A 361,281-nucleotide genomic window follows, 5' to 3' on the forward strand; every position below is an offset into this window, starting at 1 on the left:
GCCGCTGTCGGACGAACCATATTGCGCCACAGCCTGCTTCTCTTCAGCGATCTGAAGGGCCTTGACAGAGAAGGTCGGCTTCTTGGCGCGGTCGAAACCGGTGACCATGGCGTCGAACTTCTGGCCGATCTGGAAGCGTTCCGGACGCTGTTCGTCGCGGTCGCGGCCAAGGTCGCTGCGCTTGATGAAGCCGGTGGCGCCATCTTCGCCGGCCTGGACTTCCAGGCCGCCGTCGCGGACTTCCAGAACCGTGACGGTGACCGTCTGGTTCTTGTTGAGGCCAGCGGCAGCGGCGGTGGTGCCGCCAGCGGCCGGGCCGCCACGCTCAAGCTGCTTCATGCCAAGGCTGATGCGCTCCTTCTCGACGTCGATGTCGAGAACGACGGCCTGAACCGTCTCGCCCTTGCGGTGCAGGGCCAGCGCGTCCTCGCCCGAAATGCCCCATGCGATGTCCGACATGTGGACCATGCCGTCCACGTCGCCGTCCAGGCCGATGAACAGGCCGAACTCGGTGGCATTCTTGACTTCGCCCTCGACGGTCGAACCGATCGGGTGACGTTCGGCGAAGCTGTCCCAGGGGTTGTTCTGGGCCTGCTTGAGGCCGAGCGAGATGCGGCGCTTTTCCGGATCGACTTCCAGGACGATGACGTCGACTTCCTGGCTGGTCGAAACGATCTTGCCGGGGTGGACGTTCTTTTTCGTCCAGGACATTTCCGAAACGTGGACCAGACCTTCGATGCCCGGCTCCAGCTCGACGAACGCACCATATTCGGTGATGTTCGTGACGCGGCCCGACAGCTTCGCACCGACCGGATATTTGGCGGCGGCGCCTTCCCACGGATCGCTTTCCAGCTGCTTCATGCCAAGGCTGATGCGCTGGGTGTCGCGGTTGATGCGGATGATCTGGACGCGGACGGTGTCGCCGATGTTGATCATCTCGTTCGGGTGGTTGATGCGCTTGTAGCTGAGGTCGGTGACGTGCAGCAGGCCGTCGATGCCGCCCAGGTCAACGAACGCACCATAGTCGGTGATGTTCTTGACGACGCCCTCGATGATCTGGCCTTCGGCCAGCGTCTGGATGAGGCCCGAGCGCTGTTCGGCGCGGGTTTCTTCCAGGATGGCGCGGCGCGACACGACGATGTTGCCGCGGCGGCGATCCATCTTCAGGATCTGGAAGGGCTGCGGGATGTCCATCAGCGGGGTGACGTCGCGAACCGGACGAATATCGACCTGGCTGCCGGGCAGGAACGCAACGGCGCCGTCCAGGTCGACGGTGAAGCCGCCCTTGACGCGGCCGAAGATGACGCCTTCGACGCGGGCGTTCTCGGTGAACTCGGCTTCCAGCTTGTCCCAGGCGGCTTCGCGGCGGGCGCGGTCGCGCGACAGCATGGCTTCGCCATGGGCGTTTTCGACGCGGTCGACATAGACTTCGACTTCGTCACCGACCTTCAGGTCGGCCTTCTGGCCCGGCGCGGCGAATTCGCGCAGCGGCACGCGGCCTTCCGACTTCAGGCCGACGTCGATCAGCGCCATGTCGTTTTCGATGCCGGTAACGGTGCCCTTGACGACGCGGCCTTCGAAGCCGCCATCCTCGCCACCGAGAGAATCATTGAGAAGCGCGGCGAAATCGTCGCGCGAGGGGAATGCCGTAGAGGCCATAGGTAAGTCCTTCACTCGTCATTGCTGGCCTACCGGTTGTGTCCGGTGGTCTTTCAGGCCAAAGCGCCCGCAGGGCCGGATACCCATGCGAACATCCGTTCGGCCATGTCGAGTCGACGCCCTGTGGACAAGCGAAAAGGGCGCCTGGGAATCCCCGGCACCCGGCATCGCGTCAGGCCTGTTGCCGACGTTCCAACTGGGCGTCCACCAGTGCAATGGCCTGCTGGACGGCGGCGTCTATAGTCAAATTGCTGGTGTCGAGCAAGTCCGCTCCATCGGCCATGCGCAACGGCGCATGATCGCGGCTCATGTCGCGGGTGTCGCGGGCCTGGATGTCCGCGATCAGGCTGTCCATGTCGGGATGGCCGCCATGGTCGAGCGCGTCCTGATAGCGGCGCTGGGCGCGGACATGGACGCTGGCGGTGACGAAGATCTTGGCGTCGGCATCGGGGGCGATAACGGTGGCGATGTCGCGCCCGTCCAGGATCGCGCCGCCGGGTTGGGTGGCGAAGTCGCGCTGGCGCCTGACGAGGGCCTGCCGGACGCTTTGGTGGATCGATACGCGGGAGGCGAGCGAGCCGACGGCTTCGCTGCGCAGCGCGGGATCTTTCAGCATGGCGTCGTCGAAGTCGCAGGCGGCGAGCGCATCGGCTTCATGGTCCGGGTCGCCGCTGGCCTTGAGCACGGCAAGGCCCACGGCGCGATAGAGCAGGCCGGTATCGAGCACGGGCAGGCCGTAATGCCGGCCCAGCGCCCTGGCGATGGTGCCCTTGCCCGATGCGGCGGGGCCGTCGACGGCGATGATCATGATGCTTTGCCTTTCCGCAGCGCCTTGGCGAGGCCGATCAGGGCGATGAAGGCCCATATGACTTCCAGCGCCATCGACGCGACGTTGAAATGAACCGTCAGCGAGTAGATCAGCAGCACCGCGCCGACCAGGTTAAGCAGGTTGAAGAGGGTGAAGCTCAGCACCTTCGCCATGTTGCTATAGGCATAGGCAATGACCATCAGGCCGCTGCCGATCAGTCCCAGGATATTGGCAAGGTCGAACGTCATGCAAGTGCGCCGAGCGATTGCAGCAAAGCGGTGAAACCCGGGAAGCTGGTCGCGACGGGGCGCATGTCGTCGATGGTGACGCCATTGCTGGACACGAGGCCTGCGACCGCGAAGCTCATGGCGATGCGGTGGTCCAGCTTCGTCGCGACGGGGCCGCCGCCGGGGAGGGGCGCGCCACCGCTGCCCTCTATGACGATGCCGTCCTCCAGTTCCTCGACCTGCACGCCGATGGCGCGCAAGCCTGCCGCCATGGTGGCGATGCGGTCCGATTCCTTGACGCGCAATTCTTCCAGGCCGCGGAAGATGCTGCGCCCTTGCGCCAAGGCGGCGGCGATGAAGGCGACGGGATATTCGTCGATCATCGACGGGGCGCGGGCCGGATCGGGCTCGACGCCCCTCAGCGTCGAGGCCGTGATGACGAGATCGCCCACCGGCTCGCCGCCGACTTCGCGCGGGTTTTCGATGAGGATGTCGCCGCCCATCTCGCGCAGCAGATCGACCAGCCCGGCGCGCGTCGCGTTGAGGCCGACATTGGCGATGGTCACGTTCGATCCCGGAACCAGCAGGGCTGCAACCATCGGGAAAGCGGCGGAGGAGGGGTCGCCGGGAACGATGATCGATTGCGGGTGGAGTTCGGCTTCGCCCTTGAGCGTGATGATGCGGGTGCCGTCGGCTTCGACCTCCACGTTGAGGTCCGCGCCGAAGCCCTTGAGCATGCGTTCGCTGTGGTCGCGGGTGGGGATCGGTTCGACCACGCGGGTGATGCCGGGAGTGTTGAGGCCGGCGAGCAGGATGGCCGACTTGACCTGCGCCGATGCCACGGGAAGGCGATAGTCCAGCGGCACGGCCGGGCAGGCGCCGCGCATGGTAAGGGGCAGGCGGTCTCCGGGACTGGTGGTGAAGCTGGCGCCCATGCGCGACAGCGGATCGGTGACGCGGGCCATGGGGCGCTTGCTGAGGGAGGCGTCGCCCACGAAGGTGGCGGTGATGGCGTGGCTTGCGACCAGTCCCATCAGCAGGCGGGTGGAGGTGCCGCTATTGCCCATGTCGAGCGCGCTTTCCGGCTGGAGCAGGCCGCCGACGCCCACCCCATGGATGTGCCAGATGCCGTCCGCATCCCTGCGGATGTCCGCGCCCATCGCCCGCATGGCGGCGGCGGTGGCGAGGACGTCCTCACCCTCCAGCAGCCCTTCGACCCGACTCTCGCCCACGGCCAGCGCGGAGAGCATCAGCGAGCGGTGCGAAATGCTCTTGTCGCCCGGCACGGCGATCGAGCCGGAAAGGGCCGGGGCGGCGGTGAAGGTCATGGACATGGGCTGGTCGGAAGAAGCGGTCACGGGTCAATCCGTCTGCAAAACTTGAAAAAATGCGCCCGGCTTTTGACAGCGCGGTTTCGCTATGGCAAGGCGCCGTCTCTTCGCGGGCGACCCTGTCGTGCCGCGTAATTTCTGTTTTGAGCACTCGCAAGAGAAGGACAAGGCCGGACATGGTCAAGGCTGAATGGGGCACGAAGCGTACCTGCCCGAAATGCGCCACGCGCTTCTACGACCTGGGCAAGGATGACCCGGTCACCTGCATCAACTGCGGCACGGCCTGGGAACCGGAACCGGTGCTGAAGTCGAAGCAGCCGCTGCCCTATGAGGAAGCGCCCAAGAAGGTCATCGAAACCGCCGATGGCGAGATCGAGACGGCGGACGACGATCTGGACCTGGATCTGGACGTGGATGATGACGGCGATTCGCCGGACAATGACGTCGATCTGGGCGGCGACGACGATCTGGGCGTCGACGCCGGCGGGGACGATGGCGACGACGACAATTAATTGAATTTTGTGCTTGCCAAGGAGTTCGCCGCCACCTAATGGCAGCGGCCTCCGAGGCGCCGCCCCAACGGCGCCGACACTGGAAAACGGGGCCTTAGCTCAGCTGGGAGAGCGCCTGCATGGCATGCAGGAGGTCAGCGGTTCGATCCCGCTAGGCTCCACCAGTTTTTCGGGAAAAGAAAATGTCCGGGGGACATTTTCCCGAAAAACTCCCGAGCGCAAGCGAGGAGTGTGGCGAGGTTGCAAGTGACCTCGATTAACACTCCAAAGCCACGCAAGGAGTGTTCTATATTTGGCCGACGGCTTTATGCCGGACATGGCCTGATCCATTGGGATGCGGTATGATGCCGCGCAACGATGGGGCCTTAGCTCAGCTGGGAGAGCGCCTGCATGGCATGCAGGAGGTCAGCGGTTCGATCCCGCTAGGCTCCACCAACTTTCCCCTATCATCTGAAGTAGCTCGCCATGGGCCAGCTTCTCGATCCGATCAGGATTGTAGGCTGATGTTTTGCGGCTGATTTCTGCCGCTTTCCGCCGAAGTTCATAGTGTATGCGCGCGTGCGCCCGCGCACGCATATGCGTAGGAACCCAATATATCAGACGTTTCAAAGACGGAGCCTGGTAGGCTGGCCGGGGCGGGATAGGACAGGTGGAATGGCCGCCTGTGGGGAAAATAGGATGCTTTTTGCGTATGTTGTTGCCGTTGGGTTACTATGGCTGATCCTCAGTTGCTAGTTTAAGTGCAGAATCTGACCGGTGAAAGAAGCGTCTGGAATCGACCGTTTCTTGCTGCTCGCACCTCCGTGCAAGCGATCCGAAACCAGACATTGCTGCGGCGTAGGTCAGTGCTTTACATGGTGCGATGAAGCAAGCGGCGCACCTCGAGAACCTTACTCTCGCCAAAGACGGGGCACAGCACATTCCCGCTGCTGTATTGCCGCTGCTTCCAGACATATGTGCGGCGTTGCGTGAACTTCCTCATGAGCAGGCAGGCGTTCGTATCCACGGCATCCAAGGCCTCCGGCCTTTTCTGGCTGCAAATGGCGCAATAGGCTCCGTTGCAGCAGAATTTCTTGGATCGCGATGCCGCCCCGTTCGTGCAATCCTGTTTGACAAAACCGCTGCAACGGACTGGTCGTTGGGATGGCATCAGGACCGCACAATCTGCGTGAAGCGGCGGATCGATGTCGAGGGTTATGGGCCATGGACGATCAAAGGCGGAATGCAGCATGTCGCGCCGCCGTTTGAACTGCTGGCCCGGATGTTGACCCTTCGGGTTCATCTGGACGACGTGCCCGCTCAAAATTCGCCGCTGTTGATTGCTCCAGGCTCTCATGTCGGTGGGCGCGTACCGGTCGAACAATATGATGATGTTGTTGCTCAATCCGGCATTTACACCTGCCTCGCCAAGACTGGCGACGTGTGGGTGTATTCAACTCCCATCCTACACGCCTCGGAGGCGGCGAGCGTCATGGGCCACCGTCGAGTCTTGCAGATCGATTATTCGGCAGATGAGCTTGCGGGCGGGCTGGAGTGGCTGGGCGTGTAATAGCGGCAAGCGACCATTGCCGGTCGTTCGTATCGGATGAAACCGCGACCAAAACCTGCCCGACTTTGGCTACTCCCAAGAGAAGATGGTACGCAATTTGCAGTTGGATGGCGACTGACCTTCCTCAAATAGTTCTACCCGATCAATTGCATCCAATTGAGGACGGGTGAACGATTTTGGCGATGTGAAATAGGCAGCGCCGTGTTCGCCATTCCAGATTGCTATTTGGTAAAGGCCTTCCGCTCGCTTTTGTGCAAATCGTGCAGGACTGTTGGAAGAGTGGGCCTTAACAATCCGACCCTTCGGACGACTGGCCCATCCTACTCCATGCACTTCGAGGGTCCCGAAAGCACCTTCCCAGCGGAAGCTGCCTCCGTGTATCCCGCCTTCCAAAGTCGTGACCTTCTCACCATCTCGCAGGTCGATAATCGGTGAATAGCCGCAAAACCGTCCTGGCCCCACAATGCTGCTGGCGTTCGCTGAACCAGTGACTGATGCCAACAATCCCATCATTGCTGCGATTATTGTTCTCGCGCCGGCCTCTTTGGTAAATCCGGATGTCCGGTATAACGCTTTACCATCCGATAGCGGAAGGTCCCTGAATCCACCCATCTTTATCATTCCCATACAAAACGGTACCTGCCACCGCTATTTCATCCGGTATCTACGTATTGGACGGCGGTCTTGAGAAAAGGCTCGATTGACGGCTAGGCAGGCTGGACGAAGCTGTCCATCACCCGCTTCCGACCCGCCGTTTCGAAATCGATCTCCAGCTTGTTGCCTTCGATCTCCGCCACCGTGCCGTAGCCGAATTTCTGGTGGAAGACGCGCAGGCCGACGCTCATGTCATCCCGCCCCTTGTTGCCGAGCGAGACCGCTGATGCGCGCGCCTCCACGATCCTTGCGGGTTCGCGGGTGAACTGTCCGCTCTGTTGGGCGCGCTGCCACCCGGGGCCGCGACCGGTGCCGCGCTGGACATTGGCGAAGGGATCGGCCCGCTCCGACCAGTTGGCGCGCCAGAGCGAGGCGCCGCCGGACATGCTGCTTTCCTCCTCCACATGTTCGGGAGGCAATTCCCCGACGAAGCGCGAAGGGATGGAGCTGGTCCACTGGCCATAGATGCGGCGGTTGGCGGCGTGCAGGATGACGCAGGACTTCCTCGCCCGCGTGATCGCGACATAGGCGAGGCGGCGTTCCTCCTCCAGGCTGTTGAGGCCGCCTTCGTCGAGCGCGCGCTGGGAGGGGAAGATGCCTTCTTCCCACCCCGCGAGGAAGACCGTGTCGAACTCCAGCCCCTTGGCGGCGTGGATGGTCATGATCGTGACCTTGCGCTCGTCCTGTTGCGCCTCATTGTCCATGACGAGGCTTACATGCTCCAGGAATGCGCCCAGCGTCTCATATTCCTCCATGGCGCGGGTCAGTTCGTTGAGGTTCTCCAGCCTTCCCGCGCTTTCGGCGGTGCGTTCGGCCTGGAGCATGGCGGTGTAGCCGCTTTCGTCCAATATCTGTCGGGCCAGTTCGGCATGGGGAAGTTGCACCGCGCGGTCCCGCCAGCGGGCGAGATCGCCGATGAAGGCGCCAAGGCTGCGGCGGGCCTGCGGCGTCATCTCGTCCGTGTCGAGGATTCGCGCGGCGGCGAGGGCAAGCGGAACGCCCTCCGCCCGGGCAAGCCGATGCAGCTTTTCCACGGCCTTGTCGCCCAGGCCGCGCTTGGGGACGTTGACGATCCGTTCGAACGCCAGGTCATCGGCGGGCTGATTGACCAGGCGAAGATAGGCGAGCGCGTCCCGGATCTCGGCGCGTTCATAGAAGCGGAAGCCGCCCACGATGCGATAGGGCAGGCCGATCTGGATGAAGCGGTCTTCGAACTCGCGCGTCTGGTGCTGGGCCCGGACGAGGATGGCGACCCCCTCCAGCGATTGGCCGCTGCGTTCGATCGATTCGATCTCGTCGCCCACGCGCCGCGCTTCCTCCGGCCCGTCCCAGACGCCGATGATGCGGACCTTCTCGCCCACGTCGATGTCGGTCCAGAGCGTCTTGCCCAGGCGATTGCCATTTTCCGCGATCACTCCTGACGCAGCGCCCAATATATGGGGTGTCGAGCGATAATTCTGTTCCAGCCGGACGATCTTCGCGCCGGGAAAATCCTTTTCGAACCGCAGGATATTGGCGACTTCCGCCCCCCGCCATGAATAGATAGACTGGTCGTCGTCTCCCACACAGCAGATGTTCTTGCGCTGCTGGGCGAGCAGGCGCAGCCACAGATACTGGCTGCTGTTGGTGTCCTGATATTCGTCCACCATGATATAGCGGAAGCGCTGCTGATAGCTTTCCAGCACGTCCCGATGGCGTTTCAGAATCGTCAGAACATGCAGCAGCAAGTCCCCGAAATCGCAGGCATTCACGTCCCGAAGACGCGCCTGATAGGCGGCGTAGAGCTTCTGCCCCTTTCCGTTGGCATAGCCCTCGCTCTCGCCGGCGCCGATTTCCTCCGGCGTCAGCCCCTTGTTCTTCCACTGGTCGATGAGGCCGGCGAGCTGGCGTGCGGGCCAGCGCTTCTCGTCGATTCCCTCCGCCTGGATGAGCTGCTTCATCAGGCGAAGCTGATCGTCCGTGTCGAGGATGGTGAAATTGGATTGCAGCCCCACCAGTTCGGCATGGCGGCGCAGCATCTTCGCGGCGATGGCGTGGAAGGTGCCCAGCCAGGGCATGCCTTCGACGGCGGGGCCGATCATCCGACCGACGCGTTCCCGCATTTCGCGCGCCGCCTTGTTGGTGAAGGTGACTGCGAGGATTTCCGAAGGATAGGCCCGACGGGTGGCGATCAGATGGGCGAGGCGAGCGGTGAGCGCTGCCGTCTTGCCCGTGCCGGCGCCTGCAAGCACCAGCACCGGCCCCTCGGTCGTGAGCACGGCCTCCCGCTGGGGTTCGTTCAGCCCCTGGAGATAGGGGGGATCGTCGGGGGAGGGAGCGGGCAGAGTCATGCGCTATCAACTAGGATGCCGGGCGGGAAGCGGCAAGGGCGGGCGGCCCTTGCACCGTTGCTCCTTCTATGAGAACAAAAGGCGAATCATGCAAGGAGTAAAGGCCATGTTCTCGGGGCGGTGCCAATGCGGGGCGATCCATTACGAAGCGCAGGGCGAGCCGGCCTATAGCGCGCTGTGCCATTGTTCGGATTGCCGGAAAAGCGCGGGCGCGCCGATGGTGGGCTGGGCCCTGTTCCCTGAAGAACAGGTGACGGTGACGGGTCGGCCGGTGGCATACCGGTCCTCCGACAATGTGACGCGGGAATTTTGCGGAACCTGCGGTACGGGCCTTTTCTACCGCAATGCCGCCGTTTTCCCCGGCATGATCGACATCCAGACCGGAACGCTGGACGACCAGTCGAACCTGCCGCCAGCCATCCACGTCCAATTTGCCGAGGCTGCGCCATGGATGGAGGGCGCGCATCAACTGCCCAAGTTCCAGCGCTACCCCGAGGCCTGAGGCCGACGGGCAGGATCGTCTGGCGGCGCATCCGCAACGGCTCGTCGCCCGGGCCGGAACGCAGGCATCGCGCATCCGGTTCTTTGTTCAGCCCAAACGGTAGAACGGGGCGAGAACAAAGGAAAGGATGATCCCGATGAAATCGATCCTGTTGGCAGGTGCGGCCATATTGGCCTTCGGCACCGGCGTTACCGGCATTGCGATCGCGCAGGACATGCCGGCTTCGGCGCAGCCGCCCGCCGCCGATACGCCGCCTCCGCCCGACCAGGGCGCGACGCCTGCGACGCCGGCGACCCCCGCCGAACCGGGAGCGACGCCAGCCAGCCCGGCCACTCCGGCGACGCCCGCGACACCGCCCCCAGCCGCCGATCCCAATGCGGGGCAGCCGACCGGAGCCGTGCCGCCGGACACGGGCATGCAACCGGCTCCTGCCGGCGTTCCGCGTGATCCCTCCGCTCCTGTCGGAACCTCAGCCAATCCCGCGACCGTGGGTGGCAATATGACGCCGCCGCCGACCGAGCAGAAGGATTATCCGCTGTGCAGCAGGACCGTGCAGGATAGCTGCATCAACCGGAGCGAAGCGCCCAAGTCCATGCGCAAGCGGCGTTGATGCTTGCCAGGCCGGGCATGGCGGCGATCATGGTCGCCATGCCCGGTCCGGTCGCGCCGCCGGTCAGGCTGTGCCGGTCGAGCACCGTCAGCAAGGTCGCCGGGGCTGGTCCCGATATTCCGGTCGCAGCCTGGGTGCAATGCGCAGCCGCGGAGATGGCCCATGGTCATGTCCGTCGCGCCATCACTTTGCCCAATCCCCGCCGCACTATTCGGCGCGCTCCGTTGCGCGCAGCAGCGTCAGTCGGGCCTTTCCAACGTCACGGGTCGTCTCCACGGTAAAGCCCTTTACGGCCACATCCTCGCGCCGGTCGGTTTCGATGCTGATCCAGCTTGCGGGGCCGGTCCAGCCCAGGCGGCTCAGCTTGTCCAGCGCCACCATGCCAGCGCCGCTCTGATAGGGCGGATCCATGAAGATGAGGTCGAGCGGCTCGCTTGCCGGACCCAGCGACAGGACGCTGCTCTGGCGGATGTCGGGGCGGATGCCCAGCTTGTCGCCATTGGCCCGGATCGCGTCCAGCGCCGCGCGGTCCTGTTCCACGAAGATGCAGCTTGCCGCGCCGCGCGAGAGCGCTTCGAACCCCAGAGCGCCCGAGCCCGCGAAGAAATCGCCGACGCTCAGCCCCTCGAAGGAGCCGATCCGGCTCAGCAGCATGGAAAACAGGGTTTCCCGGGTGCGGTCCGCCGTAGGGCGTGTTGCGTCGCCCTTGGGGGCGGTAAGGGGGCGACCCCGCCATTGGCCTGCAATTATTCTCATGGGCTGGCTCGTTCCAGAAAAGAAGGGCCCCTCGACAGGCTCAGGGCGAACGGAGGGGGTCAGGGTTTCCCAAGGCTCTTGCGGAAGACGACCAGATCGTGCTGCCGCACTTCCTCGACCGCGCCGGATGCCAGCTCGCCCAGATGGAAGGGGCCGTAGCTGGTGCGGATCAACCGGTTCACCTGAAGCCCCAGATGTTCGAGCACGCGGCGGACTTCGCGGTTCTTGCCTTCGGTCAGCGTCATTTCGATCCACTGGTTGCGGCCGGTGCGGCGTTCCAGATTGGCCTCGATCCGGCCATAGCGTATGCCGTCTATCTCCAGCCCGTCGAACAGGTCCTCCAGCTGGTTCTGACTGACTTCACCGAAGGCGCGGGCGCGGTAGGTGCGCGGGACGCCGGTGGAGGGCAGCTCCATCTGCCGCTTGAACTCCCCATCGGTGGTGAGCAGCAGCAGGCCTTCGGTCGTCATGTCGAGCCGGCCGATCGGCATGACGCGCGGCAGGTCGGCGGGCAGCTTGTCATAAATGGTCGGACGGCCGCGGGGGTCGCGTTCGGTCGTCAGGAAACCCGCCGGTTTGTGGAAGAGGAACAGGCGCGCAGGTGCCGGTGCGGCGACCGGATTCCCGTCGACCGCGACGCCGTGCAGCGAAGTGAGGAGGGTGGCGGGGGTCGAAACCGCTTCGCCGTCGAGCGTGATCCGTCCCTCCTCGATCATCCGCTCGATCTCCCGCCGGGAGGCGACGCCTGCGCGGGCGAGCAATTTGGCGATGCGTTGCGGTTCGTTCTTGCCGCTGGCGGCGGCGGCAGCGCGGGCAGGATGGGGATTGGCGGGCTTTGCGGGCGCCGTCCTAGCCTTCTTGACGGGCGGGCGGGCCGGGCGTGATGCCGGCGCCGGTTTGGCGCCCGTCGGACGCCTGGGACCACCGGAGCCCGGCCGACGGGGCGGCCCAGATTTTTTCGGCGGTTCCACGGAAGAGTTCCTTTTCAAAACAGGGTGGCCTTCCCATATCCGGAAGGCCGGGAAATTGACGAATGGTGCTGTCCTTGCGCCCATGCGCCGGGACGACGGGAAACCCCTTCGGGGCCTTGCACGTTGGTCGGGTGAATGGCGCAAATGGGGCGGATCGGCAAATGTTTTTCGGGCTGGTAAAAGGGGAAGCCGAAGCGCGGGGGCGGCGCAAGGCCATACGCAGCGTGCTGGTGGTCGAGGATGAGCCGCTGGTCGCCTTCGACAATGAGCATGTGCTGGAAATGGCCGGCTATCGCGTGGCCGCTACCGTCGACGAATATGCCCATGCAGTCACCATCATGCAGGAGGAAAGCGTCGATCTGGTGATCGCGGACGTGACCCTGCATGGGGAGAAGACCGGCATCGATCTTGCGCGCTTTGCGGCGGGCAGAGGCGTGGCGGTATTGTTCGTGACGGGGGCCTGCCCTGTCGACGCGCGGGAAATGGCCCTGGGATGCCTGGCCAAGCCCTATGCGCCGCGCGATCTGCTGGCGGCGATCGATGTCGTGGATGCCCTGCTTCGGGGAAAGGCATTGCCCCGTTTTCCCGACGGTCTTCACCTGTTCGAGGACGCCGCCTGATCCGGGCCCGATATAAGATTGCCGGACGGCTTGCCTCCACCGCATTTGCCCATATGGTGGCCGGATAATCATTCCCGGGGGGCGCACCAATTTATGACCGACATCGCGAAGGGCTCGGCCAACTGGCTGGATGCGGTGAAGCCCTATGTGCAGAAGGCGCCTTTGGGGGCATTTTTTCTCGGCATATCGTCGGGCTTTCCCTATGCGATGATCGGTGCCACGCTGACCACCCGGCTGGCGCAGGACGGCATCGACAAGAAGGCCGTGACGGCCTTCACCCTTGCCTTCCTGGTCTATAATCTCAAATGGCTGTGGGCCTGGGTCGTCGACGGCGTTCGGTTGCCGGTCATCGGCCGGCTGGGGCAGCGGGTGAGCTGGCTGCTGGTCGCGGGGGTGTTCGTGATGGCGGCGGTCGCCAATCTGGCGCTGGTCGATCCCACCACCGGCCTTTTGCAGACGGCCTATGCGGCGATCCTGGTCGGCGTCGCGGGCGCCACTTTCGACATCGTGATCGACGCCTACCGGATCGAGACATTGCGGCCGGAGCAATTGGGCGTCGGGTCGGGCATGTCGCAATATGGCTGGCGCATCGGATCGGTCGCGGCGGGTGCGCTGGCGCTGGTGCTGGCGGCCCGGATCGGCTGGCATGGCGCCTATCTGGCCTGCGCCATATTCGCGCTTCCCGCGATGCTGACCGGGCTGGTGCTGGGCGAGCCGGAGCGGCACCGCGAACCCACGGCGCGGCGGGGTCTGGGCGAAGTCTGGGACTCGATCGCGGGGCCGCTGGTGGAATTCTTCCGCCGGCGCGGCGCCTGGCTGGTGCTGCTGTTCATCCTGCTGCACAAGATCGGGGATACGCTGGCCAACCTCACCTTCCGCCTGCTGTTCGACGACATGGGCTACACCAATGACGAAATCGCCATCTACGACGTCGGGATCGGCTTCTGGGCCTATCTGATCGGAATTTTCGTCGGCGGCGTGCTGTATGCGCGCATGGGAATGAAGCGGTCGGTGCTGGTCAGCCTGTTGCTGATGGGCGTCTCCAACTTCAGCTTCGCGCTGCTGGCGGCGCTGGGCAAGAGCAACTGGGGCATGGCCGGCGCGATCGGCTTCGAAAATTTCGCGAGCGGCATCGGCGGGGTGACGGTGGTCGCCTATTTCTCCGCGCTCTGCGACCTGCGCTTCACCGCCGCGCAATATGCGCTGATTTCGGCGGCTGCGAGCATCGTCGGACGGTTCCTGACGGGAACGACGGCGGGCGCGATGATCGAACGGTTCGGCTATGTCGATTTCTACCTGCTGACCACGGCGCTGGCGGTGCCGGGCATCGTCCTGTTCTGGCTGATGATGCGCGCAGGATTGATCGACGCCAGTGTCGGGAGCGCGGCAGCCCCTCAGCCCCCGGCGTAAAGGTCAAGTGGCCGACCGAGGTCGCGATGCGCCTGGGCGACCGCTTGCAGGCAGGTGAGCGCGCCCAAGGCATGGTCATTGCCCAGTAGCGCGGCGACATCGTCATAAGCCGAGCGGGGCCTGCGCAGCGCGCTGCCGATCGCCTGAATCATCAGCGCCTCGTCGCTCGTCATGCGCGAACAACAGCAGGGTGCGATCAATATCCTGCGGCTGGATGTCCGCGCCAGTTCCAGCATCATCGCCCGCATCAGCACGAGCGGGCGGCGATAGCTGCGGCCGAAGGCGCCCAGCATCGCATTGGCGGCATGGGCATCGTTGACCCCCGCCGTCGCCATGCGGCGCATCACATAGAGGAACAGGCGGGTGCCGTAGCCGCCGGGAAGCGGACGGGGCTGATCGAGGGAGGGGGACTCTCCATGGGCCATACGTTCGTACCTTCTGCCTTGTCGTCGGAAGGCAAGAGTACGCTATTGCGAGTCAATCGCAAGTAAATTCAGTCGGGATATTGACCGTTAAGTCGCAAAATTTCCCCGGCCAAATAGAGCGAGCCGGAAATCAGCAGCTTGGGTTCACGGCCCGGCTGAGCGGCGACGGCGGCAATGGCGTCTTCGGGGCCCGCATGCGCGGTGCAGGCAATGCCCCACCGATCGGCGACGGCGGCGAAGCGTTCGGGCGGATGATGATCGTGACCTGGCACCGGCAGGGCGTGGATATGCGCGATCCGGCCGGCAAAGGGATGGAGATAGGCGTCCAGTTCCTTGTTCGACAGCATGCCGATCATCAGTTCGAGCTTATGCCCCTCAAGCCGCTCGCTGCTGAAAAAGGCGCTGATCGCCTCGCCCGCGCCGGCATTGTGGCCGCCGTCCAGCCAGGCCTCGGTCCCTTTGGGAAGAGGCGCGAGCAAGGGACCATGGTCCAGCCTTTGCAGGCGGGCCGGCCAATGCGCCCAGAGCGGAGCGGCCTTCAACGCGGCTTCGCTGACGGGCACGACATTCTGGTGCCGCAGCATGGCGAAGGCGAGGGCGGCATTATGGATCTGGTGTGCGCCGGGCAGGCGCGGCAAGGGCGTGTCGAGCCGCCCCTGATCGTCGCGATAGTGGAGGCGGTCCCGGTAGGCCGCCGCATCCCAGCTCTCGCCCATGGCGAACCAATGGGTCCGGTTGCGGGCGGCGGCCTCCAGCATCACGGGGAAAAGCGCGTCGGCATAGCGCTGCGTCACCAGCGGCGCCCCGGGCTTGGCGATGCCGGCCTTTTCGGCGGCGATTTCCCTGAGCGTGGTGCCGAGGAAGCTTTGATGGTCGAGACCAAGCTGCGCGATACCGCAGATCACGGGTTTTTCGATGATGTTGGTGGCGTCAAGGCGGCCGCCAAGGCCCACTTCCACGATGCAGGCGTCGGCTGGATGTTCGGAAAAGGCAAGGAAAGCGGCGGCTGTGGTGACTTCGAAGAAGCTGGCGCCGATCCCTTCCGCAACGTCGAGCACGCGCGAGAGGTAATGAGCCAGCGCCTCGTCGGAGATCAGCTTGCCGCTGATGCGGATGCGCTCGTTGAAGCGGACCAGATGAGGAGAGGTGAAGACATGGACCGTCTTCCCGTCCGCCTCCAGCGCGGCGCGCAGGAAGGCGCAGGTCGAGCCCTTGCCATTGGTGCCCGCAACGTGGAAGACGGGGGGCAGGGCGCGATGGGGGTTGCCGATGCGGTCAAGCAGGCGGGCGATGCGGTCCAAACCCAATATGTCGGCGCCCGGCGACAGCGTTGCGAGGCGGTCGAGCTGGGCCTGGACGGCGGGATCGTCGGAGACGGCGTGGTCGGCCATCGGCGCTGGTCTCCCCGATAACCTCAGGCCGCGGCGCGAGGGGCGAGGTAGCCGATCACCCGGGCCAGCGTGTCGCGCAGTTCGCTGCGATGGACGACCATGTCCAGCATGCCGTGCTCCAGCAGATATTCCGCGCGTTGGAAGCCGTCGGGCAGCTTTTCGCGGATCGTGCTTTCGATGACGCGCTGGCCCGCAAATCCGATGAGCGCATTGGGCTCCGCGATCTGGATGTCGCCCAGCATGGCGTAGCTGGCCGTGACGCCGCCGGTCGTCGGATCGGTCAGCACCACGATATAGGGCAGGCCCGCCGCGTGAAGCTTCTGGATGGCCACGGTGGAGCGCGGCATCTGCATGAGGGAAAGTATGCCCTCCTGCATGCGCGCGCCGCCCGCTGCGGTGAAGATCACATAGGGGCATTTATGGGCAATGGCTTCGTTGACGCCCTGGATGAAGGCGGCGCCGACGCCCATGCCCATGGAACCGCCCATATAGGCGAAATTCTGCACGCCCATGACAAGCGGCACGTCATCGATGGCGCCCCGCGCGTTGATCAGCGCGTCCTGGTCGCCCGTCGCGGCGCGTGCGGCCCTGATGCGGTCCGGATAGCGCTTGGAATCACGGAATTTCAGCGGGTCTTCCTGCACCTGCGGGGTCGGCAGCAGGATGAAACCGGCATCGAGTATCTGTTCGAACCGCTCCGCAGGTCCGATGCGGCCATGATGGTCGCAGCGCGGGCAGACGGAAAGATTGTCCTCCCACTCCTTGATGAAGATCATCTCGGCGCAGGAGGGGCATTTGTGCCACAGCGTTTCGGCGGTGGTTTCCTTCTTCGCCATGAAGGGCAGGGCGTTGCGGACGCGGTTGATCCAGCTCATGCGGCGGTCTCCCGGAAATGAGGGCTGTTGGCGTTCAGCGCGCCGCGAAGGGCAGCGACGAACTCCTTGACGAAGGGGGCGGCGGCGTCGCCGTGCGAGCCGATGATGTCGACGATGGCGGACCCCACCACCACGCCGTCGGCCACGCGGCCAATGGCGGCAGCCTGTTCGGCGGAACGCACGCCGAATCCCACCGCGATGGGAAGGTCGGTGGCGGTCTTCAGCCGGGCCACCGCCTGTTCGACGGCAGCCTGGGCGGCCTGCTGCTTGCCGGTGATGCCTGCGACGGCGACATGATAGAGGAAGCCGCTGGCGCCGTTCAGCACGGCCGGCAGGCGGGCCGCGTCGGTCGTCGGCGTGGCGAGGCGGATCAGGTGGATGCCGGCGGCGCGCAGGGCGGGACCGATTTCGGCGTCTTCCTCCGGCGGCACGTCGACGCAGACCACGCCGTCGACGCCTGCGGCGCTGCACTGGTCGGCGAACCATTGCGGGCCGCGCACGAGCATCGGATTGGCATAGCCCATCAGGACCAGCGGGGTTTCAGGGTGCCTGGCGCGGAAGGCGCTGGCGAGGGCGAAAATATCCTTCGTCTTCGTTCCGGAGCCGAGGCTGCGCAGGTTCGCCAGTTCGATGGCGGGGCCGTCCGCCATCGGATCGGTGAAGGGCATGCCGAGTTCGATGATGTCGGCGCCGCCCTCGACCAGTGCATCGAGGATCGCGGGGGTGTCGGCCACGCTGGGGTCGCCCGCCGTCACGAAGGTGACGAGCGCGGCGCGGCCCTGCGATTTGCAGGCGGCAAAGCGGGCGGAGAGGCGGTCAACGGTCATATCGAATTCCCAAACCCGACACGCAACGCGCTCCCGCGAAGGCGGCAGCCCGGTCCACGGGTCGCGTGAACAGGTGACGGTTGAACGGGGTTGCTGCCTTCGCAGGAGCAAGACATATGGCGGGCGAGGTCATATCTCCACCCCCAGGGCGCTCGCCACGGTGAAGATGTCCTTGTCGCCGCGGCCGGACAGGTTGACGACGATGATCCGGTCGGCGTCGAGCGTAGGCGCGACCTTTTCCGCGATGGCGATCGCATGGGCGGATTCGAGCGCGGGGATGATGCCTTCCAGCGCGGAGAGCTTCTGGAAGCTGGCGAGCGCTTCGTCGTCTGTGATGGGCATATATTCGACACGGCCGATTTCATGCAGCCAGCTATGTTCAGGCCCAATGCCGGGATAGTCGAGACCGGCGGAGATGCTGTGCGCTTCGGTGATCTGCCCGTCTTCGTCCTGGAGCAGATAGGTGCGGTTGCCGTGCAATATGCCCGACTTGCCGCCGGCCAGGCTCGCCGCATGCTTGCCGGCCAGGCCTTCGCCCGCCGCTTCGACGCCGATCATCCTGACCTCCGCATCGTCGAGGAAGGGATGGAACAGGCCGATGGCGTTGGAACCGCCGCCGACCGGCGCGATCAGCATGTCGGGCAGTCGGCCTTCCAGTTCCAGTATCTGCTCGCGCGCTTCCCGGCCGATGACGGACTGGAAGTCGCGCACCAGCTCCGGATAGGGGTGCGGCCCGGCCGCCGTGCCGATGATGTAGAAAGTGTCGTGCACGTTCGACACCCAATGGCGCAGCGCATCGTTCATCGCGTCCTTCAGCGTCTGCGATCCCGAAACCACGGGGATAACCTCCGCGCCCAGCAGCTTCATGCGGAAGACGTTGGGCTTCTGCCGCTCCACATCCTTCGCGCCCATGAAGATCTTGCATTCCATGCCGAACAGGGCGGCGACGGTCGCCGTGGCGACACCGTGCTGGCCCGCGCCGGTTTCGGCAATGACCTTCTTCTTGCCCATGCGCCGGGCGAGCAGCGCCTGGCCGATGCAATTGTTGATCTTGTGCGCGCCGGTGTGGTTCAGTTCCTCGCGCTTCAGATAGATTTTCGCGCCCTTGCCCGGTGCGGCTTCGGCGCGCAGCGCTTCGGTCAGGCGCCCGGCATAGTAAAGCGGGTTCGGGCGGCCGACATAGCTGCGCAGCAATTCGGTGAATTCGGCGTCGAACGCCGGGTCCTGCCTGGCGTCCCTGTAGACCTTCTCCAGCTCCAGAATGAGCGGCATGAGGGTTTCGGCCACATAACGGCCGCCAAAGGAACCGAAATGGCCGGAGGCGTCGGGCTGTGAACGCAGGCTGTTGGGCAGGGTAATGCTGTCGGTCATCGCTTCTATCTCTTCAGTCATGGGGTTGGATCACCTGGGCAAGTGATCAACGCCATCGAAGGCCGATGCGTTCTAAAAGGATGCTCTGCGTCAACATGCCGACGCCGCATTGCAGAAGGCCATGATCTTGTCCACACTCTTGATGCCGGGCGCGCTTTCGACGCCGGACGAAACATCGACCAGCGGCGCGCCCGTGATGCGGACGGCTTCGGCCACATTGTCGATGCCAAGGCCGCCGGAAAGACCCCAGGGCAACGACAGGGAAGCGCCGCGCAGCAGCGTCCAGTCGAAGCGCAGGCCCATTCCGCCGGGGAGAGCCGCGCCTTCAGGCGTCTTGGCGTCGAACAGGATGAAATCGGCAGCGCCCGCATAGGCGCCCGCGGCGTCGATGTCGGCGCGGGTCTTCACCGGAATGGCTTTCCAGACGGGAATGCCGAAGCGCTGACGAATGGCCGCCACGCGTTCGGGAATTTCCTTCCCATGTAGCTGAAGGGCGGTGAGGGCGCCCGTGGCGCTGAGATCGGCCAGTGTCTCGTCGGTTGGATCGACCAGCACGGCGACGCGCCCGACATGGGACGGGACGGGCGCTGCCAGGGCGCGCAATCGGTCCGCTTCTACATGACGGGGGCTTTTGGGGAAATGTACGAATCCCAGATGGGTGGCGCCCGCGCGCATGGCGGCGCCGACCGTGTCAGGCGTCGAAAGACCGCAGATCTTGATGGCGAGTCGGGACATGGGGGCGCTTTAGCGGGTGCGGCAGGGCGTGAGAACCGCTTTCATCCCGCCACCTGTTCGCTCCGGGAAGCCACAAGGGCGGGGGAAGCAGCCGCGAGGTCCATATCGTGCAACGCCAGCCATTGGTCCGCATGGTCGATGCATGCCTTGCCCAGATAGGCGTCGATGGCGTCGAGCAGTTCCGCCTCCTCCATGGCCTTGGGGTCGAGCGGCGGGTGCCAGTCGAGATGGAAGTGCGCGCCCTTCGTCCGGGCGAGGGTGAAGGGCAGGAAGCGGGCATTGCTGCGCCGAGCGAGACGCAGGGCGATGGAAAGATTGCCCGACGGTTCGAGGTCGCGGCCGAAACGGGGAAACCAGACCTGCCGGTCGCGCCTTTCGTCCACGAGGATATAGAGCATCGGGCGCTCCTTTTCAGAAAGGTGCCGCAGGATGGCGCGGGCCGCGCCGCTGCTGCCTGTGATCGCTTCCCCCATATAGCTTTCCCGCGCCCGCTTCAGCATCGCGGCCTGCGCCGCATTGTCCGGCGGATCGTAGACGCCCAGGCCGGGGCGGTCGGTCGACGCCTTGAGATGAGCGGCGAGCAGGTCCCAATTGCCGATATGGGTCGTCAGGAAAATCATCGGCCGTGGCGAAGCCAGCGCTTCTCGATAGGCTGCCTCGTCAGCAATGGTCACGTGCCGGTCGTTCACCAGCCGGTCGACATTGGCGAGTTCGGCCATGGTGCGGCCCAGATTGAACCAGCGGCGGGTGAGCATCCTCTCCTGGGTTGCCTGGTCCAGTTCGGGGCGCAGGACGGCAAGGTTCCTGCGGGCTCGTTCATCCCGCAATTTCATGGACCTGCGCGCGACATTGGCCGACAGCCAGCCTCCCAGCCAGGAGGCGAGGGATGCCGGAAGGATACGGAGGAGGGTGAAGAGAAAGGGGTTGGAGAGCATCGCGCCTGCCGTCATACAGCAGCGGTCGGGGCGGTAAAGGGCTTGGATTTGCGATGAGTTGGGCCTTGGGGCTTTGGGTGATCCTGCAGGGGCTGAGCGTGATCGGCGTGCTCAACTATTGGCGGCATCTGCCGACGGACCGGCAGGAGGAGGCGCCGGAGGGCGTCGCCATGCTGCTGTCGGTGCGGGACGATTGGGATGGGAGCCCCGGTCTCATCGCGCGGCTTAAGGCGCAGACGGCCCGGTTCCGGCTGGTGGTCGCCACCTCCGGCGCATGCGCGGCGGCGGAGGCGATGGCTGCGCGCGAGGGGGATTGGGTGCAGCTCGTTCGTGCCGGCGTCGCCGGGGACGAGGGGCAGAAGGTTCACAAGCTGCGCGCGGCCCTGCGCTCCCTGCGGGAGGCTGATCGCTATCTGGTTTTCGTGGATGCGGACATCATGCCGCCGCCGCGGCTGGTGGGCCGGCTGCTCTTTCCCCTGGTGCGGGGAAAGGCCGACATCGTCACGGGATACCGGCTGTTGTTGCCGGAAGCGGGCGTGGCGGCTGCGCTGGTGGGCGCGGTTGAAATGCAACTGGCGACTCTGCCCAGAGCCGCGAGCGCGACCATGCCCTGGGGCGGGGCCATGGCGCTGACGCGGGAGACGGCGGAGCGGCTGGAACTGGATGCCGCGCTGGCGGGGCGGCTGTCCGACGACATGGCGATCGGGCTGGCCGGATGGCGGGCGAAGCTGCGGTTGCGGCCGGTGCGCGATCTGCTGGTCGCCAGTCCGCTGGCGCGGCAAGGGGCGCTGGCTTTTGCCGTGCGGCAGTATCGCCATGTCCTGACCAACAGTCCGGGCATGTGGCGGATCGCCTGCGCCGTGGCGGGCGTGCAGGCGCTGGGCTGGGTCTGGGCGGTGGGATGGGGCGGCTGGAGCGCCGTGGCGGTGGGTTATGCAGCGGCTCTCGGCCGGGCGCTGGCGCGGCGGCGGATCGTCGCGGGCGTGCTGGAACCCGGCGAGGCGCGGACGGCGCGGCGGTCGCTCCGTTGGGACGTGCTGGCGCCATTTGCCGTGTGCTGGGCGCATTGGGGAATTCAGTTGGCGGCGGCCTGCTCCAACCGGATCAGATGGGGCGGCTATGATTATTGGATGAGGAATGGAAAGGTCGCGCGGATGGAGAAGGTGGGATGAGGGCGATGCCGGTCCGCCTTCTGCTGCTCTGCGCCGCTGCGCTGGCGATCCCCGGCCTGAAAGCGCAAACGGCGCCTCAGGAAACGGCGTCTCAGGAAACAGCCGGGCGGGCCGAACCGGCCGTGGCGCTGGCTGGGCGGGTGACCGATGCAGCCGGTATTTTCAGTGTCGGGCAGGAGGAAGCGCTGTCCCGGAAGCTCGAAAAGCTGGAGCGATCGACCAGGCACCAGATGGTTGTCGCCACCGTGGCGTCCCTTGACGGGGCGGAGATCGGATCGTTCACCACCGATCTGGCGAATCAGTGGGGCATCGGGCGCAAGGGCCATGACGATGGCGTGGTCCTGCTGGTCGCCCCGAACGAGCAACTGGTCCGCATAGCCGTGGGCTTCGGGCTGGAAAGCGTGTTGACGGACGCCTATTGCCAGGGCGTCATCGACAAAAAGATGATCCCCCATTTCCGAAAGGGCGATCTTTACGGCGGCGTGAACGCCGGTGTCGACGCGTTGATCGAGCGGCTGGATTGAGCGCCCTCCATTCCGCCAGGGACAGCCGCTCTGTTCCCGTATTTCTCCTCTCTTTCCTGGCCAGTGGCTATTCCGTCGCTTGCGAATTGGCTCTAGGCGATCGCCCTTAATGGCTTTCGACGCCGGAAACGCCTATCCAGCAAAGAAAAATCGGGCGCACGATGAGCGAGCGAAAGGCGTCATCGATGCAATGCGCGACACAACGTTGGGAGTGGCTGGACTGTGCCAAGGGAATTGGCATCGTCACTGTCGTGGTGGGCCATGCGGTCACGGGGCGGCTGCATGACTGGATCTACCTGTTCCACATGCCGCTGTTCTTCATCCTGTCGGGCATAGCCTATCATTCCGAACCGTCCGCGCAGTTGATCTACAAGCGCGTCTTTTCCCTGTTGCTGCCTTATGGCTGCTTCCTCACATTGCTGACGGGCATGCAGGACGCCGGCATGATGCTGGATGGGAAAAGCTGGTCCGCGATCTTCCATTCCGACCTGCTGCTGGCCCGGCGCATGCTGTTCGGCGGGCGGCAGCTTACCGGCTGGTTCGGAACGGCCTGGTTCATCACCGTCCTTTTCGGGGCGCAGGTCGCCTTCAACGCCATGGCCCGGCGCATGGGGGAGGGGTGCGGGGTGCGGTTGATCCCGCTGCTCCTGCTGATGCTGGTCATCGCCTATCCGCTGGGCGGCTATTCGCTGGCGTGGAATATGGCGGTGCTGCCCATGGCGATATTCTTCCTCGGCATCGGCAGCCTTTGGGCATCGACCTTCCTGCTGGGAGGCGAGCCGGTGTTCGAAGGTCCGGTGCACCTGCTGATCGCCATCGTGACGCTGTTGCTGACGCCCTTCATCCTGCCGATGGACATGAAGTTCGGCCATTATGGCTCGGCCCTGACCAGCGTCGCAGGGGCGATCGGATGGTCGCACATGATCGTGTGGCTGAGCCGGTGGCTGGCATCGGGGCCGCTGACGCCGCTTGGCATCGGCCGCAAATTCGCCCTGCTGGGACGGGCGTCCCTCGTGATCCTCTTCATGCACAGGATGGTGCTGATCGAGACGCAGCCATGGTGGCCCGCCTCCGTGCGCATCGTGGTGGCGCTGGCGGTCCCGGTCCTGTTCTATCTGCTGCTCGAAAGAAGCTCGCCAATCATTCGGCTGGGCCTGCTGGGACTGCGCCGGCCGGTCCCGCCACCGGCATGGGTGCGCAGGATCGACGGACTATCGCATCATCCTGCCATGGCTGTCAGGGCGCAGGGGGTCATGACGGCGCCGCGGCCTGCCGCGCGGGCGCGCCGCGCCAGAGGCCGGTGATCAGAAACCCGCCGGAAAGAGATGCCTGCCCTGCTCGTCCAGGCGCAGGACCACCTTGCCTGCAACAGCGCTGAGCGGCAGGTCGCCATAGAGGTGCGGGAAGAGGGCGCCGCCGCGCGACTCTTCCCATTTCAGCGCGTCCCCGAAAGGCGCCAGGTCGACCATCAGCATCACCAGATGGTCCTGCCCCGCAAAATGCCTGGCGGCGGTTTCGGCGGCCTGTTCGCGGGTCGACATGTGGATATAGCCATCCGCAAGATCGACCGGCGCGCCCTTGAACACGCCGTCCGCCTTCAACTGGTCATACTGATCGCCGGTCAGGATCTTGTAGGCGAAGAGGTCTGTCACTCTTCGGCCAGGTCCGGATCGGCTTCGGGGCTGACGTCCGGGCTGACTTCCAGGCCGGCGGGGGTGCTCACCTCCGTCTCCTCGTCGCTTTCCTCGATCTTCGCCGCGCTGACGACATGCTCGTCGTCGGACACGTTGAAGAGGCGCACGCCCGCCGAGCTGCGACCGATGACGCGGAGGGATTCAAGGCCCATGCGGATCAGCTTGGCCTGGTCGGTGACGAGCATCAGATGGTCGCCGTGCCGCGCCGGGAAGCTGGCGACGACAGGGCCGTTGCGGCCGATATTGTCGATATTGGTGATGCCCTGCCCACCGCGTCCGGTGCGGCGATAGTCATAGGCCGAGGACAGCTTGCCATAGCCGTTCGCGCAGACGGTGAGGATGAACTGTTCCTTGGCCGCCAGTTCGGCAAAGCGTTCCGCGCTCATCTGCGGCGAGCCTTCCTTCTCCGCCTTCCAGGGGGCGAAGCGGAGATAGTCGTCGCGTTCTTCCTGATCCTTGATGCCGGCGCGATGAAGGATGGAGAGCGAGATGACCTCATCGTCCTTCTTCAGCGTCATGCCGCGCACGCCGGTGGAGGTGCGGCTCTGGAATTCGCGCACGTCCGTCGCCTGGAAACGGATCGCCTTGCCCTGGCGGGTGGCGAGCAGCACGTCATCCTCTTCGGTGAGCAGCGCCACGCCGATCAGGCGGTCGCTGCTTTCATCGTCGAAGCGCATCGCGATCTTGCCATTCGACGGGATGTTGGCGAAGGCGTCCATGCTGTTGCGGCGCACCGTACCGTTCGCGGTGGCGAACATGACGTGCAGATCCTTCCAGCTCTCCTCATCCTCGGGCAGCGGCAGCACGGTCTGGATCGTCTCGCCGGGGCCGAGCGGCAGCAGGTTCACCATCGGCCGCCCGCGCGTCGCCGGGCCGCCTTCGGGCAGGCGCCAGACCTTGAGGCGATAGACCTTGCCCGCCGTCGAGAAGAACAGGACCGGCGTATGGGTGGAGGTCACGAACAATTCGGTGATCGCGTCCTCATCCTTGGTCGCCATGCCGGAACGGCCCTTGCCGCCGCGCGCCTGGGCGCGGAAACTCTCCAGCGGGGTGCGCTTGATATAGCCCTGCACGGTGACGGTGACGACCATTTCCTCCCGCTCGATCAGGTCTTCGTCGTCTATGCCGTCGGCGGCGGCGGTGATCTCCGACAGGCGCGGGGTGGCGAAGTCGCGCTCGATCGCCTCGAACTCCTCGCGCATCACGGCGTAGAGCTTCACGCGGTCGCCGAGAATGGCGAGATATTCGGCAATGGCGGCGGCGAGTTCCGCCAGTTCATTGCCGATCTCATCCCGGCCGAGCGCGGTCAGGCGATGCAGGCGCAGGTCAAGGATCGCGCGGACCTGCGTGTCCGACAGGCGGTAGCTGTCGCCGCTGACTTCCGTTTCGATCGCTTCGACCAGCCGCAGATAGGGCGCGATCTCCGCCACCGGCCAGTCGCGAGCGAGCAGGGTTTCGCGGGCTTCGGCAGGGCTGGCCGAGCCCCGGATGATGCGGACGACTTCGTCGAGGTTCGTGACCGCGATGACGAGGCCCAGCAAGATATGCGCGCGGTCACGGGCCTTGTTGAGTTCATATTTGGTGCGGCGGGTGATGACCTCTTCGCGGAAGCGGACAAACGCCTCTATGATGTCGCGGATGTTGAGCAGTTCCGGGCGGCCGCCGCGAATGGCGAGCATGTTGGCCGGAAAGCTCGACTGGGCGGGGGTGTTGCGCCAGAGCTGGTTCAGCACGACTTCGGGCGTGGCGTCGCGCTTCAGGTCCATGACGATCCGCACGCCTTCGCGGCTCGATTCGTCGCGAATGTCGCTGATCCCCTCGATCCGCTTGTCCTTGGCGGCTTCGGCGATCTTTTCGACCAGGCCGTTCTTGCCGACCTGATAGGGAATGGCGGTAAGGACGATGGAACGGCGGTCGCCGCGCCCTTCCTCGATTTCGTGCCGGGCGCGCATCATGATCGAGCCGCGGCCGGTATGATAGGCGCTGCGGGCGCCGGACTGGCCGAGGATGAGCGGCGCGGTCGGGAAGTCGGGGCCGGGGACGATCTGGATCAGTTCGTCCACGGTGATGCCGGTGTTGTCGATATAGGCCAGGCAGGCGCGGATCACTTCGCCAAGGTTATGCGGCGGGATGTTGGTCGCCATGCCGACCGCGATGCCGCCCGCGCCGTTGACCAGCAGGTTGGGGAAGCGCGCGGGCAGGACCTGCGGCTCGCTTTCCGAAGCGTCGTAGTTCGGCTGGAAATCGACGGTGTCCTTGTCGAGATCGTCCAGCAGGGCGTTCGTCACCTTGGCGAGCCGCGCTTCGGTATAGCGCATGGCCGCCGGCGGGTCGGGGTCCATGGAGCCGAAGTTTCCCTGCCCGTCGATCAGCGGCACGCGCATCGACCAGTCCTGGGTCATGCGCGCCAATGCGTCGTAGATCGCCGTGTCGCCATGGGGGTGATATTTACCGATCACGTCGCCGACGATGCGGGCCGACTTGCGATAGGGCTTGTTGTAGGTGAAGCCCGATTCATGGGCGGAAAAGAGAATGCGGCGATGCACCGGCTTCAGGCCGTCGCGCACGTCCGGCAGGGCGCGGGCGACGATCACCGACATGGCATAGTCGAGATAGCTCGCCTTCATCTCCTCCACGATGGAGATGGGGCTGATGTCCGAAGGGTCGGCGAGGGCAGTCTCGTCGGTCAATGCGATTCTCTTTTTGGATGGATATGGTTCGTTGCTGCTGCACTAGCGGAGCGAAACAATATTGTCACCCCTCGCGCGCACGCGCGCACGCGACGGGAATGAGCGGTATGGACCATGAGCCGCGCGATCGGCGCGCCAGATTGTTTCGCGCGATCCGTTCCTTGGGGCTGACAGGCGGTTAACTGGTGCATATAGGTCGTTCAAACGTTATTCACGCGCCGACCCCTAATCGGCGTAAACAAAGGCCGCCTGTCCCCCGGGCGCAGAGGAGAAGATGAACATGCGTTTTGTTACCCCCGTGGCGCTCGCGCTGACTCTCGCGCTGGCTGGCGGCGCCGTTTCGGTTCCGGCATTCGCGGCCAAGAAGGAAGAAAAGAAGGGCGGCGCGCCCAAGCTGAACGTCTCGCCCGACGTGGTCAAGGCGCTGCAGACCGCGCAGCAAGCCGCCGAGAAGCAGGATTTCGCAGCGGCCAAGGCCGCGCTGGCCGACGCCGACAGCAAGGCCAAGTCGAACGACGACAAATATCAGATCGGCGCCATCAAGCTGAACACCTCCATCGCCGGCAAGGATGCGGCGATGCAGAGCGAGGCGCTGACCCAGATGCTGGACAGCGGCCTCACCCCGCCGGAACAGGCCGGCCAGTTCAACGCCGTCGCCGCCGACCAGGCGCTGCAGGCGAAGAATTACGATCTTGCCATCACCCGCGCCCAGGCCGCGGCGCAGGCCGGTTACAAGCCCGAAGCGGTGAATGTGACGCTGGCGCAGGCCTATTTCGGCAAGGCCGGCACCGCCAACGCTTCGGTCGAGCCGCAGCGTGGCCTGAACCAGCAGGGTCTGGCCGCGCTCAAGGCCGCGGCGGACGCCACCAGGGCCTCGGGCGGCCAGGTGCCGGCGCAATGGTACCAGATCGGCGTCAGCCGCGCGGCGACGGCGAAGCTGCCTGAAGTCACCGAATGGGCCAAGATGGCCTATCAGGCTGCGCCCAGCGGCGAAAATCTGCGCACGCTGATCCGTCTGTTCCAGCAGGCCAATCCCAATATCTCAAACCGCGAGAATCTGGACGTGCTGCGCCTGATGGCGACCTCCGGCGGCCTGGTCGTGGCGCAGGATTATCTGGAATATGCCGAAATGGCGTCGAAGACCGGCATCTATGGCGAAGTGAAGTCCGCGATCGACGCGGGCCGCGGCAAGGGCGTGCTGAACGCCAGCCAGGGCGGTGACCTGTACCAGCCTGCCGTGTCCAAGATCGCGGGCGACAAGGGCTCGCTGGGCACGGCCGAGGCCGATGCGCGCAAGGCGGCTAATGGCAAGATCGCGGCGGCCACGGCCGACGCCTATCTGGGCTATGGCGACTATGCCAAGGCGGCGGCGATGTTCGAACTCGCCAAGCAGAAGGGCGGCGTCGACGCGGACGAGATCAACACCCGCATGGGCATCGCCAAGGCGCTGGGCGGCGACAATGCTTCGGCCAAGGCGGCTTTCCAGTCGGTGCAGGCCGGTTCGCGCAAGCAGATCGCCGATCTGTGGCTGACCTATCTGGCCACCAAGGCCTGATCTTTGCCTGATGGAGGCGCGCTGCCCGGTCCGGGCGGTGCGCCTTTTTCATCTTCGAACATGATGACGGTCTGGCTGGAGCCAGGCGACAAGGGGGATGGCTGACATGGCCATGATGAGACATTCGAATCTGACCTGCGGGCTGCTGGCCGGCGCCGCCCTGATGGCGGCCGCGCCCGCCGTTGCGAAGAAGCCGGCCGTCGGCCCCGCGATCCAGATGTCGGACAGTTTCCGCGCCGCGACGCAGGCGGCGGACAGCGCGATCAAGGCCGGGGATGTCTCGACCGCGCAGGCCCAGATTTCGGGCCTGATGCCGGTCAGCGATTTCGAGGCCTATGTGGCGGCTGGCCTGCGGTTCCAGCTGGCGGTGCTGAAGGTCGACCGGCAGGCGCAGCGGGTGGCATTGAACGACATGTTCAAGACCTCCTCGGTGCCCAAGGGCGATATGCCGCGCCTGCGCTATATCGCGGGCTATCTGTCCTATATCGTCGGCAATTACGACGATGCGACGGCGCAGCTCGATTACGCCCGGACGCTCGGTTACGATCCGATCGACGCCACCATGCTGCGCGCGGACATCGCCATCCGGCGCAACAAGCCCAAGGATGCGCGAGGCTTCGTGCAGGAGGCGCTGGCGCGGCAGCGGACGGCCGGGCAGCCGATACCGGCCGCCTGGTACGACCGGGCGATCTCCATGGCCTATCAGGCAGGGGACTGGACGGAGTTGGGGGCGTTGTATCGGGAGCGCCTTGCCCATTATGATTCGGCAGGGGAATGGCGGTCCGCTCTCGCCAATTACCTGACGGCGCCCGGCATGGATGCGCAGGTGCAGCTCGACCTCTATCGCCTGCAGGCGGCCAATGGCGCCATGGCGAGCGAGCGCGACTACCAGGCCTATGCGCAACTGGCCGACAAGACGGGCTATAGCGCGGAGACCAAGGCGATCATCGAGGCCGGTCGCTCGGCTGGCAAGCTGACGCCGACACAGGCGGCGACGGCGCAATTGCTGAAGAGCGCAACGCCCAAGGCTGCGAAGGAAATCGCGGGCCTGCCCGCCGCGGCGAAGAAGGCTTCGGCGGCAAAGGACGGGTCGGCAGCCATGGCCGTGGGCGACACCTATTTCTCGCTCGGCCAGTTCCCGCAGGCGGTCGAGCAATATCGCCTTGCCCTGAGCAAGGGAGGCGTCGATGCCGGCAGGGCCAATGCACGGCTTGGCGTGGCGCTGGCGCGGTCGGGCGATCTGGCCGGGGCGAAGGCCGCACTGGGACAGGTGACGACGGGCAACTGGGCGAATGTCGCTGGCTTCTGGTCCGTCTGGGTGGATCAGCAGAGCAGGAAGACGGCCTCCATGCCGACGGTGGCGCCTGCGAGCTGAGGGAGAAGCCGGGCTGCTTATTGGCCGGAATTGGCCAATCCAAGACATTCCCCTCCCGTAAACGGGAGGGGTTAGGGGTGGGCGCGAGCGTAGCGAGCTTCTGACTTAGCCGTTGCAAAACAGCGCAGATGCCGCGCCAGCCCACCCCCTAGCCCCCTCCCGCCTGCGGGAGGGGGAATGTCCGTAATCCACCCCTGATCGTTACCCTTCAAACGGGCAGCGGCACGCCCGGCAGGTTCTTGGATGTCCTTATGGTGAGCGAGGTCTTCACGCTGACCACATTCGGGGCGGGCGTCAGTTTCGACGTCAGGAATTGCTGGAAGCTTTGCAGGTCCTTCGCCACCACCTTCAGGATGAAGTCGATTTCGCCGTTCAGCATATAGCATTCGCGCACCTCGGGCAGGGTGGCGATGTGGTCCTCAAATGCCTTCAGGTCGGCTTCGGCCTGACTCTTCAGGCTGACCATCGCGAAGACCGTGATGGTGTAGCCCAGCATCGATGGGTTGACCACGGCATGGTAGGAACTGATGGCCCCGCTTTCCTCAAGGGCGCGGACGCGGCGCAGGCACGGGGGAGCCGTCAGGCCCACCTTGCGGGCCAGCTCCACATTGGTCATCCTGCCGTCACCCTGCAATTCGCCAAGGATCTGGAGGTCGATGTCGTCAATATTGGGGCCGGCCATTATTCCGCTTATTTCCTTGCCAGTTAATAAGGCGTTACCATAATAATATTTCAGGACAATGCAATTGTCCCACTATGCGACGTTCGCATAAGAACCCGTCCGCGGCCCTTCCCCTTTGCGGCGCGAAGCATTATTCCTGTGTAACGATCTCTCCGGCGGAAAGTTTTTCAGCGCTGCGCCGGGGCTGGAATTTGGGGAATTCGGGTGCGCTTCAACGATCTCATGCAGACGGTTCTCGCCGCGGAAGGACGCAGCGGCATCGGGGCCGTCACGCTTTGGCGGCAATGCGTGGATCTGCTGGCGCAAAACGACCGGCACGACCGATCGATCATGTCCGATGCGGAGCGGGCGGCGCTGCTGGAACGGTTGACCGGACTGCTGCCGAAACTGTCGGAAACGCAGCGGATCGCGACGGTCGTGGAGTTGGGCGGTCGGTTGCGGTCGCCCACGCTGGTCGAATTCTTCGCCAATGACCGCCCGGCGATTGTCGCCGCCGCCATGTCCCGTGCGCGCCTTTCCGACGCGGCCTGGGTCGAGATGTTGCCGCGCCTGACGCCGACGGCGCGTGGCGTGCTGCGGTCGCGGCGCGACCTTGGCCCGGCGACGCTGCAGGGGCTGGAGGCGTTCGGTGCGACCGACCTGGTGCTGACCAGCGATGTCGCGGTCGAGCAGGAAGACATGCTGCTGACCGAGGCGATGATCGTTCCCGCCGATCCGAAAATCGACCGGCCGCAGGCCGAGCCGGTCGAGGAGGCGGAGGAGGATCGCAGCCAGATCCGCAATCTGGTTGACCGGATCGCACGCTTCACCAGCGCCCGGCGAGCAGGCGACGCGGACGAAGCGCCGCAGCGCCCCGCCATCACCGGACCCCGCGCCTTCGCCTTCGAAACGGATGCGTCCGGAACGATCGTCTGGATCGACCAGGGACCGCGGGCGGCGCTGATCGGCCTCGCGCTCAACGAGACGGCGCTGGAAGGCGGCAGCGGCCCGGATGGCCATGTCGCGGGCGCCTTCATGCGGCGCAGCGGTTTTCAGAACGGCCGCTATACGATCGTCGGCGGCACGATGGCGGGCGAGTGGCGGCTGTCGGCCACACCCTTTTTCGATCCGCGCTCCGGCCGCTTCCAGGGCTATCGCGGGCAGGCCCGGCGGCCCTATCTCCACGAAGTCGCCGCCGAACCCCGCGCCGAGCCTGTGTCCATCGCCGGCCTGTCCGCCGATTCGATCCGGCAACTGGTGCATGAACTCCGCACGCCGCTGAATGCGATATTGGGCTTTGCCGAGATCATCGAACAGGAACTGTTCGGTCCTGCAGGTCCCGAATATCGCGATATGGCGGGCAAGATCGCCGTGGATGCGCGGCATCTGCTGACGGCCTTCGACGATCTGGACCTTGCAGCGCGCGTGTCGCGGGGCGAGGGCGGGAACGAGGCGCCGCGCGCCATCGACCCCGCGCTGCTGGTGACGCAGGTTTCGGCGCGCTTCCGCGAGCAGGGGGACAGCGCGCAGATCGACATCGCCATGGCGCGGGGCCTGCCGATGGTGCAGATCGATCCGGTGCAGGGCGAGCGCATGATCCAGCATCTGCTGCGTACGCTCATATCCGTTGCACCGGCCGGGGAAGCGCTGACCGGCGCCTGCTGGTATCAGCCGGACGGGGCGGAAGGGCGCGTCATACTGGCCATCGACCGGCCATCGACGCTGGCGGGGATGGAAGAGGACCGGCTGCTCGATCCAGGCTATATGCCGGACGGCAATTGGGCGGACGGCCCGCTGCTGGGCCTTGGCTTTTCCCTGCGCCTGATCCGCAGCCTGGCGACGGGGTGCGGCGGGGCGCTGGACGTCGAACCCGGCCGTTTCCTGCTCGCCGTGCCGGCCATGGCGGAGACGGAGGATGCCGTCGGCAGCGCCTGACCTGCGCCGAGGGAAACCCTATCGCAACCAAATCCGGGTAGCGGTGGCGGGATGACGACGCTTTTCCATGACGGCAACCTGCTCCGCGCGCCGGCGGCGGAGGACAGGGTCACGCTCGATCCGGACTTCGGCACGCGCTTCATGCTGTTCGTGGATACGGAGGAGGAGTTCGACTGGAACGCCCCCTTCCGCCGGACGGGGCATGGCGTGACGGCGCTCGACGGAATGGCGCGTGGCCAGGCCTATTTCTCGGCGGCCGGGGTGAAACCCGTCTATGTGACCGACTATCCCGTGGTCGACAGCGACGCAGCGGCGGAACTGATGGGACGCTGGCTGGCCGATGGCGCGGCCGACATCGGCGCGCATCTGCATCCCTGGGTCAATCCGCCGCATGTCGAGGAGGTGACGGCCGCCAACAGCTATGTCGGCTTTCTGCCGGAGGCGGTGGAGCGGGCGAAGCTGGAAGCGCTATGCCAGCGGATTGCGGAACGTTTCGGCGCTCGCCCCATCGCCTACCGGGCCGGCCGCTACGGTGTCGGGCCCAATAGCGCCCGCCTGCTGGAGGAGGCGGGCTTCCGGCTGGACAGTTCGGTCCGCAGCCGCTTCGATTATGGCGGGCAATATGGTCCGGACTTCCGGGGCTTGCCGCAATATCCCTATTGGGCGGGACCCGGACGGCGCCTGGTGGAGCTGCCGCTGTCCACGGCCTTTGCCGGTCTGCTGCGCGGCGGTGGCGAGCGTCTGTACCGCGTGGCGCAACTCATGGGACCGATGGCTGGCGCATTGGCGCGCACCGGGATGTTGAGCCGCATACCGCTGACGCCCGAAGGGATCGACGCGCAGGAGGCGATCGCCGCAATCGACGCCCTGTTGGGGGAGGGCGTGCCGGTGCTGAATTTCAGCTTCCACTCCCCGACGCTGGAGCCCGGGCATACGCCCTATGTTCGCGACGAGGCGGACAGGACCGCCTTCTATGGCTGGTGGGACGCAGTGCTTGATCATCTGGACAGGCGAAATGTTCGCCCCGCGACGCTGGATGCGTTCCTTAACGCAGTCCAGCCGCGAGGACAGGCTTGCCAAGCGGCCTGATGCTGCCTATCCGGGCAACAAGGTGGGGCCTGTAGCTCAATGGTTAGAGCTGGCCGCTCATAACGGCTAGGTTGCGGGTTCGAGTCCTGCCGGGCCCACCAATTTCTTCACACCGTCGATCTGCTTGGCCAGACATATCTTGCGCAAGCGTGCAGGGTTCATGACGCCTGCCGCCCGATCTGGAAAAGCGCAGGGCGGTTATAATTTGTGCAACGCAAAAATTTCGCTTGCGACTCGGATGAATCGGTGACAGCTTCCCTCCCGTCGAAGCAGGGGCGCTTCGGCACATAGGTTGGGCCTGCCGATGACGGTCAGGGTTCAGCTTCGGTTGATGAAAAGACCGACATGGCAATGACGCCGCCTGGACACGGTCCGATGACCTTCGTTCCGGCGGCTTTTTTATTGGGTTTTCGCTGGCGGCATGGATGCTGCCGGGCGGCTTTCGGCATCGATTTTCGTGCGCTGGATCGCTTCCGGCGATGGCTGGTTGCGCGCTGCTTCCGGCGGTCACGGGCAACAAGGAAAGGACATCAGGGAATGGCAGAGGGGGATAATCAGCATGGCGTCAGCCGGCGCGGGCTGCTGAAGAGGAGCGGAACGGCGGCGCTGCTCGCTGCGGTGCAGCAGGCATTTCCATCGGGGGCGTTCGCAGCCGGGGCAGGACCGGAAGTCACGGGCGCCAAGCTGGGCTTCATCGCGCTGACCGATGCGGCGCCGCTGATCATCGCCAGGGAACTGGGCTTCTTCGCCAAATATGGCATGCCCGACGTGCAGGTGGCGAAGCAGGCGAGCTGGGGCGCGACCCGCGACAATCTGGTGCTGGGAAGCGCGGGCGGCGGCATCGACGGGGCGCATATCCTGACGCCCATGCCCTATCTGCTGACGCTGGGCGCGATCGGCAAGGCGACGCCGATGAGCATCCTCGCCCGCCTTAATGTCAACGGCCAGGCGATCTCCGTATCCAAGGAATATCTGGGGGCCAGGGCGGACCTCAACGCCGGAAAGATGAAAGGCGTGATCGCCCAGCGCAAGGCGGCCGGCAAGAAGATCTCCATGGCGATGACTTTCCCCGGCGGCACGCATGACATGTGGCTGCGCTATTGGCTGGCGGCCGGCGGGATCGATCCGGACAAGGATGTCGAACTGATCACCGTGCCGCCGCCGCAGATGGTGGCGAACATGAAGGCCGACACGATGGACGCCTTCTGCGTGGGCGAGCCGTGGAACGACCAGCTCGTCGCGCAGCAACTGGGCTACACCGCCGTTTCGACCGGCCAGATGTGGATGAACCACCCCGAAAAGAGCTTCGCCATGCGGTCCGACTGGGTGACGAAATATCCCAGGGCGGCGCTGGCGATCACGGCGGCGATCATCGAGGCGCAGCGATGGGCGGACAATCCCGGCAATATCGCGCGACTGGCCGGGACGATTGCGGGGCGCGACTATCTGAAGTGCCCGATCACCGACATTGCCGACCGCCTGCAGGGCAATTTCACCATGGGCGACGGACGGAAATTCCCGAACGCGGCGTTCAGGATGAAGTTTTTCGCGGGTTACGCCTCCTTCCCCTACAAGAGCCACGATCTCTGGTTCCTCACGGAGAACCAGCGCTGGGGCAAGCTGCCCATGACGTTGGATAGCAAGGGCGTGATCGCGAAGGTCAACCGGTCCGACATCTGGCGCAAGGCCGCCGCGATGCTGGGCGGCAAGGGCCCGGCCAGCGACAGCCGCGGCGTCGAGAAATTCTTCGACGGCAAGACCTTCGATCCCGCCAACCCCAAGGCCTATCTCGCCAGCCTGGCGATCAAGCGCGTATGATGAAGGAGATCAGCATGGCATCGCCATCGCCCGGCAGGATGAGTGGGCCGTCGGCTTCGACCGGCGGGTCCAGCACCGAATTGGGTGTCATCCTGCCCTATCCCGAGCAAGCCATCGCCCGCCGCAGTTTCGAGCCGGTGGCAGCGCCCGAGCATCCGCTGATCCGCGCAGCGCGATCCGGGGCGGCCAGCATGCTGCCGACCATGGTGATGATCGCGGGGCTGCTGGCCTTCTGGCAGTTGCTCTGCGGATCGCCGAGCGCGACGTTCCCCAGTCCGCTCGCCGTCTGGCAGGAAAGCCATGACGTCATCATGCATCCGTTCAAGGGCGTGGAGATCGGCCTTACCCATTTCAGCATCCAGGACGGCGGCGACGTCGGCATTGCCGGCCATGTGCTGACCAGCCTCAGCCGCGTGCTGATCGGCTACAGCATCGCGGCGGTCATCGGCGTGGCGCTGGGCATCCTGATCGGGCAGAGCGTCTTCGCCTTCCGCGCGCTCGACCCGCTGTTCCAGGTGCTGCGCACCGTGCCGCCGCTGGCATGGCTGCCGATCAGCCTCGCCATCTTCCAGCAGGCGCAGCCCTCCGCCATCTTCCTGATCTTCATCACCGCGATCTGGCCGATCATATTGAACACGGCGGCAGGGGTGCAGACCATTCCGGCCGCCTATCGCAACGTCGCCAAGGTGCTGGCGCTCAATCCGATCGAATATTTCGTGCGCATCATGCTGCCCGCCACCGTGCCGCACATGTTCACCGGTCTTCGCATCGGCGTCGGCATGAGCTGGCTGGCCATCGTCGCGGCCGAGATGGTGCAGGGCGGCACCGGCGTCGGCTTCTTCATCTGGGACAGCTACAACAGTTCGCTGCTGACCGACACCATCGTCGCGCTGATCTGGATCGGCATGGTGGGCTTCGCGCTGGACCGCATCGTCGCCTTTGCAGGCCGCATCATCGGCCGCGCAGGCTGACAGGGGAGGGCATTTTCATGAAACAGCGCAGCTATCTCGCGCTTGAGGGCGTCACCGTCGAATTTCCGACCAGGGCAGGGCGCTTCTGCGCGCTCGACGGGATCGATCTGGAGGTTGAAAAGGGCCAGTTCGTGGCGCTGATCGGCCATTCCGGCTGCGGCAAGTCGACGCTGCTCAATGCGGTCGCCGGGCTGGTCGAGCCGACGCGGGGAGCGATCTTCCTCGACGGCGAACTGGTCGACGCGCCGGGGCCGGATCGGGCGGTCGTCTTTCAGGACCATAGCCTGCTGCCCTGGCTGACGGTCGAGGAGAATGTGCGTCTGGCCGTCGACAAGACGGCGGGCGGCAGGAACAGGGTCGAACGCAGGGATTGGGTCATGCACAATCTGGAACTGGTCCAGATGGCCCATGCCGCGGGCAGGCGGCCCGGCGAACTGTCGGGCGGCATGAAGCAGCGCGTCGGCATCGCCCGCGCCATCGCCATGAACCCACGCGTCCTGCTGATGGACGAACCTTTCGGCGCGCTCGACGCGCTGACACGGGCGGCGCTTCAGGACGTGGTCATGGATTTGCAGGCGCGGCTGAACAACACCGTGCTGATGATCACCCATGATGTCGACGAAGCGGTGCTGCTGGCTGACCGGGTCGTCATGATGACCAACGGCCCGGCGGCGCGGATCGGGGAGGACCTTGCCGTGGCGCTGGCCCGTCCCCGGAACCGGCTGGAGGCTGTCGACACGGCCCAATATGCCGAAGCGCGTTCCGCCGTCATCCACTTCCTGCACGAGCGCTACCGCAATCCGGCGACGCTTGCCGCCTGAAATCCGGTTTGGAGAGGACGCCCTGAACAGGCCCGGAAAGGCCATCGGGAGCAAATGAAGGGGGATTTATGAAGAAGGTTTCTTTCCTGTTTTCGGCGTCGGCCCCAATAATGGGACTGTCCGCGATCGCGGGGCCGGCGCTGGCGCAGGATGTCGTTTTCAAGCCGATCGTGGAGGCCCGCCTGCGGTACGAAACGGTCGATCAGGCGGGCCCGGCGCCGCTCAGCACCAGCCGCGATGCCCATTCCGTGACGATGCGGCTGCGCGCGGGCGGGGAGGTTTCGAAGGGTCCCTGGGCCTTCCTGGCCGAAGCCGAAGGCACGCTGGCGATCGATGAGGACTATAATAGCGGCGTCAACGGAAAGACGCTCTATCCCATCGTAGCCGATCCGGAGACAGTCGAGGCCAACCGGGTGCAGATCCAGTACCGCACAAAGCCGCTGGTCGTGACCATGGGCCGTCAGCGGATCAACCTGGACGACCAGCGCTTCGTCGGCTCCGTCGCCTGGCGGCAGAATGAGCAGACCTTCGATGCCGTGCGCATCGAATATATGGGGATCAAGAACCTGAAGGTCGACCTCAGCTACGCGATAGCGGCGCGGACGATCTGGGGCATGGACGGCGGCAAGTTCGGTTCGGCCAACCGGCCGACGGACATCAAGGGCGACGATGTCTTCGCCAACATCTCCTACAAGACCAAGCTCGGGACTCTGACCGGCTTCGCCTATCTGGTGGACGAGGATGAGGCGGTGGCCGCGCTGAGGCGCAACAGCAGCCAGACCTATGGCCTGCGCTTCACCGGTGCGCAGCCGCTGGCGAAGAAGGTGAAGCTCAGCTACCTCGCCAGCTATGCGCGGCAGAGCGACCATGCGACCAATCCTGTCGATTATTCGGCGGATTTCGTCACGGCGGAACTGGGGCTGGACATTGCCGCCTTCAAGTTGACGGCGGGCTATGAATTGCTGGGGTCGGATGCGGGCGCGACCGGCATCGCGGGCGGTTTCGCCTTCCAGACGCCCTTTGCCACGCTGCACAAGTTCAACGGCTGGGCCGACAAGTTCCTGACCACGCCCGGCACCGGCATTCAGGATTATTATGCCGGCGTCGCCTATACCGTGCCTAAGGTGGGCAAGGCCGGACCGCTGGTCGCTTCCTTCATCTACCACCGGTTCAGCAGCGACCGGCTGTCGATCCATTATGGCGACGAATATGATGCGCAGGTGACGCTGAAGCTGAACAAGCATCTGAGCGCGCTCGTCAAATATGCGGATTATGATCGCAAGGGGATCGCCAGCTACACCGGCGATGCCGATACCAGGAAGTTCTGGGCGCAGATCGACTACGCGCTCTGACATTTGCCTGCGGCTCCAGGGCCGCCGTGGCGGGCCATCGCTGCCGGATCAAGGGACCGGCGGCGGTGGCCTTCACCTGTTGCCAACGCCTGTTGCCACCGCCCGCTGCCGGGCTGCTCCGGGCCGCATGGGCAAGGGCGCGGCATCGGCGGAACCTCCTGGCTTCCCTGCTCGTTGAGCCTGCGAAAGCAATAGCAGGCGATGGAGGATCGACAGGATGGGCAAGGGCATTTTGCTGTGGTTGCTGGGCGTGCCCATTCCCATCATCATTATCCTGTGGCTGCTGTTCCGCTGAACAGGCCGTCGCTCAGCCTGCCGGAAGAGCCCGGTATCCAGGGTAATGGTCGGGGAGACAGGATTCGAACCTGCGACATCCTGCTCCCAAAGCAGGCGCGCTACCAGACTGCGCTACTCCCCGGCGCTCGCGGGCCTTAGCGGCGAAGCAGGCCGCACGTCAATCGCGCTTTTGGCCCCAATCCCGCCCGCATAGAAAAAGGGCGGATCGTACCAAGACGATCCGCCCTTTCGAAAATCTCGCTGGAGCGAAGATTATTCGGCGTTCGCGGCGTTGCCGGCGACGTTCGCAGCGTTGGCGGCGTTGTCGGCAGCGTTCGCGGCGTTGTCGGCAGCGTTGGTGGCGTTTTCGACAACGTTCTCAACAACAGCGTTCGAAGCGTTCGCGGTCTCGTTGGCCGGCTTCTCACCGCAAGCGGCGAGGGCCATCAGGCCGGCCGAAGCGAAAACAACAGCGATCTTCTTCATTGTGTACGGCTCCCATAGCATTTTGCCGCGTCGTCACACCAAAATCGTGACTTACGCGAGCGACCCGCATTAACGTGTGCGCTGCACAAATCAATGCTTTTCTGCGTCGGTGAAGCGACAGAATCACGCGACAGGGTGTTGTCTACAATAAAAGTTCAGTTAACGCCTAGCGATTCCGGCGCATTTGCGATTTCGAAAAGTGCAACTGCCCAGGCGGCGACATTCTGGCGAAGCTGCGTGGGATCGATCTTGTCCAGCGTGTCGTCCGGCGTGTGATGAATGTCGAAATACCGGGTGCCGTCCTGCTGGAGATCGATCACCGGAACGCCGGCCTTCACCAGCGGTTCGATGTCGGAACCTCCGCCCGCGGGCAATCGGCTGGCCCCGATGCCGAGCGGCGCCAGCCCGGCCACGACCCGGCGGGCAAGCGCATCATGGCCTTGCGGCAGCTTGAAATCCGCCCGCCAGACGCGATCTGCCCCGAAGTCCGATTCCATCGCCATGGCATGTGCTTCCTTGCCATGGGCGTCGTAATAGGCGCGGCCGCCATTGCCGCCCACTTCCTCCGCACCGGCCATCAGCACGCGGATGGTGCGGCGGAGCGGCCCGGCCTTGGCCGCCTGAAGCGCCGCAGCGGCCACGATGCCGCAGCCTGCGCCATCGTCTATCGCCCCCGTGCCCTGATCCCAGCTATCGAGATGGCATGCGGCGACGACCACGCCCGCCTTGGGATCGCTGCCGGGGATTTCGGCCAGGACATTGCCCGAGGGCTGGTCCTTCAGCATCTTCGAACTGAGCGTGAGGTGAAGCCGCACCGGCTGCCCGCGGGAGACAATCCGGACAAGCTGTTCGGCATCGGGCACGCTGAGCGCGGCGGCGGGAATGGGTTTCACGCCATCCGCCCACATCTGAACGCCTGTATGGGGCTGGCGATGATTGTCGGTGCCGATCGAGCGGATCAGGATGGCTATGGCGCCCTTTTTAGAGGCGATGCTGGGACCCTGGCGGCGGGTCGCGCCGAAATAGCCATAGGAACTGCCGTCCTGCGTCGCGTGCATGGCATGGCTGACAAAGGCGATCCTGCCCTTCAGGCTGCCTTCGGGCGCGGCCTCCAGATCGGCCAGCGTGGGGAAATAGACGACCTCTCCCTCGATCCCTTTGTCTGGGGTGGAGGCGCTGTTGCCGAGGGCGGCGAGAACCAGGGTCTGCGGGAAGGGGGCGATCACGCGGGCCTCGTCATGGCCACGCAGCCATACGGGCATGGTGTAGGGTTCGGCCCGGACGTTGGAGAAGCCAAGGCCCTTGAGCTTCGCCACGGCCCAATCGCGGGCCCGTGCTTCCTGTGGGGTGCCGGCGGGGCGGGGTCCGACCTCGGTGGTCAGGCCTTCGGTGAAGTCCATCGCGACCTCGTCCGTCAGGGCCGACGCGCGAATCGCCTCCAGCCCGGCCGGCGCCGCGGCAAGAGGAAGGACAGGGGTGGATATGCTGCCGAGGAAAAGGGCGGCAAGCGTGCCCGATCGGATTTTCTGCATGGATCAAGGCTTAGCGGGACATCCCCCATTTGCCAACGCGTTCCGCCTCCGCTAACCCGGCGCCAATTTCCAACGATTGTCCTTTCGGAGCTGCTTCAAGCCATGTCCGCCTCCTCCCAATACGCCTTCGTCATGAAGAGCATGACCAAGAGCTTTCCCGGCGCCGCCAAGCCGGTGCTCAACCAGATCAACCTGCAATTCTATCGCGGCGCGAAGATCGGCATCGTCGGCCCCAACGGCGCGGGCAAGTCGACCCTGATGAAGATCATGGCCGGCATCGACACGGATTTCAGCGGCGAGGCATGGCCGGGCGAGAATATCTCGGTCGGCTACCTGCCGCAGGAGCCTCAGCTCGACCCGAACAAGACGGTCTTGGAAAACGTCAAGGACGGCGCGCGGGAGATCGCGGACAAGCTGGACCGCTTCAACGAGATCAGCATGATCATGGCCGATCCGCCGGAGGACGTCGATTTCGACGCGCTGATGGAGGAAATGGGCACGTTGCAGGAGCAGATTGACGCCGTGGACGGCTGGACGCTCGACAACCAGCTTGAGATCGCGATGGAAGCGCTGCGCTGCCCGCCTTCGGACTGGCCGGTCGACAGCCTGTCGGGCGGTGAGAAGCGCCGCATCGCGCTCACCCGCCTGCTGATCCAGAAGCCGGACATCCTGCTGCTAGACGAACCGACCAACCATCTGGATGCCGAGAGCGTCGAATGGCTGGAAAACCACCTGAAGGAATATGCGGGCGCGGTGCTGATGATCACCCACGACCGCTACTTCCTCGACAATGTGGTGGGCTGGATTCTCGAACTCGATCGCGGGAAATATTTCCCCTACGAGGGCAACTACTCCACCTATCTGGAGAAGAAGTCCAAGCGTCTGGAGCAGGAAGACCGCGAGGCGACCGGGCGTCAGAAGGCGATCAACGACGAGCTGGAATGGATCAGGGCCGGCACGAAGGGCCGCCAGACCAAGTCCAAGGCGCGCATCAAGAAGTTCGAGGAACTGGTCGCCAGCCAGGAGAACCGTACCCCCGGCAAGGCGCAGATCGTCATCCAGGTGCCCGAGCGTCTGGGCGGCAAGGTGATCGAGGCGAAGAATATCTCAAAGGCCTATGGCGACAAGCTGCTGTTCGAGAATCTCTCATTCATGCTGCCGCCGGGCGGCATCGTCGGCGTGATCGGGCCGAACGGCGCGGGCAAGTCGACCCTTTTCAAGATCATCACCGGGCAGGAGCAGCCTGATTCGGGTGAGATCGACATCGGTTCGACGGTCCGCCTCGGCTATGTCGACCAGAGCCGCGACCATCTCGACCCGTCGAAGAATGTGTGGGAAGAGGTTTCCGACGGCCTCGATTATGTGAAGGTCAACGGCCACGACATGTCGACGCGCGCCTATGTGGGCGCCTTCAACTTCAAGGGGCAGGACCAGCAGAAAAATGTCGGCAAGCTGTCCGGCGGTGAGCGCAACCGCGTGCACATCGCCAAGATGCTGAAGAAGGGCGGCAACGTGCTGCTGCTCGACGAACCGACCAACGACCTCGACGTCGAAACGTTGGCGGCGCTGGAAGAGGCGATCGAGAATTTCGCGGGATGCGCGGTGGTCATCAGCCACGACCGCTTCTTCCTCGACCGTCTGGCGACTCACATTCTGGCGTTCGAAGGCGACAGTCATGTCGAATGGTTCGAGGGCAATTTCGAAATGTATGAGGAGGACAAGCGGCGCCGTCTGGGCGATGCGGCGGATCGTCCGACGCGGCTTGCCTACAAGAAGCTGACGCGCTGAGCCCGGCGATGCAGCGCGAAAATGCCCAAGGGATTGCAATCATTGCAACGATGGGCATGTTTTTCGCACTTGCAAAATGACGTGCTGCACTGCACATAGGAGGGGCCTTTCAGGCATCCTCTCCTAAAACTTTCAGGCCGGTCCTTCGGGATCGGCCTTTTTTTTGGTGTAAAGCGCCTTGTTGGCGCCTGCTCACCCATGTGGGCGATCTTCCGACACCGCCGCGATCCCTTCCGCGATGTTCCCCGACAATGATTTCACCGCAAAGCATGATTCTTTCCATCTCGGTGCTTCACCCTGCATCTGACTTGGGTTAGTCCCCTCAGAACCAAGGACGGGGGCAGACATTCGGCGATGAGGGCGAAGCAGGTTTAATGGCGTTGACCCCTCTTGCTGCCGTGATACTGGGCGTCGTCCTGGCCCTCTGGCTCGGTGCGGCGGTCTGGGCGCTGTCGAGCGGCCAGCGCCGGCGCCGCGAAGGCATGCAGGCGCAGGGAAAGCTCGACCGGCTGTCGGTCCTGCTCGCCTCCGCGCCGGCCGCGCCCATCGTCATTCATCCCGACGGGCGGCTGGAGGCGGCAGACCGCCTCGCCAAATGGCTGGGCAAGGATCGGGTGCCGACTTTCGTGTCCGAACTGACCGCGCCCGACGGCGGCCTGGAACCCGATGATGCCGCCGCGCTGGCTCGGGAGATCGAGGCGGCCCAGCGCGCGGGGCGCAGCTTCGCGCTGCCGGTGCGGGGCGTCGATTCGTCTCGCCTGCTGCTGGTTCGCGGCGCGCCCGCAGGGCCGGTGCTGGCCGAAAGCGGCGGCGTTGTCCTCTGGATATTCGACGCGACCGACAGCCAGTCGGAAATCCAGACCCTGAAGGGCAGGGTGGAACAGCTTCGGGAAGCGCTGGAAGCGCTGGCATGCCTGGTGGAAGCGGCGCCCTTTCCCATGTGGCACCGCACGGCGGACATGCGGCTCAGCCTGGTCAACACGGCCTATGTCCGTGCTGTGGACGGAGAGAACGCTCGAGAGGTCATCGCCAACGGCACCGAACTGGTCGAGACGGTCGGCGGATTGACGCCGCAGGCGGCCGCCGCGCAGACCCTTGCCGACGGCGCGCCGGTGGAGCGCATGGTTCCCGCGACCATCGACGGCGAGAGGCGGACCATGCGCGTGGTCGATGTTCCCCTCGGCGGGGCAGGCGTCGCCGGTTTCGCCATGGACCAGAATGAGCTGGAACAGGCGCGCGTCGAACATCGGCGGCTGGAGGCGGCGCAGCGCGACCTGCTGGATCGCCTGTCCGCCGGCGTGGCGCGTTTCGGGTCGGACCGGGCGCTGCGCTTCTGGAACCAGCCCTTCATGAGCCTGTTCGGGCTGGATCAGGAGCGGCTGGCCGACAATCCGCCGTTCGAGCGGGTTCTGGACCAGATGCGTGAAGCACGCAGATTGCCCGAGAACAGGGATTTTCCGGCGTGGCGCGCGGAACGGCGCGACTGGTTCCTCTCGCCCGACCCGCGGGAGGAAAATTGGCTGCTGGCCGACGGCACCCATTTGCGCGTCTATGCGCAGCCGCTGCCCGACGGCGGGTTGCTGCTGATCTTCGAGGACCGGACGGAGCAGGTCCAGTTGTCCAGCGCCCGCGACACCCTGCTCCGCGTCCGTACCGCGACCTTCGACAATCTGTTCGAATCGATCGGCGTCTTTTCCTCGGACGGACGCCTGCACCTTTGGAACAGCCGTTTCCGGTCGATCTGGGACGTGCCGGAGGATTTGCTGGCCAGGCATCCCCGGATCGACGAACTGATGCGCGCCGTCCAGTCGCGCCTCGCCAAGCCGCAGCAGGCGAACCTCGTCCGCGAACTGGTGCGCGCCGCCACGGTGGAGCGCAAGCAGCGCGTCGGCCATGTCGGCTTTGCGGACGGACGCATCTTCGAATTCGCGGCGATCCCGCTGCCCGACGGCAATGCGCTGTTCACCATGCTCGACGTCACTGACAGCCGCCGCGTGGAACAGGTGCTGCGCGACCGCAACGACGCGCTGGAGCAGGCCGACAAGGTGAAGACCGCCTTCGTCACCAATATGAGCTACGAACTGCGCACGCCGCTCACCACCATCGCCGGTTTCGCGGAGATGATGAGCGCGGGCTATGCGGGCGAACTGAGCACTTCCGCCCGGGAATATGTCGACGGCATCCTGCAAAGCACCAACCGCCTTTCCATGCTGATCGACAATGTGCTGGACCTGACGCAGGGCGAGGCGGGGATGCTGCCCATCGAAAAGGCAGATGTCGATCTGGCGGCGGAAGCGCGGGACGCCGTGGCGCGGATCAAGGCGGACGCGACGGGCAAGGGGATCGACCTTGCCATGTCGCTCCAATCGAGCCTTGGCACGGTGCAGGGCGACAAGCGGCGGATCGGTCAGGCGCTGGATCATCTGCTGGAAAATGCCGTGCGCTATTGCAACCGGGGCGGCCGGGTGCTGCTGCACGGCGATGGGACGAGCGACTTCGCCCGCCTCGTCGTATCGGACAATGGCCCGGGCATCAGCGCCAGGCGACAGGCGACGATCTTCGACGCGTCTTCCCGGACCGAGCAGGCGCGCAACGGCAGCAAGGCAGGCATCGGCCTGCCACTCGCCAGACAATTGGCGCAGGCGCATGGCGGGACGCTGGAACTGGTGTCGGAGCCGGGGCAGGGGACCATGGTCGTGATCGAGCTGCCCCGTGGCTGAGGATGAGATCGTGCTGGCCGGGGAGGCAGACATGCTGGCATTCGGGCATCGGCTGGCCGCGCTGGCCCGCATCGGCGACGTCATTGCGCTGGAAGGCGGGCTGGGCGCGGGCAAGACGACGCTTGCCCGTGGGATATTGGAAGGACTGGGGCTTGAGGAGGAAGCGCCAAGCCCCAGCTTCGCCATCGTCCAGCCCTATGACATTCCCGATGTGAAGCTGCCCGTCGCCCATGTCGATCTCTACCGGCTCGACGGGCCTGAAGAGGCTGGGGAACTGGCGCTCGACGACTATCTGACGGACAGCCTGCTGATCGTCGAATGGCCCGACCGGATGGGCGAGGGCGCATGGCCCGATGCCCTGCGCTTCCACATCGCGATGGAACCCGACGGCGCTCGGCGCTTGACAGCGGACGTGCCGGACGCTTGGACGGAGCGATGGTCACAGATATGATCCCGCCCGCCGCCGCTCCCGCCTTTCTCGCGCAGGCGGGGTGGGGGCAGGCCGCCATCGTGCCGCTCGCCGGCGATGCATCCTTCCGGCGTTATTTCCGGGTGATCGACGGGCCTCGCCGCGCCGTGCTGATGGACGCGCCCCCGCCGCATGAGGACCCGAGGCCCTTTATCGCCATTGCTGAGCATCTGACGGAGAATGGCTTTGCCGCGCCCCGGATATTGGCGCGCGACCTGGAGGAAGGGCTGGTCCTGATCGAGGATTTCGGCGATCTGCGCGTCAAGGAGCATGTCGAGGAGCAGCCCGAAGCCGAACGGGATGTCTATCGCCGCGCCGTGGACCTGCTGGCGGCGCTGCATCGCCTGCCGGCGGCCGACGTGCCGCCCTATGACCGCGCCGTCTATCAGCGGGAAGCGGGATTGCTGACCGAATGGTATTGTCCCGCCATTGGCCTGCCGGTGGATGAGGCGGGCTATGTCGCGGCATGGGACGCCGTGCTGCCGATGGTCGAGCGGTCGTCCAGCCCGGTCGTCACGGTGCTGCGCGATTATCATGCGGAAAATATCATGCTGATCGACCGGGCGGCGTCGCATGGCCTGGGCCTGCTCGACTTCCAGGATGCGCTGGCGGGGCATCCGGCCTATGACCTCGTCTCGCTGCTGCAGGATGCGCGCCGGGACGTGCCGCCCGCGCTGGAGGCGGCGATGCTCGACCATTATCGCGCCATCGCCCATCCCCCGGCTGACTTCGACGCCGCCTATGCCGTGCTGGGCGCGCAGCGCAACGCGAAGATCATCGGCATCTTCACCCGCCTGTGGAAGCGCGACGGAAAGCCGCGTTACCTCTCCTATCTGCCCCGCATGTGGGACTTGCTGGAACGCGACCTCGCCCACCCGGCGCTGGGGCCCGTGGCGGCATGGTTCGCGGCCAATATCCCTGCCGGGAAGCGGCACCACGCGCTAGAGGATTACGCCCCGGCATGATCGACACCGCGATGCTGATGGCGGCTGGACTGGGCAAGCGCATGCGGCCGTTGACGGCCACCCGCCCCAAGCCGCTGGTCAAGGTGGCCGGCAAGCCGCTGATGGACCATGCGCTGGACCGGCTGGCGGCTGGCGGCATCCGGAAGGTGGTCGTCAATGTCCACTATCTGGCGGATACGGTCGAGGCGCATCTGGCCGCGCATAATGAAGGCATGCAGATCGCGATTTCGGACGAACGCAGGAAGCTGCTGGAAACGGGCGGCGGGCTGATCCACGCCAGGGAGCAGTTGGGCGACGCGCCCTTCTTCTGCGCCAATAGCGACAATCTGTGGATCGATGGCCCGCAGGAAACGCTGGGGATGATGCGCAGGATCTGGAACCCGGACCGGATGGACGCGCTGCTGCTGCTGGTGCCGCTCGCACGCGCCCATTGCCACCGGGGGCCGGGCGATTTTCACATGGACGCGAACGGACGGCTGACACGGCGCAAGACCGCCCATGTCGCGCCGTTCGTCTTCACCGGCGTCCAGATCATGTCGCCCGCGCTGCTGGTCGATCCGCCGTCGGATGTCTTTTCCACCAATGTCTTCTGGAACCGGGCGATAGAAACGGGTCGTCTCTACGGCGTCTCGCATCAGGGGCTTTGGTTCGATGTCGGCACGCCGCAGGCCATTCCGGTCGTGGAGTCGATGTTGGCCCATGGGTGAACGCACCCGCCCGGCGCTGTTCAACATACCCGCGCACCGCGCCTTTTCCGACGCGCTGGTAACGGGCATCCTCGCCCGGCATGGCGATGATCCGATGCGGCTGGCGCAGGGCATGATCCTGCTGCCCAACAACCGCGCCATCCGGTCGGTCAGCGATGCCTTCGTCCGCAAGTCGGGCGGTGGCCTGCTGTTGCCGCGCCTCGTCGCGCTGGGCGATCCCGATCTGGGCGAACAGGTGGGCGGCGCGCTCGATCCGTTGGGGGAGGATGACCCCATAGCGCCCGCCATCGCGCCGATGCGCCGCCAGATGATCCTGGCGCGCATGGTGCAACAGGCATCGGCGCACCCCGTCGATGCGGGCCAGGCGTTGAAGCTCGCCCAGGCGCTGGGCGCGGTCCTCGACCAGATGCAGGTGGAGCGCGTTCCCATGCGCGCGCTGGCGGAACTCAGCCTGTCGGACGATCTGTCGCAGCATTGGCAGACCTCGCTAAGGCTGTTCGGCCTGTTGCTGGCGCAATGGCCGCAGGAGCTGGCGCGGCTGGGGTGCATCGACCTCGCGGACCGCCGCAATCGCCTGCTGGACCGCATGACGGCGCGCTGGACCAAGGCGCCGCCGGAGGGTTTCGTCATCGCGGCGGGCATGTCCACCACGGCGCCGGCAGTGGCCATGCTGCTCCGGCGGATCGCGATGCTGCCGCAGGGGGCGGTGGTCTTTGCCGGTCTGGATCAGGAGATGGACGGCGATGCCTGGGATGCCATCGGCCCCTTCGATGCCGACCCTCTGACCGGCCGCGCACCTGCGGGGCATGAGACCCATCCCCAATATGCCCTGAAACGCCTGCTCGACCGGATGAGCGTCACGCGCGACGATGTGGCGCTCTGGCGCTGGGGCAGCGAGCATGACGCCCGCGCCGTCCGGGGGCGCAACATCTCCAACGCCATGCTGCCGCCGCGCCTGACGAGCCGCTGGCGCGACCTCAGGACCGCAGACCGTTCGCTCGCCGGGGTGGAGGCGCTGGAAGTCGCGACGCCGGGCGAAGAGGCGCAGGCGATCGCCATCGCCCTGCGCGAAGCGGTCGAGACGCCGGGCCGCACCGCCGCGCTGGTGACGCCTGACCGGCAATTGGCGACCCGCGTGTCCGCGCACCTGCGCCGCTGGGGCATGGAGGCGGACGATTCGGCGGGTCAGCCGCTGTCGCGCCTGCCGCCCGGAACGCTGCTGATCGCCATGGCCGAGGCGCTGGCGGAGCGCTTTGCCCCCGTCGCGCTGCTGACCCTGCTCAAGCATCCGCTCGTCATGCGGGGGGAAGGGCGGCTTGCCTGGCTGGAGGGCGTGCGCGGGCTCGACCTGTTGCTGCGCGGACCAAGGCCGCGGGCGGGCATCCATGGGATCGACCTGTTGCTGGCCGAACGGGAGGGCGAAGACCGGCAAAGCGCCTTGCGCGCCCGCACGCGGCAGTGGTGGGGCGAAGCCCGCGCGCTGCTGGAACCGCTGGAGCAGGCCTTCATGGCTGCGCCGGACCTTGCCGGGCAGTTGGCGGCCATCCGGGAACATGCCGGCCGTCTCTCCCATGATGCGGTCTGGGCCGGGCATCAGGGTCATGCCGCCGCAGACCTTTTCGCGGAGATGGAGGAGGCGGCGAGCGAAGGGCCGCGTCAGGCCGACATACGCGCGCTGCCTGCCCTGTTCGACCATCTTCTGGGCGGCCTTTCGGTTCGCCCGCCGCAGGGCGGCCACCCCCGGATCAGCATTCTCGGCCTGATCGAAGCCCGGCTGGTGCAGACCGACCTCATGATATTGGGCGGCCTCAACGAGGGCACATGGCCGGGCCTGCCCGCGCCCGATCCATGGCTCGCCCCGCGCATCCGGCGGGAGATCGGGCTGCCCGGCCTGGAAAGCCGCATCGGCCTTGCCGCCCATGATTTCGCCAGCGCCCTTGGCGCGCCGCAGGTGCTGATCACGCGCGCCCGGCGCGGGGCTGGCGGTCCGGCGGTCGCCTCCCGCTTCTGGCTGCGGCTGAAGGCTATGGCGGGGCCGCAATGGAAGAGCGCCGACCGCTATGCCGCTCTGGCGCAGGCGATCGACCATGCGGAGGAGCACAGGCCCGCCCGACGCCCCGCGCCGGCGCCGCCTTCGTCAGTGCGTCCGAAGGTCATTCCGGTCACTGACGTCGACCGGCTGAAGGCCGATCCCTACGCCTTCTATGCCAAGCGCATCCTGCGACTGGCGCGGCTCGAGCCGGTGGACGCCGATGCCGGACCCGCCTGGCGCGGCACGGCCGTGCATGAGATCCTCCAGCGATGGGCGGAGGAGGGCGACGGCGATCTGGCCGATCTGGAAGCGCGTGCGCGGGCGATGTTCGACCGGCCGGACGTCCATCCCTTGCTCAAGGCGCTCTGGCAACCGCGCCTTATCGAAGCGATACGATGGATCGCGGCGGAGGTGGCGAGCGATCTTGCCGCCGGGCGGAAGATCCTTTCGGTGGAAACGGAAGGCCGGGCGGAGATTGCCGGGGTGACGCTGACCGGGAAGGCCGACCGCATCGACCTGCTGCCGGACGGGAGGCTGGGCATAGTCGACTACAAGACCGGCAAGCCGCCCAGCGCGCGGCAGGTGAAGGCGGGCTATGCGCTGCAACTCGGCCTGCTGGGCCTGATCGCGGAGCATGGCGGCTTCCCCGGCACCGATTCCGCACCCGTGGCGGGCAGTTTCGAATATTGGTCGCTCGCGAAGAAGGGCGACGCATTCGGCTATCGCGAAAGCCCCGTCGACCCGCTGGGCAAGCGGGATAAGATCGTCACCGCCGACTTCACCTCCCAGGTTCATGCGCAGTTCGAGGAAATCGCCGCCGCCTGGCTCAACGGATCGGCGCCCTTCGATGCGCAGGTGAACCCGGAAGTCGCCAATTATGGCGATTATGACCAGCTCATGCGGCTGGAGGAATGGTATGGCCGGGACGATGGCTAGAAAGCACAACGCTCTGCAACCGCTGGCGGGCGCGCAGGCGCAGGCCGCCGCGCCCGATGCGCATGTGTGGCTGTCCGCATCGGCGGGCACGGGCAAGACCCATGTGCTGACCGCCCGCGTCTTCCGCCTGCTGCTTCAGGGGGTGCGGCCGGAAAATATCCTCTGCCTCACCTTCACCAAGGCGGGTGCGGCGGAAATGGCGGATCGCGTGCACGATCGACTCGCCGCCTGGGTGCTGATGGACGAGGCCGACCTTTTCCACGATCTGGATGCGCTGGGCGAGGAGTCCGGACCGGAAGCCCGCGACCGCGCCCGCCGCCTTTTTGCCGAGGTGCTGGAATCAACCGGCGGCGGGCTGCGCATCCAGACGATCCACGGCTTCTGCCAGCAGTTGCTGACGGCCTTCCCTTTGGAGGCCGGCCTGCCCCCCGGTTTCCGTCCGCTCGACCAGCGCGAGCAGGCGACGCTGGCGCGGCAGACGCTGGCCGACATGGTGGTGGTCGCGCAGGAGCAGGGGGACGAGGCCCTGATGGAGGCGTTGCAGGCGCTGAGCCTGCGCCTGGGGGAGGGCGGGGCCGAGAATTTCCTGCTGCGCTGCGCGGCCCGGCTGGACGCGCTGGACGCCTTGCCGGAGGACATCGCGCCCTGGCTGCTGCGGGAACTGGACCTGCCAGAAGGCGACATCGACGCGCATATTGCCGAACGATGCGCGGACGAGCTGTTCGATATGCGCACGCTCATCTGGATCGCGCAGGCCAATGCGGACTGGGGCACTGGACGGGCGCTGGAACGCTGCGACAGGATCGCGCGCTGGCGGGCTCTCGATCCAGCGGGGCGGGCCGCTGCGCTGGCCGATCTCCACGCGGTCTGGGCAAAGGCGGACGGCGAGCCGATCTCGACCGCCCGGGGCTGGGCGCCTTCGGTGGACGGCTATGGCGATGCGATTGCGCGGATGCACGAATGCTGTTCCGGGCTGCTGGGCCTTCGGACCCGCGCAGCCTATGCCGCCCTGCTCGCCAGGGCTTTGCATGCCGGCCGCGTCTATGCGCGGGCCTATGCGGAAGCCAAGCGCCTTGCAGGAGCCGTGGATTTCGACGACCTGATCGCCAATACGGCGCAACTTCTGTCCCAGCCGGGCATTGCCGACTGGATTCGCTACAAGCTCGACCAGCAAATCGACCATATATTGGTGGACGAGGCGCAGGATACCAATGTCAGCCAATGGCAGATCGTCGGCGCGCTGGCGGCGGAGTTCTTCGCGGGCGAGGGCGCCAAGGGCGACAGGGTGCGCACCATCTTCACGGTGGGCGACTTCAAGCAGGCGATCTTCGGATTTCAGGGGACGAGCCCCGAAGCCTTCCGCGCCGCGCAGATCGTCTTCCAACGCCATGCGGAGGACGCAAGCCATATATTCCACGACCTCTCGCTTCAGCACAGCTTCCGCTCGACGCCGGCCGTGCTGGATGTGGTCGACCGCACCATAGCGACCCTGCGTGCCGAACGCTTCGGCCTGGAGCCGGGCGAAGTCCGGCACATCAGCGCCAACCGCTTTCCGGGAGAAGTGCTGCTCTGGAAACCCGTCATCGCCGGCCTGTCCGACGATGCGGAGGGGGAGGAGGATTGGGCCGCCGATCAGGAGCGGGTGCTGGCCCAGAGCATCGCGCGCCAGATCAGGCAGTGGATCGATGACGGGCTGATGCTGGAGAGCCGGGGCCGCCCCGTGACGGCGGGCGACATCATGATCCTGGTCCGCCGCCGGTCCGAACTGGCGCGGCTGATCGTCGCGCGCCTCTATGAGGAGAAGGTGGCTGTGGCGGGCATCGACCGCCTGCGCCTGAACGCGCCGCTCGCCGTGCGCGACCTGCTCGCGGCACTGCGTTTCGCCGTGCAGCCGGAGGATGACCTGAACCTGGCAGCGCTGCTGGTGTCGCCGCTGATCGGCTGGACGCAGGATGAACTGATGACCCGCCTCATCGGCCGCCGCTTGGGGTTGTGGCAGCATCTGACAGCGACGTTGGACGACGCACTGCTGCACCCCTTGCGGCAGTTGCTGGCGCAGGCGGACTTCACCACCCCCTATCGTTATCTGGAGGCGATATTGTCCGGCCCGATGGATGGCCGCCGCCGCCTGATCGAGCGTCTGGGGTCGGAAGCGGCCGATCCGATAGAGGAATTGCTGAACGCCGCGCTCGCCTTCGAGAATGACGATCATCCCTCGCTCCAGCGCTTCATCGACTGGTTCGACAGGGGCGAGGTGGAGATCGTGCGCGATGCCGCCGCGCAGGGCGACTCGCTCCGCCTGCTGACGGTGCACGGGGCGAAGGGACTGCAGGCGCCCATCGTCATCCTGGCCGACGCATGCCTCGATCCGGACGCAGGCAATCGCGCCGATTCGCTGGAGTGGAACGGCTTGCCGATCATCGCGCCGCGCAAGGGGGAGAGGCAGGGGGCAATCGGCCAGGTGGCCGAGGAGGCCAGCGCCGTCGAGCGCGCCGAACATTGGCGCCTGCTCTATGTCGCCCTCACCCGGGCGGAGGAAAGGCTGGTCGTCGCCGGCTCGCTCGGTCCCCGCGCCAGGGGCGAGGTCAAGCCCGAAAGCTGGTATGCCGCCGTTGAAGCGGCGCTCATTTCGCTGGACGCGGAATGGGAGGCCGATCCGCTCTGGGGCGCGCGGCGGAGCTGGCGCGGAAGCGAAATCCTGCCCGCCAGACCCCTGGAGACGGCTGTTGCGGAAAACCGGACGGCGCATGACGAACCGGATTGGCTCCGCCGCCGCGCCCCTGCCGAGGCGCGCCCTCCGCGTCCTCTGGCGCCCTCCGCTGCGGTGGAGGACGATGTGCCCTATCCGCCGCCGACCCCCGCGATGCGGGACGCGGCCGAACGCGGGCGCTGGCTGCACCGGCTGTTCGAAAGGCTGGCCGATGTGCCGCCGGATGCCCGCCGCTCCCGCGCCGACAACTGGCTGGCGCAACAGGGCCTTGGCGATCCGGCGCGGCGGCATGACGTCATGGAACAGGCATTGCGAGTGATCGAAGACCCGCGATTTGCCCCGCTGTTCGGCCCCGATGCGCTGGCCGAAGCGCCCATCGCCGCCGTGGTGGGCGAGGCGGTGATCGCCGGCACGGTCGACCGGCTGCGCATCGGTGACGATGTGGTGCAACTGGTTGATTTCAAGACCGGCCGCATATCGCCGCTGGTGGTGGAGGAGGTGCCATTGGCCCATGTGCGGCAGATGGCCGCCTATGCAGCCGCGCTCCAGGTGATCTTTCCGGGCCGCAGGATAGAGGCCGGCCTGCTCTACACATCCGCGCCGAGGCTGATCACCCTGCCGCCGGAACTGTTGGAGCGGCACAAGCCCGGCTTTCCGCCCGCGCAGGAGAATTTGCCGCTTCCGACCGTTGAGGCGGATGCGTCGCCATCCTAAATATCCGGCAACCGAAGGAGATACCCAAAATGGCTACCAAGGCAGTCACCGACCTCAGCTTCCAGCAGGACGTCATCAACGCGGACAAGCCCGTGCTCGTCGATTTCTGGGCGGAATGGTGCGGTCCGTGCAAGATGATCGGCCCCGCGCTGGAAGAGATTTCGGACGAGCTGGCTGACAAGGTCACCATCGCGAAGATCAATATCGATGAGAATCCCGATGCGCCCGGCCGCTATGGCGTGCGCGGCATTCCGACGATGATCCTCTTCAAAAATGGTGAAGCCGCCGCCACCAAGGTCGGCGCCGCGCCCAAGAGCGCGCTCAAGGGCTGGATCGAAAGCGTTCTTTGATAGCCTTCCCGCAAGGTGCCCCTGCAAAGGCAGGGGCATTTTGCCTCAAGTCAGCGGGATCATGACCGTCCCGGCATAGGCGGGTCTTTCGCGCAGCCTGTCATACCAGTCCCGCACATGGGGCACGTCCGGCCGTTCCATGTCCAGCGTGAAGAAGCTGTGCGCATAGACGCCCATCGGCACGTCCGCGACGCCGAAGCTTTCGCCCGACAGCCAGCGCTGCCCAGCCAGGGCGCGGTCGAGGATCAGCATCGCCTCTCCCGATTGCCGCGCCGACTCAGCCACTGCCTCCATGTCGCGATCTTCCACTTTCCTGCGGACGAGGTTCAGGAAGGCGCCTCGCTGCGCATCGGCAAAGCTGAACTGCCAGTCCATCCATTTGTCGCCCTGGGCCCGTATCGCCGGATCGGTGGGCCACATGCCTTCCGGGGCATGGCGTGCCGCCAGATAGCGCAGGATCGCATTGGATTCCCACAGCACCATGTCGCCGTCCTGGATCGTCGGGACCAGCCGGTTGGGGTTCATCGCGACATAGGCGTCGCTCATCCCGAACTGGCCGCCGACATCGTGCCGGACATAGGGCAGGCCGATTTCACCGGCGAACCAGGCGACCTTCTTCACATTATGCGAGTTCAGGCGTCCCCAGATCGTCAGCATGCCCATCCTTCCCTTCTTCAGCGGAACAACCGGTCCGCCGCCAGATCCCAGAGGCGCGGGGATGAAGCCCCCAGCAGCCCGCGCCGCAAATCGCCCACGACATAAGGCGATCCGTCCAGCCGCTGGCACAGGCCGCCCGCTTCGTTCACGAACAGCGTTCCCGCCGCATGATCCCAGGGCAGGGTGCGGGCAAAGACCGACAGGTCATTCTGTCCCAGCACCAGGCGCGGATATTGCTCGGCGGCGCAGCGGGGAATATCCACCAGCCGGAAAATGGCCTCCGACCGGCGTCTGACGTCGGCGCGCTCCTCCTCCGTCATGAAATAGACGGCAAGCGCCGCGATCGGCAGCGGTTCGCCGCTCTCCCGCGCATAGACCTGCTCCCCGTCGATATGGCTGCCGGCGCCCAATATGGCGTGGCACAGGCGTCCGGTCAGTGGGTCCAATATCCACCCGGCCAGGATCGTTCCTGCGTCCGCCAGCGCGACCATGATGCCGAAGGGCGGCCTTCCGGCGGCGAAATTCCCGGTCCCGTCGATCGGGTCGATGATCCAGTTCAGCCCTTCGCCGGCACGGTCCAATATGGCGGGGTCGGCGGCGCAGGCTTCCTCCCCGATGATGCCGGCTTCCGGCAGGATCGCCGCCAATCCTTCCGCCAGCCGGATTTCGCTTTCCCTGTCCGCGATGGTGACGAAATCGTCGGCCGCCTTCTCGCTGATCTCATGACTGGCGAGGTTGCGGTAGCGCGGCATGACAACGTCCCGCCCCACCTGGCGCATCAGCGCTACGACCGGTTCATGCAATTCCGTCGGCATCAGGGCCGTCCTTTTCTCAACTGCGATAATCCGCGTTGATCGAAATATAGCCATGGGTCAGGTCGCAGGTCCAAACCGTCGCCCGGCCGTCGCCCAGCCCCAGATCGACGCCGATCGCTATGTCCTGCCCCTTGAGATGCGCGGCCACCGGCGCCTCGTCATAGCCCTCGACCGCCAGACCGCCCGACGCCACCTGGGTCGCGCCGAAACGGATGGAAAGCCTGTCGCGATCCGCAGGCTCTCCCGCCTTGCCGATCGCCATGACCACGCGGCCCCAATTGGCGTCCTCGCCCGCAATGGCGGTCTTCACCAGCGGCGAGTTGGCGATGGAAAGGGCGATGCGATGCGCGCTGGCGTCGCTTTCCGCGCCCTCGACGGCGATCTCGACGAATTTCGTCGCGCCTTCCCCGTCGCGCACCACCAGATGCGCAAGCTGGCGGCAGAGATCGTCCAAGGCCGCCGCGAAGGCGTCCGCCCCGGCATCCTCCATGGAGGCGAGCGGCGCATTGCCCGCCTTGCCGGTGGCGAAGGCCAGCACCGTATCGCTGGTGGAGGTGTCGCTGTCGACGGTGATGCAGGAAAAGCTCGTCCGGTTGGCGGCGGACAGCATCTGCTGCAACAGCTTGGGATCGATGGCCGCGTCGGTGAAGATATAGCCCAGCATCGTCGCCATGTCCGGCGCGATCATGCCGGACCCCTTGATGATCCCGACAAGCTCGACCCGCGTGCCGCCGATCATGGCGGAGGCGCGGGCGCCCTTGGCATAGGTGTCGGTCGTGCCGATGGTGGTCGCCGCATCCTCCCAGCCGCAGGGCGCGGCGGCAAAGGCGGCTTCCAGCCCCGCCTCTGCCTTGTCCACCGGCAGCGGAACGCCGATCACCCCTGTGGAGGAGATGAAGACGTCCGACGGCTGGCAGTCCAGATGGTTCGCGACCTTGGCGGCAATCGCCTCCACCGCCGCGCGGCCCCGGTGCCCGGTGAAGGCATTGGCATTGCCGGCATTCACCACCAGAGCCCGTGCGGAACCGAGCGGAATGGCGTCCCGGCACCATTCGACTTCCGGGGAAGGGCATTTGCTCTGCGTCGTGACGCCCGCGACCGCCGTGCCTTCGCTCAGTTCCACATAGGTGAGGTCGCAGCGATCCCAATTCTTGTATCGCGCGCGCGATACGCGAGCCGTGACGCCTGCAACGGGCGGAAGGTCGGGGAAAGCGGCGGGGGCGAGGGGGGAGCGTTCAGTCATGCCCGTCGCTTAGCGCAATATGCCCGCCCGTCAACGGCGAGATGGGCGGATATAGAGCTTTCCGACGCCGTCCGGCATGGCCAGCATCCGGTAGGCGCGCCGCTTCGCATAGGCGATCAGGCTGTCGTCGGGCCGCAGCGGCAGTTTGCGAGTCCCCATTTCATATCCGACCAGGATCGCCTCGGGCGGATCGCGGTCCAGATCGGCCAGGGTCGCCGGTATCATGGCATGGATGCGCCGGGCTTCCGCGCCCTCCATCGTCCATCCCGTCCGGTACACGAAGGGGCCCGGCGCGAACCGCCGGTCGATGTTGAGCCCGCTGTCGACCAGTTGCTGGGGCGAAAGGGTGACGATCTCGTCGTCGCCGGTCAGCCTGCGCACCTGCGCGCCGGCCCAGCGCGCATGGTCGCTCGCCGCCAATATCGGCGATCCATGACCCGCCATGGCGATGACATGGCGGGTCGCCGGCAGCAGCCCCGGCACGGCGGACAGGCAGAGCGATGCGATCAGGACCGGACGGGCGCGACGGGGCCAGGCCCGTGCGTCGTCCAGCATGAAGCCGAGCGCCAGGCCCAGCGGCGGCAGCAACGGCATCACATATTGAAGCTGGGACGGCGTCGGCAGCGCGGCCCCGATCAGTCCGCCGCCGATCATCCAACAGGCAAGGCGCCTTTCGGGCGGACCGGCCCGGCCGCGACTTGCCCATCCATGGGCGATGATGGCTGCCAGGCTGAGCAGCGCCGGCCCCCGCCAAAGATATTTGGCGAGATCCCCGAACTTCTCGCCCCATGACAGTTCGTCGCCCGCGCCATTGGCTGCATACCAGGCAAAGGGGCCGCTTGCCGCAAAGGTGACGACTCCATAGAAAAAGGCGGCCGGCGCAAGGGCGCAGGCGACGAGCATGGGCGCAAGCCCCGCCAGCGCGCCAAGGGCCAGCCAGGCGGCATGGCGCGGACGGGCCAGCAATGCAAAGCCGCCGATCGCCGCCCCCAATGGGATGAAATTGAGCTTGGCGGCGACGGCCAGCCCGAAGAACAGCCCCGCTCCGAACCAATGGCGTCGCCCACCGGCTTGCAGCGCAATCACCGAAAGAAGCATCGCCAATGTGGCCAGCATGGTGGGCAGCATGTCGTTGCGGGTCACGCTCGCGGTGAATTGAAAGGCGGCGGTCGCGGCGATGAAGGCAGTCGCAAGGGCCGCGCTGGCGCGCGATATGCCCGCGCGCCGTTGCGCGAAATGGAGCAGCAGCAGCGTGATCAGGGCGCAGGCTGCCGTGGCAAGCCGCATGGCGACCAGCATCCTGCCCGGGAAACCGAGGGCCAGGGGCGCGAACAGCCAGGCATGAAGCGGCGGTTGCAGGTACAGGAAGTCGCGATAGATCAGCAGGTGCGAGCTGAACCATGCGCCTGCTATATATTGGCTCTCGTCATGATCGAACGGCGTCGCAAGCGCCGTGATCCCGAACCACAGTAAAGCCGCGGCCGTCGCCGCCACAGGCAAGGTCGCGCCGCGCGGTTCCACGCGGGCAGGGCTAGGGATCATCGTCAAATCGCTCTCATTCCTCAGGCTTCGGCACCGGCGCCGTCACTGGACGCCGCGATCCGCCCATATCCTGCTTCCGCCCATGTCCGGCACGGAAAAATCCGCTTGATCGCTCATTATTACGCCCTCGCGACATACCCGCTCTGATTGACTAACGCCCGTGCGCGCCCTAAATCGCCGCGCATGTCCGCGTGCATCGCCCCAAAGGCGTGCGCGTCCCCTTTTGTCAGGAACTTGCATGTTCGGCGCACTCGCCAAGTCTATTTTCGGCTCCTCCAACGACCGCTACGTGAAGTCGCTGGGCAAGACCGTCGAACAGATCGCCTCTTTCGAACCCACCATCTCGGCCATGACGGACGAGGAACTGACGGCGCAGACCCTGCGGTTCCGGGAACGGCTGGCGCAGGGCGAGACGCTGGACGACCTGCTGCCCGAAGCTTTCGCCACGGTGCGCGAGGCCGCCAGGCGGACGCTGGGCCAGCGCCATTATGACGTGCAGATGGTGGGCGGCATCGTGCTTCATCGCGGCGAGATCGCGGAAATGCGCACGGGTGAGGGCAAGACGCTGGTCGCGACGCTCGCCACCTATCTGAACGCGCTGGAGGGCAAGGGCGTCCACGTCGTCACGGTGAACGACTATCTGGCCAGCCGCGACTGCGAATGGATGGGGCAGGTCTATCGCTTCCTGGGCCTTACCACGGGCGTCATCGTGCCGAACCTGTCGGAAGACCAGCGGCGCGAGGCCTATAACGCCGACATCACCTATGCGACGAACAACGAACTCGGCTTCGACTATCTGCGCGACAACATGAAATATGACCGCGCATCGATGGTGCAGCGGCCGTTCAACTTCGCCATCGTCGACGAGGTGGACTCGATCCTGATCGACGAAGCGCGCACGCCGCTGATCATCTCCGGCCCCACCGACGACAAGTCGGAACTCTATGTCGCCGTCGACGCCATCGTGAAGCGGCTGGACGACAGCGACTATGAGAAGGACGAGAAGCAGCGCACCGTCACCCTGACGGAGGACGGCACCGAGAAGATCGAGCGCATGCTGGAGGAGGCCGGGCTGCTGCAAGGCGCCAACCTCTATGATTTCGAGAACACCGCCGTCGTCCATCACGTCAACCAGGCGCTGCGCGCGAACGTCATGTTCCGCCGCGACATCGATTACATCGTCAAGGACGGCAAGGTCATCATCATCGATGAATTCACCGGCCGCATGATGGACGGCCGCCGCTGGTCGGACGGCCTGCACCAGGCGGTGGAAGCCAAGGAAGGCGTGAATATCGAGCCGGAGAACCAGACGCTCGCCTCCATCACCTTCCAGAATTATTTCCGCATGTACCCCAAGCTGGGCGGCATGACGGGCACGGCCGCGACCGAAGCGACCGAATTCTACGAAATCTACAAGATGAACGTCGTCACCATCCCGACCAACCGGCCGGTGCAGCGTGTCGATGAGGAAGACAGCTTCTACAAGAATCTGGAGGACAAGTTCCGCGGCATCGCCAAGACCATCAAGGTCCATGCGGAGCAGGGCCAGCCGGTCCTCGTCGGCACCGTGTCGATCGAAAAGTCGGAAATGCTGTCCGAATTCCTGACGCAGGAGGGGGTGAAGCACGCCGTCCTCAATGCCCGCTTCCATGAGAGCGAAGCGCATATCGTGGCGCAGGCGGGCCGCAAGGGCGCCGTCACCATCGCCACCAACATGGCGGGGCGCGGCACCGACATCAAGCTGGGCGGCAACCTGGAATTCCGCGTCGAGGACGAGCTACGGGACATGCCGGAAGGCCCGGAACGCGAAGCCGCCATCGCCCGCATCGACGCTGAGATCGAGGCGGAGAAGCAGGAAGTGCTCGCCGCCGGCGGCCTGTTCGTGCTGGGTACGGAACGCCATGAAAGCCGCCGCATCGACAATCAGCTTCGCGGCCGCTCAGGCCGTCAGGGCGACCCCGGCCTGTCGCGCTTTTATCTGAGCCTCGACGACGACCTGATGCGCATCTTCGGCCCAGACACGATGTTCGCGAAGATGATCCGCTCCAACCTGGAGGATGGGGAGGCGCTGCCGCCCTCGAAATGGCTCAGCAAGGCGATCGAGACCGCGCAGAAGAAGGTCGAGGCGCGCAACTACGACATCCGCAAGCAGGTCGTCGAATATGACGACGTCATGAACGACCAGCGCAAGGTCATTTACGAGCAGCGCAGCGACATCATGGACGCGGAGACGGTGGACGATGTCGTCACCGACATGCGGCATGAGACGGTCAACGATCTGGTCGGCGCGTCCTGCCCGCCGGGCACCTACCCCGAACAGTGGGACATGGAGCGGCTGAAGGCCCGCACGGCCGAAGTGCTGAACCTGGAACCCGATTTCGACGGCTGGCTGGCTGAGGACCATGTCGATCCGGAAATGATCGAGGAACGGCTGAGGGCCCTGGCCGACGAGGCAGTGGCCGACAAGGTCAAGGAACTCGATCCAGAAAACTGGCACATGATCGAGAAGTCGATCCTGCTCCAGAGCCTCGACCATCACTGGAAGGAGCATCTGTCGACCCTCGACGCGCTCCGCCAGGTCGTCCATCTGCGCGCTTATGCGCAAAAGACTCCGATCAACGAATATAAGCAGGAAGCCTTTGCCCTGTTCGAACGCATGCTGGGCAATATCCGCGAGGATGTGACCGGCTCCATCGCGCGCGTCCAGTTCCGCATGGAGGAGCCGCTGCCGGAATTCGACCTGCCGGTGCTGCCCGACTTCATCACCACCCATATCGACCCCTTTTCGGGCGAGGATAATAGCGGCGACATCGACGGCGGGCAGATCAGCGGAATCACGACCACCCTGCCGCGTCCGCCGGTAGGCGGACAGGGCGGGGAGTTCGCCAATCTGGACATCAGCCGCAATGCGCCATGCCCCTGCGGCTCGGGCCAGAAATACAAGCATTGCCACGGCGCGCTCAGCTAGGCTGTGTGGGCATTCAGCCCATGGCGGGCGGCAAATGGCGGCTTTCTGCTTGGAAGAATGCGACAACAGGAAGCCCGGAGCGGCGCGACCGGCGCCCGATTTGACGCAGCGCGCTCCGGAACAAGCCCGTCGTTTCAACAATGGGCATGCTGAACCGGCTTCAGCAGGACGAAGGGAATAACGCTGGGGCAATCGCGCGATATGGCTGAATGCCGATACAGCCTAATCGCCGGCCCCGTCCCCATGCAGTTTCGCCCATAATTGGGCTGTACCCGCTTCCTGCGCCTTGTTCACATATTGCGCGGCGATCAGCCAACCCTTGATCGGTCGCAACGGAAGCACTGTCGTCAGGATCAGCACCGGGACGCCGACGGCCAGATGCACCCAAAGGCCCGGCCGCGCCAAAATCTCCAGCATGATGATGAAGACCACGCCCGGAACGCAGGCGAATAGCTGCACGAATACGGCCGGCCCGTCCGCCGGATCGGCAAAATCATAATTCAGCCCGCAAATCTCGCAATGATCGCGCACCGTAAGGAAGCCGCGGAAGATATGTCCCTCGCCGCATCGGGGACAACGGCCGAAGGGGCCGGTCTCCATTGGAGAAAGCCGCTTCCAGCGACCTTCCATTTCCGCCGCCGGTTGCATCGTTGATATCCTGTCCGTGTCGCTCATCGTCATGCCATTCTGCCTGTCGCAGAAATGTCGTCATATCCTGCGGATTTTCAATTGGGCTTTTTGCCCCAGGGCAGCCTGCCCCCGCTCACCGAATTGACGCTACGGAAAGCGACACTCTACCTTTGGGTAGATTGCCAAGAACATCTGCACCTGCTAATCCGGGGAGGATTTGGATGCCCGACAGCAAACAAATCGCGCTCCCGGCTTTCCCTTGCCCGGGAGCGCTTTTTTATTTGCAATTCATTGCGACGACAAAAGTTCCCGCAGCCTGATGGCCGATAGACCACGGATAATGAGCATGAAGCCGATCAGGGCTCCCGCTCCATCGCATCATGAAGGACCTGATCGGGACAGGACATGGCAAGCGCCCTGACCTTGTAGCGCAGCGCAAGTTCGCGATGGACCGCAACCTCCTGCGACGAAGCGCGGCGCCTTTCGGCAGCATCGGCTTTCGCGGCTTCTTCTCTTGCGCGCCGGAACATGTAGCGCGCATCGCTATCGGCAGACATCGTCACCTCCGATGATTGTCGACCGCTTCTAGCATGAAGAAAACCGCCGCGCTTTAACGGGGATCAAATTGGATGGCGGACAGGGTGGGATTCGAACCCACGGTGAGCGTGAACCCACGGCGGTTTTCAAGACCGCTGCCTTAAACCACTCGGCCACCTGTCCGTCGCCACGCTTCCGGGAGCGATTTCCAGCCGATCGAACCGGTCGCTGGTCGGGAAATCGCGGAAAACAGCGCAACGATCCGATTCAGTCAGATCGAAACCCGCTCTAGCGAACCCGGCGGCCTTGCCAAGCGTAAAAATGGCGGGAAGGCGGTTTCATCGCCCGAATGGCGCCGTGCGCCATTAAGGGGATTCACGCCACGCCATCCCTGTGCAACAAAAGGGCTTAAGGAGATTCTTCAATGCGTTCGTCGATCATGTCGCTGTTGCTGGGGCTCGCCGCCGTCATGGCGGGCGGTCTGACGGCGGACAGCGTCAACGCGCAGGAGGATGTCGCCTTTCGCGCCTATCTGGAATCGCTCCGCCCGAAGGCGCGGACCATGGGCATCCGGGATACGACGCTGGACAGCGTTTTCCCGGGCCTGACCCCCAATCCCCGCGTGGTTCAGCTCGACCAGAACCAGCCTGGCGGCGGCGCCTACGCCCCCATTCCCAATTTCGAGCCATATCGCCGCCAGCATGTCGACGCGGCGCGCATCGGCCGGGGCCGCACCGCCTATCTCGCCAACCGCGCCCGGCTCGCCCGGATCGAGGCGGAGACCGGCGTGCCGGAGGAGGTCATGGTCGCCATTTACGGCCATGAGACAAATTACGGCGCCTATACCGGCGATTTCGACCTGATCCGCTCACTCGCGACCCTTTCCTATGAGGGGCGCCGCCGGACATTGTTCGAACCGGAACTGCTGGCGACGCTCAAGATGCTGGACAATGGCGTGCCGCGCAGCCGCCTGGTGGGCAGTTGGGCGGGCGCGACCGGTTATCCCCAGTTCCTGCCCAGCGTCTATTTGCGGTTGGGCAAGGACGGCGACGGCGACGGACGGGTCGACATCTGGAACAGCGAAGCCGATGCGCTCGCCTCCATCGCCAATTATTTCGTCCATGCCGGATGGCGGCGCGGCCAGCCGTGGGGCATTGCGGTGTCCGTGCCCGCCGGCCTCGACCGCTCCGGCCTTGCCGCCCGCACCAGCCCCGCCCGCTGCCCGCGCGTGTTCAACCGCCACAGCCGCTGGCTCAGCATGGCCGAATGGCGGCGCATGGGGATCGTGCCCAGCGGGGGCGGCTGGCCCGCCGACCGGGTGATGGCGACGCTGCTGGAACCCGATGGGCCGGGCAAGACGGCTTATCTGCTCACCAGCAACTACCGGGCGATCCTCGACTATAATTGTTCGAATTTCTACGCATTGTCGGTCGGCCTGCTCGCCGACGCGGTGAAGCAATAGAGCGCTTTGCTATTGGTCCTGCCATGGCTAATGAATGCGCTAGGCACTCGAAGAATCCACCAGTCCGAAGGCAATCCTGCATGAAGAAGTCCATCGCCGCCCTCCTGTTCGTCGGGTTGCTCTCCACGCCGCTGACCGCCGCCGCGCCCCCCTATAGCAGCGAAGCGCCGATCGCCTATATGAAGGACCTGTCGTCAGGCGCGGTGCTCTATAACAAGGGTGGCGACACGCGGATGCCGCCTGCCTCCATGGCGAAGATGATGACGGCCCATGTCGCCTTCCGCCTGATCCAGAAGGGCGACCTGAAGCTCGACCAGAAATTCACCGTCCGCCCGGAAACCTGGCAGCAATGGCATGGCCCGCAGGCCGGTTCGACCATGTTCCTGTCGCCGGGCGAGCAGGTGTCGGTGGAAAATCTGCTGCACGGCATCGTCACCCTTTCCGGCAATGATGCCTGCGTCGTGCTGGCGGAGGGCATCGCCGGGACCGAGCAGGCCTTCGTCGCGCTGATGAATCAGGAGGCGAAGCGTCTGGGCCTCAAGAACAGCAATTTCGGCACCAGCAATGGCTGGCCGGACGAAGGCGTCACCTATGTCACCGCCGCCGACCTGGCGACGCTGGCCGAAGCGACGATCGAGGAAACGCCCAACCTCTACAAGAAATTTTACGCCACGCGCAGCTTCACCTGGGGCAAGACGATGGGCGGCGCGGACATCGAGCAGGGCAACCGCAATCCCATATTGGGCAAGGTGGCCGGGGCCGACGGGCTCAAGACCGGGCATACCCAGGAAGCGGGTTTCGGCTTCACCGGATCGGCCGAGCAGGAGGGGCGTCGTCTGGTCATGGTCGTCGCGGGCCTGACCAGCTTCAATCAGCGGATTGCTGAATCCGTGCGCTTCATGGATTGGGGCTTCCGCGCATGGAAGGCGCAGCCGCTGTTCAGGAAGGGTCAGACCGTCGAGACCGCCGAAGTGCAGCTGGGCAGCGCGACCAGCGTGCCGCTGGTGGCGCCGCAGGACATGGCCGTGACCCTGCCTCGCGCCGCATCGTCCAACATCTCGGTCAAGGTCGCCTATACCGGCCCGATCAAGGCGCCCATCGCCAAGGGGCAGAGGATCGCGCAACTGATCGTTTCCACCCCCGATACCCCGCCGCAGATCCTGCCGCTGGTCGCCGGCGAGGATGTCTCCGAAGCCGGCATTTTCGGCCGCCTGTGGAACGGGCTGAAGTCGTTCTTCGGGTGACAGACGCCCGGACGACAGGGGGGCGCTTCATCTCTCTGGAAGGCGGGGAGGGCGCGGGCAAGTCGACCCAGTTGAGCGCGCTTGCCGCGGTCCTGCGCGCGCGCGGCCTGGAAGTGGTGGAAACCCGCGAACCCGGCGGCAGCGAAGGGGCGGAGGCCATTCGCGCCCTCCTGCTGACCGGCGGCGCTGACCGCTGGAGCCCTCGCGCCGAAGCGCTGCTGTTCGCCGCGGCCCGTGCCGATCATGTCGAAAAGACGATCCGCCCGGCGCTGGAGCGCGGCGCATGGGTGCTTTCCGACCGCTTCCTGGACAGCAGCCGGGCCTATCAGGGCATGGGTTCGCTGACCGACGCGGACATATTGGCGCTTCACCGGATCGGCAGCGACGGTTTCCTGCCCGACCGGACGCTCTTCCTCACCCTGGCGGAGGAGGAGGCGAGCGCTCGCGCCCAATCCCGCGATGGGGATGCTGCGGACAGGATCGGTGGGCGTGACAGGGACTTTCACCGGGCCGTCTCGACGGCCTTCCATCGGTTCGCGCAGCAGGAACCGGCGCGCTTCCTGACCGTCGATGCCTCTGGCGAAGCCGAAGCCGTGACGGCAAGGCTGCTGCATGCCTTGCAGGACCTGCTGCCATGACGCCGCTGCTCGGCCATGACGGGCAGGCCCGCACCCTGATCGGCGCGGCGCGAAGCGGCCGCCTGCACCATGGCTGGATATTGGCCGGCCCACGCGGCATCGGCAAGGCAAGCTTCGCCCGCGCCATGGCGCTGCGCCTGCTGGCGGAGGCAGCGGGCCCGGCCATCGCGGCCGACGGGCTGGACGTGCCGCACGACCACCCGATCCGCCGTCTGTTCGAGGCCGACGCCCACCCCGACTATGCGGAGCTTTTCTGCCTGGAAAGGGAAAGCGGCACAGCGCGCAACATCACGGTCGATCAGGTCCGGGGCCTGCAGCGCCTGATCCAGTCGGCTCCCTCCATGTCCTCGCGGCGGATCGTCGTCATCGATAGCGCCGACGATCTGGAGCGCGGCGCGGCCAATGCGCTGCTCAAGAATCTGGAAGAGCCGCCAGCCGACATGCTGTTCCTGCTGGTCAGCCATGCGCCCGGCCGCCTGCTGCCGACCATCCGCTCCCGCTGCCGCACCCTGCGCTTCGACAGCTTGGGCGAGGATGCCATGCGGAGCATCCTGCACAAGGCGGACGCAGGCCTGTCTTCGGACGAACTGACGGCGCTGGTCCGCGCAGGCGAGGGGTCTCCGGGCAAGGCATTGCGCTATGCCGGCCTCAACATAGCGGACATCGAGCATTCGCTGGCGGCGATCGCCGCCGACGGCGACCCCGGCAATCGCCATCGGCTGATCCTGGCCAAGATGCTTTCATCAAAGAGCGCACGGCCCCGTTATGAGGCCTTTCTGGAGCGTGCCCCGGCCTTCATCGCGGCGGCGGCGCGCCAGCGGCAGGGGGACGATCTCGGCAAGGCGCTGGACCATTGGGAAGCCGCCCGTCAGCTTGCAGGCGGAGCCATCATCCTGTCGCTCGAACCGGGGGCGGTGGTTTTCGAACTGGCGGGGCATGTTGCGGCCCTTGCCCGCTGAAAAGCGGCTTTGCGCAAGGGCTAACACCCGCTAGGGAGGGCCCATGTCCAAGCCCTATACCATCACGACCGCCATCAGCTACCCCAATGGCCGCCCGCATATCGGCCACGCCTATGAAGTGATCGCCACCGATGCGATCGCCCGTTTCCAGCGGATGATGGGCCGCGACGTCTTCTTCCAGACCGGCACGGACGAACATGGCCTTAAAATGGCCCAGACCGCCCGCGGCCGGAACATGGAGCCACGCGCGCTTGCTGATGAAATGTCCGGATATTTCAAGGCGATGAACGACGGTCTGAATATCAGCTATGATCGTTTCATCCGCACCAGCGAGCCGGATCACCATCGCGCCAGCCAGGCCATATGGCAGGCGATGGAGGCCAATGGCGACCTCTATCTCGGCCGGTATGAAGGCTGGTATTCGGTGCGCGACGAAGCCTTTTACGACGAAAAGGAACTGACCGAAGGGGAGGGCGGGCAGAAGCTCTCGCCCCAGGGCACGCCGGTGGAATGGACGGTGGAGGAAAGCTGGTTCTTCCGCCTGTCCGCCTATCAGCAGAAGCTGCTGGACCTCTACGCCAGCCAGCCTGACTTCATCCAGCCCGACAGCCGCCGCAATGAGATCATGCGCTTCGTCGAGGGGGGACTGTCCGACCTCAGCGTGTCACGCACCAGCTTCGACTGGGGCGTGAAGGTGCCGGGCAGCGACGGCCATGTCATGTATGTGTGGGTGGACGCGCTCACCAATTACATCACCGGCTGCGGCTATCCCGACGATGCCGAACGCATGGCCCGTTACTGGTCCGAAGGGGGCGACATCACGCATATCATCGGCAAGGATATCGTGCGTTTTCATACCGTTTACTGGCCGGCCTTCCTGATGAGCGCGAGGCTGCCTTTGCCCAAGCAGGTGTTCGGCCACGGCTTCCTCCTCAACCGGGGGGAGAAGATGTCGAAGTCGCTCGGCAATGTGGCCGATCCGATGGAACTGGCGGAGCGCTTCGGCGTGGACCAGCTTCGCTATTTCCTGCTGTCGGAAGTCACCTTCGGCAATGACGGCAGCTACAGCGCGGAGGCGATCGTCGCCCGTTCGAACAGCGACCTCGCCAATAGTTTCGGCAATCTCGCCCAGCGGACACTGAGCTTCATCGCGAAAAATCTCGAAGGCCGTCTGCCTTGGGGCGGTAGTTCTGAAACGCGCGAAGATATCGAACTGCTTTCAACCGTTCGCAGGGAGATCGTTTCGCTGGAGAGCGAATTTGCAAGTCTTGCTCCTTCGGACGGTATTCAATCTTGGATGCGCGCGGTCTTTGCTTGCAACGCCTACATAGATGCGCAAGCGCCTTGGTCGTTGCGCAAGACTGATCCTGCACGCATGGAAGCAGTTCTAGCTGTCCTCTATGTAGCTATAGGAGAACTTGCTGTAGCCATTTTGCCAGTTATCCCGACGAGTGCGAACGCGCTACTTGATCAGTTGGGTATCCCGCCGAATATCCGCAACTATCAGGGTCTCCGCTCTCAGTGGTATCAGGCGCTCGTGGAACAAAGCTTTACGCTCACGCCGCCGAAGCCGCTTTTCCCGCGGCTCGAACTGCCCGTCGAAGAGGCATAGGCCATGTTCATCGACAGCCATTGCCACTTGAATTACAAAGGGTTGATCGAGGATCAGCAGAATGTGCTCGAACGGGCGCGTGGCGCCGGCATCGGCCTGATGCTCAACATCGCCACGCGCGAAAGCGAGTGGGACGATGTGCTGGACACCGCGTTGCGCGAACCCGATGTCTGGGCGACCGTCGGCATTCATCCCCATGAGGCGGACGAGCATCCGCATGTCGATACGGCGAAGCTCGTCGGACGCGCTTCCCACCCGCGCATCGTCGGCATAGGCGAGACCGGCCTCGATTATTATTACGACCATAGCGACCGCGAGCGGCAGCAACGCAGCTTCCGCGCCCACATCGCCGCTTCCCGCGAAACCGGCCTGCCGCTGATCGTCCACACCCGCGATGCGGAGGAGGACACGCTCGCGATCATGCGCGATGAAATGGGGAAGGGCGCCTATGGCGGGGTCATCCACTGTTTCACCGCCAGCGGCGCCTTTGCCGATGCGGCGATGGAACTGGGTTTCCTTATCAGCATTTCAGGTATCGTGACCTTCAGGAACGCCAGGGATTTGCAGGAAACGGCCGCCCGCCTGCCGCTCGAAAGCCTGCTGATCGAGACCGACTCCCCGTTCCTCGCGCCGGTTCCCCATCGCGGCAAGCCCTGCGAACCGGCGTTCGTGGCGGACACTGCCCGTTTCCTGGCGAATTTGCGGGGCGAGAGTGTCGAGCAGCTGGCCGAGGCGACCTCAGCCAATTTCCGCAAGCTGTTCAGCAAGGCGGCATGAGCCTCAAGCTCACCATCCTGGGCAGCGGCACCTCTTCGGGCGTTCCCCGGATCGGCAATGACTGGGGCGCATGCGACCCGCAGGAGCCGAAGAACCGCCGCACCCGGGCATCGATCCTGATCGAAAGCCCCACGACCCGGCTGCTGATCGACACATCACCGGATATGCGCGCCCAGTTGCTGGCGGCCGATGTCGTGCAGATCGACGCCATATTGTGGACGCATGACCATGCCGACCACAGCCACGGCCTGGACGATGTCCGTCAGCTTTACCATCATCGCGGCACGCCCGTGCCCGGCTATGCGCGCCCCCAGACGCTCCGCCTGCTCCGGGAACGCTTCGGCTATGCCTTCGAAGGGCGTCACGGTTATCATCCGACGATCGAACCCCATGCGCTGCCGGATGGCCTGCGCATCGGGGACATCGGCATCGCCTGCACGGATCAGCCCCATGGCGAGATATTCTCCACCGGCTTCCGCTTCACACATGATGGTCATTCCATTGGCTATGCGACTGATTTCCACGACATAACGGTCGACATGCTGGCGCTGTACGATGGGCTGGACATCTGGGTTGTCGATGCCCTGCGGGAAAAGCCGCATCCGACCCACGCGCATCTGGCGCTTACCCTGGATGCCGTGCAGGCCGTAAGGCCCCGCCGTGCCATATTGATCCATATGGACCAGAGCATGGATTATGCGACGCTCCGCCGGACACTCCCCGAAGGCGTCGAACCGGGCTATGACGGACTGGTGGCCGAACTGGGCGCGACATAGGGGGCGGGGCAGGGATGGATGGCGATCAGGCAATGTCCAGTCTCTGGTATGTGCTGGCGCTTGTCCTGGTCGGATCGGCCTTGATTGCCCGGCGCGCCCCGATGGGCGGGCTCATGCGCATGGCCATGCTCTGGATCGTCATCTTCGCCGTCCTCCTCGGGCTGTTCAAGGCTGGCGATAAGTTTGGTCTGTTTTCCAGCCGCATATATGGGGCAGGGGACGAATCCCCTTCATTGTCGACCAATGCCGCGCCGGCTGCCTTGCCGTCCGCGCATGTGGAGGGGCAGGCCTTGCGAATCCCGGTCGCGCCCGACGGCCATTATTGGGTGGAGGGAATGGTCAACGGGAACCCGACGCGCTTTCTGATCGACAGCGGCGCCAGCGTCACCGCCCTGTCGGTGGAGGCGGCCCGCAGTTCCGGCCTGAACTTCGACCTGAACGCGCCCGGCGTCAGCATGATGACCGTCAACGGCAAGATCGACGCCAAGCGCTCGACCATCGCCACGCTGGTGGTCGGCCCGATCCGGGCCAGCGATCTCGACATCGTCGTTTCCCCGGCTTTCGGAGAGGTCAATGTGATCGGCATGAACATGCTGTCGCGCCTGAAAAGCTGGTCCGTGCAAAATGGAGAGATGGTGCTGACCCCATGACGTCATCGACCGCGGCACCCGATCAGCGTCAGCGCCTGAAGGCCATTATCGGCGGCTCCACCGGCAATCTGGTCGAATGGTATGACTGGTACGCCTATTCCGCCTTCACCCTCTATTTCGCCCAGCATTTCTTCCCGAGCGAGGACCGCACGGCGCAATTGCTGAGTGCCGCGGGCATTTTCGCCGTGGGCTTTCTGATGCGACCCATCGGCGCCTGGCTGATGGGCGTCTATGCCGATCGCCATGGCCGGAAAAGCGGCCTGACGCTGTCCGTGGCCCTGATGTGCGCCGGCTCCTTGCTGATCGCCGTCACGCCCTCCTATGATAGCGTCGGCGTCGCCGCGCCCTTGTTGTTGGTGCTTGCGCGCCTGATGCAGGGACTGTCGATCGGCGGCGAATATGGCGCCAGCGCGACCTATCTGTCCGAAATGGCGGGGCGCAACCGCCGCGGCTTTTTCTCCAGCTTCCAATATGTGACCCTGATCGCGGGGCAACTTGTCGCCATCTGCGTCCTGCTGGCGCTCCAGGCCATGCTGACCGAGGCCGAATTGGATGCCTGGGGCTGGCGCATTCCGTTCCTGATCGGCGGAGCGCTGGCGACCATCGTCTTCTGGCTGCGGCGCGGCCTGGCCGAAACCCAGAGCTTTGCCGTGGCCAAGGCGGAGGGCGCCCCCAAATCCGGATTCATGGAACTCGTGACCCGGCATCCGCGCGAGACGCTGACGGTGATGCTGCTGACGGCAGGCGGCACGATCGCCTTTTACGCCTATTCCATCTACATGCAGAAATTCCTGGTCAACACCAGCGGGCTCAGCCGGGAAACAGCATCGCAAATCAATGGCATAACGCTTTTTCTTTTCATGCTGCTTCAGCCTGTCGCGGGGGCGCTTTCCGACCGCATCGGGCGCAAGCCGCTGATGATCGGCTTCGGCCTGCTCGGCGTCCTGTGCACCTATCCCATCTTCGCGACGCTGGCCGTCACCAAGGACCCGTGGGCGGCGGGGCTGCTCGTAATGGCCGGCCTGGTGATCGTGACCGGCTACACTTCGATAAACGCGGTGGTGAAGGCGGAATTGTTTCCCGCCCATATCCGCGCATTGGGAGTGGCTTTGCCTTATGCGCTGGCCAACACCTTGTTCGGCGGCACCGCGGAATTCGTCGCGCTCTGGTTCAAGCAGATCGGCACAGAACAGGCATTCTACATCTATGTGACGGTGATGATCGGCATCTCCCTGATCGTCTATATCCGCATGCCCGATACGCGGCAGCATAGCCGGATAGTGGAAGATTGAGGATGCAAGGATCATCACATATTTAACATAATCTTTATTATCGAACTAAGATATTCATTGCCGAAAGCTGGCCTTGGCCCATCCGGCACCCTATCATCCTTTCAATCCCACCCACTTGATCCAGAGTCCTGCATGTCATCCAACAGCAAGGCGAGTCCCGCCGACATCATGCCGCTCGCCAAAGTCATGGCACGGCTGCGCGATCCTGACACCGGTTGCCCCTGGGATGTCGAACAGGACTTCGCCAGCATCGCGCCCTATACGATCGAGGAAGCCTATGAAGTCGCCGACGCCATAGAGCGCGACGATATGGCCGCCCTGCGGGACGAACTTGGCGATCTGCTGCTGCAGGTCGCCTTCCATAGCCGCATGGCGGAGCAGGCCGGCCATTTCACATTGCAGGAGGTCATCGACGGCATCACGGAAAAAATGATCCGCCGTCATCCCCACGTCTTTGGCGAAGGAACCGGGCGCACGGATGGCCATGCCCAATGGGAAGCCATCAAGGCCGCCGAGCGCGCCGAGAAGGAACCCGATCCAAGCGCGCTGGCAGGTGTCGCCATTGCGCTGCCTGCCCTGCTCCGCGCCGAAAAGCTTCAGAAACGCGCAGCCCGCACGGGGTTCGACTGGCCCGACATCGGCGGCGTCATCGACAAGATCGAAGAAGAATTGGACGAGGTGCAGGCGGCGACTACCCAGGCCGAACGGGAGGAGGAAGTGGGCGACCTTCTCTTTGCGGTGGTCAACCTCGCCCGTCATCTGAAAGTCGATCCGGAAGTCGCCCTGCGCGCCGCCAATGGCAAGTTCGACAAGCGTTTCCGCATCATGGAGGGACTGGCCGGCGAGGATTTCCCCACGCTCCCGCTCGATGAGAAGGAAGGCCTGTGGCAACAGGCGAAGCGGCAGTTGCGACAGGCCTGATAGGCGAGATGGTCCTGGACAGGCCGGAACCCGGTTCCAGCATTTCGTCCAGTAAGGTTAATTTCCCCGGCGCTTGAGGAACCGCGCCAGCGCGGAATCGGACAGCCGGACATCCACCAGCATATCCTCGCCCTCCGCCCTGCTGCCGATCACCTCGCCATGTTCGTGCAGCCATGCCATCGCCGCACCGTCCGCCAGCGGCACATGCAAGTGATGGACCTGCGCCCCGGCGGTCAACCGGGTGCTGATCGCGCGCTGGAGGTCATCGACTCCTTCGCCGGTCAGGGCGGACAGGATCACCACATCGTTCCGCCGCGCCGCCGTCTCCCGCGCCAGCGTCGCCGCATCCTCGTCCAGCAGGTCCAGCTTGTTCCACGCTTCGATGATCGGCGGCGGTTCATCGCCCTCGTCCGCTTCCAGAGCCCCTTCCCCCGCGACGCCAAGCTCGCCCAGCACGTCCATGACGTCGTCGCGCTGGGCGTCGCTGTCGGGATGCGCTATGTCGCGGACGTGGACGATCAGATCGGCCGACAGCACTTCCTCCAACGTCGCGCGGAACGCCGCGATCAACTGCGTCGGCAGGTCCGAAACGAACCCGACGGTGTCGGAAAGAATGGCCTTGTCCAGTCCCGGCAAGGCGATCTGCCGCATCGTGGGATCGAGCGTCGCGAACAGCAAATCCTCCGCCATGACGTCAGCCCCGGTCAGCCGGTTGAACAGCGTGGACTTGCCCGCATTGGTATAGCCCACCAGCGCGATCACCGGCCAGGGTGCCCGCTGCCGCCGCGCCCGGTGCAGGCCGCGCGTCTTCGTCACCTGATCCAGCTCCCGCCTGATCTTCGCCATCCGGTCGCGGATCATCCGCCGGTCAGCCTCGATCTGCGTTTCGCCGGGACCGCCCAGGAAACCGAAGCCGCCGCGCTGCCGCTCAAGGTGGGTCCAGCTTCGCACCAGCCGCCCAGCCTGGTAATCCAGATGCGCCAGTTCGACCTGCAGGCGCCCCTCATTGGTCGCGGCGCGCTCACCGAATATCTCCAGGATCAGGCCGGTCCGGTCGATGACCTTGGTTTCGGTCGCCTTTTCCAGATTGCTCTGCTGCACGGGGCTGAGCGCATTGTCGACGATGACCAGTTCCGCCTCTTCGGCCCGCGCCAGCGTCGCGATCTGGTCCACCTGACCGCTGCCGAACAGGGTTGCGGGCTTGCGGTCGCGCACGCGGAAGGCCTGCGCCGCGCGCACGTCGATGCCGATGGCAAGGGCAAGGCCCCTCGCCTCCTCCAGCCGCGCATCGCTGTCGCGACGTTCCGGACCATGGACATCGGCGCGCACGACAATGGCGCGCGCGCCGCGCGACACCTCGTCATCGGAATCTCGGTTGAAGACAGCCATGGTGGCTTAACGCTTCCGGCCCCCGCCGGCTTCATCGGAAACCGGGCGGGGACAAGAAAAAGCGTTCAATCCTCGCCCTCACCCTCGCCGGTGAGGTCCAGCGCGTGCAGCGGCTGCACGGTGGAAATCGCATGCTTGTAGACAAGCTGGACCATGCCGTCCCGCTCCAGCAGCATGCAGAAGAGGTCGAAGGCGGCGATTTCGCCCTGCAACATGACGCCGTTCACCAGGAACATCGTCACCGGGCTGCCGGACTTGCGCACCGCGCTCAGGAAGATTTCCTGGAGCAGCTTCGACTTGCCATTGCCGTCGCTGGCCTTCCGCAATTCGGTCAGATCCATGGATTGCGCGGGCATGACGGTCGAAATCGCATGCTTGTACACCAGCTGCGACTGTCCGTCCCGCCGCAGCAGCACGGAAAAATTGTCGAACCAGGTGATGATGCCCTGCAGCTTCACACCCTTGACCAGGAACATGGTCACGGGCGTCTTGCTCTTGCGCAGGCTGTTCAGGAAGATGTCTTGAAGGTTGTTCACTTTGTCGGCCATGGTCTTCACCAGTCCTTTATTGGCGGGACGTTACCCGCTCTCGCACCCTTAAGCAGAGTGTCTTGCCCGCCCCCGCCTGTCGGAAGCGAGGCAAGCCTACCGCAATTGCGAAGGGCCGTCCATGCCCTGTTTGGCTGAAGATCGTTCAGTTTACCTCAACCATCCTTGCCATCCGTAATTCCCAGCAGCTTCAACTTCCGGTGCAGGGCCGAACGCTCCATGCCGATGAAGGTGGCGGTACGGGAAATATTGCCCGAAAAGCGGCGGATCTGGATGCGCAGATATTCCCGCTCAAAGCTTTCCCGCGCCTCGCGGAGCGGCGCGCCCATGATCGCTGACTGCCCCATCCCCTCCGAACCGCCGTTGCTCGTCAGTTCGGCCGGCAGCATGTCCAACTCGATCCGCCCGATCCGCTCGCCCGGCGCCAGGATCATCGTCCGCTCGATGACGTTGCGAAGCTGACGGACGTTGCCCGGCCATTCATTGGCCTGCAAGGCGGCCATAGCGTCACTGGCGATCTCCGGCGGCGGCACCCGGCGCTCCGCCGCGAAACGGGCGAGATAATGTTCGACCAGCGGTGGAATGTCATCCCGGCGCTCGGCCAGCGGCGGGATGATGAGGGGCACGACGTTGAGCCGGTAGAATAGGTCCTCGCGGAAACGCCGCTCCTCGATCTCCGTCGCCAGGTTGAGCGCGGTCGAGGAAATGACGCGGACATCCACCTTTACCTGCCGCTGCCCGCCGACGCGGGTGAAGCTCTGATCCGTCAGCACGCGCAGGATCTTCGCCTGCGTCGTAAGCGGCATGTCCGCGATTTCGTCGAGATAGAGCGTGCCGCCATGCGCCTGCTCCAGATAGCCGGGACGCACCAGCCCGCTCGGGTCCTCGACGCCGAACAGCTCTTCCTCGACACGATCCGGGTCCATCCGCGCGGCGGCGACGATGATGAAGGGCGCGTCCGCCCGCCCGCTCCAGCTATGCAGCATGCGCGCGGCGACTTCCTTGCCGACGCCCGCCGGCCCGGAAATCAGCACCCGGCTGCCCGTCCCCGCCACCTTCTTGATCGTGGCGCGGACGGCATTGATCGCCGCCGAAGTGCCGGTCAGTTCGTCATCCTGCCCGAAACGGGCGCGCAGCACCTGATTTTCGCGCCGCAGCCGCTCCGTCTCGGTCGCCCTGGAAACCAGATGCAGCAGCCGGTCCGCCTCGAACGGCTTTTCGATGAAGTCCGCCGCTCCCTTCCGGATGGCGGCCACGGCGGTATCGATATTGCCATGGCCGGAGATCATGAGCACCGGAATGGTCGCATCCCGCCGCTTGATCTCGTCCAGCAGTTCCAGCCCGTCCAGCTTCGATCCCTGCAACCACACGTCCAGCAACACCAGCGAAGGCCGCCGGGCGTCCAGCGCCTCGATCGCGCTGTCGCTGTTGGCGGCGGTGCGGGTGGTGAAGCCCTCATCCTCCAGGACGCCCGCGACCAGATCGCGAATGTCCTCCTCATCGTCGACTATCAGAATATCAAGCGCCATTGGCTGTCACTTTTCCAGTCGTTTTTCCATGGGGCAAGGCGATGACCTGCCCCTCTTCCAATTTCTCGAGCGCCGCCACCGGGAAGCGCAACGTCACGCGCGCCCCCCCGCCATCGGCGTCGTCGAAGCGGATTTCGCCCATATGCTCCTCGACAATCTTCTTCACGATGGCGAGGCCCAGGCCCGTGCCCTTGGTCCGGGTGGTCATATAAGGCTCCAATATGCGTTCCCGTTCCGGCGGCAGGCCGATGCCATTGTCCTGCACCGCGATCAGCAGGTTGCCGCCGTCATGCTCCACCGTCATGGACACCTGCCCGCGCCAATGGTCGCCTTCCGCGGCGGGCTTGGGCTCGATCGCCTCGACGGCGTTCTTGACGATGTTGGTGAGTGCCTGACCCAATTGCCGGCGGTCGCAGACCATTTCCGCATCGCCATCCATCGAATGATATTCGAAGCGAATATCGGGATGGGCGACTTCGTGCAGGAACAGCGCGTGGCGGGCGATGTCGTCGATCCGCTCGCGCCGGAACACCGGCTTGGGCATGCGCGCGAAGGAGGAGAATTCGTCGACGATCCGCCGCAGGTCGCCCACCTGCCGCACGATGGTGCCCGTCAGGCGCGTAAAGGTGGCCTTGTCGCTCGTCACCTCCTCGGCATAGCGGCGTTGCAGCCGCTCGGCGGCAAGCTGGATCGGGGTCAGCGGGTTCTTGATCTCATGCGCGATCCGCCGCGCCACGTCGGACCATGCCGCCCGCCGCTGGTCGGAAAGCTGCTGCGTGATGTCGTCGAAGGTCAGGATGTGGCGCGACGCATCCTCCGAAACCTTGACCGCCAGCGTCCGCACGTCGCCATGGGCGCGGATCTGGACGATGCCCGCATCCTCCTCCGAAGCGATCAGCGCCGCCAGTTCGGGCGACACTTCAGTCAGCGGACAGCCCACCGGATCGTCCCCCTCCCGCACCAATATGGCGGCCGCCGAACTGTTGAGCAGCAGGATGATGCCGTCGCGGTCCACCGACAGCACGCCGGCCGACACGCCCGACAGGATCGCCTCGATGAAGGCGCGGCGTTCATCGAGCTGGCTGTTCGCCGCGACCAGCGCGCCGGTCTGCGCTTCCAGCCTCTGCGTCATCCGGTTGAACGCGGCGGCCAATGTGCCGATCTCATCCCGCGCCTGGGGGCTGGTCACGCGGGCCGACAGGTCGCCCGCCGTGATCCGCCGGGCAGCCATGACCAGTTCGTTCACGGGCCGCACCATCCAGTCGGCGACCTTCAGCGCGATATAGACCGCCACGCCCACCAGCAGCAGCGATCCCACGAACAGCAATATGTTGAAGCGCAACTGCAAGGCGCGGGACTGTGCGGCGAAAATGTCGTAATCCGACAACACCTTCTGCGCCCGCTCGACATTGCTGAACGCCGTCGAACCGGAATCGCGGGTGGCGTAGAGATAGATTTTCGCGTTGGGATAGAGCAGCGTCACCGCCTCGATCTGGTTGGGCTTGGCGGCGACCACCACATCCTCGCCGGCTTCCAGCCGCTTCACCACGTCGGGCGTCAGCATCTCCGACGCCGGCCGGCTTTCCGGATCGACCGTCGCCGCCGTGCGCGCCACGCCGTCCTTGCCGATCTCGATGATCGCGGAACGGTTCAGCTTCCGCGTGACGACCTGATAGATATAACCTTCGGCAAAGCGCGGGCTGGAGACTTTCGACTGGCTCAGATAATCGCGCAGGTCGCTCGCCATGGTGACGGTTTCGTCACGCACGTCGCGCAGGTTCTGCTCATAATAGCCCCGCGCCAGGTCGCTCGCATTTTGCAGCATGCCCCGCGCGCTGTCGGAAAACCAGAACTGCACGCCATATTGGAACAGCAGGGAGGCGAAGATCACCACCAGCAGCATGGGCACGCTGGCGACGATGGAGAATATCGCCACCAGACGGACGTGCAACTGCCCGTCGCTCCCTATGGCGGACTGGGCCGCGCGCCGCTTCGCCACCCGCCGTCCCAGCAGCACCAGCAGCGCAATCGCCGGCACCAGATTGGCGACCAGCAGCAACGCCACGATGGGCGGGGTCAGCAATGTGTAGGATTGCCCCTGTCCCGTCAGCAGGAAATAGGTGATGCCCGCCATGCCCAGGAACAGGACAAGCGTCACCGCCTCCACCACCGCGGCAAGGCGGCGGCGCAGGAAAAGGGGGAAATGCCTTTTCCATGCCCGGCCCCGCGCCGGCAGAGTCACTGCGCCTTCCATAGTGGCTTGGTTACAACATTAATGTGCCCGATCAAACACAGTAATTGATGGGCATGGCGCTTCCGGTCGAAAAGAGCGGTCGGTTCGTCGCCGCCGCCCGGAACGGTCGATCCGAACGCATCGGCTTGGCCGATCTTCCCCGCCGAATATTCTAATCGCCGATCCGAAGCTGCAAGGGATCGAGCCCATAGTCGGTCAGCTTCTTGCGCAGCGTGTTGCGGTTGATGCCCAACAGTCCCGCGGCGCGTATCTGGTTTCCGTCGACGCTGGCCAGCGTCTCCTGGAACAGGATCGGCTCCACCACCGCCAGCAGGTCGTCATGCAGGCTGCGGTTCGGCTGGGTCAGGCCGATGCCCAGTTGCCGCTTCGCCCATTCCCGCACCGCCTGGCCCAGCAGGTCGCCGGGGGCGGCATAATCGGCGGGCACGGCTTCCAGCGGCAGGCTGTTGCGCAGCATGTCGGCGGTGATCATGTTCTCACGGCTCAGAACCGCCAGCCGCTGCATCAGATTCTGCAGTTCGCGCACATTGCCGGGCCAGTGATAGGCCATCAGCAATTGCGCCGCATCGTCGGACAGCGACTTGCGCGGCAGCCCCTCCTGCGCCGCGCGGTCCAGGAAATGCCGGGCGAGCAGGATCACGTCCTCCCGCCGCTCACGCAGCGCCGGAAGCGCGATGGGGACCACGTTCAACCGGTAATAGAGGTCCTGCCGGAAGCGGTTCTCCTCGATCAGCCTGGGCAGATCCTTGTTGGTGGCCGCGATGATGCGGACATTCACCTTGACCGATTTGGAGCCGCCGACGGTCGTGACCTCTCCGGACTGAAGGACGCGCAGCAGCCGCGTCTGCGCTTCCATCGGCATGTCCCCGATCTCGTCCAGGAACAGCGTGCCGCCCTGCGCCTGCTCGAACTTGCCTGCGGTGCGGGCATGGGCGCCGGTGAAGGCCCCTTTTTCATAACCGAACAGTTCCGCCTCGATCAGTTCGCGGGGGATGGCGGCCATGTTGATCGGCACGAACGGCTTGGTCCGCCTCTGCCCCAGGCTATGGATCGCCTCTGCCACCAGTTCCTTGCCGGTCCCGGATTCGCCCAGCACCAATATGCTGAGGTCGTTCGACAGGACCCGGGCGATGGTCCGATACACCTCCTGCATCGCCGGGGAACGACCCACCAGCGGCAATCCGTCATGCGGCAGGCCGGCATCGGCCGCTTCCTCGTCCGCCCCCTTCCCCGATCCCAGCGCATCCGACACGGCCCGCGTCAGCTCATTGAGATCGAAGGGCTTGGGCAGATATTCGAACGCGCCTTTTTCGGTGGCGCGGATCGCCGTATTCAATGTGTTCTGCGCCGACAGGATGATGATGCTGAGCGCCGGGCGCCGTTCCAGAATCTCCGCGACCCCATCCAGCCCGTCGCCGTCCGGCAGCATGACGTCGGTGATCAGGACGTCCGGCGAAAAGCTTTCCAGCAGGGCGCTCCGCTCCCGGATCGATGCAGCCGTCTTGACCCTGTATCCCTGCCGCCGCAGCGCTTCCCCCACGACCACGCAGATCGCCGGATCGTCGTCCACCACCAAAATCGAGCCCGTCACCGCCATCATCTCGCCGCCATCAACCCGTTCCCATCGGCAGCAGGATGCGGAAGGTCGATTCCCCTGCCTCATGATCGCGCGAATATTGCACGAACCCGTTCATGTCGCGCACCAGCTTGTCCACCAGCGCCAGCCCCAGCCCCGTTCCGTCCCGCCTGCCGGTGATGAAGGGATTGAACAGGTGATCCAATATATGCTCCGGCACGCCCGGCCCATTGTCGACCACCAGGATTTCGATGGGCAGCACCGCGCTGCCCTTCCCCTTGCCGACCACTACGGAAACGCCATGGCGAAACGCCGTCTCCACCCTTATCCGGGGCTTCCTGCTGTGCTCCAGCGCCTCGGCGGCATTTTTGAGCAGGTTGATCATCACCTGCACCAGCGCATCCTCGTTGATATTGGCGAATGGCAGGGATGGATCATAACTCTTTACGATCCTTATATCCTTTGCGAATCCGGCGGCGGCGATATTCGCCGCCCGGTCGATCAGCGGATAGATGTTGCCGCTGCGGCACTCCAGGGTCCGGTCCGTCGTGAAGTCCTGCATCCGGTCGATCAGCGCGGCGATTCTGTCCACCTCATTGCAGATGAGTTGCGTCAGCGCGGCGTCCCGTCCGTCATTGCCCGATTCCAGCAACTGGGCCGCGCCCCTGATGCCCGACAGCGGATTCTTGATCTCATGCGCCAGGATCGCCGCCGCGCCGATGGCCGATCGCGCGCCGCCCGCCGTACCGCGATGGCCGATCTTGCGCGCCTGGCTCTGGGTGTGGATCGATACGACGCGCCAGCCTTCATGATCGACGATGGGCGCGATCATCAGGTCGACCTCCATTTCCGCCGTGCGCCCCGCATGCACGCGGATGTCATAGGCGGCGATCGGCTTGTTGCTGTGCCAGATGTCGAAGCGCGCGCCCATTTCCGCCATGCGGATGGTCCGCGCTATGTCGCTGCCGACAATGGCCGATCGCGCCATGTTGAGCAGCGTTTCGGCGCGGACATTGGCATCGGCGATGCTGTTGTCCGGCCGCACCACCAGGGTCGCGACCGGCAACGCCGTCATCAGTTCGGAAAGCGAAGGCCCATCCTGTTGCGGTCGAAGCGACGGGATGGTCGTCATGGCCGCCGTCATGCCGCCTTGCGCGTCTCGACCGGCCCCTCGTCGGCGATCAGCGGTTCGTAGAAGCGCGCCAGCATGTCCAGCACGACATCGCCGTCCGGCTCCTGGTTCACCGCATTGCGGAACTCGGCCGAACCCGGCAGCCCCTTGGTGTACCAGCCGATATGCTTGCGGGCCATGTTGACGCCGGTATGATTGTCATAATGCTCCAGCATCGCGCGATAATGTTCCGTAATCACGCGATATTGTTCCTCCAGCGCAGGATCGGCCAGCCGTTCCCCCGTGCGGAACCAGTGCATCACCTGCCCGATCAGCCAGGGCCGCCCATAGGCGCCCCGCCCGATCATCACGCCGTCGGCGCCGCTCTGCTTCAGCGCCGTCTCGGCATCGTCGATGGAGCAGATGTCGCCGTTGACGATGACGGGCAGCGACACCGCATCCTTCACGCTGCGCACGAAGGCCCAGTCGGCCGACCCCTTGTACATCTGGCAGCGCGTGCGGCCATGAACGGTGATCAGCTTCGCGCCCAGATCCTCCGCGATCCGGGCCAGTTCGGGCGCGTTCAGGCTGGCATGATCCCAACCCATGCGCATCTTGACCGTGACGGGCACATCGACGGCCTTCACCGTCGCTTCGATCAGCGAAGCGGCCAGCGGCAGGTCGCGCATCAACGCGCTGCCCGCATCGCCATTCACGACCTTTTTAACCGGGCAGCCCATGTTGATGTCGATGATCGCCGCGCCGCGATCCGCGTTCAGCTTGGCAGCCTCCGCCATTTCCGTGGGCGAACAGCCGGCCAACTGCATCGATACAGGCTCCTCCAGCGGATGCCAGGCCGCCTTCTGCAGCGACTGGCGCGTCTCGCGAATCATCGCCGCCGTGGCGATCATCTCGGTCACGTTGAGGCCGGAGCCATAGCGGCGGACCAGTGTCCGGAACGGCATGTCCGTCACGCCCGTCATCGGCGCCAGCACGACCGGCATGTCAATCGTCACCGGACCTATGGAAATCGGGGAAAGCCTCTGCATCATTCCAACACTGCCTAAAAAACAGGCAGCCCTTAGCGGAAATCCGCATCATCGGCAAGCGAGGCGGGGCTGGCGGTTGGCCCGGCACTGCGATACAGGCGCGGCCATGACAGACAGAACCGTCGCTTTGCTGGTCGCAGCAGGTCAGGGCAGCCGCGCGGGCGGCGACATTCCCAAGCAATTCCGGCGCATCGGCGGCAAGCCGGTCCTCGCCCACGCCGTCGACGCGCTGGCCGGACATCCCGCCATCGGTTCTGTTGTCCTGGTCGTCGGCGCGGGGCAGGAGGAGGATGCACGCGCCGCACTGGAAAGCTGCACCGTCTCCGCCATCGTTCAAGGCGCCGACAGCCGCCGCGGGTCCGTCCGCGCCGGTCTTGAGCATATAGCGTCCGCTGGCGGCGCGGCGCGCATATTGGTGCACGACGCTGCCCGTCCCTTTCTCCCCGCGACGGTGATTGACCGGCTGCTCGCCGCGCTGGAGGGTGCGCCCGGCGCCATTCCCGCCTTACCGGTCGCAGACACATTGGTCAGAAGCGAACATGACAAGAGCGACCATGACAAGGCCGGGGACGTCGTCGACCGCGATGGCCTGTTCCGGGTCCAGACGCCGCAGGCCTTCCGCTTCGATGCCCTGCTGGCCGCGCACAGAAGCTGGGACGGCAATCGGGAAGCAACCGACGATGCCCAGATATTGCGGCATTCGGGCCATGACGTCACACTGGTCGCTGGCGATGAAAGGCTGGAAAAATTGACCTATGCCGAGGATTTCCTCCGCGCCGAAGCTCGGCTGGGCGCTGCCCGCAGCGTCCGGACCGGCATGGGTTATGACGTCCACCGGCTAGCCCCCGATGAGGAGCTCTGGCTCTGCGGGGTCCGCGTTCCGCACGACCGGGGCCTCGCTGGGCACAGCGACGCGGACGTGGCGATCCACGCGCTGGTGGATGCGCTGCTGGGCGCACTGGCGGAGGGCGACATCGGCAGCCATTTCCCGCCCTCCGACCAGCAATGGCGGGGAGTCGCCTCCTCCCGTTTCCTGGAATATGCGGCGGAGCGCGTCGCAAAACGGGACGGCTTTATCGAGCATGTCGACCTGACGCTGATCTGCGAGGCGCCGAAAATCGGTCCGCACAGGGACGCCATGCGCGCCCGGATCGCGGAAATCCTGCACCTTCCTCCCGACCGGGTCAGCATAAAGGCGACCACCACCGAACGGCTGGGCTTCGCCGGTCGGCGGGAGGGTATTGCCGCACAGGCTGTTGCCACGCTCTCCCTCCCCGCGCTAATCTGATCGCCATGCCCGATAGCATCCTTCCCGCGTCGCTTGTCGAACTGGCCGAGCGCGTCGTCGCCGCCAACCGTCGCGCCGGCCGCACCATCGCCGTGGCGGAAAGCTGCACCGGCGGCCTTGTCTCCGCCGCACTGACCGAAATCGCCGGATCGTCCGAAGTGTTCGAAGCTGGTTTCGTCACCTATTCCAATGACATGAAGAGCGAGCTTCTCAAAGTATCGCAGGATGTCATCGAAACCTTCGGCGCGGTTTCCATCGCCACCGCCTGGGCCATGGCGCAGGGCGCGCTGAACAAGAGCCACGCCAATGTCGCCGTCGCCATCACCGGCATAGCCGGCCCCGGCGGCGGATCGGAGCAGAAACCTGTCGGCACCGTCGTCTTCGCCCGCGCCGAACGCGGCGCCAGCCCCGACAAGATCGTGGCCGACATGCATTATTTCGGGGATACGGGCCGGGGCGGCGTCCGCCTTCAGGCGGCGCTGTGCGCGCTCGAACTGCTGCTGCCCGACTCGCCCGCGCCATAAAGCTCCGCCGCGCGGGTTTCGAACGCGCCGATCATCTTGCGCAGCGCCTTGTCGAACACCTGGCCGGCCAGCATCTCGAACAGCTTGCTCTTGAATTCGAACTCGACCTCGAAATCCACCAGAACGCCGCCCTTGCCGTCGTCGCGAAAGCTCCATTCATTGTGGAGATGCTTCAAGGGCCCATCCAGATAATCGACCCGCACATGATCCGGCCTATGCTTGTGCACGCGGGACGTGAAGCTCTCCTTGATCCCCTTGAACCCGACGATCATGTCCGCGACCATTTCCGAATCGCTATCGGACCGCACCCGGATCGCGCTGACCCAGGGCAGGAATTCGGGATAGGCCTCCACATTCGCCACCAGGTCGAACATCTGTTCGGGCGTATAGGGAAGCGGCCTCGTTTCGTTATGCTTTGGCATCGGCTTATTGGCCGGCCTTCGCCAGTTGCGCCTCGCGGGCCGCGCGCATTTCCGCGAAATCCTTGCCCGCATGATAGCTCGAGCGGGTCAGCGGGCTCGACGCCACCTGCAGGAAGCCCTTGGCCCGCGCAATCGCCGCATAGGCGTTGAACGCCGCCGGAGTGACGAACTCCATCACCTTGGCGTGCTTGGGCGTCGGCTGGAGATATTGCCCCATGGTCAGGAAGTCGATGTCGGCGGAGCGCATGTCGTCCATCACCTGATGGACCTCCAGCCGCTCCTCCCCCAGACCCAGCATGATGCCCGACTTGGTGAAGATCGACGGATCGAGCTTCTTCACCGTCTCCAGCAGCCGCAGCGACGCATAATAGCGCGCGCCCGGGCGAATGGTCGGATAGAGGCGCGGCACCGTCTCCAGATTATGGTTATAGACGTCCGGTCGCGCCGCGACGATCATCTCGACGGCGCGTTCATGCTTGTTGCGGAAGTCCGGCGTCAGGATTTCGATGGTCGTGTCCGGGGTCGTGCGGCGCAGCGCCTCGATCACCTTCACGAACTGCGACGCGCCGCCATCGGGCAGGTCGTCGCGGTCGACGGAGGTGATGACGATATGCTCCAGCCCCATTTCCGCGCAGGCATCGGCCAGATTCTGCGGCTCGTTGGGATCGACCTTGCGCGGCATGCCGGTCTTGACGTTGCAGAAGGCGCAGGCCCGCGTACAGACATCGCCCAGGATCATCACGGTCGCATGCTTCTTGGTCCAGCACTCCCCGATGTTCGGGCAGGCCGCCTCCTCGCACACCGTCGCCAGCCCCTTGGTCCGCATCAGCTTGCGCGTCTCGTGATAGCCGGGGCTGGTCGGCGCCTTCACGCGAATCCAGTCGGGCTTGCGGGCGCGCTCGGGACGAGTGGCGGGCGCGGGGATCGGGACGATGTCGGTCATGCGCCCCAGATAGCGATGCGAGAGCGCTCTTGCCAGCCCCATCATTGTTCGGCACAGACCGGCGCATGACCGATTTCGCTGATATGCTCGCCGGCTATCGCCGCTTCCGCAACACCGGTTGGACCCAGCAGCGGGAGCGATGGGATGAACTGAGCGAGGGGCAGAGCCCCCGCGTCATGGTCATCGCCTGTTCCGACAGCCGAGTCGATCCCGCACAGATATTCGACACCAGCCCCGGCGAGATCTTCGTGGTCCGCAATGTCGCGGCGCTGGTGCCCCCCTTTGAAACCAATCCCGGCCGCCACGGCGTCTCCGCGGCGCTGGAATTCGCGGTCCAGGTGCTCAAGGTGGGCGAGATCGTCGTCATGGGCCATGGCAAATGCGGCGGCTGCAAGGCGGCGCTCAGCCATTCGCTGAAAGACGCGCCTCCCGGCGAGGGCGGCTTCATCCACAACTGGATCGAACTGCTGGACGAAGCGCGGGAAAAGGTGGTCCAACGCTTTGGCGCGGATGACGGCCGCGACGCCGAACGCGCCATGGAGCAGGAAGGCGTCAAGGTCAGCCTGGCCAATCTGCGCACCTTCCCCTGCGTCCGCACTAAGGAACGGAGCGGCGAGATCAGGCTGATCGGCGCCTTCTTCGCCATTGCCGACGGCCAGCTCCACCTGCTGGACGAGGCGAGCGGCCAGTTCAGCCCGGCGGCGCTGGAAGCCTGATGACCGCGCCGATCCCCAGCGGCAATATCGCCCTGCTGATCGATGCCGACAATGTCTCCGCCGACCATTTCGACCCGGTGCTGACGGTCCTGGCGGAACTGGGCACCGTCAATATCCGGCGCGCCTATGGCAATTGGAGCAAGCCCGCGCTCAAGGGATGGGCGCGGCAGGCCGTGACGCAGGCCATCGAAACGCAGCAGCAGTTCGACCTCACCCGGGGCAAGAACGCCACCGACATGAAGATGACGATCGACGCCATGGACCTGATGGCGTCGGGCCGGGTCACCGGCTTCGGCCTGATGTCGAGCGACAGCGATTTCACGCCGCTCGTCACCCGCATCCGGCAGGAAGGCCTGCCGGTCTATGGCTTCGGAACGGACAAGACGCCGCAGGCCTTCCGCAGCGCCTGCACCCGCTTCATCGACGTCGGGGCGCTCGCCAGCGCAAGAACGGCGCCCGCCGAACTGGAGGAGTCGGCGGCGGAACCCGCCTCCCCCGACGCGCCCGAAGTCGCGCCCGATCTCGTCAAGCTGTTGATCGACGCCTATAATGCCGTCAAACGCGACGATCAGGGCTTCGCCCGCCTCAGCGAAGTGGGCCAGCTCGCCGGGAACCGCTCCAGTTTCGACACGCGCAACTATGGGTTCAAGCGGCTGTCCGACCTTGTCCGCTCGATCAATAATTTCAAGGTGGAGAGCCGCGACGGCCAGACCTGGATCAAGCGGGTGCACTGATGACCATCCTCGCCCGCCACCTGACGATCCTCGGCCGGGTGCAGGGCGTGTTCTACCGCAACTGGGCCGTCGAAACGGCCCGGGGTCTCAACCTGACAGGCTGGGTACGCAACCGCATGGACGGCAGCGTGGAGGCGCTGGTGGAAGGACCGCGGGATGCGGTGGAGCGGTTCGTCCTGCTGGCGCGACAAGGCCCGCCCGCCGCGCAGGTCGCGCGGATAGAGGCCAAGGATGTCGCGGTCGGGGGACATGAATCATTTCAGAAGCGGCCGACCGCCTGACTTCGCCGGGCGGGCGGACGGGCGGAAAGGAAAATCGCGTCCTTGGGCCGAGGCGAGCGGCCCCGTCCGCTTTTCCGGCCCGCCTGTCTCAGCGGGCAACCCCATCGGCCGATATTCCCATGAACGACGAAAAGCCCCGCTTGTGCGTTGGAGCGCTTCCCACTAAATCGCCCGCATGACATCGACCAACGACATTCGCCGCTCCTTCCTCGACTATTTCGGGGCCAACGGCCACACCATCGTTCCGTCCGCGCCTCTCGTGCCGCACAACGACCCGACGCTGATGTTCGTCAATGCGGGCATGGTGCCGTTCAAGAATGTCTTCACCGGCCTTGAATCCCGCCCCTACACCAAGGCGACGAGCAGCCAGAAGTCGGTCCGCGCCGGCGGCAAGCATAACGACCTCGACAATGTCGGCTATACCGCGCGCCACCATACCTTCTTCGAAATGCTGGGCAATTTCAGCTTCGGTGATTATTTCAAGGAACAGGCGATTACCCATGCCTGGACCCTGCTGACGAAGGAATGGGGCCTTTCGCCCGAAAAGCTGACGGCGACGGTCTATCACACCGACGACGAAGCCTTCGACCTGTGGAAGAAGATCGCCGGCCTGCCGGAGGAGCGGATCATCCGCATCCCCACCAAGGATAATTTCTGGGCCATGGGCGACAGCGGCCCCTGCGGCCCCTGCTCGGAAATCTTCTACGACCATGGCGACCATATCTGGGGCGGTCCTCCCGGAAGCCCGGAGGAAGATGGCGACCGTTTCGTCGAGATCTGGAACCTCGTCTTCATGCAATATGAGCAGGAAGCGAACGAGATCGTCTCCGAACTTCCCAAGCCCAGCATCGACACCGGCATGGGTCTGGAACGCATCGCGGCGGTCCTGCAAGGCGTCCACGACAATTACGACACCGATACCTTCAAGGCGCTGATAGAGGAATCGGGCGCACTGACGAAAACCGCCACCGATGGCGAGTATAAGGCCAGCCACCGCGTCATCGCGGATCATCTCCGCTCCACCAGCTTCCTGATCGCGGACGGCGTGCTGCCCGCCAATGAAGGCCGCGGCTATGTGCTGCGCCGCATCATGCGCCGCGCCATGCGCCACGCCCATATCATCGGCGCCAAGGAGCCGTTGATGCACCGTCTGGTCGGCAGCCTCGTCTCCGAAATGGGCGGCGCCTATCAGGAACTGGTCCGCGCCCAGCCGCTGATCGAGGAAACCCTCCTGCGCGAGGAAACCCGGTTCCGCCAGACGCTGGAAAAGGGACTGAAGCTGCTCGACGAAGCGACCGGCGACTTGTCGGAAGGCGGCACGCTGCCTGGGGAGACCGCGTTCAAGCTCTACGACACCTATGGCTTCCCCTATGACCTGACCGAAGACGCGCTTCGCTCGCGCGGCCTCAGCGTCGACCGCGAAGGCTTCGACAAGGCGATGGCCGAACAGAAGGCCGCCGCCCGCGCCGCGTGGAAGGGCTCAGGCGAAAAGGCCTCGGACGAAATCTGGTTCGACATTGCCGAAAAGGCCGGCAATACCGAGTTCATCGGCTATAGCTCGACCGAGGGCGAGGGCGAGGTGCTGGCGATCGTCAAGGACGGTGTGAACTTCGACAGCGCGAGCGCTGGCGAGACGGTCACGATCATCACCAACCAGACGCCGTTCTACGGCGAAAGCGGCGGCCAGATGGGCGATGCGGGCACGATCAGCGCGCAGTCCGGCCTGGTCGCGGATGTCGAGGACACCGCGAAGCCGCTGGGCCGCCTCCATGCGCACCGGGCGAAGGTCGGCGCGGGCAGCGTCAAGCTGGGCGACACGGTTCACCTCAGCGTCGACGTCGGCCGCCGCGACCGCATCCGCGCCAATCACAGCGCCACCCATTTGCTTCATGCCGCGCTCCGTAACCAGCTCGGCGCCCACGTCACGCAGAAGGGCAGCCTCGTCGCACCCGATCGTCTGCGCTTCGACTTCTCCCATCCCGAGGCGCTGACCCACAGCCAGATCGCCGCCATCGAAGCCGATGTGAACGAACAGATCCGCCACAATGAAGCGGTGACGACGCGCCTGATGACGCCGGACGACGCCATCGCCGCCGGCGCCATGGCCCTGTTCGGTGAGAAATATGGGGACGAGGTCCGCGTCCTCTCCATGGGCAAGGGCGATGCGAACAGCTATTCGGTCGAATTGTGCGGCGGCACCCATGTCCGCGCAACCGGCGACATCGCGATCTTCAAGATCATCTCGGAAAGCGCCGTTTCGTCTGGCGTCCGCCGCATCGAAGCGCTGACCGGCGAAGCTGCGCGCCTCTGGCTCTCCGACCGCGAAGACCGGCTGCGCCAGTCCGCCGCCGCACTCAAGACGACGCCGGAGGAAGTCCCTGCCCGCATCGCCGCGCTGGTCGAACAGAGCCGCAAGCTGGAACGCGAGCTCGCCGAAGCGAAGAAGGCGCTGGCGCTGGGCGGCGGGGGTTCCGCACAGGCGGCGGGTCCGGAGAAGGTGGGCTCGGTCAACTTCATCGGTCAGGTGATCGAGGGGCTCGATCCCAAGGAACTGCGCGGATTGGTCGATCAGAACAAGGCAACGCTCGGCAGCGGCGTCTCCGCCGTCCTGGCGGTGGTCGATGGCCGCGCCAGCATTGCCGTCGGCGTCACCGACGACCTTGTGAACACGATCAGCGCCGTGGATCTGGTCCGCGCAGGCGTCGAAGCCTTGGGCGGCAAGGGCGGCGGAGGCCGTCCCGACATGGCCCAGGGCGGCGGTCCGGAAGGCGACAAAGCGCAGGCGGCGATCGAAGCGGTCAGGGCAGCCCTCGCCAGCGGGCCTGCATAACCGCGCGGCCGGCCCGATATTCGACCGCAGGCCATGCACCGCGGGGTGAGCGGCGCCCTCCTTCTACCCGGAAGGACGGAGTCGCTCTCCCACCCGTTCAGCTTGCGCCTGTCGAAGCCCCGCTTCTTTCTCGAAGAGAAGCGCTCCACGGCAAGCCCAAAGAGACGGATATTGGGTGATCCGGTCCAGACCCGACAGCAACAGGGCTGAGTGCCTGGCTCTCTGCAAGAAGGAATGGAACTGCACGACCGGCTCACGGCAACCTGACCCGGCACAAAAGCACGTACCGCCCAAGCCCAAAAAAAAGGGGAGGCTCGATGCCTCCCCTTCCCATCCCGCTCAGTAGCGGTAATGATCCGGCTTGAATGGCCCTTCCTGGGTCACACCGATATAGGCGGCCTGCTTGGGCGTCAGCTTCGACAGCTTCACGCCCAGCTTCTCCAGGTGGAGCGCCGCCACCTTCTCGTCCAGATGCTTGGGCAGCACATAGACGTCGTTCTTATACTCATCCGACTTGGTCCAAAGCTCGATCTGCGCCAGCACCTGGTTGGTGAAGGACGATGACATGACAAAGCTCGGATGGCCGGTGGCGCAGCCCAGGTTCACCAGCCGGCCCTTCGCCAGCACGATGATCTTCTTGCCGTCGGGGAACTCGACCTCGTCGACCTGCGGCTTGATCTCGGTCCACTTCATGTTGTTGAGGCCCGCGATCTGGATCTCGCTGTCGAAATGGCCGATATTGCACACGATCGCCATGTTCTTCATGGCGCGCATATGGTCGACGGTGATGACGTCCTCATTGCCGGTCGCGGTGACGAAGATGTCGGCGCGGGTGGCCGCCTCTTCCATGGTGACGACTTCATAGCCCTCCATTGCCGCCTGCAACGCGCAGATCGGATCGATCTCCGTCACCAGCACGCGCGCACCGCCATTGCGGAGCGAAGCGGCCGAACCCTTGCCCACGTCACCGAAGCCGGCGACCACGGCGACCTTGCCGGCCAGCATGACGTCGGTGGCGCGACGGATGGCGTCGACCAACGATTCCTTGCAGCCATAGAGATTGTCGAACTTCGACTTGGTGACGCTGTCGTTGACGTTGATCGCCGGGAAGGGCAGCTTGCCCTTCTTCGCCAGTTCATAAAGGCGGTGGACGCCGGTCGTGGTCTCTTCCGACACGCCCTTGATGGCCTTGACCGTCTCGGTCAGATAGCCCGGACGCTCGGCCAGGAAGCGCTTCAGCGTCGCGACGAAGATTTCCTCTTCCTCGTTGCCGGGGGTGAACAGTTCTTCCCCGGCCTCGACGCGGGCGCCCCACAGCGCGAACATGGTGGCGTCGCCGCCATCGTCCAGGATCATGTTGCAGACCGTATCGCCCCAGTCGAAGATGCGGATGACATAGTCCCAATATTCCTCCAGCGTCTCGCCCTTGACGGCGAACACCGGGATGCCCCGCGCGGCGATGGCGGCGGCGGCATGATCCTGGGTCGAGAAGATGTTGCACGACGCCCAGCGGATTTCGGCGCCCAGTTCCGCCAGCGTCTCGATCAGCACGGCGGTCTGGATCGTCATGTGCAGCGACCCGGTGATGCGCGCGCCCTTCAGCGGCTTGGCGGCGCCGAATTCGGCGCGCAGGGCCATCAGGCCCGGCATTTCGGTTTCCGCGATTTCGATTTCCTTGCGGCCGAAAGCGGCAAGGCCGATGTCGCGGATCACATAATCCTGCGCCTGGGTGGCGGGTGCGGTGGCCACGAGCCTGTCTCCATATCGTTAAGATTGAGGCCGCCGCCCGATTGAACGAACGGCGACGATGGGCTGGGCTTTACCAATCGCCGCCATCCAAGGCAACTCAATATAAAGTTTTCTTTATGTCTTATTCGGCAGGACCGCGCACCGCGACCTTCACCGGCGCGCCGGATGAGGTCGTCCGTTTTCCGCACCTTCTCCGCCACCGCCGTGACGATGTCGCACCGCGCGCCGGACAGATGCGGGCTGATCGCCGCCGCATCGGCCAGTTCCAACAAGGCCGACCGGCTGGGCGGCAGGGCGTTGGCGGCGTCCGTGATCGACTGGAGGTCGCGGCAGCCCAGCCCGTCCGCGCCCGCGCCATAGACATTGGCGAGGCCCGTGACGTAATTGTCATAAGCCCCCAGCGCGCCAACCGCCCCGGCGGCCGAGCGGAAATGCTCGCGCAGCTCGTCATTCACCTGCGTCAGCGTCTCGCGCTTTTCCCGGATGAAGCGGTTATAGCTGGCAAGGAAGTCATGTCCCGTCGCCCGGCACCGCAGCGCAGATACCATCAGCATCATCTCGAAATCCCGGATTTGCGCTGCTTCCACGGCGGTCTGCTTCCAGCAGGTCGCCGCCGTGGCCGGCGCAAGCGGCATCGTCGCGGCAAGCGCCGCTGCGATCAATATCCTCATGAGTTGAACCCCCGTCCAATTGCCCGAGGATCAGGGTGCGCTCATCCGGTTGCCGGACTCTCAACGGCGAAGGTTAGCCGGATTTTACCGTAAAGGGTTCAGTTACGCCAAGGCAACAAGCCCCCAATGCAGCCATGCTTACGGTGACGTTCCGAAAGGCCGGTCAGGCCGATCCCGCGCCGCTGACCAGATGGGAGGCATCGACTCCGGCCGCGGCATAGGCGGCCGACCATTTCCGCGCCGCCGGCACGTCGAACAGAAGCTCAGGGGTGCAGTCGGTCGGAAACCAGCTTTCCCCGTTCATTTCCTCATCCAGTTGCCCCGCGCCCCACCCGGCATAGCCAAGCGCGACCAGATAGCGACTCGGCCCCTTCCCTTCCGCAATCGCCTTCAGTATCTCCAGCGAGCCGGACAGGCCCCATCCTTCGCCCACGGCGACCATGTCATGACCGCTCCAGTCCAGGGAATGCAGGACGAAGCCGCGCCGGGGTTCGACCGGCCCGCCGCGCAGCACGGGAGAATCCGGAACGTCGCCGGGTTCGATGTCGAAGCTCTCCAGCAGGTCGTGCAGGCTGACCCCGTCGATCTCATCGCTGACCGCGATCCCCAACGATCCATTCTCGTCATGCACGCACATGGCGATGACGGAATGATCGAACCGCATGTCCTCCATTCCCGGCAGGGCAAGCAGGAACTGTCCGGCATAGGAGCGTGCTGTGGTCATGGCGCGACTATACGCCCCTTGTCGCCTTTGCCAATGGCGGGCCGTCGCTTGGGCGGGGCAGCGCGCCATATTCCATGGCTCCCCCTTGACAGACAGGGCGGCAGGGCCAACGTGCCGCGAACCCCAACAAGGCCAGGAGGCAGACGATGACCATTTCGAAGGGCGAACGCATCCCCAGCACCACTTTCGTCAAGATGACCGAAAACGGTCCCGAGCAGGTTGCTTCGGACGATTTCTTCGCGGGCCGCACCGTCGCGCTCTTCTCCGTGCCGGGGGCCTTCACCCCCACCTGCTCCGCGCGCCATCTGCCCGGCTTCGTCGATAAGGCGGAGGAACTGAAGGGCAAGGGCGTGGATGAAATCGCCTGCACCGCGGTCAACGACGCCTTCGTCATGGGCGCCTGGGGCAAGTCCGCCAGCGCCGACGGCAAGGTGACGATGCTGGCCGACGGCAATGGCGACTTCGCGCAGGCCGTCGGCCTTACCATGGACGGCAGCAAGTTCGGCATGGGCACGCGCGGGCAGCGCTTCTCCATGATCGTCAAGGACGGCGTCGTTACGGAGCTGAATGTCGAAGCGCCGGGTGATTTCAAGGTGTCGTCAGCCGAATATCTGCTCGACCAGATCTGATTTCCGGGGGATGTGCGCCCGCTATCCGGGCGCGCATCTTCCTTCGGTCATATAAGTGCGTTACCAAGGCTCGATGACAAGAAGCATCGGAAGTGCGATCGTCGCTGAACTCGACGACATCTATCGGAACTCCATCGAAAATCTTCGCGAGGCGATGCGCGCCTACGCTCGCGACGGCAGCGTACCGCCACCGGAAGCCAGGACGGACCGGCGTTTCTGCTATCCGGAATTGCGGATCACCCATCATGGCGAGTCGGACGCGCCGCCCCCCGGCCGCTCCTTCGCCCGGCTGTCCAAGCCCGGACGCTATGTGACCACCGTCACCCGCCCCGCCATGTTCGGTGACTATCTGGCCGAACAGGTCGACCTTCTCGTCCGCGACTATGGCGTGATGGTGGAAACCGGCATCAGCGACCAGCCCATTCCCTTCCCCTATGTTCTGGACGGGCTGGACATGAGCGCGCTCGATGGCACCCCGCCGACCGAACTGGCCCGCCACTTCCCGGCCACCGAACTGGCGGAAATCGGGGACGAGATCGCGGACGGCCTGTTCATGCAGGATGCGGAGGGCGAAAGGCCGCTCGCGCTGTTCGACGGGCTTCGCACCGATTTTTCACTGGCCCGCCTGAAGCATTATACCGGCACCCCGGCAGAGCATGTGCAGCGCTACATCCTGTTCACCAATTATCACCGCTATGTCGACGAGTTCGTGGCATGGGCCTGCGCCGAATTGCAGCGGGAGGGCAGTCGCTACACCGCGCTGTCAGGGGCCGGTGGGGTCTATGTAACGCCGGAAACCGCCGACCCGGCGCAGATGATCGCGGACAGCGCCTGGCGCAAGCATCAGATGCCCGCCTATCACCTGATCGCTCCGGACCGCAGTGGCATCACGCTGGTCAACATCGGGGTCGGGCCCTCCAACGCCAAGACGATCTGCGATCATCTGGCCGTCGTGCGGCCGGAAGCCTGGCTGATGATCGGCCATTGCGGCGGCCTGCGCCCGAGCCAGCGGATAGGCGACTATGTGCTGGCCCACGCCTATCTGCGCGACGATCATGTTCTGGATGAAATGCTGCCGCCCGAAATCCCGGTTCCCGCCATCGCGGAAGTACAGGTGGCGCTGGCGAAGGCGGCGGAGGCCGTGCTGGGCGGCGACGATCGGGAGGATTTCAAGCGCCGCCTGCGCACGGGCACGGTCGTGACGACCGACGACCGCAACTGGGAACTGCGCTATTCCAGTTCGGCGCTGCGGTTCAGCCTGTCGCGCGCCGTCGGCATCGACATGGAGTCGGCCACTATCGCGGCGCAGGGCTATCGCTTCCGCGTGCCCTATGGAACGCTGCTCTGCGTTTCGGACAAGCCGATCCATGGCGAACTGAAATTGCCGGGACAGGCCAATCGCTTCTATGAGGAAGCCATTGCGGGGCACCTGCGCGTGGGTCTTATGACCTGCGAACTGCTGCGGCAGGAGGGGCCGAAGCTCCACAGCCGCAAACTGCGCGCCTTCAACGAGCCGCCGTTCCGCTGAAGCTTGCCATGCTCCTGCATGGGCAGGAGCATGCGCATGGCTCAATCCGTCAGGAAATCCACCATCGCCTGCCCCAGCTCCTTCCGCGTCACCGCATTCATGTGGTTCCCCGGAACTTCGACATAGCGGCCGTGGGGCAGCAGTTCCGCCAGTTCCTGCGCGACGCCATTGTCCCGGTCATCGGCTCCGCAAATCACCTCTATGGGCTGCTGGAACCCGGCGATGACCTCCCTGGGCGTATCGACGAAGGTGTTGAGGATGTGCAGCATCGCGACCGGATCGCCCTTGGTGGTCTTCAGAAAGGCTTCCGTCATCCATTCCGACGTCCCCCGCTCGAACGTGCCGAGGTTGGTGAGGACATTGCGATAATAGCCGCCATTGTCGAGCGTCTGGACCAGACCGCGCAGCCCCATGCCGGCCAGGATCACCCTGCGCGGCGTCGCGCCCCGCGCCAGCATCCGCACCGTCGTCCGCGCTCCCAGCGAATAGCCGCCCAGATCATACTCGGTCAGCCCAAGCTGCTCGACCAGCGCAAGCCCGTCCTCGGTCAGCGCGTCGGGCGGATAAGCGGCGGCATCATGGGGCTTGCCGCTTTCGCCATGCCCCCGAAGGTCGGGCAGGATGAGGCGGAATCCCGCCTCCACCAGCTTCGCGGCATGGCCGTAACGTATCCAGTTGGTGTATGCATTGGAGAAATAGCCATGGATCAGAACCAGATCGCGGCCCTCCCCCACCACATGCACGGCAAGGGGAAGCCCGCCCAACCCCTTGATCTCCAGCTTCTCGATGGGCAGGTCGGACGTGGGGCCGGACATGAGCGAGCTACTCCTTGGATGAATGCGCGTGCGGCGATATGGCCTTGCCCTCTCCTTGTCGAGTAGAGAGAAGCCAGACAAGTGCGAGGACGCTTCCGATCTGCGCGGCCGCCATGTCCTTTTGCGGGTCCCACATGTCGCCCTGCTGGCCATTATACCAGTCCGCCGTCTGGCCGGCGGCCACCACGCTCAGCAGCCATTCGAAAATCTCGTAGACAGCGCCCACGAACCCAACGGAGACAAAGGCGAAAACAAGGCTCCAGCCCGTCCGCATGACGCCATGACGCCGCGCCGCTTCCGCGAAGGGCGCGGTCAGGAGGGCGCCGAAGGCGAAATGCACCAGCCGGTCATAGCCGTTGCGCGCCAAGCCGAAAGTGCCGGAAATATCATGGCCGCTGATCGCCCGCGCCCAGATGTCATAAGGTACATAGGAATAGATGTACCGCCCGCCCAGCGTATGCAGCAGCAGGAACAGCAGGACGCACGCCACCGATCCGTTAGACAGCGGCCATCGGCGCAACAGCCAGGGCGAGACAAGGATGAGCAGCGCCGTCGGCCCATGCTGGAGCGGCGCCAGTTCGGGATAGGGCTGATCGACATTCGCGGCGACAATGGCCGCGACCAGCAGAACGATCATCCGGCGCTGCGCGGCTGGAACGGCTTTCCAGACAGCAGCGCCGGAGATCATGGGAAGGGCCTCAGCCCTTCTTCAGGTGACGGCGGCCCAGCAGTTCCGCGATCTGCACCGCGTTCAGAGCCGCGCCCTTGCGCAGATTGTCGCTGACGCACCAGAGGTTCAGGCCATTGTCGATGGTCGAATCCTCACGCACGCGGCTGATGAAGGTGGCATAGTCGCCCACGCACTCGACGGGGGTGACGTAACCGCCGTCCTCGCGCTTGTCGACCAGCATCACGCCGGGCGCTTCACGCAGGATATTCTGGGCCTGCTCCGCCGAAATCTCATTCTCGAACTCGAGATTGATCGCCTCGGAATGCCCGACGAACACCGGCACGCGCACGCAGGTCGCCGTGACCTTCACCTTGGGATCGAGAATCTTCTTGGTTTCCGCGACCATCTTCCACTCTTCCTTGGTCGAGCCGTCGTCCAGGAAGACGTCGATATGCGGGATCACGTTGAAGGCGATCTGCTTGGTGAACTTCTTCGGTTCGGCCGGATCGCCGACGAAGATGTTGCGCGACTGCTCGAACAGCTCGTCCATGCCCGCCTTGCCCGCGCCGGAAACCGACTGGTAGGTGGCGACGACGACGCGCTTGATCGTCGCGGCATCGTGCAAGGGCTTGAGCGCCACGACCATCTGCGCGGTCGAGCAGTTGGGGTTCGCGATGATGTTCTTCTTCTTGTATCCGTCAATCGCATCCGGATTCACTTCCGGCACGATCAGCGGCACGTCCGGGTCCATGCGGTAGAGCGACGAATTGTCGATCACGACGCAGCCCGCCGCCGCCGCCTTGGGCGCATATTCCGCCGTCGGGCCGGAGCCTGCGGCAAACAGGGCGATGTCCCAGCCGGTGAAGTCGAAATGCTCGATATTCTTGCATTTGAGCGTCTTGCCGGTGTCACCGAAATCGATTTCGGTGCCCTGCGACCGGGGCGAGGCGACCGCCGCGATCTCGTCAATAGGGAACTCGCGCTCGGCGAGAATGGTCAGCATCTCGCGGCCCACATTACCGGTGGCACCAACGACGACGACCTTGTAGCCCATGACTTAACACTCCACTCCATGCAAAATTGCGGAGTGGGCGCCATAGCGGCATTGCGCCGTTTGTCCAGTGACAAGCCGTTTATTGCGTCAAAGCTTGGCTTGCATGGCGGACCTTGCCCTGCCCCCTTCCCTTAAGCCCTCCCTCCGTTCGGGCTGAGCCTGTCGAAGCCCTTCACTTTCTTCTCAGAGAAAGCCCTTCGACAGGCTTGGAGCGAACGAAGGACAGGGTTCAGAATTATCGAGATTGAGGCCCCGTCCCATGCCGCGCCAGGAAATCCTCGATGGTCCGCCACAGATGCACGCTGATCCCCGGCCCGCCGACGCGATGGGTCTGTCCCGGATAGACCATCATCTCGAACGGCACGGCGGCGCCCTGCATCTTCGCCACCAGCGCCGTCGAATTGTCGAACACCACATTGTCGTCCGACATGCCGTGGATCAGTAGCAGCGGGTCCCTGATCTTCACCGCCTCATCCACCGCGCCGGAACCGGGATAGGCGCTGGGCTTCTCCTGCGGCTGGCCCAGATAGCGCTCGGTATAATGGGTGTCGTATAGTTCCCATTTCGTGACCGGCGCGCCCGCCACCGCCGCAGAGAACACCCCCGGCGCCTTCTCCAGCAGCTTGAGCGACATATAGCCGCCATAGGACCAACCATAGGTCGCGATCCGCTTGGGATCGACATAGGGCTGGGTCTTGAGCCAGTTCACGCCCGCAAGCTGATCCTCCACCTCGACCGTACCCATGGCGTGGTAGATCTGGTCCTCGAACGCCTTGCCGCGATCGGGCGTGCCCCGATTGTCGACGGCAAAGACGATCCAGCCCCTGTCCACCAGATATTGGTAGATGGGCGATCCCCATGAATTGGTGACCTGCCGTCCGGCGCCGGGCCCGCCATAATGGAGCATGAAGACCGGATAGCGCTTCCCTGCCTCCAGCGGCGGCGTCATGATCCGGGTGTAGAGCGTCGAGCCGTCCGCCGCCTTGATCGTGCCGAACCGGGTCTTCACATGGCTGGCCCAATAGGGCGCATAGGGGTGGCTGCCCCGAACCGCATTCTCCGACAGCCAGTTCAACTGCTTGCCCCCGCTATCGGCCAGATAGACCTGCCTGGGCTGGTCGCTATTGCTGCGCGCGACCACGATGCGGCTCGCCGCGCCGTCCATCACGGCGTCGTTCCACCAGCCCGCCGAGGTCAGCTGCCGCAGCGGCCCCGCCTTGGCGATCGGCGCGGCATAAAGCTGCTGCTCCAGCGGCGTTTCCCTGTTGCCGGTGAAATAGACAAGGCCCTTGCCCTCATCCACGCTCACCACATCGCGCACTTCCCATTCACCGCTGGTGAGCGGCGTCCGCCGGCCGCCCCGCACATGGTAGAGATGTCCATGGCCGGTCTTTTCCGACCACCAGAGGAAGCTGCCATCCTTGAGCGGCGTGAAATTGTTGCTGAGGTTGATCCAGCTCTTCGCCCTTTCGGTCAGGATCACCCGCGCCTTGCCGGTCGCCGGATCGACGGCCAGCAGGTCGAGCGTCTTCTGGTCCCGGCTCTCGCGCTGGACGTAAAGTGTTCTGCCATCCTTGGACCAGTCGACGCGGGCGAGATAAACATCCTTCTCCGTGCCGAGATCGACCTTGACGGGCTCCCCGCCCTCCGGCTTCATCACATACAGCTCGATCAGCGCATTGGGCGTTCCGGCCGCCGGATAGCGCTGCTCATAGACCTTGGTGCCCTCGCCCCCGATGGCCGTGCGCGTGACGATGCCGACCGGGCTTTCGTCCACGCGCGCAACCGCGATCAGCCTGTCGTCGGGCGACCACCAATAGCCGGTGCGCCGGTCCATTTCCTCCTGCGCGACGAACTCCGCCACGCCCCAGCTCACCGTGTCGCTGGCGCCCTGGGTCAACTGCTTCTCCGCGCCGCCCATCGGCTGAACGAAGAAATTGCCGCCGCGCACGAAGGACACATAGCCGCCCCTGGGGCTGACCACGCCGTTCAACTCGCCATCGGGCGTGTCGGTGAGACGCGTGACCTTCCCGTCCAGCGCGGCCAGATAAAGATCGCCGTCGACCGGCACGAGGATGGACTTGCCGTCCGGCGCCCAGTCATAGCTGACGATGCCGGTGCTGCCCGCGACGGAACGATCCCGCTCCCGCTGCATCTTCTCCGCCTCGGAAAGCGCCGCGCCGCTGCCTGTCTTCTTCGAATCGACCAGCATCCGCTCCGCGCCCGTGGACGTATCCACCGCCCAAAGGTCGAGCCGTTCCTTCTCGTCCGTCCGTGGCTTCAGCAGCGTCACCAGCTTGCCGTCGGGCGACAGCTTCAATGCCCTTGGTTGCGGGCCGGAGAGGTCCGGACTGGCGAACACCCGCTCCAGGGTCAGCTTTTCCTGCGCCTGGGCGGACATCACGGAAAGCAACAGCGCGCCGACAGCCGCGCCGCTTTTCAGATATGGCGACATTTTCATCCCTTGCCTCGCGGCGAAACCTCCGCATCACATGGCGCAGAGAATTAGCGCCAAGCAGATGAAAAGATCAATGTTGGGAAATAATATTTCTCCGCCATGATCGCCCGGATCATGGTGGGCGCGACAGGGATTGAACCTGTGACCCCACCCGTGTGAAGGGTGTGCTCTACCGCTGAGCTACGCGCCCCCTGTAAGGAGGAGGCGGCCATTGGCATCCACCGCGCCGCCTGTCAAGCATATCGAACAAGCTATTTTCCGAAAATGGACTTATCCGCTTCATCCGCGTTATAGTCGATACGCTTTCAGAAGGAGTGCATATTCATGCGTCAAACCGTCGCCCTGGTCATTGCTGGGCTGCTTCTCACCTCTTTGGCCGCCTGCAACACCGTGAAGGGTGCGGGCCGGGACATCGAATCCGTCGGCCGCGCCGGGGAAAAAGCCATCAACTGATCCGGCGGGATCGCCGGTTACTGGAGGATGCGGCCCGCAACGGCCGCATCCTTCTCCAGGCGGACGCCGTCGCATTCCGGCTCGCCACAATCGCAGGCGGCGATCGTATAGCGCACGCCGCACATCACCAGTACGTCCTGATCGAAGGAATAGTTCGATATTCCCGCACGTTCGACCTTTTCCTGCGCTCTGGCCTTGAGGGTCATGATCCTGCCTCTCTGCAACATGCCCGAATGATTGTTGCTGCGTTGCACAATGTCAATTGCGCCAGATTGGTTCCTGAACGAATTGAAATAAATCTGTCCAGAAAATGACACGATCCGGCGCTTATGCAGCGGATGCTTGCGCGCCGTCACCATCGCTCCCATATGCCGGCCATGAACGACCAACGCTCCCATTCCATGCCGGTCTGGCATGGCACGACCATCATGTCGGTACGCAAGAACGGGAAGGTGATCGTGGCCGGCGACGGCCAGGTCTCCATGGGCCAGACGGTGATGAAGCCCAACGCCCGCAAGGTCCGCCGTCTCCACGACGGATCGGTCATCGGCGGCTTCGCCGGCGCCACGGCGGACGCCTTCACCCTGTTCGAACGGCTGGAGGCCAAGCTGGAGCGCCATAACGGCCAGTTGATGCGCGCCGCCGTGGAACTCGCCAAGGACTGGCGGACCGACAAATATCTTCGCAACCTGGAAGCGATGATGATCGTCGCGGACAGGGAAGTGACGCTGATCCTGACCGGCAATGGCGACGTGCTGGAACCGGTTGGCGGCGTCGCGGCCATCGGTTCGGGCGGCAATTTCGCCCTCGCCGCGGCGCGGGCGCTGGTGGAATATGAGGAAGATGCCGAAACCCTGGCCCGCAAGGCGATGAAGGTGGCGGCGGACATCTGCGTCTACACCAACGACCAGCTCGTGGTCGAAGAGCTGGAATCTGTAGCTTGAACCCCGTTCGGGCTGAGCCTGTCGAAGCCCCCTCCTTTCTTCAGAAGCAACGCCCTTTGACATTTGAATGGGCCAGGCGGCTCATGAAAACAGGGCGAACGGATTTTTAGAGATCCCATGAACGACAATCTGACACCCAAAGCCATCGTCTCCGCCCTCGACGCCCACATCATCGGCCAGGCCGACGCCAAGCGCGCCGTAGCCGTCGCCCTGCGCAACCGCTGGCGCCGTCAACGCCTCTCCGCCGACCTGCGCGACGAGGTGACGCCGAAGAACATCCTGATGATCGGCCCCACCGGCTGCGGCAAGACGGAGATCAGCCGCCGTCTCGCCAAGCTGGCCGACGCGCCCTTCGTCAAGGTGGAAGCGACCAAATTCACCGAAGTCGGCTATGTCGGCCGCGACGTGGAGCAGATCGTCCGCGATCTGGTCGAGGAAGCCGTCCGCCTGGAACGCGACCGCCGCCGCGAAGCCGTGCGCGAAGCCGCATCCGAAGCCGCCATGGCCCGCCTGCTCGACGCCCTCACCGGCAAGGAAGCGAGCGAGGCGACCCGCCTCTCCTTCCGCCAGCGGATCGAGAACAACCAGATGAACGATGTCGAGGTTGAGGTGGAAGTCACCGACAGCCCCTCCATGCCGATGGAAATCCCCGGCATGGGCGGCCAGATCGGCATGATCAACCTCAGCGACATGATGTCCAAGGCCTTCGGTCAACAGCAGAAGAAGCGCCGCAAGCTGCGCGTCGCGGAAGCCTGGGACAAGCTGGTCGAGGAGGAGCAGGACAAGAGGCTGGACCAGGACGACGTCGCCCGCGTCGCCATCTCCAGCGCGGAGCAGAACGGCATCGTCTTCCTCGACGAGATCGACAAGATCGCGGTGAGCGACGTGCGCGGCGGCTCCGTCAGCCGCGAAGGCGTGCAGCGCGACCTGCTGCCGCTGATCGAGGGCACGACGGTCTCGACCAAATATGGCCCGCTCAAGACGGACCATATATTGTTCATCGCATCGGGCGCTTTTCATGTGGCGAAGCCCAGCGACCTGCTGCCGGAATTGCAGGGCCGCCTGCCGATCCGCGTCGAACTGAAGGCGCTGACCGAGGATGATTTCGTGTCGATCCTCTCCGACACCAAGGCGAGCCTTGTTGCGCAATATCGCGCGCTGCTGGCGACCGAGGGCGTGACCATCGACCTGACGCCCGACGGCATCCGCGCCGTCGCGAAGATCGCGGCGGAGGTGAACAGCGAGGTCGAGAATATCGGCGCCCGCCGCCTCCAGACGGTTATGGAAAAGCTGCTGGAGGATGTGAGCTTCGACGCGGAAGACCGCCAGGGCGAAACGCTGGTGGTCGATGCGGCCTATGTGGAGAAGCAGTTGAGCGCAGTGGCGCGCAACACCGACCTCAGCAAATATGTGCTGTAATTGCCCTTATAGCTCCCCTTCCGCTTGCGGGAGGGGTCGGGGAAGAGATTGTGAGGAGAGTGCTGTGACATGCCCTCCCCTGCGCTGTATCGGCATTCAGCTATTTCGAACGATAGGCATTAGCCCTCATTCCAAATCGTCATGCTGAACTTGTTTCAGCATCCATTTCTCCCCACAGGAGAACGGCGCCTGGAGGCACGATGGATGCTGAAACAAGTTCAGCATGACGTCAATTATGTTGGAAACCTCCCATATCGAACTGAATGTCGATACAGCCCAACCCTTCAAACGAGTTACGTGCCTTGTTTGAACGTAAACGGGAGGGAATTTTAGAGGCTCAGTAAGAACGCCCCACCAACACCCGCTCCACCGCCTTCTCGCCGGTGAACACGCACAGCCCATCAGCCGCTTCCGCATCCGTCGGCACATTGCGCAACGTCAGCTTCTCACCCTTCAACCACTCGATCACCTTGTCGAGCGCAGCCCCAGTCGGCTTGGCCCACTGCACCAGCGCCCAGCCCGGCTTCTTGCTAGCCCCGAAATAAGCCTTCAGCCCATCCAGCGACGTCACCGACCTGTCGATATTCCCCAGCAGCCGCGCCTGCGCATCCGCAAACAAAGCCTGCTGAATATCCTCCAGCATCCCCGTAGCCGCGCCAAGGAAGTCCGCCTTCGCCACAATCCGGCTATCGAGCTTCCCGTCCTCACGATAAAGCCGATCACGCCGGATTATGGACACATTGCCCCCGGCCACGTCGCGCCCGCCGACTTCGATCACGACCGGCGCCCCCTTCTTGACCCAGCCCCAGCGCTTGTTCGCCGCCTTGGCCGGCCGCCGGTCCAGCAAGGCGCGCACCGGCTCCCGGAACACATCCTGCCTGTTCAGCTCCGCCACCAGCTCGCCGCAATAATCCAGGATTGCCGCATCCTCATCCGTATCGCGCAGCATCGGCACGACGACCACCTGATAAGGCGCGACCCGCGGCGGCACGCGCAGCCCGTCATCATCGCCATGCACCATGATCAGCCCGCCGATCATCCGCGTCGACACGCCCCAACTGGTCGTCTGCGCCAGTTCCTGCTGCCCCTCGGCATTCTGGAACTTGATATTCTGCGCCTGCGAGAAGGTGGTCCCCAGGAAATGCGACGTGCCTGCCTGCAACGCCTTCCCATCCTGCATCATCGCCTCGATGGAATAGGTCGCGACGGCCCCCGGAAAGCGCTCATTCTCGGGCTTCTCACCCGCGATCACCGGCAGCGCCACGCATTCCTCGGCAAAGCCGCGATAGACTTCCAGCATCTTGAGCGTCTCTTCCATCGCCTCATCGACGCTGGCGTGAGCGGTATGCCCCTCCTGCCAGAGAAATTCCGCCGTGCGCAGGAACATCCGCGTGCGCATTTCCCAACGCACGACATTCGCCCACTGGTTGATCAGCACCGGCAGGTCGCGCCAGCTCTGCACCCAGCGAGAGAAGGCCGCGCCGATCACCGTCTCCGACGTCGGACGAACCACCAACGGCTCCTCCAGCTTCGCTTCGGGATCGGGGATCATCTTCCCGTCCTTCTGGATCAGCCGGTGATGCGTGACGACCGCCATTTCCTTGGCAAAGCCGTCGACATGCTCCGCCTCCTTCTCGAAATAGGAAAGCGGAATGAACAGCGGGAAATAGCAATTCTCATGGCCGGTCGCCTTGATGCGCTCGTCCAGCAATTTCTGCATCCGTTCCCAGATGCCGTAACCCCATGGCCGGATGACCATGCACCCGCGCACACCGCTTTCCTCGGCCATGTCGGCTTCGGAAATGACGGCCTGATACCAGGCGGCGAAATCCTGTTCGCGGGTAACGGAAAGGGCGTGCTTCACGGGATCGACCTTAAAATTCGAGTGGATGGCGCGCCATAGGCCAAGCGCGCCGCCCCTGTCGACCCCAAAGGGCCGTCGCCCCAATGAGCAACCAGCCCAAGTAAAGGGCGAACATCGACAATATCGTCATCCCAGCGAAAGCTGGGATCTCGTAAGGCCAGGCTGTGTCGTACCGCCTGAGATCCCAGCTTACGCTGGGATGACGGAAATCAGGAAAGCTTGTCGATCTTCGCGTTGAGCGCGGCAAGCTGGGCCTTGAGTTCCGCGATCTCATCGTCCTTCGCCTCTTCGGCAGCGGACGGCGTGGGCGAAGATGTCGGCGCCGCCATTCCAGGCATGCCTGGCATCCCCGTGCCAAAGGCGCTCGCCGCCGCCTCGAACATCTGCATGTTGCGCTTGGCGATCTCGGCCAGCGGGCCGCCGCCGAAGGCGCCCTTCATGGCTTCCTGGAACTGCTGCTGGTTCTTGCGAAAGGCGTCCATCGACGCTTCCAGATATTGCGGCACCATGGACTGCATGGAATCGCCGTACATGGCGATCAACTGACGCAGGAAGTTGACGGGCAGCATGTTCTTGCCCCGCTGCTCCTCCTCCATGATGATTTGGGTCAGGACATTATGCGTGATGTCCTCTCCGGTCTTCGCATCGACGACGACGAACTCGCGCCCCTCACGAGTCATCTGCGACAAAAGATCCAGCGTGATGTAGCTCGACGTTTCTGTGTTATAGAGCCGCCTGTTAGCGTACTTCTTGATGACGACCGGTTCGGATTCGTTCGCGGTCTTAGATTTGGCCATGGATACCTCTCCCACACCTGCATTTTCCGCATTAGCACAAGGGAATGCCGCGCCGCAACATGGGCCGCGGCCCCTGCCCCTTTTTCTCAATATTTTATGGCGCGAGACGGAGGATGATCCCGAACTGCGCAAACGGGCGTTCCAGGGTTTGCGGAAATATCAGGAGGCTATTCGCCCCGCCCCGCCCCCCGCCGTTCCCGTCGTGGCTCGCGAAGGCAGCGCCAGGCTGCTTCGATATGGGACGGAAAACGGCCGTCATCCCGTGGTTTTCGTGCCTTCGCTGATCAACCCGCCGCAAGTGCTGGACCTGTCCGGCAGCCGGTCCATGCTGCGCCACATGCGTGCAGCAGGACATGACGCCTATCTGGTCGACTGGGGCACGCCCGCGGCGGACGACGGCGCGCTGGGGCTGGACCGGCATGTGATGGACCGTCTGTTGCCGATGCTGGCCGCCCTTCCCCGGCCACCCATATTGGTGGGATATTGCCTCGGCGGAAATCTGGCCATCGGCGCTGCGGCGCTGCAACCCGCAAGGGCGTTGGCGACGATTGCCGCGCCCTGGAACTTCGACGGGTTCCCTGCGGCAGACCGGGAACAGATCGGCGCGCTCTGGCGCAGTTCCAGGCCCATGTGCCAACGGTTGGACTATGTCCCGATGGAGGTGCTGCAATCGGGCTTCTGGGCGATGGACCCCGCCCGGACGATTCGCAAATATGCGGCCTTTGTCGGCATGGAGCCGGGTTCGGACGAAGAGCATGCCTTTCTGGCGGTGGAGGATTGGGCCAATGGCGGCCCACCGCTCAGCTATGCTGCGGGGCGTGACCTTTTCGAGCAATTCTATGCCGCAAATGCGAGCGGACGGGGGGAATGGCATATCGACGGACGGACGGTCGATCCCCGCCGGCTGACTTGTCCAACGCTTTCAATCCGTTCCGCAACTGACCGCATCGTTCCCGCCGCCGCCGCCCCGGAAATGGGCGAGAACACGACCTTGAGCCTTGGCCATGTCGGCATGATCGTGAGCGGCAACGGACGGGCGATGCTGTGGGAGCCTTTGTCCCAATGGCTTTCCAGTCATGGCGGATGATGATATGTGCGCCTGCGAAAACAATCACCCCGGAACTGAGGATCAAGGCTTTGTCAGACATCGTCATCACCGCTGCCAAGCGTACCGCCGTCGGCAGCTTCATGGGCGCCTTCGGGTCGACCCCCGCGCATGAGCTGGGCCGCACCGCCATCGTCGCCGCTCTCGCCCAGGCCGGCGTCGCGCCGGAGGAAGTGGACGAAGTCATATTGGGTCAGGTCCTGACCGCGGCGCAGGGCCAGAACCCCGCCCGTCAGGCCGCCGTCAACGCCGGCATTCCGGTGGAGCGCACCGCCATCGGCCTCAACCAGCTTTGCGGCTCTGGCCTGCGCGCGGTCGCTCTGGCGGCTCAGGCGATCCGCGCGGGCGACGCCCGCATCATGGTCGCGGGCGGTCAGGAAAGCATGTCGATGGCGCCCCATGCGCAATATCTGCGCGGCGGCGCGAAGATGGGGCCGATTTCCTTCATCGACACGATGACGCATGACGGCCTGACCGACGCCTTCAACAATTATCACATGGGCATCACGGCGGAAAATCTGGCCGAGAAGTACCAGATCAGCCGCGAGGCGCAGGATGAATTCGCCGTCGGCAGCCAGAACAAGGCCGAAGCCGCCCGCGCATCGGGCCGCTTCAAGGATGAGATCGTTCCCGTGACGATCAAGGGCCGCAAGGGCGACACCGTCGTCGACGCCGACGAATATATCCGCGCCGGCGCCACGCTGGAGGCGATGCAGGGCCTGCGTCCGGCCTTCAAGAAGGACGGCACCGTCACCGCCGCCAATGCTAGCGGCATCAACGACGGCGCCGCCGCCCTCGTGCTGATGAGCGCCGATGAGGCCGCCAGGCGCAACGCGACCGTGCTGGCGCGCATCGCCGGCTTCGCCACCTGCGGCGTCGATCCCTCGATCATGGGCATCGGCCCGGCTCCGGCGAGCCGTCAGGCGCTGGCCAAGGCGGGCTGGTCGCTGGCCGATCTGGACCTGATCGAAGCCAATGAAGCCTTCGCCGCGCAGGCGCTGGCGGTCGGTCAGGAACTGGGCTGGGACCCGGAGAAGGTCAATGTGAACGGCGGCGCGATCGCCATCGGCCATCCGATCGGCGCTTCGGGCGCCCGCGTCCTCACCACCCTGCTCTACGAGATGCAGAAGCGCGACGCCAGGAAGGGCCTCGCGACCCTCTGCATCGGCGGCGGCATGGGCGTCGCCATGTGCGTCGAGCGCTAAGCCGGCGGTAAAGCAACGAAAAGGCCGCCGACCCAATCCGGATCGGCGGCCTTCTGCAATCAGCGCCAGATGCGGTCGAAACGCGCGCCCAGCCCTGTCAGCAACTCATATTGCGACAGTCCGGAAACCGCCGCCGCCTCCGCCAGCGCATAGTCGACGCCCAGCCAATCCCCCTCCGCGACCTCGGGCAGACCCGACACGTCGACGGCGGTCAAATCCATTGAGACCCTTCCCACCACCGGCAGATGCCTGTCCCCGACAGTCATGGACCCCCGCCCGGAAAAGCCGCGCAAATAGCCGTCCGCATAGCCCAGATTCACCACGGCGATCTCCATGTCCGCCGCTGCGCGATGGGTCGCATTATAACCGATGGTGTCGCCCGCCCGGACGCGGCGGCGTTGCAGCACCTGCGCCTCCGGAAAGACGACCTGCCCGATCCGCCCCGCCGCTTCCGTGCGCGGCACGCCGCCGTAAAGCGCGATCCCCGGCCGCGTCATGTCGAAGGCATAGGCAGCGCCCAGGCAAATCCCAGCGCTGTTCGACAGGCTGTAACGCGCCGCCCTGACTGCGCCCCGCAGCGCCGAAAACCGTTCCAACTGCACCTGGCTCAGCGGCACATCCTCATCGGCGGAAGCCAGATGGCTGAGCAATGTCGCCACCTCCAGCCCCGCGACCTGCGCCGAAACATCGCCCCGCCAATCCAGCCCCAGGCGGTTCATGCCGGTATCGACCATGACGTCGCAAAGCCCGCCGCCCGCCTCCTTCCAGCGCGCAATCTGCCCTTCCGTGCACAGCACCGGCCTTGCGCGGGAGGCGAGCGCCACCGCCATGTCCTCCTCCCGCACGCCATGCAGCACGGAAAGCGACACGCCCTCGCCGATCAAAGGTTCCAGCGCCATCGCCTCGGCCCAGTTGGACACGAAGAAGTCCCGGCATCCCGCAGCCAGCAAGCGCCGCATCACTTCCCCGCTGCCCAGCCCATAGCCATTGGCCTTGATCGCCGCCCCGCATGCCGCCGCGCCGCCCTGCCGCTTCAACCAGCGCCAGTTGGCGAGCAAAGCGCCTCCATCCAGACGCAGGCGCAAAGGTGCGGAAAAATCAGCCATCGCCTGTCCGATAGCGCTCCGCGACGCAAGCGTCGAGGGATCAGGCATCCATCGCGGCCCCGCGCGTCTCCGGCAGGGCGACCATGCAGGTCAGCAGCGCAACCGCCACCACCGCGATGGTGTACCACAGCCCCGCATAGGGATCGCCCGTCCGCGCCACGATATATTGGCTGACCAGCGGCAGGAATCCGCCGAAATAACCGGTCCCGATATGATAGGGGATCGACAGCGAGCTATAGCGTATCCGCGCCGGAAAATATTCCGACAGCAGCGCCGCAACGGGACCATAGGTCGCCCCCGACAGCGTCCAGAGCAGCAGCAGCGCCATGAACAGCAACAAGGCGCGCGGCCAGTCCGGCGTGACGGGGGCCGATTCATATCCGGCCGCATGCAGCGCCGCATCCAGCCCTTCCGCGCTCAGATCCGCGACCGCCACGGAACCGACGCTGACCGAAGGCGTCGCCGCCTCCCGCTTTTCATAGGCGATGCCGCGCTTGGAAAAATGGTCGAGCAGCTTGCCGCAGACGGTCGGCTGCACCTTGGCGAAGGGATCGAAGCTGCAATCGGGGCCGCTGACGATCACCGGCGCGCGCTCCGCCGCCCGGTAGAGGGCCGGGTTCGCCACGCTCCCCATGAATTGATAGAGCGGCATGAGCAGCAACAACACCAGCGCATAGCCGATGACGATGGGCTTCTTCCGCCCCACCCGGTCGGACAGCCAGCCGAAGAAGATGAAGGCCGCCACGCCCGCAAAGGCGCTGCCGCCTACCAGCAACTGCGCCATGCCCGGCGCGACATGCAGGCCGTTCTGCAGGAAATAGAGCGCCTGGAACATCACCGTATAAGCGATGACGGTGAAGCCCGCCGCGATGCCGATCATCGCCACCAGCATCCGCCGCCTGTTGCCGGGATAGGTGAACGCCTCCTTCAGCGGGTTGCGCGATTGCTCGCCCGCCGCCTTCATCGCCGCGAAGATCGGGCTTTCGCGCAGCATCAGCCGCATCCAGAGCGAAATCGCCAGCAACGCCAGCGAGAAGATGAAGGGCAGGCGCCAGCCCCAATCGTCCCACACCGCCTTGCCGACGACCCATTGCGTGCCGACCACGACGATCAGCGACAGGATGAAGCCGCCGATCACCCCCGCCTGGATGAAGCTGGTGAAGAAACCCCTCCGCCCCGGCGGCGCATGTTCCGCGACATAGATCGCCGCCCCGCCATATTCCCCGCCCAGCGCCAGTCCCTGCGCGATCCGCAGCAGGATCAGGATGACCGGCGCGGCGATGCCGATGCTCGCGGCGGACGGGGTCAGCCCGACGCCCGCCGTCGCCGCTCCCATCAGCACGATGGTCGCCAGAAAGGTATATTTGCGCCCCAGCCTGTCGCCCAGATAGCCGAACAACGCCGCGCCGAGCGGCCTGAACCCGAAACCGATGGCGAAGCCTGCCAGCGAATAGAGGAGTTCCACGGTCGGATTGTCCGTCGGGAAGAATGTACGCCCGATGATCGGGGCGAGGACGCCGTAGATGTAGAAGTCATACCATTCGAACAATGTGCCGAGCGCCGAAGCGGTGATGACCAGCCGGTCACGCTTCGCATCCATCACATAGTCGGTGCCGACCGCACTTCCACCCATTCCGCCCCCGCTTGCCTGACTGATTGTTCGCCTACGTTCTAATGAAGTGCCGAACTCCGGCAAGCGCGACGTGCGAATGGACGCGATATGCGTGGGAAGCGGACACCCGCTTTATCCCTCTCCCTTAAGGGAGAGGGCTGCGCAGACTTGGCAGCTTGCTGCCTTAGTCGTAGCTGGGTGAGGGGGTTGCGATCCACAGGGGATCGCGCGGGCCGCAGGCCCGCTCCTCCTTCATCCAGATCAGCCCCTTCAAAACAGCCGCGCCCCATTCGGCACCGCCCGATCCGGCGCAAACAGCACCACGGCCCCGGCCTCATCGGCAAAGCCAAGCGTCAGCACCTCGGACAGGAACTTCCCGATCTGCCGCGGCGGAAAATTGACGACGGCCGCAACCTGTCGGCCCGGCAGGTCCTCCACCGCATAATGTTCCGTGATCTGCGCGCTCGATCTCTTCTTGCCGATGCCCTGACCGAAATCGATCACCAGCTTATAGGCTGGCTTGCGCGCCTCCGGATATGGCTCCGCCGAAAGGATCGTGCCGACGCGAATGTCGACCTTCAGAAAATCGTCGAAACCGATGATGTCGGCGGCGGCCGAAGCGGAATCATGATACAGATGCATGGCGGCATGCTAGAGAGTTTTCCAAGCAGATGGAATCATCTGCTGAATCGGAAAACGCGAGAGCGATTTCCAGGCGATCGGAACCGACCGCCGGTCAAGAATCACGGAAAAACAAGGAATCTGGAACGGCGATCCGATTCAATTCCAAAGCAGCCCGCTCAAGAACCGGTCCCATGGCAAGGTCGGGAAGGCCGTTCCCCGACCTCGCCCCAGGCAAGCGCTTATTCCAGTTCCAGAATGATCGCGTCGACCGGCAGGCTTTCCCCTTGCGCGGCGGACACGCTCTTCACCACGCCCGCCTTCTGCGCGCGCAGGATATTCTCCATCTTCATCGCCTCGATCACGGCCAGCGGCTGGCCGATCTCGACCTTGTCGCCTTCCTTCACATTCAGCGCCACCAGCAGGCCCGGCATCGGGCAGATCAGGAAGCGCGACAGGTCTGGCGGAATCTTCTCGATCATATGCCTGGCATGCACCGCCGCATGGGCGGGCAGGATGCGCAGCTTGTGGCTGGCGCCATGGGCGGTCAGCACGAAGCCCGAACGCACCGGCGCGATCTTCACCGCCAGTTGCTCCTCACCGAACTCCGCCTCGATCAGCCGGTCGCCGGGCGTATATTCCAGCGCCAGTTCGATGGCTTCGCCATCCACCGTGACGTCATCGCCATTGATCACGACATCATGGACCGCATCGCCGATCTTCACCTGCCAGTCGGTCGGCGGAGCGAGGCGCTTGCCAAGCTGCCCGTCGATGCGGCGCGCCCGGTCCGCCTGCGCCATGGCTGCAAAGGCGCCGATGGCCGACAGACGCTTCAGCAGCGTCTCCGAAGCCGGCGCGCCGGTAAAGCCCTCCGGATATTCCTCCGCGATGAAGCCGGTGGTGATGTTGCCCGAACGGAAGCGCTCATGCTGCATCAGCGCGGAGACGAAATCGATATTATGCCCCGGCCCCTCGATCTCGAACTGGTCGAGCGCCGCGATCTGCTTGTCTATGGCTTCCAGCCGGGTCGGCGCCCAGGTGATCAGCTTGGCGATCATCGGGTCGTAGAACATGCTGACCTCGCCGCCCTCGACCACGCCGTCATCGACACGCACCAGCGCCCCCGTTTCATCAGCGCCGGTTTCGGGCGGATTGTAGCGGATCAGGCGGCCCGTGGAGGGCAGGAAGCCACGATAGGGGTCCTCGGCATAGACGCGGTTCTCGATTGCCCAGCCGTTGATCTTCACATCTTCCTGGGCGAAGCCCAGTTCCTCGCCATTGGCAACGCGGATCATCTGCTCGACCAGATCGAGGCCAGTGATCTCTTCCGTAACCGGATGCTCCACCTGCAAACGGGTGTTCATCTCCAGGAAGTAGAAACCGTCGCCCGTCTTGTCCGCGCCCGACACGATCAACTCGACCGTGCCCGCGCTGAAATAGCCGACCGCCCGCGCCAGGGCGACGCACTGCTCGCCCATCTTCCTGCGCATTTCGGGAGATACGAAGGGCGACGGCGCTTCCTCCACCACCTTCTGGTGGCGGCGCTGGATCGAACATTCGCGCTCATTGAGATAGACGATGTTGCCGTGCTGATCGCCCAATATCTGGATTTCGATATGGCGCGGGCTTTCGATGAACTTCTCGATGAACACGCGGTCATCGCCGAAGCTGTTCAGCCCCTCGCGCTTGGTCGCCTCGAAGCCTTCGCGAACGTCCTGCTCGGAATAGGCAAGGCGCATCCCCTTGCCGCCGCCGCCGGCCGATGCCTTCATCATCACCGGATAGCCGATCTCGTTCGAGATGCGGACGGCATGTTCGGTATCCTCGATCACGCCGACATAGCCGGGGACCACATTGACGCCCGCCGCCTTGGCGAGCTTCTTCGATTCGATCTTGTCGCCCATGGCGGCGATTGCGTTGGCGGGAGGACCGACGAAGACGATGCCCGCTTCGTCCAGCGCCTTGCGGAAGCTCTCCCGCTCGGAGAGAAAGCCGTAGCCGGGGTGAACCGCGTCGGCGCCGGTCGCCCTGCACGCCTCGATGATCTTGTCGGCCAGCAGATAGGACTGGGCGGCAGGCGGCGGGCCCAGATGCACGGCCTCGTCCGCCATCAGCACATGGGGGCTGCGCGCATCCGCGTCGGAATAGACCGCAACGGTCTTGATGCCCATCTTCCGCGCGGTGCGGATGACGCGGCACGCAATTTCGCTACGGTTCGCGATCAGGATCTTGGTGATTGCCATTATCTATCCTTGCCCCAGTCCTTATTCAGTTCCTCTCACCCCGTTCGGGCTGAGCTTGTCGAAGCCCCCTCCTTCCCTTTCGAAGAGAAGTGCAGCCCTTCGACAAGCTCAGGGCGAACGGAGGTGGTGGTTGATGCTAATCGCCGTGCATGAAGGCGCCCGACGAGAACAAACCCCAGAAGATCACGGCCAGCACAACGACTATCACCGTCATCATTTTCGGCCGAATTTCACTCAGCCGCCTCCAGATGCCCATGCGGCTGAGCCATCATCGGCGTCAGCCCGAGCTTCCCGAGCAACGCGCTATCCTTGTCGTCCCCGGCATTGGCCGCGGTCAGCAGTTTGTCGCCGGTGAAGATGCTGTTCGCCCCCGCCATGAAGCAGAGCGCCTGACAAGCCTCGCTCATGCTCTCGCGCCCGGCGGAAAGCCGCACCATCGACCGCGGCATGACGATCCGCGCCACGGCGACCGTGCGGACGAACTCCACCTCATCGATCTTCGCGAGCGGCGTGTCCTTCAGCATATCGCCCAGCACCGTGCCCTCGACCGGCACCAGCGCATTGATCGGCACGCTTTCGGGATGCGGCATGGTGGCGAGCGCATGCAGGAAGCCGATGCGATCCGATCGCGTCTCCCCCATGCCGACGATTCCGCCGCAGCACACATTGATGCCCGCGTCCCGGACATTTTCCAGCGTCTCGATCCGGTCCGCGAAGGTCCGGGTGGTGATGACGTTGGCGTAATTTTCCGGCGAGGTGTCGATATTGTGGTTGTAATAATCCAGCCCCGCATCGGCCAACTGCTTGGCCTGACCAGCCGACAGCATGCCCAGCGTCATGCAGGTTTCCATGCCCATCTGGCGAACGCCCTTCACCATTTCGATGAGCTTGGGCATGTCCCGTTCCTTGGGATTGCGCCACGCCGCGCCCATGCAGAAACGGCCCGAACCATGGTCCTTCGCCTGCGCCGCCGCCTGAAGCACCGCCTGCACGTCCATCAGCTTGGTGGCCTTGAGGCCGCTTTCCGCGTCGGTCGACTGGCTGCAATAGCCGCAATCCTCCGGACAACCGCCCGTCTTGATCGACAGCAGGGTCGAAAGCTGCACCTCATTGCGCGGGAAGTTCGCACGATGGATCGACTGCGCCTCGAACATCAGGTCGTTGAAGGGCAGGTCGAACAGCGCGGCGATTTCGTCGCGGGTCCAGTCAGTGCGAGGCGTCTTAGTCATTATGCGGCTTCCTCCAGCCCCGCCGGGGGCATGTTGTGGCCGAGGAGGCGCAGCACATCGGCGGCGCATTCCACGACGTTGGAGCCCGGTCCATAAATCCCTTGGACGCCTGCGTCACGGAGGAAGTCGTAATCCTGCGGCGGAATGACCCCACCCGCCACCACCTTGACGTCGTTGCGCCCCTGTTCCCGAAGCTGCCTGATGAGTTCGGGAATAAGCGTCTTGTGCCCGGCGGCCAGCGACGAGGCGCCGACCACGTCCGCGCCGCTGTCGAGCGCCAGCACCACCGTTTCCTCCGGCGTCTGGAACAGCGGGCCCGACACGATGTCGAAACCCATGTCCCCGAACGCGGACGCGATCACGTTGGCGCCCCGGTCGTGGCCGTCCTGCCCCATCTTGGCGATAAGGATCTTCGGCTTGCGACCGAGGCGCCGCTCGACGGCCTGCACCCCGTCAAGAACCTGTTGCCAGCGGGCATCCCGCGAATAGGGCTTGGAATAGACGCCCTTCACCGGCGTCGGCACCGTGCCGTATCGGTTGAAGCTGTCCTCCATGGCGGAGGAGATTTCGCCCAGCGTGGCGCGGGCACGCGCCGCTTCGACCGCATGGGCGAGAAGGTTGTTCTCGATCGACTGCTCGCCCGCTGCCGCCCGGCGCAGCGCATCCAGCGCGGCCTGACAGGCGGCCTCGTCACGCTCCGCCTTCACCTTGTTGATGCGGGCGATCTGCGCTTCACGGACCTTGCTGTTGTCGACTTCCAGCGTCTCGAGCAGGTCCTCGTTCGCCAGACGATATTTGTTCACGCCGACGATCACGTCCTCGCCCCGGTCGACCCGCGCCTGACGGGCGGCGGCGGCGGTCTCGATCATCGCCTTGGGCCAGCCGGCGGCCACCGCCTTGGCCATGCCGCCTTCGGCCTCGACGCGGTCGATGATCTCCTGCGCGGCGTCGACCAGTTGCTGGGTCAGCGCCTCGATATAATAGCTGCCGCCCAGCGGATCGACGACATTGCACATGCCCGTCTCTTCCTGGATGACGATCTGCGTGTTGCGCGCGATACGGGCCGAAAAATCGGTTGGGAGCGCGATTGCCTCGTCCAGCGCGTTGGTGTGCAGCGACTGCGTGCCGCCCAGCATCGCCGCCATCGCCTCGATGGTGGTGCGCATGACATTGTTATAGGGGTCCTGCTCGGTCAGCGACACGCCCGACGTCTGGCAATGGGTGCGCAGCATCTTGGAGCGTTCGTCCTTCGCGCCGAGCTTCGTCATCACCCGATGCCAGAGCACGCGGGCAGCGCGCAGCTTGGCGATCTCCATGAAGAAGTTCATGCCGATGGCGAAGAAGAAGCTCAGCCGCCCCGCGAACTTGTCGATGTCCAGGCCCGACGCCACGCCATAGCGCACATATTCCGCGCCGTCCGCGATGGTGAAGGCCAGTTCCTGCACCTGCGTCGCCCCGGCTTCCTGCATATGATAGCCGGAGATGGAGATGCTGTTGAACCTGGGCATCTCCCGGCTGGTATAGCCGAAAATGTCGCTGATGATCCGCATCGAGGGTTCGGGCGGGTAGATATAGGTGTTGCGGACCATGAACTCCTTCAGAATGTCGTTCTGGATGGTCCCGTCGAGCAGCCTGCGCTCAACCCCCTGCTCCTCGCCCGCGACGATGAAGAAGGCGAGGATCGGGATCACCGCGCCGTTCATGGTCATGGAAACCGACATCTGGTCGAGCGGAATGCCGTCGAACAGGATCTTCATGTCCTCGATGGTGTCGATGGCGACGCCCGCCTTGCCGACGTCACCCACGACACGCGGATGGTCGCTGTCATAGCCGCGATGGGTGGCCAAGTCGAAAGCGACGCTCAGCCCCTTCTGTCCCGCCGCCAGATTGCGGCGATAGAAGGCGTTGGATTCCTCCGCGGTCGAAAAGCCCGCATATTGCCGGATGGTCCAGGGACGCCCCGCATACATGGACGCGCGCACGCCCCGCGTGAACGGCGCGAAGCCGGGCAGGCCCGGATCGCCAACTTTATCCGGGGTGACATCCTCCGCCGTGTAGAGCGGCTTGACCGTGATCCCTTCCGGGGTTTCCCAGTTCAGGTCCTTGCCCTTCACCTCCTTGGCGGCGGCGGCGGCCCACTGGTCCAGCGTCGGCTTCTCTGTCATATCAATGCGCGCCTTCCTTGGGCGTTTCCATGATTTCGGTCAGCACCCCATTCATGTCCCTGGGATGGACGAAGAAGATCAGCGTCCCATGCGCCCCGATGCGGGGCTCGCCCAGCACCTTCTTGCCCAGCCCCTCGAACCACGCCTTGGCTTCATGAATGTCGGGCACTTCATAGCACATATGATGCTGCCCGCCCGCCGGGTTCTTGGCGATGAAGCCGTGAATGGGCGAGTTTTCGCCCAAGGGTTCGATCAGCTCGATCTGCGTGCCGGCGGTGCCGTTCTCGCCCGGCGTATCCACGAAGCAGACCTTCACCCCCTGCGCCGGAAGGTCGAACGGCTCATGCGCGATGGTCGCGCCCATGACGTCGCGATAATAGGCAATCGATGCTTCCAGCGAGGGCGTCGCCACGCCGATATGATTGAGACGGCCGAGTTTCATAACGTCATTCCCAACTTCGTCATTCCCGCGACGGCGGGAATCCATCTCCCGCCCTCTCCCCGGATATGATGTCCGGAGAGGGTTCCCCGCCCGCGCGGGGATGACGGATTCACCTTAGAGCGGAATATTGTCGTGCTTCTTCCAGGGGTTCTCCAAAGCCTTGTTCCGCAGCTTGCGCAGCCCCAGGGCGATCCGCTTCCGGGTCGAATGCGGCTGGATCACCTCGTCGATGAAGCCCTTGCCCGCTGCCACGAAGGGGTTGGCGAAGCGGTCCTCATATTCCTTGGTCTTTTCCGCGATCTCTTCGGGCGTCTTGCCGCGGAAGATGATCTCCACCGCGCCCTTGGCCCCCATCACCGCGATTTCGGCGGTGGGCCAGGCATAGTTGAGGTCGCCCCGCAGATGCTTGGAGGACATGACGTCATAGGCCCCGCCATAGGCCTTGCGCGTGATCACGGTGATCTTCGGCACGGTCGCCTCCGCATAGGCGAACAGCAGCTTCGCGCCATGCTTGATGATGCCCGAATGCTCCTGCGCCGTCCCGGGAAGGAAGCCGGGCACGTCGACGAAGGTCACGATCGGAATCTCGAACGCATCGCAGAAGCGCACGAAGCGCCCGGCCTTCTTGGACGAGTTGATGTCCAGCACCCCGGCAAGCACCATCGGCTGGTTCGCGATGACGCCCACCGTCTTGCCCTCGACCCGGCCGAAGCCGCAGATGATGTTGCCCGCATGGGCGGGCTGCACCTCGAAGAAGTCGCCCTCGTCCACCACCTTGCGGATCAGCTCATGCATGTCATAGGGCTGGTTCGCATTGGCGGGGACCAAAGTGTCCAGGCTGTCCTCGATCCGGTCCCACGGATCGGCGCTCGGCCGCTCCGGCACCGGCTCCTTGTTGGACGCCGGCAGGAAGTCCACGAAATCGCGCACCGCCAGCAGCGCCTCGATGTCGTTCTCGAACGCAAGGTCGGCCACGCCCGATTTGGTGGTATGCGTCACCGCCCCGCCCAGTTCCTCCTGCGTCACGACCTCGTTGGTGACGGTCTTCACCACGTCCGGGCCGGTCACGAACATGAAGCTCGAATCCTTCACCATGAAGATGAAGTCGGTCATCGCCGGCGAATAGACCGCGCCGCCCGCGCACGGCCCCATGATCACGCTGATCTGCGGCACCACGCCCGACGCCAGCACATTGCGCTGGAAAATCTCGGCATAGCCCGCCAGCGAAGCCACGCCTTCCTGGATGCGCGCGCCGCCCGAGTCATTGAGGCCGATCACGGGAGCGCCCACCTTCAGCGCCATGTCCATGATCTTGCAGATCTTCATCGCGTGCCGTTCCGACACCGCGCCGCCATAGACGGTGAAGTCCTGGCTGAAGACATAGACCAGCCGGCCGTTGATGGTGCCCGATCCGGTGACGACGCCGTCGCCGGGGATATGCTGCCCGTCCATGCCGAAGTCGATGCAGTTGTGCTCGACATACATGTCCAGCTCCTCGAAGCTGTCCTCGTCCAGCAGCACGTCCAGCCGCTCCCGCGCGGTCAGCTTGCCCTTGGCATGCTGCGCGTCGATGCGGCGCTGTCCGCCGCCCAGACGCGCGGCCTCCCGCTTGGCTTCGAGCTGTTCGATGATGGCGAGCTTCGACATATCAGGCTTTTCTCCGGCTTGTCGCGGACGTCTATGTCCGCCCCTTCCCAATCTTTCCGCATTTTCGCAAATGCAATTTTGCCAATTTGCAAATCGCGATTTTGCAAATTATGGACGATCCATGGCTCGTGGCAATCGAATCTTCGCAGGACCGCGCCTGCGCCAACTCCGTCTCGACCATCGCATGGACCAGGCGACCATGGCCCAGGCCCTTGGCATATCGGTATCCTATCTCAGCCAGCTTGAGAATGACGACCGCCCCCTGACGGCCAAGGTCAAGGCGGCCGTCGCCAGCGCCTTTCCCACCGACTGGGCCAGCTTCGACAGCCGGGAGGAGGAACAGCTTCTGGGCGCCTTCACCTTCGCCCTCGCCCATCCCGAACTGCCCGGCGTGCCGATGGAGCCGGAACGGATCGAGAAGCTGCACCTGCATTTCCCCGAATTCGCGGCGCGCTATGTCGACCTCTACAATGCCCATATGCGCGCCAATGAACGCATCAACATGATCGAGGAGGCCATTGCCAACGATCATGCGGTGCAGGCCCGCCTGCCCTGGGAAGCGGCGCGCGACTGGTTCCACGAAGCGGGCAATTACGTCCATGTCCTTGACTGCCTGGCGGAGGACATGGCCGCCAGCTTCACCGCCGGCCAGACGCTGGACGAAGGCATGCTGGTGGAGGCGCTGGCCCGCCGCCACGGCATCGAAACGCTGATCGCGGAAACGCCGGATTCCGCGCTCCGCTCCTATACCAGCAGCGAAAAGCGCCTGTTCGTGAACGCGGCCCTGCCCACCGAAAGCCGCAAATTCATGCTCGCCCACCAGTTGATGATGCTGGAGGGGCAGGCCGTGATCGCGGACGTGGTCAACAGGGCGGCGCTGCCCGTGCCCGGCGCGGACCGGCTGCTCGCCATCGGCCTCGCCAATTATGCGGCGGGGGCGCTGCTGATGCCCTATGCCCCCTTCCGCGAAGCCGCCCGCGAAGTCCGCCATGACATAGACCGTCTCGCGCGCCGCTTCGGCGTCAGCTTCGAACAGGCCTGCCACCGCCTCTCGACGCTGCAAAGGCCCGGCCTGCGCGGCATCCCCTTCTTCTTCTGCCGCGTCGACATGGCGGGCAACATCACCAAGCGCCACAGCGCCACCCGCCTGCAATTCGCCCGCTTCGGCGGCGCCTGCCCCTTATGGAACGTCCATGAAGCGGTCGCGGTCCCCGACCGGATCAACGTGCAACTGGGCGAAACGCCCGACGGCGTCCGCTATGTGTCCATGGCGAAGGGTCTGGTTAAACCCTCCGGCAGCTACAGCCGCACGCCGCGCCGCTTCGCCGTCGTGCTGGGCTGCGAAATCGCGCATGCCGCCAATTTCGTCTATGCCGACGGCCTGCAACTGGAGGTGGAGGGCGCGGCAACCCCGATCGGCATCACCTGCCGCCTCTGCCCCCGCCAGAGCTGCGACCAACGCGCCTTCCCGCCCGCGGACCGCCCGATCCGCGTCGATCCCGACAATCGCCAGATCGTGCCCTATTGGATCGGCTAAGGCACACCGCTTTCCTCGCTGCGCCCAGACCGCTGGGCTAATCCGGCAATTCCAGCTCCTCCTCCAGAAAATCGAGAAAAGCCCGCACCCGCGCCGCCAGCCGGTCCTGCGCGGAATAGAGCGCGTGAATATCCTCGCCCTCCCCCGTGCTGAAATCGCCCAGCACCTCGACCAGCCGCCCTTCCCGCACGTCGGCGGCGACGTGAAAGCGCCCGTGCCGCGCTATGCCGCCGCCCGCGATCGCCATCTGCCGCACGACCTCGCCCGAATTGCCGAAGAAACGCCCCTGCACCGGACGCTGCACCGTCCGCCCGCCGATCCGGAAGGCCCAGCTGTCCACCGATCGACGAAAGCTGAACTGCAGGCAGTCATGCCCGTCCAGATCGTCCGGCCTGAGCGGCATGCCCCGCGCAGCCAGATAGGCGGGACTGGCGACCAGCACCATGCGGCTGCGCCCCAGCTTCTTGGCGCGCAGCCGCGTATCGCGCAGCGGCCCGATCCGGATGGCGATGTCGGCCCTCTCCTCCACCAGGTCCACCACCGCATCGGATAACGCCAGATCGACCGTCACGGCCGGATGCCGGGCCAGAAAGCGGGGCAGGATCGGCAACAGGCAGTGGATGCCGAAGGATACGGAGGCATTCACCCGCAACAGCCCTCGCGGTCCCTGCTCCTCCTGCCCCAGCCTGCTTTCGACATCGGTCATTTCCGCCATCAGCGCCGACATCCGGTCGCGATAGGCGGCCCCTTCCATCGTCAGCGCCAGCGACCGCGTGGTCCGCCGCAGCAGGGTTACGCCCAGCCGCTGCTCCAGCCGGGCGATGCTGCGGCTGACGGCGGACGGCGTCAGCCGCAAGGCCCTGGCGGCGGAGGCAAGGCTGCCCTCCTGCGCCACCGCCAGAAACGTCTCTATATCCCCAAAGCGGTTGTCCATGCATCGCTCATGATCTGAAATCACTTCTATAGTGACGACGATCATTCTAATCATCAATGATCCCTTCTCCTATTTCTGCGTTCACTCACGCAGAACAGGAGTTGCCCCATGGATCTGAAACTCAACGGCAGGACCGCGCTCGTCACCGGATCGACCGCCGGGATCGGCTTTGCCATCGCCAGGCGCCTTGCCGAAGAAGGTGTGGAGGTCGTGATCACCGGCCGCAATCAGGCCAAGCTCGACGATGCGGCCGCGCAGCTTGCCCAGTCAGGCAGGGTCCGCCCGATCCTGGCCGATCCCGCGACGGCGCAGGGCGCGGCCACGCTCATCGAAGCCGCTCCGGACGTCGACATCCTCGTCAACAATCTCGGCATCTACGAAGCGAAGCCCTTCACCGAAATCTCCGACGAGGACTGGCATCATTTCTTCGAGGTCAACGTCGTCAGCGGCGCCCGCCTCGCCCGTCATTATTTCCCGCGCATGATCGCGAAGAACTGGGGCCGCATCATCTTCATCGCCAGCGAAAGCGCGCTGGTGATCCCCGGCGAGATGATCCACTACGGCATGACCAAGACCGCCCAGCTCGCCATCGCCCGCGGACTGGCCGAACAGACGCGCGGCACCGGCGTGACGGTGAATTCGGTGTTGCCCGGCCCCACCCGTTCGGAGGGGATCGTCGACTTCATCCAGTCGGTGGTCGAAAACAAGGACGCGCCGGAGGCCGAACGCGAGGCGGAATTCTTCCGGACGCTGCGCCCGCTCTCCCTCGTCCGCCGGCTGATCGAGGCGGACGAGATCGGGTCGATGGTCGCCTATCTCGCCAGCCCGCTCGCCGCCGTCACCAATGGCGCGGCGATCCGGGCGGAGGGCGGGATCGTCCCCACCATAGCCTGATAGGGGCGCCCGATATGGGCGCCCGATCCATATCCTGCTTGCGGGAACTGGCCCTGTCGCTCGTCTGTCTCTCCGGATAGGAAGGACGGATGAGCGACACGGACATTCTCATGGACACGCCCCTCCGGCACGAACTGGCGGAAGCCGGCTATGCCCGCCTGTCCGGGGCAGACCTGTTCGAACGGCTCCCCTCCGCCGGCTGGAACGCGCTCGCGCGAAGCTGGGACGATCTCGGCCCCGACCTCTATATGGCGGACGGAGGGCGCTATCGCCGCCGCCGCCACGCGACCTTCGCCTGCGAACAGGGCGTCTTCACGCGCCAACCGCACCAGCCGCATTTCCAGAGCCGCGACTATAATCCCCTGAATGGCGATGTGCAGCGCTGGTTCGATCCCGTCGAGCAAGGCACCATCGACAATAGCGCGATGCAGGCGATCTTCGCCTTCTGCGCGCGCAGCTTCCCCCTGGCCGGACGGCAGCATGTCGAACTCCACCAGTTCCGCATAGAGGCCCGCACCGGGGAACTGGGCCGCCCCACGCCGGAAGGCATGCACCGCGACGGCGTGGACTGGGTCTTCGTCATGCTGGTCGAACGCCGCAACGTCCGCGAAGGCGTCACCCGCATCGGCACGCCGGAGGGCGGCGCATTGGGCGAATTCACCCTTGCCCGCCCCGGCGACGCGGTGCTGATCGACGACCACCGCATCATGCACGGCGTCACCGAAATCCATGCGGTCGACCCGGCGCAACCCGCCTGGCGCGACGCTCTCGTCCTCACCTTCGCGGCCGGCGCCTGATCCTTATTTCAACAGCACCAGCTCCTCGGCCATGCTGGGATGGAGGGCGACGGTGTCGTCGAACTCCTGCTTGGTGAGGCCGGCCTTCACCGCAATCGCGGCCGCCTGAAGGATTTCCGGCGCATCCGGCCCGATCATGTGCAGCCCGACCACGCGATTGGTCGTCGCGTCCACCACCATCTTGTAGAGCGCCCGCTCGTCCCGCCCGGCCAGCACATTCTTCATCGGCCGGAAGTCGGAGGTATAGACCTTCACCGTCCCATATTTGTTCTTCGCCTGCGCCTCGGTCAGCCCCACGCCCGCCAGCGGCGGATGGCTGAACACGGCGGAGGGCACGCAATCATAATCGACCGTGCGCGGATTGTCCCCGAACACCGTATCCGCAAAGGCGTGCCCCTCGCGGATCGCGACCGGGGTGAGCTGCATCCGGTCGGTGACGTCGCCCACCGCATAGATGCTCTCGCAGCTCGTGCGGCTATATTCATCGACCTTGATCGCGCCCTTGTCGCTCAGTTCGACCCCGGCATTCTCCAGCCCCAGCCCATCGACATGCGGCTTGCGCCCGGTCGCGAAGACCAGCAGGTCGCAGGCGATCGGATCGCCGCTCCTGAACCGGACGCACAGCGTGCCGTCCTCATTCTTCTCGATCTTCTCCATCTCGGCGTTGAAGCGGAAATTGATCCCCTTCATCGTCGAAATCTGGAGCAGCCGGTCGCGGATCTGCTCATCATAGCCGCGCAGCAGGGTGTTGGACCGGTTGACGATCGTCACATGGCTGCCGAACTGGTGGAAGATGCCCGCAAATTCATTGGCGATATAGCCGCCGCCGACAATCACGATCCGCTTCGGGCATTCCTCCAGGTGAAACAGTTCATTGGACGTCACGCCATGCTCCGCCCCCTCGATGTCGGGAACGATGGGCCAGGCGCCGGTCGAAACCAGGATATATCTGGCCGTGACCTCGCGCCCGCTGGCCAGCTTCACGCCATGCGGCCCGGTGATCGTCGCCCGCTCGGGGATCAGTTCGACCTCATGGCTGTCCAGCGTGTTCTTGTAGAGGCCCTCCAGCCGGTCGACATCGGCCAGCACATTGTCGCGCAGCGTCGTCCATTCGAAGCCGCAATCGGGCACATTCCAGCCGAAGCGCCGCGCATCCTTCAGATCCTCGGCAAAATGCGCGCCATAGATGAGCAGCTTCTTGGGCACGCAGCCGCGAATGACGCAGGTGCCGCCGACCCGATATTCCTCGGCCACCGCCACCTTCGCGCCATGCGCCGCCGCCACGCGCGAAGCCCGCACGCCACCGGATCCCGCCCCGATGACGAAAAGGTCGAAGTCGTAATTGCTCATCCATCCCTCCGCTAGATTGCGCCCGCATATGGAGCGTCCCCAGCGGAGTTACAAACCAGAATCTTCTTTCTCCCCTCCCGCAGGCGGGAGGGGCCGGGGGTGGGCGCGAGCAAAGCGCGCCTCCCAACGCCACCCCCCTCCCACAAACGGGAGGGATTCATTCGTCAAACCCCGCCCAAAGCCAGATCGATCAAAGCCATGGTCGAAGGATCGAACCCCTTCGGCCCCTCCGCCTCGATGGACCTGGCGATTTCCTTGCCCAGCTCGACACCGAACTGATCGAACGGATTGATCCCCATCAGCACCGCATTGGCAAAGGTCCGATGCTCGTAGAAAGCGATCAGCGCCCCCAGAACCTCCGGCGTCACATCGTCCAGCAATATGGTGGTCGAAGGCCGGTTCCCCGGATAGGCCCGCGCCGGATCGGCCTCATTATCCTTGCCCCGCAGCAAAGCCGCGCCCTGCGCGAAGCAGTTCACCAGCAAGGCCCGATGATGCGCCGGATCGAGCGCATGGCCCGGCTCGATGGAGGCGATGAACTCCACCGGCGTCAGGATCGTCCCCTGATGCAGCAGCTGGAACACGGCATGCTGCGCGTCCGTGCCGACGCCGCCCCAGGTGATCGCCGCCGTCGGTCCATCGACGGGCTTGCCGTCGCGCGTCACGCTCTTGCCGTTGCTCTCCATCTCCAGTTGCTGGAGATAGGAGGGCAGCAGCCGCAGCCTTTCGTCATAGGCGAACAGCGCCCGCGTCTGGCATCCCAGCACCCGCGCATAATATTGGTCGACAAAGGCGGCGATCAGCGGCGCGTTCTGCCTGGGGTCGCTCAGCCGGAAATGCCGGTCCATCGCCGCCGCGCCTTCCAGCAGGCTCTCGAACGCATCCCATCCCAGCGCCAGCGCCGCCGGAAACCCGATGGAGGACCAGAGCGAATAACGCCCGCCTACGCTCTCCGCGAAGGGCAGCACCCGCGTCTCATCCACGCCCCACTCGATCGCCTTGTCGGGCGATGCGGTCAGCGCGATCACCCGGCCATAGGGGTCTTCCACCCCCGCCTCGACCATCCAGTTGATCGCGCTCGCCGCGTTCAGCATGGTCTCCGTGGTGGTGAAGGTCTTCGAAGCCACGGCGATCAAAGTCGCCTCCGGATCGAAGCGGGAAATCGCCCGCTCCAGCGCCGTGCCGTCGACATTGGACACGATGGCGACGTCATAGCGCGCTCCGTCGCCGCCCAATGCATCGACGATCAGGTCGGGCCCCAGCGCCGACCCGCCAATGCCGATATGCAGGATATGCCGGATCGGCCCCAGCGCCTCGCCCTCTATGGCGTCGATCAACGCCCGCATCCGCGCATGGAACATCTTGGCCCGCGCCACGCTGTCGGCATTGCCCTCGCCCCGCTCGGCGGGATGCTCGGCGGCGCGGCCCTCGGTGTTGTTCACCGCCTCGCCCGCGAACAGGGCGTCCCGCTGCGCGGCAAAGCCCTTTTCCTCGGTCAGCGCCAGAAATCCCTCGAACAGCTCGTCGGTCAGATGCGTTTTCGACCAGTCGAAGCGCACGGGCCCCTGACGCAGGGTGAACTTGCTCAGCCGGTCGGGATCGGTGGTGAAGATGGACTTGAGATCGGCCTGGGGAAGAGCCGCGAGCGCTGCCAGTGCAGGGCTGGACATTGGGACATATCCTCTTGTTTTGCCGTTGATCGATACCGACGCTGCACCTGTCGATTCTTGCCCATCCTAGCCAAGTCGTTCCGCTATTGCACCGTTCGAGGGGAAAAATCGGGCTGCGGGGCAGCATGAAGTGACAACCCGTTGGTCTCTAGCCCGCTTGACGGCGGCTTTACTAACCCGCAAAAGCCGCGACGGCCTGTTTTCAGGGCGAATTGAAGGAAAAGACGACCAAGCATGAGCGCAAAATCCGAAACGCGGGATTTCCTCTGGTTTCTCGCAAAGCTGGCGGTGTTCGTCTTCGTCCTTCGCAGCTTCATCGTGTCGCCCTTCAACATCCCGTCGGAATCGATGCAGCCGCGCCTGCTGATCGGGGATTATCTGCTGGTGGCGAAATGGCCCTATGGCTATTCGCGCTATTCGCTGCCCTTCGGCATACCGCTGATCCCCGGCCGCATCTTCGCCTCGACGCCGCAGCGCGGCGACGTGGTGGTGTTCAAGGCGCCGCCGAACCAGAAGAACGACTATATCAAGCGCGTCATCGGCCTGCCCGGCGACATGATCTCCGTGCGCGGGGGCACCGTCTATCTGAACGGTCAGGCCATTCCGAAGCAGAAGGTGGCCGACCTCGTCATACCCGTGACGCCCAATATGGAGGATGCGGCGGCGAAGGAAGGCAGTCCATCCCCCTGCTACCGCCCGAAGTTCGAGGAGGCCGTGCCCGGCGGCCGCCAGTGCCGCTACCCCCAATATCGGGAGACGCTGCCGGGCGGCAAAAGCTACAATGTCCTCGACCTGGTGCCGGACGGCGCGGCCGACGACCGCGACACGGTGGTGGTGCCCGAAGGCCATCTCTTCATGATGGGCGACAATCGCGACCGCAGCGCCGACAGCCGCTTCCCGGCGGTCGACGGCGGCGGCATCGGCCTTGTTCCTGAGGAAAATCTGGTCGGCAAGGCGATGATCTCCGTCTTCTCGACCGACGGCAGCGCCAACTGGCTGCTGCCCTGGACATGGGTGTCCGCCGCGCGCTGGAGCCGCATCGGGGAAGGCTTTTGACGAAACCCGACACCGAAGGCTGGCTGAGCGCCCTGATCGGCCGCGCGCCGAAGGACCCGGCCGCCTTCAACCAGGCGCTAACCCATGGCAGCGCCCATGCGGTGAATTATGAACGGCTGGAATTCCTGGGCGACCGCATCCTCGGCCTGCTGATCGCGGAGTGGCTCTACGACCGCTTTTCGGGCGAACCCGAAGGCAAGCTTTCCCGCCGCTTCAACGCGCTGGTTTCCGGCGAGACCTGCGCCGAAGTCGCCCGCAGCGCCGGAGTTCCGGCTCATCTGGTGCTCGGCAAGCAGGCCCGCGACGACGGCGCCGCCGACAGCGACAATGTGCTGGGCGACGTCATGGAGGCGCTGATCGGCGCGCTCTATCTGGAGGGCGGCCTGGAGGAGGCCCGCACCCTCGTCCGCCGTCTCTGGGCCGACCGCGTCGACACCCAGTCCAGCGCGCCCAAACACCCCAAGTCCGCGCTCCAGGAATGGGCGGCGGCCAACAAGCGCAAACCGCCGGAATATGCGATGACCGACCGCTCCGGCCCCCACCACGCCCTGAAATTCACGGTAACGGTCAGCATCAAGGGCGCAGGCGAAGCGAGTGCCACCGGCGGCTCCAAACAGGAAGCCGAAACCGCGGCGGCAAAGGCATTGCTGGACCAACTCACCGCTTAACCGCCCCGCGCCCGCAACTGGCACACAACCCCACCCCGTTCGCCCTGAGCCTGTCGAAGGGCTTTTCTTTCTTCTGGAACGACATTGCCCTTCTGGACCTACATGCTCCACTGCGCCGACCGCAGCTTCTACACAGGCCACACTGACAATCTCGAAACTCGCATCGCCCAACATGAGGCAGGCGCAATCCCCGGCCACACCCAAAACCGCCGCCCTATAAAACTGGTCTGGTCGCAGGAGTTCGGAACCCGTATGGAGGCGCTTGAAGCAGAGCGCCAAATCAAAGGCTGGAGCCGGGCCAAGAAACTCGCTCTCATTCGCGAGGATTGGACACTCATCTCTACCTTGGCGCGCTCGAACCAAGAAAAGGAAAGCCCTTCGACAAGCTCAGGGCGAACGGAGTGATTTTTTGAGCCTAAATCCTGAATCCCAACGCTGCGGCGTCATCGCCATAGTCGGCGCCCCGAACGCAGGCAAATCCACGCTGGTCAACGCGCTGGTAGGCCAGAAGGTGGCGATCACCAGCCCCAAGGCGCAGACCACCCGCACCCGCGTCATGGGCGTGGCGATCGAGGGTGACGCGCAGATGGTGCTGGTCGACACCCCCGGCATCTTCGCCCCCAAGCGCCGCCTTGACCGCGCCATGGTGCAGGCCGCATGGGGCGGCGCGCAAGGGGCCGACCTGATCGCGCTGATCGTCGACGGCAAGGCGGGCCTCGGCGCCAAGATGGAACCGATCATCAGCGCCCTCGCCGCCCGGCCGGAGAGGAAATGGCTGATCCTCAACAAGGTCGACATCGCCATCAAGGAAAAGCTGCTGGTCCACACCCAGCGGCTCTACGAACAGCTCGACATAGCGGAGACCTTCTTCGTCAGCGCGGCGACCGGCGACGGCCTTCCCGAACTCAAGACCGCCTTCGCCAGGGCCATGCCCGAAGGCCCCTGGCACTTCCCGGAGGATCAGGTCTCCGACGCCACCGACCGCATGCTGGCGGCGGAGATCACGCGCGAACAGCTCTATCACCAGCTCCACGCCGAACTCCCCTATGCCGCCGCCGTCGACACGGAAAAATATAGCGAGCGCGAGGACGGATCGGTCGAAATCCACCAGCAGATCCTCGTCGGCCGCTCCAGCCAGCGCGCCATCGTGCTGGGCAAGGGCGGCCAGCGCCTCAAGGAAATCGGCTCAAAGGCCCGCGCCGAACTGGCCAGCCTGCTTGGGGTCAAGGTCCATCTCTACCTCCACGTCAAGGTGAAGGAAGATTGGGAAGACGACCGCTTCATCTACCGCGACATCGGCCTGGATTGGGTGGAGTAAGCCAACCCGCTTATCAATCATCGTCATTCCCGCGCAGGCGGGAATCCATCGCCTGACCTTGCGCCAGGCACAATTTATGGGAGATGGATTCCCGCCTGCGCGGGAATGACGAGCATAATTACTCCGCCGCCACCTTCTTCTTGGCAGACGCCTTCTTCGCGGCAGGCTTCTTCGCCGCACCCTTTTTCGCCGGCGCCTTCTTCCCCTTCTTCGCAGGCGCCGCCGCAGCCCGCGCATCGATCAGTTGCGCAGCCTCCTCCAGCGTCAGGGCATCCTGCTCGATGGTCTTGGGCAGCGTCGCATTGGTCGTGCCGTCGGTCACATAGGGACCATAGCGCCCCGCCATCAGCTTGATCTCGGCCTCAGTGCGCGGATGCTTGCCCAGCACCTTCAGCGGCTCCCGCGACGAAGCGCCACGCCCGCCCTTGTTCGCCGCATCGGCCAGCTTGGCCACGGCGCTGTTCATCCCCACCTCGAAAATCTCCGCGGTGGAGGACAGCCGCCCATATTTGCCGTCATGCAGCAGATAGGGCCCGAACCGCCCAATATTCGCCACGATGGGCTTCCCCGTTTCAGGATGCAGCCCGATCTCGCGCGGCAGGCTCAGCAGCTTCACCGCCCAGTCCAGCGTCAACTCGCCATCGGGCAGATCCTTGGGAATGGAGCCGCGCTTCGCCTCCTTGCCCTCGCCCATCTCGATATAGGGCCCGAACCGCCCGGATTTCCGGACGATGTCCTGCCCGGTCTCGGGATGCTGGCCCAGCACCTCCGGTCCCTTGTCCTCGCCATCCTTGTCACCGCCCGGCTGCCCGAACTTGCGCGTATATTTGCACTCCGGATAGTTGGAGCAGGCGATGAACGCGCCGAACCGCCCGCCGCGCAGCGACAATTGCCCATCGCCGCACATCGGGCAGGCACGCGGATTGGACCCGTCCGCCTTGGGCGGGAACAGCATCGGCTCCAGGAATTTGTCCATCTCGGCCGTGATGTCGGAAGGCTTCTGCTCCATCACCTCGGCGGTCTTGGGCTTGAAGTCGCGCCAGAACGCTTCCAGCACCGCCTGCCACTGGGCCCGCCCGCCGGAAATATCGTCCAGCTCCTCCTCCAGCCCCGCCGTGAAGTCGTAGGACACATACCGCTCGAAGAAACGCTCCAGAAAGGCCGTCACCAGCCGCCCGCTCTCCTCCGCGAAGAAGCGGTTCTTCTCGATCCGCACATAGTCGCGGTCCTTCAGCACCTGCAAAGTCGAGGCATAGGTGGAAGGCCGCCCGATCCCCAGTTCCTCCAGCTTCTTGACCAGCGACGCTTCCGAATAGCGCGGCGGCGGCTGGGTGAAATGCTGCTCCGCCGTCACTCTCTTCTTGGCGGGAGCGTCGCCCACGCCCAAGCGCGGCAACAGCCTCGAATCATCGTCTTCCGCATCGTCGCGCCCTTCCTCATAGAGCGCCAGGAACCCCGGAAAGATCACCACCTGTCCCGTGGCGCGCAGCCCATGCTGCCCGGTCGCATCGACCAGATCGACGGTCGTCCGCTCCAGCCGCGCCGAAGCCATCTGGCTCGCCAGCGCCCGCTTGAAGATCAGGTCGTACAGCCGCGCATGGTCGCCCGACCCCACCTTGTCGCGCGAAAACTCGGTCGGACGAATGGCCTCATGCGCTTCCTGCGCATTCTTGGCCTTGGTCTGGTACTGGCGCGGCTTTTCGGGCAGATAGCCGCCGTCATAGCGCTCCGCGATCGCCTTTCGCGCGGCGGAGATGGCGCTGCCGTCCATCTGCACGCCGTCGGTCCGCATATAGGTGATCGCGCCATCCTCATAAAGCTGCTGCGCGATCCGCATCGTATGGCTGGCGGAGAAGCCGAGCTTGCGCGCCGCCTCCTGCTGAAGCGTCGAGGTCGTGAATGGCGGCGGAGGATTGCGCGAAACCGGCTTGGTCTCGACCTTCTCGACGGTGAAGCGCCCGGCCTCCACGTCCGCCTTCGCGGCCATGGCGTCGCCTTCCCTGCCGATGGTCAGCCGCTCGATCTTCTCGCCGCGCCAGCGCACCAGCCGCGCGACGAACCCCTGTCCGCCCTGCTCCATCTCGGCCGCGACCGACCAATATTCCTGCGGCACGAAGCTTTCGATCTCGCGCTCCCGGTCCACGACCAGCCGCAACGCCACGGACTGCACCCGCCCCGCCGACTTGGCGCCGGGCAGCTTGCGCCACAGCACCGGCGACAGGGTGAAGCCCACCAGATAATCCAGCGCCCGCCGCGCCCGATAGGCGTCGATCAGATCCTCGTCCAGCGCGCGCGGCTGGGCCATCGCCTCGGTCACCGCCTGCTTGGTGATCGCGTTGAAGGTCACGCGGTCCACCTTCTGCGGCAGCGCCTTCTTCGCCCGCAGCACCTCCTGCACATGCCAGCTTATCGCCTCCCCCTCGCGATCGGGGTCGGTCGCCAGGATCAGCCGGGTCGCCTTCTTGGCTTCGTCGGCTATGGCCTTGAGCTGCTTGCCCTTGTCGCCATAATTTTCCCAACTCATGGCAAAGCCGTTGTCGGGGTCCACCGACCCGTCCTTGGGCGGCAGGTCGCGGATATGCCCATAGCTGGCCAGCACATGGAAATCGCCGCCCAGATATTTTTCGATGGTCTTCGCCTTGGCCGGCGATTCAACGATGACAAGCTGCATTCATGCCCCGGTTCAAATTGTCTCTCACGTACACGCGCGAGTCTGAAAGCTGTTTCCGCTCCCCGTCAAGCCGCAGCGATGCAGGCCGCATTCCGCACGGTCAGGACGCCCCGTCACGACAGGCTGACCTTCCCACCCGCATGCCGCTCCAGCCGGGCGGCGAGTTCCAGTTCCAGCAGCACGGTCTGCACCACGGCGGGGCCAAGGCCCGACAGCCTTATCAGTTCATCCACCGGCACGGGCGCCGGTCCCAGCAGCGCGACGACCGACGCCCGCTCCCGCTCGGCCACGTCGCCGGACGGCGGCTCGCCCGCGAAGTGGCCGCCGGGCTGCCGAACCATGCGCGGGTCGATGGCGCCGATCGCCTCGATCACGTCGGCGGCGCTCTGGACCAGCACCGCGCCCTCCCGGATCAACTGGTTGCACCCCTGGGCGCGGGGATCGAGCGGAGAGCCGGGCACCGCCATCACCTCCCGTCCCGCCTCCCCCGCCAGCCGCGCCGTGATCAGCGAACCGGACCGGGGCGCGGCTTCCACGACGACGGTCCCCCGCGCCAGCCCGGCGATGATCCTGTTGCGCGCCGGGAACTGCCGGGCCAGCGGCTGCGTGCCCGGCGGATGCTCCGTGACCAGCAGCCCTTCCTCGGCCAGCCGCTCCTGCAATTCCGCATTTTCGGGCGGGAAGGCGATGTCGATGCCGCAGGCGATGACGGCGATGGTGCCGCTCTCCAGCGCGCCCTGATGCGCGGCCGTATCGATCCCCCGCGCCAGCCCCGACACCACGACCGCCCCATGCTGTCCCAGATCCTGCGCCAGCATCCGGGCGAAGCGGCACGCCGCGGCGGAGGCGTTGCGCGCCCCCACCATCGCCACGCAATCCCGCGCCGCCAGCGATACGTCCCCGCGCACGATCAGGGCCGGCGGCGCGCCCTCCATCTGCTCCAGCAGAAAGGGGTAATCGGCATCGCCCATGATCAGGTAGCGGGCGCCAGCCGCCCGGCTGCGCGCGATCTCCTGCTCGACGATCTTCGCGTCCACGATGCTGGCCTTGCCGCCGCCGCGCGCCGCCAGATCGGGCACCGCGCGCAAGGCCTCGCCCGCCGTGCCGAAACGCGCCATCAACTGGCGGAAGGTGACAGGGCCGATGCGCGGCGAACGGATCAGGCGCAGGCGGTTGAACCGCTCCTGCTCGCTCATTCCCCGGCCGCCGCCTTTTTCGAAGCGCCCACCTTCGGTTCGGTTCCCCTGGCGAGCCGCGCGATATTCTCCCGGTGCCGCCACAGCACGATCAATGCGAGCGCCAGCGCGACGGGGACCAGCTCGATTCGGCCGAAGCACCACATGGCGACAGGCGCGCTGACCGCCGCGGACATGCCGCCGACCGACGACCATCTGGTCCCGAACAGCGCCCCCAGCCACACGGCCGCGAAGACGATCCCCGCCGGCCAGTACAGCGCCGTCACCACGCCCATCATGGTCGCCACGCCCTTGCCCCCGGCAAAGCGCAGCCAGACCGGATAGCAATGTCCGATAAAGGCCATGGCCCCGGCCATCGGCCCGCCACCATCGACCAGCGCCGCGCCGACCAGCACCGCCGCCGCGCCCTTCAGCAGATCGAGCAGCAGCGTCGCCGCCGCCAGCCCCTTTCGCCCCGTCCGCAGCACATTGGTCGCGCCGATATTCCCCGACCCGATCTTGCGCAGGTCGCCCGCCCCGGTGAGGCGCGTCAGCAGCAGCCCGAATGGGATGGAACCCAGCAGATAACCGATCAGCAGGACGAATGCGGGAAGTAGCCAGGGAGGAGTCATGATCTCGCCAAATTGGTTGCGGCGCGACCATAGCGTTCCCGGCGAACCGGGCAATGGCGAAGGTGACGAAATATGGGTCGGAATATCGGGGATGGGGGTTCCCGCCATCAAGCCCTTCCTCTCAAGGGGAGGGCTCTTGAGGGAAGTTGACAGGCCCGCCCCATGCCGCGACATGTCTGCCCGATGACAGTCGCACCCCATGCCCCCCTTCTTTTCTTCGATTCCGGCGTCGGCGGGCTTTCCATCCTTGGCCCGGCACGAAGCGCCCTGCCCAACGCGCCGGTCGTCTATGCCGCGGACAGCGCGGGCTTCCCCTATGGCACCAAGAGCGAGGCGGAGATCGCCGCCCGCGTGCCCGCCCTGCTCGGGCGGCTGGTGGAGCGCTACCGCCCGCGCCTCGCCGTCATCGCCTGCAACACCGCCTCCACCATCGCCCTGCCGGCGGTCCGCGCCGCGCTCGACATCCCCGTTGTCGGCACGGTACCGGCAATCAAGCCTGCCGCCCTGCTCTCGCAAAGCCGGGTATTCGGCGTGCTCGGCACCGACGCCACGGTGCGCCAGCCCTATGTCGACAGGCTCGCGGCCGAACATGGCGCCGACTGCACGGTCCTGCGCCATGGGTCGGCCGCGCTCGTCCAGCTTGCCGAGGCGAAACTGCGCGGCGAACCGCTCGATCCCGCCATTGCGCGGGACGCGCTGGCCGGCCTGTTCGACCAGCCGGGCGGCGATCGGATGGACATAGTGGTCCTCGCCTGCACGCATTTTCCGCTGGTGGAGGCCGAACTGGCCGCCGCTTCGCCCCGTCCGCTCAGATTCGTGCACGGCGGTGAAGGAATTGCGCGCCGCATCGCCTATCTCACCCAGGGGCAGCCATGGCCGTCCGAACCGCAGCCCGGAACCGCGGTCTTCACTCGCCTGGACGAGAGCGTGGAGCCACTCCGCCCAGCGCTGGAAGGCTATGGCTTGCAACGGATCGAAGGACTTTGAAGGGGTGGACCTTTGGTCCAATCGCAAGTCCTTCTATCAGTGTGATAGGTAATTCTCCCTAAGGCTGCGAGCGTTTATCACTGGTAATAGGCCAAAACAGCGGATAAATGCCCCTCAAAGAGGGGATGCGGGAATAGGGACAGGGCGTTCAAGTGAACTACAAGCACATCTTCACGCAGGCGATCGACCGGCTCCATAGCGAAGGCCGCTATCGCGTGTTCATCGACATCCTGCGCAACAAGGGCGCCTTCCCCAACGCCCGCTGCTTCCACGGTCATAACGGGCCCAAGCCCATCACCGTCTGGTGCTCCAACGACTATCTCGCCATGGGCCAGCATCCCAAGGTCGTCGCCGCGATGGAAGAGGCGCTGCACGATGTCGGCGCGGGCTCGGGCGGCACCCGCAATATCGGCGGCAACACCCATTATCATGTCGATCTGGAGGCCGAACTGGCCGACCTGCACGGCAAGGAAGGCGCGCTGCTCTTCACCTCGGGCTATGTCTCGAACGAAGCGACGCTCTCGACCCTCGCCAAGATCCTGCCCGGCTGCATCATCTTCTCCGACGAGCTGAACCATGCCTCGATGATCGCGGGCATCCGCAATTCGGGCTGCGAGAAGCGCGTCTTCCGCCACAATGACGTCGATCATCTGCGCGAACTGCTGGCCGCCGAAGACCCGGAAGCGCCCAAGCTGATCGCCTTCGAAAGCGTCTATTCGATGGACGGCGACATCGCCCCCATCGCCGCGATCTGCGACCTGGCCGACGAATATAATGCCCTCACCTATCTGGACGAGGTTCATGCAGTCGGCATGTACGGCGCGCGCGGCGGCGGCATTTCCGAACGGGACGAGGTGGCCGATCGCGTGACCATCATCGAAGGCACGCTGGGCAAGGCGTTCGGCGTGATGGGCGGCTATATCGCCGCCGACCAGATGATCGTCGACGTGATCCGCAGCTATGCGCCCGGCTTCATCTTCACCACCTCCCTGTCCCCCGTGCTGGTCGCCGGCGTGCTGGCCAGCGTCCGTCACCTCAAGCAGTCGAGCGAGGAACGGGAGGGCCAGCAGGCGTCCGCCGCGACCCTGAAGCGCCTGATGGCGGAAGCCGGCCTGCCGGTGATGCCGTCGGTGACGCACATCGTCCCCCTGATGGTGGGCGACCCGGTGAAGGCCAAGCGGATCAGCGACATATTGCTGGCGGAATATGGCGCCTATGTGCAGCCCATCAACTATCCCACCGTCCCGCGCGGCACGGAACGCCTGCGCTTCACGCCCGGACCGGCGCATACCGAAGAAATGATGCGCGAACTGGTCGATGCTCTGGTGGAAATCTGGGACCGGCTCGAACTGGAATTCAAGAAAGCGGCCTGACCGGCGCCTGCGCGAATTCCGCTGGAGGCGCTGTCCTCATTCCCCCTCCCACAGGCGGGGGGCTGGGATGGATCGGCGCAAATCAGCGGCAATTTCCAGCGGTCAGGCCGGAATTCGCAACCCCGATCCGGGAACCGGCCAAAAACTCACAGCCGGATCAACCCACCCCTGACTGCATAGCCCCGATACAGGCTCCGGCTATGCGCAAAGCCCCCCATGTCCGCCGCCACCCTGCCGATCGCCTGCCTGAATTCCGCCCGCGGCGACACATGAAAGCGCGCCAGCCACCCGAACAGCGCCCGCTTCCACAAGCCCGGCAGACCATCCTGCTGCCCGAAGTCGACAATCTCCAGCTTGCCGCCATGCGCGACGCAACCCGCCGCCTGCCCCAGAGCCGCTTCCCAGTCCGGGATCATGGACAGCGCATAGCTGATGAACACCCGCTCGAACCGTTCGCGCCCGAACAGCGCCCCTGCATCGAACGCACAGGCATCCCCCTGCGCCAGCACGACGCGATCCGCCAGGCCCGCCTTCGCCACGGCTTTGCGCGCCGTCCCCAGCATCGCCTCGGAAATATCGACGCCATAGAGCCGCGCCTCCGGCCAGGCCTTGCCCACGGCGATCAGATTGCGTCCCGTGCCGCAGCCGATCTCCAGCACCGCCCCACCGCGCGGCGGCGCCAGATCGGCAATAAGCCCATCCCGCCCCAGCAGGTAGAATTTCCGCGACAGGTCGTAAATGTGCCGCTGATGCCGATAGACGCTGTCCATCAGCCCGCCATGCCCGCCCGTCATCACGCGCTCCCCAGCACATAGAGGTGGACGCCGCCATAAATGGCCGAGCGGTCCCGCGCCGTATATTCCCGCGATTCCTCCGCCCGATAGTCCCAGCGCGACAGCAGCGTATCGTCGACCCGCCCCGGCAGGATGCTCGGTTCGCCCGCCGTCCGGAACAGCACCCGCGCACCCCGTTTCGCCGTTCGCGTGATCTGGGCCCAGAGCGCGTTCAACTGCGCATCGTCCATCCAGTCTTGCGCGTCGAGCAGGATGTAGCGATCGACGGACCCCGCCTCCTGCGACGCCAGGAAGTCGGTGAAGTTCACATGCCGGACATCCACCCGCCCGGCGCGTTCCACCACGGCCGCATGGTTCGCGGCCTGCAAATAGGGCGGCAATGGCCCCTCGCCGCCGGCATAACCGCGCCCGAAAGCCTGCACCGCGAAATAATTGTCCTTGAGGTCGAAGCCGCAGGCCAGCTTTTCCAGCCGCGCCTTCAGCACGCCGTCCATCCGCGCGTCCCCGGCCAGCGCCTCATATTGCGCGGGCGGGATGCCCAGGCCGAAGAGCGAAGCCGGCTGGCTCGTCAGCCACCGCATGAAGGCGCTGTCGAACACCGGCGCCAGCTCCGTTTCGAAGATCGCCCGCTGCTCCTCCCGCGATTTCGCATCCAGCATCCGCCGCGGATCGACGCCATGCAACCGCGCCAGCAGATGCGCCGCGCCGATGAAGCGCCCCAGCAGCCCATGCCTGTAAATCCCCCGCGCAAAGCCGCCGATCCGCCGCCGCCCGATGAAGTCCCGCCCCTCCCAATAGCGCCGCGTGGCGTCGTCCAGCACCGGCGCCACGAAGGTGCGATAGGCCGCCACATTCTCCCTGCAATCCGCCCTGGCGAAGAAGCGATGGAAGGCCCGATGGTCCGGCAATGCCTGTGCCGCCGCCAGCTTCAGCCGGTTGAGCGCGATATGCGCGGTGTTGAGGTCGACCGCCGTGATCTTCGCCGGATCGGCCGTCAGATAGCTCAGCACATTGCACCCGCCCGAAGCGATGGTGACGACATGGCTGTCCGGCCCGATCGCCAGCGCTTCCATGTCGACCTCCGGATCTTCCCAGATCTGCGCATAGACAAGGCCCCGGAACGCAAAGGTGAAGGCCCGTTCCAGCAGGCCCTGTTTCGACAGATGCCGATGCCGGTGCACCGCGCGGGTAACATTCTGGTGAGCCGTAGATGCCATGTGCCGCGCCTCCTCGCTGCCGGTCGTCCGGCGGCGCATAGGGCAACGGCATGTCGTACCCATGACGATCGGGTTACGGCAATATGAAGGCCCTTGCGGAACCAAGCGGCGCATTCCACCTTCTTCCACAGCAATGCCTCACTGGATCGAACCCCACCCCACCGGCATCTATGTCCGCCCGGCCGATGCCTGGATCGATCCCTCCGTCCCGCGGGAACGCGCGCTCGTCACCCATGGCCATGCCGATCATGCGCGCGGCGGCCACGGCCATGTCTGGGCGACGGAGGAAACGCTGGCGATCATGGCCCTGCGCTACGGCACCGCGTCGGGCACGGCGGTGCCCTATGGCGAAGAAATCCGCATGAACGGAGTCACGATCAGCTATGTGCCCGCCGGCCATGTCCTCGGTTCCGCCCAGATCCTGCTGTCCCACGCCGGCGAGCGCGTGGTCGTCACCGGCGACTACAAGCGCCGCCCCGATCCCACCTGCAAAGCCTTCGAACCCGTCCCCTGCGACATCTTCGTCACCGAAGCCACATTCGGCCTGCCGGTCTTCCGCCATCCCGACACGGGCAGCGAGGTCGACCGCCTGCTCGCCGCCCTGCACGCCCATCCCGACCGCTGCGTCCTGGTCGGCGCCTACGCCCTGGGCAAGGCGCAGCGCCTGATCTGCGAACTGCGCGCCCGGGGCCATCACGACCCCATCCACATCCATGGCGCGCTGGAGAGGATGTGCGCGCTCTACGAACAATTCGGCGTCGCCCTGGGAGAGCTGCGCCCGGCGACCGGCCTCCCCGCCGGGGACATGCGCGGCCGCATCGTCGTCTCGCCCCCATCCGCCCTCAACGACCGCTGGAGCCGCCGCCTGCCCGACCCGATCACCGCCATGGCGTCGGGCTGGATGCGCGTCCGCCAGCGCGCCCGCCAGCGCAATGTCGAACTTCCGCTCATCATTTCCGACCATGCCGACTGGGACGAGCTGACCGACACCATCCGCGAGGTGGCCCCGTCGGAAACCTGGATCACCCACGGGCGGGAGGAAGCCCTGCTCCACTGGTGCATGACCCACCAGATGCGCGCCCGCGCCCTTGCCCTGGTGGGCCGCGAAGACGAGGATGAAGGCTGATGCGCGCCTTCTCCCGGCTTCTCGACGGCCTCGTCTACACCCGCTCCCGCAACGGCAAGCTGGACCTTATCGCCAGCTACATGCGCAGCGCCCCCGACCCGGACCGGGGCTGGGCGCTCGCCGCCCTCACCGGCAATCTCGACCTGAAAGCGGTCAAGGCTTCCACCATAGCGGAAATGACCCGCGCCCGCGTCGATCCGGTCCTTTTCGAAATGAGCCGGGACTATGTGGGCGACCTCGCCGAAACCGTGGCCCTCCTCTGGCCCAAGGCGGAGGACCAGCCGCCGGAGGTGGACGACGGCTCCCTCACCCTATCCGCCATAGTCGACCGCCTCCACGCCACCAGCCGCGCCGCCGCCCCGACGACCCTGGCCAGGATGATGGACCATCTCGACGCCTCCGGCCGCTTCGCCCTGCTGAAGCTCGCGACCGGCGGCCTGCGCGTCGGCATCTCCGCCCGGCTCGCCAAGACCGGCTTCGCCCAGGCCTTCGGGCTCGACGTCGACGATGTCGAGGAATGCTGGCACGCACTGGCCCCACCCTATGCCGACCTGTTCGCCTGGGCGGAGGGCAGGTCGGACCGCCCGGATCCCGCCGGCACGCCCTTCTTCCGCCCCTTCATGCTCGCTCATCCGCTGGAGGCCGAAAGCGTCGACCTTTCCGACTATGCCGCCGAATGGAAATGGGACGGCATCCGCATCCAGATCGTCGGCACGGGCGCGCAGACCCGCCTCTACAGCCGCGCCGGAGACGACATCACCGGCAGCTTCCCCGACATAGCCGAAGCCTTCCGCCATCATGCGGTGCTGGACGGAGAACTGCTCGTGAAAGGGGAGTTTCAGGGCGGAGAGGCTGCCAGCTTCAACGCCCTCCAGCAACGCCTCGGCCGCAAGGCGGTGACGGCGAAGATGATGGACGATTATCCCGCCTTCGTCCGCCTCTACGACATATTGCTCGACGCGGAGGAGGACCTTCGGCCGCTCCCCTGGGAACAGCGCCGCCTCCGCCTCGAAGCCACCGTGCCCCAGCTGGACCCGCACCGCTTCGACATCTCGGCCCTCATCGAAGCACCCGATTTCGACAGCCTGGCGGAAATACGCGCCGGCGCCCGCGACGCCGCGATCGAGGGCGTGATGCTCAAGCGCCGCGACAGCCCCTATGTCGCGGGGCGCAAGGCCGCGCTCTGGTATAAATGGAAACGCGATCCGCTGACCGCCGACTGCGTGATGATGTACGCGCAGCGGGGCCATGGCAAACGCTCCTCCTTCTATTCCGACTATACCTTCGGCTGCTGGACGGCGGATGGCGAACTGCTGCCCGTCGGCAAAGCCTATAGCGGCTTCACCGACGAGGAGCTGAAATGGCTCGACCGCTTCGTGCGGACCAACACGGTCAACCGCTTCGGCCCGGTGCGGGAGGTGGAAAAGTCGCTGGTGCTGGAGGTCGCCTTCGACAGCATCCACGAAAGCAAGCGGCATAAATCGGGGCTGGCCATGCGCTTCCCCCGGATCGCGCGCATTCGGAAGGACAAGCCTGCGCATGAGGCGGATACGGTGGAGGGATTAAGACGGTTGGTGAACTGACGCGCGCCTCGCCTGAACCTGAAGAGGACGGGCCTATGGCGGAAAATCACCCGATTCCCCCAATTCCCTTCCAGTCCCAATGCCTCTAGGCTCTCCAAAAAAGGAGATTCCAATGCCCTACACCGGAAGCTGCCATTGCGGCGCCGTCACCTTCACCGTAGCCGCCGATGCGCCCGGCGAGGCGATGACCTGCAACTGCTCCCACTGCCGCCGCAAGGGCTTCATGCTGACCTTCGTCCCCGCGGACCAGTTCACCCTCGACAGCGGCGCGGACAAGCTGAGCGACTATCAATTCTACAGGCACAGGATCACGCACCAGTTCTGCACCGACTGCGGCACGCAGGCCTTCGCACAGGGCCAGGGCCCCGATGGCTCGGCCATGCAGGCCATCAATCTGCGCTGCGTTCCCTCCGTCGATCTCGACGCGCTCAGGATCAGCAAGGTGGATGGGGCGAGTTTCTAGGACCGGTCGATATTCAGCCCATGGCGTGCGGGAGGGGGGCTGCCCGGGCTCCCTCTCGACAGACTGACTTTGCGCTGTAACGCCAACTCCCTATATGGGCGCTTTCGCGCGGATCGCGCGGCACAGCTATGGAGCAGTTGAATTGAGCAAGGTTCTGGTCATTGGTGCGGGTGGCGTCGGGTCTGTCGCGGTTCACAAAATGGCGATGAACTCTGACATTTTCAGCCATATCACACTCGCCAGCCGCCGCATCGTCTCCTGCGAGAAGGTGGCCGAATCGGTGAAGGCCCGTACCGGCGTCACCATCGACGTGGCGCAGGTCGACGCCGACAATGTCGCCGAAACCGTCGCCCTCATCGAAAGGGTGCAGCCCAAACTGGTCGTGAACCTTGCCCTGCCCTATCAGGACCTGGCGATCATGGACGCCTGCCTCGCGACCAAAACCGACTATCTCGACACCGCCAATTACGAACCGCGCGACACGGCGAAGTTCGAATATAGCTGGCAGTGGGCCTATCAGGAGCGCTTCAAGGAAGCCGGCATCATGGCGCTGCTGGGCTCGGGCTTCGACCCCGGCGTCACCAGCGTCTTCGCCAGCTATATCAGGAAGCATCTGCTCGACCGGATCGACACGCTCGACATACTCGACTGCAATGGCGGCGACCATGGCCAGCATTTCGCCACCAACTTCAACCCGGAAATCAACATCCGCGAAGTCACCGCGCCCTCGCGCCACTGGGAAGGCGGCAAGTGGGTGGAGGGCCCGGCGCTGAAACACAAGCAGGTCTTCGACTTCGACCAGGTGGGGCAGAAGAACATGTACCTCATGTATCATGAGGAACTGGAATCGCTCGCCAAATTCTACCCCGAAATCAAGCGCATCCGTTTCTGGATGACCTTTGGCGACGCTTATCTCAAGCATCTGGAAGTGCTCCAGAATGTCGGCATGACCCGCATCGATCCCGTGATGTACAATGGGCAGGAAATCATCCCGCTCCAGTTCCTGAAGGCCGTGCTGCCCGAACCGTCCAGCCTGGGTTCGACCACCAGGGGCAAGACCAATATCGGCGACATCGCCACCGGCCTCAAGGATGGAAGCCAGAAGACGGTCTATGTCTATAATGTCTGCGACCATGAGGACGCCTATGCCGAAACCGGCAACCAGGCGGTCAGCTACACCACCGGCGTCCCCGCGATGATCGGCGCGGCGCTGATGCTGACCGGCGCATGGCGGGGTGAAGGCGTGTTCAACATCGAACAGTTCGATCCCGATCCCTTCATGGACATGCTGAACCGGCACGGCCTGCCCTGGCAGGTGAAGGAACTGCCCGCGCCGCTGGATTTCTAAACTGGATTTCTAAAAAAGCTTCGTTCCTGACGCCGTTCGGGCTGAGCCTGTCGAAGCCCCTTACTTTTCTTCAAAGTAAGCCGCACCTCAACAGGCTCAGGGCGGCGTGGATGAACCGATGGAAACCAAAGCCGGCGATCCCGCCGCCTTCGCCCATTTCGACCTGCGCCGCGTCCCTTCGCCCGCCTTCGTGGTGGACGAGGCCGCGGTGCGCCGCAACCTGTCGGTCCTGCGCGACATCCGCGACCGCGCGGGGATCAGGGTGCTGGGTGCGCTCAAGGCCTTCTCCATGTGGTCGCTTGGGGGCGTGATCGGCGAATATCTCGACGGCGTCTGCGCCTCGGGCATATATGAAGCGCGCCTCGGCCGGGAAGAATATCGCGGCGAAGTCGCCACCTATTGCGCCGCCTACAAGCCTGAAGATCTGGCCGAAATCCTCAGGATTTCGGACCATGTCATCTTCAACAGCCCCGGCCAGATCGCCCGCCTGCGCCCGGTCATCGACGATGCCCGGATGAACGGTGTGAACTTCGACATCGGCCTGCGCCTCAACCCCCTCCATGCGGAGGGGGAGGTGCCCAAATATGACCCGTCCCAACCGCACAGCCGCCTCGGCTTTCCCATCGACCAGCTGCGCCCCGAACATCTGGAGGGCGTCGACGGCCTCCACATCCACAATCTGTGCGAACAGGATTTCCTGCCGCTTCAGCGTACCTGGGCCGCCATCGAATCCCGCGTCATGCCCCATGTCGGCCGCCTCAAATGGCTGAACTTCGGCGGCGGACATCATGTCACGCGCGCGGATTACCAGATCGACGACCTGATCGCCTTCCTCCAGGCGATAAAGGCGCAAACCGGCCTCGAACTCTATATCGAGCCGGGCGAGGCGATGGCGCTGGACGCGGGCATATTGGTCGGCGAAATCCTCGACGTGATCGACAACGGCATGCCCGTGGCAATCACCGACATCTCCGCCACCTGCCACATGCCCGACGTGATCGAGGCGCCCTACCGCCCGGCCATGCTGCATGAGGAAGCGGACGGCCCCGTCACCCGACTCGGTGGTCCATCCTGCCTCGCCGGGGACATCATAGGGGACTATCGAGTCCCGGGCGGCGCGACTCCGGGGCGGCGGATCGCCTTCCTCGACCAGGCCCATTATTCGATGGTAAAGACCAACACATTCAACGGCGTGCCGCTGCCGGCCATCTGGCTGTGGAACTCGGAAACCGACGAACTCAAGCAAATCCGCGAGTTTTCCTACCAGGATTTCAAGTCCCGTCTCTCCTGACGCACATTTCATAGCCGGTCGCGCAACAAAATTTACGCATGCGCTTTACAGGGGGACCCCTGCCGCATATATCGCCCTTCCGCTGCCCCATGGGACTTCCACCGCAAGGCAGCTTCTTTGCCAACGACTACCCTGGAGGTCCCTTGAGTTGCACAAGCATCATAGCGCGCTGGGGGTAGCGACCGCCCTCAAACCGGCAGCACCGGTAACGCTGATCCGTCCCCAGGCTGCGGCCCGGGCCGCCCGATTCTTCTCTGAGAAGTTTCCGGGGCGCTCGCTCTATGCAGTCAAGGCGAATCCGTCTCCCGATCTGATCCGCACCCTCTTCGCTTCCGGCATCACGCATTTCGACGTGGCGTCCATTGCGGAGGTGCGCCTGGTGGCGGAGACGCTGCAGGGCGAAGGCAAGCTTTGCTTCATGCACCCGGTCAAGGCCGAGGAAGCGATTGCAGAGGCCTATCACATCCATGGCGTGCGCACCTTCTCGCTCGACACGCTGGACGAGCTGGCGAAGATCATGCGCGCCACGAATGATGCGACCGATCTTGAACTGTGCGTGCGCCTGCGCGTTTCCTCCGAACATTCGGAACTCAGCCTTGCGTCCAAATTCGGCGCGGAACTGGGCGAGACCCGCGAACTGCTGATGGCGACCCGCCAGGCGGCCGATGCGCTGGGCATCTGCTTCCATGTCGGCAGCCAGGCGATGAGCCCGCAGGCCTATAGCGACGCCATCGAACGCGTGCGCGCCGCCATTGTCGACGCGGCTGTCACGGTCGACATCATCGATGTCGGCGGCGGCTTCCCGTCCATCTATCCCGGCATGGAGCCGGTCGCGCTCGAAAATTATTTCGACGCGATCCACCGCGGTTTCGAGAGCCTGCCGATCAGCTATTCGGCCGAACTATGGTGCGAGCCCGGCCGCGCCCTTTCCGCCGAATACAGTTCGGTCGTCGTGCGCGTCGAACGCCGCCGCGGCACGGAACTCTATATCAACGACGGCGCCTATGGCGCGCTGTTCGACGCGGCGCATATCGGCTGGCGCTTCCCTGTGGCCCTGCTGCGCGAGGAAGAGAGCGAGGCGGAACTGACCGGCTTCTCCTTCTATGGCCCCACCTGCGACGACATGGACCATATGGTCGGCCCCTTCATGCTGCCGGACGACGTGCAGGCGGGCGACTATATCGAAATCGGGATGCTCGGCGCCTATGGCGCTGCGATGCGCACCGGCTTCAACGGCTTCACATCCGAAGCCGTGGTGGAGGTGGAGGATGAGCCGATGGCTAGCCTCTATGTCGATGCGATTCCGGTCCGCCGTCGCGCAACTGTCATCAAGCTGGGGTAGAGGCTTGGGCCTCCCCCTTGAGGAGAGGATGCAAGGCCCCTCGCCGCACTCCCCCGCGGCGAGGGGCTAATCTTTCAGCGCCGGAAGATGCCGACCAGTTCCACATGGGTGGACCAGCGGAACTGCCCCACCGGCCGAACCCGCTCCAGCCGATAGCCGCCGGCGATCAGATGCGCGGCATCCCGCGCGAAACTGGCAGGGTTGCACGAAATATAGGCGATCACCGGCACCCGCGATGCGGCGAGCTGCATCGCCTGCTCGCGCGCCCCTGCGCGCGGCGGATCGATGACAATCCCCGCGAACCGGTCAATCTCCGCAGGCGTCAGCGGTCGCCTGAACAGATCGCGATGATCCGCCACCATGCGCCGCCGCGCCCTATTCGCCGCCGATTGGAGGGAGAGGACAAGATCACGCGCCGCCTCCGCCGCATAGACGGGCCGCTCATCCCCCAAAGCCAGGGCGAATGTGCCAAGCCCGCAAAAGAGATCCGCAACGGCGCCCTCCGCCGGCATGGCGGCCTGCGCTTCCCGCGCCAGCGCGGCTTCGCCATCGGGGGTCGCCTGAAGAAATGCGAAGGGCGGAAAGGCAACCGGCACGCCGCCGAAGCGGACCGTGACCGGCTCCGGTTCCCACCGCGTCTGCGGACCCTCCCCTTCATCGATGGTCAGGCGAGCCAGCCCATGGTCCTGCGCAAAAGTTAGAAGCGCCTCGTCGGCGGCAAGCCCCTCGATCCGCACGCCCTCCAGCAAAAGGTCGACGCCCTGATCGGTCAGCGACATGCGGACATGCGCAGCGCGCTTCTCGGGCAGGATGACCGCGCACAGGCTCCTCAGCGGCGCCACCAGCGCGAACAGCCGGGGATCGAGGATCTCGCACATCGCGAGGTCGACCAGCATATGGCTGCCCGATTCGGCAAAGCCGATGACGACCTTCCGCCCCTGCCTGCTCGCGCGCAGCGATGCACGGCGACGGACCTTCGGCGGCGAGATATGCGGCGGCAGAAGCATGCCGGGTTCCACGCCCTGCCCTGCCAGGGCTCCTGCAACGCGCGCCGTCACGAACTCCGCGTAGCTCGCATCGTCGATATGCTGCAACTCGCATCCGCCGCAGGTCGGAAAGTGAACGCATGGCGCGTCGACATGATGCGGCCCCTGCAATATGCCGCCGTCCGCCGCAATCCTGTCTCCAGGCGCGGTCAACGGAACATGGCGGCCAAGGGCGGTCACGCCATCGCCCTTCGCGGCGATGCGGACGATGATGTCGGTATCAGGGTCGGTCACAGGCGGGAGGCGATAGCCGCTGGCAGCTCCGCAAGCAAATCGTCCGCGATGAACGCCGCGCCCGCCCGCCTCGCCGCCTCTCCATGCAGCCACAGCGCTTCACATGCCGCCTGGAATCCGTCCCCCGTGACAGCGAGCCGAGCAGCGACCAGCCCCGCCAGAACATCGCCCGTCCCCGCCGTCGACAGCCAGGATGAACCCGGCGGCGAAAGGACAGCGCGCCCATCCGGCGAGGCGACAATGCTGTCGCTTCCCTTGTAGATCAGCGTCGCGCGCGTCCGCTTCGCCGCCTCCAGCGCCCGTTCCACCTTGCTGCCCGGCAGATTTCCGAACAGGCGGACAAATTCGCCTTCATGGGGCGTCAGGACCGAGCCCTGCGGAATGGCGTCCACCCCCTCTTCTCCCAGCAAGACCAGCGCATCGGCGTCCAGAACGAGCGGATGCCCGGCGGCAAGTACGGCTTTCAACCGATCCGAAGCCTCGCTCCCACGTCCCAGTCCCGGCCCTACCAATATGGCCCTGAACCGATCGTCGTTCAGCGAACGCGCTACATCCCCCGCCTTATCGGCCTGCTGCGTAACGATGGCGCCCGGCCCCAAGTGCACCGAACCCTGCACCAGATGCCGAACCATGCCCGATCCCGCGCGTGCCGCGGCCTGGCTGGCGAGCAGTCCGGCGCCTGCCATTTCGCCGCCCACCACGGCAACCAACCCCCGGCTATATTTATGCGCCTCGGGGGCCGGCGGATGCAATTGCGGCGGCGCCAGCCGGTGAATCTTCGCGCCGGACGCATCAATGCCGATGTCGGCACAAACCAGCCGCCGCCAGCATCCTGCGGCCGGTTGCAACATATGCGCCGGCTTTAGCGCACCTAGGGCAATGCAGACGCCCATGTCAGGCACATCGGAAAGCAGTTCGCCCCTATCCGTCTGCACGCCGCTCGGCAGGTCCACGGCATAGCTGAAGCTCGCCTGTTCGGTAAGGGCGCGCAGCTTCGCCGCGATCGCCCCGTCCAGCCCACGAGAGAGGCCGGTCCCGAACAGCGCGTCCACGATCTGCGTCGCCGGCGCCGCGTCCAGGAAAGCTTCGACGGGGCCACCCCATGCCTCCCGCGCCTTCATGCTAGAATCCGTTCGGCTTTCGCCAAGGGCGGCGACGCGCACCGGCACGCCTCGCGCCCGAAGGAGCCGCGCGATCACGAAGCCGTCGCCGCCATTATTGCCGGGACCGCAGAGGACCAGCAAATCACGCTTTCCACCTGCCCGCCAGATGATCTCCGCAGCGGCGGCCCCCGCGCGCTCCATCAGCATATATTCGGGGATGCCGGCTGCGATCACGGCCTGCTCCGCCCGCCGCATCTCGGCCGCCGTCAGGATCGCATGCATCCGCATCATTTCTTCCCTTCGGAGAAGCGGGCCGGAAGGCGATAGCGGTCCTGCCCGACGCTCAACGCGATTGCCCCCTTGCCGGCGACCTGAATACCGGCCTGTTCCGCCCCGTCCGCCGGCGCGATTCCGCGTCCGTCATGGACTATCCGGAAGCGCCGGAAGCCGCCGTCCGCATGGCGCACCGTCAGCATCTTCCCATCCCGCTCGACCGCACAATCCTCGCTCCACTCCGCGCCCGGTCCGATTGCGCAGAAAATTATTTCCCGCCCTTTCCCCGCAAGTTCGCCGGACTCCGGGCGAGGGCTGCATCCGGCCAGCGCCAGACACAGAAGCGCATCTTGCATCAACGAGCGGGATTTCATCATTCCTGCCCGCTGCCCGTCATGCGAGCCGGCTGCGGCATTCGAGAACCACCGGAGCCAATATTGCGGCAAATCGCCTTTGCCCTTCCGCATCGCCGACCAGATCCTGCCGCATCTCTATGCCCAGATAGGGAATGCCGTTCCTCTCCGCATGACGGTTCATCGTGGCGTTCAGCACCTTGCCCGAATAGGGCAGTTGGTCACCCACCTTGAGCCCCGCCGCCTCCAACATGGGAATGGCGATCCGCGCGGCCCTGTCATCCTGGTTGTAGAGCACGCCGATGTCCCAGGGCCGCTTCTGATCGGGATCGCTGGCGAGGCGCGGCGTGAAGCTGTGGACGGACAGGATGAACGGCGAAGCCATGCCGTCCAGCAGCCGCGCGACATGATGATGATAGGGGTGGTGGAACCGCATCATCCGGTCGGCGAGGTCGGCATGGCGGTTTCCCGCAATGGCATGGCCATCGCTCATGACGGGCAGCAGGCCGGGTGCATCCTCTTCCCGGTTGAGGTCGATGACGAGGCGCGAAACGCCGCCGAGCACCGCCGTGCAGCCCAGTTGCCGCGCCAGCAGCGTGCTGACCTCCGCCACGCCGATGTCTATGGCGATATGATCGCTCAGCAAGGCGGCATCGATCCCAAGATCAATGTCCGCCGGAACATGCGCCGAGGCATGATCGGCAATGATCAGGATGTTGAGGTCGCCTCCATCGATCTGTGTGAAAGCCTCGCTCATGCCGCCCTGATCCTCGTTTCCGCGACCCACCATCCGTTCCAACCAGCGCGCAAGGCTGCCGCCGCCTCCGCCATCTGCCGATCCGTATCGAAGAGGGCGAAGCAGGTCGCGCCCGACCCGGACATGCGGACAAGGCGCGATCCGGCGCAGGCTCCCAGCGCCGCCAGTACATCCGCGACGACCGGCGCTGCCGCCATGGCGGCCTGCTCCAGGTCGTTGCGCCCCTCGCTGATCAACTGTTCCAGCCCCTCTGCCGCAAGCGGACCCCGGTCTAGTCGATCCCAAAGTCCGAAGACTTCCGCGGTCGACAGGGCGACGCCGGGATTGACGAGCAGGATCGGCATGGCGGTAAGGCCTTCGACAGCCTGGGGCTGCAATAGCTCGCCGCGTCCACGCACCATTTGCGGGATGCTGCCGATGCAGGCGGGAACGTCCGATCCCAATGACAGGGCGATGCGCTCCAGAGCCTGCGGAGCCATCGGCGCATTCCAGAGCCTGGTCAGCAAACGCAGCGCAGCCGCGGCATCGGCGGAACCGCCGCCAATGCCCGAGGCGACAGGCAATATCTTGGTCAGCCTCAGATCGGCGCCGGGACTTCCCCCCAGATGGGCCTGCAACGCGCGGGCGGCCTTCACCACCAGATTGTCCGGGCCGCCATCCAGCAAGGGGCCGAACGGGCCATCCATCTCCAGCCTGATTTCTCCGTCCGCGCGGATGCGGCCCGTCAGCCGGTCGCCCAACTCGGCGAAGACGAACAGGCTCTCCAGCGCATGATAGCCGTCTGCCCGCTTGCCCCGGACATGGAGCGCCAGATTGATCTTGGCAAAGGCGGTTTCGACCAGTTCGCCCGCGTCCACGGGGCGGGCGGCGACATCCTCCGCTTCAACGTGCGGCATATTCCGGCTTCATCCCCTCTTTCGTCTTGGCGGCCAGTCGCTGCGCCGTCTCTCCCTCAGCAAAGACGGCCGCGGCGCGCCAGGCATAGCGCGCCTCATATCGTCGTCCGGCTGCCCAGAGCGCATCGCCCAGATGTTCGTTGACGGTCGCGTCTGAGGGTGCGCCCGCCGCTGCCCGCTCCAATATCGGCACGGCGGCATCGATGTCGCCGGTCACGAACTGCGCCCAGCCCAGGGAGTCGGTGATCGATGCATCCTGCGGCTTCAGCGCGCTCGCCTTCTTCAGCAATTCCAGCGCCGCATCCATGTTCTGCCGCCGCTCGATCTGCGCATAGCCCAGATAATTGAGTATGGCGGGTTCGTTCGGCGCCAGCCTGGCCGCCCTCTCCAGCACCGCCCTCGCCTCGTCCCATTGCGCGCCCTGTTCCAACGCGCTGCCTTCGAACAGCAGCAGCGCCCAGGGAACAGCATCGTCCGAATAGCCTGCCTGCGCCGCGCGGAAGGCCGATGCGGCCGCCCGGTAATCCTTTTCCTGCATCAGCAACTGACCCAGCCGGACATGGCGTTCGGGCTCCGCATTGGGGACGGCTGCGAGCGCATGGGCAAGGGTGATCGCCTCCGGCCGCTGGCCCGCCGCCGCCAATGCCTCGACCAGTTCGGCCTGCCCCAGCGCGCCGTACCAGCCGGCGCCGGGGACCTTGCGGGCTTCCTCGACCGCATAGGCCGCATAGCCGCCCCGGCTCAGCAAATCGGCGGCGACGATGCGGGGCGCGGCCCCGGCAGGATCGGCAAAGGCGGCGATGCGCGCAAGCCTGATCCCCAGCGACCCCGTGCTGCCGTCCGAGGATATGTCGGCTGCCAGCCGGGTAAGCAGCCGGGCGAACCCCTGCCCCGCCGTCAGGGCCTTGCCATGGAACGAAAGCGCCTTGCCCCTGGCAATATCCTCGCGGGCCTGCGCGAAATTGGCGTGGGTTTCGGGCAGAAGCGCCAGCGCATCCGCCCTGGCGCCCCGCGCCGCCAATTGTCCGGCGAAGAGCAGCCGCAGTTCGTCCGCCTCCGCGGTCCGCAATGCAAGCGCCTGGTTGATCGATGGCCGGGCAGTCTGAAGGTCGCCGTTACGCAGCGCCTGCAGCGCCAGATGTTCGTCCAGATAACGTTTCGCGAGGGAGGCGAAACGATCCGTGGGATCGATGACGGGCGCCGCATAGCGCCCCTCCCCCACCGATATCCAGCTGCGCATGATCGGCGCCAGAAAGGCGAAATTGCCTTCCGCCACCATGCGGTCGACGATCAGCCTTGCACCTGCCCAATCCTTCCGGTTCAGCGCATCCGCGATCTGGAGCAGAGTGCCGTCGCGCGGCAGGATTCCGTCGCTTTCCAGTACGGCGGCGGAGCGCAGCGCCAGCCCCATATCGCCGCTGATCACCGCCTGGAAATAGGATCGGCGTGCAACCTCCAGACTGGCGGGATCGCCCGCCAGCGCTTGCCGGTAGCTGGTCAGCGCAAGGCCGGGAGCGCCGTCGTCATCGGCCAGGCGCCCCCGCATATAGGCATGCAATGCGCTGCCGGGGTCCACCGATGCGCCCGCCGCGGCGGGCAGCACCAGCATGATTGCAGCAAATGCCTGTTGAGGTAGGCGCCTACATGTTCGGATAGTTCGGTCCTCCACCGCCCTCGGGCACCACCCAGTTGATGTTCTGGGTCGGGTCCTTGATGTCGCACGTCTTGCAGTGGACGCAGTTCTGCGCATTGATCTGGAAGCGGGGTTCGCCTTCTTCCAGCCCGACCACTTCATAGACGCCCGCCGGACAATAGCGTTGCGCCGGCTCGTCATAAAGGGGCAGGTTGTAGGAAATCGGGATGGACGGGTCCTTGAGCTGGAGATGGACCGGCTGATCCTCCTCATGATTGGTGTTGCTGAGGAACACCGACGACAGCCGGTCGAAGCTGATCACGCCATCGGGCTTGGGATAGTCGATCTTCCTCGACACGTCCTTGCGCCACAGCTTCTCCGCATCGGGCTTGTGCTTCATCGTGAAGGGCAGGCCGATCTTCAGCGTGCGCATCCACATGTCGATGCCCGCCAGCACCGTGCCGATGGTGTTGCCGAACTTCGACAGCAGCGGCTCGGCATTCTTGACCAGTTGCAGTTCGGTCGCGATCCAGCTCGACCGCAGATTGGCCTCATAATCGTCCAGCACATCGCTCGACCGTTCGGCCCGGATCGCAGCGAAGGCCGCTTCCGCCGCCAGCATGCCCGACTTCATCGCGGTATGCGTACCCTTGATGCGGGGCACGTTGACGAAGCCCGCCGAGCAACCGATCAACGCGCCGCCCGGGAAGGCGAGCTTGGGGATCGACTGCCAGCCGCCCTCGTTGATCGCCCGCGCGCCATAGGAGACGCGACGGCCGCCCTCCAGATATTTGCGGATTTCCGGATGCTGCTTCCAGCGCTGGAATTCCTCGAACGGGTAGAGATAGGGGTTGCGATAGCCCAGCCCCACGACGAAGCCCAGCGCCACCTGCCCATTGGCCTGGTGGTAGAGGAAGCCGCCGCCATAGGCGTCGGTCAGCGGCCAGCCCTGGGTATGGATGACGAGGCCGGGCTTGTGCTTGGCGGGATCGATGTCCCACAATTCCTTCATGCCCAGGCCATAGACCTGCGGCTCGCTGTCGGCATCTAGCGCGAACTGGCGCTTCAATATCTTGGTGAGATGGCCCCGCGCGCCCTCCGCAAAGAAGGTGTAGCGCGCATGCAGTTCCAGCCCAGGTTGATAGTCAGGCTTGCGATTGCCCTCCCGGTCGATACCCATGTCGCCGGTCGCGACGCCCTTCACCGACCCGTCCTCATTGTAGAGGATTTCCGCCGCCGCGAAGCCGGGGAAGATTTCGACGCCCAGCCCCTCGGCTTGTTCGGCCAGCCAGCGGCAGAGATTGCCCAGCGATCCGGTATAGGTGCCCTTGTTGTGCATCCAGCCCGGCGTCATGATGTGCGGCATGCTCATCTTGCCGCCCTTGCTGAGGAACCAGTGCTGATTGTCCGTCACCGGCACTTCGGCCATCGGGCAGCCCATGTCGCGCCATTCGGGGAACAACTCATCCAGCGCCTTGGGATCGACCACCGCGCCCGACAGGATATGGGCGCCGATTTCCGAGCCCTTTTCCAGCACGCAAACCGACAATTCCTGCCCAGCCTCGTTCGCGAGTTGCTTCAGCCTGATGGCCGAAGACAGCCCCGCCGGTCCCCCGCCGACGATGACGATGTCATAGGGCATCGAATCCCGTTCGCTCATATTCCCTCCATTTCGTCGACGCCGCCGGTTTTCCTTCCTGATCCGGTCGCCGCGCTACCCAAACGTTTTGCCACTGAGCGCGATGAAGAAACTTGACCACGGCGTCAACCTCTGGCCCAAGACAATCGATGCGGGGATTATTGCAGGAAAATCTGGCGGAGACCGCCAATGCCTATATGGCGTGGTGGAGGCTGGCCGGCGTGGATTGCGCCATCGGGGAGGAACCGACCAACTGGTTGCGCCCCGTTCAGGAGCCGCCGCGAAAGCGGATCGCCGCGTCCGACGATGCTCCCGCCCAGGCGAAGCCCCAGTCTTTCGACTCCTTCCTGACTTGGCTTGCGGAGGACGCCGCCCAGCCGGAGCGGCGCTGGCCGGGCGCCGCGCTGATGCCCGCAGGGCCCGTCAACGCACCTCTCATGGTCATCACCGACATGCCCGATCCCGCAGACATCGGGGCAGGAGCCCTGCTCAGCGAGCGTGCGGGTCAATTGTTCGATGCCATGTTGCGGACGATCGGCCTCAAGCGGCAGGACATCCATCTGGGGTCGCTCTTCCTGTCGCGTCCGCCGGGCGCGATGGTGGAGGCGTCGGACCTGGCGGCCGCCGCAGCGCGCATGCGCACACATGTGATGCTTGCCTCCCCCCGAAGATTATTGTTGTTGGGCGACCGGACGATCCGCACCCTTCTGCCAACGCCGGAGACAGGTTTACGGAATTTTAACCATGATGGCGGCACCTTACCCGCCTTCGCCACATTTCACCCGCGTTTGCTGCTTGGCCAACCCGCAGCAAAGGCAGAATGTTGGCGTGTGCTGCAAGGTCTGATCGAGGAAATGACTGAGTGATTCGCGCAACCACCCTTTCATCATGCCTGGCAGCGCTGGCTTTCGCCGCGACGGCCATGCCGGCAAACGCCGACACGGCGGTTACTGTTCCCGCGATTGCCAGGGAATTGCCCTCATCGCCTCTCCAGCTGAGCGAGGCCGACAAGGGCCGGTACAGCGCCATTTACGCCGCCTTGCGGGACCAGAAATGGATGGATGCGAAGGCGATGATCGGCGCGCTGGACGCACAGGACGCTTTCCGCCCGGTCGCCCTGGCCGAACTCTACCTCGCAAGGAATTCCCCCAGGGTCGAGCTGTTCGAACTGCTCGACCTCATCAACAAGGCGCCATGGCTGGACAAGGCCGATCAGCTTTCCCGGCTGGCGCAGAAGCGTGGCGCCACGATCCTGCCCGCCCTGCCCCAGGTGCAGAAGATGGTCTGGCTGGGTGGCGCGCCCCGCCGCGAATATGTGTCGGCGGTGAAGACCGATGCGCTGGCTCAGGCACTGGTCGGTCAAATCCAGCCCTTCATCAAGAATGACGATCCGGCCGGCGCCGAAGCCCTGCTTTCCACCGGTGAGGCGGGGCTGACGCCGGAGGGCCTGACCGAAGTGCGGCAGCGCATCGCCTGGGCCTATTATATCGAAAGCGACGACGCCAACGCCCGGCGCATGGCGGCGAAGGCCCTTGAAGGCCGCAGCGGCGGCGATTGGGCTGTTCAGGCCTATTGGACCACCGGCCTTGCGGCCTGGCGCCAGAATGACTGCCGGGCCGCTGCGCCTGCTTTCGGCAATGTCGCGACGCTGGCCGGCAATAGCGACATGCGCGCAGCAGGCGCCTATTGGGCGGCGCGCGCCTATATGGTGTGCGGAGAACCGGAGCGGGTCGAAGCCCTGCTGAAGACCGCTGCGCGCTCGGAAGAGAGCTTCTACGGCCTGCTCGCCCGCGAAACGCTGGCCGTGCCCTTGGGCGGCGCGCCTGCCGCACCTCGCTTCGGCGCTACGGAATGGCAGCAGCTCAAGGACAGCCCTAATGTGCGGGCGGCCGTCACCCTGTCAGCCATTGGTGAAACGGCACGAGCGGACCAGATCCTGCGCTATCAGGCGAAGATCGGCGGGACCGGCCAATATGATGCGCTGATCCGGCTGGCGGGCGCGCTGAGCCTGCCGGAAACCCAGCTCTGGCTCGCTCATAACGGTCCTGCGGGCAAGCAGCCGGGCAGTTTCGCGCGCTTCCCCGCGCCCGATTGGCGGCCGGATGGTGGATGGCGGGTCGACCCGGCGCTGATCTATGCCCATGCGCTCCAGGAATCCGGTTTCCGCCGGGATGTCGTGAGCAGCGCAGGCGCGCGCGGACTGATGCAGGTGCTGCCCAGCACGGGCAGCCTGATGGGGCTTTCCGCGTCCGATCAACTGTTCGTGCCGTCGACCAATATGGAATATGGCCAGCGCTACCTCGAAAATCTGCGCGACATGGGCGCGACCGGCGGGCTGCTGCCCAAGGTGATGGCCGCCTATAATGCCGGGCCGATGCCCGTCGAGCGTTGGAACAGCGAAGTGAAGGACAATGGCGACCCGCTGCTGTTCATCGAATCCCTGCCCTATTACGAAACGCGCGCCTATGTGAACATCGTGATGCGCAACTATTGGATGTATCAGATCCAGGCGAAGGGCAGTGCGGAATCGCTGGCCGGCATGGCGCAGGGACTTTGGCCGACCTTTCCGGGAACGAAGGGCACGCGCCTGGTGCGCCTGGCTCCCAGGAAGCCGATGGCCAGCGCAAGCATCGCCGCCAGTATTGCCGGCGGTTCCGACTGATGCCGATCGACGAAGGCCGGCCCTTCCTGCCGGTTCGGATTGCATTGCTGACAGTGTCGGACAGCCGCACGGCCGCCGACGACAGGTCGGGCGACATTCTGGCGGATCGCATTGCCGCCGCCGGCCATGTCCTGGCCGACCGTCATATCGAGCGGGACGAACGCTCGGCCATCGTCGCGCGTCTGCATGGCTGGATCGACGATCCGCAGATCGACTGCATCATCACGACAGGCGGAACGGGAGTCACGGGCCGCGACGTCACCCCGGAGGCTTTGGCGCAGGTGCAGGACAAGGAAATTCCGGGCTTTGGAGAGTTGTTCCGCTGGCTCAGCTATCAAAGCATCGGCACGTCCACCATCCAGTCGCGGGCGACCGCCTGCGTCGCACGGGGCACCTATATCTTCGCGCTGCCTGGATCGACGGGCGCGGTGAAGGATGCCTGGGACGGCATCCTCGTCAGCCAACTCGACAATCGTTTCCGGCCCTGCAATTTCGTGGAACTCATGCCGCGCCTGACCGAACGCTGAGACATCGCCACAATTTGCGGCCTCATTTGGTCGGCGCAGGGTTTTCCTTGAAGAATTTGCTGGCCTCACCCAGCATGACCGTCCACCAGTCGATCACATCCGCGAAATTCTTCTGGTTAAGCCCGCCGACGGTCGTCACGTCATAGGCGACCGCCAGCGATCCGTCGTCCCAGACGGACATCTGCGCGAACCTCTTGTCCTTGTTCCATTTATTGGCAAGCTCCGGCGTATTGCCGCCGTCATCCTCAAAGCTCACCTGAAATTGCAGCGACCCGCAATGCCGCGTCTGCTCGCATTCATAGAAGAAGATCGAGTAATCATAGCCGCTCGCCGCGCTTTCGATCTTCGGATTGCCGGTCTGCTTGCTCTTGCCCAACAGCGCCTTGTATCCGGCGGCCTGAAGCGCCTGCACCACGGTTTGCGGATCGCTCGCGCATATCAGGCCCGCACCGCAGGCCCCAGCGTCGGCAGCCAGGCCGGGCGTTGCCAAAGCCGCCATCCACAAACCTGCCACGGCGATGATCTTCCGCATGATGTCCCCCTTTTCGAATGGGCTTCAGATGAACCGGCGGATACGGCCTTGTCAATATGTTCCCTTTATGTTCTAATTCCGAGATGGCGGTTGAGAAAGGCAGAGGTGCGACGGTAAACGGCGAAAGCCGGCGTTTCAACATGCCCGAACGAACGTCCGACGGCGATTGGCTGGATGCCCTGGCCGACATTGACGGCGTCCCGCCGCGGCGGCGTACGGAGGTGACGGTAGAAAGCCCTCGAACCATCATCAGCCGCAACAACTCTCCCGACATTGCCTTCAGCCAGTCGATCAACGCCTATCGGGGCTGCGAACATGGCTGCATCTATTGCTTCGCCCGTCCGACCCATGCCTATCACGACCTGTCGCCCGGCCTGGATTTCGAAACCCGGCTGTTTGCCAAGCCCGACGCGGCAACGTTGCTTCGCAAGGAGCTTTCCAAGAAATCCCATCAGGTCAACCCGATCGCGATGGGCACCAATACCGATCCCTATCAGCCGATCGAACGGGACTGGAGGATCACCAGACAATGCCTTGAAATATTGTGGGAATGCCGTCATCCGGTCTATATCACGACCAAATCCGACCGGATATTGCGCGACATCGACCTGCTGACCTGCATGGCGCGGGAAAGGCTGGTCGCGGTGATGATTTCGGTGACCTCGCTGAATCCCGCCACGGCCAGAACGCTGGAACCGCGCGCGCCGCATCCGCTTCGCCGGGTGGAGGCGATCCGGCGGTTGGCGGATGCGGGCATACCGGTCGTCGCCAGCATATCGCCCATAGTTCCCGCTATCACCGATCATGAGATAGAGGATATTGTCGCTCGCGTCGCATCGGCTGGCGCACGGGACGCCAGCTATATTCCCGTCCGCCTGCCCCATGAAGTCGCCCCGCTGTTCCGCGCCTGGCTGGAAGAACATTATCCCGACCGCGCGGCCAAGGTGATGGCAATCATCCATGACATAAGGGGCGGTCGCGACAATGACGCGAATTTCGGCAGCCGGATGCGCGGGCAGGGAGTATGGGCCGACCTGATCCGCACGCGCTTTCAAAAGGCACGTAAACGGGCGGGCTTCACTGGAGAACGGGTGACTCTGCGCACCGATCTGTTCCGAAGGCCGGAGGGTGACCAGATGAGCCTATTCTAGGGGTTCAGGCTCCAGATCGAGCTTCGGAACTGGGGTTCCTGCACATGGCGACGGTGAGGGCAAGCTGTCCTCGACCGGAGGAAGCTCAACCAGCCACCAAGCGCAAGCCCGAACGCCGATTGCGTGCGCGATAGCCGTCCGCTTTGGCTTCCATCCGTTCGAACGACCCAATGCGCAGGCCGGCAATCGTCGCGATGCTGTCGACCTGGTCCGCACCGATCAGATAATCGTCGCCCAGGAACAGCCGCGCCGCCTTGCCTCCCCCCACGGGCGCACGCAGGAAGACTTCGCTCCGTCCTCCCTTCGCGCGCGCCAGAAGCTGCGCCAACGTCCCGATTGCGGCTGCATCGCTCACATCGACCACCAGTTCCATGCGGGAACTATTGGCCAATTGGCGGAAAGGTTCCACCCCGCGGACCGTCACCCGCGGCGTTTCTTCGCCCGGCAAGCGGTCCAGTTCAACCATCAGCAACGCGCAATCGCCTTCGCGCGCCATATCCTCGATAGCCTTGCAGGCATCCTCATCGAAGCAGCTTGCCTGAAACTGACCGCTGCTGTCGGAGAATGTTGCGGCGGCATAGCGCGCACCGCGCTTGGTTTCACGCCAGCGCACATCCTCAACCATGGCCGCCATCACGCCGGTGGCACGTCCGCCCTCCGCCACCGGTTCGGCGCAAATCGCGCCATAGCTTTTCGCGCCGCGCGCCTCTGCCAGATGGCGGTAGCGGTCCACCGGATGCGCGGAGAAATAGAAGCCGAAGGCATCCTTTTCCTGCGCCATGCGGTCCGCCGTCGACCAGGTCTGGTGCGGCGGGATGCGGACATCCGCATGCGGCGTTTCGACATCTCCGAACAGACCGCCCTGACCGCTTTCCCTTGCCTCCGCAGCGCTGGAGGCGACGCTGAGGATCGTTTCCGCCGCTGCATGGACGCCGGCCCGGTCGGCATGCACGCCGTCGAAGGCGCCAGCCGCCGCCAGGCTTTCCAATTGCCGCCGGTTGAGCAGACGCGGCTCGATCCGGTCGGCAAAATCGTCCAGCGACTTGAACGGGCCGCCAACCTCCCGCTCGGCCACAAGCTGTTCCATCGCCTTCTCGCCCACGCCTTTCAGCCCGCCCAGCGCATAGCGCACGGCAAAGCCCAGGCGCGGGTCGTCGCCTTCATATTGGACCGGCTCGACCGAAAAATCCGCCAGGCTGCGGTTGATGTCCGGCGCCAGGCAGCTCAGCCCCATGCGCCGCATGTCGTCCACGAACACGGTCAGCTTGTCCGTCAGGTGGATGTCGAAGGCCATGGACGCGGCATAGAATTCCGCCGGATAATGCGCCTTCAGCCAGGCGGTCTGATAGGCAAGCAGAGCATAGGCGGCGGCGTGCGACTTGTTGAAGCCATAGCCCGCGAACTTGTCGATCAAGTCGAACAGATCGTTCGCCTTGCCCGCCGCGATGCCGCTGTTCGCGCACCCCTCGACGAAGCGGGCGCGTTGCGCATCCATCTCCGCCTTGATCTTCTTGCCCATGGCGCGGCGCAGAAGGTCGGCATCGCCCAGCGAATAGCCCGCCAATATCTGCGCGGCCTGCATCACCTGTTCCTGATAGACGAAGATGCCATAGGTCTCTTCCAGGATCGGTTTCAGCAATATATGTGGATATTCAATCTCTTCCTGACCGTTCTTGCGACGGCCGAACATCGGGATGTTATCCATCGGCCCAGGGCGGTAGAGCGACACCAGCGCGATGATGTCCCCGAAATTGGTTGGACGCACGGCGGCCAGCGTCTTGCGCATGCCCTCCGATTCCAACTGGAACACGCCGACCGTATCGCCCCGCTGGAGCAGTTCATAGACCGCCGGATCGTCCCAGCCGAGCGAATTGAGGTCGACCTCCACCCCCCGGCCCGCAAGCAGTTGCACCGCCTTCTGCAAGACGGACAGCGTCTTGAGGCCAAGGAAGTCGAACTTCACCAGCCCCGCGCCCTCGACATATTTCATGTCGAACTGCGTCACCGGCATGTCGGAGCGCGGATCGCGATAGAGCGGCACCAGTTGCGACAGCGGCCTGTCGCCGATCACCACGCCCGCCGCATGGGTGGAGCTGTGGCGCGGAAAGCCCTCCAGCTTCATCGCATAGTCGATCAGTCGCCTGACCTGCGCGTCATTGTCATATTCCGCCCTGAACTCCGCCACGCCGTTCAGCGAGCGTTCCAGCGTCCAGGGATCGGTCGGATGGTTGGGCACCAGCTTGGCCAGGCGGTCGACCTGCCCATAGCTCATCTGCAGGACGCGGCCCGTGTCCTTCAGAACGGCGCGCGCCTTCAGCTTTCCGAAGGTGATGATCTGCGCGACATGGTCCGTGCCATATTTCTGCTGGACGTAGCGGATCACCTCGCCTCGCCGGGTTTCACAGAAGTCGATGTCGAAGTCCGGCATGGAGACGCGTTCCGGGTTCAGGAAGCGCTCGAACAGCAATCCCAGTTGCAGCGGGTCCAGATCGGTGATCGTCAGCGCCCAGGCGACGACCGATCCAGCGCCCGAACCACGTCCCGGCCCCACCGGAATGTCATGATCCTTCGCCCATTTGATGAAGTCGGCCACGATCAGGAAGTAGCCCGGAAATCCCATCTGGATGATGATGTCGGCTTCGAACCGCAGCCGGTCGAAATAGGGCTTTCGCGCTTCCTCGTCGGTGATGCCGGCCTTGGCCAGCCGGGCTTCCAGCCCTGCCGTCGCCTGCTCGCGCAGCATCTTCGCCTCGCCCTCTATGTCGCCGGCCAGGCTGGGGAGGATGGGCTTGCGCTTGGGGGCGGCAATGGCGCAGCGCTGGGCGACCACCAGCGTATTGGCGAGCGCTTCGGGCAAATCCTCGAACAGCCGCCTCATCTCCGCCGCCGGTTTCATCCAGGCGTCCGGCGAACTGGTGCGACGGTCGGGCGTCTCGACATAGGCGCTGTCGGCAATGCAGAGCATCACGTCATGCGCTTCGTGGAAATGCGGCTCGGCAAAGCAGGTCGGGTTGGTCGCCACCAGAGGCAGGTCGCGGGCATAGGCAAGGTCGAGCAGTTCCGGTTCCGCCTTCCCTTCGATGGGGTCGAAACGGCGGCAGATTTCGATATAGAGCCTTCCGGGAAACAGCGCTTCCAGCCGACTGGCATAGGCCAGCGCAGCAGCAGGCTGATCCTCGGCGAAGAGCCGCGCCAGCGCGCCTTCCCCTCCGGCGGTCAAGGCGATCAGGCCATCGGTCCGCCCCTCCAGCATGTTTAGGCTGATATGCGGCACCTCTTCGACGGGCCGGTCGAGATGCGCCATGGATACCAGCGCACAGAGATTGTCATAGCCGACCGCATCCTGCGCATAGAGGGCGATCCAGTCGTGCACGGGCGCCGCATTGGCCGGGCGGTCGGGGCGCGAAATGCCGATCATCGCGCCGATGATCGGCTGCACCCCCTCCCCCTTGCAGGCGTCGGAAAAGGCCATGGAGCCATACAGGCCGTTACGGTCGGTGATGGCCGCGGCGGGAAAGCCCAGAGCCCTGGCCTGCTTCGCGATCTTCTTGGGGTCGATCGCCCCCTCCAGCATGGTGAAGGATGAAAAGACGCGAAGGGGGACGAAACCGGCATGAGGCATGACCTCATCTAGGCATTCCCACCGATTCGGCGCCAGCCCCCGGACGCAGAAAGTCGTGGGTAAAATTGCACCGTCACTGGCCGATGGTTAACACATCTCCAACTATTGAGTTCTAGCCTGAGCGGATCATGCGTCTATCCACCATCACCAACTATGCCTATGGCGCCACCGTGGCCCTTACCCTCGCTTCGGGGGCGGTCATGCTGATGGCCTCCAGCGCGGAAGAAAAGGAGCGGGCCGCCGTCGAGCAGCGGGCCGTGTTCGACCAGATGACCGCCACGCTGGAGGAAGACACCTATCGGCTGACCGAGCAGGCGCGCGCCTATGTGATTACGGGCGATCCGTCGCATATCATCGCCTATCGGCGGGAGAAGGCGGCGCTCCGCTCTGTCGAGCAGCGTATCCTGCATCTGCGCGACCGGGGGGCAAGCATCAGCGAACTGGCGGCGTTGCGGCAGGGGTTGCACTGGGCCGACGCGCTGACCGATGAGCAGGAAGCCGCCATCAACGCCGCCGAAAAGGGAGACCGGGAGACCGCGCGCACCATAGTCTTCGGGGACGAATATGGCCGGGAACTCGATCGCGTCGCCGCCCAGATCGGCAAGTTCCAGTATATGCTGGATCAGCGGGCGGAAAACACCGTCCAGCAGGCGACCGAAGCGGCCCGGCAGTGGCGCATCATGTCGGAAATCATGCTGGGTGCTACCGCCCTGCTGTTCCTGTGCGTGCTCTACTTCATCCTGAAGCAGCGCATATTGCGTCCGGTTGTGAGGCTGAGCGATGTTGTGACGCGCCTTGCCGCGCAGGACTACGCCGCTGTGCCGCCCGACTTTCCCCAGGTGGACGAGATTGGCGACATGGCGCAGGCCATCCGCATTTTCCGGGAAAACGGCCTGGAAAGGCAAAGGCTGGAGCAGGAACGCGATGCGGACCGGATCACGCGCGACCAGCTTTCCCGCATGACGCAACGCCTGCAGGGATGCGACAGCACCAGCGATCTGGTCGAGGTCGTCCGGCGTTTCGCGCCTGAGATCGCGCCGGGTTTTGCCGGGCGGCTCTACATTCACGACACGCGCCGCAACATGATGGTGCAGGCCTGCGACTGGCTGTCGCCCCGGCAGTCGGGCGGCGATTTTACGCCCGCCACCTGTTGGGCGCTGCGGCGGGGGCAGATTCACAAGCCGGCCGGCGATCTGGTCGACATTCCCTGCGAGCATCTGACGGGAAATGCGCAGGTCCGCACCATCTGCATACCGCTGACGGCGCAGGGGGAGAGCATCGGCCTGCTCTATGTCGAGCAGCCCGAGGATCGTACCGCCGACCAGATCGGCCGCACCGAGAAATATCTGGAGATGCTGGCGGAAAATATCGGCCTGGCTCTTGCCAATCTGCGGCTGCGCGATGCGTTGCGGCAGATGGCCATGGCCGATCCGCTGACCGGGCTGGCCAATCGTCGCCGCTTCGATGCGGTGTTCAACGAACAGGTGGCCCATGCCGAAAGCGCCCTGACGCCGCTGGCCTGCCTGATGGTCGACATCGATCATTTCAAGCGGTTCAACGACGCCCATGGCCATGATGCGGGCGATGCCGTGCTGCGCGCCGTGGGCGGCGTGCTGGACGAAGCGTTGCGGGAAAAGGATTGCGCTTTCCGTCTGGGCGGGGAGGAGTTCGTGCTGTTGATGCCCGGCTTCGCGCAGGATCAGGCCATCGACCGCGCCATTCAGGTGCAGCAGAAATTGCAGGAACTGCGAGTCGAGCATCGGGGCGAAGAACTGGGGCCGATCACAGCCTCCTTCGGCCTTGCCGTCTTCCCCGACCATGGCAGGGCGGAAACACTGGTCCGGACGGCGGACGCCGCGCTGCTTCGGGCGAAGAATCAGGGAAGGAACCAGATCGTCATCGCGACGGTCCGGGATGCGGCGTCACATTCCGCCTGAACTTTCCTCCAGCAGTCCTTCATGAAGGCGGACAACCCGGTCCATCTTCTCCGCCAGTCTTTCATTATGCGTCGCCACCAGCGCGGCGGAACCTTCCTCGCGCACCAGCCGCAGGAATTCGGCCAGCACGACGTCGGCGGTCCGCTCGTCCAGATTGCCGGTGGGCTCGTCCGCAAGGACCAGCGCAGGCCGGTTGGCGAGCGCCCGCGCCACGGCCACGCGCTGCTGCTCGCCGCCGGAAAGCTGGCTGGGCCGATGTTCCAGCCGATGGCCAAGCCCCAATGACCCGAGCAGGGATTCGGCGCGAGCGCGGGCCGTTGCCATCTCCTCATCGCGGATCACCTGCGGCAGGATGACATTCTCCACCGCATTGAAGTCGGGAAGCAGATGGTGGAATTGATAGACGAAGCCCAGCGCATCCCTGCGAAGCCGCGTCCGTCCGTCATTGTCGAGCTTCGCCGCTTCCTCGCCCGCGATGCGGATCGATCCGTCGAAGCCGCCCTCCAACAGTCCTACCGCCTGGAGCAGCGTCGATTTCCCCGATCCCGACGGACCGAGCAACGCCACGATTTCTCCCGGCGCCACCGACAACTCGACACCGCGCAACACCTCTATGGTGACGCCGCCCTGGGTGAAGCTGCGCTTGAGGCCTGCGACCTTCAATATCTCATTCATAACGCAGCACCTGCACAGGATCGGTATTGGCGGCCTTGAACGCGGGATAGAGCGTCGCCAGGAAGCTGAAGATCAACGCCATCAGGCAGATGATGGCGATCTCCACCGGATCGGGCTTGGCCGGTAATTCGGTGAGGAAGCGGATCGACGGGTCCCAGAGATTCTGCCCCGTCATGAACTGGATCGCGTTCACCACGCTCTGACGGAAGAACAGGAAGGTGAAGCCCAGCACCATGCCCGCCGCCATGCCCAGCGCGCCGATCGTCACGCCCACGGTCATGAATATCTTCACCAGCCCGGCCCGGCTCGCACCCATGGTCCGCAGGATGGCGATGTCGCGCGTCTTCGCGCGCACCAGCATGATGAGCGAGGAGAGGATGTTGAAAACCGCCACCAGCACGATGATCGACAGCACGACGAACATGGCGACGCGCTCGACCGCCAGCGCCTCGAACAGCGAGGCATTCATCTGCCGCCAGTCGGTGACGATCGCGCGGCCCGCGACCTTGCCGGCCAAGGGTTCCAATATGGCGGCCACCTGGTCGGCGTTGACGGTCTCCACCTCGATCATGCTGACGACATCGCCCAACAGCAGCAATGTCTGGGCGTCCTCCACCGGCATGACGACGAAGGCCTTGTCATAATCGTAGATGCCGACCTCGAAAATGGCGGCCACTTGATAGGATACCTGCCGCGGCACCGTGCCGAAGGGCGTCGAACGGCCCGCGGGATTGATGATGGTAAGGCTGTCGCCCAACTGGATTCCCAGATTTTCCGCCAGCCGCGACCCTATCGCCACCTTGCCGCCATTGGGGGTCAGCGCGCTCAGGCTGCCGGCCACGACCTTCGCCTTCAGCGTTGCATTGTTGCGGATGTCGTTCACCGTCATGCCGCGCACCAGCACCGCTTCCACCCGCCCCTGAAAGCTGCCCAGCAGGGGCTGCTCGATCAATGGCGTGGCGCTGGTCACGCCGGGCGTCGCCTTCGCCTCCCTCAACACCGCCTTCCAGTCCGGCAGGCGTCCGCCATAGCCCTGGACGACGGCATGACCGTTAAGGCCCACGATCTTGTCGAACAGTTCGGCGCGAAAGCCGTTCATCACGCTCATCACGATGATCAGCGCCGCCACCCCCAGCATCACGGCGGCCAGGCTGATGCCGGCAACCAGGAATATGAACCCCTCCCCCTTGCCGGGCAGCAGGTAACGCTTGGCAATCATGCGTTCGTATCGGGATAGAATCATGACGGCGCGAATGGCCTCTCGATTGGACAGGCAGCCCGTCTAGCATGCTATCGAACGACGGCAAGCATTGCCGGATTGTTGCACCGGAGCCACAGCCTCGCGGGGAAAATCACAAGGCTGGGAAATAGCCCGTGACAGCGGCCTGCTCTATACATAGCACAGGCGACGAAGCACAGGTAAATGGCCGTGGTTCAGGGATACTGCATCCCGCTTCGAGCTTAGGGGGCTGAGAAGCGGTCGAGGCAGGCCAAGGGGGAGACGAGCAATCGTCCATTAGTACCCGGGTCGTGGAAACACGGCCCGGGTACTTTTCTTTTCGGGCTTGAACGACCAGCCATTGGGCCGCCTCCGGGCATGTGAACAAGGCTGCGCATGGCGCCCGCCACGCATCCAAAATCCCGTCGCCAGACCACTTGAAACGCTTTTCCATCGAACCATATCAAAGCCGTCCAGCCGCCATATGGGGTTGGGCATGGTACCGCCGGATGCCTTGTTCTGGGTCCGGCATGTTCATTTTGCTCTTTGGGAGATTATGACAATGCGTGGTTTTGACCTTACCCCCTATCGCCGCTCGACCGTGGGCTTCGATCGTCTCTTCGACCTGATCGAGAACAACGCCCGGTTGCAGCAAGGCGACAATTATCCCCCGTTCAACATCGAACGGATTTCCGAAGATCGCTATCGCGTCACGCTGGCCGTCGCGGGCTTCCGGACGGACGAGATCGACATCACTGCCCAGCAGAACCTGCTCCAGGTCACCGGGCGCAAGGAAGAATCGCAGGGCGGCGACCGCTCTCGCTTCCTGCATGTCGGCATCGCCAACCGCAGCTTCGAACGCCGCTTCGAACTCGCCGATTTCGTGCGGGTCGAAAAGGCCGACCTGGCCGATGGTCTGCTGACGATCGAACTGGTGCGTGAGGTTCCGGAGGCGATGAAGCCGAAGAAGATCGCGATCAACGGCGGTCAGCTCGTCGAGATCAATGCCGATCGCGACGCGGCCTGATCCGCTTGGATGGAAGATGGGGCGCGGCGGTCCTGCCGCGCCCTTTTATATGGATCAGATCTCGACCTGGCTGCCCAGTTCGACCACGCGATTGGTCGGCAGCCGGAAGAATTCCATTGCACTTTCCGCATTGCGCAGCATCCAGGCGAAAATCTTCTCGCGCCACAGCGGCATCCCCGGCTTGGCCGACGGCAGCAGCGTCTGCCGGGCAAGGAAGAAGCTGGTGTCCATCATCCTGAACGCCTGACCGCAGCCAGTCACATTCTTGAGCGCGGCGGGGACGTCCGGTTCCTGCATGAAGCCATATTGCAGCACCAGCCGGAAGAATCCGCGGCCCAGATCCTCCAGCTTGAAGCGCCCGTCATCTTCTACAACCGGCACATCCTTGATCTTGACGGTCAAGAGGATGACGCGCTCATGCAACACCTTGTTGTGCTTGAGATTATGCAGCAGCGCATGGGGAACGCCATCGGGCGTGGAGGTCATGAAAACCGCCGTACCGGGCACCCGAACCGCGCTGTTCGCGGCGGACGCGACGAAGACGGGAATCGGCATGGCCGCTTCGCGCAGCCGGTCCTGAACCAGACGGCGCCCGCGCGACCAGGTGGTGAGCAGGGTGAAGATCACGAAGCCGATCAGCAGCGGGAACCAGCCGCCATCGGGCACCTTGGTGAAATTGGCGGCCAGATAGGCGCCGTCCACCAGGAACAGCACCGACAGCAGCGGCGCCGAATAATACCAGCGCCATTTCCATAGCCGGTAGAGCAGCACCGTCAGCAACACATTGTCGATGAACATCGCGCCCGTGACGGCGATGCCATAGGCGGCCGTGAGGTTCGACGAGGTCTGGAACACCAGCACCAACAGGATCACCATGACCATCAGCCCCCAGTTGATGAGGGGGATGTAGATCTGGCCGGCCGTCGACGCGCTGGTATGCGCAATCCGCAGGCGCGGCATGAAGCCGAGCTGGATTGCCTGCTGCGTGACGGAAAAAGCGCCGGAGATCACCGCCTGGCTGGCGATGATCGCGGCCAGCGTGGCCAGCCCGACCAGCGGCAATTGCGCCCATTGCGGCGCCAGATAATAAAAGGGGCTGTGAAGGGCGGCCGCGCCCTCCCGGAACAGCAGCGCGCCCTGCCCCATATAGTTCATCATCAAGGCGGGCAGGACGAAGGTCAGCCAGGACACGCGGATCGGACTGCGTCCGAAATGCCCCATATCGGCGTAGAGCGCTTCCGCGCCGGTCACGGCCAGCACGACCGCGCCCAGGGCGAGGAATGCCGGCAGCGGATCGGTGACGAAGAACATGACCGCCCAATAGGGATTGAAGGCGTGGAGGATGCCCGGCGTCTTGACGATGCTGATGATGCCCAGAACCGCGATGGTCAGGAAATAGAACAGCATGATCGGGCCGAACAGCGATGCGACCCGGTTGGTCCCCAGTCCCTGTATCCAGAACAGGCCGAGCAGGATGACGATCGCGGCCGGCAGGATCAGCGGCGCAAGGCTGCTGTTGTAGACCGCCAGTCCCTCGACCGCCGACAGCACCGACACGGCGGGCGTGATCATCGAGTCGCCGTAGAAAAGGGACGTCGCGAACACGCCGAGCAGGACGATGCCGCGCGACCATCGCTGCGTCCTGGTCTGGCCGTTGATCAGGGCGAGCAGGGCGAGACTGCCTCCCTCCCCCTTGTTGTCCGCACGCATGATGACGGTGACATATTTCAGCGTCACGACCAGCATCATCGACCAGAACATCAGGCTGATGACGCCCAATATATGATCCGGATCGAGGTCCAGATGATGATGTCCGGCGAATGTTTCGCGGAAGGCATAAAGCGGGCTGGTGCCGATGTCCCCGAAGACGATGCCGATCGCACCGACGACCAGCTTCAGCGTGGCCTTCTGTCCGGCATGACCGTGATCATGGGCGCTCTCGTCATCGACGCGCACGGCGCCGTTGGTGATCTCGTCAGCCATGAAGAAAATGCCGAATTGTCATGATCTTTGGACACCCGAACGGGGAAGCGGCCCGTCTTGTCATTCCATAAGCCCCCGCAAACCGCCGCGCCCTATCACGGCTCCCGGGTGGTGGCAATGATGCCGCTGCGGCTTCGACCGTCTATCGGCCTTCGGACCCGAGCATGGCATCGATACGCGCGATATTGCCTTCGAGTTCCTTCTTGACCTCGCTGCCTTCGGGGGCGCTGGCGGCCAGCGGGCCCCAAAGGGCGCGTGCTTCCTTGAGTTGCCCCGCCCGGGCGAGGGCCAGTCCGTAGAAATAGCGGGGCGCCGGACCTTCGGGATCGATCGCCATCGACCGGCGATAGGCGAAATCGGCGGCGGGAGACAGCACTCCGCCTGCATGCGCGACCAGCGCATTGCCGAAGCCCAGCCACAAATTGGGATCGTCCGGAGTCTCGCGAAGTCCGGACAAAAGGACGTTCGCCGCTTCCTTCGTCTTCCCCTGTCGGCCAAGGCCGTCCGAAAGCATCAGCCATTGGCCCGCCTTGCCATAGCGCTCGGCAAGGCCCCGGCGTTGCTCGGCCAGCTTCTCGTCGAACGCGGCGCCGCCCCTGTCGGCCGCCTGCCGGGGCGAGCCAGCCAGTCCGGGACGGCCCTGCCACGCATAGCCGGCCAAACCCAGCAACAGCGCAGCGGCCGTGATTTCCCAGGCCGACCTCGGCACCCGCCCGACAAGGACGAGCGCCACGCTCACCAGGACCAGCTGGGCGCCGGCAATGATCCAGCCGGTCATGCCCGCCTCCCCCGCTTGATCCGACCGCGCAGCAGCAGCAGCCCCAATCCCAGCAGGATCAGGGGCGCGGCCCAGAGCGGCCAGAGGATCGGATCGGCTGTCGGCTCATAGCTGACCCAGTCGCCATAGCGCTCGATCAGCCAGGCGCGGATATGCTCGGGCTCTTCCCCCGCCATGATGCGTTCGCGAATCTGGGAGCGCATGTCGCCGGCCATGCTGGCATTGCTGTCGGCAATCGACTGACTCTGGCAGGTGAGGCAGCGGATCGTCTCCATCAGCGTCCGCGCCTTCTTCTCCAGGGCCGGGTCTTCGATCTGGCGGTCGGCATAGGGCGCCGGCGGCAGCGCGGACTGCGCGAAGACCGGCACGCTCAGCATCAGCGCCAGCAGGGCGACCAGCATCCTCATTGCGCATTCCTCAGCCGGTCCAGGATCATCGGCACATCATCCTGACGGATGTCGCCGACATGCTGATAGGCGATGCGGCCCCTTCCATCGATGATGAAGCTTTCGGGCACGCCCGACGAACCCATGGCGATCTGCACCTCGCTCCGCGCATCCAGGCCGATGCGGGAATAGGGATTGCCATAGCGCTTGAGGAAGGCGTCGACATCGGGCCGGGCATCGCGGATGGCGATGGCGTCGATCTCCACGCCCGCCTGCCTGAGCGCCAGCAACTGCGGCGCCTCGGCCGCGCAGGGCACGCACCAGCTCGCGAAGATATTGAGCAGGCGCGGCTTGCCGGTCGCGAGTTCCGAACTTGCCAGCGGCGGCCGGTCGCTCGCGGCGGCAGGCAGGACAAAGGCAGGCAGCGCCTTGCCCACCAGTTTCGAATTGATGATCCGGTCGTCCGGACGCAGCAGCCCGCTGGCAAACAGCCCGAAAAAACCAAGGAACAGCGCCAGCGGCAGCCAGATCAGCAGCTTCCTCATGCGCCGGCCTCCACGGCCCTGCGCGCCCGCCATTTGAGCAGCCATCCGCGCCGTTCCCGCCCGACCAGCGCCAGTGCGCCGCCCACAGCGATCAGGAAACCGCCCAGCCAGATCAGCGTCACGAAAGGCTTCCACCAGATGCGGAGCTGCCAGCGGCCTTCATCCGCCTCCTGCCCCAGCACGACATAGAGCTGGCCATTCCAGCGGGTCAGCAGAGCGGCCTCCGTCGTCGTCGTGGGCGGCGAGGCGAAGAAGCGGGACTGCGGGTGGATCAGGACCGGCTCCCCACCGCCCCGGCTGGCTTCCATATCCGCCTGGAGCGCGGTCCAGTTATCGCCCGCTATCGGCAGAATCTGCTTGAACCGGATCGTCCAGCCCGCCGTCTCCACAGTATCGCCGGGGCGGGCGGCCACCAGCTTTTCCACCGTGAAGGCCGAATCGCAGGCCATGCCCGCCAGGCTGACCGCGCAGCCCAGATGCGCGATCACCATGCCCCAGGTGAAAAGCGGCGTGCGACGCAGATTGCGCTTCCAGAGCGGCGCGACACTCCCCACAGCGACGGCCAGGGCGATCACCAGGCCGAGGAAAGGCAATATGCCGATCCGTCCCCAGGCGAATGCCGATAAGGCGAGGAAAACCAATCCCGCCATTATCAGCGGGACGGCTATGCGCCGGCTCACCTCCCGCATCCGGTCGCGCCGCCAGCGGGTCAGCGGCCCAAGGACCATGACGATCATCAAGGCAAGTGCGACAGGCCCGGCGATGCGGTCGAAATAGGGCGCGCCGACCGACACCTTATGGCCGAAGGCCTCGGTCAGCAGCGGATAAAGCGTGCCGATCAGCACCAGCCCCAATATGACCGACAGCAGCAGATTGTTGACGACCAGCATGGTTTCCCGGCTGACCAGCTCGAACGGCGCGCCCTCGCGGACCGCGCCCACGCGCCAGCCGAACAGCGCCAGCGCCCCGCCGATATAGATGCCGAGCAACGCCAGGATGAAGGTTCCGCGCTCCGGATCGACGGCAAAGGCATGGACGCTGGTCAGGATGCCCGACCGGACGAGGAAAGTGCCGACCATCGACATGGAGAAGGCGACGACCGCCAGCATCACCGTCCAGGCGCGCAGGGCGTCGCGGGTGGCCAGCACGGTCACGCTATGCAGCAGCGCCGTCGCCGCCAGCCACGGCATGAGCGAGGCGTTCTCCACCGGGTCCCAGAACCACCAGCCGCCCCAGCCCAGCTCATAATAGGCCCAATAGCTGCCCGCCGTGATGCCGAGCGTCAGCAATATCCACGCCCCCAATACCCAGGGCCGCATGGCGCGCGCAAAGGCTGCGTCGACCTGCCGGGTCAAAAGCGCCCCCACGGCAAAGGAAAAGGCGACGGACAGGCCGACATAGCCGAGATAGAGGGTCGGCGGATGGAAGGCGAGCCCAGGGTCCTGCAGCAGCGGATTGAGACCCTGCCCGTCCGGGGCCGGCGGGTCGATCCGCGCGAAGGGATTGGAGGCGAAAAGCAGGAAAGCGTAAAAACCAAGGCTGATCGCCGCCTGTCCGCCCAGCGTCGCCATATGGGTTTCACGCCGCAAGGCCCGCTCGAATAAGGCGACGGCCGATCCGGCGACGCCCATCACCGTCACCCAAAGCAGCATCGACCCTTCATGATTGCCCCAGGTTCCAGCGAATTTGTAGAGCCACGGCTTCATCGAATGGCTGTTGGTGGCGACGAGCAGGACCGACATGTCGGATCGCAGGAACAGCATGATCAGCAAGGCGAAGGCCGTCGCGGTCAGCACCCCCTGCGCGACCGCCACCGGACGGACGGCGCCCAGCAGCTCGCTCTTGCCGCCCGCCAGGCCGACAGCGGCCAGCGCCAATTGGAGCAGCGCCAAGGACGCGGCGAGCCATAATGCGGCAAGGCCGGCCTCAGCGATCATGCTGCCGCTTTCCTCCCGAATGCTTCATGGCCATGAACCAGATGCCGGGCCTGCTCCGCCCCTTCGAGTTGCGGAGCGCGGGGCCTGATGGATACTGAACCAACCCCAGCATGACCTTGCCAATGAAGCTGGCTCTCGCTCACCTTTCGGCCTTCATCTTGTGGGTTTTTTCATCATAGCTCATGCCTTCCAGTTCACGCGGCATGTAGCGTTCGTCGTGCTTGGCCAACAGGTTGGTGGCCTGGAATGTGCCGCCCGCATCGAAAGCACCTTCTGCCACCACACCTGAACCTTCGCGGAAAAGGTCGGGCGTGATGCCCTTGAAGCTCGCCGGAACGGTCGCCTTGCCGTCGGTGACGTCGAAATGGATGGTGACGCCGTCGCTGGCGCGCTTCAGGCTGCCCTTGACCACCATGCCGCCCAGCCGGATCGCCTTGCCCGGCTCGACGCCCTTGGTCTTAACGTCATTGGGCGCGTAGAAATAAGCCGCCTCGTCCTTCAGCGCGGAAGCGGCCAGCAATCCCGCGCCGATCAGCGCGAGCAGGGCCACCACGGCCAGGATCAGCCTTTGATGCTTTGCCTTCATGCCCTGTCCGCCGATACCCTGTCCGCCGACGCCCTGCGTTCAGCGTTGCGCATCGCGCGCCAACTGAACAGGCTGATGAGGCCGGTGCCCGACAAGGTCAGCGCATAGGCGCCGATGACGAAAGCCCACTGGTTCATATCCTCACCCCCGCGCCAGCCTTTGCATGCGCGCTTCGATCTTGTTCTGCGCCAATATGGCGCGCATGCGCATCAGCACGATCGCGGCGAAAAGCAAGGTAAATCCGGCGAGGGTGAAGCCGAGCGGCCAAAGCAGCGCGGTATCGATGCTGGACCCGCGCAGCGTGATGCTGGGCCCCTGATGCAGGCTGTTCCACCAGACGACGGAGCGGTTGATGATCGGGATGTTGATCGCGCCCACCAGCCCGAAAATGGCTGTCACCGGGCTCACCCCGCCGCTGCCCTGCCGCGCGCTGGCATTGGCGAGCGCGATGTAGCCGAGATAGAGGAAGAACAGCACCAGCATGGAGGTCATGCGTCCGTCCCATTCCCACCATGTACCCCAGGTCGGCCGGCCCCAGATCGATCCGGTGACAAGGCAGATCGCCGTGAAGAAAGCGCCCGGCATGGCGATGGCCCGGCCCGCGACGGCCGCGAGCGGATGGCGCCAGACGAGCTGCATGAGGGCAGCGACGGCGATCCCGGTCCATCCGCCCATGCCCAGCCACGCGGCCGGCACATGGATGTATAGGATGCGCACCGTATCCCCCTGAAGATAGTCCGCCGGGGTCACGAACAGGCCGCAGCCGGCGCCGGCCAGCAGCAGGATCAGCCCCGGCCAGAACAGCCAGGCGGTCAACGGCCGGGCAATTTTGAGGAAGCGTGCAGGATTGGCGAAACGATGCATGAGAAGAGGCTATTAGCCTCCCCAATGGCTCAAGGCCAGTAGGCCTTTTTCCCAATTTCATCGCTGGAAAATAGCGGCCGGTAGGTATTGCATCCCTTTTTTGTGACAGGCAGGCGACAAATCGTCCTCAACGCACTATATGCGCGCGAAAGCCGTCCCGATGAGGGCGCACAGGATCGGCAGTGGACCATCAAAAACCCATGTTTACGACCAACCCGTTCGACGACGACAAATTGCGTGAGGAATGCGGCATTTTCGGCGTCTTCAACGCTGAAACCGCCTCCGCCATGGTGGCACTTGGCCTTCACGCGCTCCAGCATCGCGGCCAGGAAGCCGCGGGCATCACCAGTTGGGACGGCCATGATTTCCACACCCATCGGGCGATGGGGCATGTGGCCGGGAATTTCGACCGCGACGAAGTGATTCGGGGCCTTCCCGGCACCGCCGCCTGCGGCCATGTCCGCTATTCCACCACCGGCGAGACATCGCTCCGCAATGTCCAGCCGCTTTATGCGGAACTGAGTTCGGGCGGTTTCGCCGTCGCGCATAACGGCAACATCTCCAACGCCATGAAGCTGCGGCGGGAACTGATCCGCCGCGGTTCCATCTTCCAGTCGACGTCGGACACGGAAGTCATCATCCATCTGGTCGCCACGTCCACCTATCGCACGCTGCTCGACAAGTTCATCGATGCGCTGAAGCAGGTCGAGGGCGCGTATTCGCTGATCGTCATGACGCCCGAAGGCATGGTCGCCTGCCGCGACCCGCTGGGCATCCGGCCGCTGGTCATGGGCAAGCTGGGCGATTCGATCATCTTCGCTTCGGAAACCGTCGCCTTCGACGTGGTGGGCGCGGAGCATGTCCGCTCCATCGAACCGGGCGAACTGGTCATCGTCACCCATGACGGCGAGGTGCGCAGCCACCGTCCCTTCGGCGACACCCATGCCCGGCCCTGCATCTTCGAACATGTCTATTTCAGCCGTCCCGATTCGGTCGTGGACGGCTCCAGCGTCTATTCGGTCCGCAAGGCGATCGGCGCGCAACTGGCCATCGAAAATCCGGTCGAGGCGGACTTCGTCATCCCCGTGCCCGACAGCGGCGTTCCGGCAGCAATCGGCTATGCCCAGCAATCGGGCATTCCCTTCGAGCTGGGCATCATCCGCTCGCACTATATCGGGCGCACCTTCATCCAGCCGGGCGACAAGGTCCGCCATCTGGGCGTGAAGCTGAAGCATAACGCCAATCGCGCCCTGATCGAGGGCAAGCGGATCGTCCTGATCGACGATTCGATCGTGCGCGGCACCACTTCGCTCAAGATCGTGCAGATGATGCGCGAGGCAGGCGCCAAGGAAGTGCACATGCGCATCGCCAGTCCGCCGACCAAGCATAGCTGCTTCTATGGCGTCGACACGCCAGAACGGACCAAGCTGCTGGCGCACCGTCTGGACATTGGCGGGATGCAGGACTTCATTCATGCCGACAGCCTGTCCTTCATCTCGATCGACGGCCTGTACAAGGCCTTGGGCGAGGCGAAGCGCGCCGACATACGGCCGCAATATTGCGACGCCTGCTTCACCGGCGACTATCCCACCACTCTGACCGACCAGGACGAAGCCGTGGTTCAGAACCAGCTCGAACTGCTGGCCGAACGAGTGGTCTGAACGCCTTTCCTACCGCTGGACGGACAGCCCGACGCTATGCGGCCTCGGGCTTGTTCCTTCCTGACCCCATGAGGGATATTCATGTCGATCCAACCCCTTTCCAGCCAACCCCTTTCCGGTAAGCTCGCCCTCGTCACCGGAGCGAGCCGCGGCATCGGCGCCGCCACGGCGGAAGCGCTCGCCGCCGCCGGCGCCCATGTCATCCTGACCGCCCGCACCACGGGCGGGCTGGAAGAGGTGGAGGATCGCATTCACGAGGGCGGCGGCAATGCGACCATCGCGCCGCTGGACCTCATCGACGGCGAAAGCATCGGACGATTGGCGCATGCCATTTCGGGTCGCTGGCAGGCGCTGGACATATTGGTCCTGAACGCGGCGACGCTGGGCAGCCTGGCTTCGGTTCCAGCCATCGACGCCAAGGAATTCGCCCGGTTGCTGACGCTCAACGTCGCCGCGCCCCAGGCGCTGATCGCGGCGTTCGACGGCATGCTGCGGGCGAGCGGCGATGCGCGCGTGGTGGCGATCACCTCTTCGGTCAGCGCGACGCCGCGCGCTTATTGGGGCGCCTATGGCGCTTCGAAGGCGGCGCTCGAAACCCTGGTCGGCGCCTATGGCGAGGAAGTGAAGAACATCTCCGCCATCCGAACCCATATCGTCGATCCGGGCGCCACCCGTACAGCGATGCGGGCGCGGGCCTTTCCGGGTGAAGACCCGGCGACGCTCAAGGAACCGGCTGCCGTGGGCCAGGCGATTCTCGATCTGGTGATTGCGGACACGCCCGACGGATACCGGACGCGTATCGATTAGAGGCTGAGCCTTGGGGATGACTGGACTGGCCGGTTGCGGGCATGGCACTTCCCCTATCCACCCGCCAAGGCCGCTAGAGCAGATTCCGATCCGATTGCATCGGCTCGACTGCTCTAAATTTTTGTTTTGTCGCGTTTTCCGAGTCAGCAGATGATTCCATCTGCTTGGAAAACGCTCTAGCCGAACCGAATTCCTCCCGCCCTAAGCCGGCTTCACCAGCGTGACCTGCGCGACATCGATGGTGCCGCCGCGAAAGCCGCCTTCGCAATACATCAGATAATAGCGCCATAGATCGACGAAATGCTGGTCGAAACCGGCCGGCAACCATCCCCTGTCGACCGCCCGGTCGAAGCGTTCGCGCCACCGCCGCAGCGTTTCGGCATAGTGCAGACCGAAGCGGCGTACATCACGCCACTCCAAACCGTTTGCTTCGGCCAAGGCCCGGAAACGGCTTTCCGAAATCAGCATGCCACCGGGGAAGATATAGGTCTGGATGAAATCCGCGCCCCGGGCGTAGCCTTCGAAGATCGCATCATCGATCAATATATATTGTATGGCTGCCCGCCCACCGGGCCTGAGCAGACGCTCGATCGCCCCGACATAGGCCGGCCAGTAACGTTGCCCGACTGCCTCCACCATTTCCACGCTGGCAATGGCGTCATATTGCCCCTGCGCGTCGCGATAGTCGCGCAATATGATGTTCGCTCCCGACCCCAGGCGGTCACGTGCGAAATGCGCCTGTTCCACAGACAGGGTCAGCCCGTCATAACGGATCGGGCAACGCGCCATCGCCTGTTCGGCCAAGCCGCCCCAGCCGCAGCCGATTTCCAGCAGCGAATCGCCATCGCCGATGTCGAGCCGGTCGAGAATGGCGTCGACCTTCCGCTGCTGCGCCCGCTCCAGGCTTTCGATCCGGTCGTCCGGGTCGCGGAACAGGCCGCTGGAATAATGCATGCCCTTGTCGAGCCATGGCTGGTAGAAATCATTCCCCAGATCATAATGATAGGCGATGTTGCGCCGCGAACCCTTGCGGCTGTTGCGGCGCGCCCAATGGAACGCGCGCCCGATCCAGCGTGCCGGCCCATGCGGCCGGGCGACATTGCCCAGGTTGGCGGCATTGGCCATGAACAGGGCGAAGAGCGGAACCGGATCGGGACTGGTCCACTCTCCACGCGCCCAGGCCCTGTACCAGCCGGCCGATCCCCCGGCGATCAGGCGAATCAGCGCCCGCCAGCGCAGCAGATGAACCTCGCATTCCGGTCCCGCTGCGCGGCCGCCGAGCAGGCGCCGGCTGCCGTCCGGCAGAATGGCGAGCAAAGAACCCTGTTCGAGCCCAAGGTCGATGCGGTCGAGCAATTTGTGGAACTGCCGGGCGGCGAGACGATCCGGCCAGCCATGGCTCCGGCGCTCCAGCGGTCGCCTGACCGGCACTGCGGCCCGGCCACGACGGGGTTCAATGGCGTTCATGCTTCCACTCTGCCCGATGGTTTAACGCGTCGCAATCATGGCCTGATCCCGCGCCATGCGGCGAGAGCCCGTTCACGCCCCTCCCGATGACCGATGCACTTGGCCGGATAATCGGACGAACGCGCGTCATGCGCTTCGGGGTCGTGAATGATGTCATCGTTCAGATGCGCCAGTTCCGGCACCCAGGCCCTGATATAGTCTGCGGCGTCGAACTTTCCCGACTGGGTCAGGGGCGCCATGATCCGCGAGAAGATATTGGCATCGACGCCGCTGCCTGCAACCCATTGCCAGTTGACGCTATTATTGGCGTAGCTCGCATCGACCAGCGTATCCCAGAACCAGCGCGCCCCATGCCGCCAGTCGATCAGCAGATGCTTGATCAGGAAGCTGGCCGCGATCATGCGCACCCGATTATGCATCCAGCCCGTCGTCCAGAGCTGCCGCATGCCGGCATCGACAATGGGATAGCCCGTGCGCCCTGTCTTCCACGCCTTGAAATCGGCACCAGCCTCGCGAAGATCGCGCCAGGGCATCGCGTCGAAGGCTGGCCGCGCATTTTCCGATCCATAGGCGGGCATGGCCCATATCTGCGTATGGGCATAGTCGCGCCAGATCAGTTCCTTGAGGAAGGTCGTCGCATCGCCGGGCGCTCCGGCAACCCGGCGCCAGACATAGGCGGGGGAGACCTCCCCGAAATGGAGGTGCGGCGACAGGCGAGAGCTCCCCTCCTGCGAGGGCAGGTTCCTGGCCCTGTCATAATCCGCCACCTGGTCGAGAAAGGCGGCGACATTGGCCCGCGCCCCCGCTTCCCCAGGAGTCCAGTCGCGTGAAAAGGCCCTGGCCCAATCCGGCTTGGTCGGCAAAAGGCCCCATCGGTCCAGCGAATCGCTTTTCGGCCAACGTCCTGGCGCATCGATGCGCGAAGGCGCGCGAACCGGTTCGGCCGGCGGCATATGCTCCATCACGGCGCGGGCGAAGGGGGTATAGATCCGATAGCTGTTTCCTTCGCCCGTCCGCACCGCGCCGGGCGGCAGCAGCAATGCGCCGTCATGCAGGCACAGCTCCAGCCTTTTGACGAGCGACTTCTCCGCATTGCGCCACCAGGGTTCGTAATGATGCAGGGCATGCACGCGCCGGGCGCCCGTTTCCTCAGCGATCTGGACGATCTGATCGATGCAGTTTCCCTGCCTCAGGATCAGGCGCGATCCCTTCTCCCGAAGATTTTCGTCCAGGCTCTTCAGGCTATGGTGCAGCCACCAGCGCGACGCTCCGCCCATCTTCCATTGGCGCGGCGCCTGATCGTCCAGCACATAGACGGGAATCACCGGCCCTTCCTGCACGGCGGCTGCCAGTGCGGCCTGATCGGCAAGGCGCAGGTCCTGACGAAACCAGAGAATTACGGGGTCTGACATGCGATCGGGCATGCCATGGGCCGCCCGATGTTCCAAGCCCCCGCCCATTTGAAGCGATGCACAGCACAAATCGCCGCGTCAGGATTTTTCCGGCATGGACGCGCCGCCCCGCCCCGCTTATTCTGCACTGCACAAAGCGACGGGCGGGCTGGAGCCTCCGGATGGCTTGTCGGGATTAACGACCAGGGACTATGATGGCTTCGATGCCGAATGATTCAGAACTCGCCTACCGGCCATGCGTCGGTGTCATGCTCGTCAACATGGATGGCAAGGTTTTCGTCGGTCAGCGGATCGATAATGCGGTGGAAGCCTGGCAAATGCCACAGGGGGGCATCGACGACGGCGAAGATATGAAGGCGGCCGCCCTTCGGGAGCTGAACGAGGAGACCGGCATCGTTCGCGAGCATGTGGAGATCATCGCCAAGGCGCGCGAAGAGCATTTCTACGACCTGCCGCCGGAACTGATCGGCAAGCTGTGGGGCGGCAAATATCGCGGCCAGCGGCAATATTGGTTCCTTGCGCGTTTCCTGGGGTCGGATGAGGACATCGACATCCAGACGGCGCATCCTGAATTCCGCGAATGGAAATGGACGGAGCCGGAGAGCCTGCCTGACCTGATCGTGCCGTTCAAGCGCAAGCTGTATCGGGATATTCTCCAGGAATTCAGGGATTTGATCTGAAAACAAGGGTTAAAATCCGCCGCCATGCCGGTATGAGAAGGCGCATGCGTTACTGGCTGGCCGTTCTGCCCCTCTTCCTCTCCACCCCGGCGCTCGCCGATTACCCCGTGCTCCTGCCGCCATCGGTGCGGGAAATGCTGGAGGCGGCCATCGCCAACGGCAATGAGACCGAGATCGCGACCGTCGCGAAGATCGCCAAGCAGACCAATCCCGGTTCCGCCGACGAGATTCAGCGCATGGTCAACAGTTGGAAGGAACGGACCAGGGCGACGCAGGAAACCGTGATCCGCGAGGCGCGCTTCACGGAATTGTGGACGGGCAAGATCGAAGCGGGCGGCTTCCGCTCCACCGGTTCCACCAGCGAAATCGGCATCAGCGCCAGCGCAGCGGTCAAGCGCACCGGTATCCAATGGTCGCACAAGCTGGCCGCCAGCGTCGATTACCGGCGCGCCAACGGCGTGACCTCGCGCGAACGCTATACCGCCAGCTATGAGCCGCGCTATGAATTCGATCCACGGGGCTTCGCCTATGGATTGACGCAGTTCGAGCGGGATACGTCGATCGGCTATGACGCGCGCTACACCGCCTCGGCCGGCATCGGCTACAAGCTGATCGTCAGCGATCCGGTCGACCTCTCGCTGGATGCCGGTCCTTCGATCCGCCATGCCAAATATGTGACCGGAGAGCGGGAGACCAAATTGGGCGCCCGTGCCTCCATGGACTTCGCCTGGCGCCTGACCCCTGCGCTGACCTTCAGGCAGACAGCCTCCGGCTATGCCGAAAGCGACGTCTATACGCTGAATTCGCTGACCTCGCTGGTGACGAAAGTGGGAACACGCTGGTCGGCCGCCTTTTCCTACAATGTGCAATATGAATCGGAGACGCTGCTTTCGGCGCGGGATTCGGACACGATGAGTCGCCTGACCCTCACCTATGATTTCTAGGCGGTCGCCGACTTTCAGGACCAGGGGTGGAGGCGCGCCCTCCGCTCTGATAGGGTCGTCAGGATGAGAGGCATTTCGTCGTTCGAACGGAGCGTCATGGAAAGCGCCGCCGACGCGCCCATGCTCGCCCAGACTGAAAAATGGGCGGCGGTGAACAGCGGGTCGCGCAATCTTCCCGGCCTTGCGGCCATGGCGGCCATGCTTGCCGATGCCTTCGCCGGCCTGCCGGGCGCGATGTCCCTTGTCGATCCAGAGCCGGTTGAAACCGTGCGCCCCGACGGTCGTCTGGCGATGGTCGCGCATGGCAGCCACCTGCGCCTCTCGGTCAGGCCGGAGGCTCCGGTGCAAATCCTGCTCACCGGGCACATGGATACGGTCTTCCCCGCCGACCATGGCTTTCAGGCGCTGCGGTGGGTCGATCCGTCGACGCTGAACGGACCGGGCGTCGCGGACATGAAGGGCGGGATCGCTGTCATGCTCGCCGCCTTGCGCGCGGTGGAAACCGCACCGGATGCAAGGCGGCTGGGCTATGACGTCATCATCAACAGCGATGAGGAGGTCGGCAGCCCTTCCTCGGCGGCGCTGTTGCGGCAGGTCGCGACGGGCAAGATCGCGGCCTTCACCTATGAACCGGCCCTGCCCGACGGCACACTGGCCGGGGCGCGCGCCGGCAGCGGCAACTTCGCCATCGTCGTCACCGGACGAAGCGCGCATGCCGGGCGCAATCCGCAGGATGGCCGCAACGCATTGCTGGCGGCCGCCGACCTGGCGTTGCGGCTGAAGGCGGCGAGCGGCGGCGGCTTTTCCTGCAATCCCGCGCGGATCGAGGGCGGCAGTCCCAATAATGTCGTGCCGGACCATGCGGTTCTGCACGTCAATTTCCGGCCGAAGACGCCTGCCGACGAGCAGGCCGCGGACGAACTGCTGAAGGACGCCATGGCGCGGATCGCCCTGGAGCATGAGGTGACGCTTCACCGGCATGGCGGCTTCGGCCGGCCGCCCAAGCCGATGGATGGGCGGGCGGAAGCCTTGTTCGGGCTCGTCCGGCAATGCGGCGCGGACCTGGGCCTTTCCATCGCCTGGCGGGATACCGGCGGGGTGTGCGACGGCAATAATATCGCGGCCTGCGGCGTGCCCGTGGTCGACACCATGGGCGTGCGGGGCGGCAATATCCACAGCGATTCGGAATATCTGATCGTCGACAGCCTGGCCGAACGGGCGCAACTATCGGCCCTGGCGCTGCTCCGCATCGCCCAGGGGCATTTCACCGGGGGGATGAAGGCGTGAGTTTTTTCATGCGCACGGCGCGCGCCGACGATTTGCAGACCCTTTATGAAATGGCGAAGCTGACCGGGGGCGGGTTCACCAACCTGCCGCCGGACCGGAAGTCGCTTGCCGCCAAGCTGGAGCGGACGGGACAGGCGCTGGCCCGGCAAGGCGAAGGGGTCGAGGACGAACTGATCGTCATGGTGCTGGAAAACAGCCAGACGGGTCAGGTCCGCGGCACCTGCCAGATATTCAGCAAGGTCGGGCAAAGCTGGCCCTTCTATTCCTATCGGCTGGGCGTTCTCACCCAACATAGCCGGGAGCTTTCGCGCACCTTCAGGGCGGAGATGCTTTCGCTCGTCACCGATCTGGAAGGGTCGACGGAAGTGGGCGGCCTGTTCCTTCACCCCCGCGAGCGCGCGGAGGGGCTGGGTCTGCTGCTGGCGCGCAGCCGCTATCTCTATATCCGCAACCATCGCGCCCGCTTCGGAGAGCGGATCATCGCGGAACTGCGGGGCGTGATCGACGAGGCGGGCGGTTCCCCCTTCTGGGACGGCCTCGCGGGGCGCTTCTTCGGCATGAGCTTTCAGGAGGCGGACGAGTTCAACGCGGTGAACGGCAACCAGTTCATCGCCGACCTGATGCCAAAGACGCCGATCTACACCGCCATGCTGACCGACACCGCGCGCGGCGTCATCGGCATGCCCCACCCCAATGGCCGCGCGGCCATGCGCATGCTGGAGACGGAGGGCTTCACCAATCCCGGCTATGTCGACATATTCGACGGCGGACCGACGATGGTGGGGCAAATCAATTCGCTGCGCACCATCGCCCATGCCTCCGACGCGGTGCTGGGCGCGGTGCACGAAAAGGGCGGAGACAAGATGCTGGTGACCACCGGACGGCTCGCGGATTTCCGCTGCACCTATGCCTTGGTGACGGAACGGGAGGATGGCGGCATATCGCTCGACCGGGCTTCCGCGGAACTGCTGGGGGTGGAACCGGGACAGACATTCACCATGGCGGAACGGGCATGACGGCAAGGGAGATCAATTTCGACGGCCTGGTGGGTCCCAGCCACAATTATGCGGGCCTCAGCCTGGGCAACCTTGCCTCCGCGCGCAACGCGGGCGCCATCTCCTATCCCCGCGCGGCGGCGCTTCAGGGGATAGAGAAGATGCGGTCCAACCTTCGCCTCGGGCTGCCGCAGGGGCTGTTCCTGCCCCAGTGGCGGCCGGATGGCGCCTGGCTGTCAGCCCTCGGGACCGATGTCGGCAATGCGGAGGCGCATATCCGCGCCGCCGCCATGTCGGCCTCCTCCATGTGGGCCGCCAATGCCGCGACCGTTTCGCCGGCCGCCGATACGGCCGATGGGCGCACGCACCTGACCGTCGCCAATCTCGTCACCATGCCGCATCGCAGCCATGAATGGCCGCAGACGCTCGCCCAGTTGCGCCTTGCCTTTTCCGACCGGAACGCCTTCGCCGTGCATGGCCCTGTCCCCGCCCCCTTCGGCGACGAGGGCGCGGCCAATCACATGCGCCTGTGCGACAGCCATGGCGAGGCAGGCGTCGAGGTGTTCGTCTATGGCCAGTCCGGCGGCCCCTTTCCCGCCCGCCAGCATGTCGAGGCGAGCAAGGCCGTCGCCCGGCTGCACCGGCTCGATCCGGATCGGACGCTGTTCGTCATGCAGTCGGAGGAAGCGATCGCGGCGGGCGCCTTCCACAATGACGTGGTCGCCGTCGCCAACGAACGCGTGCTCTTCACGCATGAACATGCCTTTGCGGACAAGGAGCGCTTCTACGCCGCTCTCCGCGCCAGGCTGCCGTCGGTGGAGATCGTGGAGGTTCCCGCCAGCGCCATCAGCCTGTCAGACGCGATCCGCAGCTATATCTTCAATGCGCAGCTCGTCACCTTGCCCACGGGCGACCCTTCGAATTCGCCCGGGACAGGCATGGCGCTGATCCTGCCGACGGAGGCGCGGGATATGCCCGCCATCTGGAACTGGCTGGAGGAGATGGTCGCGGGCAACGGCCCCATTCGCAAGCTCGTGCCTGTCGACGTGCGCCAGTCCATGGCCAATGGCGGCGGTCCTGCCTGCCTGCGCCTGCGCGTGGTGGCCGATCCTGCCAATATCGATCCCCGCTTCCTGGTGGACGAGGCGAAGCTGGACGGCATTGCCGACATCGTCCGCAACTATTGGCCAGAAGCCATAGCGCCAGAGGATCTGGCCGATACCCGGCTGATCGCCCGCATCGAACAATCATGGTTAACGGTTGTTGACCATTTGCAACTTTCAGGCGATCTAATCCCCTGACGGCGGGCAAGCCGAGTGGGACCGGATGGAACGGATCAAGCGCCTCTTCACGATCAAGACCAAGTTCGAGGCGTTTCTGGTGATTTACGCCCTGGCCCTTGGCGCGACCGAGCGCGGCTTCGTCTACATGCAGCAATATCCCGGCACCGGGGGGCATTTGCTGGCGCTGGCCTGCACCGGCAGCGTCTTCATGGCCGGCGGCATGATCCTGGACGCCGTGGAGATGCGGCACAGCGCCATTTAACTTGTATCTGCCGCCCGCTCCATGCAGGAGCGGCGTCATGGCTGCGATCATGCTTCAGGGAACGGGTTCGGACGTCGGCAAATCCTTGCTGGTGGCGGGCCTTTGCCGCGCGCTGGTGCGGCGCGGATACAGCGTCCGGCCCTTCAAGCCGCAGAACATGTCCAACAATGCCGCCGTCACCGCCGATGGCGGAGAAATCGGGCGGGCGCAGGCTCTTCAGGCCATGGCGGCAGGAATCGAGCCGCATACGGACATGAACCCGGTGCTGCTGAAGCCGCAGGCCGACCGCACGTCCCAGCTTGTCGTCCATGGCCAGGTGCGCGGCAAGCTGGGCAGCGAAAATTTCCGGTCCGCGCGCGGCGAATTGCTGGAGGCCGTACTGACCAGCTACCGCCGCTTGCAGGCGCAATGCGACATTGTCGTGGTGGAGGGCGCCGGATCGCCCGCAGAGGTGAACCTGCGCGCCGGCGACATCGCCAATATGGGCTTTGCGCGGGCCGCGAATGTGCCGGTGATCCTGGTGGGCGACATCGATCGCGGCGGCGTGATTGCGGCCGTCGCCGGAACAAGGGCAGTCATCGATCCCGCCGATGCGGCGATGATCCGTGGATTCCTGATCAACAAGTTCCGGGGCGACCCCGCGCTGTTCGAGGATGGTTATCGCCATATCGAGCAGTTGACCGGCTGGAAGGGCTTTGGCGTCATCCCCTGGCTCGGCCAGGCCAGCCGCTTACCCAGCGAGGATGCCGTGGTGCTCGAACGCCGGCAGGGCGTCGGCCACGAAAAGCTGCTGATCGCCTGCCCCATCCTGCCCCGGATCGCCAATTTCGACGATCTGGACCCCCTGAAACTGGAGCCGGGCGTCGAAGTCATGATGGTGCCGCCGGGCCAGCCCATTCCGGCGGAGGCCGCGCTCATCATCCTGCCGGGTTCCAAGGCGACGATCGCCGACCTGCAGGCGGTCCGCGATCAGGGATGGGACATCGACATTCTCGCCCATCGCCGGCGCGGGCGGCCGATATTGGGGATATGCGGCGGTTACCAGATGCTGGGCCGCAGGATAGACGATCCGGACGGGATCGAGGGGCCGCCCGGCGGCATCGAGGGGCTTGGCCTGCTGGACGTGGAAACCCGGCTGACGCAGGTCAAGACATTGGAAAGAACCGGCGGAACCGCAATGGGCCAGGCCTTTTCCGGCTATGAGATGCATGTCGGACGGACGGACGGCGCCGATTGCGCGCGCCCGTTCGCCATGCTGGAGGGCGGTCGTCCCGATGGCGCATCGAGCGGAGACGGCACGGTGATGGGCACCTATGTCCACGGCCTGTTCGCCAGCACCGCGCTGCGCGCCGCCTTTCTGTCCCGCCTGGGGCATGAAGCCGCATCGGAGGATTATCAGGCTTCGGTGCATGAAGCGCTGGACCAGATCGCAATGCAGTTGGAAGAGCATGTCGATGTGCAGGCGCTGATCCGGATCGCCACCGCCTGACCCGGTTGGAGCCTTGCCGGCGGGCCGGGCCATTACGGCACGCATGCGCACCTATGCTATTGGTTATATTTACCGAAAATCAGCAGGATAGTATAAGCAAAGCATAGGACATAGCGCCGACAGCATGGCGCGACATGGGGGCGAGGCGGAACTTATGTTGCGTGACCTTCATAAACCATCCGCTCCGATGAAGGCTGCCCTGTCATCGTGCAGGCGCCACTTTCTTTCTTCCTTGATATTCAGCGCATTGATGAACGTCCTTTATATCGGACCCGTTCTCTACATGCTGCAAATCTATGACCGGGTCGTGACGGGACAGGGCAGACTTACCCTGTTCTTCCTGACAATCATCATCATCTTCGTGATCGGCACGCTCGCGCTGCTGGAGCAGGTGCGCTCCCGCCTGCTGGTGCGGGCCAGCATCCGCTTCGACCGGCAGCTTTCGGGGCTGCTGCTCGATACGACGCTCAGTGGACGCGGCTCGACGGGCGAGGCGATGAACCGACAGGCCCTTCGGGAGTTCGACACGCTCCGCCAGACGCTGACCGGGCCGACGATCCTGTCGATCTTCGATTTTCCCTGGAGCCCCATCTATGTCGTCGTCTGCTTCCTGATCCATCCGGCCATTGCGGCCATGGCGATGGCCGGCGGCGGCGCGCTCCTCTTCATCGCGCTTTGCAATGAAAGGCGGACAAATGCGCCGCTGAAGCAGGCCAATGACGCCGCCAACAAGGCCTATGTCAGCCAGGAACAGACGATCGCGGGCGCGGAGGTGATCCGCGCGCTCGGCATGCGGAACGCGCTGGTTCGGCGGCACCTGCTCGAACGCCGGGCGATGCTGAACCTCCAGGCCCATGCCAGCTTCGCGGGCGGGCATTATGTCGCCATCAGCAAGTTCATCCGCCTCGCCCTGCAATCGCTGGCGCTGGGCCTGGGCGCGTGGCTGGCGATCAACGACCAGATTTCGGCGGGCGCGATCTTCGCTTCCTCCTTTCTGGTCGGAAGGGCGCTGGCGCCGATCGACCAATTGCTGGGCGCGTGGCGCAGCGTCGTCCATGCGCGGGCGAGCTATGCGACGCTCAACGATCTGCTGGCCGCGAGGGATGCCGACATCGCCCTCACCCGGTTGCCTGCGCCGAACGGCCATATCGCGGTCGAACATCTGACCTGTTTCAACCCAGGCCAGGAAAGACCTGTGCTGGCCGACATCAGCTTCACGGTGGAGCCGGGGGAGGTCATCGCCATTGTCGGACCCAGCGGCGCGGGCAAATCGACCCTGCTGAGCATGCTGTCCGGCGCGGCGCGGCCGCTGCGCGGATCGATCCGCTATGACGGCGCGGACATCCAGGACTGGGAATCGGAACGACTGGCGAGCTTCGTCGGCTATCTGCCGCAGGACACGTCCCTGTTCGCCGGGACGATCAAGGAGAATATCGCCCGCTTCGGCAATTTCCTGTCGGACGATGAGGAAGCGATAGACAATGCCGCCATCGAAGCCGCCCGGCTGAGCGGCGCGCATGACATGATCCAGCATCTGCCGGGCGGCTATAATCTGACGCTCGGTTGGGGCGGACGCGGCCTTTCCGCCGGGCAGGCGCAGCGCGTCGGTCTTGCGCGGGCGCTCTACGGTGCGCCGCCGCTGGTCTTTCTGGACGAACCCAATGCGCATCTCGACGCTGAGGGAGAGGTGCGGCTGGTCGCGACGCTGGCCGACCTCAAGAAGAGGAATGCCTCCGTCATCATCGTCGCCCATCGCATGGGGATATTGGGCGTGGTCGACAAGATCATGGTGATGCGCGACGGAAGGGTCGAGGCCTTTGGCGCACGCGACGACGTGCTGGGCCGTTTGAAGGCGATCCGGTCGGAAGAACGTCCCGCTCCCCAGACGGCGGAGGGGTAAGGCGCCATGGGAACTATTCAGATCAGGGATGCGGCCGGCGCCGTCGAGCTTTACTATCCCGCCGGAAGCGGCGCGGAGATCATCGACGACCGGCCTGAGCGCGACATGCGCGCCGGCATGATCATCGCGGCGCTGTTCTTCGTCCTGTTTCTCGGCTGGGCGGCCTTTGCGCGGCTCGATGCGGCCGCCTATGCGCCAGGGCGGCTCACCGTGTCAGGCCAGCGGCAATCGGTGCAGCATCGCGACGGCGGCGTGGTGGGCGCGATCTTCGTGAAGGAAGGCCAGCATGTCAGCCAAGGCCAGCCGCTGATGGAACTGGCCTCCGCCGAGGTGCGGGCGCAGGCGCGCATCTTCGGCGCGCAATATATCGAGTTGAAGGCGCAGCGGGCAAGGCTGATTGCCGAGCAGCTTGGCGCAAGCCATGTCCTGTGGCCTGCCGAATTTGCGATGCTGAAGGGGCGGGAGAAGGCGGATGCGGAGGAGGCGATCCGCCTTCAGCTGACCCAGTTCAACGCGCGTAGCTCCGTACTGGCGGCGCAGACCGGCGTGCTGCGCCAGCAGGCCAGTCAGGTGCAGCAGACGGCGCGCGGCTATCGTTCGCAACTGGCGGCCTCTTCAGAGCAGGCCCGCCTGATCGGAGAGGAACTGGAGAGCCTGCGCGGCGTGGCGGAAAAGGGGTTTGTGTCCCAATCCCGGATCAGGGCCCTGGAACGCGCAAGGGCCGATCTTCAGGGACAGGAGGGGCAATTTTCCGCCAGCATCGCCCGGTCCGGGGCGGAAGCGGGGGAAAACCGGCTGAAGGCGCTCGAAGCGGAAAAGGCCTATAAGGAACGCGCCTCATCGGAATTGCGCGACGTCGAATTCTCGCTCAACGAAGTGCTGCCCAAATATCGCGCCGCCAGGGATCAGCTTGCCCGGCTGCAAATCCGCGCACCCGCCACCGGCACCATCGTCGGCCTCAACGTCTTCACTGTCGGCGGCGTCATTTCCGCCGGCCAGAAGCTGATGGACATCGTTCCCGACCGGGCGGGTCTCGTCATAGAGGCGCGGATTTCGCCCGAAGACATTGACGACCTGAAAGTGGGGCAGCAGGCGCAGATCAAGTTCAGCAGCCTGCATGAACGCGACCTGCCGATCATGGACGGCCGGATCACGCGGCTTTCGGCCGACAGCTTCCAGGATGAAAAGGCGGGGGTCTCCTTCTACACCGCAGAGGTGATGGTGCCGCCGAAGGAACTGGACAGGATCAGGAGCGTGCGGGGGAAGGATTTCAGCCTGAAGGCAGGGATGCCGGTGCAGGTCCTGGTGCCGCTGCGGCGGCGGACTGCGCTCCAATATGCGCTGGAACCGCTGACCCAGTCGCTCTGGCTGTCCTTCCGGGAGCATTGAGCCAGACGGTCATTGCAGTTCGGAAAAGCGGACCCGCGCGCCCAGCGCCTCGTAGATGTGCCGATATTCCGCGATGATGGCGCTGCGGTCATAATCCCGCACGACACGCTCGCACAGCGCTTCGCCCATCGCCCGGCGCAAGGAAGGCGAGCGCAGCAGGTGCAGGATCGCCGCCGCCGTGCCCTCCGGGTTGACCAGTTCGGTGACGATGCCGCCCGGCCGGTCGATCCCAGGCGCCCGCCCCTCGATCATTTCCCGGCAACTGCCGACATCTGGCGCGACCACCGGCACCCCGCACGCGCCCCCTTCCAATATGACGAGCGGCTGGGCTTCCGACAGGCTGGTGAGGACGATCAGGTCGATCCGGGGCAGCCATTCCGCGACATTGACCCGCCCGGCAAATTGCACCGCATTGCCGATGCCCAGTTCAGCGACCAGCGCCTCGCAATCCGCGGCATAGTCCGCATCCTCATCGAGCGGCCCCAATATGGCGAAGCGGACTTCGGGCATGTCCGTCAGGACCAGCGCCGCCGCCCTGATGAAGGTCTTGACGTCCTTGATCGGCACCACCCGGCCGATCAGCGTCACCAGCGGCCGGGCGGGATCGCAGGCGCGCTCCATCGACGCGAAGCGCTCCGCATCGATGCCGTTGGGAATGACGCGCAGCCGTTCCTGCCGGGCGCCCAGGCGGCGCTGCGTCTGGTTGTTGGCCCCGTACAGCGCGATGATCGGGTCGCAGGCGTCGTAGCAGGCGCGGGTATAGGTCTGGAAGACCGCCAGCCACAGGTCGCGCAGATCATGCCCTTCCCGGTCGAGCGTCAGCCCGGTTTCGATCTGGTCCCCGATCCAGTCGGCCATCATGATCTCTATCTGCCGTTCCAGCATGTAGATTCCATGTTCGGTGATGAAGGCGGGATGGCCGGTCTCATAAGCGGCCCGTGCAGCCAGCAGGCCCGCAAAGCCGGTGGATATGGTGTGATAGACACGCGCTTTCGGCAAGGGCGCGAGCAGCATCTTGAGCAGCCCGCCCAGCAGCACCCGCATCGCCCAGAAGAAATGATGGAAGGAGGCCGAGCGGAAAGCCGTGTCGTAATAATGGGTGAAGAGGTCGAATATCTCCGGATTGGAGAGGAGATCGCCTGCGCCGGGGCACGGCTTCAATCCTTCCAGCGCCTGCCGCAGACGGATCAGTTCATCCCTGCCGCCCGTCGACAGGAAGGCGAGCAGCAGGCGGCCGATCCGCTTCATCTGCGACGCCGGATAGCGGCGCGGCAGGCAGGGTTCGATCAGCAGCGGGATTTCCACCACCTCCACGACATTGGGCGGCGGCGCCATGCGCCAGGGCTGCGCGCCATTGCCCGCCTTGATGGCGACGAGCGAAAATCGCAGGTCGGGCATGCTGAGGATCAGGTCCTGCAACCAGCTGGAAACGCCCCCGACCACAAACGGATAAGCGCCTTCGACGATCAGGCATATGTCGCTGTCCTGCCCGTCGGACATCATGACGCCGGCTCCACGTCCCCCCTGCGCGTGGGCCGGGCCTTGCCTGCCGGATGCCGTTCCAGCGCGCGCCTTATCCGGGCGCGCGCCGCCTGCAATGACCGGCGCCTTATGTCACCGCTCTTCAGCAAGCCGGCAATCTCATCCAGCTTCCTGTTCGCGTCCTGACAGAGCCGAAGCCTCTGCCCCTGCGGCAGCAACTGGTTGAAGCAGCCATGATCGGCCAGCAGCATGGCAAGGGCATAGCGATCGTCCAGATGCTGGGCGGGGGCGATCCTCGCCTGCAATTCGCTGCGTTGCTGCGCCAGATTATAGCTGACCTGCGCGGCCGCAGCGGCGGCGAGCGCCCGGATGGTCTGGTCCTCGTCCGACAGGGCCATGACGATGAGGGGGGACAATCGCGGCTCGAAAGAGATCACGGCGGTTTCCAGGGCCCGGTAGCGGGCCTGCAGATTTCCGTAGCGGAGCATGGTGGCCAGTGAACCGATCTCGTCGCTTTCGGGATAACGCACACGATCGTCGAGTATCCGGCCAAGCCGCTCTACCGGCGACAGGTCGTTGACGTCCCGCCGCTTGCCCGTTCGGACGTCCCGATAGGCGATCTGCCTTTTCCGCCTCGACGGCCGGACCAGCGGCGCCAGAATCAGGCAGACCAGCATCCCGGCAGGCCCAATGGCGGCACCGATCGGCAGGGCGAAACGCTGGCGCACGCCCAGCCCATCCAGCCCTTTCATCATGACCAGCAGCGCGGCGCAGGAGAGCGCCAGATGGATGGGCGCGAACCAGAGGATGCTCCCCTCTCCCACCGCCAAACCGGTGAACAGCAGGAACAGATCGGCAGCCGAAAACAGGATGAGCAGGGCGATCAAGCCACTTTTCCTTCCGGGACCAGCCATTTCGGCGCAAAGGCCTGTTCGCGGCCGAACAGCGCCGGGCATTTGCCGAGCAGGTCCGCAACCTGTAGCAGTTGCGCCACATAGGCCTCCGTGATCCTGATCCCGGCGGCGCTGTGGACGAGAATGATGGCCGCCAATCCTTCCTCCGCCCCCGCGACCGGCACGGCCAGAAGACCCCATTCCGACAGCAGCGGCCGGTCGGCGGCACGATCGGCCCGCAACGGCCTGGGCGTCGCCAGCATCGCCTGCGCCATCGGCGAGCGCGAAAGGTCCGGGGCCTGCCCCTGGGCCGTCTTGCCGCCGAAGCGCGCCGTCACCTGGGCGCCGCGCACATCGTAGAAGGTGAAATCCTCCGTCTGCGCGGCGAGCGCGATCAGGCGGGCGACCGCGTCGGCCTGGCTTTCCGGATCGGGTTTGGAAAGGTCGAGGCCGGCAGCCATGGCCTGTACGATCGTGCGCTGCCCGGTGGCGATCCGGACCTGCAGCTTGCGGTTGGTGTCGGTGAGACGGGCGATGATTTCCGCCAGCTTCTTCCAGTTGCGATCCATCGCCTGATGCTGCCGTTCCTGATCGGCAATGCGGTTCCTGCGGCTGGCGGTCACCTCGCCCGTCACCAGGGCCGTCACCATCCACAGCATGGGCTGGATGGAGAGGCGCAGCTGCTGTTCGATATGATCCGTCGCGCCCGACCATGGGTTCGACCAGCGGAACCAGATGGCGGAGGCGATTGCGGCGGCGGCCAGCCCCGATCCGGTGCCATAGGTCGTCGCCATGACCAGCACCGGCAGCCAATAGGGATTGGGGTTGATGTCGCAAAAGGCATTGCCGCTCATCAATCCCTGGTCGATCGCCATCAGCGTAGCGAACAGGATCAGCATTTCCGCGCATTGCAGCAGGATGGGCCGCTTCTTCAGCATCAATGCCTCCCAAGAAAGCGAGTGAGCGCCACGCGCAGATAGAGTTGGCGTCCCGAAATGCCCGGCCGGCTGATCGAACTGATCCCGCCGCTCGCCTGAAGGCGCCAGCCCTCGCTCAGCCGCCCGGTCGCGCTGACGTTCGCGGTGGGGCCGTCGGTCTTGCCCTTGCGGTCGAAGGTCCAGCCTGCCGCGCCGCTGAGCTGCCAACCTGTCCAGGACATGCCGGACAGCAGTTGGAAGCTGTGATTTTCCCGGTCGCTGAGAGGGATATAGGCAAGGCCATTGGGCCGCAGCGCCCTGCGGCCGACATATTCCGCATCCAGCCGGTAGCTGACCGCCAGCGATGGCGATCCGCGGCGGAGCAGATAATCGAGGCCGCCCGCCACGGTGATGCTGCGCGTCCGAACACCGGTGCCGGTCAATCCATAGCCATTCCAGCCGCCATCCGCCTGCACCGCCAGTTCCGGCGTCAGGCGGATCGTCCCCCCGATCCCCGCGCGGCTGATATGACCGCCGAAGGTCGATTGCTCAGGCGTGGCGAGATCCGGCAGGCGGTAGGCGAGGACCAGCCTTCCCTGCTTTTCGGGAGGACCGGCGAACAGCCGAAGGCCGGCGCCCGCCACCTTTTGGTCCAACTGGGCACTGCCCTGAAACTCGATGCGGGAAACCGCGCCGAGATCGACGGTCGCGAACAGGTCCCCGATGGCGGAGCGGGACGTGCGGTTGGCAAGAATGCCGTTGGCGCCATGGACGGTGTCCGCTTCGGAGCGGAACCAGCGGACGCCAGCGCCGAGCGAGAGGCGGTTGTTGAACGGCACCAGCGCATTGAGGCCCGCCTCCGCCTGCCAGAAGACCTTGCCGCCGCGCGCCGTCACGGCCCCGGCGACATTGCCGCCCGATTCGGCCAATGTCTGCCGGGCAAAGGGATCGTCCGCGGCGAGATTGCGATAACGGGCCGCGCCAAGGGCCAGCGCGCCCTCCGCAACCTCCATGTCGCCCAGCAGGCGCTGGATTCGCTTGTCGCCGGGATATGCCGCCGCCAGCGGAGCAAGCCGCCGCCGCGCCAGATCGGGATAGCCGGCGGCGGCATCGGCTTGCGCCCGGGCGATGGCGAGTTCGACGCCCAGATCCGACGTTTGCGGTTCGCCTGCGATGGGGGGGGCAGGCGCCGGCTCTCCATCGGGCAGGAAACGGACGTGCAGCCCATGCTTGTCCGCCACCGCCTCCAGCTTCCGCCCCTCGGCGGCGCGCAGAACCAGACTCTCGTCATTCCAGCGCAAATCCGCCAGGTCCGCCCCGGCGGCGGCGGCAAAGTCCTTGAGGACGGCATCGGCAATCGGCCGGTCGAACCGGACGACCAGCTCATAGCCGCTGTCTTCCAGTTCGAGATGCACGTCCCCGCTCCATTGCAGGTCCACCGTCCTGACTTCCGATGCCGTCACATCCGTGTCGGGCGGCAATGCCGCGACCATGAGCGGCGGCGGCCCCATCAGCAGCAAGGCGGCGGCCAGTGGCGTCATGGCCGCAACACCTTGCGCGCACGTCCCGGATCACCCGAGGCGATAAGCAAGCGGGCCAGCATGATGTCGAGCTTGCGGTCTGCCGGAGTGGCCCGGCGCAGTGCCTCGACCATGGCCGTCGCCTCCGACATCCGGCCCAGCCGGGTCAGCAGTTCCGCCCGCTCCACCGAAAGCGGCGAGGTGAGCGCCAGCGATCTTTCGATCCAGGGACGGGCCCCGGCTTCGCCCTTCAGCTTCTTCTGCGCATCGGCCATCAGGCTCAGCGCTGCCCGGTCGTCGGGACGTTCGCGAAGATAGAAATTCAACTGGTCGGCGGTAGCCCGCGCATCCCCCCTGTTCCAGCCGTCCCAGGCAAGGCGAAGGTGATCCGACGGCTCGGCGGCGCTATTGGCGACGCGGGCGTTCGCAAGCGCCAGATCATAATAGGCCGCTCTATCGGGCGGAACCTGCGCGCCGGCTGCCGCCTTCAACTGCAGGGCGGAAAGGGTGCGGCCGTCCAGCAGCCGGTCGAGCGCCCGCGCCGCCGCCGCCCTGTCGCGCGCCGCATTGGCCAGTGCGATGCGCTGGACCAGCATGTCGCTGCTGTCGGCGGCGTCAGTCGCTTCCAGAAACGCCAGCGCGTCCGCAGGCCTTGCCCGCTCGACATAGGCCTGCGCCCATTTCGGATCGGCCAATGCCCGCGCCTTCAACCAGGCAAGGTCCTGCGCGACAGGGCGCGGCCCCATGAGGTACAGCATGCGCGCGTCGGACGGGTCATCGCTTTTAACCGTCGATTGCTGCCGAAGCAGCGCGATAGCGTCCGACCGGAAACCCCTTTCCAGCAGGCGTTGCGCGATGGCGGGGCGGTCGGCGCCTGTCTCGGCCGCCCGACCCAGCAGCCATTGCCGTATTGCATCCCTGTTTCCGGACCCCATGATGATGCTTTCCCGCACAGCATCGCGCCCCGTCGGCAGCATGGCGGCATAGCGAAGCGCCGAACGGATGTCGCCGGACCGCTGCGCCAGCGTCATGGCAAGCCAGGGGTTCCGGTCGCGCCAGCCCGGCGTCCCGGACCGGTCGATCCGAGCAATGAGGTCATAGCGCCCCGCCCCACTCGCCCAGGACGCCAGATCGAGCGACTGTGCCGGGTCGAGCGGCGCTATGGCGCCATGCTCCGCGGCCAGGATCAGCAGATCGGGCTGGCCGAGCGCATAGCTGGCCTCGACCAGATCCTTGGCCGGAGCCGTTCCGGGATTCATGGCCGCCGCCCGAACCATGTCGGCGGCACCCTGCGCGTCGCCGGCCTTGCGACGCAGGTCGAGGCGGAGGCGCCAATGGGCGGGGGCGGCGTGATCCGGACGGCCCTCCAGAAAGGCAAGCGCGACCTCCGGACGGCCGCCCGCCATGATGTCATAGGTCAGCCTTGCGCTCGGAACCGGCGCGCCCTTCCCCGCCAGCGCATCCGCAAGCTGCCCCAGAACCTTAGCGTCGGCCGTCGTCACGGAAGCGTTCAACAACCGTTGAAGGTCCGGAGGAGAAAGCCTTTTCCCTTGCGCGAAGCGCTGCATCAGCATGGCCGCATCGGGTGGAGGCAAGGGGATGGCGACCGGCGGCGGCGCGAATGTCGCTCGCCGGATCGCATCGGCAATCTGCCAGTGGCTGGGCATCAACAGCACCGCAGCGGCGAGCAGCAACCCACCCCCCGCGATCGGTCCGATGACCGCCATGTTCGGGTGGCGCAGCGCTTCGATCTTCATGACAGGGGCTCCGGTATGAGCCGGTCGAGAGCCAGGGTGGACACATAGGGCTGGAATCCGGCGGCGCGCTCCCGCGCATAGAGGCTGGCGATGGTGGCCTTGTCGCGCGGGTCCCAATAGTCGAGCGTGGCAAGCCCCAGACGGGGATTGATCCGCCGGGCCGCGAAAAGATGGTCCGCCTGCCATTGCCAGTCGTCGGCGGAGGTCATCTCATAGCGCCCCTCCGCGAAGTTCCAGCGCGAAGCCATGGCTTCCGCCAGCACGAGGTCGATCTGACCCGCGACCTGCGGCAGCAGGGCATAGCCCCGGTTTATCATGATCGCCATGTCCGGAAAGCGCGTGCGAATGGCCTGCACCAGCCGCGCGGCGCCGGCCACCATGCCCTTGTTGCGGTCGGCATCCTGCCGCTCCAATGCCTCCGCATTGTCGAGCGTGTCCATGAAGATGCCGTCATAGCCCTTGCGCAATATGGCGGGGATCAGGCGATCGACCACAAGGGCGGTCCAGGCCGGATCGCGCAGGTCGACAAGCCGCGCCTGCGGCCAGTTCGGATTGGCCTGCCGCAGCGCGCCCGCCTTTTCCAGTTCTGCGGCGAAGGGACGACCGTCATGGACCTCCCCCAGGCTGATATAGCCCAGCAGGCGGCTGCCGGGGCCACGCAGCGGGGCAAGCGGGCGGGCGAAGTCGGGTTCCAGCACCAGAAGGCCGAAGCGGCGGGCGATGGCGGGATCGGTCGCTTCGCCATAATCCACCCCCCAGGCGTTGGCCCCGCCGATTTCGGGCAGGGCGCGGGCCGAAAGGCCGAACACCATGAGGGACAGCGCCAGCAGATCGCGGCGGCGGAAGGGAAGAACGCTCATGGCCAGAACCTCGCCCACAGGCCGCTATTGCCCGCCACCGCCGGATTATTGCCGACGAAGAGCAGATAGGTGAGCTTGCCCGTCGCCTCCGCCACCAGCGCGACGGCGAGCGAGGCTGCCGTCACCGCGCCCGCCAGATAGCCGAAGCCGAAGCCCGCGAAGCCGCTGTCGCGAAACAGCAGCGTGCCCGCCGCGCTCGCCAGCAGGAAGCTGCCCCAGACCGCCACAATCCGGCCGGCAAGGTCATAATAGGACAGGATGATGCTCATCTGGATCGCGACGAGGTGGAAGACGACGCCCACCGCCGTCAGCCGAAAGCCGAATATGCCGCGCGCGTTCATGTCGAGCAGGCGGATGATCTCCGGCGCGAGAACCCAGCAGAAGCCGGCCAGGATCGCCTGCTCGACCATCAGCAGGCGCAAGTCCAGCCGGATCGTCATGCCGACCTTCTGCCGCGCCTTTTCGATCCGGCGCCGGTTGGCCGTGCCCATGCAATGGCTCATCAGCGCCGCAAAGGCCCGGTCGAACCGCGTCTCCGTCGTGACGAGGATCAGCGTCAGGCCGGGAATCATCGTGAGCAGGCCGAGGAAGCTGGCCTGATCGTTGACCGGATTGACCCGCAGGGCGCCAACGGCCTGAACGCTGCCCGGCGCCCACCAGAGCAGCCATTTGTCGATCCAGATCGCCAGCGCGTTGGTCAACCCCGCCGCGCCCAGCGCCAGGACGCCGGGCGTCCTGCCGATCCAGCCCGGCCGCCATTCGGGACTGTTGGGAAAATCATCCCGGATCGCGGCGATCAGCAGCGCCAGCGTCACGATCAGACCCGCCGCGATCGCCGCAAGAACAGCGGCGGGCGCGGTCGGCCGGACCAGCGCCAGGCACAGGGCCACCATCGCGATCCCGCAAAGATAGGCCAGGAATATCGGCCGGTGCCGCCATGTCGCGTGCAGGAAGGGACTGGCGATCCAGATTTGCGAGAACAGCGTCAGGATCGCGGTGGCCAGCAGGAACAGGTCCGGCCGCATCCCGCCGGCAAGGCCGAACAGCAGGCCCCCCGCGATCAGCGACGCCAGCGTCGCCCAGACCAGCGCCGCCAGCAGGATGGCGGGGATCGCGTCGCGTTCCCCCAGGTAGAAGCGATCGGACGCCATGCGGGTCGCGATCATCGCCAATGGCGCGGTGATCACCGTCGAAACGCCGAAGGCATAGACCAGGCTGGTCTGGATGATCGCATGGTCGGCCGCAACCATGGTGGACCGCGTCCAGCCCTGTAGCAGGAAGACCGCGAGCGCGGTCATCAGCCACGGGCCGGAACTGACCACGGCCCCGTGGAAGGCGGCATTGGCGATCCCGCCCAAGCCGTCCTCCCGGGCTATCCGGTCCAGTCTGAAGCCGATGCCAGCCATTCCCCCGGCCCCGTCGCTAAAGCAGGAAGTCACTCGCGGTCAGGTTGTGCACCCCGATCAGCCTGATCGCGAAATCCACCGTCGCCGGATTATTGTCGACATTCGCCTCGACAAAGCTGTCCGTACCGTTGGAATAGACATGAAGCTGGCCCGGCCCGGAAAAGGCCGCATTGCCGATGAAGCTGAAGGCCTGGTTTCCCGACAGCGCCGGCATGGCGTCGATTGCGGACAGGTCGATCCGGTCGATCCCCTGCTGGAAATCCATGATCCGGTCCATGATCGCGGGCGTGCTGTTGCCTGTGGCGTTATAGATGAACAGGTCGGCATCGGCGCCGCCGGTCAATATGTCCGCGCCCGCCCCTCCTGTGATGCGGTCGGCGCCTGCCCCTCCATCGATGATGTCGTTGCCGCCCGCGCCGTTCAGCGTGTCGGACCCGCCATTGCCGATCAGCGTGTCGTTGCCGCCGGCGCCCCTCAGCGTGTCTTCCTCTCCCTGACCGATGAGTGTCGATCCACCGCTTGCCGCCGTCAGCGACAGGCCGGACACATTGTTGACGACGACCGTCAGGTTCTGGAAATCCTGCGCGCCCAGGCTGTCCGTGGCCAGCACCTGCACCTGATAGCGATTGTCCAGGTTGGAATCTGCGGGCGCCTCGAAATCCGGAGCGCTCTTGAAGGTCAGGACGCCGGTCTGAGGATCGATGGAAAAGAGCGCGCCATCAACGGCTGACCCCAGCGAATAGGTGATTGTCTGGCCCAGATTGACGTCCGTCGCCACGACCTTCGTCACGGCCGTACCATTTTCGGCCATTCGGATGGTTGCGGAAGCCCCCCCGCCATTCGAGATGATGATCGGCGCGGCGTTGAGGATGGTGACGGTGACGGCGATGGCCTGGTCGTCATAGAATGTTCCGTCGGACGCGCGGACGATGACGTCATAGACATTGTCCTTGCCCGTGTCCGTCGGCAGCAGATAATTGGGCGTGTTGACGAAGTTGAGCTGCCCTGTCGAAGCGTTGATCGTGAATTTGCTCGCATCCACGCCGCCCGCAATGGAATAGGCCAGCGTCGTGTTGGCATCCGGATCGACCGCCGTCACCTTCATCACCGGCCGCGTGCCGGTGGAGACGGAAACGGCAGCCGTATCGCCGCCGCCGCCGGAAGTGATCACCGGCGCATGCTCGTTCGCATTGGTGACGGTGACGTTGATGGCCTGATCGTCGAACAGCGCTCCGTCGGACACCCTTACCGTCAGGCTATAGACATTGTTCGCGTTCGCATCGCCGGGCAGGTCGTAATTGGGCGGGCTGAGGAAGGCGAGCGCGCCGGTCGATGCATCGATAGAGAAAAGCGCGCGATCGGGTCCGCCGACGATAGAATAGGCGAGAACCGTAGCCGCATCGGGATCGGTCGCGGTCACGCTGGTCACGGCGGTTGTGTTTTCGGCGACGGAAATAGCCGCGGACGCGCCGCCGCCGTTGGAGGTTATGACCGGCGCCTCGTTCACATTGGTGATCGTGACTGCGATCGCCTGATCATCGTACAGCGTGCCGTCGGACGCACGCACCACGACGTCATAGACATTGTTCGTCCCGGCGTCGGTAGCCGCCTCGAAATTCGGCGCGGTGAGGAAAGCCAAGGCGCCCGTCGCGCTGTCGATCTTGAATTTCGCGGCGTCCGCTCCGCCGGAGATGGAATAGCCGATCACCGTTCCGACATCCGCGTCGGTCGCGACAACGGTCGTCACCGCGGTGCCGTTCTCTGCCATGGAAAGCGCCGCTGTCGGACCGCCGCCACCGGAGACGATCACCGGCGGATTCTTATATTCCAGCGTGACATTGTGCAGGCCATAGCCGCCCAGATCGACCGTCACGATCTCCCCGACCCGGCTATAGCCCAAGGCTCCGGTGACGACGATCCCGTCCGTGCCCGGATTGGCGATGTCGATGACGACCTTCCCCTCCCCCTGAACGGAAAAGGCAAGATTGTGACCGTCGCCGGCGACGCTCAGCAGCACGGCCCGCATCGGCAGGTCGGTGATGTGCGTCACATCGTCCGCCGCTGCTCCCAGATTGATCCTGAAGGTTCCGCCGCTCTGGGGAAGGAAGACGCTGTCGCTGTCATAGGCGTACCAGCCGGCCACATTCTGGATGACCAGAGCGCCTTGGCGGTCGACGTCCAGCGACAGATTGCCGACATTGGCGCCGCCGACGCTGGCGGTGATGCTGTTGCCCGCCACCGTGGTCGTGATCGTCGCATTCCTGACCGCCGTCATGCGCGCGGCCAGATCGTCCAGGGTGACGAACTCCATGTTCGCCGCCACCGCATGCTGCAACCAGCTCGTGAACATCGAAATATCATAGGGACTGTCCACCGTCGGGCTGCCCGACAGGAAATCCGCAGCGCCATAATCATGCCAGGGCCAGACGATCACCGGCGTCTGCGCATTGGCGACCAGCTTGTCGAACTCCCCGATCCAGGCGGCTGTCGCCTCCGCCACGGTCTTCTTCTGAAATTCGATGAGTGTGTAGTCGAAGGAGGTGTTGGGCGCGAAATAGATCTGGTTCTGATTGTCCGGCGTCAGATAGCCGAAGGCATTGGGATAGCCCGCCCCCTGCGCCGCATAGCCGCCGGTCAAATAGTCCGACACATATTTCATGATCTCCTGCGAGGTCGGCAGCAGTTCCGGCGCGCCCGGCACGGCCGCGCCCGTGATCTGGAACGGCTGGTTCAGATAGGCGCCGATCTGCTGGTTGAGGATCGTGATGCTGTTCTGGAATTCGGTCTGGATCTGCTGCGCGCTGAGCAGGTTGGTGTTTTCCGGATGCGTCAGGCTGTGCGTGCCGATCTCATTGCCAAGGTCCAGCAGCGCCTTGTAATAAGGCAGGGACACCGCCCAGTCGGTACCGGTGCCGTTCGTGCCGTCGCCGACGTTCAGATAAAAGCTGCCGACGAAATTATAATCCGCCTTCCACTGCGTCAGGATGGGCAACAGCTTGTCGTAGATGCCGGGCGTGCTGCCCGCGGGATTGACGTCTTCCAGTTCCTGGCTCTGGTCCATGTCGACGCGGGCCGCGACGATGCCGGAATCTCGCGACAGGTGCAGGCCGACCGACAGGCCGGTGCCGTTCGCCGCATAGGAGATCGCCTGCTGCAGCATATTGGCGTCGGCCATGATGCCTTCGCTGGAGAACAGAATGTTGCGCGCCGCCCCGGTCTGCGTCGCCAGCGCGGCCGAATAGACGGAGCCGCCATCGATGGTCTCGGTCGCGATCTGGTGGCCCGTGCCGCTGACGCTGGTAAAGGCGTTCCAGCCGACGCCGGTGTAGCTGTTCACCTGCTGGCCATTGGCATAATGGTCGAGGACGAGGCCCGTCGCGTCGGTCGCGTTCACCACCACATTGCCGGTGCCCCCGGTGACGCGGGTTGCGTCGAACAGCAGCTTCATCTGCGCATAGGGATCGCCGGGCAGCGGATCGCCGCCGATCGTACCGCCCTGCACATGGGGCTGGTTCGTCATGAACTCGCCCGCCGTGACCAGGCCGATGCCCAGTTGTTTGCTCGCCATTTCCAGCGTGTGGGAAATCGCCTCCACCTTGTCGACGGGCACGTTGCGGAAGGACGGGAACACCAGCGCATCGTAATGGGACAGCTTGGCAAGGTCGGTCAGGTCCGCTTCCGTCAATATGTCGAAGGGGATGCCGGCCTGGATCGCCTGCGCCTGAACCGACATGAAAAGCTGCGAATAGGCTGTGGGGCTGAAATAGGCGTCGGCTGTCGTCTCGGAAAAGACGATGCCGATCCGCATGTCAGGCGCCTGGGTTGCGATCGTCTGGTTGAAGACCGTGAACGGCGCCGACAGATAATTGGACGGCATGAAGCTGTTCGACAGGTTGTTGATGTCGTAATAGGTGTACATCGCCGCCGGATTGCCCACCGCCGAAGTGGGGAGGCGGAATTCGACCGTGGTCCGGTCAGCCGACCAGGCCGTCTGCAGCCCGGACAGCACCAGCGTCTCCCCCGCTGCGCCGGTGTAGAGGTTCACCGTGCCGTCCGCCGCGAAGTTCACATTATATTCGGCGCCGCCGGCAAAGCCGAAAATCTGATAGCCCGTGGCGGTCCTGCCGTCCGTGTTCAGCCAGACGGTGGTGTCCGCGCCTATGGCGACCGGGGCCGTCAGGGCGAAGACGAAGGCGTCATTGTCCAGGGTCGCATAAACCTGATAGCCGGGGGCGCTGTTGTCGTCGATCCGGTCGGTTGCGAGCCAGTCATTCAGAGAGCCGTCGATGGTGACGCTGTGGCCATAGGTCATGGCAAACCCCCAAACTTATGGATGCCGAAATCATTTCATAAGTTTGCGACCGAATATCTTTTGGTTTTTCCAAGTAAAAACCAGTCACGTCCTGCATATTGGGCCATGAAGCACAACGCTTTTGCCCGACACCGAAGACAAAGGATGCCGTTCCGGGACATGCCCAGCCATTATCCATGTCGATGAGGCTGTATCAGGGTATAGAAGTCATCTTCTCATGCCCGTAGCAGTTCCCATGACCGGGATTCCGCCCAAGGCTACAGTCACACCGCGCATCTATCTGGGGCGACTCGGTTTTTGAAGTTTTTACCCATGGTTAATTTGCGGTTAGGCATGTTCCAATGTCAACTTCAATGAACAGAATCTCCCGAAAAATCCAAAATAACGGCAAATATGCCGACAATTAACGATGTCATTTCGTTAAGTATAGCTGACGGTTTATATCCATAGCCATATCCCTACCTTCTTTATTTTACTTTATACCGCTTCCGCTTCGACCACCTGTCCCGCCGGAGGCCGTTCATCAGATCGGGATCGATGTTCCGCGAGAAGGGACTGGGATTGTGCTTGGGGCGTGCGAAAAACTATCGTCGATCGGCCTTCTTGCCGTCGCAACGCTGATGCTGGCTGCATGTGGAGGCGGAGATGAAGGTTCGCCAACCCCCGCACCCACGCCGACCCCGGTCCCGACACCATCACCCTCCCCCAGCCCTTCCCCCACCCCCACTCCGGCACCCGCGACGCTTTCCAGTTGGGACTGGATATTGCAGAGCCAGGGCCTACCCCCGGCGCCGCCTCCCGTTGCCTATCTCGACGTCGACGGGTTCGACACGGCCGCATCCTATGTGGCGCTGGCCAAATCCCGTGGAACCAGGACGATCTGCTATCTCGATGTCGGATCGGCGGAGAGCAACCGGCCCGACTATGCCAGCCTCTCGGCCATATCCGGACTATTGGGCAACAGCTATCCCGGCTTTGCGGGCGAACGTTATATCGACATTCGCCGCTACCCCGAATTCATCCAGATCATGGACGACCGGCTGCGCATGTGCCGGGACAAGGGTTTCGACTATGTCGAATTCGACGTGATGGATGCGTTCGAGGATGGAGCCGCGACGACGGGGTTCAACCTGACCGAACAGGACATGATCGCCTATGTGACCGCCCTGTCCGCCCGGGCGCGCGGCTATGGACTGAAACCGGTGCAGAAGAACGCCAGCGGTTCGTCCGCGGCGCTGGTGCCGCTGTTCGATGCCATATTGTTCGAAGGATGCGTGCTGGGCGATTTCTGTGCCGACAGCGCGCCCTATGTTACGGCGGGCAAGCCGGCGTTCAATGCCGAATATCCGGAGGAATGGCCCGCCGGAACCTTCGACCGCGCCAGAACATGCAGCGTGTCCGCCAGCGCCACCGTCTCCACGATCATCACCGTCGTGGACCTGGACAGGCCCGCACCGGACCGCTGCGTTCCTTGAAACGGGCTTCGCAGGAATGTGAAGGGAATGGCGCACCCGGAACGATTCGAACGTCCGACCCTCAGATTCGTAGTCTGATGCTCTATCCAGCTGAGCTACGGGTGCGTTGTGGAGGGGCAGATAGAAGGGGGCGGGCAGTCTGGCAACCCCTAAACTGGACAATCTTGAATTTAAAAGATGCCGTGCGACCGAGCCTGAGGACAAGCGGCTTCACGCCCGTGCAAGCAAGGGAAAACGGAATTTGGGGAAATGGCGCACCCGGAACGATTCGAACGTCCGACCCTCAGATTCGTAGTCTGATGCTCTATCCAGCTGAGCTACGGGTGCGTTGGAGTGGCGCAGATAGAAGCGGCCAGACATTTGGGCAAGCCCTTTTTGCACTTTTTTGGCGGACTGCCTGATCGAAGGCGCCGTACCGCAACCTTGTCCCGCTCCGGTCGTTCGAGAGGCAGGAAAGGATGCTGAGATGACCTTCACTCCCAACGAAATCGCGCTGCTGGTGATCGCGCTGCTGATCGGGCTGCTTCTGGGCCTCATCATGAGCGGACGCGGCAAATATAAGCGCTACTGGCGTGATGAGCAGCTTGCCCACGCCCAGGCGGTCAAGGACCGCGACGCCCGCCTGACGGCGGCGCAGGAGCGGATTGCCGAACTGGAACGTCAGTCGGTTCCTCCACGCTCCGCCACCCTTGGGACCGCCGAAAGCACGCATGAACGGGATGATTTCAGCCGCATCCGGGGCATCACCCCTCAGGACGAGATCGCGCTCAATCAGGCGGGCTATCATCGCTACGATCAGATCGCGGCGATCAGCAGCGAGCAGGAGGCAGCGCTTGAAACGCGCCTCGGCCTGCGAAGCGGCGTGATTTCCCGGGAGGAATGGCGGAAACAGGCCCGCCTGCTGGATGCGCGTCAGGATCATGAACATGCGCGGCTCTACGACCAGCGCGCCACGCCTGTCTGAAAAGGAAGGGGGCGGGATAATCTCCCGCCCCCTTCCTGTCATTTCCGGTTCGCCAGCGCCGCCTGAGCCGCCGCCAGTCGCGCGATCGGCACGCGATAGGGCGAGGCCGACACATAATCGAGGCCGGTCTTCTCGCAGAAGGCGATGGAGGCCGGGTCGCCGCCATGTTCCCCGCAAATGCCGAGCTTGATGCCCTCGCGGGTCGCTCGACCGCGTTCGGCGGCCAGTTCGATCAGTTCGCCAACGCCTTCCACGTCGATGCTGACGAACGGGTCGCGGGCGAAGATGCCCTTGTCCACATATTGCGTCAGGAAGCGCCCGGCATCGTCGCGGCTGATGCCGATGGTGGTCTGCGTCAGGTCGTTGGTGCCGAAGGAGAAGAATTCGCCCACTTCCGCGATCTCGCCCGCCTTCAGCGCGGCGCGCGGCAGTTCGATCATCGTGCCGACCAGATAGTCGACGCTGGCGCCCTGCTCCTCGAAAACCTGCTTGGCCACGCTGTCGACGATCGCCTTCATCAGTTCCAGCTCTTTCTTCGTCGCAACGAGCGGGATCATGATTTCGGGGATCGGCGCCTCGCCGCTGCGCTGCTTGATGATCAGCGCGGCTTCGAAGATGGCGCGGGCCTGCATCTCGTAGATTTCAGGATAGGTGACGCCCAGACGGCAACCGCGATGGCCGAGCATCGGGTTGAATTCGTGCAGTTCGGCAGCGCGGCGCTTCAATGCTTCCACGCCGACGCCCGCAGCCTTGGCCACTTCCTCGAACTCCGCTTCGCCATGCGGCAGGAATTCGTGCAGCGGCGGATCGAGCAGGCGAATGGTGACGGGCAGGCCCGCCATCACCATGAAGATCTGCGCGAAGTCGTCGCGCTGTTCCGGCAGCAGCTTGTCGAGCGCGATGCGGCGGCCCTTTTCCGTGTCCGCGAGGATCATCTCGCGCACGGCGGTGATGCGGGCCGCGTCGAAGAACATATGCTCGGTACGGCAGAGGCCCACGCCTTCAGCGCCGAAATCGCGGGCGGTCTGGCAATCCAGCGGCGTTTCGGCATTGGCCCGGACCTTGAGGCGGCGGACCTTGTCGGCCCAGCCCATCAGCGTGCCGAAGTCCCCCGCCAGTTCCGGCTGCACGGTCGGCACTTCGCCCGCCATCACCTCGCCGGTCGAACCGTCGATGGTGAGGATGTCGCCTTCCTTGAGCGTGCGGCCTTCGATGCGCAGCGTCTTGGCGGCGTTGTCGATCGACAGGCTGCCCGCGCCGGAAACGCAGGGACGGCCCATGCCGCGCGCCACCACGGCCGCGTGGCTGGTCATGCCGCCGCGCGCGGTCAGGATGCCCTTGGCCGCATGCATGCCGTGAATGTCCTCGGGAGAGGTTTCCACGCGAACGAGGATCACCGAATCGCCCAGTTCGTTGCGGCGCTCCGCAGTGTCGGCGTCGAACACGATGGCGCCCGAAGCCGCGCCCGGAGAGGCGGGCAGGCCCTTGGTCAGCACGTCGCGCGGCGCCTTGGGATCGAGCGTCGGATGCAGAAGCTGGTCGAGCGCGGCGGGATCGACGCGGGCGACGGCTTCTTCCTCGGTGATCAGGCCCTCATTCGCCATGTCGACCGCGATCTTGAGCGCGGCCTTGGCGGTGCGCTTGCCCGAACGGGTCTGGAGCATCCAGAGCTTGCCCTGCTGCACCGTGAACTCGATGTCCTGCATGTCGCGATAATGGGTTTCGAGGATCTGGAACACCCGCGCCAGTTCGGCATAGGTTTCCGGCATCGCCTCTTCCATCGACAGCGGCTTGGCCCCTGCCCGCTCGCGCGCCTGCCTGGTAAGGTATTGCGGCGTGCGAATGCCCGCAACCACATCCTCGCCCTGCGCATTGATCAGATATTCGCCATAATAGGCATTCTCGCCGGTCGCCGGGTCGCGGGTGAAAGCGACGCCGGTGGCGGAAGTATCGCCCATATTGCCGAACACCATTGCCTGCACGTTGACGGCCGTGCCCCAATCATGGGGAATCGAGTTCAGGCGGCGATAGACCTTGGCGCGGTCAGCCTGCCAGCTGCCGAAGACGGCGCTGATCGCGCCCCAGAGCTGGTCGTTCACATCCTGCGGGAAGGGCTTGTTCCAAAGTTTTGAAACAAGGCCCTTATATTCGGTGACGAGCGCCTTCCAGTCGTCGGCGGTCATTTCCGTGTCGAGCGTGTAGCCCTGGTCTTCCTTGGCGACTTCCAGCGCTTCCTCGAACGCGCCATGGTCGAGTTCCAGCACCACGTCCGAATACATCTGGATGAAACGGCGATAGCTGTCCCAGGCGAAACGTTCGTCGCCGGAAGCGGCAGCCAGACCCAGCACGGTTTCGTCGTTGAGGCCGAGGTTCAAGACCGTGTCCATCATGCCGGGCATCGAGATACGCGCGCCGGAACGAACGGAAACCAGCAGCGGGTCGGCCTTGTCACCGAACTTCTTGCCGGTGATGCCCTCGATATGGGCGATGCCGTTGGCGACTTCCGCTTTCAGGCTTTCAGGATAGACCCCGCCGTCCTGATAATAGCGGGTGCACATCTCCGTGGTGATGGTGAAGCCCGGGGGCACCGGCAGGCCGATCGCAGCCATGCCGTCCAGATTCGCACCCTTGCCGCCGAGAAGATTCTTGTCCCCTTTGCCGCCATCATCGACGCCGCCGCCGAAACGATAAACATAACGGGTTGCGGTCGTGCTCATGCTGGCCTCTTCCATTGTCAACATAATCGCGGCTCTCCTGCACTGATTGCCGTGTATTTGTGCGATGCAACAAAACTTAAACAACAGGCGGGCGACAAACGCACCCGCTTTTACGACGATTGCTCTCCGATTCCACTGATTTTCCCGCTTGTGCGGGTATGTTTTGGTATTAGCCCGTAATTTTCGAGAAGTCGGCCACCGCGTGGACGGCGTTCCGCACCCGCGCAAGCAGCGCGAGGCGAGCGGAACGTTTCGCCGGATCGGCATCGTTGACGGTGACGGTTTCGAAAAAGGCGTCGATCGGCGCCCGCAATGTTGCAAGTGCTGCCATGGCCCCTTCGAAATCTTCCGCCGCCAGAGAGGCGTCAGCGCGAGGCTCCGCGGCGTCCAGCGCGGCGATCAGGTCCGCCTCCGCCTGTTCGGGGGCATGGGAGAGTTCGACCTGCCCGGCTGTTTCGGCGCCTTCCTTCTTGAGGATGTTTGCCGCGCGCTTGTAGCCGGCGAGGAGGTTGGCGCCATCGTCGGTGGCGATGAAGGACTGGAGCGCCTTCACGCGGGCGAGCAGGCGGACCAGATCGTCTTCCCCGCCCAGCGCGAATATGGCGTCGATCAGGTCATGGCGGACGCCGGCTTCACGCTGCTGGACCTTCAGACGGTCCGCGAAGAAGTCGAGCAATTCACCCTCCGCCACGGACAGACGCAAATTATTGGCGGTGACGATCTGGATGACGCCCAGCGCTGCCCTGCGGAGGGCGAAAGGATCGCGCGAGCCGGTAGGCTTCTCATCGATGCCGAAGAAGGAGCGGAGCGTATCCAGTTTGTCGGCCAGCGATAGCGCCACGGTCAGCGGCGCGGTCGGGACCTCATCTCCCTGCCCGACCGGCTTGTAATGATCGCGGATGGCATCCGCCACGCCATCGGGCAGGCCTTCAGCCCGGGCATAGTAGCCGCCCATGATGCCTTGAAGCTCGGGGAACTCGCCTACCATTTCGGTGACGAGGTCGGCCTTGGCGAGACGGGCAGCCTGTTCGGCCAAGTCCGCCAGCGCCTTTTTCCCCTCGTCATTCCCATAGCGGGAATCCATCGCCGATGTTGCGTCCGGGTGAGAGATCTGGGGATGGGGTCCTGCCTTCGCAGGGGCGACGATGCCTTCTTCCACCAACCGGCGCGCCAGCTTTGCGACACGCTCCACCTTATCGGCCACGGTGCCGAGCTTTTCGTGGAAGGTGATGCGTTCCAGCTTCTTTGCGTGATCCTCCAGCTTCGTCCTGCGATCCTGCTCCCAGAAGAAGCGGGCATCCGACAGGCGGGCGGCGAGAACCTTGCGGTTGCCCGCCACGATCGCCGCGCCGCCATCCTTCGCCTCGATATTGGCGGTGCAGATGAAGGCGGGGGCCAGCTTGCCGTTCGCGTCGCGCAGGACGAAATATTTCTGGTTGATGCGCAGGGTTAGCTGAATGACTTCAGGCGGCACCTCAAGGAAGGCCGGGTCGAAATCGCCCAAGAGCGGGACCGGCCACTCTGTCAGCCCCGCATTCTCCGCGATGAGGCCCTTGTCCTCGATCACCGCGTAGCCGCGGGCTGCCGCGGCTTCGGCAGCCTTTGCCTCGATGATCGACTGGCGTTCCTGGTGGCTGGCGATCACATGGCATGCGCGCAGCTTTTCGGCATAGTCATGCGCGCCGCCGATGGTGATCTCGCCGGGATGGTGGAAGCGGTGCCCCAGCGTTGCGTAACCGCTGCGGATGCCTTCGATTTCGATGTCGACCAGGTCTTCGCCCAGGATCGCGACGATGCCTTGCAGCGGGCGAACCCAGCGCAGGCTTTCCGTGGTCTGCGATGCGGCGCCCCAGCGCATCGACTTGGGCCAGGGGAAGCTGCGGATAATGGCAGGGACGGCTTCGGCCAGAACCTCGGCAGTGGCGCGGCCGGGCTTGTTCACCGTGGCGAACCAGACGCCGTCACGTTCCTCAAGCTGATCCTGGGTCAGGCCGGTCTTGCGAAGGAAGCCCTCCAGCGCCTGCGCGGGCGCCGAAGTGCGGGGCCCCTTGAATTCTTCGCTGACAGCGGCGGTTTCCAGCGGCAGGTTGCGGGCTATCAGGGCCAGGCGGCGGGGGGTGACGAAGCTGTCGATGCTTTCGGGCTGCAGGCCGGACCTTGCCAGTTCCTCGGTGAAGAGGCGGGCAAGGTCTTCCGATGCCTTGATCTGCATGCGCGCGGGGATTTCCTCGCAGCGCAGTTCGAGGAGGAAATCAGTCATTATGCGACCCACCGGTTCTTCGCCATCCATGCTTCGCAGCTTCCCTTAGCAAGATCGCGAACGCGGCCGATGTAACTGGCGCGCTCCTGCACTGAGATCACGCCCCGCGCTTGCAACAGGTTGAAGATGTGTGAAGCTTTGATGGCCTGTTCATAAGCGGGGATCGGTAATTCCGCTACAAGGCAGTTTTCGCATTCCGCGACAGCCTTTCGGAAAGCATCGAAAAGGCTGTCGGTATTGGCCACTTCAAAGTTCCAAACCGACATCTGTCGTTCGTTTTCCAAAAAGACGTCGCCATAGGTGACACCGGCATCGTTGAACGCCAGATCGTAAATGCTGTCTTTACCCTGAATATAAAGGGCGAGGCGTTCCAACCCATAAGTCAGTTCGCCTGAGACCGGCTTGCAGTCGAAACCACCCATTTGCTGGAAATAGGTAAACTGGCTGATCTCCATGCCGTCGCACCAAACTTCCCAACCCAATCCCCATGCGCCCAGCGTCGGACTTTCCCAATCATCCTCGACGAAGCGTATGTCGTGAACCAGCGGATCGATGCCGATCGCCGCCAAGCTGCCCAAGTACAGTTCCTGTAAATTGGCAGGACTGGGCTTCATGATAACCTGATATTGATAATAATGCTGAAGCCTGTTGGGGTTTTGGCCATAGCGACCATCGGTCGGCCGCCTGCTCGGTTGTACGAAGGCGGCGTTCCAATTGTCCGGACCAAGCGCGCGCAAGGTCGTCGCAGTATGAAATGTCCCGGCGCCCATTTCCATGTCATAGGGCTGCAGGATCACGCAGCCCTGCCGTCCCCAATAGGCATGCAGGGTCAGGATCAGGTCCTGAAAGGAAAGCGCTTTACTTGTCGCCACCGGTGGTCCCCAGAAATCATGGCTTTAAGAAAATGACGGATCGATTGCGGCGCGCCTTGGCGCAGCGAGGGCGCAGGGTCAAGGGAAAGAGGGCGGGCTTAACCGTAAATCCGCTTGCTCTGGCGGCCGGTGGCCCGCATGGAAGGGAAAACCCTTAAGGAAACGGACCCGCAATTCAGATGAGATGGCCCTCTTTCCGCTGGCTGGCCCCCGCCATAATGCTGCTTGGCGGATGCGCGCTGGAACAGCCCGCCGCCGCCCGCGGTGCGGCGACGCGCTCCGCCTATGTGACGCCGGCCCTGTGGGAGGTGAAGGACGCCGACACCACCATCTATCTGTTCGGCACCGTCCATGTGATGAAGCCGGGGGTCGACTGGTTCAAGGGCTGGGTCAGATCGGCCTTCGATCAGTCGGACGAGCTGGTGCTGGAGATCGTCGAGCCGGAAGATCCCAATGGGCTGGCGTCCACCATGGCGGGCGCGGCGCTTGCGCGGGACGGCGTGAAGCTGTCGGACCGCCTGGGCGCGGACGACCGCGCCAAATATCAGGCGGCGATGAGCACGAACGGGCTTCCCTGGCAGGCCTTCGAGATGTTCAATCCCTGGATGGCGGGCATGGCGCTGTCGGTGAAGCCCCTGGAAGCGCTGGGCTACAAGTCGGACCTGGGCGCGGAGAAGGTGCTGACGGCGGCGGCCAGGGCTTCGGGCAAGAAGGTCGGCGCGCTGGAGACGGTGGAGCAGCAGCTCGGCTATTTCGCCGGCCTGCCGATGGAGCAGCAGGTGAACTTCCTGACCGCGACCATAGAGGGCCTGCCGGACATGGACCGGGAGTTCGCCAGCTTGGTCGCGCACTGGCAGGGCGGGGAGCCGGACAAGCTGGCGGCGGAGATGAACGAATCGCTGGAGGCGACGCCGGAACTGGCCCAGGTGCTGCTGATCCAGCGCAACGCCAACTGGGCGAAATGGATCAAGCGGCGGCTCAACCAGCCGGGCACGCTGTTCATTGCCGTCGGCGCCGGGCATCTGGCGGGCAAGGGCAGCGTGCAGGACCAGTTGGCGGCGCTGGGCATCGCGTCGGCACGGGTGAAACAATAGGATGATCGGCCTTCTGGCGCGCTGGCTGGGGCTGGCCGTCCTATGCCTGATTGCCGCTTGCGGGGAGAATCCCCCTGCCCCACCGCCCGGTGGAGGGCCCGCGCTTTGGCGGGTGGAGGGCAAGGGCGTCGACGGCTGGCTGTTCGGCACCATCCATATATTGCCGGACGGCGTGGAATGGCGGACCGGGCCGATCAAGGAGGCGATCGGACGAGCGGACAGGCTGGTGCTGGAATCGGCCGGGATACAGGATCAGGCGGGCACTTTGGCGCAGTTCGAGAGGATGGGGCGCAGTCCGGGGCTGCCCCTGCTGGAGACGCGCGTTCCGGCGGGAGACAAGGCGGCGCTGGAGGAGATCGTCGAGAATGGCGGCACCAATACGCAAACTCTCTCCGCTTATAAGGATTGGGCGGCGGCGATGCTGCTTTCGGCGGCGGCGCAACAGGCCCTGCATGTCAGCCAGGATCATGGCGTCGAACCCGCGCTGATCGCGACATTCGGAAAGGCGGGCAAGCCCATAAGCGGGCTGGAGACTGTGGAGCGGCAGTTTCGGGCCTTCGATACGCTCCCCCCGGATGCGCAGCGGCGGCTGCTGGTCGATACGGTGCGCGAGGCGAAGGAGATGCGGCGGCTTTACGACCATATCCTCAACGCCTGGATCAGGGGCGATCTCGCCACCCTTGCGCGGGACGGCAGGTTGGGCGAGACGCCCGATCCGGTGGTGGAACAGGCGGTGCTGGTGGACCGGAACCGTGACTGGGTGAAGTCGGTGGAGACGCTCGAGGGGCGGCCCTTCATCGCGGTGGGCGCGGGACATCTGGCGGGCAAGGACAATCTGGTCGACCTGCTTCGGGCCGGTGGATACAGGGTGACGCGGATGCAGTAGCACCCATCCCGCTTCCCGGCCCTTGCTTTCCAGCGCCTTTCTGCTATTGGGCCGCGGTCCCGACATGGTCATCCCTGGAGGCGTGGCGGGCACCTACATCAATTTGCTTTTGGAGACACGCAATGAGCGAGCAGCTTACGCTGTCGGCAGAGGCACGCGATCGGGCAGGCAAGGGAGCCTCCCGCGCTCTCCGCCGTGAGGGCCGCGTACCCGCCGTCATCTATGGTAACAATGAAGAACCGCAGTCGATCCACGTCGAGGAAAAGCTTCTCAACAAGCTGCTCGGCACCGGCCATTTCTTCAATTCGGTCGTCTTCGTCGAAGTGGGCGGCAAGAAGGTCCGCACCCTCGCCAAGGATGTGGCTTTCCACCCCGTGACCGACCGTCCGCTGCACGCCGATTTCCTGCGCGTTTCGGAACATGCCACCGTCCACGTCAACGTGCCGGTTGTCTTCAGCAATGAAGACGCTTCGCCCGGCCTGAAGAAGGGCGGCGTGCTCAACATCGTCGCGCACGAGATCGAACTGATCGTCGATGCGGCCGAGATTCCGGACGATGTCGTCGTCGACCTGACCGGCCTGGATGTCGGTGAGTCGATCCACATTGGCGCCGTGAAGCTGCCCAAGGGCGCCAAGGCCGCCCATGACGAAACCGACTTCACCGTCGCGACCATCGTTGCCCCCTCGGCTCTGAAGAGCGCCGAAGGCGACAATGAGACGCCGGCTCAGGGCGAATAAGCCCCTAGTCTGGCTGGCCGTTTATCGGTTCGCTCAACCCCCGTTCGGGCTGAGCTTGTCGAAGCCCCGTTCTTTTCGAAGAAGTGAGGCCGTTCGACAGGTTCAGGACGAACGGGGGTTTGTCTTATCGGGAGTATCGACGCGATGCAGATCTGGGTGGGCCTGGGCAATCCCGGAACCCAATATGCGATGAACCGGCATAATGTCGGTTTCATGGCGGTCGACCTGATCGCGGACATGCATCGCTTCTCTCCGCCGAAGAAGCAGTTCCAGGGCTGGGTGCAGGAAGGACGCATCGGTCCTGAGAAGATCGTCCTGCTGAAACCGGCAACCTTCATGAACGAGAGCGGACGCTCGGTTGGGGAAGCCATGCGCTTCTACAAACTGACGCCGCAGGATGTGACGGTCTTTCACGACGAACTGGACCTTGCGCCCATGAAGGTCAAGGTGAAGCGCGGCGGCGGCAATGCGGGACATAACGGCCTGCGTTCGACCGATGCGCATATAGGGGCGGAGTTTCGCCGGGTGAGGATCGGCATCGGCCATCCGGGGCACAAGGACCGGGTGCACGGCTATGTGCTGGGCAATTATCACAAGAGCGAGATGGACGCGCTGGCCGACATGCTGGGCGCGATCGGAGCGGAAGCGGAGTGGCTCGCCAAGGGAGAGGATGCGCGGTTCATGAATGAGGTGGCGCTGCGGCTGGCGGACTGAGACGGGCGAATTGCGCGTCCGTCCGCCCTGCCCTCACGGTGAAATGGCCAGGGTGGATTGCGGACTGTCGCAGTCCCACGCCATAGAGTAGGCCTGACTTTCCACTGACCAAGGGGATCCGGGTGATACAGACCTTCGCGACGCAGCCTTTCGACGACCAGAAGCCGGGCACGTCCGGCCTGCGCAAGAAGGTGCGGGTCTTCCAGCAGCCCCATTATGCCGAAAATTTCGTCCAGTCGGTCTTCGACAGCCTTGAAGGGTTCGAGGACCAGACGCTGGTGGTCGGCGGCGATGGCCGCTACCTCAATCGGGAGGTTATCCAGACCGTTTTGAAGATGGCGGCGGCCAATGGTTTCGGCCGTGTTCTGGTGGGGCGGGGCGGAATTCTCTCCACTCCGGCGGCCTCGCATCTGATCCGGTCGTCGGGGGCCTTTGGCGGACTGGTTCTGTCCGCCAGCCACAATCCGGGCGGGCCGGACGAGGATTTCGGGATCAAATATAATGTCTCGAACGGCGGCCCGGCGCCGGAGAAGGTGACCGACGCCATTCATGCGCGGACCCTGGCCATCGACAGCTATCGCTTTTTCGAGGCGAACGATGTCGACATCGACACGCTGGGCAGCACGACCCTGGGCGACATGACCGTCGAGGTGGTCGATCCGGTCGCGGGCTATGCCGAACTGATGGAGAAGCTGTTCGACTTTACCGCGATCCGGGCGATGATCGCGGACGGCTTCAGCCTTTCCTTCGATTCGATGAGCGCGGTGACGGGCCCCTATGCCGTCGAGATTTTCGAAAAGCGGCTGGGCGCGCCTGCGGGAACCGTGCGCAACGCCACCCCGCTGACCGACTTCGGCCATCATCATCCCGATCCCAATCTGGTTCACGCCAGGGAGCTGTACGACCGGATGATGGCGCCGGACGCGCCGGATTTCGGCGCCGCTTCGGATGGCGATGGCGACCGCAACCTGATCATCGGGCGACATTGTTACGTCACCCCTTCGGATTCGCTCGCCGTGCTGGCGGCCAATGCGCATCTGGCGCCGGGCTATGCGGCGGGCCTCAAGGGCATTGCGCGCTCGATGCCGACCAGCGGCGCGGCCGATCGCGTCGCGGAAAAGCTGGGCATTCCACTCTATGAAACGCCGACGGGATGGAAATTCTTCGGCAATCTGCTGGATGCCGGCATGGCAACCATCTGCGGGGAGGAAAGCGCCGGCACCGGGTCCGACCATGTGCGGGAAAAGGACGGCATCTGGGCGGTGCTGCTGTGGCTCAACATCCTGGCCGTCCGGCGGCAAAGCGTGGCGCAGATCATGGCCGAACATTGGGCGACCTATGGCCGCAACTATTATGCGCGGCATGATTATGAAGCGATTGCCAAGGACAGGGCCGATGCGCTGATGGCGGCGTTGCGGGACCGACTGGAGGCGCTGCCGAGCACGACAAACAGCGGCGGCACGGTGCAGAGCGCCGACGATTTCGCCTATAGCGATCCGACCGACCAATCCGTCAGCCGCAACCAGGGCGTGCGCGTGCTGTTCGAGGATGGTTCACGGGTGGTGTTCCGGCTTTCGGGGACGGGTACGGAGGGCGCGACCCTGCGCGTCTATATCGAGCGCTATGTGGGCGCGGATGGCGATCTGGCGCTGGAGACGAGCGAGGCGCTCGCACCGCTGGTGAAGGCGGCGCAGGAAATTGCGGACATTTCGGGCTTTACCGGGATGGAACGGCCGAGCGTGATTACCTGAGGACAGTCGCCAAAGCTTACCATGGGGAAATGGACCGGAAATGAGGGCACGCTAAAGGGCGGGCAATCGACCGACGCTCTTCGTGCTTCTGCGAAGGCAGTAGCCCAGTCCGGCCATTTGGAAGACGAATAAACGTCTGAACTGGGCTCCTGCCTCCACAGGAGCAGCATCATCAAGAGCGGCGCTTTTGTTTGCGAGGACGTGATGCGTCGCCTGTTGCCTGCCCTCTCCTGCGCGCTGATCGCCATGGCCGCCCCTGCCCAGGCCCGGACGGCGGAAGATGAGCAATTCTGGCTGAACCTCACCGCCATGGGCCCGATCTCCGGCGATCTCGTCTATTTCGCGGAGATTCAGCCACGCTTCGGGGATGGCGTTTCAGGGGTCGACCAGACCATCCTGCGCGGTGGCCTGGGCTGGAAACTGTCCCCCAGCGTGACCGTCTATCAGGGCTATGCCCATGTCGTGCTGCCGGTCGACAATGGGCGCGACGTGAATGAGGAGCGAAGCTTCCAGCAGGTCAACTGGACCATCGGCAAGCCCTGGGGCGGCGAGCTTTCGTCGCGGACCCGGCTGGAGCAGCGCTGGCGTTCCGACGGCGACGACATGGGCTGGCGACTGCGGGAGATGCTGCGCTACGAAAAGCCGCTGGGCAGCAAGGCGGTGAGCGCTCTCGTCTATGGCGAGGGCTTCGTGGCGCTCAACAGCACCGACTGGGGCGCGAAGGGCGGGTTCGATCAGTTGCGCAGCTTCATCGGGGCCGAGATCGCGCTGGGCGGCGCATCGACGGCCGAGATCGGCTATCTCAACCAGTGGATCGACCGGCGCGGCGGCAATGCGCGCGTGAACCATGTCGCTTCCGTCACGCTCTTCTTCCGTCATTGAGGCCGCACGGACTCTGGCCAAGCCGCCGGGAAAGCGCTATCGGCGCGGCCATCGGATTTGACGTGAAGGCAGTATCATGGGTTTTCGTTGCGGTATCGTCGGGCTTCCCAATGTGGGCAAGTCCACCCTGTTCAATGCGCTGACGGAGACGCAGGCGGCGCAGGCGGCGAACTATCCCTTCTGCACGATCGAGCCCAATGTCGGGCAGGTCGCCGTGCCCGACCAGCGCCTGCAGACGATCGCGAAGATCGGCGGTTCGGCCAAGATCATCGAGACGCAGCTTGCCTTCGTCGACATTGCAGGGCTGGTGCGCGGCGCGTCCAAGGGCGAAGGCCTGGGCAACCAGTTCCTGGCGAACATCCGCGAGGTGGACGCCATCGTCCATGTGCTGCGCTGCTTCGAGGATGACGACATCACCCATGTCGAGGGCAAGGTGGACCCCATTGCCGACGCCGAGACGGTCGAGACCGAGTTGATGCTGGCGGACCTCGAATCCCTTGAAAAGCGCGTGCCGAACTTCGCCAAGAAGGCGGCGCAGGGCGACAAGGAGGCGAAGGCCGCGGCGTCCGTGCTGGGCAAGGCGCTGGACCTGCTGCGCGAGGGCAAGCCGGCGCGGCTGACCCGGCCGGGCGACGATGAGGAGGAACGCATCTTCCGCCAGGCGCAACTGCTGACGGCCAAGCCTGTGCTCTACGTCTGCAATGTCGAGGAAGAAAGCGCGGCACAAGGCAACGCCCATTCGGCCCGCGTGTTCGAAAAGGCGGCGGCGGAAGGTGCGAAGGCAGTGATCGTCTCAGCCGCGATCGAAGCCGAACTCATCACCATGCCGGTCGAGGAGCGGGCTGAATATCTGGAGGCTCTGGGGCTGGAGGAAGCCGGCCTCGCCCGCATCATCCGCGCCGGTTATGAACTGCTTGGCCTCATCACCTTCTTCACCGTTGGACCGAAGGAGGCGCGCGCCTGGACAGTGGCCAAGGGATCGAAGGCGCCCCAGGCGGCAGGGGCGATCCATACCGATTTCGAAAAGGGCTTCATCCGGGCGGAAACCATGGCCTATGCGGATTACGTCCAGTATAATGGCGAGGCCGGGGCCAAGGAAGCGGGCAAGTGGCGTTCCGAAGGCAAGGAATATGTGACGCAGGATGGCGACATCATGCTGTTCCGGTTCAACGTCTGAGGGCCGATGCTGCGTCCGGGACAGATGGCTGCGCGACGCAAGGCGGCCTTTCCCCCCAGCGTAGACGAAGCGACGCGGCTGCTGATCCTGGGCAGCCTGCCGGGTGACGTATCGATCAGGCAGGGCGAATATTATGCGCATCGGGGCAACGCCTTCTGGGCGCTGATGGGCGATGTGCTGGGCGAGGATCTGCGCGGCCAGCCCTATGCGATGCGGTTGAAGCGGCTGAAGGCAAGGGCAGTGGGCCTTTGGGACGTGATCGAAAGCGCCGATCGGGAGGGCAGCCTGGACAGCGCGATCCGGGGCGCGGAGTTGCGCGACCTGTCGGCCTTCGTGGATCGGCTTCCCGCGCTGGAGGCTGTGGCCTTCAACGGCAAGACCGCCGCGCTGCATGGGCGGCGCCAGATCGGGGCGCGGCCGGGACTGGCTCTGATCGACCTCCCCTCCTCCAGCGGCGCTTTCGCCAGCATGTCGCGGGAGGCGAAGCGGAACGCCTGGATGGCGATGATGCCCTATGTGAGCGGGGCATAGGGCGCTCGTCACTTTACCGTCATGGTCCTTCTGCTAAGGCAGGGGCATGTTTTTCCGCCGCTTTTCCTTCGCCGGCCTTCTCCTTCTTCAGGTGCTCGGCGGCTGCGCGCGACCGGACGAGCGGCCGGTGTCCAGTTCCGCACCGGCCGAGCGGCGCGAACCGGTCACGATATTGATATCCATCGACGGCTTCCGCCCGGATTATCTGAAACGAGGCGTGACGCCGCATTTATCCGCGCTGGCCGCGAGCGGGGTCGAGGCAGCGATGCGCCCCTCCTTCCCCACCAAGACCTTCCCCAATCATTGGGCCATAGTGACCGGCCAGCGTCCCGACCGCAGCGGCATCGTCGCCAACAGGATGGAGGATACGGCGCGCCCCGGTGAGACCTTCACCATGGCGACCGACGATCCCTTCTGGTGGAACGGGGCCGAGCCGATCTGGGTGACGGCGGAGAAGGCCGGCGTACGGACGGGGACATTGTTCTGGCCCGGGTCCAACGTGGCCTGGGGCGGGACGGAAGCGGCGGAGTGGCCGCACAGGATCAGCGGCGGCACCCGGCCGGGCGACTGGGCACAGTTCAACCAGGAGATTTCGGGGACGCAGCGGGTGAACGGCGTGCTGGACCTGTTGCGGCGGCCGGCGGCGATCCGCCCGCGCTTCCTGACGCTCTATTTCGATGCGGTGGACACGGCGGGCCATGCAGCCGGACCGGAAGCGGCCGAGACGACGCAGGCGGCGGCGGAGATCGATGGCGAGATCGGCATGCTGGTCGACGGGTTGGAGGCCATGGGCCAGCCGGCCAATCTCGTGATCCTGTCCGACCATGGCATGGCGCAGAAATCGAGCGAGCGGGTGGTCGCGCTGGACAAGGTGGCGGACCCGGCTGACTACCGCATCGTCGAAAGCGGACCTTATGCCAGCCTGGCTGCGCAACCGGGGCATGAAGCGGCGCTGGAGACGGACCTGCTGAAGCCCCATGCGCATATGCAATGCTGGCGGAAAAGCGCGATCCCAGCGCGTTTCCATTATGGCGCGCATCCGCGCATCCCGCCTTATTTCTGCCTTGCCGAAACCGGCTGGATGATACAGCCGAGCGGTCCCGTCAAACCGTTCGTCGGCGGCGATCATGGCTGGGACAATCAGGCGCCGGAAATGCAGGCCCTGTTCATCGCCAATGGCCCGGCTTTCGACAGAGGGTTCACGCCACCTTCGGGTTTCGACAATGTCGACATCTATCCGCTGCTCGCAACGCTGCTGGGAATCGCGCCCCGCCCGGGCGACGGCAATTCCGCCACATTGGCAGGTCTTGTCAGGCATTGACGTTCGCGTAAACGGAAACTACTCCTTCACCCGTTGCGGAAGGAAACGGGTATGAGCGAGATCGTCTATTTCGAAGATGTGCAGGTAGGTGACAGGAACGAATTCGGTCCGCTCACCATCAGCCGGGAGGAGATCGTCGCCTTTGCCAGCGAATTCGACCCTCAGCCCTTCCATCTGTCCGACGAGGCCGCGGCGGGCACGCATTTCGGCAGCCTGGCCTCCAGCGGGTGGCATACCACGGCTCTGTCGATGAAGATGATGGTGGCGGAATGGCAGCGCAATCCGGGCATTCAGGCCGCCAGCCTGGGTGCGATGGGCGTGGATGAACTGCGCTGGTTGCAGCCGGTTCGTCCGGGCGACACGCTGCGCGGCGTTTCCGAGGTGATAGAGGTCAAGGCGTCGCGCAGCCGCCCCGAAATGGGGATCGTGAAGACCCACATCACGCTCTTCAACCAACGCGACGAACCGGTGCTGTCGATGAAGCCCATCGCCATGTTCCGGACGCGCCCGGCTTGAGTCAACGGGGCTGGTTGGCGCGGGCGTCGGCGGCCATGATGCGGATCGAAGGCTTTAAGGCGCTGGCGATCTGGATGGTGTGAAGGCCCGGCGACAGGTCGAACCACAGGATCTTGCGGATGCCGGAACAGGACGGCCCATGCTCATGGGCGACGGAGGTCAGCGCGGTCGTGCCGGTGGCGGCGTCCACCCAGGCGCCTTCCGACAGAGCGATGCCGATGCGCGCCGTATCCTTCACGGCCAGGGTGAAGAGGCCCGCATGGCTTTTCGGAAGGGACTTGCCGGGCGGGACGATGAACTGAACCTGCGGACCGGGTCGCAACTCTGCGACGACAGGCTTGCCCAGGATGATGCGCGGCGCGGTGGATGCCGTCGCGCCCGCGGTCACGGTGCCGCTCTGGGTCCAGCTTGTCCAGGGTTCGGGCAGGGATGGCGCACCGGCGCAGGGATCAGCCGCGGCTTGGGCGTGTAGCGGGGCGAGGGCAAGAAGGAGGAGAAGCCGCTTCATCGGTGCTTCCTTCACAGGCGATGGGATGGCGTCCGGACCGGATTTATCGCGCGCACGCATTGCGCTGAATGGTCGATCCCCGTCATCCTATTTCCTCCCGAACAGCTTTTCTATGTCGCCATGGCCCAGCTTCACCCAGGTCGGGCGGCCATGATTGCATTGGCCGCTGCGGGGGGTGATCTCCATCTCGCGGAGCAGGGCGTTCATCTCCGTGACGCTCAGCACCCGCCCGGCGCGGACGGAGCCATGACACGCCATGGTGGCAGCTACCAGATCCAGCCGTTCCTTCAGGGAGAGCGCACTGTCATAGGCGGCGAGATCGTCGGCCAGATCGGACACCAGTCCCTGCACATCTCCCTGCCCCAGCATCGCGGGCGTTGCGCGCACCAGCATGGCGGCGGGACCGAAGCGCTCCAGTTCCAGCCCGAATTCCTTCAGTTCCTCGATCCGCGCCTCCAGCCGGTCGCAGGCGGGCTCGTCCAGTTCGACCACTTCGGGCAGCAACAGCGTTTGGGCGGCGACGCCCTGCCCTTCCATGGCGCGGCGCATGCGTTCGAGGGTCAGCCGTTCGTGCGCGGCATGCTGGTCGACGATGACCAGCCCATCCTCTGCTTCCGCGACGATATAGGTGCGGGCGACCTGCCCACGGGCGACGCCCAGCGGGAAGCTGGTTCCTTCAGGCGCGGGTGCGGCGGCAGGTTCGGCGCGGGCCTGCGGCGGGGGCGTCAGGAAGCCGGGACGGCGCTCGGCCACAGAATAGGCCGGAACGGACGCGCCGGCGGCTTCGAATATCGGCATGGCGCCGATCGGCGTGGGGGAAACCGGTTCGGGCTTCCACGCCGAAAGGCCGGCGGGGTCGGCATGCTGGACAGCGCGGAAACCCTCCGCATCCAGCGCGCGGCGCAGACCGGAGACGATCATGCCCCGGATCAGCGCCGGATCGCGAAAGCGGACCTCCGTCTTGGCGGGATGGACGTTGACATCCACCTCCAGCGGCGGAACGTCAAGGAACAGCGCCACCACCGGATGCCGATCCCGCGCCAGCATGTCGGCATAGGCGCCCCTCACCGCCCCGACCAGCAGCCGGTCGCGCACCGGACGGCCGTTCACGAACAGGAACTGATGATCGCCCACCCCCCGATTATAGGTCGGCAGCGAGGCCACGCCAGACAGGCGCACCCCCTCTCTTTCCAGCGCCACGATGACATGATTGTCGGCCAGCGCCCGGTCGGTGAGCGCGGCGACGCGATCCTCCCGCGCCTCCCCCGCCTGCACGCCCAGCACGCGCCGACCGTCATGCTCCATGCTGAAGGCCACGGACGGATGCGCCATGGCAAGGCGACGGATGACATCGAGGCAGGCGGCATATTCCGCCTTGGCGGAGCGCAGGAACTTGCGACGGGCGGGGACGCGGGCGAAAAGCTGTTCGACCGTGACGCGCGTGCCGGGGGGCAGCGCGGCGGGGCCTTCGCTCACCACCACGCCATTGTCGACTGTTCGGTTCCAACCGTCCTGCCCCTGCGGCCGGCTGTCGATGGAAAGACGCGCGACGCTGGCGATGGAGGGCAGCGCTTCGCCCCGGAAACCCAGCGTCGCGACATTTTCGATGGCGTCGTCGGGCAGTTTGGACGTGGCGTGGCGTTCCAGCGCCAGCGCCATATCATCCCGGGTCATGCCGCAGCCGTCGTCGCTCACCTCCATCCGGTCGAGCCCGCCATTGGAGATGCGGATGGCGATCCGGAGAGATCCGGCATCCAGCGCATTTTCCACGATTTCCTTGAGCGCGCTGGCGGGCCTTTCGACCACTTCGCCCGCGGCGATGCGATTGACCAGATGTTCGGGCAGACGGCGTATTGACATTGATTAGTGACTAGCCCAAGCGAGCGCTTTCCGCGAGACACAAGCCTTATAAAAATTGACATCCAGGGGGCGGGTGGAACGTGGGGCGAACTTTCCGACTGTCCCGGTTCGCTTCGCCGGGGCATGCGGGCTGAACAGGAACAGGCATGTCGATCTTCTCGCGTCTCTTCAAACTCTCCTCCCAGGACATGGCCATCGACCTCGGCACGGCCAACACCGTGGTCTATGTGCGGGGGCGCGGCATCGTGCTCAACGAACCGTCCGTGGTGGCGGTCGAGACGCTGAACGGCGTGAAGCGGGTGAAGGCGGTCGGCGACGACGCCAAGCTGATGATGGGCAAGACCCCCGATTCGATCGAGGCGATCCGTCCGCTGCGGGACGGCGTGATCGCGGACATCGACGTGGCGGAGCAGATGATCAAGCATTTCATCACCAAGGTGCACGGCGGCAAGTCGCGGCCGTGGCGCTTCCCGGAGATCGTGATCTGCGTGCCTTCGGGTTCGACCAGCGTCGAGCGCCGCGCGATTCGCGATGCGGCGAGCAATGCCGGCGCATCCCAGGTCTTCCTGATCGAGGAACCCATGGCGGCCGCCATCGGCGCCGACATGCCGGTGACGGAGCCCATCGGTTCGATGGTGGTCGACATCGGCGGCGGCACGACCGAGGTCGCGGTGCTGTCGCTGCGCGGTCTGGCCTACACCACTTCGGTTCGCGTCGGCGGCGACAAGATGGACGAGGCGATCGTCTCCTTCGTGCGCCGTCATCATAATCTGCTCATCGGTGAAGCGACCGCCGAGCGGATCAAGAAGCAGTTCGGCGTCGCCCAACCGCCCGAAGACGGCGTGGGCGAGACGATCCATATCAAGGGCCGCGACCTGGTGAACGGGGTTCCCAAGGAAATCTCGATCAACCAGGGCCAGATTGCCGACGCGCTGGCGGAGCCGATCAGCACCATTGTCGAGGGCGTGCGCATCGCGCTGGAGAATACCGCGCCGGAACTGGCGGCGGACATTGTCGACCAGGGCATCGTTCTGACCGGCGGCGGCGCGCTGCTCAAGGGGCTGGACGACGAGCTGCGCGACGAGACCGGCCTGCCCGTCACCATCGCTGAAGATCCGTTGACCTGCGTTGCGATCGGCACCGGCCGCGCAATGGAGGATCCGATCTTCCGGGGCGTGCTGCAAACCGCTTAAGGGGACAAGATGGCGCGGCCACCCAGCCGACGCCCCGGGCATAACCGGAAGGCGCAATATAGCCTCTTCGCCAGCTATGTCGTGGCGATGACGGGCGCCGCCGTGGGCCTGCTTCTGGTGGTCGTCGCCATTTTCGATCCCACCGGCTTCGCCGCGATCCGCATCGCGACGGCGGAGATTACGCGCCCCGCGTCGGTGACGCTCAAGAATATGGTGAGCGGCGTCGCCTCCATCGACGAAGTGCTGGCGAGCTACTGGCGTGCCGGTTCCCAGAACGTCGCGCTGCGGCGGCAGGTGGAGGCCGACCGCAACCGCATCATAGAGGCGAAGGCGGTGGCGCAGGAAAATCTGCGCCTCAAGAAGCTGCTGAAGCTGGTCGAGGATGACGGCAGCGAATTGCTGACCGCGCGGCTGATCGCGTCCTCCTCCACCAGCACGCGTCGGCTGGCGCGACTGAACGCGGGACGCTGGCAGGGCGTGCGCCCGGGCATGCCGGTGCGCGCGCCGGAAGGGCTGATCGGGCGCATCCATACCACCACGCCCAACACGGCCGAAGTGCTGCTGCTGACCGACACCAGCAATATCGTGCCGGTGCGGCGGGCCAATGACAGCGTACCCGCGATTTCGACGGGACTTGGCGACGGCACGCTGGAGGTCCGCGCGCTGGCGGCCGGGCGTAATCCGTTCAAGCCGGGCGACCTGCTCGTCACCTCCGGCGTCGGCGGGGTCTATCAACCCAATATTCCCGTGGCGGTGATCGTGCGCATCGCGGGCGAGATCGCCTATGGCGTGCCGCTCGCCAACCCCTCCAGAGTGGATGCGGTTGTGGTGGAGCGCTCCTTCGAGGAGGCTGTGACCCGGCCGGAGGGCAATGGCCCGCCGGCTCCTGTCGAACCGGGCGCCGCGCAGAATTCGGTCACGCCATGATCGATCCCCATTTGCAGCATGTGCCGCGCCTTGGCCGTCATCCTTCGCGATTTCGGCTGGCGGGAACCCCGGTCATCACGGTGATGCTGGGATCTCTGGTGACGACGCTGCCGGTGATCGCGCAATCGCCGGTCATGCCGCCCTTCGGCCTGTTGCTGCTTCTGTCCTGGCGGCTGCTGCGCCCCGAATTATGGCGCACCTGGATCGGCGTGCCGCTCGGCCTGTTCGACGACATCGCCAGCGGCCAACCCATCGGATCGGCCATGTGCCTGTGGACCGTCACGCTGATCGGCATAGACGCCATCGAACATCGCATGGTCTGGCGCAGCTATCGGCAGGACTGGTTAATCGCCTCCTTCGCGATTATCTTCTGCATCGCCGGCGGCGTTTTCTTCGCGCGGATCACCGGCGGAGGAGACATCAAGCTGCTGTTGGTCGCGCCGCAAATTCTCTGGACGGTCCTGCTCTTTCCCTTTGTCGTCCGGCAATGCGCCCGGATCGACCGTTGGCGCGTGATGGCATGAAGCTGCCCCTGCTCAAGAAGAAGACCGTCACCGAAGCCTCCCTGTCCTTCACCTTCACGCGCCGGGCGATGGTGGTGGGGGGCCTGCAAGGGGCGATCGGGGCGCTGCTGGTCGGGCGCATGGGCTGGATCAGCGTCGCCGAGAATGAGAAATATAATCTGCTGTCGGAAAGCAATCGCGTCAACCTGACGCTGATTCCGCCGCGGCGCGGGTGGATCATCGACCGCAACGGACGGCCGCTGGCGAACAATCGCACGGACTTCCGCGTCGACCTGATCCCGGAGCGGGCGACGGACGCGGAGAACACCATCCGCAGCCTCGCCCATCTGCTGGCGCTCAGCGATGACGAAGTGGATCGGATCAAGGAGGAACTGGACAAGTCGGCAGGTTTCCGCCCGGTGCAGGTGGCGGAAAAGTTGACCTACGATCAGTTCGCGGCGGTCAGCGTCCGGCTGCCCGACCTGCCGGGCGTGGCCCCGAGCCAGGGCTTTTCCCGCAATTATCCGGCAGGTGCGACCGTCGGGCACCTGCTCGGCTATGTCGGCGCAGCTTCGGCCAAGGACTATGAGGAGCGCAAGGACCCGCTGCTGATCACGCCCGGCTTCAAGGTCGGCAAGGATGGGCTGGAGCGGTCTTTCGACAAGGAACTGACGGGCAAGCCCGGCGCGAAACGGGTGGAGGTGACGGCGCGGGGCAAGATCGTGCGGGAACTCACCACCCGGCCCGACACGCCGGGCAACGCGATCAAGCTGACCATCGACGCGGGCCTCCAGGAATATGCCGGGCGGCGGCTGGCGACGCAGAGCGGGTCGGTGGTGGTGATCGACTGCCATAATGGCGACGTGTTGGCCATGGCGTCCATGCCTAGTTTCGATCCGAACAGCTTTTCCGATGGCATCAGCCATCTGGAATGGGACATGCTGTCGAAGGACGACCATGTCCCGTTGCGCAACAAGACGTTGCAGGGGCTGTACCCGCCGGGATCGACGGTGAAGCCGATGGTGGCGCTCGCGCTGCTGGAGGCGGGAGTTTCACCCATGGAGACGGTGAACTGCGCGGGTGCGATCCGGGTCGGCAACACGCTGTTCCACTGCCATAAACGGCGGGGCCATGGCGGGCTCAACATGCGGGGCGCCATCGCCCAAAGCTGCGACATCTACTTCTACCAGATGGCGCAGCGGATCGGCATGGACCGGATCGCCAGCATGGCGCGGCGCGTGGGCATGGGGCAGAAATTCGCCCTTCCCTTCCCCAGCCAGAGTTTCGGCACCGTTCCCGATCCGGCGTGGAAGCTCAAGAAATACAACCAGAAATGGCAGGTCTACGACACGGTCAACGCGACCATCGGCCAGGGCTATATGCTCATCAACCCGTTGCAGATGGCTGTAATGGCGGCGCGGCTGGCGACGGGCCGGCAGTTGATGCCCAACTTCATCTTCGGCGCGCAGCGGCCCACGCCTGCGTCCGTGGGGGTGAATGAGGAGCATCTGGTGACCATCCGCGACGCGATGAGCGCGGTGGTGAACGGCGGCGGCACGGGCGGCGCGGCCCGCATCCCGCTGCCCGGCGTGATGATGGCCGGCAAGACCGGCACGGCGCAGGTCCGCCGTATCACCATGGCCGAACGCGGGGGCGGCGTGCGCAGCAACGCATCGCTGCCGTTCAAGCTGCGCGACCATGCGCTGTTCCAGGGCTTCGCGCCGTTCGACAATCCCCGCTATGCCATTGCCTGCATCATCGAGCATGGCGGCCACGTCAACCGCATCGAGGACGCGCCCATGATCGCGGCGGACACCATGACTTTCCTGTTCGACCAGGCGAAGGCGATCGAGAAGCTGGAGACCATCGAAAAGGACTGGGGCGGTCCGCCGGCCGAACGGCTGGCGCGGCAGATGGCGGCCTACAGGCTGGCGAAGGCGATCGAGAAGGGCGAGGCGCCTCTTCCCGAAGCGGCCAATGCGATGAACGCATCCGCCGGCAATGGCGCGACCGCGACCGCCGCCCCGCCTCCGGCACCGGCTGCCGAAGCGGACGACGCCCCGCCCCCGGCGGACAGCGCGCCATGAGCATCGTTCCCGAACCCCTGACCGAATTCCCCTGGCGCGTGCTGGGCATATTGCTCGCCATCGCCGGGTTCGGGACCTTGGTGCTCTACAGCGCCGCCGGCGGCAGCATCACCCCCTGGGCGATCAACCAGGGCGTTCGCTTCGTAATCTTTTCGGGCATGGCGCTGGTGCTGAGCCGGATACCGCTGGAGACCTTCGCGCGCCTTGCCTTCCCGGCCTATGGCGTCGTGCTGACCGCTCTGTTCCTGGTCGAACTGATCGGCGGGGTGGCGGGTGGCAGCCAGCGATGGATCAACCTGGGCTTCATGCAGTTGCAGCCTTCCGAGTTCATGAAGCCGGTGATCGTGCTGGCGGTCGCGCGCTTCTACGCGCTGCTTCCGGTGGGGGAGATCAGGCGCTGGAACGCGATCTGGCCGGCGCTGGTGCTGATCGGCATTCCCTGGGCGCTGGTGCTGGTGCAGCCCGACCTCGGCACCGCGACCATGATCGCCGCGGGCGGGGTGACGGTGATGTTCCTCGCCGGTCTGCCGCTGCGGCTGTTCGTGGGATCGGGACTGACGCTGGCCGCCATCGTGCCCATCGCCTTCAGCTTCCTGCACGATTATCAGAAGAACCGCGTCCTCATCTTCCTGGACCCGGAAAGCGATCCGCTGGGCGCCGGCTATCATATCAGCCAATCGAAGATCGCCATCGGGTCCGGAGGCATTTTCGGCAAGGGATTCCTCAAGGGGACGCAGAGCCATCTGGACTATCTGCCGGAGGGGCATACCGATTTCGTCTTCGCCACCATGGCGGAGGAATGGGGGCTGATGGGCGGCGTGCTGCTGATCGGGGCCTTCATGCTGCTGTTCCGCTGGGGCATCGGCGTGTCTCTCCGCGCGCAGGACAAATATGCGCGGCTGGTGGCGGCGGGGCTGACCACGACGATCTTCTTCTATGTCGCGATCAACCTGATGATGGTCATGGGACTGGCGCCGGTGGTCGGCATTCCCCTGCCCTTCATGTCCTATGGCGGGTCGTCCATGCTGACGGTCATGCTGTGCGTCGGAATCATCATGGCCATTGAGCGTTCGGGCCGGCGGCGCAGCAGGCCGGGAAACTGGGGATGAAACAGGCCTGAGCGCAAAAATTTGCCGGCAGACGCGATTTCCTGTTTGCAAAGTCCGATGCGGCTGCTAACAGCCCGCCCACGCCAAAGCGACGGCCCATCCGGGACTAGCCGAAAGCGGATGTGGACGCATAGCTCAGTTGGTAGAGCAGCTGACTCTTAATCAGCGGGTCCTAGGTTCGAGCCCTAGTGCGTCCACCAAATTCCTGGCGATCGAGGCGCAAGCCGAAAGCGGGCGTGGACGCATAGCTCAGTTGGTAGAGCAGCTGACTCTTAATCAGCGGGTCCTAGGTTCGAGCCCTAGTGCGTCCACCAAAAAACTGCGTCCACCAGATCCTCCCCACCCTTGATGCATCGCCGCACGGCTTCTCCCGTCGCCCTCAAGGTCAGACCGGCAGGGCGGTGGTGAACTTCGTCATGGACAGGGCGAAGTGCGACGCAGCACCGGCGACCGAGGGATGCCCCAAAAGGGTCATCATCAGGAAGCGATTATAGTCCGCGACATCCGCGACCACGATGCGCATCAGATAGTCCCATTCCCCCGACATCGAAAAGCATTCGACGATTTCCGGGCGACCCTCGACAAACTGCTCGAAGGCGCGGCGGGCCTCCTGCGCGTGGCTTCGCATGCGGATGTTGCAAAGGACGTTGACGCCCCGCCCGACCCTTTCCGGATCGACCAGCCTGACCGTCCCGGCGAGGACGCCCGCAGCCTCCAGCGCCTTGATCCGACGCCAGCAGGAAGCGCTGGAAGCCCCGACCCGCTCCGCCAGCTCGGCATGGCTGAGCGTCGCATCCTCCTGCAGGGCTGCGATGATCTTTCGGTCGACGGCATCGATCTGTCGGTCCTGTTTCATGAGGAGCAGGATAATCGCCGCATCCCTTTCATCCAAGGGTCCAGTTGAACGATCCGACGCGGATGATTTTGCCGAAACGAAAAGCCTGAATCCGCTTTCCTTTTCGGCCAGCCGGGCTATTCTGTCGACAGGTCGCATCAGGGATGGTTGGGACTGCGGACATGATCGACCTTTCTCCCCAACCACAGGACAAGGGCAGCGGCGCAAAAGCCGCTCCTGCCGCGCCTCAGCATGATCCTGTGCAGACGAACAGCCGGGAGGATGGAAATCCCGCTTCATGGTGGCATGTTCCGCAAGAGCAGATGGAGGGCGCGATCCAGCGCCTGTCGCGCTGGGCAGGCCCCTTCGCGCTGCTCGCCACGCTGTTTTTGCTGGGGTGGTGGATAATAGGCTGATCCTGCTGGTGATTCGGATCGGGCGGCGTTCTGCGCGCCCCGGAAGCGCCGCATGGCAACGCTCGCCATTTCAGGTCGTCGCAAATCTGGGGCAGAGCATCTTCCAGGACAAACGGATCATCGGAAAAGCGGGTCCGCGCACCCCAAGCCCGATTGTCAGTCCACGGCATTTATGCCCTGCTGCTGCGCAACATAAATCAAAACGCTGCGGATGTCTGATGGTTAACACACTGCCGCGCGGCGGTGCCCGGCTTGACGTCAAGACATAAAAAGGGTTGCAGATGTCGAAAATTGATCTGGCGATCGAAGGTGTTCCCAGTCGCCAGCCCGCTACGGCCTCAGGGCAGCGGAATGCGCGGCTTTGGCTGTGCCTGCTCCTGCTGGTTGCCGATATGGCCGCGCTTGCCACGGGCTTCGCCTTCGGGCTGCGCGCCGCCGGCCTGCAATGGCTGGCGGACGGGCAGTGGCAGCCGCTGGCGGGCGGCATGATCGTTTACGCGGTCCTGGCTTTCCATAACCAGGCCTATAATCCCCATTGCCTGATGCGCATGACGCAGTCCTGCCGCAGCGCCACCATGGCTTTCGCAGGAACATTGCTGATCTTCCTGCTGGTTGTCTTTTCGCTGAAGGCGACAGGACAATTGTCGCGGCTTGGCATTTCGGCCGGTATCTTGTGTAGCGGCACCTTGCTCGTCCTACAGCGGCTGATGATCGTGCATATGGTGCGCCGCAACTTTGCCGACGGCCTGTTCGCCCAGCTCCTGATCATCGATGACGGCGCCATTCCCGACGACGTCAGCGGCATGGTGATCGTCGATGCGGCGGCCATCGGGCTGAAGGCCGATCTGGACGATCCCTATATGCTGCATCGCCTGGGCACCCTGCTCCGCGACTATGATCGCGCGGTGATCTCCTGCCCAGCCGAACGCAAGGCGGATTGGGCCCAGATGCTGAAAGGCGGCAACATATTGGGCGAGATCATCGTGCCCGAACTGGACCCGATGGCGCCGCTGGCGGTCCAGTCTTACCGCGGCACGCCCACGCTGGTGGTGTCGCGCGGGCCGTTGAACCTCGCCAACCGAGCCAAGAAGCGCCTGCTGGACATCGCTTTGACCGTACCGGTGCTGATCCTTCTCGCGCCGCTGATGGCGGTGGTGGCGATCCTCATCAAGCTGGACTCCCCGGGCCCCGTCTTCTTCAAGCAGGAACGGATCGGACGCGGCAACATGCTGTTCCATATCCTGAAATTCCGCAGCATGAAGGTGGAGCAGTGCGACAGCGCGGGCGCGACTTCGACGCAGCGGGACGACAATCGCATCACGCGCGTCGGCGCATTCATCCGCAAGACCAGCATCGATGAACTGCCGCAGCTCATCAACGTATTGCTGGGAGAGATGAGCCTGGTCGGCCCCCGCCCCCACGCCCTGGGATCGACGGCGGAGGAACAGCTATTCTGGCAGGTGGACCGGCAATATTGGCACCGCCATGCACTGAAGCCGGGGATCACCGGCCTGGCGCAGATCCGCGGCTTCCGGGGTGCGACGGAAACGCGCCGCGACATATTGAACCGGGTCGAGGCGGATCTGGAATATCTGCATGGCTGGAGCCTGACCCGCGACATTGCGATCCTGTTCGGAACGCTGAACGTGCTGGTCCACAAGAACGCTTATTAGCGCCCGCCGAATGCCAAATCTGGAGCGCGAATCGGCGGAGCGGCCAAGACGCGGGAAAGCGAAAAAGGTTCCGCCGAGAAAATGATATTTGCGACGAAATGTTGCTGAAAACGCTTCGTCGCAAAAGATCTTATCCCAGATTAAGAATTGAGCGCCGTCGCATGGTCATATGCGACGAATCGATGTCAGTAGGCCTTCCTTCCCAACTATTTGTTAACCGCAAAATCGGATATTAACGCCATCACCAATCGGGCGGCGGGAACATCGACGTGGCGGAAGAATTTGCAGCAGTTGCGACGGCACCCTCTTTGATCGAAACGGCGGAGGTGCGCCGTGAGCTTCCCGCTCGCATCGACGGCATGACGTTTGCCGATCACGCCGAAAGCGGCGTACAGCTCCTGTCGCGTTGGGCCGGCATCGTGGCCTTTGTCGGCGCGGTCGCGGCCATCGCCTGGCTGATCTTCTGACCGGACTCGCAAGGCTCAAGCTTTCTCCCAGATTAACAGCTGCAGGGTGCGCCGGGACTGGTCCCGCCGCGCCCTGTTTGCGATGAACCGAGCCGTTGTTTTGACGCGACAAGCTGCTTTTCGGGCAGTGGTTTTACGTAGAAATACTTCTAGCATGCCCTGATTGCTGCAATGCAATAAGGGTCGATTGGTTTTGAACAAATATAATAATCCGCGATTGCGGGGCCGCATTTCTGCGCCCTGCGATCGACAGACTTCATGGTCGCGCACCTGTTTTGCGGCAGCGCTAAGTGGTGCCGCAATGGTCGCGGCCATGCCGACAGTTTCGCAGGCGCAGGATAATGACGGTACGACTGAGCCAAAGCGCATCAACAATGCCATGGAGCAGAAGCGGATCAGGGATTACGGTCTTCATCTGACGGCCGGCCTCGATCTACTCTATGACGACAACGTCTATCGCGTGGACGACCGCGTCGAAAACCCCACCGACGACCTGATCGTCACGCCCTCTCTGGAGGCGACCTATGGCATGCCGGTGGGCCGTCACGACATCCTGCTGCGGGGGAAGATCGGCTATGACCGTTTCATTTCCGAAGGACAGCGGAGCAAGTTGCGTCTGGATACGGAGGCGAAGGCCAATATCCGCTTCGGCGCGACCTGCCTGATCACCCCCCGCGCCTCCTATCGCCAACAGCGCGCTGATTATGGCGACATCAATTCCGCGACCGAAAACCTCCAGAAGTTCGCCACGGTCGGCGCGGATTTCACCTGCGAGCGCCCGGGGCTGTTCCCTGTGGCGAGCTATGAGCATGACAGGACGCGCAATGCCGACCAGTTCGACTATGCCGACCAGACCAGCGATATGTTCATGGGCGGGATCGGCTATGCCATGCCCAGCCTGGGCACGCTGACCGTTTATTATGAGCGGGTGAACAGCAAACGCGACACGCTGGGCATAGAGAACCGCATCAACAGCTACGGGCTGCGGTTCCAGCGCGCGGTGACGCCGATCACGCAGATCGACGCGGATGTCCGTTGGCTCGACGTCAGCAGCGACAGCGCGGCGGTGGGCGGCTATGACGGGCTGGGCTGGAAAGTCAGCCTGTCGACGCAAGCCATTCCGCGCCTGAAGCTGACGGCCATGACAGAGCGCGCCATCGTTAACGACAGCCTGATCGCCAGTGGTTTCGCCATCGATACCAGCTACCGCATCCAGGGCGAATTTTCGATCTCCGAACTGACGTCCGCCGGCCTTTATGCGGAATGGGACCGCAGAAAGTTCCGTCAGGATGCGGCGCTTCGTCCCTATTCGATAACGGCCGACCGCAATCGTCGCTTTGGCGGGCTGTTGACCAGGAAACTTTCGGATCGTTTCGATCTTACGCTGGATGCCCAGCATTACACCCGCAGAACGGACACCAGCGTCTCCAACTATAGCGGCACGCAAGTAACGTTGGGCGCTGCCCTGCATTTCTAGACCCTCAATATATTGGGAGCATGAGCTGTGAAAGCCGATACTCTCCTGAAATCCATCTCGACCCTGCTCATCATTGCAGGTCCGATGGCCGCGACTGCCCAGACCGCCGCCGGAAACGCGGCGGCGACTGCAACTGCCGCGCAGGCGGCAAGCGCAGGCTATCAGCTCGGTCCGAATGACGAGCTGAAAATCTCCGTCTTCGGACAGCCCGACCTGTCGACGACCACGCGCATCAAGGAGGACGGCACCGTCCTGCTTGCGCTGGTCGGGCCGGTTTCCGCCAAGGGGAAGACGACCTCGCAACTGGCGCAGGACATTGCGGCCGGCTATGCCAGCGGCGGCTATCTGACCAAGCCGTCCGTCAGCGTGGAGGTCAGCAATTATGTCAGCCGGTTCGTCACCGTGCTCGGCAATGTGCCGGAAGCGGGCAATTATCCGCTCGACCGGGATTATACGGTGGCGTCGATGCTCGCCAAGGCCGGCGGTTCGACCAAGGACGGCGCCAATGCCGTCATCCTGACGCCTGCGGACGGCAGCGGGCCAGTACGCATTTCGCTGGCCGATATGGGCGCGGGCGCGATGCGGCCGCTGAAGGCGGGCGACACGCTGTTCGTGCCGCCCGCGGAAAAAGTCTATGTCTACGGCCAGGTCCAGCAGCCCGGCGCCTTCTCCTATGTGCCGGGGCAAAGCTTCCGGCAGGCATTGGCGTTGGCGGGCGGACCGACGCTGGCGGGTTCGACCAAAAGGATAAAAGTCCGGCGGGAGGGGAAGGAAATACAGGCCAAGCTGGACGATCCGGTCAAGCCTGAAGACGTCCTCATCATCCGGGAGAAGCTGTTTTGACGACACTCGATCAAGGCTTCGCGCACTCACGCTCCAGCCAGAAATCCGGTATTTTCGACAGGTTTCTGTCCCTTACGCGCAGCGGCGAAAAGCGCAACGAGCGCGTCATACCCGACGACGTGCCGTTGCATCTGGACGTGCCCGCCCTGCCCGGCTTCCGGCATGACGCGCCGGAAGCGCAGCCGGAGGAAGCGGCGCACCGGCCGCTCTCCATGAGCGCCATGGCCGCGCCGATCAAACCCATCAGCCTGCGCCGCGACAGCATCTATGCGGCGTTCAACACCGCCATGCCGGTGACCGACCGCCATGGACTGGCAGGGCGCAACAGCGAACTGGAAAAGCTGGTCGAGGCGATCGTCGTGCAACGCAAGCATGCCGTGATCTTCGGCACGCGCGGATCGGGCAAGACCTCGCTCGCCCGCGTGTTCGGGGATCTGGCGGACGAGGCGGGATGCGTCGCGCTTTATGCATCCGCCAATGGCGAAGCGGATTTCGACTCCCTCTTCCGTCCCTTCCTGACCGAATTGCCGATGAGCAGCGCGGGACAGGAACGGGCGCGCAAGATGATGAGCGAGCCGCTGGACGTGTCCCGCCTCTCCGCCCTGCTGGTGGAGGAAGTGCGGGAGCGTTCCATCCTCATCATCGACGAATATGACCGGGTGCAGTCGGAAACGGCCAAGCAGGACGTCGCGACGCTGCTGAAGCTGCTGACCGACATCCACTCGCCGGTACAGGTCGTGCTGGTCGGCATCGCCAGCGACATTGACGGGCTGATTGCCGCCCACCCCTCGCTGCGCCGCCATCTGGTGCCGCAGCGGGTCGCGCCGATCCCCAAGCCGGAGCTGGAGCGGCTGCTGCTGTCCTGCGCCTCCAACGCCCGGCTTTCCATCGACGAGGATGCGCTCGACGCATTGTCGAGCGCGGCCATGGGATCGCCCTATCATGCGCGGCTGTTCGGCATGTCGGCCGCGCTGGTGACGGAATCGGCCGCGCGCGACCGGATGCTGCTGTCCGATGTCGAGCAGGGGCTGCTCTCCGCGCTGGAGGATTGGCAGGAAATGAGCGGCCAGACCCATGCGCTGTTCCGCCGCATCCTGTGGGAAGCGGGTTCCACGCGGCGGATGATCGCTCTTGCCGCCGTCGTCGCCTCCCAAATGTCCGCCATCAGCTATGAGCGGCTCGTGAAGCTCGGCCATGAGGTGCTGGGTGGCGGGTCGGTGAACGAAGGCCAGGCACGCGACGCGATGATGCGGCTGCAGCCCGCGCTGGTGGCGACGCCCAATGGCGAGCTCTGGATGTTCGAGGATACGCTGGCGCCGCAATTTCTGCTGCTGATGGCGAAGCAGCCGGTGCAGAGCGCACCGCCTGTGCAATCGCCCGCGGAGGAGATGCGCGCGCTGCTCAAGGGAGTGGACGGGCTATGACCATGAACCCGATGGATTTGCTGGCCGCGCTTCAGGCGCGCTGGCGCACGGCGGCGATGATCGGGGGCATATTGTTCCTGCTCGTCGCGATCACCGCTTTTCTGCAACCGCGGCAATATATGGGCACGGCGTCGCTGCTGCTCGACCTTTCGCAGACCGATCCGACCGACACCAATACGGCGCAGGGGCCCAAGCCCGACACGGATTCCATCCTGGGCACGCAGACGGACATCATCCGCAGCGGCAAGGTGATGAACGCCGTGGCAAGGGAAGCGGGCTTCGTCAATGCGATGCCGACGGACATGCCCGCCGATGCACGGGTGCAGGCGGCAGCCGCCACGGTCGCGAAGAACATGACCATCACCACCGGCCGGCAGAGCAACGTGCTCCAGATCCAGTATCTGGACGCCGATCCGCAGGTCGCCGCAAAGGTCGCCAACCTGATCGCCCGGATCTACATGCGCGAACAGGTGGAACTGCGCGCCTCCCCGGCGCGCGGATCGGCCAAATGGTTCGACGAGCAGACGGAGGAAGTGCGCCGTCGCTATGAGATCGCGCAAAAGAAGCTGTCGGACTTCCAGCGGGCGCACGACATCATCGGCATCAACCGCATGGACCTTGAGGCGGAGAAGCTGAAGAACCTGTCCTATCAGCTTACCCAGGCGCAGGCGGAAGCGGCGGCCGCACGGTCCAAGGCCGGTGCGGGCAGCGTTTCCGACATCGAAGGATCGCTGATCGTCCAGAATTTGCAGGAACAGGTGGCGGCGCAGTCCGCCAGGGTATCCGAACTGCAAAAGACCCTGGGCCCCAATCATCCGACCATGGCGGCGGCGGCCGCCCAACTGTCCGAACTCCAGTCCAAGCTGGCGGCGGCGCGCGCCAGCCAGGCCGGCGCGGTCAGCGCCAACAGCGTGGCGGCCAGCCGGCGGGAGGGCGACCTCAAGTCCAACATGGCGGGGCAGGAGGATCGCATGATCCGCATGTCGGACGTTCAGGATCAGCTCATGGTCCTCCAGCGCGACGTGGATGCCGCGCGGCAGACCTATGACACGGTGCGGCAGCGCTTCAACGAGGCGGTGCTGAAGAGCCAGATATCCCAACCCAATGCCAGTCCGCTGGATGAGGCCACCGTGCCCCTGCTGCCTGCCAAGCCCAATATCATGCTGTGGCTGATCGGCGGGATCGCGCTTGGCCTGGTCGGCGGCGTGGCTGCCGTCATCCTGATGGAGATCGTCCATCCCCGCGTTCGTTCCGCGGCCGGCGTCGCCCGCGCCACCGAGGTCGATGTCATCACCGAACTGGTGCCGGTCCCTGCGCGCCAGGCCAAGTTCTTCAAGCAACAGGAGGCCGCATGAGACTGCGTTCCACGGCGGGCGCCCCGCATCAACTGGCCTCGGGCGGCAGGGCAGGCGGCGGCGCCGCGCTGCGTCCCCGCGCCCGCGACAGCCATAATTTCGCCCGACTGGCGGTGGAGCACGGTTTCCTGGCCGAAGCCGATGTGCACAAGGTCGAGGCGCATGCCCGATCCCAAGGGCTGGCGCTGCATGACGCGGCGGTTGACCTGGGGCTGCTGAACCCGGAGGATGCGGGCATGCTCGCGGCCTTGCAGGGCGGCTTCGCCCTGCTGCCGGAGGGCGACCAGCGGGTCGATCCGCTGGTGGTCGCGGCCTTCGACCCCGCCAATGCCTATGCCGCCAAGGTGCGGACGATCCGCGCCAAGATGCGCGCCGCGGCCAAGGAGGGCGATCCCGCTGCCCTGCGGCTGGCGGTGCTGGCCATAGAGGCAGGCGACGAGGCTGCGATCATGGCGGCGAACCTTGCCGTCGTGCTGGCCCAGATGGACGGGCAGACGATGTTGATCGACGTCGACATGGGCCGGCCTTCGCTCGACCGGCTGTTCCGCATCGCGAACAAGGCAGGACTGGCCGAACAATTAATGGGCAGCGCCGCGCTGCTGCCCGCGGCCAGGACGGCGGTGGAGGGCCTGTGGCTGATGACCGCCGGTCGCGCATCCGGCAGCGCGGCGAGCCTCGTGACGCGCGGCCCGCTGGCGGAAACGGCCAATGGCTGGGGCCTGCGCGACACGTCGATGCTGTTCTACCTTGCGGAGCGGAAGGGCGACCAGACGCCCTATGGCAGCATATTGGCGGGCTTCGACGCCGTCGTGATCGTCGCGCGGCGCGGCGATACCGCCATTGCCGACATGCGCCGGGTCATCGACGATCTGGACCGGCATGGCGTACCGATCGCCGGGACGGTGATTGCATGAGCGCCGAACAAGCGCTGGCGCGTCCCCAGCCCCTTCCTTCTCCCGGAATCGGTCCGGGCATAGGGAATGAAGCCCCCGTCGCGCATGTCGGCGGCCTGCCCGTATCCACCCTGTCGCTGGATGCGCTGATCGCGAAGATGCTGGTGGAAGCGCCCCTGCGCCGTAGCCTGGAACAGCAGCCGTCGCTGGTGTTCGACGCCAACGGCCAGGGCCTGTCGATGAACGCCACCGATCCGGACTTCCGCGCCAATCTGGCGCAGGCGGACCTGATCCATGCCGACGGACAGATCATCGTCGCGGCCTCCCGCTGGTTCGGCGGACCGCAGATCGCGGACCGCTCCAGCACGACGGACATGTTCATCGACAGCCTGAAACCGGCGGCGGAGGCTCAGGTCAGCTATTATCTGCTCGGCGGCGAGGAGAAGGTGAACGCCGCCTGCGCGAAGGAGATCCTTGCGCTGGCGCCGGGTCTTCAGCTCGCCGGACGGCGCAACGGCTTCTGGAAGCCGGAGGAAGAGGATGCGGTGATCGACGCGATCAATGCCGCCGCGCCCGACGTCCTCTGGGTCGGCACCGGCAAGCCGCGCGAGCAGGCCTTTTGCGTGCGCAATCGCGACCGGATCAAGGCCGGCTGGATCGTCACCTGCGGCGGCCTGTTCAACTATATCACCGGCGACTATCCGCGCGCGCCGCTCTGGATGCAGAAGTCCGGTTTCGAATGGCTGCACCGCATGGCGACGCGGCCCAAAGAACTGGCCTGGCGCTACATCACCACCAATCCGCACGCCCTCTGGCTGATCTGGAAACATCGCCATGGCTGAAGCCCAGGTGGCTGAAAATCTTCCGACGGGCCGCGTCCGGCGCCTTGGCAGCCTGTTCGGCCGCTTCGGGCTGGCGAGCCTGTCGTCGGCGATCGTCTCGGTCAGCCATCTGCTGGTCCAGCTCTTTTCCATCCACCATCTGGAAACGGCGGCCATCGGCACGCTGGCATTCCTGCTGGTGATCATCCAGTTCGGCTATGGCCTGTCCAATGCGCTGGTGTCGACGCCCTACACCATCGCGGTGAACCAGGGAGACGATGCCGATGCCCGGAGCTTCGACTTCTTCTTCCCGGTCAACCTGATGCTGGCGGCCAGCCAGGGACTGATCTGCGCCGCCATCGCCTGGGCAACCGCCTCTCCCGCCGCCGCCCTGCTGTTCGGGATGGCGGGCATGCTGTCGCTGATCCGCTGGTTCGGGCGCTCCAATGCCTATGCGCATCATGCTCCGGCAAGGGCTGCACGATCGGACCTCGCCTATGCAGGGACGATCCTCGCCGGACTGCTGATCGCGATGCGGACCGGCGCGGACATGCCCGCCATCGGCGGCATGCTGGTGGCGGCCAGCCTGGTCGGACTGCTCCCCTTCGGTCTCGCCTATCTGCGGCGGCACTTCGCCATGGCGCCCGCCCGCGCGATGGGCGCCTATCGCCCGGTGTGGAAGGAGCAGTCGGCCTGGACGCTGGTCGGCGTGCTGTCGACGGAGGCGACCTCCAATTCGCACAGCTATATCGTGACGCTGCTCGCCGGGCCGACCGCCTTCGCGCCGATCGCCGTGGGGATGCTGTTCTTCCGCCCGGTCAATGTCTGCATCACCGCCCTCACACAGTTGGAGCGGCCCCGCATGACCCGGGCCGTGGCGCGCGGCGATCATGACGCGGCGATCAGGTCGGAACGGGTCTTCATGGCCGCGCTGGTCATGCTGTGGCTGGCGACCTGCGCCGTGGCGGCGATTGCCCTCTATGCCTTTCCAGGCCTGATCCTGAAGCCCACGCTGGACCACCGGCTGGTGATGGTCGCGGTGGGCCTGTGCGCCCTCCTCTCCCTCGTCCAGTGCGTGCAGACGCCGATGAGCGTGATGACCCAGGCGCGCAAGGCCTTCCGCCCACTCGCCGCGCAGAGCATGCGCAGCTGCGGCGTCGGGCTGGTCGCCGTGACGCTGCTGGTGCTGGGCACCGCGCCCGTCTTCTCCATCGGCGGGGTCGTGCTGTCGCAGCTCGTCATGATGCTCGGCATCTGGCAACTCGACCGCAAATGGCGGCGCGATCAGCGGGGAGCCGCCTGACCATGGCGACAAGCTGGCATCGCGGCGGTGTCGCCGCCATCCCCGCACAGACGGGCGGCGGCCAGAGCATGCGCATGATCTGGATCACCCAGATCTTCTATTTCGTCTTCCTGATGATGGTCTTCATCGGCCAGCAACCCTTCGCCTCCCGCACGCAGGACGAGCTGGTGGCGATGGCGCAGGAAAATGACGGGTCGGACCTGTTCAAGCAGATGCTGTTCATCGGCTTCGCCCTGCTGCTGACCGGCGTGCAGATCATCCGCAAGCATCCGCTGCAATATAGATTCACCTTCTGGCCGCTGGCGATCATGCTGGTCTGGTTCTTCATTTCCTGCACCTGGGGCGTGGACCCGTTCGTGTCCTTCAAGCGGGCGATGCAGCAGCTCATCGTGATCTACATCACCTTCTGCGCGCTGTCCCTGATAGGGCCGCAGCGGCTGTTCGACGCGCTGCGCGCGGCGCTGATCGTCTCGCTGATCATCTGCTGGGTGTCGCTGCCGCTGACACCCGCCGCCGTCCATCCACCGACCGAAAGCGACAAGGCGCTGATCGGCGCATGGCGCGGTTTCTTCTTCCACAAGAATATCGCCGGGGCCGTCATGGCGTTGACCTTCATCGTCTGCGGCAATGCATGGATCGACCGGCGCAAATGGTATTATGCGCTGTTCGCGGTCATGGCGTTCGTCTTCGTGATCGGGACTAAGAGCAAGACTTCGCTCGCGCTGTGCGTCGGCATGCTGGCGATCAGCAACATCTATCGGGCGCTGAGCGACAACACGCAGAAGCGCGCGATATTGCTGCTGATGCTGGGTTTCGGCATGGTGGGCTTCCTGGCGCTCTACATCGCCTATCAACCGACCATCGAGCGGCTGTTCGCCGATCCGACCAGCTTCACCGGGCGGGTATCGATCTGGCGGGTGGTGTTCGATTATCTGGCCGATCATCCCTATCTGGGCGCGGGCTTCGGCGGCTTCTGGCAGGTGGGCGTAAACAGCCCCGCGCATGACTATCTGAACCAGCAATTCCAGATGCTGACCGCCCATTCGCATGACGGCTATCTGGAAATCTGGGTGACGACCGGGCCGCTGGGCCTCATCATGCTGCTGGTCAGCTTCCTTGCCTTGCCCGCCTATTGGTTCCTGACCGGCTCGACCAGGGAGAACCAGGCGCTGATGGTGCCCGCCTTCGCCATCTGGGTGTTCGTCATGTACCAGAACCTGCTCGAAACCAGCTTTTTCGACAAGGATCGCCAGGTCTGGGTGATCTTCCTCGCGGCCATCGCGGCCGCCCACGCCACTTTCAAGGCCAAGCCGCGCCCGCAATGGACCCGGCGCCACCATCTCCAGCAGGAGAGCGTCCATGGCTAATATCATCGTCTGCATCGCCACCTGCAACCGGCCACAGGGATTGCGCCGGACCCTGGAATCTCTCGCTGCGCAACAAACGCGGCACCATCTGGAAGTGCTGGTGGCCGACAATGACGCGGCCCATCAGGAAGGGCTCGCCGTGGTCGAGCAGCTCGCTTCCCAAGGCTATCGCTGGCCGATCGAAGCCCTGCTGGTTGCGGAACGCGGCATTCCGCTGGTGCGCAACGCGCTCGTCGCCGCCGCGCTGGCGCGGCCCGGCGCGACCCATGTCGCCATGCTGGACGATGACGAGGCAGCCTCCCCCGGGTGGATCGACGCCATGGCCGATACGGCGCAGCGCTGGGAGGCGGACGTGGTCGGCGGCGCCGTGCTGCGGGAGATGGACAGCGCCATCGCTCCCTGGGCGGCGCGCCATCCCCTGCTCGCCCCCAAGCAACGCGGGCAGTCCGGCCCGGTCGCGCTGGTGGACAGCACCGCCAATGTGCTGATCGCCGCCACGGCCCTGCGCGCCATGGGGGAGCGCCCCTTTGACGAGCGCATGGCGCTGACCGGCGGGTCGGACAAGCAACTGTTCACCCGCATGCAGCGCGCCGGCTTCCGCTTCGCCTGGTCGGAGGAGGCGGTCGTGACCGAACTCATCCCCGCCAGCCGCGTCACCGCCCGATGGCTGCTGATGCGCGGCTATCGCGTCGGTATGACCGACATGATGGTGGAGCGTTTCCACAGGGGCCGGCTGCGCGCCCTGTTGGGCGAAGCGCCGCGCATCGTCGCGGGATTCCTCGTCGGATCGCTGGGCGCTGTCGCGACGTTCGACCGGGGCAAGCGGGTCGAACGGCTCGGCAAGCTTTATCGCGCGGCCGGCAAGATCGCCGGGCTCGCCGGATTCCACTATGAAGAATATCGAAAGGTGCATGGCGCATGAGCGATGCCGCGCTGGGCAAGCAACCCTTTTTCTCCGTCGTCATCCCGCTCTACAACCGGGCGGAAATCGTCGGCGACACCATCCGGTCCGTGCTGGCGCAGGACTGGCAGGATTTCGAGATCGTCGTGATCGACGACGGTTCGCGGGACAATCCCGGCCCCGTGATCGACGCGATAGGCGATCCGCGCGTCCGCTATATCCGGCAGGATAACGCCGGCGGCGGCGCGGCGCGCAATGCCGGCATCATGGCGGCCGACGGGCGCTATATCGCCTTTCTGGACTCCGACGACCTGTTCCTTCCCGGCAAGCTTTCCATCATGGCGAAGGCGCTGGCGGGAGATGACGGGCGAACGGTGCTCTATTCCCGCATGAAGGTGGACCGGGGCGTCGACCGCTACTGGATCAGGCCCGACCGCGGCATTCGCGAGGGCGAGGATGTCGGGGAATATCTGTTCTGCGCCAATCAGTTCATGCAGACCAGCACCATGGTCGTGCCGACCGGCATGGCGCAGCATGTGCTGTTCGACCCGGCTTTGAAGAAGGGACAGGATCTCGACTTCTGCGTCCGGCTCCAGGGCGCGGGGGCCCGGTTCCGGATGATCGACCAGCCGCTGACCATCTGGCTCGACGCGACGGAGGCGGGCCGGACATCCTATGTGAAGGGCTATGAAACCTCGCTCGACTGGCTCGACCGCTGCGGCCACATGCTCACCAACCGGGCGCGGCGGGGCTATCGCGCAACCGTGCTGGCCTATCATATGGCGCCGATCAGGCCGGTGGTGGCGATCAAGGATCTGGCGGTGGGCATGGTGGCGGGCGGCGTTCCTCCCCGCGTGATCGCCCGGCAGGTGCTGCGATCCTATCTGCCCAAGCCGCTCTACCGATCGCTGGTCAACGGCTTCGTCCTGCGCTTCGGCAAGGCCGAGGCCGCCACAAGTGGAGCCGGTTCGTGATGACCGCCTGGCAACCTCCGTCCAGCCTGAAGGCTGCCACCGCCGCGCCGCTGTTTTCCGTGGTGATCCCCACCTATCAGCGGCGCGACGCGGCGGTGGCCGCCGTCATGTCCGCCCTTGAACAGACGGTCGCGATCATCGAGGTGATCGTGGTCGTGGACGGATCGACGGACGGGACGGAAGTTGCCCTGGGCGCGATCAACGATCCGCGTCTCAAGGTCATCGTGCAGGAAAATCGCGGTGCGGCGGCCGCGAGGAACAAGGGCATCGACCATGCCCGCGGACGCTATATCGCCTTTCTCGACTGCGACGACCGGTTCCTGCCGCACCATCTTGCCGACCTGCTGCCCCTGTTGCAGGAGAGCGAGGATGTCGTCGCCTATGGCCAGGTGCTGGCCGACCGTGGCGAAGGACGCAATTTCCTCAAGCCGCCGCGCGCCATCGCCCATGGCGAAACCATGGACCGCTATCTGATGTGCGATCGCGGCTTCATCCAGACCAGCAGCATGGCCCTCAGCCGGACGCTGGCGGAGAAGGTGCGCTATCGCGAGGATGTGAAATTCGGCGACGATACCGACTTCGCCCTGCGCCTGTCGCTGGCCGGGGCGCGCTTCCTGATGACGGAACGGCCCGGCACCATATGGGCCGACCGCGATGCCGACGACCGGCTTTCGCAGGTGCGCGGCAGCATCGGCAGCCTGACCTGGCTGCGGGACCTGCGCCCCCATATCAGCCCGCGCGCCTTTTCCGCCTATATGGGCTGGCACGCCGCGAAAAGCATCTGGCCGACCAGCAGGCGGCAGGCGATGCGCTACTATCTGGGGGCCGTCTGCCGGGGCGCCTTCGGTCCCCGCCTGGCGGCGACCGTGCTGTTGCAGATCGTGATGCCCGACCCGGTCTATCGCCGCATTTCCGACCGCTGGATCGACCTGTCCCACATGCTCGCCGGCAAGGGGCAGAGGCTGTGAGGCGGCGTGAATTCCTGGCGGGCGCGGCGGCGCTTTCCGCCTGCTCCCCCATCCAGCCGAGCGCCGCACAGGTCGGCGGCACGGCAGGGCTTTCAGCCCATGCCCGCAAGTCGGGCCGCTATTTCGGCGCGGCGATCAAGTCGCGCCAGTTGCGCGAAGACCCCGATTTCACCGCCGCCGTCGCCCGGGAGTGCGACATGGTGGTCCAGGAATATGAACTGAAGCGCGGCACGACCGAGCCGAAACCCGGCAAATATGATTTCAGCGGCGCCGACCAGATCATCGCCTTCGCACAGCAGCATGGCATGCGCGCGAGGGGGCATGCGCTGGTCTGGTACGCCGCGCAACCGCCTTGGCTGGAACCGGCGTTGAAGGCCGCCGGCCGTGCCGAACGCGAAACGCTGATGACCAGCTATATCGACACCGCCATGCGCCGTTACGCAGGCAAAATCCGCGAATGGGACGTCGTCAACGAAGCCATCGAGCCCAATGACGGCCGCGCCGACGGCATGCGCGCCAAAAGCATGTGGATGGATGCGCTGGGCGAGGATTATATCGACATCGCCTTCCACCACGCGCGGGAAGTCGATCCCCGGCCCATGCGGTTCCTGACCGATTTCGGGATAGAACATGACTCCCCCCGCTGCGAGCGCCGCCGCACTGCTCTGCTGAAGCTGCTCGACCGGTTGATGGCGCGCAACGTGCCGGTGGACGCGGTCGGCATACAAGGGCATCTGAAGCCCTATAGGGAAGGTTTCAACCAGGCCCTGTTCGCGCGCTTTCTGGAGCAGCTCAGCGGCTATGGGCTGGCCCTCTCCATCACGGAATTCGACGTCGCGGACCGGGGTGGGCCACCCAATCCGGACAAGCGGGACAAGGAGGTCGCCTCCGTCGCCAAGGCCTTTCTGGACGTGGCGCTGGACAATCCGGCGATGCGTTCGGTGCTCTGCTGGGGGCTGTCGGACCGCTATAGCTGGCTGTCCAGTTTCAAGGATTACAAGTGGCCCGACGGCCAGTTGTCGCGCGGCCTGCCTCTGGACGGCGGGATGCGCCGCAAGCCGCTGTGGGACGCCATAGCCGCCGCCTTCGACGCGGCCCCCGCCATGAGGAGCGCAGGCGCATGAGAATTTCCTCGCTGACCGGCCTTCGCGGCGTGGCGGCGGTGTCGGTGCTGCTGTACCACATCCCGCATAATCCGGCGTTCGAGGCGTTTCGCCTGCCGCTTTTTTCCCGCGCCTATCTGGCGGTCGACCTGTTCTTCATCCTGAGCGGCTTCGTCATCTCCTTCGGCTATCACGACCGGGTGGTGAACCATCTGGGGTGGGCGAGCTATGTCGACTTCCTCGTCAACCGCATGGCGCGCGTATGGCCGCTGCACCTGATCGTGACGCTGGTGTTCATGGCGCGCATCGTCCTGAACATCTCCGGCAGCCAGGCGATCGCGCTCGATGCGCCGAACATCCTCACCAACCTGCTGATGGTGCAGAGCTGGGGTTGGGGAACGGAGCCGATCGCGGGCAACAGCTGGTCCGTCAGCACGGAGGTCGCGGCCTATCTCATCTACCCGCTGATCGCCATCATCGCCTTCTCGCGATGGGCATGGGTGCAGGGGTTGCTGTGCGTCGGAATATTGGGCCTGGTGGCGCTGTCGGGCCGGGGTTCCAGCGGTCCGCTGGACGTCAATGACAGCGACAGCGTGCTGACGCTGCTGCGCTGCCTCGCCGGTTTCTCGCTGGGCGTTCTCAGCTATCGCTGCGCAGAGAAGGCGTGGTGCCGGCGGCTCATCGACCGGACGGGCGCATTCGCCATGATCTGCGGGCTCATCGCGCTCGCGCTGCTGCTGCCTGGAAAGGCCGATCTGCTGGTGGTCTGCCTGATGCCGGCGCTGGTGCTGAGCTGCTATTATAACGGCGCGGCGGCGCGGGCGGTGATGGCCAATCCGGTCAGCTTCCATCTGGGCCTGATCAGCTATTCCATCTATCTCTGGCATCCGCTGGTGCGCGACGTGTTCGCCCGCGGCATGGGCGTGGCGCACAGGCATGGAATCACCGGCTTCGACGGACTGATCGTCCTCGCCATGCTGGTGGCGACCTGGCTGCTCTGCTGGGCGAGCTATGCGCTGGTGGAGGTGCGCGGGCACCGCTTCATCAAATGGCTCCAGCGCGGCGGACGGAGCCGCAAGCCCGTGGTCGAGGCGGCCGCCTGATGCCCGCGGTCTGGATCGCCATTCCCACCTTCCGCCGGCCCGAACAGCTCCGCCACCTGTTGGAGGCCCTGCCCGGCGTAACCGACCGCCATGATGTGATGGTGCTGGTGGCGGACAATGATCCGGTCCGGCAGGAGGGAGCAGCCGTGGTCCGGTCCCTGCTGGCGGAGGGATATGGCCTGCCCGTGACGCTGCTGACGGTGACGCAGCCGGGGCTCTGCGCAGTTCGCAATGCCATCGCCGCCGCCGCTCTGGACGACCCGGCGATGCGTTTCCTGGCGATGATCGACGATGATGAGTGGCCGCAACCCGGCTGGCTGGACGCGCTGCTGATCTGTCAGGCGCAGGTGGGCGCGGATGTCGTTGCCGGGCCGGTGGGCAGTTGCTTCGTGGGGCAGCCGCCGCGATGGGCGCGCGAAACGCTGGTCTTCCGCGCGGAGGAACGCCCATGGGGGGCGACCGGCATGCTCTGGGCAAGCAACAACCTGCTGGTCGGCCGGCGCGCCTTTGCAATGATCGGCGCGCCCTTCTTCGATCCGCGCTTCAACCGCAGCGGCGGAGAGGATCTGGATTTCCTGGCCCGGCTGCATGAGGCAGGCGCCCGCTTCGGCTGGTCGCCCGATGCACGGGTCAGCGAATGGGTGCCGGCGGAGCGGGCGCGCCTTTCATGGGTGCTGAAACGCATGTGGCGCATCGGCTGCACTGAAACCATGGCGCGGCGCAAGGCCCTGCCCGGCCGCATCGGCGGCGCGAAGCTGCTGGCCCGGTCGATTGCGATATTGGGACTGCGGACCGCGGGACTGGCGGCCCTGTTGCTGCCCGGCGCGCGTCGGGTGGACATCGCCGGACAGTGGGTCAAGAGCTGGGCGCGCCTCTATGCCCTGGCAGGAGGCGCGCGCAGCTATTACGGGGCGAGCCATTATGGCGCGCTGTAGATTTTGAAGCTCTTGACGACCATGTCGCCCGACCCGTCATCATAAGCGCCATCGGTCTTCACCGCGACGTCCATGATGGGATAGAAGCGGAAGCCCCGGAAGGGATTGACCGACTGATAGGTTTCCACCCCATCCACGAACCAGGTGATGTAATCGCGCTGGATGTCCACGGCGAAACGATGGAAACCCTGGGAATAGCCGCTGAGGCCATAGGCCTGCTGCGTCTGGATCGTGACGCCCCGCTGATCGTAACGGGTGCCGTTGGCCCCGATATGCAGGGTATGGGCGACATGGCGGTCGAAATCCCAATAGCTTTGATAGCCGAACCCTTCATAAATATCGATCTCGGGCGGCCAGCCGCTGGTCGACACCAGCCAGAAGGCAGGCCATGACCCGCGCCGGCTGGGCATTTTGGCTTCCCATTCATATTGGCCATAGCCGATCTGCGTCGCCAGGAAATTGCGCCCGTCGAGCACCGACGACCCATAATACCATGTCTGGCCGCCATAGCTGATCGGCGTCTTCAGCTTTTGCGTATGCAGGACTAGTCCGTTCGTCCCCCAATAGACCGGCCCTTCGATGCCGGGGAAAATGCTGGAATCGAGATAGAGGCCGGTTTCCCCATTGGCGATCTGCGTCCGGCCATGGGCAAGCGAAGTCGCCCAGCGGTCCCAACCGCCATCGGGGGACCGCCTATGCGTGTCCTTGAGCAGTTCGAACTGAAGCGTGCCGGTCGCCGCGAAGCTTCGCGGCTCGCGAAACATACCCGTCGCCCTAGCGGTTGCGATGGCCGTGCTGCTGGCCATGATCGTCGCGGTCGATTGACCCTGAAGGCCGCCCCAGGGCGCCTCCCGCAGCTTGACCTGGAACTGCTGGCCTTCCGTGGCGCCGATGATCGGCACCGCGACGGTCTGCACCAGCGGATCGCCGGGGCGGAAGATCACCACCGTGTCGACCGTCTGGTAATTATAGCCCGACAGTGCGCGATAGGTGCCCGATCCGTTGACCGTGATGATCCGCGCGATCACCGTATTGGGCGTCGGCCGATCCAGCGTCACCGGCACATAGGCCACGCTGCTGCCCGGACGAAAGCTCGCATTGCCCAGCGACAGCGTCGCCTTTGCCGGCAGCTTCGTCCCATTGGCGAAGTCGAAATCGGAAAAATCAGAGACAATGTTCATCGTCGTGGAACCGCTGATCGTCGACGACGTTATCGTTGTGGAGTTCGTGGCGGAAAGAAGCTGCGAACTGGTACTGGTTGCAGTCGACGTCATATTCGATGTCGACCCCCCAGTCATGATCGTAGCGGCTCCCGCTGCGAAAATACAAAGCATTCCGGCTCCAAAAATGGAGCCAGTCATTTTGACAGGCATGGTTGCGACCCCCGCAGTTAACCCCAATAGGGTCCCCCAAGAAGGTTAACAAAAACTTCGGGTCAACGACGACTCGTCGTATCCTTTCGGAATTTGCGACGAGTTGTTGGTGGACATGCTGAAAACTGGCTGAACCTGGCCATGTTTTCAGAATCGATATGACCCGGGATTTCCACGCCGGAAATGAAAAGCGCTCCCGACACAAGGCCGGGAGCGCGCCTGTTCCAGCCCTTACCGCGAGGGAAGGGATTTCGGTCGCGGCTTATTCCGCCGCCTGAACCAACTCTTCTATCTCGGGCGTGGCGCCGCGGCCGACGCTGACATAGGCGAAGCCGGCCGCCTCGGCATCGGCCGGACGATAGATGTTGCGCAGGTCGACCAGACCGTCGCCGCTCATGATGCCCTTGAGGCGCGGCAGATCGAGCGCCCGCAGCGCATCCCATTCCGTGACGATGACGACCGCCGCAGCCCCCTGCGCCGCGACATAGGGATTATCGCAGAATTCGACATTCGCCATCATCGTACGGGCGGCATCCATCCCCTCCGGATCATAGGCCCGCACCTGCGCGCCTCCGTCCTGCAGGGCCTGGATGATGGCGATCGACGGTGCATCGCGCATGTCGTCGGTATTGGGCTTGAAGGTCAAGCCCAGCACGGCGATGGTCTTGCCGCGCACCGACCCGTTGCAGACCGCGACCACCTTCCGCGCCATGGCCCGCTTGCGGCTTTCGTTGATCGCCACGGTCGTTTCGATCAGGCGGATCGGCGCGCCGGCGTCTTCGGCCGTCTTGACCAGCGCCAGCGTATCCTTCGGGAAGCAGGAGCCGCCATAGCCCGGCCCGGCATGAAGGAATTTCGAACCGATCCGGTTATCGAGACCGATGCCGCGCGCCACCTGCTGGACGTCCGCGCCGACATTCTCGCACAGTTCGGCAATTTCGTTGATATAGGTGATCTTCATCGCCAGGAAGGCGTTGGCGGCATATTTGATGAGTTCGCTTGTCCGGCGGCCGGTGAACTGGATCGGCGCCTGGTTGAGGTAGAGGGGGCGATAGACCTCCTCCATCACGGGGCGGGCGCGCTCATCCTCTATGCCGACGACGATGCGGTCAGGGCGCTTGAAATCCTGGATCGCCGCACCCTCGCGGAGGAATTCGGGGTTGGAGGCGACGGCGAACTGCGCATCGGGATTGGTTTCGCGGACAATGCGGTCGACCTCGTCCCCCGTACCGACCGGAACGGTGGACTTGGTGACGATGACGGTGAACCCGCTCAGGTTGGAAGCGATCTCCTGCGCGGCGGCATAGACATAGCTCAGGTCCGCATGCCCATCGCCTCGCCGCGCGGGGGTGCCGACGGCGATGAACACCACATCGGCCTGGCTAACCGATCCGGCAAGATCGGTGGTGAATGTCAGGCGACCCGCCTTCACATTGCGCGCGATCAGATCGGCAAGGCCCGGCTCGTAGATCGGAACGCCGCCGCCCTGCAACAACTCGATCTTGCGCGCGTCCTTGTCCACGCAGATGACATCATGGCCGAAATCCGCGAGACACGCGCCGGATACCAGGCCGACATAGCCCGAGCCGGTCATAACGATCCGCATCACTATTCTCCTTCTTCAAACGGCTTTCGACCGACGGCCAACCGATCATGAAAGGACGCAGGAATCCATTCCGGGAAACCCCGGATGCACGGACCCTCATCCCTCATCATGGGTTGGGCGCCAGGCGACCGAGCCCGATGCCCAATTGGCCGGAACCAGCCGGCGATTGACGCAGCGCAGCATACCGTCCTGCGCGGGCTGGATGCAACGCAGCCTGCCGCTCTTCGCACACATATGGGCGCGGATCAGGCGCTTAGCCCATGGAAAAGGGCGGGAGCATCGCTGCTCCCGCCCCTCGCCCTCGCCCTGAGGAACCGGTCAGAATTTGACGCGCACGCCGGCCGTGAAGGCGCGGCCGACAATATCGTACACCGCGATATTGGTCGGCGGGTTGACGCCCGGCACGGTGCCGGGAATCAGCGGCGGCTTCTTGTCGAACAGGTTGTTGACCGTCGCGAAGAATTCGAAATTGCCGCCATCGCCATGCGGAATGGTGTAGCGCATCGTCAGGTCGGTGTACCAGACCGGCTTCACCTTGGGATTGACGAACTGGATCGGCGTCGCGCCGCCCGGAATATCGAGCCGCATCTTGCCGATATATTGTTCGCCAATGGTGAGGCCGAAGGGGCCATTGGTATAGTCCACCGTCAGGTTGCCGCGCCAGCGCGGAAAACCCTGCGGGTTGCTGGTGACGACGCTGACGCCCGCATAATGGGCGATCGGCGCGCCCGCATATTGCTGGGCATCGAACTTGTCGAGATAGTTGAGGTAGAGCCGCAGGCCCAGCCCGCCATTGCCGACCGCCGTGCGATAGGTGAAGTCGAAATCGATGCCCGCCGTCTTCAGGAAGGCGATGTTCGCAGGGGTCAGACGAATCAGCGACGGGAAGCTGGTCGGGCTGGCGCGCTCGATCAGATTGCATTCCGCAACGCCCGATCCGCCGGCATTGAGGCAGTTGGTCAGGATCTGCTGCGCCGACAGGGAGTCGATCAGCTTGTCGACCTTGATGTTGTAATAGTCGATCGAGGCCGAGAAACCGCGCAGGAAGCTGGGCGAGAACACCGCGCCGAAGGTGTAGGTGTCCGCCACTTCCGGCTTCAGATTGGGATTGCCCGACGTCACCGTGTTGGCATTGACGTTCTGGCCGCTGCCATAGCTCCCGTCCGCACTCCTGACGTCATTGACGATGCCGATGCCGCTCTGCGCGCCGGCATAAAGTTCGAACAGATTGGGCGCGCGGATGTCATGCGAATAGGTGCCGCGCAGCAGCAGGTCGTCCACTGGCTTCCAGGTGCCGCCCACCTTCCAGGTCTTGACCGTGCCGGAGGTGGAGTAATCGGTCACACGGATCGCGCCGTTCACGCTCAATTCGCGGAAGAAGGGCGTGTCCTTCAGGATCGGCACCGCAAGTTCGGCATAGGCTTCCTTGACGTTCAGCTTGCCCGCCGCCGATCCGACATTGGTCAGCCAATAGAAGAGCGTGTTGATCGAGCCGGTGGGATAGGGAACCGTCGCCGATTCCGCCCGAGGGACGCCGCGCAAGCCGGCGAAATAGGCTTCCCGCTCCGCATCCGTGTCCAGCAGCGACGGATCGGCATTGCTGGTTAGGCGCAGGGACTGGCGCCGATATTCCACGCCCACCGCGATGTCGACCGGGCCTGCCGGCAGTTCGAACAGGCTGCCGCTGATATTGGCGGCGATCGCATCCTGCTTGAAGCGCGCCCGATAGCTGGAGGTGCCGGTCGCATAGGCGTAGCCCTCCGGCGTCGATTTCGACGGATCGCCATGCATCACGTCGATCGGCTTGCACCCGGCATATTGGCTGGCATAGGTCGGGTTCAGCAGCACGCGGCAGGTGACCTGCCCGGTCGAGGGATCGCGCACGGCGTCGAGCGCGGCATAGAGCTTCTGGTTGTCGTACAGCCCCACATTGTCCATCGAATGCTTCGAATCGCCGTGGCTGTAGGTCACCTGCCAGTTGAAGTCGTCGAACTTGCCCGCAAGGCCGGTCGTCGCCGTCCAATAATCGGTCTTTTCATAGGCGATCGGCTTGGGCTGGCCTGCATCCTGCTGACCGACGACATAATAATCGTTCGCGCCTGTCAGCGCGCCGTCGAGCGCAGTGGAGAGATAGGGATTGCCCTTGTAGATGCGCGCCGATTGCGTCGCCGGAATCAGCGAATTGCCCTGTGTGAAATAATGATATTTGCTGCGGGCGTAGAGCCCCTGGACGAAGAAATTGATGTCGTCCGTCAGGTCGTAGCTGACCCGGCCGAAACCGTTATAGTTGGTGAGCGGCGAGATCGCATTGGTGTCGTCGGGAATCTTGTAGCCGTCGCCGCCCTGCTGGAAGCCGGTGGTACCGACGACGGTCCCCAGGTTGAACGGGCGGGTGGAGCCGTCATTGTTGATGACCCGTCCGACGAACGGATTGCCGGCCACGCTGGACCCCACGATACGGCCGTTGGCGGCCAGGGCGGAGATGCGGATGTCCGGCGCAACCACATAGGGATTGGCAACCGTGCCCGGCGCCGCCGTGCAGGTGCGCGACTGGCCGTTGGCGGAAAGAGCGCAGGTGGATGTCACGCTGCCGACGAAATTATAGCCCTGCGTCGCGAAGTCGCGGTCCTGCCGCAACATGCCGTCGCTGTTGGAATATTCCGCGCTCAGCAGGACATGGCCGCGGCCGCCGGCGAAATCCGCGCCGAATGCGCCGCCCAGCCGCTGGTTGCCGTTATTGCCGCGCTGGTCCACGCCTGCCTGGGCCACGCCCTTGAAGCCCGTGAACTTCTTGTCGAGGATGAAGTTGACGACACCCGCGACCGCATCGGAACCCCATTGGGCCGAAGCGCCCCCCGTCACCACGTCGACACGCTGCATCAGCAGTTGCGGCAGGACGTTGGTATCGATGGTGCCGACATATTCGGTGGGCGAAACCCGCATCCCGTCGAACAGGATCAGCGTACGCAACGGCCCCTTCGGATTGTTGCTGGGCGTGCCGAGGCCGCGCAGGTTCAGAACATTGCCGTGGATCGGCAGGTTGGAGAAATTATTCGCCGACTTGGATGGGCTCAGCGAATTGTTGAACTGGGGCAGCTTGTTGAGCGCGTCGGCCACGCCCGAGGGCGTCGTCTTGGCCAGTTCCTCCGTCGATGCGACCGTCACCGGAGTCGGCGCGGTATAACCGTCGCGCACGATGCGCGACCCCGTCACGACGATGTCGGCATTGCTCGCCGGCGCCGCGGCCTGGGGCACGGCATCTTCCTGCGCGGGCGCCGCCGCGGCCATTTCCTGCGCCCAGGCGGGCACTGCCATTGCGATGATGCTGGCGCCGACGGCCAGCGACGATATGAACAGCCTGTCCTTCGTCATCTTTCCTTTTCCTCTCCCTGCACGATCTTTGTCCGGCAACGTCACCGGGCGCGATCATTATTATCCCCGTGTGCACTTTTATAGTTATCCCAGCCAACGCCGATGTCAATAAATTTTGCACCAGTGGGAAAAGTTAATTGCAGATATTCCACACTCCCTTCACCGGAATCCCCCGGCATAATTTCCCCGCGCCGCCCCGGCGGTCCGCTGTTTCCGCGCACATGCCACGAACATATATTGACCCACTGTGCAGAAATGTGCGTTATAATGGCTGGAGCGGCAGTGCGCCGGCAGACCGTGCCGGGCGCTACAGGGCCGAGAGATAGGGAGAGTGGCCTTGCCGCATGATCGTCAGTCAGACAGCGCCATTTGCGACGGGGCAGCGCAACCATGACGCAGATTTCCGCGACGATGGCGTCATCGTCAGGATCAGGCGGCGCGCACGGAGATGTCGAAGCCAACATCGCCTCACCTCTCCCCGAACAGGCCGCCTATCCTTCGCCCCTGATGGGCTGGCTGACCGTGGCGATCCTGTTCCTGCTGTACATATTATCACTGACCGACCGAAACATCATGGCCCTCATGGTCGGGCCGATCAAAAAGGACCTGGGCCTGTCGGACCTCCAGATCAGCCTGTTGCAAGGACCGGCCTTCGCCATTCTCTTCTGTCTGTGCGCGATTCCGCTGGGCATGGCGCTGGACCGCTTCAGCCGCCGAGTCGTCCTTTATCTGTCGGTGACGGTGTGGAGTATCGCGGCGGCGAGTTGCGGCCTTGCCGGCAGCTTCGCGGCGCTCGCCATGGCACGGGCAGGCGTCGGCGCGGGCGAGTCGGGCTTCGGCACCGGCAGCTATTCGGTGGTCGGGGACAGCTTCCCGCCGCACAAGGTTTCGCTCGCCATGTCCGTCTTCATCATGGGCGGGGTGATGGGCGCGGGCATCGTGTTCCTGTTCGGCGGCCCGATCGTCGCCGCCGCGATGAAGGCCGGCCCCGCCGATTGGCCGGTCTTCGGGTTGCTGCAACCCTGGCAACAGGTGTTCATCATGACCGGCGCGCCCGGCATAGCGCTCGCCTTCCTGGTCTTCGCCTTTCGCGAACCGCCCCGGCGCAGGGCGATCAGCGCGGGCGCGGGCTATGGCGAGGCATGGGCCTTCATGCGCGAATATATGCCGCTCTATCTGGCGACCTTTGTCGGCTTCGGCCTGGCCTATGCCGCCACCATCGGTTTCCAGCTGTGGACGCCGGTCTATCTTGCGCGGGTTCATGGCTGGGAACCGGGACGGATCGGGCCGGTCATCGGCCTCGCCCAGATCGGGGCGGCGGCGATGATCCCGCTGCATGGCTGGACAGTCGACCGGCTCTATCGCCGGGGGAAGCGCGACGCCCATCTGTTCTGGTGCCTGCTGACGGTGCTGGCCTCGGCGCCCTTCGGCATCGCCGCCTTTCTGGTCAGCAGCCCCTGGACGACCGTCGCCTGCTACTGGTGCTTCATGGCGCTGATCCTCTCCACCTCCAGCATGGGGCCTGCCACGGTGCAGGTGGTGACGCCGCAATATCTGCGCGGGCGCGTGTCGGCGCTCTATGTGCTGGCGTCCGGCCTGATCGCCATGGCGGGCGGGCCTGCCTTCATCGGCCTTGTCACCGACAAGCTGCTGGGCGACGAGATGAAGGTCGGCCTGTCGCTCGTCATCAGCGTGTTCTGCGTGCTGCTGCCCGCCGCGCTTCTTTTCGCCTTCGGTCGCGCCTCGATGCGGCGCGCCCATGAAGCCATTGCTTGAGGATGATCCGATGATAGAGACACGCCGCCCCACCTTCATCGACGGCAAGCCCAAAAAGCTGCTGATCGACGGCAGGCCTGTCGACGCCCTGTCCGGCGAGACGTTCCAGAGTTTCAGCCCATCGACCGGCGAACTGGTGGCCGAACTGGCGCTGGCGGGCGCGGAAGATGTGGACCGCGCCGTCCGCGCCGCCCGCGCCGCCTTTGAAGGGCCATGGAGCCGTTTCAAACCGGCCGAGCGGCAGGCTGTGCTGTTGAAGCTGGCCGATCTGGTGGATGCGGAGTTCGACGATCTCGCTTTGCTCGACTGCATCGAAATGGGCCGCCCGATCACGGCTGCTCGTGGATTGCGGGGCATGCTGCAACGTTCGCTGCGTCATTTTGCGGGGGCCGCAACGGCGATCCATGGGGAGACGTTGTCCAACAGCTTCCCGGTGGACCTGCTGTCCTACACGCTGCGCGAGCCGGTGGGCGTGGTGGGTGCGATCATCCCATGGAACGGCCCGCTGTTCAGCGCGGCGTGGAAGGTCGGGCCTGTACTCGCGACCGGCTGCGCCATCGTCCTGAAACCCGCAGAAGATGCATCGCTCAGCCCGCTCCGCTTCGGGGAACTGTGCCTGGAGGCGGGTGTGCCGCCGGGCGTCGTCAATGTCGTGACCGGCGCGGGCGAAACCGGAGGCGCCCTGTCCGCGCATCCCGATGTGGACAAGATCGCCTTCACCGGCTCCTGCGAGACCGGCCAGAGGATCATCGCCGCTTCCGCCGGGACCGTGAAAAAGGTGACGATGGAACTGGGCGGCAAGTCGCCCAACATCATCTTCGCCGATGCCGATCTCGACATGGCTACGCCAGCAGCGGCGATGGGGGTATTCAACAATTCGGGTCAGGTCTGTGCGGCCGGCACGCGACTGTTCGTGGAACGTCCTGTCTATGAGGACATGGTCCAGCGCATCGCCGCCTTCGCGAAGGCTCTGAAGATCGGCCCCAGCCTCGACACCGACACCCAGATCGGTCCGCTGGTGTCGGCCAGGCAATATGCCCGCGTCTCCTCCTATCTCGAACTGGGGCCGATGGAAGGCGCGCGGCTCGTGACGGGCGGCGAGCGCGTGACGGGCGGCGCCTTCGACAAGGGCCATTGGGTCGCGCCCACCATCTTTGCCGATGTGAAGGATGAGATGCGGATCGCGCGGGAGGAGATTTTCGGCCCTGTCTCCTGCATCATGCCGTTCGACGATTTCGACGAGGTGATCGCTCGCGCCAATGCGACGCGCTTCGGCCTGGCGGGCGGCGTGTGGACGAAGGACATCGGCAAGGCCATGACGGCGGTGAAGCGCATCCGGGCGGGGTCGATCTGGGTCAACCATTATTTCGCGATGGACCCGTCCGTCCCCTTTGGCGGCTACAAGATGAGCGGTTTCGGACGGGAGGGCGGCGCCGAACATATCGACGCCTATTTGCAGACCAAGGGCGTGTGGATCAGGACATAAGCTGGAGCCCCTTCCCGCTCCCGCGAAGGCATTGGAGCGAGATGGGGGGCTCGCGGCAGCCCAGTCCTGTCGCCGGAACCGCCCCCTGCCTCAGCAGGAGCGCCCCCTTCCCTGCCTCCGGTTCACTTGCCGATTTCCAGCGCCCTTTCCGGGCAGGATTTCGCACCCTTCCAGGCAAGCTTCTCATCCGCCTCCGCCACGTCGATGTCGCCGGGCTTGATATAGCCCTCATCGTCCAGCTCGAAGATATTCGGCGCCATGGCCCAGCAACGCGCATGGCCCTGGCATTTGTCATTGTGCACGATGATTTTCATGGAAAGTCCCTCCTCAGGACCAGTCGAGGACCAGATTTTCGATGCCGAACACATGCCCGCCGAAAGTGACCGGCGCCGTGCCTTGCTTGATGCGGAAGGGCGGAATGCGCTTCAGCCATTCCTCCAGCCCGACCACGATCTCCCGCCGGGCGAGATGCGATCCCAGGCAGCGGTGCGGGCCATAGGCGAAGGCGGTGTGGCGATTATCCTCCCGCGCAAGGTCGATCCTTTCGGGATGCGGGAATTCCAGCGGGTCGCGATTGGCGATCATCGTCGCGCAGGACACATAGTCGCCCCGGCGGATCGGCGCGCCTTCGAAATCGATGTCCCGGGTCGCCACGCGGATCATCTGCACGGTGGGATAGGCGCGCAGCAGTTCCTCCGCCGCCAGCACGATCCGTGACGGATCGCTGCGCAGCAATTGCTGGTCGTCCATATGCCGCGCCAGATAGTTGAGGTCGAAGCCTATGGCGGCCGCCACCGTATCCAGCCCTGCGATGAACAGCAGCACGCCGGTACCGCGAATTTCCATGTCGGTCAGCGGCCGGTCATCGATCTTCGACTGCACCAGGAAGGACATGAAGTCATCGACCGGCCGCCTGCGCCGTTCGGCGGACAATTCGTCGATGAAGCCGATGATGGTCCGCGCGGCGGCGGGACGCTGGACATTGTCGCCATGCAGCAGTGCGTTCGCCCAGCGGACGAATTCATCCAGCCGATCGTCGGACAGCCCAAGGAAGCGCAGGAAGATGTTCACCGCGAAGGGAAAGGCGAAATCCTCCATGACATGGCAACTGGTGCCCGCCGCCGCGATCCTGTCGATCAGGAAGATCGCCCGTTCCCGCACGGCGCTTTCAAGCGCCATCACCCGCTTGGGCGAGAGCAGCGGGTTGAGCAGCGAGCGGAACTTGCCATGGTCCGGGGGGTCCAGTTCCAGCGGGATCATCGGCCAGCTTTCCCCCAGGGCGGAGGCGAAGATGCTGCGATGGCTGGAGAAGGTTTCCGGGTCCTGCAACACCTTCCGCTGATCCTGCGCGCGGGTGATGACCCATGTGCCGCGCCCGTCGCGGGTGTTGACCGGCGAATAGAAGATGCGCGGACCCTGATGCACGACGGCGGCGGCCGCCTGCGGATCGCCATTGGGCGTCGGCTGCATGCCGGGCGAGGAAAACAGGCTGAAATCGCCGACCATATCGGGCGGAACATGCGCCGGAATGGGTCGGGCCGCGAAGGTCTCCATATGCGCGCTCTCCTATGTACGAGCCGCCCGCCGCCGAATCGCAAGGCTGCGGCTGATCTTATCAATTTTGCATTTGAGTATAGTTTATGACCTGTGGCAAAGCTGTCAACCATCACGGTCATGATCAATGAAGATGCGACTAATTTTACCCACCTGTGCAATTTATACCTAGCCAGCGGTGCAGAATTGGCATAAGGATTCGGTCATGGAGGCGGGATGCTCCATCGGAAGGCCGCGTGGCTTTTGCGGGAAACAGGGACAGGGTGCATGGCCGAGTGGGATGGAATGGAAGCGCAGTCGTTCCGGCAGGAAGCGCGCGCATGGCTGCGGGCGAATTTCCCGCCTTCGCTGACCAATGCTCCATCCATTCACTTCGTCAGCGACCGGCATGCGGCGGAATCCAATGCCGACTGGCGCCTGTGGCGCGAACGCATGGCGGAAAAGCGGTGGGGCGTGCCCACCTGGGAACCGCGCTATGGAGGCGCCGGCCTTAGCGAGGCGCAGGCCAAGATCATCGGGCAGGAACTGGCTGCGATCGGCGGTTTCAATCCGATCCGCAGCTACGGCACGATGATGCTGGGCCCGACGCTGCTGGAATATGGCAGCGAGGAACAGAAGCTGGAGCATCTGCCCTTCATCGCCACCAATGAACGGCGCTGGTGCCAGGGATTTTCGGAACCGGGCGCAGGGTCCGACCTTGCTTCGCTCCAGACCAAATGCATCGACATGGGCGATCATTGGCTGGTCAACGGGCAGAAGATCTGGACATCGGGCGCCGACCAGGCCGACTGGTGCTTCGCCCTCGTCCGCACCGACACCAGCCGAAAGCAGGGCGGCATCAGCTTCCTGCTGATCGACATGAAATCCGAGGGGATCGAAACCCGCCCTATCGTCCTCATCAGCGGATCGACCCATTTCTGCGAAGTCTTCTTCAACGATGTGAAAGTGCCCAAGGGCAATCTGGTTGGCGAAGTCAATCAGGGCTGGGCTATCGCCAAGCGCCTGCTCCAGTTCGAACGCAACAGCCTGTCGGATGTGAAGGCGGAGATTACGCCGCTGGCGCCGCTAGCTCATGAATATTGCGGCACGGACAGCATGGGACGGATCGACAATCCCGACCTCAGGGTGCGCATGGTCCGCAACGCCATGCGGCACGAAGCCTATCTGGCGACGGTTGCGCGCCTGACGCGGGAGGCGAAAAGCGGCGGTCCCAGCAATGGGGTCTCGGCTCTAAAGAATCTCTGGTCCGGTATCATCCAGGAAAGGGCGGAACTTCTGGTCGAACTGATGGGCGCGAACGGACTCGGCTGGTCGGGCGAACATTATACCGACGCGGAACGGGAAGCGACGCGCGCCTGGCTGCATAGCAAGGCCTTCTCGATCTACGGCGGCAGTTATGAAGTCCAGAACAACATCACGGCGAAGCGCACGCTGGATCTGCCGGCCTGACAAAAGAGACGAATAAGGATGGGATCGGGAGGATGCTGAACGAAGAACAGCAGATGCTGAGGGACATGGCGGCGGAATGGGTGCGTGATCGCCTGCCCGTGACGGCGCTGCGGTCGCTCTATGGCCATGATGGTGGCGGCCGGCCGGATGCGGAGGGTTTCGATCCGGCGGCCTGGACGGAAATGGCCCAGATGGGCTGGACGGGCATTTTGGTGCCGGAGGCGCAGGGCGGCTCCGATTTCGGCTGTCGCAGCATGGGACTGGTGCTGGAAGAACTGGGTCGGACATTAGGCGCTTCGCCGCTGCTGAGTTCGGCGCTGGTGGCGGCATCGGCGCTGCGGCTGGGCGGGACGGAGGCGCAACAGGCGCGCTGGCTGCCGGGCATTGCCGACGGATCGGCCATAGGCACGCTCGCGGCGGAGGAAGGGTCGCAGCATGAGCGCGAGAAGATCGCGCTCGCCGCCATGGCGGTGGGCGACGGGTGGGTGCTGAACGGCATCAAGCGGCCCGTGCAGGATGGCATGGCGGCGACCTTCGCCATCGTCGCGGCGCGCACCCATGGCCTCCCTGGCGACAGGGACGGGATCACCCTGTTCCTGGTGGAAAGCGATACGCCCGGCCTCTCGCGGGAAGCGCTGGACCAGATCGACGCGCGGCGGCCCGCTCTCTTCAGCTTCGACAATGTGACGGTGAGCGCTGACGCCGTATTGGGCGAAGTGGGCAAGGGTATCGACCTGCTCGACAGTTTGTTCGACCGGGCGGCCATCGGCCTAGCGGCGGAAATGCTGGGCAATGCGTCCCAGGCCTTCGACACCACGCTCGATTATCTCAAGACGCGGGTGCAGTTCGGCGCAGTCATCGGCTCCTTCCAGGCCTTGCAGCATCGCGCGGCGGAGATGTTCGGGGAACTGCAGCTCGCCCGATCGGCTGTGGAGGCGGCGCTGGACGCCATGGACGCGAACGATCCCGCCCTCCCCGCCCTCGCCTCCCTGGCCAAGGCGACCGTTGGGGAAACGCTGCACGGTATTTCATCCCAGATGGTCCAGCTTCACGGCGGCATCGGCATGACCCATGAGCATGATGCGGGACTTTATCTGAAGCGGGCGCGGGTGGCGGCGCAATGCTATGGCTCGACCGCCTGGCATCGCGAGCGCTGGGCGCGGCTCAACGGCTATTGAGGCGACCGGCATGCAATCGCGTGAAATCCACCTGAAGCGCCGCCCGATCGGCACGCCGGTCGCGGAAGACTTCGCCATGGTCACGGTCGACGCACCGCCGCCCGGTCCGGGCGAAGTGCAGGTCCGCAACCTGTGGATGGCGGTCGATCCCGCCATGCGCGGGCGGATGAGCGACGCCAAGAGCTATGTCCCGCCCTTCGCGCTCGATGCGCCGATGGAGGGGCCGGCGATCGGAGAGGTCATCGCTTCCAATGATCCGGTCTTCGCGCCGGGCGATCTCGTCTTCTCCCGCCTTGGATGGCGGGAGGTTTTCAACGCCCCTGCCAGTGCGCTTCAGCAGCGGGACAGGAGCGCCCTCCCCACCCAGGCCTGGCTCTGTTTCGCCGGGATGCCGGGCCTGACGGCCTATGCCGGGCTGATGCGGATCGCACGGCTGCAACCTGACGAGGTCGTATTCGTCTCGGCAGCGTCCGGTGCGGTCGGCTCGATAGCCTGCCAGATCGCCCGCAACACCGGATGCAAGGTAATCGGATCGGCGGGCGGCCCGGAAAAGACCGCCTTCCTGCGCGATGTGCTGAAGGTCGACGCCGCCATCGATTACAAGGCGGAGCCGAACCTCACCAAAGCGCTCGCCCGTGAGGTCAAGGCGATCGGCGCGACGGGCATCGACGTTTATTTCGAAAATGTCGGCGGCGATCATTTGCAGGCCGCGCTGTCGCTGGCTCATAATTTCGCCCGTTTCGCGGTGTGCGGGATGATCTCCCAATATAACGTCACCGATGCGCCGACCGTACCGCGCAACCTGACCATGATCATGACCAAGCGCATCCGCATGGAAGGCTTCATCGCACTCGACCATATGGACCTTGAGAGCGAGATGGTGGAGCGGATGACGGCCTGGAACGCCGCGGGGCAAATGGCTTCGGCGGAAACGGTCTATGAAGGGATCGACAAGGCGCTGGATGCCTTTTGGGGTCTGTTCACCGGCGCGAATATCGGTCGGACCCTTGTCGGATTCCTGGGGTGAAACTGCATGTATGATTTGCTGAAAGGCCTGCGCGTCGTCGAAGGCGCCGCCTTCATAGCTGGGCCATCCTGTGGCCTGCACCTCGCTCAGATGGGCGCGGAAGTGATCCGCTTCGACGCCATTGGCGGCGGTCCGGACTACCGCCGCTGGCCGGTCGCGGCCAGTGGGGACAGCCTCTATTGGGAGGGGCTGAACAAGGGCAAGAAATCCATCGCCATCGACCTTGGCCGTCCCGAAGGCCGCGAACTGGCCGTGGCGCTGGCGACGGCGCCGGGCGACAATGCCGGGCTGTTCCTCACCAACTATCCGGTGAAGGGTTTCCTCAGCCACGAAGCGCTGGCGGCGAGGCGCGCCGACATCATCACCGTCCGGGTGATGGGCTGGGCTGACGGATCGCCAGCGGTCGACTATACGATCAACGCGGCGGTCGGCGTGCCGCAGATGACGGGGCCGGCCGATGACGAACGGCCCGTCAACCATGTGCTGCCGGCGTGGGATTTGCTGGGCGGAGCCTATGCCGCCTTCGCGCTGACGTCGGCCCTCCTCCGCCGCAGGACCAGCGGCCAGGGCGCGGAAATCCGCGTTCCCCTGTCCGATCTGGCGGCGTCCAGCCTGTCGCATCTGGGTTCGGTGGCGGAAGTGCTGTCCGCCGGAGACCGCCCCCGCATGGGCAATGACCTGTTCGGCGCCTTCGGACGCGATTTCATCACGGCTGACGGCAAGCGGCTGATCGTCGTCGCCATCACGCCGCGCCAGTGGAGCGGCCTGCTCAAGACGCTGGACCTCAGCGATGCGGTGGCCGCCATCGAAACGGAACTTGGGACCAGCTTCGCCAGGGATGAAGGCGCCCGCTTCACCCACCGCGCCCGCCTCTTCCCGCTGTTCGAGGTTGCCTTCGCAGGCCGCACGGCCGAAGCGCTGAAACCCGCCTTCGACGCGGGCGGCGTCACCTGGGGCGAATATCAGACGCTGCATCGGGCGGTGACGACCGACGCGCGCCTGTTCACCGCCAATCCGCTGTTCGAAACACTGACCCATCCGAGCGGCCTCAGCTATCCGACATCCGGTCCGGCCGGCACGCTGGCGAACGAAGCGCGCGGTCCCGTCGCCATCGCGCCGAAACTGGGGCAACATACCGACGAAGTGCTCGCCACCGTACTGGGCCTGGACAGCGGCGCGATCGGACGGCTGCATGATGAAGGGCTGGTGGCATGACCGTGACCGAAGCCGACATCGCCCATTGGCGCAGCTGGATCGGCAAGACAGAAAGCCGCACTGAAATTCTGGATAGTCAGGCGCTCACCCGCTTTGCAGCCGCCATAGGCGAACCGCTGAACGTCGGGGAAATCCAGCCGTCCCTCGCCCATTGGGCCTTCTTCCTGCCCGTCGCCGCAGCGGACCGGATCGGTCCCGACGGCCACCCCAGACGCGGAGGCTTCCTGCCCCCGGTCAGCCTGCCCCGCCGCATGTTCGCGGCATCGGACATGGCATTCGGTCCCTCTCTGCTGCTCGACAGGGAGGCGACCCGCATCTCCACCGTGCGCGATGTCGCGCATAAATCGGGACGCAGCGGCGAGCTGATCCTGCTGACCGTGGACCATCGCATCGTCCAGGGGGGCGATGAATGCGTGCGCGAGACCCAGACCATCGTCTATCGCGATGCAGGCGGCGCGACTCCCGCCATCGTTCCGGCCCCATTCCCCTCGGAGGAGAAGGACGCTGTCTGGACGCCGTCCACGGTCGATCTGTTCCGCTTTTCCGCCGTGACCTTCAACAGCCATCGCATCCATTACGACCTGCCCTATGCTTGCGCGGACGAAGGTTATCCGGGGCTGGTGATCCACGGTCCCTTCACCGCCGCCAAGCTGTTCGGCCAAGCCCGCAACGGAGGGCGCATGCCCAGCCGCTTCTCCTTCCGCGCCGTCGCCCCGGTCTTTTGCGGCCAGAGCGTGCTGCTGCGCGAGGATGAGGGCGGTCGCTTCCGCGCCATTCGCTGCGACGGCATGGACGCCATGGTGGCGGACGTCGCTTATTGAAGTTCTGAGAGAGGAGTTTTTCGAGATGGACGCCGAGACGTTCGACCTGTTCCGCACCACCGTCCAGCGCTTCGTCGCGGAAAAGCTGATCCCCGCCGAAGATGCGGTCGAGGAGGCCGACGCCGTCCCCGAAAGCATCATCCAGCAGATGCGCGACATGGGCCTGTTCGGCCTTTCCGTGCCGGAGGAATTTGGCGGCCTTGGCTGCACCATGGCGGAGGAAGCGGCGATCATCCGGGAGATCACCCGCGCCTCGGTCGTGTTCCGCTCCGTCATCGGCACCACGGTCGGCATCGGCAGCCAGGGCATCGTCATGGACGGCACCGAGGAGCAGAAGCGCGAATGGCTGCCCAAATTCGCGACCGGCGAAGCCATCGCCAGCTTCGGCCTGACAGAGCCGGAGGCGGGTTCCGACGCGGGTTCGCTGCGCACGGTCGCGATCAGGGACGGCGACAATTACCGCATCAGCGGCACCAAGCGCTACATCACCAATGCCCCCCGCGCGAGCGTCTTCACGCTGATGGCGCGCACGGAGCCCGATGTGAAGGGCGCGGCGGGCATCTCCGCCTTCATCCTGCCCGCCAGCACGCCCGGCATCAGCTTCGGCAAGCCCGAAAAGAAAATGGGGCAGAAGGGGTCGATCACCACGGACGTCATCCTGGACGATGTGGTCGTGCCAGCGAGCGCCATCATCGGCGGCGTTCCCGGGCGCGGCTTCAAGACCGCGATGAAGGTGCTGGATCGCGGACGCATCCATATCGCGGCCGTCTCGCTCGGCATGTGCCAGCGGCTGATCGACATGGCGCTCTCCTATGCGCTGGAGCGCAAGCAGTTCGGCCAGCGCATCGCCGACTTCCAGCTTGTCCAGGGCATGCTGGCCGACATGAAGGTCGACATGCTGACCACCGAAGCGCTGATGCAGTCGGTCGCGGCGCAGTTCGACGCGGGCGAGCCCGTCAGCCTGGAATGCGCCGCGCTCAAATATCATGCATCTGAAGCTGTGGGCCGGATCGCGGACCGCGCCGTGCAAATCTATGGCGGCGCCGGCTATATGGCCGAATATAAGGTGGAGCGCTTCTATCGCGATGTCCGTCTGCTGCGCATCTATGAAGGCACCAGCCAGATCCAGCAGACCATCATCGCCAGGCAGATGATCCGCCAGGCCGAATCCGCCCGCTGATTTTTCATCCGAAGGACTTATCCCCATGCGCAGAGCCGCCATCGTCGCCCCCATCCGCACCGCCGTCGGCAAATATGGCGGGTCGCTCAAGTCGATGACGGCGGGCGATCTGGGCGCCATCATCATCAAGGCGCTGGTGGATCGCACCAGGATCGACCCCGAGCGGATCGACGACGTGGTGTTCAGCCAGGGCTATGGCAATGGCGAGGCGCCCTGCATCGGCCGCTGGTCGGCGCTGGCGGCGGGGCTGCCCGAATCCATTCCCGGCGTGCAGCTCGACCGGCGCTGCGGCTCCGGACTTCAGGCGGTGATCGACGCCGCCATGCGTATCCAGACCGGCGCCGCGGACATGGTGATCGCGGGCGGCGTGGAAAGCATGTCGAACGTCGAATATTATTCGATCGATCATCGCTGGGGCGCCCGGTCCGGCTCGACCCAGTTCCACGACCGCCTGACGCGGGGCCGGGTGATGTCCCAGCCGATCGAACGCTATGGCATCATCAGCGGCATGATCGAGACGGCGAACAATCTCGCCAGGGATTATGACATCTCGCGGGAAGCCTGCGACGAATATGCCGCGATGAGCCACCAGCGCGCCGCCGCCGCATGGGAAGCGGGCAAGTTCGACGACGAACTGGTTCCCGTCCCAGTGCCGCAGCGCAAGGGCGAGCCCCTGATGTTCGTGAAGGATGAGGGCATCCGCGCCGACGCCACGCCGGAATCGCTGGCCCTGCTGAAGCCCATCGAGAAGGACGGCGTCGTCACCGCCGGCAATGCCAGCCAGCAGAATGACGCGGCGGCGGCCTGCCTCGTGGTGGCGGAAGACAAGCTCAGCGAACTCGGCCTGGCGCCCATGGGCTATCTGCATAGCTGGTCGGCGGCGGGCTGCGACCCCTCGCGCATGGGCATCGGGCCGGTTCCGGCGGTCGAACGGCTGTTCGCACGCACCGGCCTCGGGTGGAAAGACATCGATCTGGTCGAACTCAACGAAGCCTTCGCGCCACAGGTGCTCGCCTGCCTCAAGGGCTGGAACTGGGACGACCGGGACAAGCTGAACGTCAATGGCTCGGGCATTTCGCTGGGCCATCCCATCGGGGCTACGGGCGGACGGATTCTCGCCAATCTGCTGCGGGAATTGCAGCGACGCGATGGACGCTATGGACTGGAGACGATGTGCATTGGCGGCGGCCAGGGTCTGGCCGCCATATTCGAGCGAGCCTGACAAAGGAGCATGGCCGCCCAAGGGGGAGCGTCAATGTCCGCTCCCCATCCGAAGCACCTATGGGGCGCGGCTCAAATTCCCCCGGCCACCACCGGCCAGCCGCCCTGCTCCAACCCGGCGCTCAAGTCCGCCACGCACCGATCCAGCCCTTCCGCGTCGACTGAGCGGATCACGAAATTAGCGCCCGTCCTCCCCTCGCGGAAGAAGGGATAGCTGCCGATCTGGCAACCCTCATGCGCCCGTTCCGTCGCGCCGAGAAGGTCGGCGATCTCGCTTTCCGCCACCCAGCAACCGATGGTGGCGGACAGCACCGGCAGCCCCCCCTCCAGCTTCCCCGTCAGGCTATCCAGCATCCCGGCGGTGATATGCGGCACGCCGGCCATGATGAAGATATTGCCATGCCGAATGCCCGGAGCGCCCGACATGCGATTTTCGATCAGGCTTGATCCGGCAGGTGCGCGGGCCATGCGCAGACGCGCCTCGGTCAAGCCTCCGCGCGTTTCATAATAGGCCGACAGCATCGCCTGCGCCTCGGGGTGGATTTCAACGTCGACGCCCAGCGCCGCGGCGATGGCGTCCACGGTAATATCGTCGTGGGTCGGCCCGATGCCGCCGGTCGTGAACAGATAATCGTTGCGTGCGCGAAGCGCATTCACCGCTTCCACGATCGCGTCGCTGTCATCGGCGACCACCCGCACTTCGCGCAGGCGGATGCCCTGCACATTCAGCCATGTCGCAATCTGCGACACATTCTTGTCCTGGGTCCTGCCCGAGAGAATCTCGTCGCCGATCACGATCAGCGCTGCGGTCCATATGCGGGTCGGGTCGGCCATAGGCTGGCCATAGCTTCTGCCGCGCGCCCTGCCTAGCCGCCCTCTCGCATTATGCGGCATCCCCGCCTATAATCACGTCCATGACCGAATATATGACGATGACGGCGGACGCGCCGATTTCCCGCTCGACCGCGATCAAGCTCTATGACGCGGCCGGTTTCGAAGGCATGCGCAAGGCCGGGCGGCTGGCCGCGGAGATACTGGACGCGCTGGTGCCCCACGTCGTGCCGGGCGTCACGACCGGAGAGCTGGACGACATCGTCCGCCGCATGACGCTGGACGGCGGCGGCGTGCCCGCGACTTTGGGCTATCGCGGCTACACCCATAGCTGTTGCATCTCGCTCAACAATGTCATCTGCCACGGCATTCCCGGCGATCAGAAGCTGAAGGAAGGCGACATATTGAATATCGATGTGACGCCGCTGGTCGATGGCTGGCACGGCGACAGCAGCCGTATGTATATTTGCGGCGAAGCCCCGATCAAGGCGCGGCGCCTGGTCGAAGTCACCTATGAATGCCTGATGCTGGGTATTGAGCAGGCTAAGCCCGGCAATATGCTGGGCGACATCGGCCATGCCATCCAGCGCCATGCGGAAAAGCACCGCTATGGCGTCGTGCGCGATTTCTGCGGCCACGGCCTGGGCCGCGTGTTCCATGACAGCCCGGAGGTGGTCCATGTCGGCCGCCCCGGCACCGGCCCGGAACTCAAGCCCGGCATGTTCTTCACCATCGAACCGATGATCAATATCGGCAAGCCGGGCGTGAAGATGCTGGAGGATGGCTGGACGGCGGTCACGCGCGACCGTACCCTGTCCGCGCAGTTCGAACACAGCATCGGCATCACTGAAACCGGTTGCGAGATATTCACCAGGAGCCCTGCGGGTCTCGACGCGCCGCCCTATCAGCGTTGATCATATCAGCCATGCCTAAAAAATGGGCAGCACATCATGATATTGCCCGAAATCCGGGCAATATGGACAAAAGTTGCTGCATCGCAGAAAGCAGTTTCCAGCGATTCGCTATTTGGCACGGTAATTGATTAGGAAGAGAGGCGGCTCTTGCCTTCGGGGGGCATGACGGTCGTCGCTCGATCAGGACGAAGGGCGGGATCATACCCGCCACTTGGCGCGCGTTTGAGTTGGGATATCTAGAGATGAAGAAGATCGAAGCGATCATCAAACCGTTCAAGCTCGACGAAGTGAAGGAAGCGCTGCACGAAGTAGGCGTGTCGGGCATCACCGTCACCGAAGCCAAGGGTTTCGGCCGCCAGAAGGGCCATACGGAACTTTATCGCGGCGCCGAATATGTGGTGGATTTCCTGCCCAAGGTGAAGCTGGAGGTCGTGGTGGACGATTCGCTCGCCGAACGGGTGGTGGAAGCGATCTCTGCCGCGGCGCAGACCGGCCGCATTGGCGACGGCAAGATCTTCATTTCCAATATCGAGGGTGCGGTGCGCATCCGCACCGGCGAGCGCGACAGCGACGCCATCTGATTTTCACCAAACTTCTCGCCGGCTTCAGCGGTCTGGCGGCTGACCACATCAACTTACCCCTTCGGGGGGGTATCATGAAAGAAGGGCAAGGTTCACATGGCTAACACGCCTAAAGACATCCTGAAGATGATCGAGGAAAAGGAGATCGAATGGGTCGATGTCCGTTTCACCGATCCCAAGGGCAAGTGGCAGCACCTGACCATGGTGTCTTCGGTGCTGGGCGAGGATGAACTGACCCAGGGCCTGATGTTCGACGGTTCGTCGATCGAAGGCTGGAAGGCGATCAACGAGTCGGACATGATCCTGAAGCCCGACCTGGACGCCGTCTATGTCGATCCGTTCAGCGCCACGCCGATGCTCATCATCTTCTGCGACATCGTGGAACCCGACACCGGCGAACTCTACAGCCGCGACCCGCGTTCGACCGCGAAGCGCGCCGAAGCCTTCGTCAAGTCGGCCGGTTTCGGCGACACCGTCTATGTCGGCCCGGAAGCCGAATTCTTCATGTTCGACGATGTCCGCTTCAACTCGGACTATAATGAATCCTTCTTCAAGATCGACGATGTCGAGTTGCCGACGAACACCGGCAAGGAATATGAAGGCGGCAACCTTGCCCACCGTCCGCGCGCCAAGGGCGGCTATTTCCCCGTCGCGCCGGTCGATCCCTGCACCGACATCCGCGCCGAGATGGTGTCGACCATGCTGGAAATGGGCCTGCCCTGCGACAAGCACCACCATGAAGTGGCCGCTGCCCAGCACGAACTCGGCCTGACCTTCGGTACGCTGGTCCAGACCGCCGACCGCATGCAGATTTACAAATATGTCGTGCAGATGGTCGCCCAGGCCTATGGCAAGACGGCGACCTTCATGCCGAAGCCGATCGCGCAGGACAACGGTTCCGGCATGCACACCCACATGTCGATCTGGGAAGGCGGCAAGCCGCTCTTCGCGGGCGAAGGCTATGCCGGTCTTTCGGAAACCTGCCTCTACTTCATCGGCGGCGTCATCAAGCACGCCAAGGCCCTGAATGCCTTCACCAACCCGACCACCAACAGCTACAAGCGTCTGGTGCCCGGCTTCGAAGCCCCGGTTCTGCTGGCCTATTCGGCCCGCAACCGCTCGGCCTCCTGCCGTATTCCCTACGGCGCGGGCGCCAAGGCGAAGCGCGTCGAATTCCGCTTCCCCGACGCGATGGCCAACCCCTATCTGTGCTATTCGGCGCTGCTGATGGCCGGCCTTGACGGCATCGAGAACAAGATTCATCCCGGCGCCGCGATGGACAAGAACCTGTACGACCTGCCGCCGGAAGAACTGAGCCAGGTGCCGACCGTTTGCGGTTCGCTGCGTGAAGCGCTGAACTCGCTGGCCGCCGACTACGACTTCCTGCTGAAGGGCGACGTGTTCACCAAGGACCAGATCGAGGCCTATCTCGAACTGAAGTGGCCCGAAGTGTACCGCTGGGAAATGGCTCCCTCGCCGGTGGAATTCGACATGTACTACAGCGCCTGATCCATTCGGGACTGTTGAAAAAGGGGCTCGGTCGCACAGGCGACCGGGCCCTTTTCATTTGGGATGTGGACGGAATCAGAACGCCATTATCCGATCCAACCGGGCCATGCTCCTCCGAAGGCCGACGCACAGCTCAAACGGTGTTCAAGCGCCGGACAGGGCCCTCATGAGCCACTTGCCTCATTCCGCTGCCTTTGCAGAAGCATGATGCGCTTGATGGCGACAATTAGCGAATTCAGCTTCAGCCCAGATCCGCCCATTGCCCGCCCGCCGCAAAACTCCGACAATCGATCCCATGTCGATCATCGAATCGCTGGGCCTGTCCCATCCCATCATCCAGGCGCCGATGGCCGGTGTCTCTACGCCCGCCATGGCGGCAGCCGTCTCCAATGCAGGAGCGCTTGGCTCCATTGCCGTGGGCGCCACCGACGCGGCGGGTGCCCGCGCCATGATAGAAGCCGTCCGCGCCCAGACCAGCGGTCCCTTCAACGTCAACCTTTTCACCCATCGGCCCGCGCGCAGCGACCCCGTCAGGGAAGGGGCCTGGCTCGCTGCACTGACGCCACTGTTCCAGGCCTATGATGCCCAGCCTCCGACCGGCCTGCGCGAAATCTACCGCAGCTTCGTGGAGGACGACGCAATGCTCGCCACCTTGGTCGAACTTGCGCCGCCGGTCGTCAGCTTCCATTTCGGATTGCCCGATCCAACCAGCATCGCAGCGCTCAAGCGAGCCGGATGCCTCCTCCTCGCAACCGCCACCAGTCCGGCCGAAGCGCGGGCTGCGCGGGAAGCAGGAATCGACGCCATAGTCGCACAGGGATATGAGGCAGGAGGCCATCGAGGCGCCTTTAATCCCGAAGCGCCTGACGACCAGCTCGGCACCTTCGCCCTCACTCGCCTGCTTGCAGTCCAATGCGACCTGCCCGTGATCGCAGCGGGCGGCATCATGGACGGGCAAGGCATTCGTGCCGCACTCGCCCTCGGCGCGGTCGCAGCACAACTGGGCACAACCTTCATCGCCTGCACGGAAAGCAGCGCCGACGCAGCCTATCGCGCCGCCCTCACGAGCCCCGCTGCCCATCACACCGCGATGACCCGCGCCATTTCAGGTCGCCTGGCCCGCTGCCTTGCCAATCGCTTCACCGCCTGGGGCGCCGAGGCAGCATTGCAGCCGCCCGCCTACCCCATCGCCTATGATGCGGGCAAAGCGCTGAACGCCGCGGCAAAAGCCAAGGGCGAAGGCGGCTTTGGCGCGCAATGGGCCGGCCAGGGTGCACCGCTGGCTCGCGCCCTGCCCGCCGCCGAGCTGATCAGCCTTCTGGCGAGGGAAATGCAGGAAAGCGCTTAGCGCGCGTCGGGAATGGACGCCCCGAACAGCAGGATCGGCTCGCCAGCAGGCGACAGCGCAATCTCCCCGCCGACGCTCGTCACCAGGGTGCGCACCATCCAAGCCGCCGACGTGCGCGAAGCCAGCCCCTCCGGCGGCAAAGTCCCCGCCAGCGCGGCCCGCAGGTCGGGATCAAGCACCAGTTTCGGCCCTTCCGCCCGCACGACGATCTCCGTCACGCCCGGCCGCTTTTCCGCCCCGATGTCGAGCTGGCCGCCCCGCACGAGCGCATCGCCCGCGATCAGCGCCAGGTTCAGCAACACCTTCACCGGCAGCTTTTCCAGCATGTCGTCCTCGACCAGCCAGCCGATCTTCACCCGGCCCGAAGCCGCGAACATACCCTCGATCGCGACCCGCGCCTCATGCGTCGGCACGGCATCGCCAAAGCCGCCCGCCGAACCGAAGGCCAGGCGGAAGAATTTCAGCTTGTTCGCAGAGGTCTTCGCGCTGTCCGCCAGCAGGTCCAGACAACGCTGCCGCATTTCCGGGTCCGTTTCGTCCGCCATCAGCTCGAGCCCGTTGTTGAGCGCGCCGACCGGGCTCAAAAGGTCATGACAAAGGCGCGAGCAGAGCAGGCTGGCAAAATCGATGCTGTCGATCGGATTGGTCATGAAGGTTCGCTGCCGCCGGAGAAATGAACAGGAAGGAATGAACGGCTAATGCGCTGCCCTGCATCGCGATGCAACCCTCACTCACATGATGTCGAGCAAAGCCTCGACAAATTGCACCTGTCCGTCTCTCCCCGCCTTGGCAAGCCACAGGCGGGCCGCGCCGCCCCCGACGATCAGCCAGAGGCTGCCGTCGGGCGTCGCGCAGGCCGCGTCGGTTTCGGATGGCACCGCCTGACCGCCCGGATGCGAATGATAATGGCCGACGATCGCCGCCCCGCCCGCCCGCGCCGCGCGATGGGCGGCGATCAGTTCGACCGGGTCCAGTTCGAAATGCCGCGCCGGATCGCCGGCGACATTGGCGGCGGGCCGAACCGCCTCGATCCGGCCCGTCTTCCCCAGCAGCAGCCCGCAGACCTCATGCCTGTGCGCCGCCGCTTCGGACATGATTTGTTCCAGTAGCCCTCTTGAAATCCCAACCCTCATTCCTACATTCCTACCCAATGGGTTCGGGGGTTTCCATCATTGAAGCGACAATCGGTGAGGCGCAGGCTGGCATGCGGCTAGACAAGGCGCTTGCCGAGCTGGTTCCCGATCTTTCGCGCGAGCGGCTGAAGGCGCTGATCGTCGAGGGCCAAGTGACGGAAGACCCGGGCAAGGGGGGTGCGCGATCTCCCAATCCTTCCATGAAGGTCGCCGCGGGACAGGCTTTCGCCATCGCCCTTCCGCCACCCGTCGAAGCCGAGGCCGTGGCGCAGGACATCCCGCTGGTCGTGGTGTATGAAGACGCAGACCTGATCGTCATCGACAAGCCGGCGGGCCTGGTCGTCCACCCGGCGGCGGGCAATCTGGACGGCACGCTTGTCAACGCGCTGCTCCATCATTGCCAGGGCCAGCTTTCCGGCATCGGCGGGGTGGCGCGGCCAGGCATCGTCCATCGCATCGACAAGGATACTTCGGGGCTGTTGGTCGTTGCCAAATCCGACCGCGCGCATGAAGGGCTCGCGCAGCAGTTCAAGGCACATTCGATCGATCGGCTCTACGCCGCGATCGTCTATGGCGTGCCGCAGCCGGCGACGGGCACCATCGACACATGGATCGGCCGGTCCGACGCCGATCGAAAGAAGATGGCGGTTCATCGGGAAGGGCGCGGCAAACATGCCGTGACGCATTACCGGACGATGGAAAGGCTGCGCAGCGCGGCCATGGTTGAATGCAGGCTGGAAACCGGACGAACCCATCAGGTCCGCGTCCATATGGCGCATCTGGGACACCCCTTGATCGGCGACCCGGTTTACGGTAGAGAGAGAAAAGGTTTCAAATCGATACTGGAAACGCTGGGTTTCGAAAGGCAGGCATTGCACGCGAAAAGGCTGGGGTTCATACATCCGTTAACGGGTGAGGCGCTCAGCTTCGACAGCAAACTCCCTGTCGATATGCAGGAACTGTTAAGCGAGCTTCACGTATAGTTTTGGACAAGTTTGCGACGGCGCCTTGGACGCCTCTTCTGGGTCCCGCCGCGCATGAAAGGGAAAGGTGACGACATGGCTGATAAAAGCAATGTCCCCGCGGTTCCGGCGCTGGGCGGTGAAGCCAGCCTCAACCGCTATCTGTCGGAAATCCGCAAATTTCCGATTCTGACGCCCGAGCAGGAATATATGCTCGCGAAGCGCTATGCCGAGCATGCGGATTCCGAGGCCGCTGCCCAGCTCGTGACCTCGCATCTGCGTCTCGTGGCGAAGATCGCCATGGGCTATCGCGGCTATGGCCTGCCGGTCAGCGAGCTGATCAGCGAAGGCAATATCGGCTTGATGCAGGGCGTGAAGAAGTTCGAGCCGGATCGCGGCTTCCGTCTGGCGACCTATGCCATGTGGTGGATTCGCGCATCAATCCAGGAATTCATCCTGCGGTCCTGGAGCCTCGTGAAGATGGGCACCACCGCTGCGCAGAAGAAGCTGTTCTTCAACCTGCGCCGGATGAAGAACAATATCGAAGCGTTCGAAGATGGAGACCTACACCCCGACGACGTCAGGAAGATCGCGACCGATCTGGGCGTTACGGAGGAGGATGTCATCTCCATGAACCGCCGCATGGCGATGGGCGGCGACACGTCGCTCAACGTGCCGATGCGCGAGGATGGCGAGGGCCAATGGCAGGATTGGTTGGCTGACACCGATCCGCTCCAGGACGAACGCGTCGCCGACCGGCAGGAGAGCGAACTGCGCCACGACATGCTGGTGGAGGCGATGGACGACCTCAACGATCGGGAGAAGCATATCCTGGCCGAACGGCGCCTGGCGGAGGAACCCAAGACGCTCGAGGAACTCTCGCAGGTCTATGGCGTCAGCCGCGAGCGCGTCCGCCAGATCGAGGTCCGCGCTTTCGAGAAGCTGCAAAAGGCGATGATGCGGATTGCAGGCGACAAGCTGGGCAAAATCTCCCGCCTCGCCGCTGTCTGACCGGATGGCAAAACGCAAAGGAGCCCCGGAGTGAAATCCGGGGCTTTTTTTCGCTTACCCACTCAATAATCATTCGTGATCCGCGCGAAACCGGGATCTCAGGCAGCAAAAGTGCACCTGGCGTCATGAGCCCGGCTTTCGTCGGCACGAAGAGTGGCCTTCTCCCATCTTGAACCGCCCGGCATCCGCGCTACCACGGCAGTATGAACGCCAAGTCCGCTTTCCCTCGCCGCCGCTCCCGCTGGATCGGGATCATCCTCAAGATCATCGGTGGTTTCCTTGCCCTCTCTCTGTTGATGGTGGTGATTTATCGCTTCGTGCCGCCGCCCGTGACATGGACGATGTTGCTGGACCACAACGGCATCACCAAGGATTGGATGAGCCTGGACAAGATGGACCCGGACATGGCGCGCGCCGCCATCGCTGCGGAGGATAGCCGCTTTTGCAGCCATCATGGCTTCGACGCCGTCGCCATCGCTCAGGCCATGCGGCACAATGCGAGCGGCGGCCGCATCCGCGGCGGATCGACCATCAGCCAGCAGACCGCAAAGAATGTTTTCCTGTTCCAGGGCGGCGGTTTCGTCCGCAAGGGGCTGGAGGCCTGGTTCACGCTCCTGATCGAAGCGATCTGGGGCAAGCGCCGGATCATGGAGGTGTATCTGAATGTCGCGGAAACCGGCATCGGCACTTATGGCGCGCAGGCTGGCGCGATCCGCTATTTCCACCACGGCGCCCAGCGACTGACCCGTGCAGAGGCCGCCCGCATCGCCGCAGTCCTGCCTCTTCCCAAGAAGCGCGAAGCCATCGACCCCCATGGCTTCACCCGCCGCTATGGCAACAGCATCACCGCCCGCATCGGTATTGTCCAGCGCGACGGGCTGGATAGCTGCCTGAAATGAAAAGGGCGCGGATCTCTCCGCGCCCTTTCTTCCATAAGGTACCAAACCTTAGAAGCTGACGACCAGCGATCCCACGAAGGTCCGCGGCGCGCCAATCTGCGCGAAGGTGATGCTCGTATTCGACAGGGTGCCATCGAAACCGCCCACATAGAGCTTGTCGAACACATTGGTCACGTTCAACTGAACCGCGACGCCGGGCGCACCGAATTTCTCCAACGAATAGCGCGCGTCGAGATCGACGAGCGTATAGCCGGGCGCCTTGGCACCATAGACCTGCGCTCCGTTCTGGAATACCGGCAGGTTCTGGTCGTTCACATAACGTGAGCCGGTGCGCTTCGCCTGAACACCCAGACGAACTCCTTCGATCTCGCCCTGAATGCGGCCGCCAAGCGTATAGATGGGAGCACCCGATTCACGCTTCCCCGAGGTTTGCGCCTGGGTGGTCGCCGTCAGTTCGACATCATCCTTGATCTTCGACTTTAGGTAGGAACCGAAGACATAGAACATCAGCTCCGGCATCGGCTGATATGTAATGCTGCCATCTATGCCATATTTATCGACACGACCCAGGTTGCGATAGATGGTGGTGTCCAGATCGCGATCATAAGCCGATGCGAGGCGATCCTTATAGATCGTGTACCAACCCGACAGCTGCGCCTGTAGCGTAGCCGTCCGATAACGAATGCCAAGGTCGAAATTGTCCGTTGTTTCAGGCGAAGGATTGGCGTTGGGATTTGCCGGATCGTAATAGAAGGACTGATAGAGGTTGTCGGTCCCCGGGACCTGGAGGCCCTTTGAATAGTTGCCGAAAATGTCCAGCGCCTGGTTGGCGTTGAAAACGAAACCAGCGTTCGGCAGCAGTTTGTCATATTTGAAGATGCGCTGCTGCGGTCCCTGCACTGTTGGGTTCGCAACCGCATAGGCAGCCTCGATCGACGATCCCGGCTCGAAACAGCGAAGGTTGCCCGACGCACTCTGAGTGAAGCAGTAGTTGTTAAGGTCGCGCTTGAAGAAAGGCGCCCGCAACCCGACATTGACAGTGAAGGCATTGAATTTGCCGCGATATTCACCCGAAACCTGATGCAGGATGGCATAGGACAAGCGATTGCGCTTCTCCACCGCCGCACCGTTTACGTCCTTGATCGGATGATTGACGGGAAAAGGTTCGGCGCCGAAGCCGATCGTCTGAAGATAGCCCGCTTCGCCGGTCTGCCGATGCCGGCCACGATCATAGCTGTAGGCCACGCGCAACGTGTTGTTGTCATCCAGATCGTAGCGCAGCGAAGCGATCAACCCATAGCGATGGGTCTGCGTCTGGCTGGGCGAATGAACACGAACGGTGTCGCGCATATCACCATCGCCATTCAGGTCGCGCCCGAAATAATATTGGGTTGAGCTCGACGAACCCTGAATGAAGCCGACCGCGCCTGCAATGCCCGAGCTTGCCGGGGTAAGACCTTCAGAAGCGATGCTGGTACCGCCGCCGTTCGCCTTTGTATATTGGTAGCTGGGATCGACGGTAAGGATCAGTCCGTCCGCCAACGTAAAGCGTGAATTGATGCGGATGTTGCCTGTATTGGACGGGTTGTATCGATACTCATAATCGGAACCACAGGAACTGGCGGTATCGACTGCACCAGTAACTCCGGCCGGAATGGTACAACGAGCGGTTTCGTAAAAGCTTTCATCCTTCGTGATTGGAAAACGGTTGGCGCTCGCGCTGCCAGCCACTCGCCCGCCGTCTACCCGCAAGGGAACTGAGCCAAAAAAATTGTTCCGATTTTCATTATAGTGCCCGGCGAGGGAGATGAAGTCGCCATTGCTGCCGATCGGCTGGTAAATTTTGGCGTTATATTGCTGCTTGTCGATTTCACCTATACCGCCGTAGATGGCATTGTTTGTCGCACGGCTGGCAGAAACGAATGCACGAGTGCCCCACGGCGTGAGATTGCCCGTCTGAACCATGCCAAACAGACGAAAGAAGCTGAAATCCCCAACGGAAGCGACCATCTTCGCGCCAAAATCTTCGCTTGGCGTGATCGAACGGTAATTTACCGTTGAACCGCTGGCAGCAGCCGTTGGGCTGTCCACATCGGTAGAACCTAAGTTCACGTTCACTTGGTCGATGATTTCAGGATCGAGCTGCTGGTTCGAATAGATCGAGTAACCGCCCGTGTCGTTGAGGGGAAGACCGTCGAAGGTTTGGGAAATACGGCTGTCGTCGAAGCCGCGGATTGTCATGGTGCCGCCAGCAGAACCAAAGGGATCGTTATTCTGGAAGCTAACGCCCGGAAGCTGGTTGATCACCTCGTTGATCGACTGGCCGGGTGTCTGGGCTTGGATGAACTCAGCGCCGAGCACGGCCTTGGCCTTGCTGGTATCAGGTACGATTACGCCGCCTAGGCCCTTGTCAACACTAGCGCCAGTCACAACGATTTCATTTTCAAAGTCGATCGACCCCGTCGACTGCGCAAACGCGGCAATGGGCGCAGCCACGGCGACAAGCGCAGCGCTACACATAAGAAGCTGTTTCATCTGATTTTTGTCCCTTTGAAAGTTTGGCGCGTCGCGCCTGCTTTATTTTGCTCTGTGGAGCTGGCGCCGCCTGTGGCGGCCGATGGCGACGGCCCTGTGATGCTCTGATTGCAATTTTACTACAATATAACAGCATTCACGTGACGGCCGCGCATGCAGCATGGACAATGCTTACAAGGGACGTTGCAAGATGATATCAAGCTATTGATTTATATAGACTTATCGAGCTCTCGAAGCAGCTATTTGACAGTGGTGCAATTTTGCAACGCAGCAAGAATTTTTACCGAGCCAATATTAAGACGCGAAAAAGGCCAGCGAAACTCGCTGGCCTCTCCCTGATTTAAGCTGTTGCAGCGCGCGAAAGTCAGGCCGCGTCTTCGGCCCGCTTGTCCTTTTCGCTGAACACGCGAATCGGCTCCTTGCTGCCGGCGACCACATCCTTGTCGACCACCACTTCTCCCACGCCCTCCATCGAAGGCAGGTCGAACATGGTGTCGAGCAGGATGGCCTCCAGGATCGAGCGAAGCCCGCGCGCGCCCGTCTTCCGCTCGATGGCCTTCTTGGCAATGGCGGTCAGGGCATCGTCGGTGAAGCTGAGTTCGACATTCTCCATGTCGAACAGCTTGGCATATTGCTTCACCAGTGCGTTCTTCGGCTCAACCAGGATCTTGACCAGCGCAGCCACGTCCAGATCTTCCAGCGTCGCTATCACCGGCAGACGGCCGACGAACTCAGGAATGAGCCCGAATTTCAGCAGATCCTCCGGCTCGCTCTGGCGCAGCAGTTCGCCGGTCTTTCGCTCCTCGGGCGCGGCGACATGAGCACCGAAGCCGATCGACTTGGCCTCCAGACGGTCGCCGATGATCTTTTCCAGGCCTGCGAACGCGCCACCGCAGATGAAAAGGATGTTGGTCGTATCGACCTGGAGGAACTCCTGCTGCGGATGCTTGCGCCCGCCCTGCGGCGGAACCGAAGCCGTCGTACCTTCCATCAGCTTCAGAAGCGCCTGCTGCACGCCCTCACCCGACACGTCGCGCGTGATCGACGGATTTTCGGCCTTGCGGCTGATCTTGTCGATCTCGTCGATATAGACGATGCCGCGCTGCGCCTTCTCGACATTATAGTCCGACGCCTGGAGCAGCTTGAGGATGATGTTCTCCACATCCTCGCCCACATAACCCGCCTCGGTCAGCGTGGTCGCGTCGGCCATGGTGAAGGGCACGTCGAACGTCTTGGCCAGCGTCTGCGCCAGCAGCGTCTTGCCGCAGCCGGTCGGACCGACCAGCAGGATGTTGGACTTGGCCAGTTCCACCTCGCCCGGCTTGGTGCCGTGGTTGAGGCGCTTGTAATGGTTGTGGACGGCAACCGACAGGACGCGCTTCGCCCGGTTCTGGCCGATCACATAATCGTCCAGCACATCGCAGATTTCCTGCGGGGTCGGCACGCCGCCATCCTTCTTGCCGACGAGACCGCCCTTGGTCTCCTCCCGGATGATGTCGTTGCACAGTTCCACGCACTCGTCGCAGATGAACACGGTCGGCCCCGCGATCAGCTTACGCACCTCATGCTGCGACTTGCCGCAGAAGGAGCAGTAAAGCGTGCTTTTAGAATCGGAGCCCGTAAGCTTAGTCATTCGCCAATCTCTCTTCCCTCTTTTGAGGCGAACAGCCGCCCCATGCCGAGGGATATTCTGGTCCTAGGATCATCCTAGACCGCGACGCGCCCGTTTCACAAGGGGAGAAAAGGGCGCGTGCGGTAAACATAGGTTTTAGCCCTCGGGGGTTTCCGCCATGGCCGGCCGGCGGTCGAACACTTCGTCGACCAGACCGAAGGCCTTGGCTTCCTCCGCCTCCAGGAAGGTATCGCGGTCCATGGCACGCTCCACTTCCTCCAGCGAACGCCCGGTATATTGGACGTAGAGGTTGTTGAGGCGGCTGCGGATGCGCAGGATTTCCTTGGCCTGGATTTCGATGTCCGACGCCATGCCCTGCGCGCCGCCCGATGGCTGGTGCACCATGATGCGCGCGTTGCTGAGCGCGATGCGCTTGCCCGGCTCGCCCGCCGCGAGCAGGAAGCTGCCCATGGAGGCCGCCTGGCCGATGCACACGGTGCCCACCTGTGGACGGATATATTTCATCGTATCGTGGATCGCCATGCCGGACGTCACCACCCCGCCGGGCGAGTTGATGTACATCCAGATGTCCTTCTTCGGATTTTCCGACTCAAGGAACAGCAACTGGGCGACGATCAGCGAGGCCATATGATCCTCGACCTGGCCGGTGACGAAGATGATCCGCTCCCGCAGCAGGCGCGAATAGATGTCGAAGCTGCGCTCGCCCCGGTTCGACTGTTCGATGACGATAGGGACCAGAGCGGCCATGGGATCGGACATGATATCGGTCATTTTGCTCTTTCAGGGTGTGTTGCTTTTGCCCGTTCTCTACATCGGCACAAAAAGCGGACTGTTCAAGGGGTCGCGTGAAACGCGGTCTGTTTGCCCGGCCGAACGGGGCGCAATCAGTCGCGCCGGGCGAAGTCGGATGGCGCCTTGAAGGCGAGATAGGCAAGCCGGCGAACCTCCCGCCGCCCGCGCACCACGGTGTCCAATATAAGGCCGCACATGCCCGAAAGCGTGGCGAGGATCATGAGGCCCGTCACCAATATGGCGGTCGGAAAGCGCGGCACAAGCCCCGTTTTCATATAGGTGAGGATCAGCGGCGCCGCCAGGACCAGTCCCGTCAATGCCAGCAGGGCAGCGATGATGCCGAAGAAGAGGATCGGCCGTTCGATGCGATAAAGGGTGATGATCGTCCGCAGGATGCGCCAGCCGTCGCGATAGGTGCTGAGCTTGCTGACCGATCCTTCCGGCCGCGCGCCATAGGCGGTGACCACCTCCGACACGGGCATGGCGAGTTCCAGCGCGTGGACGCTGATCTCCGTCTCGATCTCGAACCCGGCGGAAAGGACGGGGAAGCTCTTGACGAACCGTCGGGAGAAGACACGGTATCCGGAGAGTATGTCCGTGAAGCTGCGTCCGAACAGCCGCTTGAGCAGGCTGGTCAGCGCCCAATTGCCGAAGCGATGCCCGCGCCGATAGGCCTCCTCAATCTCGCTCCGCCTTGCGCCCACGACCATGTCGAGATTGTCTTCCAGCATTGCCGCCACCATCTTTGGAGCGGCCGCAGCCTCATAGGTCGCATCGCCATCCGCCATGATGTAGATGTCGGCATCCACGTCCGCGAACATGCGGCGCACCACATGACCCTTGCCCTGCTGCGCCACGCGGCGGACGATTGCCCCAGCCCCAGCTGCCAGTTCGCGGCTGCCGTCCGTGCTGTTGTTGTCGAACACGTAAATTTCGGCGGAGGGGAGCGCCCGGCGGAAATCCCCCACCGTCCGAACGATCGCGCCGGCCTCATTATAGCAGGGCAGGATGACGGCGATCCTCGGCGTGGCAACGCCCTCCCCGCTTTCCACTGCCGGAAATTCCTTCATCGACCTGAAACCTTTTTAGCGCCGCCGCATCACCTCGGAAACACGGCATGTTCCTGCGAAGGCAGGACCCAAATTCAAACGGCGGGACTGGAATCCTGCCTTGGCAGGAGTTCGACTCCCCCGATCCTGCCCCCTCTCGACATGAACGGACCTCATTAACATTTCGTCTGCCATGCCGCGCCCGAAATGAAAAGCGCCCGGGCTTCCTTGCGAAGCCGGGCGCTTGTCCAGTCAGACCGAAAAGGCCTTATTCAGCCTTGGCGGCAGCCTTCTTGGCCGGAGCTTTCTTGGCCTTGGGCTTCTCCTCGGCAGCGGCTTCCTCAGCCACGGCCTCATCCTTCTTGGCGGCGGCCTTCTTGGCCGGAGCCTTCTTGGCTGGGGCCTCTTCGGCGGAAGCCTCGGCCGGAGCCGCTTCCTCGGCCTCGGCAGCCTTCTTCTTCGGCGCAGCCTTCTTCGCCTTGGGCTTTTCGTCATGATCATGGTCATGATCATGGCCACAGCCCGGACCATGGACGTGCGGCTTCAGATCGCCGTCCTCAGCCTCGATCGCGGCTTCCAGCTCTTCCCGGCTGACGGCCCGGTCGGTGATCTCCGCCTTCTCGAACAGGAAGTCCACCACCTTGTCCTCATAGAGCGGCGCACGGAGCTGCGCGGCCGCCATCGGGTCCTGACGCACATATTGCACGAAGCGCTCGCGGTCCTGCGGGCTGTACTGCTGGGCTGCCTGCATGATCAGGCGGTTCATTTCCTGATCGCTGACGACAACGCCATTGGCCTGGCCGATTTCCGAAAGCAGCAGGCCCAGGCGGACGCGGCGCACGGCGATGGCGCGATAGTCTTCCTTCTCCGCTTCCATCTCCTTGAGGGCCGCTTCGGGGTCTTCCTCATGGCTGGCTTCGTGCTGGAGCTGCGCCCAGATCTGGTTGAACTCGGCCTCGACCATGCTCGGCGGCACGTCGAAATCGTGGGCAGCGGCGAGCTGGTCGAGCAGCTTGCGCTTCATATGGGTGCGGGTCAGGCCATTATGTTCCTGCTCGATCTGGCCCTTCAGCAGTTCCTTGAGCTTGTCCAGACCCTCCAGGCCCAGCGACTTGGCGAAATCATCGTCCAGCTTGGGCTTGTCGGCATTCAGGATCGCCTTGACGGTGATGTCGAAGGTCGCTTCCTTGCCGGCGAGGTGCGCCGCGCCATAATCTTCCGGGAAGGTCACGGTGATGGTCTTCTCGTCACCCTTCTTGACGCCGGCAAGCTGCTCCTCGAAGCCCGGGATGAACTGGCCCGAGCCGATCTTGAGCTTCACGTCCTCGGCCGAACCGCCCTCAAAGGCCTCGCCGTCGATCTTGCCGACGAAATCGATGGTCAGCGTATCGCCGTCCTTCGCCTTGTGGCTGGCGGCATGCTCTTCCAGCGCGCCCTGCTGGGTCGCGATGCGGCCGGCGGCTTCATCCACCTGCGCATCAGCCACCTCGACGGTCAGACGCTCCAGCTTCAGCCCTTCGATGCTCGGCGCCGCGATCTCGGGCAGCACTTCCAGCTCGACCTTCACCTCGGCGTCCTTGCCGAATTCGAAGGCCTCGTCCAGCTCGACCGAAGGCTGCATCGCGGGGCGCAGCTTCTGGTCAGCGATCAGCTTCTGGATGCTGTCCTGGATCGAGCTGTTGAGCGCATCGCGCTGCAGCGATTCGCCATGCATCTTCTTGACGAGGTTGGCGGGCACCTTGCCGGGGCGGAAGCCGGGCATGCGGACCTGCGGCGCGATGGCGGCCACTTCCTTTTCCACGCGGGCGTCGATGTCCTTCGACGTGATGGTCACGGTGTAGGCGCGCTTCAGGCCCTCGTTCAACGTCTCGACAGTCTGCATCTCTTCTCTCAAACGCTTTCTAAAGCTGAATTTCGTTGGCGCCTGCGCATCCTATAGAGTCTGGCGCACTGGTGCGGGCGAAGGGACTCGAACCCCCACATCTTGCGATACCAGAACCTAAATCTGGCGCGTCTACCAATTTCGCCACGCCCGCATCGGTCGCCGGTCGGCGCGGCATAGAGAAAAGCGACCCATGAAGCAAGGCCCAGAGGTCCAGCCTGTGGATAACCGGTGGATAAGTCCGAACGGAACCCATCCGCCCGGCCGGGCGTAACCCCTCATATCAAGGAGAGACAGCCATGGCCACCCACCCCGACCCGGCGCCCGACGGCGTGCCGCCCCCCGACAGGATCGACCCTCAATCGCCGCCGGAAACCCCTGCACCCCTCACGCCCGACGAAACCCCCGCCGGCGAGCCGCCGGAAATCGTGCCCAATGGTCCCGATTTCGACCAGCCGGACAGCGCGCCGCCCGAACTCCCTCCCGTCTGATCGACATTTTGGTCACAGACCGTGGGTTTTCCACAGAAACGGGAAATAATGCCTGCGCAATCGCTGGACAGGCCCCTGCATCCATGATTGAACTATGACAAACAGATGAATTCGGGAGAGGCGCGGCTGACAGCAAGGGGGTCATCGTGCACAGGGTTCGCGCTAAGCTGGAATGGTTCAAGACAGTGATCCTACCACAGGAAGCTGCTCTCAGAGGGCGCCTCCGGAGGATCCTGCCTGCCAATCAGGAACTGGAAGACATGGTCGCGGAGGTACTCGCCCGCGCCTATGCCACTGAAAATTGGGAAAATGTGACGACCGGTCGGGCTTATCTCTTCACCATAGCCCGCAATCTGGTGATCGACACCGCACGCCGTAACAAGGTGGTGAGTTTCGAAACCATTGCCGACCTGGAACTGCTGCAGGGCGAAAATAATGTGGAGGCTCAGCTTCACGCCCGCGAGGCCCTGCGACAGGTCGAGACGATCGTCGATTCGCTTCCGACACAATGCCGCCGGGTCTTCATTCTCCGCCGTATCCATGAAAAATCCATGCTGGAAATAGCGGAGGAAATGTCCCTGTCCGTTTCTACAGTTGAAAAACATCTGGCCAAAGCGATCGCAATAGTTATGCGGGCCTGGGCGGAACGTGAGGAAACGGATTTCGAACGTGCAGGCGTCGGGACCAGATTCGGGCTACGAAAGCAGGGACAAGATCGAGGCGGAAGCCGCGCGCCTGCTGGCAAGGCTTAATGGCGATCCTCGTCCCGAGGTCGAAGCGGAAATCTGTCGCTGGGTCGAAGCCGATCCCCGTCATGCCGTAGCGTTCGCGCGGGCCGAAGCCGCTTGGGAAGCGGCCGAACGGCTGAAGAGCGCGGCCGCCGAAGTCAACCTGCCCCCGCTGGAAGCCATCGTCAGCGAGGAGCAGCAGCGCCGCCTGTCGCGCAACATCATGATCGCCGCCGCCGTCGCGGTGATGCTGTTCATCGTCGCTGCCATCGTCACGGTCCGCACCTTCAGCGGCGTCGACCATTATGAAACGCGGATCGGCCAGATCAGCGACATCGCGCTGGACGACGGCTCGACCCTGCATCTCAACAGCGACAGCGCCGCCGAGGTCCGCTTCACCGATCATGGCCGCAAGGTCCGCATCCTGAAGGGCGAAGCCTCTTTCGACGTCGCCCACGACCGCTCCCGCCCCTTCGACGTAGAGGCCCGCTCCGCCGTCATCCGCGCCGTCGGCACCGCCTTCAACGTGCGGTTGCGCCCTTCATTGGTCGAACTGACCGTCACGCAGGGCACCGTCACGGTGCATTCCGGCAACGATCTGGCCCAGCAGATCAGCGCCGGCAGCGGCGCCGTCATCCAGCCGCGCAGCGTGTCGCTCACCCATCTCGACTCGCGCCTCATCGGCCAGCGGACCGCCTGGCGCGAACAGATGGTGGAACTGGACGGAGAGACCATCGAACAGGCCGCGAGCGAGTTCAACCGCTACCGTGCGGCGCCGATCCTGATCGGGGACACCCGGGTCTCATCGCTCCGCATCGGCGGCCGCTTCCGTATCACCGACAGCAAGGAATTCCTCTCCGCCCTGCAACTCAGCCTGCCCATCCGGGTGGTCGCCGGACAGGACGGCTCGGTCATGCTGCTCTATCAGGATGAACCGGAGCCAGCGGACAACGCCGCCGGCGAATAGGAGCGGGAAGCAAAACACTCCCCCTCATCCCCAGGCATTATCGCCATGGTCCCCGACCTCTCACCCCGTCATCCGGGCGAACGCCGGGATCTCAGGCGAGATGGCACGAACGGACCGTAGAAGAATCCGCTTTCGGTCCGATGGCCATGCGAAACGGCCCGTTCCGGACTACCCCAATAATTCGCGCACCAATTCCGGCACCAGGATACTCGCCGCCCCAATACGGCTTTCCTCGAAATAGAAGCTGCCCGCCGATGGCTCCAGATTCAACTCCAGCGTCCGGGCGCCCACATGGCGCGCGGTCTGCACGAATCCCGCCGCCGGATACACCGCCCCGGAAGTGCCCACCGAAACGAACAGGTCGGACCGCCGCAAGGCATCGTCGATCAGATTCATCCGATAGGGCATCTCCCCGAAGAAAACGATGTCGGGGCGCAGGGCCGGACGCCCGCACCCGTCGCAGGCCGAGCCGGGGGGCAGAGCCGGCGTCCATGGCACCGCCTTGCCGCAAGCCGCACAGAGCGCCGACCGCAACTCGCCATGCATGTGAACCAGCCGCTTCGCCCCGGCCCGCTCGTGCAGATCGTCCACATTCTGCGTGACGATCAGCAGCTCGCCCGGCCATGCCGCATCCAGCGCCGCCAGCGCCTCATGCGCGGCATTGGGCTTCACCTCATCCAGCCTGGCCCGCCGCTCGTCATAGAAGCGATGCACCAGCGCGGCATTCCGCGCCAGAGCTTCGGGCGTGCACACATCCTCGACCCGATGCCCCTCCCACAGGCCATCGGGCCCGCGAAAGGTGGCAAGGCCGCTTTCCGCCGAAATTCCCGCACCGGTCAGGATCACGATATTGCGAATGTCGTCCATCTCTTCTTCCGGCGCCATGGTTGCATGTCATGGCTATGCCGCATTCGGGATCATCCGGACATCGTTTTTGCAGAACGGATCATTGGCTTGGCCCAACCAGCCATTTATCGTCCATTTCCGTACCGCGGGGATGACAAGCCCGGCCCGTTCTGGCATCGGCCATCCGACCTTCCAGGGAATGAGGCTGATGACAAGGATCGGGATTTTCGGAGCGGCTGGCCGCATGGGACGCGCCATCGCGCAGGTCGCTCAGGAGGCTGGGCTGGAAATCGCCGGAGGCACCGACCGCGGTGGCGCGGGAGAGCTTGCCCCCGGCATCGCCATCACTGCCGATCCGCTTGCCCTGGCCGAGCAAAGCGACGTGCTGATCGACTTTTCCGTGCCCGCCGCCCTGTCGGCCCATCTGGACGCCTGCATTGCGGCAAAGAAGCCGATCCTCATCGGCACCACCGGACTGGAATCCGCGCACCATGCGCTGATCGACGAAGCGTCAAGGCAAGTCCCGATCCTCCAGACCGGCAATACCTCTCTGGGCGTCAACCTGCTGGCGGCGCTGGTGGAACAGGCTGCGGCGCGCCTCAACGACGATTGGGACATAGAGATCGTCGAAATGCACCATCGTCATAAGGTCGATGCGCCTTCCGGCACTGCGCTGTTGCTGGGCGAAGCCGCCGCGCGCGGGCGCGGTATCGCTCTTGCCGACCATAGCGAACGCGGGCGCGACGGCATCACCGGCGCACGGGCCAGGGGTGCGATCGGCTTTGCGGCATTGCGCGGCGGATCGGTGGCGGGCGACCATCAGGTGATCCTCGCGGCCGAGGGCGAGCGAATCGAAATCGGCCATCGCGCCGAAAACCGCGTCATCTTCGCGCGGGGCGCGGTGAAGGGGGCCCAATGGCTGATCGGCCAACCCGTCGGCCGCTACGACATGAAGGGCGTGCTGGGCCTGTAAACGCCGATGAAGAAGGACCAGATCTTCGATTTCTTCAGCCGCCTCGCTGAAGCCAATCCGGCGCCCCGAACGGAGCTGGAATATGGCAATGTCTATCAGTTGCTGGTCGCGGTGGTGCTTTCCGCGCAGGCGACGGACGTGGGCGTCAACAAGGCGACCCGCGCGCTCTTCCGCGATGTCCACACGCCACAGCAGATGGTGGAACTGGGCGAAGAAGGCCTGAAACAGCATATCAAGACCATCGGCCTCTTCAACGCCAAGGCGAAGAACGTCATCGCCCTGTCCGAAATCCTCCTGCGCGATTTCGGCGGAGAGGTGCCGCAGGATCGCGATGTCCTGACCACCCTGCCCGGCGTCGGGCGAAAGACCGCCAATGTCGTGGTCAACACCGCGTTCGGGCAGGAAACGTTCGCGGTCGACACCCACATCTTCCGTGTCGGCAACCGTACCGGCCTAGCGCCGGGCAAGACGCCGCTTGCCGTCGAACTGAAGCTCGAGAAAAACGTTCCCGGCCCCTTCCGCCGCGATGCCCATCACTGGCTGATCCTGCATGGCCGCTATGTCTGCAAGGCGCGCAAGCCCGAATGCTGGCGCTGCATCGTGGCCGACCTCTGCCGCTTCAAGCCCAAGACTCCCGCGCCCGGCACCAGCCCCTGATTATTGCGCGGTTCAGCCGCCGCGCGGTAGAAGGATCGACAGGACGGATGACAGGCTCCCGCGACGTCATCCGGACAGTCAACAGGAGAGACGATATGTCTGCCCCCCTTATCCGCCAATTCGCCCTGTCCGCGGCACTCGCCTGCACGGCTGCCCCCGCCCTCGCCGGGAAGGCTCCGGACAATCTGGTCCCCGCCGGCAAGCCGGTCGATTGCGTTCAACTGAATGCGATCCGCTCCACCGAGGTCCGCGACGACAGGACCATCGATTTCATCATGAACGGTAACAAGGTCTATCGGAATATCCTGCCGATGAGTTGCCCCAGCCTGGGTTTCGAGCGGCGCTTCCTCTACAAGACCAGCCTGTCCCAGCTCTGCTCGGTGGACATCATCACGGTGCTCTATCAGACTGGCGGATTGCAGCGTGGACCGAGCTGCGGCCTCGGGAAATTCCAGCCGATGCAGAAAATGGCGAAATAACTTTGGCCTGAGGCGATTTTGATGCTGGCGCGAGCGATTGGGCTTTGCTAAGCGGCCCTTCGCACCAGCGACACGCACCCATAGCTCAGCTGGATAGAGCGTTGCCCTCCGAAGGCAAAGGCCAGAGGTTCGAATCCTCTTGGGTGCGCCATTTTCGAATGGATGTCAGAGAAATTTTCTCTCCAGACCAAGCAGATAGCTTTTGGCCTTCAAGCCGCCTGCAAAGCCCGTCAGTGCGCCGTTGGCGCCCACTACCCGGTGGCAGGGCGCAATGATGGAAATCGGGTTGCGCCCATTGGCGGCACCCACTGCGCGGCAAGCGGACGGTCTCCCGATCTGACGGGCAATATCGGCATAGCTGCGCGTTTGTCCAAAGGGGATGGTCAGCAGCGCGGTCCAGACGCTTTTCTGAAAATCCGTGCCGTTGAAATGCAGCGGCAGGTCGAACGTCTCCCGCTGCCCGGCGAAATATTCATTCAGTTGCCGTCCCGCTTCCTCCAGCACCGGATGATCGCCCCTTTCGGTCCGCTGCCCCATGGGCACCCGCCGGGGATCGTCATCCTGCCACAGGACCGCCGCCAGCCCCGCCTCGCACGCGACCAGCGTCAGTTCACCGACGGGCGATGCCAGCGTCCGATATGCATAAGTCATGCCCTGTCCTTTCAACCCTTTGCCGACGCCAGCATGGGGCATGACATGCATGGCCGCCTTCCCGCCGCTTGCGGTCAAAGATCATTTCAGGCCGCCACCCATCGCGCGATACAGTTCGACCATGTTCGCGGCGCGCGCCAGCCGTGTCGCCAGCAGGCTCTGTTCGGCATTATAGAGCGTCCGCTGCGCATCCAGCGTGGTCAGGAAGGGATCGACGCCGGCGCGGAACCGCGCTTCCGACAGGCGATAGCTTACCCGCGCCGCATCCCGCAGGGATGTCTGCGCCTCCATTTGCTCCGTCATCGTGCCGCGCCGGGCAAGCGCATCGGCGACTTCGCGGAAACCCGCCTGCACGCTCTTCTCATAGGTGGCGACCATCGCGTCATAGGTGGCCCGCGCATAGCGCAGATTGCCCCTGTTCCGGCCGAAATCGAAGATCGGCAGGCTGGCGGACGGCACCACCGACCATGTGTCGCTGCCCGACTTGAACAGATTGGACAGGCCAAGGCTCAACGTCCCGAACGCCGCAGTCAGGGAGATATTCGGGAAGAAGGCCGCTCGCGCCGCGCCGATATTGGCATTGGCCGCCAGCAACTGATGTTCGGCCGCCATGATGTCCGGGCGTCGCAGCAAAGCCGTGGAAGGCAGGTCGGCCGGCAGGTTGGAGAGGGTGACGTCGCCATCCGGCATCGCCGCCGGCAAGTCCTCCGCCGCCACCGTCATACCGGTAAGCAGGTTCAGCGCATTCTGGTCCTGCGCCACCAGGGTCGTCGCCTCGGCAATGTCGGACCGCGCCCGGTCATGGCTGGTCTGCGCCTGCCGCACTTCCAGTTCCGACGCGATCCCCTTGGCGAAGCGGGCCTTGGTGAGGTCCAGCGTCTGGCCGAAGGCTTTTTCCAGATCGCGCGCAATCCTCAACCGCTCCTGATCCGCCGCCATGGCGAGCCAGGCGTTAGCGACCTCTGCGACCAGCGCGGTCTGCGCCGCATTCCGGTTCTCGACCGATGCGAAATATTGTTCCTGCGCCGCCCTGCTGAGGTTGCGCACCCGGCCGAACAGGTCGATTTCCCAGGCCGACACGCCCACGGACGCCGAATAGATGTCCATCCGGCCCGTCCCGACCTGCGAGAAGGGCGTGTCCTGATAGGTGGCGCTGCCGCTGGCGTTCACAGTGGGAAATATGTCCGCCCGCCGCACGCGATATTGCGCCCGCGCCTGCTCGACATTGGCAAGGGCGACACGCAGGTCGCGATTATTGGCCAGCGACGTCTCGATCACCCGCGCCAGGCGGGGATCGACGAAGAAATCCTTCCAGGCCGTATCCGCCGGAACGATCGCCGGCCCTTGCCCAGCCGGATAGGCCGGCCCCTGCGGGCTCCCCCCCGGCACCGGCAAGGCAGGGCGCACATATTTGGGCGCCATGTCGCAGGCCGCGAGCGTCAGCGCCAGAGCAGCCGCCGAGAACGGCTTCATCTTGTTCATTATCCTCATGCCTCCTGCGGACCCAGCCGGGCGCCGCCCTCATGCCCGCCTTGATCCTTGCCATGATGTTCGCGGAACAGCCGCTTCACGACGGTGAAGAAGACCGGCACGAAGAAGATGGCGAGCACCGTCGCGGACAGCATGCCGCCGACCACGGCCCAGCCTATGGCGTTCTGGCCGCCTGCGCCCGCGCCCTTCGCCACCGCCAGCGGCAGCACGCCGAAGACGAAGGCGAAGCTGGTCATCAGGATCGGCCGCAGGCGCAGCTTGCCCGCCTCCAACGCCGCCCGCGCAGGTGGCAGCCCCTCGCGCATCTTCTCCTCGGCGAATTCGACGATCAGGATGGCGTTCTTGGCCGACACGCCGATGGTCGTGATCAGGCCGACCTGAAGGTAGATGTCGTTGTTGAGGCCGACCAGCATCGCGGCGACCACCGCGCCGAACACGCCCAGCGGCACCACCAGCATCACGGCGATGGGCACGGACCAGCTTTCATAAAGCGCGGCGAGGCACAGGAACACGATCAGCATCGACAACGCATAAAGCGCCGGCGCCTGCCCGCCGGAGGTCTTCTCCTCATAGGAAATGCCGTTCCATTCATAACCGACGCCTGCCGGCAGCTTGGCCGCCATTTCCTCCATCGCCTTCATCGCCTCGCCGGTCGAAACGCCCGGCGCGGGCGCACCCATGATCTGCATCGACGGCACGCCGTTGAACCGCTCCAGCTTCGCCGGGCCATGGGTCCATTCGGTCGTCGCAAAGGAAGAGATCGGCGCCATCGCGCCGCCGCTTCCCCGCACATGCAGCACGCCGATCGAATCCGGCGTGGTCCGGAACGGCGCATCGGCCTGCACATAGACGCGCTTCACCCGGTCGCGGTCGATGAAGTCGTTGACGTAGCTGCTGCCCATCGCCGTGCTGATCGTATCGTTGACGTCGGACTGGGCGATGCCCAGCGCGCCCGCTGCCGCCTGATCGACGTTGAGCTTGAGCTGCGGCGTATCCTCCAGCCCGTTGGGGCGCACCTGCGCCAGCCGCTTGTCGGCCATGGCCATGCCCAGCAACTGGTTGCGCGCCTCCAGCATCCTGTCATGGCCCAGCCCGGCGCGGTCCACGAGCTGAAAGTCGAAGCCGGTGGCATTGCCCAGTTCCTGCACGGCGGGCGGCACGAAGGCGATCGCCATGCCTGCGGAAATCCGCTGGAACGCGCCATTGGCGCGCAAAGCGATGGCGGACACCTTGTTGTCGGCGCCCTCGCGCTGCGACCAGTCCTTCATCCTGACAAAGGCGAGGCCGACATTCTGGCCCTGGCCCACGAAACCGAAGCCGGAGATGGTGAAGACGGCGGCAACATTCCGCTTCTCGTCCGTCATATAGTGATCGCGCACCTTCGCCAGCGTCCGTTCGGTCTCCTCCAGCGTCGACCCGGTCGGGAGCGACACCTGGTTGATGATGATGCCCTGATCTTCATCGGGCAGGAAACCGCCAGGCAGGCGCAGGAAGACCAGCGCCATCCCCGCGACGATCAATGCATAGACCAGCATCGTGCGGCCCCAGCGCCGCTCGACCTTCTCCACGGTCGCGCCGTATCGCACGACATTGCGGTCGAAGGTCCGGTTGAACCAGTCGAAGAAGCGGCCGAAGCGCGACCCCAGCGGGCCGGTCCAGACATGGCTGTGCCCCCGGGGACGCAGGATCGTCGCGCAGAGCGCGGGCGTCAGGATCAACGCGACCAGCACCGACAACACCATGGCGGACACGATGGTGATGGAGAACTGGCGGAAGATCACGCCCGTCGACCCGCCGAAGAACGCCATGGGCAGGAACACCGCCGACAGCACCAGGCCGATGCCGATCAACGCGCCGCTGATCTCGTCCATCGACTTCTTCGCGGCTTCCTTTGGGCTAAGCCCTTCTTCCTGTATGATGCGCTCGACATTCTCGACCACGACGATGGCGTCGTCGACCAGCAGGCCGATCGCCAGCACCATGCCGAACAGCGTCAGCGTGTTGATGGTGAATCCCGCCGCATAGAGGATCGCCAGCGATCCCAACAGCACCACCGGCACCGCAATGGTGGGGATCAGCGTGGCGCGCCAGTTCTGAAGGAACAGGAACATCACCACGAAGACGAGCAGCGTCGCTTCGAACAGCGTGTGGATGACCTGCTCCACCGACAGTTTCACGAAGGTCGAATTGTCTACCGGGAAGTCGTATTTGACCCAGCTCGGGAAGGTTTTCGACAGTTCGTTGACCCGGTTCTTCACGCCTTCCACCGTATCGAGCGCATTGGCGCCCGGCGCCAGCCTTACGCCGAAGCCGGCGGCCGGATGGCCATTGAACCTCGCGCCGAAGCTGTAGCTTTCCGCACCCAACTCGACCCTGGCGACATCCGCCAGATAGACGACCGATCCGTTGCTGTTGCTGCGCAGCCGGATCTGCCGGAACTCTTCGGGGGTCCTGAGGCGCGACTGCGCCGTCACGGTTGCGTTCAGCGCCTGGCCGCGGGGCGACGGCGTGCCGCCGATCTGGCCTGCGGAAACCTGCGCATTCTGGGCGCGTATGGCGGATTTGACGTCGCCGGTGGTGACGCCCAGATTGGCCATCTTATAGGGATCGAGCCAGATGCGCATCGCATATTGCGCGCCCAGCAACTGGGTATCCCCCACGCCGTCGACGCGGCTGATCGGATCCTGCAGGGCGGAAGCGACGAAATCGCCCGCATCCTGCTGATCATGAATGCCGTCATCGGCATAGACGGCCATGATCATCAGGAAGGTCGAGGTGGATTTGGTGACGCGCAGCCCCTGTTGCTGCACTTCCTGCGGCAACAGGGGGGTGGCCTGGGCCAGCTTGTTCTGAACCTGGACCTGCGCGATGTCGGCATCCGTTCCCTGCTCGAAGGTCAGGGTGATGGTGAGGTTGCCCGCCGAATCGCTGCTGGACGAGAAGTAGCGGAGATTGTCGATGCCCTTGAGCTGCTGCTCTATGATCTGCGTCGTCGTGCTTTCCAGCGTTTCCGCATTCGCGCCCGGATAGGTGGTGGCGATCGTCACCGCGGGCGGCGCGATCTCCGGAAACTGCGCCACGGCCAGCGAGCGCAGGGCCAGAATGCCGGCCAGCATGATGACGATGGCGATGACCCATGCGAAGATGGGCCTGTCGATGAAATAGCGGGCCATGACTTAGTTCGCCCCGCCGGCATTCGCCTGCCTGCCCGCCGTCACCTGCTGCGGCGCGCCCGGCTTCACGACCGTTCCGGGCCGCAGGTTCACCAGGCCCTCCACGACCAGCCTGTCTCCCGCCTTCAGCCCCTTGGTGACGATCCACTTGTCGCCAATGGCCCGGTCCGTTTCGACCTGACGCAGTTCGACCTTGTTGTCCGCACCCACCACCATGGCGGTGGCCCGGCCCCGCGCATCACGGGTGATGCCCTGCTGCGGCGCAAGGATCGCCTGGCTGCGTTGGCCCTCGACCAGCCTGGCCCGCACATACATGCCGGGCAGCAACAGGCCGTCCGGATTGGCGAAGGTCGCACGCAGCGTCACCGCGCCCGAACTGGGATCCACCGTCACCTCGGAAAATTGCAGACGCCCCTCGATCGGATAGACGCTGCCATTGGGCAGCAGCAACTGGACCCGCGCGCCGTTAGCGGCACTTACGCCGCCTGCCTTCATCGCCTGTTTGAGGTCGATGATCTGCGCGGCCGACTGGGTCACGTCGACATAGACGACGTCGGTCCGCTGGATCGTCGCCAGCGGGTCGGCCTGTCCTGCCTGCACCAACGCGCCCGGCGTGAACAGGGAACGGCCGATCCGCCCGGAAATGGGGGCCCTTATGCGGGTGAAATCCTGGTTCACCTGCGCGGCCTGCACCGCCGCCCGCTGCGCGGCGACATCGGCGCGCGCCTGCTGCGCCGAGGCGGCGGCATTGTCGGCCTCCTGCCGGCTGACGGCGTTGATGCCGACCAGTTCCTTGTAACGCTGCGCCTGCAGTCCCGTCGCCCGGATCGATGCCTGCGCCCGAGAGAGCGCGCCCTGCGCCTGCCCCAGGGCGGCGCGATAGGGCGCATCCTCGATCTCGTAGAGCAATTGGCCCGCACGCACCACGGCGCCTTCGGTGAACAGCCGGCGGCGGATGACGCCGCTGATCTGGGGCCGGACCTCTGCCGTTTCCACTGCGGCGATGCGGCCGGGAAGCTCGGTCGTCAACGGAGCGTTTTCCACCGTCAATTTCACCACACCGACCGCGGGCGGCGGCGGCGCAGGCTGCTGCTGCTGGCCACAGGCGCCCAGCGCAAGGGCCGACGCGCAGGCGAACAGTCCGACAAAAATCCCCTTTTGCATCGGTCGATGCTCCGTTTCCACTGGTGGCTTCAATTGGAATGAACGTTCATTCCGCTTGCGCGGCAGGTAGGAACATGCCACAATTTGTTCAAGAGTAAAAAAGACGGGACGAAGATTTTTGGCTGCATTGCAACATGAACGGAATGCCAGGGACCGCATATTGGATGCGGCCCGCGATCTGTTCGCCGCCAACGGTTTTCATCAGAGCGCGATGGCCGAACTGGCTGCCGCGGCGCATGTGTCCGTCGGCCAGATCTACCGGCTGTTCAAGGGCAAGGAAGACATTATCGAAGCGATCGTGAATAGCGATACGCGCGAACGCGAAGCGACGATCCTGAGCTTGCAGAACCGTCTCGAGGCAGGGGAGATCAGCATAGAGCGGACCTTCGAACTGCTGCTGCTGGAGGTGATGGACAACCCGCACGAGGCCCTGTCCTTCGATATTCTGGCCGAGGGATTCCGCAACGCGCGGGTCGCGGGCACGATTGCCGACATGTGCAACGGCCTGCGGAAATCCCTGGGGGATTTCGCCTGCGTCGCAAACCCCGGATTGTCAGGCGAAGCGCTGAAAAGCGCCGAAGAAATGATCCTGGCCTGTTTGTTCGGGTTGGGCCATCGCAGCCTGTCGGCACCGACCATCAGCGCTGAGCGTACCGCCAAATGCGCGGCCTTCATGATCGTCGCCGCGCTTCGCGCCATGGACTGAAGGCGCGGGCTTCGGTCCGGCTCGGCTTCCGGTCAGTCTGCCGCGTTGCAGCAGAAATGCCTGAAATCAGCCGCAACTTTCGGCCGCCGGAAACATTCCTGCCCCCAAATCGTTCCCCCGGGAGGCAAGAAATGGGTATCAACATGTCGTTCGACCGCAGCTATTTCGAGGCGCGGCTGGACCGCAATCGCAGGCTGGCCGCCCGCTCCCGCAATCCGGAAATCCGCGCGATCCACATGGAATATGTGCGGCTCTACAGCCAATTGCTGGAACAGACGGAGCGCGTCCCGGCCTGAGCCGCCGGTCCGCCTATTTGGCGGCGACGCCATCGGGCAGCACCACCGCAGACCAGCTCTTGCCGAGCACCAGATATTTGGCCGCCAGCGCCCGAATATCGGTTGGCGTGACGGTCAGCATGTCCTGCGCCATGGTCTGCATCGCCTGTACATAGCGCGGGTCGTGGGTAGCGCCCTCCATCTGGTTCATCCAGAAGGCATTGCCTGTCCCTGCCCGCATCAGCAATTGCCGCATCGGCGCGACGGCGCGCTGCAATTCGTCCTCGCTCACTAGATTTTTGACGAGGTCCGCCGCCGTGTCCTTCACCACGCCGTAGAAATAACGGACGCGATCCGGGCGCACCTGGCTCGTCACCAATATGTAACCGCCGCTTTCATAGGAAAATGGCCAGTTGTTCTGGACGCTGGGCGAATAAGCCGCGCCTTCGGTCGAACGCAGCTTGTCGAACAGCCGATCGTTGAAAATCTGCGTCAGGATCTCAAGCTGCCGCGCTTCCTTCGTCAGTGCGAACCCGCCTGCCGTGGGCCATGCCATGACCGCCGCCGCTTGCTCCTTGTCGCCCTTGTGCCGCAGGATCACCGGGCTTTCGACATGGGCGGGAAAGCGCATCAGCTTGTTGGCGGCGGGAACCGGGACATCCGCCCGCTGCGGCAGCGCACCGAAGGTCGCCGCCACGGCTGCAATGGCATCGTCCGCCTTCACCTGTCCGAAAATCTGTATCTCGACGGGCCCGGATGCCAGCAGCGGTTCCCATGTGGCGCGAAAGGCTTGCGGAGTCAGCGCGTCGATCTCCGCCCGCGAAGGCGTGCGGAACCGCACATCCCTGTCGTGCAGCAACCAGTTGAGGTCCCGCGCCAGCACGGAATCCGGCGCCCGCTCCATCGCGTCATAGGCGACCCCTGCCCCCGTCTTCACGCGCGCGATCGGCGCGGGGTCCCATCCCGGCGCAAACAGCTTGGTCGCGAACAGCAGCAATTGGTCCTTATAATCCGCCGGACGCGTTACGGCCTGCATTTCAAAGGCGTCGTCGTCGATGGCGAAATCCATCCCCATGCGGCGGCCATTGGTCAGGTCATCGAGTTCCCGCTGGCCCAGCTTCCCTATTCCACTCGCCACCAGCGCATAATCCGCCGCCCAGCCCGGCACGGGCCGGGTCGGGGAAAAGGCCTGCTGGCCATGACCGAAGCGGACGTTGATCCGCACCTTCTCCGTTTCCGCATCATTGGCGAACAGGGTCAGCTTGACGCCGTTGGAGAAGACAATGCTTTCCATCCCCGGCAGGCCGATGGGCGTACGCGAAACGACCTTCCCCGGCGCGCCGAGCTTCGGCAGGTCGGCCATGGTCACAACCTTGTCCGCCAGCCGCGCGTTGGTCGCCGCCTTGACCGGCGCGGCGACAGCGGCGGCCAGCTTCGCGTCGACGCCGGGCTGGACCTTGCCAGTGATCAGGTGCGCGCGGAAGACGCCGGCGGAGAAGAGCCGCCGGGTCGAATCCAATATCTTCTGCGGCGTCATGCCCGTCTTGCCGGAGCGGAAGATGTCCAGCGCCGCCTGCGGGCTGACCGTGGTTTCGCGAATGTCGACCGCGCTCACCAGGTCGCTCGCCTGCTTGGCGCCCGCCTCCGTATCGGCATTCTCGACCTGAATCGCGAGTGCGGTGTCCATCTGCGCATATTCGCGGTCGATCTCTATCTGGCTTGGCGGCGCGGCCTTGGCATCCTCTATGATTGCGCGCACGTCGCCCAACGCCTTTTCCCAATTCTCGCCCGTGGGCACGATGGTGACGAAGGTGCCATCGGCGGACCGGCTGACATCCTGCTGATCCACGCTTGCCTGCAGGAAGCTGCCGCCGCTGCGCGCAGCCTGTTCCAGACGGCGGCTGATGATCTGCAGGGCCAGCATGTCGGTCAGCTTGTCCTGATTGTAGACGATGGTGTCGGCATGCGGCTTCCACGGGCGCAGCCAGGCCATGGTAAGGCCGGTGGGCGCGCCGGGCTCCACCGTCACCCTGGTGGCAGGGGCCCTGGGGTCGGGCTCCCCGAAATCGGGTAGCGGCGCGCCCTTTCCGGGGACGGTCCAGGAGCCGAAATTATCCTTGATCAATTGCTCGGCCATGGCCGGGTCGATGTCGCCCGCAATCGAGATCACGGCATTTTCCGGGCGGTACCAGCGCTGGTGAAAAGCTTCCATCTTCGCCGCCGTGACGGCATTCAACGTTGCCACCGTGCCGATGGGGCTATGATCGGCCAGCGGCTGGCCAGCGAAGAAATGCCGTCTGGTCGCATCGGAAATCCGCATCTGCGGCCCGTCGCTCTCCCGCTTTTCCGCAAGGACCACGGCCCGCTCGGCATTCACGGCGCTCTCGACGATATTGGGGTCGGCCATCATGCCGGCGAGTATCTTCATGCTTTCGCCCAGGCTGGCCTGCGTCGCCTGCGGCAGGTCGAGCGCATAGGTGGTCCCGGTCGGCGTCGTCTGCGCATTGCTGTCGCTGCCGAAGGTGACGCCCAGCCGCTGCCAGATGCGCTTGGATTCCCCGTCGGGCACATGGCGGGAGCCGCGGAAGGTCAGATGCTCCATGAAATGGGCATATCCCAGCTCATCGGACTGCTCCATCAGCGAGCCGGCGTCGATCCGCAGCCGGACCGACACCTGACCCGGCGGCACGCCATTGCGGCGGACGGCATAGCGCACGCCATTGGACAGGGTGCCGAAGCGCCAGGCCGGATCGATCGGAACATCGCTGTTCTCGTAGAGCCATGGCCTGACCTGCGCCTTGGTAGAGCCCGGCGCCGTGGACGTGGCAGTCGGGTCCGTCTTCGCCCACAGAGGCGCGGGCGTTCCCGAAAGCAGCAGGGCAAGGACGGACAGCGAAGCGGCGGAACGCCGGAAGGAAAAGCTCATGGCCGCGCAGCCTAAAGAGATTTTCCTGAATGGCCACTGACAAAGAGGAAGGAACCTCATCTTCCCGCGAAGACGGGAATCCGGTCAAACGGCAGGACTGGGCTCCTGCCTTCGCAGGAGCCCATCATATCCAGGATTACCGCCCGCCGGTCTTCTGCACCGCGCCCTTATGCGCGCCGACATTGCTGCCGCCGCGACGGCGCCGGAAATTCTTCTTTGCCGGCTTCGCAGCTTCGCCATCCGGCCGATGCGCCCGTTCGGTATTGCCGCGCTGCTGCTTCTGCTGGTCCTGATAGCGGCGTTGCCCGTCGGCGCGCCGCGTCTTCTGCTCCGGGGTCTGCTCCCGACCCTTGCGCTGCGGCGCGGCCTTGGGAAGATTGCGCACCACCTCGACGAAATTCTCCGGCAGCGGGACGACGTCCAGCTTCACCTTGGTCGTCCGCTCGATGGCCTTCAGATAAGGCCGCTCGTCGTCCGCCACGAAGCTGATCGCAACGCCCTCCGCCCCTGCCCGCGCCGTGCGGCCGATGCGGTGGACATATTGTTCCGGCACATTGGGCAGTTCGAAATTGATGACATGGCTGACGCCCGACACGTCGATGCCGCGCGCGGCGATGTCGGTCGCCACCAGCAGCTTCACATGGCCATGGCGGAAGGCCTGGAGCGCGGTGGTCCGCTGCGCCTGGCTCTTGTTGCCATGGATCGCCACGGCCTGGATGCCCGCGCCCTCCAGAAAGCGCACGACCCGGTCGGCGCCATGCTTGGTCCGGGTGAAGATCAGCGCGCGGTCGATGTCTTCCTTCTGGATCGTCAGGTTGAGCAGCGCCTGCTTCTCCATCTGGTTGACGAAGGTCGCCTGCTGCCGGACCCGCTCCGCCGTGGTCGACTGCGGCGCGACGCTCACCTTGACCGGATCGTGCAGGAACTGGCTGGCCAGCGCCTCGATCTCGCCCGGCATGGTGGCGGAGAAGAAGAGGTTCTGCCGCTCCTTCGGCAGCAGCTTGGCGATGCGCTTCAACGGGTGGATGAAGCCCATGTCCATCATCTGGTCGGCTTCGTCGAGGACGAATATCTCGGTGTCCTTGATGGTGAAGGCGCGCTGGTCGATCAGGTCGAGCAGACGGCCCGGCGTCGCCACGACGATGTCGACGCCGCGCCCCAGCGCCCGGATCTGCCGGTTGATCGGCACGCCGCCGAACACCACCTCCACGGACAGCTTCAGGAAGCGGCCATAGTCGCGGAAGCTCTGCGCGATCTGCGCGGCGAGTTCGCGCGTCGGCGACAGCACCAGCATGCGGCAGCCCTGGAGCGGCGTCGGCTTGGGATTGCGGGCGAAATGGTCAAGGCTGGGCAGCGCGAAGGCAGCGGTCTTGCCGGTGCCGGTCTGCGCGATGCCGCACAGGTCCTTGCCCTTCAGCAGCACGGGAATGGCCTGCGCCTGGATCGGCGTCGGCGAGGCATATTTCTTGGCGGCCAGCGCCTTCAGGATCGGCTCGGCAAGGCCAAGGTCGGTAAATTGCATGGATGATAACTCACGAATGGGCCCCGGCGTCTTCCGGCAGGGCCGGGACGCAAGGCGGGTTACGAAACGACCCGCGTGAAAAGGGAAGCCTCAAAGCTTGGCGCAGACTTTCATTGGCCGGCCCCGATGCCCGTTCGGGCCGAAGCGATCACGCTGCCAATCGCTGGAAGGGGCGTGAAGCCCGCTGCTGCGTTGCAGCGCATATGGCGGGAATGGCGGGAAAAAGCAAGTGGCGGCGTTCGCCTCCCCCTACAACGTCACCTCCACATGCTTGCTCCGCATCTCTTCGCGCACGTCTCCGCCGAACATTTGCCGAAACATGCCGCCAAGCGACATGTCGGCACGCCAGATTTCCGCGCGGCCAAGATCGAAACGGAGCATCGTCAGATGCGGGTCCTGCCGTCCGCCGGGATACCAGCTCGCCACATCATGGGTCCAGTACCGGTCGATCACCGCCGGGTCCGTCTCCTCGACCAGGGTGCCGTCGATGCAGGCGAACAGGAAATGTCCCTTGCCTGCGAACTGGGCCATGGCCGGTCCGCCCCTGGCCAGCCGGTTCTCCCGCGTCGTATAGAACCAGAAGCAATGGTTCGCGCCGGGATCGAGCTGCGCCGTCATGGGCATACTGTGATCGGGCGACCCTCTCAACCCGACCATCAGGAACGGGCTTTGCGACAATTCCGTCCAGAAGCGATGGCGGATGTCGGCCTCATTGCTCATCTTCTCTCTCCCTTCGATCTCAGGCGGGACTCAATCGACGGCGCCAAGCGATTTGCGGGAGTCAATTTAGCACGAAAGCTTGATCTTGCGCAGTCTTCTCTCCACATAGCGCGCATGTTGATCGAGACCGAAGCGACGCCCAATCCGGCAACCGTCAAGTTCATTCCCGGCCGCGTGGTCATGGGCATGGGCACCCGCGATTTCGCCACACCGGAAGAAGCGGAGGCTTCGCCGCTGGCCGATGCGCTGTTCGGCCTGGGCGACGTGACGGGGGTCTTTTTCGGCGGGGACTTCATTTCCGTCACCATCGCGCCCGGCGCACAGTGGAGCGATGTGAAGCCGGACATCCTTTCGATCCTGCTCGAACATTTTTCCGCCAACATGCCGCTGTTCGCGCCCGGCTCGGCAGGCGAAATCTTTGTTCCCGAGGAGGAGGAATTTGCGGACGATCCGGAAGATGAGGAGATCATCGCCCAGATTCGCGAGCTGATCGACACCCGTGTCCGGCCGGCCGTGGCCAATGACGGCGGCGACATCATCTATCGCGGCTTCGACAAGGGAACCGTCTATCTGCGCATGCAGGGCGCCTGTTCCGGCTGCCCCTCCTCCACGGCGACGCTGAAGAACGGGATCGAACAACTGCTCAAACATTATGTGCCCGAAGTGACGGAGGTCCGCGCCGTCTGAGCGGCGAAACAGTTGGCCGGGAACAATTGGCAAACCCGTGCCGATCGATTAACCGCAGAGCCGGGCATCGCATCGGGCGAGCGGTCAACAGGGGTTTTCTTTGCGCATATTGGTCATCGACACCGCGACACAGGCGCTGTCCGTGGCGCTGCTCGATGACGGAGCGCCCCTGGGCCATTTTCATGAAATCGTCGGGCGTGGCCATGCCGAAGCGCTGCTGCCCGCCATCGCTGCCCTGCCCGACGGCGGCCGGGCCGATGCGATCGCCGTCGATGTCGGCCCCGGCAGCTTCACCGGCGTGCGCATCGGGATCGCCGCCGCGCGGGCGCTGGCGCTGGCCTGGAACATTCCGCTGCATGGCTATGGCGCGCTCGCCATGATCGCGGCCAGGGCGGCGGCAGGGGATCATAAGGACGAGACCCTGGCCGTCACCATTACCGGCGGTCATGGCGAGTTGTTCTGGCAGGCCTTCTCCACTGACGGGCTTGCGCCCCTCGGCCCGCCCGCCTCCACGCCGATTGCCGAACTGGCGAAGCAATTGACGCAGCCCACGCTCTACGGCACCGGCGCCGAAGCGCTGGTGACGGCGCGCGGCCATGGCACAGCGGTGAGCCTGTATCCCGATGCCGCGGACTATCCGCTGGTCGCCGGGCTCCCGCCGCTCCCCCCCTCCCCCCTTTATTGCCGTGGCGCGGATGCGCGTCCGATGGCGGAACGGGCAGCGTCATGACGCCGGGCCTGACGCTCCAGACCTATGAGGATGGCGAACGCAACGCGATGAGCGATGCCATGGACGTCATGGTGCGCGCCTTCGACCCGGCCTTTGGCGAAGCATGGACATTGCCGCAGCTCGCCGGGGTGATGACCATGCCGGGAACCTGGCTCACCATCGCCCGGATCGACGCCGCGCCGGTCGGCTTCGCGCTGGTCCGTTCCGTGCTTGACGAATGCGAATTGCTGCTGTTGGCCGTCAGCCCGCTCTGGCGCGGGAGGGGCATTGGCGAGGACCTGCTGCTCGACAGCCTCAGGACGGCGCGCAAGCGGGGCATTACGTCGATGAATCTGGAAGTTCGTGCGTCGAATACGGCAATAAGGCTATATGAAAAAGCCGGGTTCGAATATGTACACCGCCGTCCCGGTTACTATCGCGGCAACGATGGACAACTTCACGACGCGCTAAGCTTTCGTATCGACATGCTTAGATGATTTAAATCCGCCCTTGCAAAACAGAAACCATCGGTATAGCTGACCCATACCGCTCCTGAAATGATTTTCCTCGGGCGGGTCGCGCAACCAATAGCCTTCGCAGGGAAAAGAAATGGAAACTGAATCAGCGCAGAGCGAACTGCTCATTACTTTGACGTCGGATATTGTCGCGGCCCATGTCTCGAACAACAGCGTTGCCGTCTCTGACGTATCTACCCTGATCCAGAATGTGCACGCCGCGCTTTCCGGTCTGGCCACTCCCGCCGCCGCGCCGGAGGTGAAGCCCGAACCCGCCGTCTCGGTCCGCTCGTCGATCAAGCCCGACTACATCATCTGCCTGGAAGACGGCAAGAAGCTGAAGATGCTGAAGCGCCACCTGATGACTCATTATCAGATGACGCCCGAAGATTATCGCGCCAAATGGGGCCTGCCGGCCGATTATCCGATGGTCGCGCCCAACTATGCCGAACAGCGCCGCAGCCTGGCCAAGAAGATCGGCCTCGGCACCAAGCGCCGTCGCGTCCGCGCTCCCAAATAACAGCGCAAACCGCAGGCAAACGCCCATGCAAGGGGTGCGCGTATCGCGCGCCCCTTTTATACTAGGACGAAAGCCGCTAGGCTCTTTTCCGAACTTACGCACATTCCAGCCAAGTGAGCCTGCATGAACCGCAAGATCGACGTCGAAGCCCTTTGCCATGAAAAGGGCCTGCGCATCACCGAACAGCGCCGCGTCATCGCCCAGGTGCTGAGCGACGCCACGGATCACCCGGATGTGGAGGAACTGCACAGGCGCTCCGCTGCCATCGATCCGGGCATTTCCATCGCCACCGTGTACCGCACGGTCCGCCTCTTCGAGGAGGCGGGCATATTGGATCGTCACGATTTCGGTGACGGCCGCGCCCGATATGAGGCGGCGCCCGAATCCCATCACGACCATCTGATCGATGTCGAGACGGGCAATGTCATCGAATTCGTCGATCCCGAACTGGAGCAGCTTCAGAAGCAGATCGCGGAAAAGCTTGGCTTCCGCCTGGTCGACCACCGGATGGAACTTTACGGCGTCGCGCTCGACCGCAAGAGCTGAGACAGCTTGGCCGCACTTCGACGCTTCATGCGCCTGACGGCTTTGGCCGCCAGCCTGCTGCTCTGCCTCATCCCGCATCTGCTCTGGCGCGCGGCCCGGCGCCGGTCGCCCTGGCCGCCGCGTTTTCTGGCGCTGGCGGCGCGTTCCGTCGGCGCCCGGGTGCGGATCGACGGCCATCCCTTTCAAGGGGACAGCTTCATCATCGCCAATCATGTCAGTTGGGTGGACATATTGGCGCTGGGCGGTGCGACGGGTGCGGCCTTCGTCGCGCATGACGGCATCGCGCGCTGGCCCGTCATCGGCTGGCTGGCCGCGCAGAACAATACGCTCTTCGTCGCCCGCGAGCGCCGCGGCGCGCTCTCTTCGCAACTCGACGCCTTGCGCGCCGCGCTGGCGGGGCATCAGCCGGTGGCGCTTTTCCCGGAGGGCACCACCAGCGACGGCACCGGCCTCCTGCCGTTCAAGCCATCCCTGCTCTCGGTCCTGCTGCCTCCTCCGCGCTCGGTGCGGATTCAGCCTGTCCATATCGACTATGGTCCGGCCACCGCCGAAATCAGCTGGCACAGTGACGAGCCGGCGGGTGCGAACGTCAGGAGGTTGCTGGAACGCAAGGGCAGGCTGGAGGTCACCCTGCGCTTTCTGGAACCGTTCGATCCGGCAATCTGCCCTGATCGCAAGGCCTTGGCCGCGACGGCCCGCGAAAGAATAGCCGCGAGCATCGTCGCGCACCTGCCGCCTTTTACTTGCGGCGCACCCCTTGTATAGCTGGACCGCATGAATCGGTACGACGCCCAAAAGACTCCAGCGACCTTCCACGTCAAATCCTTCGGCTGCCAGATGAACGTCTATGATGGCGAGCGCATGGCCGAAATGCTGGGCGAGCGCGGCATGACCGCCGCGGCCGACGGCGCCGAGGCGGATCTGGTCATCCTCAACACCTGCCACATCCGCGAAAAGGCGGTGGACAAGGTCTATTCCGACATCGGCCGCATGACCCGCGAGGACGGCAGCCGCCCGATGATCGCGGTCGCCGGCTGCGTGGCTCAGGCGGAGGGCGGCGAAATCCAGCGGCGCGCCCGCAATGTCGACATCGTCGTCGGCCCACAGGCCTATCACCGCCTGCCCGACCTGATCGACAAGGCGGGCCGTGGCGAACAGGCCGTCGACACGGACATGCCGCTGGCGTCGAAGTTCGGCGCGCTTCCCGCGCGCACGAAGCAGGCGCGCCCCACCGCCTTCCTGACGATCATGGAAGGCTGCGACAAATTCTGCACCTATTGCGTGGTCCCCTATACACGCGGCGCGGAAATCAGCCGCAGTTGGTCCGCGATCCTGGACGAGGCGAAGGCGCTGGTCGACGGCGGCGTGCGGGAGATCACCCTGCTCGGCCAGAACGTCAATGCCTGGACCGGCGAGGACGACAGGGGCCGGACGCAGGGCATGGACGGGCTGGTCCGCGAACTGGCGAAGATCGACGCCCTCAAGCGCATCCGCTACACCACCAGCCATCCCAACGACATGAGCGACGGGCTGATCGCGGCCCATGGCGACGAACCCAAGCTGATGCCCTTCCTCCACCTGCCGGTGCAGTCGGGGAACGACCGCGTGCTGAAGGCGATGAACCGAAGCCATGACGCCGACAGCTATCTGCGCATCATCGAACGCGTGCGCGAAGCCCGACCGGACATCGCGCTCTCCGGCGACTTCATCGTGGGCTTCCCCGGTGAGACCGACGCCGAGTTCGAGGATACGCTGAAGATCGTGGAGCAGGTCCGCTACGCCCAATGCTACAGCTTCAAATATAGTTCGCGCCCCGGCACGCCCGCCGCCGACATGGACGGACAGATCCCCGCGGAGGTCATGGACGAACGGCTCGCCCGCCTGCAGGCGCTGATCAACCGCCATCAGGTGGAATTCAACGCGGCCACCGTCGGCCGCCGCACCGGCATCCTGCTGGAGCGCAAGGGCCGCCATCCCGGCCAGCTCATCGGCAAGACGCCCTGGCTTCAGTCCGTCCACGTCACCGCGCCGGAACTTTCCATCGGGGACATGGTAGAAGTCGATATCATCAGCGCCGGCCCGAACAGTCTGGCCGGACAACCCAGCAGGAGGAAGGCCGCTTGAACCTAATCACAGTCGTTCCCGTGGCAACGGGAACCCATCTCCAGCCCTGTCCACCAGGCTCAAACGACAGGAGATGGATACTCGCCCGCGCGAGTGTGACTGACGAACAGGGAGGCTGCTGAATGTCCAAGAAACCCAATCATAACCACCGCACCGAGGTCGCAGAACGCGCCCGGCTGGAAGTCACTTTCGACCGTCCGCACCTGCTGGGCGCGCTGTTCGGCCAATATGACCAGAATCTGGTGGCCATCGAAAACCGCCTGGGCGTCTATATCGCGGCGCGCGGCAACAAGCTCCAGATCGAGGGAGACGCCGAGGCGGCCGCCCGCGCGCGCGATGTCATGACAGGCCTCTACAACCGTATCGTCGCCGGCCAGGAAATCGATGCCGGCGCGGTGGAGGCGGTGATCGCCATGTCCGCGGAGCCCACGCTGGACGGCATCATCCGCCATGACGTGGCCGAACCGCCCAAGGTCATGATCCGCACGCGCAAGAAGACCATCGTCCCGCGTTCCGCAACGCAGGTGACCTATATGGCGGCGCTCACCCGCAACGACATCATCTTCGCGCTGGGCCCGGCGGGCACCGGCAAGACCTACCTCGCCGTCGCGCAGGCCGTGAGCCAGCTCATCACCGGCAGCGTCGACCGCCTGATCCTCTCCCGCCCCGCCGTGGAAGCGGGCGAGCGCCTTGGCTTCCTGCCCGGCGACATGAAGGAGAAGGTCGACCCCTATCTCCGCCCGATCTACGACGCGCTCTACGACACGCTCCCCGCAGAGCAGGTCGAACGCCGCATCGCGTCGGGGGAGATCGAGATCGCCCCCCTCGCCTTCATGCGCGGCCGCACCCTGTCCAACGCGTTCATCGTGCTGGACGAAGCGCAGAACACCACCGTCGCCCAGATGAAGATGTTCCTGACCCGCTTCGGTGAAGGCAGCCGCATGGTCATCTGTGGCGACCCGCGTCAGGTGGATCTGCCGCAACCGGGCATTTCCGGTCTGGCGGACGCCGTCGCGCGGCTGGAGGGGGTGGAGGGCATCTCCGTCGTGCCCTTCGGCATCAGCGACGTGGTGCGTCACCCGGTCGTGGGCCGCATCGTCCAGGCTTATGAGGGCCCGGATGCCTGAGATGCACGCCCGGCACCCGGTCGTTTCGAGCCCTTCGACCGCCTGCCAAGGCAGGCGTCCGGGACAGCCCAGGGTCGAGGAACGACATTTCGACCTTCACCATGTCTCGACTACCCCCGGCGCGAACGGAAACCGTCATAATGATTGAAGTCGCCGTTCTCCACGAACAGGGCTGGCCCGATACCGACTGGGAATTACTGGCCCAGCGGGCCGTCGTCGCGGCCATCATGCACAGCCCCTATGCCGCGTTCGCCGCGGACGAAGCCTTGTACGAGGTCGCGGTCAAACTCACCACCGACGAGGAGGTCCACCAGCTCAACCGCGCCTATCGGGACAAGGACAGGCCGACCAACGTCCTGTCCTTCCCGATGGTGCAGTCGGACTTGCTGGAAACCACCGCCAACACCGACGATGGCGAGGTGCTGTTGGGCGACATCGTACTGGCGGAAGGGGTCTGCGCCAGCGAGGCCGCGGAAAAGGGCATCTCCATAGCCGATCATGCCACGCATCTGATCGTCCATGGGACTTTTCATTTGCTGGGATATGATCATATGGAGGACGCCGAGGCCGAAGCGATGGAAGCGCTGGAGACGCAGTCGCTGATCAGCCTGGGCATTTCCGATCCCTATGGGGATCGATAATATTTTGTGGCATCGCTTTTAGCGGAAAGCCGGCGCCCACCGTCAAACGGGTTCAGGACAGGCTTTCTCGGGCGATGCCGTGAACAGGGAAACGGGAACTACGATGGCGGAAGGCAGTCCCAAGGACGGCAACGGTTCGAAGGAATCGGACAGTAGCAGCCATGAGGGCGGTTTATGGAGCGGCCTGAAATCGCTGCTCTTCGGAGATGAGGAAAGCCACAGCCTTCGGCGCGAGCTGGAGGATGCGCTCGACGAATATGATGAGGAGGAGCAGGAGGAAGGCGCGGCGCCCCCTGCCAAGGGCGACCTGTCTGCCATCGAACGCCAGATGGTCCGCAACCTGCTGCACTTTTCCGAACATACGGTCGATGACGTGGCGGTCCCTCGCGCGGACATCATCGCCATAGAGGAAAAGGCCAGCTTTGCCGATCTGGCCGCCCTGTTCGCGGAGGCGGGACACAGCCGCATCCCCGTCTATCGCGAAAATCTGGACACTATCGTCGGCATGATCCACATCCGCGACGCCTTCGCCATATTAGCGGGCAAGGCGCCGGCGCCCGATACGCTGGAACCGCTGATCCGCCAGCCGCTCTATGTTCCCGAAAGCATGGGGGCGCTGGACCTGCTCGCGGAAATGCGCGCCAAGCGCACCCATCTCGCCATCGTGCTCGACGAATATTCGGGTACGGAAGGGCTGCTCACCTTCGAGGATCTGGTCGAGGAAATCGTCGGAGAGGTGGAGGACGAGCATGACGAGGAACCGGAAGCGATGCTGGTTCCGCTGGATGGCGGCCTTTGGGAAGCCGACGCCCGCGCCGAACTGGAGGATGTGGCGAAGGAAATCGACGAAAAGCTGGCGGACATAGAGGAAGATGTCGACACGCTGGGCGGCCTGGCCTTCGTGATCGCGGGCCGCGTTCCCGAGCCCGGCGAGATCGTCGAACATGCGCAAAGCGGCTGGAAACTGGAAATCCTGGACAGCGACGGACGCCGCGTCAGCCGTCTGCGCCTTCACCCTCCGGCGGAACGGGAAATCGAGGAAGAGGGCTGATTTTGCTTTGAGCTGGGTTGAAGCGTAGGAATCTGACCTGAGCAGGTGATGCGAAGGTCTCAGGATGGCCCGCTATAGCCCAGCCACCGCTGCTTCATCCTCCAGCAGCCACTCCAGTGCCGGCTCAGCCCATGGAAATATCCGCAGATAGGATTGGGTCATCACCCGGCGCACCTGCATGCTTGCAATGGCGCTGGGGGTGACGATGGCGATCCGCCTCGCCTTGGGAAAATCGCCGAGATGGCGACCGAAGGATGCGACCGCATCCTGTGTCTGGACAGCGCTGTCGGTCATGTCCATGCGCAGCAGATAGCCCGGCTGGAACCCCTGCTCAACGAACTGGCGCTTCAATATGCGCGCATATTCCGCAATCGCCCCATCGGTGAAGATGCCGCGCCATCGGATGTCGAGCAGGTTCAGATCATGCCGGAAATCAATGATATACATGGGGTTCTCCGCTAGGCTCAGGACCCGTTACTGGAGGGGTCGAGGCATCGAAATGCGCGCCGCGAAGGCTCATTGCCTTTGTCAGCGCATTTCGGTTCGAGATGGAAGCCATTTCGGCGTCCCGCAGAAATTTGACCAAAATGACCCCAGTGCTGCGTCGGCAAGGCTGGAAATATCAACATATTCCTGCGACTTGCCTTCTGGCCCTGAGCCATTTTGCCTCAAACCTCGAACCAGCCAGCATTGGGTCCCGAGCCTGACGACACTGGCGCGGAAATATTACGGAAGACTTACGCGATCCCCACCCGATATGTTGATGCAGATCAGAAATAGGCGCGAAATATTAAGAGCTTGCCGCTAGGTCATCATGCCCAGACAGGGGGCGATCGATGCGACAGGAAAGACGGACATCCGGCCGGGCGAATCCGCCGACGGCGGGCCATATGCCATGGACCAGCCTGGAAAAGCGGCTCTACGCCCTGATCTGCATCGCAACCCTCTTCTTTGCCTGCGTCACGCCGCCCTTTCAGGCTCCCGACGAGAATCAGCATTTTATGAAGGCGCTCCTCCTTTCCGAAGGCGGCATGCTGACCAAGCAGCAGGGCGCGATGATCGGCGCGGAGCTTCCCCGCGCCGCCATCGACCTGCACGACGCCCATTTCCCGACGCGCGCATCACCCGATGCCCGCCTGTTCCGGCCGTCCATGCTGATGACCGCGTGGGATGCCGGGAAATCCCGTGCCGATGAGCGGCGCTTTGCCGATTTCCCCAATGTGGCGAACTATGCGCCCACCCTCTATTTGCCCGGAGCGGCCGGTCTGGCGATCGGCAAGAGCCTGGGCCTGCCGCATCTGGGAGCTTTCTACAGTGGCCGGATCGTCAACGCCCTGTTCGCACTGGCCATGCTGGCCGCGGCGCTCGGCCTTGTTCCGTTCGGCCGCAATGCCCTGCTCGCCACGGCGCTGCTGCCGACCTTCTGCTATCAAAATGCTTCGCTCTCCCCCGATGCGGTCATCAACGGCACGGGCTTTCTCGGCCTTGCCTTGGCGCTGCGGGTCGGCTTCATGGGGTGGACGGCGAAACGCGGCCTGGCGCTCTACCTGATCGCTCCCGTGCTGGCGCTTGCCAAGGGCGTCTATCTGCCGTTGATGGCGGCCGGATTGCGCTGGCCGGAAAGCCGCCGCGATCTTCGACCCCTGCCGCTCCTTGCCGCAATGGTCATCGGCGCTTTCGCCTTTCTTCTGTGGATGAAGCTCTCCGGCGGCACCCAGGCGCTCTACCATATCGTGTCGCGCAAGACGGGCGAGACGGTCATGACCGCGCCTCTCGGTCAGCAATTGGCGGTTATCCTGCACGATCCGCTTGCCTATCTCCATATCCTTGTCACCAGCGTCACCGAACGCACGCCGGTCTATGCGCTCCAGATCGTCGGCCGTTTCGGCTGGAATGCGATTTTGCTGCCTCTTCTCGCCTATCCGCTGGCGCTGGCAATGCTCGGCGCGGCGATTGGCAGCGGATCGGCCATGCGCGTCTCATGGGGGCAAAGGCTCTGGTGGCTCGCCATCGCGGCCGGGGTGGCGCTGCTGATCGAAACCGCCATGTATCTGACGGGCACGCCGCTTGGCGCCGACTATATCCAGGGGACGCAGGGTCGCTATTTCCTGCCCGTTCTGCCACTCGCATTGCTCGCCCTTATGCCGGCGGCCCCGCTGCGCGGCGCCCGGCCCTTGTTCGCCGGATCGGCCCTGCTGCTACTCGCCATTGCCGCCGCCACGGTTTTCGACAGCTTCTGGGTTCATGGCTTCGTCACCGCCGACGGCATGCCCCCGCACCATGACCCTATCCGCCGACTCTTCCTGCCCTCTCCGCGCTGGTAGCCAGGCACCGCACAGCGCCAGCCAGCCCAGTCCTTCGATCCAACCCGCCAGCACGTCGCTCGGCCAATGCACGCCCAGCCAGACCCGGCTGATCCCGATCAGCGCAATCGCCAGTCCCATGGCGACATAGGCGGAGCGCCCCCCGCCCAGCATGGCCAGTGCCCCGAAGAAGACCATGTTTCCCGCCGCATGGCCGCTTGGAAAACTATAGCTGTTCACCAGGTCAAGATGCGGCAACAGATCGGGCCGGGGCGCGGCAAATATCTGCTTGAGCGCCAGGTTGAGCAATGTCCCGCCGAACGCCACCCAGAACAGCCAGAGGGCACGCGCACGCGCCATCCGCCAAAGCGCGACGAAGCAGGCGCCCAGCAGAGCGAAGCGCCCGGCCGTACCGCCCACGGCCGACGCCAGTTGCATGATCCAGGTGACGATGGTTCCGGCGCCGCTGTCCCGCGCGCGCCCCGCCATTCCCATCAACCCGGCATTCAGCCCATCCAGCCATCCCTGCCGCTGGACCAGCGCAATCCCCAGGACGCAAAAAAGCGCGAGGACAAACGCCCCCGCGCCTTTAGCCACGGCTTTGCGCCGATCAGATATGGAGTGCGCGCCCATAAGCGGCGAGCACGCTTTCATGCATCGATTCCGAGATGGTCGGATGCGGGAAGACGGTGTGCATCAGTTCCGCCTCGGTCGTCTCCAGCGTCTTGCCGATGGTATAGCCCTGGATCATCTCGGTCACTTCCGCACCGACCATATGCGCGCCAAGCAACTCGCCGGTCTTGGCATCGAACACCGTCTTGGTGAAGCCTTCCGCCTCGCCCAGCGCGATGGCCTTGCCATTGCCGATGAAGGGGAACATGCCGACCTTCACCTCATAGCCGGCTTCCTTCGCCTTGGCTTCAGTCAGGCCAACGGAGGCGATCTGCGGATGGCAATAGGTGCAGCCCGGAATATTGCGCGGGTCCATGGCATGGGGATGCTTGCCGGCAATGGCTTCCGCCGCGATCACGCCCTCATGGCTCGCCTTGTGCGCCAGCCACGGCGGGGCAGTGATGTCACCGATCGCCCAGAGGCCGTCGACATTGGTGCGGCACATCGCGTCGGTCTTCAGGAAACCGCGCTCGTCCATGGCGACGCCCAGTTCCTTGAGGCCGATATTCTCCGTATTGGGGACGATGCCGATGGCGACGATCATGTGGCTGAATTCGGCGACGCTCTCCTTGCCCGCCTTGTCCTTCAGCTTCGCCTTGACGCCATTGGCGCCGACCTGGATGTCGCTGACGCCGGCACCGGTCAGGATGGTCATGCCCTGCTTCTTCAGCGCCTTTTCGAGAAAGGCGGAAACATCCGCATCCTCGACCGGCACGATGCGGTCCATCATCTCGACCACGGTCACGTCGGCGCCCATGTCATTGTAGAAGCTGGCGAACTCGATGCCGATCGCGCCCGATCCGATGACCAGCAGCTTGCCCGGCATTTCCGGCGGGGTCATGGCGTGGCGATAGGTCCAGACGCGCTTGCCGTCGGCCGGGCTGCCCGGCAGGTCGCGCGCCCGCGCACCGGTGGCGACGATGATGTTCTTCGCCGTCAGTTCCTCCGTCTTGCCGTCCCTGGTGACGCTGAGCCTGCCCTTCCCGGTCAGCTTGCCCTCGCCCATATGAACGGCGATCTTGTTCTTCTTCATCAGGTGCGTGACGCCCTGGTTCAGTTGCTTGGCGACGCCGCGCGAACGCTTCACCACCGCCGCGATGTCGGCGCTGATCTTATCGGCCGCCAGTCCATAGTCCCCGGCATGCTGCATATAATGGTAGATTTCCGCGGAACGCAGCAACGCCTTGGTCGGAATGCAGCCCCAGTTGAGGCAGATGCCGCCCAGATTCTCCCGCTCGACAATGGCGGTCTTCAGGCCCAGTTGGGCGGCGCGGATCGCGGCCACATAGCCGCCGGGGCCGGAGCCCAGAACGATGAGGTCGTAATTCTCAGCCATATCGGTCTCTCTAGTCTTGGTCCGCCAAGGGCGGCACGGAACGGGGCTGGCGATCCTCACCGATCGCCACGAATGTGAAGGTCGCGCGGGTGACGCGATAGCTGCGGTCGTCGTGCCGGGCACGGCGCCATGCTTCCACGTCGATCTTCATGGACGTGCGCCCGACCGATTTCAGCGTCGCAAACACCGACACCTCATCGCCCACAACGACCGGGCGCAGGAAAGTCATGCCCTCCACCGCGATGGTCACGGCACGGCCATGGCTGTGTCTGGCGGCGACGGAACCCGCCGCGGAATCCATCAGGCTCATCAACCAGCCGCCGAAAATATCCCCATAGGGATTGGTGTCGGCGGGCATCGCGATGACGCGCACCGCCGGGTGGTCTGCCGGCGGCTGCTCGTCCATCCGGCTCATCAGGCCAGCAGGCCGATCGGATTTTCGACCAGCTCCCTGAAGACCTGCATCAAGCGGGCGCCGTCGGCGCCGTCAATGGCGCGATGGTCGAAGCTGCCGGTGGCCGACATGACCGTCGCGATCTGGAGGGCGTCGTCGATGACATAGGGCCGCTTCTCGCCCGCGCCGATGGCCATGATCATGCCCTGCGGCGGGTTGATGACGGCCTCGAACTGCTTGATGCCGAACATGCCCATGTTGGAGAGCGAGGCCGTGCCGCCCTGATACTCCTCCGGCTTCAGCTTGCCGTCCTTGGCGCGGCTGGCGAGATCCTTCATCGCGGTCGAGATGGCGGCGACGCCCTTGCTGTCCGCTTCGGTCACGATCGGCGTGATGAGCCCGCCGGGAATCGACACGGCGACCGAAATGTCGGCGCGCTGGAATTTCAGCATCTGGTCGCCGGCGAACTGCACATTGCATTCCGGCACCTGGACCAGCGCGACGCCCAGCGCCTTGATCAGCAGGTCATTCACCGACAGCTTGACGCCTCGCGAACCAAGGCCGGCATTGAGTTCTCCGCGCAGCTTCAACAGCTTGTCGAGCCGAACGTCCACGGTCAGGTAGATATGGGGCACCTGCTGCTTGGATTCGGTCAGGCGGCGCGCGATCGTCTTGCGCATGCCGCTGAGCTTGATGACCTCATGCGGGATGCCGAAGTCCTGCGCCGCAGCCGGAGCGGCGGCGGGTGCGGCCGCAGGCGCGGAGGCAGGCGCCGGAGCAGCGGCCTTGGCGGCCGGCGCAGCACCGTCGAGGTCCGCTTTCACGATGCGGCCATTGGGGCCGGAACCGGTGACGGCGGCAAGATCGAGCCCCTTGGCCTCGGCCAGACGGCGAGCGAGCGGGCTGGCCTTCACCCTGCCATCGGTCCCCTGGGCCGGCGCGGGATCAGCCTTGGCGGCAGGTGCGGGCGCTTTGGCGGGAACGGGGTCGGCCTTGGGCGCAGGACTCTCTGCACTCTCTGCGGGAGCAGCCGCCTTGGGCGCGGCATTTCCAGCAGCGGCCTGCGATACATCCTCGCCCTCCTCCGCGATGATGGCGATGACCGTGCCCACCTTCACGCCCTCCGCCCCTTCGGCCACCAGTATCTTGGCCACTATGCCTTCATCGACGGCTTCGAATTCCATCGTCGCCTTGTCGGTCTCGATCTCTGCGAGCAGGTCGCCGGAGGAGACGGCATCGCCCTCCTTCACCAGCCACTTTGCCAGCGTCCCTTCTTCCATGGTCGGGGAAAGGGCCGGCATCTGGATCGTCTTGCTCATGGGTGGAAGGCCTCTCATCTTTATCGGGCATGGGGCAATGAAGTTCGTTTCGGCGCTTTGGCCGGAACGGTCAAGGCCAAGCCTTGCGCACCCGCCGATAATCGGCCACATTTCACCACTCTGGTTCACGGCTAACCATATGGGTTCAGCCGGCGCCTGTGACGATGAAGACCAAAAGGTCGTTACCCTGTAAGGACGCGGCAGATGCGGACATATCTGGTTGTCGTGGACGAATCGCCGGAGGCGGAGACGGCGCTTCGTTTCGCTGCGCGGCGCGCCGCCAAGACGGCGGGCGCGATCCGCATCCTGGCCCTCATCCCTCCCGCCGAGTTCGTCCAATGGGGCGGCGTGCAGGCGACGATGGAGGATGAAGCCCTGCAACGGGCCGAAGCGCTGGTGACGAGCGCGGCGGGCACGCTGACCGACGAGTCCGGCATCCGCCCCAGCATCACCGTCCGGCAGGGCGATCCGGTGACGGTCGTGCGCCACACGCTGGAGGAGATGGACGATGTCGCGGCATTGGTGCTGGGGGCCGCCGCCAGCGGGCACCCCGGCGTCCTCGTCTCGCACTTCGCGGGCGCCGACGCGGGCAAGCTGCCCTGCCCTATCATGGTCATCCCCGGCGGCCTGGATGCCGAGGCCATCGACCGGTTGAGCTAGCGCTTTTCCAAGCAGATGAAATCAGCTGCTGACTCGGAAAGCGCGACAAAACAAAGACCTAGAGCAGTCGAGCCGATGCAATCGGATCGGAATCTGCTCTAGGGGCATCCTGCGCGGAAAGGAATCCGGTTCGAACGGCAGGACCGGGCCCCTGCCTACACAGGAGCAAGGTTTGTAGCCGGACCCGGACGCCTTGCGCCTTATTTCTTGAGGCGATAGCCCGTCCGGAACATCCAGCCGATGATGGCAAGGCAAAGCGCCAGCATGGCCGCAACGAACAGCAGGCTGAACTCGATGCCCACATCGCCCCGCCCGAAGAAGGTCCAGCGGAAACCGGAGATCAGATAGACGATCGGGTTGAACAGCGTGATCGTCCGCCACGGCTCCGCCAGCATGTGGATCGAATAGAAGGCGCCGCCCAGAAAGGTCATCGGCATGATCAGCAGTAGCGGGATCACCTGCAACTGCTCGAAACTCTGCGCCCATATCCCCAATATGAAGCCGAACAGGCAGAAGCTGACCGCGATCAGCACCATGAAGGCGACCATCGCGAGCGGATGGGCGACCCGGATGTCCACGAACAGATGCGCGGTCACGAAGATGATGGTGCCGACGATCAGGGATTTGGTCGCCGCCGCGCCGACATAGGCGATGATCGTCTCCACCGCCGATACCGGCGCCGACAGCAGTTCATAGATGGTGCCGGTGAATTTGGGCATATAGATGCCGAAGCTGGCGTTGAAGATGCTTTCGGTGAACATCGACATCATGATCAGGCCGGGCACGATGAAGGCCGCATAGGGTATCCCGTCGATCTGCGTCATGCGCGAACCGATCGCGCCGCCGAACACCACGAAATAGAGCGAGGTGGTGATCACCGGCACCAGCAGCCCGGTCAGCAGCGTGCGGCGGAAGCGATGCAGTTCGAACTTATAGATCGCCCATATGGCCCGATAATTGAACCCGCTCATGCCGCCTTCTCCCGATGGACCAGGGAGACGAAAATATCCTCCAGGCTGCTCTGCTCGGTATTGAGGTCCTTATAGCCGATGCCAAGATCGCCCAGCTTGCGCAGCAGCGACGATACGCCGGTCCGTTCCGCCTGGGTGTCGAACACATATTCGATCTCATGGCCGTCCGCCTTCAGCGCGACCTGCCATTCGCCAAGCTCCGGCGGCACGGCGGACAGCGGTTCCGCCAGCACGATGGTCAGCGTCTTCTTGCCGAGCTTCTTCATGAGGGCGGTCTTTTCCTCCACCAGCACCAGTTCGCCCCTGTTGATGACGCCGACCCGGTCGGCCATTTCCTCCGCTTCCTCGATATAATGGGTGGTGAGGATGATGGTGACGCCGGTCTGGCGCAGTTCCCCGATCAGCTTCCACATGTCCCGGCGCAGTTCGACGTCCACCCCGGCGGTCGGCTCGTCCAGGAACAGCACCCGCGGTTCGTGCGACAGCGCCTTGGCGATCATCACACGGCGCTTCATGCCACCCGACAGCTCCAATATCTTGCTGTGGCGCTTGTCCCAGAGCGACAGGTCGCGCAGGATCTTCTCGATATAGGCGTCGTTGCGCGGCTTGCCGAACAATCCGCGAGAGAAGGTGACCGTGTCGATCACCCTTTCGAACGCATCGGTATGCAGTTCCTGCGGCACCAGGCCGATGGCGGAACGCGATCCGCGATAGTCGCGGACGATGTCATGCCCGGCGACGGTGACGCTGCCGCCCGTCGGCCGGACATTGCCGCAAATGATGGAGATCATGGTGGTCTTGCCGGCGCCATTCGGCCCAAGCAGCGCGAATATCTCGCCCTCCTCGATCTCCAGGTCGACGCCCCTGAGCGCCTGGAAACCCGAAGCATAGCTTTTGGTCAGGCCCGAAACGGTGATGATGGACGCCATGCGCGGCAGTGCCCCCTTTTTTCTGAAGCGCAAAGATAGGGTGCCGCCCGCGCGGCGCAACCGCAGTCTATTCGCCCTTGCGGAAAAAGCGGAAGACCGTGGCGGGCGGGAAGTTGCGGACGGTCTGGCCAGCCCTGACGACCTCCAGGCCGAGCGCGTCGAGAATCTCCCGGCTCACGGGCGGACGCATGGAATAAGTGAACTGGATGAAGGCGCCGCCCGGCCGCAGCATGCGGAAGCTTTCGGAAAGAATGTCGGCATGCATCTGCCGATCCATCGCCAGCAGGGGCAAGCCGCTGATGACCGTCTGATATTCCCCGGCCTCTCCGGCGGTTGCGGTGGAAACGATCTGCGCCGGAGTCTCCAGCACCGAAACATGGGGAAAATGACGCCGCAGCCCGCGCGCAAAGGCTGGGTTGATCTCCACCACCTCCAGCTTGTCCGGGGGAAGGCCGGTGCCCAGGATCGCTCGCGTGAAGACGCCCGTGCCGCCGCCCAGTTCGATTACCCGGCCATCCTCCGGATCGATATGCGCGACCATCAACCGCGCGAGATAACGGCTGCTGGGCACCACGGATGCGGTCTGGCGCGGTTTCTTCACCCAGGCGGCCAGGAAATCCAGATATTCGGTCGCCCGGGTACGAAACTCGCTGTTGGGCAGGGCCATCGCCCGGCTGCGCTTGGACTTATGCTGCATGAGCGAACTGCGACCATTTCACTGTCATGCCGACTCCCTTAGCGGCCCCGACGGGCCGCGTCGATATGGCCTAGAGGCGATTTCCCGTCGTCTGGTCGACCTCGGCGGCGCTTTTCAGGGTTTCGATACGCTCCTGCAACCATAGCGCCACGGCCGCGATGCGGGGCAGCTTCTTAAGGTCGCCATGCGTCACCAGCCAGAAACTGCGCATGATCTCCACCTCGCCGGCCATCACCGGCACCAGCGAAGGATCGCCGCCCGCGATGAAATCAGGCAGCACGCCGATCCCCGCCCCTTCCGCGATCATGCGATGCTGCATATTGATGCTGGTGGCGCGCAGACTGGCTTCCAGCCCCGCCTCCACCTCGTCCAGATAGTCGAGTTCGGGCGAGAAGATGAATTCCGGCACATAGCCGATCAGCACATGATCGCGCAGGTCAGCGGTGCCTTCGGGCACGCCCGCCTCCGCCAGATAGTGGGGCGCGGCATAAAGGTGCAGCCGGTAATCGCCCATCCGGCGAACCGACAGCCGCCCCCGCTGCGGCCGGGCCAGCATGACCGCCATGTCGGCCTCCCTCTTGGACGGATTGAGGAAACCGGATGCGGTGATGAGGTCCAGCCTGATGGCGGGATGGCGCCTGGCGAAGTCGGCAAGCCCCGGCGCCAGCACCCAGGTGCCAAAACCCTCGGCCACCGAAAGGCGCACCTGGCCGTTCAGATGATGCTCCCGCCCGGTGGCCTCCTCCATCGCGGCGAGCGCTGCGCTCTCGATGCTTTCGGCATGGCTCAGCAACGCCTGGCCATGGGCGGTCAGCGTGCGCTCCCCCGCCCCCACTTCGAACAGTTCGGGCCCCAGCGCCTTCTCCAGCCGGGCAAGCCGCCGCGCTATGGTCGTCGCATCGATCCCCAGGGCTCGCGCGGCGGGCGCGATCTTTCGCGTGCGCGCCACCGCCAGAAAGACCCTGAGATCGTCCCAATCGAACATTCATCACTCGCCAAATCTGCAAAATCGCTGCAATGCTATGCAGAACTGCGTTGTTGCGTGCAATTCCGCATCGTATCTAGAAGCAACCCAAAGCGAACGTCAGGAGAGTTTGTGAGCCAGTTCGATCTCACCGAGGACCAGTTGGCCATTCAGGAGATGGCGCGCCGGTTCACCGCCGATGCGATCACCCCTTTTGCGGCGGAGTGGGACGAAAAGCATATCTTCCCCCGCGACACCATCCGCGCCGCGGCGGAACTGGGCTTCGGCGGCATCTATGTGTCGGAGGAATCGGGCGGCATCGGCCTTGGGCGGCTGGAGGCGGCGCTGGTCATGGAGGCGATGGCCTATGGCTGTCCGTCGACCAGCGCGTTCATCTCGATCCACAATATGGCCGCCTGGATGATCGACCGGTTCGGATCGCAGGCCGTGAAGGACAAATATCTGCCCTCCATGGTGCCGATGGAGCGGATCGGCAGCTATTGCCTGACCGAAGCGGGATCGGGGTCCGACGCGGCGGCGCTCAAGACGCGGGCGATCAGGCAAGGCGATCATTATGTCGTCACCGGCTCCAAGCAGTTCATCTCCGGCGGCGGGGAGAATGAAATCTATGTCGTCATGGTCCGTACCGGCGACGACGGGCCGAAGGGCATATCCTGCCTCGTCATCGAGAAGGACATGCCCGGCGTCAGCTTCGGCGCGCAGGAACGCAAGCTCGGCTGGCATTCGCAGCCGACGGCTCAGGTCAATTTCGACGGCGTGCAGGTTCCGGTCGAGAATCTGGTCGGCGGCGAAGGCGAAGGCTTTCGCATCGCGATGATGGGGCTGGACGGCGGGCGGCTCAACATCGGCGCCTGCTCGCTGGGCGGAGCGCAGCGCTGCATCGACGAAGCGCTCACTTACACCAAGGATCGCAAGCAGTTCGGGCAGAGCATCGCGGATTTCCAGAACACGCAGTTCACGCTGGCGGATATGGAGACAGAGCTTCAGGCCGCCCGTACGCTGCTCTATGCGGCGGCGGTCAAGGTGACGGAGAATGCGCCGGACAAGACGCGCTTCGCCGCCATGGCCAAGCGGCTGGCGACCGACACCGGATCGTCGGTGGTCGACCGGGCGCTGCAACTGCATGGCGGCTATGGCTATCTGATGGACTATCCGATCGAGCGCTTCTGGCGCGATCTGCGCGTGCATTCGATCCTGGAAGGCACCAATCAGGTGATGCGCATGATCATCGCCCGCGACATGCTGCGGCCCTAAGCCCGAGAGAGAATGCGCAGGAGATTTTATGACCGATCAGGTGCTGATTTCCGTCGACAATGGCGTGGGGCGGATAAGGCTGAACCGGCCCAAGGCGATCCATGCGCTGACCACCGAAATGTGCGGCGCGATCATTGATGCGCTGCTGGCCTGGCGGGAGGATGAGAGCGTCGTTGCGGTGATGCTGGATCATGCCGAAGGGCGCGGTTTCTGCGCGGGCGGGGACATCGCCATGATCGCCGACAGCGCCAGGGGCGACTGTTCGGAGGCCGAGCAATTCTTCTTCACCGAATATCGGATGAACCATCTGCTGTTCGTCTATGAAAAGCCGATTATTGCCTTCATCGATGGCATCGTCATGGGCGGGGGCGTGGGGATTTCCGATCCGGCGCGCTATCGCGTGGCGACAGAGCGGACCACCTATGCCATGCCGGAGACGGGCATTGGGCTGTTTCCCGATGTGGGCGGCGGCTGGTTCCTGCCGCGCATGCCGGGGCGAACCGGAGCATGGCTGGCAACGACGGGCGCGCGGATCAAGGGCGCGGATTGCGCCGCCATCGGCATCGCAACCCATTATATGGCGTCGGACAAGCTGGATGCCGTCAAGGCGCGGATCATTGCCGATCCCGACGGATTGGCGGAAATACTGGACGAAATGGCCGATGCGCCGCCGCCATCGGCCTGGCAAGCGCATCGGGAGGAGATCGACCGGCTGTTCGCTTCGGACCGCTTCGAGGATATTCTGGCTGCATTGGAAGCCGACGGATCGGACTGGGCGCGCGAGCAACTGGCGACGCTCGCCACCAAATCGCCGCAGACGATCAAGGTGGCGCTGCGCCAGATGGTCGAGGGCGCTGCCTTCACCGATTTTGCCGACAATATGCGCAACGAATATCGCATCGGCCATCATGTCATCCGCCGTCCCGATTTCGTGGAGGGCGTGCGCGCGGTGATCTTCGACAAGGACAATGCGCCGCGATGGAATCCCGCGCGGCCGGAGGATGTGACGGACGAGCTGGTGGACAGCCTGTTCGCGCCCTTGCCGCCGGAAAGGGAATGGACGCCGCTGCCCGAACTGCGCGGCTGAACATGCTTTGTTTTCCGTGATTTCCAAGCCGTCAGATGGCCTATCTGACATGAAATCGCTCTAGAGGAGTGCCTGAAATGAGCCAGACCATCGCCTTCATCGGCCTGGGCAATATGGGCGGTGGGATGGCCGCAAATCTGCTGAAGAACGGCTTTGCCGTGCGGGCCTTCGACCTTTCGGAAGAGGCGCTGGCCAAGGCGGCCGAAGCGGGCGCCGTGCGCTGCGCCAGCGCGGCGGAGGCGGTCTCAGGCGCCGATGCGGTGGTCACGATGCTGCCAGCGGGAAAGCATGTGGAAGCCGTCTATACAGGCGAGGTCTTCGGAGCGGCCAAGGCGGATGCGCTGTTCCTCGACTGTTCGACCATTGACGTCGCGACGGCGCGCCGGGTGGAGGAAGCCGCTGCGGGCAAGGGCTTCGAGATGGTCGATGCACCCGTTTCAGGCGGCATCGCGGCGGCCAATGGCGGTACGCTGACCTTCATGGTCGGCGGCTCGGACCAGGCTTTCGGCCGGGCCAGGCCGATCCTGTCGGCCATGGGCAAGGCGGTGATCCATGCCGGCGGCGCGGGCAATGGTCAGGCCGCCAAGATCTGCAACAACATGCTGCTGGGCGCGACCATGGTGGCGACCTGCGAGACCTTCGCCATGGCGAAGAAGCTGGGCCTCGACCCGCAGACCTTCTACGATATTTCCAGCGTATCGTCGGGGCAAAGCTGGTCCATGACCAGCTATTGCCCGGTGCCGGGCGTCGGGCCGCAAAGCCCGTCGGACAATGGCTATCAGGGCGGTTTCGCCGTGGGGCTGATGCTGAAGGATTTGAAGCTGGCGACGGAAGCCGCCGCTTCGGTCGGAGCGAGCGTGCCGATGGGAAATGCGGCGGAGTCGCTTTACCAGCTGCTCGCCAATCAGGGTGAAGCGGGGCGCGACTTTTCGCTGATGATCGAGATGTTGGAGGGGAAGTAAGGGGTTTCCATCTCCAAGCGTCTCGTAAATGGGTGGATTGCGGACATTCCCCCTCCCGCAGGCGGGAGGGGGTTAGGGGGTGGGCTGGCGCGGCATCTGCGCTGTTTTGCAACGGCTAAGTCAGAAGCTCGCTACGCTCGCGCCCACCCCTAACCCCTCCCGTTTACGGGAGGGGAATGTCCTGAATCGGCTATCATCAGCCTCCACCCGCTTACCAATCAGCGGCCTTTCCAAACCCCCGGACGCTTGGCGACGAAGGCTTCCATGCCTTCCTTCTTGTCCTCGGTCGCGGTCAGGATCTGGAACAGGCGGCGTTCGGTCAGGATGCCCTGAGCCAGCCCGGTCTCGAAAGCCAGATTGACCATTTCCTTGTTCACCATCGCGGCCATGGGCGGCATCCCCGCTATGGTCGCGGCCGTCTTGAGCGCGTCCTCCAGCAGATCAGCCGCCGGAACGATCCGCGCGACCAGACCGGCGCTTTCCGCTTCTTCGGCGCCCATCATGCGGCCGGTCAGGCACATTTCCATCGCCTTCGCCTTGCCGACGGCGCGGGTCAGGCGTTGCGATCCGCCCATGCCCGGCGCGACGCCCAGCTTTATTTCGGGCTGGCCGAATTTCGCGGTGTCGGCGGCCAGGATGAAATCCGCCATCATCGCCAGCTCGCATCCGCCGCCCAGCGCGAAGCCGGCGACCGCCGCAATCCACGGCTTGCGGGTGGCGACGACCTTGCTCTGCCAGCCGGAGAAGAAATCCTCCAGGAAGAAGTCCGCCGAATCCTTCTCCACCATTTCCTTGATGTCGGCGCCGGCGGCAAAGGCCTTCTCGCTGCCGGTCAGGACCAGGCAACGCTGCGACGGATCGGCATCATAGGCAGCAAAGACCTCGCCCAGATCCCTCAGCACCTGGCTGTTCAGCGCATTCAACGCCTGCGGGCGGTTGAGCGTGACCAGCGTCACCGCATCGCGCTGTTCCACCAGGATCGTTTCATATGCCATTGCCGTCTCCCTTCATTGACCCATTGCGATCCGCTCTATGCAGCGCGACGGCCCTTGGCCAGCCCCGGCAAGCCGCATCTTCGCAGCCGCTATCGGCACAGATGCATGAAGTCCCGGTCATAGCTGCGCAGATGCGCGCCGCCATCGATATAGAGCGTCTGACCCGTCACCGCACTGGCGCCCGCCAGATACAGCACGGCTTCGGCAATCTGCTCCGCCTGCGGCAGACGCGCCAGCGGCATCATCGCGGACAGCCTTTCCATTTGGCCTTCGTCATAATCGGGCGTCGCGATGGTGAGTCCGGGGGCGACCGCATTGACCCTGATCTGCGGCGCCAGGGTGGATGCGGACAGCCGCGTCAGCCCCGCCAGCGCCATCTTCGACAAGGTATAGGCCAATTGGTCGCCATGCGGATGGTCGATCCGCTGATCCAGTATATTGACGATGCACCGGTCGCCTGTGCCGGCCGGAATGGTGGCAAAGGACTTGGTGAGCAAGGTGGGCGCGGCGCAATTGACCGCATAATGGCGCATCAGGTCGTCGGCATTGACGCTGTCGAGCCGATCCTGGCCGAAGATCGCCGCGCTGTTGACCAGGACATCGGGCGGACGGCCGAAACGCTCTGCGACCAGCGCCACCAGTTCCTCCGCCCCTTCCGGATCGCTGAAATCGACGGTGAAGCCGTCCCATTCGGTCCCATTCTCCTCCAGCGTCAGCGCCAGATGGGAATCGAGCCGGGTATCGTGGCTGCCATGGATCGCCAGCGAATAGCCTGCCCGCGCGAAGGCAGCGGCGATGATGCCGCCCAGCCGCCGATGACCGCCCGTCACCAGCGCCAGCCGCTTTTGCGCCAGCGGCCGTGCGCCCGCCTGTTCGGCGCGCTTCCCAGTGCCCCCGAGGGGCCGATAGGCGGGAGCTTCCTCTTCGCTCACGATCCGATCAGCTTCAGCACTTCTTCACGGCTCTTCTCATCGTCGCGGAAGACGCCGAGCATGCGGCTGGTCTTCATGACGACATTGGGCGTGCGCACGCCACGGCCCGTCATGCAGCCATGGGTCGCCTCGACCACGACCGCGACGCCCTGGGGCTTCAGATGTTCCCAGATGCAGTTGGCGACTTCCGAAGTCAGCCGTTCCTGCACCTGAAGCCGGTGGGCGAAGGCGTGCAGCACGCGCGCCAGCTTCGATATGCCGACGACATATTGGCCGGGCAGATAGGCGATGTGCGCGACGCCCACGATGGGCGCCATATGGTGCTCGCAGTGCGACTGGAACGGTATGTCCTTCAACAGCACGATGTCGTCATAGCCGCCGACTTCATGGAAGATGCGCGAAAGATGATAGGCCGGATCGTCGTCATAGCCGCGGCAATATTCCTTCCACGCCCGCGCCACGCGCTGGGGCGTTTCCACCAGCCCTTCCCGTTCCGGATCGTCGCCCGACCAGCGGATCAGCGTACGGATCGCGTCGGCCACGTCCGCCGGAACCGGAATCTTGATCGACTCGCCCGCAGTTTCGGCATCGGGATCATATTCCATGGACGGCACCACTCCTTTGTTGCTTCCGGGCATATGGCGACTGATTTACAGGAACGCCAGCCCCTTCGCCCTGCTGGACAGGACATGCTGGCGGTGGCACATGCAGGGGAAACCGGGTCAACCGGGTCGCCTCAAATCATCACAGCGGAACCATGCGGACCGAACAGATCGCCGCCGTCCTCCTTGCAGCGGGCACATCCTCACGATTCGGGGAAGAAGACAAGCTGATGGCCGATTGGCGGGGCAAGCCCGTCGCGGTGCATGCGCTGGAAACCATCGCCTCCATGATCTTTGCGGAACTGGTTGCGGTGGTGCGTCCTGTCGGCCAGGCGCCGGTCCTGCATCGCCGGCTGGAACGGCGCGGCTATTCGATCCTGGTCAACGATCGTCCGGAAGACGGCATATCGGGCAGCATCATCCGCGCCGTGGAGCATGTCATGCCGATGCGGAAATGCCGCGGCATATTGATCTGCCTGGCCGACATGCCCGACGTGCCGCAGACGCATTACAACCGCATCTGCATGGCGGCGGAGGACATCCGCTCCGTCGTCGCCAGCACCGACGGATTTTCCTCTTCGCCGCCCGCCTTCATCGGGCGGAAGCATTTCCCCGAACTGCTGGCGCTGCGGGGAGACCAGGGGGCGCGGGCGCTGCTCAGCCATGGCGTGCAGATCGAAACCATGGGCGCCAGCCTGCGCGACATCGACACGCCAGAGGATCTTGCCGAACGGCGGCCCGAATAGCGCATCAGCTCGACCGGGTGGGATCGGTCATGGGATCGCCCATCTCGCGCGGGTCGGCCGAGCGGCCCAGCGGCAGAGAACCCGTCTGCCGCTCCAGCATGCGATGCACGACCGGCGGATTGGGGCCGCTGTGCAGCGCGTGGATGGCTTCGCTGTTCGCCATGTCGGCAACGGTCCGGCGGCTGTTGTGGCGGACATAGTCCAGCCAGGTCGACACATGATAGCGCTCCACCCACAATTCCGGATCGCCCAGATCGCGCAGCAGCGACCAGCCATGGGCGCCGTCGCGGCGACGGATGCGGCGGCGTTCGCTCATCGCCGCCAGGAAGGGGACGACAGATCCGGCGGCTATGCGATATTCTATGGTGACGACCACCGGGCCGCTGCGGGGCTCGATCGGAACGGCGGTCTGCGGCTCGCGCCACAGGTTCTGGAGGTCGAGATTCTCCTCGCCCGTCTGCGCCAGCGGACGCGCATAGCCGATCAGGGCCGAGGCGAACTGGACGGCTGCCGCGCCATAGAGGGCGATGACGACGCCATGATCCTCCGCCATGGTGCCGAACAGCCATGCACCCCCGGCCATGCCGCCGAAGGCGACCATCTGATACAGGGCAACGGCCCGCGCCACGACCCAGCGAGGCGCCGACATCTGGACCGAAACGTTGAAGGTCGAGAGGGCGATCACCCAGCCCGCGCCCGCCATCAGCAGCCCCAGCAACGCAACGACCAGCCAGTCGCTGACCGCCATCAGCACCGTCCCGGCCGCAAGCGCCATGGCGGCTGAGCGCACGATGGTCTCGACCGAAAAGCGGCGGCGCAATTGCCCCGTCGACAGCGCCCCCAGCACCGCGCCGATGCCGAAGGCGCCGCTGAGCGCGCCGAATGTCAGCGCGCCGCCGCCCAGCAGGTCGCGCGCCACCAGCGGCATCATCGCTGAAACGGCGCTTGCCCCGATGCCGAATGCCGCGCTTCGGAGCAGCACGACCTGGATGTTGGGCGACATGGCGACGTAACGAACCCCAGCGCGCATCGCGAGGCCTATGCGTTCGCGCGGGAGGAGTTGAGGCGGCCGTTCGGGACGCCAGCGGGCAAGCACGGCGACCAGCCCCACATAGCTGATGGCGTTGACCAGAAAGGCCGTCGCCGCACCGGCGGCCGCGACGATGACGCCGCCCAGCGCCGGGCCGATGCTGCGCGCCATGTTGAAGCCCATGGAATTGAGCGAGACGGCATGGGGCAAGGCGGCGCGCGGCACCATGTCCCCGACCGACGCCTGCCAGGCCGGCCCGTTGATCGCGGTGGCGCAGCCGACCAGGAAGGTGAAGCCCAGCAGGGCCCAGGGCGTCACCCAACCCATCCAGGCGAACAGCGCCAGCAGGGCGGAGACGATGAGCATGAACAGCTGGCAGATCAGCATGACCACCCGCCTGTCGCTATTGTCCGCCACCGCGCCTGCCCAGAGCGACAGCAGCATGATCGGCAGGGTCGTCGCCGCCGGAACCAGCGCGATCATCTGGGGCGAGGCGGAGAGCGAGGTCATCATCCACTGCGCGCCGACGGACTGGATCAGCCCGCCGAAGTTGGAGGCGAGGCTGGCCCACCAGATCGCGCGGAAGATCGGGATCGACAAGGGCGACGGCGCTTGGGAGGGGTCCGACTCTGACACGCTTTCCATGAAGCGGAATAAGGCGGGCGGGTCAAATCCGCGAATCATTAAAAGAATTGAAAAGGGTTGAAACGTCCGCCGGAGGACGAGGCGGGGCCCCTTTGGCGGGATGACGTTACGGTCGGGCGGGCTGACGATTGAGGCTTGCACTTTACGTAAACGTAAATACATTCGCAGCGAACATCCGGCGCCCAGCGGAGAGGAATGGAAAGCAATGGAAGCCTTTATTTACGATGCCGTCAGGACGCCCCGGGGCCGGGGCAAGGCCGACGGGTCACTGCACGAAATCACCCCGATCCAGCTGGCGACGCAGATGCTGCAGGCGGTGCGGGACCGGACGGAGATCGACACCGCCGATGTCGATGACGTCATACTGGGCTGCGTCAGCCCGGTGGGCGAACAGGGCGCGGACATCGCCCGCGTGGCGGTGCTGAACGCCGATTACGCCCAGACCGTGCCCGGCGTGCAGATCAACCGTTTCTGCGCTTCGGGGCTGGAGGCCGTGAACATGGCCGCCGCCAAGGTCTATTCCGGCGAAGCGGGCCTTGCCATCGGCGGCGGCGTCGAGTCGATGAGCCGCGTGCCCATGGCTTCGGACGGCGGCGCGTGGGCGATGGACCCGGCGGTCGCCTACAAGACCTATTTCGCGCCGCAGGGCATCGGCGCCGATGTGATCGCGACCAAGTTCGGGATCAGCCGCGACGATGTCGACGCTTATGCCGTCGAAAGCCAGCGGCGCGCCAAGGCCGCCTGGGACGAGAAGCGCTTCGCCAAATCCATCGTGCCGGTGAAGGACGTCATCGGATCGGTCGTCCTGGACCATGACGAGCATATGCGGCCCGACGCGACGATGCAGTCGCTCGCCAGCCTGAAGCCGAGCTTCGCCGCGCTGGGCGAGGAGATGCCGGGCTTCGACGCCATTGCCCTGCTCCGCTATCCCGAACTGGAGAAGGTCAACCATGTCCACCATGCCGGCAACAGCAGCGGCATCGTCGACGGCGCCGCCGCGGTGCTGGTCGGCAACAGGGAGATGGGCGAGAAATATGGGTTGAAGCCCCGCGCCCGGATCAAGGCGATGGCGTCCATCGGGTCGGAGCCGCTGATCATGTTGACAGGGCCTGAGTTCGTGGCGGGCAAGCTGCTCAATCGGGCGGGGATGAGCAAGGCCGACATCGACCTGTGGGAACTGAACGAGGCCTTTGCCAGCGTCGTCCTGCGCTACATGCAGGCGATGGACCTCGACCATGGGCAGATCAACGTCAATGGCGGCGCGATCGCCATGGGCCATCCGCTGGGCGCGACCGGGGCGATGGTGCTGGGCACGGCGCTGGACGAGCTGGAACGGACCGGCAAGGGCACCGCGCTCATCAACCTGTGCGTCGGCGCGGGCATGGGCACGGGCATCATCATCGAGCGCGTTTGAACAGTGGACCCGTTCGTCCTGAGTAGCCATTGAGCCCGTCGAAATGGCGTATCGAAGGATCAATGCTTCGATACGGGTCTTCGACAAGCTCAGCCCCTACTCAGCACGAACGGAGGTAGGAAAGGTTGCCCAAAATGCAGACCATCAATTTCGACATCGACGCCGACGGCATCGCCACCCTCACCATTGATGTTCCCGATCAGTCGATGAACGTCATCGGCCCGGATTTCCTGGCCGATCTGGACGCGGCGATCACGCGCATTTCCTCCGAGGAGGCGATCAAGGGCGCGGTCATCGCGTCGGGCAAGAGCAGCGGCTTCATGGCGGGCATGGACCTCAAATATTTCGGGTCGATGCTGGTCAGCGAGAATGGGAAACGCCCCTCCCCCGCCGCGATCTTCGACAAGGTTTTCGTGCTGAACCAGTTGTTCCGGCGGCTGGAGACCTGCGGCAAGCCGGTCGCCTGCGCCATCGAGGGCACCTGCGTCGGCGGCGGGTTCGAACTGGCGCTGGCCTGTCATCGCCGGATCGTCGGGGACAGCCCGAAGACGCAGTTGGGCCTGCCCGAAATCCTGATCGGCCTGTTCCCCGGCGGCGGCGGGTCGCAGCGCCTGCCGCGCATCATGGGGGTGCAGGCGTCGCTGATGTATATGTTGCAGGGCAAGCTGTTCCGTCCCGCCGACGCGGCGATGATGAAGGTGGTCGATCAGGTCGTGCCGCAGGGCACGGCGGTCGAAGCCGCGCGCGAATGGGTGAAGGCCAATCCCAACGCCTTCGTGCAGCCCTGGGACGTCAAGGGCTTCAAATTCCCCGGCGGCGCGGGCGGCTTCAATCCGGCCTTCGTCCAGACCATGGCGGGCGCCCTGCCGATGACGCTCAAGCAGTCCCAGCGCAACATGAACGCGCCGATCGCGCTGCTTTCGGCGGTCTATGAGGGGGCTTTCCTGCCCATCGACCGGGCGATCCGGGTGGAGAGCAAATATTTCGCCAAGGTCGCGGCCGACCCGCAGGCGGCGAACATGATCCGCAGCCTGTTCGTCAACAAGCAGGCGGCCGAGCGCGGCGCAAGGCGGCCCAAGGACCAGCCCAAGGCGCCGACGAAGAAGCTGGCCATGCTGGGCGCGGGCATGATGGGCGCAGGGATAGCCACCGTGGCCGCGCAGGCGGGGATCGAGGTGGTGCTGTTCGACCGCGATCAGGCCTATGCCGAAAAGGGCAAGGCGCATGTCGAGGAGGTGCTGAAGAAGCGGCTGGGCCGGGGCATGACGCCGGAGAAGATGGCGGAGACGCTGGCCCGCGTGACGCCGACGACGGATTATGCCGCGCTGGCCGGAGCGGACTTCGTGATCGAGGCGGTGTTCGAGGATGTCGCGATCAAGGCCGAAGTGACCAAGAAGGTCGAGGAGGTGCTGGGCGCGGATACGATCTTCGGGTCGAACACCTCCACTTTGCCGATCACCAAGCTGGCGAAGGCGTGGAGCAAGCCGGAGAATTTCATCGGCATCCACTTCTTCTCGCCGGTCGAGAAGATGCCGCTGGTGGAGATCATCCTGGGCAAGGAAACCGGGCCGGCCGCCATCGCCAAGGCGCTGGATTTCGTGGCCCAGATCAGGAAGACGCCGATCGTCGTCAATGACTCGCGCGGCTTCTATACCTCGCGCTGCTTCGGCACCTATGTGCAGGAGGGCGTGGAGATGGTCGCGGAGGGGATCAATCCCGCGCTGATCGAAAATGCCGGGCGGCAACTGGGCATGCCGGTGGGGCCGCTGGCGGTGGGCGACGAGGTTTCCATCGAGCTGGGCCACAAGATCGTCGTCGCCGCGCAGAAGGAGCTGGGCGACGCCTATGTCGCGCAGCCGTCCGACGCGGTGATGGCGCGGATGGTCGAACTGGGGCGGCTGGGGCGGAAAAGCGCCAAGGGCTGGTATGACTATCCCGAGGGCGGGAAGAAGCATCTCTGGGCCGGTCTGGAGGAGATGTTCCCGCGCGCCGCCGTGCAGCCCGATGTCGAGGAAGTGAAGGAGCGGCTGCTCTACCGCCAGTTGATCGAATGCGCGCGCTGCTTCGAGGAAGGCGTGCTGGAGACGCCGGAGGATGGCGACATCGGGGCGATATTCGGCTGGGGCTTCGCGCCCTATACCGGCGGACCGTTCAGCCATATGGACACGGTCGGCATCGGCCATGTCGTCGCGGTGCTGGAGCGGCTGGCGGCGACGCATGGCGATCGCTTCGCGCCCACGGTCCAGTTGCAGGACATGGCGGCAAGCGGCGCGACTTTCTATCGCCCCGTTTCGTCCCGCGCCGCGGCATGAATGGGGTGGGAATCGTCACGAAGCTGATCTAGTCCTGACAGGCAAAGGGCTGTAACCTTCTCATTCGTCATGCTGGACTTGTTTCAGCATCCGTTTCGCCCTCGGCAAGACCTGAGTCCGGAGGCGCGATGGATGCTGAAACAGGTTCAGCATGACGGGGGAGAATGGCGGCGGCCCTGATCTATCGGGAGACCTTCATCTTATGAGCGAAAAGCCGACGGTTCTGGTCACGGGCGGGGCCGGCTATATTGGCAGCCATGCCGTATTGGCGTTGCACGACGCGGGCTATGGCGTCGTGGTGATCGACAATCTGGTGACGGGGTTCCGTTGGGCGGTGCCGGACGATGTGGCGTTCGTCGAGGGCGATATTTCCGATCAGCCGCTGGTGCAGAAGGCCCTGCGCGATCATGGCGTGAAGGCGGTGATGCACTTTGCCGGATCGGTGGTGGTGCCGGAATCGGTCGAGAACCCGCTCAAATATTATCATAACAACAGCGCCAAGACCCGCGACCTGATCGAGAGCGTCGTCACGGTCGGCGTGCCGCATTTCATCTTCTCCTCGACGGCGGCGACCTACGGCATTCCGGAGGAAAGCCCGGTCAGGGAGACGACGCCGCAGCGGCCGATCAATCCCTATGGCATGTCGAAGCTGATGACCGAATATATGCTGCGCGACGTCAGCGCGGCGCATGCGATGAACTTCTGCGCGCTGCGCTATTTCAACGTGGCGGGCGCCGATCCGGCCGGGCGGACGGGGCAGTCGACGGCGGGGGCGACGCATCTGATCAAGGTCGCGGTCGAGGCGGCCCTGGGCAAGCGGAGCCATGTTTCGGTGTTCGGGACCGATTTCGACACGCCGGACGGGACCGGGGTGCGCGACTATATCCATGTCACCGATCTGGCGGCGGCGCATGTGCTGGCGCTGGAGGCGCTGATGGCCAGGCCGGAGCAGAATTATCTGCTCAACTGCGGCTATGGCCGGGGCTTTTCCGTGCTGGAGGTGCTGGACGCGGTCGACCGGGTGACGAACCTGAAGATCGACCGGCGGATGGAGGGGCGGCGCGCGGGCGATCCGGATGCGCTCATTTCCGACAATCGGGCGATCATGGGGGAATTCCCATGGAAGCCGCTTTATGCCGATCTGGATCAGATCGTCACCCATGCCCTCGCCTGGGAGCGCAAGCTGACCGAGATACAGCAAAGGGGGAATGGAGGGGAATGAGCGCGGAGTCGGTCCGGGCCTTCTTCTCCGCCCATGCGCCGGATGTCGCCATCATCGACCAGGGGGTGAGCACCGCCACGGTCAATGAGGCGGCGGAGGCCCTGGGCGTGGTTCCGGCGCGGATCGCCAAGACGCTGTCGTTGCGGGTCGGGAACGAGGTCGCGCTGGTGGTGGCGCGGGGCGATGCGCGGCTGAACAACGGGAAGGCGAAGGCGGCGCTGGGCGCCAGGCCGCGCATGCTGGGGCTGGAGGAGGTGGAGGGACTGACCGGGCATCCGGTGGGGGGCGTATGTCCCTTTGGGCTGACCTCTCCCCTGCCCGTTTATTGCGATATTTCGCTGCGGGATTTCGAGACGGTGTTTCCGGCGGCGGGATCGCGGACGACTTCGGTGGAGTTGACGCCGGAGCGGCTGGCCGAGCTGACCGCCGCGCGATGGATCGACATCTGCACGATCCCTGAAGACAATCTGGCCGAAGAGAATTGAACGACATGCCTACCGAACATCTTTTCGTCGATGGCGCGCTGGCGGCGGCGGACATGGCGCGGCGGATCGCCACGGTGCTGGGGGATGCCATCGCGGCGCGGGGGGTGGCGACGATCGCGCTGTCGGGCGGGCGGTCGCCAAGGCCCGTGCTGGAGGCTTTGTCGGGGATGGCGCTCGACTGGAGCAAGGTGATCGTGACGCTGGTCGACGAGCGCTGGGTGGCGCCGGACCATGCGGACAGCAATGAGCGGCTGGTGCGCGAGACTTTGTTGCAGGGGAAGGCCGGGGCGGCGCGGTTCGTGCCGATGAAGAATGAGGCGGCGGACGCCTATGCCGGGCAGGCAGAGTGCGAGGCGGCGTTCGCGGCCCTGCCCTGGCCGCTCGACATCGTGCTGTTGGGGATGGGGGAGGATGGGCATACCGCTTCGCTGTTTCCGGGGGCGAAGGAACTGGCGGAGGGGCTTTCCACCCATGCCCTGACGATCGCGGTCACGCCGCCCGCTGCGCCGCATCAGCGCATGTCGATGAGCGCCCGGGCGATCCTTGCGAGCCGGCATATCTTCCTCCAGATCGGCGGGGCGGCGAAGAAGGCGGTCTATGACCGGGCCTTGGCGGGGGGGCCGGTGGAGGAACTGCCCGTCCGGGTGGCGCTGTGCCAGCATGCGGTTTCGGTGGAGGTTTGGATTTCGGAATAGGTTCAGTCGCGCGGCTTGTGCCTGGAGATGAGATAGCGCCAGACGCCGACGAGATTGATCAGGAGCAGCGCGATATTCTGGAAGCCTATGCCTTCGCTGTCTTCCGACAGAAAACCCCAGCCGATCAGGGCGATGGAGGATGTCACGAAGAGGACGAAAGCCCAGCCCGTGATGCGGCGGCCGAGATTGAGGGAGACGATGAAAGCGGCGATGGTGGCGGCGCCTGCGCCATAATATTGCAGCGCGTCGAGCATGGTTTCGTTCATCCATCGCCAACGCGGCAATTGTGACAAGGTTGCGGCGCGGGTAAGAGGCGACGCATGGTTGCCAATATCGATCCTTTTCACGCCATCGCCATCAGCCGGGAAGCCCACAGGCTGGAGGCCGAGGGGCGATCCATCCTGCATATGGAATTCGGGCAACCGTCCACGGGGGCGCCCTCTGCTGCGATTATGGAAGCGCATGCCGTGCTGGATCGCGACCCCATGGGCTATTGGGAAAGTCCGGCGCTGAAGGAGCGGATCGCGCTCCATTATCGGGAGCGCTATGGCGTGGCCGTGGAAGCGGAGCAGATATTGCTCACCTGCGGCGCTTCGCCGGGGCTGGTGCTGGCGCTGACCAGCCTGTTCGCGCCCGGAGCGCGGGTGGCGACGGCGCGGCCGGGCTATGTCGCCTATCGCAATACGTTGAAGGCGCTCTATCTGGAGCCGCTGGAGGTCGATTGCGGGCCGGCGGAGCGTTACCAGATCGGCGCGGCGGCGCTGAAGGCCCTGGAACCCGCGCCGGATGGGGCGATCATCGCCAGCCCGGCCAATCCCACAGGGACCATCATTCCCACCGAGGAGATGGCGCGCATCGCGGAGGTTTGCCGGGTGCGGGGCATTCGCATCGTCTCCGACGAGATTTACCACGGGCTCAGCTATGGCGAACCGGCGCGGTCGATGCTGGAATTCGCGCCGGACGCCATCGTCGTGAACAGCTTCTCCAAATATTTTTCCATGGCCGGGTGGCGGCTGGGCTGGGTGGTGTTTCCGCCCGGCCTGATCGAAACCGCTCGGGCGCGGATGGGCAATCTGTTCCTGACGCCGCCTTCCCTGGCGCAGCATGCGGGGTTGAAGGCGTTCGACTGCATCGATGAGCTGGAGGGGCATGTCGCCACCTATCGGCGCAACCGGGAGTTGCTGCTGGCCGCCCTGCCCGCGCTGGGGTTGAAGGAGATCGCGCCGCCGGACGGGGCCTTCTACATCTATGCGGATGTGGGGCATCTGACCAATGACAGCCTGTCCTTCTGTCAGAGGCTGCTCCGCGAAACGGGTGTGGCGACGGCGCCGGGGATCGATTTCGATCCGGTCGACGGGCACCGGCATATCCGCTTCAGTTTCGCGGTTTCCACCGATCGGGTGGAGGATGCCATCGCCCGGATGATCCCCTGGTTCAACGCGCAGGGCGGCGGGGCAAGGGATTGATCCATTCCGGCTGGATCGGCAAATTCCTCTGGTATCTTAAATATTTGCGGTTAATCGCTGGGGTGCGACCCGAAGCTTTTACCCTGTAAAAGCTCGCCTGCCCGGCAGCCATGCTGCCGGGCTTTTTAGTGCATGGCCATGTCTGGAAAGAGGGCATCGAACCCGGCGGGGTTCGCAAGGGCGAACCGAACGGCTGCCCGAGCTTATGCGAGGATAGCCAAGGCCGCGGATGCGGCCGCCCGGCGCTTGAGGCAAAATAAGCTTGAGGCAAAATAAGATGGTGCGGGCGGTCGGAATCGAACCGACACTCCTTTCGGAACCGGATTTTGAGTCCGGCGCGTCTACCAGTTTCACCACGCCCGCATGCCCTTCAGCCGCGTTCCGGACGGAGGATGATTCCATCTTCCGCCAAAAACGCCAGGGTGGAGCGCCAATGGCAAAATCGGCGGCCAGCGTCCAGCCAAAAATCGACGCTTTCATCCTCTCGCGGTTGCGGGATGGGCCCCACAGGGATAGCCTGCTTGCGTAACGAGTGCCGCTGGGTATAAGGGCGGCTTCGTGCAGACCTGATAACACTAACGGAAAAGGGACAACCTTTGACCGAACCGTCTGCCACGTTCCTGTTGTTCGGCGCCACCGGCGACCTGGCGCACAGGATGATCTTTCCCTCACTCTACAATCTGCTGGCCGATGGCCTGCTGCCGGAGGATTTCCTGATCATCGCGTCAGGGCGTTCCGAATTCACCGACGAGCAGTTTCGCGCGGACATCGACAAGGCGCTGCGGAAATTCCTGGCCGCAGACCGTTATGACGCGGACATCGCGGAGCGGCTGCGCGACATCATCGTCTATCAGCCGGTGGAGGCGGGCAACGCCGCCCAGTTCAGGGCGCTGGCGGAACGGCTGGACGGGCGACTCGACAAGGGCGTGTCCGTCTATCTCTCCACGCCCCCTTCCCTCTTCGCGCCGACCGCCCAGGGGCTGGCCGAGGCGGGGCTGATCACGCCGAAGACGCGAATCGCGATGGAAAAGCCGATCGGCAAGGATCTGGCCTCTTCCAAAGAGGTCAATGACGGCATCGGCGCGCTGTTCGCGGAGGAGCAGATTTTCCGCGTCGACCATTATCTGGGCAAGGAAACGGTCCAGAACCTGCTCGCCCTGCGCTTCGGCAATGTGATGTTCGAACCGCTGTGGAACGCCACCGCCATCGATCATGTGCAGATCACCGTGGCCGAGACGGTGGGCCTGGAAGGCCGGGTTTCCTATTATGACGGCGTCGGCGCGCTGCGCGACATGGTGCAGAACCACGTCCTCCAGATCCTGTCGATCATCGCCATGGAGCCGCCCGCGCGGATGGACCCGACCGCCGTGCGCGACGAGAAGGTGAAGGCGCTCCGTTCGCTGCGCCCGATGACGGCCGAGACGGTGAAGACGCATAGCGTGCGCGGGCAATATACGCCCGGCGCGGTCGGCGGGCAGATCGTCACCGGCTATGCCGACGAACTGGGCAGGCCGTCCGACACCGAGACCTTCGTGGCGCTGAAGGCCCATATCGACAACTGGCGCTGGCAGGGCGTGCCCTTCTACCTGCGCACCGGCAAGCGCATGCCGACGCGCCAGTCGGAAATCCTGATCCAGTTCAAGCCGGTGCGCCATTCGATCTTCGGACGCAATGGCGGGTCGGGTCTGGAGCCGAATACGCTCATCATCCGGTTGCAGCCGGAGGAATATATCCGCCTGCTCATCATGAGCAAAAGGCCGGGGCTGGAGCGCGAGGTGCATCTGGAGGAGGTGACGCTGGACGTGTCGCTGACCGCCGCCTTCGCCGGGCAGCGCCGCCGGATCGCCTATGAACGGCTGATCCTGGACCTGCTGGCGGGCGACGCCACCCTGTTCGTGCGCCGGGACGAGGTCGAGGCGCAATGGACCTGGATCGATTCGATCATCGACGGGTGGAAGGAGGCCGGGGTGAAGCCATCCTCCTATTCTTCCGGGAACTGGGGGCCATCCTCAGCCATTGCCCTTATCGAACGAGACGGAGCGAGCTGGAATGACTGACCTTCATCCGGTGATCGAAAAGGTCACCGAACGCATCGTGAAGCGCAGCGCGGCTTCGCGCCTCAAATATCTGAGCCTGATCGAGCGCGGGCGGGACGCGGGCACCAACCGCGCCCAGCTTTCATGCGGGAACCTGGCCCATGGCTTTGCCGCGAGCGGCGAAGACAAGGCTGTCATCCGCACCGGCGCGGCAATGAATTTCGGCATCGTCACCGCCTATAACGACATGCTGTCGGCGCATCAGCCCTATGGCCGCTATCCCGAGCAGATCAAGCTGGCGGCGCGGGAGGTGGGCTGCACCGCTCAGGTCGCGGGCGGCGTTCCGGCGATGTGCGACGGCGTGACCCAGGGGCAGGCGGGCATGGACCTGTCGCTCTTTTCCCGCGACACCATCGCGCTGGGCACCGCCATCGCCCTGTCCCACGCCATGTTCGAGGGCGCGCTGCTGCTGGGCATCTGCGACAAGATCGTGCCGGGGCTGCTGATCGGGGCGCTGCGTTTCGGGCATCTGCCGACCATATTGATCCCCGCCGGGCCGATGCCGTCCGGCCTCGCCAACAAGGAAAAGGTGCGCATCCGCCAGCTCTATGCCGAAGGCAAGGTCGGCCGGGAGGAACTGCTGGAGTCCGAAAGCGCCAGCTATCACGGCGCAGGGACCTGCACCTTCTATGGCACGGCCAATTCGAACCAGATGATGATGGAGATGATGGGGCTCCACATGCCCGCCGCCTCCTTCGTGCATCCGGGCACGAGGCTTCGGCAGGAACTGACGCGGGCGGCGGTGCATCAATTGTCGCGCATCGGCTGGGACAGGGACGGACAACCCAATGACGATTATCGGCCGCTGGGGCATTGCGTGGATGAAAAGGCGATCGTCAACGCCATCATCGGCCTGATGGCGACCGGCGGATCGACCAACCATGCGATCCATCTGCCGGCCATCGCCCGGGCGGCGGGGATCGTCGTCGACTGGACCGATTTCGCGGAAATTTCCGATGTCGTGCCGCTGCTGGCGCGGGTCTATCCCAATGGATCGGGCGATGTGAACAATTTCCATGCGGCAGGCGGCATCAGCTATGTGATCCGCGAACTGCTCGGCAACGGGCTGCTGCATGGCGACATCCTCACCGTCGCGCGGCAGGGACTGGCCGATTATGGCAAGGAACCGGTGCTGGAGAATGACGCGCTGGCCTGGAAGGATGTGCCCGAATCGCGGGACCTGTCGATCCTCCGGCCGGTGTCCGACGCCTTCAATCCCGACGGCGGGATGCGATTGCTGGCCGGCAATCTTGGCCGCTGCGTCATGAAGGTGAGCGCGGTCGACCGGGAGCGCTGGACCATCGAAGCGCCCGCGGCGGTCTTCCACGATCAGGACGATGTGCTGCGCGCCTTCAAGGCCGGCGAACTGGAGCGCGATGTCGTGGTCGTGGTGCGGTTCCAGGGACCAAGGGCGAACGGCATGCCCGAACTGCACAAGCTGACCCCGGCGCTGGGCGTGTTGCAGGATCGCGGCTTCCGCGTCGCGCTGGTGACGGACGGGCGCATGTCCGGCGCATCGGGCAAGGTGCCCGCGGCGATCCACCTGTCGCCGGAAGCGTTGGGAGGCGGCCCCATCGCCAAGCTGCGCGACGGCGACATGGTGCGGGTCTGCGCGGAGACGGGCCTGATCGAAGCGCTGGTCGACGCGGCGGAATGGGACGGCCGCGACACGCCCGCGCCGCCCCCCGCCCCCTATGATACGGGCCGCGAGCTGTTCGCGCTGTTCCGCCATCATAGCGATCTGGCGGAAAGCGGCGCATCGCCCATTCTGGCGGCCATGGAAACCGAAGTTTAGAACCGAAACATTCCCGTCCGCCCAAGATTTTCGGAGGAGCGCTTTTCCTGAGGAAGAGTGAAGGACTTCGACAGGCTCGGCCCGGACGGGAGGAGAGTAGCATGACCGAGATCATCGCAGCCGACATTGGCGGCACAAACGCCCGCTTCGCCCGTGCCAGACTGAATGCGCGCAATGTGCCCACGCTGGGCAAGGTGCGCAAATATAAGGTGGCCGATTATCCGACCCTCCAGGCCTGCTGGGCGGCCTTCGTCAAGGATGAGGGCGGCCATCTGCCCACATCCGCCTCCATCGCCTTTGCCACCGCGATCGGGCGCGAAGTCATCAAGCTCACCAACAGCGCATGGGTCATCCGGCCCGATACGCTGGACGAGGAACTGGGCCTCAGGCATCTGCGGCTGGTCAATGATTTCGAGGCGGTCGCCCATGCCGTGGCGCGCCTGCCGAAGGAGAATCTGCCGCTGCTGTTCGGGGAGGACAGGCCCTTTCCGCGCGACGGCGGGGTGACGATATTGGGACCGGGCACCGGGCTGGGCGTGGCGATGATCGCCTTCGACGATGGCGAGCCGCATGTGATCGCGACGGAGGGGGGGCATCTGGACTTCGCGCCGCTGGACCCGCTGGAAGAGAAAATCCTCGCCTATCTGCGCGACAAATTCCTGCGCGTGTCGACCGAGCGCATCGTATCGGGACCGGGGCTCAACAACATCTACAAGGCGATGGCGACCATCGGCCATGATCGGGTCGTGCTGATGGAGGATGCCGAGCTTTGGCAGGCCGCCATCGACGGGACCGACGAATTTGCGCGCAGGGCGCTGGCGCGGTTCTGCATGTCCTACGGTTCGGTCGCGGGCGACCTGGCGCTGGCGCAGGGACCGCATACGGTGGTGCTGGCGGGCGGCCTGACCCAGCGGATGAAGGACATATTGCCGCAATGCGGTTTCCACCAGCGCTTCACCGCCAAGGGACGGTTCGAAAGCCTGATGAAGTCGGTGCCGATCCGGCTGGCCCTGCATGACGAAATCGGGCTGTACGGCGCCGCCGCGGCCTTTCGGGAGAAGAAATGATGGCGTTGAGCGTTGAACAGGTGATGGAACTGGCCCCGGTGATCCCGGTACTGGTGGTGGACCGGGTCGAGGATGCGCTGCCGATCGCGCGGGCGCTGGTGAAGGGCGGGCTTCCTGCATTGGAAGTGACGCTTCGGACGCCGGCGGCGCTGGACGTGATCAGGGAGATGGCGAAGGTCGAGGGCGCCGTCGTCGGAGCGGGCACGGTGCTGAACCCGGCGCAACTGGACGCCGCGATGGAGGCGGGGGCGCGCTTCATCGTCAGCCCCGGCCTGACCGAGCCGCTGGGCAGGGCCGCGATCGCCGCGGGCATTCCCTTCCTGCCGGGCACGGCGACGGCGGGCGACATCATGCGCGGGCTGGACATGGGGCTGTCGCACTTCAAATTCTTCCCGGCGGAGACTTCGGGCGGGCTGCCCGCGCTGAAGGCCCTGGCCGCGCCGCTGCACATGGCGCGCTTCTGCCCGACCGGCGGGATCACGGCGGAAAGCGCGCCCAGATGGCTGGCGGAACCCGTCGTCAAATGCGTCGGCGGAAGCTGGGTCGTGCCCAAGGGGCCGGTCGATCCGGCGAAGATAGAGGCGCTTGCACGGGAAGCCGCCGCGCTGCCACGCTGAACTTGCCTCCCGGCGCGGCTCATCCTAGATGCGAAGCATGAATCCGCGTCGGCTGCTTCCTTCCCTGGCCCTGTTCCTGTCCGGTTGCGCCAGCACCTTTCAGGGCTATCCGTCCCTCGCCAAGCGGGCGATCGAGGACGCCCCCATCGCGGAGGCGGCGCCCGCGCCCTCCCCCGTCGCGCCCGAACCGGAGCTGGTCCAGAATGTCGACCGGCTGACGGCGCAGGCTCAGGCGGGCGGCACGGCATTCGACAAGGCCTGGCCGGCGGCGGACAGGGCGACGCGGGCAGCATCCGGCGCGGCGGTCTCCAGCGAGGCCTGGGTGGCGGCGCAGACGGCGCTCAGCGCATTGGAATCGGCGCGCAACGACAGCGTATCGGCGCTGGCGAGCCTGGACGTGCTCTTTGTCGAGCGCAGCAACGCGGCGGCCGAGGGGAAGGCCAGCGGCGGGATCGAGGCGATCGATGCGGCGCGGGCTTCCGCGCTGGCGATTGTCGATGGGCAGAACGACCGGCTGGACGTGCTCAAGGGGCGTCTGGCGCAGCCCTGATCCGCCTGCAGCCCTGCCGATTCAATCGGGCGAAAGCGCCGCCTTCACCGCGCCCTTGTGCGCCTTTCCATTATGGACATAATGGTCGACGCCCTCCCGCATGTCGATCAGCACTTCGTCCGACAGGTCGCGCATATATTTGGCGGGGCGGCCGGCCCAAAGCTGCCTGTGAGGCACCGTCTTCCCCGGAGAAAGCAGGGCCCCGGCCGCGAGCATGGCGTCGCTTTCCACCGTCCCGCCGCTCATGACGATGGCGCCCAGCCCCACGAAGGCGCGGTCCTTCAATATGCAGCCATGGACCATCGCAAGATGTCCGATCAGCACGTCTTCCCCGATGATCGTGGGCCAGCCTTCGGACGGGCGACCGTCGATATGGTCGCCGGGGCTGTCGCAATGCACGATCGAGCCGTCCTGGATATTGGTGCGGGCGCCGATATGGATGAAGTTCACGTCCGCCCGGATCACGCAATTATACCAGATGCTGACGTCCGGGCCGATCTCCACATCCCCGATGATGCGGCATCCCGGCGCGATGAAGGCGCTGGGGTGGATCTTCGGCGTCTTGCCGTTGAAGGGGATGATGGAGACTTCGGGATGATCGGTCATGTTCAGGCTCCCAGCAGCCGCGCCGCATGGAGCGCATGATAGGTGAGGACGCCCGAGCAGCCTGCCCGCTTGAACGCCAGCAGCGTTTCCAGCACCAGCGCGTCGCGCTCCCCCGCCCCCGCGGCGGCGGCGGCCTCCAGCATCGCATATTCGCCCGACACCTGATAGGCGAAGACGGGCACTTCGAACCGGTCCTTCACCCGGGCGATGATGTCGAGATAGGGCAGGCCCGGCTTCACCATCACGCTGTCGGCGCCTTCGGCAATGTCCAGCGCGACTTCGCGCAGCGCTTCCTCGCTGTTGGCGGGGTCCATCTGATAGGTCTTCTTGTTGCCCTTCAGCAGCCCGCTCGATCCGACCGCATCGCGGAACGGGCCGTAGAAGGCGCTCGCATATTTGGCGGCATAGGCCATGATCTGCACATTGGCATGGCCTTCCTGCTCCAGCGCCTCGCGGATGGCGCCGACGCGGCCATCCATCATGTCGCTGGGGGCGATGATGTCCGCGCCCGCCGCCGCCTGGTTCAGGGACTGGCCGATCAGCACGTCGATGGTCGCGTCGTTGACGACATAGCCCGCCTCGTCCAGCAGGCCGTCCTGGCCGTGCGCCGTATAGGGATCGAGCGCCACGTCGGTCAGGATGCCGATGTCGGGCACCGCATCCTTGATGGCGCGGATGGCGCGGCACATCAGGTTATCGGGATTGAGCGCCTCAGCACCGTCATCGCTGCGGCGGTCGGCCTGCGTATTGGGGAAAAGCGCGAGGCAGGGAATGCCCGCCGCCTGCGCTTCCCTCGCACGCTCCACCATCAGGTCCACCGACCAGCGCGACACGCCGGGAAGGGAGCCGATCGGTTCCTCCACTTGCCTGCCCTCCGTGACGAACAGCGGCCAGATGAAGTCGCTGGGCGTGAGGCGGGTTTCGGCGTGCAACGCCCGGCTCCAGGCCGAGGCGCGGGTGCGGCGCAGACGAAGCGCCGGATAGGAGGCATGGGTCATGGCCGGGGGTTTAGGCCCCTGCCCTCGCCGGATCAAGCAGGAGGGGACGCTATTTGGCGAAGCGGCGGAAGAAGCTGTCCTCGTTCCAGGCCGGGCGCTGCGGCGCATTGGCGACGCGCAGCGTGACGGCGGCGACATAGTCGTTGAGCTTCACCGATTCGGCCGGCATCACCGGCTGGTTCGCGTCGTCCCTGGGCGAATGGTAGATGTTGGCGCGCCAGGCCCTTTCGACCGTCGCCTCCGGCGTGCCCGCCTTGAAGCCATATTTGAAGAACAGCGCGGGGATGCCCGCCCGGATGAAGCTGTACTGGTCCGACCGGATGAAGACGTTGCGGTCCGGGAAGGGATCGGGCGTGATCGGCAGGTTCATCGCCGCGCTCACCGCTTCAGCATCCTTGCCAAGGCTGCTCTGGTCATAGCCGATCGGCGTCACGCTGGTCAGCGGGAAGATCGGCAGGGCCATGTCGAAATTGAGGTCGGCCACCATCGCCCTTTGCGGCACGGTCGGACGGCGCGCGAAATAGCTGGACCCGAGCAGCCCCTTCTCCTCCGCCGTGACGATGGCGAAGAGGATCGACCGCCGGGGCTTCACCTTCCCGTTGCGCAGGGTCCGGGCGATTTCCAGCAGGCTCGCCACGCCCGATGCATTATCGAGCGCCCCATTGTAGATCGCGTCCCCGTCGATCGGCGTGCCCACCCCATAGCCGTCGAGATGCGCGGACAGGACGACATATTCCCTGCTGAGCTGCGGGTCCGTCCCGGGCATGAGCGCGATGATGTTGGGCGAGGTCAAATCGGCGCGCCTCGCCGCCACCTTCGCGTCCAGCCGCTGGGCGAGCGGGAAGGACGGCACCGGGCCGGAACTGTCGGCGGCGGCGGCGATCTGCGCGAAATCATGGCCCGATCCGGCAAAGAGCAGCGCGGATTTGGCCGGGTCGAACTGGGCGTTGAGGAAGGGGGTCGCCGTATCCCGCAGGGCGGGGTCGCGGAAGAACAGGGCCGGCTGGCTGGCCAGCGCCATGCGCCGGTCCCACGGAATTTCAACCTGTTTCGGCGTCACGAGCTGGATCAGTCCAAGCGCGCCCTGCTTCGCCAGCCACGCCGCCCGCTCCGATCGGGCATGGGACTTCAGCGCGCCGGAGAGGGTCGCCGGTCCGCCCGAGACGACCACCACGATCCTGCCCTTGAGGTCCAGCCCGGCGAAATCGTCATGCCCCGCCTCCGGCAGGTGCAGGCCGTAGCCGGCGAAGACCAGCGGGGCGCCGACGGTTTCCGGAGCGGGGCCGCCGCCCCCTGAGAAGATGATGTCGGCGGGCGCCGCCAGCGCGGCATGGCCGCCCGGCCCCGTCAGCGAAGCGCTGCTCTGCTGCGACAGGATCACCTGCTCGACGAAGGCGACGGGCTGTTTATAGCCGTCGGTCCCGGCCGGCTTCAGCCCAAGCGCCCGAAGCTGTCCGATCACATAATCAGCCGCCCTGTCATAGCCCGGCTTGCCCGTTCCCCGCCCTTCATAGCCATCGTCGGCAAGGGTGCGGACATGCTTCCACCAGGCTTCGCCCCGGTCGTCGGGCGCAGCCGGGGCCGCGATGCTGATCGAAGCCAGGAGGAGTCCGGAAATCCATTTGCGCATCAGCCACATGCCCCTTTTGAAAACCTGACGATCTTGCCTGATCCGGTGCGACGAACAAGGGGGCTTGGAACCGCTACGGCCCATCCCTATCAGGATCGGCAAAAGACTGGGAGATCGTCATGCCGCTGCCCCGTTCGCTCGCCCTGCCGGTCGCCATCATGCTATGGGCCGCCCCGGCGGCGGCGGCGACGCGCGGGTTCACCATCACCAGTTTCGACGCCATTCGCGTGGATGCGCCGGTGGAGGTGACGATCACCACCGGCGCGGGTGCTTCGGCGCGGGCGGATGGCGATCAGGCGGTGCTGGACCGGCTGAAGGTGGACGTATCCGGCCGCCTGCTTGCGGTGACGGTGGAGCGGGCGCGGCCCGGCGAGAAATCGGGCGGGCGGGCGGTGCTGCGGCTGTCGACCGGCGACCTCAGCCGCGTGGTGCTGACCGGCGGCGGATCGGTGTCGGTCAGCCGGATGAAGGGTCTGCGCGGTGAGATCGTGCTGGGCGGCAATGGCGATGTCAGCGTGGCGGCGGTGGATCTGGACCAGCTGAGCCTGGGAGTGGCCGGAGCCGGACGGGCGAACCTGTCCGGCCGGGCGGGCGTCGCGACCATCCGCGTCACCGGCCCCGGAGCGGTGATGGCGGAAGGCCTGCGGGTGCGGCAGGCCGCGGTGGCGAATGACGGTCCGGGAAATGTGGCGGTGACGGCAGAGGTTTCGGCCCGGGTTTCCGCATCCGGATCGGGCGATGTGACGGTGGCGGGGAAGGCCGCCTGCAGCGTCGACAATCGGGGGACGGGGCGGATCAGTTGCGGTGGGGAAGCCTATTAGGCGATGTGGATGAGTTCGGGATGCCGGGGGGTGGCCAGTGTAAGACCATCCTTCTCCCTTGAGGGAGAAGGATGGGAAGCCCTGGCGGCGGAGGAACCTAAGGCTGATCTGGATGAGGGGGAGCGGGCCTGCGGTCCGCGCGATCCGTTGGATCGCACCCCCTCATCCAGCTACGACTAGGCAGCAAGCTGCCAAGTCTGCGCAGCCCTCTCCCTCAAGGGAGAGGGATGAAGCGAGTGTACGCTTCCCGCCCAAATCAACTGGTCCGGGGAGTCCCGAATTTGTCCGCGCTGCCCAATGCATCGGCTGCGTGGCGGGAAACGATCAGGGTTAGGCAAGTCTTTACTTCGCATGCGTTACGACGGCCCGGATATGGACTGCCGGATTAACTGATGCCTCGCCTCCTTGCCATTCTCCTTCTTTTCCTGTCGGTGGCCCCGCAACCCGCGGCGGCGCAGGTGGCCGTGGCCGACAGCGGCGATACGGCATGGATGATGCTGTGCGGTCTGCTGGTGTTGCTGGCGGCGCTGCCGGGACTCGCGCTGCGTCATGCCGGTCTGGTCCATGTGCGCAACGCCCTGTCGATCGGCGTGCAGGGGCTGGTGGTGGCCGCCGGGGTTTCGCTGCTCTGGGCCCTTGTCGGCTACAGCCTGGCCTATGCGCCGGGGAGCGGGTGGCTGGGCGGCCGGGCGCATCTGTTGCTGGCCGATCTGGGCGCGCTGCGTGACGGGCTGACCGTGCCGGAATCCACCTTCGTGCTGTTCCAGATGGCCCTTGCGATCCTTGCCGCCGGCCTGCTGCCGGGCGCTGTGGCGGAAAGGGTGCGCCTGGGGTGGATGGCGGTGTTTGCGTTGCTCTGGCTGCTGCTGGTCTATGCGCCGGTCGTCCATTGGGTCTGGGGCGGCGGATGGCTCGCCAATCTGGGCGTCATGGATTTCGCGGGCGCGCTGGTCGTTCATTTGAGCGCGGGATTTTCCGCGCTCGCGCTGGTGCTGGTCGTGGGCAGGCGGCGCAGCGTTTCTGCCGGACATGCGCCGGTGCTGGGCGTATCAGGCGGGCTGCTGCTGTGGATCGGCTGGGCAGGCATAGTGGGCGGATGGTCCTTCGGCGCGACGGACAATGCCACGACCGCCATTCTGAACGGCCATTTCGCCGCCTGCGCAGGCCTCTTCGGATGGATGCTGGTGGAACGGATCGACAAGGGGCATGTCACCGCCAATGGGCTGGTTTCGGGCGCATTGGCCGGACTGGTGGCGATCTCCGCCTCCGGCGCTCTGGTGGGGCCGGGCGGCGCGATGGCCATCGGGCTGATCGCCGCCGTCATCTGCCGACTGGCAAAGGGATTATTGGGCGACCGCATCGACGACGCGGCGGATATTTTCGTGATCCACGGACTGGGCGGGCTGACGGGCGCGCTGTTGCTGCTTCCCTTCGTGCTGCCCGCGCTGGGCGGCGTCGGCTTCGCGGCGGGGATCAGCCTTGCCGGCGCCTTCTTGGCGCAGTGCATCGGCATCGCGGCGGTGGCGCTCTGGGCGATGGCGGGAGCGGCGATCATCGCGCTGATGCTGTCGGTCGTGACGCCCGCCCGGATCGGCGCGCGGGAAGAAGCGGAGGGGCTGGACATCGCCCGCCATGGACAGCAGGGCTGGGATTTCCGCTAGGCATGGGCGTCGCGGTCGGCATATTCGCGCATCAGGAGGAACGGCGGATCGGGCGTTGCCTTTCATCGCTGCCGCTAGACCGGGCCGACACCGTCTTCCATGTGCTGGTGAACGGATCGACCGATGCCACGGCAGGACGGGCGCGCGAAGCGGCCGGAGGACGGACGAATGTCATCGTCCACGATCTGGCCGCCGGGGGCAAGGCGCGCACCTGGAACCATTTCGTCCACCGCCTGCTGACCGGCGGAGAAGATGCCGTGATCTTCATGGATGGCGATGCGGAGATCCTTGCCGGGTCGATCGATGCGCTGGTATCGGACCTCGCGGCGCGGCCGGAGGCGAACGCGGCGGCGGGGATGCCGATGAACGGGCGGTCCGCGGACGCCTATCGCCGGTCCCTGCGGGAGGAACGGGGATTGTTCGGCGATCTCTACGCCCTGTCGGGGCGCTTCGTGGGAGATATCCGGCTCAGGGGCTTGCGGCTGCCCGAGGACCTGATCGGAGACGACGGTTTGGTGGCGGCATGGGCGCATACCGACCTGGGGCGCGATGCCGACTGGCGGCGGGAGCGGGTCCTGGCCTGCGAGGATGCCGGCTTTCGCTGTGAGGCGGTCAGCCTGTTGCGGCCCACCACCCTGCGCATGCAATATCGGCGGATGATCAATTATTCGGTGCGCTTTTTCCAGAACCGGATCATTTCCGACATCATGGGCCGGGATGGCGTGGACGGGCTGCCGGTGCGGATGGATGCGGTTTATGGGGAATGGTTGCCGCGCTTTGCGCCGCGCGCGCTGCCCGTGGGATGGTTCGACCGGAAGGCGTTGGCGCGCATGCGGGATTTTGCGCGGGGGAAGTAGAGCGTCGCTCCGAGCTTGGCTTAACGTGCTCCTGTGGGCACGTCGGGGACAGAAAAGGGCCGGAGAGGACACCCCCCTCCGGCCCCTTTTCGAAGATGGCGGATGCCCCCTTAACGGTCGCGGGCCGCCAGTTCCTTGTTGATGTAGAGCGCCACCATCGTCGCCACCGCACCCGACAGCAGGTAGATGCCCGAGGCGGCCAGGCCGAATTTCACGGACAGCAACAGGGCCACCAGCGGCGCGAAGCCGGCGCCGACCAGCCAGGCCAGGTCCGACGTCAGGGCCGACCCGGTATAGCGCGCCTCGGTCGCGAAATTCGACGCGACGACGCCGGACGACTGGCCGAAAGCCAGCCCCAGCAGCATGAAGCCCAGGATCATGAAGGCGACCTCTCCCAGATCGCCGCCGTTCAGCAGCAGCGGCGCCATGATGCTGAAGATCGCGATGCCGAGCGCCGACCATGCCAACAGGGAGCGGCGGCCGATCTGGTCCGCGATGAAGCCGGAAACGACGATGGCCAGCAGGCCCACGGACGCGCCGATCATCTCGATGATCAGGAAGCGTTCCAGCGGCTGGTTGGTGAACAGCGCGACCCAGCTCAGCGGGAACACGGTGACCATGTGGAACAGCGCGAAGCTCGCCAGCGGAGCGAAGGCGCCGATGATGATGTTGCGCCCTTCCGCCTTGACCGTCGGCAGGATTTCGGACGGCTGAAGGTCCTTCTGCTCGAACAGGCGTTCGAATTCATGCGTCACCACGATGCGCAGCCGGGCGAACAGCGCGACGACGTTGATCGCGAAGGCCACGAAGAAGGGATAGCGCCAGCCCCAGTCGAGGAAGTCCGCACGCGACAGCGTCAGCAGGAAGAAGGCGAACAGCCCGCTCGCCACCAGCAGGGCCAGCGGCGCGCCGAGTTGCGGCACCATGGCGTACCAGCCGCGCTGATGCTGCGGCGCGTTGAGCGACAGCAGCGACGCCAGCCCGTCCCATGTGCCGCCCAGCGCGATGCCCTGCGCCGCGCGCAAGATGATCAGGACTAACGCAGCATAATGGCCAATCGTCGCATAACCGGGCATGAAGGCGATGGACGCGGTCGAGCCGCCGAGCAGGAACAGCGCGACGGTCAGCTTCGTTCCGCGCCCGTAGCGGCGATCGATGGCCATGAAGATCAGCGAACCGATGGGCCGCGTGATGAAGGCGACGGCGAAGACCGCGAAGGAATAGAGCGTGCCGGTCAGGGCATCCACATAGGGGAACACAAGGCTCGGGAACACGATGACCGAGGCGATGGCGTAAACGAAGAAATCGAAGAATTCGGAGGTGCGACCAATGATCACACCAATGGAAATATCACCCGGCGCGATCTTGTGGTCCCGCGCATTGATCAGGCGCGCATCATCCTCCAGCGATCGGGAGGTGAAGGTCATGGCCTGTGAACTCATAGGCATCCGCTCCTTGGCTAAGCCACCGGAACCCTCTTCTGTTCTGCCGGCGGCCACGGATAGGCAACATAGCAGAAAACCCGCAGAGTCTAAGCAGTATCCCACCGCTGAAGCATTTTTTGCATCTGCGCACAATGGGACAAATTGCCCACTGTTCGACTCCCTGCGGAAGCGGTAGGCGGCCCCCATGCCACACCCCATCCCCCTCGACCGGACCCGGATTTTCCGCTGGTCCGCTCCGATTCTGGCGCTGCCGCTGACGGCCTGCGACTGGGTCGTGATGAACCCGTCGGGCGATATTGCGGTGCAGCAGCGCGACCTGATCCTGATCTCGACCGCGCTGATGCTCCTCATCGTCGTTCCCGTCATGGCGCTCGTCGTCTTCTTCGCCTGGCGCTACCGCGCGGCGAACAAGGCCGCGGACAAGGATTATGACCCGGACTGGGACCATTCCACCAAGCTGGAACTGCTGATCTGGTCCGCGCCGCTGCTGATCATCATCTGCCTTGGCGCGCTGACCTGGGTCAGCACGCACAAGCTCGATCCCTATCGGCCGCTCGACCGCATCGACGCCAGGACGGCGATCGATCCCAGGGTGAAGCCGCTGACGGTCGAGGTCGTGGCGCTCGACTGGAAATGGCTGTTCATCTATCCCGAACTGGGCATCGCGACGGTCAACGAGCTGGCGCTACCGGTCAATGTGCCGGTGCGGTTCGACATCACCGCCTCTACCGTGATGAACAGCTTCTACGTGCCTGAACTCGCCGGCCAGATCTATGCCATGCCCGGCATGAAGACCCAGTTGCACGCCGTCGCCAACCGGCCGGTGGCGGGCACCGGCATTTCCGCCAACTATTCGGGCGCGGGCTTCACCCACATGCGCTTCGCCTACCGGGCGCTGGACAGGGCCGGGTTCGATGCCTGGGCAGCCGGGGTGAAGGCCAGCCGCGCCCATCTCGATCGCGACGTCTATCTGACCCTGGCCAAGCCCAGCGAAAAGGCGCCGGTCGCCTATTTCTCCGCCGTCGACCCCAAGCTGTTCGATGCCGTGGTCAATCTGTGCCCCCGGCCCGGCCAGCGCTGCATGGGCGAGCTGATGCACGTCAACATGATGGGCGGCGCGGGCAAGGAATCGGCGCGCGACACCAAAGGTCTGCGCTACGACTTCCCCGACAGCCATGTGATCGAACAGTCGGACCGGAACAGGGGGCAGGAGACTGCTCCCGACGCACCGGCCGCGGACGGCGCGAAGGGCGCCGCGCAGGCGCCGGGCGATCACTCTTCCCACAGCGGCGCTGACGCGCACGCGCAGCATCGGTAAGGCCCATGACTGGCACAATGACAACCGCACAGATGATCTTCGGTCGTCTGACATGGGACAGCTTCCCATGGCATGAGCCCATCGTCGTCGCGACCTTCGTCGCGGTGGTGCTGGGCGGCGCCGCCCTTGTCGCGGCGCTCACCTGGTTCCGGCTCTGGGGCTATCTCTGGAAGGAATGGTTCACCAGCGTCGATCACAAGAAGATCGGCATCATGTACATGGTGCTGGGCCTCATCATGTTCCTGCGCGGATTTGCCGACGCGATCATGATGCGCATCCAGCAGGCCTGGGCCTTCAACGGTTCCGAAGGCTATCTGAACGCCCATCATTATGACCAGGTGTTCACCGCGCACGGGGTCATCATGATCTTCTTCGTGGCGATGCCGTTCATCACCGGCCTGATGAACTACATCGTGCCGCTCCAGATCGGGGCGCGCGACGTCAGCTTTCCCTTCCTCAACAATTTCTCCTTCTGGATGACGACAGGCGGCGCCGTGCTGGTCATGATGTCGCTGTTCCTGGGCGAGTTCGCGCAGACCGGCTGGCTTGCCTATCCGCCGCTGTCAGGGCTTGCCTACAGTCCCGCGACAGGCGTCGATTATTATATCTGGGCGTTGCAGGTGGCGGGCGTCGGCACGACATTGTCCGGCATCAACCTGATCGCGACCATCGTGAAGATGCGCGCGCCGGGCATGTCGCTCATGAAGATGCCGGTGTTCACCTGGACCTCGCTCTGCGCGAACGTCCTGATCGTCGCCTCCTTCCCGATCCTGACCGCCACGCTCGTCCTGCTGTCGCTCGACCGCTATGCCGGCACCGCCTTCTTCACCAATGATTTCGGCGGCAATCCGATGATGTACGTCAACCTCATCTGGATCTGGGGCCATCCGGAGGTCTATATCCTCATCCTGCCGCTGTTCGGCGTCTTCTCCGAAGTGGTCTCCACCTTCTGCGGCAAGCGCCTGTTCGGCTACACCTCCATGGTCTATGCGACCTGCACCATCATGGTGCTGTCCTACCTGGTGTGGCTGCACCACTTCTTCACCATGGGTTCGGGCGCCAGCGTCAACAGCTTCTTCGGCATCACGACGATGATCATCTCGATCCCGACGGGCGCCAAGCTGTTCAACTGGCTGTTCACCATGTATCGCGGCAAGATCCGTTTCGAGCTGCCGATGATGTGGGCCGTCGCCTTCATGCTGACCTTCACGGTGGGAGGCATGACCGGCGTGCTGCTGGCGGTTCCGCCCGCGGACTTCGTGCTGCACAACTCGCTGTTCCTGATCGCCCATTTCCATAATGTGATCATCGGCGGCGTGCTGTTCGGCCTGTTCGCGGCGATCAACTACTGGTGGCCCAAGGCCTTCGGCTTCAGGCTGAACGTCTTTTGGGGCAAGGTCAGCTTCTGGTGCTGGAACATCGGCTTCTGGCTGGCTTTCGGTCCGCTCTACGTGCTCGGCCTGATGGGCGTCACGCGCCGCCTGCGGGTGCTGGACGATCCGTCGCTGCAACCCTGGTTCGTCATCGCGGCGATCGGCGCCGCCATCATCGCCATCGGCATCGGCGCCATGCTGATCCAGTTCGCGGTGTCCATCTGGAAGCGCGACGAGCTTCGCGATCCGACCGGCGACCCCTGGGACGGCCGTACCCTGGAATGGGCGACCAGCTCGCCCCCGCCGGAGTATAATTTCGCCTTCACCCCCGTGGTGTACGATGGCGACACCTGGGCGGACATGAAGAAGAACGGCTATCAGCGTCCGCTGAGCGGCTACAGGCCGATCCACATGCCGAGCAGCACGGGCGCGGGCGTGATCCTGGCCGGGCTGGCGACGCTGTGCGGCTTTGCGCTCATCTGGTACATCTGGTGGCTTGCGGGGCTGAGCTTCATCGGCATCGTCGCCGTCGCCATCGGCCACACCTTCAACTACAAGCGCGACTTCTACATCCCTGCGGAGGATGTGACGCGCACCGAGGAAGAGCGCACGCAAATCCTCGCGGCGGGAGTCTGACACGCATGAGCAGCGCAACTGCACATAGGGAACCCCGGGCCTATCACCTGCCCGAGGAGCCGCACCTCCACGAAGGCCACAGCACCATGCTGGGCTTCTGGATGTATCTGATGAGCGACTGCCTCATCTTCGCCATCCTCTTCGCCACCTATGCGGTGCTGGGCGGCAGCTATGCCGGCGGGCCGGGGCCAAAGGACCTGTTCGACCTGCCCCTCGTCGCGCTCAACACCGCGATGCTGCTCTTCTCCTCGATCACCTATGGCTTCGCCATGCTGGCGATGGAGAAGAACAGGGTCAGCGCCACGCAGGGCTGGCTGGTCGTCACGCTGCTGTTCGGCGGGGCGTTCCTGTTCATCGAACTCTACGAATTCGCGCACCTCATCCATGAGGGCGCGGGTCCGTGGCGTTCGGCGTTCCTGTCCTCCTTCTTCACGCTGGTCGGAACGCACGGGCTGCACGTCACCTTCGGTTCGATCTGGCTGGTCACGCTGATGGTGCAGGTCGCGAAGAAGGGCCTGATCCCTGCCAACAAGCGGCGGCTGATGTGCCTGTCGATGTTCTGGCACTTCCTGGACGTCATCTGGATCGGCGTCTTCACCTTTGTCTATCTGATGGGAGTGCTCCGGTGAGCGATGCCGTCCATCCGCACGGTGGCCACGACCACCATCATGACGATCATCATGACGCCCATTCGCACGGCAGCTTCGGCAGCTACATGATCGGTTTCGGCCTGTCGGTGATCCTGACGGCCATTCCCTTCTGGCTGGTGATGAGCGGCGCGCTGAACGACCCGCAACTGACGGGCATCGTCATCATGGGCTTCGCCGCGGTCCAGGTCGTCGTCCACATGATCTACTTCCTGCACATGAACACCCGCGTCGAAGGCGGCTGGTCGTTCATGGCGATGATGTTGACGGTGGTGCTGGTCGTCATCGTCCTGTCCGGTTCCCTGTGGGTCATGTATCATCTGAACGCGAATATGATGCCGCACGCGCAGATGGAGATGGACATGGGTCCGACCCAGGAAATGCGCGTCATGCACAATATGAGCGAGATGCCGTGACAACGGGCCAAGACGGGGAGCGCTCCCGGCGCTCCCCGGCCTTTCCGATCGGCCTGACGCTGATCGCCCTCTTCTTTTTTGCCGGATTTTGCGCACTGGGCGCCTGGCAGGTCCAGCGCCTCGCCTGGAAGCGCGACCTGATCGCCCGCGTCGATGCGCGAATCCATGCCGCCCCCGTCCCCGCTCCCCGCATGGCCGCAAAGGCCGACGAATATCGGCGCGTCAGGATTTCGGGGCGTTTCCTCCATGACAAGGCCGCGCTGGTGCAGGCCGTCACGGTGCGCGGCGCCGGTTTCTGGGTGCTGACGCCGCTCGTCACCGATCGGGGCTTCACGGTCATCGTCAATCGCGGCTTCGTGCCGCCCAACAGGCGACGGGACTATATGCGTCCTCCGGGCGAAGCGCGGATTTCGGGACTGCTGCGGCTCAGCGAACCGGGCGGCGGGTTCCTGCGCTCCAACGATCCGGCAGGCGACCGCTGGTTCTCCCGCGATGTGGCCGCCATCGCAGCAGCGCGCGGGATCGGGCGGCCGGTGGCCGATTATTTCATCGACGCCGATGCGGCGGCCGATCCCGGCGCCTTGCCTGTCGGCGGCCTCACCATCGTCGCCTTTCCGAACAATCATCTGCAATATGCGATCACATGGTTCGCACTGGCGGCAATGGTCGCGGGCGCGTACATATTCGTGATGCGCCAGGAGCGGAAAGACCGCCGGGGATGAACCGGAACCTGCCGATCAGCACCCTCTGGCAACCCAGCCAGTGGCCTGCCGACGCCGCGGGCCGCAAGAATCTGGCGCTGCTGGTGCAGTTGCGCTGGCTGGCGATCGCGGGGCAGCTCATCACTATCCTCGCCGTGCATTTCATCATGGGCATCCGCCTGCCCATCGCCCCGATGCTGCTGATCGCGGGCATGGCGATATTGATGAACGGCCTCAGCTTCGGCGCGCTGCGCAAGCGGACCGACGTGTCCCATGCCGAACTGTTCCTGTCGCTGCTGTTCGACGTGCTGCTGCTGACGGCGCAGCTCTATCTTTCAGGGGGGGCGACCAATCCCTTCATCTCGCTCTATCTGGTGCAGGTGGCGCTGGGGGCGGTGCTGCTCGACCGGTGGAGCATCTGGGGCATCGTCTTCGTCTCTGCGCTCTGTGCGGGGCTGCTGGCGCTGCATTACCGGCCGCTGGACCTGAACGGCGCGCTGGAAGGCCATTTGTTCGACCTGCATATCGTCGGCACATGGATATGCCTTACCATGATCGCCGTGCTGCTGGTGCTGTTCGTGCTGCCGGTGACGCGCAACCTCCAGGCGCGGGACGCCTATCTCGCCCGGTTGCGTCAGCAGGCGGCGGAGGAGGAGCATATCGTCCGCATGGGCCTGTTGGCGTCGGGCGCGGCGCATGAACTGGGCACCCCCCTCTCCCAGCTTGCGGTGGTGCTGGGCGACTGGCGGCACATGCCGGAGATCACGGCCCACCCCCCGCTGGTCGAGGAAGTGGCGGAGATGCAGGCGGCGGTCCAGCGCTGCAAGGAGATCGTCACCGGCATCCTCCTGTCCTCCGGCGAGGCGCGGGGCGAGGCGCCGGAAGTGACCAATGTGCGCGATTTCATAGAGGGCATCGCCATGGAGTGGCGCAGGGCGAATCCCGGCATGCCGCTGCGCTGCGATTTCGGGCCGCATGACTATCCCCGCATCGTGGCCGATCCGGTGATCCGGCAGGCGATCGGCAATCTGCTCGACAATGCGCGGGAGGCGGGCGCGACCTATATCGACCTGCTGGCGGGGCGCGACAGCAGTTCGCTCAACATCGCGGTGCGCGACAATGGCAGCGGCTTTTCGGAGGCGATGCTGGAGGATTTCGGCAAGCCCTATCGATCGAGCAAGGGCAAGGAAGGCCATGGCCTGGGCCTGTTCCTTGTGGTCAATGTGGTGCGCAAGCTGGGCGGCAGCGTCAGCGCGAGCAACGGCGCGGACGGCGGGGCGCTGATCCTGCTGCGGCTGCCGCTGGGCACGGTGGCGCTGGAAGAGGAGACGGCCCGATGACTGAGCGCCTGCTGGTGATTGTCGAGGATGACGAGGCGTTCGCCAGAACGCTCAAGCGCTCCTTCGAACGGCGCGGCTATACGGTGCTGGCGGCCGACAGCCATGCGGCGCTGGAAACGGTGCTGGCGGGCAGCAGGCCCGGCTTCGCCGTGGTCGACCTGAAGCTGGGCGCGGAATCCGGCCTCGTCTGCGTGCAGACATTGCATGCCCATGATCCGGCGATGGTGATCGTCGTCCTGACCGGCTTCGCCAGCATCGCGACGGCGGTGGAGGCGATCAAGCTCGGCGCGTCCAACTATCTCGCCAAGCCGTCCAACACCGACGACATAGAGGCGGCCTTCGCGCGTTCCGCCGGCGACCCTTCCACCCCCCTCGCGCCCCGCCCGACGTCGATCAAGACGCTGGAATGGGAACATATCCATGAAGTGCTGAAGGACAGCGACTTCAATATCTCCGAAGCGGCACGGCGATTGGGCATGCACCGGCGCACGCTGGCAAGGAAGCTGGCGAAGCGGCAGGTGGGTTGAAGAGGATATGGGGTGGATGGCGGTCGGCGCGGCCGTTGGCGACAGGAGTTGATGCCCGCCATTGACCGGTTCGCGATTCGCCGGTCGCCACTGGCCGGTTCGCGGCTGGCCCATCAGGAACGCGCCCGGGGCGAACTCGACATAGCCGTCATGATGTCAGGAATCTGGAGCGGGTGAAGGGAATCGAACCCTCGTCGTAAGCTTGGGAAGCTTCTGCTCTGCCATTGAGCTACACCCGCCGGGGTGAAACGCGGCTTAGCCTTTGATCCCAATGCCGTCAACGAGGTCGCAGCGGAGAATTTCAGAGGTCGGCATAGGGCGCATCGCCATCGCGGGCCGGTATCGCGCCCCGGCGGCCGATATTCCAGCCGGCCAGGCGATGACCCGCAAGCGCCGCCTCGCGCGCCGAACGACCGGCGAGGCGGGCATGGAGATAGCCGCCGTTGAACGCATCGCCAGCGCCGCTCGAATCGACGACGGAGAGCCTGGCGGGCGGCGCGACGATCTGCCCATCCACCAGACAGCCGTCGGCGCCCAGTTTCACCACGATCTCGCGGCCTTCGCCAGCGCCCCAGCGGCGGGCCGCATCCTCGACATCGTCCGCCTCGCCCATTTCGACCTCATCGGCCAAAGTGGGCAGACCCATGTCGCTGAGCGCGATGGCACGGTCGCGCCAGTGGCGCGCGGTCGCGGCATCGGGCCAGAGCCGGGCGCGGTAATTGCCGTCGAACGCCACCTTGCCCCCCTTTGCGCGAACCGCCGCGCACAGGGCGAACAGCTTTTCGCGCGCTTCCTCGGACAATATCGCAAGCGTGATCAGGGAAAAATAGAGCAGTTCCGATCCAGCCGCTTCTTCCACCATGGCGGCGCTTTCCGGCAGGTCGAACATGCGCCTGGCGGCCGCCTCTCCCCGCCAATAGTGGAAGCTGCGTTCGCCCTGCGCATCGGTCTCTATCGCGTAAAGGCCCGGCAGCTTTCCCTCGGCGGAGAGCAGCAGCGACGTGTCGACGCCCTCTGCTTCCCAGGCTGCGCGCAGTTCAGCGCTCATCGGATCGGCGCCGATCGCGCTCGCAAAGCGCACATGGTCGCCACAACGGGCGAGATGGATCGCCGTGTTGATGACGTCGCCGCCATAGCGCAGGTTCCAGCCCCCACCCGATCCAACCTGGCCCGATCCAACCTGGCCCGAACCGAACCCGTCCGACGCGCGGCTCAGTTCCAGCATCGCTTCGCCCACGACGGTGATTCCTGCTGTCTTGCCCATATGCGTTCCGTCTTCTTGGCCATCCTTGCCGAAGGCGCCTCCTTGGCGCGGAGGGCACGGCGAAGTCAATGCCGCGCCCGGCCCGGCACGCCGGACAATCGCTTTCGCAAGCGGAACGTCCGGAACGCATGCGCGTTGTGGACGACGAACATGTCAATTCGACGGGAACCCCTCATGAGCACGGCGGCACCGGAAGGATCTGGAAACCGCTTCGAGCTGCTGGTCCAGAACGTCACCGACTATGCCATCTACATGCTCTCCGCCAACGGCATCGTCGTCAGTTGGAATGCCGGCGCGCGGCGCTTCAAGGGCTATGAGGCCGATGAGATCATCGGTGAGCATTTCTCCCGCTTCTACACGCCGGAGGATCAGGCGGCCGGCCTGCCCGCGCTTGCGCTGGACACCGCCGAAAATGCCGGCCGGTTCGAGGCGGAGGGATGGCGCGTGCGCAAGGACGGCTCCCGCTTCTGGGCGCATGTGGTCATCGATCCCATCCGCGAACCCGGCGGCCAGCTTATCGGCTTCGCCAAGGTCACCCGCGACCTGACCGAACGCCGCGCGGCGGAGGAGGAATTGCGCCGCAGCGAGGAACGGTTCCGCCTGCTGGTGCAGGGCGTGACCGACTATGCCATCTACATGCTGGACCCCATTGGGACGATCACGAGCTGGAATCCGGGGGCCGAACGCTTCAAGGGCTATACGACCGAAGAGATATTGGGCCAGAATTTCGCGCGCTTCTATTCGGAAGAGGACCGCATGGCCGGCCTGCCATCCCGGGCGCTGGACACGGCAGCGCGCGAAGGCCGGTTCGAGGCGGAGGGATGGCGCATCCGCAAGGACGGCTCCCGCTTCTGGGCGCATGTCATCATCGATACGATCCGCAGCGCCGCCGGCGAATTGATCGGCTTCGCCAAGATAACGCGCGACCTCACCGAACGGCGGGAGACGCAACTGGCGCTCGAAGAAGCGCGGGAGGCGGTGTTCCAGGCGCAGAAGATGGAGGCCATCGGCAAGCTGACGGGCGGTGTCGCCCATGATTTCAACAATCTGCTGGCCGTGATCGTCGGTAGTCTGGACCTGGCGCGGCAGCGGCTGGCGACCGGGGCGGACGTGTCCCGCTATATCGACAACGCGATGACGGCGGCGGAACGCGGGGCGACGCTGACGCAGCGCATGCTGGCCTTTGCGCGCAAGCAGGAACTGAAGTTGCGGAGCGTCGATTGCGTGGCGCTGGTGCGGGACATGGCCGACCTCCTGAAGACGACGCTGGGCAGCGGGATCGCCATCGAAACCCGCTTTCCCCTGCATCTGAGCGCCGCCCATGCCGATCCGGCCCAGCTTGAACTGGCGCTGCTCAATCTGGCGGTGAACGCCAGGGACGCCATGGCCGGCGACGGACGGATCATCATAGAAGGGGTGGAGGCCACTCTGCCCAAGGCGCAACGCCCCGGACTGGAGGGCGGCCCCTATGTGCGCCTGTCCGTCATCGATGAGGGCGAGGGCATGGACGCAGCGACGCTGGAGCGGGCGCGCGAACCCTTCTTCACGACAAAGGGCGTCGGCAAGGGCACGGGCCTTGGCCTGTCGATGGTGCACGGCTTTGCCGAACAATGCGGCGGTTCCCTGACCATCGTCAGCGAACCGGGCCAGGGAACCACGGTGTCGCTGTGGCTGCCGATGGCGCCCGCCGAACCGGCGGAGGTGGCCGTGGCCGACATTCCCGATGCCCTTGCCCTGGCGCTGACGGAGCCGCTGGTGATCCTGGCCGTCGACGATGACGATCTGGTGCTGACCAACACCGCGGGCATGCTGGAGGAACTGGGGCACACGGTATTCCAGGCGACGTCGGGACCGGATGCGCTGCGCATATTGGAACAGGGCAGCGTCGACCTGGTGATCAGCGACTATGCCATGCCGGGCATGACCGGCACGCAGCTGGCCGACGAGATCGAGCAAAGGCTGCCCGGCCTGCCGGTGGTCATCATCACGGGTTTTGCCGAACTGCCGCCGAACATGACGCAACGGCCCCGACTGGACAAGCCGTTCAAGCAGGCGGAACTGGCGCGCATCGTGACCGCAGTGGCGCAGGACCACCAGAAGCTCGTCAGGCTGGCCGCCCATCCGGACGATCTGTAGAGCGGCGATCTTTACCAAAGCTTGACGAAACAGGCGTAAAACAGGGATTTTCCTGTTCTCGCCCCTTGCATGCGCCGGGGAGTTCGCCAAAGAGACATGAACCTTGTCCCTCCCCTGTCCACCCGCTCGCAGGATCGCATGAACACGCAAGCCGCGCCGACTTCCCATTTCTACACGTCGCTGCGGATGCGCCTGCACTATCTGGACTGGGGCAACAGCGCCGCGCCGACGCTGGTTCTGGTGCATGGCGGCTTCGACCATTCGCGGAGCTGGGACTGGACGGCACGGGCGCTGGCGAAGGATTATCACGTCGTCGCGCCCGACCTGCGCGGCCATGGCGACAGCGCCTGGTCGGCCGAGGGTTCCTACATGATGGCGAACTATGTCTACGACCTGGCGCAGTTGATCGAGCAACTGGGCCGGGAGCCGGTGATATTGGTCGGCCATTCGCTGGGCGGATCGATCGCGCTGCGCTATGCCGGGCTGTTCCCGGAAAAGGTCGCCAGGATCGTCGCCATAGAGGGACTGGGCCTGTCGCCGGGCCGGATCGAGGAACAGTCGCAAAAGGCCGAGCCCGACCTATGGCTGCAATGGATCGAGAAGCGGCGGAACCGGGCGCGTCAGGCACGGCGGCATTATCCGACCCTGGAGGCAGCCGTCGCGCGCATGCGGGAACGCAACGACCATCTGTCGGTCGAACAGGCGATGCACCTCACCATCCACGGCGTCAATCGCAACGAGGATGGCAGCTATCGCTGGAAATTCGATCCCTATCTTCACGATGCGGCGCCCCAGGCCTGGTCGGACATGGACCTGCCGCAATTCTGGAAGCGGATCACATGCCCGACGCTGCTGTGCCTTGGGCTGGATAGCTGGGCGTCCAATCCGGTGAAGGATGGGCGCGCCGCGCATTTCCGGGATGCCCGGCTGGTCGAATTCGCGGATGCCGGTCATTGGCTGCACCATGACCAGTTCGACCGCTTCATCGCGGAACTGCGCGCCTTCCTGTGACCCGGCCATTCGGAATTTCAACCCTCACCCCGGCGAAAGCCGGGATGAGGGTATGAAGGGCGCCGCCTGGAGCCAATCGACATTCAGAAGATGACGAGCCGAGCCGAAGGCCACCGAAGGTAAAATGGTGGTTTTCCGTGACCCGGAGCGCAGCCTACTCAAAGTAGGTGAGCACTGGAAGCTCGGAAAAGCGTCATTTGCAGGCCGTCAGGGCTGAATGTCGATTGGCTCTAGAGCAGATTCCGATCCGATTGCATCGGCTCGACTGCTCTAAGTTTTTGTTTTGTCGCGTTTTCCGAGTCAGCAGATGATTCCATCTGCTTGGAAAACGCTCTAGGCCGTAGTGACATTTTAGGGATTCACGACGGTTTGGATTTGTGATTCAAGGCTGGCTTTTGGAGGCTGGCGTGGAAGGCGAAGTGCTGCGGGATGATCAGTGGGAGCGGCTGCGGGAGTTCGTTCCGGGC

314 protein-coding genes, 14 tRNA genes and 1 pseudogene (1 of these 329 only partly in view) are annotated in these 361,281 nt (G+C 64.6%); 185 read left to right on the forward strand and 144 right to left on the reverse strand.

Features of this window, described 5'->3' with window-relative positions; all coding sequences use genetic code 11:
• The 4 genes from rpsA to aroA all read right to left on the reverse strand — a co-directional run.
• Positions 1–1,659, reverse strand: partial view of a 30S ribosomal protein S1 gene (gene rpsA / locus EWH10_RS09430; protein ID WP_044662092.1) — the 5' portion only. 54 nt of this gene lie to the left of the window's left edge; the window shows 1,659 of its 1,713 coding nt (coding positions 1–1,659); its start codon is at positions 1,657–1,659; the stop codon falls past the left edge of the window.
• A gap of 172 nt (positions 1,660–1,831) precedes the next feature.
• The gene (gene cmk / locus EWH10_RS09435; protein ID WP_025550487.1) at positions 1,832–2,467 is read right to left on the reverse strand and encodes a (d)CMP kinase; all 636 of its coding nucleotides are present in this window, start codon (positions 2,465–2,467) and stop codon (positions 1,832–1,834) included.
• Complete coding sequence (locus EWH10_RS09440; protein WP_007688823.1) at positions 2,464–2,715, reverse strand: CBU_0592 family membrane protein; 252 nt, start codon at positions 2,713–2,715, stop codon at positions 2,464–2,466. The genes cmk and EWH10_RS09440 overlap by 4 nt, the downstream gene beginning before the upstream one ends.
• Positions 2,712–4,052, reverse strand: a complete 1,341-nt coding sequence (aroA, locus tag EWH10_RS09445; RefSeq protein WP_044662093.1) for a 3-phosphoshikimate 1-carboxyvinyltransferase — start codon at positions 4,050–4,052, stop codon at positions 2,712–2,714. The genes EWH10_RS09440 and aroA overlap by 4 nt, the downstream gene beginning before the upstream one ends.
• 149 nt (positions 4,053–4,201) lie before the next feature.
• Here aroA and EWH10_RS09450 point away from each other — a divergent pair, with 149 nt between their 5' ends.
• The 4 genes from EWH10_RS09450 (at position 4,202) to EWH10_RS09465 (ending at position 6,086) form a co-directional block, all read left to right on the forward strand.
• A complete protein-coding gene (locus EWH10_RS09450; protein WP_007688826.1) occupies positions 4,202–4,537 on the forward strand; it encodes a TIGR02300 family protein in 336 nt (111 codons plus the stop codon).
• 88 nt (positions 4,538–4,625) lie between these two features.
• Positions 4,626–4,701, forward strand: a tRNA-Ala gene (locus tag EWH10_RS09455).
• Between the two features lie 195 nt (positions 4,702–4,896).
• Positions 4,897–4,972, forward strand: a tRNA-Ala gene (locus EWH10_RS09460).
• 427 nt (positions 4,973–5,399) lie between these two features.
• Positions 5,400–6,086: a phytanoyl-CoA dioxygenase family protein gene (locus EWH10_RS09465; protein WP_044662094.1), complete on the forward strand. Its 687-nt coding sequence runs from the start codon at positions 5,400–5,402 to the stop codon at positions 6,084–6,086.
• A gap of 707 nt (positions 6,087–6,793) precedes the next feature.
• On the opposite strand, the gene EWH10_RS09475 is transcribed toward EWH10_RS09465, so the two are convergent.
• Entirely contained in the window at positions 6,794–9,070 is a 2,277-nt protein-coding gene (locus EWH10_RS09475) for an ATP-dependent helicase (RefSeq protein ID WP_044662095.1), read from the reverse strand.
• Positions 9,071–9,176: 106 nt separating this feature from the next.
• Here EWH10_RS09475 and EWH10_RS09480 point away from each other — a divergent pair, with 106 nt between their 5' ends.
• Positions 9,177–9,572, forward strand: a complete 396-nt coding sequence (locus tag EWH10_RS09480; protein WP_025550496.1) for a GFA family protein — start codon at positions 9,177–9,179, stop codon at positions 9,570–9,572.
• A gap of 136 nt (positions 9,573–9,708) precedes the next feature.
• Complete coding sequence (locus EWH10_RS09485) at positions 9,709–10,182, forward strand: hypothetical protein (RefSeq protein ID WP_044662096.1); 474 nt, start codon at positions 9,709–9,711, stop codon at positions 10,180–10,182.
• A 207-nt stretch (positions 10,183–10,389) separates the two neighbouring features.
• On the opposite strand, the gene rsmD is transcribed toward EWH10_RS09485, so the two are convergent.
• Positions 10,390–10,938: a 16S rRNA (guanine(966)-N(2))-methyltransferase RsmD gene (gene rsmD / locus EWH10_RS09490; protein WP_044662097.1), complete on the reverse strand. Its 549-nt coding sequence runs from the start codon at positions 10,936–10,938 to the stop codon at positions 10,390–10,392.
• A 59-nt stretch (positions 10,939–10,997) separates the two neighbouring features.
• A complete protein-coding gene (locus EWH10_RS09495) occupies positions 10,998–11,909 on the reverse strand; it encodes a pseudouridine synthase (protein WP_044662098.1) in 912 nt (303 codons plus the stop codon).
• A 161-nt stretch (positions 11,910–12,070) separates the two neighbouring features.
• On the opposite strand from EWH10_RS09495, the gene EWH10_RS09500 reads away from it, so the two are divergent.
• Both EWH10_RS09500 and EWH10_RS09505 read left to right on the forward strand, forming a co-directional pair.
• Positions 12,071–12,529 carry a response regulator gene (locus EWH10_RS09500; RefSeq protein ID WP_025550502.1) on the forward strand — a complete coding sequence of 153 codons (459 nt, stop codon included), beginning with the start codon at positions 12,071–12,073 and terminating at the stop codon, positions 12,527–12,529.
• A 93-nt stretch (positions 12,530–12,622) separates the two neighbouring features.
• Positions 12,623–13,939, forward strand: a complete 1,317-nt coding sequence (locus EWH10_RS09505) for an AmpG family muropeptide MFS transporter (protein ID WP_044662099.1) — start codon at positions 12,623–12,625, stop codon at positions 13,937–13,939.
• Here the strand turns inward: EWH10_RS09505 and EWH10_RS09510 are convergent.
• The 7 genes from EWH10_RS09510 to EWH10_RS09540 all read right to left on the reverse strand — a co-directional run bounded on the left by EWH10_RS09510 (position 13,924) and on the right by EWH10_RS09540 (position 20,498).
• Entirely contained in the window at positions 13,924–14,364 is a 441-nt protein-coding gene (locus tag EWH10_RS09510) for a DUF6628 family protein (protein ID WP_044662100.1), read from the reverse strand. The two genes, EWH10_RS09505 and EWH10_RS09510, sit on opposite strands and share 16 nt — an antisense overlap.
• Before the next feature lie 68 nt (positions 14,365–14,432).
• Positions 14,433–15,755 carry a bifunctional folylpolyglutamate synthase/dihydrofolate synthase gene (locus EWH10_RS09515; RefSeq protein ID WP_044662101.1) on the reverse strand — a complete coding sequence of 441 codons (1,323 nt, stop codon included), beginning with the start codon at positions 15,753–15,755 and terminating at the stop codon, positions 14,433–14,435.
• 23 nt (positions 15,756–15,778) lie between these two features.
• Positions 15,779–16,630, reverse strand: coding sequence for an acetyl-CoA carboxylase, carboxyltransferase subunit beta (accD, locus tag EWH10_RS09520; protein ID WP_044662102.1), 852 nt, complete (start codon positions 16,628–16,630; stop codon positions 15,779–15,781).
• On the reverse strand, positions 16,627–17,457 hold the full coding sequence (gene trpA / locus EWH10_RS09525) for a tryptophan synthase subunit alpha (RefSeq protein WP_044662103.1): 831 nt from the start codon (positions 17,455–17,457) through the stop codon (positions 16,627–16,629). Before trpA ends, accD begins: the two co-directional genes overlap by 4 nt.
• A 129-nt stretch (positions 17,458–17,586) precedes the next feature.
• Positions 17,587–18,828, reverse strand: a complete 1,242-nt coding sequence (gene trpB / locus EWH10_RS09530; protein ID WP_044662104.1) for a tryptophan synthase subunit beta — start codon at positions 18,826–18,828, stop codon at positions 17,587–17,589.
• A 90-nt stretch (positions 18,829–18,918) separates the two neighbouring features.
• Positions 18,919–19,563 carry a phosphoribosylanthranilate isomerase gene (locus EWH10_RS09535; RefSeq protein ID WP_044662105.1) on the reverse strand — a complete coding sequence of 215 codons (645 nt, stop codon included), beginning with the start codon at positions 19,561–19,563 and terminating at the stop codon, positions 18,919–18,921.
• Positions 19,564–19,604: 41 nt separating this feature from the next.
• The gene (locus EWH10_RS09540) at positions 19,605–20,498 is read right to left on the reverse strand and encodes a lysophospholipid acyltransferase family protein (RefSeq protein WP_025550515.1); all 894 of its coding nucleotides are present in this window, start codon (positions 20,496–20,498) and stop codon (positions 19,605–19,607) included.
• 53 nt (positions 20,499–20,551) lie between these two features.
• Here EWH10_RS09540 and EWH10_RS09545 point away from each other — a divergent pair, with 53 nt between their 5' ends.
• The 3 genes from EWH10_RS09545 (at position 20,552) to EWH10_RS09555 (ending at position 23,498) form a co-directional block, all read left to right on the forward strand.
• Entirely contained in the window at positions 20,552–21,670 is a 1,119-nt protein-coding gene (locus EWH10_RS09545; RefSeq protein WP_044662106.1) for a glycosyltransferase, read from the forward strand.
• Positions 21,667–22,194: a TPM domain-containing protein gene (locus EWH10_RS09550; RefSeq protein ID WP_053085665.1), complete on the forward strand. Its 528-nt coding sequence runs from the start codon at positions 21,667–21,669 to the stop codon at positions 22,192–22,194. Before EWH10_RS09545 ends, EWH10_RS09550 begins: the two co-directional genes overlap by 4 nt.
• Before the next feature lie 185 nt (positions 22,195–22,379).
• Positions 22,380–23,498: an acyltransferase family protein gene (locus EWH10_RS09555; protein ID WP_052628224.1), complete on the forward strand. Its 1,119-nt coding sequence runs from the start codon at positions 22,380–22,382 to the stop codon at positions 23,496–23,498.
• On the opposite strand, the gene EWH10_RS09560 is transcribed toward EWH10_RS09555, so the two are convergent.
• Complete coding sequence (locus EWH10_RS09560) at positions 23,499–23,846, reverse strand: DUF952 domain-containing protein (RefSeq protein ID WP_025552078.1); 348 nt, start codon at positions 23,844–23,846, stop codon at positions 23,499–23,501.
• Complete coding sequence (gene gyrA / locus EWH10_RS09565; protein ID WP_025552080.1) at positions 23,843–26,578, reverse strand: DNA gyrase subunit A; 2,736 nt, start codon at positions 26,576–26,578, stop codon at positions 23,843–23,845. The genes EWH10_RS09560 and gyrA overlap by 4 nt, the downstream gene beginning before the upstream one ends.
• 274 nt (positions 26,579–26,852) lie before the next feature.
• Between gyrA and EWH10_RS09570 the strand changes: the two genes are divergently transcribed.
• Positions 26,853–28,133 carry a hypothetical protein gene (locus tag EWH10_RS09570; RefSeq protein ID WP_065846831.1) on the forward strand — a complete coding sequence of 427 codons (1,281 nt, stop codon included), beginning with the start codon at positions 26,853–26,855 and terminating at the stop codon, positions 28,131–28,133.
• Positions 28,134–28,239: 106 nt separating this feature from the next.
• Positions 28,240–29,508, forward strand: coding sequence for a hypothetical protein (locus EWH10_RS09575; RefSeq protein ID WP_044663121.1), 1,269 nt, complete (start codon positions 28,240–28,242; stop codon positions 29,506–29,508).
• Positions 29,509–29,716: 208 nt separating this feature from the next.
• Here EWH10_RS09575 and EWH10_RS09580 read toward each other — a convergent pair whose 3' ends face one another.
• Complete coding sequence (locus tag EWH10_RS09580; RefSeq protein ID WP_025551551.1) at positions 29,717–30,190, reverse strand: Lrp/AsnC family transcriptional regulator; 474 nt, start codon at positions 30,188–30,190, stop codon at positions 29,717–29,719.
• A gap of 222 nt (positions 30,191–30,412) precedes the next feature.
• On the opposite strand from EWH10_RS09580, the gene EWH10_RS09585 reads away from it, so the two are divergent.
• From EWH10_RS09585 to EWH10_RS09615, 7 genes are all read left to right on the forward strand, one after another.
• Positions 30,413–32,104 (forward strand): sensor histidine kinase, encoded by a 1,692-nt coding sequence (locus tag EWH10_RS09585; RefSeq protein ID WP_082166370.1) that lies wholly within the window; start codon positions 30,413–30,415, stop codon positions 32,102–32,104.
• A gap of 51 nt (positions 32,105–32,155) precedes the next feature.
• The gene (locus EWH10_RS09590; protein WP_044662109.1) at positions 32,156–33,193 is read left to right on the forward strand and encodes a polysaccharide deacetylase family protein; all 1,038 of its coding nucleotides are present in this window, start codon (positions 32,156–32,158) and stop codon (positions 33,191–33,193) included.
• Between the two features lie 25 nt (positions 33,194–33,218).
• Positions 33,219–33,294 (forward strand) — tRNA-Ile (locus EWH10_RS09595).
• A gap of 436 nt (positions 33,295–33,730) precedes the next feature.
• Positions 33,731–35,011, forward strand: coding sequence for a CmpA/NrtA family ABC transporter substrate-binding protein (locus EWH10_RS09600; RefSeq protein WP_048578706.1), 1,281 nt, complete (start codon positions 33,731–33,733; stop codon positions 35,009–35,011).
• A 14-nt stretch (positions 35,012–35,025) separates the two neighbouring features.
• Entirely contained in the window at positions 35,026–35,982 is a 957-nt protein-coding gene (gene ntrB, locus EWH10_RS09605; protein ID WP_053085683.1) for a nitrate ABC transporter permease, read from the forward strand.
• Between the two features lie 17 nt (positions 35,983–35,999).
• The gene (locus EWH10_RS09610) at positions 36,000–36,803 is read left to right on the forward strand and encodes an ABC transporter ATP-binding protein (protein ID WP_044662303.1); all 804 of its coding nucleotides are present in this window, start codon (positions 36,000–36,002) and stop codon (positions 36,801–36,803) included.
• A 68-nt stretch (positions 36,804–36,871) separates the two neighbouring features.
• Positions 36,872–38,155, forward strand: coding sequence for an alginate export family protein (locus EWH10_RS09615; RefSeq protein WP_044662304.1), 1,284 nt, complete (start codon positions 36,872–36,874; stop codon positions 38,153–38,155).
• Positions 38,156–38,496: 341 nt separating this feature from the next.
• Here EWH10_RS09615 and EWH10_RS09620 read toward each other — a convergent pair.
• The 3 genes from EWH10_RS09620 to EWH10_RS09630 all read right to left on the reverse strand — a co-directional run bounded on the left by EWH10_RS09620 (position 38,497) and on the right by EWH10_RS09630 (position 40,449).
• Positions 38,497–38,573, reverse strand: a tRNA-Pro gene (locus EWH10_RS09620).
• A 131-nt stretch (positions 38,574–38,704) separates the two neighbouring features.
• Positions 38,705–38,917 carry a hypothetical protein gene (locus tag EWH10_RS09625; protein ID WP_007689093.1) on the reverse strand — a complete coding sequence of 71 codons (213 nt, stop codon included), beginning with the start codon at positions 38,915–38,917 and terminating at the stop codon, positions 38,705–38,707.
• A gap of 155 nt (positions 38,918–39,072) precedes the next feature.
• Positions 39,073–40,449: a M28 family peptidase gene (locus EWH10_RS09630; RefSeq protein WP_044662306.1), complete on the reverse strand. Its 1,377-nt coding sequence runs from the start codon at positions 40,447–40,449 to the stop codon at positions 39,073–39,075.
• Between the two features lie 102 nt (positions 40,450–40,551).
• Here EWH10_RS09630 and ettA point away from each other — a divergent pair, with 102 nt between their 5' ends.
• The 8 genes from ettA (at position 40,552) to trxA (ending at position 53,840) form a co-directional block, all read left to right on the forward strand.
• On the forward strand, positions 40,552–42,237 hold the full coding sequence (ettA, locus tag EWH10_RS09635) for an energy-dependent translational throttle protein EttA (RefSeq protein ID WP_025551543.1): 1,686 nt from the start codon (positions 40,552–40,554) through the stop codon (positions 42,235–42,237).
• 374 nt (positions 42,238–42,611) lie between these two features.
• The gene (locus EWH10_RS09640; protein WP_130029973.1) at positions 42,612–44,957 is read left to right on the forward strand and encodes a sensor histidine kinase; all 2,346 of its coding nucleotides are present in this window, start codon (positions 42,612–42,614) and stop codon (positions 44,955–44,957) included.
• Positions 44,950–45,408, forward strand: a complete 459-nt coding sequence (gene tsaE / locus EWH10_RS09645; RefSeq protein WP_044662309.1) for a tRNA (adenosine(37)-N6)-threonylcarbamoyltransferase complex ATPase subunit type 1 TsaE — start codon at positions 44,950–44,952, stop codon at positions 45,406–45,408. The genes EWH10_RS09640 and tsaE overlap by 8 nt, the downstream gene beginning before the upstream one ends.
• Positions 45,405–46,391, forward strand: a complete 987-nt coding sequence (locus EWH10_RS09650; RefSeq protein WP_044662310.1) for an aminoglycoside phosphotransferase family protein — start codon at positions 45,405–45,407, stop codon at positions 46,389–46,391. Before tsaE ends, EWH10_RS09650 begins: the two co-directional genes overlap by 4 nt.
• The gene (locus tag EWH10_RS09655) at positions 46,388–47,098 is read left to right on the forward strand and encodes a nucleotidyltransferase family protein (protein ID WP_025548951.1); all 711 of its coding nucleotides are present in this window, start codon (positions 46,388–46,390) and stop codon (positions 47,096–47,098) included. Before EWH10_RS09650 ends, EWH10_RS09655 begins: the two co-directional genes overlap by 4 nt.
• The gene (addB, locus tag EWH10_RS09660) at positions 47,091–50,066 is read left to right on the forward strand and encodes a double-strand break repair protein AddB (RefSeq protein ID WP_044662311.1); all 2,976 of its coding nucleotides are present in this window, start codon (positions 47,091–47,093) and stop codon (positions 50,064–50,066) included. The genes EWH10_RS09655 and addB overlap by 8 nt, the downstream gene beginning before the upstream one ends.
• Positions 50,047–53,490 (forward strand): double-strand break repair helicase AddA, encoded by a 3,444-nt coding sequence (gene addA, locus EWH10_RS09665; protein ID WP_065846829.1) that lies wholly within the window; start codon positions 50,047–50,049, stop codon positions 53,488–53,490. Before addB ends, addA begins: the two co-directional genes overlap by 20 nt.
• Before the next feature lie 29 nt (positions 53,491–53,519).
• On the forward strand, positions 53,520–53,840 hold the full coding sequence (gene trxA / locus EWH10_RS09670) for a thioredoxin TrxA (RefSeq protein WP_044662313.1): 321 nt from the start codon (positions 53,520–53,522) through the stop codon (positions 53,838–53,840).
• Positions 53,841–53,885: 45 nt separating this feature from the next.
• Here the strand turns inward: trxA and EWH10_RS09675 are convergent, their stop codons facing one another.
• Genes EWH10_RS09675 through EWH10_RS09690 form a run of 4 tightly spaced genes read right to left on the reverse strand, consistent with a single transcriptional unit; the run spans position 53,886 to position 58,097 of the window.
• The gene (locus EWH10_RS09675; protein WP_044662314.1) at positions 53,886–54,497 is read right to left on the reverse strand and encodes a glutathione S-transferase family protein; all 612 of its coding nucleotides are present in this window, start codon (positions 54,495–54,497) and stop codon (positions 53,886–53,888) included.
• 17 nt (positions 54,498–54,514) lie between these two features.
• Positions 54,515–55,312, reverse strand: a complete 798-nt coding sequence (locus EWH10_RS09680; protein ID WP_044662315.1) for an inositol monophosphatase family protein — start codon at positions 55,310–55,312, stop codon at positions 54,515–54,517.
• 16 nt (positions 55,313–55,328) lie between these two features.
• Complete coding sequence (gene argJ / locus EWH10_RS09685) at positions 55,329–56,555, reverse strand: bifunctional glutamate N-acetyltransferase/amino-acid acetyltransferase ArgJ (RefSeq protein WP_044662316.1); 1,227 nt, start codon at positions 56,553–56,555, stop codon at positions 55,329–55,331.
• Between the two features lie 30 nt (positions 56,556–56,585).
• Positions 56,586–58,097 carry an ArnT family glycosyltransferase gene (locus tag EWH10_RS09690; RefSeq protein ID WP_065846827.1) on the reverse strand — a complete coding sequence of 504 codons (1,512 nt, stop codon included), beginning with the start codon at positions 58,095–58,097 and terminating at the stop codon, positions 56,586–56,588.
• Between the two features lie 238 nt (positions 58,098–58,335).
• Between EWH10_RS09690 and secA the strand changes: the two genes are divergently transcribed.
• Positions 58,336–61,065 carry a preprotein translocase subunit SecA gene (secA, locus tag EWH10_RS09695; RefSeq protein ID WP_044662318.1) on the forward strand — a complete coding sequence of 910 codons (2,730 nt, stop codon included), beginning with the start codon at positions 58,336–58,338 and terminating at the stop codon, positions 61,063–61,065.
• A 222-nt stretch (positions 61,066–61,287) separates the two neighbouring features.
• Here the strand turns inward: secA and EWH10_RS09700 are convergent, their stop codons facing one another.
• The 3 genes from EWH10_RS09700 to EWH10_RS09710 all read right to left on the reverse strand — a co-directional run bounded on the left by EWH10_RS09700 (position 61,288) and on the right by EWH10_RS09710 (position 62,415).
• A complete protein-coding gene (locus tag EWH10_RS09700) occupies positions 61,288–61,713 on the reverse strand; it encodes a DUF983 domain-containing protein (protein WP_044662319.1) in 426 nt (141 codons plus the stop codon).
• Positions 61,714–62,051: 338 nt separating this feature from the next.
• Entirely contained in the window at positions 62,052–62,252 is a 201-nt protein-coding gene (locus tag EWH10_RS09705; RefSeq protein WP_044662320.1) for a hypothetical protein, read from the reverse strand.
• 73 nt (positions 62,253–62,325) lie between these two features.
• Positions 62,326–62,415 (reverse strand) — tRNA-Ser (locus EWH10_RS09710).
• A gap of 241 nt (positions 62,416–62,656) precedes the next feature.
• Here EWH10_RS09710 and EWH10_RS09715 point away from each other — a divergent pair.
• The 10 genes from EWH10_RS09715 (at position 62,657) to mazG (ending at position 72,563) form a co-directional block, all read left to right on the forward strand.
• A complete protein-coding gene (locus EWH10_RS09715) occupies positions 62,657–63,694 on the forward strand; it encodes a lytic murein transglycosylase (protein ID WP_044662321.1) in 1,038 nt (345 codons plus the stop codon).
• An 80-nt stretch (positions 63,695–63,774) separates the two neighbouring features.
• On the forward strand, positions 63,775–64,938 hold the full coding sequence (locus tag EWH10_RS09720; RefSeq protein ID WP_044662322.1) for a D-alanyl-D-alanine carboxypeptidase family protein: 1,164 nt from the start codon (positions 63,775–63,777) through the stop codon (positions 64,936–64,938).
• Entirely contained in the window at positions 64,935–65,576 is a 642-nt protein-coding gene (tmk, locus tag EWH10_RS09725; RefSeq protein ID WP_044662323.1) for a dTMP kinase, read from the forward strand. The genes EWH10_RS09720 and tmk overlap by 4 nt, the downstream gene beginning before the upstream one ends.
• Positions 65,573–66,535, forward strand: a complete 963-nt coding sequence (locus EWH10_RS09730; RefSeq protein WP_044662324.1) for an AAA family ATPase — start codon at positions 65,573–65,575, stop codon at positions 66,533–66,535. The genes tmk and EWH10_RS09730 overlap by 4 nt, the downstream gene beginning before the upstream one ends.
• A 43-nt stretch (positions 66,536–66,578) precedes the next feature.
• Positions 66,579–68,147, forward strand: a complete 1,569-nt coding sequence (metG, locus tag EWH10_RS09735) for a methionine--tRNA ligase (protein WP_044662325.1) — start codon at positions 66,579–66,581, stop codon at positions 68,145–68,147.
• Positions 68,148–68,150: 3 nt separating this feature from the next.
• Complete coding sequence (locus EWH10_RS09740; protein WP_065846825.1) at positions 68,151–68,924, forward strand: TatD family hydrolase; 774 nt, start codon at positions 68,151–68,153, stop codon at positions 68,922–68,924.
• The gene (locus EWH10_RS09745) at positions 68,921–69,700 is read left to right on the forward strand and encodes an MBL fold metallo-hydrolase (protein WP_044662327.1); all 780 of its coding nucleotides are present in this window, start codon (positions 68,921–68,923) and stop codon (positions 69,698–69,700) included. The genes EWH10_RS09740 and EWH10_RS09745 overlap by 4 nt, the downstream gene beginning before the upstream one ends.
• Before the next feature lie 14 nt (positions 69,701–69,714).
• Positions 69,715–70,350 (forward strand): retropepsin-like aspartic protease family protein, encoded by a 636-nt coding sequence (locus EWH10_RS09750; protein ID WP_065846823.1) that lies wholly within the window; start codon positions 69,715–69,717, stop codon positions 70,348–70,350.
• The gene (locus tag EWH10_RS09755) at positions 70,347–71,642 is read left to right on the forward strand and encodes an MFS transporter (protein ID WP_044662329.1); all 1,296 of its coding nucleotides are present in this window, start codon (positions 70,347–70,349) and stop codon (positions 71,640–71,642) included. The genes EWH10_RS09750 and EWH10_RS09755 overlap by 4 nt, the downstream gene beginning before the upstream one ends.
• 132 nt (positions 71,643–71,774) lie before the next feature.
• Positions 71,775–72,563: a nucleoside triphosphate pyrophosphohydrolase gene (mazG, locus tag EWH10_RS09760; RefSeq protein WP_044662330.1), complete on the forward strand. Its 789-nt coding sequence runs from the start codon at positions 71,775–71,777 to the stop codon at positions 72,561–72,563.
• 57 nt (positions 72,564–72,620) lie between these two features.
• Here the strand turns inward: mazG and hflX are convergent, their stop codons facing one another.
• The 7 genes from hflX to dusB all read right to left on the reverse strand — a co-directional run bounded on the left by hflX (position 72,621) and on the right by dusB (position 82,019).
• Entirely contained in the window at positions 72,621–73,952 is a 1,332-nt protein-coding gene (hflX, locus tag EWH10_RS09765) for a GTPase HflX (protein ID WP_044662331.1), read from the reverse strand.
• 65 nt (positions 73,953–74,017) lie between these two features.
• Positions 74,018–74,500: an RNA chaperone Hfq gene (gene hfq, locus EWH10_RS09770; protein WP_025548924.1), complete on the reverse strand. Its 483-nt coding sequence runs from the start codon at positions 74,498–74,500 to the stop codon at positions 74,018–74,020.
• A gap of 155 nt (positions 74,501–74,655) precedes the next feature.
• Positions 74,656–76,029, reverse strand: a complete 1,374-nt coding sequence (gene ntrX, locus EWH10_RS09775) for a nitrogen assimilation response regulator NtrX (protein ID WP_044662332.1) — start codon at positions 76,027–76,029, stop codon at positions 74,656–74,658.
• On the reverse strand, positions 76,019–78,283 hold the full coding sequence (locus EWH10_RS09780) for a HAMP domain-containing histidine kinase (protein WP_044662333.1): 2,265 nt from the start codon (positions 78,281–78,283) through the stop codon (positions 76,019–76,021). Before EWH10_RS09780 ends, ntrX begins: the two co-directional genes overlap by 11 nt.
• A gap of 151 nt (positions 78,284–78,434) precedes the next feature.
• Positions 78,435–79,880, reverse strand: coding sequence for a nitrogen regulation protein NR(I) (gene ntrC / locus EWH10_RS09785; protein ID WP_044663153.1), 1,446 nt, complete (start codon positions 79,878–79,880; stop codon positions 78,435–78,437).
• Positions 79,881–79,893: 13 nt separating this feature from the next.
• Positions 79,894–81,003, reverse strand: coding sequence for a two-component system sensor histidine kinase NtrB (locus tag EWH10_RS09790; RefSeq protein WP_025548920.1), 1,110 nt, complete (start codon positions 81,001–81,003; stop codon positions 79,894–79,896).
• Positions 81,000–82,019 (reverse strand): tRNA dihydrouridine synthase DusB, encoded by a 1,020-nt coding sequence (gene dusB / locus EWH10_RS09795; protein WP_044663154.1) that lies wholly within the window; start codon positions 82,017–82,019, stop codon positions 81,000–81,002. Before dusB ends, EWH10_RS09790 begins: the two co-directional genes overlap by 4 nt.
• Positions 82,020–82,125: 106 nt before the next feature.
• Between dusB and EWH10_RS09800 the strand changes: the two genes are divergently transcribed.
• Together EWH10_RS09800 and EWH10_RS09805 are read left to right on the forward strand one after the other, a co-directional pair.
• Positions 82,126–83,307 carry a bifunctional 2-C-methyl-D-erythritol 4-phosphate cytidylyltransferase/2-C-methyl-D-erythritol 2,4-cyclodiphosphate synthase gene (locus tag EWH10_RS09800; RefSeq protein ID WP_044662334.1) on the forward strand — a complete coding sequence of 394 codons (1,182 nt, stop codon included), beginning with the start codon at positions 82,126–82,128 and terminating at the stop codon, positions 83,305–83,307.
• A gap of 5 nt (positions 83,308–83,312) precedes the next feature.
• Positions 83,313–83,831, forward strand: a complete 519-nt coding sequence (locus EWH10_RS09805) for a CinA family protein (RefSeq protein WP_025548915.1) — start codon at positions 83,313–83,315, stop codon at positions 83,829–83,831.
• On the opposite strand, the gene EWH10_RS09810 is transcribed toward EWH10_RS09805, so the two are convergent.
• Together EWH10_RS09810 and lipA are read right to left on the reverse strand one after the other, a co-directional pair.
• Positions 83,777–84,253, reverse strand: coding sequence for a type II toxin-antitoxin system RatA family toxin (locus EWH10_RS09810; RefSeq protein WP_025548914.1), 477 nt, complete (start codon positions 84,251–84,253; stop codon positions 83,777–83,779). The genes EWH10_RS09805 and EWH10_RS09810 overlap by 55 nt on opposite strands.
• Positions 84,254–84,257: 4 nt before the next feature.
• Positions 84,258–85,241 carry a lipoyl synthase gene (lipA, locus tag EWH10_RS09815; RefSeq protein WP_044662335.1) on the reverse strand — a complete coding sequence of 328 codons (984 nt, stop codon included), beginning with the start codon at positions 85,239–85,241 and terminating at the stop codon, positions 84,258–84,260.
• A gap of 20 nt (positions 85,242–85,261) precedes the next feature.
• Here lipA and EWH10_RS09820 point away from each other — a divergent pair, with 20 nt between their 5' ends.
• From EWH10_RS09820 to alaS, 4 genes are all read left to right on the forward strand, one after another.
• Positions 85,262–85,912 (forward strand): carbonic anhydrase, encoded by a 651-nt coding sequence (locus EWH10_RS09820; RefSeq protein ID WP_044662336.1) that lies wholly within the window; start codon positions 85,262–85,264, stop codon positions 85,910–85,912.
• Positions 85,912–86,646 (forward strand): NYN domain-containing protein, encoded by a 735-nt coding sequence (locus EWH10_RS09825; RefSeq protein WP_044662337.1) that lies wholly within the window; start codon positions 85,912–85,914, stop codon positions 86,644–86,646. The genes EWH10_RS09820 and EWH10_RS09825 overlap by 1 nt, the downstream gene beginning before the upstream one ends.
• Positions 86,646–86,927, forward strand: coding sequence for an acylphosphatase (locus tag EWH10_RS09830; protein WP_044662338.1), 282 nt, complete (start codon positions 86,646–86,648; stop codon positions 86,925–86,927). Before EWH10_RS09825 ends, EWH10_RS09830 begins: the two co-directional genes overlap by 1 nt.
• A gap of 175 nt (positions 86,928–87,102) precedes the next feature.
• Positions 87,103–89,757, forward strand: coding sequence for an alanine--tRNA ligase (gene alaS, locus EWH10_RS09835; RefSeq protein ID WP_044662339.1), 2,655 nt, complete (start codon positions 87,103–87,105; stop codon positions 89,755–89,757).
• Between the two features lie 339 nt (positions 89,758–90,096).
• On the opposite strand, the gene ahcY is transcribed toward alaS, so the two are convergent.
• The 3 genes from ahcY to EWH10_RS09850 form a co-directional block, all read right to left on the reverse strand.
• On the reverse strand, positions 90,097–91,506 hold the full coding sequence (gene ahcY / locus EWH10_RS09840; RefSeq protein WP_044662340.1) for an adenosylhomocysteinase: 1,410 nt from the start codon (positions 91,504–91,506) through the stop codon (positions 90,097–90,099).
• Entirely contained in the window at positions 91,467–92,177 is a 711-nt protein-coding gene (locus EWH10_RS09845; RefSeq protein ID WP_229742528.1) for a hypothetical protein, read from the reverse strand. Before EWH10_RS09845 ends, ahcY begins: the two co-directional genes overlap by 40 nt.
• A 163-nt stretch (positions 92,178–92,340) precedes the next feature.
• Positions 92,341–92,901 (reverse strand): YqgE/AlgH family protein, encoded by a 561-nt coding sequence (locus EWH10_RS09850; RefSeq protein WP_025550882.1) that lies wholly within the window; start codon positions 92,899–92,901, stop codon positions 92,341–92,343.
• Positions 92,902–93,047: 146 nt separating this feature from the next.
• Between EWH10_RS09850 and EWH10_RS09855 the strand changes: the two genes are divergently transcribed.
• Both EWH10_RS09855 and EWH10_RS09860 read left to right on the forward strand, forming a co-directional pair.
• A complete protein-coding gene (locus EWH10_RS09855; RefSeq protein ID WP_025550880.1) occupies positions 93,048–93,530 on the forward strand; it encodes a peroxiredoxin in 483 nt (160 codons plus the stop codon).
• 73 nt (positions 93,531–93,603) lie between these two features.
• Positions 93,604–95,058, forward strand: coding sequence for an AMP nucleosidase (locus tag EWH10_RS09860; protein ID WP_044662342.1), 1,455 nt, complete (start codon positions 93,604–93,606; stop codon positions 95,056–95,058).
• Positions 95,059–95,099: 41 nt separating this feature from the next.
• Here EWH10_RS09860 and EWH10_RS09865 read toward each other — a convergent pair whose 3' ends face one another.
• The 5 genes from EWH10_RS09865 to EWH10_RS09885 form a co-directional block, all read right to left on the reverse strand.
• Positions 95,100–95,873, reverse strand: a complete 774-nt coding sequence (locus EWH10_RS09865; RefSeq protein ID WP_044662343.1) for an alpha/beta fold hydrolase — start codon at positions 95,871–95,873, stop codon at positions 95,100–95,102.
• A gap of 7 nt (positions 95,874–95,880) precedes the next feature.
• Positions 95,881–96,561 (reverse strand): DUF2238 domain-containing protein, encoded by a 681-nt coding sequence (locus tag EWH10_RS09870; protein ID WP_025550875.1) that lies wholly within the window; start codon positions 96,559–96,561, stop codon positions 95,881–95,883.
• A gap of 10 nt (positions 96,562–96,571) precedes the next feature.
• Positions 96,572–97,597 (reverse strand): aspartate-semialdehyde dehydrogenase, encoded by a 1,026-nt coding sequence (locus tag EWH10_RS09875; RefSeq protein ID WP_025550873.1) that lies wholly within the window; start codon positions 97,595–97,597, stop codon positions 96,572–96,574.
• 235 nt (positions 97,598–97,832) lie between these two features.
• A complete protein-coding gene (locus EWH10_RS09880) occupies positions 97,833–100,052 on the reverse strand; it encodes a S9 family peptidase (RefSeq protein WP_044662344.1) in 2,220 nt (739 codons plus the stop codon).
• 118 nt (positions 100,053–100,170) lie between these two features.
• Positions 100,171–100,245: transfer RNA gene (locus EWH10_RS09885), tRNA-Val, on the reverse strand.
• Between the two features lie 134 nt (positions 100,246–100,379).
• Here EWH10_RS09885 and EWH10_RS09890 point away from each other — a divergent pair.
• Positions 100,380–100,508, forward strand: coding sequence for an entericidin A/B family lipoprotein (locus EWH10_RS09890; protein WP_007685859.1), 129 nt, complete (start codon positions 100,380–100,382; stop codon positions 100,506–100,508).
• A 17-nt stretch (positions 100,509–100,525) separates the two neighbouring features.
• Here EWH10_RS09890 and EWH10_RS09895 read toward each other — a convergent pair whose 3' ends face one another.
• Complete coding sequence (locus tag EWH10_RS09895; RefSeq protein WP_025550870.1) at positions 100,526–100,714, reverse strand: hypothetical protein; 189 nt, start codon at positions 100,712–100,714, stop codon at positions 100,526–100,528.
• Between the two features lie 171 nt (positions 100,715–100,885).
• On the opposite strand from EWH10_RS09895, the gene hslV reads away from it, so the two are divergent.
• Both hslV and hslU read left to right on the forward strand, forming a co-directional pair.
• Positions 100,886–101,452, forward strand: coding sequence for an ATP-dependent protease subunit HslV (gene hslV / locus EWH10_RS09900; RefSeq protein ID WP_025550868.1), 567 nt, complete (start codon positions 100,886–100,888; stop codon positions 101,450–101,452).
• A gap of 117 nt (positions 101,453–101,569) precedes the next feature.
• On the forward strand, positions 101,570–102,871 hold the full coding sequence (gene hslU / locus EWH10_RS09905) for an ATP-dependent protease ATPase subunit HslU (protein ID WP_044662345.1): 1,302 nt from the start codon (positions 101,570–101,572) through the stop codon (positions 102,869–102,871).
• 337 nt (positions 102,872–103,208) lie between these two features.
• Here hslU and EWH10_RS09910 read toward each other — a convergent pair whose 3' ends face one another.
• Together EWH10_RS09910 and phaR are read right to left on the reverse strand one after the other, a co-directional pair.
• Positions 103,209–104,735, reverse strand: coding sequence for an aminoacyl--tRNA ligase-related protein (locus EWH10_RS09910; RefSeq protein WP_044663155.1), 1,527 nt, complete (start codon positions 104,733–104,735; stop codon positions 103,209–103,211).
• 209 nt (positions 104,736–104,944) lie between these two features.
• Positions 104,945–105,532 (reverse strand): polyhydroxyalkanoate synthesis repressor PhaR, encoded by a 588-nt coding sequence (gene phaR, locus EWH10_RS09915; RefSeq protein WP_044662346.1) that lies wholly within the window; start codon positions 105,530–105,532, stop codon positions 104,945–104,947.
• On the opposite strand from phaR, the gene EWH10_RS09920 reads away from it, so the two are divergent.
• The gene (locus tag EWH10_RS09920) at positions 105,531–106,619 is read left to right on the forward strand and encodes an alpha/beta hydrolase (RefSeq protein ID WP_083198869.1); all 1,089 of its coding nucleotides are present in this window, start codon (positions 105,531–105,533) and stop codon (positions 106,617–106,619) included. The genes phaR and EWH10_RS09920 overlap by 2 nt on opposite strands.
• Before the next feature lie 50 nt (positions 106,620–106,669).
• Entirely contained in the window at positions 106,670–107,842 is a 1,173-nt protein-coding gene (locus tag EWH10_RS09925; RefSeq protein ID WP_044663157.1) for an acetyl-CoA C-acetyltransferase, read from the forward strand.
• Between the two features lie 59 nt (positions 107,843–107,901).
• Here EWH10_RS09925 and alr read toward each other — a convergent pair whose 3' ends face one another.
• The 8 genes from alr to EWH10_RS09965 all read right to left on the reverse strand — a co-directional run bounded on the left by alr (position 107,902) and on the right by EWH10_RS09965 (position 118,907).
• Complete coding sequence (gene alr / locus EWH10_RS09930; protein WP_044662347.1) at positions 107,902–108,948, reverse strand: alanine racemase; 1,047 nt, start codon at positions 108,946–108,948, stop codon at positions 107,902–107,904.
• 40 nt (positions 108,949–108,988) lie between these two features.
• Complete coding sequence (locus EWH10_RS09935) at positions 108,989–110,581, reverse strand: MFS transporter (RefSeq protein ID WP_044662348.1); 1,593 nt, start codon at positions 110,579–110,581, stop codon at positions 108,989–108,991.
• Between the two features lie 249 nt (positions 110,582–110,830).
• Positions 110,831–111,202, reverse strand: a complete 372-nt coding sequence (locus tag EWH10_RS09940; RefSeq protein ID WP_044662349.1) for a tRNA-binding protein — start codon at positions 111,200–111,202, stop codon at positions 110,831–110,833.
• Between the two features lie 221 nt (positions 111,203–111,423).
• The gene (locus tag EWH10_RS09945) at positions 111,424–113,424 is read right to left on the reverse strand and encodes an acetyl-CoA carboxylase biotin carboxylase subunit (RefSeq protein WP_065845991.1); all 2,001 of its coding nucleotides are present in this window, start codon (positions 113,422–113,424) and stop codon (positions 111,424–111,426) included.
• 230 nt (positions 113,425–113,654) lie between these two features.
• Complete coding sequence (gene bioB, locus EWH10_RS09950) at positions 113,655–114,653, reverse strand: biotin synthase BioB (RefSeq protein ID WP_044662351.1); 999 nt, start codon at positions 114,651–114,653, stop codon at positions 113,655–113,657.
• Positions 114,653–116,818: a methylmalonyl-CoA mutase gene (scpA, locus tag EWH10_RS09955; RefSeq protein ID WP_044662352.1), complete on the reverse strand. Its 2,166-nt coding sequence runs from the start codon at positions 116,816–116,818 to the stop codon at positions 114,653–114,655. Before scpA ends, bioB begins: the two co-directional genes overlap by 1 nt.
• A gap of 1 nt (position 116,819) precedes the next feature.
• Positions 116,820–117,260, reverse strand: coding sequence for a methylmalonyl-CoA epimerase (gene mce, locus EWH10_RS09960; protein WP_025547355.1), 441 nt, complete (start codon positions 117,258–117,260; stop codon positions 116,820–116,822).
• A 114-nt stretch (positions 117,261–117,374) separates the two neighbouring features.
• Positions 117,375–118,907 (reverse strand): acyl-CoA carboxylase subunit beta, encoded by a 1,533-nt coding sequence (locus EWH10_RS09965; protein WP_025547356.1) that lies wholly within the window; start codon positions 118,905–118,907, stop codon positions 117,375–117,377.
• A 121-nt stretch (positions 118,908–119,028) separates the two neighbouring features.
• Here EWH10_RS09965 and EWH10_RS09970 point away from each other — a divergent pair, with 121 nt between their 5' ends.
• The gene (locus EWH10_RS09970; RefSeq protein WP_025547357.1) at positions 119,029–120,444 is read left to right on the forward strand and encodes a helix-turn-helix domain-containing protein; all 1,416 of its coding nucleotides are present in this window, start codon (positions 119,029–119,031) and stop codon (positions 120,442–120,444) included.
• Positions 120,445–120,481: 37 nt separating this feature from the next.
• On the opposite strand, the gene EWH10_RS09975 is transcribed toward EWH10_RS09970, so the two are convergent.
• Positions 120,482–121,378, reverse strand: a complete 897-nt coding sequence (locus tag EWH10_RS09975; RefSeq protein WP_025547359.1) for a LysR family transcriptional regulator — start codon at positions 121,376–121,378, stop codon at positions 120,482–120,484.
• A gap of 108 nt (positions 121,379–121,486) precedes the next feature.
• Between EWH10_RS09975 and EWH10_RS09980 the strand changes: the two genes are divergently transcribed.
• Both EWH10_RS09980 and EWH10_RS09985 read left to right on the forward strand, forming a co-directional pair.
• Complete coding sequence (locus EWH10_RS09980; RefSeq protein ID WP_044662353.1) at positions 121,487–122,272, forward strand: SDR family NAD(P)-dependent oxidoreductase; 786 nt, start codon at positions 121,487–121,489, stop codon at positions 122,270–122,272.
• Between the two features lie 89 nt (positions 122,273–122,361).
• Positions 122,362–123,069 (forward strand): 2OG-Fe dioxygenase family protein, encoded by a 708-nt coding sequence (locus EWH10_RS09985; protein ID WP_044662354.1) that lies wholly within the window; start codon positions 122,362–122,364, stop codon positions 123,067–123,069.
• Positions 123,070–123,072: 3 nt separating this feature from the next.
• Here the strand turns inward: EWH10_RS09985 and gor are convergent, their stop codons facing one another.
• Complete coding sequence (gene gor, locus EWH10_RS09990) at positions 123,073–124,419, reverse strand: glutathione-disulfide reductase (RefSeq protein ID WP_025547364.1); 1,347 nt, start codon at positions 124,417–124,419, stop codon at positions 123,073–123,075.
• 164 nt (positions 124,420–124,583) lie between these two features.
• Entirely contained in the window at positions 124,584–126,089 is a 1,506-nt protein-coding gene (pgi, locus tag EWH10_RS09995; protein WP_044662355.1) for a glucose-6-phosphate isomerase, read from the reverse strand.
• A 234-nt stretch (positions 126,090–126,323) separates the two neighbouring features.
• Here pgi and lepB point away from each other — a divergent pair, with 234 nt between their 5' ends.
• From lepB to era, 4 genes are all read left to right on the forward strand, one after another.
• Entirely contained in the window at positions 126,324–127,145 is an 822-nt protein-coding gene (lepB, locus tag EWH10_RS10000; protein WP_025547367.1) for a signal peptidase I, read from the forward strand.
• Positions 127,100–127,813, forward strand: a complete 714-nt coding sequence (gene rnc / locus EWH10_RS10005; RefSeq protein ID WP_044662356.1) for a ribonuclease III — start codon at positions 127,100–127,102, stop codon at positions 127,811–127,813. The genes lepB and rnc overlap by 46 nt, the downstream gene beginning before the upstream one ends.
• Before the next feature lie 84 nt (positions 127,814–127,897).
• Positions 127,898–128,218: a GIY-YIG nuclease family protein gene (locus tag EWH10_RS10010; RefSeq protein WP_044662357.1), complete on the forward strand. Its 321-nt coding sequence runs from the start codon at positions 127,898–127,900 to the stop codon at positions 128,216–128,218.
• Between the two features lie 4 nt (positions 128,219–128,222).
• Positions 128,223–129,131 carry a GTPase Era gene (gene era / locus EWH10_RS10015; RefSeq protein ID WP_065845989.1) on the forward strand — a complete coding sequence of 303 codons (909 nt, stop codon included), beginning with the start codon at positions 128,223–128,225 and terminating at the stop codon, positions 129,129–129,131.
• Positions 129,132–129,249: 118 nt separating this feature from the next.
• Here era and topA read toward each other — a convergent pair whose 3' ends face one another.
• The 3 genes from topA to plsY all read right to left on the reverse strand — a co-directional run bounded on the left by topA (position 129,250) and on the right by plsY (position 133,609).
• Positions 129,250–131,802 carry a type I DNA topoisomerase gene (gene topA, locus EWH10_RS10020; RefSeq protein WP_130029975.1) on the reverse strand — a complete coding sequence of 851 codons (2,553 nt, stop codon included), beginning with the start codon at positions 131,800–131,802 and terminating at the stop codon, positions 129,250–129,252.
• Between the two features lie 113 nt (positions 131,803–131,915).
• Positions 131,916–132,998, reverse strand: coding sequence for a DNA-processing protein DprA (gene dprA / locus EWH10_RS10025; RefSeq protein WP_065845988.1), 1,083 nt, complete (start codon positions 132,996–132,998; stop codon positions 131,916–131,918).
• Complete coding sequence (gene plsY, locus EWH10_RS10030; protein WP_037481602.1) at positions 132,995–133,609, reverse strand: glycerol-3-phosphate 1-O-acyltransferase PlsY; 615 nt, start codon at positions 133,607–133,609, stop codon at positions 132,995–132,997. The genes dprA and plsY overlap by 4 nt, the downstream gene beginning before the upstream one ends.
• A 183-nt stretch (positions 133,610–133,792) precedes the next feature.
• Between plsY and murI the strand changes: the two genes are divergently transcribed.
• Entirely contained in the window at positions 133,793–134,596 is an 804-nt protein-coding gene (murI, locus tag EWH10_RS10035) for a glutamate racemase (RefSeq protein WP_025547377.1), read from the forward strand.
• A gap of 152 nt (positions 134,597–134,748) precedes the next feature.
• Positions 134,749–135,969: a 5-aminolevulinate synthase gene (gene hemA / locus EWH10_RS10040; RefSeq protein ID WP_044662361.1), complete on the forward strand. Its 1,221-nt coding sequence runs from the start codon at positions 134,749–134,751 to the stop codon at positions 135,967–135,969.
• Between the two features lie 146 nt (positions 135,970–136,115).
• On the opposite strand, the gene EWH10_RS10045 is transcribed toward hemA, so the two are convergent.
• Complete coding sequence (locus EWH10_RS10045) at positions 136,116–136,763, reverse strand: class I SAM-dependent methyltransferase (protein WP_044662362.1); 648 nt, start codon at positions 136,761–136,763, stop codon at positions 136,116–136,118.
• Positions 136,763–137,980 (reverse strand): BtaA family protein, encoded by a 1,218-nt coding sequence (locus tag EWH10_RS10050; protein ID WP_044663158.1) that lies wholly within the window; start codon positions 137,978–137,980, stop codon positions 136,763–136,765. Before EWH10_RS10050 ends, EWH10_RS10045 begins: the two co-directional genes overlap by 1 nt.
• A gap of 133 nt (positions 137,981–138,113) precedes the next feature.
• Between EWH10_RS10050 and EWH10_RS10055 the strand changes: the two genes are divergently transcribed.
• The 6 genes from EWH10_RS10055 (at position 138,114) to EWH10_RS10080 (ending at position 145,133) form a co-directional block, all read left to right on the forward strand.
• Positions 138,114–139,106: a ligase-associated DNA damage response exonuclease gene (locus tag EWH10_RS10055; protein WP_044662363.1), complete on the forward strand. Its 993-nt coding sequence runs from the start codon at positions 138,114–138,116 to the stop codon at positions 139,104–139,106.
• Positions 139,106–140,689 (forward strand): cisplatin damage response ATP-dependent DNA ligase, encoded by a 1,584-nt coding sequence (locus EWH10_RS10060; RefSeq protein WP_025547386.1) that lies wholly within the window; start codon positions 139,106–139,108, stop codon positions 140,687–140,689. Before EWH10_RS10055 ends, EWH10_RS10060 begins: the two co-directional genes overlap by 1 nt.
• A gap of 112 nt (positions 140,690–140,801) precedes the next feature.
• Positions 140,802–141,152 (forward strand): GFA family protein, encoded by a 351-nt coding sequence (locus EWH10_RS10065; RefSeq protein WP_025547387.1) that lies wholly within the window; start codon positions 140,802–140,804, stop codon positions 141,150–141,152.
• A 142-nt stretch (positions 141,153–141,294) separates the two neighbouring features.
• The gene (locus EWH10_RS10070; RefSeq protein ID WP_025547389.1) at positions 141,295–142,500 is read left to right on the forward strand and encodes a saccharopine dehydrogenase family protein; all 1,206 of its coding nucleotides are present in this window, start codon (positions 141,295–141,297) and stop codon (positions 142,498–142,500) included.
• Between the two features lie 118 nt (positions 142,501–142,618).
• Positions 142,619–143,791 carry a carboxynorspermidine decarboxylase gene (locus EWH10_RS10075; RefSeq protein ID WP_044662364.1) on the forward strand — a complete coding sequence of 391 codons (1,173 nt, stop codon included), beginning with the start codon at positions 142,619–142,621 and terminating at the stop codon, positions 143,789–143,791.
• A 148-nt stretch (positions 143,792–143,939) separates the two neighbouring features.
• On the forward strand, positions 143,940–145,133 hold the full coding sequence (locus tag EWH10_RS10080; protein WP_044662365.1) for a type III PLP-dependent enzyme: 1,194 nt from the start codon (positions 143,940–143,942) through the stop codon (positions 145,131–145,133).
• Between the two features lie 74 nt (positions 145,134–145,207).
• Here EWH10_RS10080 and EWH10_RS10085 read toward each other — a convergent pair whose 3' ends face one another.
• From EWH10_RS10085 to EWH10_RS10115, 7 genes are read right to left on the reverse strand one after another with little or no spacing between them, the layout of a single operon-like run.
• Positions 145,208–146,413, reverse strand: a complete 1,206-nt coding sequence (locus EWH10_RS10085; RefSeq protein ID WP_044662366.1) for a class I SAM-dependent RNA methyltransferase — start codon at positions 146,411–146,413, stop codon at positions 145,208–145,210.
• Positions 146,410–147,804 (reverse strand): NAD(P)H-hydrate dehydratase, encoded by a 1,395-nt coding sequence (locus EWH10_RS10090; RefSeq protein WP_083198867.1) that lies wholly within the window; start codon positions 147,802–147,804, stop codon positions 146,410–146,412. The genes EWH10_RS10085 and EWH10_RS10090 overlap by 4 nt, the downstream gene beginning before the upstream one ends.
• The gene (locus tag EWH10_RS10095; protein WP_044663160.1) at positions 147,804–148,163 is read right to left on the reverse strand and encodes a hypothetical protein; all 360 of its coding nucleotides are present in this window, start codon (positions 148,161–148,163) and stop codon (positions 147,804–147,806) included. Before EWH10_RS10095 ends, EWH10_RS10090 begins: the two co-directional genes overlap by 1 nt.
• Before the next feature lie 19 nt (positions 148,164–148,182).
• Entirely contained in the window at positions 148,183–148,899 is a 717-nt protein-coding gene (locus tag EWH10_RS10100; protein ID WP_044662367.1) for an N-formylglutamate amidohydrolase, read from the reverse strand.
• Positions 148,896–149,795: a 4-(cytidine 5'-diphospho)-2-C-methyl-D-erythritol kinase gene (locus tag EWH10_RS10105; RefSeq protein WP_044662368.1), complete on the reverse strand. Its 900-nt coding sequence runs from the start codon at positions 149,793–149,795 to the stop codon at positions 148,896–148,898. Before EWH10_RS10105 ends, EWH10_RS10100 begins: the two co-directional genes overlap by 4 nt.
• Positions 149,782–151,404 (reverse strand): tetratricopeptide repeat protein, encoded by a 1,623-nt coding sequence (locus EWH10_RS10110; RefSeq protein WP_065845987.1) that lies wholly within the window; start codon positions 151,402–151,404, stop codon positions 149,782–149,784. The genes EWH10_RS10105 and EWH10_RS10110 overlap by 14 nt, the downstream gene beginning before the upstream one ends.
• A 31-nt stretch (positions 151,405–151,435) precedes the next feature.
• Positions 151,436–153,088 carry an electron transfer flavoprotein-ubiquinone oxidoreductase gene (locus EWH10_RS10115; protein ID WP_044662370.1) on the reverse strand — a complete coding sequence of 551 codons (1,653 nt, stop codon included), beginning with the start codon at positions 153,086–153,088 and terminating at the stop codon, positions 151,436–151,438.
• A 128-nt stretch (positions 153,089–153,216) separates the two neighbouring features.
• On the opposite strand from EWH10_RS10115, the gene EWH10_RS10120 reads away from it, so the two are divergent.
• From EWH10_RS10120 to moaB, 3 genes are read left to right on the forward strand one after another with little or no spacing between them, the layout of a single operon-like run.
• On the forward strand, positions 153,217–153,933 hold the full coding sequence (locus tag EWH10_RS10120; RefSeq protein WP_044662371.1) for a uracil-DNA glycosylase family protein: 717 nt from the start codon (positions 153,217–153,219) through the stop codon (positions 153,931–153,933).
• Positions 153,930–155,729, forward strand: a complete 1,800-nt coding sequence (locus EWH10_RS10125; protein WP_044662372.1) for a lytic transglycosylase domain-containing protein — start codon at positions 153,930–153,932, stop codon at positions 155,727–155,729. Before EWH10_RS10120 ends, EWH10_RS10125 begins: the two co-directional genes overlap by 4 nt.
• Positions 155,729–156,256: a molybdenum cofactor biosynthesis protein B gene (moaB, locus tag EWH10_RS10130; protein WP_044662373.1), complete on the forward strand. Its 528-nt coding sequence runs from the start codon at positions 155,729–155,731 to the stop codon at positions 156,254–156,256. Before EWH10_RS10125 ends, moaB begins: the two co-directional genes overlap by 1 nt.
• Before the next feature lie 22 nt (positions 156,257–156,278).
• Here moaB and EWH10_RS10135 read toward each other — a convergent pair whose 3' ends face one another.
• Positions 156,279–156,788 (reverse strand): YbjN domain-containing protein, encoded by a 510-nt coding sequence (locus EWH10_RS10135; protein WP_044662374.1) that lies wholly within the window; start codon positions 156,786–156,788, stop codon positions 156,279–156,281.
• 83 nt (positions 156,789–156,871) lie between these two features.
• Here EWH10_RS10135 and EWH10_RS10140 point away from each other — a divergent pair, with 83 nt between their 5' ends.
• Positions 156,872–157,939 (forward strand): PA0069 family radical SAM protein, encoded by a 1,068-nt coding sequence (locus tag EWH10_RS10140; RefSeq protein WP_044662375.1) that lies wholly within the window; start codon positions 156,872–156,874, stop codon positions 157,937–157,939.
• A gap of 85 nt (positions 157,940–158,024) precedes the next feature.
• Here EWH10_RS10140 and dnaE read toward each other — a convergent pair whose 3' ends face one another.
• Entirely contained in the window at positions 158,025–161,561 is a 3,537-nt protein-coding gene (gene dnaE, locus EWH10_RS10145; protein ID WP_044662376.1) for a DNA polymerase III subunit alpha, read from the reverse strand.
• Between the two features lie 128 nt (positions 161,562–161,689).
• On the opposite strand from dnaE, the gene EWH10_RS10150 reads away from it, so the two are divergent.
• Positions 161,690–163,498 (forward strand): diguanylate cyclase, encoded by a 1,809-nt coding sequence (locus EWH10_RS10150; protein WP_044662377.1) that lies wholly within the window; start codon positions 161,690–161,692, stop codon positions 163,496–163,498.
• On the opposite strand, the gene EWH10_RS10155 is transcribed toward EWH10_RS10150, so the two are convergent.
• Positions 163,484–164,173, reverse strand: coding sequence for an ABC transporter ATP-binding protein (locus EWH10_RS10155; RefSeq protein WP_025547415.1), 690 nt, complete (start codon positions 164,171–164,173; stop codon positions 163,484–163,486). The genes EWH10_RS10150 and EWH10_RS10155 overlap by 15 nt on opposite strands.
• Positions 164,166–165,416: a lipoprotein-releasing ABC transporter permease subunit gene (locus EWH10_RS10160; protein WP_044662378.1), complete on the reverse strand. Its 1,251-nt coding sequence runs from the start codon at positions 165,414–165,416 to the stop codon at positions 164,166–164,168. The genes EWH10_RS10155 and EWH10_RS10160 overlap by 8 nt, the downstream gene beginning before the upstream one ends.
• A 538-nt stretch (positions 165,417–165,954) precedes the next feature.
• Here EWH10_RS10160 and EWH10_RS10165 point away from each other — a divergent pair.
• A complete protein-coding gene (locus EWH10_RS10165) occupies positions 165,955–166,419 on the forward strand; it encodes an Hsp20 family protein (protein WP_007685769.1) in 465 nt (154 codons plus the stop codon).
• A gap of 54 nt (positions 166,420–166,473) precedes the next feature.
• On the opposite strand, the gene EWH10_RS10170 is transcribed toward EWH10_RS10165, so the two are convergent.
• The 8 genes from EWH10_RS10170 to ccmC form a co-directional block, all read right to left on the reverse strand.
• Positions 166,474–168,402, reverse strand: a complete 1,929-nt coding sequence (locus EWH10_RS10170; protein WP_044662379.1) for a potassium transporter Kup — start codon at positions 168,400–168,402, stop codon at positions 166,474–166,476.
• Positions 168,403–168,544: 142 nt separating this feature from the next.
• Positions 168,545–169,180, reverse strand: coding sequence for a tetratricopeptide repeat protein (locus tag EWH10_RS10175; RefSeq protein WP_044662380.1), 636 nt, complete (start codon positions 169,178–169,180; stop codon positions 168,545–168,547).
• On the reverse strand, positions 169,177–169,587 hold the full coding sequence (locus tag EWH10_RS10180; protein WP_025547423.1) for a cytochrome c-type biogenesis protein: 411 nt from the start codon (positions 169,585–169,587) through the stop codon (positions 169,177–169,179). The genes EWH10_RS10175 and EWH10_RS10180 overlap by 4 nt, the downstream gene beginning before the upstream one ends.
• A complete protein-coding gene (locus EWH10_RS10185; protein WP_025547425.1) occupies positions 169,584–170,111 on the reverse strand; it encodes a redoxin family protein in 528 nt (175 codons plus the stop codon). Before EWH10_RS10185 ends, EWH10_RS10180 begins: the two co-directional genes overlap by 4 nt.
• Entirely contained in the window at positions 170,108–172,048 is a 1,941-nt protein-coding gene (locus EWH10_RS10190) for a heme lyase CcmF/NrfE family subunit (protein WP_065845986.1), read from the reverse strand. The genes EWH10_RS10185 and EWH10_RS10190 overlap by 4 nt, the downstream gene beginning before the upstream one ends.
• 139 nt (positions 172,049–172,187) lie before the next feature.
• Entirely contained in the window at positions 172,188–172,634 is a 447-nt protein-coding gene (gene ccmE, locus EWH10_RS10195) for a cytochrome c maturation protein CcmE (RefSeq protein ID WP_044662383.1), read from the reverse strand.
• Positions 172,631–172,771 carry a hypothetical protein gene (locus tag EWH10_RS21730; RefSeq protein WP_165363354.1) on the reverse strand — a complete coding sequence of 47 codons (141 nt, stop codon included), beginning with the start codon at positions 172,769–172,771 and terminating at the stop codon, positions 172,631–172,633. The genes ccmE and EWH10_RS21730 overlap by 4 nt, the downstream gene beginning before the upstream one ends.
• A gap of 4 nt (positions 172,772–172,775) precedes the next feature.
• The gene (gene ccmC, locus EWH10_RS10200) at positions 172,776–173,498 is read right to left on the reverse strand and encodes a heme ABC transporter permease CcmC (protein WP_044662384.1); all 723 of its coding nucleotides are present in this window, start codon (positions 173,496–173,498) and stop codon (positions 172,776–172,778) included.
• Positions 173,499–173,698: 200 nt separating this feature from the next.
• On the opposite strand from ccmC, the gene purF reads away from it, so the two are divergent.
• Both purF and EWH10_RS10210 read left to right on the forward strand, forming a co-directional pair.
• Complete coding sequence (gene purF, locus EWH10_RS10205) at positions 173,699–175,159, forward strand: amidophosphoribosyltransferase (protein ID WP_044662385.1); 1,461 nt, start codon at positions 173,699–173,701, stop codon at positions 175,157–175,159.
• An 81-nt stretch (positions 175,160–175,240) separates the two neighbouring features.
• Positions 175,241–175,966: an SDR family NAD(P)-dependent oxidoreductase gene (locus EWH10_RS10210; protein WP_044662386.1), complete on the forward strand. Its 726-nt coding sequence runs from the start codon at positions 175,241–175,243 to the stop codon at positions 175,964–175,966.
• Positions 175,967–176,167: 201 nt separating this feature from the next.
• Here the strand turns inward: EWH10_RS10210 and EWH10_RS10215 are convergent, their stop codons facing one another.
• Both EWH10_RS10215 and EWH10_RS10220 read right to left on the reverse strand, forming a co-directional pair.
• A complete protein-coding gene (locus EWH10_RS10215) occupies positions 176,168–177,433 on the reverse strand; it encodes an SAM-dependent methyltransferase (protein WP_044662387.1) in 1,266 nt (421 codons plus the stop codon).
• Positions 177,434–177,468: 35 nt separating this feature from the next.
• Positions 177,469–178,845: a cryptochrome/photolyase family protein gene (locus tag EWH10_RS10220; RefSeq protein WP_044663161.1), complete on the reverse strand. Its 1,377-nt coding sequence runs from the start codon at positions 178,843–178,845 to the stop codon at positions 177,469–177,471.
• 194 nt (positions 178,846–179,039) lie between these two features.
• Between EWH10_RS10220 and EWH10_RS10225 the strand changes: the two genes are divergently transcribed.
• The 9 genes from EWH10_RS10225 (at position 179,040) to EWH10_RS10265 (ending at position 189,074) form a co-directional block, all read left to right on the forward strand.
• Complete coding sequence (locus tag EWH10_RS10225) at positions 179,040–179,525, forward strand: RNA pyrophosphohydrolase (protein ID WP_044663162.1); 486 nt, start codon at positions 179,040–179,042, stop codon at positions 179,523–179,525.
• 44 nt (positions 179,526–179,569) lie between these two features.
• Complete coding sequence (locus tag EWH10_RS10230) at positions 179,570–180,469, forward strand: DUF481 domain-containing protein (protein ID WP_025550074.1); 900 nt, start codon at positions 179,570–179,572, stop codon at positions 180,467–180,469.
• Positions 180,470–180,532: 63 nt separating this feature from the next.
• Positions 180,533–181,756 carry a hydrolase gene (locus tag EWH10_RS10235; RefSeq protein ID WP_044662388.1) on the forward strand — a complete coding sequence of 408 codons (1,224 nt, stop codon included), beginning with the start codon at positions 180,533–180,535 and terminating at the stop codon, positions 181,754–181,756.
• The gene (locus EWH10_RS10240) at positions 181,753–182,772 is read left to right on the forward strand and encodes an arginine N-succinyltransferase (protein ID WP_044662389.1); all 1,020 of its coding nucleotides are present in this window, start codon (positions 181,753–181,755) and stop codon (positions 182,770–182,772) included. Before EWH10_RS10235 ends, EWH10_RS10240 begins: the two co-directional genes overlap by 4 nt.
• A complete protein-coding gene (locus tag EWH10_RS10245; RefSeq protein WP_044662390.1) occupies positions 182,769–184,052 on the forward strand; it encodes an N-succinylarginine dihydrolase in 1,284 nt (427 codons plus the stop codon). Before EWH10_RS10240 ends, EWH10_RS10245 begins: the two co-directional genes overlap by 4 nt.
• A 25-nt stretch (positions 184,053–184,077) precedes the next feature.
• Positions 184,078–184,296, forward strand: a complete 219-nt coding sequence (locus EWH10_RS10250; RefSeq protein WP_025550071.1) for a hypothetical protein — start codon at positions 184,078–184,080, stop codon at positions 184,294–184,296.
• 37 nt (positions 184,297–184,333) lie between these two features.
• Positions 184,334–185,785 carry a cobyric acid synthase gene (locus tag EWH10_RS10255; protein WP_044662391.1) on the forward strand — a complete coding sequence of 484 codons (1,452 nt, stop codon included), beginning with the start codon at positions 184,334–184,336 and terminating at the stop codon, positions 185,783–185,785.
• Positions 185,786–185,972: 187 nt separating this feature from the next.
• Positions 185,973–187,685 (forward strand): type I secretion system permease/ATPase, encoded by a 1,713-nt coding sequence (locus EWH10_RS10260; RefSeq protein ID WP_083198865.1) that lies wholly within the window; start codon positions 185,973–185,975, stop codon positions 187,683–187,685.
• Between the two features lie 6 nt (positions 187,686–187,691).
• Positions 187,692–189,074 (forward strand): HlyD family type I secretion periplasmic adaptor subunit, encoded by a 1,383-nt coding sequence (locus EWH10_RS10265; RefSeq protein WP_044662393.1) that lies wholly within the window; start codon positions 187,692–187,694, stop codon positions 189,072–189,074.
• A 9-nt stretch (positions 189,075–189,083) separates the two neighbouring features.
• Here EWH10_RS10265 and pelF read toward each other — a convergent pair whose 3' ends face one another.
• From pelF to EWH10_RS10305, 8 genes are read right to left on the reverse strand one after another with little or no spacing between them, the layout of a single operon-like run.
• Positions 189,084–190,577 carry a GT4 family glycosyltransferase PelF gene (gene pelF / locus EWH10_RS10270; RefSeq protein WP_044662394.1) on the reverse strand — a complete coding sequence of 498 codons (1,494 nt, stop codon included), beginning with the start codon at positions 190,575–190,577 and terminating at the stop codon, positions 189,084–189,086.
• Positions 190,574–191,443 carry a hypothetical protein gene (locus tag EWH10_RS10275; RefSeq protein WP_044662395.1) on the reverse strand — a complete coding sequence of 290 codons (870 nt, stop codon included), beginning with the start codon at positions 191,441–191,443 and terminating at the stop codon, positions 190,574–190,576. The genes pelF and EWH10_RS10275 overlap by 4 nt, the downstream gene beginning before the upstream one ends.
• Positions 191,440–192,387 (reverse strand): hypothetical protein, encoded by a 948-nt coding sequence (locus EWH10_RS10280; RefSeq protein WP_044662396.1) that lies wholly within the window; start codon positions 192,385–192,387, stop codon positions 191,440–191,442. The genes EWH10_RS10275 and EWH10_RS10280 overlap by 4 nt, the downstream gene beginning before the upstream one ends.
• Entirely contained in the window at positions 192,387–193,907 is a 1,521-nt protein-coding gene (locus EWH10_RS10285; protein ID WP_044662397.1) for a hypothetical protein, read from the reverse strand. The genes EWH10_RS10280 and EWH10_RS10285 overlap by 1 nt, the downstream gene beginning before the upstream one ends.
• On the reverse strand, positions 193,904–195,643 hold the full coding sequence (locus EWH10_RS10290; RefSeq protein WP_044662398.1) for a tetratricopeptide repeat protein: 1,740 nt from the start codon (positions 195,641–195,643) through the stop codon (positions 193,904–193,906). Before EWH10_RS10290 ends, EWH10_RS10285 begins: the two co-directional genes overlap by 4 nt.
• Positions 195,640–196,503 (reverse strand): glycoside hydrolase family 191 protein, encoded by an 864-nt coding sequence (locus EWH10_RS10295; RefSeq protein ID WP_170825558.1) that lies wholly within the window; start codon positions 196,501–196,503, stop codon positions 195,640–195,642. Before EWH10_RS10295 ends, EWH10_RS10290 begins: the two co-directional genes overlap by 4 nt.
• Positions 196,500–197,909, reverse strand: a complete 1,410-nt coding sequence (gene pelG, locus EWH10_RS10300; RefSeq protein ID WP_025550062.1) for an exopolysaccharide Pel transporter PelG — start codon at positions 197,907–197,909, stop codon at positions 196,500–196,502. The genes EWH10_RS10295 and pelG overlap by 4 nt, the downstream gene beginning before the upstream one ends.
• Before the next feature lie 16 nt (positions 197,910–197,925).
• Entirely contained in the window at positions 197,926–202,221 is a 4,296-nt protein-coding gene (locus EWH10_RS10305) for a cadherin domain-containing protein (RefSeq protein WP_044662400.1), read from the reverse strand.
• 620 nt (positions 202,222–202,841) lie between these two features.
• On the opposite strand from EWH10_RS10305, the gene EWH10_RS10310 reads away from it, so the two are divergent.
• Positions 202,842–203,696 (forward strand): endo alpha-1,4 polygalactosaminidase, encoded by an 855-nt coding sequence (locus EWH10_RS10310; protein WP_262857313.1) that lies wholly within the window; start codon positions 202,842–202,844, stop codon positions 203,694–203,696.
• A gap of 28 nt (positions 203,697–203,724) precedes the next feature.
• On the opposite strand, the gene EWH10_RS10315 is transcribed toward EWH10_RS10310, so the two are convergent.
• A tRNA-Arg gene (locus tag EWH10_RS10315) sits at positions 203,725–203,801 on the reverse strand.
• Positions 203,802–203,946: 145 nt separating this feature from the next.
• Positions 203,947–204,023, reverse strand: a tRNA-Arg gene (locus EWH10_RS10320).
• Between the two features lie 139 nt (positions 204,024–204,162).
• Between EWH10_RS10320 and EWH10_RS10325 the strand changes: the two genes are divergently transcribed.
• Positions 204,163–204,660 carry a hypothetical protein gene (locus EWH10_RS10325; protein WP_044662402.1) on the forward strand — a complete coding sequence of 166 codons (498 nt, stop codon included), beginning with the start codon at positions 204,163–204,165 and terminating at the stop codon, positions 204,658–204,660.
• A 38-nt stretch (positions 204,661–204,698) separates the two neighbouring features.
• Here the strand turns inward: EWH10_RS10325 and ppdK are convergent, their stop codons facing one another.
• The 3 genes from ppdK to EWH10_RS10340 form a co-directional block, all read right to left on the reverse strand.
• A complete protein-coding gene (gene ppdK, locus EWH10_RS10330; protein ID WP_044662403.1) occupies positions 204,699–207,401 on the reverse strand; it encodes a pyruvate, phosphate dikinase in 2,703 nt (900 codons plus the stop codon).
• A 145-nt stretch (positions 207,402–207,546) separates the two neighbouring features.
• Positions 207,547–209,637, reverse strand: coding sequence for a glycine--tRNA ligase subunit beta (gene glyS, locus EWH10_RS10335; RefSeq protein ID WP_044662404.1), 2,091 nt, complete (start codon positions 209,635–209,637; stop codon positions 207,547–207,549).
• Positions 209,637–210,509: a glycine--tRNA ligase subunit alpha gene (locus EWH10_RS10340; RefSeq protein WP_044662405.1), complete on the reverse strand. Its 873-nt coding sequence runs from the start codon at positions 210,507–210,509 to the stop codon at positions 209,637–209,639. Before EWH10_RS10340 ends, glyS begins: the two co-directional genes overlap by 1 nt.
• Before the next feature lie 179 nt (positions 210,510–210,688).
• Here EWH10_RS10340 and EWH10_RS10345 point away from each other — a divergent pair, with 179 nt between their 5' ends.
• The 10 genes from EWH10_RS10345 to EWH10_RS10390 all read left to right on the forward strand — a co-directional run bounded on the left by EWH10_RS10345 (position 210,689) and on the right by EWH10_RS10390 (position 220,118).
• Positions 210,689–211,603: a TraB/GumN family protein gene (locus EWH10_RS10345; RefSeq protein ID WP_044662406.1), complete on the forward strand. Its 915-nt coding sequence runs from the start codon at positions 210,689–210,691 to the stop codon at positions 211,601–211,603.
• 1 nt (position 211,604) lies between these two features.
• Complete coding sequence (locus EWH10_RS10350; protein ID WP_044662407.1) at positions 211,605–212,489, forward strand: TraB/GumN family protein; 885 nt, start codon at positions 211,605–211,607, stop codon at positions 212,487–212,489.
• Positions 212,490–212,611: 122 nt separating this feature from the next.
• Entirely contained in the window at positions 212,612–213,226 is a 615-nt protein-coding gene (locus tag EWH10_RS10355) for a 50S ribosomal protein L25/general stress protein Ctc (protein ID WP_025550158.1), read from the forward strand.
• Between the two features lie 144 nt (positions 213,227–213,370).
• Positions 213,371–213,940 carry an aminoacyl-tRNA hydrolase gene (gene pth, locus EWH10_RS10360; protein ID WP_044662408.1) on the forward strand — a complete coding sequence of 190 codons (570 nt, stop codon included), beginning with the start codon at positions 213,371–213,373 and terminating at the stop codon, positions 213,938–213,940.
• A 122-nt stretch (positions 213,941–214,062) separates the two neighbouring features.
• Positions 214,063–215,691 carry an alpha-D-glucose phosphate-specific phosphoglucomutase gene (locus EWH10_RS10365; protein WP_065845985.1) on the forward strand — a complete coding sequence of 543 codons (1,629 nt, stop codon included), beginning with the start codon at positions 214,063–214,065 and terminating at the stop codon, positions 215,689–215,691.
• 204 nt (positions 215,692–215,895) lie between these two features.
• A complete protein-coding gene (locus EWH10_RS10370) occupies positions 215,896–216,573 on the forward strand; it encodes a DUF2490 domain-containing protein (protein WP_044662410.1) in 678 nt (225 codons plus the stop codon).
• A gap of 76 nt (positions 216,574–216,649) precedes the next feature.
• The gene (ychF, locus tag EWH10_RS10375) at positions 216,650–217,750 is read left to right on the forward strand and encodes a redox-regulated ATPase YchF (RefSeq protein WP_025550155.1); all 1,101 of its coding nucleotides are present in this window, start codon (positions 216,650–216,652) and stop codon (positions 217,748–217,750) included.
• Between the two features lie 6 nt (positions 217,751–217,756).
• Positions 217,757–218,281: a DNA-deoxyinosine glycosylase gene (locus EWH10_RS10380; RefSeq protein ID WP_025550154.1), complete on the forward strand. Its 525-nt coding sequence runs from the start codon at positions 217,757–217,759 to the stop codon at positions 218,279–218,281.
• 46 nt (positions 218,282–218,327) lie between these two features.
• Entirely contained in the window at positions 218,328–219,602 is a 1,275-nt protein-coding gene (locus tag EWH10_RS10385) for an alkaline phosphatase family protein (RefSeq protein WP_044662411.1), read from the forward strand.
• A gap of 51 nt (positions 219,603–219,653) precedes the next feature.
• Complete coding sequence (locus EWH10_RS10390) at positions 219,654–220,118, forward strand: MaoC family dehydratase (RefSeq protein WP_044662412.1); 465 nt, start codon at positions 219,654–219,656, stop codon at positions 220,116–220,118.
• 1 nt (position 220,119) lies between these two features.
• Here EWH10_RS10390 and EWH10_RS10395 read toward each other — a convergent pair whose 3' ends face one another.
• Together EWH10_RS10395 and mutL are read right to left on the reverse strand one after the other, a co-directional pair.
• The gene (locus EWH10_RS10395) at positions 220,120–220,626 is read right to left on the reverse strand and encodes a hypothetical protein (protein ID WP_044662413.1); all 507 of its coding nucleotides are present in this window, start codon (positions 220,624–220,626) and stop codon (positions 220,120–220,122) included.
• A gap of 87 nt (positions 220,627–220,713) precedes the next feature.
• The gene (gene mutL / locus EWH10_RS10400; protein WP_044662414.1) at positions 220,714–222,486 is read right to left on the reverse strand and encodes a DNA mismatch repair endonuclease MutL; all 1,773 of its coding nucleotides are present in this window, start codon (positions 222,484–222,486) and stop codon (positions 220,714–220,716) included.
• Positions 222,487–222,632: 146 nt separating this feature from the next.
• On the opposite strand from mutL, the gene EWH10_RS10405 reads away from it, so the two are divergent.
• The 7 genes from EWH10_RS10405 (at position 222,633) to EWH10_RS10435 (ending at position 228,619) form a co-directional block, all read left to right on the forward strand.
• Complete coding sequence (locus EWH10_RS10405) at positions 222,633–223,679, forward strand: rod shape-determining protein (protein WP_007685698.1); 1,047 nt, start codon at positions 222,633–222,635, stop codon at positions 223,677–223,679.
• Positions 223,680–223,688: 9 nt separating this feature from the next.
• Complete coding sequence (gene mreC, locus EWH10_RS10410) at positions 223,689–224,606, forward strand: rod shape-determining protein MreC (RefSeq protein WP_025550150.1); 918 nt, start codon at positions 223,689–223,691, stop codon at positions 224,604–224,606.
• A complete protein-coding gene (locus tag EWH10_RS10415; protein WP_025550149.1) occupies positions 224,603–225,130 on the forward strand; it encodes a hypothetical protein in 528 nt (175 codons plus the stop codon). Before mreC ends, EWH10_RS10415 begins: the two co-directional genes overlap by 4 nt.
• Entirely contained in the window at positions 225,127–227,196 is a 2,070-nt protein-coding gene (gene mrdA, locus EWH10_RS10420) for a penicillin-binding protein 2 (RefSeq protein WP_044662415.1), read from the forward strand. The genes EWH10_RS10415 and mrdA overlap by 4 nt, the downstream gene beginning before the upstream one ends.
• A complete protein-coding gene (gene rodA, locus EWH10_RS10425; protein WP_044662416.1) occupies positions 227,193–228,305 on the forward strand; it encodes a rod shape-determining protein RodA in 1,113 nt (370 codons plus the stop codon). The genes mrdA and rodA overlap by 4 nt, the downstream gene beginning before the upstream one ends.
• 124 nt (positions 228,306–228,429) lie before the next feature.
• A tRNA-Lys gene (locus EWH10_RS10430) sits at positions 228,430–228,505 on the forward strand.
• A 38-nt stretch (positions 228,506–228,543) separates the two neighbouring features.
• A tRNA-Lys gene (locus EWH10_RS10435) sits at positions 228,544–228,619 on the forward strand.
• 71 nt (positions 228,620–228,690) lie between these two features.
• Here EWH10_RS10435 and EWH10_RS10440 read toward each other — a convergent pair.
• Entirely contained in the window at positions 228,691–229,161 is a 471-nt protein-coding gene (locus tag EWH10_RS10440; RefSeq protein WP_044663163.1) for an Lrp/AsnC family transcriptional regulator, read from the reverse strand.
• A gap of 161 nt (positions 229,162–229,322) precedes the next feature.
• Between EWH10_RS10440 and EWH10_RS10445 the strand changes: the two genes are divergently transcribed.
• From EWH10_RS10445 to EWH10_RS10525, 17 genes are all read left to right on the forward strand, one after another.
• Positions 229,323–229,556 carry a hypothetical protein gene (locus EWH10_RS10445; protein ID WP_025548787.1) on the forward strand — a complete coding sequence of 78 codons (234 nt, stop codon included), beginning with the start codon at positions 229,323–229,325 and terminating at the stop codon, positions 229,554–229,556.
• Positions 229,557–229,837: 281 nt separating this feature from the next.
• Entirely contained in the window at positions 229,838–231,229 is a 1,392-nt protein-coding gene (locus tag EWH10_RS21980; RefSeq protein WP_025548789.1) for a sugar transferase, read from the forward strand.
• 269 nt (positions 231,230–231,498) lie between these two features.
• Complete coding sequence (locus EWH10_RS10455) at positions 231,499–231,696, forward strand: hypothetical protein (protein ID WP_130029976.1); 198 nt, start codon at positions 231,499–231,501, stop codon at positions 231,694–231,696.
• 301 nt (positions 231,697–231,997) lie between these two features.
• Positions 231,998–233,173 (forward strand): hypothetical protein, encoded by a 1,176-nt coding sequence (locus EWH10_RS10460; protein ID WP_044662417.1) that lies wholly within the window; start codon positions 231,998–232,000, stop codon positions 233,171–233,173.
• Positions 233,174–233,200: 27 nt separating this feature from the next.
• Complete coding sequence (locus EWH10_RS10465; RefSeq protein ID WP_025548792.1) at positions 233,201–234,016, forward strand: polysaccharide biosynthesis/export family protein; 816 nt, start codon at positions 233,201–233,203, stop codon at positions 234,014–234,016.
• Positions 234,013–235,440, forward strand: a complete 1,428-nt coding sequence (locus EWH10_RS10470; protein WP_044662418.1) for an ATP-binding protein — start codon at positions 234,013–234,015, stop codon at positions 235,438–235,440. Before EWH10_RS10465 ends, EWH10_RS10470 begins: the two co-directional genes overlap by 4 nt.
• Entirely contained in the window at positions 235,437–236,795 is a 1,359-nt protein-coding gene (locus EWH10_RS10475) for a GNVR domain-containing protein (RefSeq protein WP_007685675.1), read from the forward strand. The genes EWH10_RS10470 and EWH10_RS10475 overlap by 4 nt, the downstream gene beginning before the upstream one ends.
• Positions 236,792–237,709: a P-loop NTPase family protein gene (locus EWH10_RS10480; protein ID WP_037511814.1), complete on the forward strand. Its 918-nt coding sequence runs from the start codon at positions 236,792–236,794 to the stop codon at positions 237,707–237,709. Before EWH10_RS10475 ends, EWH10_RS10480 begins: the two co-directional genes overlap by 4 nt.
• A complete protein-coding gene (locus EWH10_RS10485; RefSeq protein WP_025548798.1) occupies positions 237,706–238,530 on the forward strand; it encodes a WecB/TagA/CpsF family glycosyltransferase in 825 nt (274 codons plus the stop codon). The genes EWH10_RS10480 and EWH10_RS10485 overlap by 4 nt, the downstream gene beginning before the upstream one ends.
• Positions 238,523–239,812, forward strand: a complete 1,290-nt coding sequence (locus EWH10_RS10490; protein WP_044662419.1) for a polysaccharide biosynthesis protein — start codon at positions 238,523–238,525, stop codon at positions 239,810–239,812. Before EWH10_RS10485 ends, EWH10_RS10490 begins: the two co-directional genes overlap by 8 nt.
• Positions 239,782–241,179 carry an O-antigen ligase family protein gene (locus EWH10_RS10495; protein ID WP_044662420.1) on the forward strand — a complete coding sequence of 466 codons (1,398 nt, stop codon included), beginning with the start codon at positions 239,782–239,784 and terminating at the stop codon, positions 241,177–241,179. Before EWH10_RS10490 ends, EWH10_RS10495 begins: the two co-directional genes overlap by 31 nt.
• On the forward strand, positions 241,172–242,101 hold the full coding sequence (locus EWH10_RS10500) for a glycosyltransferase family 2 protein (protein WP_044662421.1): 930 nt from the start codon (positions 241,172–241,174) through the stop codon (positions 242,099–242,101). Before EWH10_RS10495 ends, EWH10_RS10500 begins: the two co-directional genes overlap by 8 nt.
• Positions 242,098–243,054, forward strand: coding sequence for a glycosyltransferase family 2 protein (locus tag EWH10_RS10505; protein ID WP_044662422.1), 957 nt, complete (start codon positions 242,098–242,100; stop codon positions 243,052–243,054). The genes EWH10_RS10500 and EWH10_RS10505 overlap by 4 nt, the downstream gene beginning before the upstream one ends.
• Positions 243,054–244,022 carry a glycosyltransferase family 2 protein gene (locus EWH10_RS10510; RefSeq protein ID WP_025548804.1) on the forward strand — a complete coding sequence of 323 codons (969 nt, stop codon included), beginning with the start codon at positions 243,054–243,056 and terminating at the stop codon, positions 244,020–244,022. The genes EWH10_RS10505 and EWH10_RS10510 overlap by 1 nt, the downstream gene beginning before the upstream one ends.
• Positions 244,019–245,146: an endo-1,4-beta-xylanase gene (locus EWH10_RS10515; RefSeq protein ID WP_044662423.1), complete on the forward strand. Its 1,128-nt coding sequence runs from the start codon at positions 244,019–244,021 to the stop codon at positions 245,144–245,146. Before EWH10_RS10510 ends, EWH10_RS10515 begins: the two co-directional genes overlap by 4 nt.
• Entirely contained in the window at positions 245,143–246,228 is a 1,086-nt protein-coding gene (locus EWH10_RS10520) for an acyltransferase family protein (protein WP_044662424.1), read from the forward strand. Before EWH10_RS10515 ends, EWH10_RS10520 begins: the two co-directional genes overlap by 4 nt.
• Positions 246,228–247,163, forward strand: coding sequence for a glycosyltransferase family 2 protein (locus tag EWH10_RS10525; RefSeq protein WP_044662425.1), 936 nt, complete (start codon positions 246,228–246,230; stop codon positions 247,161–247,163). The genes EWH10_RS10520 and EWH10_RS10525 overlap by 1 nt, the downstream gene beginning before the upstream one ends.
• Here the strand turns inward: EWH10_RS10525 and EWH10_RS10530 are convergent.
• The 4 genes from EWH10_RS10530 to EWH10_RS10545 form a co-directional block, all read right to left on the reverse strand.
• The gene (locus EWH10_RS10530; protein ID WP_065845992.1) at positions 247,148–248,293 is read right to left on the reverse strand and encodes a glycoside hydrolase family 16 protein; all 1,146 of its coding nucleotides are present in this window, start codon (positions 248,291–248,293) and stop codon (positions 247,148–247,150) included. The two genes, EWH10_RS10525 and EWH10_RS10530, sit on opposite strands and share 16 nt — an antisense overlap.
• A gap of 34 nt (positions 248,294–248,327) precedes the next feature.
• Positions 248,328–248,492, reverse strand: coding sequence for a hypothetical protein (locus EWH10_RS21985; protein ID WP_157009833.1), 165 nt, complete (start codon positions 248,490–248,492; stop codon positions 248,328–248,330).
• A gap of 306 nt (positions 248,493–248,798) precedes the next feature.
• Complete coding sequence (locus EWH10_RS10540) at positions 248,799–250,142, reverse strand: UDP-glucose dehydrogenase family protein (protein ID WP_025548811.1); 1,344 nt, start codon at positions 250,140–250,142, stop codon at positions 248,799–248,801.
• Between the two features lie 318 nt (positions 250,143–250,460).
• Complete coding sequence (locus tag EWH10_RS10545; RefSeq protein WP_044662426.1) at positions 250,461–253,514, reverse strand: TonB-dependent receptor domain-containing protein; 3,054 nt, start codon at positions 253,512–253,514, stop codon at positions 250,461–250,463.
• 390 nt (positions 253,515–253,904) lie between these two features.
• On the opposite strand from EWH10_RS10545, the gene EWH10_RS10550 reads away from it, so the two are divergent.
• Together EWH10_RS10550 and EWH10_RS10555 are read left to right on the forward strand one after the other, a co-directional pair.
• A complete protein-coding gene (locus tag EWH10_RS10550) occupies positions 253,905–255,290 on the forward strand; it encodes an MFS transporter (RefSeq protein ID WP_044663165.1) in 1,386 nt (461 codons plus the stop codon).
• A 10-nt stretch (positions 255,291–255,300) separates the two neighbouring features.
• On the forward strand, positions 255,301–256,776 hold the full coding sequence (locus EWH10_RS10555; protein WP_044663166.1) for an aldehyde dehydrogenase family protein: 1,476 nt from the start codon (positions 255,301–255,303) through the stop codon (positions 256,774–256,776).
• 122 nt (positions 256,777–256,898) lie between these two features.
• Here the strand turns inward: EWH10_RS10555 and EWH10_RS10560 are convergent, their stop codons facing one another.
• Both EWH10_RS10560 and EWH10_RS10565 read right to left on the reverse strand, forming a co-directional pair.
• Entirely contained in the window at positions 256,899–257,090 is a 192-nt protein-coding gene (locus EWH10_RS10560) for a ferredoxin (RefSeq protein ID WP_025548817.1), read from the reverse strand.
• 13 nt (positions 257,091–257,103) lie between these two features.
• Positions 257,104–258,330 (reverse strand): cytochrome P450, encoded by a 1,227-nt coding sequence (locus EWH10_RS10565; RefSeq protein WP_044662427.1) that lies wholly within the window; start codon positions 258,328–258,330, stop codon positions 257,104–257,106.
• 267 nt (positions 258,331–258,597) lie between these two features.
• On the opposite strand from EWH10_RS10565, the gene EWH10_RS10570 reads away from it, so the two are divergent.
• The 7 genes from EWH10_RS10570 to EWH10_RS10600 are packed head-to-tail and all read left to right on the forward strand — an operon-like array spanning position 258,598 to position 266,422.
• Positions 258,598–259,779 (forward strand): acyl-CoA dehydrogenase family protein, encoded by a 1,182-nt coding sequence (locus tag EWH10_RS10570; protein ID WP_044662428.1) that lies wholly within the window; start codon positions 258,598–258,600, stop codon positions 259,777–259,779.
• 32 nt (positions 259,780–259,811) lie between these two features.
• Positions 259,812–260,957 carry an acyl-CoA dehydrogenase family protein gene (locus tag EWH10_RS10575; RefSeq protein ID WP_044662429.1) on the forward strand — a complete coding sequence of 382 codons (1,146 nt, stop codon included), beginning with the start codon at positions 259,812–259,814 and terminating at the stop codon, positions 260,955–260,957.
• 10 nt (positions 260,958–260,967) lie between these two features.
• A complete protein-coding gene (locus EWH10_RS10580) occupies positions 260,968–261,984 on the forward strand; it encodes an NADP-dependent oxidoreductase (protein WP_044662430.1) in 1,017 nt (338 codons plus the stop codon).
• A 6-nt stretch (positions 261,985–261,990) separates the two neighbouring features.
• The gene (locus EWH10_RS10585; RefSeq protein ID WP_044662431.1) at positions 261,991–263,199 is read left to right on the forward strand and encodes a CoA transferase; all 1,209 of its coding nucleotides are present in this window, start codon (positions 261,991–261,993) and stop codon (positions 263,197–263,199) included.
• Positions 263,196–264,020, forward strand: coding sequence for an HTD2 family dehydratase (locus EWH10_RS10590; protein ID WP_044662432.1), 825 nt, complete (start codon positions 263,196–263,198; stop codon positions 264,018–264,020). The genes EWH10_RS10585 and EWH10_RS10590 overlap by 4 nt, the downstream gene beginning before the upstream one ends.
• 25 nt (positions 264,021–264,045) lie before the next feature.
• The gene (locus tag EWH10_RS10595; RefSeq protein ID WP_044662433.1) at positions 264,046–265,200 is read left to right on the forward strand and encodes an acyl-CoA dehydrogenase family protein; all 1,155 of its coding nucleotides are present in this window, start codon (positions 264,046–264,048) and stop codon (positions 265,198–265,200) included.
• Between the two features lie 25 nt (positions 265,201–265,225).
• Complete coding sequence (locus tag EWH10_RS10600) at positions 265,226–266,422, forward strand: acetyl-CoA C-acetyltransferase (RefSeq protein WP_044662434.1); 1,197 nt, start codon at positions 265,226–265,228, stop codon at positions 266,420–266,422.
• A gap of 71 nt (positions 266,423–266,493) precedes the next feature.
• Here EWH10_RS10600 and EWH10_RS10605 read toward each other — a convergent pair whose 3' ends face one another.
• Complete coding sequence (locus EWH10_RS10605) at positions 266,494–267,255, reverse strand: competence/damage-inducible protein A (protein WP_025548830.1); 762 nt, start codon at positions 267,253–267,255, stop codon at positions 266,494–266,496.
• 80 nt (positions 267,256–267,335) lie between these two features.
• Between EWH10_RS10605 and map the strand changes: the two genes are divergently transcribed.
• From map to EWH10_RS10625, 4 genes are all read left to right on the forward strand, one after another.
• On the forward strand, positions 267,336–268,166 hold the full coding sequence (map, locus tag EWH10_RS10610) for a type I methionyl aminopeptidase (protein ID WP_025548831.1): 831 nt from the start codon (positions 267,336–267,338) through the stop codon (positions 268,164–268,166).
• Positions 268,167–268,408: 242 nt separating this feature from the next.
• On the forward strand, positions 268,409–268,747 hold the full coding sequence (locus EWH10_RS10615) for a P-II family nitrogen regulator (RefSeq protein WP_007685085.1): 339 nt from the start codon (positions 268,409–268,411) through the stop codon (positions 268,745–268,747).
• 96 nt (positions 268,748–268,843) lie between these two features.
• Entirely contained in the window at positions 268,844–270,256 is a 1,413-nt protein-coding gene (glnA, locus tag EWH10_RS10620) for a type I glutamate--ammonia ligase (protein WP_025548834.1), read from the forward strand.
• Between the two features lie 295 nt (positions 270,257–270,551).
• Positions 270,552–271,604: an NAD(P)H-dependent flavin oxidoreductase gene (locus EWH10_RS10625; protein WP_044662435.1), complete on the forward strand. Its 1,053-nt coding sequence runs from the start codon at positions 270,552–270,554 to the stop codon at positions 271,602–271,604.
• Here EWH10_RS10625 and EWH10_RS10630 read toward each other — a convergent pair.
• Positions 271,601–272,254, reverse strand: a complete 654-nt coding sequence (locus tag EWH10_RS10630) for a histidine phosphotransferase family protein (protein WP_044662436.1) — start codon at positions 272,252–272,254, stop codon at positions 271,601–271,603. The two genes, EWH10_RS10625 and EWH10_RS10630, sit on opposite strands and share 4 nt — an antisense overlap.
• An 81-nt stretch (positions 272,255–272,335) precedes the next feature.
• Entirely contained in the window at positions 272,336–272,737 is a 402-nt protein-coding gene (locus EWH10_RS10635) for a M67 family metallopeptidase (RefSeq protein ID WP_044662437.1), read from the reverse strand.
• Between the two features lie 17 nt (positions 272,738–272,754).
• On the opposite strand from EWH10_RS10635, the gene EWH10_RS10640 reads away from it, so the two are divergent.
• From EWH10_RS10640 to mtgA, 3 genes are all read left to right on the forward strand, one after another.
• Positions 272,755–273,720, forward strand: a complete 966-nt coding sequence (locus EWH10_RS10640; protein ID WP_044662438.1) for an RluA family pseudouridine synthase — start codon at positions 272,755–272,757, stop codon at positions 273,718–273,720.
• A 75-nt stretch (positions 273,721–273,795) separates the two neighbouring features.
• Entirely contained in the window at positions 273,796–274,710 is a 915-nt protein-coding gene (gene rpoH, locus EWH10_RS10645) for an RNA polymerase sigma factor RpoH (protein ID WP_044662439.1), read from the forward strand.
• A gap of 203 nt (positions 274,711–274,913) precedes the next feature.
• Complete coding sequence (gene mtgA, locus EWH10_RS10650) at positions 274,914–275,609, forward strand: monofunctional biosynthetic peptidoglycan transglycosylase (RefSeq protein ID WP_044662440.1); 696 nt, start codon at positions 274,914–274,916, stop codon at positions 275,607–275,609.
• A 48-nt stretch (positions 275,610–275,657) separates the two neighbouring features.
• On the opposite strand, the gene EWH10_RS10655 is transcribed toward mtgA, so the two are convergent.
• The 6 genes from EWH10_RS10655 to EWH10_RS10680 all read right to left on the reverse strand — a co-directional run bounded on the left by EWH10_RS10655 (position 275,658) and on the right by EWH10_RS10680 (position 283,654).
• Entirely contained in the window at positions 275,658–278,144 is a 2,487-nt protein-coding gene (locus tag EWH10_RS10655; RefSeq protein ID WP_044662441.1) for a TonB-dependent receptor, read from the reverse strand.
• 364 nt (positions 278,145–278,508) lie between these two features.
• The gene (gene clpX / locus EWH10_RS10660) at positions 278,509–279,777 is read right to left on the reverse strand and encodes an ATP-dependent Clp protease ATP-binding subunit ClpX (protein ID WP_007685071.1); all 1,269 of its coding nucleotides are present in this window, start codon (positions 279,775–279,777) and stop codon (positions 278,509–278,511) included.
• A 135-nt stretch (positions 279,778–279,912) separates the two neighbouring features.
• Positions 279,913–280,548 carry an ATP-dependent Clp endopeptidase proteolytic subunit ClpP gene (clpP, locus tag EWH10_RS10665; RefSeq protein WP_007685070.1) on the reverse strand — a complete coding sequence of 212 codons (636 nt, stop codon included), beginning with the start codon at positions 280,546–280,548 and terminating at the stop codon, positions 279,913–279,915.
• Between the two features lie 113 nt (positions 280,549–280,661).
• Positions 280,662–281,639, reverse strand: a complete 978-nt coding sequence (locus tag EWH10_RS10670) for a glycosyltransferase family 2 protein (RefSeq protein WP_044662442.1) — start codon at positions 281,637–281,639, stop codon at positions 280,662–280,664.
• Positions 281,640–281,886: 247 nt separating this feature from the next.
• Positions 281,887–283,500 (reverse strand): trigger factor, encoded by a 1,614-nt coding sequence (tig, locus tag EWH10_RS10675; protein WP_044662443.1) that lies wholly within the window; start codon positions 283,498–283,500, stop codon positions 281,887–281,889.
• 69 nt (positions 283,501–283,569) lie between these two features.
• Positions 283,570–283,654, reverse strand: a tRNA-Leu gene (locus EWH10_RS10680).
• Between the two features lie 145 nt (positions 283,655–283,799).
• On the opposite strand from EWH10_RS10680, the gene EWH10_RS10685 reads away from it, so the two are divergent.
• From EWH10_RS10685 to EWH10_RS10695, 3 genes are all read left to right on the forward strand, one after another.
• A complete protein-coding gene (locus EWH10_RS10685; RefSeq protein WP_044662444.1) occupies positions 283,800–283,991 on the forward strand; it encodes a hypothetical protein in 192 nt (63 codons plus the stop codon).
• 146 nt (positions 283,992–284,137) lie between these two features.
• A complete protein-coding gene (locus tag EWH10_RS10690; RefSeq protein ID WP_048575718.1) occupies positions 284,138–284,743 on the forward strand; it encodes a sigma-70 family RNA polymerase sigma factor in 606 nt (201 codons plus the stop codon).
• Positions 284,661–285,686: a FecR family protein gene (locus tag EWH10_RS10695; protein WP_044662446.1), complete on the forward strand. Its 1,026-nt coding sequence runs from the start codon at positions 284,661–284,663 to the stop codon at positions 285,684–285,686. Before EWH10_RS10690 ends, EWH10_RS10695 begins: the two co-directional genes overlap by 83 nt.
• Positions 285,687–285,854: 168 nt before the next feature.
• Here EWH10_RS10695 and EWH10_RS10700 read toward each other — a convergent pair whose 3' ends face one another.
• The gene (locus EWH10_RS10700) at positions 285,855–286,553 is read right to left on the reverse strand and encodes an NAD-dependent deacylase (RefSeq protein ID WP_044663167.1); all 699 of its coding nucleotides are present in this window, start codon (positions 286,551–286,553) and stop codon (positions 285,855–285,857) included.
• A gap of 187 nt (positions 286,554–286,740) precedes the next feature.
• Here EWH10_RS10700 and dapB point away from each other — a divergent pair, with 187 nt between their 5' ends.
• The 4 genes from dapB (at position 286,741) to EWH10_RS10720 (ending at position 288,792) form a co-directional block, all read left to right on the forward strand.
• Positions 286,741–287,505, forward strand: a complete 765-nt coding sequence (gene dapB, locus EWH10_RS10705; protein WP_044662447.1) for a 4-hydroxy-tetrahydrodipicolinate reductase — start codon at positions 286,741–286,743, stop codon at positions 287,503–287,505.
• A 6-nt stretch (positions 287,506–287,511) separates the two neighbouring features.
• Entirely contained in the window at positions 287,512–288,162 is a 651-nt protein-coding gene (gene nth / locus EWH10_RS10710; RefSeq protein ID WP_044662448.1) for an endonuclease III, read from the forward strand.
• Between the two features lie 95 nt (positions 288,163–288,257).
• A complete protein-coding gene (locus EWH10_RS10715) occupies positions 288,258–288,641 on the forward strand; it encodes a hypothetical protein (RefSeq protein WP_371873082.1) in 384 nt (127 codons plus the stop codon).
• A gap of 74 nt (positions 288,642–288,715) precedes the next feature.
• Positions 288,716–288,792 (forward strand) — tRNA-Arg (locus EWH10_RS10720).
• 14 nt (positions 288,793–288,806) lie between these two features.
• On the opposite strand, the gene EWH10_RS10725 is transcribed toward EWH10_RS10720, so the two are convergent.
• From EWH10_RS10725 to EWH10_RS10740, 4 genes are all read right to left on the reverse strand, one after another.
• Positions 288,807–289,292 (reverse strand): methylated-DNA--[protein]-cysteine S-methyltransferase, encoded by a 486-nt coding sequence (locus tag EWH10_RS10725; RefSeq protein WP_044663168.1) that lies wholly within the window; start codon positions 289,290–289,292, stop codon positions 288,807–288,809.
• An 81-nt stretch (positions 289,293–289,373) separates the two neighbouring features.
• Entirely contained in the window at positions 289,374–290,774 is a 1,401-nt protein-coding gene (locus EWH10_RS10730; protein ID WP_044662450.1) for an efflux transporter outer membrane subunit, read from the reverse strand.
• A 5-nt stretch (positions 290,775–290,779) separates the two neighbouring features.
• The gene (locus tag EWH10_RS10735; RefSeq protein WP_044662451.1) at positions 290,780–293,956 is read right to left on the reverse strand and encodes an efflux RND transporter permease subunit; all 3,177 of its coding nucleotides are present in this window, start codon (positions 293,954–293,956) and stop codon (positions 290,780–290,782) included.
• A gap of 3 nt (positions 293,957–293,959) precedes the next feature.
• Complete coding sequence (locus EWH10_RS10740; RefSeq protein WP_044662452.1) at positions 293,960–295,120, reverse strand: efflux RND transporter periplasmic adaptor subunit; 1,161 nt, start codon at positions 295,118–295,120, stop codon at positions 293,960–293,962.
• A gap of 118 nt (positions 295,121–295,238) precedes the next feature.
• Between EWH10_RS10740 and EWH10_RS10745 the strand changes: the two genes are divergently transcribed.
• Together EWH10_RS10745 and EWH10_RS21740 are read left to right on the forward strand one after the other, a co-directional pair.
• On the forward strand, positions 295,239–295,826 hold the full coding sequence (locus EWH10_RS10745; RefSeq protein WP_025549192.1) for a TetR/AcrR family transcriptional regulator: 588 nt from the start codon (positions 295,239–295,241) through the stop codon (positions 295,824–295,826).
• A gap of 131 nt (positions 295,827–295,957) precedes the next feature.
• The gene (locus tag EWH10_RS21740; protein ID WP_165363355.1) at positions 295,958–296,122 is read left to right on the forward strand and encodes a hypothetical protein; all 165 of its coding nucleotides are present in this window, start codon (positions 295,958–295,960) and stop codon (positions 296,120–296,122) included.
• Between the two features lie 13 nt (positions 296,123–296,135).
• Here the strand turns inward: EWH10_RS21740 and EWH10_RS10750 are convergent, their stop codons facing one another.
• From EWH10_RS10750 to EWH10_RS10760, 3 genes are all read right to left on the reverse strand, one after another.
• Positions 296,136–299,027: a M16 family metallopeptidase gene (locus tag EWH10_RS10750; RefSeq protein WP_044662453.1), complete on the reverse strand. Its 2,892-nt coding sequence runs from the start codon at positions 299,025–299,027 to the stop codon at positions 296,136–296,138.
• A gap of 136 nt (positions 299,028–299,163) precedes the next feature.
• Positions 299,164–300,549 (reverse strand): DEAD/DEAH box helicase, encoded by a 1,386-nt coding sequence (locus EWH10_RS10755; protein WP_025549191.1) that lies wholly within the window; start codon positions 300,547–300,549, stop codon positions 299,164–299,166.
• Between the two features lie 249 nt (positions 300,550–300,798).
• Positions 300,799–301,269, reverse strand: a complete 471-nt coding sequence (locus tag EWH10_RS10760; protein WP_025549190.1) for a pyridoxamine 5'-phosphate oxidase family protein — start codon at positions 301,267–301,269, stop codon at positions 300,799–300,801.
• A 114-nt stretch (positions 301,270–301,383) separates the two neighbouring features.
• Here EWH10_RS10760 and EWH10_RS10765 point away from each other — a divergent pair, with 114 nt between their 5' ends.
• From EWH10_RS10765 to EWH10_RS10810, 10 genes are all read left to right on the forward strand, one after another.
• Positions 301,384–301,956, forward strand: coding sequence for a NifU family protein (locus EWH10_RS10765; RefSeq protein ID WP_025549188.1), 573 nt, complete (start codon positions 301,384–301,386; stop codon positions 301,954–301,956).
• A 100-nt stretch (positions 301,957–302,056) separates the two neighbouring features.
• Positions 302,057–302,686, forward strand: coding sequence for a tRNA (adenosine(37)-N6)-threonylcarbamoyltransferase complex dimerization subunit type 1 TsaB (gene tsaB / locus EWH10_RS10770; RefSeq protein ID WP_044662454.1), 630 nt, complete (start codon positions 302,057–302,059; stop codon positions 302,684–302,686).
• Positions 302,683–303,162, forward strand: coding sequence for a GNAT family N-acetyltransferase (locus EWH10_RS10775; RefSeq protein WP_025549186.1), 480 nt, complete (start codon positions 302,683–302,685; stop codon positions 303,160–303,162). The genes tsaB and EWH10_RS10775 overlap by 4 nt, the downstream gene beginning before the upstream one ends.
• A gap of 112 nt (positions 303,163–303,274) precedes the next feature.
• Positions 303,275–303,700 carry a Ros/MucR family transcriptional regulator gene (locus EWH10_RS10780; protein WP_025549185.1) on the forward strand — a complete coding sequence of 142 codons (426 nt, stop codon included), beginning with the start codon at positions 303,275–303,277 and terminating at the stop codon, positions 303,698–303,700.
• A 123-nt stretch (positions 303,701–303,823) separates the two neighbouring features.
• Complete coding sequence (locus EWH10_RS10785; protein ID WP_025549184.1) at positions 303,824–304,246, forward strand: Fur family transcriptional regulator; 423 nt, start codon at positions 303,824–303,826, stop codon at positions 304,244–304,246.
• Positions 304,247–304,252: 6 nt separating this feature from the next.
• Positions 304,253–305,011 (forward strand): lysophospholipid acyltransferase family protein, encoded by a 759-nt coding sequence (locus EWH10_RS10790; protein ID WP_065846658.1) that lies wholly within the window; start codon positions 304,253–304,255, stop codon positions 305,009–305,011.
• 9 nt (positions 305,012–305,020) lie between these two features.
• Positions 305,021–306,370, forward strand: coding sequence for a tRNA (N6-isopentenyl adenosine(37)-C2)-methylthiotransferase MiaB (gene miaB, locus EWH10_RS10795; RefSeq protein WP_025549182.1), 1,350 nt, complete (start codon positions 305,021–305,023; stop codon positions 306,368–306,370).
• Between the two features lie 122 nt (positions 306,371–306,492).
• Positions 306,493–307,497, forward strand: coding sequence for a PhoH family protein (locus EWH10_RS10800; RefSeq protein WP_065846660.1), 1,005 nt, complete (start codon positions 306,493–306,495; stop codon positions 307,495–307,497).
• Between the two features lie 140 nt (positions 307,498–307,637).
• Positions 307,638–308,138, forward strand: coding sequence for an rRNA maturation RNase YbeY (ybeY, locus tag EWH10_RS10805; protein WP_044662456.1), 501 nt, complete (start codon positions 307,638–307,640; stop codon positions 308,136–308,138).
• A gap of 103 nt (positions 308,139–308,241) precedes the next feature.
• On the forward strand, positions 308,242–309,189 hold the full coding sequence (locus EWH10_RS10810; protein WP_044662457.1) for a hemolysin family protein: 948 nt from the start codon (positions 308,242–308,244) through the stop codon (positions 309,187–309,189).
• Between the two features lie 72 nt (positions 309,190–309,261).
• On the opposite strand, the gene EWH10_RS10815 is transcribed toward EWH10_RS10810, so the two are convergent.
• The gene (locus EWH10_RS10815; protein ID WP_025549176.1) at positions 309,262–309,636 is read right to left on the reverse strand and encodes a hypothetical protein; all 375 of its coding nucleotides are present in this window, start codon (positions 309,634–309,636) and stop codon (positions 309,262–309,264) included.
• A 443-nt stretch (positions 309,637–310,079) separates the two neighbouring features.
• Between EWH10_RS10815 and EWH10_RS21990 the strand changes: the two genes are divergently transcribed.
• Complete coding sequence (locus EWH10_RS21990; protein WP_130029978.1) at positions 310,080–311,513, forward strand: DUF2142 domain-containing protein; 1,434 nt, start codon at positions 310,080–310,082, stop codon at positions 311,511–311,513.
• A 51-nt stretch (positions 311,514–311,564) separates the two neighbouring features.
• On the opposite strand, the pseudogene EWH10_RS10825 reads toward EWH10_RS21990, so the two are convergent.
• The 4 genes and pseudogenes from EWH10_RS10825 to EWH10_RS10840 all read right to left on the reverse strand — a co-directional run.
• Positions 311,565–312,146 (reverse strand): annotated as a pseudogene (locus tag EWH10_RS10825) (phosphatase PAP2 family protein); the annotation flags it as partial.
• Entirely contained in the window at positions 312,103–313,500 is a 1,398-nt protein-coding gene (gene lpdA, locus EWH10_RS10830; RefSeq protein WP_044662459.1) for a dihydrolipoyl dehydrogenase, read from the reverse strand. The pseudogene EWH10_RS10825 and the gene lpdA, both read right to left, overlap by 44 nt.
• 10 nt (positions 313,501–313,510) lie before the next feature.
• Positions 313,511–313,915, reverse strand: a complete 405-nt coding sequence (locus EWH10_RS10835) for an acyl-CoA thioesterase (RefSeq protein WP_025549171.1) — start codon at positions 313,913–313,915, stop codon at positions 313,511–313,513.
• Positions 313,915–315,213: a pyruvate dehydrogenase complex dihydrolipoamide acetyltransferase gene (locus tag EWH10_RS10840; RefSeq protein ID WP_044662460.1), complete on the reverse strand. Its 1,299-nt coding sequence runs from the start codon at positions 315,211–315,213 to the stop codon at positions 313,915–313,917. Before EWH10_RS10840 ends, EWH10_RS10835 begins: the two co-directional genes overlap by 1 nt.
• Before the next feature lie 204 nt (positions 315,214–315,417).
• On the opposite strand from EWH10_RS10840, the gene EWH10_RS10845 reads away from it, so the two are divergent.
• Entirely contained in the window at positions 315,418–315,873 is a 456-nt protein-coding gene (locus EWH10_RS10845) for a universal stress protein (RefSeq protein ID WP_025549169.1), read from the forward strand.
• Between the two features lie 200 nt (positions 315,874–316,073).
• Here EWH10_RS10845 and EWH10_RS10850 read toward each other — a convergent pair whose 3' ends face one another.
• The 4 genes from EWH10_RS10850 to EWH10_RS10865 form a co-directional block, all read right to left on the reverse strand.
• Positions 316,074–316,844, reverse strand: coding sequence for an ABC transporter permease (locus EWH10_RS10850; protein WP_044662461.1), 771 nt, complete (start codon positions 316,842–316,844; stop codon positions 316,074–316,076).
• Entirely contained in the window at positions 316,841–317,773 is a 933-nt protein-coding gene (locus EWH10_RS10855) for an ABC transporter ATP-binding protein (RefSeq protein WP_061938889.1), read from the reverse strand. Before EWH10_RS10855 ends, EWH10_RS10850 begins: the two co-directional genes overlap by 4 nt.
• 67 nt (positions 317,774–317,840) lie before the next feature.
• Positions 317,841–318,470: a class I SAM-dependent methyltransferase gene (locus EWH10_RS10860; RefSeq protein ID WP_044662463.1), complete on the reverse strand. Its 630-nt coding sequence runs from the start codon at positions 318,468–318,470 to the stop codon at positions 317,841–317,843.
• Positions 318,471–318,540: 70 nt separating this feature from the next.
• Positions 318,541–319,455, reverse strand: coding sequence for a LysR family transcriptional regulator (locus EWH10_RS10865; RefSeq protein ID WP_044662464.1), 915 nt, complete (start codon positions 319,453–319,455; stop codon positions 318,541–318,543).
• 111 nt (positions 319,456–319,566) lie between these two features.
• Between EWH10_RS10865 and EWH10_RS10870 the strand changes: the two genes are divergently transcribed.
• From EWH10_RS10870 to mmsB, 3 genes are all read left to right on the forward strand, one after another.
• Positions 319,567–320,709: an acyl-CoA dehydrogenase family protein gene (locus tag EWH10_RS10870; RefSeq protein ID WP_076605705.1), complete on the forward strand. Its 1,143-nt coding sequence runs from the start codon at positions 319,567–319,569 to the stop codon at positions 320,707–320,709.
• Between the two features lie 28 nt (positions 320,710–320,737).
• Entirely contained in the window at positions 320,738–321,796 is a 1,059-nt protein-coding gene (locus tag EWH10_RS10875; protein WP_044662465.1) for an enoyl-CoA hydratase/isomerase family protein, read from the forward strand.
• A 77-nt stretch (positions 321,797–321,873) separates the two neighbouring features.
• Positions 321,874–322,758 (forward strand): 3-hydroxyisobutyrate dehydrogenase, encoded by an 885-nt coding sequence (mmsB, locus tag EWH10_RS10880; RefSeq protein ID WP_044662466.1) that lies wholly within the window; start codon positions 321,874–321,876, stop codon positions 322,756–322,758.
• Positions 322,759–322,976: 218 nt separating this feature from the next.
• Here mmsB and EWH10_RS10885 read toward each other — a convergent pair whose 3' ends face one another.
• From EWH10_RS10885 to folE, 3 genes are all read right to left on the reverse strand, one after another.
• Positions 322,977–323,753, reverse strand: a complete 777-nt coding sequence (locus tag EWH10_RS10885) for an enoyl-CoA hydratase-related protein (protein ID WP_044662467.1) — start codon at positions 323,751–323,753, stop codon at positions 322,977–322,979.
• An 89-nt stretch (positions 323,754–323,842) separates the two neighbouring features.
• Positions 323,843–324,685, reverse strand: a complete 843-nt coding sequence (locus EWH10_RS10890) for an SDR family oxidoreductase (protein ID WP_025550996.1) — start codon at positions 324,683–324,685, stop codon at positions 323,843–323,845.
• Positions 324,682–325,290 carry a GTP cyclohydrolase I FolE gene (gene folE, locus EWH10_RS10895; protein WP_025550994.1) on the reverse strand — a complete coding sequence of 203 codons (609 nt, stop codon included), beginning with the start codon at positions 325,288–325,290 and terminating at the stop codon, positions 324,682–324,684. Before folE ends, EWH10_RS10890 begins: the two co-directional genes overlap by 4 nt.
• Positions 325,291–325,442: 152 nt before the next feature.
• Between folE and EWH10_RS10900 the strand changes: the two genes are divergently transcribed.
• Positions 325,443–326,033, forward strand: coding sequence for a nucleotidyltransferase family protein (locus tag EWH10_RS10900; protein WP_025550993.1), 591 nt, complete (start codon positions 325,443–325,445; stop codon positions 326,031–326,033).
• Between the two features lie 4 nt (positions 326,034–326,037).
• Here the strand turns inward: EWH10_RS10900 and EWH10_RS10905 are convergent, their stop codons facing one another.
• The gene (locus tag EWH10_RS10905; RefSeq protein ID WP_044663170.1) at positions 326,038–327,708 is read right to left on the reverse strand and encodes an MFS transporter; all 1,671 of its coding nucleotides are present in this window, start codon (positions 327,706–327,708) and stop codon (positions 326,038–326,040) included.
• A gap of 205 nt (positions 327,709–327,913) precedes the next feature.
• On the opposite strand from EWH10_RS10905, the gene EWH10_RS10910 reads away from it, so the two are divergent.
• The 5 genes from EWH10_RS10910 (at position 327,914) to pgl (ending at position 333,836) form a co-directional block, all read left to right on the forward strand.
• Entirely contained in the window at positions 327,914–329,122 is a 1,209-nt protein-coding gene (locus tag EWH10_RS10910; protein WP_044662468.1) for an acetyl-CoA C-acetyltransferase, read from the forward strand.
• Positions 329,123–329,256: 134 nt separating this feature from the next.
• On the forward strand, positions 329,257–331,434 hold the full coding sequence (locus EWH10_RS10915; protein WP_130029979.1) for a 3-hydroxyacyl-CoA dehydrogenase NAD-binding domain-containing protein: 2,178 nt from the start codon (positions 329,257–329,259) through the stop codon (positions 331,432–331,434).
• A 202-nt stretch (positions 331,435–331,636) separates the two neighbouring features.
• Positions 331,637–332,656, forward strand: a complete 1,020-nt coding sequence (gene galE, locus EWH10_RS10920) for a UDP-glucose 4-epimerase GalE (RefSeq protein ID WP_044662470.1) — start codon at positions 331,637–331,639, stop codon at positions 332,654–332,656.
• Positions 332,653–333,141, forward strand: a complete 489-nt coding sequence (locus EWH10_RS10925) for a YbaK/EbsC family protein (RefSeq protein ID WP_044662471.1) — start codon at positions 332,653–332,655, stop codon at positions 333,139–333,141. Before galE ends, EWH10_RS10925 begins: the two co-directional genes overlap by 4 nt.
• Before the next feature lie 5 nt (positions 333,142–333,146).
• A complete protein-coding gene (gene pgl, locus EWH10_RS10930; protein ID WP_044662472.1) occupies positions 333,147–333,836 on the forward strand; it encodes a 6-phosphogluconolactonase in 690 nt (229 codons plus the stop codon).
• Positions 333,837–333,838: 2 nt separating this feature from the next.
• Here the strand turns inward: pgl and EWH10_RS10935 are convergent, their stop codons facing one another.
• Entirely contained in the window at positions 333,839–334,102 is a 264-nt protein-coding gene (locus EWH10_RS10935) for a hypothetical protein (protein WP_025550982.1), read from the reverse strand.
• Positions 334,103–334,156: 54 nt separating this feature from the next.
• Between EWH10_RS10935 and EWH10_RS10940 the strand changes: the two genes are divergently transcribed.
• A complete protein-coding gene (locus tag EWH10_RS10940; protein WP_065846663.1) occupies positions 334,157–335,302 on the forward strand; it encodes an aminotransferase class I/II-fold pyridoxal phosphate-dependent enzyme in 1,146 nt (381 codons plus the stop codon).
• Positions 335,303–335,580: 278 nt separating this feature from the next.
• Here the strand turns inward: EWH10_RS10940 and EWH10_RS10945 are convergent.
• Positions 335,581–335,665, reverse strand: a tRNA-Leu gene (locus EWH10_RS10945).
• A 233-nt stretch (positions 335,666–335,898) separates the two neighbouring features.
• On the opposite strand from EWH10_RS10945, the gene zwf reads away from it, so the two are divergent.
• The 5 genes from zwf (at position 335,899) to EWH10_RS10970 (ending at position 341,427) form a co-directional block, all read left to right on the forward strand.
• Positions 335,899–337,359 (forward strand): glucose-6-phosphate dehydrogenase, encoded by a 1,461-nt coding sequence (zwf, locus tag EWH10_RS10950; protein WP_044662474.1) that lies wholly within the window; start codon positions 335,899–335,901, stop codon positions 337,357–337,359.
• Positions 337,352–339,193 (forward strand): phosphogluconate dehydratase, encoded by a 1,842-nt coding sequence (edd, locus tag EWH10_RS10955; RefSeq protein ID WP_044662475.1) that lies wholly within the window; start codon positions 337,352–337,354, stop codon positions 339,191–339,193. The genes zwf and edd overlap by 8 nt, the downstream gene beginning before the upstream one ends.
• 101 nt (positions 339,194–339,294) lie before the next feature.
• Positions 339,295–340,260, forward strand: coding sequence for a glucokinase (gene glk, locus EWH10_RS10960; protein WP_044662476.1), 966 nt, complete (start codon positions 339,295–339,297; stop codon positions 340,258–340,260).
• Entirely contained in the window at positions 340,260–340,877 is a 618-nt protein-coding gene (eda, locus tag EWH10_RS10965) for a bifunctional 4-hydroxy-2-oxoglutarate aldolase/2-dehydro-3-deoxy-phosphogluconate aldolase (protein ID WP_048577723.1), read from the forward strand. The genes glk and eda overlap by 1 nt, the downstream gene beginning before the upstream one ends.
• 37 nt (positions 340,878–340,914) lie before the next feature.
• Entirely contained in the window at positions 340,915–341,427 is a 513-nt protein-coding gene (locus EWH10_RS10970; protein WP_025551382.1) for a hypothetical protein, read from the forward strand.
• 21 nt (positions 341,428–341,448) lie between these two features.
• Here the strand turns inward: EWH10_RS10970 and EWH10_RS10975 are convergent, their stop codons facing one another.
• From EWH10_RS10975 to EWH10_RS10985, 3 genes are read right to left on the reverse strand one after another with little or no spacing between them, the layout of a single operon-like run.
• Positions 341,449–342,033: a gamma carbonic anhydrase family protein gene (locus tag EWH10_RS10975; RefSeq protein ID WP_025551384.1), complete on the reverse strand. Its 585-nt coding sequence runs from the start codon at positions 342,031–342,033 to the stop codon at positions 341,449–341,451.
• A gap of 2 nt (positions 342,034–342,035) precedes the next feature.
• Positions 342,036–343,031 (reverse strand): porphobilinogen synthase, encoded by a 996-nt coding sequence (gene hemB / locus EWH10_RS10980; RefSeq protein WP_025551386.1) that lies wholly within the window; start codon positions 343,029–343,031, stop codon positions 342,036–342,038.
• Between the two features lie 49 nt (positions 343,032–343,080).
• A complete protein-coding gene (locus EWH10_RS10985) occupies positions 343,081–344,661 on the reverse strand; it encodes a M28 family metallopeptidase (RefSeq protein WP_044663171.1) in 1,581 nt (526 codons plus the stop codon).
• 119 nt (positions 344,662–344,780) lie between these two features.
• Here EWH10_RS10985 and EWH10_RS10990 point away from each other — a divergent pair, with 119 nt between their 5' ends.
• From EWH10_RS10990 to EWH10_RS11000, 3 genes are all read left to right on the forward strand, one after another.
• Positions 344,781–345,482 (forward strand): GIN domain-containing protein, encoded by a 702-nt coding sequence (locus EWH10_RS10990; protein ID WP_044662478.1) that lies wholly within the window; start codon positions 344,781–344,783, stop codon positions 345,480–345,482.
• 392 nt (positions 345,483–345,874) lie between these two features.
• Positions 345,875–347,143 carry an ammonium transporter gene (locus tag EWH10_RS10995; RefSeq protein WP_044662479.1) on the forward strand — a complete coding sequence of 423 codons (1,269 nt, stop codon included), beginning with the start codon at positions 345,875–345,877 and terminating at the stop codon, positions 347,141–347,143.
• A gap of 2 nt (positions 347,144–347,145) precedes the next feature.
• Positions 347,146–348,000 carry a glycosyltransferase family 2 protein gene (locus tag EWH10_RS11000; RefSeq protein ID WP_065846665.1) on the forward strand — a complete coding sequence of 285 codons (855 nt, stop codon included), beginning with the start codon at positions 347,146–347,148 and terminating at the stop codon, positions 347,998–348,000.
• 110 nt (positions 348,001–348,110) lie between these two features.
• Here EWH10_RS11000 and EWH10_RS11005 read toward each other — a convergent pair whose 3' ends face one another.
• On the reverse strand, positions 348,111–349,442 hold the full coding sequence (locus tag EWH10_RS11005) for an MFS transporter (protein WP_065846667.1): 1,332 nt from the start codon (positions 349,440–349,442) through the stop codon (positions 348,111–348,113).
• Between the two features lie 187 nt (positions 349,443–349,629).
• On the opposite strand from EWH10_RS11005, the gene cyoA reads away from it, so the two are divergent.
• Genes cyoA through EWH10_RS22110 form a run of 8 tightly spaced genes read left to right on the forward strand, consistent with a single transcriptional unit; the run spans position 349,630 to position 356,580 of the window.
• A complete protein-coding gene (gene cyoA, locus EWH10_RS11010; RefSeq protein WP_044662482.1) occupies positions 349,630–350,763 on the forward strand; it encodes a ubiquinol oxidase subunit II in 1,134 nt (377 codons plus the stop codon).
• A gap of 5 nt (positions 350,764–350,768) precedes the next feature.
• On the forward strand, positions 350,769–352,772 hold the full coding sequence (gene cyoB, locus EWH10_RS11015; RefSeq protein ID WP_044662483.1) for a cytochrome o ubiquinol oxidase subunit I: 2,004 nt from the start codon (positions 350,769–350,771) through the stop codon (positions 352,770–352,772).
• A gap of 5 nt (positions 352,773–352,777) precedes the next feature.
• Entirely contained in the window at positions 352,778–353,401 is a 624-nt protein-coding gene (gene cyoC, locus EWH10_RS11020) for a cytochrome o ubiquinol oxidase subunit III (RefSeq protein WP_025551291.1), read from the forward strand.
• Positions 353,398–353,835, forward strand: coding sequence for a cytochrome o ubiquinol oxidase subunit IV (cyoD, locus tag EWH10_RS11025; protein ID WP_025551292.1), 438 nt, complete (start codon positions 353,398–353,400; stop codon positions 353,833–353,835). The genes cyoC and cyoD overlap by 4 nt, the downstream gene beginning before the upstream one ends.
• Positions 353,832–354,557 (forward strand): SURF1 family protein, encoded by a 726-nt coding sequence (locus EWH10_RS11030; protein WP_044662484.1) that lies wholly within the window; start codon positions 353,832–353,834, stop codon positions 354,555–354,557. Before cyoD ends, EWH10_RS11030 begins: the two co-directional genes overlap by 4 nt.
• A complete protein-coding gene (locus EWH10_RS11035) occupies positions 354,554–355,876 on the forward strand; it encodes an ATP-binding protein (RefSeq protein WP_044662485.1) in 1,323 nt (440 codons plus the stop codon). The genes EWH10_RS11030 and EWH10_RS11035 overlap by 4 nt, the downstream gene beginning before the upstream one ends.
• The gene (locus tag EWH10_RS11040) at positions 355,873–356,403 is read left to right on the forward strand and encodes a response regulator transcription factor (RefSeq protein ID WP_044662486.1); all 531 of its coding nucleotides are present in this window, start codon (positions 355,873–355,875) and stop codon (positions 356,401–356,403) included. Before EWH10_RS11035 ends, EWH10_RS11040 begins: the two co-directional genes overlap by 4 nt.
• A 51-nt stretch (positions 356,404–356,454) precedes the next feature.
• Positions 356,455–356,580: a hypothetical protein gene (locus EWH10_RS22110; RefSeq protein ID WP_262857361.1), complete on the forward strand. Its 126-nt coding sequence runs from the start codon at positions 356,455–356,457 to the stop codon at positions 356,578–356,580.
• On the opposite strand, the gene EWH10_RS11045 is transcribed toward EWH10_RS22110, so the two are convergent.
• A tRNA-Gly gene (locus EWH10_RS11045) sits at positions 356,569–356,642 on the reverse strand. The genes EWH10_RS22110 and EWH10_RS11045 overlap by 12 nt on opposite strands.
• Before the next feature lie 62 nt (positions 356,643–356,704).
• Positions 356,705–357,667: a sugar kinase gene (locus tag EWH10_RS11050; RefSeq protein ID WP_044662487.1), complete on the reverse strand. Its 963-nt coding sequence runs from the start codon at positions 357,665–357,667 to the stop codon at positions 356,705–356,707.
• Between the two features lie 174 nt (positions 357,668–357,841).
• Between EWH10_RS11050 and EWH10_RS11055 the strand changes: the two genes are divergently transcribed.
• Positions 357,842–359,803, forward strand: a complete 1,962-nt coding sequence (locus EWH10_RS11055) for a hybrid sensor histidine kinase/response regulator (protein ID WP_044662488.1) — start codon at positions 357,842–357,844, stop codon at positions 359,801–359,803.
• 138 nt (positions 359,804–359,941) lie between these two features.
• A complete protein-coding gene (locus EWH10_RS11060) occupies positions 359,942–360,814 on the forward strand; it encodes an alpha/beta fold hydrolase (RefSeq protein WP_044662489.1) in 873 nt (290 codons plus the stop codon).
• The last annotated feature ends 467 nt before the right edge of the window (positions 360,815–361,281 follow it).

Source organism: Sphingobium fuliginis, assembly GCF_004152845.1.
GTDB lineage: Bacteria > Pseudomonadota > Alphaproteobacteria > Sphingomonadales > Sphingomonadaceae > Sphingobium > Sphingobium fuliginis.

Bases quoted from the DNA above. Each gene is read 5' to 3' on its own strand.
- cmk (WP_025550487.1), bottom strand. From the start codon at position 2,467: ATGATCATCGCCGTCGACGGCCCCGCCGCATCGGGCAAGGGCACCATC.
- EWH10_RS09440 (WP_007688823.1), bottom strand. From the start codon at position 2,715: ATGACGTTCGACCTTGCCAATATCCTGGGACTGATCGGCAGCGGCCTG.
- EWH10_RS09450 (WP_007688826.1), top strand. From the start codon at position 4,202: ATGGTCAAGGCTGAATGGGGCACGAAGCGTACCTGCCCGAAATGCGCC.
- EWH10_RS09465 (WP_044662094.1), top strand. From the start codon at position 5,400: ATGAAGCAAGCGGCGCACCTCGAGAACCTTACTCTCGCCAAAGACGGG.
- EWH10_RS09475 (WP_044662095.1), bottom strand. From the start codon at position 9,070: ATGACTCTGCCCGCTCCCTCCCCCGACGATCCCCCCTATCTCCAGGGG.
- EWH10_RS09480 (WP_025550496.1), top strand. From the start codon at position 9,177: ATGTTCTCGGGGCGGTGCCAATGCGGGGCGATCCATTACGAAGCGCAG.
- EWH10_RS09485 (WP_044662096.1), top strand. From the start codon at position 9,709: ATGAAATCGATCCTGTTGGCAGGTGCGGCCATATTGGCCTTCGGCACC.
- rsmD (WP_044662097.1), bottom strand. From the start codon at position 10,938: ATGAGAATAATTGCAGGCCAATGGCGGGGTCGCCCCCTTACCGCCCCC.
- EWH10_RS09500 (WP_025550502.1), top strand. From the start codon at position 12,071: ATGTTTTTCGGGCTGGTAAAAGGGGAAGCCGAAGCGCGGGGGCGGCGC.
- EWH10_RS09505 (WP_044662099.1), top strand. From the start codon at position 12,623: ATGACCGACATCGCGAAGGGCTCGGCCAACTGGCTGGATGCGGTGAAG.
- EWH10_RS09510 (WP_044662100.1), bottom strand. From the start codon at position 14,364: ATGGCCCATGGAGAGTCCCCCTCCCTCGATCAGCCCCGTCCGCTTCCC.
- EWH10_RS09515 (WP_044662101.1), bottom strand. From the start codon at position 15,755: ATGGCCGACCACGCCGTCTCCGACGATCCCGCCGTCCAGGCCCAGCTC.
- accD (WP_044662102.1), bottom strand. From the start codon at position 16,630: ATGAGCTGGATCAACCGCGTCCGCAACGCCCTGCCCTTCATGGCGAAG.
- trpA (WP_044662103.1), bottom strand. From the start codon at position 17,457: ATGACCGTTGACCGCCTCTCCGCCCGCTTTGCCGCCTGCAAATCGCAG.
- trpB (WP_044662104.1), bottom strand. From the start codon at position 18,828: ATGACCGACAGCATTACCCTGCCCAACAGCCTGCGTTCACAGCCCGAC.
- EWH10_RS09535 (WP_044662105.1), bottom strand. From the start codon at position 19,563: ATGTCCCGACTCGCCATCAAGATCTGCGGTCTTTCGACGCCTGACACG.
- EWH10_RS09540 (WP_025550515.1), bottom strand. From the start codon at position 20,498: ATGCTCTCCAACCCCTTTCTCTTCACCCTCCTCCGTATCCTTCCGGCA.
- EWH10_RS09545 (WP_044662106.1), top strand. From the start codon at position 20,552: ATGAGTTGGGCCTTGGGGCTTTGGGTGATCCTGCAGGGGCTGAGCGTG.
- EWH10_RS09550 (WP_053085665.1), top strand. From the start codon at position 21,667: ATGAGGGCGATGCCGGTCCGCCTTCTGCTGCTCTGCGCCGCTGCGCTG.
- EWH10_RS09555 (WP_052628224.1), top strand. From the start codon at position 22,380: ATGCAATGCGCGACACAACGTTGGGAGTGGCTGGACTGTGCCAAGGGA.
- EWH10_RS09570 (WP_065846831.1), top strand. From the start codon at position 26,853: ATGAACATGCGTTTTGTTACCCCCGTGGCGCTCGCGCTGACTCTCGCG.
- EWH10_RS09575 (WP_044663121.1), top strand. From the start codon at position 28,240: ATGGCCATGATGAGACATTCGAATCTGACCTGCGGGCTGCTGGCCGGC.
- EWH10_RS09580 (WP_025551551.1), bottom strand. From the start codon at position 30,190: ATGGCCGGCCCCAATATTGACGACATCGACCTCCAGATCCTTGGCGAA.
- EWH10_RS09585 (WP_082166370.1), top strand. From the start codon at position 30,413: ATGCAGACGGTTCTCGCCGCGGAAGGACGCAGCGGCATCGGGGCCGTC.
- EWH10_RS09590 (WP_044662109.1), top strand. From the start codon at position 32,156: ATGACGACGCTTTTCCATGACGGCAACCTGCTCCGCGCGCCGGCGGCG.
- EWH10_RS09600 (WP_048578706.1), top strand. From the start codon at position 33,731: ATGGCAGAGGGGGATAATCAGCATGGCGTCAGCCGGCGCGGGCTGCTG.
- ntrB (WP_053085683.1), top strand. From the start codon at position 35,026: ATGGCATCGCCATCGCCCGGCAGGATGAGTGGGCCGTCGGCTTCGACC.
- EWH10_RS09610 (WP_044662303.1), top strand. From the start codon at position 36,000: ATGAAACAGCGCAGCTATCTCGCGCTTGAGGGCGTCACCGTCGAATTT.
- EWH10_RS09615 (WP_044662304.1), top strand. From the start codon at position 36,872: ATGAAGAAGGTTTCTTTCCTGTTTTCGGCGTCGGCCCCAATAATGGGA.
- EWH10_RS09625 (WP_007689093.1), bottom strand. From the start codon at position 38,917: ATGAAGAAGATCGCTGTTGTTTTCGCTTCGGCCGGCCTGATGGCCCTC.
- EWH10_RS09630 (WP_044662306.1), bottom strand. From the start codon at position 40,449: ATGCAGAAAATCCGATCGGGCACGCTTGCCGCCCTTTTCCTCGGCAGC.
- ettA (WP_025551543.1), top strand. From the start codon at position 40,552: ATGTCCGCCTCCTCCCAATACGCCTTCGTCATGAAGAGCATGACCAAG.
- EWH10_RS09640 (WP_130029973.1), top strand. From the start codon at position 42,612: ATGGCGTTGACCCCTCTTGCTGCCGTGATACTGGGCGTCGTCCTGGCC.
- EWH10_RS09650 (WP_044662310.1), top strand. From the start codon at position 45,405: ATGATCCCGCCCGCCGCCGCTCCCGCCTTTCTCGCGCAGGCGGGGTGG.
- EWH10_RS09655 (WP_025548951.1), top strand. From the start codon at position 46,388: ATGATCGACACCGCGATGCTGATGGCGGCTGGACTGGGCAAGCGCATG.
- addB (WP_044662311.1), top strand. From the start codon at position 47,091: ATGGGTGAACGCACCCGCCCGGCGCTGTTCAACATACCCGCGCACCGC.
- addA (WP_065846829.1), top strand. From the start codon at position 50,047: ATGGCCGGGACGATGGCTAGAAAGCACAACGCTCTGCAACCGCTGGCG.
- trxA (WP_044662313.1), top strand. From the start codon at position 53,520: ATGGCTACCAAGGCAGTCACCGACCTCAGCTTCCAGCAGGACGTCATC.
- EWH10_RS09675 (WP_044662314.1), bottom strand. From the start codon at position 54,497: ATGCTGACGATCTGGGGACGCCTGAACTCGCATAATGTGAAGAAGGTC.
- EWH10_RS09680 (WP_044662315.1), bottom strand. From the start codon at position 55,312: ATGCCGACGGAATTGCATGAACCGGTCGTAGCGCTGATGCGCCAGGTG.
- argJ (WP_044662316.1), bottom strand. From the start codon at position 56,555: ATGACTGAACGCTCCCCCCTCGCCCCCGCCGCTTTCCCCGACCTTCCG.
- EWH10_RS09690 (WP_065846827.1), bottom strand. From the start codon at position 58,097: ATGATCCCTAGCCCTGCCCGCGTGGAACCGCGCGGCGCGACCTTGCCT.
- secA (WP_044662318.1), top strand. From the start codon at position 58,336: ATGTTCGGCGCACTCGCCAAGTCTATTTTCGGCTCCTCCAACGACCGC.
- EWH10_RS09700 (WP_044662319.1), bottom strand. From the start codon at position 61,713: ATGCAACCGGCGGCGGAAATGGAAGGTCGCTGGAAGCGGCTTTCTCCA.
- EWH10_RS09705 (WP_044662320.1), bottom strand. From the start codon at position 62,252: ATGTCTGCCGATAGCGATGCGCGCTACATGTTCCGGCGCGCAAGAGAA.
- EWH10_RS09715 (WP_044662321.1), top strand. From the start codon at position 62,657: ATGCGTTCGTCGATCATGTCGCTGTTGCTGGGGCTCGCCGCCGTCATG.
- EWH10_RS09720 (WP_044662322.1), top strand. From the start codon at position 63,775: ATGAAGAAGTCCATCGCCGCCCTCCTGTTCGTCGGGTTGCTCTCCACG.
- EWH10_RS09730 (WP_044662324.1), top strand. From the start codon at position 65,573: ATGACGCCGCTGCTCGGCCATGACGGGCAGGCCCGCACCCTGATCGGC.
- metG (WP_044662325.1), top strand. From the start codon at position 66,579: ATGTCCAAGCCCTATACCATCACGACCGCCATCAGCTACCCCAATGGC.
- EWH10_RS09740 (WP_065846825.1), top strand. From the start codon at position 68,151: ATGTTCATCGACAGCCATTGCCACTTGAATTACAAAGGGTTGATCGAG.
- EWH10_RS09745 (WP_044662327.1), top strand. From the start codon at position 68,921: ATGAGCCTCAAGCTCACCATCCTGGGCAGCGGCACCTCTTCGGGCGTT.
- EWH10_RS09750 (WP_065846823.1), top strand. From the start codon at position 69,715: ATGGATGGCGATCAGGCAATGTCCAGTCTCTGGTATGTGCTGGCGCTT.
- EWH10_RS09755 (WP_044662329.1), top strand. From the start codon at position 70,347: ATGACGTCATCGACCGCGGCACCCGATCAGCGTCAGCGCCTGAAGGCC.
- mazG (WP_044662330.1), top strand. From the start codon at position 71,775: ATGTCATCCAACAGCAAGGCGAGTCCCGCCGACATCATGCCGCTCGCC.
- hflX (WP_044662331.1), bottom strand. From the start codon at position 73,952: ATGGCTGTCTTCAACCGAGATTCCGATGACGAGGTGTCGCGCGGCGCG.
- hfq (WP_025548924.1), bottom strand. From the start codon at position 74,500: ATGGCCGACAAAGTGAACAACCTTCAAGACATCTTCCTGAACAGCCTG.
- ntrX (WP_044662332.1), bottom strand. From the start codon at position 76,029: ATGGCGCTTGATATTCTGATAGTCGACGATGAGGAGGACATTCGCGAT.
- EWH10_RS09780 (WP_044662333.1), bottom strand. From the start codon at position 78,283: ATGGAAGGCGCAGTGACTCTGCCGGCGCGGGGCCGGGCATGGAAAAGG.
- ntrC (WP_044663153.1), bottom strand. From the start codon at position 79,880: ATGGCGGTGACGGGCTCGATTTTGGTGGTGGACGACGATCCGGCGATC.
- EWH10_RS09790 (WP_025548920.1), bottom strand. From the start codon at position 81,003: ATGACGGCGGCCATGACGACCATCCCGTCGCTTCGACCGCAACAGGAT.
- dusB (WP_044663154.1), bottom strand. From the start codon at position 82,019: ATGCAGAGGCTTTCCCCGATTTCCATAGGTCCGGTGACGATTGACATG.
- EWH10_RS09800 (WP_044662334.1), top strand. From the start codon at position 82,126: ATGACAGACAGAACCGTCGCTTTGCTGGTCGCAGCAGGTCAGGGCAGC.
- EWH10_RS09805 (WP_025548915.1), top strand. From the start codon at position 83,313: ATGCCCGATAGCATCCTTCCCGCGTCGCTTGTCGAACTGGCCGAGCGC.
- EWH10_RS09810 (WP_025548914.1), bottom strand. From the start codon at position 84,253: ATGCCAAAGCATAACGAAACGAGGCCGCTTCCCTATACGCCCGAACAG.
- lipA (WP_044662335.1), bottom strand. From the start codon at position 85,241: ATGATGGGGCTGGCAAGAGCGCTCTCGCATCGCTATCTGGGGCGCATG.
- EWH10_RS09820 (WP_044662336.1), top strand. From the start codon at position 85,262: ATGACCGATTTCGCTGATATGCTCGCCGGCTATCGCCGCTTCCGCAAC.
- EWH10_RS09825 (WP_044662337.1), top strand. From the start codon at position 85,912: ATGACCGCGCCGATCCCCAGCGGCAATATCGCCCTGCTGATCGATGCC.
- EWH10_RS09830 (WP_044662338.1), top strand. From the start codon at position 86,646: ATGACCATCCTCGCCCGCCACCTGACGATCCTCGGCCGGGTGCAGGGC.
- alaS (WP_044662339.1), top strand. From the start codon at position 87,103: ATGACATCGACCAACGACATTCGCCGCTCCTTCCTCGACTATTTCGGG.
- EWH10_RS09845 (WP_229742528.1), bottom strand. From the start codon at position 92,177: ATGAGGATATTGATCGCAGCGGCGCTTGCCGCGACGATGCCGCTTGCG.
- EWH10_RS09850 (WP_025550882.1), bottom strand. From the start codon at position 92,901: ATGACCACAGCACGCTCCTATGCCGGACAGTTCCTGCTTGCCCTGCCG.
- EWH10_RS09855 (WP_025550880.1), top strand. From the start codon at position 93,048: ATGACCATTTCGAAGGGCGAACGCATCCCCAGCACCACTTTCGTCAAG.
- EWH10_RS09860 (WP_044662342.1), top strand. From the start codon at position 93,604: ATGACAAGAAGCATCGGAAGTGCGATCGTCGCTGAACTCGACGACATC.
- EWH10_RS09865 (WP_044662343.1), bottom strand. From the start codon at position 95,873: ATGTCCGGCCCCACGTCCGACCTGCCCATCGAGAAGCTGGAGATCAAG.
- EWH10_RS09870 (WP_025550875.1), bottom strand. From the start codon at position 96,561: ATGATCTCCGGCGCTGCTGTCTGGAAAGCCGTTCCAGCCGCGCAGCGC.
- EWH10_RS09875 (WP_025550873.1), bottom strand. From the start codon at position 97,597: ATGGGCTACAAGGTCGTCGTCGTTGGTGCCACCGGTAATGTGGGCCGC.
- EWH10_RS09880 (WP_044662344.1), bottom strand. From the start codon at position 100,052: ATGTCGCCATATCTGAAAAGCGGCGCGGCTGTCGGCGCGCTGTTGCTT.
- EWH10_RS09890 (WP_007685859.1), top strand. From the start codon at position 100,380: ATGCGTCAAACCGTCGCCCTGGTCATTGCTGGGCTGCTTCTCACCTCT.
- EWH10_RS09895 (WP_025550870.1), bottom strand. From the start codon at position 100,714: ATGACCCTCAAGGCCAGAGCGCAGGAAAAGGTCGAACGTGCGGGAATA.
- hslV (WP_025550868.1), top strand. From the start codon at position 100,886: ATGAACGACCAACGCTCCCATTCCATGCCGGTCTGGCATGGCACGACC.
- hslU (WP_044662345.1), top strand. From the start codon at position 101,570: ATGAACGACAATCTGACACCCAAAGCCATCGTCTCCGCCCTCGACGCC.
- EWH10_RS09920 (WP_083198869.1), top strand. From the start codon at position 105,531: ATGGATACCTCTCCCACACCTGCATTTTCCGCATTAGCACAAGGGAAT.
- phaR (WP_044662346.1), bottom strand. From the start codon at position 105,532: ATGGCCAAATCTAAGACCGCGAACGAATCCGAACCGGTCGTCATCAAG.
- alr (WP_044662347.1), bottom strand. From the start codon at position 108,948: ATGGCTGATTTTTCCGCACCTTTGCGCCTGCGTCTGGATGGAGGCGCT.
- EWH10_RS09935 (WP_044662348.1), bottom strand. From the start codon at position 110,581: ATGGGTGGAAGTGCGGTCGGCACCGACTATGTGATGGATGCGAAGCGT.
- EWH10_RS09940 (WP_044662349.1), bottom strand. From the start codon at position 111,202: ATGCATCTGTATCATGATTCCGCTTCGGCCGCCGCCGACATCATCGGT.
- EWH10_RS09945 (WP_065845991.1), bottom strand. From the start codon at position 113,424: ATGGCAATCACCAAGATCCTGATCGCGAACCGTAGCGAAATTGCGTGC.
- bioB (WP_044662351.1), bottom strand. From the start codon at position 114,653: ATGACTAAGACGCCTCGCACTGACTGGACCCGCGACGAAATCGCCGCG.
- scpA (WP_044662352.1), bottom strand. From the start codon at position 116,818: ATGACAGAGAAGCCGACGCTGGACCAGTGGGCCGCCGCCGCCGCCAAG.
- mce (WP_025547355.1), bottom strand. From the start codon at position 117,260: ATGAAACTCGGCCGTCTCAATCATATCGGCGTGGCGACGCCCTCGCTG.
- EWH10_RS09965 (WP_025547356.1), bottom strand. From the start codon at position 118,907: ATGTCGAAGCTCGCCATCATCGAACAGCTCGAAGCCAAGCGGGAGGCC.
- EWH10_RS09970 (WP_025547357.1), top strand. From the start codon at position 119,029: ATGGCTCGTGGCAATCGAATCTTCGCAGGACCGCGCCTGCGCCAACTC.
- EWH10_RS09975 (WP_025547359.1), bottom strand. From the start codon at position 121,378: ATGGACAACCGCTTTGGGGATATAGAGACGTTTCTGGCGGTGGCGCAG.
- EWH10_RS09980 (WP_044662353.1), top strand. From the start codon at position 121,487: ATGGATCTGAAACTCAACGGCAGGACCGCGCTCGTCACCGGATCGACC.
- EWH10_RS09985 (WP_044662354.1), top strand. From the start codon at position 122,362: ATGAGCGACACGGACATTCTCATGGACACGCCCCTCCGGCACGAACTG.
- gor (WP_025547364.1), bottom strand. From the start codon at position 124,419: ATGAGCAATTACGACTTCGACCTTTTCGTCATCGGGGCGGGATCCGGT.
- pgi (WP_044662355.1), bottom strand. From the start codon at position 126,089: ATGTCCAGCCCTGCACTGGCAGCGCTCGCGGCTCTTCCCCAGGCCGAT.
- lepB (WP_025547367.1), top strand. From the start codon at position 126,324: ATGAGCGCAAAATCCGAAACGCGGGATTTCCTCTGGTTTCTCGCAAAG.
- rnc (WP_044662356.1), top strand. From the start codon at position 127,100: ATGGGTGTCCGCCGCGCGCTGGAGCCGCATCGGGGAAGGCTTTTGACG.
- topA (WP_130029975.1), bottom strand. From the start codon at position 131,802: ATGCAGCTTGTCATCGTTGAATCGCCGGCCAAGGCGAAGACCATCGAA.
- dprA (WP_065845988.1), bottom strand. From the start codon at position 132,998: ATGAGCGAGCAGGAGCGGTTCAACCGCCTGCGCCTGATCCGTTCGCCG.
- plsY (WP_037481602.1), bottom strand. From the start codon at position 133,609: ATGACTCCTCCCTGGCTACTTCCCGCATTCGTCCTGCTGATCGGTTAT.
- murI (WP_025547377.1), top strand. From the start codon at position 133,793: ATGACAGTCGCACCCCATGCCCCCCTTCTTTTCTTCGATTCCGGCGTC.
- EWH10_RS10045 (WP_044662362.1), bottom strand. From the start codon at position 136,763: ATGACGGGCGGGCATGGCGGGCTGATGGACAGCGTCTATCGGCATCAG.
- EWH10_RS10050 (WP_044663158.1), bottom strand. From the start codon at position 137,980: ATGGCATCTACGGCTCACCAGAATGTTACCCGCGCGGTGCACCGGCAT.
- EWH10_RS10055 (WP_044662363.1), top strand. From the start codon at position 138,114: ATGCCTCACTGGATCGAACCCCACCCCACCGGCATCTATGTCCGCCCG.
- EWH10_RS10060 (WP_025547386.1), top strand. From the start codon at position 139,106: ATGCGCGCCTTCTCCCGGCTTCTCGACGGCCTCGTCTACACCCGCTCC.
- EWH10_RS10065 (WP_025547387.1), top strand. From the start codon at position 140,802: ATGCCCTACACCGGAAGCTGCCATTGCGGCGCCGTCACCTTCACCGTA.
- EWH10_RS10075 (WP_044662364.1), top strand. From the start codon at position 142,619: ATGGAAACCAAAGCCGGCGATCCCGCCGCCTTCGCCCATTTCGACCTG.
- EWH10_RS10090 (WP_083198867.1), bottom strand. From the start codon at position 147,804: ATGCGGATGCATGCGATCCTGACGGCGGCCGAGATGCGGCGGGCGGAG.
- EWH10_RS10095 (WP_044663160.1), bottom strand. From the start codon at position 148,163: ATGAAATCCCGCTCGTTGATGCAAGATGCGCTTCTGTGTCTGGCGCTG.
- EWH10_RS10100 (WP_044662367.1), bottom strand. From the start codon at position 148,899: ATGAGCGAGGCTTTCACACAGATCGATGGAGGCGACCTCAACATCCTG.
- EWH10_RS10105 (WP_044662368.1), bottom strand. From the start codon at position 149,795: ATGCCGCACGTTGAAGCGGAGGATGTCGCCGCCCGCCCCGTGGACGCG.
- EWH10_RS10110 (WP_065845987.1), bottom strand. From the start codon at position 151,404: ATGCTGGTGCTGCCCGCCGCGGCGGGCGCATCGGTGGACCCCGGCAGC.
- EWH10_RS10115 (WP_044662370.1), bottom strand. From the start codon at position 153,088: ATGAGCGAACGGGATTCGATGCCCTATGACATCGTCATCGTCGGCGGG.
- EWH10_RS10120 (WP_044662371.1), top strand. From the start codon at position 153,217: ATGCGGGGATTATTGCAGGAAAATCTGGCGGAGACCGCCAATGCCTAT.
- moaB (WP_044662373.1), top strand. From the start codon at position 155,729: ATGCCGATCGACGAAGGCCGGCCCTTCCTGCCGGTTCGGATTGCATTG.
- EWH10_RS10135 (WP_044662374.1), bottom strand. From the start codon at position 156,788: ATGCGGAAGATCATCGCCGTGGCAGGTTTGTGGATGGCGGCTTTGGCA.
- EWH10_RS10140 (WP_044662375.1), top strand. From the start codon at position 156,872: ATGGCGGTTGAGAAAGGCAGAGGTGCGACGGTAAACGGCGAAAGCCGG.
- dnaE (WP_044662376.1), bottom strand. From the start codon at position 161,561: ATGCCTCATGCCGGTTTCGTCCCCCTTCGCGTCTTTTCATCCTTCACC.
- EWH10_RS10150 (WP_044662377.1), top strand. From the start codon at position 161,690: ATGCGTCTATCCACCATCACCAACTATGCCTATGGCGCCACCGTGGCC.
- EWH10_RS10155 (WP_025547415.1), bottom strand. From the start codon at position 164,173: ATGAATGAGATATTGAAGGTCGCAGGCCTCAAGCGCAGCTTCACCCAG.
- EWH10_RS10160 (WP_044662378.1), bottom strand. From the start codon at position 165,416: ATGATTCTATCCCGATACGAACGCATGATTGCCAAGCGTTACCTGCTG.
- EWH10_RS10165 (WP_007685769.1), top strand. From the start codon at position 165,955: ATGCGTGGTTTTGACCTTACCCCCTATCGCCGCTCGACCGTGGGCTTC.
- EWH10_RS10170 (WP_044662379.1), bottom strand. From the start codon at position 168,402: ATGGCTGACGAGATCACCAACGGCGCCGTGCGCGTCGATGACGAGAGC.
- EWH10_RS10175 (WP_044662380.1), bottom strand. From the start codon at position 169,180: ATGACCGGCTGGATCATTGCCGGCGCCCAGCTGGTCCTGGTGAGCGTG.
- EWH10_RS10180 (WP_025547423.1), bottom strand. From the start codon at position 169,587: ATGAGGATGCTGGTCGCCCTGCTGGCGCTGATGCTGAGCGTGCCGGTC.
- EWH10_RS10185 (WP_025547425.1), bottom strand. From the start codon at position 170,111: ATGAGGAAGCTGCTGATCTGGCTGCCGCTGGCGCTGTTCCTTGGTTTT.
- EWH10_RS10190 (WP_065845986.1), bottom strand. From the start codon at position 172,048: ATGATCGCTGAGGCCGGCCTTGCCGCATTATGGCTCGCCGCGTCCTTG.
- ccmE (WP_044662383.1), bottom strand. From the start codon at position 172,634: ATGAAGGCAAAGCATCAAAGGCTGATCCTGGCCGTGGTGGCCCTGCTC.
- EWH10_RS21730 (WP_165363354.1), bottom strand. From the start codon at position 172,771: ATGAACCAGTGGGCTTTCGTCATCGGCGCCTATGCGCTGACCTTGTCG.
- ccmC (WP_044662384.1), bottom strand. From the start codon at position 173,498: ATGCATCGTTTCGCCAATCCTGCACGCTTCCTCAAAATTGCCCGGCCG.
- purF (WP_044662385.1), top strand. From the start codon at position 173,699: ATGTTTACGACCAACCCGTTCGACGACGACAAATTGCGTGAGGAATGC.
- EWH10_RS10210 (WP_044662386.1), top strand. From the start codon at position 175,241: ATGTCGATCCAACCCCTTTCCAGCCAACCCCTTTCCGGTAAGCTCGCC.
- EWH10_RS10215 (WP_044662387.1), bottom strand. From the start codon at position 177,433: ATGAACGCCATTGAACCCCGTCGTGGCCGGGCCGCAGTGCCGGTCAGG.
- EWH10_RS10220 (WP_044663161.1), bottom strand. From the start codon at position 178,845: ATGTCAGACCCCGTAATTCTCTGGTTTCGTCAGGACCTGCGCCTTGCC.
- EWH10_RS10225 (WP_044663162.1), top strand. From the start codon at position 179,040: ATGGCTTCGATGCCGAATGATTCAGAACTCGCCTACCGGCCATGCGTC.
- EWH10_RS10230 (WP_025550074.1), top strand. From the start codon at position 179,570: ATGCGTTACTGGCTGGCCGTTCTGCCCCTCTTCCTCTCCACCCCGGCG.
- EWH10_RS10235 (WP_044662388.1), top strand. From the start codon at position 180,533: ATGAGAGGCATTTCGTCGTTCGAACGGAGCGTCATGGAAAGCGCCGCC.
- EWH10_RS10245 (WP_044662390.1), top strand. From the start codon at position 182,769: ATGACGGCAAGGGAGATCAATTTCGACGGCCTGGTGGGTCCCAGCCAC.
- EWH10_RS10250 (WP_025550071.1), top strand. From the start codon at position 184,078: ATGGAACGGATCAAGCGCCTCTTCACGATCAAGACCAAGTTCGAGGCG.
- EWH10_RS10255 (WP_044662391.1), top strand. From the start codon at position 184,334: ATGGCTGCGATCATGCTTCAGGGAACGGGTTCGGACGTCGGCAAATCC.
- EWH10_RS10260 (WP_083198865.1), top strand. From the start codon at position 185,973: ATGAAGGCTGCCCTGTCATCGTGCAGGCGCCACTTTCTTTCTTCCTTG.
- EWH10_RS10265 (WP_044662393.1), top strand. From the start codon at position 187,692: ATGGGAACTATTCAGATCAGGGATGCGGCCGGCGCCGTCGAGCTTTAC.
- pelF (WP_044662394.1), bottom strand. From the start codon at position 190,577: ATGATGTCCGACGGGCAGGACAGCGACATATGCCTGATCGTCGAAGGC.
- EWH10_RS10280 (WP_044662396.1), bottom strand. From the start codon at position 192,387: ATGCTGAAGAAGCGGCCCATCCTGCTGCAATGCGCGGAAATGCTGATC.
- EWH10_RS10285 (WP_044662397.1), bottom strand. From the start codon at position 193,907: ATGACGCCACTGGCCGCCGCCTTGCTGCTGATGGGGCCGCCGCCGCTC.
- EWH10_RS10290 (WP_044662398.1), bottom strand. From the start codon at position 195,643: ATGAAGATCGAAGCGCTGCGCCACCCGAACATGGCGGTCATCGGACCG.
- EWH10_RS10295 (WP_170825558.1), bottom strand. From the start codon at position 196,503: ATGAGCGTTCTTCCCTTCCGCCGCCGCGATCTGCTGGCGCTGTCCCTC.
- pelG (WP_025550062.1), bottom strand. From the start codon at position 197,909: ATGGCTGGCATCGGCTTCAGACTGGACCGGATAGCCCGGGAGGACGGC.
- EWH10_RS10305 (WP_044662400.1), bottom strand. From the start codon at position 202,221: ATGACCTATGGCCACAGCGTCACCATCGACGGCTCTCTGAATGACTGG.
- EWH10_RS10310 (WP_262857313.1), top strand. From the start codon at position 202,842: ATGCTGGCTGCATGTGGAGGCGGAGATGAAGGTTCGCCAACCCCCGCA.
- EWH10_RS10325 (WP_044662402.1), top strand. From the start codon at position 204,163: ATGACCTTCACTCCCAACGAAATCGCGCTGCTGGTGATCGCGCTGCTG.
- ppdK (WP_044662403.1), bottom strand. From the start codon at position 207,401: ATGTTGACAATGGAAGAGGCCAGCATGAGCACGACCGCAACCCGTTAT.
- glyS (WP_044662404.1), bottom strand. From the start codon at position 209,637: ATGACTGATTTCCTCCTCGAACTGCGCTGCGAGGAAATCCCCGCGCGC.
- EWH10_RS10345 (WP_044662406.1), top strand. From the start codon at position 210,689: ATGAGATGGCCCTCTTTCCGCTGGCTGGCCCCCGCCATAATGCTGCTT.
- EWH10_RS10350 (WP_044662407.1), top strand. From the start codon at position 211,605: ATGATCGGCCTTCTGGCGCGCTGGCTGGGGCTGGCCGTCCTATGCCTG.
- EWH10_RS10355 (WP_025550158.1), top strand. From the start codon at position 212,612: ATGAGCGAGCAGCTTACGCTGTCGGCAGAGGCACGCGATCGGGCAGGC.
- pth (WP_044662408.1), top strand. From the start codon at position 213,371: ATGCAGATCTGGGTGGGCCTGGGCAATCCCGGAACCCAATATGCGATG.
- EWH10_RS10370 (WP_044662410.1), top strand. From the start codon at position 215,896: ATGCGTCGCCTGTTGCCTGCCCTCTCCTGCGCGCTGATCGCCATGGCC.
- ychF (WP_025550155.1), top strand. From the start codon at position 216,650: ATGGGTTTTCGTTGCGGTATCGTCGGGCTTCCCAATGTGGGCAAGTCC.
- EWH10_RS10380 (WP_025550154.1), top strand. From the start codon at position 217,757: ATGCTGCGTCCGGGACAGATGGCTGCGCGACGCAAGGCGGCCTTTCCC.
- EWH10_RS10385 (WP_044662411.1), top strand. From the start codon at position 218,328: ATGTTTTTCCGCCGCTTTTCCTTCGCCGGCCTTCTCCTTCTTCAGGTG.
- EWH10_RS10390 (WP_044662412.1), top strand. From the start codon at position 219,654: ATGAGCGAGATCGTCTATTTCGAAGATGTGCAGGTAGGTGACAGGAAC.
- EWH10_RS10395 (WP_044662413.1), bottom strand. From the start codon at position 220,626: ATGAAGCGGCTTCTCCTCCTTCTTGCCCTCGCCCCGCTACACGCCCAA.
- mutL (WP_044662414.1), bottom strand. From the start codon at position 222,486: ATGTCAATACGCCGTCTGCCCGAACATCTGGTCAATCGCATCGCCGCG.
- EWH10_RS10405 (WP_007685698.1), top strand. From the start codon at position 222,633: ATGTCGATCTTCTCGCGTCTCTTCAAACTCTCCTCCCAGGACATGGCC.
- mreC (WP_025550150.1), top strand. From the start codon at position 223,689: ATGGCGCGGCCACCCAGCCGACGCCCCGGGCATAACCGGAAGGCGCAA.
- EWH10_RS10415 (WP_025550149.1), top strand. From the start codon at position 224,603: ATGATCGATCCCCATTTGCAGCATGTGCCGCGCCTTGGCCGTCATCCT.
- mrdA (WP_044662415.1), top strand. From the start codon at position 225,127: ATGAAGCTGCCCCTGCTCAAGAAGAAGACCGTCACCGAAGCCTCCCTG.
- rodA (WP_044662416.1), top strand. From the start codon at position 227,193: ATGAGCATCGTTCCCGAACCCCTGACCGAATTCCCCTGGCGCGTGCTG.
- EWH10_RS10440 (WP_044663163.1), bottom strand. From the start codon at position 229,161: ATGAAACAGGACCGACAGATCGATGCCGTCGACCGAAAGATCATCGCA.
- EWH10_RS10445 (WP_025548787.1), top strand. From the start codon at position 229,323: ATGATCGACCTTTCTCCCCAACCACAGGACAAGGGCAGCGGCGCAAAA.
- EWH10_RS21980 (WP_025548789.1), top strand. From the start codon at position 229,838: ATGTCGAAAATTGATCTGGCGATCGAAGGTGTTCCCAGTCGCCAGCCC.
- EWH10_RS10460 (WP_044662417.1), top strand. From the start codon at position 231,998: ATGGTCGCGGCCATGCCGACAGTTTCGCAGGCGCAGGATAATGACGGT.
- EWH10_RS10475 (WP_007685675.1), top strand. From the start codon at position 235,437: ATGACCATGAACCCGATGGATTTGCTGGCCGCGCTTCAGGCGCGCTGG.
- EWH10_RS10480 (WP_037511814.1), top strand. From the start codon at position 236,792: ATGAGACTGCGTTCCACGGCGGGCGCCCCGCATCAACTGGCCTCGGGC.
- EWH10_RS10485 (WP_025548798.1), top strand. From the start codon at position 237,706: ATGAGCGCCGAACAAGCGCTGGCGCGTCCCCAGCCCCTTCCTTCTCCC.
- EWH10_RS10490 (WP_044662419.1), top strand. From the start codon at position 238,523: ATGGCTGAAGCCCAGGTGGCTGAAAATCTTCCGACGGGCCGCGTCCGG.
- EWH10_RS10495 (WP_044662420.1), top strand. From the start codon at position 239,782: ATGGCGGCGCGATCAGCGGGGAGCCGCCTGACCATGGCGACAAGCTGG.
- EWH10_RS10500 (WP_044662421.1), top strand. From the start codon at position 241,172: ATGGCTAATATCATCGTCTGCATCGCCACCTGCAACCGGCCACAGGGA.
- EWH10_RS10505 (WP_044662422.1), top strand. From the start codon at position 242,098: ATGAGCGATGCCGCGCTGGGCAAGCAACCCTTTTTCTCCGTCGTCATC.
- EWH10_RS10510 (WP_025548804.1), top strand. From the start codon at position 243,054: ATGACCGCCTGGCAACCTCCGTCCAGCCTGAAGGCTGCCACCGCCGCG.
- EWH10_RS10520 (WP_044662424.1), top strand. From the start codon at position 245,143: ATGAGAATTTCCTCGCTGACCGGCCTTCGCGGCGTGGCGGCGGTGTCG.
- EWH10_RS10525 (WP_044662425.1), top strand. From the start codon at position 246,228: ATGCCCGCGGTCTGGATCGCCATTCCCACCTTCCGCCGGCCCGAACAG.
- EWH10_RS10540 (WP_025548811.1), bottom strand. From the start codon at position 250,142: ATGCGGATCGTTATGACCGGCTCGGGCTATGTCGGCCTGGTATCCGGC.
- EWH10_RS10545 (WP_044662426.1), bottom strand. From the start codon at position 253,514: ATGACGAAGGACAGGCTGTTCATATCGTCGCTGGCCGTCGGCGCCAGC.
- EWH10_RS10550 (WP_044663165.1), top strand. From the start codon at position 253,905: ATGACGCAGATTTCCGCGACGATGGCGTCATCGTCAGGATCAGGCGGC.
- EWH10_RS10555 (WP_044663166.1), top strand. From the start codon at position 255,301: ATGATAGAGACACGCCGCCCCACCTTCATCGACGGCAAGCCCAAAAAG.
- EWH10_RS10560 (WP_025548817.1), bottom strand. From the start codon at position 257,090: ATGAAAATCATCGTGCACAATGACAAATGCCAGGGCCATGCGCGTTGC.
- EWH10_RS10565 (WP_044662427.1), bottom strand. From the start codon at position 258,330: ATGGAGACCTTCGCGGCCCGACCCATTCCGGCGCATGTTCCGCCCGAT.
- EWH10_RS10570 (WP_044662428.1), top strand. From the start codon at position 258,598: ATGGCCGAGTGGGATGGAATGGAAGCGCAGTCGTTCCGGCAGGAAGCG.
- EWH10_RS10575 (WP_044662429.1), top strand. From the start codon at position 259,812: ATGCTGAACGAAGAACAGCAGATGCTGAGGGACATGGCGGCGGAATGG.
- EWH10_RS10580 (WP_044662430.1), top strand. From the start codon at position 260,968: ATGCAATCGCGTGAAATCCACCTGAAGCGCCGCCCGATCGGCACGCCG.
- EWH10_RS10585 (WP_044662431.1), top strand. From the start codon at position 261,991: ATGTATGATTTGCTGAAAGGCCTGCGCGTCGTCGAAGGCGCCGCCTTC.
- EWH10_RS10590 (WP_044662432.1), top strand. From the start codon at position 263,196: ATGACCGTGACCGAAGCCGACATCGCCCATTGGCGCAGCTGGATCGGC.
- EWH10_RS10595 (WP_044662433.1), top strand. From the start codon at position 264,046: ATGGACGCCGAGACGTTCGACCTGTTCCGCACCACCGTCCAGCGCTTC.
- EWH10_RS10600 (WP_044662434.1), top strand. From the start codon at position 265,226: ATGCGCAGAGCCGCCATCGTCGCCCCCATCCGCACCGCCGTCGGCAAA.
- EWH10_RS10605 (WP_025548830.1), bottom strand. From the start codon at position 267,255: ATGGCCGACCCGACCCGCATATGGACCGCAGCGCTGATCGTGATCGGC.
- map (WP_025548831.1), top strand. From the start codon at position 267,336: ATGACCGAATATATGACGATGACGGCGGACGCGCCGATTTCCCGCTCG.
- EWH10_RS10615 (WP_007685085.1), top strand. From the start codon at position 268,409: ATGAAGAAGATCGAAGCGATCATCAAACCGTTCAAGCTCGACGAAGTG.
- glnA (WP_025548834.1), top strand. From the start codon at position 268,844: ATGGCTAACACGCCTAAAGACATCCTGAAGATGATCGAGGAAAAGGAG.
- EWH10_RS10625 (WP_044662435.1), top strand. From the start codon at position 270,552: ATGTCGATCATCGAATCGCTGGGCCTGTCCCATCCCATCATCCAGGCG.
- EWH10_RS10630 (WP_044662436.1), bottom strand. From the start codon at position 272,254: ATGACCAATCCGATCGACAGCATCGATTTTGCCAGCCTGCTCTGCTCG.
- EWH10_RS10635 (WP_044662437.1), bottom strand. From the start codon at position 272,737: ATGAGGGTTGGGATTTCAAGAGGGCTACTGGAACAAATCATGTCCGAA.
- EWH10_RS10640 (WP_044662438.1), top strand. From the start codon at position 272,755: ATGGGTTCGGGGGTTTCCATCATTGAAGCGACAATCGGTGAGGCGCAG.
- rpoH (WP_044662439.1), top strand. From the start codon at position 273,796: ATGGCTGATAAAAGCAATGTCCCCGCGGTTCCGGCGCTGGGCGGTGAA.
- mtgA (WP_044662440.1), top strand. From the start codon at position 274,914: ATGAACGCCAAGTCCGCTTTCCCTCGCCGCCGCTCCCGCTGGATCGGG.
- EWH10_RS10655 (WP_044662441.1), bottom strand. From the start codon at position 278,144: ATGAAACAGCTTCTTATGTGTAGCGCTGCGCTTGTCGCCGTGGCTGCG.
- clpX (WP_007685071.1), bottom strand. From the start codon at position 279,777: ATGACTAAGCTTACGGGCTCCGATTCTAAAAGCACGCTTTACTGCTCC.
- clpP (WP_007685070.1), bottom strand. From the start codon at position 280,548: ATGACCGATATCATGTCCGATCCCATGGCCGCTCTGGTCCCTATCGTC.
- EWH10_RS10670 (WP_044662442.1), bottom strand. From the start codon at position 281,639: ATGAAGGAATTTCCGGCAGTGGAAAGCGGGGAGGGCGTTGCCACGCCG.
- tig (WP_044662443.1), bottom strand. From the start codon at position 283,500: ATGCAGACTGTCGAGACGTTGAACGAGGGCCTGAAGCGCGCCTACACC.
- EWH10_RS10685 (WP_044662444.1), top strand. From the start codon at position 283,800: ATGGCCACCCACCCCGACCCGGCGCCCGACGGCGTGCCGCCCCCCGAC.
- EWH10_RS10700 (WP_044663167.1), bottom strand. From the start codon at position 286,553: ATGGACGACATTCGCAATATCGTGATCCTGACCGGTGCGGGAATTTCG.
- dapB (WP_044662447.1), top strand. From the start codon at position 286,741: ATGACAAGGATCGGGATTTTCGGAGCGGCTGGCCGCATGGGACGCGCC.
- nth (WP_044662448.1), top strand. From the start codon at position 287,512: ATGAAGAAGGACCAGATCTTCGATTTCTTCAGCCGCCTCGCTGAAGCC.
- EWH10_RS10715 (WP_371873082.1), top strand. From the start codon at position 288,258: ATGTCTGCCCCCCTTATCCGCCAATTCGCCCTGTCCGCGGCACTCGCC.
- EWH10_RS10725 (WP_044663168.1), bottom strand. From the start codon at position 289,292: ATGACTTATGCATATCGGACGCTGGCATCGCCCGTCGGTGAACTGACG.
- EWH10_RS10730 (WP_044662450.1), bottom strand. From the start codon at position 290,774: ATGAACAAGATGAAGCCGTTCTCGGCGGCTGCTCTGGCGCTGACGCTC.
- EWH10_RS10735 (WP_044662451.1), bottom strand. From the start codon at position 293,956: ATGGCCCGCTATTTCATCGACAGGCCCATCTTCGCATGGGTCATCGCC.
- EWH10_RS10740 (WP_044662452.1), bottom strand. From the start codon at position 295,120: ATGCAAAAGGGGATTTTTGTCGGACTGTTCGCCTGCGCGTCGGCCCTT.
- EWH10_RS21740 (WP_165363355.1), top strand. From the start codon at position 295,958: ATGGGTATCAACATGTCGTTCGACCGCAGCTATTTCGAGGCGCGGCTG.
- EWH10_RS10750 (WP_044662453.1), bottom strand. From the start codon at position 299,027: ATGAGCTTTTCCTTCCGGCGTTCCGCCGCTTCGCTGTCCGTCCTTGCC.
- EWH10_RS10755 (WP_025549191.1), bottom strand. From the start codon at position 300,549: ATGCAATTTACCGACCTTGGCCTTGCCGAGCCGATCCTGAAGGCGCTG.
- EWH10_RS10760 (WP_025549190.1), bottom strand. From the start codon at position 301,269: ATGAGCAATGAGGCCGACATCCGCCATCGCTTCTGGACGGAATTGTCG.
- EWH10_RS10765 (WP_025549188.1), top strand. From the start codon at position 301,384: ATGTTGATCGAGACCGAAGCGACGCCCAATCCGGCAACCGTCAAGTTC.
- EWH10_RS10775 (WP_025549186.1), top strand. From the start codon at position 302,683: ATGACGCCGGGCCTGACGCTCCAGACCTATGAGGATGGCGAACGCAAC.
- EWH10_RS10780 (WP_025549185.1), top strand. From the start codon at position 303,275: ATGGAAACTGAATCAGCGCAGAGCGAACTGCTCATTACTTTGACGTCG.
- EWH10_RS10785 (WP_025549184.1), top strand. From the start codon at position 303,824: ATGAACCGCAAGATCGACGTCGAAGCCCTTTGCCATGAAAAGGGCCTG.
- miaB (WP_025549182.1), top strand. From the start codon at position 305,021: ATGAATCGGTACGACGCCCAAAAGACTCCAGCGACCTTCCACGTCAAA.
- EWH10_RS10800 (WP_065846660.1), top strand. From the start codon at position 306,493: ATGTCCAAGAAACCCAATCATAACCACCGCACCGAGGTCGCAGAACGC.
- ybeY (WP_044662456.1), top strand. From the start codon at position 307,638: ATGATTGAAGTCGCCGTTCTCCACGAACAGGGCTGGCCCGATACCGAC.
- EWH10_RS10810 (WP_044662457.1), top strand. From the start codon at position 308,242: ATGGCGGAAGGCAGTCCCAAGGACGGCAACGGTTCGAAGGAATCGGAC.
- EWH10_RS10815 (WP_025549176.1), bottom strand. From the start codon at position 309,636: ATGTATATCATTGATTTCCGGCATGATCTGAACCTGCTCGACATCCGA.
- EWH10_RS21990 (WP_130029978.1), top strand. From the start codon at position 310,080: ATGCCATGGACCAGCCTGGAAAAGCGGCTCTACGCCCTGATCTGCATC.
- lpdA (WP_044662459.1), bottom strand. From the start codon at position 313,500: ATGGCTGAGAATTACGACCTCATCGTTCTGGGCTCCGGCCCCGGCGGC.
- EWH10_RS10835 (WP_025549171.1), bottom strand. From the start codon at position 313,915: ATGAGCCGGATGGACGAGCAGCCGCCGGCAGACCACCCGGCGGTGCGC.
- EWH10_RS10840 (WP_044662460.1), bottom strand. From the start codon at position 315,213: ATGAGCAAGACGATCCAGATGCCGGCCCTTTCCCCGACCATGGAAGAA.
- EWH10_RS10845 (WP_025549169.1), top strand. From the start codon at position 315,418: ATGCGGACATATCTGGTTGTCGTGGACGAATCGCCGGAGGCGGAGACG.
- EWH10_RS10850 (WP_044662461.1), bottom strand. From the start codon at position 316,844: ATGAGCGGGTTCAATTATCGGGCCATATGGGCGATCTATAAGTTCGAA.
- EWH10_RS10855 (WP_061938889.1), bottom strand. From the start codon at position 317,773: ATGGCGTCCATCATCACCGTTTCGGGCCTGACCAAAAGCTATGCTTCG.
- EWH10_RS10860 (WP_044662463.1), bottom strand. From the start codon at position 318,470: ATGCAGCATAAGTCCAAGCGCAGCCGGGCGATGGCCCTGCCCAACAGC.
- EWH10_RS10865 (WP_044662464.1), bottom strand. From the start codon at position 319,455: ATGTTCGATTGGGACGATCTCAGGGTCTTTCTGGCGGTGGCGCGCACG.
- EWH10_RS10875 (WP_044662465.1), top strand. From the start codon at position 320,738: ATGACCGATCAGGTGCTGATTTCCGTCGACAATGGCGTGGGGCGGATA.
- mmsB (WP_044662466.1), top strand. From the start codon at position 321,874: ATGAGCCAGACCATCGCCTTCATCGGCCTGGGCAATATGGGCGGTGGG.
- EWH10_RS10885 (WP_044662467.1), bottom strand. From the start codon at position 323,753: ATGGCATATGAAACGATCCTGGTGGAACAGCGCGATGCGGTGACGCTG.
- folE (WP_025550994.1), bottom strand. From the start codon at position 325,290: ATGGAATATGATCCCGATGCCGAAACTGCGGGCGAGTCGATCAAGATT.
- EWH10_RS10900 (WP_025550993.1), top strand. From the start codon at position 325,443: ATGCGGACCGAACAGATCGCCGCCGTCCTCCTTGCAGCGGGCACATCC.
- EWH10_RS10905 (WP_044663170.1), bottom strand. From the start codon at position 327,708: ATGGAAAGCGTGTCAGAGTCGGACCCCTCCCAAGCGCCGTCGCCCTTG.
- EWH10_RS10910 (WP_044662468.1), top strand. From the start codon at position 327,914: ATGGAAGCCTTTATTTACGATGCCGTCAGGACGCCCCGGGGCCGGGGC.
- EWH10_RS10915 (WP_130029979.1), top strand. From the start codon at position 329,257: ATGCAGACCATCAATTTCGACATCGACGCCGACGGCATCGCCACCCTC.
- galE (WP_044662470.1), top strand. From the start codon at position 331,637: ATGAGCGAAAAGCCGACGGTTCTGGTCACGGGCGGGGCCGGCTATATT.
- EWH10_RS10925 (WP_044662471.1), top strand. From the start codon at position 332,653: ATGAGCGCGGAGTCGGTCCGGGCCTTCTTCTCCGCCCATGCGCCGGAT.
- pgl (WP_044662472.1), top strand. From the start codon at position 333,147: ATGCCTACCGAACATCTTTTCGTCGATGGCGCGCTGGCGGCGGCGGAC.
- EWH10_RS10935 (WP_025550982.1), bottom strand. From the start codon at position 334,102: ATGAACGAAACCATGCTCGACGCGCTGCAATATTATGGCGCAGGCGCC.
- EWH10_RS10940 (WP_065846663.1), top strand. From the start codon at position 334,157: ATGGTTGCCAATATCGATCCTTTTCACGCCATCGCCATCAGCCGGGAA.
- edd (WP_044662475.1), top strand. From the start codon at position 337,352: ATGACTGACCTTCATCCGGTGATCGAAAAGGTCACCGAACGCATCGTG.
- glk (WP_044662476.1), top strand. From the start codon at position 339,295: ATGACCGAGATCATCGCAGCCGACATTGGCGGCACAAACGCCCGCTTC.
- eda (WP_048577723.1), top strand. From the start codon at position 340,260: ATGGCGTTGAGCGTTGAACAGGTGATGGAACTGGCCCCGGTGATCCCG.
- EWH10_RS10970 (WP_025551382.1), top strand. From the start codon at position 340,915: ATGAATCCGCGTCGGCTGCTTCCTTCCCTGGCCCTGTTCCTGTCCGGT.
- EWH10_RS10975 (WP_025551384.1), bottom strand. From the start codon at position 342,033: ATGACCGATCATCCCGAAGTCTCCATCATCCCCTTCAACGGCAAGACG.
- hemB (WP_025551386.1), bottom strand. From the start codon at position 343,031: ATGACCCATGCCTCCTATCCGGCGCTTCGTCTGCGCCGCACCCGCGCC.
- EWH10_RS10985 (WP_044663171.1), bottom strand. From the start codon at position 344,661: ATGCGCAAATGGATTTCCGGACTCCTCCTGGCTTCGATCAGCATCGCG.
- EWH10_RS10990 (WP_044662478.1), top strand. From the start codon at position 344,781: ATGCCGCTGCCCCGTTCGCTCGCCCTGCCGGTCGCCATCATGCTATGG.
- EWH10_RS10995 (WP_044662479.1), top strand. From the start codon at position 345,875: ATGCCTCGCCTCCTTGCCATTCTCCTTCTTTTCCTGTCGGTGGCCCCG.
- EWH10_RS11000 (WP_065846665.1), top strand. From the start codon at position 347,146: ATGGGCGTCGCGGTCGGCATATTCGCGCATCAGGAGGAACGGCGGATC.
- EWH10_RS11005 (WP_065846667.1), bottom strand. From the start codon at position 349,442: ATGAGTTCACAGGCCATGACCTTCACCTCCCGATCGCTGGAGGATGAT.
- cyoA (WP_044662482.1), top strand. From the start codon at position 349,630: ATGCCACACCCCATCCCCCTCGACCGGACCCGGATTTTCCGCTGGTCC.
- cyoB (WP_044662483.1), top strand. From the start codon at position 350,769: ATGACTGGCACAATGACAACCGCACAGATGATCTTCGGTCGTCTGACA.
- cyoC (WP_025551291.1), top strand. From the start codon at position 352,778: ATGAGCAGCGCAACTGCACATAGGGAACCCCGGGCCTATCACCTGCCC.
- EWH10_RS11035 (WP_044662485.1), top strand. From the start codon at position 354,554: ATGAACCGGAACCTGCCGATCAGCACCCTCTGGCAACCCAGCCAGTGG.
- EWH10_RS11040 (WP_044662486.1), top strand. From the start codon at position 355,873: ATGACTGAGCGCCTGCTGGTGATTGTCGAGGATGACGAGGCGTTCGCC.
- EWH10_RS22110 (WP_262857361.1), top strand. From the start codon at position 356,455: ATGCCCGCCATTGACCGGTTCGCGATTCGCCGGTCGCCACTGGCCGGT.
- EWH10_RS11050 (WP_044662487.1), bottom strand. From the start codon at position 357,667: ATGGGCAAGACAGCAGGAATCACCGTCGTGGGCGAAGCGATGCTGGAA.
- EWH10_RS11055 (WP_044662488.1), top strand. From the start codon at position 357,842: ATGAGCACGGCGGCACCGGAAGGATCTGGAAACCGCTTCGAGCTGCTG.
- EWH10_RS11060 (WP_044662489.1), top strand. From the start codon at position 359,942: ATGAACACGCAAGCCGCGCCGACTTCCCATTTCTACACGTCGCTGCGG.